293 protein-coding genes, 3 tRNA genes and 5 pseudogenes (1 of these 301 running past the window's edge) are annotated in these 339,927 nt (G+C 71.8%); 137 read left to right on the top strand and 164 right to left on the bottom strand.

The features are described 5' to 3' along the window. Positions 1 to 76: 76 nt before the first annotated feature. The 6 genes from ACFZDE_RS17380 to ACFZDE_RS17355 form a co-directional block, all read right to left on the bottom strand. On the bottom strand, positions 77 to 1,219 hold the full coding sequence (locus ACFZDE_RS17380) for an ATP-binding cassette domain-containing protein (RefSeq protein ID WP_391200490.1): 1,143 nt from the start codon (positions 1,217 to 1,219) through the stop codon (positions 77 to 79). Beyond that, positions 1,212 to 2,315, bottom strand: coding sequence for an extracellular solute-binding protein (locus ACFZDE_RS17375; RefSeq protein ID WP_391200489.1), 1,104 nt, complete (start codon positions 2,313 to 2,315; stop codon positions 1,212 to 1,214). The genes ACFZDE_RS17380 and ACFZDE_RS17375 overlap by 8 nt, the downstream gene beginning before the upstream one ends. 196 nt (positions 2,316 to 2,511) lie before the next feature. After that, positions 2,512 to 3,246: an SDR family oxidoreductase gene (locus ACFZDE_RS17370; protein WP_390999722.1), complete on the bottom strand. Its 735-nt coding sequence runs from the start codon at positions 3,244 to 3,246 to the stop codon at positions 2,512 to 2,514. Positions 3,247 to 3,315: 69 nt separating this feature from the next. Beyond that, positions 3,316 to 4,422, bottom strand: a complete 1,107-nt coding sequence (locus tag ACFZDE_RS17365; protein ID WP_391200488.1) for an alanine racemase — start codon at positions 4,420 to 4,422, stop codon at positions 3,316 to 3,318. A gap of 177 nt (positions 4,423 to 4,599) precedes the next feature. Next, entirely contained in the window at positions 4,600 to 5,088 is a 489-nt protein-coding gene (locus tag ACFZDE_RS17360) for an Atu1372/SO_1960 family protein (RefSeq protein WP_391200487.1), read from the bottom strand. Positions 5,089 to 5,610: 522 nt separating this feature from the next. Beyond that, complete coding sequence (locus tag ACFZDE_RS17355; protein WP_390999730.1) at positions 5,611 to 6,288, bottom strand: FCD domain-containing protein; 678 nt, start codon at positions 6,286 to 6,288, stop codon at positions 5,611 to 5,613. Between the two features lie 268 nt (positions 6,289 to 6,556). On the opposite strand from ACFZDE_RS17355, the gene ACFZDE_RS17350 reads away from it, so the two are divergent. The 4 genes from ACFZDE_RS17350 to solA all read left to right on the top strand — a co-directional run bounded on the left by ACFZDE_RS17350 (position 6,557) and on the right by solA (position 10,312). Beyond that, the gene (locus ACFZDE_RS17350; RefSeq protein WP_391200486.1) at positions 6,557 to 7,237 is read left to right on the top strand and encodes a haloacid dehalogenase type II; all 681 of its coding nucleotides are present in this window, start codon (positions 6,557 to 6,559) and stop codon (positions 7,235 to 7,237) included. Between the two features lie 56 nt (positions 7,238 to 7,293). Beyond that, on the top strand, positions 7,294 to 7,530 hold the full coding sequence (locus ACFZDE_RS17345; protein WP_390999736.1) for a RidA family protein: 237 nt from the start codon (positions 7,294 to 7,296) through the stop codon (positions 7,528 to 7,530). Between the two features lie 212 nt (positions 7,531 to 7,742). Beyond that, entirely contained in the window at positions 7,743 to 9,146 is a 1,404-nt protein-coding gene (locus ACFZDE_RS17340) for an FAD-dependent oxidoreductase (RefSeq protein WP_391200485.1), read from the top strand. A 20-nt stretch (positions 9,147 to 9,166) separates the two neighbouring features. Next, positions 9,167 to 10,312 carry an N-methyl-L-tryptophan oxidase gene (gene solA / locus ACFZDE_RS17335; RefSeq protein WP_391200483.1) on the top strand — a complete coding sequence of 382 codons (1,146 nt, stop codon included), beginning with the start codon at positions 9,167 to 9,169 and terminating at the stop codon, positions 10,310 to 10,312. 38 nt (positions 10,313 to 10,350) lie between these two features. Here solA and ACFZDE_RS17330 read toward each other — a convergent pair. Next, positions 10,351 to 10,449: pseudogene (locus tag ACFZDE_RS17330) on the bottom strand (GntR family transcriptional regulator); the annotation flags it as partial. Positions 10,450 to 10,674: 225 nt separating this feature from the next. On the opposite strand from ACFZDE_RS17330, the gene ACFZDE_RS17325 reads away from it, so the two are divergent. Further along, on the top strand, positions 10,675 to 11,571 hold the full coding sequence (locus ACFZDE_RS17325) for a universal stress protein (protein WP_391200482.1): 897 nt from the start codon (positions 10,675 to 10,677) through the stop codon (positions 11,569 to 11,571). A gap of 78 nt (positions 11,572 to 11,649) precedes the next feature. Here ACFZDE_RS17325 and ACFZDE_RS17320 read toward each other — a convergent pair whose 3' ends face one another. The 4 genes from ACFZDE_RS17320 to ACFZDE_RS17305 all read right to left on the bottom strand — a co-directional run bounded on the left by ACFZDE_RS17320 (position 11,650) and on the right by ACFZDE_RS17305 (position 17,245). After that, entirely contained in the window at positions 11,650 to 13,179 is a 1,530-nt protein-coding gene (locus ACFZDE_RS17320; RefSeq protein WP_391200481.1) for an alpha/beta hydrolase domain-containing protein, read from the bottom strand. A gap of 75 nt (positions 13,180 to 13,254) precedes the next feature. Next, entirely contained in the window at positions 13,255 to 14,781 is a 1,527-nt protein-coding gene (locus tag ACFZDE_RS17315; RefSeq protein WP_391200480.1) for a streptophobe family protein, read from the bottom strand. 161 nt (positions 14,782 to 14,942) lie between these two features. Next, complete coding sequence (locus tag ACFZDE_RS17310; protein WP_391200479.1) at positions 14,943 to 15,683, bottom strand: SDR family oxidoreductase; 741 nt, start codon at positions 15,681 to 15,683, stop codon at positions 14,943 to 14,945. 122 nt (positions 15,684 to 15,805) lie between these two features. Further along, a complete protein-coding gene (locus tag ACFZDE_RS17305; protein WP_391200478.1) occupies positions 15,806 to 17,245 on the bottom strand; it encodes an aldehyde dehydrogenase family protein in 1,440 nt (479 codons plus the stop codon). Between the two features lie 379 nt (positions 17,246 to 17,624). Between ACFZDE_RS17305 and ACFZDE_RS17300 the strand changes: the two genes are divergently transcribed. Together ACFZDE_RS17300 and ACFZDE_RS17295 are read left to right on the top strand one after the other, a co-directional pair. Further along, positions 17,625 to 18,824: an FAD-dependent oxidoreductase gene (locus ACFZDE_RS17300; RefSeq protein ID WP_391200477.1), complete on the top strand. Its 1,200-nt coding sequence runs from the start codon at positions 17,625 to 17,627 to the stop codon at positions 18,822 to 18,824. Positions 18,825 to 18,872: 48 nt separating this feature from the next. Continuing rightward, the gene (locus tag ACFZDE_RS17295; protein ID WP_391200476.1) at positions 18,873 to 20,093 is read left to right on the top strand and encodes a cytochrome P450; all 1,221 of its coding nucleotides are present in this window, start codon (positions 18,873 to 18,875) and stop codon (positions 20,091 to 20,093) included. Between the two features lie 174 nt (positions 20,094 to 20,267). On the opposite strand, the gene ACFZDE_RS17290 is transcribed toward ACFZDE_RS17295, so the two are convergent. After that, positions 20,268 to 20,897, bottom strand: a complete 630-nt coding sequence (locus ACFZDE_RS17290) for a TetR family transcriptional regulator (RefSeq protein ID WP_391200475.1) — start codon at positions 20,895 to 20,897, stop codon at positions 20,268 to 20,270. Positions 20,898 to 21,016: 119 nt separating this feature from the next. Here ACFZDE_RS17290 and ACFZDE_RS17285 point away from each other — a divergent pair, with 119 nt between their 5' ends. The 5 genes from ACFZDE_RS17285 to ACFZDE_RS17265 all read left to right on the top strand — a co-directional run bounded on the left by ACFZDE_RS17285 (position 21,017) and on the right by ACFZDE_RS17265 (position 25,795). Continuing rightward, the gene (locus tag ACFZDE_RS17285) at positions 21,017 to 22,216 is read left to right on the top strand and encodes a cytochrome P450 (RefSeq protein ID WP_391200474.1); all 1,200 of its coding nucleotides are present in this window, start codon (positions 21,017 to 21,019) and stop codon (positions 22,214 to 22,216) included. A gap of 66 nt (positions 22,217 to 22,282) precedes the next feature. Then, entirely contained in the window at positions 22,283 to 22,477 is a 195-nt protein-coding gene (locus ACFZDE_RS17280; RefSeq protein ID WP_390999769.1) for a 4Fe-4S domain-containing protein, read from the top strand. Positions 22,478 to 22,678: 201 nt separating this feature from the next. Continuing rightward, entirely contained in the window at positions 22,679 to 24,154 is a 1,476-nt protein-coding gene (locus ACFZDE_RS17275; RefSeq protein ID WP_391200473.1) for an MFS transporter, read from the top strand. A 186-nt stretch (positions 24,155 to 24,340) separates the two neighbouring features. Then, on the top strand, positions 24,341 to 25,057 hold the full coding sequence (locus tag ACFZDE_RS17270) for a carbonic anhydrase (RefSeq protein ID WP_391200472.1): 717 nt from the start codon (positions 24,341 to 24,343) through the stop codon (positions 25,055 to 25,057). Positions 25,058 to 25,099: 42 nt separating this feature from the next. Continuing rightward, a complete protein-coding gene (locus tag ACFZDE_RS17265) occupies positions 25,100 to 25,795 on the top strand; it encodes a DJ-1/PfpI family protein (RefSeq protein ID WP_391200470.1) in 696 nt (231 codons plus the stop codon). A gap of 60 nt (positions 25,796 to 25,855) precedes the next feature. Here ACFZDE_RS17265 and ACFZDE_RS17260 read toward each other — a convergent pair whose 3' ends face one another. The 3 genes from ACFZDE_RS17260 to ACFZDE_RS17250 form a co-directional block, all read right to left on the bottom strand. Continuing rightward, positions 25,856 to 26,830: an alpha/beta hydrolase fold domain-containing protein gene (locus ACFZDE_RS17260; RefSeq protein WP_391200469.1), complete on the bottom strand. Its 975-nt coding sequence runs from the start codon at positions 26,828 to 26,830 to the stop codon at positions 25,856 to 25,858. 74 nt (positions 26,831 to 26,904) lie between these two features. Then, positions 26,905 to 27,897: a zinc-binding dehydrogenase gene (locus ACFZDE_RS17255; RefSeq protein ID WP_391200468.1), complete on the bottom strand. Its 993-nt coding sequence runs from the start codon at positions 27,895 to 27,897 to the stop codon at positions 26,905 to 26,907. A gap of 90 nt (positions 27,898 to 27,987) precedes the next feature. After that, positions 27,988 to 28,599, bottom strand: coding sequence for a TetR family transcriptional regulator (locus ACFZDE_RS17250; RefSeq protein WP_391200467.1), 612 nt, complete (start codon positions 28,597 to 28,599; stop codon positions 27,988 to 27,990). Positions 28,600 to 29,701: 1,102 nt separating this feature from the next. On the opposite strand from ACFZDE_RS17250, the gene ACFZDE_RS17245 reads away from it, so the two are divergent. Both ACFZDE_RS17245 and ACFZDE_RS17240 read left to right on the top strand, forming a co-directional pair. Further along, the gene (locus ACFZDE_RS17245; protein WP_391200466.1) at positions 29,702 to 29,998 is read left to right on the top strand and encodes a DUF3040 domain-containing protein; all 297 of its coding nucleotides are present in this window, start codon (positions 29,702 to 29,704) and stop codon (positions 29,996 to 29,998) included. A gap of 36 nt (positions 29,999 to 30,034) precedes the next feature. Further along, a complete protein-coding gene (locus ACFZDE_RS17240; protein WP_391200465.1) occupies positions 30,035 to 31,561 on the top strand; it encodes a potassium/proton antiporter in 1,527 nt (508 codons plus the stop codon). Between the two features lie 296 nt (positions 31,562 to 31,857). Here the strand turns inward: ACFZDE_RS17240 and ACFZDE_RS17235 are convergent. Beyond that, positions 31,858 to 32,076 (bottom strand): annotated as a pseudogene (locus ACFZDE_RS17235) (integrase core domain-containing protein); the annotation flags it as partial. A gap of 472 nt (positions 32,077 to 32,548) precedes the next feature. Between ACFZDE_RS17235 and ACFZDE_RS17230 the strand changes: the two are divergent. Further along, positions 32,549 to 32,956 (top strand): transposase, encoded by a 408-nt coding sequence (locus tag ACFZDE_RS17230; RefSeq protein ID WP_391200463.1) that lies wholly within the window; start codon positions 32,549 to 32,551, stop codon positions 32,954 to 32,956. A gap of 156 nt (positions 32,957 to 33,112) precedes the next feature. On the opposite strand, the gene ACFZDE_RS17225 is transcribed toward ACFZDE_RS17230, so the two are convergent. From ACFZDE_RS17225 to ACFZDE_RS17210, 4 genes are read right to left on the bottom strand one after another with little or no spacing between them, the layout of a single operon-like run. Further along, positions 33,113 to 35,149 carry a beta-galactosidase gene (locus ACFZDE_RS17225; RefSeq protein ID WP_391200461.1) on the bottom strand — a complete coding sequence of 679 codons (2,037 nt, stop codon included), beginning with the start codon at positions 35,147 to 35,149 and terminating at the stop codon, positions 33,113 to 33,115. A gap of 49 nt (positions 35,150 to 35,198) precedes the next feature. Then, entirely contained in the window at positions 35,199 to 36,086 is an 888-nt protein-coding gene (locus ACFZDE_RS17220; protein WP_391200460.1) for an ABC transporter permease subunit, read from the bottom strand. Beyond that, complete coding sequence (locus tag ACFZDE_RS17215; RefSeq protein ID WP_391200459.1) at positions 36,083 to 37,105, bottom strand: ABC transporter permease subunit; 1,023 nt, start codon at positions 37,103 to 37,105, stop codon at positions 36,083 to 36,085. The genes ACFZDE_RS17220 and ACFZDE_RS17215 overlap by 4 nt, the downstream gene beginning before the upstream one ends. Further along, a complete protein-coding gene (locus tag ACFZDE_RS17210; protein ID WP_391200458.1) occupies positions 37,102 to 38,412 on the bottom strand; it encodes an extracellular solute-binding protein in 1,311 nt (436 codons plus the stop codon). The genes ACFZDE_RS17215 and ACFZDE_RS17210 overlap by 4 nt, the downstream gene beginning before the upstream one ends. 493 nt (positions 38,413 to 38,905) lie before the next feature. Between ACFZDE_RS17210 and ACFZDE_RS17205 the strand changes: the two genes are divergently transcribed. Both ACFZDE_RS17205 and ACFZDE_RS17200 read left to right on the top strand, forming a co-directional pair. Continuing rightward, the gene (locus ACFZDE_RS17205; RefSeq protein WP_391200457.1) at positions 38,906 to 39,970 is read left to right on the top strand and encodes a substrate-binding domain-containing protein; all 1,065 of its coding nucleotides are present in this window, start codon (positions 38,906 to 38,908) and stop codon (positions 39,968 to 39,970) included. A 264-nt stretch (positions 39,971 to 40,234) separates the two neighbouring features. Further along, a complete protein-coding gene (locus ACFZDE_RS17200) occupies positions 40,235 to 42,292 on the top strand; it encodes an RICIN domain-containing protein (protein ID WP_391200456.1) in 2,058 nt (685 codons plus the stop codon). A gap of 483 nt (positions 42,293 to 42,775) precedes the next feature. Here the strand turns inward: ACFZDE_RS17200 and ACFZDE_RS17195 are convergent, their stop codons facing one another. Continuing rightward, a complete protein-coding gene (locus ACFZDE_RS17195; protein ID WP_391200455.1) occupies positions 42,776 to 43,015 on the bottom strand; it encodes a hypothetical protein in 240 nt (79 codons plus the stop codon). Positions 43,016 to 43,323: 308 nt separating this feature from the next. Here ACFZDE_RS17195 and ACFZDE_RS17190 point away from each other — a divergent pair, with 308 nt between their 5' ends. After that, entirely contained in the window at positions 43,324 to 44,394 is a 1,071-nt protein-coding gene (locus ACFZDE_RS17190) for a 2,4-dienoyl-CoA reductase (protein ID WP_391200527.1), read from the top strand. Positions 44,395 to 44,732: 338 nt separating this feature from the next. Here the strand turns inward: ACFZDE_RS17190 and ACFZDE_RS17185 are convergent, their stop codons facing one another. The 5 genes from ACFZDE_RS17185 to ACFZDE_RS17165 form a co-directional block, all read right to left on the bottom strand. After that, complete coding sequence (locus ACFZDE_RS17185) at positions 44,733 to 45,305, bottom strand: TetR family transcriptional regulator (RefSeq protein WP_391200454.1); 573 nt, start codon at positions 45,303 to 45,305, stop codon at positions 44,733 to 44,735. A gap of 73 nt (positions 45,306 to 45,378) precedes the next feature. Beyond that, positions 45,379 to 46,167 (bottom strand): alpha/beta fold hydrolase, encoded by a 789-nt coding sequence (locus ACFZDE_RS17180; RefSeq protein ID WP_391200453.1) that lies wholly within the window; start codon positions 46,165 to 46,167, stop codon positions 45,379 to 45,381. Next, on the bottom strand, positions 46,164 to 47,756 hold the full coding sequence (locus tag ACFZDE_RS17175; protein ID WP_391200452.1) for a family 43 glycosylhydrolase: 1,593 nt from the start codon (positions 47,754 to 47,756) through the stop codon (positions 46,164 to 46,166). The genes ACFZDE_RS17180 and ACFZDE_RS17175 overlap by 4 nt, the downstream gene beginning before the upstream one ends. A gap of 11 nt (positions 47,757 to 47,767) precedes the next feature. Then, a complete protein-coding gene (locus ACFZDE_RS17170; RefSeq protein ID WP_391200451.1) occupies positions 47,768 to 48,916 on the bottom strand; it encodes an alginate lyase family protein in 1,149 nt (382 codons plus the stop codon). 86 nt (positions 48,917 to 49,002) lie between these two features. Beyond that, a complete protein-coding gene (locus ACFZDE_RS17165; protein WP_391200450.1) occupies positions 49,003 to 51,801 on the bottom strand; it encodes a Tat pathway signal sequence domain protein in 2,799 nt (932 codons plus the stop codon). Here ACFZDE_RS17165 and ACFZDE_RS17160 point away from each other — a divergent pair. From ACFZDE_RS17160 to ACFZDE_RS17130, 7 genes are all read left to right on the top strand, one after another. Then, the gene (locus tag ACFZDE_RS17160; RefSeq protein WP_391200449.1) at positions 51,761 to 52,783 is read left to right on the top strand and encodes an extracellular solute-binding protein; all 1,023 of its coding nucleotides are present in this window, start codon (positions 51,761 to 51,763) and stop codon (positions 52,781 to 52,783) included. The genes ACFZDE_RS17165 and ACFZDE_RS17160 overlap by 41 nt on opposite strands. A gap of 47 nt (positions 52,784 to 52,830) precedes the next feature. Beyond that, complete coding sequence (locus ACFZDE_RS17155; RefSeq protein ID WP_391200447.1) at positions 52,831 to 53,784, top strand: ABC transporter permease subunit; 954 nt, start codon at positions 52,831 to 52,833, stop codon at positions 53,782 to 53,784. Further along, positions 53,781 to 54,647: an ABC transporter permease subunit gene (locus ACFZDE_RS17150; protein WP_391200446.1), complete on the top strand. Its 867-nt coding sequence runs from the start codon at positions 53,781 to 53,783 to the stop codon at positions 54,645 to 54,647. Before ACFZDE_RS17155 ends, ACFZDE_RS17150 begins: the two co-directional genes overlap by 4 nt. Positions 54,648 to 54,657: 10 nt before the next feature. Beyond that, a complete protein-coding gene (locus ACFZDE_RS17145; protein WP_391200445.1) occupies positions 54,658 to 55,401 on the top strand; it encodes a hypothetical protein in 744 nt (247 codons plus the stop codon). Positions 55,402 to 55,994: 593 nt separating this feature from the next. Beyond that, a complete protein-coding gene (locus ACFZDE_RS17140) occupies positions 55,995 to 57,008 on the top strand; it encodes an NAD(P)-dependent oxidoreductase (RefSeq protein WP_391200444.1) in 1,014 nt (337 codons plus the stop codon). Between the two features lie 110 nt (positions 57,009 to 57,118). Then, positions 57,119 to 59,083 carry a beta-L-arabinofuranosidase domain-containing protein gene (locus ACFZDE_RS17135; RefSeq protein ID WP_391200443.1) on the top strand — a complete coding sequence of 655 codons (1,965 nt, stop codon included), beginning with the start codon at positions 57,119 to 57,121 and terminating at the stop codon, positions 59,081 to 59,083. A 104-nt stretch (positions 59,084 to 59,187) separates the two neighbouring features. Continuing rightward, positions 59,188 to 60,306, top strand: a complete 1,119-nt coding sequence (locus ACFZDE_RS17130) for a substrate-binding domain-containing protein (RefSeq protein WP_391200441.1) — start codon at positions 59,188 to 59,190, stop codon at positions 60,304 to 60,306. 87 nt (positions 60,307 to 60,393) lie between these two features. Here ACFZDE_RS17130 and def read toward each other — a convergent pair whose 3' ends face one another. Then, positions 60,394 to 61,068: a peptide deformylase gene (gene def, locus ACFZDE_RS17125; protein ID WP_391200526.1), complete on the bottom strand. Its 675-nt coding sequence runs from the start codon at positions 61,066 to 61,068 to the stop codon at positions 60,394 to 60,396. A gap of 434 nt (positions 61,069 to 61,502) precedes the next feature. On the opposite strand from def, the pseudogene ACFZDE_RS17120 reads away from it, so the two are divergent. Further along, a pseudogene (locus ACFZDE_RS17120) lies at positions 61,503 to 61,871 on the top strand (YchJ family protein); the annotation flags it as partial. A 207-nt stretch (positions 61,872 to 62,078) separates the two neighbouring features. On the opposite strand, the gene ACFZDE_RS17115 reads toward ACFZDE_RS17120, so the two are convergent. Together ACFZDE_RS17115 and ACFZDE_RS17110 are read right to left on the bottom strand one after the other, a co-directional pair. Continuing rightward, positions 62,079 to 63,035, bottom strand: a complete 957-nt coding sequence (locus ACFZDE_RS17115; protein WP_391200440.1) for an alpha/beta hydrolase fold domain-containing protein — start codon at positions 63,033 to 63,035, stop codon at positions 62,079 to 62,081. Positions 63,036 to 63,411: 376 nt separating this feature from the next. After that, positions 63,412 to 64,428: a substrate-binding domain-containing protein gene (locus ACFZDE_RS17110; RefSeq protein ID WP_391200439.1), complete on the bottom strand. Its 1,017-nt coding sequence runs from the start codon at positions 64,426 to 64,428 to the stop codon at positions 63,412 to 63,414. A gap of 343 nt (positions 64,429 to 64,771) precedes the next feature. Here ACFZDE_RS17110 and ACFZDE_RS17105 point away from each other — a divergent pair, with 343 nt between their 5' ends. Continuing rightward, entirely contained in the window at positions 64,772 to 66,061 is a 1,290-nt protein-coding gene (locus ACFZDE_RS17105) for a family 1 glycosylhydrolase (protein ID WP_391200438.1), read from the top strand. A gap of 248 nt (positions 66,062 to 66,309) precedes the next feature. Here ACFZDE_RS17105 and ACFZDE_RS17100 read toward each other — a convergent pair whose 3' ends face one another. Together ACFZDE_RS17100 and ACFZDE_RS17095 are read right to left on the bottom strand one after the other, a co-directional pair. Further along, positions 66,310 to 68,823 (bottom strand): FtsX-like permease family protein, encoded by a 2,514-nt coding sequence (locus tag ACFZDE_RS17100; protein ID WP_391200437.1) that lies wholly within the window; start codon positions 68,821 to 68,823, stop codon positions 66,310 to 66,312. A gap of 104 nt (positions 68,824 to 68,927) precedes the next feature. Then, positions 68,928 to 69,482, bottom strand: coding sequence for an ATP-binding cassette domain-containing protein (locus tag ACFZDE_RS17095; RefSeq protein ID WP_391200436.1), 555 nt, complete (start codon positions 69,480 to 69,482; stop codon positions 68,928 to 68,930). Positions 69,483 to 69,800: 318 nt separating this feature from the next. Between ACFZDE_RS17095 and ACFZDE_RS17090 the strand changes: the two genes are divergently transcribed. Both ACFZDE_RS17090 and ACFZDE_RS17085 read left to right on the top strand, forming a co-directional pair. Next, positions 69,801 to 70,580: a SpoIIE family protein phosphatase gene (locus ACFZDE_RS17090; RefSeq protein ID WP_391200524.1), complete on the top strand. Its 780-nt coding sequence runs from the start codon at positions 69,801 to 69,803 to the stop codon at positions 70,578 to 70,580. A gap of 291 nt (positions 70,581 to 70,871) precedes the next feature. Then, entirely contained in the window at positions 70,872 to 71,054 is a 183-nt protein-coding gene (locus tag ACFZDE_RS17085) for a transposase (protein ID WP_391200523.1), read from the top strand. Between the two features lie 201 nt (positions 71,055 to 71,255). Here ACFZDE_RS17085 and ACFZDE_RS17080 read toward each other — a convergent pair whose 3' ends face one another. After that, a complete protein-coding gene (locus ACFZDE_RS17080) occupies positions 71,256 to 72,221 on the bottom strand; it encodes a pirin family protein (protein WP_391200435.1) in 966 nt (321 codons plus the stop codon). A 149-nt stretch (positions 72,222 to 72,370) separates the two neighbouring features. Here ACFZDE_RS17080 and ACFZDE_RS17075 point away from each other — a divergent pair, with 149 nt between their 5' ends. Then, positions 72,371 to 72,730 (top strand): tetratricopeptide repeat protein, encoded by a 360-nt coding sequence (locus ACFZDE_RS17075; protein WP_391200434.1) that lies wholly within the window; start codon positions 72,371 to 72,373, stop codon positions 72,728 to 72,730. A 64-nt stretch (positions 72,731 to 72,794) separates the two neighbouring features. Here ACFZDE_RS17075 and ACFZDE_RS17070 read toward each other — a convergent pair whose 3' ends face one another. Continuing rightward, positions 72,795 to 74,198, bottom strand: coding sequence for a PepSY domain-containing protein (locus tag ACFZDE_RS17070; protein WP_391200433.1), 1,404 nt, complete (start codon positions 74,196 to 74,198; stop codon positions 72,795 to 72,797). A gap of 131 nt (positions 74,199 to 74,329) precedes the next feature. On the opposite strand from ACFZDE_RS17070, the gene ACFZDE_RS17065 reads away from it, so the two are divergent. Beyond that, entirely contained in the window at positions 74,330 to 74,995 is a 666-nt protein-coding gene (locus ACFZDE_RS17065) for a peptide deformylase (RefSeq protein WP_391200432.1), read from the top strand. Positions 74,996 to 75,669: 674 nt separating this feature from the next. On the opposite strand, the gene ACFZDE_RS17060 is transcribed toward ACFZDE_RS17065, so the two are convergent. Next, positions 75,670 to 77,100, bottom strand: a complete 1,431-nt coding sequence (locus tag ACFZDE_RS17060; RefSeq protein ID WP_391200431.1) for an FAD-dependent oxidoreductase — start codon at positions 77,098 to 77,100, stop codon at positions 75,670 to 75,672. A 119-nt stretch (positions 77,101 to 77,219) separates the two neighbouring features. Between ACFZDE_RS17060 and trxA the strand changes: the two genes are divergently transcribed. After that, positions 77,220 to 77,606: a thioredoxin gene (trxA, locus tag ACFZDE_RS17055; RefSeq protein WP_390999848.1), complete on the top strand. Its 387-nt coding sequence runs from the start codon at positions 77,220 to 77,222 to the stop codon at positions 77,604 to 77,606. On the opposite strand, the gene ACFZDE_RS17050 is transcribed toward trxA, so the two are convergent. The 3 genes from ACFZDE_RS17050 to ACFZDE_RS17040 all read right to left on the bottom strand — a co-directional run bounded on the left by ACFZDE_RS17050 (position 77,603) and on the right by ACFZDE_RS17040 (position 81,053). Further along, entirely contained in the window at positions 77,603 to 79,039 is a 1,437-nt protein-coding gene (locus ACFZDE_RS17050) for an aldehyde dehydrogenase family protein (RefSeq protein ID WP_390999851.1), read from the bottom strand. The two genes, trxA and ACFZDE_RS17050, sit on opposite strands and share 4 nt — an antisense overlap. A gap of 188 nt (positions 79,040 to 79,227) precedes the next feature. After that, complete coding sequence (locus ACFZDE_RS17045) at positions 79,228 to 80,277, bottom strand: substrate-binding domain-containing protein (protein ID WP_390999854.1); 1,050 nt, start codon at positions 80,275 to 80,277, stop codon at positions 79,228 to 79,230. Between the two features lie 107 nt (positions 80,278 to 80,384). Beyond that, positions 80,385 to 81,053, bottom strand: a complete 669-nt coding sequence (locus ACFZDE_RS17040) for a TetR family transcriptional regulator (RefSeq protein ID WP_391200430.1) — start codon at positions 81,051 to 81,053, stop codon at positions 80,385 to 80,387. A gap of 127 nt (positions 81,054 to 81,180) precedes the next feature. Between ACFZDE_RS17040 and ACFZDE_RS17035 the strand changes: the two genes are divergently transcribed. Continuing rightward, positions 81,181 to 81,744, top strand: coding sequence for an NAD(P)H-dependent oxidoreductase (locus ACFZDE_RS17035; protein WP_391200429.1), 564 nt, complete (start codon positions 81,181 to 81,183; stop codon positions 81,742 to 81,744). A 90-nt stretch (positions 81,745 to 81,834) separates the two neighbouring features. On the opposite strand, the gene ACFZDE_RS17030 is transcribed toward ACFZDE_RS17035, so the two are convergent. From ACFZDE_RS17030 to ACFZDE_RS17015, 4 genes are read right to left on the bottom strand one after another with little or no spacing between them, the layout of a single operon-like run. Further along, positions 81,835 to 82,959 (bottom strand): XdhC family protein, encoded by a 1,125-nt coding sequence (locus ACFZDE_RS17030; RefSeq protein WP_391200428.1) that lies wholly within the window; start codon positions 82,957 to 82,959, stop codon positions 81,835 to 81,837. Beyond that, positions 82,952 to 85,066 carry a molybdopterin cofactor-binding domain-containing protein gene (locus ACFZDE_RS17025; protein WP_391200427.1) on the bottom strand — a complete coding sequence of 705 codons (2,115 nt, stop codon included), beginning with the start codon at positions 85,064 to 85,066 and terminating at the stop codon, positions 82,952 to 82,954. Before ACFZDE_RS17025 ends, ACFZDE_RS17030 begins: the two co-directional genes overlap by 8 nt. Next, positions 85,063 to 86,055 (bottom strand): FAD binding domain-containing protein, encoded by a 993-nt coding sequence (locus ACFZDE_RS17020; RefSeq protein WP_391200426.1) that lies wholly within the window; start codon positions 86,053 to 86,055, stop codon positions 85,063 to 85,065. Before ACFZDE_RS17020 ends, ACFZDE_RS17025 begins: the two co-directional genes overlap by 4 nt. After that, on the bottom strand, positions 86,052 to 86,597 hold the full coding sequence (locus tag ACFZDE_RS17015; RefSeq protein ID WP_381428190.1) for a (2Fe-2S)-binding protein: 546 nt from the start codon (positions 86,595 to 86,597) through the stop codon (positions 86,052 to 86,054). Before ACFZDE_RS17015 ends, ACFZDE_RS17020 begins: the two co-directional genes overlap by 4 nt. A 299-nt stretch (positions 86,598 to 86,896) precedes the next feature. Between ACFZDE_RS17015 and ACFZDE_RS17010 the strand changes: the two genes are divergently transcribed. After that, positions 86,897 to 87,475, top strand: a complete 579-nt coding sequence (locus ACFZDE_RS17010) for a TetR family transcriptional regulator (protein WP_390999872.1) — start codon at positions 86,897 to 86,899, stop codon at positions 87,473 to 87,475. 168 nt (positions 87,476 to 87,643) lie between these two features. Here the strand turns inward: ACFZDE_RS17010 and ACFZDE_RS17005 are convergent, their stop codons facing one another. Then, positions 87,644 to 88,549, bottom strand: a complete 906-nt coding sequence (locus tag ACFZDE_RS17005) for a LysR substrate-binding domain-containing protein (protein WP_391200425.1) — start codon at positions 88,547 to 88,549, stop codon at positions 87,644 to 87,646. A gap of 114 nt (positions 88,550 to 88,663) precedes the next feature. On the opposite strand from ACFZDE_RS17005, the gene ACFZDE_RS17000 reads away from it, so the two are divergent. The 4 genes from ACFZDE_RS17000 (at position 88,664) to ACFZDE_RS16985 (ending at position 92,964) form a co-directional block, all read left to right on the top strand. Then, a complete protein-coding gene (locus ACFZDE_RS17000) occupies positions 88,664 to 88,909 on the top strand; it encodes a hypothetical protein (RefSeq protein WP_391200424.1) in 246 nt (81 codons plus the stop codon). Between the two features lie 334 nt (positions 88,910 to 89,243). After that, positions 89,244 to 90,218: an alpha/beta hydrolase fold domain-containing protein gene (locus ACFZDE_RS16995; RefSeq protein WP_391200422.1), complete on the top strand. Its 975-nt coding sequence runs from the start codon at positions 89,244 to 89,246 to the stop codon at positions 90,216 to 90,218. 95 nt (positions 90,219 to 90,313) lie between these two features. Beyond that, entirely contained in the window at positions 90,314 to 91,654 is a 1,341-nt protein-coding gene (locus ACFZDE_RS16990; protein WP_391200421.1) for a helix-turn-helix domain-containing protein, read from the top strand. 119 nt (positions 91,655 to 91,773) lie between these two features. Next, positions 91,774 to 92,964 carry a CoA transferase gene (locus ACFZDE_RS16985; RefSeq protein ID WP_391200420.1) on the top strand — a complete coding sequence of 397 codons (1,191 nt, stop codon included), beginning with the start codon at positions 91,774 to 91,776 and terminating at the stop codon, positions 92,962 to 92,964. A 23-nt stretch (positions 92,965 to 92,987) separates the two neighbouring features. On the opposite strand, the gene ACFZDE_RS16980 is transcribed toward ACFZDE_RS16985, so the two are convergent. The 3 genes from ACFZDE_RS16980 to ACFZDE_RS16970 form a co-directional block, all read right to left on the bottom strand. Next, positions 92,988 to 93,983, bottom strand: a complete 996-nt coding sequence (locus tag ACFZDE_RS16980; RefSeq protein ID WP_391200419.1) for a TerC/Alx family metal homeostasis membrane protein — start codon at positions 93,981 to 93,983, stop codon at positions 92,988 to 92,990. An 84-nt stretch (positions 93,984 to 94,067) separates the two neighbouring features. Beyond that, entirely contained in the window at positions 94,068 to 94,712 is a 645-nt protein-coding gene (locus ACFZDE_RS16975) for a phosphoribosyltransferase family protein (protein WP_390999901.1), read from the bottom strand. A 102-nt stretch (positions 94,713 to 94,814) separates the two neighbouring features. Continuing rightward, a complete protein-coding gene (locus tag ACFZDE_RS16970; protein WP_391200418.1) occupies positions 94,815 to 95,474 on the bottom strand; it encodes an alpha/beta fold hydrolase in 660 nt (219 codons plus the stop codon). A gap of 118 nt (positions 95,475 to 95,592) precedes the next feature. On the opposite strand from ACFZDE_RS16970, the gene ACFZDE_RS16965 reads away from it, so the two are divergent. From ACFZDE_RS16965 to ACFZDE_RS16945, 5 genes and pseudogenes are all read left to right on the top strand, one after another. Further along, entirely contained in the window at positions 95,593 to 96,582 is a 990-nt protein-coding gene (locus ACFZDE_RS16965) for a DJ-1/PfpI family protein (protein ID WP_391200417.1), read from the top strand. After that, positions 96,579 to 97,181 carry a DJ-1/PfpI family protein gene (locus ACFZDE_RS16960; RefSeq protein ID WP_391200416.1) on the top strand — a complete coding sequence of 201 codons (603 nt, stop codon included), beginning with the start codon at positions 96,579 to 96,581 and terminating at the stop codon, positions 97,179 to 97,181. The genes ACFZDE_RS16965 and ACFZDE_RS16960 overlap by 4 nt, the downstream gene beginning before the upstream one ends. Positions 97,182 to 97,363: 182 nt before the next feature. Next, positions 97,364 to 97,819 (top strand): archease, encoded by a 456-nt coding sequence (locus ACFZDE_RS16955; protein WP_390999911.1) that lies wholly within the window; start codon positions 97,364 to 97,366, stop codon positions 97,817 to 97,819. Positions 97,820 to 97,989: 170 nt separating this feature from the next. Continuing rightward, positions 97,990 to 98,442, top strand: coding sequence for a YbhB/YbcL family Raf kinase inhibitor-like protein (locus tag ACFZDE_RS16950; RefSeq protein ID WP_390999914.1), 453 nt, complete (start codon positions 97,990 to 97,992; stop codon positions 98,440 to 98,442). A gap of 142 nt (positions 98,443 to 98,584) precedes the next feature. Then, positions 98,585 to 99,840, top strand: a pseudogene (locus ACFZDE_RS16945) (MFS transporter). Positions 99,841 to 99,858: 18 nt separating this feature from the next. Here ACFZDE_RS16945 and ACFZDE_RS16940 read toward each other — a convergent pair. Further along, positions 99,859 to 100,287: a VOC family protein gene (locus ACFZDE_RS16940; RefSeq protein WP_391200415.1), complete on the bottom strand. Its 429-nt coding sequence runs from the start codon at positions 100,285 to 100,287 to the stop codon at positions 99,859 to 99,861. 312 nt (positions 100,288 to 100,599) lie between these two features. On the opposite strand from ACFZDE_RS16940, the gene ACFZDE_RS16935 reads away from it, so the two are divergent. Beyond that, positions 100,600 to 100,968 (top strand): peptidase M23, encoded by a 369-nt coding sequence (locus ACFZDE_RS16935; RefSeq protein ID WP_391200414.1) that lies wholly within the window; start codon positions 100,600 to 100,602, stop codon positions 100,966 to 100,968. Between the two features lie 67 nt (positions 100,969 to 101,035). Here ACFZDE_RS16935 and ACFZDE_RS16930 read toward each other — a convergent pair whose 3' ends face one another. Next, positions 101,036 to 101,485, bottom strand: coding sequence for a hypothetical protein (locus tag ACFZDE_RS16930; protein WP_391200412.1), 450 nt, complete (start codon positions 101,483 to 101,485; stop codon positions 101,036 to 101,038). A 265-nt stretch (positions 101,486 to 101,750) separates the two neighbouring features. Between ACFZDE_RS16930 and ACFZDE_RS16925 the strand changes: the two genes are divergently transcribed. Beyond that, a complete protein-coding gene (locus ACFZDE_RS16925) occupies positions 101,751 to 102,926 on the top strand; it encodes a hypothetical protein (protein ID WP_391200411.1) in 1,176 nt (391 codons plus the stop codon). Positions 102,927 to 102,998: 72 nt separating this feature from the next. On the opposite strand, the gene ACFZDE_RS16920 is transcribed toward ACFZDE_RS16925, so the two are convergent. The 3 genes from ACFZDE_RS16920 to ACFZDE_RS16910 all read right to left on the bottom strand — a co-directional run bounded on the left by ACFZDE_RS16920 (position 102,999) and on the right by ACFZDE_RS16910 (position 106,521). Continuing rightward, positions 102,999 to 104,555, bottom strand: a complete 1,557-nt coding sequence (locus ACFZDE_RS16920) for a protein kinase (protein ID WP_391200409.1) — start codon at positions 104,553 to 104,555, stop codon at positions 102,999 to 103,001. Then, a complete protein-coding gene (locus tag ACFZDE_RS16915) occupies positions 104,552 to 105,349 on the bottom strand; it encodes a serine/threonine protein kinase (protein ID WP_390999933.1) in 798 nt (265 codons plus the stop codon). Before ACFZDE_RS16915 ends, ACFZDE_RS16920 begins: the two co-directional genes overlap by 4 nt. 263 nt (positions 105,350 to 105,612) lie before the next feature. Then, entirely contained in the window at positions 105,613 to 106,521 is a 909-nt protein-coding gene (locus ACFZDE_RS16910) for a hypothetical protein (protein WP_391200408.1), read from the bottom strand. Positions 106,522 to 106,870: 349 nt separating this feature from the next. Between ACFZDE_RS16910 and ACFZDE_RS16905 the strand changes: the two genes are divergently transcribed. Continuing rightward, positions 106,871 to 107,320 carry a spore-associated protein gene (locus tag ACFZDE_RS16905; protein ID WP_390999939.1) on the top strand — a complete coding sequence of 150 codons (450 nt, stop codon included), beginning with the start codon at positions 106,871 to 106,873 and terminating at the stop codon, positions 107,318 to 107,320. Positions 107,321 to 107,466: 146 nt separating this feature from the next. On the opposite strand, the gene ACFZDE_RS16900 is transcribed toward ACFZDE_RS16905, so the two are convergent. Next, on the bottom strand, positions 107,467 to 108,807 hold the full coding sequence (locus ACFZDE_RS16900) for an AbfB domain-containing protein (protein WP_391200522.1): 1,341 nt from the start codon (positions 108,805 to 108,807) through the stop codon (positions 107,467 to 107,469). A gap of 287 nt (positions 108,808 to 109,094) precedes the next feature. On the opposite strand from ACFZDE_RS16900, the gene ACFZDE_RS16895 reads away from it, so the two are divergent. Together ACFZDE_RS16895 and ACFZDE_RS16890 are read left to right on the top strand one after the other, a co-directional pair. Next, a complete protein-coding gene (locus ACFZDE_RS16895) occupies positions 109,095 to 110,549 on the top strand; it encodes an amidase (RefSeq protein ID WP_391200407.1) in 1,455 nt (484 codons plus the stop codon). 57 nt (positions 110,550 to 110,606) lie between these two features. After that, on the top strand, positions 110,607 to 111,053 hold the full coding sequence (locus tag ACFZDE_RS16890; protein ID WP_391200406.1) for a type II toxin-antitoxin system PemK/MazF family toxin: 447 nt from the start codon (positions 110,607 to 110,609) through the stop codon (positions 111,051 to 111,053). Here ACFZDE_RS16890 and ACFZDE_RS16885 read toward each other — a convergent pair. Beyond that, entirely contained in the window at positions 111,016 to 111,861 is an 846-nt protein-coding gene (locus ACFZDE_RS16885; RefSeq protein WP_391200405.1) for a TIGR02452 family protein, read from the bottom strand. The genes ACFZDE_RS16890 and ACFZDE_RS16885 overlap by 38 nt on opposite strands. A gap of 291 nt (positions 111,862 to 112,152) precedes the next feature. Between ACFZDE_RS16885 and egtA the strand changes: the two genes are divergently transcribed. The 5 genes from egtA (at position 112,153) to ACFZDE_RS16860 (ending at position 116,882) form a co-directional block, all read left to right on the top strand. Then, positions 112,153 to 113,454, top strand: coding sequence for an ergothioneine biosynthesis glutamate--cysteine ligase EgtA (gene egtA / locus ACFZDE_RS16880; protein WP_391200403.1), 1,302 nt, complete (start codon positions 112,153 to 112,155; stop codon positions 113,452 to 113,454). Then, the gene (gene egtB / locus ACFZDE_RS16875) at positions 113,451 to 114,788 is read left to right on the top strand and encodes an ergothioneine biosynthesis protein EgtB (protein ID WP_391200402.1); all 1,338 of its coding nucleotides are present in this window, start codon (positions 113,451 to 113,453) and stop codon (positions 114,786 to 114,788) included. The genes egtA and egtB overlap by 4 nt, the downstream gene beginning before the upstream one ends. After that, complete coding sequence (gene egtC, locus ACFZDE_RS16870; protein WP_391200401.1) at positions 114,788 to 115,579, top strand: ergothioneine biosynthesis protein EgtC; 792 nt, start codon at positions 114,788 to 114,790, stop codon at positions 115,577 to 115,579. The genes egtB and egtC overlap by 1 nt, the downstream gene beginning before the upstream one ends. After that, a complete protein-coding gene (gene egtD / locus ACFZDE_RS16865; RefSeq protein ID WP_391200400.1) occupies positions 115,576 to 116,538 on the top strand; it encodes an L-histidine N(alpha)-methyltransferase in 963 nt (320 codons plus the stop codon). The genes egtC and egtD overlap by 4 nt, the downstream gene beginning before the upstream one ends. 128 nt (positions 116,539 to 116,666) lie before the next feature. Beyond that, positions 116,667 to 116,882: a dodecin gene (locus ACFZDE_RS16860; protein WP_390999963.1), complete on the top strand. Its 216-nt coding sequence runs from the start codon at positions 116,667 to 116,669 to the stop codon at positions 116,880 to 116,882. 3 nt (positions 116,883 to 116,885) lie between these two features. Here ACFZDE_RS16860 and ACFZDE_RS16855 read toward each other — a convergent pair whose 3' ends face one another. After that, entirely contained in the window at positions 116,886 to 117,380 is a 495-nt protein-coding gene (locus tag ACFZDE_RS16855) for an HAD family acid phosphatase (protein ID WP_391200399.1), read from the bottom strand. 335 nt (positions 117,381 to 117,715) lie between these two features. On the opposite strand from ACFZDE_RS16855, the gene ACFZDE_RS16850 reads away from it, so the two are divergent. The 3 genes from ACFZDE_RS16850 to rpmF all read left to right on the top strand — a co-directional run bounded on the left by ACFZDE_RS16850 (position 117,716) and on the right by rpmF (position 120,026). Then, positions 117,716 to 118,162, top strand: coding sequence for a DUF485 domain-containing protein (locus ACFZDE_RS16850; RefSeq protein ID WP_391200398.1), 447 nt, complete (start codon positions 117,716 to 117,718; stop codon positions 118,160 to 118,162). Then, positions 118,156 to 119,751 carry a cation acetate symporter gene (locus ACFZDE_RS16845; protein WP_391200397.1) on the top strand — a complete coding sequence of 532 codons (1,596 nt, stop codon included), beginning with the start codon at positions 118,156 to 118,158 and terminating at the stop codon, positions 119,749 to 119,751. The genes ACFZDE_RS16850 and ACFZDE_RS16845 overlap by 7 nt, the downstream gene beginning before the upstream one ends. Positions 119,752 to 119,855: 104 nt before the next feature. Further along, on the top strand, positions 119,856 to 120,026 hold the full coding sequence (gene rpmF / locus ACFZDE_RS16840; protein ID WP_053673734.1) for a 50S ribosomal protein L32: 171 nt from the start codon (positions 119,856 to 119,858) through the stop codon (positions 120,024 to 120,026). Here rpmF and ACFZDE_RS16835 read toward each other — a convergent pair. Then, positions 120,009 to 120,719 carry a DNA polymerase beta superfamily protein gene (locus ACFZDE_RS16835; RefSeq protein WP_391200395.1) on the bottom strand — a complete coding sequence of 237 codons (711 nt, stop codon included), beginning with the start codon at positions 120,717 to 120,719 and terminating at the stop codon, positions 120,009 to 120,011. The two genes, rpmF and ACFZDE_RS16835, sit on opposite strands and share 18 nt — an antisense overlap. Before the next feature lie 119 nt (positions 120,720 to 120,838). Here ACFZDE_RS16835 and ACFZDE_RS16830 point away from each other — a divergent pair, with 119 nt between their 5' ends. The 10 genes from ACFZDE_RS16830 (at position 120,839) to ACFZDE_RS16785 (ending at position 127,854) form a co-directional block, all read left to right on the top strand. Further along, positions 120,839 to 121,825, top strand: coding sequence for an MsnO8 family LLM class oxidoreductase (locus ACFZDE_RS16830; protein ID WP_391200394.1), 987 nt, complete (start codon positions 120,839 to 120,841; stop codon positions 121,823 to 121,825). An 11-nt stretch (positions 121,826 to 121,836) separates the two neighbouring features. Next, entirely contained in the window at positions 121,837 to 124,182 is a 2,346-nt protein-coding gene (locus ACFZDE_RS16825; RefSeq protein WP_391200393.1) for an ATP-binding cassette domain-containing protein, read from the top strand. 124 nt (positions 124,183 to 124,306) lie between these two features. Next, positions 124,307 to 124,621, top strand: coding sequence for a gas vesicle protein GvpO (gene gvpO, locus ACFZDE_RS16820; protein ID WP_391200392.1), 315 nt, complete (start codon positions 124,307 to 124,309; stop codon positions 124,619 to 124,621). 37 nt (positions 124,622 to 124,658) lie between these two features. Then, positions 124,659 to 125,123 carry a gas vesicle protein GvpJ gene (locus ACFZDE_RS16815; protein WP_391200391.1) on the top strand — a complete coding sequence of 155 codons (465 nt, stop codon included), beginning with the start codon at positions 124,659 to 124,661 and terminating at the stop codon, positions 125,121 to 125,123. Further along, the gene (locus ACFZDE_RS16810) at positions 125,120 to 125,887 is read left to right on the top strand and encodes a GvpL/GvpF family gas vesicle protein (protein WP_391200520.1); all 768 of its coding nucleotides are present in this window, start codon (positions 125,120 to 125,122) and stop codon (positions 125,885 to 125,887) included. The genes ACFZDE_RS16815 and ACFZDE_RS16810 overlap by 4 nt, the downstream gene beginning before the upstream one ends. Positions 125,888 to 125,890: 3 nt before the next feature. Beyond that, positions 125,891 to 126,148 carry a gas vesicle protein GvpG gene (locus ACFZDE_RS16805; RefSeq protein ID WP_391200390.1) on the top strand — a complete coding sequence of 86 codons (258 nt, stop codon included), beginning with the start codon at positions 125,891 to 125,893 and terminating at the stop codon, positions 126,146 to 126,148. Then, positions 126,145 to 126,483 (top strand): gas vesicle protein GvpJ, encoded by a 339-nt coding sequence (locus ACFZDE_RS16800; protein ID WP_391200389.1) that lies wholly within the window; start codon positions 126,145 to 126,147, stop codon positions 126,481 to 126,483. The genes ACFZDE_RS16805 and ACFZDE_RS16800 overlap by 4 nt, the downstream gene beginning before the upstream one ends. Further along, positions 126,480 to 127,328: a GvpL/GvpF family gas vesicle protein gene (locus tag ACFZDE_RS16795; protein ID WP_391200388.1), complete on the top strand. Its 849-nt coding sequence runs from the start codon at positions 126,480 to 126,482 to the stop codon at positions 127,326 to 127,328. Before ACFZDE_RS16800 ends, ACFZDE_RS16795 begins: the two co-directional genes overlap by 4 nt. Next, the gene (locus ACFZDE_RS16790) at positions 127,325 to 127,570 is read left to right on the top strand and encodes a gas vesicle protein GvpJ (protein ID WP_391000000.1); all 246 of its coding nucleotides are present in this window, start codon (positions 127,325 to 127,327) and stop codon (positions 127,568 to 127,570) included. Before ACFZDE_RS16795 ends, ACFZDE_RS16790 begins: the two co-directional genes overlap by 4 nt. Then, positions 127,567 to 127,854, top strand: a complete 288-nt coding sequence (locus ACFZDE_RS16785) for a gas vesicle protein GvpK (protein WP_391000003.1) — start codon at positions 127,567 to 127,569, stop codon at positions 127,852 to 127,854. Before ACFZDE_RS16790 ends, ACFZDE_RS16785 begins: the two co-directional genes overlap by 4 nt. A gap of 62 nt (positions 127,855 to 127,916) precedes the next feature. Here ACFZDE_RS16785 and ACFZDE_RS16780 read toward each other — a convergent pair whose 3' ends face one another. Genes ACFZDE_RS16780 through ACFZDE_RS16770 form a run of 3 tightly spaced genes read right to left on the bottom strand, consistent with a single transcriptional unit; the run spans position 127,917 to position 131,319 of the window. Continuing rightward, positions 127,917 to 128,663 (bottom strand): succinate dehydrogenase/fumarate reductase iron-sulfur subunit, encoded by a 747-nt coding sequence (locus ACFZDE_RS16780; RefSeq protein ID WP_391200387.1) that lies wholly within the window; start codon positions 128,661 to 128,663, stop codon positions 127,917 to 127,919. Continuing rightward, complete coding sequence (locus ACFZDE_RS16775; protein WP_391200386.1) at positions 128,660 to 130,609, bottom strand: fumarate reductase/succinate dehydrogenase flavoprotein subunit; 1,950 nt, start codon at positions 130,607 to 130,609, stop codon at positions 128,660 to 128,662. Before ACFZDE_RS16775 ends, ACFZDE_RS16780 begins: the two co-directional genes overlap by 4 nt. A 2-nt stretch (positions 130,610 to 130,611) precedes the next feature. After that, a complete protein-coding gene (locus ACFZDE_RS16770; RefSeq protein WP_391000010.1) occupies positions 130,612 to 131,319 on the bottom strand; it encodes a succinate dehydrogenase in 708 nt (235 codons plus the stop codon). An 83-nt stretch (positions 131,320 to 131,402) separates the two neighbouring features. Here ACFZDE_RS16770 and ACFZDE_RS16765 point away from each other — a divergent pair, with 83 nt between their 5' ends. Continuing rightward, positions 131,403 to 132,287, top strand: a complete 885-nt coding sequence (locus tag ACFZDE_RS16765) for a LysR substrate-binding domain-containing protein (RefSeq protein ID WP_391000013.1) — start codon at positions 131,403 to 131,405, stop codon at positions 132,285 to 132,287. A 181-nt stretch (positions 132,288 to 132,468) separates the two neighbouring features. Here ACFZDE_RS16765 and ACFZDE_RS16760 read toward each other — a convergent pair whose 3' ends face one another. The 4 genes from ACFZDE_RS16760 to ACFZDE_RS16745 all read right to left on the bottom strand — a co-directional run bounded on the left by ACFZDE_RS16760 (position 132,469) and on the right by ACFZDE_RS16745 (position 137,154). Beyond that, on the bottom strand, positions 132,469 to 134,613 hold the full coding sequence (locus ACFZDE_RS16760; protein ID WP_391200385.1) for an EAL domain-containing protein: 2,145 nt from the start codon (positions 134,611 to 134,613) through the stop codon (positions 132,469 to 132,471). After that, positions 134,610 to 135,422 carry an SAM-dependent methyltransferase gene (locus ACFZDE_RS16755; protein ID WP_391000019.1) on the bottom strand — a complete coding sequence of 271 codons (813 nt, stop codon included), beginning with the start codon at positions 135,420 to 135,422 and terminating at the stop codon, positions 134,610 to 134,612. The genes ACFZDE_RS16760 and ACFZDE_RS16755 overlap by 4 nt, the downstream gene beginning before the upstream one ends. A 291-nt stretch (positions 135,423 to 135,713) precedes the next feature. Next, the gene (locus ACFZDE_RS16750) at positions 135,714 to 136,685 is read right to left on the bottom strand and encodes an SCO0930 family lipoprotein (RefSeq protein WP_391000222.1); all 972 of its coding nucleotides are present in this window, start codon (positions 136,683 to 136,685) and stop codon (positions 135,714 to 135,716) included. Between the two features lie 292 nt (positions 136,686 to 136,977). After that, positions 136,978 to 137,154, bottom strand: coding sequence for a hypothetical protein (locus tag ACFZDE_RS16745; RefSeq protein WP_391000022.1), 177 nt, complete (start codon positions 137,152 to 137,154; stop codon positions 136,978 to 136,980). A gap of 280 nt (positions 137,155 to 137,434) precedes the next feature. Between ACFZDE_RS16745 and ACFZDE_RS16740 the strand changes: the two genes are divergently transcribed. From ACFZDE_RS16740 to ACFZDE_RS16730, 3 genes are all read left to right on the top strand, one after another. Beyond that, positions 137,435 to 137,566 (top strand): hypothetical protein, encoded by a 132-nt coding sequence (locus tag ACFZDE_RS16740; RefSeq protein ID WP_391000025.1) that lies wholly within the window; start codon positions 137,435 to 137,437, stop codon positions 137,564 to 137,566. A gap of 24 nt (positions 137,567 to 137,590) precedes the next feature. Further along, positions 137,591 to 138,355 (top strand): DUF4239 domain-containing protein, encoded by a 765-nt coding sequence (locus tag ACFZDE_RS16735; protein ID WP_391200384.1) that lies wholly within the window; start codon positions 137,591 to 137,593, stop codon positions 138,353 to 138,355. Between the two features lie 202 nt (positions 138,356 to 138,557). Beyond that, positions 138,558 to 139,097, top strand: coding sequence for a hypothetical protein (locus tag ACFZDE_RS16730; RefSeq protein WP_391200383.1), 540 nt, complete (start codon positions 138,558 to 138,560; stop codon positions 139,095 to 139,097). A 151-nt stretch (positions 139,098 to 139,248) separates the two neighbouring features. Here the strand turns inward: ACFZDE_RS16730 and ACFZDE_RS16725 are convergent, their stop codons facing one another. Beyond that, on the bottom strand, positions 139,249 to 139,767 hold the full coding sequence (locus tag ACFZDE_RS16725) for a hypothetical protein (RefSeq protein WP_391200382.1): 519 nt from the start codon (positions 139,765 to 139,767) through the stop codon (positions 139,249 to 139,251). Positions 139,768 to 140,118: 351 nt separating this feature from the next. On the opposite strand from ACFZDE_RS16725, the gene ACFZDE_RS16720 reads away from it, so the two are divergent. Then, complete coding sequence (locus ACFZDE_RS16720; protein ID WP_391000036.1) at positions 140,119 to 140,787, top strand: class F sortase; 669 nt, start codon at positions 140,119 to 140,121, stop codon at positions 140,785 to 140,787. A gap of 37 nt (positions 140,788 to 140,824) precedes the next feature. Here the strand turns inward: ACFZDE_RS16720 and ACFZDE_RS16715 are convergent, their stop codons facing one another. Then, complete coding sequence (locus tag ACFZDE_RS16715; RefSeq protein ID WP_391200381.1) at positions 140,825 to 141,667, bottom strand: polysaccharide deacetylase family protein; 843 nt, start codon at positions 141,665 to 141,667, stop codon at positions 140,825 to 140,827. A gap of 89 nt (positions 141,668 to 141,756) precedes the next feature. Then, a complete protein-coding gene (lysX, locus tag ACFZDE_RS16710; RefSeq protein WP_391200379.1) occupies positions 141,757 to 145,047 on the bottom strand; it encodes a bifunctional lysylphosphatidylglycerol synthetase/lysine--tRNA ligase LysX in 3,291 nt (1,096 codons plus the stop codon). A 154-nt stretch (positions 145,048 to 145,201) separates the two neighbouring features. Between lysX and ACFZDE_RS16705 the strand changes: the two genes are divergently transcribed. Both ACFZDE_RS16705 and ACFZDE_RS16700 read left to right on the top strand, forming a co-directional pair. Continuing rightward, positions 145,202 to 145,663 carry a universal stress protein gene (locus ACFZDE_RS16705; RefSeq protein WP_391000045.1) on the top strand — a complete coding sequence of 154 codons (462 nt, stop codon included), beginning with the start codon at positions 145,202 to 145,204 and terminating at the stop codon, positions 145,661 to 145,663. A 106-nt stretch (positions 145,664 to 145,769) separates the two neighbouring features. Continuing rightward, complete coding sequence (locus tag ACFZDE_RS16700; protein ID WP_391000048.1) at positions 145,770 to 147,200, top strand: amino acid permease; 1,431 nt, start codon at positions 145,770 to 145,772, stop codon at positions 147,198 to 147,200. 11 nt (positions 147,201 to 147,211) lie between these two features. Here the strand turns inward: ACFZDE_RS16700 and ACFZDE_RS16695 are convergent, their stop codons facing one another. Further along, positions 147,212 to 148,363, bottom strand: coding sequence for a CapA family protein (locus ACFZDE_RS16695; RefSeq protein WP_391200378.1), 1,152 nt, complete (start codon positions 148,361 to 148,363; stop codon positions 147,212 to 147,214). A gap of 222 nt (positions 148,364 to 148,585) precedes the next feature. On the opposite strand from ACFZDE_RS16695, the gene ACFZDE_RS16690 reads away from it, so the two are divergent. The 4 genes from ACFZDE_RS16690 (at position 148,586) to ACFZDE_RS16675 (ending at position 151,891) form a co-directional block, all read left to right on the top strand. After that, positions 148,586 to 149,131 carry a sigma-70 family RNA polymerase sigma factor gene (locus tag ACFZDE_RS16690; RefSeq protein WP_391000053.1) on the top strand — a complete coding sequence of 182 codons (546 nt, stop codon included), beginning with the start codon at positions 148,586 to 148,588 and terminating at the stop codon, positions 149,129 to 149,131. 153 nt (positions 149,132 to 149,284) lie between these two features. Next, a complete protein-coding gene (locus ACFZDE_RS16685) occupies positions 149,285 to 149,797 on the top strand; it encodes a hypothetical protein (RefSeq protein WP_391000055.1) in 513 nt (170 codons plus the stop codon). 151 nt (positions 149,798 to 149,948) lie between these two features. Further along, complete coding sequence (locus ACFZDE_RS16680; RefSeq protein WP_391200377.1) at positions 149,949 to 150,599, top strand: zf-HC2 domain-containing protein; 651 nt, start codon at positions 149,949 to 149,951, stop codon at positions 150,597 to 150,599. A gap of 110 nt (positions 150,600 to 150,709) precedes the next feature. Continuing rightward, a complete protein-coding gene (locus tag ACFZDE_RS16675; protein ID WP_391200376.1) occupies positions 150,710 to 151,891 on the top strand; it encodes a SpoIIE family protein phosphatase in 1,182 nt (393 codons plus the stop codon). 12 nt (positions 151,892 to 151,903) lie between these two features. Here the strand turns inward: ACFZDE_RS16675 and ACFZDE_RS16670 are convergent, their stop codons facing one another. Genes ACFZDE_RS16670 through ACFZDE_RS16660 form a run of 3 tightly spaced genes read right to left on the bottom strand, consistent with a single transcriptional unit; the run spans position 151,904 to position 156,040 of the window. Continuing rightward, on the bottom strand, positions 151,904 to 152,767 hold the full coding sequence (locus ACFZDE_RS16670; protein WP_391200375.1) for a DNA-formamidopyrimidine glycosylase family protein: 864 nt from the start codon (positions 152,765 to 152,767) through the stop codon (positions 151,904 to 151,906). 22 nt (positions 152,768 to 152,789) lie between these two features. Next, positions 152,790 to 154,877 carry a SpoIIE family protein phosphatase gene (locus ACFZDE_RS16665; protein ID WP_391200374.1) on the bottom strand — a complete coding sequence of 696 codons (2,088 nt, stop codon included), beginning with the start codon at positions 154,875 to 154,877 and terminating at the stop codon, positions 152,790 to 152,792. A gap of 50 nt (positions 154,878 to 154,927) precedes the next feature. Then, a complete protein-coding gene (locus ACFZDE_RS16660; RefSeq protein WP_391200373.1) occupies positions 154,928 to 156,040 on the bottom strand; it encodes a DUF6777 domain-containing protein in 1,113 nt (370 codons plus the stop codon). Positions 156,041 to 156,192: 152 nt separating this feature from the next. Here ACFZDE_RS16660 and ACFZDE_RS16655 point away from each other — a divergent pair, with 152 nt between their 5' ends. Further along, positions 156,193 to 157,614 carry a lipase maturation factor family protein gene (locus ACFZDE_RS16655; RefSeq protein ID WP_391200372.1) on the top strand — a complete coding sequence of 474 codons (1,422 nt, stop codon included), beginning with the start codon at positions 156,193 to 156,195 and terminating at the stop codon, positions 157,612 to 157,614. Here the strand turns inward: ACFZDE_RS16655 and ACFZDE_RS16650 are convergent. The 4 genes from ACFZDE_RS16650 to ACFZDE_RS16635 form a co-directional block, all read right to left on the bottom strand. Beyond that, entirely contained in the window at positions 157,602 to 158,435 is an 834-nt protein-coding gene (locus tag ACFZDE_RS16650) for an amidohydrolase family protein (RefSeq protein WP_391200371.1), read from the bottom strand. The genes ACFZDE_RS16655 and ACFZDE_RS16650 overlap by 13 nt on opposite strands. 112 nt (positions 158,436 to 158,547) lie before the next feature. Continuing rightward, complete coding sequence (locus tag ACFZDE_RS16645) at positions 158,548 to 159,543, bottom strand: aldo/keto reductase (protein ID WP_391200370.1); 996 nt, start codon at positions 159,541 to 159,543, stop codon at positions 158,548 to 158,550. Continuing rightward, positions 159,540 to 160,295, bottom strand: a complete 756-nt coding sequence (locus ACFZDE_RS16640) for an SDR family oxidoreductase (RefSeq protein WP_391200369.1) — start codon at positions 160,293 to 160,295, stop codon at positions 159,540 to 159,542. Before ACFZDE_RS16640 ends, ACFZDE_RS16645 begins: the two co-directional genes overlap by 4 nt. Then, positions 160,292 to 161,626, bottom strand: a complete 1,335-nt coding sequence (locus ACFZDE_RS16635; RefSeq protein WP_391200368.1) for an enolase C-terminal domain-like protein — start codon at positions 161,624 to 161,626, stop codon at positions 160,292 to 160,294. The genes ACFZDE_RS16640 and ACFZDE_RS16635 overlap by 4 nt, the downstream gene beginning before the upstream one ends. Before the next feature lie 212 nt (positions 161,627 to 161,838). Here ACFZDE_RS16635 and ACFZDE_RS16630 point away from each other — a divergent pair, with 212 nt between their 5' ends. Then, a complete protein-coding gene (locus ACFZDE_RS16630; protein ID WP_391200367.1) occupies positions 161,839 to 162,546 on the top strand; it encodes an FCD domain-containing protein in 708 nt (235 codons plus the stop codon). Positions 162,547 to 162,615: 69 nt separating this feature from the next. Here the strand turns inward: ACFZDE_RS16630 and ACFZDE_RS16625 are convergent, their stop codons facing one another. From ACFZDE_RS16625 to ACFZDE_RS16595, 7 genes and pseudogenes are all read right to left on the bottom strand, one after another. Next, positions 162,616 to 163,089, bottom strand: coding sequence for a carboxymuconolactone decarboxylase family protein (locus ACFZDE_RS16625; RefSeq protein WP_391200366.1), 474 nt, complete (start codon positions 163,087 to 163,089; stop codon positions 162,616 to 162,618). A gap of 99 nt (positions 163,090 to 163,188) precedes the next feature. Further along, positions 163,189 to 166,203 carry a glycoside hydrolase family 38 C-terminal domain-containing protein gene (locus ACFZDE_RS16620; protein WP_391200365.1) on the bottom strand — a complete coding sequence of 1,005 codons (3,015 nt, stop codon included), beginning with the start codon at positions 166,201 to 166,203 and terminating at the stop codon, positions 163,189 to 163,191. Positions 166,204 to 166,229: 26 nt separating this feature from the next. Beyond that, positions 166,230 to 168,233 (bottom strand): annotated as a pseudogene (locus ACFZDE_RS16615) (endo-beta-N-acetylglucosaminidase). Next, a complete protein-coding gene (locus tag ACFZDE_RS16610; RefSeq protein WP_391200364.1) occupies positions 168,230 to 169,477 on the bottom strand; it encodes a glycosyl hydrolase in 1,248 nt (415 codons plus the stop codon). Before ACFZDE_RS16610 ends, ACFZDE_RS16615 begins: the two are co-directional and overlap by 4 nt. 41 nt (positions 169,478 to 169,518) lie before the next feature. Continuing rightward, positions 169,519 to 170,424, bottom strand: coding sequence for an ABC transporter permease subunit (locus ACFZDE_RS16605; RefSeq protein ID WP_391200362.1), 906 nt, complete (start codon positions 170,422 to 170,424; stop codon positions 169,519 to 169,521). Further along, the gene (locus ACFZDE_RS16600) at positions 170,421 to 171,314 is read right to left on the bottom strand and encodes an ABC transporter permease subunit (RefSeq protein WP_391200361.1); all 894 of its coding nucleotides are present in this window, start codon (positions 171,312 to 171,314) and stop codon (positions 170,421 to 170,423) included. Before ACFZDE_RS16600 ends, ACFZDE_RS16605 begins: the two co-directional genes overlap by 4 nt. A gap of 6 nt (positions 171,315 to 171,320) precedes the next feature. Next, positions 171,321 to 172,610 (bottom strand): extracellular solute-binding protein, encoded by a 1,290-nt coding sequence (locus ACFZDE_RS16595; protein ID WP_391200359.1) that lies wholly within the window; start codon positions 172,608 to 172,610, stop codon positions 171,321 to 171,323. A gap of 273 nt (positions 172,611 to 172,883) precedes the next feature. On the opposite strand from ACFZDE_RS16595, the gene ACFZDE_RS16590 reads away from it, so the two are divergent. The 4 genes from ACFZDE_RS16590 (at position 172,884) to ACFZDE_RS16575 (ending at position 177,088) form a co-directional block, all read left to right on the top strand. Continuing rightward, positions 172,884 to 173,897 (top strand): substrate-binding domain-containing protein, encoded by a 1,014-nt coding sequence (locus ACFZDE_RS16590; RefSeq protein ID WP_391200519.1) that lies wholly within the window; start codon positions 172,884 to 172,886, stop codon positions 173,895 to 173,897. Between the two features lie 46 nt (positions 173,898 to 173,943). Next, complete coding sequence (locus ACFZDE_RS16585) at positions 173,944 to 174,999, top strand: alpha/beta fold hydrolase (protein WP_391200358.1); 1,056 nt, start codon at positions 173,944 to 173,946, stop codon at positions 174,997 to 174,999. Positions 175,000 to 175,117: 118 nt separating this feature from the next. After that, on the top strand, positions 175,118 to 176,461 hold the full coding sequence (locus ACFZDE_RS16580; protein ID WP_391200357.1) for an amidase family protein: 1,344 nt from the start codon (positions 175,118 to 175,120) through the stop codon (positions 176,459 to 176,461). A 207-nt stretch (positions 176,462 to 176,668) separates the two neighbouring features. Beyond that, positions 176,669 to 177,088 (top strand): VOC family protein, encoded by a 420-nt coding sequence (locus ACFZDE_RS16575; protein ID WP_391200356.1) that lies wholly within the window; start codon positions 176,669 to 176,671, stop codon positions 177,086 to 177,088. 22 nt (positions 177,089 to 177,110) lie between these two features. Here ACFZDE_RS16575 and ACFZDE_RS16570 read toward each other — a convergent pair whose 3' ends face one another. The 7 genes from ACFZDE_RS16570 to ACFZDE_RS16540 all read right to left on the bottom strand — a co-directional run bounded on the left by ACFZDE_RS16570 (position 177,111) and on the right by ACFZDE_RS16540 (position 184,810). After that, the gene (locus tag ACFZDE_RS16570) at positions 177,111 to 177,593 is read right to left on the bottom strand and encodes a GNAT family N-acetyltransferase (RefSeq protein ID WP_391200355.1); all 483 of its coding nucleotides are present in this window, start codon (positions 177,591 to 177,593) and stop codon (positions 177,111 to 177,113) included. A gap of 57 nt (positions 177,594 to 177,650) precedes the next feature. Then, positions 177,651 to 177,824 (bottom strand): hypothetical protein, encoded by a 174-nt coding sequence (locus ACFZDE_RS16565; RefSeq protein ID WP_167526749.1) that lies wholly within the window; start codon positions 177,822 to 177,824, stop codon positions 177,651 to 177,653. 399 nt (positions 177,825 to 178,223) lie between these two features. Then, positions 178,224 to 179,726: an SDR family NAD(P)-dependent oxidoreductase gene (locus tag ACFZDE_RS16560; protein WP_391200354.1), complete on the bottom strand. Its 1,503-nt coding sequence runs from the start codon at positions 179,724 to 179,726 to the stop codon at positions 178,224 to 178,226. 104 nt (positions 179,727 to 179,830) lie between these two features. After that, entirely contained in the window at positions 179,831 to 181,174 is a 1,344-nt protein-coding gene (locus ACFZDE_RS16555; protein ID WP_391000119.1) for a wax ester/triacylglycerol synthase family O-acyltransferase, read from the bottom strand. A gap of 417 nt (positions 181,175 to 181,591) precedes the next feature. Further along, positions 181,592 to 182,812: a glucose-1-phosphate adenylyltransferase gene (glgC, locus tag ACFZDE_RS16550; protein WP_391000122.1), complete on the bottom strand. Its 1,221-nt coding sequence runs from the start codon at positions 182,810 to 182,812 to the stop codon at positions 181,592 to 181,594. 51 nt (positions 182,813 to 182,863) lie between these two features. Then, the gene (gene glgA, locus ACFZDE_RS16545; protein WP_391200352.1) at positions 182,864 to 184,015 is read right to left on the bottom strand and encodes a glycogen synthase; all 1,152 of its coding nucleotides are present in this window, start codon (positions 184,013 to 184,015) and stop codon (positions 182,864 to 182,866) included. A 39-nt stretch (positions 184,016 to 184,054) separates the two neighbouring features. Further along, on the bottom strand, positions 184,055 to 184,810 hold the full coding sequence (locus ACFZDE_RS16540; RefSeq protein ID WP_391200351.1) for a (2Fe-2S)-binding protein: 756 nt from the start codon (positions 184,808 to 184,810) through the stop codon (positions 184,055 to 184,057). A 210-nt stretch (positions 184,811 to 185,020) separates the two neighbouring features. Here ACFZDE_RS16540 and ACFZDE_RS16535 point away from each other — a divergent pair, with 210 nt between their 5' ends. Then, entirely contained in the window at positions 185,021 to 186,544 is a 1,524-nt protein-coding gene (locus ACFZDE_RS16535; protein ID WP_391200349.1) for a DMT family transporter, read from the top strand. Here the strand turns inward: ACFZDE_RS16535 and ACFZDE_RS16530 are convergent. Continuing rightward, positions 186,534 to 187,793 carry a transglycosylase family protein gene (locus ACFZDE_RS16530; RefSeq protein ID WP_391200348.1) on the bottom strand — a complete coding sequence of 420 codons (1,260 nt, stop codon included), beginning with the start codon at positions 187,791 to 187,793 and terminating at the stop codon, positions 186,534 to 186,536. The two genes, ACFZDE_RS16535 and ACFZDE_RS16530, sit on opposite strands and share 11 nt — an antisense overlap. A gap of 351 nt (positions 187,794 to 188,144) precedes the next feature. Between ACFZDE_RS16530 and gndA the strand changes: the two genes are divergently transcribed. Beyond that, positions 188,145 to 189,584, top strand: a complete 1,440-nt coding sequence (gndA, locus tag ACFZDE_RS16525; protein WP_142156858.1) for an NADP-dependent phosphogluconate dehydrogenase — start codon at positions 188,145 to 188,147, stop codon at positions 189,582 to 189,584. 547 nt (positions 189,585 to 190,131) lie between these two features. On the opposite strand, the gene ACFZDE_RS16520 is transcribed toward gndA, so the two are convergent. From ACFZDE_RS16520 to ACFZDE_RS16500, 5 genes are all read right to left on the bottom strand, one after another. Next, entirely contained in the window at positions 190,132 to 190,476 is a 345-nt protein-coding gene (locus ACFZDE_RS16520; RefSeq protein ID WP_391200347.1) for an N-acetyltransferase, read from the bottom strand. A gap of 36 nt (positions 190,477 to 190,512) precedes the next feature. Further along, positions 190,513 to 190,932 carry an aspartate 1-decarboxylase gene (gene panD / locus ACFZDE_RS16515; RefSeq protein ID WP_391200346.1) on the bottom strand — a complete coding sequence of 140 codons (420 nt, stop codon included), beginning with the start codon at positions 190,930 to 190,932 and terminating at the stop codon, positions 190,513 to 190,515. 299 nt (positions 190,933 to 191,231) lie between these two features. Next, complete coding sequence (locus ACFZDE_RS16510) at positions 191,232 to 191,762, bottom strand: TerD family protein (RefSeq protein ID WP_391200345.1); 531 nt, start codon at positions 191,760 to 191,762, stop codon at positions 191,232 to 191,234. Between the two features lie 294 nt (positions 191,763 to 192,056). Then, the gene (locus ACFZDE_RS16505) at positions 192,057 to 192,593 is read right to left on the bottom strand and encodes a MarR family transcriptional regulator (protein ID WP_390996337.1); all 537 of its coding nucleotides are present in this window, start codon (positions 192,591 to 192,593) and stop codon (positions 192,057 to 192,059) included. 34 nt (positions 192,594 to 192,627) lie between these two features. Then, positions 192,628 to 193,728 carry a SpoIIE family protein phosphatase gene (locus ACFZDE_RS16500; protein ID WP_391200344.1) on the bottom strand — a complete coding sequence of 367 codons (1,101 nt, stop codon included), beginning with the start codon at positions 193,726 to 193,728 and terminating at the stop codon, positions 192,628 to 192,630. Between the two features lie 168 nt (positions 193,729 to 193,896). Here ACFZDE_RS16500 and ACFZDE_RS16495 point away from each other — a divergent pair, with 168 nt between their 5' ends. Further along, positions 193,897 to 194,418, top strand: a complete 522-nt coding sequence (locus tag ACFZDE_RS16495) for a nitroreductase family deazaflavin-dependent oxidoreductase (RefSeq protein ID WP_391200343.1) — start codon at positions 193,897 to 193,899, stop codon at positions 194,416 to 194,418. Between the two features lie 270 nt (positions 194,419 to 194,688). Next, the gene (locus tag ACFZDE_RS16490; protein WP_391200342.1) at positions 194,689 to 195,621 is read left to right on the top strand and encodes an alpha/beta hydrolase fold domain-containing protein; all 933 of its coding nucleotides are present in this window, start codon (positions 194,689 to 194,691) and stop codon (positions 195,619 to 195,621) included. On the opposite strand, the gene ACFZDE_RS16485 is transcribed toward ACFZDE_RS16490, so the two are convergent. The 4 genes from ACFZDE_RS16485 to ACFZDE_RS16470 all read right to left on the bottom strand — a co-directional run bounded on the left by ACFZDE_RS16485 (position 195,597) and on the right by ACFZDE_RS16470 (position 201,293). Further along, positions 195,597 to 196,679, bottom strand: coding sequence for an AI-2E family transporter (locus ACFZDE_RS16485; protein ID WP_391200518.1), 1,083 nt, complete (start codon positions 196,677 to 196,679; stop codon positions 195,597 to 195,599). The genes ACFZDE_RS16490 and ACFZDE_RS16485 overlap by 25 nt on opposite strands. Positions 196,680 to 196,935: 256 nt before the next feature. Beyond that, positions 196,936 to 197,592, bottom strand: a complete 657-nt coding sequence (locus ACFZDE_RS16480) for a response regulator transcription factor (RefSeq protein WP_298553581.1) — start codon at positions 197,590 to 197,592, stop codon at positions 196,936 to 196,938. After that, a complete protein-coding gene (locus ACFZDE_RS16475) occupies positions 197,589 to 198,908 on the bottom strand; it encodes a histidine kinase (protein ID WP_391200341.1) in 1,320 nt (439 codons plus the stop codon). The genes ACFZDE_RS16480 and ACFZDE_RS16475 overlap by 4 nt, the downstream gene beginning before the upstream one ends. Before the next feature lie 126 nt (positions 198,909 to 199,034). After that, positions 199,035 to 201,293 carry an MMPL family transporter gene (locus tag ACFZDE_RS16470; protein ID WP_391200340.1) on the bottom strand — a complete coding sequence of 753 codons (2,259 nt, stop codon included), beginning with the start codon at positions 201,291 to 201,293 and terminating at the stop codon, positions 199,035 to 199,037. Positions 201,294 to 201,775: 482 nt separating this feature from the next. Between ACFZDE_RS16470 and ACFZDE_RS16465 the strand changes: the two genes are divergently transcribed. Then, entirely contained in the window at positions 201,776 to 202,603 is an 828-nt protein-coding gene (locus tag ACFZDE_RS16465) for an SDR family NAD(P)-dependent oxidoreductase (protein WP_391200339.1), read from the top strand. A 237-nt stretch (positions 202,604 to 202,840) separates the two neighbouring features. Next, positions 202,841 to 204,925, top strand: coding sequence for an ABC transporter permease (locus ACFZDE_RS16460; protein ID WP_391200338.1), 2,085 nt, complete (start codon positions 202,841 to 202,843; stop codon positions 204,923 to 204,925). A gap of 243 nt (positions 204,926 to 205,168) precedes the next feature. On the opposite strand, the gene ACFZDE_RS16455 is transcribed toward ACFZDE_RS16460, so the two are convergent. After that, a complete protein-coding gene (locus ACFZDE_RS16455) occupies positions 205,169 to 206,077 on the bottom strand; it encodes a helix-turn-helix domain-containing protein (protein ID WP_391200337.1) in 909 nt (302 codons plus the stop codon). 176 nt (positions 206,078 to 206,253) lie between these two features. Between ACFZDE_RS16455 and argB the strand changes: the two genes are divergently transcribed. After that, positions 206,254 to 207,135, top strand: a complete 882-nt coding sequence (gene argB / locus ACFZDE_RS16450) for an acetylglutamate kinase (protein WP_390996690.1) — start codon at positions 206,254 to 206,256, stop codon at positions 207,133 to 207,135. On the opposite strand, the gene ACFZDE_RS16445 is transcribed toward argB, so the two are convergent. Genes ACFZDE_RS16445 through ACFZDE_RS16435 form a run of 3 tightly spaced genes read right to left on the bottom strand, consistent with a single transcriptional unit; the run spans position 207,122 to position 209,469 of the window. After that, complete coding sequence (locus tag ACFZDE_RS16445; RefSeq protein ID WP_391200336.1) at positions 207,122 to 207,643, bottom strand: GNAT family N-acetyltransferase; 522 nt, start codon at positions 207,641 to 207,643, stop codon at positions 207,122 to 207,124. The genes argB and ACFZDE_RS16445 overlap by 14 nt on opposite strands. A gap of 30 nt (positions 207,644 to 207,673) precedes the next feature. After that, the gene (locus ACFZDE_RS16440; protein ID WP_391200335.1) at positions 207,674 to 209,248 is read right to left on the bottom strand and encodes an amidohydrolase family protein; all 1,575 of its coding nucleotides are present in this window, start codon (positions 209,246 to 209,248) and stop codon (positions 207,674 to 207,676) included. Between the two features lie 8 nt (positions 209,249 to 209,256). Then, a complete protein-coding gene (locus ACFZDE_RS16435; protein ID WP_352118251.1) occupies positions 209,257 to 209,469 on the bottom strand; it encodes an MbtH family protein in 213 nt (70 codons plus the stop codon). Positions 209,470 to 209,562: 93 nt separating this feature from the next. On the opposite strand from ACFZDE_RS16435, the gene ACFZDE_RS16430 reads away from it, so the two are divergent. Next, positions 209,563 to 210,669, top strand: coding sequence for an alpha/beta hydrolase-fold protein (locus ACFZDE_RS16430; protein WP_391200333.1), 1,107 nt, complete (start codon positions 209,563 to 209,565; stop codon positions 210,667 to 210,669). 433 nt (positions 210,670 to 211,102) lie between these two features. Here the strand turns inward: ACFZDE_RS16430 and ACFZDE_RS16425 are convergent, their stop codons facing one another. The 8 genes from ACFZDE_RS16425 to ACFZDE_RS16390 all read right to left on the bottom strand — a co-directional run bounded on the left by ACFZDE_RS16425 (position 211,103) and on the right by ACFZDE_RS16390 (position 231,147). Continuing rightward, positions 211,103 to 212,803: an ABC transporter transmembrane domain-containing protein gene (locus ACFZDE_RS16425; protein ID WP_391200332.1), complete on the bottom strand. Its 1,701-nt coding sequence runs from the start codon at positions 212,801 to 212,803 to the stop codon at positions 211,103 to 211,105. Continuing rightward, positions 212,793 to 223,694, bottom strand: a complete 10,902-nt coding sequence (locus ACFZDE_RS16420; protein WP_391200331.1) for an amino acid adenylation domain-containing protein — start codon at positions 223,692 to 223,694, stop codon at positions 212,793 to 212,795. Before ACFZDE_RS16420 ends, ACFZDE_RS16425 begins: the two co-directional genes overlap by 11 nt. A 57-nt stretch (positions 223,695 to 223,751) precedes the next feature. Beyond that, complete coding sequence (locus tag ACFZDE_RS16415) at positions 223,752 to 225,539, bottom strand: ABC transporter transmembrane domain-containing protein (protein ID WP_391200330.1); 1,788 nt, start codon at positions 225,537 to 225,539, stop codon at positions 223,752 to 223,754. A 4-nt stretch (positions 225,540 to 225,543) separates the two neighbouring features. Further along, on the bottom strand, positions 225,544 to 226,599 hold the full coding sequence (locus ACFZDE_RS16410) for an ABC transporter substrate-binding protein (RefSeq protein WP_390996294.1): 1,056 nt from the start codon (positions 226,597 to 226,599) through the stop codon (positions 225,544 to 225,546). Between the two features lie 88 nt (positions 226,600 to 226,687). Next, positions 226,688 to 227,548, bottom strand: coding sequence for an ATP-binding cassette domain-containing protein (locus ACFZDE_RS16405; protein ID WP_391200328.1), 861 nt, complete (start codon positions 227,546 to 227,548; stop codon positions 226,688 to 226,690). Positions 227,549 to 227,587: 39 nt separating this feature from the next. Continuing rightward, positions 227,588 to 228,649 carry an iron chelate uptake ABC transporter family permease subunit gene (locus ACFZDE_RS16400; RefSeq protein ID WP_391200327.1) on the bottom strand — a complete coding sequence of 354 codons (1,062 nt, stop codon included), beginning with the start codon at positions 228,647 to 228,649 and terminating at the stop codon, positions 227,588 to 227,590. After that, on the bottom strand, positions 228,646 to 229,707 hold the full coding sequence (locus ACFZDE_RS16395) for an iron chelate uptake ABC transporter family permease subunit (protein WP_391200326.1): 1,062 nt from the start codon (positions 229,705 to 229,707) through the stop codon (positions 228,646 to 228,648). The genes ACFZDE_RS16400 and ACFZDE_RS16395 overlap by 4 nt, the downstream gene beginning before the upstream one ends. 87 nt (positions 229,708 to 229,794) lie before the next feature. Next, positions 229,795 to 231,147, bottom strand: coding sequence for a SidA/IucD/PvdA family monooxygenase (locus tag ACFZDE_RS16390; protein WP_390996283.1), 1,353 nt, complete (start codon positions 231,145 to 231,147; stop codon positions 229,795 to 229,797). A 259-nt stretch (positions 231,148 to 231,406) separates the two neighbouring features. Between ACFZDE_RS16390 and ACFZDE_RS16385 the strand changes: the two genes are divergently transcribed. Both ACFZDE_RS16385 and ACFZDE_RS16380 read left to right on the top strand, forming a co-directional pair. Further along, positions 231,407 to 232,354 (top strand): formyltransferase family protein, encoded by a 948-nt coding sequence (locus ACFZDE_RS16385; protein ID WP_390996281.1) that lies wholly within the window; start codon positions 231,407 to 231,409, stop codon positions 232,352 to 232,354. A 160-nt stretch (positions 232,355 to 232,514) separates the two neighbouring features. After that, a complete protein-coding gene (locus ACFZDE_RS16380) occupies positions 232,515 to 232,994 on the top strand; it encodes a winged helix DNA-binding protein (RefSeq protein ID WP_390996278.1) in 480 nt (159 codons plus the stop codon). Here the strand turns inward: ACFZDE_RS16380 and ACFZDE_RS16375 are convergent. From ACFZDE_RS16375 to ACFZDE_RS16360, 4 genes are all read right to left on the bottom strand, one after another. After that, positions 232,976 to 233,677 carry a response regulator gene (locus ACFZDE_RS16375; RefSeq protein ID WP_390996275.1) on the bottom strand — a complete coding sequence of 234 codons (702 nt, stop codon included), beginning with the start codon at positions 233,675 to 233,677 and terminating at the stop codon, positions 232,976 to 232,978. The two genes, ACFZDE_RS16380 and ACFZDE_RS16375, sit on opposite strands and share 19 nt — an antisense overlap. Further along, positions 233,674 to 235,302: an ATP-binding protein gene (locus tag ACFZDE_RS16370; RefSeq protein WP_391200325.1), complete on the bottom strand. Its 1,629-nt coding sequence runs from the start codon at positions 235,300 to 235,302 to the stop codon at positions 233,674 to 233,676. The genes ACFZDE_RS16375 and ACFZDE_RS16370 overlap by 4 nt, the downstream gene beginning before the upstream one ends. A gap of 95 nt (positions 235,303 to 235,397) precedes the next feature. After that, a complete protein-coding gene (locus tag ACFZDE_RS16365; protein WP_391200324.1) occupies positions 235,398 to 235,937 on the bottom strand; it encodes a hypothetical protein in 540 nt (179 codons plus the stop codon). A 74-nt stretch (positions 235,938 to 236,011) separates the two neighbouring features. Further along, positions 236,012 to 237,907, bottom strand: a complete 1,896-nt coding sequence (locus ACFZDE_RS16360) for an ABC transporter transmembrane domain-containing protein (RefSeq protein WP_391200516.1) — start codon at positions 237,905 to 237,907, stop codon at positions 236,012 to 236,014. A gap of 299 nt (positions 237,908 to 238,206) precedes the next feature. Here ACFZDE_RS16360 and ACFZDE_RS16355 point away from each other — a divergent pair, with 299 nt between their 5' ends. The 3 genes from ACFZDE_RS16355 (at position 238,207) to ACFZDE_RS16345 (ending at position 241,252) form a co-directional block, all read left to right on the top strand. Beyond that, the gene (locus tag ACFZDE_RS16355; RefSeq protein ID WP_391200515.1) at positions 238,207 to 239,106 is read left to right on the top strand and encodes a lysylphosphatidylglycerol synthase domain-containing protein; all 900 of its coding nucleotides are present in this window, start codon (positions 238,207 to 238,209) and stop codon (positions 239,104 to 239,106) included. 44 nt (positions 239,107 to 239,150) lie between these two features. Continuing rightward, on the top strand, positions 239,151 to 239,915 hold the full coding sequence (locus ACFZDE_RS16350) for a crotonase/enoyl-CoA hydratase family protein (protein ID WP_391200514.1): 765 nt from the start codon (positions 239,151 to 239,153) through the stop codon (positions 239,913 to 239,915). Positions 239,916 to 240,148: 233 nt separating this feature from the next. Beyond that, positions 240,149 to 241,252 carry a mechanosensitive ion channel domain-containing protein gene (locus ACFZDE_RS16345; RefSeq protein ID WP_390996268.1) on the top strand — a complete coding sequence of 368 codons (1,104 nt, stop codon included), beginning with the start codon at positions 240,149 to 240,151 and terminating at the stop codon, positions 241,250 to 241,252. A 5-nt stretch (positions 241,253 to 241,257) separates the two neighbouring features. Here the strand turns inward: ACFZDE_RS16345 and ACFZDE_RS16340 are convergent, their stop codons facing one another. Then, the gene (locus tag ACFZDE_RS16340) at positions 241,258 to 242,802 is read right to left on the bottom strand and encodes a M1 family aminopeptidase (RefSeq protein ID WP_391200323.1); all 1,545 of its coding nucleotides are present in this window, start codon (positions 242,800 to 242,802) and stop codon (positions 241,258 to 241,260) included. A 187-nt stretch (positions 242,803 to 242,989) separates the two neighbouring features. On the opposite strand from ACFZDE_RS16340, the gene ACFZDE_RS16335 reads away from it, so the two are divergent. Both ACFZDE_RS16335 and ACFZDE_RS16330 read left to right on the top strand, forming a co-directional pair. Next, entirely contained in the window at positions 242,990 to 245,209 is a 2,220-nt protein-coding gene (locus ACFZDE_RS16335; protein ID WP_391200322.1) for an NADP-dependent isocitrate dehydrogenase, read from the top strand. A gap of 139 nt (positions 245,210 to 245,348) precedes the next feature. Then, the gene (locus ACFZDE_RS16330) at positions 245,349 to 246,134 is read left to right on the top strand and encodes an N-formylglutamate amidohydrolase (protein WP_390996259.1); all 786 of its coding nucleotides are present in this window, start codon (positions 245,349 to 245,351) and stop codon (positions 246,132 to 246,134) included. Between the two features lie 83 nt (positions 246,135 to 246,217). Here ACFZDE_RS16330 and ACFZDE_RS16325 read toward each other — a convergent pair whose 3' ends face one another. The 3 genes from ACFZDE_RS16325 to ACFZDE_RS16315 form a co-directional block, all read right to left on the bottom strand. After that, positions 246,218 to 246,748 carry a hypothetical protein gene (locus ACFZDE_RS16325; RefSeq protein ID WP_390996256.1) on the bottom strand — a complete coding sequence of 177 codons (531 nt, stop codon included), beginning with the start codon at positions 246,746 to 246,748 and terminating at the stop codon, positions 246,218 to 246,220. Then, positions 246,745 to 247,320 (bottom strand): sigma-70 family RNA polymerase sigma factor, encoded by a 576-nt coding sequence (locus ACFZDE_RS16320; protein WP_391200321.1) that lies wholly within the window; start codon positions 247,318 to 247,320, stop codon positions 246,745 to 246,747. The genes ACFZDE_RS16325 and ACFZDE_RS16320 overlap by 4 nt, the downstream gene beginning before the upstream one ends. A gap of 62 nt (positions 247,321 to 247,382) precedes the next feature. Next, positions 247,383 to 248,813 (bottom strand): S8 family serine peptidase, encoded by a 1,431-nt coding sequence (locus ACFZDE_RS16315; protein ID WP_391200320.1) that lies wholly within the window; start codon positions 248,811 to 248,813, stop codon positions 247,383 to 247,385. 169 nt (positions 248,814 to 248,982) lie between these two features. Between ACFZDE_RS16315 and ACFZDE_RS16310 the strand changes: the two genes are divergently transcribed. Beyond that, entirely contained in the window at positions 248,983 to 251,550 is a 2,568-nt protein-coding gene (locus ACFZDE_RS16310) for a CHAT domain-containing protein (RefSeq protein ID WP_391200513.1), read from the top strand. An 82-nt stretch (positions 251,551 to 251,632) separates the two neighbouring features. Here ACFZDE_RS16310 and ACFZDE_RS16305 read toward each other — a convergent pair whose 3' ends face one another. Beyond that, positions 251,633 to 253,360 carry a LuxR C-terminal-related transcriptional regulator gene (locus ACFZDE_RS16305; protein WP_391200319.1) on the bottom strand — a complete coding sequence of 576 codons (1,728 nt, stop codon included), beginning with the start codon at positions 253,358 to 253,360 and terminating at the stop codon, positions 251,633 to 251,635. Positions 253,361 to 253,459: 99 nt separating this feature from the next. On the opposite strand from ACFZDE_RS16305, the gene ACFZDE_RS16300 reads away from it, so the two are divergent. Together ACFZDE_RS16300 and ACFZDE_RS16295 are read left to right on the top strand one after the other, a co-directional pair. Next, on the top strand, positions 253,460 to 254,545 hold the full coding sequence (locus ACFZDE_RS16300) for a M12 family metallopeptidase (RefSeq protein WP_391200318.1): 1,086 nt from the start codon (positions 253,460 to 253,462) through the stop codon (positions 254,543 to 254,545). A 496-nt stretch (positions 254,546 to 255,041) separates the two neighbouring features. Continuing rightward, positions 255,042 to 256,319 carry a hypothetical protein gene (locus ACFZDE_RS16295; protein WP_390996242.1) on the top strand — a complete coding sequence of 426 codons (1,278 nt, stop codon included), beginning with the start codon at positions 255,042 to 255,044 and terminating at the stop codon, positions 256,317 to 256,319. 69 nt (positions 256,320 to 256,388) lie between these two features. Here the strand turns inward: ACFZDE_RS16295 and ACFZDE_RS16290 are convergent, their stop codons facing one another. From ACFZDE_RS16290 to ACFZDE_RS16280, 3 genes are all read right to left on the bottom strand, one after another. Beyond that, positions 256,389 to 256,466, bottom strand: coding sequence for a 50S ribosomal protein bL37 (locus tag ACFZDE_RS16290; protein WP_370443954.1), 78 nt, complete (start codon positions 256,464 to 256,466; stop codon positions 256,389 to 256,391). Between the two features lie 177 nt (positions 256,467 to 256,643). Continuing rightward, positions 256,644 to 256,717, bottom strand: a tRNA-Pro gene (locus ACFZDE_RS16285). A 43-nt stretch (positions 256,718 to 256,760) separates the two neighbouring features. After that, positions 256,761 to 256,982, bottom strand: coding sequence for a hypothetical protein (locus tag ACFZDE_RS16280; protein WP_390996240.1), 222 nt, complete (start codon positions 256,980 to 256,982; stop codon positions 256,761 to 256,763). A 244-nt stretch (positions 256,983 to 257,226) separates the two neighbouring features. On the opposite strand from ACFZDE_RS16280, the gene ACFZDE_RS16275 reads away from it, so the two are divergent. Next, positions 257,227 to 257,571 (top strand): cupin domain-containing protein, encoded by a 345-nt coding sequence (locus ACFZDE_RS16275; RefSeq protein ID WP_390996237.1) that lies wholly within the window; start codon positions 257,227 to 257,229, stop codon positions 257,569 to 257,571. A 59-nt stretch (positions 257,572 to 257,630) separates the two neighbouring features. On the opposite strand, the gene ACFZDE_RS16270 is transcribed toward ACFZDE_RS16275, so the two are convergent. Further along, positions 257,631 to 258,629 carry a substrate-binding domain-containing protein gene (locus ACFZDE_RS16270; RefSeq protein WP_391200317.1) on the bottom strand — a complete coding sequence of 333 codons (999 nt, stop codon included), beginning with the start codon at positions 258,627 to 258,629 and terminating at the stop codon, positions 257,631 to 257,633. A gap of 111 nt (positions 258,630 to 258,740) precedes the next feature. On the opposite strand from ACFZDE_RS16270, the gene ACFZDE_RS16265 reads away from it, so the two are divergent. Then, entirely contained in the window at positions 258,741 to 259,904 is a 1,164-nt protein-coding gene (locus ACFZDE_RS16265) for a Gfo/Idh/MocA family oxidoreductase (RefSeq protein WP_391200316.1), read from the top strand. A 26-nt stretch (positions 259,905 to 259,930) separates the two neighbouring features. Here the strand turns inward: ACFZDE_RS16265 and ACFZDE_RS16260 are convergent, their stop codons facing one another. Both ACFZDE_RS16260 and ACFZDE_RS16255 read right to left on the bottom strand, forming a co-directional pair. After that, on the bottom strand, positions 259,931 to 260,542 hold the full coding sequence (locus tag ACFZDE_RS16260) for a TMEM175 family protein (protein ID WP_390996229.1): 612 nt from the start codon (positions 260,540 to 260,542) through the stop codon (positions 259,931 to 259,933). Positions 260,543 to 260,605: 63 nt separating this feature from the next. Next, the gene (locus ACFZDE_RS16255) at positions 260,606 to 261,637 is read right to left on the bottom strand and encodes a substrate-binding domain-containing protein (protein WP_391200315.1); all 1,032 of its coding nucleotides are present in this window, start codon (positions 261,635 to 261,637) and stop codon (positions 260,606 to 260,608) included. 108 nt (positions 261,638 to 261,745) lie between these two features. Between ACFZDE_RS16255 and ACFZDE_RS16250 the strand changes: the two genes are divergently transcribed. From ACFZDE_RS16250 to ACFZDE_RS16230, 5 genes are all read left to right on the top strand, one after another. Further along, positions 261,746 to 262,903 carry a phytanoyl-CoA dioxygenase family protein gene (locus ACFZDE_RS16250; protein ID WP_391200314.1) on the top strand — a complete coding sequence of 386 codons (1,158 nt, stop codon included), beginning with the start codon at positions 261,746 to 261,748 and terminating at the stop codon, positions 262,901 to 262,903. Positions 262,904 to 262,911: 8 nt separating this feature from the next. After that, positions 262,912 to 263,688 carry an oxidoreductase gene (locus tag ACFZDE_RS16245; protein WP_391200313.1) on the top strand — a complete coding sequence of 259 codons (777 nt, stop codon included), beginning with the start codon at positions 262,912 to 262,914 and terminating at the stop codon, positions 263,686 to 263,688. A gap of 44 nt (positions 263,689 to 263,732) precedes the next feature. Next, a complete protein-coding gene (locus ACFZDE_RS16240; RefSeq protein WP_391200311.1) occupies positions 263,733 to 264,737 on the top strand; it encodes a Gfo/Idh/MocA family oxidoreductase in 1,005 nt (334 codons plus the stop codon). Further along, positions 264,734 to 265,762 carry a Gfo/Idh/MocA family oxidoreductase gene (locus tag ACFZDE_RS16235; RefSeq protein WP_391200310.1) on the top strand — a complete coding sequence of 343 codons (1,029 nt, stop codon included), beginning with the start codon at positions 264,734 to 264,736 and terminating at the stop codon, positions 265,760 to 265,762. Before ACFZDE_RS16240 ends, ACFZDE_RS16235 begins: the two co-directional genes overlap by 4 nt. Before the next feature lie 228 nt (positions 265,763 to 265,990). After that, positions 265,991 to 266,377, top strand: coding sequence for a hypothetical protein (locus tag ACFZDE_RS16230; RefSeq protein WP_390996213.1), 387 nt, complete (start codon positions 265,991 to 265,993; stop codon positions 266,375 to 266,377). Between the two features lie 91 nt (positions 266,378 to 266,468). Here ACFZDE_RS16230 and ACFZDE_RS16225 read toward each other — a convergent pair whose 3' ends face one another. From ACFZDE_RS16225 to ACFZDE_RS16205, 5 genes are read right to left on the bottom strand one after another with little or no spacing between them, the layout of a single operon-like run. Continuing rightward, positions 266,469 to 267,488, bottom strand: coding sequence for a Gfo/Idh/MocA family oxidoreductase (locus ACFZDE_RS16225; protein ID WP_390996210.1), 1,020 nt, complete (start codon positions 267,486 to 267,488; stop codon positions 266,469 to 266,471). Positions 267,489 to 267,506: 18 nt separating this feature from the next. After that, entirely contained in the window at positions 267,507 to 268,409 is a 903-nt protein-coding gene (locus tag ACFZDE_RS16220; protein ID WP_390996208.1) for a TIM barrel protein, read from the bottom strand. Position 268,410: 1 nt separating this feature from the next. Further along, on the bottom strand, positions 268,411 to 269,322 hold the full coding sequence (locus ACFZDE_RS16215; protein WP_391200309.1) for an ATP-binding cassette domain-containing protein: 912 nt from the start codon (positions 269,320 to 269,322) through the stop codon (positions 268,411 to 268,413). Between the two features lie 5 nt (positions 269,323 to 269,327). Beyond that, entirely contained in the window at positions 269,328 to 270,407 is a 1,080-nt protein-coding gene (locus ACFZDE_RS16210; protein WP_390996202.1) for an ABC transporter permease, read from the bottom strand. Then, complete coding sequence (locus ACFZDE_RS16205) at positions 270,407 to 271,426, bottom strand: substrate-binding domain-containing protein (protein ID WP_390996199.1); 1,020 nt, start codon at positions 271,424 to 271,426, stop codon at positions 270,407 to 270,409. Before ACFZDE_RS16205 ends, ACFZDE_RS16210 begins: the two co-directional genes overlap by 1 nt. Before the next feature lie 321 nt (positions 271,427 to 271,747). Here ACFZDE_RS16205 and iolC point away from each other — a divergent pair, with 321 nt between their 5' ends. The 8 genes from iolC to ACFZDE_RS16165 all read left to right on the top strand — a co-directional run bounded on the left by iolC (position 271,748) and on the right by ACFZDE_RS16165 (position 283,162). Then, positions 271,748 to 272,725, top strand: a complete 978-nt coding sequence (iolC, locus tag ACFZDE_RS16200; protein WP_391200307.1) for a 5-dehydro-2-deoxygluconokinase — start codon at positions 271,748 to 271,750, stop codon at positions 272,723 to 272,725. Positions 272,726 to 272,813: 88 nt separating this feature from the next. Beyond that, the gene (locus tag ACFZDE_RS16195; protein ID WP_391200306.1) at positions 272,814 to 273,692 is read left to right on the top strand and encodes a deoxyribose-phosphate aldolase; all 879 of its coding nucleotides are present in this window, start codon (positions 272,814 to 272,816) and stop codon (positions 273,690 to 273,692) included. Positions 273,693 to 273,705: 13 nt separating this feature from the next. After that, positions 273,706 to 274,599 (top strand): 5-deoxy-glucuronate isomerase, encoded by an 894-nt coding sequence (gene iolB, locus ACFZDE_RS16190; RefSeq protein WP_391200305.1) that lies wholly within the window; start codon positions 273,706 to 273,708, stop codon positions 274,597 to 274,599. Continuing rightward, a complete protein-coding gene (gene iolD, locus ACFZDE_RS16185) occupies positions 274,596 to 276,470 on the top strand; it encodes a 3D-(3,5/4)-trihydroxycyclohexane-1,2-dione acylhydrolase (decyclizing) (protein ID WP_391200304.1) in 1,875 nt (624 codons plus the stop codon). Before iolB ends, iolD begins: the two co-directional genes overlap by 4 nt. Positions 276,471 to 276,521: 51 nt before the next feature. Next, a complete protein-coding gene (locus tag ACFZDE_RS16180) occupies positions 276,522 to 278,015 on the top strand; it encodes a CoA-acylating methylmalonate-semialdehyde dehydrogenase (protein WP_391200303.1) in 1,494 nt (497 codons plus the stop codon). A gap of 21 nt (positions 278,016 to 278,036) precedes the next feature. Then, positions 278,037 to 278,822 (top strand): UTRA domain-containing protein, encoded by a 786-nt coding sequence (locus ACFZDE_RS16175; RefSeq protein WP_390996184.1) that lies wholly within the window; start codon positions 278,037 to 278,039, stop codon positions 278,820 to 278,822. Positions 278,823 to 278,905: 83 nt separating this feature from the next. Then, entirely contained in the window at positions 278,906 to 280,006 is a 1,101-nt protein-coding gene (gene galE, locus ACFZDE_RS16170) for a UDP-glucose 4-epimerase GalE (protein ID WP_390996181.1), read from the top strand. A gap of 6 nt (positions 280,007 to 280,012) precedes the next feature. Continuing rightward, on the top strand, positions 280,013 to 283,162 hold the full coding sequence (locus ACFZDE_RS16165) for an EAL domain-containing protein (RefSeq protein WP_391200302.1): 3,150 nt from the start codon (positions 280,013 to 280,015) through the stop codon (positions 283,160 to 283,162). Positions 283,163 to 283,212: 50 nt separating this feature from the next. On the opposite strand, the gene ACFZDE_RS16160 is transcribed toward ACFZDE_RS16165, so the two are convergent. Further along, positions 283,213 to 285,027 (bottom strand): glycoside hydrolase family 15 protein, encoded by a 1,815-nt coding sequence (locus tag ACFZDE_RS16160; RefSeq protein ID WP_390996175.1) that lies wholly within the window; start codon positions 285,025 to 285,027, stop codon positions 283,213 to 283,215. A 189-nt stretch (positions 285,028 to 285,216) separates the two neighbouring features. Here ACFZDE_RS16160 and ACFZDE_RS16155 point away from each other — a divergent pair, with 189 nt between their 5' ends. Then, a complete protein-coding gene (locus ACFZDE_RS16155) occupies positions 285,217 to 286,653 on the top strand; it encodes a nucleotide sugar dehydrogenase (protein WP_391200512.1) in 1,437 nt (478 codons plus the stop codon). A 373-nt stretch (positions 286,654 to 287,026) separates the two neighbouring features. On the opposite strand, the gene ACFZDE_RS16150 is transcribed toward ACFZDE_RS16155, so the two are convergent. After that, a complete protein-coding gene (locus ACFZDE_RS16150) occupies positions 287,027 to 288,346 on the bottom strand; it encodes an exopolysaccharide biosynthesis polyprenyl glycosylphosphotransferase (protein WP_391200300.1) in 1,320 nt (439 codons plus the stop codon). A gap of 272 nt (positions 288,347 to 288,618) precedes the next feature. On the opposite strand from ACFZDE_RS16150, the gene ACFZDE_RS16145 reads away from it, so the two are divergent. Continuing rightward, positions 288,619 to 289,812 (top strand): glycosyltransferase, encoded by a 1,194-nt coding sequence (locus ACFZDE_RS16145; RefSeq protein ID WP_391200299.1) that lies wholly within the window; start codon positions 288,619 to 288,621, stop codon positions 289,810 to 289,812. A gap of 6 nt (positions 289,813 to 289,818) precedes the next feature. Here ACFZDE_RS16145 and ACFZDE_RS16140 read toward each other — a convergent pair whose 3' ends face one another. Continuing rightward, positions 289,819 to 290,904, bottom strand: a complete 1,086-nt coding sequence (locus ACFZDE_RS16140) for a GNAT family N-acetyltransferase (protein WP_391200298.1) — start codon at positions 290,902 to 290,904, stop codon at positions 289,819 to 289,821. A 130-nt stretch (positions 290,905 to 291,034) separates the two neighbouring features. On the opposite strand from ACFZDE_RS16140, the gene ACFZDE_RS16135 reads away from it, so the two are divergent. Then, the gene (locus tag ACFZDE_RS16135; RefSeq protein WP_391200297.1) at positions 291,035 to 292,135 is read left to right on the top strand and encodes a GNAT family N-acetyltransferase; all 1,101 of its coding nucleotides are present in this window, start codon (positions 291,035 to 291,037) and stop codon (positions 292,133 to 292,135) included. A gap of 37 nt (positions 292,136 to 292,172) precedes the next feature. Here the strand turns inward: ACFZDE_RS16135 and ACFZDE_RS16130 are convergent, their stop codons facing one another. Genes ACFZDE_RS16130 through ACFZDE_RS16110 form a run of 5 tightly spaced genes read right to left on the bottom strand, consistent with a single transcriptional unit; the run spans position 292,173 to position 298,759 of the window. After that, the gene (locus ACFZDE_RS16130) at positions 292,173 to 292,940 is read right to left on the bottom strand and encodes a polysaccharide deacetylase family protein (RefSeq protein ID WP_391200296.1); all 768 of its coding nucleotides are present in this window, start codon (positions 292,938 to 292,940) and stop codon (positions 292,173 to 292,175) included. Beyond that, on the bottom strand, positions 292,937 to 293,671 hold the full coding sequence (locus tag ACFZDE_RS16125) for a hypothetical protein (protein ID WP_391200295.1): 735 nt from the start codon (positions 293,669 to 293,671) through the stop codon (positions 292,937 to 292,939). The genes ACFZDE_RS16130 and ACFZDE_RS16125 overlap by 4 nt, the downstream gene beginning before the upstream one ends. After that, positions 293,668 to 295,128, bottom strand: coding sequence for an O-antigen ligase family protein (locus ACFZDE_RS16120; protein WP_391200294.1), 1,461 nt, complete (start codon positions 295,126 to 295,128; stop codon positions 293,668 to 293,670). Before ACFZDE_RS16120 ends, ACFZDE_RS16125 begins: the two co-directional genes overlap by 4 nt. Continuing rightward, positions 295,125 to 297,281 (bottom strand): glycosyltransferase, encoded by a 2,157-nt coding sequence (locus tag ACFZDE_RS16115; protein ID WP_391200293.1) that lies wholly within the window; start codon positions 297,279 to 297,281, stop codon positions 295,125 to 295,127. The genes ACFZDE_RS16120 and ACFZDE_RS16115 overlap by 4 nt, the downstream gene beginning before the upstream one ends. Beyond that, positions 297,278 to 298,759 carry an oligosaccharide flippase family protein gene (locus tag ACFZDE_RS16110; protein ID WP_391200292.1) on the bottom strand — a complete coding sequence of 494 codons (1,482 nt, stop codon included), beginning with the start codon at positions 298,757 to 298,759 and terminating at the stop codon, positions 297,278 to 297,280. The genes ACFZDE_RS16115 and ACFZDE_RS16110 overlap by 4 nt, the downstream gene beginning before the upstream one ends. 627 nt (positions 298,760 to 299,386) lie before the next feature. On the opposite strand from ACFZDE_RS16110, the gene ACFZDE_RS16105 reads away from it, so the two are divergent. Then, positions 299,387 to 300,112, top strand: a complete 726-nt coding sequence (locus ACFZDE_RS16105) for a TetR/AcrR family transcriptional regulator C-terminal domain-containing protein (RefSeq protein WP_391200291.1) — start codon at positions 299,387 to 299,389, stop codon at positions 300,110 to 300,112. Here ACFZDE_RS16105 and ACFZDE_RS16100 read toward each other — a convergent pair. The 3 genes from ACFZDE_RS16100 to ACFZDE_RS16090 form a co-directional block, all read right to left on the bottom strand. After that, the gene (locus tag ACFZDE_RS16100) at positions 300,078 to 300,902 is read right to left on the bottom strand and encodes a DUF427 domain-containing protein (protein WP_391200290.1); all 825 of its coding nucleotides are present in this window, start codon (positions 300,900 to 300,902) and stop codon (positions 300,078 to 300,080) included. The two genes, ACFZDE_RS16105 and ACFZDE_RS16100, sit on opposite strands and share 35 nt — an antisense overlap. A 56-nt stretch (positions 300,903 to 300,958) precedes the next feature. After that, positions 300,959 to 301,942, bottom strand: coding sequence for an aldo/keto reductase (locus tag ACFZDE_RS16095; RefSeq protein ID WP_391200289.1), 984 nt, complete (start codon positions 301,940 to 301,942; stop codon positions 300,959 to 300,961). A 132-nt stretch (positions 301,943 to 302,074) separates the two neighbouring features. After that, positions 302,075 to 302,148: transfer RNA gene (locus ACFZDE_RS16090), tRNA-Pro, on the bottom strand. Between the two features lie 97 nt (positions 302,149 to 302,245). Between ACFZDE_RS16090 and ACFZDE_RS16085 the strand changes: the two genes are divergently transcribed. Together ACFZDE_RS16085 and cobF are read left to right on the top strand one after the other, a co-directional pair. Continuing rightward, on the top strand, positions 302,246 to 302,788 hold the full coding sequence (locus ACFZDE_RS16085; RefSeq protein WP_391200288.1) for a DUF309 domain-containing protein: 543 nt from the start codon (positions 302,246 to 302,248) through the stop codon (positions 302,786 to 302,788). A gap of 344 nt (positions 302,789 to 303,132) precedes the next feature. Continuing rightward, positions 303,133 to 303,903 carry a precorrin-6A synthase (deacetylating) gene (gene cobF, locus ACFZDE_RS16080; protein ID WP_390996134.1) on the top strand — a complete coding sequence of 257 codons (771 nt, stop codon included), beginning with the start codon at positions 303,133 to 303,135 and terminating at the stop codon, positions 303,901 to 303,903. 8 nt (positions 303,904 to 303,911) lie between these two features. Here cobF and ACFZDE_RS16075 read toward each other — a convergent pair whose 3' ends face one another. Continuing rightward, positions 303,912 to 304,652, bottom strand: coding sequence for a cobalt-precorrin-6A reductase (locus ACFZDE_RS16075; protein ID WP_391200287.1), 741 nt, complete (start codon positions 304,650 to 304,652; stop codon positions 303,912 to 303,914). A gap of 99 nt (positions 304,653 to 304,751) precedes the next feature. Between ACFZDE_RS16075 and ACFZDE_RS16070 the strand changes: the two genes are divergently transcribed. Beyond that, positions 304,752 to 305,552: an HAD-IIA family hydrolase gene (locus ACFZDE_RS16070; RefSeq protein WP_391200286.1), complete on the top strand. Its 801-nt coding sequence runs from the start codon at positions 304,752 to 304,754 to the stop codon at positions 305,550 to 305,552. Here ACFZDE_RS16070 and ACFZDE_RS16065 read toward each other — a convergent pair. Continuing rightward, a complete protein-coding gene (locus ACFZDE_RS16065) occupies positions 305,538 to 306,311 on the bottom strand; it encodes a TSUP family transporter (protein WP_390996125.1) in 774 nt (257 codons plus the stop codon). The genes ACFZDE_RS16070 and ACFZDE_RS16065 overlap by 15 nt on opposite strands. A gap of 77 nt (positions 306,312 to 306,388) precedes the next feature. Beyond that, on the bottom strand, positions 306,389 to 307,576 hold the full coding sequence (locus tag ACFZDE_RS16060) for an acetyl-CoA C-acyltransferase (protein ID WP_391200285.1): 1,188 nt from the start codon (positions 307,574 to 307,576) through the stop codon (positions 306,389 to 306,391). A gap of 183 nt (positions 307,577 to 307,759) precedes the next feature. Here ACFZDE_RS16060 and ACFZDE_RS16055 point away from each other — a divergent pair, with 183 nt between their 5' ends. The 4 genes from ACFZDE_RS16055 to ACFZDE_RS16040 are packed head-to-tail and all read left to right on the top strand — an operon-like array spanning position 307,760 to position 309,416. Further along, the gene (locus ACFZDE_RS16055) at positions 307,760 to 307,894 is read left to right on the top strand and encodes a hypothetical protein (RefSeq protein WP_391200284.1); all 135 of its coding nucleotides are present in this window, start codon (positions 307,760 to 307,762) and stop codon (positions 307,892 to 307,894) included. Further along, positions 307,891 to 308,367 (top strand): ferritin-like domain-containing protein, encoded by a 477-nt coding sequence (locus ACFZDE_RS16050; RefSeq protein WP_391200283.1) that lies wholly within the window; start codon positions 307,891 to 307,893, stop codon positions 308,365 to 308,367. The genes ACFZDE_RS16055 and ACFZDE_RS16050 overlap by 4 nt, the downstream gene beginning before the upstream one ends. Before the next feature lie 52 nt (positions 308,368 to 308,419). Then, on the top strand, positions 308,420 to 308,764 hold the full coding sequence (locus tag ACFZDE_RS16045) for a DUF3140 domain-containing protein (RefSeq protein ID WP_390996114.1): 345 nt from the start codon (positions 308,420 to 308,422) through the stop codon (positions 308,762 to 308,764). 4 nt (positions 308,765 to 308,768) lie between these two features. Then, positions 308,769 to 309,416, top strand: a complete 648-nt coding sequence (locus ACFZDE_RS16040) for an endonuclease (protein ID WP_391200281.1) — start codon at positions 308,769 to 308,771, stop codon at positions 309,414 to 309,416. Positions 309,417 to 309,443: 27 nt separating this feature from the next. Here the strand turns inward: ACFZDE_RS16040 and ACFZDE_RS16035 are convergent, their stop codons facing one another. The 7 genes from ACFZDE_RS16035 to ACFZDE_RS16005 are packed head-to-tail and all read right to left on the bottom strand — an operon-like array spanning position 309,444 to position 316,557. Continuing rightward, positions 309,444 to 310,133: an SDR family oxidoreductase gene (locus tag ACFZDE_RS16035; RefSeq protein WP_391200279.1), complete on the bottom strand. Its 690-nt coding sequence runs from the start codon at positions 310,131 to 310,133 to the stop codon at positions 309,444 to 309,446. Continuing rightward, positions 310,130 to 311,011 (bottom strand): cupin domain-containing protein, encoded by an 882-nt coding sequence (locus ACFZDE_RS16030; RefSeq protein WP_391200278.1) that lies wholly within the window; start codon positions 311,009 to 311,011, stop codon positions 310,130 to 310,132. Before ACFZDE_RS16030 ends, ACFZDE_RS16035 begins: the two co-directional genes overlap by 4 nt. Continuing rightward, positions 311,008 to 312,384 (bottom strand): amidohydrolase family protein, encoded by a 1,377-nt coding sequence (locus ACFZDE_RS16025; RefSeq protein ID WP_391200276.1) that lies wholly within the window; start codon positions 312,382 to 312,384, stop codon positions 311,008 to 311,010. The genes ACFZDE_RS16030 and ACFZDE_RS16025 overlap by 4 nt, the downstream gene beginning before the upstream one ends. A 40-nt stretch (positions 312,385 to 312,424) precedes the next feature. After that, a complete protein-coding gene (locus tag ACFZDE_RS16020) occupies positions 312,425 to 313,405 on the bottom strand; it encodes a pyruvate dehydrogenase complex E1 component subunit beta (protein WP_391200275.1) in 981 nt (326 codons plus the stop codon). Next, positions 313,393 to 314,373: a thiamine pyrophosphate-dependent enzyme gene (locus ACFZDE_RS16015; protein ID WP_391200274.1), complete on the bottom strand. Its 981-nt coding sequence runs from the start codon at positions 314,371 to 314,373 to the stop codon at positions 313,393 to 313,395. Before ACFZDE_RS16015 ends, ACFZDE_RS16020 begins: the two co-directional genes overlap by 13 nt. Beyond that, positions 314,373 to 315,827 (bottom strand): M24 family metallopeptidase, encoded by a 1,455-nt coding sequence (locus tag ACFZDE_RS16010; RefSeq protein ID WP_391200273.1) that lies wholly within the window; start codon positions 315,825 to 315,827, stop codon positions 314,373 to 314,375. The genes ACFZDE_RS16015 and ACFZDE_RS16010 overlap by 1 nt, the downstream gene beginning before the upstream one ends. Before the next feature lie 52 nt (positions 315,828 to 315,879). After that, on the bottom strand, positions 315,880 to 316,557 hold the full coding sequence (locus ACFZDE_RS16005; protein ID WP_390996092.1) for a cupin domain-containing protein: 678 nt from the start codon (positions 316,555 to 316,557) through the stop codon (positions 315,880 to 315,882). A 180-nt stretch (positions 316,558 to 316,737) separates the two neighbouring features. Between ACFZDE_RS16005 and ACFZDE_RS16000 the strand changes: the two genes are divergently transcribed. The 7 genes from ACFZDE_RS16000 to ACFZDE_RS15970 all read left to right on the top strand — a co-directional run bounded on the left by ACFZDE_RS16000 (position 316,738) and on the right by ACFZDE_RS15970 (position 324,208). Continuing rightward, on the top strand, positions 316,738 to 317,553 hold the full coding sequence (locus ACFZDE_RS16000; RefSeq protein ID WP_391200272.1) for a hypothetical protein: 816 nt from the start codon (positions 316,738 to 316,740) through the stop codon (positions 317,551 to 317,553). A 140-nt stretch (positions 317,554 to 317,693) separates the two neighbouring features. Continuing rightward, the gene (locus tag ACFZDE_RS15995) at positions 317,694 to 318,506 is read left to right on the top strand and encodes an SAM-dependent methyltransferase (RefSeq protein ID WP_390996086.1); all 813 of its coding nucleotides are present in this window, start codon (positions 317,694 to 317,696) and stop codon (positions 318,504 to 318,506) included. A gap of 40 nt (positions 318,507 to 318,546) precedes the next feature. Then, positions 318,547 to 319,950 (top strand): glutamine synthetase, encoded by a 1,404-nt coding sequence (locus tag ACFZDE_RS15990; RefSeq protein ID WP_391200271.1) that lies wholly within the window; start codon positions 318,547 to 318,549, stop codon positions 319,948 to 319,950. Between the two features lies 1 nt (position 319,951). Beyond that, positions 319,952 to 321,091, top strand: a complete 1,140-nt coding sequence (locus ACFZDE_RS15985; RefSeq protein ID WP_391200270.1) for an amidohydrolase family protein — start codon at positions 319,952 to 319,954, stop codon at positions 321,089 to 321,091. A gap of 76 nt (positions 321,092 to 321,167) precedes the next feature. Then, positions 321,168 to 321,704: a DUF4916 domain-containing protein gene (locus ACFZDE_RS15980; protein ID WP_390996077.1), complete on the top strand. Its 537-nt coding sequence runs from the start codon at positions 321,168 to 321,170 to the stop codon at positions 321,702 to 321,704. Positions 321,705 to 321,752: 48 nt separating this feature from the next. Continuing rightward, positions 321,753 to 323,084 carry a SpoIIE family protein phosphatase gene (locus ACFZDE_RS15975; RefSeq protein ID WP_391200269.1) on the top strand — a complete coding sequence of 444 codons (1,332 nt, stop codon included), beginning with the start codon at positions 321,753 to 321,755 and terminating at the stop codon, positions 323,082 to 323,084. Between the two features lie 104 nt (positions 323,085 to 323,188). Beyond that, positions 323,189 to 324,208 carry an MASE1 domain-containing protein gene (locus tag ACFZDE_RS15970; RefSeq protein WP_391200268.1) on the top strand — a complete coding sequence of 340 codons (1,020 nt, stop codon included), beginning with the start codon at positions 323,189 to 323,191 and terminating at the stop codon, positions 324,206 to 324,208. An 11-nt stretch (positions 324,209 to 324,219) separates the two neighbouring features. Here ACFZDE_RS15970 and ACFZDE_RS15965 read toward each other — a convergent pair. Beyond that, positions 324,220 to 324,293: transfer RNA gene (locus ACFZDE_RS15965), tRNA-Pro, on the bottom strand. Positions 324,294 to 324,429: 136 nt separating this feature from the next. On the opposite strand from ACFZDE_RS15965, the gene ACFZDE_RS15960 reads away from it, so the two are divergent. Together ACFZDE_RS15960 and ACFZDE_RS15955 are read left to right on the top strand one after the other, a co-directional pair. Continuing rightward, entirely contained in the window at positions 324,430 to 325,134 is a 705-nt protein-coding gene (locus ACFZDE_RS15960; protein WP_391200267.1) for a transketolase, read from the top strand. 29 nt (positions 325,135 to 325,163) lie between these two features. After that, positions 325,164 to 326,075 carry a transketolase C-terminal domain-containing protein gene (locus ACFZDE_RS15955; RefSeq protein ID WP_391200266.1) on the top strand — a complete coding sequence of 304 codons (912 nt, stop codon included), beginning with the start codon at positions 325,164 to 325,166 and terminating at the stop codon, positions 326,073 to 326,075. A 49-nt stretch (positions 326,076 to 326,124) separates the two neighbouring features. Here ACFZDE_RS15955 and ACFZDE_RS15950 read toward each other — a convergent pair whose 3' ends face one another. The 12 genes from ACFZDE_RS15950 to ACFZDE_RS15895 all read right to left on the bottom strand — a co-directional run bounded on the left by ACFZDE_RS15950 (position 326,125) and on the right by ACFZDE_RS15895 (position 337,228). Beyond that, a complete protein-coding gene (locus ACFZDE_RS15950; RefSeq protein ID WP_391200265.1) occupies positions 326,125 to 326,481 on the bottom strand; it encodes an MmcQ/YjbR family DNA-binding protein in 357 nt (118 codons plus the stop codon). A 30-nt stretch (positions 326,482 to 326,511) separates the two neighbouring features. Then, on the bottom strand, positions 326,512 to 327,039 hold the full coding sequence (locus tag ACFZDE_RS15945; protein WP_391200263.1) for a GNAT family N-acetyltransferase: 528 nt from the start codon (positions 327,037 to 327,039) through the stop codon (positions 326,512 to 326,514). Further along, entirely contained in the window at positions 327,036 to 327,608 is a 573-nt protein-coding gene (locus tag ACFZDE_RS15940; RefSeq protein WP_391200262.1) for a helix-turn-helix domain-containing protein, read from the bottom strand. The genes ACFZDE_RS15945 and ACFZDE_RS15940 overlap by 4 nt, the downstream gene beginning before the upstream one ends. A 46-nt stretch (positions 327,609 to 327,654) precedes the next feature. Next, on the bottom strand, positions 327,655 to 328,557 hold the full coding sequence (locus tag ACFZDE_RS15935) for a LysR substrate-binding domain-containing protein (protein ID WP_390996053.1): 903 nt from the start codon (positions 328,555 to 328,557) through the stop codon (positions 327,655 to 327,657). A 37-nt stretch (positions 328,558 to 328,594) separates the two neighbouring features. Further along, positions 328,595 to 329,788 carry a glycine C-acetyltransferase gene (locus ACFZDE_RS15930; RefSeq protein ID WP_390996051.1) on the bottom strand — a complete coding sequence of 398 codons (1,194 nt, stop codon included), beginning with the start codon at positions 329,786 to 329,788 and terminating at the stop codon, positions 328,595 to 328,597. Between the two features lie 35 nt (positions 329,789 to 329,823). Further along, complete coding sequence (tdh, locus tag ACFZDE_RS15925; RefSeq protein WP_391200261.1) at positions 329,824 to 330,852, bottom strand: L-threonine 3-dehydrogenase; 1,029 nt, start codon at positions 330,850 to 330,852, stop codon at positions 329,824 to 329,826. Between the two features lie 181 nt (positions 330,853 to 331,033). After that, complete coding sequence (locus tag ACFZDE_RS15920; RefSeq protein WP_390996046.1) at positions 331,034 to 331,606, bottom strand: GAF domain-containing protein; 573 nt, start codon at positions 331,604 to 331,606, stop codon at positions 331,034 to 331,036. Between the two features lie 61 nt (positions 331,607 to 331,667). After that, positions 331,668 to 332,297, bottom strand: coding sequence for an ATP/GTP-binding protein (locus ACFZDE_RS15915; protein WP_391200260.1), 630 nt, complete (start codon positions 332,295 to 332,297; stop codon positions 331,668 to 331,670). Further along, entirely contained in the window at positions 332,275 to 332,646 is a 372-nt protein-coding gene (locus ACFZDE_RS15910; protein WP_142166483.1) for a DUF742 domain-containing protein, read from the bottom strand. The genes ACFZDE_RS15915 and ACFZDE_RS15910 overlap by 23 nt, the downstream gene beginning before the upstream one ends. A gap of 2 nt (positions 332,647 to 332,648) precedes the next feature. After that, positions 332,649 to 333,080: a roadblock/LC7 domain-containing protein gene (locus ACFZDE_RS15905; protein WP_030840841.1), complete on the bottom strand. Its 432-nt coding sequence runs from the start codon at positions 333,078 to 333,080 to the stop codon at positions 332,649 to 332,651. Between the two features lie 68 nt (positions 333,081 to 333,148). Then, positions 333,149 to 335,269: an ATP-binding protein gene (locus ACFZDE_RS15900; RefSeq protein WP_391200259.1), complete on the bottom strand. Its 2,121-nt coding sequence runs from the start codon at positions 335,267 to 335,269 to the stop codon at positions 333,149 to 333,151. A gap of 690 nt (positions 335,270 to 335,959) precedes the next feature. Beyond that, on the bottom strand, positions 335,960 to 337,228 hold the full coding sequence (locus ACFZDE_RS15895; RefSeq protein WP_391200258.1) for an MBL fold metallo-hydrolase: 1,269 nt from the start codon (positions 337,226 to 337,228) through the stop codon (positions 335,960 to 335,962). Between the two features lie 148 nt (positions 337,229 to 337,376). Here ACFZDE_RS15895 and ACFZDE_RS15890 point away from each other — a divergent pair, with 148 nt between their 5' ends. Beyond that, positions 337,377 to 337,988: a TetR family transcriptional regulator C-terminal domain-containing protein gene (locus ACFZDE_RS15890; RefSeq protein ID WP_390996037.1), complete on the top strand. Its 612-nt coding sequence runs from the start codon at positions 337,377 to 337,379 to the stop codon at positions 337,986 to 337,988. Positions 337,989 to 338,279: 291 nt separating this feature from the next. Here ACFZDE_RS15890 and ACFZDE_RS15885 read toward each other — a convergent pair whose 3' ends face one another. Both ACFZDE_RS15885 and ACFZDE_RS15880 read right to left on the bottom strand, forming a co-directional pair. Beyond that, positions 338,280 to 339,065 carry a GDSL-type esterase/lipase family protein gene (locus ACFZDE_RS15885; RefSeq protein WP_390996677.1) on the bottom strand — a complete coding sequence of 262 codons (786 nt, stop codon included), beginning with the start codon at positions 339,063 to 339,065 and terminating at the stop codon, positions 338,280 to 338,282. A 246-nt stretch (positions 339,066 to 339,311) separates the two neighbouring features. Further along, a protein-coding gene (locus ACFZDE_RS15880; RefSeq protein ID WP_391200257.1) for a peptidoglycan DD-metalloendopeptidase family protein crosses the window boundary here: on the bottom strand, positions 339,312 to 339,927 show its 3' portion. The gene runs 311 nt beyond the window's last position; the window shows 616 of its 927 coding nt (coding positions 312–927); the start codon falls outside the window, past its right edge; the stop codon is at positions 339,312 to 339,314.

The raw sequence follows: 339,927 nt of genomic DNA, 5'->3' as shown, positions 1-339,927 counted from the left end.
CGACGCGGGTCCGGCGTGATGCGAGGAGTTTGCGCGGTCGTGCGGGAGCGCCCGCGGTGAGGGTGGCAGCCATGACTCACCCCGCCTGTTCGTCGGCGGGGAAGAGGTTGACGTCGTCCGCCTCGGCGGTGAGCCCGATCCGCTCACCCGCAACGGGACCGCGGCCGGCGGGGACCTCCAGACGCATCAACGGCGCATCCTTGCCGTCGATGCGTACGCCCGCCCGGACCAGAGTGCCCACGTACGTGGCGGTCTCCACCGTGCCGGTACAGAACCCGTCATCGGTGGCACAGGCCCGCAACCGGCCGGGCTGGACGGCGACCTTGACCGGGGCGCCCGAGGCGAGGTCGTGATGGCGGGCCTTGATCAAGCCACCACAGTTGTCGAGGCGGACGAGAGTGTGGTCGCCGTCGTGCTGCTCGATACGGCCGGGCAGGAAGTTGGCCGCTCCGAGGAAGTCCGCCACGAACGGCGTCCTCGGCCGCTCGAACAGCTCGCGAGGGGTGTCGAACTGCTCGATCAGACCGTTGCGCATCACCGCGATCCGGTCCGACATCACCAGCGCCTCTTCCTGATCGTGCGTCACATAGATGACGGTCAGGCCCAGTTCCTGCTGGATCGTCTTGATCTCCACCTGGAGCTGGTCACGCAGCTTCTTGTCCAGCGCGCCCAGGGGTTCGTCCATGAGGATGACCGGCGGGCGGTAGACCAGGGCCCGGCACAGGGCGACCCGCTGTTGCTGACCACCGGACAACTCACGCGGCTTCCGCCCGCCGAAGCGGGACAGGCCCGCGATCTCCAACGTCTCCCCGACACGCCGGCGGATCTCGTCCTTGCCCACCCCGCGCAGCGTCAGCGGGAAAGCGACGTTCTCGCTGACCGTCATGTGCGGGAAGAGCAGGTACTGCTGGAAGACGAAACCGAGGTTGCGCTTTTGCGGCGCCAGGCGGGTGACGTCACGGCCTCCGACGGTGATGGTGCCGGAGTCCGGTTCGCAGAACCCGGCGATCATCATCAGCGTCGTGGTCTTGCCCGACCCGGAGGAACCGAGGAAGGTGACGAACTCCCCCGCCGCGATCTCCATCGACGCCTCGTCGACAGCGATCACGTCCCCGTAGGTCTTGCGCAGTGCCACCACCGACAGCGCCTTGCCGGTCGCCGTGGCCGGCTTGTTGCCGGCCACCTTCACCGACGGCGCCGCGATACCGAATTCAGCCACGAGCCCACTCCAACCAGCGCTTGGTGACGGCCGACTCGTTCTTCAGCCACCAGTCGATGTCCGTGTCGAAACCCTTGTCGTAATACTTGGGCGCACCCGCGGACGCGTTGCGCCGCTCCTCCGTGAGCTTGGCGTAGGCCACGGGCGAGGACGGGTTCGACGGGAAGAACTTGACCAGGTTGGCCTGGCTCTCAGCACGCAGGGAGAAATCCATCAGCTTGTAGGCGTTGTCCACATTCGCCGCGCCCTTGGCGATGGCATAGCCCGAGAACTGGCGGCGCATCCCGTTGAGCTGCCGGGCGACCGGAACGCCCTGCTTCTCCAGATCGGCGATACGGCCGTCCCAGACGGTCGACATCGTCACCTCCTGGCGGCTCAGGAGGACACCCGGGAGCGGGCCGCTGTCCCAGAACTTCTTGATGTCGCCCCGCAACCGGGTCAGCACCTTGAAGGCACGGTCCACATCCAGCGGATACAGCTTGTCCATCGGCACGCCGTCGGCCAGCAGCGCGAACTCCAACTCCGGCAGATCACCATCCGGGTGAACCATCGCGCGGCTCCCCGTGAACGACTTGGTGTCCCAGAAGTCCGCCCACGACTCCGGCTTCTTACCCCCGAACGCGTCCGTGCGGTACCCGATGCACTGGCCGTAGAAGGCGTGGCTGATGGCGTGGTCGGTGATCTGGTTCTCGGGGATCTTCGCGCTCTTCACGCTCTTGATCCGGTCGAGGTCCAGCGCCTCCAGCGCGTCCTGCTTCACGTACTTGGTGTGCGACATCATCGAGTTGTTGATGAGGTCACACTGCGGCCGGCCCTGCTTGATCTGCGCCAGCAGCGGCGCGTCGTCCAGGTTCAGCACCTTCACCTGGATACCGGTCTCCTGCGTGAACGGCGTGTAGATCGCCTTCTGCAGAGCCGCACCATAGGAACCGCCACTGTCACGGACGACCACCGTCTTGCCGCCCTTGCCACCACTGCCACCGGCTGTCCGGCTGGAGCCGGTACCGCAGGCGGAGAGGGAGGGAAGAGCGGCGAGGGCGGCCAGGCCGCCTGCACCGCGCAGGAGCGCTCTACGGCCGATCTGGGCATCACTCATGGCAATACTCCTCATCTGGGGACGCGTGGGACCCAGCTGTGCGGGGGCTTTACCTCGCATGCGGGTGGGGATTGTTCAGGGCGGCAGGCGCGGCGAACGCGGCGAACGCGGACAGTGCATCGCCCGCTTGCCTTGCCGATGGCCGTGGGTGACCGGGTGGGTGGCGGTTTGCTGATGGTGATGCCCAGCAGGGTGCTCAGCCGGCGGTGTACCCGCCGTCGACGGTCAGGACCGATCCGGTCACGTACGACGACTCCCGCGAGGCGAAGAAGAGCACCGCGTCAGCGACCTCTTCAGGGGTGGCGAGGCGCTGGAGCGGGATCGTGCTCTCGCGCTGGCGGCGGTAGGCCTCGGGGTCGGGCTTGCGCTGGAACGCCGCTTCGATGATGGGTGTGGCGGTCAGTCCCGGGGCGACGACGTTGACCCGGATGTTGCGCGGGGCCCATTCGATCGCCGCGCCCTTGGCGAGCATGATGAGGCCCCCCTTGGCGGCGGAATACATGACCTGCCCGGCCATGCCGACCATGCCCAGCCGCGAACTGACGCAGACGAACGAGCCGCCGGTCTCGGGCATCAGCGGGGCGAAGTGCTTCATCACCAGGAAGGCGCTGAGCAGGTTGCTCTCCAGCACGTTCCTCGCGTCGTCGCAGGTCATCTCGGTGAGCGGACCGTCGGCCTGTAGGCCGTGGTTGAGGACGACGACGTCGACGGTGCCGAAGGTCTCTGCGGCCTGCTTGGCCAGGTGCTCGACGAACGTCTCGTCGTTGAGGTCTCCCGGCACGTACAGGTCGTCGGGCTCGGCGCTGTCGAGCCGCTCCCTGCGGCCGGTGAGCAGGAGCCGCCCGCCCTCACGGCGGAAGTGGGAACTCACCGCCTGCCCTATGCCACTGCTGGCACCTGTCACCAGGGCGGTGACATTGTCGAGTCTCATGTCAGGCACTCCTTGCGGGGAAGGTCGGTCGGGTCGCGGGCTCGGGTACGAACTCCCGTCCCGCGCCGGTCAGTTGAGGAAACCGCGGGCGTCGACCGGCCAGCGCTCCAGCGACGTGCCCGTGCTGTCGGTGACGATCAGTTCCTCGAAACCGAGGACGACGGGGCACACATGGTTGGGCACCACGGGGACGACGCTGCCGACGCGGGGGCGGAAGTCGCCGTCCGGTAGCGGGAGGAACCCGTGGTACTCGTTGACCTTGGACAGGACCGCCTGCGTGCCGGCGATGCCGCCGTAGCCGATCTCGGGGCTGCCTTCTTTGCTGAGGACCTTGTTGCCCACATCGACGATGACCTGGTCGGGGACCCAGTCGCTGACCACGGTGCCGGCGACGAACAGCGCGATCTGGTCCTCCGTGCAGGAGCCCAGCCGGGCGTTGTTCAGATCGCCGAAGACGTACTCGCCGGGACGGATCTCGGTGATCACGCTGCTGGTGGAGAACGCGAGGGTGGGAGTGGAGCCGGCGCTGACGACCTCCGCGGTGACCCCGACGCCTTCGAGGCTGCGTACCGCGGTGATGAGCGCGGCCTCCTGGTCCTGCGCGGCGCGTCGGCGGGCGTCCTGGTCGGCGCCGCCGTGGCCTGGATAGGTGAAGACGCCCACCGGCACCAGACCGCGCTTGCGGGCAGCGAGGGCGAGGTCGCCCGCGAACTCGGGCGGCGCCCCGGAACGGCGGGCGCCGCAGTCGACCTCGATCACGACCTGGAGGCGGCCAGGTTCGTCTCCCATCGCGTCCGCGAGGGCCTCGATCGCCGCGACGTTGTCGACGCCGACCCGCAGTCGGGATGACTCGGCGAGCCGGCGGATCCGGGGCTTCTTCGAGCCCGCGGCCCAGATCGGGTAGGCGAGGAAGATGTCGTCGAACCCGGCCGCGGCGAAGACCTCGGCCTCACCGACGTTTCCCGCGGTGATGCCGACCGCGCCGGCCTCTGTCTGACGGCGCCCGATCTCCACGCACTTGTGCGTCTTGACGTGCGGTCTGACCTTGAGGTTGTGCTGGTCGGCGAAGCCCTGGACGCGGTCGATGTTGCCCTGCATGACGTCGGCCAGGACGACAGGCGCGGGGGTGTCGATCCGCTCGACCAGAGCGTCGAGTGCTCGTTGCAGCTGGTTCACGCTGCTCTCCTTGTGGTTCTGCCAGGAATGATCGAGGAAAACGATCGAGGGAAAGTGATCGAGAGAAAGTGATCGAGGGATGTGGGTGCTGACCCCGCTCCCCCTGGATTCCGAGTGCGCGCGCGGCCCGCGATGTCGCGCGTACTCGGGTACTGGTGCACCGCCGTCGAGGACGCTCTACACAGCGGTGATGACCATCTGGATCTCGACCGGACTGTTGAGCGGCAGCCCGGCGACACCGATCGCGGTGCGGGCGTGCCGTCCGTTCTCGCCCAGTACCTCGATGAGCAGTTCACTGGCCGCGTTGGCGACCTGCGACTGCTCACCGAAGTGAGGCGTACTGGCCACGAAGACCAGCATCTGCACGATCCGGACCCGGTCCAGATCGCCCACCGCCTGCACGGCGGCGGCAAGACAGTTCAGCGCGGCATCCTGCGCGAGTGACCGCGCCGTCTCGAGGTCGACGTCGTTGCCGACAGTGCCCTGACCCAGCAGCCAACCGTCCCGGTAGGGCAGCTGGCCCGAGATGTGGATGCTGGAGCCCACCGTCCGGTGGTGCACGTAGTACGGGTTCTCCCGGAGCTCGGGAAGGGCAAGCCCCAGGGCCTGAAGCCGATCGGAAGCCGAGTCGGTGCTCGCTGCCGAAGTCTCATGAATCTTGATCATCTGTGCTCGGCTCTCTCTCGAGCAGTGGCGCCGACAAAACCCCTTATAGCGGCTTAAAACCGTCGGCCTATTGTCGTTTGTCGACCATATGGCGGCCTGTTGAGCACTGTCAATACGAACTTCAACCTCGAACGCGGCCACGGAATCAGCTCGGGAGCGCGGTGTGGCGGTCCGGTGCGAGCGCGCGCGGGCCAGGAGGAACGCCGGACCTTCACCGCGACCACGAAAGAGGCCCGGACGCCGCACCAGCGTGCGGAACGGCATCCGGGCCGGCCGAGAAGGGGCCCGCGCCGACGGGCAGCGCGCGTTCGGCGACCGATGGCGGTGCGACGAGCGCACCGTGCGGGTCAGTGTGCCGTCTCGGCCATGTCGCAGGTGTGGCACACCACTCTGCGTGCCGGGATGCGGCCGTACGCGACACCCAAGCCGATCTGGCGGGTGACCTGTACCTGTCGTACGCGGGCGTGACTCTCACAGGCGGCCAGGCCACAGCGCGAACCCGCCCAGGCTACGCACACCCACTCAGGGAGCGGGCTCCTCCGCGTCTTCCGTCCTGTCCCCCAGCCCCATGGGGAAATGGGCAGCCAGTTCCCGGCGGAACGCGTCGGTGTCACCGCCCAGGGCAACGGCGGCCAACCTCTCATGCTCGACGACCAGTTGCTGCGGGTCATCGCTGTAGGTGCGGTGGTCGACGCTGAGATGGAGACGCAGCTTGGTCTCCCAGCCGTTCCAGAGACTCTGCAGGACACCGTGGCCCGAGAGATCGTAGAAGAGCCTGTGGAACCGGAGGTGCGCGTCGATGCTGGCCGGGATGTCGTCCTTCTCCATGGCACGGCGAAGATCCTCGACGGTTTGCAGCAACTGGGGCCGCTCAGGACCGCGCAGCGCTTCGGCCGAGAGCTCGGCGGCGTACGGCTCGACACGCAGTCTGACCGAGTCGATCTCGGCGACCTCCCGAGCGCTCACCTCTACTACGAACGCCCCACGGTAGGGGATCTTTACGACGAGGCCTTCCTCCTCCAGCTTGGTCAGCGCCTCGCGCAGCGGAGACCGGCTGATGCCGAGATCCGCGGCGATGTGCGCCTCGCGCAGCTGGCCACCAGGAGGCACGGTCCCATCGAGGATGGCGGCACGCAGTGTGCGGTAGACGCCCTCGGGCGTCGTCGTCCGCTGCTCCTGCCACTCGAACTTGTGGTCCACCCCGTGACCCTCCCTCAGTGATCGCCGACCACTTGGTCGTTTGTCGACTATACCTCCGCCGGTTGCACCGACGGCATCGAGCGGCCGCGCCAGTGGATCACCTCATGCGCACAGAAGGGGAGCCAATCCCCCTCCCCCACCAGGCCCCCCACCAGGCCCCCCGGCCCTGTTGACAGCCCGGACACATTCGGTCGACAATCGACCAGCCGGATGGTCGACAATCGACCAACGCATCGGATTGCCCCACCCAAGCACACATGGAGGACCAGTGGCATTCGACATCAAGCCCAAGTACGCGACGTTCGACATGAACGGAACGCTGATCAAGTTCGCCATCAACGACACGATGCGTGAGGTCCTGGGCGACCGGCTGCCGGCCGAGGTCGCCGATGAGTACCTGCGGATCTGCAAGGCGTACCGAATCGACGAGTGCACGGGCGCGTACCAGCCGTTCCACCAGGTCGTCGCGCGCTCCATGGAGCGCGCCTCGCGCAGCGTCGGCATCGAGTACCGCGAGGACGAGGCGCGGGCGGTGTACGAGCGCATCCCCACCTGGGGCCCGTACCCCGGTGTCACCGACGCACTGAACCGTCTGGCCGAGGAAGTCCCGCTGGTCATCGTCACCAACAGCGACGCCGCCCACGCCGTGCGCCTCGCGGAGAACCTCAAGGCTCCCTTCGAGGTCATCATCAGCGCCGAGGAGATGGGCGTCTACAAGCCTCGACTCCGCGCCTTCGAGTACATGCTCGACAAGCTCGGCGTGGCACCCGACGAGATCGTCCACGTCTCCGCGAGCCCGATGTACGACCACCGCTCCGCGGCCATCATGGGCATCGAGAACAAGGTGTACGTCGACCGCGGTTGGGAGCACGACGAGCACTGGCTCGGCTACGAGCGGATCACCGACATCGCCGACCTGCCGGTCCTCTTCGGCCTGCCGCGCCCCTGACGCCTGAGCCCGAGCCGAGAACTGAGGAAAATGACGCACAGCAAGAGGGTGGTGGCATGACTCAGCCCCTGCCTCACACCGTCAGGGGTGACTCGGCTGCAGAAAGGCTCCAGGCCCTGGGTCTGGCCAGTACGCCTCACTTCGGTGAGCAGTCGCAGGTCGCCAACGCGGCCAGTGAACTGCTCATCGAGGTACTGGGCGAGAACGGACGGCACGCCCGCACCGCGATCGGTGTCGCCGGGCTGCCGCTCAACACCCCGGTCGAGATGCAGATGATCTGCACCGCGGTGTAGCGGCGCGTACGAAATGGAGGGCCTCGGGATCGCAGCCGGCAGCCGCTCAGGCACCTCGCCGCTCCCCGAGGATCGTCGCCGCCGTCCCCTTCCTCATGTCGTGCGAGTCCTCATACATCATCAGGGCCGACCCGACCCGCCCCGTCGACGACGGCCACACGGCCTGCCGGCACCGGCCCACACGGTTCCCAGACACACAAGAAGGACACGACATGAACGCGCCCGCGGCACCACCCCGCAACGGAGAGCTCGGCTTCTGGGTGGCCCAACTGGCCGACAAGAAACCCTCGTTCCCTCGTTTCACCGGTCAGGACTCCGTCGACGTGGCCATTGTCGGCGGCGGCTACACCGGCCTGTGGGCGGCATACTTCGCCAAGAAGCTCGAACCGTCCCTCTCCGTCGCCGTCTTCGAGGCCGAACAGGTGGGCTACGGCGCGTCGGGGCGTAACGGTGGCTGGCTCTCGGCGATGCCGCCGGGAAACCGTGCCACCTTCGCCCGCGTCGGCGGAGGGCTGGAGGCGAGCCGGGCGCTACAGCGGGAGTTCGTCGCCGGTGTCGACGCCGTCCTGGACATCCTCCGGACCGAGGGCATCGACGCCGATCAGCACAAGGGTGGCGCGCTCGTCGCCGCCCACACGCGGGCGGGGCTGGGCCGGCTTGTCACGCGGCGCGATGCCGAACTGAAGTACGGGCTGACCGACGACGAGGTCCACCTGCTCGACCGGGAGGAGTTCCGGTCCCGGATCAACATCTCCACCGTCCACGGCGGGCTCTTCTACCAGCACTGCGCGCGGATCCACCCCGCCAAGCTCGTCTACGGACTCGCCGACACCCTCGCCTCCATGGGGGTGCGGATCTACGAGGGCAGCCGCGTGGACAGCGTCGAGGGCAAGACCCTCACCCTGGCCAACGGGCGTGTCACCGCGGCGAAGACGTTCATCTGCACCGAGGGCTATTCGGGACAACTGCTGGGCCGCCGGAGTTTGATCCCGGTCAATTCCTCGATGATCGTGACCAAGCCCCTGCCCAAGGAGGCATGGCGGCAGATCGGCTGGGACGGGCCCCAGTGCCTCAACGACTCCGCTCACACGTTCATCTACTCCCAGCGGACGTCGGACGGCCGTATCGCCATGGGGGGCCGTGGTGTCCCCTACCGCTTCGGGTCCGGCACGGGGGGAGCCGGTGCGACCGCCCGGTCCACCATCGACCTGATCTCGCACAAGCTCAGCACCTTCTTCCCGGGGATCCCCTTCGAGGTGGATCACGCCTGGTCGGGAGTCCTGGGCGTGACGCGGGACTGGAACGGCGGTGTGCACTGGGACCCGGCATCCGGGATCGGATCGTCCACCGGCTACGCGGGACACGGTGTCACGGCGGCCTATGTCGGCGGCCGGACTCTCGTGGAGCTCGCCTTCGAGAAGGAAACCGAACGGACCACGCTCCCCTGGGTGGGCCATCGGGCGCCGAAGTGGGAACCGGAGCCCATCCGCTGGCTGGGTGTTCACGCCATGTACCGGCTCTTCGGTATCGCGGACCGGTGGGAAGAGCGCAGGGGCTCCAGCAAGACCTCCCTCCTTGCCCGATTCGGCAGCCGCCTCGCCGGACTTCACGAGTAGACGATAAGGAAACCGCTCTCATGGACGCACAACTCGCAGTCATCGGCCTGGGCAGCATCGGGAGCATGGCCCTGTGGCAGGCCTCCCGGCTGACCGACTCGGTGGTGGGTTTCGAGGCCGCCACCCCCGCCCATGGCCGCAGCGCCGTGGGCGGGGACACCCGGCTGTTCCGCATGATCTACCTCGGCAGGCCCGAGTACTACCCCATCATCGAGCGCTCCCGCGGCCTGTGGACCGAGCTCGAATCCGAGACCGGGCAGGACATCCTCACCACTACCGGCGGCCTGTCCATCGGCACCGCGAACGGCAGCTACATCAACAGCCTCATCGAGGCAACACGCATCACCGGAGCCGAGCACCACGTCCTCAGCCGGGAGGAGATGGCCGAACGCTACCCGCAGCACAATCTCCGCCCCGACGACTGCGCCGTCTACGACCCCCGCGCCGGCGTTCTGCGCACCGACCGCGCCGTGAGCGCAGCCGTCGAGGCGGCCCGGGCCAACGGCGCAACCGTCCTGCAGAACACACCGGTCGACAGCATCACCGAAACCGACCGCGGCGTGGTCGTCACCTCGGGCGATAGAACCTGGACGTTCGAGAAAGTCATCGTCGCCTCGGGCGGCTGGTCGCGAAAGCTCATGCCCGACCACCTCAAGGCCGTCACGGAAACCCACCGGATCGTCCTGACCTGGTTCATCGCCCGGGACGCCACCCAGTTCTCGCCGGAGAACTTCCCCGCCTTCAGCCGGTGGTACGAGGACCGCTCCATGTACGGCGCGCCCGCCGTGGACGGCGTGACGGTGAAGGCATCGGTGGACGGGCCGGTCGCCGGGCGCGCGAGGGCGACCCCCGACCCGGACGCCGTGCCCAGGGAACTCACCCGGGAAGAAGTCGAGAAGGTCACCGAGATCGTCACCGAGTTCTTCCCCGGCCTGATCCCCACCATCGCGCGCTCGGACGCCTTTCCCGACCTGTTCACCGAGGACAGGCATCCCCTCGTCGGCCGGCTGGACGAGAACAGCAGGATCTACTGTGCCACCGGGTTCTCCGGAAAGGGCTTCAAGACGGCGACCGGCTACGGCCACATCGCCGCACACGAGGCGCTCGGCAAGCAGACCGTGGAAGGCCTGGACTTCGTGCGGCCGGACCGCTTCAAGACCGGGTAGCCCCATTCACGGTTCCTCGACAGTTTCGAGACGCGAACGCGGACCGCCACGGCGCTTGCCGCCACCCGGATCTTGACCGCTTCCCGGGCGAGATTGCGCGACAGGCCCAGCTGGGCGGCCAGGTCCGGCTCCGGAGGCGTGTCCGTCAGAGACACCGCGCGTCCCTCCCCTCACCGTGCCCGGCCGACACGTCCGGCCTGATCAGCCGCGGAGCACGGCGCCGGACCGCCGGACACTGACCCCGAGGCGTCCGACGCCGCCGCCTTTCGGTTCCCCCGCAGAGGCGGCACCGGCGGACGTCTGGAGGAGCCTGCGCTCGGGTACCCGTGGTGCTCCCGGCACCAAGGGCAGGAGGAGCAGCCATGACCAGCGCCATGCCGACGCCGAAGCGCCCCGTCCTCGCTGGTATCGACCGCGGGCCTGGCCATGACGATCTCGTACGGTTCGCGGCCCGCGAGGCGGCACTGCACCGACGCCCCCTGCGTATCGTGCACGCCTTGGAGCTGCCACTGCCCGGAGGCTCCATTACCGACCAGGATGAGAGCCGCTCCGCTTCCAAGGCGGGTGCCCAGCTCATGGCACATTACAAGCAACTGGCACTCGAAGAGGCTCCAGAGCTCTCCGTGGGCGCCGAACTGATCATGGGACATGCGGCGGCAGGGCTGATCGAGCGCTCCGCGGACGCGGAGTTGATCGTGATCGGCCACCGCGGCAGTGGCGGGTTCCCCCGGCTGCCGCTCGGATCGGTGAGCTGGCAGGTGGCCACGCACGCCGACTGCCCCGTCGTCGTCGTACGTCCCGCAGAAACGGCGGAACGGCCGCAGAACCGTGTGGTCGTCGGCGTCGACACCGATGACGCCTCGCTGCAGGCCCTTGACCTGGCGTACCTGGAAGCCGATGTGCGCGGTGCTCACCTCGACGTGGTGCACTGCGCCTTCAACATCGCCACGTCTCCCACCGGAGCCATCGCAACGGTCCCCGTGGACCCCACCGCGGCGCAGAGCGGCGAGCAAGAGTTCCTGGACAACGAACTGAGGAGACGACGTGACCGCCACCCTGACGTAACGGTGACTTTGCGCATCGATCACAGCTCAGCCGGACCGCTGCTCGTCGAGGTCTCCGCCGGTGCCAGCCTGCTGGTCGTCGGTTCCAATCGGCGCACCGGCGTGCGCCGATTCCTGCTCGGATCCGTCAGCGCCGAAGTGCTGCACACCGCACACTGCCCAGTCGCCGTCGTCCCTCTTCAGCGCGGCGACTGAGTCCATACGGGGCCGGCGGTGACCGTCCCTCGGGGTCCGCCCCGCCCACCAGGTGGTGGGTGGGGCGGACCCCGTCGGTCACGACGTCGTCGGTGCCTTCGACCATTCCTCCGCCGCCCGGTCGAGCAGGGGGCGGCGGTCCCTTTCGAGGAGCAGTCCGTTCGCGACCAGGCCGGTGACCCGGGCGTCGTAGACGCCGAGGTAGTCGTCGAGCGAGCCGTAGCGCCGCTTCAGTTCCTCGGCTGGGTAAGGCTGCCACCCCCCGTAGTTGCCGCATACCGCGGTGATGCTCGCGGTGGACACCGGTGGCACCGCCGGCGGAATCGGTGAGCCGAGCGGCAGGTCGGCCGCGGGGAAGCGCACTCCGCCGATCGGGAAACCGTCGGCGTCGGTCTGCGGCACCGTCACCTCCCGGCCGGGCAGACCGTTGAGGAGTGCCGGGTCGGCGGGCCGTGCACCGGCCTTGAACACCTGCTCCGGCGGCATCTGTTCGCGCGGGCCGTTGATGCCGAGGCGGCGCTCCAACGCCACGAGCAGGGCCCGGCCGTAAGGCTGGCTGTGCACGGGACTGAGCGGGATCGGCCTTTTGTCGTTGCAGCCGAACTGCTCGAACGCGGTGTCCGCCGAAGCGGCGCTGAGAACCGGGTTGTGGGCGGCCGGCCAGTCGTACCGGTGGTAGCCGTGGGCCGGGTCGGCCTGCCGGGAGACGCTGCCCCGGAGTCGGTAGTAGTCCGTATAGGCCGCCACATCCACGAAGACAGGGTCCGTCGCCGGCCGACGCAGCACCTGCTGCGGAGCGAGTGGCACACCGTCCGGCCGCGTGTACGGGATCTGGGACTCGCCGTCCGCCGCGGCGACGCCGTTGATCGCGAGCTGGTTACCGGCGCCGTCCTGGGCATAGGCGCCCTGGAAGACCCGCCCGCCGGCGTCGTTGAAGCCCTCGGCGACGAAGCTGGTGACGAACCAGCTGGCCTGGCTCAGCCCCACGAGCAACCGGTGCTCGTACGCACCGAGCGGCGAGTCCTCCTCGTCGAGCCGTCCCGTGCGCAGCAGCCGCCCGAAGTCACGGACGATGACCTGGCCGACGCCCTGGGCCGATTCCGGCACTCCTGGTGAGATGCCGGTCTGCCACTGAACCCGCGCGTAGGAGCGCCCTTCGTCGAACAGGAAGCCGTCGCCCATGCCCGCCGGGTACGAGACGTCCTGCGGAGCTCCCACGGGCGGCTGGGTCCGGAACGAGTTGTAGCCGTGGAGCATCAGGGGTATCCCCCGGTTCTCCGCCTCCACCACGACCTCGGAGCGCCCGTCCTTCCCCACGGGACGGATCAGTTCGAAGCCAGAGGTGTAGGTGTGCTGCCCGTCGGCTCCGGCGACGGAGTCGAGTCCGGCCACGGGTTCCGCAGCCGACACGGTACCGGTGACAGTGCCTGCCAGCCGCTCGTACGGCACACCGCCGAAGCTGCCCAGCGACTCCTTGCGCGTCACCTCCACGTCGGTGATGCGCGAGGAGCGCTCCTCGTCGGTTCGGACGAGCACTGCGGCCGCCGCCGTCGCGGGAACGACCAGGCACGCGCCCAGGCCGAGAGCCAGTAAGCGTCGTCGTTTCATGGGATCTCCTTGAATCTGCGTGTGTGGGGAAGAGGGGCCTGGTGGGTCAGGGCCCGTCGCGAGCGGGAAGGTCGGTCAGCGGTGGCCGAGCGGGGTTTCCGGGGGAGCTGGACGCAACGCCCTGGGCCGTCGCTCCCAGGAGGCGGCGCGCAGCAGACTGCCGAGGAAGCCGGCCGCTCCTCCGGCCAGCAGCCCCAGCAGCGCGGCCAGCGGCGCGCTGCCGCTGAGTTCCGCCTGTGTGCCGCCCATCTCGCTGCCGAAGACGGTCGCTGAGATGTGGCCGGACGCCTGGACGAGCCAGGTCGTGAGGCCCAGGGTCGAGCTCAGGACCATGCCGAGGCGTAGCGCCGGTGCGAGGTGCTGTCCCCAGCGTGTCCGGTGGCCGCTAGGGAAAGGGGCCTGTGCCGTGCCCCGTGCTGCCGCGTAACCACAGGCCAGGAGGGCGAGAGCGGTCATCAGCAGGGCCAGGAGCCACAGCGGCAGGCCTGCTGCCGTCAGGTCTTCGAGGTGCGAGACCCGGTCGGGACGCGGCTGCGTCTGCTCGCCCCCCAGCATGCGGAGCAGCGAGACGAGCGGGTTGCCGTCCTCGCTCGGCGCCTGGTGCGTCGAGGCCGTCCAGGGAACGCCCAGACCCAGCGTCACGAACACGACCGCGGTGTCCGGAGCCAGCAGGAGGGCGGCGCCCGCCGCGGTCGCGCCCTTCCCCCCGACGCATACGCCGACGAACACGACGACGGCCAGCGGAACGACCGTCATCAGCACGAGCATCCGCGCGACCGCCGAGACGCTCGGCGCCCACACGGCTCGCAGTCGGCTGGTCTGCCACGGCATCGGCAAGTGCGCGCGTCGGGTGATCAGGCAGCCGAGGGCGATCACCACGGCCACCCACAGGAGTCCGCCCAGCACGGTCGAGCCGGCCTGGACCTGATAGTTCATCACCATGTCCTGGCTCGCCCGGGAGCCACCGCCCAGCCCCAGTCCACCCAGGCGCTCCCCGAGTTCGCCGCCGAACAGGCCACCCAACGGGCCGCGCCCGCTGCCGGGTCCGCCTGACGACGAGTCCTCGCCCCGCATTCCGCTCATCGCGGACGCCGGCATGCGGAACGAACCTTCCGCGAGGCCCGCCACGATCAGGAAGCCGAGCAACGCCGTCGCCACGGCTCCGGCGGTCCGCCCGGCCAGCTCACCCGCGGTGGATCGCCGCCCGCGCATCCGCCACGAGAACAGCCGCCACAGCACCATGGCGCCGAGCAGGGTCACCCCGAACGGCACCGCGTCGACCGCGCCGCTCATGGCCGGGCTCAGCCCACCGCCGCTCAGCAGGCCGGAAAGCCCTCCGGAGCTCTCCGCCCCGGAGGCGGCCGCCGCAGGGCTCACGGAGCCTGCCACGGCCATGGCGGTCAGCGTGGGCGCCAGGGACCACAGCGATCCGAAGGACGCTGCGCCCAGCAGCCACAGTGCCAGTGCCGAGACGGCCACCATGGCGACGATGGCGCAGAGTGCGGCCGCCGCCCCCTCCAGCGCGTTCTTCAGTGGGCTTTCGGGGCGGGCCGGCTCGGCCTGCGGCGACCTTCGCTCGGGTTCGACGGTGATGTCAGTCATCTCAGGGGTACTCCGCTGCGTTTCGGTGACGCACACGGCGTGGGGCCGCGTGGCGTTTGGACCGCGGCGGAGGCCGCGGGATCGGAGCGTCCGGCTGGGCGAGCCGGACGCTCCCTCTCCCAGGAGGCGCCGAGATGGCTCCCAGGAGCATGTGGCGCCGGTCAGCGGAGCAGCGAGCCCCAGCCGCCGTCGATCGGAACGGCCAGCCCCGTGAGGTAGGAGGAGCGTTCCGAGGCGAGGAAGAGAGCCAGTTCGGCGACCTCCTGGGGGGTGCCGCCGCGTTGCATCGCCGGCTTCTGGAGCTTCTCCGGTGCCGCCTGGACCGCGTTCTGGCCCATGTCGGTGAGGATGATGCCGGGGCAGAGAGAGTTGGCGCGGATTCCGTCGGTGGCGTACTCGGTCGCGGCTGCCCGGGTCAGTGCGATGACGCCCGCCTTGGCGGCCGAGTAGACGCCTGCATAGGCGCCGGAGGTGGCCAGGGCGGCCAGTGAGGCCCAGTTGACGATCGAGCCGCCGCCGGTGGCGCGCATGGTGCGGATGCCGTGTTTGGTGCCCAGGAACACGCCCTTGAGGTCCACGGCCATGATCCGGTCGTACATCTCCAGGGTGGAGTCGGCGAGCGGTGCTCCGTCGGCGATGCCGGCCACGTTCAGTACGGCGTCCACGCGGCCGAACTCGCGTACCGCTGTCTCGAACATCGCGACGACCTGGTCCTCCTGGGAGACGTCGCAGCGGACGGGTACGACCGCCTCGCCGAGCTCGGCCGCGGTGTCCTTCTCCTTGCCGCTGATGTCGGCGGCGACGACCTTGGCACCGTGCTGGACGAAGAGCTCCGCGCAGGCTTTGGCCATGCCGGCGCCGGCTCCGGTGATCACTGCGACCTTGCCGTCCATGTCACCCATGGGTTTTCTCCTTCGTGGTGGGTGGGGCGGCCCCTGGTGGGGGCCTTGTGGTGGGGCCTCGTGGTGGGGCAGACCTGCCGACGGGCTCGTGGGCAGGCGTGGTTCGGATGTGTGCCGGAGTGTCAGGCCTTGATGACGGCGGCCTTCTCCCGGGTGAACTCCAGGACGGCGTCGTGGCCGTAGCCGCTGTCCTTCACGCCGCTGAACGGCAGCTCGTAACGCGTCTGGCGGTAGGAGTTGACCCACACGTTGCCCGCGTCGAGGTCGCGCACGAAGCGGTGCGCGCGGGCCAGGTCACGGGTCCACACCCCGGAAGCCAGGCCGTAGCGGCTGTCGTTGGCCAGGGCCAGGGCTTCGTCGTCGGTGTCGAAGGGGATGACCACGGCCACGGGGCCGAAGATCTCCTCCTGACAGATGGACAGCGAGTTGTCCGATGTGGTGAAGAGGGTGGGTTCGACCCAGTGGCCGCCCGGAAGTTCGGGGACCAGTCCGGGGCCGTGCCGACCGCCGAAGACCAACTCGGCTTCCTCCGCACCGGACGTGAGGTAGCCGACGACGCGGTCGTACTGCTCCCGGGAGATGAGGGGCCCCATGGTGGTGGTGTCGTCGGCCGGGTCGCCGAGGACGACGTTCTCGGCGATCGTGCGGATACGCTTCAGCATCTCGTCGAGGACGGTCCGCTGGACGAGGATCCGGGAACCGGCCACGCACACCTGTCCGGCATTGCCGGTGAAGATGGACTCGACCGTCACACCCTGCGCGGCGGCGTCGAGGTCGGCGTCGGCGAAGACGATGTTGGGGGACTTCCCGCCGAGTTCGAAGATGCTCGGGGTGAGGGTGTCGGCCGCCGCCCGCTGGATGGCCCGGCCGGTCTGCGTCGACCCGGTCATGGTGACCTTGCGGACGTCCCGGTGCCGGACGAGCGGGTCGCCCACCTCCTCGCCGGTGCCGGAGACGATGTTCAGGACCCCGGGCGGCAGCACCTCGGCGACGAGCTCGGCGAAGCGCAGCGATGACACGCTCGCCTGCTCCGGGGGTTTGACGACCACGGTGTTGCCCGCCGCGAGCGCCATGGCCGCCTTGTTGCACAGCATGGCGAGCGGCGCGTTCCACGGGACGATCGCCGCGACGACGCCGTAGGGCTCGCGCCGGGTGAAGCCGAAGCTGGTCGGGTCGAGCACGACGCTGTCGCCGGTGACGGCCTCCAGCGTCCGGCCAGCGGCCTGGTTCCACACGAACGCCATGCCGATTCCGGCGCGTTGGAGGTTCTCGCCGAGGAGACGGCCGTTGTCGCGGGTCTCCAGACGGGCCAGTTCCTCACCGTGTTCGGCGAAGACCATCGCCACCTGCTGCAAGTAGAAGCCGCGGACCGCCGCCGGCAGCGCCGACCAGCCGGGGAAGGCCTCCTTCGCGGCGGCGACCGCGGCGTCCACGTCCGCCTGGTCGCCGGCGGGAATCCGCGCCCAGACCTCACCGGAAGCCGGGTTCTCCGCGTCGAGCCATCGCCCCGACTCCGATGGTCGCAGCGTGCCGCCGATCAGGTTCCGATACGCCTCAGTCATGCTTCGCCTCTTTCCGGGAGTGAACTGGCCTCCGCCCCACGAGAGGGGCGGGGCGGAACGCCATGGGCGCAGGGGGCACGTCATGACGTCCAGGGCCTGAAGCCACTAAAACGATTGGAAGCTATCGTTTTGTGGAAGCAGGCGTCAACGAACAGAAACCGCACTTCACGTGGCTTTTTCTAGTTCGTTCTTCCGGATACGACCCAGGGAGGACGGATCCAACGCCACTTACTTCTCAGGTATGTTGTACAGCGACCGCAGCCAGGTGAGAGTAGCTATCAGAACAGGGAGCCGAGCGGTTCCTCGCAACGGCTCAGCAAAGGAGACATCTGATGCAACTGAAAGCCGGCATCGGCGCACCGGGTCGCGGGGCGGCCTCGTGAACCGGATCGTGGTGGTCGGCGCCTCGGCGGGCGGACTGGCCACAGCGGAGGCACTGCGCCGGGCCCGCTACGAGGGTGCGATCACTCTCGTGGGCGACGAGCCCCACGCCCCCTACGACCGCCCACCCCTGTCGAAGCAACTGCTCAAGGGCGACTGGCAGCCGGACCGTCTGGCGCTGCGCCCGGCGGCGGACATCGACGCCCTCGGTCTCGACCTGCGTCTCGGGGCGACCGCGGTCGGGCTGGACCGCGGCTCCCGCCGGGTGCACCTGGCCGACGGCGGCGTGGTGCCGTACGACGCGCTGGTCGTCGCCACCGGTGTCCGCCCCCGCCGTCTGCCCGGCAGTGACGGCGTGTCCGGTGTGCATGTGCTGCGTACCGTGGAGGACGCGCTGGCCCTCAAGGAACGGCTGCGGCCGGACCGGCGCCTGGTGATCGTCGGAGGCGGGTTCATCGGGGCGGAGGTCGCTGCCACGGCCCGTGCGCTGGGCGTCGCGGTGACCCTCCTGGAGGCGGACACGGTCCCCATGGGCCAGGCCGTCGGCGACGAGACCGGACGGTTCCTGACCGGGATCCATCTGGCCCACGGTGTGGACGTGCGCACCGGCACCTCGGTCCGCGAGATCCGGAGTGCGGCCGGCCGGGTCACCGGTGTCGTGCTGTCCGACGGAAGCGAGTTGCCGGCCGACGACGTCCTGGTGGCCATCGGCTCACTGCCCAACACCGAGTGGCTGGAGGGCAGCGGACTGGCCCTCCAGGACGGGCTGCTGTGCGACGAGTACTGCGCTGCCGCACCCGACGTCCACGGCGTCGGTGACGTGGCCCGCTGGCACAACCCGCTCTTCGGCACGTCGATGCGCGTCGAGCACCGTACGAACGCCGCCGAGCAGGCCATGGCCGTCGCCCGCAACCTCCTCACGCCCGACCAGCGGCGGCCGTTCGCGCCGGTGCCGTACTTCTGGTCCGACCAGTACGACGTGAAGATCCACGCGTACGGCTCACTGCGCGGCCACGACGAGGCGCTCGTCCTGAAGACCGAGGGCGCTCGGCGTCTCCTCGTCGCCTATCGCCGGGGCGAGCGGCTCACCGGCGTGCTCGCCGCGGGGCTGCCGCCCAGGGAGACGCGCGCCTGGCGCTCGCTCGTCGCGGCCGGCACCGCCTGGCCGGAGGCCGTCATCGGCGCACCCGCCGCCTAGCCCGGCGGCCACAACTCTCTTCACCACCGACCCCCCACTGGAGGACCCATGAACACGGCCACCGACCCGACCGGCGACCTCGGTCTGCCCGCCTACCCCGCCGCCCGCTCCGCGCGCTGTCCGCTCGATCTGCCTGCCGAGTACGAGAAGTGGCGCCTGGGCGACGGACTGCAGAAGGTCCGGCTGTGGAACGGTGAGACCGCCTGGGTCGTCACCCGCCACGAGGACGTCAAGTTCGTCCTGTCCGACCAGCGGATCAGCGCCGACACCATCCGCTACCCCCGGATGCACCCGGGCGCTGAACAGCAGCAGGTGCCGTCGTTCCCGCGCATGGACGACCCCGAGCACGCCCGGATCCGCCTGATGCTGACCAAGGACTTCACGGTCAAGCGCATGGAGGCGATGCGTCCCCAGGTGCGGGCGATGGTCGACCGGTTCCTCGACGAGATGACCGCCCAGGGCGACTCGGCCGATCTCGTCGCGTCCTTCGCGCTTCCGATGCCGTCCCTGGTCATCTCACTGCTGCTCGGAGTGCCCTACGAGGACCACGAGTTCTTCCAGAAGCACAGCATCACGATCAACCAGCCGGACGTCACCGCGCAGGAGAAGAGCCAGGCCAGTGCCGAGCTGTTCGGTTTCCTGCTGGAACTCGTGCAGCGCAAGCAGCGCGAGCCCGGCGACGACCTGATCAGCCGGCTGATCGCCGAGCGCGTCGAGACGGGAGAACTCCAGCCGGAGGAAGTGGCCATGAACGGCCTCGTCCTGCTCATCGCCGGGCACGAGACCACCGCCAACATGATCGGCCTGGGCACGCTGACCCTGCTGGAGCATCCGGAGCAGGCGGCCGTGGTCCGGGACAGCGACGACCCCAAGGTGGTCGGCAACGCCATCGAGGAGCTGCTGCGTTACCTCTCGATCGCCCAGGACATGATCTGGCGCGCCGCCCACGAGGACCTCGTCATCGGCGGCCAGGAGGTCAAGGCCGGGGACATCATCGCCGTCAACCTGCCCGCCGCCAACCACGACCCGTCCTTCATGGACAACGCCGGGTCCCTCGACATCTCCCGTAGCACCCGCGGGCACATCGCCTTCGGCTACGGCATCCACCAGTGCCTCGGCCAGAACCTGGCCCGGGTGGAACTGACGGAGGCGCTGCCCCGGCTGCTGCGCAGGCTGCCCGGCCTCCGTCTGGCCGTGCCCCTGGAAGAGATCCCGTTCCGGGGCACCATGGCCGCCTTCGGCGTCCACGAACTGCCCGTCACCTGGTAGACGACGGGACTCACAGACGGGCGGCCTCCACCGCGGGGGCGCCCCTCCAGCGCCGCCACACCACCGGACAGGTCGGGCGGCGCACCGTGGGACCGGCGGTCCGAGCCACCCCCCGCCGCCGGTCCCACGGCCCCTCCGGAGGACAGGCCGGGCCGAATCGGCTGCCGTCCTCGGTCAGGCGGGCCGGGTTCCCCGCGTCGGCCACTGCCTGAGCGGCTCGGGTGACGGAAGCGCGCTGGGCTGCGCGGGCGCGAGACCATCGAGCAGCAAAGTGATGTAGCGCTTCCAGCCGGCGCTGCCGGGCTGGACCGTGTGCAGCACGCTGAGCAGCATCACCGTGATCCGGTGGAGGTCGTCGGGCACGAGGTCGGCGCGGACCCGCCCGGCGATCTGTGCCCGCCGGGTGACCACCATCAGGGCCTCGTAGAACGGTTCGGAGAGTTCGGAGGCCAAGGAGCCCGAGTCGCGCACGGCGCCGAGGAGGCCTCGTTCCTGCGCCGCGAAGGAGACCGAGGCCTCCCACAGGGTCGCGAGCGCGCGCAGGGGATCGCTGTCGTCGAGGGCTCGGGCGATCGCGGGCGACATCGCCTCGGTGATCTTCTGTTCCAGCGCCGCCCTGACCAGTTCCTCCTTGTTCGGGAACCGCCGGTACAGCGTCGCGATACCGACACCGGCGCGACGGGCGATCTCCTCCAGCGAGGCGTCAGGGCCGCTCTCGGCGTACATCGCGCGCGCGGCCCGGAGGATCTTCTCGGAGTTGCGGGCGGCGTCGGCGCGCAGTCGACGCGGAGTTTCAGCAGTCACCGCTCCACCCTATCAACCGATAGTTCACTACCCATGAGACGCCTTACCGAGTTTCTCAATCCACGATGCAACCGATAGCGTCATCTCAGTTAGAGCCTTGCCCCACCAAGGAGTCGCCCATGTCGCTCACCCCGCCCGCCTCCTATCCGTTCACAGCCGAGAAGCTCGACCTCAGCCCTCTCTACTCCGCCCTGAGGGAGCAGCCACTGAGCCGGGTACGACTCCCTTACGGCGAGCCCGCCTGGCTGGCCACCCGCCACGCGGACGCGCGGTTCGTCCTCGGTGACCCCCGCTTCAGCCGGAACGAAAGCCTCCGGCGCGACGAGCCGCGCATGCGGCCCTTCCCGACCCCGCCGGACGCCCTCATGATCATGGACCCGCCGGAGCACAGCCGCCTGCGCCGGCTCGCGGCCAAGGCGTTCACCGTCAAGCGGGTCGAGGACTGGCGGCCCCGGATCGAGCGGATCGCCACCGATCTGGCCGACCGGATGTTCGCCAAGGGCGCCCCCGCCGATCTGGTCACCGACTTCGCGCTGCCGCTACCGATCAGCGTGATCAGCGCCCTGCTCGGCGTGCCCTTCGAGGACCGGGAGAACTTCCAGATCTGGGCCGAGGCGTTCATCTCCACCACCAAGTACACGGCGGAGGAAGCGGCCGAGCACCGGGCAAGCCTGACCGCCCATATGACCGGCTTGATCGCCGAACACCGGGAGCATCCCCGCGACGACCTGATCGGCGACCTCGTCGCCGCGCGGGACGAGGACGACCGGCTCTCCGAGGAAGAGCTGCTGACCATGCTCTCCGGCCTTCTCGTCGGCGGCTTCGAGACGACCGCCACTCAGATCAGCAACTTCGTGTACCTGCTGCTCACCCACCCCGAGCAGCACGCGGCCCTGCGCGCCGACCTGGACCGGATCCCGCAGGCGGTGGAGGAACTCCTGCGCTTCGTCCCGCTGACGACCGGCACCGCCTTCGCCCGCTACGCCCTGGAGGACGTCGAGGTCGGCGGGGTGACCGTGCGGGCCGGCGAGCCCGTGGTGGTCGCACTGCACTCGGCGAACCGGGACGAGTCCGTCTTCACCTGCCCCCACCGACTCGACCTGGAGCGCCGTGAGGCGCCCCACCTCGCCTTCGGGCACGGCGCACACCACTGCCTGGGCTCCCCGCTCGCCCGGGTGGAACTGCAGGTGGCTCTGCGCACCCTGCTGACCCGCTTCCCGGGCCTGCGGTTCCACGAGTCCGAGGCGGACGTCGTCTGGAAGTCCGGGGTGCTCACCCGCGGTCCGGAACGCCTGCCGCTCGCCTGGAACCACGACTGACCTGCCGTCCCCAACCCAAGAACCCCACCCGTCACAGCACAGACCCCCACATCGGAGGAAAGAACCATGCACATCGAATTCGACGAACCCAAGTGCGTCGCCGCGGGACAGTGCGTCGTCGCCGCACCCGAGGTCTTCGACCAGCGTGACGAGGACGGGATCGCCATCCTGCTCACCGAGAACCCCGCCGCCGATCTGCACGAGGGCGTGCGGGAGGCCGCGGCGGTCTGTCCGGCGGCAGCCATCCGCCTGAAGGAGTAGCCGCGCGGTCGGCACCCCCACCCCGCACCCCGCAGCCGGGCCGCCGCCGGCCCGGACGGCGCTCCCCCACTTCCCCGGGGGAGCGCCGTCTCCCTCAGGCGCCAAGCCACTTCCTCCGGGGAGCACCGCCTCCGCCATGCGCCAAGCCACTCCCCCGAGTCATCACACCCCTGTCCCGTGCCCCACCCGAGAGGCCCTTCCATGTCCGCAGCATCATCCCCGTCGGCCGTCGAGGAGGCGTCCCCGGCTCCGCGAGCGAACGCCGTCGTGGCTGCCCTGGCCTTCGGCGGGATCGCGGTCTCGCTGATGCAGTCCCTCGTCATTCCCTTGATCCCCGAGCTTCCGGAACTCCTCGGCGCCTCCCCGAGCGACACGGCCTGGGCCATCACCGCCACACTGCTCGCCGGCGCGGTCGCCACCCCCGTCATGGGCCGGCTCGGTGACATGTACGGCAAGCGGCGGATGCTGCTGCTCAGCCTCGCCCTCCTCGTGGCCGGCTCGGTGGTCTGCGGCCTGAGCGACTCCCTCACCCCGATGGTCATCGGCCGGGTTCTGCAAGGGCTGTCCGCCGGCGCTGTCTCACTCGGCATCAGCATCATGCGCGACGAACTGCCCGCCGAGCGGCTGCCCGGCGCGACCGCCCTGATGAGCGCGTCCCTCGGCATCGGCGGTGCGCTCGGGCTGCCCGCGGCCGCCCTGATCGCCGATCACTTCGACTGGCACGTGCTGTTCTGGGCCTCCGCGGTCCTCGGTGTCCTGGCCGTGGTCCTCGTCGTCACGATCGTCCCCGAGTCCGAGGTGCGCACGGGCGGCCGCTTCGACCTGGTGGGCGCGGCCGGTCTCTCCGCCGGACTGGTCTGTCTGCTGCTGGCCGTGTCCAAGGGAGCCGACTGGGGCTGGAGCAGCGCGACCACCCTCGGCCTGTTCGGCGCCGCCGCGATCGTGCTGCTTCTGTGGGGACGCTTCGAACTGCGCACCGGCGCGCCGCTGGTCGACCTGCGCACCAGCGCCCGCCCCCAGGTGCTGTTCACCAACCTCGCGTCCGTCGCCATCGGCTTCTCGATGTTCGCGCTGTCCCTGGTCCTGCCGCAGCTGCTGCAACTGCCCGAGCAGACCGGCTACGGCATGGGCCGGGACCTGCTGACCGTCGGTCTGGCCATGGCCCCGATGGGCCTGGTGATGATGGCCACGACCCCGCTGTCCGCCCGCATCACCAAGGCCCGCGGCCCCAAGGTCACCCTGATCGTCGGCGCGCTGGTAGTCGCCGCCGGTTACGCGACCGGCACCGTGCTGATGGCCGAGATCTGGCAGCTCGTCGTGGTCGGCTGCATCGTCGGCGCGGGCATGGGACTGGCGTACGGCGCGATGCCCGCGCTCATCATGGGCGCCGTACCGGTGTCCGAGACCGCCGCGGCCAACAGCCTCAACACCCTGATGCGCTCCCTCGGCACATCCTTCTCCAGCGCCGTCATCGCCGTGGTCCTGGCTCAGATGACCACCGACTTCGCGGGCCACGCCCTGCCGTCGGAGGACGGCTTCCGGACCGTCCTGGCCATCGGCGCCGGCGCCGCCGCGCTGTGCTGCGCGCTCGCCGCCCTGTTGCCCGGCCGGAAGCCCGTCGCTGCCCCGGCGAACGCGTCGGCCAAGGCGTCGGACGCGGCGAAGACCTCCCTGTAGGCGGTTTGCAGGCAGTACTCAAGTAGCAATCGCCGCGCCCTGATTCGCTTCCCGGGTACCGGGGGCGCCGGGAAATCCACTCCTACATTTGGGCTCACCCCACAACCGACAGCGGAGGAAACACCAATGGGCAGGGTTGTACAGCCGAGGCGCAGATCCATACTCGCCGGAGGACTCGTGGCCACCGTGGCCGCGCTTTCCGGCTGCTCGTCGGATGCGGACAGCACGACAACGCAGAACGCGGCGAAGGCCTCCTCGCCGTCCCCGACCGTCCACGGCGGGTCCTCGGACGATCGGCCGGACGCGCCGTGGGCGGCTTTCGCCCGGCTGATGGAGGGCAACAAGCGCTGGGTGGACGGGAAGTTGACACACCCCGACCGGGACCCCAGCCGACGCCAGTTCGTCGCGGAGGAGCAGGATCCCTACGGCGTGATCCTGTCCTGCATCGACTCCCGGGTGCCTCCGGAGCTGCTGTTCGACACCGGGCTCGGCGACCTGTTCGTGATGCGCACGGGCGGGCAGGTGGTGGGACCGGTGGTCACCGGCTCCGTCGAGTACGGGCCCATGACGTCGGGGACGCCGCTGATCGTCGTACTCGGGCACCAGCGCTGCGGCGCGGTCAAGGCCGCGTACAAGGCGCTGAAGGACAACAAGCCACTTCCGGGCAACCTGCAGTCCATCGCCGAGGCACTGCGGCCCGCGTACGAGGAGACGGCGAAGGCCAAGCACGCCGACCCGGTCGACGCCATGATCCGCGTCCATACCAAGCAGACCTCCGCCGCCCTGCGGTCCAACGCGGATCTCGCCCCCCTCGTGAAGAAGGGCGACCTGGCCGTCGTCAGCGCCTACTACTCCCTCGACACCGGCCGTGTGGAAGTCCTGACCGGTGCGCCTTCCGCCTGACGGCACGGGCCAGCCGCGTAAGTCGTCCCCGAAAGGAATTCCATGCCCCGCACGAACCGCATCCTCGTCATCGTCACCAGCACCGGCGAGTACGAGAAGGTCGGATACCGCACCGGTCTCTGGCTCGGTGAACTCACGCACTTCTACGACGTCGCCGAACAGGCCGGATACGACGTCACCATCGCCAGTATCCAGGGCGGGCCCGTGCCCCTCGACCCAGAGAGCCTCGCCCACACCGTCCTCGGCGACCTCGGCACCGACCAGCGGTACACCGACCGCCGGTTCATGGACAGGCTCAAGGACACCATGGCCGTGGCCCAGGCCGGCGTCGACGACTACGACGCCATCTACCTCACCGGCGGACACGGCGTCATGTTCGACTTCCACCAGAGCCGGGCACTGGAGACCCTCATCGCACGGTTCCACGACACCGGCCGGATCGTCTCGGCCGTCTGCCACGGCCCATGCGGTCTGCTCGACGTCACACTCAGCAACGGCGAACCCCTGGTGAAGGGCAGGAACGTCACCGGCTTCTCCTGGCGGGAGGAGGAACTCGCCCAGCGGGCGGACGCCGTCCCCTACAGCCTGGAGGACCGGCTCAGGGAACTCGGCGCCGGCTACAGCACCGCGGACCAGCCCTTCGACGTCCACGTCGTCGAGGACGGCCGCCTCATCACCGGCCAGAACCCCGGCAGCGCCAAAGCCGTCGCCGAGGCAGTGGTCCGGCATTTGGCCTGAGCGGCCGTCCCCCTCCTGACGGCCTGCCGGTCGCGTGGCATGTGGGGGACGTCCCCTCGTTCACTCGGCAAGGAGCCGCCGCAGCCAGTTCAACCGCGCGGCCACAGCCGTACGGGCGAGGGCGGTCTGCGGGGCGAAGCCCTCGAAACCGTGGAAACCGCCCGGCCACACATGCAGTTCGGCCACTTCGCCGGCCTGCCACAGGCGGGAGGCGTACGTGACGACCTCGTCCCGGAAGGTCTCCGCCGAGCCGACGTCGAGATAGACCGGGGGCAGCCCGGACAGGTCCTCGGCACGGGCGGGCGCCGCGTAGGGGGACACGTCCGGGCCACCACGCCGGTCGCCCAGCAGCGCTGTCCAGCCGGACTCGTTGGCCGTACGGTCCCAGATGCCCAGGCCCTGCATCTGGCGGGCGGACGGTGTGTCGTTGCGGTCGTCGAGCATCGGCCCCATCAGCAACTGTCCGGCAGGCCGCGCGCCCTTGCGGTCCCTGAGCAGCAGGGCGAGCCCGGCGGCGAGGCCACCGCCCGCGCTGGCTCCCGCTATGACGATCCGCTCGGGATCACCGCCGATCTCCCGCGCGTGACCGGCCGTCCACACCAGGCCGGCGTACACGTCCTCGATGGGCGCGGGGTGCGGGTGTTGCGGGGCGAGCCGATACTCGACGGACACCACCACCGCGTCCAGCTCCCGCGCCCAGTCCACGACCATGTCCACACCGGACCGGTTGTTGCCGATCACCATGCCGCCGCCATGGACGTGATAGATCACCGGCCGCGGGCCGCCGGACGCCACGGGGCGGCAGATCAGGAGCGACACGCCGGGAGCGCCCTCAGGACCCGGTACGACCCGGTCCTCGACTTCGAAGTAGCCCTGGTGACTCAACTGTTCGTCGTCCGGGGCCGCGGCGTCCAGCATCTGGCGCGCGGCGGCGATCCCCTCCGCGCTGAGATCGGACAGGGTGCCGCCCTCTGCTTCCATCGCCCGCAGAACGGCGTCGAGTTCGGTGTCGAAGGGGGGCGGTGTCGGTGTCACGGGGCTCCTCAGATGGTTTTCGGACGGCCGGCCGCGGCAGAACGGTGTCGTCGGCGAGGTGGTGTACGTACGGCTCAACGGCGTGCGAAGAGCTGGACCAGCTTGCCCCGCACCCGCCGGCCCGACAGTTCGGTCAGCGCGGCGGGCACGTCCTCCAGGGCGACGGTCCGGTTCAGCATCGGGTCCAGCCGTCCGTCGGCGGCCATGGAGAGCAACTCGGTGAGCATCGTCGACAGCTGCCCGCGCGCTCGTTCGTCGCCGACCGTGTACGCGGCGCCGAGGGCGATCTCGTGGAGGGAGGGCGCCATGGAGAACGGCGGCACCACGCCGAGGTCGGGGCGTCCCGCGATCGCGGCGAGGCGGCCACCGTGCACCAGCAGACCCAGGTTGCTGGTGGCCGAGTCCGGGCCCACGGTGTCGACCACGGCGTCCACACCCCGGCCCTCGGTCACCTCCCGTACGCGGGAAGCAACATCCTCGGTGCGGTGGTCGACGACGACTTCCGCACCGAGACCCCGCACGTACGCGGCGTTGCCGGCGGACGCGGTGGACAGCACCCGTGCTCCGGCCATCGCGGCCAGCTGGACCGCGAAGCCGCCGACTCCCCCGGCACCGCCGGTGACGAGGACGGTGTCCTCCGCGGTGACGTGCAGTCGGCGTACCACCGCCTGGTAGGCCGTCATGCCGGCCGAGGGCAGGGCGGCGGCGACGGCCGGATCGAGGCCCGCCGGAACCGGCGCCAGGACCTGGGCGTCCGCCAGGGCGTACTCGGCGAAGCCGCCGCGTTCGCGGATGTCGGCGTGGAACGCCACGCGCTGCCGCGTACGGACGTTCGTCACGCCTGCGCCGAGCTCGTCCACGATGCCCACGACGTCCAGCCCCAGTACGGCGGGCCAGGTCCATTCCGGGATGCCGTGGGCGGCACGCTGGTAGTCCGACGGGTTCAGTCCGCAGGCCTCCACTCTGATCCGAACCTGCCCAGGCCCAGGCCCGGGGTCGGGGACCGGCAGGTCCGCCATCCGCAGGGTGTCGCAGGGACCGGGCTGGTCGAGAACCAGGGCGCGCATAGAGGGGTTTGCTCCTGAGTTGTCGTCATGGGGGGCCGGGGACAGGCACGTGGGTCAGAGGCCGGGTGGCGGTGGGCGGCGTCCCACGAGTCAGTCGGAGACCACGTCACGCAGCCGGGCGCAGGTGGTGCGGTAGACGTCGACCAGCTCGGCGTCGCCCTCCGGGGCCCGTGAGGCCCACTCGTCGAACGTGACGCGCAGGGTGACGCTCACGGTCTCGAGCAGCATCCGGACCCCGAGGTCCACGGTCTCGGTGCCGGTGGCGTCCGCCAGTAGGCCCTGGAACCGTCGACACTGTCCGGCCTCCCACCCCAATGCCGCGCTGCGCAGGGCCGTGTCCCGCATGAGCAGGCCGCGGACCCGCCGTATGCGGCCCAGCACGTTGGCCCCGTCGGTGCTCAGATCACCCAGGGCTGCGGCGATGACCTCCTCGATGTCGCGAAGGTTCAAGGGTCTGACCTCGGCACCGCCCAGGCGGGCGACGAGAGCGGACTCGAAGGCGCGGTGCGATCCCAGCACCGCGTCCTCCTTCGTCGCGAAGTACCGGAAGAAGGTGCTCTGCGAGACACCGGCCGCCCGCGCGATCTCGAGCACGGTCGTGTGCTCGCACCCCTGTCTCTCGAACAGGTCGAGGGCGGCGTCCTCGATCTCGGCCTGGGTTTCCAGGCGACGTCGTTCCCGTAGATCCGGCTTGGCAGTCACAACCATGACGGTAGCAGGTACTGAATCGAGAGGTACATCAGAGATGGGAGTGACTGTCATGTGGGCGGAGGGTGTCGGCAATACCGCGCGCGACGGGTCAGAAAGCGGCAAGTCGCGAGGCTTCCCGCGCAGAGTGATCCGGTGGAGCGGAGCTCGGTGCACTCCCCACCGCGTGGCCCGTGTCGCCGACCGTCTCCAGGAGCACGGCGGTTCGCCCACTCCCCGGTCAGCACGCGGGCGGCATCTGGTAGTTCGTCCTCAAGGGGAGTTCGCGTGGGCGGCGTTAGGGAAGGCCACCGGACTCGCGTGACGGTCCTGGCGGCCCCTACATCAACGGCCCCAGTGGCACCCAGGACGCGTCCGGGCTGAAGGTGACCCTGCCCTCCTCGGCACCGTTCTCCGCCCCCATGTACCACTGAAGTTGACGTTCGCCGGCCAGATCCCCGTCCTGCGGCCCGTCGACGGCGCCCTGGACTTCACCGACGTGAACTACGCCGGTACCTCCACCGCGGCGACGGACAGTACAACATCGTCAACCGCACTACGGGCAAGCTCCTGGACAGCGGCGGCAACGTTCCCGAGGGCTCCGACACCAAGCAGACGACTTGACCTCCAACTGAAAAGAGACGCAAATCAGGCCCTGACGCCGCAGCCGAGCATCGCACTCGGTTCGGTGTGCAGAACTCGAACTCCTCCTCCGTCTCAGCCGCCGCACCCGTCGCGATCCCGTCCCTCACCCCGGCAGCGTCCCGCCTGCCCTGGCCAGGCCGCCCAACCCCTGGGCTTACCCGCAGTACATCCTGCGGGACACGGGAAATGGGTGCGGCGCCCGATGGCGAACATCTGTGCACTCAGGACAGGCTAGAAGCACAGGAGGAAACACCGGTCACTATCGCGTACCGCCTACTCCAGGCATACAGGCGAAGGCGATGGGTCGGAATCACGCGCTACGGCCCGGCATGTCGGCGGCGACCGGATGGACCGCCCTTGTATCCATGAGCTCATCGGCTGGTTGCCGGATGAGGAGGAAGCAGGTGACACGCGCAGCGACTGTCTACCGATCGTTCGACACGCGCATCGGCCGCGACCCCCGGGAGGAGCCATGGCCGGGTTCAATGAGGAGTCGCTCCAGGGCATCGCTGAGCAACTGCAGCGCGAAGATCCCCGCCTCGCGCGTGCACTGTCCGACGACCGCTTTGCCAGTGCGGCGCGCCGCAGGCACCGCCACTGGTCGGCCTGGGCCACGCTGGCGCTCACTGCCGCAGCTCTGGCCCTTGGCATTGCGCTGCCGGACGGCCTGCTCATCGCCACCGGTCTGGTCCTGGCCGGGGTCACCGCCAACCTGTTCGACCCCTTGCCGTCCAGGCCCCAGTCCTCCCGCCTGCGGTCCTTGCGATAGGAAGTCCCACTCGTTGCCTGGCGCGGGGACGGCCAGGTGACGCTCTCCGAGCTGTACCTGGCACTGCTGGTAGCCGGCACGGTGCTGCTGGCCGGCATCGCCGCTGCCCGTGCCGCGGACCGCATCGGTCTTCCGAGTCTGCTGCTGTTCCTGGCGCTGGGCGTGATCATCGGTGAGGACGTCATCGGTGTGCACTTCGACGACGCCCAGCTGGCGCAGGTGCTGGGCAACGCGGCGCTCGCCGTCATCCTCGTAGAGGGCGGGCTGACCACCCAGTGGTCGGAGCTTCGACGGCTCGTGGCACCCGCGGGGGTCCTGGCCACCGTGGGCGTGGTGGTCTCGGTGCTGGTCACCGCGAGCGGGGTGCACTGGCTGCTCGGACTGGACTGGCACCTGGCGCTCCTGCTGGGGGCGATCGTCTCCTCCACCGACGCGGCCGCGACCTTCGCAGTGCTGCGCTCGCTTCCACTGCCGCGGAGGCTCACCAGCCTGGTGGAAGCCGAATCGGGATTCAATGACGCACCCGCGATCATCCTCGTGACGGTCTTCTCCACCACCGCCGCCGACCTGCCACCCAGCCCTGCTTACATCACTGCCAACGTCGTGTACCAGTTCGTCGTCGGGGGGCTGCTGGGTGCAGCCCTGGGATGGCTCGGGGTAGTTGCACTCAAGCGCATCGCCTTGCCCGCCACCGGCCTGTATCCACTGGCCACCGTCGCCTTCGGCATCATCGCCTTCGCCGCGGCCGGAGTCGTGAACGCCAGCGGCATCATCGCCGCCTACCTGTCCGGGCTGGTGCTGGGCAATGCGAAGCTCCCCCACCGCGCCGCCACCCGCTCCTTCGCCGAAGGCGCCGGCTGGCTTGCTCAGATCGGCCTGTTCGTCATGCTCGGCTTGCTCGTCAATCCCAGTGAACTGCCCGCCGCGGTGCTGCCCGCGGCAGTGGCGGGACTGGTACTGCTGCTCGCCGCCCGGCCCGTATCCGTCCTGCTGTGCCTGCTGTCCTTCCCCCTCTCCTGGCGCGAGCAAGGCTTCATCTCCTGGGCCGGACTGCGCGGAGCCGTCCCGATCGTCCTGGCCACCTACCCCGTCGTCGCCGGCGTCAGCGGTGCCGATGACCTGCTCGGCATCGTCTTCCTCCTGGTCGTCCTGTTCACCTTGATCCAAGGCCCCGCCCTGCCCCGCGTCGCCCGCCTGCTCGGCCTGACCCAAACTGACGCCCTGCGCGACGTCCAAGTCGAGACAGCCCCACTGGACGTCCTCGACGCCGACCTGCTCACCGTCGCCATCCCGCCAGGCTCACGCCTGCACGGCGTCGCCGTGTTCGAGCTACGGCTACCGCGCCCCACCGTGGTCAACCTCATCATCCGCGACGACACCACCCTCGTTCCGCAACCCGACACCGTGCTCCAAGCCGGCGACGAACTCCTCCTGATCACCACCGCCGAGAGCCGGGAAGCCACTGAGCGGCGGCTGCGCGCCATCGGACGACGCGGAAAACTCGCCCGCTGGCTGGGCGAACACGGCAATCCCGAGCCACCCGAGCAGATCGCCAACGAGTGAGTTCGGCGACGGCATCAGAAAAATCCATCGAGAACCGGCCCTGTTGCAGGATGCGAACGCCACATCCGACGGCTGGGACGGTGACGGACTCTGCGGACGCTGGGGTGGCGGGAATGGTAGTCGGTGGCGAACCCGCGGCCCCCGATCAGTCGGACTCCGGGATCTTCAGAACGTTGGCCTCGGTGATCACCACGCCGCCCTAGCAGGAAAGCGGGCGTCCGCGCTGGGCGGCAGTACCGAGAGCGCTCGCAGACACGCACGCCTTGCGGAACTGCTACAAGACGGCAGGCCGAGCGCTAAGTGTATTGACCTGAAGCGTTGTTCACACAGCTGATGGGTGGCTGGCCGCCGAGTGCGGTGTGGCAGCGGTGGTGGTTGCAGGTGTGCAGGAAGTCTGCCAGAGCTGTGGTGCGTTCGGTGTTGCTGGTGTAGGGGCGTAGGTAGGCCCATCCGTCGAGCAGGGTGCGGTTGAAGCGTTCGACCTTGCCGTTGGTCTGCGGCCGGTAGACGCGGGTACAGGCCGCGGTTCGTCTACCCGGACGAGGACCGGCTCGGTGTGGGCGGCCGCGGGAGCGACTTCGGTCAGGCGCCGGTTGCCGCCGGCAAGGATCTCGCCGCCCTGGGCCTGGACACGGGCCAAGGCGTCGTGTCGGCGATGTCGCGGTGCACTATGAGGCGTCACAGAGGCTTGGCCATATCGCTAACTCACTCGCCCTCCTCGTGCCACATCGTTGTGCCGTCGGCCCGAGGAACGCCCCGCTGTCCGCTCCGTTAGCGACCGCACAAGGCGCGCACATCTCAATCAGCAGCCAGGGCGCCCCGGAGAGCAGGACGGCCACTCCTCGCTAGCCACCACTGGCAGGCCCTACTCAGCCACATCCCGCCCTCCCGGGCTGCACAAGACCTTACGGACCTCAATGCTCAGGCCGCGCGACGACCGCACTCGGCAGGGGCCACACCGGAGTACCGCCAGAACGAGATCCCGGCGTGCCGAAGATCGTAGGGCCGCTTGACCAGCTTGGAGGCGCGTTCTGTACGGGTCAGGACGTACTTCTGTGCCCGCGCCCACGTTGCGCCATCGGGGGCTCGGGGCGGATCTCACTGGTCGGCACGGTGTGCGCCAGGGCGGGCGAGCGGACCCGGCTGGTCTACCGGATGCTGGTGCACCATCCCGGCCGCCTCAGTGAGAAGCGCGGTTTCAGGGAACGCGACTTCGCCCGGCCCCTGGACGCCGCTCATCAGCAGCTCGGCGGGAACCCCGTCCTGGTCGGGGACAACTCCAGCCATCACAAGGACGCGTTGATGCGCGAGTTATTGGCCGCCCGGGATCGGTGGCTGGCCGTCTTCCGGCTGCCGGCGAATGCCCCGGACCTGAACCCGGCCGAATGCGTGTGAGCGAACCTCAAATGATCTGGGCAACCTCGCGGCCCGTACCCTCGATGCGTTCATCACCGAGACCGGCCGCACCCTGGCCCCACCATGGACATCACTCCGAAGCGAAAACCAGTGGTGCCCGAGGGGAGACCGCCACACGGAGCAACCTCAGATGCCTCACCCGCCACTCGGTTCGCGCGTCGCCTCGCGGACGACTGCGACGCCGCCTTCGGGGACGGTGACGGAGTCCACGACCGGTTTGCCGGTGAGGAGTTCGACCCCTTCGGCGGGGATCTCGGCGCCCTTGCCGGCGTGGTCGATCAGGAAGAGGTAGTCGGCCTCCGCGCCCCGCCGCCGCACCACCTCGACGCCGACTGGTACGTCGTGCTCCGAGCGCACTCCGGCCTCCTCTCGGATGCGGTTCAGGACGGCGGCCAGGGTGGTGGGGTCCGGATGGGTGGCGATGTACCAGGCGGTGCCGCTTCCGTACGTGTGGCGGGTGATGGCCGGGACGCCGGCCAAAGGTCCGTCCGCGTACGTGGCGACGGCCTCCGCTCCGGTGAGCCGGAGGCGTTCGGTCCACAGGTCGGCGGTCGCGTCCTGCGGGACCTGGCCGCCCAGGCCGACCGACTGTCCGGGCAGCAGGGGGAACGGCTCGTCGCCGTGCACCCCGAGGACCTTCCGGAACGCGCCCGGGTAACCGCCCAGGCGTACATGGCAGTTCTCGTCCACCGCACCGCTGTGGAAGCCCACGGCGAGGGTGCCGCTGTGCTCGACGAACGCCGCAAGGTTGCTCGCTCCCGCGTCGTCGACCAGGTACAGGCTGGGGGCCAGGACGAGCCGGTAGCGGTCGAGGTCCGGGCTGTCGGGACGTACGAAGTCGACCGCCACGCCGGCCTTCCACAGCGGTGTGTACCAGTCCCTCACCAGGTCCTGGAAGCGGAGTTCGCTGCTGGGCTGGGAGGGCAGCTCCATGGCCCAGCGGGCGTTCCAGTCCCAGACGATGGCGACCTTGGCGGGGCTGGTGCTGCCGCCTACTTCGGCGAGGGCCCGCAGATCGGCGCCGAGCCGCACGACGTCCTGCCAGATCTGGCTGTCGGTGCCCGCGTGCGGAAGCATCGCCGAGTGCCACTGCTCGGCGCCCGCCTTCGCGGCGCGCCACTGGAAGTAGGCGATGCCGTCGGCGCCGTGCGCGACGTGGGCGAGTGCGTTGCGGCGCATCTCACCGGGCCGCTTGGCCCGGTTGACGGGCTGCCAGTTGATGGCTCCCGTGGAGTGTTCCATCAGCAGCCAGGGCCGCCCGCCGGCCAGGGAACGGACCAGGTCGCCGCAGAGCGCGATGTCGATCTCCGACTCCGGGTCGGTGGCGAGCAGGTAGTGGTCGTTGGAGACGATGTCCAGCTCGGGAGCCCAGCGCCAGTAGTCCATGGCGTCGAAGTTGTGCATCACCATGAAGTTGGTGGTGGCGGGGATGTGAGGGGCGGCTCGGCGGAGCTCGTCGCGTTCGGCGGTGAACAGCGACAGCAGTTCGTCCGAGCAGAAGCGGCGCCAGTCCAGCCGGTGGGTGGGGTTGGGATCGGCGCCGGTGGCGCGGGGCGGGATGATCTCCTCCCAGTCGTAGTACCACTGGCTCCAGAAGGTGGTGCCCCAGGCGTGGTTGAGCGCGTCCAGGTCGTTGCCGTACATCGCCTTCAGCCAGCGCCGGAAGGCAGCCGCGCTGGTGTCGCAGAAGCACTCCGCGTTGTGGCAGCCGTACTCGTTGTGGACGTGCCACATCGCGACGGCCGGGTGGTCGGCGTACCGCTCGGCCAGCGCACCCGCGATACGCAGCGCGGCCGTGCGGTAGGCCGGGCTGGACGGGCAGAAGGTCTGGCGGCTGCCGTACGACAGCGTGCGGCCGTCGCGGTCGACCGGCAGTGCCTCCGGGTGGGCCCGGAAGAACCAGGCGGGCGGGCAGGCCGTCGGGGTGGCGAGGTCGGCGGCGATGCCGTTCTCGTGGAGGAGGTCGAGGATCTTGTCCATGCGGGAGAAGTCGTAGACGCCCTCCGCGGGCTCCAACAGGGCCCACGAGAAGATGCCGACGCTGACCATGGTCACCCCGGCCTCGCGCATCAGGGCCATGTCCTCGGCCCACACCTCCTCGGGCCACTGCTCGGGGTTGTAGTCGCCGCCGTAGGCGATTCCGGGCAGGCGGAGACGGCGTTCGGTGGTCACTGGTGGTACTCCGGGAAGTGTGGGGACGGAAACGAGGAGGAGGCGTGCTTCAGCCCTTGTTGGCGCCCAGCGTGAGACCGCTGACGAACTGGCGCTGGAGCACGAAGTACACGATCAGAGTGGGGATCGCGGTGAGCAGGGCGCCGGCGGCGACCAGGTTGGGGTCGGTGAAGTACTGGCCGGAGAGGTTGTTCAGCGCCGAGGTGATCGGCATGTTCTCGCCGGTGGAGATCAGCACCAGCGCCCAGAAGAAGTCGTTGTAGATCCAGATGGACAGCAACGTCGCCAGGGCAGCCATCGCCGGCTTGCACAGCGGCAGCACGATCTGCCAGTACAGGCGCCACACCGAGGCGCCGTCGACCAGTGCGGCCTCGGTCAACTCGTGCGGCAGCGAGCGCATGTAGTTGGCCAGCACGAACGCGCAGAACCCGGACTGGAACGCCACATGGATCAGCACCAGGCCCAGCGCGGAGTCGTACAGCTTGCCGCTCATGGTGATGCCGGGCAGGTCGATCAGCAGGTACAGGCGGTACAGCGGGGTGATGATGACCTGCTGCGGCAGCAGGTTGCCGGCCGTGAACACCAGGAGCAGGAAGAGGTTGACCCGGAAGTCGAAGCGGCTGACGTAGAAGGCCACACACGACGACAGGAACAGCGTCAGCAGCACCGCCGGGATCGCCACCAGCAGCGTGTTCCCGAAGTAGTGCAGCATGTCCGACTGTTCGAACGCGTTGGTGAAGTTGTCGAGACTCAGCTTGTCGGGCCAGGACACATAGCCCTTGGTGCTGGTCTCGGCGTACGGCCGCATCGCCGCGTACATCGCCCACAGCAGGGGCGCCAGCCAAGCCAGCGCGGCACCGGCGAGGAAGAGGTGCAGCAGGATCCGGGCGGGGCGGACGGGGGTGCGCTGCTTTCCGAGCGCGCTCACGGTGCTCATGCGCGCCGCTCCTTCCGGAAGGTCGCGATCAGGTACGGGATGATCACGGCGAGCGAGATCAACAGCAGGACCACGGCGATCGCCGAGCCGTATCCGATCCGGCTGGACTCGCCGATGATGTTGTTGGTGACCAGGATCGACAGCAGTTCCGTGCCCTCGGCGCCCTTGTTGAAGACGAAGACCAGGTCGAAGGCGCGCAGCGCCTCGATGATCGTCACGACCAGGACGATGGTGTTGGTGGGGCGCAGGGTGGGGAAGATGACGTTCCTGAACGTCTGCCACTCGTTTGCGCCGTCCAGCGAGGACGCCTCCCGCAGGGCCGGGTCGACGCCCTTCAGACCCGCCAGGTACAGGATCATCATGTAGCCGGTGTGCCGCCAGGAGGCGGCGATGAGCACGGACCACAGATTGAGGTCCGGGTCACCGATCCAGTCGATGTAGTGGCCGGGCTCGTTCGCACCGATGATGCTGTTGATCAGGCCAGTGTCGGGGTTGTAGATCAGCTGCCAGACGAACCCGATGACCGCCATCGACAGCACGACGGGCAGGAAGAATGCGGTCTGGTACACCTTGCTGAACCGGATCTTCTTGTCCAGTTGCACGGCCAGGAACAGGCCCAGCGGAGTCGGGATCATGATGAGCACGACGAACCAGACGACGTTGTGCTCGACCGCCGGCCAGAACTGCGGGTTGTTGGTGAACAGCTCCTTGAAGTTGTCCAGGCCGACCCACTTGATGGAGTCGAAGCCGATGCCGTCCCAGGTGGTGAAGGCCAGCGCGATCGAGGCGAGAGCGGTGAGCCAGACGAGCATGACGTGCAGGATCGTCGGCACCCCGGCCATCAGGCCGAGCGTGGTGCGGTCCCGTCGGGTGAGCAGCCGTCGGTGGCCCAAGGGGGCCCGCGGCCGCTTGGTCTGATTCTTGGTCACATTCTTCGGGTTGCCCGGGGGCAGCACTTCGGCCGCCCCCGGGGTGTTGGTGGTGCCGGTCCCGGTACCGGTGTTCGTGGTGGCGGTCATGCGGACGCGAAGATCGTCTTCTTCTGGCGCTCGATCGACGTCAGCAGGCTGTCGACGCCCTTGGGGTCACGGACGAACTTCTGCAGGGCCGGCTGCATCACCGTGGAGGTGAAGTCCGGGCGGCTGTCGCGGTCCATGAACTGGGTGAGGTGCTTGGCGCCGGCGATCGTCGCGTACGCCTTCTTCTGCAGCGCGGTGTACGAGGAGGTGTCGGCCTTGTTGGACGCCGCGACCAGGCTCGAGTCGGACTTCAGGTAGATCTCCTCGGCCTCCGGGGTGCCCAGGAACTCCAGGAGCTTGAGCGCGCCGGCCTTGTTCTTCGGAGCCTTGGAGAGCATGAAGCCGTCGGTGGGGGCCTCGACGGTGTCCTGCCCGTGCGCGGAGTCGATCTCCGGGAAGGGGAAGAAGTCGAGGTCGTCCAGGTCGGCCTTGTTCGTGAACTGCTGCGCCACGAAGCTGCCGAACAGGTACATGCCCGCCTTCTTCGAGATCAGCGTCTGGGCGGCGTCCTGCCAGGTGCGTCCGACCGCGCCCTCCTGGTGGTAGGGGAGGATCTCGGCCCAGTGGTCGAAGGCGGTGCGGACCTTGGCATCCGTCCAGGACGCCTTGCCGGCCATCAGCTCGACGTGGAAATCGTAGCCGTTGGTACGGAAGTTGATCTGGTCGAAGGTGCCGAGCGCGGGCCAGGCGTCCTTGTCGCCGAAGGCGAACGGGATCAGGCCGTCCTTCTTCATCTGCTTGCACAGGGCGACGAGTTGGTCCCAGGTGGTGGGGACCTCGTAGCCGTACTTCTGGAAGACGCTCTTGCGGTAGAAGACGCCCCAGAGGGACGTGGAGATCGGCACGAAGTAGTACGTGCCGTCCGCGCCCTTGCTGAGCGCCTTCATCGCCTCGGGGAAATTGCCGCCGATCTTCTGCCACACGTCGTCGATCGGGGAGGCCAGGCCCTTGGCCGCGAAGAACTGCATGCGGTAGCCGGCGAACCAGTTGAACACGTCGTCCGGGGTGCCCTGGAGGTAGGAGTTGATCTGCTCCTGGAACGTGTTGTGGTCCTTGGTGTTCACGTCGACCGTGATCCCGGACTGCTTCGTGAACGCCGCGTAGATCTCGGCGAACGCCTTCTTCGGCACCGCGTCCGACGCGTTCGACCCGAGGCTGACGGTCTTCGGGTCGGATGCCGTGCCGTTGCCGCCGCAGGCGCTGAGCAGCGGTACGCCGGCGCCGAGGACGGCTGCGCCACCAATACCGCGCAGGACGGTGCGGCGGCTGGCGGCAGGCATGGGCCGGCCGAGGGAGGAAGAGTGCATTTCGGCTCCTGACAGGGCGGCCGTGCTCAGGCGGCACGTCGGCCCGCGGGGTGTGACGGGGAAGCGGTCGCCCACGCGACCAAGACTCAACACGATCGAACAAATCCGACCGGCGGTTGCGAGGAAGACTGAACGCTCCAGGGAGTCGCTGTCAAGCCCCTTCGACCCGAGCTCAGGGCTGACCGTACATGTCTGCAGGACGGCCGGCCTACCGCCGGAGGGGAACGACGACCGCGTTCCGCGAGCGGGACCGAGAGCGCGATTGTGCCGCTTGACCAGCAAATATACTCGCCGTACGTGCCCTTTCACGGCGGCTGCGACCCCCTTCGCCGACCGGCCGCCCTCCGACGAACCCGCATCCGCCCATCGGAATCGATACCGCCGGAACACTTGACGTACAGCTGTCGGCTACGTAGACATGACCACGCGGTCAGACCGCGTGGTCATACAGTTGACCTCCTTCTATGCAGACGTACGGCCGTCGGGAGACTTCATGGCAGCAGTGGTGGGACGGAGCGAGGGCTCCGCTGTGCCGCGCAGCGCGGACGTGGCCCGCCTGGCCGGGGTGTCGCGCAAGACGGTGTCCCGGGTCCTCAACAACGAGCCGTATGTCTCCGAGGAGGCCCGCACAAAGGTCCTCGCAGCCGCTGAGGAACTCGGCTACCGGCTGAACCAGGCGGCCAGGACACTGGTCTCCGGGCGTACCGGCTCGATCGGCGTGGTCGCCCTGGGCACCGCCGGGTACGGGACCGCTTCACTGCTCGTGCACGTCGAGCGGGCCGTGCGCGACGCGGGTTACGCGCTCCGTGTGGTCAACACGCCGGACGGCGACCCCGTGGGCATCGCGGGGGCGGTGGAGTCGCTGCTCGAGCAAGGGGTGGACGGCGTCATCGTCTCCGAACCCATCGTGGAAGGGGACGTCAGCGTCCGCGTCGACGTTCCCGTCCTCTTCCTGGGGGCACCGCCCGCTTTCACCGCCACCCGCACCGTGACCATGGGTGTGGGCGCACACGAACTGGCGCGGGCGGCCACCGAGCATCTGCTGGACCTGGGTCACGTGACCGTCCATCACCTCGCCGGCCCGCGGCGCTGGTACGCCACCAAGGACCGCATCGAGGGTTGGCGGGCGGCACTGGCGGCGCGTGGCGCGCACGAGCCGCCTCTGCTCAACGGTGACTGGTCGCCCGCCTCCGGGTATGCGGCGGGTCGCGAACTGGCCTCGGACAACTCGGTGACCGCGGTGTTCGCGGCGGGTGACGAGATGGCCATCGGCCTGATCCACGCCCTGCGTGAAGCAGGGCGTCGGGTGCCGGAGGAGATCAGTGTCGTCGGGTTCGACGGCAACCCGGTCTTCGCCTACGTCTCTCCGCCGCTGACCACCGTGCGTCAGCCCTTCGACGCCGCGGCGCGGCAGGGAGTCGGACTGCTCGTCCACGCCATCGAGAAGCCGGACACGGAACTGCCGCCGGCGATCGAGCCACCGGTCGAGCTCGTCGTCCGCGGCTCGACCGCACCGCCACCGTCCCACAAGGGCCAGAGCCCTTTGCACACCGCCTGAGCACCGCCCCGAGCAACCGGCCGACGCGGGGAACACGCCGCACGCACCGCGGCACCCCGCGCCCAACGGCCATCGATCCCGCAGCCGTCCCACCCCAGGGCTACCGCGCCGCCGTCCCATCACACGGCCGCTGACCATGCCCTCTTGTCGCGAGGTCACCCGGCCCTGCCGCCGACCGACCCGCCCCTGAACCCCGCCGCCCCCACCTGGTCATCCGGGGGCGGCGGGCCCGTAGAAAACCACGCCCCGCCATCGGAGCCGCACATGTCCCCCGCACGAACAGGCGCCAGACCCGGCGCCGCTCCGCGTTCCGTCCCCGCCACTCTCCTGTTCCTGCTGCTGGCCCTGGCCGTCGCGGCAGCGACGCTGGTCCTGCCCGGCGCGGGCAGGGCGGACGCCCTCTCCCGCCCCGCCCAGACGCTCTACACCCCGCCCTCCGACGCCCTCTCCCCCGGAAGCTACTACCCGCGGGCGATGCGCCTGCAGCACAACGGCACGGCCAACGGCACCCTGCTCGCCACGTTCGAGCAGTACCGCGTGGACATGCCCGTCTTCCCGATCTACCGCAGCACCGACAACGGCGTTTCCTGGACGAAGCTCTCCGAGGTCGCCGACACCCAGAACGGCTGGGGCATGCGCTGGCAGCCCGAGCTCTTCGAACTCCCCAAGGCGATGGGCGACTTCCCCGCCGGGACCATCCTGGCCGCAGGTGACTCGGTGCCCTACGACCGGTCCGGCAGCAAGATCGACCTGTACGCCAGCACCGACCGCGGCCAGAGCTGGACCTTCGTCACCAACATCGCCACCGGCGGTAAAGCCACTGACGTGAACGGCAACACCCCCGTGTGGGAACCGTTCTTCCTGGTCTCCGGCGACAAGCTCATCGTCTACTACTCCGACCAGCGCGACCCCGACCACGGGCAGAAGATCGTCCACCAGGTCTCCACGGACGTCCGCAACTGGGGCCCGGTCGTGGACGACGTGGCGATGCCCACCTACAGCCAGCGCCCCGGCATGCCGACCGTCGCCAGGATGCCCAACGGCAAATACATCATGACGTACGAGTTCGGCGGTTCCGCCGCGGGCAACTTCGCCGTCCACTACAAGATCTCCTCCGACCCGGAGGCGTTCGACTCCGTCACCGGCATCCCGCTGCGCACCACCGACGGCCTGGTTCCCCAGGGCACGCCCTACATCACCTGGCTGCCCACCGGCGGCCCCAACGGAACCCTCGTCACCACCGCCCACAGCAGTGACGACCTGTTCGTCAACACCCAGAACGGCGCCGCGGACACCTGGACGCGGATGCCCTCCAACGTCGGCGGCGGCTACAGCCGGGGTCTGCTTCCGCTGTCCGACGGCCACAGTCTGATGGTGTTCAGCGCGGGCTTCGGCGGCGACAACAAGCGCAACCCGGTCACCTACAGCACGGTCGACTTCGGCGGAAGCATCTCCGACGGCGCCACCTACACCATGACCAACGCGAACAGCGCCCTGAACCTCACCATCGCGGGCGGCTCCACCACCAACGGCACCACCGCCACCCAGCAGAGCCCCACCACTTCCACCAACCAGCAGTGGCGCTTCGAGCAGCAGTCCTCGGGCTACTTCAAGATCTTCAACGGCGCCAGCGGCAAGGTCCTCGGCGTCCAGAACCAGTCCAGTGCCAACGGCGCCGCCGTCCTGCAGTGGGATGACAACGGCACCCTCGACCACGAGTGGGCCGTCGCGCCCCACCCGGCCGGCGGGTACAGCATCACCAACCGCATCAGCGGCAAGTTCCTCGAAATCCCCAGCGCCTCCACCACCGTCGGCACCGCCGCCGTGCAGTGGAGCGGGACCACCTGCGGCTGCCAGCGCTGGAACCTCACCCAGACCGCCCTGCCGCCCCTGGGCACCGGCCAGTACGTCCTGGTGAACAAGAACAGCGGCAAGTACCTCGACATCCCGAACGGCTCCACCACCGCCGGCACCGCCGCGGGCCAGTGGCAGAACACGTTCTGCGCCTGCCAGCTCTTCACCTTCCAGTCCGCCGGCAGCGGCGCATGGAACATCAAGAACGCCAAGAGCAACCTCAACCTGGACATCCAAGGCTCCTCCAGTGCCGCGGGCGCGGCCATCGTCCAGAACACCGCCTCCAGCGCCGACTCCCAGAAGTGGACCCTCACCGACGCGGGCGGCGGCTACTTCAAACTCCGGAACGTGAACAGCACCCTCGTCGCCGGAGTCGCCCAGTCCTCCACCGCCAACGGGGCAGCAGTCATCCAGTGGGGCAGTGCCAGCCTCGACGACCAGCTCTGGAAGATCGTCCGCGTCAACTGACCGCTCCCACCATGCCATGACCAGGCGCGGGAACCGCCGGCGAAGCGGTTCCCGCGCCTGCCGTCCGTGCCGGCCGACCGGCCGCGGCGCGGCGCGGCCGACCGCTCCTCTCTACAGTGACCGATGTGAACTCCTGCCTGCGACGGACGACATCCCCACGACGCGAACCCGTCGGCAGGGCTGTCTGCGTGCGGTGGGTTTCACCACGCTGGTCCTGCTGGCCGCCGCGGACGTGCTCATCGCCGTCGCCAACGGCAAGACCCTCTGGCCGGTGCTCCTGCCCTGTCGCTCGGGCTCGTGGCCGTCCTGTGGCCCTCCGCCCGGCGGCCCGCGTGGCTCACCCCCCAGCTGCGGGCCGAGGTACCAGCAGGCGCTTCCCTGGCGTTGACCGCCGTGGCCGCGACGACCGAGCCCGTGCGGACACTCGGCCCCGGTGAAGTGGCGGTGCTGCTCTGCCTGTTGTTGATCGCCGTCCGTACCTGCTCACCACGGTCGGCGTTGCTGTGCGCCGTCCTCACGGGCGGGGCAACCGTTGTGCTGCCGCTGCGCTTCCACGATGTCATCGCCAAGGAAGACGCGCTGCTGTTCGCGCTGCCGTTGGCGCTGCTGACCGGTGTTTTCGCCGGCCTCGGCGGCTATCTGCGCTCCCTGGACCACGGACGCGGCGTCGCGGTCGCCGAGACCCGCCGCTCCGAGCGCCTCGCCATGGCGGCCGACCTGCACGACTTCGTCGCCCCTCCATGTCACCGGCATCCTGGTCCAGGCGCAGATGGCCCGCATGATGGTCGGCAGCGAACCAGATCGCCTGGACCCGGTCCTGGCGGGAATCGAGCACGCGGCGACCGAGGCGCTCGCCTCCGTGCGGCTGACCGTCGGTATCCTGCGCGGTGGCCCGCAGGGCACGGCCCGGCTGGAGCCGGGCGAGAGCCGCCCGGTGGGGGACCTGACAGCCCTCGCGGAGCTGGTCGACCGATTCGGCGGTCCGACCGGCTCGAAGGCCGAACTGCACCGCGACGCCTCAGTACCTTCGGATCTGCCCCACGACGTGCAGGCCGCCGAAGTCGGGCAACATCGTCATCGAAGACGAGCGCGATGTCGACGCCCTCTCACGCTGGGCCGGGACGGCCCGGGATGCCGGTGTTCCGATCTGGGCGCAGCTCAACCACCCCGGGCGCCAGACCAACCCCATGGCACTCGGACACACGCCGGTGGCACCCAGCCCGGTCGCACCGAAGCTGCCCGGAGCCAGGACGCCGCGCGAGCTGCGACCGGCGGAGATCGAGGAGATCATCGAGCGCTTCGCGACGGCCGCGGCCGTGTGCGAGCGAGCCGGCTTCAACGGCGTGGAGGTGCAAGGAGCCCACGGGTACCTCATCTCACAGTTCCTGTCACCGCTGTCCAACCGGCGCGACGACGACTGGGGCGGCGACCCCGAGCGGCGGATGCGTTTCGTCCTGGAGGTCGTCCGACGCATCCGTGCCCGCGTCGCACCCGGCTTCGCGGTGGCCGTCAAGCTCAACTCCGCGGACTTCCAGCGTGGCGGCTTCAGCGAGGACGAATCCCGCGCCGTACTGTCCGCGCTGGCCACCGAAGGCATCGACCTCATCGAGGTCAGCGGCGGTAGTTACGAGTCCAGGGCCATGAGCGGCGAGGCGGCACCCAGTACCAGGGCACGCGAGGCGTACTTCTTGGAGTACGCCCGTACCGTACGCGAACTCGTGGGCGACATCCCGCTCGCCGTCACGGGCGGATTCCGCACCCGCGAAAGCATGCGGCGAGCCGTACAGGCCGGTGAGTGCGACGTGGTCGGCATCGGCAGGCCGGCGATCACCACGCCGGACGCGGCCCGGCTCATCCTCGACGAGCGGGCCGAGATGCTCACCGCACACCAGATGCGCTACGGCATGAGAAGCATGCTCGGCAAAATCGCCGACATCAAGGCACTCGACGGGGCGCTGGACCTGAGTTGGCACACGGACCAGATGCATCGCCTGGGGAGCGGCCTGCTCCCCGACCTGAGTCGCGGTCAACTCGCCACCACCATTGCGATGGTGCGGAGAAACGGCCGTACCTCGTTCCGCTCCAAGCGAGGCGGGTCATGAGGACCTTCAGGCGTCGCCAAGTGGCCCGGTAGGACTTTGACTTCACGAACATTCCGAGAACCAGGAGAGGGAGATGATGCACGGTTCAAGCCGGAACGTGTCCCGGCTGCTGACCGACTCTGCGTCCCGGTACCCGGAGCGCACGGCGATCGTTCTCGGTGGGGAACCGGATCACCTACGCCGAATCGTCAAGCACCAGCTCTCCCCGACAACACGGCTCCCGATCGAGCAGCGGTTCGTCGCGGAGGCCGTAGTCGACCCGATGACGACTCTCAAAAGCGCGACGGGGCAGGCGGGGCCCCGGGAGGCCGACGCCCACGCGAGAGTCGTCGTCCTTCTCAGGCCATGAATGCCAGGGCGTTCTCGATTCCCCGTTCGAGGACGTCATCGGCGTCCTTCCGGTCGCTGAGGGCGCGGGACAGTTGCAGCGTCCCGACCATCATGGTGAAGAGCCCTATGGCCTGGCCGCGAGCCGATCGCGGATTCTCAGGGGCCAGGCGGGCGGAGATCTCTTCCACGATGGCCATCGCTCCATCGGCGTAGGCATGCTTGATCCCGTCCTCGCAGCGGCCGATCTCGCCGAGCAGTGCGGCGGAGGGGCATCCGGCATCCGAATGATCCCGGTGTTCGGGCGACAGATAGTCGCGGATGAAGTCCTCGAGTCCCTGACGTCCGGGCCGTAGCGTGCCGTACGTCGCGACCTGTGCGCGCAGTTGGTCTGCGACGACATTGGCGACGAGGTCTTCCTTGGACTTGAAGTGGGCGTAGAAGGCTCCGTTGGTGAGCCCGGCATCCGACATCAGCGTAGAGATGCCGGAGCCGTCGATGCCATCCTGCTTGAACCGATGGCCCGCCTTCTCGATGATCCGCTGCCGCGTCACCTGCTTGTGTTCCTTGGTGTAGCGCGCCACAGGCTTCCTCCATCGTCTCGCACGCGCACGACCCCAGGCCAAAGCCTGACGCACATAATATTATAACTGACAGCTAACGCGTCGCCCAGTCCTCCAACAGGCGCACTGTGCGTCCGACATGTTCCTCGTGCAGGTAGTGCCCGGTGTCAGGCCAGTGTTCGACGCGGGAGCCGGGGACATGCAGGGTGCCGCGTTCCCAGGTGGCCGCTTGCGCCGAGGTCCATACGGTGAGCGCGGGTTGGGTGCGCCGACGCAGATGCGCCTCGCTGTGCGGGCGGACGCCGACCGCGCCGGAGTCGGTGTACATGCCGGAGTACGCCTGGGCGATGACGTGGTCCGGGGTGCCGAGCATGGTGCGGACATGTGCCGTACGCAGTCCGGCCGGAGCGCCTGCCGGGAAGGCGCCGGCGATGAATTCGGCCGCGGCGCGCGCCCCGCGCTCCCGATACTCCGCCAGCCGGGCCGGGATCCCCTCGACTTCCGCGCCGTGCGCGCCGTGAGCCGGATCGAGGGCGACGACCGAGCGGACCAGCTCCGGATGCCGTACCGCGAGCAGGTTGACGACCTGGCCGCCCATGGAGTGGCCCACGGCGATCGCCGGCCCGGTGCCCAGGTGCCGGAGCAGCGCGGCGAGGTCGTCGGCCATCTCCGTCGGCGTGTTGCCCTCGTCGGGGACGTCCGACCGGCCGTGCCCGCGCAGGTCGGGGACGACCACGCGGAACCGGTCGGCCAGCGCCTCGGCGTGCGCGGACCACTCCCGGCCGTCTCCACCCCAGCCGTGCACCAGCAGCAGCGGGGCCGCCCGGTCGGGCCCGAATGCGGTGCAGAAGAGGTGGACGCGCTTCAGGTCGATGATCGTCATGCGCGAACGTCCTCAGAGGTCCGGTACGTGGCGTAGGCGAAGTCCGCGTGGACACCGGCGCCGTCCAGGTCCTGCACCCACAGTCCCAACATGGCGCCGGTGAAGCCGAGAACGCGCAACTGGCCGTCGTGGAACTCGTCGGCGTGCTCGTCGGACAGGACGGTGGCGTCGAGTTCGATCGGCAGCGCCTGAACTCCCCCACCGGTGTCGTACGAGAAGCGCAGGGCCGGCACGTCGAGTTCGGCGTGCAGGACGACCGGGCGTCCGGGCTTCAGCGGTACGGCCGGCTCGTGTGCGACGAGACGGCCGGCCTCGCAGCTCAGTGCCCGTAGGACCGGGGAGCCGTCGTCCTCGGCGGTGACGTACAGGTAGTGCCAGTTGCGGGTGTTGTAGTAGGCCGTCAGACCCGCCAGGTGGTCGGGGGTGCGAGGCGAGATGGTCAGGCTGGTCTCGAAGGAGCAGCGCGGGGCGGTCACCCGCCGGGCGAGCAGGCTGGGCGTGCGGCGGCCCACCGGCGACTGGCCGCCCCGGATGCGCAGCCGCCCCGGTGCCGGCTCGATCCAGTCGTCGCCGGCCGGGCGGCGCAGCGTGGACCAGTCGGGACCGAGGACGGGAGCGTCGAAGCAGTCGTTCGCCGGTGGTCCGGCGACGGGCGCCGGTGACAGCGCGGGTGCCGGTACCGCGACGGCGGGTACGGCTCCGGCGATGCGGGGCCAGCCGTCGTCGGTCCAGGTGACCGGCTGGAGCGCGGTCTCCCGGCCGAGCACGCACCGGCCCCGCTCCGTGTGGGGGCGGGCGGCGATGTGGGCGGCGTACCACTGCCCCGCCGCCGTCTCGACGAGGGAGCAGTGCCCGGCCTTCTGCAACTCAAGGGCCGGGTCGTGCCGGGACGTGAGCAGGGGGCCGGCCGGATCGGCTTCGTACGGTCCGAGCAGGTCGCGGGAGCGGGCCACGGCCGCGCCGTGTTCGTATCCGGTGCCGCCCTCCGCGTGCACCAGGTAGTACCAGCCGTCGCGCCGGTAGAGATGCGGGCCCTCGGCGACACCGACGGAGGTTCCGGTGGTGAGGGTGCGGGGTTCGCCGAGCAGAGCCCGGGTCTTGCGGTCGTACTCCTGGATCTCGATCCCGGCGAATCCCTTCCGGTCCGGACGCCAGTCGAACCGCATGTTCAGCAGCCAGCTGCGGCCGTCGTCGTCGTGGAACAGGGACACGTCGAAGCCCCGGCCGTGCAGCAGCACCGGGTCGGACCACGGTCCTTCGATCGAGGCGGCCGTGGTGACGTAGTTGGGGAGGTCCTTCCAGCCCTCGGCGTAGGTGTCGACGACGGTGAAGACGAGGTGGAACAGGCCGTCCGCGTACGACAGTCCGGGCGCCCAGATGCCCCCGGAGTCGGGGACGCCGGTGAGGTCGAGCAGGCGCCTGCTGTCCAGAACCCCGCCCAGCGACCGCCAGTCGACCAGGTCCCTGGAGTGGTGGATCCGGACGCCCGGGTACCACTCGAAGGTCGAGGTGGCGATGTAGAAGTCGGCGCCGACGCGGAGGATCACGGGGTCGGGTTCGAAGCCGCGCAGGACGGGGTTGTGGATCACGAAAGCTCCGCTCAGAGGGTGAACAGCAGGGTGCCGAAGCCCACGTGGTCACACTGGAACGCCGCGCCCTCCGGGCTGATGTTCCCGATGGCCGCGTACGTCCAGGGGGCGGGCAGGCTGCGGCGCTTGACGTAGTGGTTGAAGGCCATCTCGTAGATCGGGCGCAGGTTGCCGCGCTCGATGGTGGAGATGGAGTTGAACGTGAGTTGGCAGGAGCCCCAGACGGTGTACGGGACGTCGTTGCCGGTGTTGTACTTCGCCGTGTACTCGAAGCCGGCCAGCAGCCGGTTGGAGGAGGCGGAGTACAGGTCCTGGCCCTGGACCCAGGCGATCTCGCAGGCCTCGGCCATGCTGCCCAGGATGAGCTGGGTGTGGGCCTGGTCGCGGCCGCTGTCCACGCACTGGCCGGAGTCCCTGATCACCCGGCTGATCCTGCAGCAGTCGTGCAGGTGGAAGGCGTCGACGGCGGCGTTGTAGAGGGAGGTGTCGTTGCAGAACACTCCGAACGCCATCATCGCCTTGATGCAGTTGGTGCCCCAGCCCGCGTCGCCGAACGTCCTCACCAGGGGCACAAACACGTTCTTGAAGAGGTTCTCGGTGCGGGTGATCTCGGCCGCGGACCAGCTCCCCGCGGGGGCGGTGTACCGCATCAGCTCGGCCGCCGCCGCGAGTTTGAAACCGTAGATGGAGGCCGCGAGCTGGGCGTCCTTGCCGGTGATCGAGGTGAGGGTGGCGGACCATGCCTTGATGATCTGCAATGCCTTGGTGGCGTGGGCGGTGGTGCCCGTCAGGTTCCACATCAGGGCGTTCTGGTAGGCCGCGTTGCAGTCGTTCCAGAACTCCCAGTTGCCGATCTCGGTGGTGCCGCGGTCGATGGTCGCCAGCGGGCCCATCATGGCGTAGTTCGACTGCGAGTACCCGTTCGTCCTGAACACGTTCCAGCCGCTGAGCCAGGGCTCGGTGCCGGCCGCGATCCGGGTCTTCATCCGCTGGATGTCGGAGAGCTTGTGCAGCACCCCGGGGTGGATGAAGGAGGTCAGTGCGTCCGCGGTCGGGATCGCGGCGATCCCGGTGGCGGCCGCCGTGGTACCGACGGCGGTGATCTGCAGGAATCGGCGGCGGCTCGGGGACGCGGGCGTGGTGGGCTGTGACTCGGACATGCGTCTTCCTCTGTCACTCGACGTTGAGTGTTAGGGGGGTGGCAGATGAGGGGGAGCCGGGCGTCGGCCCGGCTCCCCCGGGGCGGTCAGCCGGCCGCGCGCCGGCCCCGGTACAGCACGAGCGTGCTGCGCGGGCCGACCTTGGGACGCTGTCCGGCGCCGATGTTCTCGCGGGTGGCGAGGTCGCGGGCGGGGCCGAAGTCCTGGCGGGCGGGCAGGGTGTACGTCCGGTCGGTGCTGGTGTTCATGGCGATCAGGTAGTCGCCGTACTCGCACAGATAGAACGGCGCGCGTCCGACGAGCATGGTCTCCACGCCCTCGAAGTGGACACCGAGCGCCGGGTCCGGGACGTCCGCGGGGACCGGGGCCAGGTGGTGGACGTCACCGGCCTGCGACTGGTGCAGGGTGTCGCCGGGCGGAGGGAAGCCGCCGGGCGGGATGTGCCCGGCCCCGGGGTCGTTGATCGCGTAGTCCCACAGGATCCAGTCGTTGACCGTGTACGTGTCGTCGGTGGCGCCGGCCGAGCGCTGGCGGATCGTCGCGGAGCGCTGGTCGGTGGAGGTGAGGTGGTGGATGCGGGCGTAGTCGTTGACGCCCTGCCGGGCGCGCCAGTACAGGGAGGCGAAGAGGAGTTCCTCGCCGTTCTTCACGGCCAGGACGCCGTTCTCCTCGTCGGTGAAGACGAAGTCGGGCCGGTCCCAGGCGGTGGGGATGCGCCCCGGGCGGGCCGGGAGGGCCTGGAAGGCGTCCCAGTCGCGGGAGACCAGGCGCAGCGCGGCGAGGCCGACGCGGGTCCAGGTGTGGTGGACGAGCAGGTCGAGCTGCCGGTAGAACTGCCCGTCGTCGACCATCTCCTGGGTCCAGCCGACGATGTCCGGGTCCTTGAACACCACCGCCGACATCAGCGGGTGCGAGTCCCAGGCCGTGCGGGAGGCGTAGGCGACCTCACCGGGGTAGACCTCGTTGCGCCAGCCGACGACCGTCTCGATGCGGGACACGCGGGCGCCCGTCTCGTCGACGTCGACCACCCGGAACCGCCCCCGAGCCTTGATGATCTTCACCATCTGCTCGCGCAGCTCCGGCGCCTCCTTGCCCCGGTATCCGCGCGTGACCGACTCGTACATCATGGCCAGCCAGTCGTGGACCTCGCCGTAGCTGCCCACATACCCCAGTTCGCGGGTCAGACCGGCCCGGCTGACCTGGTGGTAGCTCTCGCCGAGCGGCTTGGTGGGGTTGCCGTCCTCGTCCTCCTTGCCGAGGTAGGGCTTCATGCCGAGCGACTGGTACATGTAGTCGCGGGCCTTCTCCTCCGGCAGGGCGAGCTCCGGGGCGAGCAGGCCGAGGCCGCGGTTGGCCTGGTAGATGCCGATGGCGCAGATCTGCGACTGGTTGGTGTAGTGCGGGAAGTGCTGACGCCAGTAGTCCCGGCTCGACTTCAGCATGTCGATGTACGCGGCGCGCCGCACCGGCTGCTCGGGGGTGCCGGTGTCCGCGGGCGGGGTGACGGTCAGATCGTCGAACCAGGCGGTGCCCGGGCCGCTCAGCCGCAGATGGAACTCCACCTGGGTGGCACCGGCAGGCGTCTCCAGGTCGATGGAGACCTGCTCCCAGCCGTGGGTGCCGGTGGTGGCGTACTGCCGGTGGTCGCCGCCGACGAGCTTGCCGCTCGCGTCGAAGAACAGCGGGTCGATGTGGGCGCCCGTCCCGGTGACGCCGTCGGACCGGATCCAGGCGCCATAGGTGTACTTTCCCTTGCCGACCTGGAGCTTCGCCATGTTGTACGCCGTGACGAAACCGTTCGCCGCGGTGGCCGCCAGCTTCAGCGACGCGGATCCGGACCGGTTGACGGTGGTGTCCCGGGACCAGGAGGCGTCGGCGGTCTTCCCCCAGCCCGGCACCTCCCAGCCGGCGGGAGTGGCGGCGCCCTGCTCGAAGCCGGGGTTGCGCAGCTCGGTGGGCTTGATCAGGTCGACGGAGTCGAACCAGGCCGTGCCGGGGCCGGACAGGCGCAGGTGCATCTCCATCTGGGTGGCGCCGTCCGGGGTGTCCAGGTCTATGGAGACGTACTCCCAGCCGTGGGTGCCGGTGGTGGCGTACTGCCGGTGGTCGCCGCCGACGAGCTTGCCGCTCGCGTCGAAGAACAGCGGATCGATGTGGGCGCCGCTGCCGGTGACGCCGTCGGACCGGATCCAGGCGCCATAGGTGTACTTTCCCTTGCCCACGCGGGTCTTGGGCGAGTTGTACACGGTGATGAAGCCGTTCTCCGTGCTCGCCGCCACCTTGAGCGAGGCGGAGCCCGACCGGGAGACGGTGGTGTCCCGGGACCAGGAGGCGTCGGCGGTCTTCCCCCAACCCGGCACCTCCCAGCCCATGGGAGTGTCGCCGCCCTCCTCGAAACCGGGGTTGGAGATCTCGTACGGCGAGCCGGTCACCTTCTCGTCCAGGCGGTCGCCCAGGTGCTCCCAGAGCAGCGCCAGCACCAGCCCGACCCGGCCGAAGCCCTGCCACTGCTGGTCCGAGCCGGTCATCACGGTCGCGTCGTTCTTCCACGCCATGTACCGGCCGTCGAGCGCGCGCAGGACGCGGTCCAGCGCCGCCGGGCTGTGGTACGCGGGGCTGCCGGACCAGAGGTAGCCCTCGGCGAGCGACTGGAAGGCGAAGGCGTCCATGCCGGCGGGGTTAGCGCCGGTCAGATATTGCTTCTGGTCCTTGGCGACGCGTTGACGCACCGCCTCCAGGGTCTCGGGGCCCTCGACGGTACGGGCCTTCGGCACCGGCGCGGGGCCCTGCACCTCGCCCTTGGGCGGGACGAAGTACGGCTCGGTGTGGGTGTAAAGGCGGTAGATGCCCCGCGACGGTGCCGCCGACGGGCTACTGACCGACATCAGCGAGGTCGCGGCCAAGTACAGGGGCGCGTACACGGTCGCCGCGTGGAACGCGGTCAGCCCCGGCGGCACCACCTTCGGCATTCCGATGGGGTCGTCGCCGCTGTTCACCGCCTACCGCGCGGACCTGTTCCAGAAGTACGGGATCGAGGCCCCGAAGACCTGGGACGACCTGATCGCCGCCGGCAAGAAGGTCCAGGAGAAGGACGAGAACGTCAAGATCTACAACATGGCGGGCGAGGACCCGAGCACGCTGGTCGACCTGTCCTGGGAGGCCGGCGCCCAGTGGTACAAGGTGGACGGCGACCACTGGGTCGTTGACTTCACCTCTCCCGAGGCCCTCAGGGCCGGTGACATCGTCCAGCAGCTCGTCGACAGCGACCTCGCGTCCAACGCGTCGTACGCCGACCCGGGCGTCTTCAAGACCTGGGATCTCGGCAAGACCATCGCGATGACCACCTCGACCTGGCAGCTGCCGATCTACGACACCAACTTCCCCAAGTCCAAGGGCAAGTGGCAGCTCGCCGACTCGCCGGCCTTCGACATCGCCAAGCCGCGGACCTCCAGCAACTTCGACGCCACCGGCGTCCTCAAGGGCTGTAAGTACCCCGACCGCGCGGCCGAGTTCGCCGCCTGGCTGAGCAGCAGCAAGGAGTCACTGACGGCGCTCACCGACCCTGCCTCCAAGTCGGGCCTGTTCCCCGCGGTCAAGGACGTTTCGCCGTACGTCGACAAGATCATCCCGACCGGGATGTTCAACGGGAAGTCGGACAGCGCGCAGGTGATCACCACGGCGGCCTCGCGGGTCGGCGAGCAGTGGCAGTACGGCCCGAACTACGCGGCGATGTACTCAGAGATGCAGAAACAGTGGGGCAAGGTCATGAAGAAGCAGCTGACGGTCAAGGACATGCTGACCTCGCTGCAGAAGTGGACCGTGGACGACCTCAACCGCAAGGGCATCAAGGCCGTCGCCGGCAGCTGACCTCCCCTGTAGGCCCCGCCTCTGTAGGACCCACCTCTGGAGACACCGTGTCCACCCTGACGCGACCCCCCAAGGTCGCCACCGACTCCCCGGCCCGGCGGCCCTCCCCCCGCCGGGCCGGGAGCCGGGGAGCCCACAAGGGACTGCTGTTCGCACTGCCCTTCCTGCTCGGCTTCCTGGCCACGTACGTCGTGCCGATCGGCTACGCCTTCAGCCAGAGCCTGCGGGAGAAGAAGAGCAGCGGTCTCGGCTTCGGCCCGACCCGGGTCGTCTTCACCGGCTTCTCCAACTTTGCCTCCATCCTCGGTGACGGCGACTTCTGGTCGAGCATGCTGCGGACCCTGCTGTTCGGCGCGGCGCAGATCACGGTGATGCTGGGCCTCGCGCTGTTGCTCGCCCTGCTCCTGGACGGGGTGGCCGCCCGCGCGGTGCGGTTCTTCCGCGCGGCGCTGCTCATCCCGTACGTGGTGCCCGCCGTGGTGTCCACCGTGATCTGGCTGTTCCTCTACAGCCCGACGGGCTCTCCGCTGCTCGACCTCGCGCACGGCGCCGGCACGGACATCACCTTCTTCGGCGGCCTCAACACCTACCTCTCCCTGGGCAATCTGCTGACCTGGCAGGGGATCGGGTTCAACATGATCCTGATCTCCGCCTCGCTGCAGGCGCTGCCCCGCGAGCTGTACGAGGCGGCCAGGCTGGACGGGGCCCGGGAATGGCGGATCGCCTGGTCGGTCAAGATTCCCAACATCACCGGGATCCTGGTGCTGACCGGCATGTTCTCCCTCATCGGGCGGCTGCAGCTGTTCGCCGAACCGCTCCTGCTGCGGCAGATCGCGCCAGAGTCGATCAACACCGACTTCACTCCGATGATGGAGATCTACGACAAGGCGTTCAAGACCGGTGACTACCAGTACGCCGCCGCCGAGTCCCTGGTCCTGGCCGTGGTCACCGGCATTCTCGCCTTCGTCTTCTACCGGGTCACGAACAGGAAGATGTCATGAGCGCTGTCGCATCCGGGGGCGGCGTGCGCCCCACCCGCCGCGCGGTGGCGCTCACCACCGGCCTGCTGGTCCTCTTCCTGATCTACTCACTCGCCCCGACGTGGTTCCTGATCGTCTCCGCGACGAAGAACCAGACGGACCTGTACTCCACCTTCGGGCTGTGGTTCTCCTCCAACCACCTGGCGGACAACCTCCAGGAGATCTGGACCTACCACGACGGGGTGTTCACCCGCTGGATCGGCAACTCGATCCTCTACTCCACACTCGGCGCGGCCGGTTCCACCCTGGTCTCGCTCGCCGCCGGGTACGGGCTGTCGCGGTTCGACTTCCAGGGCCGGGGCGCGTTCTTCGCGGTCATCGTCGGTGCCTCGCTGCTGCCTAGCACCCTGCTGGCCTTCCCGCTCTATCTCGTCTTCGCCGAGGTCGGGCTGACCAACACCATCTGGTCCGTACTCATCCCTTACTTCATCAATCCGTTCGGGGTCTACCTGGGCAAGGTGTACGCGGACAGCTCCATCCCCACCGAACTGATGGAAGCGGCCCGTCTCGACGGCGCCGGGGAACTGCGGATCTTCTGGTCGGTCGCGCTGCGGCTGATGCGGACCGGCGGCATCACCATCTTCATGCTCGAGTTCATCAACATCTGGAACAACTTCTTCCTGCCCCTGTTCATGCTCACCGGTGAGCGCACGTTCCCTGTGAGCCTCGGGCTGTACTCCTGGCTCCAGCAGGCGCAGACCGCCCGCGACATGAACACCCTCGTCCTCACCGGGTCCCTGTTGTCCATCGTTCCGCTCGCGGTCTTCATGTTCGCGCTCCAGAAGTACTGGCGCAGCGGAATCCTCATGGGCAGCCTCAAGTAAAGGATCAGCCTTGCCCAACGCACCCAGAAGACGTGATGTCCTCAAGTACGCCGGCACGACCGGCGTCGCCGCGGCCGGCCTCGGCCTGCTGAACTCCCCGTCCGCCGCCGCGGCCCCGGCCCTGGACGCCGCCTTCGAGCCGGCCGTCTGCAAGCCGCTGGACATCGTCGTCTTCGGCAACGAGAGCTCCGAGTCGGCGCACGGTCTCACCGCCACGCTCTCCGACACGGTCACCGGAGGCCTCGGCCAGAAGGCCCGTGTCCTCAACCCCACCGAGCCGGCCACGTACTGGGGCGGCACGCTCGAGTTCGACGTAGTCGTCAGCCCGACCGACACCACCTACGTCACCGTTCGCCTGTGGGGCGACGACTACGACCCCACCTCGCAGCAGGCGGGTTCCGGCACGAACATGTGGCGGCTGCAGCTGTTCTGCGACGGCAAGCAGGTCGGCTACCAGGACGAGGGAGCCGTCGACAGCCTCGACATCCTGGACACCGCGCCGCGTACCCCGGGCCGGTTCTTCTTCCACACCCTGCCGCTTCCGGAGCGGCTCACCCGGGGCAGGAAGAAGGTGAAGCTGGAGATCCGCTCGATGGGCCGCATCTGGTCCTACGGCCAGAACGTCGACCAGCTGTACTACAAGATGACCAGAAGCTCGCCAAATTCATCCCGTCCATCTTGGACAGACAGGGCGCGGTGCCCGCGTTCACCGCGGCCCGCAGCTTCTGGTAGGCGGTGTCACCGGCGGCGTTGACGAACTTGATCTGCGTCTCGGGGTGCTCCTTGTTCCACACCTCGGTCTGCGCCTCGATGCCCTCCGTCCAGCTCCAGAACTCCAGCGTGACGTTGCCCTTCGTGGCCGCCGAGGCTTCGGAGCCGGAGTCGTCCGAGCAAGCGCTCAGCAGCAGGGAGAGAGAAGCGGCGGCGGCCACCGGGACAAGGGCCCTGGGGCGGATACCGGACTTGGACATCGGTCCTCCACGAAAGGAACGGGACGGCGCCTGCACGTGGGGGAACGGCGCGGTCAGGGCGACGCGAGGGGAGAGAAACGGTACTGCGCGGCGAGGCAGTAATCGTTTGTTGTCGTGGACGGTACGACCGAGGGAGCCAGATCCACAAGAGGTGGCGCCGGATTGTTTCGCTCGACTTTCCAGAGCGTTACCCGTCGATGCGCCTGACCATGGACGTTCGCGTCACCTTGGGACAGATGGGTGGACTCTCTGTGACGTACCCGTGCCGCAGAGCTGGTCATTGACCGGACTCACTGGGACTTCTAGCGTGGAATACGTTTACTGTGACGCTCAGGCTTGTCGCCAGCCGATCCCGGCACCCCTCCCCAGGAGCACCATGCACACGTCAGCGCCACCGTTTGCCCTCTTCGCCATGAATCCGGTACATCTGCCCGAACTCTTCCCACCTCCGCTGCTGACCCGCCTCCAGCAACTGGCGCGGGTCGACCCCACGCTCGTCGCACAGGACTTCTCCGATCCCGCCGCGGCCGAGGCCCTGGGCCGCGCCGAGGTACTGGTCACCGGCTGGGGCTGCCCGCACCTCGGCGCGGAGGTACTGGCGGCGGCGCCGCGACTGCGCGCCGTCCTGCACGCCGGCGGCAGCGTCCGCCACCTCGTGGGCGAGCCGTTCTGGGAGCGCGGTCTCACCCTCTCCAGCGCGGTGCGGGCCAACGCCCTGCCCGTGGCCGAGTACACGCTCGCCGCGATCCTGCTGGCCGGCAAGGACGCCTTCGGGCTGCGCGAACGCTTCCGGGCCGAGCACGTCTACCCCGCTGCGACGGAGTACGCGACGGTCGGCAACCTCGGCCGCCGGGTCGGTCTGATCGGCGCCTCCCGGGTGGGCCGCCGGGTACTGGAACTGCTGCGGCCCTTCGAGCTGTCGGTGAGCCTCCACGACCCCTACGTCAACGCCGCCGCGGCCGCGGAGCTGGGCGCGGTCCCGCTGGGCCTCGACGAGTTGCTGCGCACCAGTGACATCGTCAGCGTGCACGCCCCCGACACCCCGCAGACCCATCACATGCTCAACCGCGAGCGGCTGGCGCTCATCCCCGACGGCGGCGTCCTCATCAACACCTCACGGGGCGCCCTCGTCGACCACACCGCGCTCACCGAGGAACTGGTGAACGGCCGGCTGAGCGCGATCCTGGACGTCACCGACCCCGAGCCGCTGCCCGCGGACTCCCCGCTCTACCGCCTTCCGAACGTGTTCCTCACGCCGCACATCGCCGGCTCCCTCGGCAACGAACTGGCCCGCCTCGGCGGCACGGTGGTGACGGAACTGGAACGCCTGACGACGGGGCTGCCGCCTGCCCACCCGGTCGACCGGGCCGAACTGGCGATCAGCGCCTGAGGACTTCGACGCCCACCCGACGGCCGAGGACGGCCCGCCGGGCACCCGCAACGCCGATCCCGTCGCACCCCACCCCACCCCAGCCCGTCCCTCTTCCCTCGGAGACACCCTTGAACACCACCCAGGCCGGACCGGTCCACCCCTCCCCCCGTGCCGTCTCACCCCTGCGTCCCGCCTCCGCGGCCCGCATCGAGGGCGGCTTCTGGGCCGAACGTCGCCGGGTCAACGCCCGGATCTCCCTCACCGAGGGCGCGGGGCGGCTGGAGCAGGCCGGCAACCTGGCCAACTTCCGTGCCGCCGCGGCCCCGCGCACCGACGGCGCGGACACCCCGTCCGGCACCGGCTTCTCCGGCGACTTCCAGTTCCAGGACTCCGACGTCTACAAGTGGCTGGAAGCCGCCTGCTGGCAGCTCGCGGACACTCCCGACGAGACGCTCGCCACCGAGGTCGAAGCCATCGTCGAGCTGATCGCCGCCGCCCAGCGCGAGGACGGCTACCTCCAGACGTACTACCAGCTCGGCGGCGGCATTCCCTGGACCGAGCCGGGCTGGGGACACGAGCTGTACTGCGCGGGACATCTGATCCAGGCCGCCGTGGCGCACCACCGGGCCACCGGTTCCGACCGGCTGCTCGCCGTGGCCCGCCGGCTCGCGGACCACATCGACTCCGTCTTCGGCCCCGGCAAGCAGGTGGAGACTGTCTGCGGCCATCCCGAGGTGGAGACCGCCCTCGTCGAACTCCACCGGACGACCGACGAGAAGCGGTACCTGGACCTGGCCCGCTACTTCCTGGAACGCCGCGGCCACGGCACCCTCTCCTCCGGCGCCGACCGGGGCCACGACCGCGACCCGGGGCCCGAGTACTGGCAGGACCACACGCCGGTCCGCGCGGCGGACGAGGTCACCGGCCACGCCGTACGCCAGCTCTACCTCCTCGCCGGAGCCGCCGACCTGGCCGCGGAGACCGGCGACACGGAACTCCGCACGGCGCTGGAGCGGCTGTGGCGGGACATGGTCACGACCAAGACGTACCTCACCGGCGGCGTCGGCTCCCGGCACGACTGGGAGGCCTTCGGCGACGCCCACGAACTGCCGGCCGACCGCGCCTACGCCGAGACCTGCGCCGCCATCGCCTCCGTCCACTTCTCCTGGCGCATGGCCCTGCTCACCGGCGAGGCCCGCTACTCCGACCTCGTCGAGCGCACCCTGTTCAACGGCTTCCTGGCCGGCGCCGGTCTCGACGGCCGCACCTGGCTGTACGTCAACCCGCTTCATCGGAGGGCCCGTTCACACGAACGCCCCGGCGACCAGACCGCCCACCGCACCCCCTGGTTCCGCTGCGCGTGCTGCCCGCCCAACGTCATGCGCCTGCTCGCCGGGCTCCCGCACTACGTGGCCACGGCCGACGACAGCGGTCTGCAGCTGCACCAGTACGCCACCGGCTTCTACGGCGGCGACGGCCTCACCGTACGGGTGACGACGGAGTATCCGTGGGAGGGCACGGTGACCGTCACCGTGGACGAGGCTCCCACCGCCCTGCCGCGCACCCTCTCCCTACGCCTGCCGACGTGGTGCGCCGACCACACCCTGACCGTGAACGGCACCACCGTCGAAGAGGGGGCCGACACCGGCTGGCTGCGCATCACCCGCGCGTTCACCCCCGGCGACACCGTCCGCCTCGACCTCGCGATGCCGGCCCGGCTCACCGTCCCTTCCTCACGCGTCGACGCCGTCCGGGGCTGCGCCGCCGTCGAACGCGGTCCGCTGGTCTACTGCCTGGAACAGACCGACCAGCCGGGGCGCCTGGACCCGGACGGGATCGCTGTGCCGCCGGACACGCCACTGACCGTGCGCAACCGCCCCGAACTGCTCGGCGGGGTGCGAACGGTGAGCGTCACGGGGAACCGCCTCCGCGCCGACGATGCGTCCGGCGACTGGCCCTACCTGCCGTACGCGTCGGCGACTTCCGGCGAACCCCGGGAGAGCGTCGAGCTGACGGCGGTGCCGTACTACGCCTGGGCCAACCGCAAGCCGGGTGCCATGCGCGTCTGGCTGCCGCTGGCCGCCCGCGGGTAGACGTCGGCGCGGTCATCATGGCGACAGTAATCGTTTACTGAAATTCGTGAACCGATCGCCCCATCCGGTGTCCGACAGGAGGCGCAGTGCAGTAACGTCAAGGTGTGACAGCGAATGGAAACGGTTCTCCCACAACGCCCGCCTCCCCGGCTTCCAGGCGTCGGCGCAAGAATCAGGCAGGTGAAGAGCGCCCCAGCACGATTCGCGATGTCGCCGAACGGGCGGGGGTGTCGGTAGCAACCGTTTCCAGGGCCCTGGCCGGCAACTATCCCGTGTCGGCCGCCACCCGGGAGCGCATCATGGCTGCCGTGGAGTCGCTGCACTATGTGGTGAACGTCCACGCCAAAGCCCTCTCCGGGCGGGTGGCCGGTCCCGTCGCGCTGGTCCTGCGGGACATCACCGGGCCGTCGCTGGCCCATGTCGCCGCCGGGGTCGAGCAGGAGGCGGCCCTGCGAGGCCGGCTGAGCCTGGTCTGCGCCACTCACGGAGACACTGCCCGCGAGGACGACCTGGTGCAGCTGATGCGCGAGCAGCACGCTGCCGCGGTGGTCCTCGTCGGCGGGACGGTGCAGGACGAGGCCTACTTCCAGCGCATGACCGAGTACGCGCGCGCCCTGGACGCCGCCGGGTCACGTCTGGTCCTGGTCGGCCGCCCGCCCCTGCCCGGGGATCACCCGGTCACCGTCGTGGACTACGACAACCGCGGAGGCGCCTTCCAGGCCGCAGACCATCTGTTCGTCCAGGGCCACCGGCGCGTCCTCTTCCTGGGCGGCGACCCACAGCTCAGTACGGGGGCGCAGCGGCGGGAGGGCTACCTCCACGCCCTGCGCGCGCACGGCGTGGAGTACGCGGAAGAGCTGGACGTCCCCGGTCCGTACACCCGCGTCTCCGGCTACCAGCGCACGAGGGACGCACTGAAGGCGGGGGTCGACTTCACGGGCGTCCTCGCGGGGACGGACATGGTGGCCCTCGGCGCGTTGGCCGCGCTCCGCGACGCCGGCCTGAACGTCCCCCGGGACATCTCCCTGGTGGGCTTCGACGACGTCCCCTTCGCCGCGGACCTGACCCCGTCGCTCACATCGGTCCGGGTGCCGTACGAGGATCTCGGAAGAACAGCGGTCCGGCTCGCCCTGGAACGCAGCGAACGCATCAGCGGCGACGACCATGTCGTCCTCAGCACGCAACTGGTGATCCGTCAGTCCGTACGCCGCCCGCGCCCGTAAGGCCGGTGACTCCTCGTCCGTTCGGTCGGGAACCCTGGACGGCGGGAGCAACTCCGCAGATTCTGCCCTGGGTTGCTCTTCAGCCGGTCACGAAGACGGAGACGGCGCTGATTCAGTTGTCAGGACCACGGCGTAATGCGGTTCACTCTCGGCCATCTGCCGTAGTGCGTTCTTGCGGTCACGCCTGGAGAGCCGATCGATGTAGAGGTATCCGTTCAGATGGTCGGTCTCGTGTTGCAAACACCGAGCAAAGTAGCCGGTCCCCCGCACCTTGATCGGATTGCCCTTCTCGTCCTGTCCGGTGACCTCGGCATAATCGAGGCGGGCGAGCTTCGCGTACGCGTTCGGCACCGAGAGGCAGCCCTCGTTGTCGTTGTTCAGACGGCGTCTTTCCACGGGAAGTTCGACGATTCTGGGGTTGCAGACCACGCCGACATGTCGGACGCCCTTGTCGTCGGGGCAGTCGTAGACAAACACTTTCAGGTCGACGCCGATCTGGTTGGCGGCCAGGCCGACGCCCTGTGCGGTGCGCTGACTGGCGACCATGTCCGCGACCAACTGTTGGAGTTCATCGTCGAACTCGGTGACCTCCCGGCACTCCGTGCGGAGCACTGGGCTTCCGACGACGGTGATCGCACGTGAGGTACCTCGCTCGCGATACGCCTGTTCGCGCTCGTCGCAGTTGTCCGTGTCGATGGCGAATCCCTCGTCGTCAACGCGATGGATTCCGTCGGCGATTCCGCTCGTGGTTCCGGTGGTCAGTGGGGGTGTGTCATTGGAGCTGGGCACCGCAATTCCTGCCTGTCATGGGAAAGCCACCTCGTTCATCGTGCGCATACCGAGGATGAAGGACCCTCGTGGTCTCACCGAGCGCCGGCCCTGCTATTGCTCGCGCATCGCGTCCGTGGCGCGTCCAGCGGGGATCCGAGGTGGAACTGAGTGTCATTATGAAATCACTCAAGATCAGGTACGTCCGTGGATTTCCCGTGAGAAACGAGTTGTGAATCAGTGAACGAGACTGACAGGGCATTGGGGCCCCTGCTGTTCGGCGAGGTGGTCCCTGTTGCACCGCCTTACCCACCGGGCAGTTCGACCACGGCATGGTCGGGCTGTGAAGGTCAGGGAGTCCGGGGAGTCCCAGGAGTCCGGGCCAGGCATCGCAAAGCGGTCGAGAACGTGCCGGTAGGGACTGGATGATGGCTGGTATCACCGTGCGTTCTTGTCCTTGTGGGCTTCTGGAGAGGTATGGACAGTGCTGTGGGCGTTATCACTCCGGTGCCGCCGCCGCGCCGACGGCAGAAGCGCTCATGCGGTCGCGCTACAGCGCCTTCGTGCATAAGAACGAGGCGTATCTGCTGCGGACATGGCATCCGAGGACGCGTCCGGATCAGATCGGCTTCGTACCGGGGATGCGGTGGACCGGGTTGGAGATCCTCGACTCGAGCGAGGGTTCGGCCTTTCACAGCACCGGGACAGTGACCTTCCGGGCCTCTTTTCGAGGCGGCGCTCTGCATGAGCGGAGCCGGTTCGAGCGGGTGGACGGGGCGTGGGTGTACGTGGATGGGACCCTGAACCGGTGCCGGGCAGTTGAAGGCTTGTTCTCACCTCTTGTCGCTGGTCGGCCCGGACGGCCATCTCGGCGGCGGAGCGGCCACCTGACCGCGGTTCGTGGTCAGGTGACCGATGTCCCACGCTTCGGCACCTGCGGGACTGGCAATCCTCGGCGCGCATGTTGCGGGGACGGCTACAGTCGCAGCCGCGACTGACTGGCTCTAGGAACGTTCCACGCCGACCGCCGGGGTTGCCGCGGGAAGGGCCTCATGCACGAAGGCCCGTATCCGCCTACGGCACTCCCGGCCCTCCGCTGAGGGCACTCGGACGAAACCGTGGATCGTTCCCGGCCACTCCTCGAGGACGACCTGGACGTCCTCGGCGCGCATCCGCGCCACCAGCCGTCGTGCGTCGTCGAGCAAGAGGTCGTGCCGGCCCACCGGAACGTAGGTGCGCGGGAAGCCGCGGAAGGAACCGAACAACGGTGACAGTCCGGGCTCGCGCAGATCACGCCCGCCGGCGTACCAACCCGCTGCCTCCAGCAGATGGGAGCGGGTGAGCATGTCGCGTCCGATGTTCGCCGTAGTGCTCGCGCCGCTGAGAGTCAGGTCGGCCCAGGGGAAGACCGGCACCACGGCGGCCGGCATCGGCAAACCCTCCTCTCGCGCCCTTTGCAGGAGGACCAGCGCCAGGCCGCCGCCGGCCGACTCGCCGACGACCACCAGTCGATCGGGGCCGGGAGCGCGTACCAGTTCCCGGTAGACGGCCAACACGTCTTCCACCGCTGCGGGGTGCGGGTGCTCAGGCGCCCGCCGGTACTCCACGCTGACCAGGTCGGGACCGTTGTCGGCGGACATGTGGGCCGCGGTGACGCCGTCCCGGGCGCTGCCTGCCATATAGGCCCCGCCGTGCAGGTAGAGGATGGTGCCGCGGGCCCGCGCTCCGGATGACGCGCGAAGCACCGCTACGCCCGCGATCACCTCCTCGGTCAGCTTCACGCCGCGGGGTGCGCGAGCCAGGGACGTGAGTCGCCGCAGCAGTCGGCGATCCGCGGCCAGGTCGGCCGGCGTACCTTCCTTGCGGCGCCCTCGTCGGCCCAGTGCCGCGCTGACCAGCCGCATGGCGAAAGTGGGGCGCTGGGCGACGAGGGTAGCGGCGATGGCATCGGAGTGGGTCACGCAAGCTCCTTCGGGGGAGACGATTTCCGCGAGGACGCAGACGGCGATTACAGGCGGCGATCTGCGAGGTGACCGGCTGAAATCGCCGTTGGCTATTCCCTGCTCGGTGCCGGTCGGTTCCCGGCTCGGTGCCGGTCGGTTCCCGAGCCACCACGGTGGTCCGCCCCACGGGCGTCGAGGGACGCTGGCGTCACGCCTGCACCGCAGCCGGTTTCTGGCGTCAACGGGCCCTTCCTCGCGTGGTCCCGTCACGCGAGCGCTACTAAAGCGCGTTAGTGACGGGCGCGCAAGTGGTTGTCCGTATTTCCCGCTTCTGCGAGAGACAACGGAACACGGGCTGCTGCGGTGCTGCGGTGCTGTGGGACGTGCGCCGAGATCAGACCGAGCTACGCTCGATCACCCTCGTGACCTCAGGGCCGATCGGCACGGGCCGGTCTTCGAGCAGGCTGGTGACGGCCTCGACGAGGTGGCGCGCCGTGTCCCGCATGTCCACCGCCACCATCGTCAACGGCGGGGCCGCAAGGCGCGCGGCCGGGGAATCGACGACGCCGATCACCGCCAGATCCGACGGTGCGGTCAGTCCAAGCTCGCGCAGACCCGCGAGGACGGCCAGGGCTGCCACGGCGTCGTGGGCGCACACGCCGGTGACGGCGGGGGCCAACCCGCGCCAAGCCGTGACGGCGTCGACGGCGGCCCCGGCTCCTTCCTCATCGCTGGGAATGGCCAAAGGCACAGGGGCCGGTACACCGCGCTCGGCGCAGGCGCGCTGCAGCGCCTTCAGGCGCAACTCGCTTGCCTCGGCCAGGCGTTCGTCGTGCGGGCGGGCGTAGCCGAGCCGGCGGTGCCCTGCCCTGAGCAGCCGCTCGACCTGCAGCCGGGCGATGCTGTTCTCGCGAGGCCCCCAGATCCACTGCGCGACGGGGTCGGACTCGGCGGTGAGGGACACCACGGCGCGCACTCCATTGCGTCGCATCGCTGCCACGTCGCTGTCGGGCAGATCCCATGCGAGAACGGCCGCGGGCGTGATGGCGGTCCACGCGTCACCAGCGGGCTTGCGCGACCACGGGTGGATCACCGCCGTGAGCCCGACCGCCGCGAACTCCGCCGACAGAAACTCGACCAGCGCGCCGAGATCGGTCAGCGGCAGCTGCGGGGGCTGATAGAGGAGCACGACGTCACTACGGCCGCGGCTGAGCGTGCGGGCCTCCGCCGAGGGGGCGTAGCGCAGCCGTGCGGCCGCTTCGAGGACGCGTTGCCGCGTCGACTCGGAGATCGTCTGCCCCTTGGTGCCGTTGAGCACGAAGCTGACGGTGGCCCTGGAGACTCCGGCCTCCCGGGCGACGTCGGCACTGGTGACCCGGCCCCCCGGCCGAGCAGCGGCCTGGCCCGCCATCCGTCCTCCTTCCGCTCTTGTGGGTGTACCACGCCTGATGTACTGTACCGGCCACATCACTAACGCGCGTTAGTAGTGGTCGGCAAACGGTCGCCGTGGCCACGGTGACTCGTCATGCCGTTCCGTCCACAGCCGAGCCGAGGCAGCGAGCCCAGGGAGCTGGTGCGGCGGTTCCAGGTCGTCCGAAGGTCCGTTTTGCTCGACGACCGCGCGCCTGATCTCTTCGTTCGACCCCTTCGTCCGATCTCTTCGTCCGATCTCTTGGTCCGGCGACTCGGCCGCCGGCCCAGTCGCCACGCCGTCCGGACTGATCCCTACGAGCACAGACCCTCAGGAGCTGACCGTGTCCGATCCGTTGATCTTCCCCGACCGGTTCCGCTGGGGCGCCGCAACCGCCGCGCACCAGGTCGAAGGCAACAACACGACCAGCGACTGGTGGGAATGGGAGACCGACCCGACTCCCAAGGCGCCCATGGCAGACCCCTCCGGCATCGCCTGCGACCACTTCAACCGCTACAAGGACGACATCGCACTGCTCGCCGGGCTCGGGCTGAACACCTACCGCTTCTCAGTGGAGTGGGCACGTATCGAGCCCCGCGAGGGAGAATTCGACCGCGAGGCGCTCCGGCACTACGTCGACATGGCGGATACCTGCCTGGAGCACGGCATCACTCCGATCATCACGCTGCAGCACTTCACGTTGCCGGCCTGGGTCACCCACGCCGGCGCCTGGACGAACCCCAGCCTCCCGTCCTGGTTCGGGCGCTACACCAGGCACGTGATGGAACACCTGCAAGGCCGTGCTCCCTACATCTGCACGATCAACGAACCCGGCAACATGATCACGCGGGGGTATCTGGGCACCTTTCCGACTCCGCCCTTCGTCCGGAACCTCGACGCGTTCGACGCAGCAGCCGCAGGCGTGAACGCCGCACATCGCAACGCCCGGGAGGTCATCCGTGAACTCGAGCCCGGCGTCAAGGTCGGCATGGCGCACGCGCTGCAGGACTGGCACGCCGACTCGGGCGGAACCCCGACCCTGGAATGGGCTCGGGAACTCCACGAGGACCGGTTCTTCGCCGAGACCGCCGAGGACGACTTCGTCGGCGTCCAGACCTACACCCGTCTCGACGTCAACGCCCCCCGCATCGTGGGGTACTTCAGCGCGGCCCTTCTGCGCAGCCGCCGCCTGACGCAGTCACTCGTACTGCCACACCTGCGCCGCCAGGCCGCAGCCGCCGTACCCGTGGAAGGAGCAGCCGACGGGATCCGCCGCACCCAGATGGGATATCAGTGGGCACCGGAGGCAGTCGCATGGACGATCCGACGAGTGGCGCACCTTTTCCCCGGTAAGGAGATCGTCATCACCGAGCACGGTGTCGCAACCGAGGATGACGCCGACCGCATCGACTACATCCGAGCAGGGCTGCGCGTCGTGCACCAGCTGATCGACGACGGACTACCCATCACCGGATACGTCCACTGGTCGCTGCTGGACAACTTCGAGTGGTGGGACGGCTATCGCCCCAAGTACGGGCTCGTAGCGGTCGACCGCACCACTCAGAAGCGGGTCGTCAAGCCATCGGCCCACTGGTACGGCGACGTGGCGCGAACCAACCAGATGCCGGCATGACCCGCCGCCCGGTGACGCGGAACGGCTGGGTCATGCGGCCGCTGCAGGCCTGCCCGCTTCGCGGGTGTTGTGCGGCCCTGAACTGAGTTCGTAGGTGGCTTGAGGTACTCGTCGGCGCAAGTCTGGGCAGGCGAGCACCAGGACGGCCAGCAAGCATCGCCGTCGCGGGATCCAGCACCGGCTGCAGTCCGGTACCGCGGACCACCAGCGCACGGCGTGCCTTCGGCCCCGAGGCGCGCTCGGCCTGTCTACTCGGTCTTGATGGCCGCGAGCATGTTCAGCCGGGCCGCGCTGCGGGCCGGCCACATGGCGGCCAGCAGGCCGACCAGCGCCGCCAGCAGCAGGAAGAGCCCGAACCGGTCCCACGGCAGCGCAAACGCGTATCCCGGGATCTCCGCCTTGGTGACCTCGCAGACCCCCCAGCCCAGGAAGGCTCCGACCGCGATGCCGATCGCGGCGCCGAACAGGGAGATGACCACGGACTCCAGCTGGATCATCCGTGTCACGCCCCGTCGGTCGAGTCCGACGGCGCACAGCATGCCGACCTCCCGCCGCCGTTCGAAGACCGACATCGCGAGGGTGTTCACCACCCCGAGCACCGCGATGACCAGGGAGATCGCCAGCAGTGCGTACAGCACGTTCAGCACGGGGGCGAAGACTCCGCTGAGCTCGTCGCGGATGGTCTGCCGGTCATCGATCTTGATCCCCGGGTACCCGGCGAGGGCGTCGGCGAGTGCCTTCTCGTCCGTGCTGCCGTCCGTCTTGAGGTAGACCTTCGAGAGAGACGTGCCGGTGGCGTTCGGATCGACCACGTCCGCGGAGACGACGACCGGCAGGACGACTTCGTTGGTCTGGAAGACGGCCCCGACGGTCAGCTTGCGGCTCTTGTCGGAGTCCCCGTACACCGCCGGCAGGGTGTCTCCCACTTTCCAGCCGTGGGCCCGCGCTTCGTCAGCGGCGACGGCGACCTGCCCCTTCGCTAGCGTGCCCTGCGAGCCTGAGACGACCGGGAGTCGGATGGCCTTGTCGAAGTCCGCCGGGGTGACGGCGGAGACATCCTCCTGGACGCCGTCGAGTTGCATCCAGGACTGCTGCTCCTGCGCCACCGTCGTGACGCCAGGGACCTTGCGCAGTACGGCGGACGCCGAGGTGTCCAGGCCGGCGCCGCTGTCCGTGACCATGTAGTCCGCCTTGACGATGTCCTTCGTCACCTTGTCCGTGGACTCACCGAGGGTGGTGGCGAGCACGGTCATGGCACTGACCACCGTGAGGCCGATGGCCAGCGCGGAGGCGGTGGCGCCGGTACGGCGGGGGTTGCGTACGGCGTTCTGCCCGGCGAGCTTGCCGGAGATCCCGAAGCCGGTCCGCAGCAGCGGCTGTACGACCGCGATCACGGGCCGGGACAGCAACGGGATCAGCACCATGACTCCGGTCACCGCGAGGGTGGCGCCGAACCCGACGAGCGCCTTGCCCTCGGAGCCGCTGGCCCCGGCGCCCGCGACGACGGCCGCCGCGCCGAGCAGCGTGATGACGCCGCCGAGCAGGTTCCGTATCAGCAGGGACCTGGTGGTGGCGGGCAGGTTTGCGCTGCCGATGGCCGCGACGGGCGGGATCTTCGCGGCGCAGCGGGCCGGCAGCCAGGCGGCCAGCATGGTGACCAGGACCCCGACGACGATCGCGACCAGGACGGTCGTCGCCGTGACGACCAGCGGCCCGTCCGGGTTCTTCGTGCCGAAGACGCCGACCGTGGCACGCGCCACGGCGGCGATGGCGGCGCCGAGCCCGAGCCCGCCGGCGGCACCGACGGCGCCGACCACCATCGCTTCGATCAGTACCGACCGGGTGACCTGCCTGCGGGAGGCGCCGACCGCGCGCAGCAGAGCGAGTTCGCGGGTGCGCTGGGCGGCGAGCATGGTGAAGGTGTTGGCGATGAGGAAGACGCTGACGAAGAGCGCGACGGCGGCGAAGGCGAGCAGGATCGTACTGAGCGTCTGCGCGTCGCCCGCGCCTCCCTTGGCCCTCTCCTCGGCGAGTTGCCGGCCCGTCTTGACGTCCGTGTCGTCCGGAAGCAGCTTCCTCAGGGTGGCGGCGAGTTCGGTGTTCGACGTGCCCGGGGCGGCGGTGACGGTGACGTACTCGTAGGAGCCGGGCTGGAGGAAGAGCCGCTGAGCGACCGGTGTGTCGAAGAGCGCCAGGCTGTCGCCCAGGGCCACCGAGGTGTCGTCGGTGGTGAAGATGCCGGAGAGCTCGTACGTCTTCGCCGGACCCGTGAAGGCGACGCGCACGGTGTCGCCGACGCGGTAGCCGCCCTTCTCGGCGGTGTCCCTGTCGAGCGCGACCTGACCGGGTTCGGTGGGCCCACTGCCGTCGGTGAACACGTAGAGCGGGTCCTTTCCGTCCTTCCCGGGCGCGAAGTTGGCGCCCATGCCGGACGGGCCACTGCCGATGAGCCGGCCGTCCTTGTCCGCGACGCCGGCGCCCCCGCCGACCCGCCCGACGGCTTCGGCGACCCCGTCGAGCCGGGCTATCTGCTCCAGCGTCTTCCCGCTGAGGCCGGGAACCTTTTCGGATTCGCTGTAGGAGCGGACTTCGACGTCCACGTGGGCGTAGCTCTTGGCGTTCTGGTCGCGGTAGCCGCCGCTGAGGGTGTCGTTGAAGATCAGGGTGCCGGAGACGAACGCGACGCCGAGCATGACGGCGAGCACGGTCATCAGCAGTCTGGCCTTGTGCGCGAGGACATTGCGCAGGGCTGTGCGGAACATGGTGATGTCTGTCCTGGTGAGGTGAGGGGGGATGGGGGTCGATCAGGGGGTGCGTGTCGGTTCGTAGGGCTCGGTGCGCTCCAACGCGGCTGGGCTCGAACAGCTCAGCTCGTACGGAACCTGGGGTCGTCGACGGCGGTCTGCCCCAACGTCCGTACGGAGTCGCGCAGGAACCCCAGGACCTCGACCGCAGCACGCGAGTCCAGGTTTCCGGTCGGCTCGTCACCGAAGACGATGTCCGGCTTGGACACGAGCGCCCGGGCGACGGCGACGCGCTGTTGCTGGCCGCCGGAGAGCTGGGCGGGGCGGTGGCTGAGTCGGCCCGAGAAGCCGACCATCTGAATGACACCGTCCAGCCACTCCTGTCCGGCGCCCGGCCGGCGATGTCCATCGGGAGCGTGATGTTCTCGAGCGCGGTGAGGGTCGGCAGCAGATTGAACCTGGAAGATGAAGCCGACCTTGTCCCGGCGGAGCTTGGTGAGCTGCCGGTCCGTCAGGGCTCCCAGCTCGATGTCCCCGACCTGGACGGAGCCGGAGGAGAAGCTGTCCAGCCCGGCCACGCGTTGCGTCAGCGTGGACTTGCCGGACCCGGAAGGCCCCATGATCGCCGTGAACTGGGACTGCCCGAAGCCGACACTGACCCGGTCGAGGGCAACCACCTGGGTATCACCCTGCCCGTAGACCTTGGACAGGTCGGTGGTGGGAGTGCGGGGGGGGGCGGCGAGGTGGTCACGAGGTCGTGCTCCGATCGAGGGGCGCGGACAGCCCGGTGCGCGTGTATTGGCCGCACCGGCCGAGGACTCCTTCATCGTCCGCGGTCCGCACCGCTCCCTCCTGACCACCTGAAGCTGATCCTGGACCGCGCCTGGTCATCCCCAGGTATGGCATTGCGTCAGCTCCGAGGATGACGTGCAGGAGAAGCCGCCCGAGAAGGGCGGACCAAGATGGAAAGGGCTCAGTGAGTCGAGGACCCGGCGCTGGGCACTACCTGCCTGTACGGCGTCTACGATCCCGTCACCGGCATGCTCTCGGTCGCCAGCGCCGGCCATCCCACACCCGTGGTCGCCGGCACCGGAGAGCCGGCGACCCGCCTCGACCTCCCCGTCGGCCCACCGCTCGGGGTCGGTGGGCTGCCCTTCGAATCCACCGACATCCACCTGCCGGAGGGCAGCAGCATCGCCCTCTACACAAACGGCCTCGTACAGGACAGGGCTCACGACGCCGATGTGGGGCTGGAGGCTCTGACCCGTGTGATGGACCAGTCGGGCAAGAGTCTCGCCGAGGCCTGCGACTCGATCATCGCCGCGCGGCCTGACGGGTCGGTGGAGGACGACGCCGCACTCCTCCTCGTACGTGTCTACGCCCTGGACGGCGAGAGCATGGTCAGCCAGCGGGTGCCGCGTGACCCCTCGGCCGTGGCAGCCGCCCGCACTCGTGCCAGCCGCCAACTCGAGGAGTGGGGTATGCAGGACATGGCCTTCACTACCGAGTTGGTCGTCAGCGAGCTGGTGACGAACGCGATTCGCTACGGGGAGGAGCCCATCAGCCTTCGCCTGCTCCGGGACCGGGACCACACCCTGATCTGCGAGGTCTCCGACGGTGGCCACACCTCGCCCTACTTGCGTCGCGCCACGACCGAGGACGAGGGAGGTCGAGGGCTGTTCCTGGTGGCCCAATTCACCGACCGCTGGGGAACGCGCTTTTCCCGGGAGGGCAAGACCATCTGGACCGAGCTCAGGCTCGGGGACAAGGTCTGACCGCACCATGGCCCGCGGGCAGGACAGCTCGACGACGCCCCCTGAAGGCCTTCGGGCATGAAATCGGTGTCACCGCCGACACCGTCAACTGCTGCCGGGCGCAGAGCCCGTGGACGCACGTGATCGACACCGGAGACATCGGCGCCTTCCTCAGCTTGGACGTCGGCAAGGGCGAGCACCACGGCACCCGCCGTCACCCCGGCCGGAGGGAAAGCCCCGCCTCCATCGGCGCCCTCCCTCTAACCGTCGTCTTGAACACGGGTTGCCAGGTGACCCGTCTTCCAGACCCGGCTGCGGCGGATCACCGGTCTGTACCCCTGCAAGGTCAAGACCGATCCCCGCGATGCGTTCCTCATCGCGAATGCCGCCCGCGCCATGCCACAGGCCCTCCGCGCCCTCAAGCTGGAAGACGACGAAGCCACGGACAGGCAAGATCCGGACCATATGCGGTCCAACCGAGCCGCTGACATCTGATGACGCGTCAGTGGAGTTAGCAAAGGGTTAGCAAGAGTCCTGCCGCAGCGACCCACAGACGGAGACACCGTGGAATGGCGCAGCACCGCGCATCGGGCGTGCAACGCGCCCAGCCGCCCTCCCGCACACGATGGCACTGCGGAAGACAACGCACGGCGGCGAGTCATCACCCGTCACCGACCAATGAGCCATTTCCGCAGGTCAGCGCACCCTTCCCCGCGGCTTCAGAGGCGTCGCCGGCAGGTCTGGAGCCGGCAACGGGTCCCCGTCGTACCCCTTCACCTCCCCGAATCTCGACCCTTCCATCCAGTCCTGACGGGCCTGTGCGATCTCGTCCTGCGACCGTCCGATCCAGTTCCAGAACATGATCAGCTCCTCCTCGAACGGTTCGCCGCCCAGGAGCATCAGGCTCGCGTCCGACTCTGCGCGCAGGGGCAGTTCGGTGCGGCCGCAGCCGAGGTAGAGCATGGAGCCGGGGAGGACGGGGACACCGTCGACGTGGGCCTCGCCGGACATGGACAGCACGGCGTACTCGAAGTCTGGCTCCAGGGGGAGGCGGACGTCCGCGCCGCGGGTCAGGGCGAGGTCGGCGCCGACGATCGGGGTGTAGGCCGTGCCGGGTGACGTCGCGCCGTCGAGGTCGCCGAGGATCAGCGTCGCCGTGACGCCGGGTGCCGTGACGACCGGCAGGTCGGCGTGGTGTTCGAAGCGCGGGTCGGTGTGACGGTGACCGTCGGGGAGCGCGACCCACAGCTGTGCCCCGTGCAGGAAGCGGGCGTGCGAACGCGGGCTCTCCTCCGAGTGGCTGATGGCCCGGCCGGAGGTCATCAGACCGAGTTCGCGCGGGCGGATCGTCTGGAGGCTGCCGGTGGAGTCGCGGTGCAGCACCTCCCCCTCGTGCAGCCAGCTCACGGTCTGCAGACCCATGTGGGGGTGCGGGGGCACCTGCATGCCGGGCTCGTCGGCGATGTCGTCGGGGCCGTAGTGGTCGACGAAGCACCAGGCTCCGACCATACGGCGGCCGAGATTGGGCAGCAGCCGGCGCACCTCGCTGGACTCGCCCAGCTTCACTCGGCGAGGGCTGAGGAGTTCACGCACCGGCTCCGCCACCACGAAGCCGCGGCCACCGCACAGGGAGGGTGCCGCTTCGCGCTCAAGATTGCTCATGGCGCACAACCTAGTCCGGCACGGGCGCCCCCGTCAGCGTCCCGTTCGGGCCGCGCCGCGAGCGTTCCGCCGGCAGGGGAATCAGGCCGGACCGTGTAGTGGAATATCGAAACAATTGGCTCGGTTGTGGCCCTCGAAGGAGGCCACACGTGAACACCACCCAGGACACGACGTACTACGCCCACGGGACTCCGGCCGAGCGCTGGGAGCGCGCGCAGCTGTTCTTCGAGGCCAAGGACTACGCCGCTGCCGCGCGTGTCCTGGTCGGGCTGGTCGAGGAGGTGCCCGAGCAGACCGGGCCCCGGCTGCTCCTGGCGCGTTCCTATTACCACTCGGCCCAACTGCGGCGCGCCGAGGCCGAGTTGCGGACGATCGTCGAGCGGGACCCCGTGGAGCACTACGCCCGGCTGATGCTAGGCCGCACCCTTCAGCGGCAGAGCCGGCACGAGGAGGCGGAGTCGCACCTGCGGATCGCCTCGGCCCTGGCGGGTGACTTCGAGCAGTCCTGACCCGCGTCGGACCTGCGGATGCCCGGCTGGGTGACAGCCGGGCATCCGTGTACCTGCGGGGCCGCTACCCGGCCGGCATCCCGTACGACCGCCGCCCGCGCCGGTGGGCGATCTCCCCCAGCAGGATGTCGACGGCGAGGAAGGCCGCCAGCGGGATGCCGAACAGGGGCATGAAGTAGCCGAGGACGGCGATGCCCGCCAGCAGCGGTACGAGGAGCTGCGGCGGGACCTGCTGCCAGGCGCCGCGCGGGACCGGACGGCCGAAGGCGGTGCCGCGGCCGCGCTGCCACCACATGCGGTAGCCCCAGACGATCAGCAGGATCAGGGAGGCCGCGAGCAGCATCAGGGCGATCTGGTTGGTGAGGCCGAACAGGATGCCGGTGTGCAGGTCGATGCCCCACCGGGTGAGCTTCGCGAGGACCGGGTGGTCCTCGAACCGCAGCACATCGGTGACCTCGCCACCGGCCGGGTCGATCGCGACGGCGTCCTGTTTGGTGGGCCAGCTGCGCTGCACCTGCTTGACGACGTACGCCGAGTTCGCGTCGGCGGGCGGCACGATCTCCACCGGGTCGCCGAGCCCCTCGGCCCGCGCCGCGGCCAGGACCTTGTCCAGGCCGACACCGTGTGCGGCGTCGCCCGCCTGCCCGGTGGCGGAGCCGTGGCCGGAGTGCTCGCCGCCCGCGACGGCCGACACCGAGGGGGTGGCCTGGCCCAGCGAGGTGCGCAGCTCGTCGATGGTGGCCCCTGCATAGGCCGACCAGGTCAGACCGGTCGCCGAGAGGAAGAAGAACCCGGCCGCCGCCCATACCCCGACGGTGCCGTGCAGTCCGAGGGTGCGGCGCCGGCCCTTCGTGCCCCGCACCTTGCGCAGGGCGCGGCGGCGGGAGAACCACAGCGCCAGGCCGCCCGCCGAGACGACCCAGAGCCAGCTGGCCGCCAGCTCGCTGTACAGCCGCCCCGTCTCCCCCAGGTGCAGGTCCCGGTGGAACTCGTCGATCCAGGTGCGCAGCGGCAGCGCGCCGGTGGAGCCGTACTGTTCGAGCGAGCCGCGCACCTTCGCGGTGTACGGGTCGACGAACACGGCGAGCGTACGGTCCTCACCGACGCCCGGTACGCCGGACAGCATCACCCTGGTCGTCGCGTCGTCCTGCGGTGAGGGGCGTACGGCCGAGATGCTGCCCTCGGGGTGTGCCTTGCGGGCGGCGGTCACCTGCTCGCTGATCGGCAGCTTCCGCTCGCCCACGGGGACGGTCATCTCATGGTCGTAGACGAGTTTCTCGGCCTGGAAGGAGCCTGCGTACAGCAGGCCGGTGACGGCTGCGACGAGGAGGAACGGCGCCACCAGCACTCCGGCGTAGAAGTGCAGGCGGAGGATCAGTGGGCGCAGCGGGGCCCAGGTGCTCTTCGACGGTGCCGGGGCGGCTGGTTGCGGGGCCTCGTCCGTGGTGGTCGAGGGAGCGGTGGTCATCGGCGGGCTTCTCCGGGGCGTCGTCAGGGCCGGTGCGGTGTGGGCGGTGGCCGTTGCGGTGCAGTAGTCGGGGCGGGGCGGGGGTGGGTTCCCGGAGAAGTGGGGTGACGTGCGTCACGCGGGGGTGGGGGGTGCCGTGCCATCCTGACGCGACGGGAACCTCGAACGATCACGCGCCCCTGACCGAGCGGGTCGAGCAACTCCTCGACGGAGGTCTCCCGTTGACCATCGTCGCGGCCGGCGATCCGGTGCTGCGGCGGGGCACCGAGCCGTACGACGGACAGTTGGGGCCCGCGTTGCTGGCGCGGTTCGTCGAGGCCCTGCGGGTGACCATGCGCGCGGCGCCCGGGGTCGGGCTGGCGGCGCCGCAGGTCGGTGTGGGGCTCAGGATCGCGGTGATCGAGGATCCGGCGCCGGTGCCGGAGGAGGTGCGGCTCGCGCGTGGGCGTGTTCCGCAGCCGTTCCGGGTGCTGGTCAACCCTGTCTACGAGCCTGTCGGCGACGTCCGTGCCGCGTTCTTCGAGGGCTGCCTCAGCGTGCCGGGCTACCAGGCGGTGGTGGCACGGCACGCCGGGGTGCGACTGACCGGGCAGGACGAGCACGGGCGGGCCCTTGACGAGGTGTTCGAGGGCTGGCCGGCGCGGATCGTGCAGCACGAGACGGACCATCTCGACGGTGTGCTGTACCTGGACCGCGCCGAGCCGCGTTCGCTGTCGTCCAACGCGGCGATGGCGGAACGCTGGGCCCAGCCGACACCCCAGGAGGCGGCGCGGTCGCTGGGCTTCGAGCTGCCGTAGCGCGCTTCGAGCTGCCGTGGCACCTACCCGGGCGCGATCGTCATGGTCACGCACGACGAGGGCGCGGTCGACGCGCTGCGACCGGACCGGGTGCTGTTGCTGCCGGGCGGAGAAGGACCTGTGGGACGACGACTACCGGCAACGGGTGGTGCCCGCACATCGGTGACCGGGGCCGGGGCCCTCCGGCCCGGGGCGCCGGAGGGCCGTAGGTGGGACGTCCCGGGGTAGTGGAGGGCCGTAGGCCGAGCGTCCGGGCGTGCCGGACGGGTCGCGGGCCAGACGTCACGGGCACCCATCAGACGTCACGGGCGCCGGACGAGCCGCAGGTCGGGCGTCGCGGCGCGCCGGACGGGCCGCGGGTCGGGTCTCCCGGGGTGGCGGACGGGCCGCGGGCCGGGCGTCACGGGGCGCCGGTCAGGCGTCGCGGGCGCCGGATGGGCCGCAGGGCAGACGTCACGGGGTGCCGGTCAGGCGCGTCCCGTGGCGCAGGACGGGCCTCCCTGAACGCCGGCGGGCCGTAGGTCGGGCCTCTCGGCGCGCCGGACGAGCCGTAGGTCAGGCGTCGCGGCGCGCCGGACGAGCCGCAGGTCGGGCGTCACGGCGCGCCGGACTGGCCGCGGGCCGGGCGTCACGGGGTGGCGGACGGGGCGCGGGTTGTGCGGCGCGGGCGTCGGTCACGCGTCGCGGTATGCCTCCAGAAGGCGTAGCCACACCTCGCTGATCGTCGGGTACGACGGGACGGCGTGCCACAGGCGGCTGAGCGGGACCTGGCCGGCGACCGCGATGGTCGCGGAGTGGATGAGCTCGCCGACCCCGGGGCCGACGAGGGTGACCCCGCGCAGGATTTCGGCCTCGAGGTCGACGACCATACGGGCGCGGCCCTGGTAGCCGTCGGCGTACAGGCCGGCCCCGGAGACGGTGGACAGGTCCACGTCGACGGCCTTCACCCGGTGCCCCGCCTGTTCCGCCTCGGCCAGCGACAGGCCCACGACCGCGGCCTCCGGGTCGGTGAAGACGACCTGCGGGACGGCGGCGTGGTCGGCGGTCGCGGCGTGGGCGCCCCAGGGCTCGGCCAGGAGGGTCTCCCCGGTGGCGCGGGCGGCGATGGCGGCGCCCGCGATACGGGCCTGGTACTTGCCCTGGTGGGTGAGGAGGGCGCGGTGGTTGACGTCGCCGACCGCGTACAGCCAGTCGTGGCCGTCCACGCGGAGGCTGTCGTCGACCGGCAGCCAGGAACCGGGGTCAAGGCCGATCGTCTCCAAGCCGATGTCGTCGGTGCGTGGGGCGCGGCCGGTGGCGAAGAGGATCTCGTCGGCCTCGATGCGGTCGCCCGTGTCGGTGACGGCCACGACCGTCCCGTTCTCCCGGGTCACCGACTCCACCGAGGTGCCCGTACGGACGTCCGCGCCGGCCTCCTTGAGCGCCTCGGCGACGAGTTCCCCGGCGAACGGCTCCATGCGGGGCAGCAGGCCCTTGCCGCGGACCAGCAGGGTCACCCGGGAGCCGAGGGCCTGCCAGACCGTGGCCATCTCGGTGGCGACCACGCCGCCGCCGATCACGATCAGCCGGCCGGGCACGGTCTGGGAGCTGGTGGCCTCGCGGCTGGTCCACGGCTTGACCGCGTCGAGCCCGGGCAGGCCGGGCAGGGCGGCTCGGCTGCCGGTGCAGACGGCGACGGCCTGCCGGGCGGTCAGGACGTGCTCGCCGCCGTCCGGGCCCGTGACCGTCACGGTGCGGGGGCCGGTGAGGCGCCCGTGACCGCGGTACAGGTCGGCGCCGATGGAGTCGAGCCAGCCGACCTGGCCGTCGTCCTTCCAGTTCGAGGTGAAGTAGTCGCGGTGGGCGAGGACCGCGGAGGCGTCGAGGGGGCCCTGGACGGACTGGCGCAGGCCCGGGACGCGGCGGGCGTCCGCGCGGGCGATGACCGGCCTCAGCAGGGCCTTGCTGGGCATGCACGCCCAGTAGGAGCATTCGCCGCCGACCAGCTCGCTCTCCACGACCGCGGTGGTCAGTCCGGCGGCGCGGGTGCGGTCGGCGACGTTCTCCCCCACGGGCCCGGCACCGAGCACCACGACGTCGTACGTGTTGGTTTCCGTTTCCGTCATGGGGTCAGTCTGGTGGGTGGTGTGCGCCCTGGCCACATGGGTAGGGGCGCGGAATACGTGTCCGGTCGGCCGTGTTGTGCCGACGGCTTGACCCCACACCAGGAAGAGGGATGTACGCCATGAGCAGCACCGTGGAGCTCACCAAGGAGAACTTCGACCAGACGGTCACGGAGAACGAGTTCGTCCTGATCGACTTCTGGGCCGACTGGTGCGGGCCGTGCAAGCAGTTCGCCCCGGTGTACGAGAAGGCGGCCGGGGAGAACCCGGACCTGGTGTTCGGGAAGGTGGACACCGAGGCGCAGCCCGAGCTGGCCGCGGCCTTCGGTATCCAGTCCATTCCCACGCTGATGATCGTCCGTGACCAGGTCGCGGTGTTCGCCCAGCCGGGTGCCCTGCCCGAGGCCGCCCTGACGGACGTCATCGGGCAGGCCCGCAACCTCGACATGGACGAGGTGCGCAAGGCGGTCGCCGAGCAGCAGGCCCAGGAAAAGGGCGCCGGGTCCTAGAAGGGGTACGGAGCGACGTCTCCGCGTACCGTCGTCCAGCGCAGTTCGGTGAAGGCCTCCAGGTTGGCCTCACCGCCGAAGCGGGCGCCGGTTCCGGAGGCGGCGATTCCGCCGAAGGGCGCGACGGCCTCGTCGTTCACCGTCTGGTCGTTGATGTGGACGATGCCGGTCGGGATGCGATCGGCGAGGTCCAGACCGCGGGCCGGGTCCCTGGTGACGATGCCCAGGGAGAGGCCGTACGGGCTCTGCGCGGCAAGCGCCGCCGCCTCGTCGGCGGTGGTGAAGGAGCGGATAGGCGCGACCGGGCCGAAGACCTCCTCCGTGTACGCGGGGGTGCGGTCGTCCACGTCGGCGAGGACCGTCGGCCGGTAGAAGAGCCTCTCGTGGGTGCCGCCGGCGGCGAGCTTGGCACCGGCGGCGGTGCTGGCCTCGACCAGGCCGCTGATCTTTCCGAGCTGGCCCGAGTCGATGATGGGGCCCAGGTGGACCTGTTCCCGGTGCGGGTCGCCGACGGCGAGTGAGTCCGCCTTGGCGGCCAGCCGCTCCACGTACTCGTCGTAGAGGGACGCGTGCACCAGGTGGCGTCCGGTGGTCATGCAGATCTGGCCCTGGTGGAAGAACGAGCCCCAGGCGGCGGTGGAGATGACCGCGTCGAGGTCGGCGTCCTCCAGCACGATCAGGGCCGAGTTGCCGCCCAGTTCCAGGTGGGCCCGCTTGAGGTGACGGCCGGCCGCCTCGCCCACGGCCCGTCCGGCGGCGGTGGAGCCGGTGAAGGAGATGACCGGCACGAGCGGGTCGGCGACCAGGGCCTGTCCGGCGTCCGGGCCGCCCGGCAGCACGTGCAGCAGGTCCTCGGGCAGGCCCGCGGCGGCGAAGACGGCAGCGAGGGAGAGCCCTCCGCAGACGGCCGTGCGCGGGTCCGGCTTGAGCAGGACCGCGTTGCCCAGCGCCAGGGCCGGAGCGACGGAGCGGATGGACAGGATCAGCGGGGCGTTGAACGGCGAGATCACGCCGACCACACCGGCCGGGACACGGCGTGTGTACGACAGGCGCGGCGCCTCGCTGGGCAGGACCTGGCCGGCCGGGCGGGAGGCGAGGGCTGCGGCCTCGTAGCACTCCTGGGCGGCGACGTGCAGTTCGAAGTCGGCCTTGCCGGGGACGGAGCCCGATTCGCGGACGAGCCACTCGCGCAGTTCGGCGGCGTGCTCGGTGAACAGGTCCCCGGCCTTGCGGAGCACGGCGGCGCGGGCGAAGTGCGGGGTGCGTGCCCAGGCCCGCTGGGCGGTGGCGGCCCGCTCGGAGGCTGCTTCGACGTCCGTGGGGGCGGCGAGGGCGAGGCTGCCGAGTTCCCGGCCGGTGGCGGGCTCGGTGACGGCGTACCGGGCTCCCGCGAGCCGGTGTGGCTGCCAGGTCCTGGTGTCGAGCAACGGCATGACGGCTCTCCGATCGATCGGTCACCGGCTGCCGGGTGGTCAACTCCCGTACGTGCGCGGCCGGTTCGGCGGTCACATGGCAGGACGCGCGGGAGCGGGCACGGCGGTGCGCCGTGGCCCGCGTGGAACGCGCCCCGTTTTGTTGAGCACGCAACATCCTAGTCGCGCCCCGGCACGATCATGTTGCCTCAACTCGATTCGCGGTGCAGCACCGTAGCTCCCAGTACCTTGTGCGTCTCGGGCTCGGTAGCCGGTGTGCGTACCGCGCGGTCGACCAGTTCGGCTAGTTCGCGGCCGCAGGGCAGTTCCAGGTGGACCGTGCTCAGCCGGGGGCGCAGCAGCCGTCCGAGCATGAGGTCGTCGGCGCCGATGACGGCGGTCTCCTCGGGGATGCGGACGCCTTCGTCCTGGAGGGCGCGCATCAGCAGCATCGCGTACTCGTCGTTGTAGGTGAACACGGCGTCCAGGCCGAGGGTGCGCCAGCGGGCGGCGAGGCGCGCGGCGGCCTGCTCGTCGAAGGCGAGGGGCAGTTCGGTCACCGTGGCGTCGGTGCCGCGCACCGACTGGCGCACACCGTCGAGGCGGGGCGCGGAGAAGGCCTCGAGGCCGGGTTCCTGCGGGACGACGACGCCGATCCGGCGCCGGCCGCGGTCGTAGAGGTGGGCGCCCGCACTGTGGCCGACGACGTCGTGGTCCATGAGCAGCGCGTGCGCGCCCTCGATGGTCTCGGGGCCGAGGGTGACCACGGCCCGGGCGCCGGAGCGCTTGAGCACGGCCACGCCGCGCGGGCCGAGGCCGGAGCCGGGCACCAGCACGGCCACGGGCCTCAACTCGGCCCAGGCGCGGGCGGCTTCGTCGCCGTGCGGGCCGCCGGTGCCGTACTGCACGACCGTGTAGTCCAGGCTGCCGAGGGCTCCCTGGAGGTCGTTGAGGAAGCGGTTGTAGAGCGGGCCGACGGGGAAGGTCGGCGCGGGGATGAGGACCATCCGGCTGTGCCCGGCGCGCAGACTGCGGGCCGCGGCGTGCGGTACGTATCCGAGTTCCCTCGCGGCGTCGTGTACACGGCGGCGGGTGGGTTCGCTGATGCGTACGGCGCTGGTGTTGTTGAGGACGTAGGAGACGGTCGCGCGCGAGACGCCGGCCAGGCGGGCCACATCGGCGCTCGTGGGCACGGAGCGCGACGGTGCGGGGGACGGGGGCGCGGGCGTTTTCGGTATCTGCACCATGACGTACGGCATCTTGGCAGAAGCCCCAACGCGCCTTCCCGGCGGGGGAGTTGTGACGAACTCGTGAGCGCTCACGGGGTGGAGCGCCGGGCCTTCAGCGCGCGTGGTGCGCCGGGCTCTCAGCGCGCGCCGCCCGGGGCCGTCACCCGGTCGACGAGGTCGGTCCACGCGGCTTCGAGGCGGCCCAGCGGCATGCCGCACTGCCTCGTCAGATGGTGCACGAGGGCCGGGTCGAGCTGCCCCATCAGCGTGTGGGAGATGAGCTCGCAGTCCGCTCCGGGGACCGCCTGCCGCAGCAGCAGCTCGATGTGGTGGCGCAGCACACGCCGGGCGGGGGTGACGTAGCGACGGCTCGCGCCGGGGTCGGCGGCCAGTTGCAGTTCGAGCTCGTCGGTCGAGCGGCGCAGCATCGCGCAGCCGAACGCCCGCAGCCGCTCCTCGGGTGGCGCTCCGGGTCCGAGGGGCGGCGGGCCGCCGAGGAACGCGGCCTGGAACTTCTTCTCGGAGTGGTCGAGCAGCGCCGTCAGCAGGCCGGTGCGGTCGCCGAACCTGCGGAAGACCGTGCCCTTGCCGACACAGGCCTCGGCGGCCACCGCCTCCATCGTGACGCCGTCCGCGCCGCGCTCCGCCACCAGCCGCCCTGCGGCTTCCAGCAGCCGGGCGCGATTGCGCGCGGCGTCGGCCCGCAGGCAGGGCTCATCCACTTCCAGCGCGGTGCCGAGCTGGAGCAGCTCGGGCTGGCCGACGGGCTCCTGGGGCGTCGGGCCGGGGGTCAGGGCGGCGGACATGAAGCCAGCGTAAAGCATCGGGAACAGAACTGGACCGCGGTCCGGTTAAGGTGCTAGAAAGCTAAACGGACCCCGGTCCGGATCGTCAGCAGTACGTCAGAGCAGTGCCTCATTCGTGGGAGTCAGCATGTCCGTTCGTATCCTCGCCCTCGTCGGCAGCCTTCGCGCCGGTTCGCACAACCGCCAGCTCGCCGAGGCGGCTGCCAAGCTCGCTCCCGAAGGGACCGAGGTGGACCTGTACGAGGGTCTGGCCGAGATTCCCTTCTACAACGAGGACATCGACGTGGAGGGCAGCCTGCCGGCCGCTGCCGCCCGGCTGCGCGAGGCGGCGAACGCCGCCGACGGCCTGATTCTCTTCACCCCCGAGTACAACGGCACCATCCCGGCCGTCCTGAAGAACGCCATCGACTGGCTGTCCCGCCCGTTCGGTGCCGGTGCCCTCAGCGGCAAGCCGGTCGCCGTGGTCGGCACCGCCTTCGGCCAGTACGGCGGCGTCTGGGCGCACGACGAGACCCGCAAGTCCGTGGGCGTGGCCGGCGGCAAGGTCCTGGAGGACGTCAAGCTGTCCATCCCCGGCTCGGTGACCCGCTTCGCCGAGACGCACCCGGCCGACGACGCCGAGGTCGCCGAGCAGCTGACCGAGGTCATCGCCCGCCTGCAGGGTCACGCCTCGGAGCCCGCCGCGGCCTGACCGCGTCGCTGCGCACCCGAGGAGGGGCCGGGGCGGGTGACGCCCTCGGCCCCTTCGGCGTGCTGCGGCGGGGTTCGTTCGCGGGCCCGGTCAGACCGGCTGGGGCTCGCGCACGGGTCGGTGGATCGGCCGGTCCGACCCCGTGAGCGGCGCCCCGGTGCCGCCGTGCCGGGCTGCGATGATCTCCGCCGCGATGGACACGGCCGTCTCCTCGGGCGTACGGGCCCCCAGGTCCAGACCGATCGGTGATCTCAGCCTGGCCAGGTCGCGCTCGCTCACGCCCGCTTCCTGCAGCCGCCGGTTGCGGTCCTCGTGGGTGCGGCGGGAGCCCATCGCGCCGATGTAGGCGACGGGCAGCCGCAGCGCCTCCGTCAGCAGGGGGATGTCGAACTTCGCGTCGTGGGTGAGCACGCACAGCACCGTGCGCCCGTCGGTCTCCGTGCTCCGCAGATAGCGGTCGGGCCAGTCGACGACGATCTCGTCGGCCTGCGGGAAGCGGGCCCGGGTCGCGAAGACGGGGCGCGCGTCGCACACGGTGACGTGGTAGCCGAGGAAGGCACCCGCCCGCACCAGGGCCGCCGCGAAGTCGATCGCACCGAAGACGATCATGCGGGGCGGCGGGACGGCCGACTCGACGAGCAGGGTGAGTCCGCCCGGACAGGACGACCCGTCCTCGGAGAGCTCCACCGTGCCGGTGCGGCCGGACTCCAGCAGGGCCCCGGCCCGGTCGAGCGCCGCGCGGTCCAACTCCGGACCGCCGCCCAGGCCACCGGCGGACGAACCGCCGGGGCGGACCAGCAGCGCGCGGCCCAGGAGGCCGGACGGGCCCTCCACCACCCGGGCCAGTGCCACCGGCTCGGCCCGGGCGGCAGCCGCCAGCGCCGCCCGCTCGGCCGGGCGGGCGCCCACGACCGGGGTGATCATGACGTCGATCGTCCCGCCGCAGGTCAGCCCCACCGCGAAGGCGTCCTCGTCGCTGTAGCCGAACCGCTCGACGACCGTACGGCCGTCCTGGATGGCCTGCCGGCACAGGTCGTAGACCGCTCCCTCCACACAGCCCCCGGAGACCGAGCCGACGGCCGTGCCGTCAGCGGCGACGGCGAGCGCGGCGCCGACCGGGCGCGGGGCGCTGCCGCCCACGGCGACGACCGTGGCGACCGCGAAGTCCCGGCCCTCCTCGATCCACGCGTTCAGGGGCTGCGCGAGATCAAGCATCGCCGCCCGCCAGCAGCACGCGGTCGGGGCGGATCGGCAGGTCCCGGTGGCGTACGCCGGTCGCGTGCCACACCGCGTTGGCGACCGCCGCGGCCGCGCCCACGATGCCGACCTCGCCGATGCCCTTGATGCCGACCGGGTCGTCCGGGTCGGGGTCGTCGACCCAGTCGGCCTCGATGTGCGGGATGTCGGCGTGCGCGGCGATGTGGTAGCCGGCGAGGTCGGCGCCGTAGAGGCCGCCGCTCGCCCGGTCCCGGACGGCTTCCTCGTGCAGTGCCATGGAGAGGCCCCAGATCATGCCGCCGACGAACTGGTTGCGGGCGGTGAGCGGGTTCACGATCCGGCCGGCCGCGAAGATGCCCAGCATGCGGCGCACCCGGACCTCTCCGGTGGCGGGGTCGACGGCGACCTCGGCGAACTGCGCCCCGTAGGCATGCCGCTCCTGCTGGGCGAGGGCGCCGAGGGCTTCGGCCGTGTTCGACCGTACGGTGACGCCCTCCGACGGGATGTCGGCGCCCGGCGCGAGGCTCCGGCGCAACTCCTGGGCAGCGGCCGTGACGGCCCAGCCCCAGGAGCGGGTGCCGGCCGAACCGCCGGCGATCGACGCGGCGCCGAGATCGCTGTCGCCGATCTCCACCCGGACGCGGTCCGCGGGCACCTCCAGAGCGTCGGCGGCGACCAGGGTGAGCGCCGTTCGGGCGCCGGTGCCGATGTCCGCGGCGTTGATCCGCACCGTGAAGGTGCCGTCCGCCTGTGCGGTCAGGGCCGCCGTGGACGGCATGGCCAGCGTGGGGAAGGAGGCGGCGGCCGTGCCCGTGCCGAGCAGCCAGCGGCCGTCCCGGCGCACGCCGGGCCGCGGGTCCCGCCCCTCCCAGCCGAACCTGCGGGCGCCCTCCCGGAAACAGGGGATGAGGTTGCGGCTGCCGAACGGCAGACCGGACACCGGGCCCACCTCTGGTTCGTTGCGGACGCGCAGCTCGATCGGGTCGATGCCGCACCGCTCGGCGAGCTCGTCGAGTGCCGCCTCCAGCGCGAACGAGCCGGACGCCTCGCCAGGGGCGCGCATCCAGGTCGGGGTGGGGACGTCGAGCTTCACGAGCCGGCTCGCCGTGTGGTGGGCGTCGGCGGCGTACATGGACCGGCTCGACGCCGCACTCGGCTCGAGGAAGTCGTGGACGGTCGAGGTCCGGCTCAGCGACCGGTGCTCCAGGGCGAGCAGCCGTCCGTCCGCGTCGGCGCCGAGCCTGACCCGCTGGGCGGTGGGGCTGCGGTGACCGGCGAGGGAGAACATCTGCCGGCGGGTCATGACGACCCGGACCGGGCGTTGCAGCACGGTCGCGGCCATCACCGCGGCCACCTGGTGCACGCGCACGCCCTTGCTGCCGAAGCCGCCGCCGACGTGCTCGGACCGGACCCGCACGGAAGCCGGGTCGAGGGAGAACAGGCTGGCGAGCTCGCCCGCGACCCAGCCGGTGCCCTGGTTGGAGTCGACGACCTCCAGGCGGCCGCCGTCCCACCGGGCCGTCGCCGCGTGCGGCTCCATCGGGTTGTGGTGCTCCTCGGGGGTGGTGTACTCGGCGTCCACCACCACGGCGGACGCCGCGAGTCCGGCCTCCAGGTCCCCCTTCTCCACCACGGCCGGCATGTGCCCGTCGAGCGTGTACGCCTCGGCCTCGCGCGCCGCGGAGAACGCGACGTCGTGCGGCTCCCGGTCGTAGTGCACCACGAGGGCCTCGGCGGCCTCCCTGGCCTGCTCGGAGGTCTCGGCGACGACCAGGGCCACCGGCCAGCCCAGGTGGGGCACCCGGTCGTGCTGGAAGAGACCCACGGTCGGGTCGGGCGGGGTGCCCATCAGGCCGGTGTAACCGGTGTCGACACGCGGGGCGTTGGGGTGGTGGAGCACGGTGAGCACTCCGGGCATGGCGAGCACGGTGTCGGTGTCCAGGTCGCGGACGCGGCCTCGGGCGACGGTGGAGAGCACGAGCCAGCCATGGGCGAGGTCCGCGAAGGGGATCTCGCCGGCGTAGCGGGCCGCGCCGGTGACCTTGTCGCGGCCCTCCACGCGCGGGTGCGCGGTGCCGACGGCTCCCCTGGTGGCGGTGGTCATCGGGCGGCCTCCTCGGCGAGTTCGCTCAGTACGGCCACCACGAGGTTGCGCATGAGGGTCACCTTGTATCCGTTGTGGGGCAGGGGCCTGGCGGCCGCCAGTTCGGCGTCCGCCGCGGCGGCGAAGTGCGCGGCGTCGGCCGGGCTGCCGGTCAGCGCGCGCTCGGCCGCGCGGGCGCGCCAGGGGCGGGAGGCCACCGCGCCGAAGGCCAGGCGCACGTCGTGGACGAGGCCGTCCCGGACGTCGAGCGCCGCGGCGACGGAGCCGATGGCGAAGGCGTACGAGGCCCGCTCGCGCACCTTGCGGTAGCGGGAGTTGGCCGCTGTCGCGGTGGGCGGCAGGGTGACGCCGGTGATGAGCGCGCCCGGCGGCAGAGCCGTCTCCAGATGCGGGGTCTCCCCCACCGGAAGGTAGAAGTCGGCGAGCTTCAACTCCCCCGTCCCGTCGGCTGTTTCGTACGACACGCTCGCGTCGAAGGCGGCCAGTGCCACGCCCATGTCGGAGGGGTGGGTGGCCACGCAGTGGTCGGAGGCGCCCAGGACGGCGTGGTTGTGGTGCTCTCCGGTGAGGGCGGGGCAGCCGCTGCCGGGGTCGCGCTTGTTGCACGGGGAGGTGACGTCGGCGAAGTAGCCGCAGCGGGTGCGCTGGAGGAGGTTGCCGCCGACGGTGGCCATGTTGCGCAACTGCCCGGAGGCACCGGCCAGCACGGCCTGCGCGAGTGCCGGGTAGCGGCGGCGGACCTCGGGGTGGGCGGCCAGGTCGCTGTTGGTGACGGTGGCGCCGATGCGCAGCGCGCCGTCCTCGGCCGGCTCGATGCGGTTCAGGGGCAGCTCGCGTACGTCGACGAGCCGGGTGGGCCGTTCGACGCCGGTCTTCATCAGGTCGACGAGGTTGGTGCCGCCGCCCAGGAAGCGGGCTTGCGCGTCACCGTCGAGCAGGGCGACTGCGCCGGAGACGTCGTACGCCCGCTGGTAGCCGAACTCCCTCATGCCGCAGCTCCCTTGGTCTCCTCGGCGGCCCGGGCCACGGCCTGGACGATCGACACGTACGCGCCGCAGCGGCACAGGTTGCCGCTCATGCGCTCGCGGATCTCCTCCGGGGTCAGCGGTGGTGGTCCCGCCTCGGGCCGGACGTCACCGGTGACCGCGCTCGGCCAGCCGGCCGCGTGCTCCTCGATCACGGCGATGGCCGAGCAGATCTGGCCCGGCGTGCAGTAGCCGCACTGGAAGCCGTCCAGGTCGAGGAACGCCTGCTGCACGGGGTGCAGTCGCTCGCCCTCGGCCACGCCTTCGATGGTGGTGATCTCGCGCCCTTCCGCGGCCACGGCGAGCTGGAGACAGGCCACGCTGCGGCGCCCGTCGAGCAGGACCGTGCAGGCACCGCACTGGCCCTGGTCGCAGCCCTTCTTGGTGCCCGTCATGTCGAGTCGTTCACGCAGGGCGTCGAGCAGGGTGGTGCGGTGGTCGACGGTCAGCGTGTACTTCTCGCCGTTGACGGACAGGGTGAGGTCGCTGGACGTCGATGCTGGCATGGATGCCTTCTCTCTCACATCGCGAGGTCGGGGGTGGGTGGGGTCGCCGCGGAGGGTGATGCCGGTGCGCGACGGTGGACGATGCGGGGCGGACGGACGGGCAGCGGGCGATCTGGCCCGGGCAAGACTGGCTGGCCTGGCCTGGGCTGGGCAGGGCAGGGCAGCCCGCGGGCTGTCGGCGCATGCGGTACGCCGATACGATGGGGCAATCGGACAGTTGTCCGTTACTGGGAAAACTTAACGGACAACTGTCCGCTTAACAAGGGGCTGGTTTCGGCCACGGCCCGAGAGGAGGGCGAGTGCGGCAGAAGAAGGACGCTCCCCTGCGCTCGGACGCGCAGCGCAACCGCGAGCGCATCCTGGAAGTCGCGCTGGAGGAACTGACGCGCTCGGCGGGCGTCCCGCTGAGCGCCATCGCCAAGAAGGCGGGCGTCGGGCAGGGCACCTTCTACCGCCACTTCCCCACCCGTGAGGCACTCGTGCTGGAGATCTACCGGCACGAGATGCAGCAGGTCGCCGACACCGCCCCGGCGCTGCTGGAGAGCCGGGAGCCGGACCGGGCGCTGCGCGAGTGGATGGACCGGCTGGCACGGTTCGCCATGACCAAGGCGGGCCTGGCCGACGCCATCCGCCAGGCCACCAGCGCGCCCGGCCAGCCGCAGAAGCCGGGCCACACCCCGGTGACCGACGCGGCCGAACTCCTGCTCCGTGCCGCGGAAGAGGCCGGCACCATCCGCCCCGGCGTCACCGCGAGCGACCTCTTCCTCGTCATCGGCGGCCTCTGGACGATGGACCCCCACACCGACTGGCAGCCCCGTGCGACGCGGCTGCTGGATTTCGTGATGGACGGGTTGCGGGTGGGGGCGGCTGGGGGGTGATGCCCCACCGCCGCGTAGCGCCTGGAGGACCCAGGCGGCCCGATCGCTGCTCAGCCGAGAGACCCGACCGCCCGAGGGCCCAGCGGCCCGATCGCCGCGCGGGCGGGGGTCCGGGTGGGGAGGAGCGGATGGCGCCCTGGCCGACAGGGCTGTGGCCCGTCGGCTTCTTCAGGCGACCGCCGTGTCGGCCAACTCCCGTAGTTCCGCCAGCGCCGCCGCCACTGCCGGGCGGGCGTGGCCGCCCGTTCGGGTGCTGGTCAGGAGCTTGCGGTGGGGGTTGCCGGTGCAGCGGACCCGGGTGATCGGCAGGTGCGGGGGCAGATGGGCCAGGCGCGGGATGAGAGCGACGCCGAGCCGGTGAGCGACGAGGTGGGCGCAGACGTTCCAGTCGAGGGCGTGGTGGAAGATCTCGGGGGTGAACCCGGCCGCGCCGCAGGCGGAGAGGACGTGCGGTCGGCAAGGGCTCTCCTCCACCGGCGCGATCCACGCCTCTCGCGCCGCCTCGGCCAGATCGACCCGGGCCTGCCCCGCCAGCCGGTGCCCTTCGGGCACGACCAGGTCGAACGGGTCGTCGAGCAGCGGCTGCTGATCGAACCGCGCGTCGCTCAAAGGCGGATTGTGCGGAGTCGCTTCGACGATCGCCAGGTCGGTCGCACCCTCGAAGAGCAGGTCGAAACTCTGCGGCACACCCACCTCGGTGATCCGGACGGACAGCCGCGGGTGCCGCTCCCCCAGCCGGGCCGCCATCGGCGCCAGCAGCACCGAGACGGCCACCGGAAAGCCGGTGACCCGCAGCACTCCTGATGGCGCTCCATGGTCGGCCCGTAGATCCAGTTCGGCCTGGTCCCAGCGGGCCTGGATGGCGTCGGCGTGCGCGAGCAGACTCTCGGCGGCCGATGTGAGGCGCACCCCGCGCCCCTGGGGCTCCAGCAGGTCGACGCCCAGGTCGCGGGCCAACTGCCGTACCTGCTGGGAGGCGGCGGACGGCGTGAAGTGCAGGGCTCGGGCGGCCGCGGTGACCGTGCCGTAGTGGGCGACCGCCCTCAGGACGTGCAACCGGCGCAGGTCAATCATGAAGGCCAGGCTTCACAGTGACGTCCACAAAGTCAACCTGGACGTGTACGGATCTTCGGCCGCACCCTGGCTGTGTCGCGACGGTCAACCACCACGACGCACCAGGAGTCAGAGATGAGCAGCATCACCAACGCCATCGCCGCCTGCCCGCACTGCGGTCGGCCGGACGGAGGCGAGCCGTTCCGGGTGCTGTCCCGGCACGCCACCGCGACGGGGCACACGGAGTGGACGCGCTGCGGATGCGGCTCGCTGCAGGTCCGGGTCGCCGACGCGGGCGGAACACGCGTCGTCTCGCGCAGCGGGCCGACGCCCGGCGCGGCTCCGGCCCGCCCGGACGCAGCGAGCCGCTGGCGAGGCTGACTGCCCGCGCCCCGGGGTCCGCGGATGCCGGGGCGACGCGGATGCCCGAGGCGACGCAGATGCCCGAGGCGACGCAGATGCCCAGGGTGACGCGGATGCCCGGGGGCGGGCCGTAGTGCGGGAGGCTTCACCCCGGCCGGGAGGGACGGGCAGAGTGCGGGGCCGGTGACAGGGCCCGTCCACCTCGGATCGAGATGTGCTCGCCCGCCGCACACTCCGTGCAAGCCACCCGCCATACGGCGGGAAGCTTCCGCCGCCCGGCGGCGCCCGCCGACGGGGTCCCGCGGCCGATCATGGTTGCACCAGCCGCCGCCACCTCACGCGAGGAGACCCCATGACCCACGTTCCGCCCCCGTTCGACCCCGAACTCGCCGCCGCCCTGGAGCTGATCAAGGACATGGTCACTCCAGGGCTCGCGCTCGACGAGATAGCCGAGGTACGCCAGGGTCCGGCCATGCAGATGCTGGCCGAGCTCGATCTGACGATGGGCGGGACGTTCGAGGTGACGGACCGGCGGGTGCCGGGGCCGCAGGGCGAGCCGGACATCTCCCTGCTGATCTGCCGTCCGACAGCGCCGGAGACGGCCGGGCCAAGGCCGCTCATCTACCACGTGCACGGCGGCGGCATGGTGATAGGGAACAACCGCGTCGGCGTGGACGTCCCGCTGGCATGGGCGCAGGCCCTGGACGCGGTCGTGGTGTCCGTGGAGTACCGGCTGGCGCCGGAGCACCCGCACCCCGCGCCGGTCGAGGACGTCTACGCCGGGCTGTTGTGGACCGCGGACCACGCCGCCGAACTCGGCGCCGACCCCGAGCGGATCGTCATCGCGGGCGCGAGCGCGGGTGGTGGACTGTCCGCGGCCCTGGCCCTTCTCGCCCGGGACCGCAAGGGGCCGCGGCCGATCGGGCAGGTGCTGATGTGCCCGATGCTCGACGACCGCAACGACTCGCCCTCGACGTACCAGATGGCGGGGCTCGGGGTGTGGGACCGGACCGCCAACGAGACGGGCTGGACCGCGCTGCTGGGTGCGCGGCGCGGCGGCCCCGACGTACCGGCGTACGCGGCACCGGCCCGGGCCGAGGACCTCACGGGATTGCCTCCGGCCTTCCTCGACGTCGGCTCGGCGGAGACCTTTCGCGACGAGGTCGTGGCCTACGCCTCGCGCATCTGGCAGGCCGGTGGGGTGGCCGAACTGCATGTGTGGCCGGGCGGTTTCCACGGTTTCGACGGGTTCGCGCCGCAGGCGGCCGTGTCGCAGGCGGCGCGGGCAGCGCAGCTGAACTGGCTGCGCAGGCTGTTGGGGGCCTGAGGGCCCGGCCTCCCGGAGTCGTCCGTGGCCGCGTCGCCGCGAGGCGATCGCACCGCCCGCCTCCGAAAGTGGCCGCATACCGCACCATGGGGCCTATGAAAGAGCTGGCCGGACGACTGACCGCCCTCGATCCTGACGCCGGTGCCGCGGTGCGGGTCATCGCCTACTTCGACCGCCTGGCCGAGTCCAGGGCCGGACTGGAGGCGCTCGTGCGCGGGGCGGCCGTACTGGCCGGTTGCCCGGCCCGGCTGGTGGATCCGGATCGGCGCGTCCACGTCAGGGTGGAGACCGACGGCACCCGGCGCGACACCGACACCCCGCCCGACCCGACCTGGCCCGCGGTCCGACTGGGCCCGGACGGTACGGCGACGCTGTACCTGGAGCGCGGCGGCGACGCTACGGGCCGGACCGAGGACGGCTCGGGGTCGGCTGCCCGAGACCCTGGGAACAGCACCGAGCCCAGCGGCCCCGCGGCAACGGTGCTCGATCCGCCGCTCCCCCAGACCCAGACCCAGACCGCCGCGCCCGGACAGCTGCCGACGCCGCGCACCCCCAGTGTGGTCGACGCCGTGATTCTCGAACGGGCCGCCGGGGCCGTGCGGCTGGTCCTCGACCGCACCCGCGGCCGTGCCCCGGCCGACGACCCGGCGCTGGTCGAGACGCTCCTCGACGCCACAGCACCCGAAGCGGCCCGCCTGCATGCCGCCCGCCGCCTCGGACTCGACCCCACCGCAAGGGCCCGGGCCCTCGCCCCACTGAACGGCCGGCCGCGGGTGGTACCAGCCGGTCCGGACTCCGTCCCCCTAGGCGCCGGACACGCCGCAGCGGACGCCGCCACCTCGCCTCGGCCCTTGAAGGTCTCACCCCGAGCCCCCCAAGCACCCTCGCAGGGACAGCCCGCAAACGTCACAACCGCCCCCGCCGCTCTCAGTCTCGACCCAGTTCCCCCCTCCCCCGCCCGGCACACCCCTCCACCCACCCCCCATCTCCCCACCGGGCGCCTCGGCGTCGGACCCGCCGTCCCCGTCCTCGAACTGCCCCGGTCCTGGGCCGAGGCCCGTACCGCCCTGCGGTTCACCGCCGAGGGCACGCCGCAGGATCCCGGGCCCCGGATCGTGTACGCCGAGGAGTTGGGCGGCATCGCCCTCCTCGCCGACGTCGTCACGCCGGGCACGCAGCCGCCGGCCGACGTCCGTGCGCTGGAGGCCGCGGCGGCGACCACGCCCTGGTTGCCGGCCACTCTGCACGCGGTCGTGTCCACGGCGAGCCTGCGGGCCGCGGCGGCCGAGATCAACGTGCACCACTCCACGCTCCAGGACCGTCTGGCGCACGCCGAACACCTCCTCGGCTGGCCGATCCGAACGCCACAGGGCCGACTACGGCTGCAACTGGCCCTGACCATGCGCCGCCTGGCCCACCCCCAGTCCGGCAGTTGACGTCCTGCCACGCCTTCCGGCGCCGAGGCGGTCGTGACGGCGGCTGCCCCGGCCGCACCCCACTCCCCCGTGCGGCAGACTGTCCGAGCACCCCCGTACCCGATTCAGGAGCTTGAGGCATGAGCGTGCTGCGGTATCCCCTGGCCGGGGTCACGGTGGTCAGTCTGGAGCAGGCCGTGGCCGCGCCCTACGCCACGCGGCAGCTCGCCGACCTCGGTGCCCGGGTGATCAAGGTGGAGCGGCCGGGTGGCGGTGACTTCGCCCGCCGGTACGACACCACCGTGCACGGCCACTCCAGCTATTTCGTATGGCTCAACCGCTCCAAGGAGTCCCTCACCCTCGACCTGAAGGACCCCCGCGGCCGCGAGGTCCTGCACGACCTCCTCGACGGCGCCGATGTGTTCGTGCAGAACCTCGCCCCGGGCGCCGCAGCCCGGCTCGGTCTCGACACGGCCACCGTCACCGGCCGCCGCCCGAACCTGATCCCGTGCACGATCTCCGGCTACGGCACGACCGGCCCCTGGGCCGACCGCAAGGCCTACGACCTGCTCGTGCAGTGCCAGACCGGGCTGGTGTCGCTGACCGGAACGCCCGAGGGCACCGCCCGGACCGGGATCTCCGTCGCCGACATCGCCGCCGGGATGTACGCCTACAGCGGCGTCCTCACCGCCCTGTACACCCGTGCCACCACCGGCCGGGCCCACCCGGTGGAGGTGTCCCTCTTCGAGGCGCTCGCGGAGTGGATGGGCCAGCCCGCCTACTACACCCGGCACGGCGGCGCCCAGCCCCCGCGTCTGGGCACGCAGCACGCCACGATCGCGCCGTACGGGACGTACACCGCCTCCGACGGCAAGGAGGTGCTGTTCTCCATCCAGAACGAGCGGGAGTGGGTGGCTCTGTGCGCCGAGTTCCTCGGCCGCCCGGAGTTGGCCGACGATCCGCGTTTCGCCACCGGCCCGGACCGCGTCGCGCACCGCGAGGAGCTCAACGCCGTAGTCGCCGAGCGTTTCGCCCGCTCCGGCTCCGACGAGATCCTCAAGGACCTGGAGCGCATCGGCATCGCCTGCTCCGGTGTCAACGACGTCGCCGCGTTCCTCGACCACCCCGTACTGGCCGCCCGTGGCCGCTGGAGCGAGGTCGGGGTGCCGGGCGCCACCGTGGAGGCGCTGCTCCCGCCCGCCGACCTCGCGGGGCTGCCCGCCCGCATGGACCCCGTGCCGGCCGTGGGTGAGCACACCGATGCCATCCTCACCGAACTGGGCCGCACCGCCGAGGAGGTGGCGGCCCTCCGCGCGGACGGCGTGGTCTGACGGCTTCGGACACCCCCGGAGGGCTACCCGGCCTTGGACTCAGTCTCAGAGTCCGTCTTCGTCTCTCCCGCCTCCGCCTCCTGCCGCTTGGAGGCACGCAGGCTCGTCACCGTCGTCACCGCCAGAACCAGCACGATGAAGCCCAGTGAGAACGGGATGCCGATCTCGGGGACGGACACCCCGGACTCGTGCAGGGCGTGCAGCACCAGCTTCACGCCGATGAAGCCCAGGATGATCGACAGGCCGTAGGAGAGGTGGACCAGCTTCCTCAGCAGGCCGCTGATGAGGAAGTACAGCTGGCGCAGGCCCATCAGGGCGAACGCGTTCGCGGTGAAGACGATGTACGGGTCCTGCGTCAGGCCGTAGATGGCCGGGATGGAGTCGAGGGCGAACAGCACGTCGGTGGAGCCGATGGCGAGCATCACGACCAGCATCGGGGTCATGATCCGCTTGCCGTTCTCGGTGATGAACAGCTTCGTGCCGTGATAGCGGTCGGCCACGCCGAAGCGCTGCTCTGCCATCTTCAGCAGCTTGTTCTCCTGGTACTCCTCCTCGTGGTCCTGCGTACGGGCGTCCTGGACCAGCTTCCAGGCGGTCCAGATCAGGAACGCCCCGAAGAGGTAGAACACCCACGAGAACGTGGAGATGATCGCCGCACCGGCCGCGATGAACACGGCCCGCAGCACCAGCGCCACCAGGACGCCGATCATCAGCACCCGCTGCTGGTACTGCGACGGCACCGCGAACCTCGCCATGATCAGGACGAAGACGAAGAGGTTGTCCACGCTGAGCGACTTCTCGGTGATGTACCCGGCGAAGAACTCGCCCGTGGGCCCGCTCCCACCGAAGTACCAGAGCCCCGCGCCGAACAGGACGGCCAGGACGACCCACACCACCGTCCACGTCCCGGCTTCCTTGATGGACACGTCGTGCGGCTTGCGGCCCACGAAGAAGTCGACGGCGACCAGCACGCACAGGGCGGCCACGGTCAGCAGCCACACGGACAGCGAGACGTTCACTTGTTGCTCCTGATGCAGGTGGGGGAAGAGTCATCGTGGTCTCACTCGACTGTTTTCCGCCACTGCTGTCAGGTGAACAGTTGGTCAAAGCTGCACGTGCAGCGCCTCCAGCACGTCCTGGTCCGTCAGCTGGTCGAAGTGCTCGTACCACAGGCCCACCGCCATGAACGCGGCCGGCCGGTGCAGGCAGACGACGTCGTCGGCCTCGGCGCGCATCAGCTCGGCGCCCTCGGGCGAGCACACGGGCGCGGCCAGCAGCACCCTGCCGGGTGACTGACGGCGTACGAAGCGCAGCGCGGCGCGGGCCGTGGAGCCGGTCGCCAGGCCGTCGTCGACGACGATCACGGTACGTCCGCGCAGGTCGGGGGCGGGTCGGCCCTGCCGGTACAGCCGCTCCCGGCGCCGTAGTTCGACTCGTTCCCGCTCGATGACGGGGGCGAGCGCGTCCTCGTCGATGCCGAGGTGGCGCAGGGTGTCCTCGTCGAGGAGCGGCACCTCGTCCCCGGCCATCGCGCCGACGCCGAGTTCCTCCTGGTGGGGTGCTCCGATCTTGCGTACGACGAGGACGTCGAGCGGGGCGTCCAGCGCGGCGGCGACCTCGCGGGCCACGGCGACTCCGCCGCGGGGCAGGGCGAGGACGAGGGGATCGGCCAGTTGCCCCTTGCGCTGCCGGGTGCGCAGTGTTTCGGCCAGTTCCTCACCGGCCTGCCGGCGATCACGGAACCGCATGACGGTCACCTCCGCTTCCCCCACGAGTAAGGGCTTCGGCCGGTCCGGCTCCCGCGTACCCCCGGGCCCGCCGGACGAAGCGCGCCGGCCGCCACCGGCCGCTCACCGGCTGGCGGCCGCCCGCAGCCGCTCGTCGCACCACCGCCGGGCGGTTTCGGTGACCTGGCCGAGCGCGCCCGGTTCCTCGAACAGGTGGGTGGCGCCGGGGACCACATGCAGGGTGTGGGGGCCGGGCAGCCGCCGGGCCGCCTCCTCGTTGAGCCGCAGCACGTGCGTGTCCCGGCCGCCCACGATCAGCAGCACCGGAGCCCGTACGGCGTCCAGGGCGTCACCCGCCAGGTCGGGCCGGCCGCCGCGCGAGACGACCGCCCGTACCCGGTCGGGGCGTTGCGCGGCGGCGACCAGGGCAGCGCCCGCGCCGGTGCTGGCGCCGAACAGGACGACGGGCAGGTCGGCGGTGGTGGGCTCCTCGGCCAGCCAGTCGAGGGCGCCGACCAGTCGGCGGCCCAGCAGGGGGATGTCGAAGCGGAGTTCGGCGGTGACGGCGTCGCGGTGTTCCTCCTGCTGGGTGAGCAGGTCGATGAGCAGGGTGCCGAGGCCCGCGGTGCGCAGGCCCGCCGCGACCTCGCGGTTGCGGGGGCTGTGCCGGGAGCTGCCGCTGCCGTGCGCGAACAGTACGACCGCGCGGGCGTCCGGGGGCAGGGCCAGGTCGCCGGTGAGGTCGGCGCCGGCGGCGGGCAGGGTGACGGTCCGGGAGTTCATCGTCGGCCTCCTCTCCCCCGGTTCCCGTGGTACCCACGCCGCGCTGGACGTCCCATGGCGCGATCCGTGGGGTGCGTGTCGTTGACGCCATGGCACCCGCCGTCGGAGCGTGAGGGGCATGACCGATCGCCGTATCGTCTTCGTCGTCTTCGACGGCTTCCAGCCGCTCGATCTCACCGGACCGCACGAGGTGTTCCACAGCGCGGGCGGGTACGTCTGCGAGGTCGCGGCGACCCGGGCCGGTCCGGTCCGCTCGGTGAGCGGGCTGGTCATGCACGCCGCCCACGGCGTGGTGGACCTGGACCCGGCCGGTACGGACACCGTCGTGGTCGTGGGCGGCCAGGGCGTCGACCGGGCCCGGGAGGACGAGGCTCTCGTCGCCTGGGTCGCCGCCGCGGCGGCGGGCGCCCGGCGGGTGGCCTCGGTGTGCAGCGGGGTGTTCCTGCTGGCGGCCGCCGGTCTGCTGGACGGGCGGCGGGTCACCACGCACTGGGCGCGCGGGGAGCAGCTGACCCGGGAGCATCCCGAGGCGCGGGTGGACTGCGACCCGATCTTCGTCCGTGACGGGCGGGTGTGGACGTCGGCCGGGGTGAGCGCCGGAATGGATCTGGCGCTCGCCCTGGTGGAGGACGATCTCGGCCGGGACGTCGCGCACGAGGTGGCCCGTCGGCTGGTGCTGTTCCTGCGGCGCCCGGGCGGGCAGTCGCAGTTCAGCGTGGCGCTTTGGTCGCGGCAGCCGGCGACGGACCCGTTGCGGGCCGCCGTCGGCGCGATCCACGCCGATCCAGGTGCCCGGCACGACATCGCGGGGCTCGCCGCGCATGCCGGGCTGAGCCCGCGTCATCTCCAGCGCCGCTTCACCGCGGAACTCGGCGTGCCGCCGGCGGCGTACGTCGAGCGGGTGCGCGTCGAGGCGGCCCGGCGGGCGCTGACGGACGGGGACGAGCCGGTCGAGGCGATCGCCCGGCGCTGCGGGTTCGTCACCGCCGAGACCCTGCGCCGCACGTTCCACCGCCGGCTCGGTGTCGCGCCGTCGGACTACCGCGCCAGGTTCCGCTCCACGACCGGATCCCCGGCAGATCTCGCAGAGGAAGGGACACGCGCGTGACGACCTACGGCCTGCTGGTCTTCGAGGACGCCGAGGAGCTGGACTTCGTGGGGCCCTGGGAGGTCTTCACCGTCTCGGCGCGGCTGCGGGACAGCGGCGACACGGCCGTGCTCGTGTCCGAGCGTCCCGGGCCCGTGCGCTGCAACAAGGGCCTGCGTGTGCTGCCCGACCACACCTTCGACGACCATCCGCCGCTGGACGTGCTGCATGTGCCGGGCGGGCTGGGCGCGCGGGAGGCCGAGCTGCGCAACCCGGTGGTCACCGGCTGGATCGCCAGGACGGCGGAGCGGACCGCCTGGGTGCACGGCGTGTGCACCGGCGCGTTTCTGCTGCATGCCGCCGGACCCGCCCGGGGGCGTCGGGTGGCCACGCACTGGAGTCACGAGGACGCTCTGGAGGCGCGCGGGGACGTGACGGTGGTCCGGGACACCCGCTATGTGGTCGACGGCGGGCTGGTCACCAGCCAGGGCGTCTCGGCCGGGATCGACAGCGCGTTGTGGCTGGTCGGGCGGCTGCACGGCCGGGATCACGCGCGGGCCGTGCGGCGCCACATCCAGTACGACCCGGCCCCGCCGTACCTCGCGGACGAGCCTGTCTGAGCAACCGGGCGGCGCCGCGTTCCCCGCGGACGAGCCTGTCCGAGACCACCGGGCGGCGCCGTACCCCGCGGCCGAGCCCCTTCGCGCCACCGGTCGCCGCCATACCCCCGGACGAGCCCATCCGAAGACCACCCGTAGGCGCCGGGTCGCATGAGTGGGCGTGCCTCGGGCAGGCGATGTTCATGGGCGGTGACACGGGCGACGGCGGGCAAGGGCGGCAGCCGGGCGAGTGCGGGCACCGGGCGGTGCCGCATCCGGGTGACATCCGGATCGAGGCGTGGGCGGCGTGCAGAGAGCACTGCCTGGCGGAGGCGGTCCTGGCGATGGTCGAGTGTTTCGCGGACGTCTCCGGGGTGCGGCCCACCTCCGTGGACCGGGTGCGGCTGCCCGAGGCGAGCAGCGACGATCTGCTCGCCTCGCTGCTGGACGAGATCATCTTCCGGCTGGAGGCGTACGGGCAGGTGCCCGTGGACGTGGAGGCCGACGAGGCCGACGGCGGCCTGGACGTACGGCTGGCCGTCACCGAGGTCGCCGACGTGGAGATCACCGGGGCGGTGCCGACAGCGGTGGCGTGGGACGAACTGCGGATCGGGCCGGACCCCTACGGGTGGTCGTGCGCGGTGACGGTCGACGCCTGAGGGCGGCCCGCGTGCGCCTGCCGTGGAGGGGTGGGCGGCGTCGTGACGCTGTTCCTGTGCGGTGACGTCGGGTTCCTCCCTCTGCCGCCTCGTTCCGGCCCGTCGGCGGGTAACCCGGCCGATGGGTCCCGACCGTGTGCCCCGGTGCCCTCCGGGGTACCCCGGGCCTCATGACCGGCATCGAACTCAGCAGCAACGCGTTCAACGACCACTCGTTCATCGCGCGCCGGTACGCGTACGAGGGACCGAACGTCTCTCCCCCGCTGACCTGGAGCGGTGTACCCAACGACGCGGCCGAACTGGTCCTGCTGTGCGAGGATCCCGACGCGCCGTCGGGCACGTTCGCGCACTGGGTCGTGGTCGGCATCGACCCGCACAGCCACGGTGTGGAGGCCGGGCAGAGCCCGCCGGGCGGCACGGAGCTCGTCAACGGCTACGGGCAGCACGGCTGGGGCGGCCCCCACCCTCCGCCGGGTGATGACGCCCACCATTACGTCTTCCGGCTCTACGCCCTGTCCGAACCGTGTGTCCTGCCCGACGCGCCGCGTGCGGACCAGGTGCACGCCGAGGTCGACAAGCGCCGCCTCGCGGACGGGACGCTGGTGGGGCTGTACCAGCGCTGACCCTCCATCCCGCACCTCCTTGTGTCACAACGGTCGGTTGTGGCGCGGGGGCGGGTGGTTGTTTGCCCGGCCGCTCCGCTTCTCGCTTGGATGACTCCCGGACAACGCGGGGTTGTCCGGGAGAGCGGGGAGTGCGCCGGACATGGCGGGCAGGCGGTCACTGGGGCGGCGGTTCGGGTGGCTGTGGGGCGCGTACGCGGTCAGCACGGCCGGCACCTGGCTGGCGTTCGACGCGTTCGCGCTGATCGCGGTCCTGGCCCTGGACGCCGGGCCGACGCAGGTGTCGCTGCTCGCGGCGGTGGGACCGGCGGTCGGCGCGGCCGTGTCGGTGCCCCTGGGACCGTGGGTGGAGATCCGCCGCAAACGGCCGGTGATGATGGCGGCGGACCTCGTCCGGTGCGTGGTGCTGCTGAGCGTCCCCGTGGCGTTCGCGCTCGGCCGGCTCGGCTTCGGCCAGTTGCTGCTGGTGTCGGTGGCCGTCGCAGCGGCCGACATCACCTTCAACGCGGCGGCCGGGGCGTTCCTGAAGGACCTGCTGCCGCGGCAGGACCTGCTCGTGGCGAACGGCCGGTTCGAGGCGACGACCTGGACCGCCAGCATGGTCGGTCCGCCGCTGGGCGGGGCCGCGATCGGCCTGTTCGGTCCGGTGACTACGGTCGTCGCCGACGCGGGAGCTACCTGATCTCGGCGTTCGGCATCCGGGCGATCGGGGACACCGAGAAGCCCGCTCCACGAACGGCCCCCGCTCCGGCCCGCGGTGATCTGCTGGAGGGCTGGCACCACATCCTGGCCGACCCCGTGCTGCGCCCGCTGTTCCTCAACTCGCTCGTGGTGAACTCCCTGATCATGGCGGCCTTTCCCCCGCTGCTGATCCTGCTGGTGGCCGACCTGCGCTTCGCGCCCTGGCAGTACGCCCTGGCGTTCGCGGTGCCCTGCACCGGCGGTCTGCTCGGCTCCCGGCTGGCCCCACGCCTGGTCGCGCGCCACGGCCGGCACCGGGTCCTGCTCGCGACCGGGGCGCTGCGGGCCTGCTGGCCGGTCGGCCTGGCCTTCACCGGCCCCGGGGCGCCCGGCCTCGCCTGGGTGATGATGGTCGAGTTCGGTCTGATCACCTGCTGCGCCGTGTTCAACCCGGTCCTCGCCACCCACCGTCTCGACCGTACCCCGACGGGCCGGGTCACCCGCACCCTGGCCGCGTGGTCGGCCACCGGCAAGGCCACCACGGCGGGGGTCACGGCCCTCTGGGGCGTACTGGCCGCCTGGACCACTCCCCGCACGGCCCTCGCGGTGGCCGGCGCCCTGCTCCTGGTCACGCCGTTGCTGCTGCCCCGCCGGGACCACGCCACGGAGGCCGGCGCCGAACCGGCCCCCGTGGCGGTCGAGTCGGACGAGGGCTGACCCGTCCGGGGCCCGGGCTCAGACCGCTCCGGGCACCTCCTCGGTGACGCCGTTCAACTCGGAGGCCGGGTCCGTTCCGTACGGGCGGGTGATGATCTCCATGCCGTGTCCGGCCGGGTCGAGGAAGTACACGCCCCGGCCGCCGTCGTGGCGGTTGATACGGCGGGGGTGGTTGCCGTGCGGGTCGGCCTGGATGGGGATCCGGGCCGCGACGAGCCGGGCCAGGGCCCCGTCGAACTCCTCCTCGGAGACGAGGAACGCGTAGTGCTGCATGGGGATGTCGGCGTCGATGGTGAGGAAGTCCAGTGTGACGCCATTGGCGGTCGTCACGGGCAGGAACACCCCGGTGGGTGCGCCGACTTCGAGTCCGAGGATCTCTGCGAGGAAACGAGCCGACTGCTGCTTGTCCTTGGACAGGACGATGGTGTGGTTGAACTCGACTGACACGGTTGAATGCCTCCACGGGCATCTCCGCGGCGCCTCCATGCCTCACCCGGCCGGTGACCGGCACGCGATGCCGCGCGGTGGATCGTAGACAGCCGCCGTGGAGGTCGTCGAGCGGTTTTCGGCCGTGTTCGAGAGCGGGCCGGCCCGCGCGGTCGGCCCGGCTGATCCTGACAATTGTCAGGACCGTGTGCTTCCGGGTCTCCCTACAGTTCTGAGCGTCGGCAAGCCGTTCCGTTCCGGGGCGTTGCGGACCGGGGAGTGGACCGCTTCCCACCACGCCATCATCATCTTCGTCCTTCGGGGGACAGACACATGAAGCGACTGATCAGCCGTACCGCCATGGGCCTCGCCGTGACCGCGCTCGCCGTGGGCGGCCTCGCCACCACGGCCCAGGCGGCCCCGCCCGCCGACGGCGACCCGACCCTCACCGACGTCTACATCTGGGCCACCGACGTCAACCTGCGCCAGCAGCCCACCACCGACTCCCCGCGGCTCGCGGTCCGTTCGCAGTGGTGGGGCGACGCCGTGTGCCAGACGCAGGGCCAGACCGTGCACGACCCGGCCGTCGGCACCAACAACTGGTGGACCGCCGTCATGGAGTTCTCGGGCAGCGACATCGCCTGGGTGAACAACCTGTACATCCGGGGCGGCGAGAAGATCGCCGGCGTCCCGGACTGCTGACGGGCGACACCGCGGCAGCGGGGCGGCCGGTCCTCCGGCCGCCCCGCTGTGTGCTGCATCGGGCGGCTCAGTACCAGCCGGTGTTCAGCAGGTCGTGGCCGTCGCACGAGAGCACGGCGCGCGAGACACGGCCGTTGAGGTTGTTGCCCATCTGTGTGTAGGCGTAGTTGATGCCGGAGTCGACGGTCTCGGAGACCCAGCCGTCGTTGCGGCCCGTGCCGTTGTTGGAACGCTGGAGTACGGCAGCGCAGCCGGGCCGGGAGTTCTCGATCCGGGCGAACGAGCCGCACTTGTCGGAGTAGAAGTACTTCAGGGCCATGCCCTCGAAGTACTGGGTGGCTCCGATCTGCCGGAACGTACCGGAGCAGAACGAGGTGGTGGGGTACTGACCCTCCTGCCCGTAGAGCCCGTAGTTGCCGCCCGAGAACGGCTGGGCCTGGGCGGTGGCCGGAAGGAGCGCCATCACCGCGGCGGCGCCCCCCGCGGCCAGCAGTGTCGTGAGTGATCGGCGGCTCATGTGCCCTCTTTCGTCGTGTCGGCGGGTGGTGCGGTCGTGCGCGGCGACCGGCCCCCGGCCGGTTTCCGCTCACTGGTCGTGACCGTACGGGGCGTCACCGCACCGCCGACACCTGACACTTATCAGGGTCGAAGCCGCAGGTCGTCCCGTTCGGGCGGGCCCCTGACATTCGTCAGGAGCGTCCGCCGCGCCCGTGCTCCTATCGTGGCGGCGCGGGCCCACGACGGACCCGCGGGACCACCCGGGCGATCCAGGAAGGGCACCCATGCGCATGCTCCTGCGCGGCGCGGCCGCACTCGCGGCCGTCGTCACGGTCGCGTCACTCACGAGCGGTGCGGCGGCACACCCCCGGACGGCCGGGGCCGCCGAGGCCGTCCGGGCCGGCGCGGCGGCCCAGATCCCACCCGGTGTCACCGCGGGCGTGGCCGTCTACGACCGCGAAAGCGGCACGTTCACGGAACAGGTCGACGCGAGCGCGCGGTTCCGGTCGGCGTCGGTGGTCAAGCTGCTGCTGGCCCTGGACTTCCTGTGGGACCGCGGGCCCGACTACACGATCCCCGCGGCCGACCGTGCCCGGCTGGAGCCGATGCTGCGCGGCAGCGACGACGACGCCGCCGACTACTACTGGTCGACGTACGGCGGCTCGGCGATCATCGAGCGGATGACCGGCCGCACCGAGGTCGGTCTGCGCGACACCGCGCCGCCGCCCGCCGGTTACCCCGGCTTCTGGGGCTACACCGCCGTGTCCGCGCGGGACACCGTGGCGGTCTACCGGTACATCCTGGAGAAGGCGCCCGCGCCCGTGCGTGACTTCATCATGGACAACCTGCGCCGCTCCACCCGCTGTTCAGCCAGCGACCACTTCGACCAGCACTTCGGGACAGCCGGGGCGTTCGACAAGCCCTGGGCGGTGAAGCAGGGCTGGTCCGGGTCGTACGCGAAGGGCACGTGCGGGCCTCGAACCGCGTCCTCACAGGCGAAGTCGGCCGCGCCCGCTCCCCGGGCCGCGGCGGCCGTGGACCTCACCCGTCCCGCCCTGCACAGCACCGGCACGGTGGGCGCGAACGACCGCTCGATCGTGGCCGTGCTGACGCTGCACCCGGTCGGCACGTCGTACGGCAAGGCGTACACCGACATCGGCCGGCTGACCCGCTCGCTGAACGTGCCGGGGGCGAAGCGGCCCGCGGGGACGTGGTTCGGCACCTGGGGCGAGCTCGTGAACGTCCGCAGGGGGCCGGGCACGGACGGTGACCGGATGACGCAACTGCCCGCCGGGGTCGAGGTGCTGGTGGGGTGCCAGGTCCGGGGCGAGGTGGTCAGTGTGCCGCCCTACACCAACGAGTGGTGGGCCTATCTGCCGCAGTACGGCGGCTACATCTCCAACATCTACGTCAGCTCGCCGGACAACCGGCTGCCGGACGTCCCGGAGTGTGCCGCCTAGCGGCCGCACCGGGAACGGGGGACGAGCGGTGGGCAGGGCTGCGGCCCCGCCCACCGCTCGCGGTCGTAGGGGTCAGCGCCGGTACTCGGCGTAGTAGCGCATCACCTTGTCCACGTGCGGTTTCACGCGTTCCGGTACGCCGCGTTCCTCGATGACGGTGCGGTCGCTGGTGCGGTAGCCGGCCGCGACGAGCGCGGGCAGGTCCTTCTTCGGCAGCCCGGCCTGTTTGAAGCGCTGGTCGAGCCAGCACATGTACAGGCTCATGGTGGAGATCGCGTCCGGCGGTGACATGTGGTCCTTGTCGCCGTCACCGTCCCCGTCCACCGCCCAGGCCCGGAACACCGACGGCGTCCACATGGCGATGCCGTACTCCTCGCTCTGCGGGCGGGAGGCCTTCGGGTCGAAGTTGCTCTCCGCCTTGATCATCGCGGCGAGCAGGGCGGGCGTGATCTCCTCGTCGGTGCAGCGGTGGGCCGCGCGGGCGATGACGGGGCGCAGGGATGCGGGTACGTCGGAGTCTTCGGGGATCTCGCCGGGCGGCGGGGCGGGTGTGCCGGTGGTGGTGGCGGTGGGAGTGGCGCGCTCGCGGTCGTCGTCCTGGGTGCCACCGCCTCCGAGGAGGGCCGCCCCGGCGACCGCGCCCGCGGTCAGGGCGACGATTCCGGCCGCGACGGCGGGCACCAGGCGTCTTCGGCGGCGTCGCGGGCCGGCGGTGACGGCGTCGACCCGGGCGGCGACGGAGTCGGCCGTGTGCGGGAGCCGGGCGGCGTGGTCCGGGGCCAGGCAGTCGGCGATCAGCCGCCGCATGTCCTCGTCGAGTCCGGCGTCGAGCCGCAGGGGCGCGGTGCCGCGGGCGTAGGTCTGGGCGGCCAGCGAGCGGGCCCGGGCCGTCGCGCCCGGGAAGGGGTGGAGTCCGCCGGTGAGGACCTGGTGGGCGAGGACGCCGAAGGCCCAGATGTCGGCGGTGGGCCGGACGACGGCGCCCTGGGTGCCGGTGCGCTGGGACCACCACTCGGGCGGCAGGTGGTCGAGGGTGCCGAGCGGGGGCAGGTGGGCGTGGGTGCCGTCGAGTTCGGTGGCCAGGCCGAAGTCCGCGAGCCATACCCGGCCACCCGGGCCCAGCAGGACGTTGGCGGGTTTGAGGTCGCCGTGCACCCAGCCGGCGGCGTGCATGTGGGCGAGTCCGGCGGCGACCCCGCGCAGGACGCGGTCGGCGTGGGCGATCGGGCCGCCCGCCTCGGCGGCGTCCAGTACGTCCTTCAGGCTGGCCTCGGCCAGGTCCATGACCAGCGCGATCGCGCCGTCCAGGGCGGGCAGTCCGGGTGCCTCGACGGTGCACACGGCATGGGTGCGGACGAGGTGGGGGTGGTCGGCCTCCGCGCTGAAGCGGACTTCGCGCGCCACGAGTTCGCCGAGGGCGGCGCGCTGCCCGGGCCCGAGGGTGCCGGTCGGGAGCACCTTCACCGCGACGGGCGTGCCGTCGGCGACCGTCCGGGCCTCGTACACGGTTCCCCAGCCGCCGGAGCCGATGACCGTGCCGATCTCCCAGCCCTCGATGCGGAAGCCCTCCGGGAGGCCGGGCGGGCGGGGCACTTCCAGCTCGTCGTCCCGCTCCTCGGACGTCGTCATGCCCCGGCCTCCTGCGGGTCGGCGAGGCGTGCGGCGCCACGGGGCGGCAGCAGGCCGAGGTGTTCCTCGCGGACCAGGCCGAAGCGCAGGGCGACGGAGGCGAGCCGGGTGCGCTTGGCGCCGGTGCGGCCGCCGTCGGTGGCGGTCGTGGCGTCGTCGCCGAGGTCCAGGCGCAGTTTGGCGAAGGCGAGGTAGTCGATGTGGTAGTTGACGGCGGAGCGTGTCAGGTCCCGGCAGGACTCCAGTGGCCGCAGCCGCTCCACGATCTGTCCGACGCCGGGCAGCGCCGAGTCGGAGGGGTCGCGCAGCCGGGGTTCGCACAGGGCGACCAGGACGAGGAAGTACTTCGACGTCGGGTCGAGGGCGAAGGGGTGGACGGTCTGTTCGCCGCCGCCCGGCACGGACTGCTCGCCGAGGTAGGCGTGCTGGGGTGCGAACACCTTGAACGTGGCGGTGCCGGACAGGGCGGGCAGCACCACGCGCGAGAACTCGAAGGGAACGGGCGCCCCGAGCCGCCCGGGTGCGACGGTGAGGTACTCGCCGGCTCCCTCCAGGTTCTCCACCACGTACGACACGCTGCGGCTGAAGTTGGACAGCCGCCAGTAGTCCCCCGCGGCCTCCAACTGCCCCGCCCGGCGGGAGATCCCCGGGTCGGCCAGGACGATGCGGACCCCCGGCCCGCCGCGTCCGAAGTCCGCGATGTCCCCCGGTCCCAGGTGGATCAGTTCGGGACTGCCCGTCTCGTTCACGCCCCACTGGGCGGGACCGGGCAACTGCACGATGATCGTTTCCACGCGGACTCCCCCGCTGATGTCGCCCCCGATTTGGTCGCGAGGATTGTACGGTCGGCCCCGGATGCCGCGGAGCAGGCGGCTCGGCGACCGGCCCGGCCGAGGCTCACGTCCGTTCTCTCTCACGCCGTACGTCGCCCCGTGGTTCCACTCCTGCCCCGGCCCCGCGACGTGGATACCGGAAGACGCCGCGACGCACGCACGGCCGGGGGCGCGCGGTCGCCGGATCCCGGCGGTCGCGCGCCCCCGGCCGGGACGGACGCCTGTCAGCCCAGGCAGATGACCAGCAGGCAGAGTTCCTTCGGCTTCGTGTCGGTGGGAGACGTCTCTGGCGGGGTGGTCGCCGCGGGCGGCGGCGTCGAGGGGGCGTCCGGCTGCTGTGCGCCGGAGCCGGACTCGGCGGCCGGCGGTGTGGTCGGCTCGGTGGCCTTCGACGCGGTCGAACCGGCGGTGCCGGTGGCGGTGTCGACGGTGTCGGTGACGGTCTCGCGCCGGGGCGCGGTCGTGAGCGGCAGTTCGCGCGGCGCGGCGGCGGCGTCCGTGCGGGTGTCCGTCGGCGTGTCGCGGGGGTCGGCGGCCCGGGACCGCTCGTGGCGCGAGGCGCGGTCGGCAGGTGACGCAGGCGTGGGGGTGGCCGCCGAACGCGGGGTGTCCTGCCGGCTCGCCGTGGGTTCGGCGTAGGCCGGTGCCTCGCCCGCGGCGCCGCCCATGGTCGTGTCCTCCGGCGTGGCCGCCGCCTGCACGCCGGGCTTGGCGTTGCCGTTCATCGCGGCGACGGTCAGACCGCCTCCCACCAACGCGACCGCCGTCGCCACCACGGCCCGGCGCTGGTTCTTCTTCCAGCGGGCCATCTGGCGCCGCCGGGCCGCCCGGCCCTGCGGCCGGGCTTCGTAGCCCTCGGGGGTGTCGGTGTCCGGCGCGGCATACGCGTCGGAGGGGCCGGGGCTCTCGGGTGCGCGCGCCGGGGTCTCGTCCCACACGGTCCCGTCGTGCCATGTGCCCGTGGGGGCCGGGCCCTCCCAGGCGGCCGGTCCGCCGGGTGCCGGGGCGGGCGCGGGGGCCGGACCGTCACGCCGGGCGATGGCGGAGGGGTCGATGTCCGGGGCGTAGGCGCCGCACCCCGGGCAGACCAAGGCGCCGTTGAGGTGCCGACGGCACGAGGAGCAGTAGTCCATGTGTGGTTTTCCCGATCTGGCTGTTCCGGCGGCTCGCCGGCCGCGCCTGGTTCACGTTCGCACGTGGGATCGAGCCGTAACGCTAACGAGACTTTGGAAGGACGGTGTGCAGCCTGTGTGACACCCCTGCACAGATCCTCTGGACCTCGCGTGTGCCATGGGTGACCCATGAGTAAAGGACCGGGAACCGGGGAACGATGCGGCCCCCGAGGGCCGCCACATCCCGGCCGGGGCGGGCAGTCGCCCTCAACTCCCCTGATTTTCCTGCGAACTGAGGCACAACCCTTTGGATGCGCCGCGGGTCACACCATGCAGGAGCAACCACCTCGAAGAGTTGCAAGGGGGAAATATGCGATTCACGCGTTCCGTCCTGGCCGCGTCCGCCGTGGCGGCACTGTCCGTGGGGACCATGACCGCCCTGGCGTCGCCCGCGTCGGCCGCGCCCAACACCACTCCGCAGAAGGTCTGCGGCAGTGGGTACAAGACGGTCAACTCGGCGACCGTCGGCTCGCTGGGGACCGTCTACCTGACCTACAACGCCTCCAACGGCCAGAACTGCGTCGCGACCATCCGCAACAACCCGGGCAAGGCCGTGAACATGTCCGCCTGGATCTATGTCCCGGACACCGAGGAGAACCACTACGACGAGGGCCTGTTCACGTCGTACGCCGGACCGACGTACGTCTACGGCAAGGGCCACTGCGTGGACTGGGGCGGCAGCATCGCCAACACCTATGTGCAGGTGTACGGCTCCAACTGCGGCTCCCTGAAGGAGCACCGGGTCACCTTCACCCGCTGACCCCCTCCGGCCGGGCCCCACGGGCGTACCGTGGGGTCCGGCTTTTCGCTCAGCCGAGACCGGGCCATCCGATCGGCCATTCCCGCGGCTCACATGAGTACAGCCCCGTGACAAGACACCGCCGTCGTGGCCTCATAGGGTGCCGGTCACGCCCAGGCCGTCACCGGCACGAACGAGCTGTCCTGCCGGAACAGGTCCGTCCCGTCGGAGCGCTCCACGCGCAGTTGGTAGGCGTAGTGGCGCAGGTAGTGGCCCGGGTAGTTGTACGACTCGAAGCGCACGGAGCCCGAGGACGTGCCGGTGCGGAGGAGGAACGTGGCGTCCTTGGCGAAGGTGCTCGTGCCGTCGGAGGCGTCGAAGCGGGCGCGGAAGTCCCAGTGGCGCAGGTACTTGCCGGCCGCGTCCCGGAAGGAGTAGCCGCTGCCGTCGGCGAGGCCGGCGACGGCCGTGAAGGTGGCGGCCTGCTTCTCGGCGGTGGTGCTGGAGGTGGTGACGACGGGCAGGTTGAGCAGGGACGACTGCTGCTGCCAGTGGCGGGTGGTGTAGTTGGCCGAGCGGAAGGAGCGCGTGGCGTTCCGGGCCAGGCTCGGGCCGCCGGTGACCGTCTCCTTGACGACCGTGAAGTGCCGGGCGGTGCCGGAGATCGCGGGCAGGGCGGCCGGCTTCGTCCAGGTGGCGAAGGTGTCGTGACTGTCGCTGTAGTAGTAGTTCCCGTCGCCGTAGCCGTCGAAGAACATCCGCCAGCCGCCGTTGTCCAGTTGCACGAGCGCCGGGCCCTCGCGGTAGCTGCCCCAGCTCGCCCAATCGCCCGTCCGGCGGATCGTGTAGGGACCCGCGAGGTTCGAGGCGGTGGCGTACTCGATGTACTTCGTTGTCTCGTTCTTCGGGAAGGCGTGGTACGTCGAGCCGATCCGCACGATGAACGTGTCGATGTGGTTGGCGCCGATGCCCGCCAGGGCGACCGGTGAACTCCACGCCGTGAGAGCCGAGTTGGTGGCTCTCAGCAGGTACGGCGTGAAGATCCACTCGTCGTTGGTGGTGGAGCAGGACACGATGATGTGCACGCTGCCGTCGGCGTCGACGAACCACTCGGGCGCCCAGGCACGGGACAGACCCGTGATCGGCACGGTGTAGTCGTACAGGAACGTCCAGTTGACGCGGTCGGAGCTGCGGGCGAAGCCGATGGTCGTGCTGGGGTCCTGCCAGGTGTGCGTGGTGTAGGTGACGTAGTAGTAGCCGTCGGTGTGCTTGATGACACTGGCGTCGCGGATCCGGTTCGCGGGCGGGGTGTACGCGGAGGAGCGCAGCAGCCTGAAGTCGGTGGCGTCGTCCGACTGGTAGACGTTGACGGTGCCATCGTCGCTGTTGAGGAAGGGCACGATGGTGTAGCGGGTGGCCGAGCCGTTCGGGGGCGCGGCGGCCAGGGCGTTGCCGAGCAGGCCGGGGGCTTCGCCGAGCAGGACCGCCGAGGCGGGCACGGCGGCCATTGCGCGCAGCAGGGTGCGGCGGGACGGGGCGGCGGGGTGTGAGGTCACGGCGGCTCTCCCTGGGAGACCGGATTCGATATGCCGAACAGGGTTCGGCTGCTCGATCAGGAGGGTGGGGCTCGAAAGGTAAGGCTGGGGCGGAGGTGCGTCAATGGTTTGAGCAGGTGCCGATGTGTCCGGTGAGGAGGACGCGGCCGATGGTGAACGTCCACTCCTGTCGTCGCCGTTCCGCCACCGGCCGACGGACGTTACCGTTCGGTAGAGAAGTCGCTTCCGGAGGTGTTCGTATGACGCTCGACCGCTGCGAAGGCCTGGCGGAGACCGCCCGTGCGCTGGCCGCCGGGGAGGTGACGTCGCGGGCTCTGGTGGAGCGGACGCTGGCGCGGATCGAGGCGACGCAGGGCGGTTTGAACGCCTTCCGGATCGTCCGGGCCGAGGCCGCGCTCGCCGAGGCCGATGCCGCGGACCGGGAGCTGGCAGCGGCCTCCGGCCGGCAGACCCCGGCCTCCGGGCGTGCGCACCAGCCGCTGCTGGGCGTGCCCGTCGCGGTGAAGGACGACATGGACGTCGCCGGTGAACCGACCGCGTTCGGCTGCTGCGGGGAGTTCCCGCCGGTCGCCGAGGACGGCGAGGCGGTGCGGCGGCTGCGCGCGGCCGGAGCGGTGATCGTCGGCAAGACGAACACCTGCGAGTTCGGGCAGTGGCCGTTCACCGAGGGGCCCGCCTTCGGCGCCACCCGCAATCCGTGGAGCACCGAGCACACACCCGGCGGCTCCTCCGGTGGCTCGGCCGCCGCGGTCGCCGCGGGGCTGGTGCCCGCCGCGCTGGGCTCGGACGGGGCAGGGTCGGTGCGCATCCCGGCCGCCTGGACGCATCTGGTCGGCATCAAGCCGCAGCGCGGCCGGGTCTCGACCTGGCCGCGCGGCGAGTCCTTCCAGGGCATCACCGTCAACGGCACCCTGGCCCGCACGGTCGCCGACGCGGCACTGCTGCTGGACGCGGCGAGCGGCAACCACGTGCGGGACCCGCACCAGCCGCCGCGCCTCGACGTGTCCGGGGCCGTCGGCCGCGACCCCGGACGGCTGCGCATCGCGCTCTCGTTGAAGCCGCCGTTCACGGCGGTGCCCGCCCGGCTGCTGCCCGAGGTGCGGACCCGGGTCGTCGAACTGGCCGAGCGGCTGGCCGCGTTGGGGCACTTCGTCGAGGAGGCGGACCCGCCGTACGGGCAGATCGGGCTGACGTTCGTGCCGCGCGCCACGGCCGGGATCGCCGAGCGCGTGGGCGAGGCGCCCTTCCCGGCACTGCTCGACCGGCGCACCCGGGACGCGGCCCGGCTGGGCCGGCTCCTGGGCGGCGCCCCGCTGCGGGCCGCCCGGCGCGCGGAAACGGTGCTGCACCGCCGTATCGGCGAGTTCTTCACGTCCTACGACGTCGTCCTCGCGCCCACGACCGCCGCCCCGCCGCCCCGCATCGGCGCCCTGCTCGAACTCAGCGGCTTCGCCACCGACCGGGCGATGATCGCGGCCTGCCCGTACGCCTGGCCGTGGAACGTGCTGGGCTGGCCCGGGGTCAACGTGCCCGCCGGGTTCACGCCGGACGGGCTGCCGGTCGGCGCGCAGTTGCTGGGCCCGGCCAACAGTGAGCCGCTTCTCGTGCAGGTGGCCGCGCAGTTGGAGGCGGAACTGCGCTGGTCGGAGAAGTGGCCGACACCGCCGGTCACCGCACGCTCCGCGGCCGCCTGAGCGAGACGGACCCGACCCCGGCGGCATGTTCACGGCGGCAGCCTCTATCGTGCCTCCGTGAGCACGTTTGCCGATGAGAACGTCCCGGGCCGTCACGGCCCCTCCGCCACCGTCCAGGCCGACCCGCGCGAAGTGGGCCGGGTGCGGACGGAGTACTCCCCCGCGTACGACGGCGACCCGGATCCCGGGGAGATCGTCTGGACGTGGGTGCCCTACGAAGAGAACGACGGCCGCGGCAAGGACCGCCCGGTGCTGGTGGTCGCCCGCGAGCCGGGCGGGACGTTCCTCGCCGTGCAGTTGTCCAGCAAGGCGCACGACGGAGACCGGGAGTGGGTGCCGATCGGCAGCGGGCCGTGGGACCGGACGGGCCGCAACTCGTGGGTCGACGTGGACCGGGTGCTGAGGCTGTCGGAGGGCGGCATGCGCCGGGAGGCCTGCGCCCTGGACCGCATGCGGTTCAACCTGGTCAGGCGGCGCCTTCAGGAGCGCTACGGCTGGAGCTGAAGGTCCGCTCGAAGGCGCCGAGCACCGCTCGGTGCCGGGTCCGGTCGAGGATGCCGAACGTCACGTGCTCGAAGGCCCCGGCGAACCGGCGGCCGGGCCCCAGCAACGCCCGGAAGGCCTGCGCCACGTGGGCGGGGTCGTTGCGGAACACCCCGCAGCCCCAGGCGCCCAGGACGAGCCGGCGGTAGCCGTGGGCCGCGGCGGTCTCCAGGACGCGTTCGGCCCGGGCCGCGAGGGCCCGCGGCAGCTCGTGGGCCCGTTCCGGCGCGGTGCGGAGCACGACACCCGCGTTGGGCGCGGGCGAGGTCAAGAAGCCCGCGGTGTACGGCTCGGCCAGCAGGCCGCCGCGGTCGTCACGGAAGACAGGCACCGCCGGTGAGTGGATGACACGGTCCGTGTAGAACGGGTCGCGGTGGGCCCGGTGATGGTCGTAGAAGGCCCGGGCCTCCAGGAGGCAGGTGTACAGCGCGGAGGCCCGGCACAGGGCCTCTTCCTGGGCCTGGGCGCCGTTCAGATAGCCGCCACCGGGGTTACGGGCGGAGGCGAAGTTCAGCACGGCCACGTGCCCGCCGAGCCGCCGAGCGGCCTCCAGGCTGCTCTCGGCCGTGACCTCGATCCGCGTCGTCCGTGTCCCCCTCACCCGTTCGGCGGGTACCGGCACCGGTTCCGGTCCGTGCACGCGCGTGCCCTCCCGCGCCGCCCGCAGCTCCCCGGCGATCGGTATCTCCCGGCCGTCCGGCGCGCGGTAGGCCCCGGCCGCGACGATCTGCTCGGTCTCCCGGGCGACACCGCGCAGACGCGCGCTCACGGCGCGACCCCCGTACGCGCCGTGAACGCGCCCCCCGCTGCTCGCGTTGTCGTGCTCACGCAGGCATCGTGCGTGATGTCCGATCCCCGCCGCAACAGAGTTTTCGCCCAGGGAGAACGCCGCGCGAAGCCCCTGGAAACGCCGGGCGGAGCCGTATGACCGTCCGGGAACGTCACGCTTGGCCCCCTTGTGCCACGCGGGATGAACGTCTTGGGTGGGACAGATGATCCCGGCCCGGGCCGCCGAAGAGTCCGGACCGGTGGCATGGTGGAATCTCAGGAGGATCCCGACATGTCCGATGCGGTAAGTGGCTGTACCCGGCCACGCACCTCACTGTCCGAAGCCGAGGTCGAGGCTCTCGTCCGCGGCATCTGCTTCAAGACCGGCCCGCCACGGCGCCTCGGTGTCGAGGTGGAATGGCTCGTCCACGAGCTGCGCGCACCGCAGCTCCCCGTCACACCCGAACGACTCGAAGCGGCCTACGCCGCTTTGCGGACCGTGCCCCTGAGGTCGGCGCTCACCGTGGAGCCCGGCGGTCAGCTGGAGCTGAGTTCGCCCCCGGCCGCCTCCCTGACGGAGGTCATCGGCATCGTCCGCGCCGATCTGGACGCCGTCCGCGCGGTTCTGCGCGAAGGCGGCCTCGCCCTCGTCGGCCTCGGCCACGACCCCTGGCACGAACCCCGCCGCTTCCTGCGCCAACCGCGCTACGACGCCATGGAGGCGTGCCTGGACCGCACGGGCCCCGCCGGCCGCGCCATGATGTGCACCTCCGCCTCCGTGCAGGTGTGCTTGGACGCCGGCCACGAGGAGCCCGGGCCCCTCGGCATGGTGCGGCGCTGGTGGCTGGCCCACCATCTGGGCGCGGTCCTGGTCGCCGCCTTCGCCAACTCCCCGCTCGCCGCGCACCGGCCGACCGGCTGGCTGTCCACCCGGCAGCTGGTGTGGACCCGGATCGGCGCGGGCCGGGCGGGCGGGCCGCGGCTGGACGCCGACCCGCGCGGCGCCTGGGCCCGGCACGTGCTGGACTCCCCCGTGATGTGCGTACGCCGGGACGGCGGCCCCTGGGACGTCCCCGAGGGCCTCACCTTCCGGGACTGGATCCGCACGGGCACGCCCCGGCCGCCCACCCGGGAGGATCTCGACTACCACGTCACGACGCTGTTTCCGCCGGTCAGGCCGCGTGGCCACCTCGAACTGCGCATGATCGACGCGCAGCCCGGCGACGAGGGCTGGATCGTGCCGCTCGCCGTGACGGCGGCGCTGTTCGACGACCCGGAGGCCGCCGAGACCGCCTACCGGGCCGTGAAGCCGCTGGCCGAGCGGACGCTGGGCCTGCCCGCGCCGCACAACCCGCTGTGGCTCGACGCGGCCCGCGGCGGCCTGGCCGACGCGGAACTGCGCGAGGTGGCCGTCACGTGCTTCACGACGGCGCTGGACGCCCTGCCGCGGCTCGGCGCCGGCCCCGAGGTGATCGAGGCCGTCACGGCCTATCTGGACCGCTACGTCGTCCTGGGCCGCTGCCCCGCCGACGACCTGCTCGACCGACAGCGCGGCACGGACGGCCGCGCCCACGGGAAGGACTTCCGCTCATGACCGACACCGATCCCGCCGTCGACGCCCCGGCCGTCGACCCCGAGGTCCTCCGGGAGCGGGCGGTCGCCTCACTCGTCGTGGCCCGCGACCGCACCACCCTGCTGACGAGTTGCGTGGAGGATCCCGACCTGACCGCGCAGCACTCGCCGCTGATGTCGCCGCTGGTGTGGGACCTCGCGCACATCGGCAACCAGGAGGAGCAGTGGCTGCTGCGGGCCGTCGCCGGGCACGAGGCGATACGGCCCGAGATAGACGGCCTCTACGACGCCTTCGAGCACCCGCGCGCCGAGCGGCCGAAGCTGCCGCTGCTGTCGCCCGCCGAGGCCCGCACCTACGCGGCCGACGTACGCGGCAGGGCACTGGACGTGCTGGAGCGGCACGCGTTCCACGGGACGCGGCTGACGGAGGCCGGTTTCGCCTTCGGGATGATCGCGCAGCACGAACAACAGCACGACGAGACCATGCTGATCACCCATCAGCTGCGCACGGGCCCCCCGGCGCTGACGGCACCCGACCCGGAGCCGGCGCCGCTGTCCACGAGTCCGTCCGAAGTCCTCGTCCCGGGGGGCCCGTTCATGATGGGCACCTCCGGCGAGCCCTGGGCCCTGGACAACGAACGCCCCGCGCACCGGCGGGAGGTCGCGGCCTTCCACATCGACACCACCCCGGTGACCAACGGCGCCTATCAGGCGTTCATCGAGGACGGCGGCTACGGCAACCCGCGGTGGTGGACGGCCGACGGCTGGGCGCACATCCAGAAGCACGGCATCGACGCCCCGCTGTTCTGGCGGCGCGACGGGAAGCAGTTCCTCAGGCGGCGCTTCGGCGTCACCGAGGTCGTCCCGCCGGACGAGCCCGTGCTGCACGTGAGCTGGTACGAGGCCGACGCCTACGCCCGCTGGGCGGGACGCCGGCTGCCCACGGAGGCCGAGTGGGAGAAGGCGGCCCGCTACGACCCGGCCGGCGACCGCTCGATGCGCTACCCGTGGGGTGACGCCGACCCGGGGCCCGAGCACGCCAACCTCGGCCAGCGGCACCTGCGCCCGGCACCCGCCGGGAGCTACCCGGCCGGCGAGTCACCCCTCGGCGTACGGCAGTTGATCGGCGACGTGTGGGAGTGGACGGCGAGCGACTTCCTGCCGTATCCGGGGTTCACGGCGTTCCCGTACAAGGAGTACTCGGAGGTGTTCTTCGGGCCCGAGTACAAGGTGCTGCGCGGCGGTTCGTTCGCGGTGGACGCGGTGGCCTGCCGGGGCACCTTCCGCAACTGGGACTACCCGATCCGCCGGCAGATCTTCTCGGGGTTCCGCACGGCCCGGTCGGAGGACGTCTGATGTGCCGTCATGTGGCGTACGTGGGGCCCGGGGAGCAACTGGGCCGGATCCTCGTGGAGCCCCCGCACGCGCTGTACCGGCAGTCGTGGGCGCCCCGGCACCAGCGGTACGGGACGGTCAACGCCGACGGTTTCGGCGTGGGATGGTACGCCGACGGCGATCCGGTGCCCGCCCGCTACCGGCGGGCCGGGCCGATCTGGGCGGACCTGTCGTTCGCCGATCTGGCCCGGGTCGTCCGCTCCCCCGCGCTGCTCGCGGCGGTGCGGGACGCGACCTTGTCCGGCGCGGACGCGGAGGCCGCGGCGGCGCCGTTCGCCGCGGGAACCTGGCTGTTCAGCCACAACGGGGCGGTGAAGGGCTGGCCCGGTTCGCTGGCCTCGCTGTCCCGGACGCTGCCGCACGAGGACCTGCTGTCGCTGGAGGCACGCAACGACTCCGCGCTCGTGTGGGCGCTGGTGCTGGCGCGGCTGCGGGCCGGCGACGAGGAGGGCCGGGCGCTGGCCGACACGGTCCTGGAGGTCGCCGCGGCGGCCCCCGGGTCCCGGCTCAACCTGCTGCTCACCAACGGCGACACCATCACCGCGACCGCCTGGGGCGACGCCCTGTGGTACCTCACCCGGCCCGGCGGCGGCACCGTCGTGGCCTCCGAGCCCTTCGACGACGATCCGCACTGGCGGGAGGTCCCCGACCGGACCCTGCTCGCGGCGAGCCGCACCGACGTGCTGCTGACGCCGCTGAAGGAACCGACCGACGCCTTCGTGCCCGCACCGTTCAAGGAGTCCCGTACGTGAGCCCGTTCCACGTCACCCGCACCCTGCCCGAGGACACCACGGGGGCCGCGCTGCGCTCCGACGTCCACCGAGGTCTGACCGGCCGTCCCAAGACCCTGCCGCCGAAGTGGTTCTACGACGCACACGGCAGCGACCTGTTCGAGAAGATCACGGAACTCCCCGAGTACTACCCCACGCGGGCGGAGCGGGAGATCCTGCTGGCGCGCTCCGGCGAGATCGCCGCCGCCACCCGGGCGCGCACCCTGGTCGAGCTCGGCTCCGGGTCCTCGGAGAAGACCCGTCATCTGCTCGACGCCCTCACCGATCTGCACACCTACGTCCCGGTCGACGTGAGCGGGAGCGCGCTCACCCAGGCCGGGGAGGCGCTCGCCGCCGAACGGCCCGGCCTTGACGTGCATGCGCTGATCGCCGACTTCACGGCGGAACTGACCCTGCCGGACACGCCAGGGCCGCGGCTGGTCGCGTTCCTGGGCGGCACGATCGGCAATCTGCTGCCCGCCGAGCGCGCCGCGTTCCTCACCTCGGTCCGTGCCCTGCTCGCCCCGGGCGACGCCCTGCTGCTGGGCACGGACCTGGTCAAGGACGAGGAGGTGCTGGTCCGGGCGTACGACGACGGGGCCGGGGTGACGGCGGCGTTCAACAAGAACGTCCTGGCCGTGATCAACCGCGAGCTGGGCGCCGACTTCGACCCCGGCGCGTTCGACCATGTGGCGCTGTGGAACGCGGAGCGGGAGTGGATCGAGATGCGGCTGCGCTCCCGTACGGCGCAGACGGTGAAGGTGCCGGCGCTCGATCTCGCCGTCGACTTCACCGCGGGTGAGGAGATGCGGACCGAGGTGTCGGCGAAGTTCCGGCAGGAGGGCGTGCGCGCCGAGGTGTCCGCGGCGGGGCTGGAGATGGCCCACTGGTGGACGGACGGCGCGGGCCGGTTCGCGCTGTCGCTGAGCGTGGCGCGCTGACACCGGGGAACCCGGGGGCGGCGGCGTGCGCGGGGGACGACGTCTCGCGCTTCGCCGCCGCGTGGGGCACGGTGGAATCACGCGTGACACTCCCGTCACAGGAACGTCATGGGAAGAGGAGCAGCGGCATGTCGAACCACACCTACCGGGTCACGGAGATCGTCGGCACCTCACCGGACGGCGTCGACCAGGCCATCCGCAACGGCATCGACCGGGCCTCCCAAACGCTGCACAATCTCGACTGGTTCGAGGTGACGCAGGTGCGCGGCCAGCTAGAGGAGGGGCAGATCGCGCACTGGCAGGTGGGGCTCAAGGTGGGCTTCCGCCTCGACGAGACGGAGTAGTGCTCAGGTTCGTCCCTCGCGCTCCTGGGCCGCCTTCATCTCGGCCGACCGGGTCACCCAGTCCGCCCGTACGACGGTGAAGCCCGCCCTCCGGGCGTCGGCGCAGACCAGTTCGTCGTCGTCCACGAGGACGCGGATCTCGCGGGTGCGGGCGAGCCGCCGCAGGATCTCCAGCTTCGTGAAGCGGGCGGGGCGCCGGTCGGCGTCCCGCCGCATGTACACGCGCCCCTCGGGCAGCCCCTGGGCGGCGAGCCACTCCAGCGTGTCGCGTCGGCAGCGCTCGGGCCGTCCGGTGAGGTAGACGATCTCGCACTCGCGCGCGTGCTCGCGGACCAGTGCGATGCCCTCCGGGACGGGCGGGTCCTGCGGCGCCGCCGAGAAGAAGCCGTTCCAGTCCTTCGGTGCGCGCTGGAGGAAGTGCTGGCGGTGCGTGGTGTCGGCGAGGGTGTTGTCCAGGTCGAACACGGCCAGCGGGGCCTTGCTGCGGTCGTCGCTCACGCGGCACAGCCTAAGGGGTCCGTGCAAGCGCGCGTGAACAAGCCATGTGCGCGGGTCAATTCACCTTCACAGTTGATGGCTCAAGCGCGGCACTGACATACTCCGCTCTCAGCCTCGCCACCACCCGTGGCCGGGGCTCGTCGGGGATCCCCACAAAGAACCCCGAAGCCGTCCGCGTGAATCCGGGCAGCTGGTTATCCGGATTCACGAGCCCCCCACAGAGCCCGCACCCCCACCGCGCGTCCGGCACCCCTTCCCCCTGCCCTGAAACCGGACGCGCCCACTGACCCGACGGGGTCGAGTGCGGGGCACGATGCAGCGAAGAAGGTGCGCCTGTGCCCGAATTCTCACCGCGGCGGGAAGACACTCCCACATTCCCGCTGCCGCACATCGAACAAACTCCGCCGTCTCGTATATCCGACCATCCGGAATTTCACTCTCTGCGGCGCGCACAGCGCCGGTTCGGCATCCGCGCGACAATCCTGTCCGTCGGTGGATTCCTGCTGTATGTACTGCTGTCGAGTTTTGTGCCGGCGGTGATGAACCAGCCGCTGTTCGGCCGCCTCACGCTCGGACTGACCCTGGGTCTGGGGCAGTTCGTCGTCATGGGCGTGACCGCGTGGTGCTACGTCCGGCACATGCGCACCCGGGTCGATCCGCTCGCCCGCGGACTGAGGTCCCGGCTGCACGAGACGGAGAGCCGCCGCGGCCGGTCGGTGCCGGCTCCGCAGGGTGCCACGCGCCCGCTCCAGCACGGGACGAGGGGGTTCCGCGCGTGGTGAGCGCCGCCGCCATCGACGACAGCAGCCTGCAGCTGACGTTCGTGCTGTTCCTGACCGTGGTCGTGATCACCCTGTTCATGGCACTGCTGACGGCTCCTCAGCGTGACGAGATCAGCGAGTTCTACCTCGGCAACCGCGCCATGTCGCCGCTGCGCAACGGGTTGGCCCTGTGCGGCGACTACCTGTCGGCCGCGACCCTGCTGGGCAGCACCGGGCTGGTCGCGCTGACCGGCTACGACGGGCTGATGTACCTCGGCGGCACCACCGTCGCCTGGATGATGGTGCTGCTGCTGATCGCCGAACCCCTGCACCGCACCGGCACGTTCACACTGGGCGACACGGTGGCGCTGCGGCTGCCCCGGCAGCAGCGGCCGGTACGGGTCGCGCTGGCGGTGTGCATCCTGGTCATCGCCACGCTGTACCTGGTGGCCCAACTCGTGGGCAGCGTGGCCCTGCTGACCCAGTTCACCGGTGTGCCGAGCGGCACCACCCGCACCCTGTGCGTGGTGGTGATCGGCGTGTTCGTGATCCTGTACGCCTCCCTCGGCGGTATGCCCGGTGCGACGGTCATCCAGATCATCAAGGCCGTGATGCTGGTGGCGGGCGTGCTGTTCACCGCGGGCTGGGTGCTGCACCACTTCGACTGGAACCCCGACCTGCTGCTGGAGCGGGCCTCCGAACGCAGCGGTTCCGGGCTGAGCTTCCTCCAGCCAGGACTGCGCTACGGCGGCACCGTCAGCAACAAGCTGGACTTCCTCAGCCTCGAACTGGCCATCGTCCTCGGCCTCGCCGCCCTCCCGCATGTGCTGATGCGGCTGCTCACCCCGCGCAACAGCGGTGTCCTGCGCTCGTCGGTGCTGTGGGCCGTCGGCCTGGTCGGCGCGGTCTGTCTCGGGGCCGGCGTCATGGGGCTCGGCGCCACGGCGCTGCTCGGCCGGGACACCATCGAGAGCACCGACCGCACCGGCAACGCCTCCGTGCTGCTGCTCGCCCACGAGCTGGGCGGCAGCGTCCTCACCGCGCTGCTGACCTGTCTGGCGTATCTGACGCTGCTCGCCGTGGCGGTGGGTCTCACCCTGGCGGCGGCCTCCTCCCTGGCGCACGACCTGTACAGCGAGGTGATCCGCAAGGGCCGGGCGAGCGAGACGGAGGAGCTGACCGTAGCCCGGCTGTCCGGGGCGGTCATCGGCGTCCTCGGCATCCTGCTGGCCCTCGTCGCCTGGGGCGCGAACACCGCGACGCTGGCTTTCCTGGCCTTCGCCATCGCGGCGTCGGCGATCCTGCCGACCATCGTCTACACCCTGTTCTGGCGGCGCTTCAGCGCGAAGGGCGCCCTGCTCAGCCTCTACGGGGGGCTGCTCTGCTCCGTCCTGCTGGCGGTCTTCTCCCCGGTCGTGTCCTCCGCCCCGGGCTCGTTCTACCCCGAGGCCGACTTCGCCTGGTTCCCGCTCCAGAACCCCGGCATCGTCTCGATCCCCGCGGGCTTCCTGCTGGGCTGGCTCGGCACGGTGCTGGACAAGGGACCGGCCGAAGAGCCCGCCGCTCGCGAGGAGTTCGAGGTGCGGATGCTGGTGGGCGCCGAGGACTGAGACACCTTCGAGGTGCCGTGGTGGCCGGGCACCGGGACGCTCACTGTTAATGGGATCCATTTTCATGTAGCGTCCTCGGTGCCCGATCACCGAGGAGGAGTCCCATGGCTGTCCCGAAGCGGAAGATGTCCCGCAGCAACACCCGCCACCGCCGCGCCCAGTGGAAGGCGGCCACCCCGACGCTGGTCCCCGTCACCGTCGACGGGGTCCGTCACCTCGTCCCGCAGAACCTGGTCAAGGCTTACGAGCGCGGCCTGCTACGCCCCGACGGCTGAGTGAACCGGTCCGGCGAGGAAGTGGGCGCGGACCCGGCGCAGCCAGGCCTCGACCGGCGCCTCGTCGGGTTCGTCCGGCAGCACCGTGGGGCCTTCGTCGAAAGCCGCCTCGTAGTGCCTGAGCAGGGACAGGGCGACCGACGGATCGGCGGCGACGCGCTCACCGAAGGCGTGGTACGCGTCCGGGTCCTCGACACGGATCGACAACCGCCCGGTGGTGTACAGCTCCAGGCCCTGCCCGCACAGCCGTTTGAGGTGCCGGGCGTGCTTGGCGGTGCGCCCCCGGGTGGCGGCGGAGAACGAACCGTCGCCACGCGACTCCAGGCGCCGGAACTGCTGGGTGGCGTATCCGAGGTAGGCGTCCCTGACCCGCTTGGCGCACAGGAACGCCGTACGGATGCCGATGAGCTCGTCGCCGAGCGGGGTGCGCACCTCGTACAGGTCGTCCGGGAGCCACACCAGCTCCATCGCCGTCGGGTTGCCGCCGAGGGCCAGCCGGCACCACTTGGCCGCCTCGTGCAGGGTGCGGTCCGGCGCCGTGCTGACGTGGGACTCCTTCGGGCGGCGCAGGCCGTGCAGCTCCTCGGTGGGCGCGGCGAACAGGCCGAGGCGGTCGATGTCCGAGCCGGGGCGGGCGAGACCGTAGGCGGTGGATCCGACGATGCCGCAGAGCAGGACGTTGGGGACGGTCACGGTCGGCCGCCTTTCGCTTCTGGGTACCGGGACATTCTCCTGACGTGCGCAGACACGGTCACCCGGTTTTCGTCGACCGCCATGGAATACCGGCGGCCCCGCCCGGCGTAGAACCAGGTATGGATCCCGTGCGCCTGTCCGTTCTCGACCGCTCCCGCACCCGCGAGGGGCACACCCACCCCGAGGCGCTGCGTGACACCGTGCGGCTGGCGCGGGAGCTGGAGGGGCTCGGCTACCACCGGGTCTGGGTCTCCGAGCACCACGGCGTGCCCGGCGTCGCCGGTTCCGCGCCGACCGTGCTGGCCGCCGCCGTCGCGGGCGCGACCCGGACCATCCGGGTCGGCACCGGCGGGGTGATGCTGCCCAATCACCGGCCGCTGGTGGTGGCCGAGCAGTTCGGGGTGCTGGAGTCGCTGTTCCCCGGGCGGATCGACATGGGTCTGGGCCGGTCCGTCGGCTTCACGGACGGGGTGCGCCGGGCCCTGGGCCGCGACAAGGAGGACGCCGAGGACTTCGAGGGCCAGCTCGACGAGCTGCTCGGCTGGTTCCGGGGCACCTCCCCCACCGGTGTGCACGCGCGCCCCGCCGAGGGCCTGACGGTGCCGCCGTTCGTCCTGGCCATGGGCGAGGGCGCCGGCATCGCCGCCCGCGCGGGCCTGCCCATGGTGATCGGCGACCTCAGGAACCGCGAGAAGATGCGGCGCGGCATCGACCTGTACCGCGAGCGGTTCCGCCCCTCCGTCTGGGCCCCGGAGCCCTACGTCGTCATCTCGGGCACCATCGCCGTGGCCGCCACCCCCGAGGAGGCCCGGCGGCTGCTGATCCCCGAGGCGTGGTCCATGGCGCACTCCCGCACCCGCGGCACCTTCCCGCCGCTGCCGCCCGCCGAGCGCGTGGAGGCCCGCACCCTGACCGGCAAGGAGCGCGAGTTCTACGAGTCCGGCCTGACCGGCCACACCGCCGGCACCGAGGAGCAGGTCGCGCACGAGCTGGAGACGGTGCTCAAGGAGACGGGCGCCCAGGAGATCCTCGTCACGACCAGCACCTACGACCGCGACGCCCTGCTGGACTCCTACCGGCGGCTGGCCGCGATCACCTCCGGTTAGAGTCGTCTGCCATGCACGACCGCGACCCCCATGATCCGTTCGTCCGCGTCCGCGGCGCCCGCGAGCACAACCTCCGGGGCGTCGACGTCGACATCCCCCGGGACGTGCTGGCCGTGTTCACCGGCGTGTCCGGCTCGGGGAAGTCGTCGCTGGCGTTCGGCACGATCTACGCGGAGGCGCAGCGGCGCTACTTCGAGTCGGTCGCGCCGTACGCGCGCCGGCTGATCCACCAGGTCGGCGCGCCGAAGGTCGGGGAGATCACCGGCCTGCCCCCGGCCGTCTCGCTCCAGCAGCGCCGGGCGGCGCCCACCTCACGCTCCTCCGTCGGCACCGTCACCAACCTCTCCAACTCCCTGCGCATGCTGTTCTCCCGGGCCGGCACCTACCCGCCCGGCGCCGAGCGGCTCGACTCCGACGCCTTCTCGCCGAACACGGCGGCCGGGGCGTGCCCGCAGTGCCACGGGCTGGGGCGGGTGCACCGTACGAGCGAGGAGCTCATGGTGCCCGACCCGTCGCTGTCGATCCGCGACGGCGCGATCGCGGCGTGGCCGGGAGCCTGGCAGGGCAAGAACCTGCGCGACATCCTCGACGCGCTGGGCCATGACGTGGACCGGCCGTGGCGGGGCCTGCCGGCCGGTGAGCGGGAGTGGATCCTGTTCACCGACGAGCAGCCGGTGGTGACGGTGCACCCGGTGCGGGACGCCGACCGCATCCAACGGCCGTACCAGGGCACGTACATGAGCGCCCACCGGTATGTGATGAAGACGTTCTCGGACTCCAAGAGCCCTGCCCTGCGGGCGAAGGCCGAGCGGTTCCTGACCAGTGCGCCCTGCCCGGCCTGCGGCGGCAGCCGGCTGCGCCCGGAGGCCATGGCGGTGACGTTCGGCGGCCGGACCATCGCCGAGCTCGCGGCGCTGCCGCTGGTGGAGCTGGCCGCCGGTCTCGACGGGACCTCGCAGGCCGCCCGGGTCCTCACCGACGACCTGCGCTCCCGTATCGCACCGGTGCTGGAGCTCGGGCTCGGCTACCTCAGCCTCGACCGGGCCACCCCCACCCTCTCCGCGGGCGAACTGCAACGCCTGCGCCTGGCCACCCAGCTGCGTTCCGGCCTGTTCGGGGTCGTCTACGTCCTGGACGAGCCGTCGGCCGGACTGCACCCCGCCGACACCGAGGCGCTGCTCACGGTGCTGGAGCGGCTGAAGGCGTCCGGGAACTCGGTGTTCGTGGTGGAGCACCACCTGGACGTCATGCGGGGCGCCGACTGGCTGGTCGACGTGGGTCCGGACGCCGGCGAGCACGGCGGGCGGGTGCTGCACAGCGGACCGGTGGCCGAACTGGCGGAGGTCGAGGAGTCGGCGACGGCCCGCTACCTCTTCGACCGCTCCCCCGCCCCGGCCCGGCAGGTGCGCGAGGCGACCGGGTGGCTCAGGACCGGCCCCGTCACGCGGCACAACCTGCGCGGGGTGACAGCGGAGTTCCCGCTCGGCGTGTTCACCGCGGTGACCGGGGTGTCGGGCTCCGGCAAGTCCACGCTCATCGGCGAGATCACGGAGGACGCGGCGGGGGTGGGCCGGCTGGTCTCCGTCGACCAGCGGCCGATCGGCCGCACACCGCGCTCCAACCTCGCCACCTACACGGGCCTCTTCGACGTCGTGCGCAAGGTGTTCGCGGCCACCGACGGGGCCCGCGAACGCGGCTTCGGCGTCGGGCGGTTCTCCTTCAACGTGGCGGGCGGGCGCTGCGAGACCTGCCAGGGCGAGGGGTTCGTCAGCGTGGAGCTGCTGTTCCTGCCGAGCACCTACGCGCCCTGCCCGGACTGCGGCGGGGCACGCTACAACCCGCGCACGCTGGAGGTGACGTACCGGGGGCGGAACATCGCGCAGGTGCTGGATCTGACGGTGGAGAGCGCGGCGGAGTTCTTCGCGGACACCCCGGCCGTGGCCCGCAGCCTCGCCACACTGCTCGACGTCGGTCTGGGCTATCTGCGCCTCGGCCAGCCCGCGACGGAGCTGTCGGGTGGTGAGGCGCAGCGCATCAAGCTGGCGAGCGAACTGCAGCGCGGGCGACGCGGTCACACGCTGTACCTCCTCGACGAGCCCACGGCGGGTCTCCACCCGGCCGACGTGGACGTCCTGTTGCGCCAGTTGCACGGCCTCGTCGACGCCGGGCACACCGTGATCGTCGTCGAGCACGACATGTCCGTCGTCGCCCGTGCGGACTGGGTGATCGACCTGGGCCCGGGCGGCGGCGACGCGGGCGGACGCATCGTGGCGGCGGGGCCTCCGGCGGACCTCGCGCGCTCGGCGGAGAGCCGGACGGTGCCCTATCTGGCGCGCACCCTCACCGGTTCACGCTGAGGGCACCGCGCGGCGAGCGCCGTGTGCGCTGTTGTCCTGGCGGTGTCCCGCGCGGTCGTGCGACCGCGCCCGGATGGCCCAGTCCGGCACGCGCGCTCCGGCGCCTGCGACGAGAGTGAGCTGCATGACAGAACCCGGAGCCCGCGGGGGCTCGGCCCCGTCCACCAAGCGCCGGCGCACCGTGCGCGGCGCCGGTGAGGCCGGCCGGCGCGCCGCCGAGGCGCTGTCGGAGCTGATCAGCCATCGCCTCGAAGGGGTGTCCGCGGTCTGCCGGGGCGAGGACGACGGCTGGGTCGTCGACGTCGACGTCCTCGAACTGGCCCGCATCCCCGACACGACCAGCCTGCTCGCGACGTACCGGGTGGAACTGGACGCGGAGGGCGAGCTGACGCAGTACCGCCGGATCGCGCGCTTCCGGCGCGGCGCCCAGGACCAGTGACCGGACCGTCGCAACCGCCCACCGGAAGGACCGCCGCATGACCGTCTACAGCGACGAGATCGTCTGTGCTCCCCGCGCCGGGACCCTCTACGACGTGCTGGAGCTGATTCTCGACCGCGGCATGGTGATCGACGTCTTCGTGCGCGTCTCGCTGGTCGGGATCGAGATCCTCAAGGTCGACGCGCGCATCGTGGTCGCCAGCGTCGACACGTATCTGCGTTTCGCGGAGGCCTGCAACCGCCTGGACCTGGAGCACGACTCGCGCTCCAAGACCGTGCCCGAGCTGTTCGGCGGGCCGGTCGCCAAGACCATCGGCAAGGCGGGCGCAAAACGCACCGCCCGTTCCCTGACCGACAAGGTCCGCGACGCCCTCACACCGGATGACGACGAGGGTGACGACGAGACCGACTCCCCTGCCGAGCGTGCTCCGCGTCCGGCACGCAAGCGCCGCAGTGAAGACGACCGCCCGCGGCCCCGGCGCCGCAAGGCCGAGGAGGACTGACCGTGACGGCCACCGCCGCCCTCACCACCGCCGGCACGCTCGGCACCCTGTACGTGTACGGCATCGCCCCCGAGGGCGTGCGCACCCCGCGAGCGCCGGGGGTGGACGGCGCGGCGGTGCGCCTGCTGACCGGGGACGGGCTGTGCGCGGCCGTCTCGGACGCCCCGGAGTCCGTCCGGGCAAGGCGACGCGACCTGATGGCCCATCAGGCGGTGCTCGGCGAACTCGCCGCACAAGGCCCCGTCCTGCCGATGCGGTTCGCCGTCCTGACCCCCGACGCGGAGTCGCTGCGCGCCCAGCTGCACACGGACAAGGCCCACTTGACGGCCCAGTTGGAGGCAGTCCGGGGCTGCGTCGAGATGAACGTGAAGGGCACGGTGGTGCCCGGCTGCTTCGCCGACCTCGTACGCAGGGACGACACCCTGCGCACACTCGCCCGCCGGACCCGGGAACGCCCCGGCTACGAGGCGAACGTACGGCTGGGCGAGGCACTCGCCAAGGGCGTCGCACGCGAGGCCCGGGCCGCGGCACGGGAGGTGCTCGCCCGCCTGGCCCCGCTCGCGGTGCGCACGGCGCAGGGGCCGGTCGACGACGAGCAGGTGCTCAGCACGTCGTTCCTGGTGCGGTCCGCCGACGAACAGCGCTTCCGGCGCGCCGTGACCGCGCAGGCACGCGAGGTCGGGGACCGGCTGGCGCTCGGCCTGACCGGCCCGCTGCCGTGCTACAGCTTCGTCGACGCGCCCTCCGCCACGGCCGGACGGTGACCCGTGGGACTCGTGACCGGGCTCCTGCTGCTGCCGCTCGCCCCGGTGCGCGGCACGCTCTGGGTCGCCGACCATCTGCTCCAGGAGGCCGAACGCCAGGCCAATGACCCCCGCGCGGTCCAGGCCCGCCTGGCGGCGCTCAACCGGGCCCTGGAGGAGGGCACCATCGACGAGGCGGCCTTCGAGGAAGAGGAGGAGCGGCTGCTCGCCCGCCTCGACAGCCCGGTCCGTTACACAGGACACCGCGGGGGCGCCTCATGACCGACCTCGGCACCTGGCCCGCAGGCCCCGGAGCACAGCCGGCCGGGCCGCCCTCCGGAAGCCTCGCGGATCTGCTCGAACGCGTCCTGGACAAGGGCATCGTCATCGCGGGCGACATCAAGATCGACCTCCTCGACATCGAACTGCTCACCATCCGTCTGCGCCTGTTCATCGCCTCGGTCGAAACCGCCAAGAAGGCGGGCATCGACTGGTGGGAGACGGACCCGGCGCTGTCCTCGCGCGCCGCGCGCGACGCGCTCGCCGAGGAGAACGCCCAGTTGCGCGCACGCCTGGAGGCCCTGGAGGACGCCGGCACCTCGGAGGTGGCCCCATGAGCACGCTGCCGGCCGAGCGGCCCCCGGCGACCGGGCCGGACGGGTCGCACCCCACCGTCACCTGCGCGTTCGCCGTGACGGACAGCCCTCCGCCGGACGCGGCGGTGTCGGTGACAGTGGGCCACGACGGCGGCGGCCCGCTGCGGGTCCTGGCCGCGGGGCCGCTGTATCTGGTCGTGCAGGACGTTCCGGCGGCGGCCTTCGGCGAGCAGGCGCTCGCGGAACGGCTCAACCGGCCGGAGGAGCTGGAACGCTGCGCCCGCGCCCACCACCGGGGCGTGGAGGCGGCCGCGAGTGCGGGCCCCGTCGTCCCGCTGCCACTCGCGACGCTGTACCTGGACGACCACAACGCGGTGCGGGCCGTCACCGGCCGGGCCACGCCCCTGCGCGGCCTGCTGGACCGGCTGCGCCATCGCACCGAGTGGTCGGTGAAGGTGCACGGCCCCGGCCTCGCACGCGCCGGCGCCGCCGGGGAGGGGCCCGCCGACGGGCGGTCGTACCTGCGCCGGGCGAGCGAGCGGCGGCGCACCGAGCGCGAGGAACGCGAACGGGCCCTGGCTCGGGCCCAAGCCGTCGACCGGGAGCTGCGGCGCTACGCCGTCGCGGCGACACGGCACCGGCCGCAGAGCGAGCAACTAACCGGCAGCAGCGTCCCGCAGCTGCTCAACGCGGCCTATCTGGTCGACGACGAGCGGCGCGCCGCGTTCGTCCGGGCCGTCGGCGAACTGGCCCGCGACGCCCAGCGGTCGGCTGTGGAGGTCACCGTGTCGGGGCCCTGGATCCCCTACTCCTTCGCCCGCCCGGACGAGGCGGAGCAGGACACGCACCAGGAGGCCGGCGCATGACCGTCCCGGTTCCCGGCACCGAGCGCACGGCGGTGCCCTGGGACACCCCGGAGCCCTACGCACCCGTCGGGGTGCCGCTGGTCGACCTGCTCGACCGGGTGCTGGCGACCGGCGTGGTGGTCAGCGGTGACCTGGTGCTGGCCATCGCCGACGTGCCGTTGGTGCGGATCTCCCTGCACGCCCTGCTGGCGTCGGTCAGCGACCGGGTCCCCGCGCCCTGGCCGGACAGTGGGCCGCTGTGACCGCGCCGCGCACCCACGCGCTGGACCTCGACCCCGAGCGCGTCACGAACGACCTGGCGGCCCTGGTGCTGACCGTGGTGGAACTCCTGCGGCAGCTGATGGAGCGCCAGGCGGTCCGCCGTTTCGACGAGGGCACGCTCAGCGCCGAGCAGGAGGACCGGCTCGGAACCGCGCTGATGCTGCTGGACGAGCGCATGGACGAGCTGTGCGCACAACACGGACTGCGGCGCAGCGACCTGAATCTGGACCTCGGCCCGCTGGGGCCGCTGCTGGCCGACCCCTGAGGGGCGCGGGGAACTGCGCGACCAGCCAAGCCCCGCCCGCGGCCGCCGAAGCCCCTACGGCGCTACCGCTTCACCTTCCGCGCAGCCCGCAGCCACTCCTTGTTCATGCTGGTGATGGACATCAACGGGATCCCCTTGGGGCAAGCCGTCGCACACTCACCCGCGAGCGTGCACCCGCCGAACCCCTCCTCGTCCATCTGCTCCACCATGTCCAGCACCCGCGTCTCCCGCTCGGGCGCCCCCTGCGGCAGCACATTGAGATGGTTGATCTTGGCGGACGTGAACAGCATCGCCGCCCCGTTCGGACACGCCGCCACACACGCCCCGCAGCCGATGCACTCCGCGTGCTCGAAGGCGAGGTCGGCGTCCGGCTTCGGCACCGGCGTGGCATGCGCCTCGGGAGCCGCCCCGGTCGGCGCGGTGATGTACCCGCCGGCCTGGATGATCCGGTCGAACGCCGACCGGTCGACGACCAGGTCCTTGATCACCGGGAACGCGGACGCCCGCCACGGCTCGACATCGATCGTGTCGCCGTCCTGGAACGAGCGCATGTGCAACTGACAGGTGGTGGTGCGCTCGGGCCCGTGCGCGTCGCCGTTGATGACGAGCGAACACGCCCCGCAGATGCCCTCACGGCAGTCGTGGTCGAAGGCGACGGGATCCTCGCCCTTGACGATGAGCTCCTCGTTGAGCGTGTCGAGCATCTCCAGGAAGGACATGTCGGGTGAGATCCCGTCCACCTCGTACGTGGACATCGTGCCGTCGGCGTCGGCGTCGCGCTGCCGCCAGACGCGCAGGGTGAGCTTCATGCGTAGCTCCGCTGGGTGGGGTGGACGTACTCGAAGACCAGGTCTTCCTTGTGCAGGACGGGAGCCTCGCCGGTGCCGGTGAACTCCCAGGCGGCCGCGTACCCGAACTCCTCGTCCCTGCGGGCGGCCTCGCCGTCGGGCGTCTGGGACTCCTCGCGGAAGTGGCCGCCGCAGGACTCCTCGCGGTGCAGCGCGTCGAGGCACATCAGCTCGGCGAGCTCCAGGTAGTCGACGATGCGGTTGGCCTTCTCCAGCGACTGGTTGAACTCCTCGCCGGTGCCGGGCACCTTGATGCGCCGCCAGAACTCCTCGCGGATCTGCGGGAGGCGCTCCAGCGCCTTGCGCAGCCCGGCGTCCGTGCGGGCCATGCCGCAGAACTCCCACATGAGTTCGCCGACCTCGCGGTGGAAGGAGTCGGGGGTGCGGTCGCCGTCGACGGACAGCAGCAGGTTGAGCCGGTCCTGGGTGTCGGCCAGCGCCTCCTGGACGGCGGGGTGCGTGTCGGTCACCGTGTCGTGGTGCGGGTTGCGGGCCAGGTAGTCGTTGATGGTCGAGGGGAGGACGAAGTAGCCGTCCGCGAGCCCCTGCATCAGCGCGGAGGCGCCGAGCCGGTTGGCGCCGTGGTCGGAGAAGTTCGCCTCGCCGATCGCGAACAGCCCGGGGACGGCGGTCTGGAGGTCGTAGTCGACCCACAGGCCGCCCATCGTGTAGTGCACGGCGGGGTAGATCCGCATCGGCACCCGGTACGGATCCTCGTCGGTGATCCGCTGGTACATGTCGAAGAGGTTGCCGTACTTGGCCTCGACGGCTTTGCGGCCCATCCGCTCGATGGCGTCGGCGAAGTCGAGATAGACGCCCTGCCCGCCGGGTCCCACTCCCCTGCCCTCGTCGCAGACGTTCTTCGCGGCGCGGGAGGCGATGTCGCGCGGGACGAGGTTGCCGAACGACGGGTAGATGCGCTCCAGGTAGTAGTCGCGCTCGTCCTCGGGGATCTCGTTCGGGGGCCGCTGGTCGCCCTTCGCCTTCGGCACCCAGATGCGCCCGTCGTTGCGCAGCGACTCGCTCATCAGCGTCAGCTTGGACTGGTGGTCGCCGGTGCGCGGGATGCAGGTGGGGTGGATCTGGGTGAAGCAGGGGTTGGCGAAGAGGGCTCCGCGCCGGTGGGCCCGCCAGATGGCGGTGGCGTTGGAGTTCATGGCGTTCGTCGACAGGTAGAAGACGTTGCCGTAGCCGCCGGAGGCGAGGACGACGGCGTCCGCGAAGTACGTGCTGATCTCGCCCGTGACCAGGTCCCGGGCGACGATCCCGCGCGCCCGCCCGTCGACGACGATCAGGTCGAGCATCTCGGTGCGCGGATGCATCTCGACGTTCCCGGCGGCGATCTGCCGGCTGAGGGCCTGGTAGGCGCCGAGGAGGAGCTGCTGGCCCGTCTGGCCCCGGGCGTAGAAGGTGCGCGAGACCTGGACGCCGCCGAACGACCGGGTGTCGAGCAGTCCGCCGTACTCCCGGGCGAAGGGCACGCCCTGGGCCACGCACTGGTCGATGATCTCGACGGAGATCTGCGCGAGCCGGTGGACGTTGGACTCGCGGGCGCGGAAGTCGCCGCCCTTGACGGTGTCGTAGAACAGGCGGTGCACGGAGTCGCCGTCGTTGCGGTAGTTCTTCGCGGCGTTGATGCCGCCCTGCGCGGCGATGGAGTGGGCCCGGCGCGGCGAGTCCTGGTAGCAGAACTGGACGACGTGGTAGCCCTGTTCGGCGAGGGTGGCGCCTGCCGAACCGCCTGCGAGGCCCGTCCCGACGACGATCACGGTGTGCTTGCGCCGGTTGGCGGGGTTGACCAGCTTGGCCTCGAAGCGGCGCGTGTCCCACCGCTCGTTGACCGGCCCGGTGGGGGCCTTGGTGTCGGCGACCGGCTCGCCGGTCGTGTAGTCGGCGTACGAGGTCATCTTCAGCTCACCACTCCGGTCATGACGCCCACGGGTACGGCGATGAAGCCGGCCGTGAGCAGCAGCGCGAGGACGTTCGCGATGGTTTTGAGGGCCCGGTCGCGGGTGCGGCTGCCCGCGCCGAGGGTCTGGGCCGCGCTCCAGAAGCCGTGCCGGACGTGCAGGCCGAGCGCGAGCATCGCGACGATGTAGACGACGTTGCCGTACCAGGTGGAGAAGGTGTCCACGACGTTCTGGTACGGGTGGCCTTCCTGGAATCCGCCGGGGTGCACGGTGCCGGTCGTCAGGTCGAGGATGTGCCACACGATGAACAGGGCGAGGATGACTCCGCCCCAGCGCATGGTGCGCGTGGCGTAGCTCGCCCGGGCCTTCTTGTGCGCGTACCTGCTGGGCCGTGCCCTGATGTCGCGGCGGCTGAGCTGGTACGCCGAGGTGGCGTGCGCGACGACCGCGACGACCAGCACGATCCGGACGAGCCAGAGCGTCCACTCGTAGTGCATGAACGGCTCGCCGACGACGCGCAGCCAGTGCGCGTAGTGGTTGAACTCTCCCGCCCCGAAGAAGATCTTCAGGTTTCCGATCATGTGGACGACCAGGTAGAGCAGCATGATCAGACCACTGATCGCCATCACGGTCTTCTTGCCGATGGTGGAGCCCCACACGGTGCGTGCGAGAGACGGCCGTCGGTCCGTCCGCGTTGCCAGAGCCATGGAACAGCACGCTACGGATCCATGGGCGATCGGTCCAAGACATGGTCCGGCTTGAATCCATAGGCCAGGGCTATCGTGGGGGTATGCAGTTCCAGCAGCTTCAGTACTTCGTGGCCGTCGCCGAGACCCGGCACTTCACGCGGGCCGCCGATCTGGTCCATGTCGCCCAGCCGTCGCTTTCGCAGCAGATCAAGGCGCTGGAGCGGGAGCTGGGCGCGGATCTGTTCCTGCGCGCCCGGGGCAACATCACGCTCACGGACGCCGGGGAGGCGCTGCTGCCGTTGGCCCGGCGCATCCTGGCCGACGCCGACACGGCCCGGCACGAGGTGCAGGAGCTCGTGCAGTTGCGCAGCGGGCGGGTGCGGCTGGGGGCGACGCCGAGTGTGTGCACGGGGCTGCTGCCGGATGTGCTGCGGGCGTTCCACGACCGTTACCCCGGCGTCCGGTTGCTGATCGAGGAGGGCGGTTCGCACGACCTGGTGCGGGAGCTGGCCCGGGGTGCGCTGGATCTTGCCCTGGTGGTGCTGCCGCTGCCGCCGCCGGCACCGGCGCTGACCACGGTCGAGCTGTTGCGGGAGGACCTGGTCGTGGTCTCGTCCCCGGACGCGCCGAGCCCCGGCCGGGGGCGGCGCACGGTGCGGATCTCCGACCTGGAGGGCGAGCGGATGGTGATGTTCCGGCACGGGTACGACCTGCGGGAGCTGACCGTGGCCGCGTGCCGTGCGGAGGGGTTCGAACCCGACTTCGCCGTGGAGGGTGGGGAGATGGACGCGGTGCTGGGGTTTGTCCGCGCGGGGTTGGGGGTGGCCGTGGTGCCGCGGATGGTGGCGGCGAAGTCCGGGCGCGGGTTGCGGGTGACCGCGTTGGCCCGGCCCGGACTTCATCGCACGATCGCGCTCGCGCATCGCAGTGATGTGGCTCCGCCTCGGGCCGCTCGGGAGTTGCAGCGGATGTTGCTGGAGCGGTGAGGCGGGGGGTGTCGTCAGCGGGGTGGGTGCGGGGCTGAGGCGGGGTGGGGGGTGCGGGGGCGTTGTGGTTGCTCGCGCCGTTCCCCGCGCCCCTGGCGGGGCACGCCCCATACCTCGTCAGGGTGCCGGAGCGTCGTGGTTGCTCGCGCCGTTCCCCGCGCCCCTATTGGGGCGCGGCCCTCTACCCCGTTGCGTCCACCAAGGCCAGTTCGTGGAGGCGGTCTGGGGGGCCCGGGCGGGCGTAGTACCAGCCCTGGGCCGTGTCGCAGCCGAGTATGCGCAGTTGCTCGGCCTGCGCTCCCGTTTCCACGCCCTCCACCGTCACCGCCAGGTCCAGGCTGTGGGCCAGCGAGACGATGCCCTCGACGATCTTCAGATCGACGGGGTCGGCCGGGAACTGCTGCATGCTCTGCGTGAAGGACCGGTCCAGCTTCAGGATGCTGACCGGCAGTCGGCGCAGGTTGGCGAGGTTGGAGTAGCCCGTGCCGAAGTCGTCCAGGGCGATGTCGACACCCATCTCCGCCAGCCGCCGCAGGGGTTTCAGCAGATCGTCGTCGGCGCCGATCAGCGCCGACTCCGTGACCTCCAGGCACAGCGCGTCCGGCTCGACGCCCGTGCGCTCCAGGATGTCGACCGTGTCCTGGACCAGACCGGGGTGGGTCAGCTGGCACGGCGAGAGGTTCACGTTGATCCGCAGCGGCCCCGCCGCCCCGGCGCCGCCCCGCAGTTCCCGCCACTCGCGGGCCTGGCGCACCGACTGCTCCAGTACCCAACGCCCCAGCGGCACGATCAGGCCGGTGTGCTCCGCGAGAGGGATGAAGCGGTCCGGCCCGAGCACGCCGTGCTGCGGGTGCAGCCAGCGCACCAGGGCCTCGGCGCCCCGGACGCTGCCGTCGCCGAGGTGCACCAGCGGCTGGTACTCGATGAAGAACTCGCCCCGCTCCAGCGCCGTCGGCAGCGCCGTGGTCAGCCCGTGCCGCGTGATGGCCCGGGCGTCCGCCTCCGCGTCGGCGAGTTCGAAACGGTTGCCGCCCGCCGACTTGGCCCGGTACATGGTGATGTCGGCGCTGCGCAGCACCTCCGCCGGGCTGCGTTCCCCGGCCGGGCCCTCCACGATGCCGATGCTGCCGCGCACGGTCAGCTCCCGGCCGTCGACGCTGATCGGCGCGAGCAGCGCGTTCATGATGCGTCCGGCGAGTTCGTCGACCCCGTGCTGGGTGTCGGGTCCGGTGGTCAGCGCCACGAACTCGTCGCCGCCGAGCCGCGCGACCATCTCGCCGGGCGCGGTGGCGCAGGACTGGAGCCGGTCGGCGACCTCCACCAGCAGCCGGTCGCCGGCCGCGTGGCCGAGGCTGTCGTTGATGGTCTTGAAGCCGTCGAGGTCCAGGTAGCACAGCCCGAACCGCTGGCCCTCCCCGGCGCCCAGCGCCTTCTCCAGGCGCTCGAAGAAGAAGGTGCGGTTGGGCAGCCCGGTCAGCGCGTCGTGCGTGGCCTCGTAGCGCAGCCGCAGGTTGAGCAGCCGCCGCTCGGTGGTGTCCTCCATGAGGGCGAGCTGGTACTGGGGGTCGCCGTCGGCGTCCCGCAGCAGCGAGACCGTCAGATTGGTCCACAGGACGGTTCCGTCGGGCCGGTAGAACGCCTTCTCCAGGTGGTAGTGCTCCCGCTCGCCGCTGACGAGTTCGTCGTAGAGCCGCCAGGTCTGCGGGGCGTCGTCGGGGTGGGTCCACTCCCGGACCTTGCGGCTGCGCAGTGACTGTTCGGAGACTCCGAACATGCGCAGCAGCGCGCCGTTGACCTGCAGTATGTTGCCGTCGAGGTCGGCCATGCCGATGCCTATGGCCGCGCCCTCGAAGACGGCGCGGAAGCGCGCCTCGCTCGCGTGCAGGGCCTGCGCCACCACGCCCTGCGCCTGGAGGGCGGCCTGGGCGATGGCCTCCTGCTCGGCAAGGGTCCGCTCGCGCAGCGTCCGGGCGAAACCGGCGGCCATCGCGTGCTGCAACCGCGCACACCGGGCCCGCAGGTCCTCCTGGTCGCCGTCGCCGCCGCAGTACAGGACCAGATAGGCGTCGACGCAGTCCAGGGTGCGGCTGAGCGCCTCCGGGTCGGTGCAGTGCGCGTCCACGAGGGCGGCGCCGACCGCCCGGCCCGCGTCGGAGTCGAAGGTCCGGGCCACCAGTGCCTCGCTCAGCCGCCGCGCCAGGGGCAGCAGGAGCGCCTCGAACTCGGGGCGGCTCGACGACGTCGAGGTCACCGGGAAGACGGCCCGGCTCCAGATCGTCGCGAACCGGCGCAGTCTGTCCTCCGGCCCGTCCGGTTCCGCGCTCACGCCGTACGCCCCACGCCCGCGAACCCGGAGAACGCGTACGGATCCTCGTCCTCCGGTGCGGTGTCGGGGCGCCAGTGCGGCATCGCCACCAGTCCGGGTTCCACCATGTCGTACCCCTCGAAGAACCGCGCGATCTCGTCGCGCGAGCGCATGATCAGCGGGTTGCGGATGCCCTCGTACACGTCCACCGCACCCCCGGCCCGCTCCGGCGGCAGCGGAATCCCCTCGTAGGAGGCGTGGGTGAGCACGAGCAGGCTGCCGGGCGCGAGCGCCTCGCGCAGTTCGGCCACGGCCCCGTACGGGTCGTCCTCGTCTTCCACGAAGTGCAGTATGGCAACGAGGAGCAGCGCCACTGGCTGATTCAGGTCGATCAGCCGCTCCACCTCGGGGCTGCTCAGGATCTCCTGGGGCTTGCGCAGGTCCGCCGCGACGACGCCCGCGTCCTCGTTGCCCGCCAGCACCGCCTGGCTGTGCGCCACGGCGACCGGGTCGTGGTCGACGTACACCACGCGCGCGCCGGGGCGGGCGTCCTGGGCCACCTCGTGCACATTGCCGAAGGTGGGGATGCCGGAGCCGATGTCCAGGAACTGGGAGATGCCCTGGCCGGCCGCCCAGCGCACGGCGCGGCGCATGAAAGCGCGGTTCGCCTGCATGACTTTGGGCAGTCCCGGCATGAACTCCATGGCCCTGCGGGCCGCTTCTCGGTCGACCTCGAAGTTGTGCGATCCGCCCAGGTAGTAGTCGTACATCCGGGAAACGCTGGGCACCGATATGTCGATGCTCCGTGGGGCCCAGGCGGGACGCTCCATCTATCTCTCCAAGGCGTGAGGCGATCCGGTGTTCGAGCAGAGGCTACTGATCGCCCGCCAATGGAGCGACCCGAAACGGAAATTGACCATCCGTTCCCGGTCACTGCCTGCGGCACGTGCCGAATTGATACCCCTCCGCATGACCTTCGAACATATGACGAACAGTGCCCGGGGCGCTCCGGAGAGTTCCGGTGCGGAACGGCAAAACGGTCCACCCCTCCGTGGAGCACGAAGGGGTGGACCGGGCCTGCGCTTCGGGTGGACGAAACGATCAACCCTGGGGAGGTTTCTCTACTTCTCCGACGCGCCGACCAGCTTTCCGTCGGGCCGCACGGCGTACCAGGTGCCGCCCACGCCCTGGCCGTTGGTGTCGCCGGGCGCCTTGTCACCGGCGAAGGTGTAGATGGGCGAGCAGTTGATCGTCTGCTGCTTGCCCTTGCCGTCCGTCCGGTCGAAGATCATGTAGCCCTTCTTCTGGATGCCCTTGGTGTCGGCGAAGTCGACGGGCTCCACCAGCGGCCACTTCTCCAGGCACGCCCCCGAGCAGTTGGAGACCGGCTTGGGCCAGGCCTCGTCCTTCTTGAACCGGTAGACGGTCATGCCGTTCTTGTCCACGACGATCTCGCCGAGCTTGGGGTCGTTGCGGGTGGACAGCCCGGCCTCGACCGCCTCGCTGCCGCCGCTCGCACCCCCCTGCGCCTTCTTGCCGTCGGGGGCGAGCGCGTACCACTTGCCGCCCACGCCCTGGCCCTTGACGTCACCGGCGTTGACGTCCTTGGCGTAGCGGTAGGCGGGCCAGCCGCCGACCGTGAGCTGCTTGGTGCCGTCGGCCCGGGTGACCGAGCCGAGCAGCGCCTTGTCGATGCCCTCGCCGGCCTCGGCGTCGTCGGCCGGGACCGGCGGCCAGGTCTTGGCGCAGTCGCCGTCGCAGTTGGACTTGGGCGGCTGCTCGGTGTCCTGGTCGAACCGGTACAGGGTGAGGCCGAGACTGTCGGTGACCACCTTGCCGACCTTCTCGGCGGTGGACACGGACAGTTTGCCGGCGGGGTTGGAGGGGCTGGAGGCGCTCGGGGCGGACGGCGTCGCGGCGCCACCCGCCGCGCCCGCGGTGCCCGAGCCGATGTTTCCGTAGTCCCCGGGCGCGGCCGTGGCGCCCACGTTCTGGCTGGCCGCCGGTGGGCTGTCCTGACCGCACGCCGTCGTCAGCGCCAGGACCGCCGCGGCGCTCGCCACGAGTGAGGCGCTCCGCCAGGAGGTCTTCATCGTCAACTCCCCATTATCGCAAGGGTGTTGCAGCGCCCTGCTGCGCCGCCGCACGGCCATGAGTACGCACGGGAGCGGCCTGTGTGTTCAACCGTGGGCCAAATTTCTTTCAAGGAGTCCGTGACGAGCCCCCGCGCCGTCGTACACGCGTACGCGGGAGGCACCCTGCGGGTGACCGTTGATCAAACCGGTGAGCCCCGGACATCCCCCGTTCGGGGCAATCCCCTTGCGCCCGGGCCCGTGCGGGCGGCACAAGCCTCATGATCTTCGTCGTGCATGGACCCCTCTCGACTCAATCCGCCCTTGCGGCACGGGCCTTGGCGGCGGCGACGCTGACCTGGGCACTCGTCGGCGCACCGGCCGGGGTCGCGGTGGCCGACGCCTGCGCGTACGCATCGACGGGACCGGACGGCACCGAGGCGGTGGCGTACGCCGGGAGCAAGAAGACCTGGCCGTGCCCCACACCCACGCCGAGCCCCTCCCCCACGCCGAGCCCGGCCCCGACCCCTCCCCCGAAACCGCCGCCCCCGCCGAAACCGACGCCGGAGCGGCCACCCGCACCCAAACCGACGCCCCCCGAACCACCCCCCACGGTGAAACCCGAGCCGCCGGCCCCACGGCCGCCCGCGCCACGCCCCGTACCACCCCCGCCCCGGCCGGTCCCGAAGCCCGAGCCGCCGGCGCCCGCTCCCCCGGCCCCGGCCCCGCCCCGGCCCGCGAGCCCCGCGCCGCGTCCGTCCGCGACGCCCGTGCACTACCCGCGCTACCGCGCCGTGGCCCCGCGCCCACGGCGGACGGGCGGCGCGCTGTCGCCGCTCACCTTCGTCCTGCTCGTCACGGTGCCCGCGGTGGTGGCCGTCGCCGCGCTGCGCGCGCGCTGATCCCTGAAGCCCTGGAGGTACCTCTTGCCGGAATGGCTTGTTCTCACCCTCGCGATGCTGGCCGCCTGTGCCGTGGTGGTCATCATCACCTTCGTACGCCACCGCGCGGCGCCCGAGGACGAGGATCCCAGTGAGACCCCGGACGTCATCGAGTACATGACGATGTGGATCGGCGTGGTGTACGCCATCGTCCTGGGCCTGGCGATCGCCGGTGTCTGGGAGGGGCGCAGCGCCGCACAGGACCATGTGCAGGCCGAGGCGACCGCGCTGCACGAGATCTCGGAACGGGTTCGGGTCTATCCGGCCGAGGAACGCGACCGCATCCGGGACGACATCCGGACATATGTGAGCCATGTCGTGACCACCGAGTGGGACACGATGGCCGACAAGGGCGAGATGAGCCCGCGCGGCACCGAGCTGTTCGAGCGGATCCGCCGGGACGTCACCGACTACGAGCCGGTGACGGACTTCGAGGCCCAGGCCTACCAGCCGCTGCTGGACCAGGTGACCGCGGCCAACCAGGCCCGGATCGCCCGGGCGGAGTCGACCGGGGAGACCATGCCGGGGGTGGTGTGGTTCGGGCTGATCGCCGGGGCCGTCGTCACCATCGGGATGATCTTCGCCCTGCAGATCCGCAGAACGACCCGGGAACTGGTGCTCGCCGGGCTGTTCTCGGCGCTGATCGCCTTCCTGCTGTTCCTGATCTGGGACTTCGACTCGCCCTACAGCAGGGGCGTGACCGCCTCGACGGACCCGTTCCTGAGCCTCTTCCCCGGCGTCGCAGACTGACGGCGCCGTACAGCACGGATCCGGGCCGGGGGGCGTGCGACACACCGTCGCCGTCCCCCGGGCGGCCCACGCTCGTGACCCATTCGCGCTACTGCGATCGCGCCCCCACGCTCACCTTCTTAGCGTTTCGGGCATCGAGGTGCATTTGTGACGTGAGCGGAACAGGTCCGCGATTGCTCCTCGGGGACCCGGAGGATTCACCATGCGCGCGATAGGCCTCGCTTCGGCCGTACTGCTGGGCGCCGGCGCCCTCACCTCCTGCGTGCCCGCCGCCGACGCGGCGATCCGGACCGACTTCGGCTTCAGCGTCATGCCCTCCACCGTGGCGGCGGGCGGCGAGGTCACCCTGCGGGTGGAACGCAACAAGGCGTGCCAGGGCGAGGCCGCGGTCAACTCGGCGGTCTTCGACATGGTCACCATCCCGCCGGAGGAGTCCTGGGCGACGGCCGTCGTCGACTGGGACGCCAAGCCCGGCGCCGTCTACGACGTGGAGTTCGAGTGTGACGAGTCGAGCGGCACCGCGCGTCTGACGATCGCGGGCAGCCGTCCGACCCACCACCCCACGCACCACCCCACCCATCACCCCACGCGCCACCCCCACAAGGGTGTGCACGCCGGTGAGGGCGGCACGCTCGCCGGGTTCGACCTCAAGGAGATCGGCCTGGGCGCCGCGCTGATCGCCGGATCCCTCGGTGTCGCCTACCACTTCGCGCGCCGCCGCACCGACGAGGACGCCGGCTGACACCGCCGAGCCGACACCGACGACACGGGCTGATGAGCGCCATGACCGCAGGCCTTCGCCCCGGTTCCCCCGAAGAGGTCGAAGGGGGAGCCGGGGCGAAGGCCGTTCACGTGCGAGACGGTGACTCGTCGAAGGAGCGCGGAGCGAGGCGTCAGATGCGCCGCTCGGCCCGGCGGCGCATCCAGAACACGCCACCGCCGACGAGGGCCGCGGCCACCAGCCCGCCGCCGATGGCGACGTCGGTCGGGGTCGCACCGGTGGTGGTGCTGCCGCCGATACCGCCGCGGACACCGCCGATGACGGTGAAGGCCTGCGGCTTGGTCATCCGCCTGCCGTTGCAGTCGACGGTGATGTCGTACGGCCCGGGACGGGCGTCACTGTTGATGGTGGCGGCGCCCCGGGCGGTCCCGCTGCCCGCGCCGCCCCGGTCGCCCTCGTTGCCCTTGCCGCCACCGGCCGGCGAGAGTCGCGTGGGCGAGAAGGCGTTGGACGTCGCCGTGCCGCCGCTCCGGCAGCCGTCGACCGTGATGGTCAGCTGGCCGCCGCGGGCGATCACACTGGGCAGGGCGGTGATGTTGCTGGGCGTCTCCCACGCGACGGCCGCGGGGGCCGAGAGGCCGAGGGCGGCGACCGCCGCGCCGGCGACCGCCAGGGCACGAGTGTTACGCATGTGAACCTCCGCGGAAGACGCCCCGGGACCCGTCCCCGGTCGATCGGCGAGAAAGCGCCTCCCAGACAGACAGTCAGTTGCCGTGCCGCGGGCCGCATGTCGGGAATGGTCCGTCCTGGTGAGAGCAGGCGGTGCCGATCCCTCACACAATCGGACATCGCCGCAGGTCACGGGCCGTCAGAAATTTCCTCGCGGCGGCAACTCGGATGGCGCACCTCCGCTCCTCGCGGCACCCCGCCCGCCCCGGGGCCACCCGTTCGCCGCCGCCCCGTCGCCGGTTCGGCGCGTGCCACTTAGCGTTCGGATATGCGCGATTGACACGGCGACGGCCATGTCGAGAGGGGATGGCGAATGTCTGCGTCCGAGCTGGCCCAGGCGGAAGAGGAGGCGCGGCCGAGGAAGCGCGCCCCGTGGGGCGTGATAGCGCTGGTCCTGCTGACCGGCCTCGCCCTCATCCGGAACGGTTCGGGTGAGTTCGACGAGGGCCCGCCGCAGCCGGCGACGGCGGCCGCCGCGGACAACCGGGTCCCCGGGGGCACCTTCGCCGGGGCCGTACGGCCCTTGCCCTACTCCCTGCCGGACCGGGTCCGGATCCCGGCGATCCAGGTCGACGCGCCGATCATCCCCGTGGGCCTGGACGCGGACGGCTGGGTCGGCGCACCGCCGCCGGAGGACCCCAACCTGGCCGGCTGGTTCACCGGTGCCGTCACCCCCGGCGAGAAGGGCACCGCGGTCGTGGTCGGCCATGTCGACAACCAGCAGGGCCCGGCCGTCTTCTACGGGCTGGGGGCCCTGAAGAAGGGCAATCGCGTCGAGATCGCCCGGCAGGACGGGAAGACCGCGATGTTCGAGATCTACGGCGTCGAGGTGTTCGAGAAGAACAACTTCCCCGGGGACCGCGTCTACGCGTCCAAGGGCGCGGCCGAACTGCGGGTCATCACCTGCGGCGGCGGGTTCACCGCGCAGGAGGGCTACGCGGGGAACGTCGTGGCCTTCGCCCGCCTGGTCGAGGTGCGCTGAGCACTCCCGGCCGGGCGGGCGACGGGCCCGGGGGGCCTCACGCGTAGTGCCGGCGGGGCACGGTGACGTGGTAGCCGGAGTCCAGCAGTTCGGGCAGGTAGCGCCGGAGGGCCTTCACGCTCTGCGAGCGGTCGCCCCCGGCGTCGTGCGAGAGCACCACGACGCCGGGGGCGGCGCCGCGTTCGACCTTCTTGACGATGGAACGGACGCCCGGGGTGGTCCAGTCGAGGGTGTCGACCGTCCAGGCGAGCGGCTCCATGCCGAGTTCGGCGCCGAGCTGGAAGGCGGCGCGGTTCCAGGCGCCGTAGGGGGCGCGGAACCACTCGGGCCGCTCCCCGTAGGCGTCCTCGATGGCGTCGCTGGTGCGTTCCATCTGGGAGCGGATCTGGCGGCGGGTGAGGCGGGTGAGGAGCGGGTGGGACCAGGTGTGGTTTCCGACGACATGGCCCTCGTCGGCCATCCGGGCCAGCAGTTTCCGGCCACCGGCGACCATTTCGCCGCACACGAAGAACATCGCGCGCACGTCGTACTCGGCCAGGGTGTCGAGGATGTCCGGGGTGAAGCGGGGATCGGGGCCGTCGTCGAAGGTCAGCACCATGGTGCGGCCGCGGCCTGACACCTTCAGCGGCGCTTCGCGGCGTACCAGGGTGCGGCGGGGCGCGGCGCGCGGCGGTCCGAAGCCGGTGACCGGCTGAAGCCGGTACGCGTGGGACCCGGCGGGCCGGGCCTGGGGTCCGGCGGCGGGGGCGGGGGCGGTCGGTCCGTCCCCGGTGACCGTCGTGATCACTCCGGCCGTGGCGGCCGCTCCCACGGCGCCGGCGCCCGCGATCAACGCCTGGCGCCGGGTGAGCAGCCGGGTGAGCAACTGATCCTTCTTCATGACTCATCAGTCGCCCGGCCGAAGGCCGACGCTCGCGAGCAACACCGCGGTGGCGGCACGCTTTCACCCGTTCGGCCCACGCGTTCGGGTCAGCGGCGGCGCACCAGGGGGAAGGGCAGCGTCTCCCGGATGGTCAGTCCGGTGAGGAACATGACCAGCCGGTCCACGCCGATGCCGAGGCCGCCGGTGGGCGGCATGGCGTATTCGAGGGCGTCGAGGAAGTCCTCGTCGAGTTCCATCGCCTCGGGATCGCCCCCGGCGGCGAGCAGGGACTGGGCGGTGAGGCGGCGGCGCTGCTCGACGGGGTCGGTGAGTTCCGAGTAGGCGGTGCCGAGTTCGGTGCCGAACGCGACGAGGTCCCAGCGTTCGGCCAGGCGCGGGTCGGTGCGGTGCTGCCGGGTGAGCGGGGAGACGTCGGTGGGGAAGTCCTTGTAGAAGGTGGGCAGCCTGGTCTTCTCCTCGACGAGCCGCTCGTACATCTCCAGGACGACGTCGCCGTGCCCGTCGTCGGCGGTGTACGGCACTCCGACGCGGTCGCAGAGCCGCAGCAGCTCGGGCAGTTCGGTGCCGGGGTGGATCTCCTCGCCGACGGCCTCGCTGATGGCGCCGTAGACGGTCTTGACGGGCCAGGGGCCGGAGATGTCGTGCTCCTCGCCGTCCTTGTGGGCGACGGGGGTGCCGAAGGCGGCGGTGGCGGCGCCCTGGATCAGTTCCCGGACGAGGTCGAGCATCACGTCGTAGTCGGCGAAGGCCTGGTAGGCCTCCAGCATCGTGAACTCGGGGTTGTGCTTGTAGGAGACGCCCTCGTTGCGGAAGGTGCGGCCCAGTTCGAAGACCTTCTCCATGCCGCCGACGCACAGCCGTTTCAGATACAGCTCGGGGGCGATGCGCAGATAGAGGTCGAGGTCGTAGGCGTTGATGTGGGTGGTGAAGGGGCGGGCGTTGGCCCCGCCGTGGATCTGCTGGAGCATCGGGGTCTCGACCTCGAGGTAGCCGCGTTCCAGCAGGCCCTGGCGCAGGGCCTGGACGGCGGTGGAGCGGGCGCGGATCACCTCGCGGGCGTCGGGGCTTGCGACCAGGTCGAGGTAGCGGCGGCGGACCTTGGCCTCCGGGTCGGCCAGACCCCGGCGCTTGTCCGGCAGCGGGCGCAGACACTTGCCGGTGAGCTGCCAGGAGGTGACGAACACGGTCGGCTCGCCCTTGTCGCTGACGCCCGCCTCGCCGGTGGCGATGATGTGGTCGCCGATGTCGGTGTCGGTCGTGAAGCGGTCCAGGGCGGGGCCGGAGCGGTCGCGGGTGAGGGCGAGTTGGTGGTCGCCGGACCAGTCGCGCAGGACGGCGAAGACGATGCCGCCGAAGTCGCGCACCACCATGATCCGGCCGGCGACGGTGACCTGCCCGCCCGGCCGGACCTCGGCGAGGGTGTGGGTGCGGGCGGGGAGGCCGACCGGGTAGGGGTCGGTGCCGTCGGCGCGCAGCCGGTCGAGCTTGTGGTGCCGGACGCGGACCTGGTCGGAAAGGCCGGAGAGGGGGTCGGCGGGCTCGGTCCCGTCCCCTCCGGCGAGGCCGAGCGCCGCCAACGACGGCAGCCCCGCCGTGGTGGCGGGGCGCTGCCCGCCCTTCGGGTGCCCCTTTCCCCTGCCCCACAACGTGCGCAGCGACGGTACGGAGACAAAGCCCTCGGCGATTGCGGAGGCGAGGCCGACCCGGGCGAGGGAGGCGGCCTCCGCGTAGCAGAGGAAGCGGGGGTACCACTCGGGGTGGTACTTGGCGTTGGAGCGGTACAGGGCCTCCAGTTGCCACCACTTGGAGAAGAACAGCAGCAGGCGGCGCCAGAGGCGGAGCACCGGTCCGGCGCCGATGCGGGCGCCCTCCTCGAACACGGAGCGAAACACGGCGAAGTTCAGGGAGATCTTGTGCACGCCCAGTTTCGGGGCCGCGGCGCACAGTTCGGCGACCATGAACTCCATGACGCCGTTGGGGGCGGTGCGGTCACGGCGCATCAGGTCCAGGGAGACGCCGTCCTTGCCCCAGGGCACGAAGGACTGGATGGCGAGGAGCCGGCCGTCCTGGTCGAGGGCCTCGGCGAGGAGGCAGTCCCCGTCGTCCGGGTCGCCGAGCCGGTCCAGGGCCATGGAGAAGCCGCGTTCGGTCTCGGTGTCGCGCCAGGCGTCGGCGCGTTCGACGAGCCGGCGCATCTCGTCCTCGTCGAGGGTGGAGTGGCGGCGGACGCGGCAGGTGACGCCGCTGCGGCGGACCCGGTTGACGGCCTGCCGGGTGACGCGCATGTCGCGGCCGTCCAGGTCGAAGTCGCGGACGTGCAGGATCGCCTCGTCGCCGAGCTGGAGGGCGCCGAGCCCGGCGCGGACGAAGGCCCGGGCGCCCTCCTCGGAGGCGCCCATCACGGCCGGGACCCAGGCGTGGCGGCGGGCCACGTCCTGCCAGGCGGCGATCGCGTGCGGCCAGGCCTCCCGGTCGCCCACCGGATCGCCGCTGGCCAGGCACACCCCGGCCTCGACGCGGTAGGTGACGGCGGCCTTGCCGCTGGGTGAGAAGACGGCGGCCTTGTCGCGGCGGGTGGCGAAGTAGCCGAGGGAGTCCTGGTCGCCGTAGCGGCCGAGGAGGGCGCGGATCCGGGCCTCCTCGTCGTCGTGCAGGGCGGCTTCCAGGCGCTGGGAGCGGAAGAGGGTGGCGGCGGCGTTCAGCAGGGCGAGCGCGCCGAACAGGCCGAGCAGGAAGTACAGGGCGTGCGGTGGGCGACCGTCGAAGGAGTCCGCGGGCACCAGGCCGCCGCAGACCCGGTTCGCGGCCCAGGCCAGGCGCTCGCCGCTCGGCAGGCTGCCCGGGAACGCCTCGACCAGGGCCCAGCCGATCAGGATCGCCGCGACCAGGCCCGCCACCAGGACGGCCAGGGCCCGGCGTACGGCGGCGCGGCGGGAGGCGGCGTAGAACTCCTTGCGGGCGTAGATCAGCAGGATCAGGGCGAGGCCGCACACCACGAGGGAGGGGACGGACTCGGCGAACTCGCCGACGGCCATGCCGAGGATGTCGGTGAGGACCAGGAGTCCCAGGTAGACGACGACCAGCCACCAGGCGATCTTCTTGCGGGCACCGGTCGCCGCGGCGAGCAGGAACAGGAAGACCGCGTAGGCGAGGTTGGCGCTGACCGGCACGAGCAGCAGGTCCAGGAAATGGACGAGGGGGCGCAGCCCGGTGCGCAGCGGGGGGATCAGCGCCAGCAGGGCGCAGAGCAGTCCGAGGGCCCCGAAGAAGACGGCGAAGCCCTGCGGTACCCGGCTCAGGAAGCCGTGCGCCCGGTGGGGCGGCCGTATCGCTCCTGAGGTGTCCTCGGTCGTCCCGGTGTCCGCGATGACGCTCATGCTTTCGACTCTAGGAACACCGGCGCCTCCTCGCCCGTCGAGCGCTCCCGCCCCGCACGGCCCAGGAGACCCGGGCCTCCCGTGCGCAACCGGGCGCACCGGCTGCGGCGTCCCGCCCGGCGGGCGGACCGGGGGGTTCCGATAGCCTCGCGGCGTGACGGAACAGCACTCCCACCGGTTCGAGCGGGGCACGGACGGTCCGAAGGTGATCGTGGTCGGGGTGGACGGCTCCGAGTCCTCCCTGCGGGCGGCGGCCTACGCCGGTGGCCTGGCGCGGCGGCAGCGCGCGCTGCTCGCCGTGGTGTACGTGCAGCCGGTGCAGGCGGCGAGCGCCGCGCTGGGTGTGCCGGTGGCCGGGACGACGGACGAGATCGCCGAGGACCTGGTGGCGCAGATCCGGGAGTCGGCCGAGCGGCTCAAGGGGATATTCGAGGTCCGCTGGGAGTTCCACACCTTCCGGGGTGACCCGTTCAACGGCCTGGTGAGGGCGGCCGACGAGCTGAAGGCAGACGCGGTGGTCGTGGGTGCCTCGGAGCAGGCGGGCCACCGGATCGTCGGTTCGGTGGCGGTCCGCCTGGTGAAGGCGGGGCGCTGGCCGGTGACGGTGGTGCCGTAGGGCGGCGGATCCCGCCCGATCACTGCGCGGCCCCTTCCGCCCGGGGTGCGGAAGGTCCATCATGATCCGCCGTCAGCCGTTTGCCGATCGCGAAGAGGTGAGGCGCATGGCCGGGCTCCGGATGGGCGAGGGGATTCTCCGCCGCAAACCCATCGACCGGATCGAGGAGACGGAAACCGGCGAGGGCGGTGGGCTGGAGCGGTCGCTGGGACTGTGGCAGCTGACCGCCATCGGGGTGGGCGGCATCATCGGCGCGGGCATCTTCACGCTCGCGGGCACGGTCGCCAACGGTACGGCGGGACCCGCCGTGCTCCTCTCCTTCCTCATCGCGGGCGTCGCGAGTGCCGCCGCCGCCCTGTCCTACGCCGAGTTCGCCGGGCTCATCCCGAAGGCGGGCTCGGCCTACACCTACGGTTACGCGGTGCTCGGCGAGCTGGCGGGCTGGTTCATCGGCTGGGACCTGCTGCTGGAGTACACGGCGATCGTGGCGGTGGTCGCGATCGGCATCTCCGGCTACTTCAGCTTCCTGGTCGGTGAGATGGGCGCGGATCTGCCCGCCTGGATGCTGGGCGCCCCCGGTACCGGTGACGGTCACCGGGTCGATCTGTTCGCCGCGCTGCTGTGTCTGCTCACCGCCTATCTGCTGAACCTCGGCATCAAGAACGCGGCGCGTTTCGAGACGGTCGTGGTGATCCTGAAGGTCCTGGTGGTGCTGCTGGTGATCGCGGTCGGGGTGTTCCACATCGACACGGCGAACTACAACCCCTTCTTCCCGTACGGGGTGGGCGGCGCGTTCACGGGCGCGGCGACGGTGTTCTTCGCGGTGTTCGGCTACGACGCCATGTCGACGGCGGCCGAGGAGTCCAAGGACGCGCAGCGGCACATGCCGAAGGCCATCATCTACTCGCTGGTCATCTCGATGGTGCTGTACGTGGCGGCCTGTCTGGTGCTGACGGGCATGCAGAACCACAAGGACATCGACCCGGAGAGCGGCTTCTCGACGGCGTTCAAGTCGGTGGGTCTCGGCGGCCTCGCCGACGTGATCGCGGTGGGCGCGATCATCGGCATCCTGACCGTGATGTTCACGTTCATGCTGGGCGTGACGCGGGTGTGGTTCTCGATGTCCCGGGACGGGCTGCTGCCCAAGTGGTTCGCGAAGACCCACCCGACGCGGCACGTGCCGACGCGGGTCACCTGGATCGTCGGGGTGGCGTCGGCCGCCATCGCCGGGTTCCTGCCGATCGGCGAGGCGGCCGAGCTGACCAACATCGGCATCCTGCTGGCGTTCGTGGTGGTGTGCGCGGCGGTCATCGTGCTGCGCTACCGCCGGCCGGAGCTGCCGCGCACGTTCCGCACGCCGTGGATGCCGGTGGTGCCCGCGGTGGGCATCGTCTTCTCGATCTGGCTGATCACGTTCCTGCAGTGGCAGACCTGGGTGCGGTTCGCCGTCTGGTTCGTGCTGGGGCTGGTGTTCTACTTCGCCTACTCCTACCGCCGCTCCGAGCTGGCGAGGCGGGACCCGGAGCGGTCGCGGTAGGACGGCGGGCGCTACTCCCCCATGACCAGTCCGTCCCCGGCCGCGCCGCGGCTGAGCACGATGTCGCGGATGCGGTCGCGGACGGCCCGGACGTCGGCGCCCTGGGCGAGCGCCCGGTTGAGGTTCACGACCCGGCCGGCGTCGACGTCGAACAGCTGCGGGACGAACTCCGCCTTGGTCACCTTCCAGCGCTCGCCCGGCCGTGTGGGCGGGGCGAAGGTGAAGCGGCCGAGGGTGGACTGGTTGCCGCGTGGGTCCTTGGCTCCCTGGTGGTTGGTCATCTCACCGGCGATCTGGTCGCCCATGCCGTAGACGACCCAGGTGCCGTTGACCTTCTCGTAGGCCTGCGGGACGTGCGCGTGGGTGCCGAGGATCAGGTCGATGTCGGGGCGGTCGCCGGTACGGGCCGCGGTGAGGCTGCGGGCCAGGGTCAGCTGCCGGTCGTCGGGGGCGTCCTGCCACTCGGTGCCCCAGTGCAGGGAGACCACCACCACGTCGGCGCCCGCCCGGCGCGCGGCCCGGGCGTCCTCGACGATCCTGGCCTCGTCGATGAGGTTGACGGCCCAGGGCTGCCCCGGTGGGAAGGGGAGGCCGTTGGTGTCGTAGGTGTAGGCGAGGTGGGCGACCTGGGCCTGTCCCGTGGTGAGGACGGTGGCCGTGCGGGCCTCCTGCTCGGTGCGTGCCGAGCCGGCGTGCCGCACGCCCGCGCGGTCCAGGGCGTCGAGGGTGCGGCGGATGCCGTCGGCGCCGTCGTCCAGGGTGTGGTTGGAGGCGGTGGAGCAGCCGTCGTAGCCGGTGGCGGCGAGGGCCCGGGCCACCTCCGGCGGGGACTTGAAGGTGGGGTAGCCGGTGTAGACGCCGTCCGCGCCGTAGACGGTCTCCATGTGGCACAGCGCGATGTCGGAGCGGGAGACGACGGAGCGGATCCCGGCGAGCATCGGCCGGAAGTCGTAGCCGGTGCCGCCGGCGTCGAAGCGGGCCCGGTCGATGATCGAGCTGTGCGGGAGGACGTCTCCGGAGGCGACCAGTGTGAAGCCGCGGGGCCCGGCGTTCGGTGCCGGGTGTCCGGGCCCCGGTTTGTCGTGTCCGCGGGCCTGGCAGGCGGCGCCTGCGGCGAGGACGACGGTCAGGGCCAGGGCGATCTGTCGACTGCGTGCGAGCATGCATTCACCCCACTGTGGGCGTTGTGGTCGTATTTACACACAATCAGGAAAGAAGGCCTGTGCCGCCCCACGCGGCTCCGACACGCTCATCAGCCCGTCCGGCACCCACATGGCCGGGCGCCCTGACCGTTCGTCGAACCGTTCGTCGACGCGATCGACCGTCCGCCGCACAGCCGGGTCCGTGCCCTGTGCCCGGCCCGCGCCCTGCGGTGCCATACGGCCATGACGGCCGGATCCACTCTCACGAACGGAACGACCGCCGAGCACGAGCTCGCCGCACTGCAGCGGGAGCACGGCCGGCCCCTCTTCGCGCTGCTGCTGCGGCTCTGCGACGGCGACCGGCAGCGCGCCGAGGACCTCGCCCAGGAGACGCTGGTGCGCGCCTGGCAGCACCCCGAGGCCCTGCGCGCCGACGACTTCGACTCCGTGCGGCCCTGGCTGATGACCGTGGCGCGGCGCCTCGCGATCGACGCCCGGCGGGCCCGCCAGGCGCGCCCCTGCGAGGTCGGCGACGCGGTGCTGGAGAACGCGCGGGTGGTCTCCGACCACGCGGAGCGGGCCGCGGCGATGCTCGACGTCCGCGAGGCTGTGAAGACACTCACTCCGCAGCACCGTGAAGTCCTGGTGCTCGTGTACTTCCAGGGGGCGAGTGTGGCGGAAGCCGCGGCGACCCTCGGCATCCCGCCCGGTACCGTGAAGTCCCGCGCGTACTACGCGCTGCGCGCCCTGCGCAGGGTGCTACCGGGATACGCCGCCGACCTGCGATGAAACCAACGGGTGGGTCAAGCCTCCGTAAAGCGCCTTGCCGATGACCCCGGTTGAGTAATCGGGTGTTCTCATCCGTGTTCCGGAGGGGGGCTCCGCGTCCCCCCGGGGCCCGGTGTCGGGCGACGCGCACGTACCGGAGGAAGGCAGGAAGGGATGCTGGACGAAGAGCAGGGGAGCACGGACGGCGGCGACGGCGAACTGACCGTCCCCATGGCGTGGTTGTACGCCGAGTACATCGCCGACGAGCTGCTGCGGACCGGCGATCTGATGCCGCCGACGTCCTTCGAGTTCCGCGCCGGGCGCGATGCCCTGGCGCTCACCATCTTCCTGTCCGACACCGACGGGGAGCTGTCCGGCATCCGGGTCGTCACCCAGCTGGAGACGTGGCTCTCGCTGACCGCGTACGACCAGCCGTGGCAGGAGTGGGTGCGCGGGCGGCTGGCCGACCTCGCCGTGGACGCCGCGCGCTCGGGGCGGCCCGCGCCGGACCTGGGACTCGCCGAGGAGGCCTGGCGCTGGCTGCAGGAGACGGAGCTGCTCGCGCCCGATCTGAACGCGGTACCGGGGGGCGCTCCGGTGGTCGGGGAGGACGACGGACCGAAGGTCTGGACGCCCGCCTGGCAGCTCGGACTGCCGCTGGGACACCTCGCGATCCATCTTTTTTAGATTCCCGCGCCCCCGGACCAATCCGGGGGCCGGAGGGCTCCGAATCCTTTGGTTGCGATTGTGTCACCGGCTTGAGTGATTCCGCTGCCTGGTCCGTACCGGTGGGAGCAAGGAGTAACCCCACCCGCACCCAACGGCACGAGGATTCGGCATGAGGTCCCTGGAAAGGCATCACGACGTCGCGGCCTACGCGCTCGGCGTGCTGGACGAGGCGGAGGCATTCCGCTTCGAGGACCACCTCATGGAGTGCCCTCGGTGCGCTGCAGAGGTGACGGAACTCGGCGCCACCACACGGCAGTTGATGCTGTACCGGCGGGCGACGCCCCGGTTCGTGCACCCGATGGCGCAGCCCGGTCCGCGGATGCTGGACGGGCTGCTGGCCGAGGTGGCGACCCGGCGCCGGGCCGGACGCAGGCGGATGCTGTTCGCCCTGGCCGCCTCGGTGGTCTTCGCGGCGTCGGTCCCCGGCATCGCGATGATGGCCGAGGGCAGCGCCGAGGAGGCCCGGACCCTGGCGGCGACCGACACCCGCACGGGCGTGTGGGCACAGGTCACCACCGCGGACGAGGCCTCGGGCAGCCAAGTCGAGCTGAAGGTGAAGGACGCCTCCGGCTCGCGCCCCTGTCACCTGGTGATCGTCGGCCACGACGGCACCGAGGAGACCGCGACCAGCTGGCACGGCGGCCCCGGCGACCGCCCCAGCACGATGATGGCCAGCTCCTCCATGCATCCGGAGGACATCGCCCGCTACGAGATCCGCTCGGCGGGGGGCGAGGTGCTGTGGAGACTCCAGCCGAGCTGACCATCCGTCCGCCCCTGTCACCGGGCGCCGTCCGCGCCCCGGTGTGAGACTGCTGGACGACGCACCCGTGGGATCGCCGGATGCCCGCGGTCCGGCCGAGGGGAGACGAGGTGGCGACGGCAGAGTCCGGTCAGACCCGCCTGGAGGAGTTCCTCGCCGATCCGGAGAACGCCGCACTGGACCTGCCCACGGCGACCGCCCGCTGCACCAGGGCCCTCAGCCTGCCGGGCTCCATGGTGTACCTCGCCGACATCCAGCAGCGCCGGCTGGTGCCGCTCACCGACGCGGCCTCCTCCCTGCTCATCGACAGCTCACTGGCGGGCTGGACCTACCGCACCCAGTCCCTGCGCGTCGAGGAGTCCGAGGACGGCGGTATGACGGCCTGGATCCCGCTCGTGGACGGCGCCGAACGCCTCGGTGTCCTCGCGGTGAGCTGCCCCTCACTGACCCCGGACGTACTGCTCCGCGGCCGGGCCCTGGCCACACTGCTCGCCATGATGATCACCTCCGCGCGGGCGTACCAGGACTCCTTCGTACGGCGGCTGCGCGCCCGGCCGATGCGACTGCCCGCCGAGATGCTGCGGGCCTTCCTGCCGCCCCGCACCATCGGCACCTCGCACGTGGTGTCGACGGCCGTGCTGGAGCCCGCCTACGACCTCGGCGGCGACGGCTTCGACCACGCCTTGACGGAGACGACCCTGCATGTCGCGGTCCTCGACGCGATGGGGCACGACCTCGCGTCCGGGCTGACCACGGCGGTGTCGCTGGCCGCCTGCCGCAACGCCCGGCGGACCGGGGCGGACCTGCCCGAGCTGGTGGAGGGCGTCGACGACGCGCTGTCACGGTGGCTCCCGGACCGGTTCTGCACGGGTGTCCTGGCCCAGCTGGACCTGGCGTCGGGGAGGCTGCGGTGGGTCAACTGCGGGCACCCCACCCCGCTGCTCATCCGTGACCGGCGCCCGCTCGTCGACGCCATGCGGCGCGAGGCGGAGCCGCCGATGGGCATGCCGTCCCTGCTGACCGGGGAGAGGCGGCAGACGCACGAGATCGCGCTGAAGCCCGGCGACCGGGTGCTGATGTACACCGACGGGGTCACCGAGGCCAGGGCCGTCGACGGCGTGGAGTTCGGGCTCGAACAGTTCGCCGACTACATCATCGGGGCGACGGCGGCGGGCGAGCTGGCGCCCGAGACGCTGCGGCGGCTCATCCACTCCATCCTCGACTCGCCCACCAGCCGGCTGCGGGACGACGCGACCATCCTGATGTTCGAGTGGACACCACCGGCCCGGTGACCCGGACCCCGGTCACTTCAGCAGGCGGGACATCCTGCGGTCCGCGAGCGGCTTGCCGCCCGTCTGGCAGGTCGGGCAGTACTGGAGCGAGGAGTCGGCGAAGGACACCTCGCGGATGGTGTCGCCGCACACCGGGCAGGGCTCCCCGGTGCGGCCGTGGACACGCAGCCCGCTCTTCTTCTCGGCCTTCAGCCGCCCGGCCGCCACGCCCCGGGAGCGCTCGACCGCTTCGGTGAGCGTGTCGCGCAGCGCCGCGTACAGCCGCCCGGTCTCCTCCTCGCTCAGTGACGCGGCCAGCTTGAAGGGCGACATCTTCGCGGCGTGCAGGATCTCGTCGCTGTAGGCGTTGCCCACCCCCGCGATCAGGCTCTGGTCCCGCAACGCGCCCTTGAGCTGCCGCCGTTCGCCGGCCAGGAGCTCCGCGAGGCGCCGCTCGTCGAAGTCGCCGGCCAGCGGGTCCGGACCGAGCCGGGCCACGCCCGGCACCTCCCGCGGGTCGGCCACCACGTACACCGCCAGGCGCTTCTGGGTGCCGGCCTCGGTGAGGTCGAACCCGGCACCGGTCCCCAGGGCCACGCGCAGCGCGAGGGGGCCCTTGCCGGGGCGGGGCGGCCCGTCGGGCAGGCGGTCCTTCCAGTGCAGCCAGCCCGCGCGCGCCAGATGCGTCACGAGGTGCGGGCCGTCCGCGGTCCGCAGGCCGAGGAACTTGCCGTACCGCTGTACGGCGGTGACCTCCCTGCCCTCCAGCGCGGACAGGGGTGGTTCGTACGTCTTCAGGACGCTGATCGCGACGGGCAGCACCCGTACGATCTCGTGGCCGACGAGGTGCTCGGTCAGGAAGTCCTTGAGCGCCTCGACCTCGGGCAGTTCCGGCATGGTTCCAGAGTGCCACGCCCCCTCAGCCGGAGTCGGGCACCACGAACTCGCACCACACGGCCTTGCCGCCGCCCCGGGCTTCCACGCCCCACACGTCGGTGAGCAGCTCGACCAGGAGCAGGCCCCGCCCGGAGACGCCCGAGTCGCCCGCCTCGCGGCGGCGCGGCAGCGCGCTGGAGGAATCCTCCACCTCGACGCGCAGCCGGCGCTCGGCGCCGGTGAAGGCCCGCAGGGTGACGACGGCGGAGCCCTCGGTGTGCATCAGGGCGTTGGTGATCAGCTCGTCGGCGACCAGTTCGATCTCGTCGGCGCGCTCACCCGCTCCCCAGGTCGCGACCGCGGTGCGGATCATGTGCCGGGCCTCGGTGAGGGCCCCGGGGTCACCCGGGGCCACGTGCCGCTGGAGCCGGCGGCCGGACTGGGGGTGCTCGGGGCCGCGCCGGCGCAGCAGGAGCAGCGCCACGTCGTCGTCCCCGCCGCGCTCGTCGGCCACGTCGATCAGCCGCTCGGCGAGGTCCCGTACGTCGTCGGGGCCGGTGGCGACGAGCGCGCCCAGGGTGCGCATGCCGTCGTCGAGGTCGGCGCCGGGCTGCTCCACCAGTCCGTCGGTGCACAGCAGCAGGGTCTCCCCGGGGTCGAGCTCTATGGTGCCCACGGGGTAGTCCAGGCGGCCGAACTCTGCGGACAGGCCGAGCGGCAGACCGCCGGGGACGGTGACCCGGCGGCAGGAGCCGTCGGTGTGGCGCACCAGCGGGTCGATGTGGCCGGCCCGGACCATCTGGAGCACGCCGGTGGACAGGTCGGCCTCCGCGTAGAGGCAGGTCGCGGAGCGGTCGGTGTCGAGTTCGTGCAGGAAGACGGAGGCGCGGGCCATGACGGTGGCCGGGGGGTGCCCCTCGGCGGCGTAGGCGCGCAGCACGATGCGCAACTGGCCCATGACGGAGGCCGCGTGGGTGTCGTGGCCCTGGACGTCGCCGATGACGGCGCCGACCCGGCCGCCGGGCAGCGGGATCAGGTCGTACCAGTCGCCGCCGATGTCCCGGCCGACGGAGCCGCCGAGGGTGGCGGCGCGGTAGCGGACGGCGACGTCGGCGCCGGGCACGCTCGGGATGGTCCGGGGCAGCATGGCCTGCTGGAGGCCCTGCGCGAGGTCCATCTCCTGCTCGTAGAACATGGCGCGCTGCAGGCTCTGCGCGATGCTGCTGCCGAGGGCGACGAGGATGTTGCGCTCCTCGGAGGTGAAGCCGTACCGGTCGCTGTAGAGCAGGCCCATCACGCCGATCGGCCGGGCCTGGACGATGAGCGGCAGGTAGGCGGCCGAGGTGATGTCGAGGTCGGTGATGTGCGGCCACAGGATCGGGTAGCGCTCGGCGAACTCCTGCGGTGACTCGATGAAGCACGGGCCGAGGGTCCGTACGGCCTCGCTCATCGGGTAGGGCTCGTCGATCCGGGTGACACGGGTGCCGGGCACGAAGCTGTCCTCGGGGCCCTCGGCGACCAGGCGGATGCGGCCGGCCTCGACCAGGCCCATGACGAGGCTGGTGGCGCCCAGGTGGACGAGGCCGTGGGTGTCCTTGAGGACGTCGATGACGTCCTGGACGGTGCGGGCGTGGGCGAGGGCGGCCGTGGTGAGTTCGACGACGCTGGTCTGCCAGCGGCGGGCCTCGTCCTGGGCGGCCTGGTCGCGCCGGGCGGCGCTCTCGCCGAGTTCCTGGGTGGCGTCGCGGATGATGCCGATGATGCGGCGGGGGCGCCCGGTGCCGTCGCGCCGGATGTAGCCCTGGGTGTGGGTCCAGCGCAGGGTTCCGTCGCGGCGGCGGATGCGGAAGTAGGCGCCGTAGTTCTCGCTGCCGTCCTTGAGGGCCTGGGAGACCGCGGTGTCCAGGCGCCGGGACTCGTCGGGCGGAACGCGCTTGGCGAGGGTCTCGGGGTGGTCGTCGTATTCGTCGGCGCGCATGTCGAAGACTTCGTGGGCCTGGGCGTCCATCTGCATCAGGCCGGTGTCCAGATCCCAGTCGAAGCTGCCCATCCGGTTCAGCACGAGAATCGGGTCCGGGTGGGCGGGCCAGTCGTCCGGAAGGGACAGGGCGCTCGCTCCCCGATCAACCATGGGCCCACCTTGCCAGGATTCGTCCGATTCTTCGAGCGGATGTGCTGAGTCTACGAGCCGCGACGCCGGATCGGCTCCCGGTTGCTGAAGACGCCTGTGGGGCTGCCGAGGATGCGTGCGGCGGCCCGGTCGTCGGGGATGAGCCCGGCTCCGTCGGGCGGATCGGGCGTGTCGGGAACGGCGTAGGGGCCGACCTCGTCGGGGTCTTCGGTGTCTGAGGGGTCTTCGGTGTCTGCGGAGTCTTCGGTGTCCTCGATCTCCCCGGGTTCCTCGGGTTCCTCCGGCTCGGGCGGCGGGAGGGGCGTTTCCGCGCCCGGGGGACTCGCCTCGGCCGGGGTCTCCCGGGTGGGTGCGCCGCCCTGGTCGGGATCCGGCTCCGGGGGCGGCAGGGGACGGTCATGGCGTACGTCGTGGCCGGTACGGCGTTCGATCCAGGTCCGGGCGGTGACGTCGACGATCGTGAAGCCGGAGACGGCCCGCGGGGCCGGGGTCACGGCGATCACCCGGCCGGGCCGGTAGCCGGGCCAGGGGGTGCCTCGGGTGACCGGGGTGCCGCGGGACTCGGCCGGCGGCCCGAGCGGGTTGCCGCAGGCGCACCGGACGCGCGGCACGCCCCGGTCGTCGACGAGGACCGCGGTGCCGGCCTGGAGGACGGACTGATGGCGGGTGATCCGCCCGGCCCGGTAGCCGTGGCCGGTGACACGGGTGTCGGCGCGCAGCACCACCGGGGTCAGCGCGCGCACATGGTCGGGGAGCGCCGCCGGGGGGACGCCCGCGACCGAGGCGAAGGCGCGGCCCCTGGCAGGGTCGCGGACGAGGTGGCCGACCTGCCGGCCGATGTCACAGCTGCCGGTCCGCTCGGCGCCGCCGTAGAGGCCGGGCGTCCCGCCGGAGAGGGTGCGCGGTCCACGAGCGGCTCCGGCGGTGCGAGGGGGCGTTCGCGGACCGGGGGGCGGGGTGGCCGCCGTGAGGGCCGTGGAGTCCGTGAAGGGGTCGGGCCCCGGATCCGCGGCGGGCAGGAGGAGCAGCTCTTCCCGGGTGTCCGCGTCGTCGCCGGGGCGGGCGGGGGCGGAGTGCCGGGCGGGGTGGCCGGTGCAGCCCGGGAGGAGGAGCGCGGCCGCGAGCGCGCAGACCAGGACGACGCCCCGGCTGGTTGTCCGCACCTCGTCCTCCCGCTCACCTCGGCCCGTTCGGAATCGGTCGGGGCCGTTCGTCACTATTGTTTGCTTCGGTCACTTGTGTCACGCAACCGGAGCCGGGGCACACGGAGCGTGACGCCCGGGCAGGGCGCCGCACTGGGAGGAGGCCGCACCCCGTGGACTGGTTCGGCGCGTCCGACTACTGGCTGACCCGGCTGGTCTTCCAGCGGGCGCTGGCCGCCGTCTACCTGGTGGCGTTCCTGACGGCGGTGCTCCAGTTCCGCCCGCTGATCGGGCGGCGCGGCATGCTGCCGGTGCCGCGGTTCGTGGAGCGGGTGCCGTTCGGGCGGGCGCCGAGCCTGTTCCAGTGGCACTACTCGGACCGCTTCTTCGCGCTGTGCGGCTGGGCGGGCTGCGCGGTGTCGGCGGCGCTGCTGGCGGGGCTCGACTCGCTGCTGCCCTTGTGGGGCGGCATGCTGCTGTGGCTGGTGCCGTGGGCGCTGTATCTGTCGATCGTCAACGTCGGGCAGACCTGGTACTCGTTCGGCTGGGAGTCGCTGCTGCTGGAGCTCGGGTTCCTCGCCGTGTTCCTCGGCAACGACGAGGTGGCGCCGCCGGTCGTCGTACTGTTCCTGCTGCGGTGGGTGCTGTTCCGCGTGGAGTTCGGCGCGGGGCTGATCAAGATGCGCGGGGACGAGTGCTGGCGGCGGCTGACGTGCCTGGACCACCATCACGAGACCCAGCCGATGCCGGGCCCGTTGAGCTGGTTCTTCCACCATCTGCCGAAGCCGCTGCACCGGGTCGAGGTGGCCGCGAACCACGTCACCCAGCTCGTGGTGCCGTTCGCGCTGTTCACCCCGCAGCCCGTCGCGACGGCCGCCGCGTCGCTGATGATCGTCACCCAGCTGTGGCTGGTGCTGTCGGGCAACTTCGCCTGGCTGAACTGGATCACGATCGTGCTGGCGCTGTCGGCCGTGCGGTTCCCGGCCGATCCGCCCGAGGTGCCCGACGCGCCGCTCTGGTACGTCGTGGTGGTGCTCGCGGTGTCCGTCGGGCTCCTGGGCCTCGGCTACCGGCCGGTCCGCAACATGCTCTCCCGCCGTCAGGTCATGAACCGCTCCTTCGACCCGCTCCATCTGGTCAACACCTACGGGGCGTTCGGCAGCGTGAGCCGGGTGCGCTACGAGGTGGTGGTGGAGGGCACCGCGGACGAGGTGCCGCACGCGGACTCGGGCTGGCTGGAGTACGAGTTCAAGGGCAAGCCGGGCGATCCGCGGCGCTGGCCGCGCCAGTTCGCGCCCTACCATCTGCGGCTGGACTGGCTGATGTGGTTCGCGGCCCTCTCCCCCGCCTACGCCGACCCCTGGTTCGGGCGGCTGGTGGAGCGGCTGCTGGAGAACGACCGGGCCACCCTGAAGCTGCTGCGCCGCTCCCCGTTCCCGCCGGACGCGCCCCCGCGGTTCGTGCGCGCCCGCCTGTTCCGGTACCGCTGCACGACGTGGCGCGAGCTGCGGGAGACGGGTGCGTGCTGGGAGCGGACGTACGTGCGGGACTTCCTGCCGCCGACGCGGCTGACGGGGCCGGTTCAGAGGCCGTAGACGCGGGTGGCGGTGGTTTCGAGGATCTGCGCGTGGTCGTGCGGGTCGGTGAGCCGACGGGTGAGGTCCAGGGTGTCGCCGTAGGCCGCGCCCAGCGTGGACACCGGCCAGTCCGAGCCGTACATCAGCCGGTCCGGGCCGAAGGCCTCCAGGGCCAGATCGGCATAGGGGCGCAGGTCCTCGACGGTCCAGGAGGCGGGGTCGGCCTCGGTGATCAGGCCGGAGAGTTTGGCGACGGTGTTCGGCAGGGCGGCCAGGGCGCGCAGGCCGGTCGCCCAGGGTTCGAGCGCGCCGGAGGCGATGGGCGGCTTGCCCAGGTGGTCGAGGACGAAGGTGAGGCCGGGCAGGGCGGCGGCGGCCCGGACGCAGGCGGGCAGTTGGTGCGGAAGCACGACCAGGTCGTAGACCAGCCCGGCGTCGGCGACGGCGGCCAGTCCGCGGCGCACGTCCGGGCGCAGCAGCCACTCCGGGTCGGGTTCGCCCTGGACCTGGTGGCGGATGCCCTTGAGGCGGCGCCCGCCGGGGAGGGCGCGCAGCCGGGCGAGTTCGTCGGCGACGTCCGGGCGGGTGAGGTCGGTCCAGCCGACGACGCCCGCGATCAGGTCGTTCACGTCGGCCAGGGCGAGGAACTCCGGGGTCTCCTCGGGCACGGTGACCGTCTGGACGAGGACCGTGCGGGCCACTCCGGCGGCCCTCGCCTCGGGTGCGAGGTGCCGCATCGTGAAGTCGCGCCGGAGCGGGGCGAGTTCGGGCCCGCTGATCCAGTCCTGGTCCCGGACCGACAGGTCCCACACGTGGTGGTGGGCGTCGACGGCACTCATGCCGGCAGCTTCTCCAGTTCGGCGAGGAGCCGCGCGTAGTCCTCGCACTCCGGGTGGGCGGCCTCGTACGCGGCGATGCGGTCGGCGCGGACCTCGGTGTGCGGGGCGACTCTCATGTCGTCTCCTTGGGTGGCTCGGCGGGGACGGGGGCGTCGGCGGGCAGCAGGCCCGTGGCGCGCAGGTCCTGCCAGAACCCGGCGGGTACCCGGGCGGCGAACTGGTGGGCGCAGTCGCGTACTTCGTGGGCCGAGCGGGCGCCGACGAGGACGCTGGCGACGGCCGGGTGGGCGGCGCAGAAGGCCAGGGCGGCGGCGCGCAGCGTGGTGCCGTGGCGGTGGGCGACGGACTTCAGGCGCAGGGCCCGCTCCACCAGCTCGGAGGGCGCGGCGGCGTAGTTGTACGTGGCGCCGGGCCTGGGGTTCGCCAGGAGACCGGAGTTGAAGGCTCCGCCGATGACGACGGAGGTGCCGCGTTCCTGGGCGGCGGGCAGCAGGCCGGTGAGGGCGCTCTGGTCGAGCAGGGTGTAGCGGCCGGCGCACAGGACGACGTCGACGTCGGTGTCGCGGACGAAGCGGGTGAGCATCTCCGCCTGGTTCATGCCGGCGCCGATCGCGCCGACCACTCCCTCGGAGCGGAGCTTCTCCAGCGCCGGATAACCCTCCCGGAAGGCCTGTTCGGCGTGCTCGTCGGGGTCGTGGAGGTAGACGACGTCGATCCGGTCGAGGCCGAGGCGTTTTAGGCTCGACTCCAGGGTGCGCCGGATGCCGTCGGCACTGAAGTCCCACACGCGGCGGTGGGTGGCGGGCACGGCGAACCCGTGGGTCAGGTCGTCGCCGGTGCCGCCGCAGGGCTCCAGCCGTCGGCCCACCTTGGTGGAGAGCGTGTACCGGCTTCGGGGGCGGTCGCGCAGGGCGGCGCCGAGGCGGCGTTCGGAGAGGCCGAGGCCGTAGTGGGGGGCGGTGTCGAAGTAGCGGATGCCCCGCTGCCAGGCGGCCTCCACGGCGTCGTGCGCCTGGGCCTCGCCGACCTCGGTGTACAGGTTGCCGATGGCGGCGGCGCCGAAGGACAGGGCGCTGACCTCGACACTGCTGCGGCCGAGCCGGTTCACCGGGCCTCCGGGCGGAGCCGCAGGCCCTGCATGCCGCCGTCGACGGCGAGGGCGGTGCCGGTGGTGGCGCCGGACAGGGGGCTCGCCAGGTGGGCGATGGCGCCCGCGACCTCGGCCGCCGAGACCAGGCGGCCGGTGGGCTGGCGGGCCTCCAGGGCGGCCCGTTCGGCGGCCGGGTCGGGCGCGGCGTCGAGGAGGTGGCCGACCCACGGGGTGTCGACCGTGCCCGGGTTGACGCAGTTGACGCGGATGCCCTCGCGGACGTGGTCGGCCGCCATGGCGAGGGTCAGGGAGTACACGGCGCCCTTGGTGGCGCTGTACAGGGCGCGCTGCGGCAGGCCGGCGGTGGCGGCGATGGAGCAGGTGTTGACGATCGCGGCGTGCGCCGAGGCCCTGAGGTGGGGCAGGCAGGCGCGGGTGGTGCGGACGATGCCGAGCACGTTGACGTCGTAGACGCGGTGCCACTCGTCGTCGGGGTTGTCCTCGACGGTGCCCCGGGCGCCGATGCCCGCGTTGTTGACCAGCACGTCGAGTCCGCCGAGGCCGGCGACGGCGGCGGCGACGGCCCGGCGCACGGACGGGTCGTCGGTGACGTCCGCGTGGTGGGCGAGCAGCGGCTTGCCGACCGGCGACGGGTCCAGGTCGAGAACGGCGACCTGTGCACCGCGCTCGGCGAGGAGGTCGGCGGTGGCCCGGCCGATGCCGGAGGCGCCGCCCGTCACCAGGGCCCGCAAGCCCTCGAAGTCGCTCATTCAGCCTGTTCCTTTCGGAGGTCGGCGGCCCAGAACGCACCGCCCGGAAAGGTGTACCGCGCCAGCGACTCGGGCCGCACGGCCGCCGAGAAGCCGGGCGCGGTGGGTGCCGTGTACCGACCCTCGCGGATCACCACCGGGTCGAGGAAGTGGTCGTGCAGATGGTCGACGTACTCGATGACGCGGTTTTCGGTGGTTCCGGAGAGGGCCACGTAGTCGAACATCGACAGGTGCTGGACGAGTTCGCACAGGCCGACGCCGCCCGCGTGCGGGCAGACCGGCACGCCGAACTTGGCCGCGAGCAGCAGGACCGCCAGGTTCTCGGGGACGCCGCCGACCCGGGCCGCGTCGATCTGGACCACGTCGAGCGCTCCGGCCTGGAGGAGCTGCTTGAAGACGATCCGGTTCTGCACGTGTTCGCCGGTGGCGACCTTCACGGGGGCGACGGACCGGCGGATCGTGGCGTGGCCGAGGATGTCGTCGGGGCTGGTGGGTTCCTCGATCCAGTACGGGTCGAACTCGGCGAGTGCCTTGGTCCAGCGGATCGCCTCGTCGACGTCCCAGCGCTGGTTGGCGTCGACGGCCATGCGCACGTCGGGGCCGATGACCGAACGGGCCACGCGGCAGCGGCGGATGTCGTCGTCGAGGTCGGCGCCGACCTTGAGCTTGATCTGCCGGAAGCCGTCGGCGACGGCCTCGGCGGCGAGCCGGGTGAGCTTGTCGTCGTCGTAGCCCAGCCAGCCGGGCGAGGTGGTGTAGGCGGGGTAGCCGGACTCCAGCAGGCGGGCCGTGCGGTCCGCGGCGCCGGGACGGCCCCGGCGCAGGAGGGTCAGGGCCTCCTCGGGGGTGAGGGCATCGGTGAGGTAGCGGAAGTCGACCTGGCGCACGATCCATTCGGGTTCGGCCTCGGCCAGCAGCCGCCACAGCGGCAGTCCCGCGCGCTTGGCCACCAGGTCCCACACGGCGTTGACGACGGCGCCGATCGCCATGTGCATCACGCCCTTCTCGGGTCCGAGCCAGCGCAGCTGGCTGTCGCCGATCAGGTCGCGGTTCAGGGTGGAGGGGTCGGCGCACAGCGTGTCCAGGTCCCGGCCGACCAGGTGCCCGCGCAGTGCCTCGATCGCGGCGACCTGCACCTCGTTGCCCCGCCCGATGGTGAAGGCGAATCCGTGTCCCTCGTGTCCGTCGGCCGCGTCCGTGCGCAGGACGACGTAGGCCGCCGAGTAGTCGGGGTCCGGGTTCATCGCGTCGGAGCCGTCGAGCTCGCGCGAGGTGGGGAAGCGGATGTCGTGGGTGTCGACCGCGGTGATGCGGGCGGGCGTCGGGGACACGGAGGGCCTTTCGGGTCGGGAGCGGGAAGGCGGCGCGGGCCGGGGTGGGCGTCGACCGGCAGCGGCTCGGCGCCAGCAGATGTCCGCATACTTATCAGACCACTTACCCGCCGGAACACCCTTCGATGCGGGATCTCCCGGCTTCCGACTCATAGTGGTCCGACCACCTGGCTGGTTAGACTGCGCCGGAGTGCGGTGATCGGAGGAGTGGCGTGGACGACGAGACAGCCCCGCAGAAGGGCACCGTGACGCAGCGCGCCATCGAGCGGATCAAGGCGATGATCGGCGAGGGCCGGCTGGAGCCCGGCCAGCGGCTGCCCACGGAACGCGATCTGGCCGCCCAGCTCGGCATCTCCCGCAGCTCGATGCGGGAGGCGATCCGCGCGCTCACCGTGCTGGGCGTCCTGGAGGCCCGGCACGGCTCGGGCATCTACGTCACCCAGCTGGAGGCCGGCGACCTGCTGGAGACCTTCGGGGTCGTCGCGGACCTGTCGCGCGGCCCGCGGCTGGTGGAACTGCTGGAGATCCGGCGCATCCTGGAGTCGACAGCGACGGCGCTGGCCGCCGCCCGGATCACGCCCGATCAGCTGGCCGAGGTGGAGAAGCACCTGGCGGCGATGAACGCCACGGACGACCCGGAGGAGATCCTCGCCCACGACCTGGCCTTCCACCGGCAGATCGCGGCGGCCGCGGGCAACGAGACCATGGCCGCGATCCTGGAGGGCCTGTCGTCCCGTACGTTCCGCGCCCGCGTCTGGCGCGGCTACCAGGAGGAGGGCGCCTTCGCCCGCACCCGCCGCGAGCACGCGGCGATCCACCGCGCCCTGGCGGCCCACGACCCGGAGGCGGCCCGCACGGCGGCCGCCGCCCACGTGGGCGAGGTGGAGCAGTGGCTGCGCGCGCAACTCGGGCCCACCTAGGGCGTGTCCGCGCCGTGCGGGAGTCCGCGGACACGCCCCGGGAGCGTCTCGGGGGCCGGTGCTCCGCGGCTACTTGAACTGGCCGGGCTGGTAGTCGCCCGCAGGCTGTTCGAGCATGACGTTCAGCCGGTTCGCGGTGTTCATGAAGGCGATCAGGGTCACCAGCGCCATCAGCTCCTCCTCGTCGTAGTGCTTGGCCGCCCGCTCCCACACCTCGTCCGGCACCCCGCCCGCGCCGTCCGCGATCCGGGTCCCCTGCTCGGCCAGCTCCAGCGCGGCACGCTCGGCGTCGGTGAAGACCGTCGCCTCCCGCCAGGCCGCGACCAGGTGGAGCCGTACGGCGCTCTCGCCCGCCGCGGTGGCCTCCTTGGTGTGCATGTCGATGCAGACCGCGCACCCGTTGATCTGGCTCACCCGCAGTGAGACCAGTTCCCGGGTGGCGGCCGGCAGCGGTGACTCCACCACCAGCCGCCCCACGGAGGTGAACTGCTTGACGAGCTTGCTCCCGCTCGGGCTGCCGAAGATGTCCAGTCGTGCGCTCATGGTGAGCTCCTTGGCCGTTGTCGGTGCGTACACCCCTATGAGGCAGCGGCCGCTCGGCATGTGACATGGACGGATGTGACCTGCGTCTCCCGCCGCCCACTAGGCGCGCCGCAGCCGGAGCGTCACCAGCTCGAACGGACGCAGCCGCAGCGCGATCCGCCCGTCCCGGATCTCCGGTGCCGCCGCGTCGGCGAGGGGGCGTTCCAGCAGGTCCGTCGCCGCGACACCGGTGACCTCGAACCCGGCGGTGAGCGTGGCGCGTGCCCGGCCGCCGAACGCCTCGTGGAACCGGACGACCACGTCACCGCTGCCGTCGTCGGCCAGCTTGACCGCCGTGACGACCACCGCGTCCTGGTCCGACGTCACCAGCGGCGCCACCTCGGCGGCCCCGGTGAGACGGCGTTCCGGCAGATTGATCCGCCAGCCCTCGCGCACCGCGTCCCCGATCCCCGCGCCGGGCACCAGCGCGTGCCGGAACCGGTGGACGCCCTGGTCGGTCTCCGGGTCGGGGAAGCGCGGGGCGCGCAGCAGGGAGGCACGGACGGTGGTGGTCGTGCCTCCGTCGCCGTCGGTGCGAACGGTGCGCGTCACGTCGTGGCCGTACGTCGAGTCGTTGACGATCGCGACGCCGAAGCCGGGTTCCTCCAGGTGGACGAAGCGGTGGTTGCACGCTTCGAACTTGGCGGCCTCCCAGGAGGTGTTGGTGTGGGTCGGCCGGTGGAAGTGCCCGAACTGCGTCTCGGAGGCGTACCGTTCGGCGTGCACGTCGAGCGGGAAGGCGAGCTTGAGGAACTTCTCCGTCTCGTGCCAGTCGACCTCCGTGTCCACGACCAGCCGCCGCTCCCCCGGCGTGAGGGACAGCAGCTGGGTGACGCGGGAGGCGCCGAAGGCCCGGACGACCCGTACGCCGTCTCCTTCCGGGGTGACCGCGTCCGCGTCGGTCAGGTCGGTGACCGTGTTGCGGTAGAACTCGTCGACGTCCCAGGCGTCCCACATGTTCGGGAAGTCGGGGTGCAGCTGGAGGAGGTTCGCGGCCCGGCCCGGGGCGACGGTCTCGCGGTCGGCCCCGATGTCGTACGCCGACACCACGAGTCCCCGGGCGTCGATCTCGACGCGCAGCAGGCCGTTGTCCAGGACGTACCCGCCGCCGGGGCGGTCGGACAGGGCGGTGCGCTCCTGCTCGGCCGGGGTGCGCGCACCGCCCGCCGGGACGCCGGCCCGGGTGTGCGGGGCGGCGTTGAAGACGAGCGGGGTCTCGCCCTCGCCGGCCAGGGAGCGCTGGGCGGACTCGATGATCCGGTTCAGCTCCTCGGCGACCCGCTCGTAGGTGCGCCGGGCTTCCCGGTGCACCCAGGCGATGGACGAGCCGGGCAGGATGTCGTGGAACTGGTGCAGCAGGACGGTCTTCCAGATGCGGTCCAGGTCCTCGTACGGGTAGGGGAACCCGGTGCGTACGGCCGCCGTGGCCGCCCAGAGCTCGGCTTCCCGGAGCAGGTGCTCGCTGCGGCGGTTGCCCTGCTTGGTCTGCGCCTGGCTGGTGAGGGTGGCGCGGTGGAGTTCGAGGTACAACTCGCCCACCCACACCGGCGGTTCGGGGTGCTCGGCCGAGGCCTTCTCGAAGAAGGCCCGCGGGGTCTCCCAGGTCACCGTCGCCGAGCCGTCGAGGTCGCGCAGGCGGGCCGCCTTGGCGACCATCTCGCGGGTGGTGCCGCCGCCTCCGTCGCCCCAGCCGGTGGGCGCGAGGGAGTGGCGGGCGACGCCCTTGTCCTTGAAGTTGCGGGCCGCGTGGGCGATCTCGCCGCCCTTCATGGAGCAGTTGTAGGTGTCGACGGGCGGGAAGTGCGTGAAGATCCGGGTGCCGTCGATGCCCTCCCACCGGAAGGTGTGGTGCGGGAACTTGTTCGTCTGCGACCAGCTGATCTTCTGGGTGAGCAGGAACTTGGAGCCCGCGGCCTTGATGATCTGCGGCAGTCCGGCGGCGAAGCCGAAGGTGTCGGGGAGCCACGCCTCGTCGTTCTCGATGCCGAACTCTTCGAGGAAGAACCGCTTGCCGTGCACGAACTGCCGGGCCATCGCCTCCGAGCCGGGCATGTTGGTGTCGGACTCCACCCACATGCCGCCGGCCGGCACGAACCGCCCGTCGGCCACGGCCTTCTTCACCCGGGCCCACACCTCGGGCCGGTGGTCACGCACCCACGCCCACTGCTGCGCCTGCGACATGGCGAAGACGAAGTCGGGCTCGTCGTCCAGGAGGGCGGTCATGTTGGACGTGGTGCGGGCCACCTTGCGCACGGTCTCGCGCAGCGGCCAGAGCCACGCCGAGTCGATGTGCGCGTGCCCGACGGCGCTGATCCGATGGGCGGAGGGCGCGGCGGGAGTGGTGAGGACCTCGGTGAGGCACGAACGGGCCCGGTCCGCCGTGCCGTTGACGTCCTGGAGGTCCAGCGCGTCGAGCGCCCTGCCGACCGCCCTGAGGATGTCCCAGCGGCGCGCGGACTCCACGGGCAGCTCGGCCATCAGCTCACCGAGCACCTCCAGGTCGATCACGAGCTGCCACACGGTCTCGTCGAAGACCGCGAGATCCATGCGGGCGAGGGTGTACTGCGGTTCGCCGCCCGCGGTCTCCTTGTCGCCGAGCTGCGTGGGCAGGAAGGGGTGGTAGTCGAGGATGACGGGGTTGGAGGCGGCCTCGATGTGCAGCCGCACCCGCTCCCCGCCCTCTGCGGGGGCGCCGACACGGACCCACTGGTTGCGCGGGTTGAGGCCCTTCACCGGGGTGCCGTCGGGCCGGTAGACCAGGCCCTCGCACTGGAAGCCGGGCATGTTCTCGTCGAAGCCGAGGTCGAGGATCGCCTCGACGGTCCGGCCGGCCCAGGTCTCGGGGACGGTGCCGGTCACGCGGAACCAGCTGGTGCCCCAGGGAGCACCCCACCGGGCGCCCACCTCGATCGGCTCGGGCTCGGCGGCGAGTCCCTCGGCGACCGGCACCGGCTCGCCGGGCGCGTGCCACACCGCGACGTCCAGCGGCACGGACTCGGGGTACACGGCGGGGCGGACGCGCTCGTCGAGGACGCGCTTGAGGCGGGCTTCGACCAGGCTGCGGTCGTCATGCATGCGGAGTGCTCCCTAGAGAGGGGTGGTTACCAGGGGTGGGTCAGGGTCACGGGGGCCGACGAGGTGTAGAGCTCCCCCACGGCGCGCAGTTCGAACCGTGCGGCCCGCTCGCCCTGTTCGGGCTTCAGCCCGGCGACGAAGTACGCGCGCTGGCAGGTGCCGCCGAGGAAGTGGCGGGTGCCGTCGGGCAGGAGGCGGTGGAGGGTGTGGTGCCGCACGGTGTCGCGGGCCGGGTTCCAGACGAGGCGCAGGTCGCCGCCGGACGCGGCGCTCACGCGCAGTCCCGTGGGAGCGGCCGGGGTGGCCCGGGAGGCGGTCCGCACGGCGATCCCTCCGAGCCGTCACCGCACCGGGCCGCCGGCGCCCGTCGGGGTGAGGCGCACGCCGATCGCGTGGACGGTGCCCGTCAGGTCGCCGAGCCGCACGGTCGAGGTCTGCCAGGTGCCGCCCGACGTCACGGGGATGTACGTGTACGGCGGGGTCGCCCCGGGCGAGTCGGGGTCGGCGGTGGCGACGGCCAGCTCGACGCGGACCGAGCCGGTGTCGGTCCGGTGGGTGAGTTCGACGACCGTGTCGGTGGTGAGGGGCAGCCGGGTCGCGTACACGTCCAGGACGGCCGGCTCGTCGAGTTCGCCGTCGACGAGCACACTGCTCCCGCCGTGCCAGGCGTCCTCGAAGTCGAAGCCCACGGCCGGGCGGTCGCCCTCGGTGTGCACGGCCCAGCGTCTGGACGGCAGGCGGTCCTGCAACCCCAGGTGGTTCCACGGCGCGTCCGAGGTGACCTGGCCGTCCTCGTACCAGCGCAGCCCGTGGCCGGTGTTGAACGCACTGGCGAAGGGCACGGAGGTGATCGTGGAGCGGTCGGCGACGGAGACGGCGGGCGCTCGCCAGCCGTCGGTTCCGTCCGGCCGGGACGGGTCGAGGGAGCGGCCGGTCCAGAACCGGTCGTCCGCGGCATGGAAGGCGGCCGGGCCCCGCTGGTCGGCGGGCAGGTGGTTGCGGGTCCACTCGGGCCGGTAGAGGCCGATCGAGGCGATGTGCGCCTGGTCCTTCGGCACGATCGCGTCCCACCGCACGGACGCGTTCCAGCCGTTCGCCTCGACGTCGACGTCCGCCCACAACGCGTAGCGGCTGCGCCCGAGTTGCTCGGCGCGCTGCCCGGAGGAGACCAGGCTGCCCGCCGACCAGCGGAAGTCGACGAACATGTCGTCGGAGGTCCGGAAGAACGCCTCGTTCTGCGCGTTCAGCGCGCCCTGCCAGCTGACCGCGCCGTTCACGGTCATCGCGTCGTACCAGGTGACCCGCTGCCCCTTGGCCGCGGCGAGGGACTTCAGCTCCCTCACGAAGCTCAGCATGTCCCGGCCGAGCGCGGCGTCCCCGCCTCCGGTCTCGGCGTTGACGAACCAGCCGTCGAACCCGTGGGCCTGCGCGACCGCGACCAGCCGGGCGGCCAGCGGATGACGCCCGGCGGCGTCCTTCTGCACGAGGTCGCGGGTCCACCGGAGCTGCCCGCCGTAGGCGACGGGCGGCAGGAAGACGTTGCCGAGGACGGGTACGCCGTGCCGGTGGGCGGCGTCCACGATCGGCGCGTTCGGGGCGAGGATCAGCCCCTCGCCCGACGAGCCGCCCCAGAACACCAGCTCGTCGATGTAGGCCCAGTGGGTGAGGGCGTAGTAGTCGGCGGTGGCCGAGCCCTGGGAGGGGTTGCTCGCGGTGGGACCGAAGGAGACCAGGGACTGGATGCGGGCCTGGTCGACGCGGGCGGTCGGGTTGGCGGGGGCCGGGGTGAAGCGGCGGGCCAGGGGCACGGACGCGGCGTTGAAGGCGAGGTCCGGGTCGGTGTCGGCGCGCCAGGACTTCAGGCTGCGCCAGGTGATGCCGGGTCCGGGGCTGCCCTCGGGCAGGGAGTCCGGGTACCAGTAGGACGCGTACGGCTGGGCGGCGGCTCGCGGCGCCGCCGTCGCAGGCGGGGCGGGGAACAGGGCGGCCGCGGCGCCGGCGAGCAGGACCGTGCGTCTGGTGGGGGTCACGGGCGGATGCCTCCTTCGAGGACCTGGGCGGCTGTGACGGTCTCGGTGATGCCTCGTGCGGACAGGTGCTCCCGGTCGGCGGCCCGGGTGTCGAGGACGGTGGTGGGGCGGGCCCCGTCGGCGACCAGCCGGAACCAGGCGTCGAAGACGGGCCCGCCCGGGGCGCACCGGGAGCGGACGGCCGGGTCGGCGGGCACGACGAGCGCGGTCGTCCGGCGCGCGGGCGTGTACGACGGCTCCCGCCCCGCCCGTTCCAGCACCCGGGCGGTGTCCTTGGGCCCCCGGTCGTTGGTCAGCAGGCCGAGTCCGTACTCCAGTTCCGGGAAGTCGGCGAGGCTGCGGGAGACGTCGTGGGAGCACCACCAGGTGATGCCCCACAGGCCGGGGCAGTCCAGGGCGTTCGCCACGGTGGCCTCGGTGAAGGCGGCGGCGTGCTCGGGCGGGACCAGCGGCGCGGGCGCGCCGACCTCCTGGAGCCAGACCGGCCGGTGCGGGTCGTCGGCCCAGGCCTTGCTGAGCTCGACGAGGTAGGCCGCGTGGTGCTCGCTCGGCACCGAGGTACGGCCGTAGCGCTGGGCGGTGCCGTTGAAGACCCAGGAGTGCACGGCCGTGACGGCACCGTGCCGGGCGGCCTGGCCCGGGGTGAAGGGCTGGTCGTCCTGGTACCAGGTCGCGTCGTACTCGGCGTGCAGGTGGAGCCGGCCCGGGGCGCCCTCCTCGCAGGCCGCGAGCATGCGGGTGAGCCAGGTGTCGATCTCGCCCTGCGTGGCCCGGTCGGGGTCGGGGTGGGGGCCGGACGAGAACTGGTTGACCTCGTTGCCGAGGGTCATGCCGATGAAGTTGGGCCGGTCGGCGAGGGCGGCGGCGAGCGTGCGCAGGAGGTTCTCCTGGCCGTCGAGGACGTCCGGGTCGGTGAAGAGGTTGCGCCGGTGCCAGGTGCGCGTCCAGGCGGGCAGGAAGTCGAAGCTGCTCAAGTGGCCCTGCAACCCGTCCACGTTGACGTCGAGGCCGCGCTCGGCGGCGGCGTCGGCCAGCGCGACGAGCTGCTCCACGGCCCGGGGCCGGATCAGCGTGCGGTTGGGCTGGAAGTACGGCCACAGCGGGAAGACCCTGATGTGGTCCAGGCCCAGCGCGGCGATCGAGTCCAGGTCGGCGCGCACGGAGTCGAGGTCGAAGTCGAGCCAGTGGTGGAACCACCCTTCGCTGGGGGTGTAGTTGACGCCGAAGCGCACGGCAGGAGGCATGCGGTGTCCTTGCGGTCCGTGGGGGAGGTTCAGCCCGAGGTTCAGCCCTTCACCGCGCCCTCGCCCACACCACGGAAGAAGTACCGCTGGAGGCAGGCGAAGAGGGCGATCAGCGGTGCGACGGCGATGATCGTGCCGGCGGCGACGAGACGCTCGTCGTTGGCGAAGGTGCCGTGCAGGTAGTTGAGGCCGATGGTCAGCGTGAACTTGGACGGGTCGCTCAGCACGATCAGCGGCCACAGGAAGTCGTCCCAGGCGCCCATGAAGGCGAAGATCGCCACGACCGCGAGGGTGCCCTTCACCGACGGCAGGGCGATGCGCAGGAACCGCTGCCAGACGTTGGCGCCGTCGACGAAGGCCGCTTCCTCGATCTCGTAGGGCAGGTTGAGGAAGGCGTTGCGCATCAGCAGGACGTTCATCGCGCCGACGCAGCCCGGCAGGACCACGCCGATCAGGGTGTTGTTCAGGCCGAGCTCCCGCATGGTCGTGAACTGGGCGATGATGATGCCCTCGACGGGGACGAGCATGGCCAGGATGAAGGCCAGGGTCGCGACGCGGCGGCCGCGGTAGCGCAGCCGGGCCAGGGCGTAGCCGGCGAGGGCCGAGCCGACGCAGTTGGTGACGACGTTGGCGGTGGCGACCTTCAGGGAGTTGAGGGCGTAGTCCCAGACGGGGATGGTGTCGGCGACCCGTTCGTAGTTGTGCAGGGTCGGATCTCCCGGCAGGAACGTCGGCGGGGAGCTGTAGATGTCCTCGGTCGGTCCCTTGAGGGAGGTGGACAGCTGCCACAGGAACGGGCCGATGGTCAGGGCCAGCACGGCGAGCAACAGGGCGTAGCGAAGGACCAGTTCCCACACCCGGATGCGGCGGCCGTGCTCGTCGGTGACCCGGGGCTCGCGGGCGGCGGCGGGCTCTTCGGGGGCCCGGGTCTTCTCTAGGACGCTCATGAGTCCTCCTTCCGGTCGGCGCGCAGCACCAGCAGCATCAGGGCGACGGTGACGGCGAAGACGACGACGGAGAGCGCGGAGGCGTAGCCGACCCGGCCGGTCAGTCCGGTGCCGGTGCGCTGGACGAGCATGACGAGGGTGGTGTCATCGCCCGCCGGTCCGCCGCTCGGGCCCGCCAGCAGGTAGACCTCGGAGAACACCTTGAACGCGGCGACCGAGGACAGCGCCCCGACCAGCACCATGGTGGAGCGGACGGCGGGCACGGTGACGGACAGGAAGCGGCGCACCGCCCCGGCGCCGTCCACGGCGGCGGCCTCGTGCAGTTCGCGGGGCACGTTCCCCAGCGCCGCCAGGTAGATGATCATGTAGTAGCCGAGGCCCTTCCACACCGTGACGGCCATGGCGCTCATCAGGAGCAGCCACTGGTCGCTGAGGAAGCCGACCCGGCCCACCCCGACCGTCTCCAGCAGCGCGTTGACCAGTCCGCGGTCGTCGAGCAGCCACACCCAGATCAGCCCGACCACGACGATCGAGGCGACGACGGGGGTGTAGAAGGCGGACCGGAAGAAGGTGATGCCCGGGATGTTCTTCTGCACGAGCAGCGCGAGCAGCAGCGGCAGGACGACGAGGAGCGGGACGACCCCGAGGACGTAGAGCGTGCTGTTGCGCAGTCCGGTCCAGAACATGTCGTCGTGCAGCAGCTCACGGAAGTTGGCGAGCCCCACGAACCGCCCGGGGATCAGGGTGCGGCGGTCGGTGAAGGAGTTCACCAGGGTGGAGACGAAGGGGTAGAGCACGAACGCGCCGATGACGAGCAGGCCGGGCGCGGCGAACAGCCAAGGACTGGTGGGCAGTTGGCGCCGCACCCGGGAGATGCCGGAGACAGCCATGGTGCGTCAGCCCTGCTGCGTCAGGAGCCGGTCGCACTCCTTGACAGCGTTGTCGAGAGCTTCTTCCGGGCTCTGCTTGCCCTGGAGCGCCTTGGCGACCTCGTTGCGCAGCGCGATCTTCATCTGCTCGCTGAACAGCACCGGGGTGTAGTTGACCGCGGTCTTCAGGGACTTGGCGGCGGCCACCCGGACGCGGGTCTCGTCGGTGCCGTCCTCCTTGGTGAAGTACGGGTCGTCCAGCGAACCGGCGGTACTGGGGAAGATGGCGACCTTCTTGGCGAACGACATCTGGTGCGCGGCGTCGGTCACGAAGTGCGCGAAGGCGACCGCCGCGGGCTTGCGCTTCGACTGGGAGTTGACCATCACGCCCATCACGTACATGTTGACGTGCCCGGTGCTGGTGATCTGGTCGGTGATGCCGATGTTCTTGTACAGGCTCGGCGCCTGCTTCTTGAAGTTGCCGAGGTCGAGGGCGCTGCCGGGGTTCATGGCGACGGCACCGGTGAGGAACTTCTTGCCGGACGACTCCGGGGTGGCGGTCAGGGCCTGCGGGTCGAGGGCCTTGGCGTCGTACAGCTCTTTGTACTTGGTGAGGAGTTCGATGCCCTTGGCGTCGTTGAAGGTGAAGGCGGTGCCTTCCTTGTTCATCAGGGGGACGCCGTAGCGGCCGAAGTCCTCGATGGTGGGCACGTTGGCGAGGGTGGCGACTTTGCCGTCGCTCTTCTTCGCCAGCCGCAGCGCGTCGGCGAAGAGGTCGTCGTACGTCGTCGGCGGCTTCTCCGCGTCGAGCCCGGCCTCGTTGAACAGGGATTTGTTGTAGAAGAGCGGGCCGGTGTTGAGGTACCAGGGGAATGCGTAGGTGCCGGGCAGGCCCGGTATCCGGTGACCGGCCCAGGCGCCGGGCAGGTACTCCTTCTCGTACTGCGGGGCGGCCTTGTCCAGGTCGAGGGCGAGACCGGCCTTGGCGAGCGGGGCGACGAGGTCCGGGGAGACGTTGACGACGTCGGGCAGGGTGCCGCCGGCCGCGTCGGCGCTGATCTTGTCGGCGTAGCCCTCGGCGGGCTGGTCGACCCACTTCACCCGGGTGCCGGGGTGCTTCTTCTCGAACTCCGCGATCAGGCCCTCGAAGTAGGGCTTGAAGTTGGCGCGCAGGTTCCAGGTCTGGAAGGTGATGTCGCCCTCGACCTTGCCGGAGGCGTCGCTCGAACCGCCTCCTTCACCCCCGCCACCACAGGCGCTCAGCGGCAGGACGACAGCGACGGCAGCGGCGGCGAAGGCTCTGCGGGAGATGCGCACGGTGACCGGCTCCTCGGGAACGGGATGGCGGAAGGGTGGCGGAAATGACGCCGGGCCAGACCTTGCATCGTCCCGTTCGAAGAAGTCAATGGATTCTGCCGAGCTAAAGACTTTAGCTCGACATAACCGCAGGTCAGAGCAGAGTCAAAACCCTTCTTGCGGACGATCACTAATGCGCTTTAGGGTGTGACAGCTCAAGCGCATTAGTGCGAAGCGTCAGTCGAATGGAGAGCACGCGTGACGGGAAAGCGCTCACCAGCGCGGCGGCCGACGATGAAGGACATCGCCCGGCGGGCCGGGGTGTCCGAGAGCGCGGTGTCCTTCGCGCTCAACGGAAGACCCGGGGTCTCGGAGGTGACCCGGGACCGGGTGCGCCGGGTCGCCGAGCAACTGGGCTGGCGGCCCAGCACGGCTGCCCGCGCCCTGTCCGGGGAGGGCGCGGCGACGATCGGCTTCGTGCTGGCGCGTCCGGCGGGCACGCTGGGCCTGGACTCGTTCTTCCTGCAACTGGTCTCGGGCATCCAGGAGGTGCTGGCCGAGCGTCATCTCGGGCTGCTGTTCCAGATCGCCGAGGACATCGACGACGAGTGCGCGGTGTACCGGAGATGGTGGGCCGAGCACCGGGTGGACGGGGTGCTGGTGGTCGACCCCCGCACGGACGACCCCCGGCCCGGCCTGCTGGACGAACTGGCCCTGCCCGCCGTGGTGATCGGGGGCGAGCCGGACGAGCGGCACCCGGGTCTGTCGACGGTGTGGGCGGACGACGCGGCTGCGATGGCGGCGGTGGTGGACGGGCTGTACGCGCTGGGCCACCGCCGGATCGCGCACATCGCGGGGCTGCCCGGACTGGCCCACACCGAGCGCCGGATCCGCACGCTGCGGGCCGAGGCACAGCGACGCGGTCTGACGGAGGTGCAGTCGGTGCCGACCGACTACTCGGACGAGGCGGGCGCGGCCGTCACCCGCCGGGTGCTGGACGGCCCCGGTGCGCCGACGGCCCTGATCTACGACAACGACGTGATGGCCGTCGCCGGGGTCGCCGCCGCGACCGAGCGGGGCTTCGCGGTGCCGGCCGATGTGTCGGTGGTGGCCTGGGAGGACTCCGCCCTGTGCCGCCTGGTCAAGCCATGGCTGTCCGCCCTCTCCCGGGACAGCGTGGAGTTCGGCCGCACGGCGGCACGGGAACTGACCGCCCTGCTGGACGGCGGCCCGGCCCGCACGGTGCGGGTGCCGGTGCCGGGACTGATCGAGCGGGACAGCACGGGGCCGGCGCGAGGCAGCGTCTAGGGGGCTGCTCCTTCCGTCCCGTACCCGACGGGGCCACACTGGCCGTATGCGGCTTCGGGGCACCGCCTGCGCGGCCGCCGGACTGCTGCTGGCCGTCGCGACGGGCTGCACCGGCGGTGCGGAGGACGCCGCGCCCACGACGTCCCCGGCGGCGGCCCGATCCACCGGCGAGGAGGCCGCCGGTGAGAGAACCACCGGTGAGAGCCCCCGCACCGCGCCCTCCCCCGCCCCGGCCGACCCCGTCTCCCTCCAGGCCCTGATGCAGCGCGAGCACACCGGCTCCGACCTGCGTCTCGGCGAGGTCCTCGACCGCACCCCCGCCTACACCCGCTACGCCGTCACCTACGAGGCGAACGGCCTGACGATCTCGGGGATCATGAACATCCCGGAGGGCGCGGGGCCCTTCCCGGCGCTGGTGCTGGCGCACGGCTACATCGACCCGGACGTCTACGTCAGCGGCCAGGGCATGCCCCGCGAGCAGGACCGTCTGGCCCGCGACGGCTATGTCGTCCTGCACACCGACTACCGCAACCACGCCCGCTCCGACAAGGACCCGGACAACGACGTCAACCTGCGCCTCGGCTACACCGAGGACGTCGTCGGCGCCGCCCTGGCCCTGCGCGACTCCGGGCGGCCCGAGATCGACGGCGACCGCATCGGGCTGTTCGGCCGGTCGATGGGCGGCGGGGTCGTCTACAACACGCTGGTCGTGGCGCCCGACCTGTTCGACGCGGCGGTCGCGTACGCGCCGGTCAGCGCACGCCCGCAGGAGAACATCGACCACTTCCAGCGGCCCGACGGCGACCCTCTCGTCGCCGAGATCGAGGACGAGCACGGAACGCCCGAGGAGAACCCGGCGTTCTGGCGCGGCGTCTCCCCCCTCACCCACGCCGGCCGCGTGTCCGACCCGCTGCTGATCCAGCACGGCACCGCGGACGACACCTGCCCCCTCGCCTGGTCACGCGAGGCCGCCGAGGTGTTCCGGAAGGCCGGCAAGGACGTCGAACTGCGCACTGTCGCCGGCGAGGGGCACACGTTCGGGCCGCAGTGGGCGGCCTCGATGGACGTCACCGAGGCCTTCCTCGCACGCCACCTGCGCTGACCCCACCGCGGGCCCGCACGAAAGCGGTCGGCGATCTCGACGCGCGGCCCTGGACCGGTGCACAGTTCTCCCTACGTACTCGTCAGTAAGTCCGCCCTCTCCCCTCCGAGGAGCCGCTGTGACCACCTGGGCCGGCCGCACCGCCGCCGAGATATCCGCCGCCGTACGCGAGAAGCGGGTCACGCCCCGCGAGGTGGTCGCCGAGCACCTGGCCCGGATCGAGCGGCTCGACGGCCGGGTCGGCGCCTTCCGCACGGTGCGCGCGGAGGCTGCCCTGGCCGAGGCCGACGAGGTGGCGGCGCGCGGCGACTTCGCCGAACTGCCCCTGGCCGGCGTGCCCGTGGCCGTCAAGGACAACCTCGCCGTGCGCGGCGAGTCCCGGCGGATCGGCTCGGCGGCCACGCCGGACACCCCTGCCCCGCGGGACCATGTGACGGTGGCCCGGCTGCGGGCCGCGGGCGCGGTGGTCGTGGGGCTGACGAACGTGCCCGAGCTGTGCGTCTTCGGCACGACGGACGGTGTGCTGGGCATCGCCCGCAACCCCTGGGACCCGACGCGCTCGGCCGGCGGTTCGTCGGGCGGCAGCGCGGCCGCCGTCGCCGCCGGGATGGTGCCGATCGCACTGGGCAACGACGGCATGGGGTCCCTGCGCATACCGGCCGCCAACTGCGGCCTGGTCACCATCAAGCCGGGGCAGGGGGTGCTCCCGGCCGGCGAGGGGGACAGCACCTGGTTCGGCATGTCGGAGAACGGGCCGCTCGCCACGACCGTCGAGGACGCCCGCCTGATGTTCTCGGTCCTCGCCGGCACCGAACCCGGCCCCGTGTCCGCGCCCGGCGTCCTCAGGGTCGCCGTGTCGCTGCGCAGCCCCCTGGCGGGCGTCACCATCAGCCGTCCGTACGCGGCGGCCGCCCGGGACGCGGCCGGGCTGCTGATGCGGGCGGGACATCAGGTCCGGCGCGCCGACCCGCCCTACCCGCTGTCCCTCGCGACGACCTCCCTGGCCCACTGGACGGCGGGCACCGCCGCCGACGCCCGGCCCCTGGACCCCCGGCTGCTGACCCGGCGCACCCGCGTCCACGCCCGGCTCGGCCGGCCCTTCCTGCGCACCGTGAGCTCCGGAGCGAGCCGGGAGCAGCTGCGAAGGCGGCTGGAGCCGTTCTTCGCCGAGCACGACGTGCTGCTCACGCCCGCGCTCGCCCGCCGCTCCCCGAAGGCAGGCCCCTGGCACGAGCGCGGCTGGCTGAGCAATGTGCTGGCCAACACGAACTACTCGCCCCTGACGCCCGCGTGGAACCTCACCGGCTGGCCCGCCATGTCCGTCCCGTGCGGAACCCTCCCCTCCGGCGCGCCCTGCGCCGTGCAGCTGGTGGGCCGGCCCGGCACGGAGTCCCGACTCCTCGATCTGGCCGGGCAGTTGGAGGAGCGAAACCCGTGGCAGCGGACGGCGCCGATGGACTAGGGTCGGGCGGGTGACTGCCGGGTCGGCCGTAGGCCATGCACGAGTGAGGCGCCCGGCCTCGGAGTGAGCGCGGCGGGGGTGACCCCGCCCGGGCCCGCCCGAGAGCCGGAGAGGGCACGCGCCCCGCCTCCGTTCTCCGTGTCCTCATCCCCGCGCCCCTCAGCGGCGCTTCACCACGGATCCCGAGACCCGGAGACGAACCCACGCATGTCCGACACCCGGCACGCCACCGACCTTCCCACGACCATCGCGCATCTCAACCACACCGCCGTCTACGCCTCACACCGCCAGTTGTCGGCGGAGTTCCTGGCGGCCGTCCTGGGCCTGGAGGTCGGCGCCCCCTTCGGCCCGTTCCTCCCCGTCGACCTGGGCAACGGCGTGACCCTCGACTACTACGAGATGACCGACGAGCCGATCCAGGCGCAGCACTACGCGTTCCTCGTGCCCGACGAGCGGTTCGACGGCATGATCGACCGCCTGGAGGCGCTCGGCGTCACCTACTACGCCGATCCGAACCACACCCGGCCCGGCCGGGTCAACGACCTCTTCGGAGGTCGCGGCGCCTACTTCGACGACCCGGACGGCCACAACATGGAGATCATGACCCGGCCGTACGCGCGGCCCTGAGAGGAGCGGCGGCCCTGTCGCCCTACAGCGCCCGGTACATGATGTGCAGGCCCACCCTGCCGTGCCGGGGGTGGTCGAACGCGTCGGGGACGGTGCCGAGGACCGCGAAACCGAGGGAGGTCCACAGCCGCACCGCCGGGTTGGTCTCGACGACGGCGTTGAAGACCATGCCCCGGTAGCCGGCGGCCCGGGCCTCGGTCAGGAGGTGCTCGGCCAGGGCCCGGCCGTAGCCGCGGCCGCCCCGGCCGGGGTCGACCATGAATCCGGCGTTGGCGATACCGGCGGCGGGGCCACCGTAGTTGGGGGTGAGGTAGGCGGAGGCGACGATGTCTCCGGCGTCGTCCTCGACGACGTAGACGCGTTTCGCCGGGTTCATCCACAGGACCCGGGCCTCCTCCTCGGAGGTGCCCGGGTCCCATGCGTAGGTCTCGCCCGCGGCGACGATGCGGTGCCAGAACGGCCAGATGCGAGGCCAGTCGTCAGCCGTTGCTTCCCTGATCAGCATGGCGGCGAGTCTGGCACGGCCATGCGCTCGGAGGGCGCGGAGGGGTCCGCCCCGGGTTCAGTCGACGCTGGGCAGGATGTGGGGCTCTGCGAGGTCGTCCTCGTAGCCCGCGAGGCGGATCGGGGCCGAACGGGCCCACACGTCGAGGCTGCCGAGCTCGTCGGCCCGTCGGCCGGCGCGCTCGCCGCGTTCCTTGGGGCGTTGATCGCGATTCGTCTTCTCCGGTGTCACCGCGCACTCCTTATGTGTCGGTCACCCTCGGGACGTACGCGCCGGTCCTGCTGCGCCTGACGCCCGCTCGGGCCTCTGGGTCAAATGCAGTTCGGACGCGGTGGCGCCGGTTGACTCACGGGAGAGCAGGCCGTGGTGAACCGGCTGGTCCCATGACGGACCGTGGGTGTGGGTAGGACCCCGTACTGCTGTCCGTCCGCATCAGACTAACCAGATGAGCGGGGCCCCGCTCGATGGGGCTGGAAACAGCCGGTAACAATCACGCGTCATCCGCTGTTCAACTCGGGTGTACGTACGGGTTTGTAGGCAGAGGCCCGTTTCGCGAATCACCCGAACGGCGTACATCGGTGCAACTCCCGCCCCGGAGTGGTGGGTCCGGGGCGAAAGGGACGGCTCCGCCTACCACTTGCCCGGCGCGTAGTCCTTCATGAAGACGCCGTACAGGTCCTCGCCCGCCTCGCCCCGCACGATCGGGTCGTAGACCCGGGCCGCGCCGTCGACCAGGTCGAGCGGTGCGTGGAAGCCCTCCTCGGCGAGCCGCAGCTTGTCGTAGTGCGGCCGCTCGTCCGTGATCCAGCCGGTGTCCACCGAGGTCATCAGGATGCCGTCGGTCTGGAACATCTCCTGCGCGCTGGTGCGCGTGACCATGTTCATCGCGGCCTTGGCGGCGTTGGTGTTCGGGTGTCCCGCGCCCTTGTAGCCGCGGCCGAAGACCCCTTCCATCGCGGACACGTTCACCACGTACGCGCGGCCGCTCTCCGCCTTCTTCGCGGCCTCGGCCATGGCCGGCCGCAGCTTGCTGATCAGGATGAACGGCGCCGTGTAGTTGCACAGCTGGGTCTCCAGCAGCTCCACCGGCGAGATCTGCTCGATGGTCTGCACCCAGGTGTTGGAGTCGACGACGTCGGGCACGAGCCCGCCCGCGTCGATCGCAGTGCCGTCCAGGTGCCGTGCGACGCTGGCGTTGCCCGCGACGAGGGCGAGGTCGGCGACCCGCTGGGCGTCGAGGCCGCTGGTGCCGAGCGGCAGTGCCGCGATGCCGTCGACCGCGCCGGAGTTGAAGGCGCCGATGACGTGGTGGGCGGGCAGCTCACCGGCGGGCAGCGGGGCGCTCTCGCCCTCGACCAGCGCGGCGTAGGCGGAGGGCAGGCGCCGCACCGTCTGGGTCGCGTTGTTGACGAGGATGTCGAGCGGTCCCGCCTCGGCGACCTGGTCGGCGAGGGCCACGGCCTGGGCGGGGTCGCGCAGGTCGATGCCGACGACCTCCAGGCGGTGCATCCATTCCGCGGAGTCATCCATGGCCTTGAAGCGGCGGATGGCGTCCTTGGGGAAGCGGGTGGTGATCGTGGTGTGCGCGCCGTCGCGCAGCAGCCGCAGCGCGATGTACATGCCGATCTTGGCCCGGCCACCGGTGAGCAGGGCGCGCTTGCCGCTGAGGTCGGCGCGGACGTCGCGCTTCTCGCGGTTCACGCGGGCGCAGTCCGGACAGAGCTGGTGGTAGAAGTAGTCGACCTCCACGTACCGGGTCTTGCAGGTGTAGCAGGAGCGCGGGCGCTGGAGTATCCCCGCGATCCTGCCCTCCTCGGTGTTCGACGACGGCAGCAGGCCCTCGGTCTCGTCGTCGATGCGCTGGGCGGAGCCGGTCGCCGTGGCCTCGGTGACCGCCTTGTCGTGGGCGGTCTTGGCGGCCCGGCGCTCCTGGCGGCGGCGCTGCTTGACCGTGCGGTAGATGCCCGCGGTGGCCCGGCGTACGGCGATGGCGTCGGGGTGGTCGACGTCCAGCTTGTCGAGTTCCTCGAGCACGCCGAGGCAGACGGCCAGACGCTCCGGGTCGATGCCGGGTCCGTACGAGAGCCCGCCGGCCCCGTCCATGGCCTGGGGGCCGTCCTCTGTCACCGTCATCGCCGCTGTCGTTCCCTGCTCTGCCGTGGCGGCGCTCCGGTCGCGCCCGCATTCGAAGGGCGAATTCTACGGAGCCTCGGGCCGCACCGCCAAAGGCGCCTTGATCACGACCAGCAGGCCCTGGTCAGCGCCGCCACCTCCGCGGAGACGGCCGTGGCGAACAGGTCGAGGTCGGGGACCGCCGCGCCGTCGGCGACGAGGCCGTAGTGGACGCTCCCCCGGTACGTCGAGACCGCGACGGCCAGGGAGTGGCCGGGGGCCAGCGGGGCGAAGGGGAAGACGGCGGTGAGCGGGTGCCCGCCGAGCTTCAGGCCCAGGCTGGGCAGGGGCACGCTGGTCACCAGGAGGTCGAACCAGAGCCGGGCCGCCTGGCCGACCAGCGGGCCGCCGAGCCGGTGGGCGAAGGCGGGGACGTGGTCGGCGAGCAGGGCGACGGCGCCCGCACCCCGGTTGGGGCCGGCGTCCTTGTTGCGGTCCATGGCGTCCCGGACCGAGGCCAGCCGGGCCAGCGGGTCCGGGTCGTCGACCGGCAGTCTCATCAGGTACCCGGAGAGGCGGTTGCCCTGCGGGTAGGCGGTGCGCGGGCGGCGCTTGGAGACGGGGATCAGGGCGCGGGGCGCGACGCCCTCGCTGCCGTCACCGCGCTCGTCGAGCCAGCGGCGCAGGGCGCCCGCGACGACCGCGATGAGGACGTCGTTGACGGTGCCACCGACGGTCTTGCGGACGCGGTGCACGTCGTCGAGGTCGAGCACCACTCCGGCGGTGCGGCGGGTGCCGCTCGGCTCGCAGGTGAGCGCGGGGGTGGAGCGCACGTCGAGGGAGGAGCGGGCCACGGAGGCGCCGATGTCCAGGGCGCGGCTGACGTCGGACAGGGCGCCGCGCACCATCCCGGGCAGATCGCGCACGTCCGGCACGAGGCCGCGGGGGGTCGCGGCGGGGCGGGGCCGGGGGGCGGGCAGGTCCATCGGGTCCATGACGCCCGCGGCGAGGGTCAGTGCCCGCAGCCCGTCGGCCAGGGCGTGGTGGAACTTGAACAGCACGGCGAAGCAGACGCCGTCCTCACCGGGCAGGACGTGGGCCTCCCAGGGGGGCCGGTCGCGCTCCAGGGGGCGTTGCATGAGGCGGCCCGCGACCGTGTGGAAGTCGGCGGCCGGGGCGTGCAGCCGTACGTGGTTGAGGGGGTCGAAGTCCGGGTCCCGCTCGCGGGCCGCGCCGCCGAAGGCGAGCGGGCTGCGCAGGGCGGAGGGCAGCGGTTGCCACACGTCGCGGATGCGCATGCGCAGTCCGGGGACGCCGGCGGCCCGGGCCGCGAGGAGGTCCGCCGCGTGGGCGCCCGCGGCGGGCGAGTGGGCCGAGAAGATCCCGAGTGCGCCGAGGTGCATCGGATGTTCGGCGGACTCGATGTTCCAGAACGCCAGGTCGAGAGGAGCGAGCAGATCAGCAGTCAAGGCCTTGCCTCGCGTCGACGACGGGTGGGTCAGCAGTCAACCGCCCCCAGCCGATTACGGTCAAGTACGATCACGCTACGTACAGTTAACAGCAGATTGAGGGGTCCTTTCACTATGAGCGTCCGATCAGGTCGCGTGGTCTGGTGCCGTGCATCGCAAGGCGCCGGAAGGTCCTCGTAGCGGAGCTACTAGGGCCTTTCGGCAACGCGGCGAGGTGCGGTGCCAGGCCGCGCGACCTGGACGGGCATAGTGAAAGGACCCCTAAGTCCCGCCCCGGCGAAAGGGGCGGGACTTATGGTGCATGTGCCGTCAGTTCAGCACAGGTTGCGCCGCAGGGCACCCGGTGGGTGTCACCCGGGAGGCGTCACGGACCGGTCTTCGTCCAGAGACAGGACAAAGTCCCGTGGTGGCCCCGCCTCAGGTGACCAACTGCCCCTTCCCGAGGGCGATCACCCCGGCCTTGGACACCGTGTACAGCTCCGCGTCCCGCTCCGGATTGACGCCGATGGTCGCGCCCGGCGGTACCTCGACGTTCTTGTCGAGCACGGCACCGCGCACCACCGCGCCCCGCCCGATGTGCACGTTGTCGTGCAGCACCGAACCCTGCACCACGGCCCCCGGGTCGACCACCACACCCGGCGACAGCACCGACCGGGTGACCTGCCCGCGCACCAGGCAGCCCGCGCTGATGATCGACTCACTGGCGATGCCGCCGGCGTTGAAGCGCGCCGGCGAGAGCTGGTACGAGTGCGTGTAGATCGGCCAGCTGCGGTTGTACAGGTTGAAGGCGGGGCGCTCGGCGATCAGGTCCATGTGCGCCTCGTAGTAGGCGTCCAGCGTGCCGACGTCCCGCCAGTAGCCCTGGTCGCGGGTGGTCTCACCGGGCACGTGGTTGTCGCTGAAGTCGTACAGCGCGGCCTCGCCCCGCTCCGTCAGCTGGGGCAGGATCGAGCCGCCCATGTCGTGCACGGAGGACTCGTCCTCGGCGTCCCGCCGGAGCGCCTCGATGAGGGCCTTGGTGGTGAAGATGTAGTTGCCCATGGAGGCGAACACGCGGTTGGGGTCGTCCGCCAGCCCGGGCGGGGCCGACGGCTTCTCCAGGAAGCGCTCCACCGTCCGGCCGTCCGAGCCCGGCGTGATCACGCCGAAGGACGAGGACTCGGTGCGCGGCACCCGGATCCCGGCGACCGTCACGCCCGCGCCGCTCTCGATGTGCTGGTCGAGCATCTGGCGCGGGTCCATGCGGTACACGTGGTCGGCGCCGAAGACGGCGACGTACTCGGGGCGCTCGTCGTAGATCAGGTTCAGCGATTGCAGGATCGCGTCCGCGCTGCCCAGATACCAGCGCGGGCCGAGGCGCTGCTGGGCGGGCACGGGTGTCACGTAGTTGCCCAGCAGATTGGACATCCGCCAGGTCGTCGTGATGTGCCGGTCCAGTGAGTGCGACTTGTACTGCGTCAGGACGCAGATGCGCAGCACGCCCGCGTTGACCAGGTTGGACAGGACGAAGTCGACCAGACGGTAGGTGCCGCCGAAGGTCACCGCCGGTTTGGCCCGGTCGGCGGTCAGGGGCATCAGCCGCTTGCCCTCACCGCCCGCCAGCACGATCCCCAGGACCGAAGGACCACCACCACGCATGGCCGCTCCCCTCACGCCGATTTCCCGATGCCTGCCCCTGAGCAGTACCCACTAAGCCTGTTTGACGATCTCCTCGTAGAGCCGCACCGTGCGACGGGCCACCGCGTCCCAGCCGAATTCGCCGACCGCGCGCTCCCGCCCGGCCTCGCCCATCCGCCGGGCGGCCGCCGGATCGCCCAGCACCGTGTCCATGGCCCGGGCGAGACCCGCCTCGAAACCGTCGCCGGGCGGGACCAGCAGCCCGGTGGTGCCGTCGTCGACGACCTCGGGGATGCCGCCGACCGCCGAGGCCACCACGGGGGTGCCGCAGGCCATCGCCTCCAGGTTCACGATGCCGAGCGGCTCGTACACCGAGGGGCAGACGAACAGGGCGGCGTGCGTCAGGAGCTGGATCACCTCCGGGCGCGGCAGCATCTTCGGGATCCAGAACACCCCGTCGCGGACCGCGCTCAGCTCCCCGAACAGCTCGCGGAACTCCTGGTCGATCTCCGGGGTGTCCGGGGCGCCCGCGCAGAGCACGACCTGCGCGGCCGGGTCGATGTCCCGCACCGCCCGCAGCAGGTGGGGCACGCCCTTCTGCCGGGTGATGCGCCCGACGAACAGCACGTACGGCCGGGAGCGGTCGAGTCCGATCCGGTCCAGGGCGTCGGTGCCGTGGTCGGGCCGGTAGAGGGCGGTGTCGATGCCGTTGTGCACGACGTGGACGCGCCCGGGATCGAGCGCCGGATAGCAGCCGAGGATGTCGTCGCGCATCGCCGTGGAGACGGCGACCACCGCGTCGGCGGCCTCGATCGCGGTGCGTTCGGCCCAGCCGGACAGTTCGTAGCCGCCGCCGAGCTGCTCGGCCTTCCAGGGGCGCAGGGGCTCCAGCGAGTGCGCGGTCATGACGTGCGGGATGCCGTACAGCATCTTGGCCAGGTGGCCGCCGAGATTGGCGTACCAGGTGTGGGAGTGGACCAGCTCGCGGCCCTCCAGGGCGGCGGCCATGGCGAGGTCGACGGAGAAGGTGCGCAGCGCGTCGTTGGCGCCGTCGAGCGCGGACCAGGAGCGGTGGCGCCGTACGCCCTCGGCGCGGCCCTCGCCCCAGCAGTGCACGTCCAGGTCGACGAGCCCTCTGAGCTCGCGGGCGAGGAACTCCACATGGACACCCGCACCGCCGTAGACATCCGGCGGGTACTCCCGGGTCAGCAGTCCCACTCGCACCCGCAACTCCCTGCTCTCAGCGGCCGTTCCCCTTCATGGTCACCCAGAAGACGCGCGTGGGGAAGAGCGGGGCGGCCGTGTGAAGCAGCAGTCGCCGCAGACGCCCCCGCCGGGCACCCGGTAGTACAGACAGCAGCTGCGGCGCCGGAAGGCGGTGCCGTCGAGGGTCCCGGCGCCGGTGAGCAGGGGGTGGGCGAGGAGTTCAGCGGCCAGGTTGCGGGCCCGGGCGGCGACGTCCGGGCGGTCGTGCCGCCGGGCCCAGCGGTCCAGCTCCCGGGCGGCCCCGGCCAGCGCGGAGGCGGCGTTGCCGCGCAGCAGGCCCGGGGCGAGGGGGTGGTGGGCGCGCAGGGCCGCGGCCAGGGGCACGAGGTGGCCGTGCAGCACGAGCTCCGCGAGGGTCGCGGCATCCCCCGGGAGGGGCCGTACGCCGGTGAGCCACAGGTCGTCGGGGGCGCTGCCGTCGGCGTCCCAGCGCAGCAGCCCAGCGTCGAGGTCGGGGACAGCGCCGTAGAGCGCGGCGCAGCCGAGGGCGATCGACCAGAGCCGGGCCGCGAGAGCCTGGTGAGTGACGGACGCGGCGACGCGCGACTCCGGGGCCCGCAGGGCGGTCGCGACCTTCCGCACACGAAAATTCAGGGGATTTACGGATACATCCGGTGCCGGTGCGGCGTAGGCCTGTGCGAGAGTGGGAAGAGACCCGGCCGATGCTCCTTCCGTGCGCAGCACGAAGAATCCGGCGAGCGGGCGGAGCGCGGCGAGGTCGGGGTCGAGGTCCACGAAGAGCAGTAGTACCAAGGCCCCTAAGGGATGCGACCCGGTGGCCCCCGACCGGGCTCGCCCACCCTGGGGATGATGGGGGTCCCCGCGTACTCCATCGGCAGTAGGACCCAATGAGTGCTCAGGGACGACGACGGGAAGACCTGGACACGGCAGGGTGTTGGTCATGAAAGCCCACCTTTCGCCGCGCCGGGCCGAGCGCCCCCGCCTGACGCAGAGGATCAGCCGATGAGCGCCCTCGCGTTGTCCGTTCTGCTCTCCCTCGTCTCGGCGTTCGCCTACGCGGGCGGGGCGATCGTGCAGGAGCGGGTGGCGGAGTCCTCGCCGGGCGAGCAGTACGCGCCGCTGCGGCGGCCGGGCTGGTGGGCCGCTGTCGCGCTGAACGGCCTCGGTGGGCTGCTGCACGTGGTGGCACTGGCGTACGGGCCGCTGAGCCTGGTGCAGCCGCTCGGCGCGCTGACCATCGTGGTCGCGCTGCCCATGGCCGCCCTGTTCGTCGGGCGCAAGGCCGGTGCCACGGCCTGGCGGGGCGCGATCATGGCGACCGTCGGGCTCGCCGGTCTGCTGTCCCTGGTCGCGGCCTCCGACGCGCGGTCGCTGAACACGGCGGAGCGGGTGGCCGTCGCGGTCGTCACGGCCGGTGTGGTCGTGGCGCTTATGATCGCCGCCCGGGCCGCGCACCGGCACCCGGCGGTCCGCAGCATGCTGCTGGCGACCGCCTCCGGTATCGCGTTCGGCATGTCCTCGGTGTTCACCAAGACCGTCGCGGTCGACTGGACCGGCGGGGTGTCGGCGGCGGACGTGCCGTCCCTCGCCGTGATCGGCGTCCTCGCCACGGCCGGCATGCTGCTGTCGCAGGCCGCCTACCGGGGCGCCGGACTCGCGGCCCCGCTGGCGACGCTGACGGTCGTGAACCCGGTGGTGGCGGCGGCGGTCGGCATCACGATGTTCGGAGAAACCTTCCGCTACGGCACGACGGGCACGGCGCTCGCGCTGAGCTGCGGTGTGGTGGCGGCGGGTGGCTTGATCCTGCTGACGACGGAGCGGCTTGCGCAGGGGCAGGCGGAGGGTGCGGATGCCCTGCCGGCGGCGGGTCCTGTTCTGGAAGCCGGGAGCGCCGGTGCTGGTTCGGATTCGGGTGCTGGTTCGGGTTCCGGTTTCGGGTCCGGTTCCGGGTCCGGTTCCGGTTTCGGTTTCGCTGAGGTGCCGGAGGGCGTGGACGGCCGGTCCGAGCCGGTGGCCGACGGAGCCGGGGTCGTGCCCGCCGGTGGGCGGCTGCTCGTCGAGGACGTGCTTGCGGCGGGGCCGAGGGCGGGGACGGTTTCGGCCGTGCTCGTACCGGGTTCCGGGGCGGGGGCGTCTGCGGCTGTGCTGGTGCCGAGGGCGGGCGCGCCTGCGACCGAGGTCGCGCCGGGGTCTGGGGCTGGGGCCGGGGCGTCTGCCGCGGTGCCCGTCTTGAGGGCGGCCTCGGGGGCGGTCTCGGGGGCGGAGGTCACCAGGGAGCGGGGCGAGCGGGAGGCGTCGGCGCAGGTGCCCGACGACGCGGGCGCGGTGCTCGTGCCCGGGCCGGACGCCGTCGCCGCGGCGGCGGCGGTCGTGGCATCCGTGGCGGACGCCTCGTACGAGAGCGGGGAGTCGCCGGTGACGGCGGCCACCGGCGACCAGCGCCCGCTCTCCTACGTGCCCTACTACGGCATCCCGTACGTCCCGCTGCCCACGGTCGGACGGCACCGCACGCGGGTCAGATCCTGACGCCGCCGGCCCGGAGGTACGCCACCGGGTCGACGTCCGAACCGAAACCGGGCCCCGTCCGCACCTCGAAGTGCAGATGCGGGCCCGAGCTGTTGCCGGTGGAGCCCGAGCGGCCGATGCGCTGGCCCGCGCTCACCGACTGCCCGTCCCGTACGGAGATCGCGGACAGGTGGGCGTACTGGCTGTAGCGGCCGTCGGCGTGCCGGACCACGACCTGATAGCCGAACGAGCCGCCCCAGCCCGCGCTGACGACGCTGCCCGCCGCTACCGACTTGACCGACGTGCCGGTGGGCACGGGGAAGTCGATGCCGGTGTGGTAGCCCTTCGACCAGGAGGAGCCCGCCTTGCGGTAGGGCGTCCCGAGGGAGGCGCCGACGGGGGCGACGAGGCCCTGCCGGGTGGCCGTGGACCGGCCGGCGCGCTCCTTGCTCTCATCCTTGGAGCGCTCCTTGGAACGCTCCTTGGAACGCTCCTTCGGCCGCTCCTTGACGCGGTCCTGGACCGGCTTCTTCGTCGAGGGCTTCGCCGACGGCGCCGGCCGGTGCGCGGGCCGCGTCTTCGTGCCGCCCTCGCCGCGCAGCGCGAGACGCTGGCCGGGCACGATCAGATCGGGGTCGGACCCTATGGCCGAGCGGTTGGCCGCGTACAGGCCCCGCCAGCCGCCCCGGACGTCCTGGTCGTCCGCGATGCCGGAGAGGGTGTCGCCGTGCACGACGGTGTACATCTCGGCCTTGCCCGCCCGGGACTGCGGTGTGGACTGCGGCCGCACGTCCTCGATCGAGGTCTGCCTCTTCGTGTCCCTCTTCTTCGTGTCCTTCTTCGCGTCCTTCTTCTCACGCTCGGCGGCCGGCCGGATGTCGGGCTCGGCACCACCCCGGGTCAGTCCGGCCCGTACCGAGCAGACCGGCCAGGCGCCGGGGCCCTGCCCGTCGAGGACCTTCTCCGCGACGGCGATCTGCTGGTCCTTGCTCGCCAGGTCCGCGCGGGGCGCGTAGGCCCGGCCGCCGTAGGCCTCCCAGGTGGACTGGGTGAACTGCAGTCCGCCGTAGAAGCCGTTGCCGGAGTTGATGCTCCAGTTGCTGGTGGACTCGCAGGCGGCGACCTTGTTCCAGGTGTCCACGTCCGCCGCCTGGGCTGCGCCGGCGCCCATGAACGGCAGTGCCATGCCCGCGCCGCCCGCCGTGACGGTGAGTGAGGCGCGGTTGATCCTGTTCGGCTGATACCGGCGGTGCCGGCCGCGTACGGCCATCGGATGCCCCCCTAGACATGCGTCAGGAGGGGCAAAAGTAAGCGCTGCGAACCGGCCAGAACAAGGCGCGTATCGGCCGCCCAGGAGTCCAAATGGCCGGTATGTGGCCCCTGTTGCGCGACGTGCGCCTCGGTGGTGCACCGTGGACGGCACACGGTGCGCGGGTGCGCCGTGCGCGGGGACGCGTGCCTCGGCTGAGTGGGACGGGGCTCTGTTCCGTATCAGCCTGCGCGACGTCGTGCGACCCGGGCGTGCGGGCGAAGTAGCGGCACGTCAGGATGGTCGACGGGTGGTGCCCTCGGGCCCGCCCACCCGGCAGCACCGATACCGAGGTCTTTAGGAGCGAACCGAATGAGCAGTACAGCGCAGATCGGCGTCACGGGTCTCGCGGTCATGGGCCGCAACCTCGCCCGGAACTTCGCCCGCAACGGCTACACGGTCGCGGTGCACAACCGGACGCCCGCGCGCATGCACGCCCTGGTGGAGGAGTTCGGCGGCGAGGGGGAGTTCGTCGCGTGCGAGAGCGCCAAGGACTTCGTGGCGGCGCTGGAGCGGCCGCGGCGTCTGGTCGTGATGGTGAAGGCCGGTGAGCCGACGGACGCGGTGATCCAGGAGTTCGCGCCGCTGCTGGAGCCCGGCGACATGATCATCGACGGTGGCAACGCGCACTTCGCCGACACCCGGCGGCGCGAGCGCGACCTGCGCGAGCAGGGCATCCACTTCGTCGGCATGGGTGTCTCCGGTGGCGAGGAGGGCGCGCTGAACGGCCCGAGCATCATGCCGGGCGGCCCCAAGGAGTCCTACGACTCGCTCGGCCCGATGCTGGAGAAGATCTCGGCGAAGGCGGCGGACGGCTCGCCGTGCGTCTCCCACGTCGGTCCGGACGGCGCCGGGCACTTCGTGAAGATGGTGCACAACGGCATCGAGTACGCGGACATGCAGCTGATCGGTGAGGCGTACCAGCTGCTGCGGGACGTCGCCGGGTACTCCCCCGCCGAGATCGCGGAGATCTTCCGGACCTGGAACCGGGGCCGTCTCGACTCGTACCTGATCGAGATCACGGCCGAGGTGCTGTCGCACGTGGACGCGGAGACGGGCAAGCCGTTCGTCGACGTGGTCGTCGACCAGGCCGAGCAGAAGGGCACCGGCCGCTGGACCGTGCAGATCGCGCTGGACCTGGGCGTGCCGGTGTCCGGCATCGCCGAGGCGGTGTTCGCGCGCTCCCTGTCGGGGCACGCGGCCCTGCGGGACGCCTCGCGCGAGCTGGCCGGCCCGAAGGCGCAGCCGCTGAGCGAGGCGGAGGCCCGGGCGTTCGCGGACCGGGTCGAGCAGGCCCTGTACGCGTCGAAGATCGTGTCGTACACGCAGGGCTTCCACGAGATCGACGCCGCCCGGGGCGAGTACGGCTGGGACATCGACCTGGGCGCGGTGTCCGCGCTGTGGCGGGGCGGCTGCATCATCCGCGCGGCGTTCCTGGACCGGATCCGCGCCGCGTACGACGCCCGGCCCGACCTGCCGAGCCTGCTGTCGGACGCGACGTTCGCGCAGGAGATCGCGGACGCCCAGGACGACTGGCGCGAGGTGCTGGTCGCCGCGACCCGCCAGGGTGTGCCGACGCCCGGTTTCGCCGCGGCGCTCGCCTACTACGACGCCCTGCGCGCGGAGCGACTGCCGGCGGCGCTGACGCAGGGGCAGCGGGACTACTTCGGCGCGCACACCTACCGCAGGGTGGACCGTGACGGGTCGTTCCACACGCTGTGGGGCGGGGACCGGTCGGAGACCTCCGCGTAGGCGCTGCCGCTGACGGACGTGCGAGGGGCGGTGGACGGCAGGAGGTGCCGTCCACCGCCCCGTTCGCGTGCGGGCTCTTTGAAACGGGGGTCAGGACAGGGGTGGCCCGGGCTCGGGGTTCGGCACGGGTTCCGGCCCCGGCGGAATCGGGGACGGGTCGGGGCCCGGCACGGGGTCGGGGCCCGGCACGGGGTCGGGGCCCGGCACGGGGTCGGGGCCCGGCACGGGGTCGGGGCCCGGAGGCGGCGTGGGCGCCGGTGGGGGCGTGGGTGCCGGTGGGGGCGGGGTCGGCTCCGGGCCGGGCGGGGGCTGTGGGTTCGGCACCGGGTCGGGGTGCGGCTCCGGGCGCTGGGGATCCGGGCCCGGGGTCGGCGCCGGCGGCACGGGGTCGGGAATCGGGTTCGTCATCAGGTCCTCCAGCCAGTGGGACGACTCCGGCTCTGGACTACTCCCCCGCCTACCCGGCCCCCGCATCCGCAGTCACTCCCCGGCGGGACGCGACGGGACCAGGTGGGGGTAGCGGGGGCGGGTGCGACGGAGACGGCCCTCAGAACCGTCCCGGGTGGGCCCGCAGCCAGTCCTTCGCAGCCGCCAGCAGGTCCTGGCCGGCCGGCGAGGCCTCGTCGGGGTGGCGTTCGATCCACCGGGTGACGTAGGGGCAGAGCGAGGCGACGGCGCTGTGCTCGCGGCCGGCGAGGGCGAAGAGTTCACGCGCGAGTGACCCGGCGATGCCCTTGCCCTCGTGGGCCGGCTCGACGATCGTGTGGACGGGCACGAGCGCCCGCTCGGGGCTTTCGAGCACGAAGTACTCGACGCGGCCGACGACTTCACCACCGGACACGGCCTCCAGCCTGCCCGCCGCACGGTCGTCACGGATCTCCGGGTCGCTCATCGCCACGCTCCTCCTCGGTTCGCCTCCGCTTGCCCGTCAGGCCCCGACGGCCTGCGGGCTGCGCTGCTGGTCCGAGCCGGGCACCGGCTCGGACGGGTCCGCGCCCTGGGCCACGATCCGGTTGTCGCGGTCCACGTGCACGACCCGGGGAGTGAGTGCCCGCGCCTCGGCGTCCGTCACCTGGGCGTAGCTGATGATGATCACCAGGTCGCCGGGGTGGACGAGATGGGCGGCGGCCCCGTTGATCCCGATCACCCCGGATCCGCGCTCGCCCTCGATGACGTACGTCTCCAGCCGGGCGCCGTTGGTGATGTCCACGATGTGCACGAGCTCGCCGGGCAGCAGATCGGCGGCGTCGAGCAGGTCGGCGTCGATGGTCACGGATCCCACGTAGTGCAGGTCGGCCTGGGTGACGGTGGCGCGATGGATCTTGGACTTGAACATGGTGCGCAGCATCCTGTGCTCCTAGCAGTCGGCTCCCTGCCTGCTCTGTGCAGGTCAAGGGCGCTCGTCACCCTACACGGGTACGCCTCGGAGTCGATGGCTGTGAGCGACATCGCTCCAGGTGCCCTCGGTGCGACGGCCACGGCGCCCTGCGCCGGGTGGTCAGGAAGAGTCCTGCCGCGAGGGCTGCCGAGGCCAGCAGGCCGAGCAGGCCGACGGCTGCGGCCGGGGAGCCGACGCCGGTCGCGGTCGCCGTCGACGCGGTCGCGTGCCCGGCCGGCAAGTGGGCGCGGCGAGCGCGAGCGCCGCCGTCACGGTCGTGTGCGGCCCATCTCCTCCATGAAGGGCACCGGGTCGCTGTCGAAGCCCCGGATCATCCGGTGCATCTCCCAGGCTCCGGACGTGTTCCTGGTGAACTCGGCGAACGTGGCGGCGGTGGCGTCGGCTACGCCTGAGAAGTCGTCCGCAAGCAGCTCCCGGTATCCCTCCACGAAGAGCACGCCGGCGTTGGACATGTCACCGAACGAACGGGGGCCGCCGTCCTGGTGGATGACCACCCCGACCACCACCCGTGCGTAGGCCGATGCCAGCCGCTCGAACTCCAGCACCATCACTTCGACGAACCCGAGCCCCATGCCGGTCCGGCTGTGCCGGATCATGTTGATGGTGCCGTCCGGTGACCTGCTGTCGTAGTGCACCACATACGCCGGTGTCCCGTAGGGATCGTCTGCCGTGTACGTCGCCGCGACGATGTCCAAGTGCCGGTCCGGCTCCCCGTACGGACTCGGATCCCACCGAAGCCGCACCTCGACCTTGCCCAACCCTTGATTCCCACCACTCATGTTGCGACTCCCCCGCCAAGCCGGCGCCCGCGAGACTCTCCCGCTTGATCAAGTATGGTCAGGAAGCGGGCACTTCATGCGTCCGCGGCCGGCCCGCTCATCGCGACCGCGGTGCCGTCGGCCTACGATCGCGCCGGCCGCCAAGCACCCCGCGAGGACGCCCCGCACGGTCAGCCGGATCGGCGGCGGCCCGACGAACTCGGCGGGGCCCCACACCATGCCGCGCAGCGAACGGGTCCGGACCCGGCACCGGACCCGGCAATGGAACCCTGCGTGAAGTCCGGGCCGAGCGCGTCAAGCGTCGCCGGCCACGGGGACATCCATGACCCAGCCCAGTGGATGCGTTTCCGTGTCGTCCTGAGCCGGAGCGAGAGGCTCCCCTCCTGCCACGTTGAAGGCCGACAGTGCCTCGATGAGGGCCAGTCGCTGCGTCGGGGTGAGCCGCTCCACGATCTCGGCGATCGCGGCGCGGCGACGGCCGGTGACGTCCGCGACCGTGCGGCGGCCCTCCTCCGTGAGCTGGAGCAGCGTCTCCCGGCGGTTGGCGGGGTTGTGCTTTCGGTCGGCGAGACCGGCGGCGATCAGCCGGTCGACCATCCGCATGGCGGTGGACGGGGCGACCTGGAGCAGGTCGGCGAGGGTGACGAGCTTGGTGGCGCCGCGTGTGGACAGCATCACGAGCATTCTGAACTGCGGCAGCGTCACCCGTTCCTCGACAGCGGCGAGAGAGCGGGCGGAGATCCCCACGAGCAGGCGGGACGCGGTCAGCACCGACCGGGTCACCAGGTCCACGTCGTCCATCGCCCCGGCGGGGGGCTCACGCTCCGGCATGCGTCCTTTCTACCGTGCGGACGTACCTGTTCACTCACGTGGTGGAAACAGGCTCTCCTTCCCCCGGACCGTCCTCGTGACCGTGGTAGCGCAGCAGGAGCATCGCGGCGTCGTCGTGGCGCGGTCCGACGGAGTGCTGGGTGAGGTCCGCCCGCAGGGTCTCCAGGGCCCGGTGTGCGTCCAGGTCCTTCAGCAGGTGCGCCCGCTCGCCGAGGGGATAGAAGCGGCCGTCCTCGTCGCGTGCCTCGGTGACGCCGTCGGTGTACAGCAGAAGCTGCTCACCCGGAGCGAAACCCACCCGGTAGGGTTTCGGGCCCTCGCTGCCGTGCGCCCCGAGGCCCAACGGCAGTGCGAAGGAGTGCGGTTGCGGGAAGTCGACCGTGCCGTCCTCGCGCACGATCATGGGGGCCGGATGCCCGTAGTTGAGGAAGACCGCCTCGTGGGCCGTGCCGATCTCGGCGAGGATCGCGGTGACGAACTTCTCCCCCTCCAGCTCCCGGGCGACGCTGCGCTCCAGGCGCTCGCCCAACCCGGACAGGTCGGTCTCGTCGTACGCCGCCTCCCGGAAGGCGCCAAGCACCACCGCCGCGGTCTCCACCGCGGCCAGCCCCTTGCCCTGGACGTCTCCGACGATGACCCGCACACCGTGCGGGGAGGACACCACCTCGTACAGGTCCCCGCCGATCCGGGCCTCGGCGACCGCCGATGTGTACGACACCGCCGCCTGCAGCGGGCCCGCCGTCAACGGCACTGGCCGCAGCAGTACCCGCTGGGCGACCTCCGCGATCGACCGAACGCTGGCCAGCTCCGCCTCCCGGCGCGAGCGCATCACCGCGGCCGCGACTCCCGCACCGGTCACACCGGCCACCGAGGCCAGCGCGGTATAGCCACGGCGCCCGTCGAACAGCCCGTCGTACAGCCCGAGCGCGACGCACAGCACGAGGGCCGCGAGCCCGAACCAGGCCGTACGGCGCCATCCGCCGACCAACCCGGCGAAGGCGGGGCCCAGTGAGACCAGGGGCAAGAACCCGACACCCGGCCCGGCCACGATGTCCGTCACCGCGACCAGCGCCATCACCAGCACGGGCATACAGGACAGCAGCGTCCAGCTGGACGGCGGCTTCCGGTCGGTCATGCGGCACTCCTGCGATGTCCCGGCTGTCGAGAGCCGCCGGTCCACGCAGGCGCCCCTCCCCCACCTTTAGACTATGCAAAGGTGGTCTCCACGACACGACTCCGGCTCCATGCCCTTTACCGGATCGAGTCCGGGAGTCGACATTCCCGACATGTGGAGGGCCCGATCATGACCGACGGAGACACCCCGCCCCGCCGCCCCCACCTCCCCAGCGGCTGGCGGCGCCTGGCCCTGCGCCTGCCGATCCTGCTCTACCGCGCGGGGCTCGGTCCCCTGTTCGGGAAGCGGCTGCTTCTGTTGCACCACACCGGCCGGGTCTCCGGCCTCGACCGCATGACCGTCCTCGAGGTCGTGTCCTTCGACCCGGCGAAGCCGAGTTGGACGGTCGCCTCCGGCTTCGGTCCACGGGCCGACTGGTACCGGAATCTGTGCGCTCAGCCCAAGACCCTGATCCGGTTCGGCAACCGCCCGCACGCGGTCACCGCACACTTCCTGCCCTCCGAAGCCGGCGCCGAAATCATGATCGGTTACGCGCGCCGACACCCGCGCACCGCCCGGCGGCTGTGCGCGTTCATGGGTTTTCCCGTGGACGGTGGCGCGACGGCGTTCCGCGAGGCGGGGCAGGCCATTCCCTTCGTGCGACTCGACGTCGCCGACGGGTACGGCCGTGATGCGCGCGGGCACTCGTGATGCCCGAACGTCACCCATGAGCACGGGCGACCATGTCTTGCACCGTGCAAGCAAGCTGACCGCGTACCCGTGGTGGCGCCGGTCGGGCAGACCAACCGCAGTGCATGGGCGGCTCCTACCAACCGGGTCGGTGGCTCCTCCTCAAGTACCACTCGGTCCGGCCGTTTTCACTTCTCAGGTGCCGTGTCCGCCTCGTACGGACTCACTAGCCTGGTCACCCGCCACAGGGGGCACCGCGGGCGGCGTACCACCCCACCGAACGGAGCTGTCATGTCCCTTTTGGCCCGGCCGTCGCTGGCCTCCCCCGCCGCCAAGGTGATGCAGCGGCTGAACGCCCTGCTGTCGGACCGGCACGTCGCGTCCTCCCTGCACAAGCGGTATCCGGAGTACCCGCGCACCACCCACGAGTTGACCATCCCCACCTCCGTCGCCCCGGCCCGCGCCGTGGTGTATGTGCCCGACCGTCCCGACGACGCGCCGCTGCCCCCGGTGCACGTGAACTTCCACGGTGGGGGTTTCGTGCTGCCGCCCGTCGAGCTGGACGACCCGCTGTGCCGTTTCCTCGCGGCCGAGACGGGCGCGGTGGTGGTGAACGTGGACTACGTCGTCGCGCCGCAGCACCCGTTTCCCGCGCCGCCCCGCCAGGCCTACGAGATCGTCCGCTGGGTGGCCGAACACAGCGCGGAGCACGGCTGGGACGGCGGTCTGCTCACGGTCGGCGGGCAGAGTGCTGGTGGGGCCCTCGCGGCGGCGGTGGCCCGTCAGGCCCTGGAAAAGGGAGGTCCCGCCATCGCCCTGCAGATCCTGCACTATCCCCCGCTGGACCTCGTCACCGATGCCAGGGACAAGCGCTCGGTCATCGCCAAGCCGTTGCTGCGCCCGTGGATGGCGGACATCTTCGACACCTGCTACGTGCCCGACCGGGCGATGCGCGGCGATCCTCTGGCCTCCCCCGGCCACCCGGGCGACACAGCCGATCTGACCGGCATCGCCCCCGCCCTCGTCATCACACCGGAGCACGACCTCCTGCGTGCCGAGGGCACTCGCTACGCCGAACGCCTGCGCGGCGTCGGAGCGCTCCGCGAGCAGGTCGACGTGCCGGGTGCCGACCACGGCTACGACCAGAAGGACGCGGACACGGCCAGGGAAATCTACGGGCTGATGGCCCGGCACATGCGTCAGGCCGTGACCCCGGACCGATGACCTGTCGCCCGGCCGCCGCCGACGAGTGAGGTACCGGTGGCGGCCGGTGTCCGTTCGTACCGGCCGCGCAGCTCCGACAGCACGCCGAACGCCGCCGCGGTCATGGGCACGGACAGGAGCATGCCGAGGACCCCGGCCGCCGAGGCGCCGGCGGTGAGCGCCACCAGGATCACGGCGGGGTGCATCTGCAGGGTGCGGCTCTGGATCATCGGCTGCAGCACGTTGCCTTCGAGGAGCTGCACGACGAAGACGACGCCCAGGACCCACAGCGCGATGCCCAGGCCGCCGTCGGCGAAGGCGACCAGGACGGCGACCGCGCCGGACAGCAGCGCGCCGAGGTAGGGGATGTACGCGCCGATGAAGACCAGCGCCCCGAGCCCGACCGCCCCGGGCACGTCCAGGACGAGCAGGGGGACGGTGATGCAGACGGCGTCGATGAAGGCGACGATCGTGGTGCCGCGCATGAAGCCCTCGATGGCCTGGAAGGCGCGCCGGGCCATCACTTCGAGGGTCTCACCGGAGTCCCGGGGCGCGAGCGAGTGCAGGGCGGCGACCGCCCGGTCGGAGTCGCGCAGGAAGAAGAACATGAGCAGGATCGCGAGGGTGCCCGTCGCGGCCATCTCGACGACCACGCTCACGCCGTTCATGAGGCCGTTGACCGCGGTGCCGCCGAACTGCGACACCAGTCCCTTCGCGTTCGCGGCGAGGTCGTCCAGGGAGGTCCCCGCCAGGCCGAACCGTTCCTCGATCGAGTCCGCGGCGTCGCGCAGCGAGGAGATGATCTGATCACCGGTGTCGATGAGGGCGGTCATCACGATGTAGGCGGCCCCGCCCATGACCACGACGACGGCGGCGCAGGTCAGCCCGGCGGCGAGCGAGGTGTTGAGCCGCATCGCGATCAGCCTGCGGTAGAGCGGGCCGAGCAGGGCCGTGCCGAGCAGCGCGAGCAGCACCGGTGTCACGACGGTCTGGAAGGCGACGCAGAACCACACTGTCACGGAGATGACGCCGCTGACGAGGAGGATCAGCGCGCTGCCCACGGCGACCCGGCGGGCGATGCCGTGGAGCGGGTCGCGCCGGTCACGCGTCCTGCGCGGGCCGGGCCACGCCGCTGCGTTCACGGGCCCGCCCGTGCTCCTGATCACCGGACGGGCCCGGTGCACCGGGCGGCGGCGCCGGGTCCGCGCCGCCGCGGGAGAGAGTCTTCGGGGCTCACCTATGTGCGTACTCACTGTGTTCTTCTCCGCTCGTGCGGGGCCGGGTCGGGTGACCGCGGCCCCTTTCTGGCTTCGTGAACGACAAGGAGCCGGTTGCTCAGGCCGGCCGTACGAGCCCCACGTCGTAGGCGAAGATGACCGCCTGGACCCGGTCGCGGGCGCCGATCTTGGCGAGGATGCGGCTGACGTGGGACTTGACGGTGGTCTCGGCCAGGTGCAGGTGTTCGGCGACCTCGGCGTTGCTGCAGCCGGTGGCTACGGCGGTGAGGACCTCGATCTCGCGTTCGGTGAGGGCTTCCAGCTGCCGCTTCTGCTCGGGGGTGTGGCCGGGCAGGCGGGTGGTGAAGGCGTCGATGAGCTTGCGGGTCAGCCCGGGTGAGATGACGGCGTCCCCGGCGGCGACCGCGCGGACACCGGCGAGCAGTTCCTCGGGCAGGGCGTCCTTGAGGAGGAAGCCGCTGGCTCCGGCGCGAAGCGCGTCGTAGGCGTACTCGTCGAGGTCGAAGGTGGTCATGACGAGCACGCGGGAGCGACCGCCGGAGGAGACGATGCGCCGGGTCGCCTCGATGCCGTCCATGCCGGGCATGCGTACGTCCATCAGGACGACGTCGGGATGGAGTTCGGCGGTCATGCGCACCGCTTCGGCGCCGTGTGTGGCCTCGCCGACGACGGTCAGGTCGGGGTGCTGTTCCATGAGCATGCTGAAGCCGAGGCGTTGCAGGGCCTGGTCGTCGACGATGAGGACGGTGGTCATTCCGGGTGCTTCTCCGTTGGCGTGGGCGGGTCGGTGGGTGGGAGGAGGTGCAGTTCCGCTCGGACACTCCAGCCGCCCCGGGAGTTCGGGCCGGCGGTCACGGTCCCCTGGTAGAGCAGGGCGCGCTCGCGCATGCCCAGGAGCCCCTGCCCCCGGTCGCCGCGCGGGCCTTCCCTCGGAGCGCGCCGGGGGCCGCTGTCCTCGACGGCGACGCGTACCGTGCGGGAGGTCGCCTCGACGCTCACGTCGATCGCCGTGGCGAGGGCCGCGTGTTTGAGGGTGTTGGTCAGGGCCTCTTGGACGATGCGGTAGACGGTGAGCTGGAGGCCTGCGGGCAGACCGGCGAGTTCGCCCTCGGTGTGCAGGGTCACGGTGGGGCCCGCGGCCCGGACCCTGTCCAGGAGGGCGTCGAGGTCGGTCAGACCGGGCTGGGGTGCCAGCGGGGAGTCACCGGTGGCGGTGTCGTTGTCGCGGAGGGTGCCGAGGAGCCGGCGCAGGTCGGCCAGGGCGCCGCGACCGCTGTCGGCGATGATCTGCAGGGTCTCCGCGCCCCGCTTGGGTTTGGCCTCGGCCAGTCCGGCCGCGCCGTCGGCGAGACCGACCATGACGGCGAGGGTGTGGCCGAGGATGTCGTGCATCTCGCGGGAGATGCGGGCCCGTTCCGCCGCCTCCGCGAGCCGGGCCCGCTGGTCCCGCTCCACCTCCAGCCGTACCGCCCGGTCCTGGAGGGCGGTGATGTACAGGCGTGCCACCCGGCCGCCCAGCCCCAGCCCCGCCACCGCGAGCATGCACAGCGTCAGCATGACGGCGAGGGACAGGGCGCTGGTGATGCGCGTGAGCTGTACGTCGGAGGAGAAGGCGAGGACCGTGCCCAGCGTCTGGGGCACGACGACCGCCACGGCCCCGCCGAGAGCGAGGGGGGTGGCGAAGCGGGCCAGGTTGTACAGCATGATCAGCTGGGCGAGGAAGTGCGCGTTGGTCAGCACACCGCAGGCGGCCTCCACCACGGAGAAGCCGGTGACGACCGTGAACACCAGGACCGGACGGCTCTGGCGCCACAGCAGTGGCACGGTGATGCCGGCCAGCAGGCCCAGTGAGACCGGGAGTGCGGGTCCCGGGCCGGAGTACTCCATCAGAGGCTGGAGCCCGAGCGCCGCGCACAGCATCGGCATCCCCCACCTCCTGACGTGGGGGTGGGCCTGGTCCGCCCGGCCCAGGCAGGCCAGCAGCGTCAGGACCCGGACCACTGTGCGGTCCTCGGTGGTGCCCAGCAGGGTGCCGGGTCCGGCCGGGGAGGTGTTCGATGTAGAGGTCACGGCGTGTGTCTCCGAGGTACCTGCGGACCGTCCGCCGGCCCTTGGGGGTGTGAACCGGCGGACGGCGACTGAAGGGGCTCCCACTGCCGTGGGCTCGCATGCGCGCCACTGTAAGCGGCGCGGTGGTCAGTCCCGGGCCCCGTGGGCGGGCGTGAGGTGCCTGTCGTGCGTGGTTCCGGGGCCGGTTTCGGTGTGCGGCCCGGTCGTGTCGGCCGGCCCGTCCAGCAGGTGCCGCAGTTTCTCGCCCTCGACGTCGACGTTGGGCAGGACGCGGTCCAGCCGCTCCGGCAGTGCCCAGGCGCGGCGGCCCAGCAGGGCCATCACCGCGGGCACGATGGTCATCCGGACCACGAAGGCGTCGAAGAGGACGGCCGAGGCGAGCCCCAGACCGATCGACTTGATCAGCGCGGCGTCGGCGAGCAGGAATCCGGCGAAGACGGAGATCATGATGATCGCCGCGGCCGTCACCACCCGGGCGCCGTGCCGGAAGCCCGCGACCACCGCCTCGGTGGGCTCGGCGCCGTGGACGTACTCCTCCCGCATCCGGGTGACCAGGAAGACCTGGTAGTCCATGGCGAGTCCGAAGACCACGCCGATCATGAAGATCGGCATCACGCTCACGATGGGCGCGGTGGTGTCGACGCCGAAGACGTCCTTGAGCCAGCCCCACTGGAAGACCGCGACCAGGACGCCCAGGGTCGCCACCACACTGAGCAGGAAGCCCAGCGTCGCCTTGACGGGCACCAGGATCGAGCGGAACACGAGCAGCAGCAGGATCAGCGCCAGGCCGACGACCACCAGGAGGTAGGGCACGAGGGCGTCGCCGAGCTTGTCGGAGACGTCGATGTTCAGGGCCGTCGTGCCGGTGATCACGACCTCGGCGTCGGTCGCCCGCTGCACGGACGGGGCGGTGGTGTCACGGATCTCCCCGACCAGGTCGACCGTGTCCTGGCTGCTCGGGGAGTCCTTGGGGACGGCCCGGATCAGGGCCACGTCACCGGAGGTGTTGAACACGGCCGGGCTCACGGAAGCCACGTCGGGGAGCTTGCCCAGCGCGGTGGCCGTCTGCTCGGCGGCGGCCTTCGGCTCCTTGCTGTCCCGGGCGTCGACGACGACCGTGAGCGGGCCGTTGTAGCCGGGTCCGAAGCCCTTGCTGAGGGTGTCGTAGGCGATCCGCTGGGTGCTGCCGGCGGGGGCCGTGCTGTCGTCGGGCATGCCCAGGCGCATCGACAGGGCGGGGATGGCCAGCACGCCGAGGACGGCGACCGAGACCAGCAGCGCCCGCCACGGGTGGCGGATGACGTGCTGCACCCAGCGCACGCCCATCGGCTCGCCCTCGCCGCGCTCCAGCGCCCGCATGCGCTTGGTCCGGAGGTTGCCGTTCATGATGCGCGTCCCGGCGAAGCCCAGCACCGCGGGCAGCAGGGTCAGGGCGACGGCCACGGCCACGACGACCGCGAACGACGCCGCCAGGCCCAGGTCCGTCAGCAGCCGGATGCCGACGACGCTGAGACCGGCCAGCGCGATGACCACGGTCAGGCCGGCGAACACGACCGCCGATCCGGCGGTCCCCAGGGCCCGCCCGCAGGCGTCCTCGGGTTCATGGCCCGCCCTGATCTCGCTGCGGTAGCGGGAGACGATGAACAGCGCGTAGTCGATGGCGACCGCAAGGCCCAGCATCAGCGCGAGTGTCGACGCCGAGCCGCTCATGTCCCAGATCGCGGTCGCGATGGTGATCGACAGGATCGCGATGACGACGCCCAGGAGCGCGGTCAGCAGTGGCAGGCCGGCGGCGAGCAGAGAACCGAAGGTGATGACCAATGCCACGGCGGCCACCGCGAGACCGATCAGTTCGGCGGCGTTCGCGCCTTCCCTCTCGTTGACGGCGTTGCCGCCCAGGCTGACCGCCAGGCCCGCCTTCTCGCCCCGGTCGGCCACGGCGTGCAGGGCGTCCCGGGCCTCGGCGGTGACGTCGGCCTGGGCCACCCGGTACGTCACCTGGGCGTAGGTGATGGTGCCGTCCCGGCTGAACAGACGGCTGGTGTAGGGGTCACTGACGCTCGCCACCTGAGGGGCCTTCTTGAGGTCGGCGATCAGTGACTGGATCTCGGTCCTGTTGGCCCCGGACGTCAGCTTCTGCCCGTCGGGGGCCTCGAAGACGACGCGGGCGGTGGCGCCCGAGGCGGAGGCCTGCGGGAACTCCTTGTCGAGCAGGTCCAGAGCCTTCTGGGACTCGGTGCCGGGGATGCTGAACTGGTCCGACGGTGTGCCCGACACGCTCGCCGAGCCGATGCCGACGACGGCCAGGGCGGCGAGCCACAGCATCACGACGAGGCGGCGCCGTCTGAAGGCGAGCTTGCCGAGTCTGTAGAGGAAGGTGGCCACAAGAGTACTCCCACCTGGGAAAACAACGGGACGGATGACATGGACGGGGTGGGCCTGCGTGACCCGTTCCTCAAGCTAGGCGGGCAGATCCGGCCACCCACGGCACCGGGGAAGCGAATACGCGGCTGCCGCCTCCTCCTCCGGTAGGGGGTGTCCTCCTCCTGAAGCAGGCGGAACGGAAACGACTGGGAACTCCTTGTGACGCCGGCGTCCGGGCTGCCGCATCTTCCGGACGAGGACGGGTGGTACTCCGGTAGCGATCGCCCGCTTCCCCTTCACTTCCGGGGTACCGGGGGACGCCGGGAAATCGCTCCTAGTCTGGGACGCAATCCGAAAGAGTCTCACTCTTTCTCGCCGGAATGAATTTCAGCGCTTTCTGATCGGCGAATTCAGTCCCGTGCATTCAGTCCCGTGCAATCAGTCCCGTGCAATCAGTCCCGTGCAATCAGACGCGTGTCAGACCCGTGAACACAGGAGTACGTATGCGTATGACCAACGGCCAGGTCGCCGTCATCACCGGAGGCGCCAGCGGCATAGGCTACGGCCTCGCCGAAACCCTCGCCGATCGCGGAGTGCGGCTTGTTCTCTCCGACATCCGCGAGGAGGGCCTCGACAAGGCGACGGCGTCGCTGGCGGCAGCCGGGGCCGAGGTCACCGCCGTGGTGGCGGACGTCAGCGACGAGGCCTCCGTGCGCGCGCTCGCAGACCGGACCATCGCCGCCTACGGGCGAGTGGACCTGGTCTGCAACAACGCCGGGGTCGTCTCCCCGCCCGCTCCTCTCTGGGAACAGCGGGCGCGCATCTGGGAGTTGATGATCGGCGTCAAGGTGCTCGGAGTCGTCCACGGCGTCAAGGCCTTCGCTCCCCTGCTCATCGAGCAGGGCACGGGCCACTTCCTCAACACCGCCTCCTCCGGCGGCCTCGCCCCGCTGCCGGACCTCACGCCGTACACCACCACCATGCACGCGGTCGTGGGGCTGACCGAGACGCTCGATCAGGAGTTGAAGCGCGTGGCGCCCGGGCTGGGCGCGACCGTCCTGTGCCCCGGGCTCGTCGACACCCCCCTCGGGCAGAACTCCGTGGCGCTCGGCGCCATGGACCTCCAGGCCGGTGCGCCGGCCGCGCTGCGGAACGCCGCGATGCGGGACGCCGCCGCGCACTTCGGCGCGAAGCTCACCCCGCGTGCGGTCGCGGAGTCGGCGATCGCGGCTGTCGAGGCAGGCCGGGTCCATGTCGCTCCCGGGAGTGACGTCGCCGAGCGAGCGCGGGCGCGCGTCACGTCGCTGCTGGCCGACATCGCCGCGGGCTGACGCCGGGAGCGCTGCGGGTGGCCTGCTCGCTGTGGAGCGGGCAGCCGGATCACTGCGGTGTCACGGCCGGTGCGGAACCAGGGTCGACCGTGCGCTCGACCAGGCCGTTCTTGAGGAGGGCGGTCGTCTGTGTGCCTGCCGCGCGTCCACCGACACCTCCTCCTCCGCACACCGCGTCCGGACGGGCAACACCCTGCTCCTTCGGACGCGCCCGACCAAAGGCATCAGGAGCCCGTCATGGAGACAACGCCCCCCGTCGCCGAGGTGAGACCGCACGAGCCGGTCGCGCCCGAGGCGGACCGGAAGAGAGAGATCGTCAAGCGGGTCTTTCTCTTTCTCATCCCCTTCCTCATGATCACGATGATGTACGCGACCTACATGGGCACGATGCACTCACCGAGGACCCAGGACATGCCGGTCGCCGTGGTCGGTTCGGGGGCCGTGGCCGAGTCCGTCGTCGACGAGCTGAGGTCCGTACAGGACGGCGCCGCCGATCCCCGGCTGGTCACCGACCGCGGTGAGGCGCTCGACCTGCTCGAGGACCGTGACGTCGCCGGTGTCCTGCTGATCCCCGCGGCCGGCTCCACGGAGGCGACCGTCTACACGGCCCAGGCGGCGGGTGCCTCGCAGGCGGGCACGGTCAAGCAGATCCTCGCCCCGGTCGCGGCCGGCCACGACTGGACGACGAAGAACCAGGACGTCGCTCCGCTGCCCTCCGGCGACAGCGCGGGCATCGCCGTGCTGCTCGCCGCGATCGGCATGATCATGGTCGGGTACGTACCGCTGAGCGGGATGATGACGGCCGTGCCCCATCTGCTCGCCCTGCGCAGATTCCTGCCGCTGCTGGCCGGCTGGGCGGTAGGGACCAGCACCGTGACCTGGCTGATCCTGGGGCCGGTCGTGGGGGCGGTCGACGGCCACTACCCGGCGTTCGTCGGGATCGGCCTGCTGGCGACCGGAGCCGTGGCCGTCGGGCAGCTGCTGTTCGCCAGGTTCCTGGGCGGGCTGGCGCTGCTGCCCGGCATGCTGCTGTGGGTCGTCTTCGGCGTGCCGTCCTCCGACCTCGCCACGCCGATCCACTCGATGCCCGGCTTCTTCGGCTTCCTGCACGACGTGCTGCCGCTGCCGGCCGCGGGTGAGGCACTCCGGTCGGTCATGTACTTCGACGGCCGCGGACTGGGCGACCAGCTGCGGACACTCGCCATCTGGCTGGTCGCCGCCCTCGTCCTCGCCCTCGTCCTGGAGCGTCGCAAGGGGGCCGCGCTCGCGGACACCCCGGAGGCCGCCGACCCCGACGCCCCGCGGCCCGCGATGTCCGGTGGTCCGGTGCGCTCCAAGCGGCTGCGGTACTTCGCGGTGGCCGCCTTCCCGCTGGCCATCCTCACCGTCGTCGTCGGCATGATGAGCGCCTCCCTGCACCAGCCGCAGATCCGCGACATGCCCGTCGTGGTCGTCGGCGCCGCCCAGGAACAGACCGAGCAGGCGACCAGGGAGTTGCAGAAGGGCCTGGGCGACCTGGTCTCCCTGACCGCCGGCACCTCCGTCGACAAGGCGACCGACAAGATCCGCGATCGGGACGTCGTCGGCGCGTACGTTCTGCCCACCGCCGAGGGCGGCGCGGCGACCCTCTACACCTCCTCGGCGGCGGGGGCCGGTCAGCACAACGCGCTGCGGGGGATGTTCCAGCAGATCGCCGAGAGCCGGAAGATGCCGCTGGTAACGACCGACATCAAGCCGTTGAACGCCTCCGACTCCAACGGCAGCAACAGCATGTACGTGGCCATGTCGTGGATCATGTCCGGCTTCGTGCTGATGGCGGCGCTGCGCGGCGGCGCACCGGAGATCAGGCGGCTGCGCCGGCTCCTGCCGATGATGGCGGGCTGGGCGGTGGGCATGGCCGTATGGCTGTGGGTGCTGTTCGACAAGCTGATCGGCGCGATCAACGGCCATGGCTGGGCGATGGTCGGCTTCGGGGCACTGACGATCTTCAGCGTCTCGCTGTTCACCGCGGTGTTCACCCGCACCCTCGGCATCGCCGGTGTCGTACCCGTACTGATCATCGCGCTGATGATCGGGGTCCCGGCCTCCGGTGGAGCCATCTCGCTGTACATGGTTCCCGAGTTCTTCCGCGACCTGAACGACGTCCTGCCGCTGCCGGCCGCGGTCGACCTGGTCCGCGCCGCGGTCTACTTCGACGGGGCCGGCGCCGGCGGCCACCTGGCGACGATCGCCGGGTGGGGCGCCGTGTGCCTGCTGCTCAACGTGGTGATCGACCGGTGGCAGGCCCGCCGTGAACTCACGACCGCGCGCGCCCGTTCCTGACAGCACCCGCGTTCCACCGGAATGATCACGAAACCACGCCCGGCAGCAAGGATTCCCGTGACCCGCCCCAACCGCGTCCTCGCCATCGTCACCAGCACCGGAGCGGGACTCGGCGTCACGATCGGGACGACCGCCTCATCACCGGGCAGGACCCCGGCAGCGCCCGGGCCGTCGCCGAGGCGGTGATCCGGCGCCTCGCCTGAGCACACGCGCTCACTCGGCGCCTCACCGGAGCACGCGGGATCACTCGGCCAGCAACTGCCGCGGCCAGGTCAGGCCTCGCACCTCGTTGCGGAAGTCGATCGGGGCACGGCCCGTGCGTTGCGTGAAGTACTTGCTGAACTGGGAGGGCGTGGCGAAGCCGAGGCGGTCCGAGATCTGGGCGGCCGTCTCGTCGCCGTGCGCCAGCAGACGCTTGGCCTCCAGGACGACCCGGCGGTCGATGAACTCCTTCGCGCTGAGCCCGGCTCCCGCCAGGGTCGCCCGGGTGAGGGTGCGTCCCGAACAGCTGAGCAGCTGCGCGTAGTCCTCCACCCGCCGGGTGGTGGTGAAGTGCCGTTCGAGCGCGTCGCGGAAGCGCAGGTAGGTCTCGTCCGGCTCCGGAGCGGGGCCGCCGGCCGGGACGGTGAGATGGGCCAGGCGCAGCAGGAGGACGGCGAGGAGGTGGCGCAGAGCGGCCAGATGCACGTCGAGAGGCAGTTGTCCGAGCGACTGGAACTCACGGCTCAGATGCTCGGCGGCCATCGTCACCGCCTTGACGTCGGCGTCGGCCGGGGTGATGACGACCGGTGCGTGCGGATCGTCGACCCGGGCGGACGCCGCCGTGGCCGGGTCGAGCACGTCCTGCTGGAAGAGGATCAGCGTGCCTTCGGCCTCGTTCAGATCGCCCCACTGGTGCACCTGCCCCGGGCGCACCCACAGCCAGGAGCCGGGCCGCAGCGCGTAGCCGTTGAAGTCGACGACGTGCCGGAGGTCGCCCGCGGTGAGCGCGAGGAGGTGGTGGAAGTCGGGGCGCTGGGGCCGGTTGAGGGACTGCTCGCGGACGCGGCGCCGTAGCTCCGTCAGCGACATGACCTCCACACCCGCGGGAGTGCCCGCGGGCGCGGCGAACGCGACGGCGGGGATCTCACGCGCGGAGCAGTTCGAACGCATCCCCTCATTGGACCACTGGTCGGCGTCCGCGTGCGCGTCCGCGCAGGAACGCGAAGGCGCCGGCGCAGACGAGGCCGGAGCCCGCCGCAGACACACGACCACGTCAATTGAGGTTAGGTTAGGCTAAGTTAATACACTCCAGGCCGTCCGGACCGAAACGGAGTGACCGCGTGAGTGTGACAGCAGCCCGTGAAGGTGATCCGTCCACCTGGGCATTGCCCTGGCCCGAGGAGCTGCGGGGCAGGGCGGTCGTCGTCAAGTTCGGCGGCAACGCCATGGTGGACGCGAACCTCCAACGGACCTTCGCCCAGGACGTGGTGGAGCTGCGGCACGCGGGACTGCGCCCCGTGGTCGTGCACGGCGGCGGGCCCCAGATCAGCGCGATGCTCGACCGGCTCGGGATGCGGACCCGGTTCGAGGCGGGGCTGCGGGTGACGACGCCCGAGACCATGGACGTGGTGCGGATGGTGCTGACCGGTCGCGTGCAGCGGGAGCTGGTCGGGCACATCAACGCCCACGGGCCCTACGCGGTGGGCCTGACCGGCGAGGACGCGCACACGATGACGGCCGTGCGGCGGCCCGCCCGGGTGGACGGCAGGGCGGTGGACATCGGCCTCGTCGGTGACGTCGTGGACGTCAATCCGGCCATGGTGCGGGCCCTGTTGGACCAGGACCACATTCCCGTCGTCTCCCCTGTCGCACGCGGCGCGGACGGGCAGGTCTACAACGTGAACGCCGATCTCGCGGCGGCCGCCCTCGCCGTCGCACTCGACGCCGAGCGGCTGGTGATGCTCACCGACGTCGAGGGGCTGTACGCGGACTGGCCGCGCAGCACCGAGGTGATCGGGCATCTGACGGCCCGGGAGCTGGACGGGCTGCTGCCCGGGCTGGCGAGCGGCATGCTGCCGAAGATGGAGGGCTGTCTGCGTGCCGTCCGCGGCGGGGTGCGCAAGGCCCATGTGGTGGACGGACGGGTGCCGCACGCGGTGCTGCGCAGTGTGCTCGCCGGGACCAGCCCGGGCACCACCGTGGTGCCCGACACCGTCACACCGTCCTGACCAGGACGCGTGCCCCGCGCCGCGGGTCCAGGGACTGCGCCCAGGGCCGTGGCGCGCGGTGCGCGGTCGTGGGAGTGAAGCCGTGGCGGAGGAACAGTCCGGCGCCTCCGGTGGTCGCCGTGAACAGGGTGTCGAGCGACCGGGCGCGGGCGGCGGTGAGCACCGTCCGTAACAGCCCGGCGCCGGCGCCGCTCCCCTGCCGGTGCGCGGCCACGCAGAAGTTGTAGACGACGCCCGCGGCTCGGCGGCCCTCCCCCGGGTTCGCGGGGTACGCGCGCAGGGCCACGCAGCCGTCGAGCGTGCCGTCGGGAGCCTGGAGCACCAGGAAGTCGGCCGCGTGGGCGGCGTAGAGGGAGACGGGGCGGGCACGCAGGGCGCCCGAGCGTACGAAGGGCCGGGACAGGGCCGCGAGGGCGGCGGCCTCGTCGGGGCGGGCGGTACGCACGGTGGATGCCGGGGCGGCAAGGGCGTGCGGGAGCACGGCAGGGTGCGGCGTGGCCGTGGTCAAGGGGTTCCTTCCTCGGTTCCGGACCGGGGATCAAGCGCGCGGACGGCTCGGACGGCCGTCCACATACGTCTCCACGACCTCGATGGCGCCGATGCGCGAGGTGTCGACGCTCCGGGGGTCGTCGGCGAGGACGACCAGGTCGGCGAGTTTGCCCGGGGTGAGAGAGCCCAGGCGGTCCTCCCAGTGGCAGGCGTGGGCGCCCGCGACGGTGTAGGCGTGCAGGGCCTGGTCGACGGTGACGGTCTCGTCCGGGCCGATCAACTGCCCTGAGGCGGAGGCGCGTTCGGCCATGAACTGGACGGCGCGCAGGGGCGACCCGTCGGCGACGGGCCGGTCGGAGCTGCCCACCAGGGGAATGCCGTGGTCCAGGAAGGACCGGCCCCGGTACATCCAGGGCGCCCGCTTCTCGCCCATGATCGAGGCGTAGTCGTCGCCGAAGCAGCGCAGGAAGTTCGGCTGGACGACCGCGCTGACGCCGAGCCGGGCCATGCGCGGGAGCTGGTCGGGCCGGATCAGCCCGGCGTGTTCGATGCGGTGGCGCGCCTCGGGGCGGGGCCGGATGCGCTGGGCGCGTTCGATCGCGTCCAGGGCGAGGTCGGCCGCGCGGTCGCCGATGGCGTGCACGGCGAGCTGCCAGCCGGCGAGGTGGCCGTCCACGACGAGGTCGGTGAGCACCTCCGGGTCGTCCTGCAACTGCCCGGCGTGGTCGAGGCCTTCGTAGCGGCTGGTCAGTGCGGCCGTACGGGCCATCATGCCGCCGTCGGTGTAGATCTTCAGCGCACCGACGGAGAGCCGGTCGTCGCCGAGGCCGGTGCGCAGGCCGAGGTCGAGGGCGCGCGGGATGCCGTCGGACTGGTGCGCGGCGACCGGGCGCAGCCGGTCCGCGGACACCATGAGCTGCACCCGTAGCGGCAACAGGCCCTTGTCGCGGGCGAGTTGGTAGGCGCCGAGTTCGACGGGGCTGTGACCGAAGAGGGTGCCGCCGATGCCCGCTTCGGCGCAGGCGGTGACGCCCTCGGCCAGACAGGTGCGGGCCGCGCGGCCGATCGCCTGGGCCAGGTCCTCCTGGGCGTGCGGGAGGCGCAGGGCGCGGGCCGCGCCCATGGCCTGCTCGGCGAGGAAGCCGTTCTCGTGGGGAATGCCGGAGGGGAGCAGGTCCAGGACGGCGGTGTTGACGACGCAGCCGTGCCCGGAGTCGTGCAGCAGGTAGAGCTTGCGTCCGTCGCTGACCCGGTCGAGTTCGGCGGCGGTCAGATGACGGCCCAGGGCCCGCTGGTCGTAGCCGGCGATGCTCACCCAGTCGCCGGGGGCCCGGCTGCGGGCGACCGCCTGCGCCACGACCGCGAGCACGTCCTCGACGCGGGTGTGGCCCGCGATGCTCGGGGTGTTCTGCTTGAACCCGGTCCAGGCGAGGTGGACATGGGCGTCGATGAACCCCGGTAGCACCGTGGCGCCCTGGAGGTCGACGACCTCCCGGGCGGGCAGGGTGGTCACGGCCTCGTCGAGTCCCGCGATCCGGCCCTGCCAGATGCCGAGGTCATGAGCGACCGGGTGGTCCGGATCCATGGTGAGGAAACGGGCGTTGGTCAGCCTGGTGCACAGCATCGGCGGTGTCAGGCGTCCTGGGCGGCGGCGAGGGACCGGGGGCGCAGGTCCGTCCAGTGGGTCTCCACGTACTCCAGGCATGCCTCGCGGGTGTTCTCCGCGAAGGCGATCGTCCATCCTCCGGGGACCTCGGCGAAGGACGGCCAGAGGGAGTGCTGGCCCTCGTCGTTCACCAGGACGAGGAACCGGCCTTCGTTGTCGTCGAAGGGGTTGGTGCTCATGCGTCGTGCCTCCTCGAGGGGCCAAGATTAGGTTAGGCTCGCCTAATTGACGGAGCTTAGCCTTTGCCCCTTCCCTCTCACAAGGAGACGCTCATGCGCGTGCCCGCCGCGGGCAGTCAGGACGTGTTCGCCGGGTTCGGGCTGCCGGGAGCGCCCGGCAGTTCCGCGTTCTGGGCCGCTGTGGGGGCGCCCTCGTCGGTGCCCGCCGAGGGCGGTGGCTGGGTGACGCTGTTCCTGTGGCGCGGGTCGTCGCCGGTGACCGTCGAGTTCGAGAGCTGGTCGGATCCGGTCGCCCTGCGCCGCTGGCAGGACAGCGACTGCTGGTACGCGGAGGTGCGGATGCCCGAACGGCTGCGGGTGACGTACCGGTTCGTGGCGGGGGACGTCTTCCATGCCGACCCGTTCAACCCGGCCGGGGCGGGTGGCGAACGGTCCATCGCGGCGACGCCGGACGCCCCCCAGCAGCCGCACTGGCCGCTCCTCGGGGCGGACGCGGTGCTGCCCCTGCCGCGGACGCGGGTCCGCTGGGCGAGCGAGCGGCTGGGCGGGCGGCGGACCGTGCGGGTGCATCCGGCGGGGGGTGGTGGGCCGGTGGTGTTGTTGCTCGACGGCGACGACTGGCTCCATCTGCATCCGGCCGTGACCGCGTTCGACTCGGCGGTGGCGGCGGGGGACGTGCCGCCGGTGACCCTGGTCTTCCTGCCGGCCAAGGACCGGGTCGCGGAGTTCACCTGCCGGCCCGAGCTGTGGGAGGCGGTGCGGGACGAACTGCTGCCGCTGGTGGCGGAGTCGGGCGTGCCCGCCGATGCGGAGCGGCTGGTGGTCACCGGGCAGAGTCTCGGGGGGCTGAGTGCGGTGTACGCGGCGCTGGAGTATCCCGAGTTGGTGTCGCGGGTGGCGTGTCAGTCGGGGTCGTTCTGGTGGACGCCGGGTGCCCTGCGGGCGGCTGATCCGTTGGGGGGTTCGGTGGGGGGTGTTCTCGCGGAGCGGTTGCGGGCGGGGGTTGATCTGTCGGGGCTGCGGGTGGCGTTCGATGTCGGGGAACACGAGGACCGGATGCTGCCGCATGGTGAGGTGATCGAGGGGTTGGTGGAGCGGGCCGGGGCGGCGGTGCGGGTGGCTCGGTCGGCGTCGGGGCATGACCGGGCGGGGTGGCGTTCTGCGTTGCTGAGGGATGTGGGGTGGGCTCTCGGGTCGTAGGCGGGTGCGGGTGCGTGGGGGTTGATCGCGCAGTTCCCCGCGCCCCTGAGGCGTGCCCCCCCCGAGCCCCTGCGCGGGAGCTGATCGCGCCCACGCGGCGCAGCCGCGCATCGGCACAGCCCCGCGCCCCTGACGGCGTCTCCCCCGGTCCCTGGAGGAACACACGTGACCTCGACGCTTCCCGCGTAGCGCCGTGGTCGAGTGCGGGGCGGTGGGGGTTGGTCGCGCAGTTCCCCGCGCCCCTGGGGCGTGTCCCCCGAGCCCCCGCGCGGGAGCTGGTCGCGCGGCGCAGACGCGCATCGGCACAGCCCCCGCAACCCTAGGGCGTAGCCCCCGGCCCCCCGCACGGGAGATGGTCGCGCCCGTGCGGGCGAGCTGCGCATCGGCACAGCGCCGCGCACCTGGCGGCGTGTGACCCTGGCTTCCTGAAGCGTTACCGTGCGACCGCCAGGCAATAGGCCTCGTTGTTGGTGAGCAGGTTGCGGTGGGTGTCCTCTGCTGTGATCGTGCCGTCGTCCAGGATCAGGACGCGGTCCGCCGCGTCCAGGAATGCCGGGCTGCTGGTGATCACGATCGTCGTGCGGCCGCGGCGGAGTGTGGACACGTTGCGGGCGATGAGCTGTTCGGTGACCGCGTCGACCGCCGTCGTCGGGTCGTGCAGGACGAGGACGTCGGTGTCGGCGGCCAGGGCGCGGGCCAGGGAGAGGCGTTGGCGCTGGCCGCCGGAGAGGTTGGCGCCGCGGTCGCGGACGCCGTAGTCGAGGCCCTCACGGTGCAGGGCCACGACGTCGGTCAGCATGGACGCCTCGACCGCCTCGGGGACCGTACGGCTCGTGCCCGACGGGTCGATGTTCGTACGGAGGGTGCCCGCGAAGATCTCCCCGTCGTACGGGTTGACCAGCAGGTGCTCGCGGACCGCCTCGACGGACAGGTCCGCCAGGTCCTGGTCGCCGATCCGTACCGAACCCTCGTACGCGGTCGGCGGAACGCGTACGGCCAGGACGGCGGCGAGGTCGGCGGCCGCGCGGGGCTGGTAGGGGGCGATGGCGACGAACTCCCCCGCCTTCACCCGGAACGTCAGGTCGGTCAGGGTGCCGTGGCGGACACCGTCGATCTCCAGGTCGCCGCCCTCCGAGGGGCGTCCCGTGCCTGGGGTCATCACCGGCGGAGCCGACAGCACCAGGGCCATCCGCTCCGCCGAGGCCCGCGCGATCATCACGTACTTGGGCATCTCGGAGAACAGCCTGAGCGGTTCCATGATGAACTGCGCCAGCCCCACCGCCATGACGAGTTCGCCGATGGTGATCCGGCTCTCGAACGCCAGCCAGCCCGCCGTCAGGGTCACGGCGCCGGCGAGGACGGCGTTGAGGGCCAGGGCGGTGCCCGCGTAGACGCCGTTCACCTTGGCGACGGTGATCGACTGGCGCTTCGCCTCGGTACTGACCTCGCGGTAGGACCGGAACGCGGCGTGGTTGCCGCCGAAGCCGTGCAGTGGGCGCAGGCCGGTGATCAGGTCGGCGACCTTCGCCCCCGCTCGGGCCACCCGCGCCTGCTGCTCCTGCGTGCTGCTGCCGATCCGCTTGGACATCACGCTGAGGATCGACAGGATCGCGACCGTGCCCACGATCACCAGCAGTCCGAGCCTGATGTCCGCCAGGCCCAGGGCGACCGCCGCGACCAGCACCGCGACGAGCGAGCTGATCAGCAGCGGCACCACCTCGATGATGTCGGCGGTCTGGTCGGCGTCCTCGGTGGCGATGGTCAGCACCTCGCCGGACTTGAGGTCGACGTCCCTGGCCACGGGCTGGAGGCCGCAGGCAGCGACCTTCACCCGCCAGCGGTGCGCCTCGGTCGTGTTGGCCTTCTGCAGGATCCGCATGCCGAACCGCCACGACAGCGACACCGTCGTGATGATCACGGCCAGGGCGCCGATCGACACGGCCAGCGCCTGGAGGCTGCGCTCGCCCCGCATCGTGTGCTCGACGATCAGGCCGAGCGCGATGGGGAAGGCCGTCTCACCGGCCTGGTAGAGGCCCATGAGGAGGGTGCCCCCGGCCATGGCGCCGAGGTTGCGGCGCAGGGCCGTGCGGAGGATGGCGGCCCCGGGGCGGGGCCGCTGGGTGTCAGTTGTCATCGAGGTGGCGGGCAATCGCTTCCGGGGTTCGCAGGGTGAACAGATCGCGGATGGTGATCACGGGACCGTACTCGCGGCGGAGCAGCCCGACGAGCCGCACCGCCAGCATGGAGTGTCCTCCCAGGGACACGAAGTCGCTCACCGCGCTCACCTCGTCGTCGTCAAGATCCAGTGCCTCGGCGAAGTACTCGCAGACCACGGTCTCGGTCTCGGTCCCGGGCCGCCGCTCCCCCGCCGTGGTCAGCGCGCCCAGCGGCTTTGCCTCGGGCAGCGCCTTGGTGTCAGCCTTCCCGTTCACCGTCAGCGGGATGCCGTCGACCTGGGCGTAGTGCGTGGGCCGCAGGAAGTCCGGCAGCCCGGCGCCCACGTCGGCGGCGACGGAGGCCAGGTCCGCCCCGTCCAGGACCAGGTAGGCGGCCAGCCGGTGGGCGCCGTCGACCTGCGGGTCGGGCTGGGCCACCGCGGCGACGAACCGCACCGCCGGATGTGCCGCGAACACCGCCTCGACCTCGCCGAGTTCCACCCGGTGGCCGCGGATCTTGACCTGCTGGTCGGTGCGGCCCAGGTACATCAGGTTGCCGTCCGGACGGCGCACCACGAGGTCGCCGGTGCGGTACATGCGCTCGCCGGGCTCACCGAACGGGCAGGCGACGAAACGGTGGGCCGTCTGGGCGGGCTGCCCGAGGTAGCCGCGCGCGATGCCGATGCCCGACACGTACAGCTCACCGGGGACGCCGTCCGGCAGGGGCCGCAGCCATGGATCCAGCACGTACACGTCGGTGTTGTCGATGGCCACGCCCACCACCGGGTCCTCGCACTCGAAGGTGCCGACGCCCAGGGTGTTGATGGTGTACTCGGTCGGTCCGTACAGGTTGTAGCCGACCGTGCCCTCGGTGCTGGCGAGCCGCTGCCACAGTGTCGGCGTGACGGCCTCGCCGCCGAGCAGGACCAGGGCCGGCCGCCGCTCGGGGTCGTCGAGCAGCCCCTCGGCGACCAGCTGCTGCGCGTAGGTCGGCGTCACGTTGATCACGTCGATCCCGTGCTCCAGGCAGTACGCCACCAGCCGGGGCGCGTCGCGGCGCAACTCCTCGTCGCAGATGTGCACTTCATGGCCGTCGGCGAGCCACAACAGCTCCTCCCACGACATGTCGAAGGCGAACGACACGGTGTGCGCGATCCGGAAGGTCCGGTGGCCGTGCTCGGCCAGCACCGGCTCGAAGATCCGGCGCTGATGGTTGATCAGCATGTTGGTGAGACCGGCGTACTCGGTCACCACGCCCTTGGGCTTCCCGGTGGAGCCGGAGGTGTAGATCGTGTACGCGGGGTGTCGCAGCCGGCCGGGGTCGTCCGGCGCGAACGTCACGTACGGCTCGGCGTCGGGGAGCGGCCGGTCCAGTTCGATCAGGTCGCCGGTCAGCCGGGGCGAGACCGCGCTCACGGTGAGGATCACCTGCGGCCGGGCGTCGTCGACGATGGCCGCGATCCGCTCGTCCGGGTGGTCCAGCTCCAGCGGCACGTACGCGGCGCCGACCCGCAGGACGGCGAAGAGCGCCGCGACCCAGTCCAGGGAGCGCGGGATCGCCAGCCCCACGGTCGTCTCCGGTCCGATGCCGCGGGCGGCGAGCACACCCGCCACGGCCCGGCTCCGGTCGCGCAGTTCGGCAAACGTCATCGTGGAGCCGTGGGCGACGAGTGCCACCCGCTGCGGATCGCGGTCGGCCGCCCGGTCGAACCGGTCGACGACGGTGTCCGTGCCGACGTCGGTGCGTGCGCCCGGCTCGGGCATCCGGCCCGGACCGGGCAGAGACCCGACCGTCCCGGTGGCACGGGCCAGGCCTTCGAGCACGCCGAGGTAGTCGTCGAGGAGACGGCGGGCGTTGCCGGTGTCGCCGTCGCGGTACTCCAGCTTGACCGTGAGCCGGTCCCCGGGCGTGACGACCCAGGTGAACGGATAGTGGGTGGAGTCGTCGGCCTTCACCGAGGTGATGCCGTGCCGCGTGTTCATCTCGGCGAACGCGTCCATGTCCAGGAAGTTCTGGAGCACGAAGAGGTTGTCGAACAGGGTGTCGTGGCCGCTGGCCCGCTGGATCTCGCCGAGCCCGAGGTGCTCGTGCTCCATCGCCTCGACCCGGGCGGCCTGGACGGCGGACAGATAGGCGCCGACCGTGTCGCCGGGGCGGGCCCGGGTCCACATCGGCACGGTGTTGAGCAGCACGCCGACGATGCCGGAGCGTCCCTCGCCGTCCCGGCCGGAGACGGTCACGCCGAACACGGCGTCGGCGCGGCCGGTGTGCGCGCCGAGGAGCAGGCCGAACGCGCCGGTCAGCACCGAGTTCAGGGTGACGCCGTGCACCCGGGCCGTCTCGCGCACCAGCGCGGACCGCTCGGCGGACAGGGTGTGCACGAGCGCGCTCGGCAGGTCGTCCGAGAAGGACGGCTCCGGTCCGGCCAGCAGCGTCGGGCCGGGCAGCGCGGCCAGGTGGTCCGCCCAGAAGCGCTCCGACACCGCCGGGTCCTTGGCGTCGAGGGCCCGGGCGTACTCCTCGAAGCTGGGTGTGGCGGGCGTCGGATCGAGCGGCTCGCCCGCGAGGACGGCGCGGTAGGCGTCGAAGAGGTCCCGCAGGACGATCTCCCGGGACCAGCCGTCCCACAGCAGCAGGTGGTAGCTGAGCAGCAGGCCGTCCCGGTCGCCGGGCAGGTGCACGACGGTCAGCCGGATCAGCGGCGGCTCACCCGGGTCGAAGCCGGTGTCCCGGTCCCGGGCGCGCAGGGCGTCGACCTCCGCGTCCGTCGACAGGGCGACCGTACGGACGTCGACCCGCCGCCCGGCCTTGAGGACCTGCACCGGGTTTCCGTCCTGGTCGGTACCGAAGCCGGCGCCGACGACCGGGTGCCGTGCGATCACATGGGCCATCGCCTCGGCCAGCGCGCCGGTGTCCAGGCGCCGGTCGAAGGTGAACCAGTTCTGCGCGACGTAGTGTCCGGCCGTGCCCGCCAACTGGGCCTGGAAGAACAGGCCGCGCTGGAGCGGGGTGACCGGGGCGGTGCGCTCGGCCGTCGTCGCGGCGTCGGCGAGGCACCGCAGGGCGTCGCGCCAGTGCTCGGTGATCGTGTCGGGGACGCCCTCGGCGAGGACGAACTCGGCGAGCAGACTGCCGGTGGCCTCGTCGGTCCACGCGTTGACCTCGACGGCGTAGGGGCTGCCCTGGTCGCCGCCGGTGAGGTGCGGCGCCTGGGACTCACTCCCCCGGCCGAGGTAGTTGAACAGCACCTGCGGGCGGGCGGTGAGCAGCGGCGCCGTCTGCGGGTTGAGGTACCTGAGGCGGCCGTAGGCGACGTGTCCGTCCTCGTCGGGCTGGCGCTCGGCGACCTCGCGGGCCGCCGCGACGGGGTCGGTGTGCGCGGTGAGCCGTACGGGTGCGATGGCGGTGAACCAGCCGACGGTACGGGTGTAGTCGTGCTGTTCGAGGACCGGCACCCGGCCGTGCCGTTCCAGGTCGATCGCGAGGTCGCCGGGGGACGGCTGGATGCGGGTCAGCGCGGTGCGCAGGGCGCCGCACAGCAGCTCGGTGAGTCCGACGCCCAGGGCGGCGGGGGCGGTGCGGGTGACGCTGTCGCTCACGTCCGGGGCGAGTGCCACGGTCGTGCTGCGCAACGCCCCTGTGTGCGGCAGCAGTTCGGGAGCCTGGAGGGTGGTGACCCAGTGGCCGAGGTCGTCGAGGTCCTGGGTCGCCCTCAGCGTCAGGGCTTCGGCGTACTCGGCGTACGAGGTGGTCGGCGGGGCGAGCGGCTCGCCGCGCAGGGCCGCGATGAGGTCGTCGAGCAGGATCAGCCAGGAGACCGCGTCTACGGCGAGGTGGTGCACGGTGACGACCAGGGTCCTGGTCGACTCCAGCCACGCGAACGCGATCACCTCGCCTGACTCGGGGTCGAGCTGCCCGGCGGCCTCGTTCGCGACGGCTGTCGCGTCGGTGGTGTCCGGGCGTACGACGGTGATGTCGCGGGCGGACTCGGTGCGCAGGGTCCATACGCCGTGTTCTGTGCGGAGCCTCAGCCGCAGGGCCGGATGGGCGGCGACCACGGCGTGCGCGGCGCGCACGGCGTCCGTGAAGCCGGCGCTCTCGGGGGCCTGGAGCGTCCTGGCCTGGGCGAAGCGGGTGAGGGAGCCGCCGAGTTCGCGCTGGCGGAGGATGATCGGGGTCGGGGGGAGGGGGCCGTCCTCGCGTGGGGCGCCCGCCGGGGTGGCCCGGTGTGTGCTCGTGCCCAGGTGTTCCGCCAGGGCGCGGGGGGTCTTGAGCAGGAAGACGTCCTTCGGCGCGAGGGACAGGCCGAGGGTGCGGGCCCTGTTCACGACCGTGATGGCGATGATGCTGTCGCCTCCGGCGCGGAAGAAGTCGGTGTCGGCGTCCACGGCTGTGCCGGGCAGTGTGTGAGTGAAGATTTCGATCAGCGTGGCAAGTGTCGTGCTGTCACCTGCGAGGGTGTTGTGGCTTGTCGCGCCGTTCCCCGCGCCCCTGAGGGCGCGCTCCACCAAGGCCGTTCGGTCCAACTTGCCGTTCACCGTCAGCGGCAGGGCGTCGATCGTCAGGACCCTGCCGGGGATCATGTGAACGGGCAGCCTCTGCGCCAACCGTCCCTCGAAATCACCCGGCACGTCGCCCACCACATGCGCGACCAGATGATCGCCGGTGTCCGCCACCGTCACCGCCACGTCCGTCACACCGTCGAAGGCCCTGATCGCGGACTCGACTTCACCCAACTCGATACGGAAGCCCTTGAGTTGGACCTGGTCGTCGGCGCGGCCGGTGAAGACCAGTTCGCCGTCGAGGGTGCGGATCGCGAGGTCGCCCGTGTGGTACATGCGGGAGCCGTCGGCCGTGAACGGGTTGGCGACGAAGCGGCCCGCGGTGAGCCCGGGACGGCCCAGGTAGCCGAGGGACACCTGGTCGCCGGCGACGTAGATGGCGCCCTCGCGGCCCGGCGGCACCGGGCGGAGCCTGTCGTCGAGCAGGTAGGTGACCAGGCCGGGGATCGGGCCGCCGATGGGGCTGGTGTCGTCGCCGGGGCCGAAGTCGGCGTCGGTCAGCACCCGGTGGGTGACATGGACCGTGGTCTCGGTGATGCCGTACATGTTGACCAGCTCGGGGGCGGCCGTGCCGTGCCGTTCGACCCAGCCGCGCAGCCGGCCGAGGTCGAGTGCCTCGCCGCCGAAGATGATCCGGCGCAGTGCGGGCAGTGGCTCGCCGGCGAGCCGGTCGGCCTCGATGAACTGGTAGAAGGCGGACGGGGTCTGGTTGAGGACGGTGACGCCGCGCTCGCGGACCAGCCGGTGGAAGTCGACCGGGGAGCGCGTCAGCCCGTACTCGGGCACCAGCAGCTCGCCGCCGTGCGCCAGCGCGCCCCACAGCTCCCAGACCGCGAAGTCGAAGGAGAAGGAGTGGAACTGGACCCAGACGTCCCGGGGGCCGAAGTCCATGTCCGGCCGGGTGTTCGCGAGCAGCGACACCACGCTGGAGTGCGGGACGACGACGCCCTTGGGGCGGCCCGTGGATCCGGAGGTGTAGATCACGTAGGCGGGGGTGTGCCAGTCGGGCTCGGGCGCGGGCTCCGGGCGGGTGTCCGAGGTCTCTTCGCCCTGGACCAGCACCCTGGCCCGCACCCCTGCGCGGGCCAGGAGGTCCGTGAAGCGGTCACGCTGGTCCCGGTCCACGAGGACGACCTGCGGGGCCGCGTCGCCGAGGATGTACTCCAGCCGCTCGTCCGGGTACGCCAGGTCGAGGGGGACGTACGCGCCGCCCGCGCCGGCGATCGCGACGAGGGCGACGACCTGCTCCAGGGAGCGGGGGACGGCGACGGCGACCCGCTTGCCCGGGCCGACGCCCGCCGCACGCAGGGCACCGGCCAGGCCGTCCTTGGCGTCGGACAGTTCGCCGTAGGTCAGGGAGCGGGTGGCGCCGTCGAGGCCGCACTGGGTGACGGCGGTGGCCGCCGGGTCGCGGCGGGCGGCGGCGTCGAACAGTGCGCCCAGGGTGGTCGGGGTGAGCGGGGCGGGGCGCCGTTCGGCTCCCGCCGCCAGGGCGTCGACCGGGGCGTCCGGGTGGGCGAGCAGGGCGGTCAGGGTCCGGCTGAACGTGTGCAGGATCGTCCGGGCGGTCGTCTCGCGCAGCAGTTCGGCGTCGTAGACGAGGTTGAAGCGGGGGCGGCCGTCGGGTGTGCGCTCGACCACGAGGGTGAGCGGGTAGTGCGGGGCGCCCTCGTTGACGAGGTCCGTGATGGTCAGGGTGTCCCCGGGGCTGCGCAGCGCGGTCAGGTCCGTGGCCACGTCGAACACCACGAGCGTGTCGAAGAGTGGACCGGTGCCCACCTGGCGGCCGATGCGTGCCAGGGAGACGTGCTGGTGCGGCAGGACGGTGCTCTGGTGGTCGCGCACCGAGGTCAGCAGGTCGGCGGCGGTGGCCCCGGAGCTCCAACGGGCCCGTACGGGGATGGTGTTGATGAAGAGGCCCACCATGTCGCCGATGCCGGGCACGTCGGCGTCGCGGCCGGAGACCGTGGAGCCGAAGACCACGTCCCGGCCCTGGAGGAGCCCGCCGAGGGTGATGGCCCAGGCGCTGTGCACGGCGACGCTCAGTGGCACTCCGGCCTCGCGGACGGCGCTGTCGATGTCGTTCTCGGGTGCCATGGAGGTGTCGGCGAACCGGTCGGAGGGGGTGTGGCCCTCGGCGACCAGCGACGGGCCGGGCAGTCCGGCGAGTTCCGCGCGCCAGACGCGGTCGCTGTCGTCGGCGTCGCGTCCGGCGAGCCAGCGCACGTAGTCGGCGAAGCCGCCGACCGGGTAGACGGTGCCGGGGGCGTGGTACTCAGTGAGCAGCGCGCGGAGCATCGGCGGCACGGACCAGCCGTCGGCGATGATGTGGTGCACGGTCTGCACCAGGACGTCGTGGCCGGAACCGGTGCGGATGAGGGTGTACCGCATGAGGGGGCCGGTGGCGAGGTCGAAGCCGGTGCGGCGGTCGCGTTCGGCGAGGTCGCGTATCTCCTCGTCGGTGATGCCGGGGCGGTCCAGCGTGGTGAAGGGGGCTTCGGCGCCGCTGTCCAGGACGGAGACCACGCGGCCGTCGGCCAGGGCCGTGAAGCGCGCGGCCAGGTTCGGGAACAGGGTGAGCAGCCGGGTGGCGGCCCTCGCGAGGCGGTCGGCGTCCACCTCGCCGTCCAGGGTGAGCAGTTGCTGCTCGACGTAGGCGCCCGCGGAGTCGTCGTCGAAGACCGAGTGGAAGTAGAGGCCTTCCTGGAGCGGGGTGAGCGGCAGGACGTCGCGCAGCGCCGGGCCGTCCAGGGCGTCGACGTCGGCCTGGGTGAGCGGCACGAGGGGGAAGTCGCTGGGCGAGTGGCCGCCCTGGTCGAGGGCGGCGAGTCCGGTCAGGGCGGTGCGGAAGTAGTCGCCGAGTGCCGTGATGTCGGCGTCGGTGAACAGTCCGTCGGGCCAGGAGAGCGTGGTGACGAGCTCGTAGGCGCCGGAGGCGGCGGGTTCGGCGATGGCGTTGAACTCCAGGGCGCGCGGCAGCCGCATCCGGGGGTCGCGCTTCTCGCCCAGCTGGCCGGTGGTGCCCGCGAGTTGCCAGTCGCCGGGGGCTCCGGCGGCGAAGCGGCCGAGGTAGTTGAAGAGCACCTGGGGTGCGGGGGCGTCGAACGCGCAGTGGGTGAGGTAGCGCAGGGCGCCGTAGGAGACGCCGTTGTCGGGGACCTTGGCGAGGTCCTCCTTGACCGCCTTGAGGGCGGCGGTCAGGTACTCGGGGGAGGTGAAGTCCGGTGCCGTGCCGGGGTCGACGGTCACCGGGAAGAGGGTGGTGAACCAGCCCACGGTCCGCGACAGTTCCGGCTCGAAGCCGGCGGAGTCCGCGACGAACTGCCCTTCTCGGCCGTGGCCTTCGAGCTCGATGTGGGCGAAGGTCTGGTCCTGGCCGAGGTCGCGGCGGTGCCGGGCGAGGGCGACGGCGAGCGCGGTGAGCAGGACGTCGTTGACGCCCGCGTGGAACTTGGCGGGGATCTCGTTCAGCAGGGTGGCCGTCACCTCGGGGCCGACCGTGACGGTCCGCAGGCGTTCGCCGGCGACGGTGTCGGCGTCGGACAGGGCGCGGCGGGCCAGCGGGTGGTCCTCGCCGGGCAGGGGGCGACGGTAGTAGGAGCTGTCGGCGTCGAACGCGGCGCGTTCCAGCAGCTGTGTCCAGCGCCGGAACGACGTGCCCACCGGGGGGAGTTCGACGGCCCGGCCCGCGCTGAACTGCCGCCAGGCGGTGGCCAGGTCCTCCATCAGGACGCGCCAGGAGACGCCGTCGACGCTCACATGGTGGGCGACGAGGACGAGTTGGCGTGCTTCCTCGCGCCAGACGGCGCTGAGCATCACGCCGTTCGTGGGGTCCAGTGCCTCGGTGGCGAGGGCGACGCACTCGTCGAGCGGCCGGTCGCTGCGCCGCAGGCAGGGCGCGGTCCGGTCCGGGCCGGGGATGTCGAAGCTCCAGTGGGTGCCGCGCACCAGTTTGGCGCGGAGCATGTCGTGCCGGGTGAGGAGGGCGGTGAGGATCGTGTCGAGGGCGTCGGCGGTCAGGTCCGCCGGTGTGTTCAGGACGACCGACTGGACGAAACCGTCGACGGCGTCCGTGGTCTCGCCGAGCCACTGCACGATGGGCGAGCCCACGACGGTGCCGGTGGGGACGTCGGCGTGGTCGACGGCGGAGGCGTCCTCGCGGCTCGCGACCGCGGCCAGGGCGCCCACGGTGCCGTGGGTGAAGATCTGCCGTGCCGTGACGTGCAGGCCCTGTTCGCGCAGGGCGCTCAGCAGGGAGATCGCGAGGATGCTGTCGCCGCCGAGCTGGAAGAAGTCCTGGTCGACACCGACCTCTTCGAGGCGCAGCACCTCGGCGACGGCGGCGCACACCGCGCGCTCGTCGTCGGTGGTGGGGCGCACCAGTGGGCCGGCCTGGGTGGTGGGCTCGGGCAGCGCGTTGCGGTCGAGCTTGCCGTTGGCGGTAAGCGGGAACTCCTCCATGACGACGATGTGGGCGGGCACCATGTACTCGACCATGTGCGCGGCGGCCCATGCCTTGACCTCGTCGGCCCGCAGTCCGTCGCCGCCGGCGGGTATGACGTAGCCGACCAGGTAGGTGCCGCCCGCGGTGTTCTTCTTCGCGACGACGCAGGTGTGCCGGACGCCGGGGTGTTCGGCGAGGCCGGCTTCGACGTCCTCGATCTCCAGCCGCATGCCGCGGATCTTGATCTGGTTGTCGGCGCGGCCGAGGAAGTCCAGCGATCCGTCGGGGGCGAAGCGGGCGAGGTCGCCGGTGCGGTAGAGGCGGGAGCCGTCGTTCGCGAAGGGGTTGGCGACGAAGCGGGAGGCGGTCAGGCCCGGGGCGTTGACATAGCCGCGGCCCAGGAGGAAGCCGCCGACGTAGAGTTCACCGCCGACGCCGACCGGGACCGGGCGCAGTTCGTCGTCCAGGACGTAGAGCTGGGTGTTGGGGTTGGCCTTGCCGATGGACGTCGACAGGCGTTCCGCGGCGCCCCGGTAGATGACGTGGGAGACGCCGATGGTCGTCTCGGCGGGGCCGTAGCCGTGGTACATGGGGATGTTGTCGAGCTTGGTGCGGAACCGCTCGTACAGCTCGGGGGTGAGTACCTCGCCGCCGCACCAGACATGCCGCAGGCTGTCCAGGCGGCCGGAGTCGCCGGCCATCTCCAGCAGGACGTCCAGCATGGATGACACCAGATAGGTGAAGGTGACGCGCTGTTCGGCGATGACGCTGAGCAGGTGGTGGGGGTCGCGTTCGCCGCCGGGCCGCAGGACGACGAGGCGGCCGCCGCAGACCAGCGGCAGGAAGATCTCGTTGATGGAGATGTCGAAGGACAGCGGCGCCTTGAACAGCGAGGCGTCGTCGTGGCCGAAGCCCAGGATCTCGTTCACCTGCCACAACAGGCGTTCGCTGATGGCCTCGTGACGGATCATCGCGCCCTTGGGCCGCCCGGTCGAACCGGAGGTGAAGATCACGTAGGCCAGTGCGTCACCGAGGACGGTGACGCCGGTTGCGTCCTTCGGGTACGCCGCGTAGCGCCAGTCGCCGAGGTCGACGGGCAGGGCGTCCGGTTCGGCCGGGTCGTGCTCGCCCGAGGCGTTCAGCTGGACGACGACCCGGGCGTCCTCGATGACGACGGCGCGGCGGGCCGCGGGCCACTGTGGATCGAGCGGTACGAAGGCGCACCCGGCCTGGAGCACGGCGAGCAGGGCGACGACCATGTCGGCGGAGCGGCTAAGGGAGATGCCGACGACCTGTTCGGAGCCGAGTCCGCGGCCGAGCAGGTGGTGCGCCAACTGGCTGGACAGTTCGGCGACTTGGCGGTAGGTGAGGGTGCGGTGCTCGTCGACGACGGCCACGGCGTCCGGGCGGGCGGCGGCCTGTGCGCGGAACATCTCCACGAGGGTGGGGCGGTCGCGGTCGGCCCGGTTGTCGTTCCACTCGGCCAGGGTCCGCAGCCGGTCCGCGACGCTGGAGGGGCCGACGGTGCCGAGCGGCCGGTCCGGGAAGTCGGCCAGGTCGTCCAGCGCGCGCTGCGCGTCTTCGACGGTGACGCCGTCGGGGAGCGTGATGCCGCGACCGTCCGGGGAGATCTCCCAACCGGTGGGCGCCGTACCGCCGTTGCCGACCCAGCCGAGGACGTCGGCGAAGAGGGTGCCGGGGGTGAGGTCGATGCCCTCGGGGCTTCGGCCGGTCGCCCAGTACGACAGGCCGATGGCGCAGGCCTCGGTGATGGTCCTGTGCGGGTGGTCGCCGATCCGGCGGCGCACCTCGGCCAGGCGCGTGGGGGAAAGCAGTGCGAGACGAGCGCGCGGTTGCATCATCGAAGACTCAGCGTCCCTTCCAGAATATGGAGTTAGGCTAACCTAAATAAGGGTTGCCTAACTACCCTCTCGCCAGGCCCGCCACAGTCGTGCGTACCGGCCGCCCAGAGCCACCAGTTCCTCGTGTGTGCCCTGCTCCACGACGCGTCCCGCGTCGAGCACGGCGATCCGGTCCGCCGCCATCGCCTGGGTCAGCCGGTGCGCCACGAACAGCGTGGTCCGGCCCGCGCACGCGGCCAGCACGGCCCGCTCCAGCTCGGCGGCGCCCTCACTGCCGGCCTCGGCGGTCGACTCGTCGAGCACCACCACCGGAGCCCTGCCCAGCACCAGCCGCGCCAGGGCGATCTGCGCGACCTTGGTGACGTCCAGGCGCTCGCCGCCCTCCCCGACCGGGGTGTGCAGCCCCTCGGGCAGCGCGGCGACCCAGCCCTCGGCGCCGACGGTGCGCAGCGCGTCCAGCAGTTCGGCGTCGGTGGCGCCCGGGGCGGACAGCCGCAGGTCGTCGGCGAGCGGGCCGGAGAAGACGTGCGTCTCCTGCGTCAGGATGCTCACCAGGGCCCGCGCCCCGGCCTCGTCCAGGCCGGCGAGATCGGTCGTCCCGATGCGCACCGATCCGGACTGCGGGATGCCGATGCCCGCGATCAGCGCGGCCAACGTCGTCTTGCCCGCACCCGTGGCCCCCACCAGGGCGAGCGACCCCCCGGCCGGGATCGTCAGGTCGACGTCCCGCAACACCGGCTCCTCGGAGCCCGGGTAACGGAACGTCAGCCCCTCGACCGTCACCGGGTACGCCCCGGCCCCGGCGGCCGTGACGGATTCGTCGCCGACCAGCCGCTCTTCGGCGGACTCCCCCAGCACCCCGACCAGGCGGGTCAGGCTCGCGCCCGACTTCTGCGCCTCGTCGAAGGTGAACATGATGGCGCCGAGCGGGGTGAAGAGCCGGTGGAAGAGCAGCGGGGCGGCCGACACCTCGCCCAGAGTGGCCGCGTCGGCCTCCAGCAGGGCGTACCCGACGACGAGGATCAGGACCAGACCGATGAACTCGGCGCGGTTCTCCCGGCCGACGAACCGTCCGAAGAACCGGAACACCTCGATCCCGAGTTCGCGCACCCGCCACGACTCGGTGGTGACCTTCTCGCGGAAGGCACCCTCCAGGCGGTACGCGCGCACCGTGTCGATGCCGTTCAGGCCGCTGATGAAGGCCTGGGCGCGGTCGGCCTGGGCCACGCGCTGTTTGCGGTAGAGCGGGGCGGAGCGGGGCAGGTACCAGCGCAGCGCCAGCGCGTACGCCGGCAGCGCGCCGGCGCCGGCCAGGCCGAGCCGCCAGTCGAGCCCGAACATGCCGAGGGTCGCGATGACGACCAGGACGCCCGCCGAGAACACCGTGGGGACGGCCGTACGGATGCCCTTGGAGATGACGGCGACGTCGTCGCCGACCCGGGAGAGCACGTCTCCCCGGCCGACCTGCTCGATCCGGGTGCTCGGCATGCCGAGCACCGCCCGGACGGCGCCCTCGCGCAGCCGCGCGAGCAGGTCCGCGCCCAGCCGTCCGATCAGGTAGGTGGAGACCGCGGTGGCCGCCGCGCCGAGCAGCGCGGCGGCGCCGATCAGCACCCCGATCGTGACCAGGACCGAACGGTCCTCGCCCTCGACGACCCCGTCGACCACCCGGCCGAGCAGAAGCACCGGGAGCACCTGGAGCGCCGCCCCCGCGACCGTGGTGAGCACGGTCGCGGTGGTCAGGCCGGGCATCGCGCGGCAGTGCCCGGCGACCCATCGGGCGGCCTCGCGCCCGGTCGTCGTGCGCAGGGTCGCCGGGGCGACGCGCGTGTCGGTGGTGCTCACTTCCCTACTCGACCGACTTGACGAGCTCGTCGATCGCGTACGGCATGGACAGCAGGGTGCCCTGGGAGATGGCCGCGCCGACCGCGGGTCCCTCGCTGTCGAGCAGGTAGGACACGTTGCCCTTCTTGACCGCGTCGAGGTTGGTGAACAGCTTGAACTTCTTGAGCGCCTCGGTGTCGGCCTTGTCGTTGATGACGAAGATGTGGTCGACGTCGACGAGGTCGATGCGCTCGGGCGAGAGCGTGGTGTAGAAGTTGCCGCCCGCGACCTTGTCGATCTCGGTCTGGTACGTGTAGCCGATGCCCGTGACGAGCCGGCCGCGCACGTCGGTGGAGGTGAAGGGCGCGACCGAGTCCTTGTACCAGGACAGTGCGACCGCGGTCTTCTTGCCGAGCTCCGGGTGCTCCTTCTTGGCCGTGTCGAGCTGCCCCTGGATGTCGTCGACCATCTTCTGGCCCTCGTCGGCCTTGCCGAGGGCCTTGGCGATGTGCAGGGCGTTGTCCTGCCAGGGCGCGCTGAAGGGCTCCTTCTCGCCCTTGGTGCGGGCCACCGTGGGGGCGATCTTGGAGAGCTTGTCGTAGGCGGCCTGGTCGATCTCGGAGTACACCGCGACGATCAGGTCGGGGCGCAGGGCCGCAATCTTCTCGTAGTTGGGGCCGGAGTCGCCGTTCTCCATGACGACCTCGGGCTTGGTGTCGCCCCACTTGTCCTTCACCCAGGGCCACTGGGTGTTGATGTCGGGGCTCTTACCGGGCGGGTTCGGGTACTGGTCGACCATGCCGACGGGCTTGATGCCGAAGGCCAGGACGGTCTGGTCGTCGGTGTAGCCGACCGAGACGACCCGCTGGGGCGCCTTGTCGACCGTGGTGGAACCGAAGGCGTGCTCCACGGTGACCGGGAAGGCACCGGCGGCCGCGGCCTGAGTGGGCTCGCCCTTGTCGCCGGCGGTGTCCGAGCCGGAACCGCAGCCCGCGAGGAGACCGACCCCGAGGGTGGCCGCGGACAGAAGAGCCGCCAGCCGCCGCCACGGCTTCCCGGGCGTCGTTCGATGGAGGAGCATCCACATCCCCTTGCTTTCGCGCCAGTTCACTGCACCCTCACCTAAGGGCAGGCAAACCTTATCGTGCCTGAATAAGGTTAGCCTAGCCTTACTGGCGCTTCGCTGCCGGGCCGTGACCGGGCAGCACATGGGTCCGCCCGATCGGCACGATGAGCGGCCGGTCGCCGACCGGGTCGTCGATCACCCGGGCCGTCAACCCGAAGGCCTCCTGGAGCAGTTCGGCGGTGATGACGTCCCGGGGGTGCCCCTGCGCCAGGACCGACCCCTCGCGCATCACCACGAGGTTGTCGCTGTAACGCGTGGCGAGATTGAGGTCGTGCAGCACCATGACGACGGTGCAGCCCGACTCGTGCAGGTCGTCCACGAGGTCCAGGACGTCCACGGCGTGCGCCAGGTCCAGATAGGTCGTCGGCTCGTCCAGCAGCAGCAGATCGGTGCCCTGGGCCAGGGTCATGGAGATCCACACGCGCTGGCGCTGCCCGCCGGACAGGGCGTCGACCGGGCGGTCGGCCAGGTCGGACACGCCCGTCATGGCCAGGGCGCGCTCCACCACGTCGGCGTCGTCGGACGACCACTGGCGCAGCCAGCTCTGGTGCGGATGGCGGCCCCTGGCGACCAGGTCGGCCACGGTCAGCCCCTCGGGCGCGACCGGCGCCTGCGGCAGCAGTCCGAGCTTCTTCGCCACGTCCCGCGTCCGGAGACGGCCGATGTCCTCGCCGTCCAGGACGACCGCCCCCTTGGCCGGCTTGAGCAGCCGCGAGAGCGTCTTCAACAGGGTCGACTTCCCACAGCCGTTGGGGCCGATGATCGTGGTGATCACGCCCGGCGGTATCGCCACGTCGAGTTCGTCGATGACGACCCGGCCACCGTAGCCGACCGTGACTCCTCGGGCTGCCAGCCGCGAGGTGCCGCCGCCGACCGCGGCCTCGGTGACGGACTGTGCGACCACGGGTCCCCCCTTGCTTAGGTTCACCTGACTCTTGTACATCTACCGCAGGTTCGCCCGCACCAGCAGATAGACGAGGAAGGGCCCCCCGATCGCGGCGGTGACCACCCCGACCGGGAGCGAGACCGGCAGCGCCGTGCGCGCGAGAAGGTCGGAGCCGATCAGCAGCAGCGCGCCCGTCAGGCCGGAGGCCACCATCGGCGGTGTGGGGCAGCGCGCCAGACGCATCGCCACCTGCGGTGCCACCAGCGCGACGAAGGGCACCGGGCCGGCCGCGCTCACCGCCACACCGGCCAGCAGCACCGCACACAGCAGCAGCACCGCCCGCACCCTCGTGTACCGGACACCGAGGCCCGCGGCCACCTCGTCGCCGAAGTGCATCGGCCGGAACTGGAAGGCGACGCAGGAGACGACGAGGAGGAGGGCGAGCCCGCACCACAGGGCCGTCCACACCTCGCCCCACGAGCGGTCCTCCAGCGAGCCGACCAGCCACGCCTGTGCCCGGGCGACGTCCCGGATGTCGGCCGTGACCAGCAGCCAGGTCGTGATGGCCTCCATCACGGCGCTCACCGAGATGCCGATGAGGATGAGCCGGAAGCCGTCCACCCCGCGCCGCCACGCCAGGAAGTACACCAGCAGGCCCGTGCCGAGTCCGCCCGCGAGCGCCGCGGCCGGCAGACCCACGGAGTTGACGATCGCCGTGGCGGTCCCGCCCGAGACGGTCACCAGGAACACCGCGACCGCACTGGCACCCGAGGTGATGCCCAGGACGTCCGGGCTGGCCAGCGGGTTGCGTGCGATCGACTGCGTGATCGCGCCGGACACCCCGAGCGCGACGCCGACGACCAGCCCGGCCAGAGCCCGCGGCATCCGCAGGTCCATGATGATGAACCGGTCGACCTGCTCGCCGCGTCCGAAGAGCGTGGCGAGCACCTGCGGAAGGCCGAGGGGGAAGTCCCCCACGGCGATGGAGACGCAGAACACCAGGAAGACCGCCGCCGCGAGCAGCAGCGTGACACTCAGCAGCCAGGGCCGCCAGACGAACGACACCCGGCCGAGCCGCACGCCCGGCGGCAGGGACGGCTTCACCTCGGTCACGTTCATGCGCTCCTGAACTTTCCGCGCCACACGAGGACCGCGAAGAAGGGGGCGCCGAGCAGCGCCACGAGAACACCGGCGTCCAACTCGCCCGGCCGCACCACCAGACGGCCGACGATGTCGCAGAACAGCAGGACGACGGCCCCGAGCAGCCCGGCGTACGGCACGAGCCAGCGGTAGTCCGGGCCGGTCAGATACCGGGCCACGTGGGCCACCATGAGGCCGAGGAAGGCGATGGGCCCGCACGCGGCGGTCGCGGCACCCGCCAGCAGGGTGATGGCGGTGATGCCGACGGTCCGGCTCAGCGCGATGTTGACGCCCAGGCCCCTGGCCACGTCGTCGCCGAGGTTGAGCAGGTTGAGGGAGGGCAGCGTGGTCAGGGCCAGCACCAGCCCGGCGCCGATGAACGCGGTCACCGGCCAGATGACGTCGAATCCGACCCCGGCGAGGGAGCCGGCGTTCCAGAACCGCAGGGCGTTCAGCGACGCCTGGTTCGACAGCGCCACCGCCGTGGTCATCGCCATGAGGAACACCGTGATCCCCTGCCCGGCCAGTGCGAGCGTCAGCGGGTTCCCGGCCCCCCGGCCGATGCTCGCCAGCCCGAAGACCACGACACCGGCGACGGCCGCGCCCGCGAAGGCGAACCAGACGTACTGGAAGGGGTCGGAGAACCCGAACACCGCGATCACCGACACCACCGCGAACGAGGCACCGGTGTTCACCCCCAGCAGGCCCGTGTCGGCGATGGGGTTACGGGTGTATCCCTGGATGAGCGCGCCGCCGACCCCGAGGGCGATACCCGCCACGATCCCGAGGACCGTCCTGGGGACCCGTACGGTCTCCACGATGAGCCGGATCTCGGTGAGCCGCCGGTCGGACTCCGGCGCGGCGAACAGCCCGTGCCACACCTCGGTGGGGGTCAGCGCGCGCGCCCCCACGGCCAGCGACAGCACCGTGGCGATCACCAGGAGCGCCATGAGGATGCCCAGACCGGCCGCCCGGCGCCGACGGGCCGGTGACGGGCCTCTGGTCGCGGGGCGCTCCACTGCAGCAGTCGTGCCCATGTCGACGTACGTTATCCCTTGCGCGGTGGGCGACTTGACCGGACGGTGCGGTGCGAGGCGGTTCGGGCCCGCGGGCTCCCGGCTGCTTCAGCGGGCGGCGCTGCCGGTGCCGTCGGCGAGTGTGCGGGTCCGGTCGGCGGGCTCGGCCACGCGGCCGAGGAGCGAGTCCAGGATCTCCCCCACCCTGATGGCGGTGTTGGAGAGCAGCGACGAGGTGATGCCGTGCGTGTGCTCCGTGCCGCCCTGAAGGTAGATGCCGCAGCGCAGGGTGGGGTCGGTGGAGATGCTCCAGTCGCGCTCCACGCGGACCCGGCCCTCCTCGTCGCGCAGGCAGCGGTCGGCGACCTCGCCGAGCAGGCTCGTGGGGTCGACGGGGCTGTAGCCGGTGGCGAAGACCACGACGTCCGCCTCGAGGTCGGTGTCCTCGCCGGTGACCAGGGAGGTGATGGTGGCGCGGACGCTCGACGGCGACTCCTTGACGCCGGTGAGGCGGGAGACGTTGAGGAACTTCAGGCGCTCGGTGCCGAGGACCTTCTCCTGGTAGGACTGCCGGTAGAGGTCGTCGATCAGGTCGATGTCCACCACGGAGTAGTTGGTGTTGCCGTGGTAGTCCATCAGCCGGCGCTTGACGTCCTCGGGGGCGGCGAAGTACTCGTCGACGGCCTGGGGGTCGAAGATCCGGTTGGCGAAGCTGCTGTCGTCGGCGGGGCTGTAGCCGTACCGGGAGAAGACGGCGCAGACCTCGGCCTCGGGGAAGCGGCGGTGCAGATAGGCCACGTTCTCCGCGGCGCTCTGGCCGGCGCCCACGACGACGAACCGGGAGGGCGAGGTGCCCTCCAACTCATCGACCTTGGCCAGCAGTTCGGAGTTGTGCCAGACGCGTTCGCCGCGCTCCACACCCTCCGGCATCAGGGGGCGCAGGCCGGTGCCGATGACGAGGTTGCGAGCCCGGTGGATCTCCAGGCCGCCGCCCGAGCGGACGGTCACCTCCAGGTGGTCCACGACGCCGTCCCGGGTGACGGGCGCGACGCCGACGACCTCGTGGCCGTAGGAGACCATGTCGTCGACCTGGGCCGCGGCCCACTCGAAGTAGTCGTGGAACTCCACGCGCAGCGGGAACAGGTTCTTGTGGTTGATGAAGTCGATCAGCCGGCCCTTGCTCTGCAGGTAGCACAGGAAGCTGTACTGGCTGGCCGGGTTCCGCAGCGTCACCAGGTCCTTGAGGAAGGAGACCTGCATGGTGGCGTCGTCGATGAGCATGCCGCGGTGCCAGCCGAAGCGGGGCTGCTGCTCGAAGAAGTGGGCGGTGACCGCCTCCTGCCTGCCGACGCCGCCGTTGTGCTCGCGGAGCGCGATCGCCATGGCCACATTGGACGGCCCGAAGCCGATACCGATCAGGTCGTGGACCGGTGATGCGTCATCAGGAAGAACCTGCGACATGTCACTCCCATCGTGCGGGGCAGCCGCGTGTCAGGTGTGGAGGGAAGGAAGGACGGGCATGCCGACGCCACGGCCCGCCGAGGAACTTAGGTGAGCCTAAGCTAAACGAGTTGAGGTGTCGACAGGGCAAAACGGACACCGGCCGACCGGACCCCGTGATCGGGCTCCGTCAACTGGACGATTCCGCAGGACCGTTGCGGACTAAGGTAAGCCTTGCTTTACTTGCGTCGGCCACTGTCTTGCTCTGAGGAGGAACCCCATGCGGGTCGTCATGTTCGGTTACCAGACCTGGGGGCATCGCACCCTGCAAGCCCTCCTGGAGTCCGAGCACGACGTCGTGCTGGTGGTGACCCACCCCAAGAGCGAGCACGCCTACGAGAAGATCTGGAGCGACTCCGTCGCCGACCTCGCCGAGGAGCACGGCGTCCCCGTGCTGATCCGCAACCGCCCTGACGACGACGAGCTGTTCGAGCGCCTCAAGGAGGCCGACCCGGACATCATCGTGGCCAACAACTGGCGCACCTGGATCCCCCCGCGCATCTTCGGCCTGCCGCGCCACGGCACGCTGAACGTGCACGACTCCCTGCTGCCGAAGTACGCCGGGTTCTCCCCGCTGATCTGGGCGCTGATCAACGGCGAGCCCGAAGTGGGCGTCACGGCGCACATGATGAACGACGAGCTCGACGCCGGCGACATCGTCCGGCAGGAGGCGGTGCCGGTCGGCCCGACGGACACCGCGACCGACCTCTTCCACAAGACCGTCGACCTCATCGCCCCGGTCACCATCGGCGCGCTCGGCCTGATCGCCTCCGGGCAGACCGAGTTCACCCGGCAGGACCGCTCCCAGGCGTCCTTCTTCCACAAGCGCGCCGACATCGACAGCCGCATCGACTGGAGCTGGCCGGCCGAGGACCTGGAGCGCCTGGTGCGCGCCCAGTCCGAGCCGTACCCGAGCGCCTACACCTTCCACCGGGGCAAGCGGCTGGAGGTCCTGGCCTCGTTCGTGTCCGAGGGCCGCTACGGCGGTACGCCCGGCCGCGTCTTCTACCGCGAGGGCGACGGCGTGGTGATCGTCGCCGGCGCCGACGCCCGCACCGGACGCAACCGCGGTCTCGCCATCACGCGCGTACGCACCGAGGACGGCCGGGAGTTGCCCGCCGCCGAGTACTTCACCTCCATGGGCGGCTACCTCACCGACCGCCCCTGACGTGCCGGCCCCGGTACGGTCCCGGGGCCGGCCGGCATCGCCGCCGCGCGGACCGGCTCCGCGCGGCGGCGGTCGCGCGCGATGTCTCCCACCCACCCCCCAAGTAGCCGATTTCCGCCTGGCGTTCACAGTCGGGGCACAGCCGGGCTACCGTTCACACATGACCCCGCCCAGCGTGCTGAACCTGAGCGCGTACCTGATGTACGCCACGGGAAAGGCCGCCCGCCGCACCCTGTCGGAGAAGCTCACCGCGAGAGGGCTGCGGTTGTGGCATCTGACCGTCCTGACCCTGGTCGCCGACCTCGGCTCGCAGCCCAAGGGCGTGCTGGCCGCCCGGCTCGACATGAACGCCAGTGACGTCGCGAGAATCGTGAAGGACCTCGCGGACGCCGGGCAGGTCGAGTGCGTGCGCAGCCTCACCGACCGCCGCCGCGTCGACGTCCGCATCACCCCTCAGGGCAGGAGCGCCCTCGACCATCTCAACGCCGACATCGCCTCCGCGGACGACGACATCCTGACGCCGCTGAGCGAGGCCGAACGCGAGCAACTCGCCTCCCTGCTGCGGCGCGTGCACGCCCACCACGAGGCGACGGGCCCCGCCGCGGGTTCGCGCCCCGCGGCTCAGGCGCGCCAGGCGTAACGGCGTTCGGGCCGGCCGGTGGCGCCGTAGCGCAGGGACACCTCGGCGCTGCCCGCGCCGTGGAAGTACTCCAGGTAGCGGCGGGCGCTGACGCGCGAGACACCGGTCAGGGCCGCGCATTCGGTGGCCGACAGGGTGCCGTCCGCCTCCCGCAGCGCCCGTTCGACGAGTTCGGCGGTCTCCACGCTCATGCCCTTGGGCAGGGTGTGCGCCGGGGCGGGGGCGAACGCTCCGGCCAGGACGCGGTCCACGTCCGCCTGCCCCCGGACCACCGTCGTGAGCAGCCGGCCCCGCTGGGCGGCGTATCTCTCCAGGCGCAGCCGCAGGTCCTCGAACTCGAAGGGTTTGAGGAGGTAGTCGACCACTCCGCGGCGGACCGCGCCGCGTACGGTGTCGGCCTCCGTCGCCGCGCTGATGACCATGACGTCGCAGTCATGACCCGCGGTGCGCAGCCGGGGTATGACGTCGAGCCCGAAGAGGTCGGGCAGGTACAGGTCGAGCAGGATGAGGTCGGGGCGCAGCCCGTCGACCGCCTCGATCGCCTGGGCGCCCGTGTGGGCCGTGCCGACGACCCGGAACGGCTCGACGCGTTCGACGAAGGCGCGGTGGATCCGGGCCACCATGAAGTCGTCGTCGACCACCAGGACGTCGATCGCGTCCGTCTTGTCGCTCGCCTCGGTCATGGGGCCGCTCCTTCCGCCACCGTGCCGGTGAGGTGGCTGACGGTCATGTGCGCGGTGAACACGGCCCCTTCGGGGGTGTTGGCCACCGAGATCTCTCCCCCGTGCCGCTCGCAGACCAGCTTGGTCAGGGCCAGTCCGATGCCGCGCTCGCCCTCGCGGGCCGCCTTGGTGGTGAAGCCGTGGGAGAACACCTCGCGGGCCAGCTCGGGAGCGACGCCGGGCCCGGAGTCGCGGACCGCGATCTGCACGCTGGAGGCGTCCTGCCGCAGCGCGACCTCCACCCAGGCGTCGTCCCGGGCCGCGGCGGCGTCGACGGCGTTGTCCACGAGGTTGCCCACCACGGTCGCCACGTCGGCGGCGTCCTTTGGGGCCAGGCGTTCCAGCGCGGTGTCGTCGGAGATCCGCAGGCTGACCTTGCGCTCGGCCGCGAGGGATGCCTTGGCCATCAGCAGCGCGGCCACGGCGGTGTCCCGGACGCGGCGGCTGAGGGTGACGTCCAGGGACTGCCGGTGCCGGCTCAACGCCCGGATGTAGCTGACGACTTCGTCCTGCTCGCCGATCTGGATCAGCCCGGAGATGGTGTGCAGCTGGTTGGCGAACTCGTGCGCCTGTGCGCGCAGCAGCTCGGAGGAGCTTCGGAAGGAACCGATCTCGCGCTCCAGCCGGGCCAGTTCGGTGCGGTCGCGCAGCGTGGTGACCGAGCCGAGGGGCCGGCCGTCCTTGGTGACGGTCATCCGGTTCATCACCAGGACCCGGCCGTGGCGCACGACGACCTCGTCGCGCTCGCCGGTGGCGGTGCCGGACAGCACATCGCGCAGCCGCCCGTCGATGCCGAGGCCCGTGAGGCTCTGGCCGACGCAGTCCTCCGGCAGGTCGAGCAGCCGGCGCCCCATGTCGTTGACGAGGGTGAGCCGGTGCTGCGGGTCCAGGGCGATCACCCCCTCGGCGATGCCGTACAGCATCGCCTCCCGGTGCTCGGCGAGCCCGGCGATCTCGCCCGGCTCAAGACCGAGGGTCTGCCGTTTCACCCGTCGCGCCAGCAGCCAGGAGCCGGCGACGCCGAGTCCGCTGGCGATGCCCAGGTAGGCGAGCAGATAGGAGGAGGCGCCGCTCAGCCGCTGCCACACGGTCGGATCGGCCTCGCCGATCATCACCGTGCCGAGGATCCTGCCCAGGTTCTCCTCCGTCGCCCCGAGGACGGGCACCTGGGCGGCCAGCTCGCGGTCACCGTCCAGGGTCAGCTGCCCGGACCAGCCGCGCCCGCGGGCGGTGCCCGGCCCGAGCGGCATCCGCTCGCCGACGACCGTGGGGTCGGTGGAGCTGACGATCCGCCCGGCCCCGTCGGCCACCGTCACCGACGTCACCCCCGACTGGGCCTGGGTGGCGAGGACCAGCGGGGCGAGCGCCTCGCCCGGCGCGGGGCGTACCAGCTGGCTGCGGACCAGGGGGTTTGCGGCCAGCTGTTCGGCGAGCGCGCTCACCCGGCGTCCCTCGACGCGGTTGAAGGTGGCCTGCGACTGGGCGAGGGAGACCGCGGCGACAGCCAGCAGCACCACCACGACGATGGCGAGCTGGAGCACCAGCATCTCGCCCGCGAGCGAGTGGCGACGAAAGGTGGCGACCACGACGAACTCAATCTGCGATGCCGCCGCGGAGGGGGCGGCTCATGTGCCGAGCCGCACCATCATGACGCCCACCAGCCGAAATCGAAAGGGAGCTGTCACGGCCCGCCCGGCTTGGGGCCGATGCCTCCCGCATCCCCGCCGGGCTTGGGGCCGATGCCGCGCAGCTCCCTGACCGTGCCGCCGAGCTTGGCGCGGAAGGACTCCAGCAGTGCCGGTTTCACACTGATCACCCAGCGGGGGCCGACGAGGTACTTGCCGCCGTAGACGCGTGCCTCTTCCAGCCAGGTCTCCTTGAACCGTTCCTCGGGGAAGGTGGTGATGACGTAGTCCGCCTTCTTGGTGTGGCACAGGCCCTGGCGCAGTTCGTCGGCGTCGATGCGGATCTTCGCCTTGCACCCGGTCAGCTCGGCGATCACCTCGACCTTGGCGGGTGCGACGACTCCGGCGGCGGGGGCGGCGGTCACGCTGGGTGCCGCCTTGCCGCCGTCGGCGCCCTTGCCGTCGGCACCGCCGCCGCAGGCCGTGACCAGCGGGAGGACGACGGCCAGGGCGCCGGCCGCCGCGAGGGCGCGCGGCCGGTGGGCGCGGGAGGGGGTGCGGCGGGGGGATCGTGCGGTCGGTTGCTGCTGGGACACGTCGCCTCTCCGGGTGCGGTCTTTCACCAGGTGGTCGAAGGGAGTACGCACAGGTCCGGGCGGGCGTTCACGCCTCAGGCGGCCTCTTCCACCGCCTCGCCCCGCGCCCCGTCGGCCGGGCTCGCGAACTGGGTGCGGTACAGCTCCGCGTACCGCCGCCCCGCGGCCAGGAGTTCCTCGTGCGTGCCGCGTTCCACGATCCGGCCGGCCTCGACGACGAGGATCTGGTCGGCGGCGCGGACGGTGGACAGACGGTGGGCGATCACGACGGCGGTCCGGCCCTCGAGTGCTTCGGTGAGGGCTTCCTGGACGGCGGCCTCGGAGGTGTTGTCGAGATGGGCGGTGGCCTCGTCGAGGATGACGACGCGCTGGCGGGCGAGGAGCAGCCGGGCGATGGTCATGCGCTGGCGTTCCCCGCCGGACAGGCGGTAGCCGCGTTCGCCGACCACGGTGTCGAGGCCGTCGGGCAGGGACCGCACGAGGTCGTCGAGGCGGGCCCGGCGCAGGGCGTCCCACAGCTCGTCCTCGGTGGCCTCGGGGCGGGCGAGCAGGAGGTTGGCTCGGACGGTGTCGTGGAAGAGGTGGCCGTCCTGGGTGACCATGCCGAGGGTCTGGCGCAGCGACGCGGCCGTGAGGTCGCGGACGTCGACGCCGCCGATGCGCACCGCGCCCTCGTCGGTGTCGTACAGGCGCGGCATGAGCTGGGCGATGGTCGACTTGCCCGCTCCGGAGGAACCGACGAGTGCCACGGTCTGCCCGGGTTCGGCGCGGAAGGACAGGCCGTGCAGGACCTCGTCGCCGCCGCGTTCGTCCAGGGACGCGACCTCTTCCAGGGAGGCCAGGGAGACCTTGCCGGCGGCGGGGTAGCCGAAGCGGACCCGGTCGAACTCGACCGCAACGGGTCCGTCGGGGACCGGGCGCGCGTCCGGCTTCTCCTCGATGAGGGGCCGGAGGTCGAGCACCTCGAAGACCCGCTCGAAGCTCACCATGGCGCTCATCATCTCGACGCGCGCCCCGGCGAGCGCCGTCAGCGGCGCGTAGAGCCGGGTCAGGAGCAGGGCGAGCGACACGATCGCGCCGGGGTCCAGGGCGCCGCGCAGGGCGAACCAGCCGCCGAGGCCGTAGACGAGGGCCAGGGCGAGGGCGGAGACCAGGGTGAGGGCGGTGATGAAGGCCGCCTGGGCGGTCGCCGTCCGCACTCCGATGTCCGCGACCCGGCGGGCGCGTTCGGCGAACTCCCGTGACTCCTCCTCGGGCCGGCCGAAGAGTTTGACCAGGGTGGCGCCGGGCGCGGAGAACCGCTCGGTCATGCGGGTGCCCATCGCGGCGTTCAGCGTGGCCGCCTCGCGCTGCATCAGGGCCATCCGGCGGCCCATCCGCCGGGCCGGGATCACGAACACCGGCAGCAGCACCAGTGTCAGCAGGGTGATCTGCCAGGACAGCGTGAGCATCACGGCGAGCGTGAGCAGCAGCGTGACGAGGTTGCTGACCACTCCGGAGAGGGTGGTGCTGAAGGCGCGCTGGGCGCCGATGACGTCGTTGTTGAGCCGGGAGACGAGGGCGCCCGTACGAGTGCGTGTGAAGAACGCGACCGGCATGCGCTGCACATGGTCGAAGACGGCGGTCCGCAGATCGAGGATCAGATGCTCCCCGAGCTTCGCCGACAGTCTCCGGCCGACGATGCCCAGCGCCGCCTCCGCCACCGCGATCAGCGCGATGAGCAGGGCCAGGCGTACGACCCTGCCCTCGTCGCCGTCCGAGACGATCGTGTCGACGACCCATCCGGCCAGGACGGGTGTCGCCACGGCCAGCAGGGCGGTGCCCACGCCGATCAGGACGAAGAGGGCGATGCGGCGCCGGTGCGGGCGGGCGAACGCGCCGATGCGGCGCAGGGTCGCCAAGGCGAACGGGCGGCGGTCCTGTTCGGCGTTGACGACGCTGTGCAGCTGTGTCCACGCCGTGATCTCCATACTCATGGGAGCGACCGTAGAACCTCAAGCAATCTTGAGGTCAAGAAGCTCGCGCATTTCCCCGACATCCCGCACAATCAGCCCGATCCCCCTCTTCCCCGTCCCTCCGCTCAAAGGCCCCGATGACGCTCCCCACCCAGCCGCTCCCCGCGCGCAATCCCCAGTCCCCGCTCCCGCAACCCGCAGTTGGCACGACCTGGACAGCCTCGTCCGATGTGACAGCGGTTCAACTCCCCGAACTGGGCACCGGACGACTCCCCCGTCGCGTCCCCGCCCGCCGTCTGCGGCAGGTGCTGTGCCTGCTCCCGCTCCTGCTCGTGACCGTGGTCGCGGTGCGCCACCGGTCGGTGCTGGCCGCCGGGTTCGCGCATCTGGGCACCGCCGAGTGGCCCTGGCTGCTGGCCGCGGCCGGTACGACCTGTCTGACCTGGGTCGCCGCCTCCTTCACCCGGCAGGGCGCGGTCGTGGAGCGGCTGCCCCGACGACGGCTGCTGGCCACGCAGTTCGCGGCCGGGGCGGCCAACCACCTGCTGCCGACCGGGCTGGGGGCGAGCGCGGTCAACCTGCGCTTCATGACCGTGTGCGGGCTGCCGCTCGCCCGCTCCTCGGCGGCCCTCGGCCTGTATCTGCTCGCCGAGAGCATCGGCCGGGTGGCGCTCCTGGGCGCCCTGCTCATCGCGTTCCCCGACGCGCTGCGGCTCGGCACGCTGGTGCCTGAGACGGCGTTCGGTCCGCTGCTGGCGGGCGTCGCGGTGGTGCTCGTGATCGCGGTGTCCGTGCTCGCCCTCGTGCGGCGGCTGCGCTCGGCTCTGGTGTCGTTCCTGCGCACGGCGCTGGGTGAGGCCCGTACGGTGCACACCCGTCCGGCGCGGGCGCTGGCCCTGTGGGGCGGGTCCCTGGCCTTCCCGGCCCTGCAGGCGTCCGTCCTGGTGCTGGTGGGGCGTGCGCTGGGGCTGGACGTCCCGGCCGCGCACATGGCGGTGGCCTACCTGGCGGCGACGGTCGCCGTCGCGCTGGTGCCCACGCCGGGCGGCATCGGCTCGGTGGAGGCGGCGCTCGTGGTGGCGCTGGTGGCGGCGGGCGGCCCGGCCGCGGTGGCCACCGCGGTGGTCCTGGCCTTCCGGGTGATCACGGTCTGGCTGCCGCTGGTGCCGGGCGCGCTGACGCTGGCGGCGCTGGTCCGGCTGAAGGTGATCTGACCCGGGGTAGCGTGCGCATGCCGTCACGCAGAAGGGACTTCACCATGCCGGTACGGGTCGAACGCCAGGGCTTCGTGACCACCGTCGTCCTCTCCCGCCCCGAGGCACGCAACGCGGTCGACGGTCCGACCGCGGCGGAACTGGCCGCCGCCTTCCGGGAGTTCGACGCGGACGACGAGGCCCGGGTGGCGGTGCTGTGGGGGGAGGGCGGCACGTTCTGCGCGGGCGCCGACCTCAAGGCCCTCGGCACCGAGCGCGGCAACCGGGCCGAACCGCGGGGCGACGGCCCGATGGGCCCGACCCGGCTGCGGCTGTCCAAGCCCGTGATCGCCGCCGTCGCCGGGCACGCCGTGGCCGGGGGTCTGGAGCTGGCCCTCTGGTGCGATCTGCGCGTCGCCGAGGAGGACGCCGTGTTCGGCGTGTTCTGCCGCCGCTGGGGCGTGCCCCTCATCGACGGCGGCACCGTACGGCTGCCCCGGCTGATCGGCACGAGCCGCGCCCTGGACCTGATCCTCACCGGCCGCCCAGTCCCGGCCGCCGAGGCCCTCGGCATGGGGCTGGTCAACCGTCTGGTGCCGCCCGGCCGGGCCCGCGCCGCGGCCGAGGAACTGGCCGCCGAGATCGCCCGCTTCCCGCAGTCCTGCCTGCGCTCCGACCGGGCCTGTGTCCTGGACCAGGAGGGCCTGGACGAACCGGCCGCGCTGCGCGCCGAGTTCCGGCACGGCGCGGGCGTCCTGGCCGAGAGCCTCGAAGGGGCCGCCCGGTTCGCCTCCGGCGAGGGCCGCCACGGGTCGTTCACGGACCGGTAGCACACCGGGTGTGACAGTGCGTCATGTGCGGTGACTCACCCCGCGCTCACCCCCGTTCGCGGTACGGAACCCCGTACGGGATACGGCAGGATGAACGATCGTGCCGACCACAGGTCAGGGTGGTCGGGCACCTTCGGACATCCCGGAAGACGAGCAGGTGACGACGTGACGAGACTTCACATCCGGCCGCCGGTGACGGCGTTCGCGGCAGCTTCCCGCCCGGGAGGTGAGCGGTGAACCGGGCACTGACCGTGGACGATCTGCTGTTCGCCGGCATCGCCCTCGCCTCGGGTCTGCTGGCGGCGTTCGCGCTGCGCGTGCTGCTGCGCTGGCTGGGCGGGCACGCCGACCGCACGCGCTGGAGCGGTGACGACGTCATCGTGCACGCGCTGCGGGCCGTGGTGCCCTGGGCCGCGGTGGTGGGCGGCGTGGCAGGCGCGGCGGCGGTGCTGCCGCTGACCCGCGCGGTGCAGCACACCACCAACCAGGTGCTCACCGTGCTGCTGATCTTCGTCGCGACGGTGTCGGCGGCCCGGGTGGTGACCGGGCTGGTCCGCACGGTCACGCAGTCCCGCTCCGGGGTCGCCGGATCGGCCACGATCTTCGTCAACATCACCCGGATCCTGGTCCTGGCGATCGGTTTCCTGGTGGTGCTCCAGACCCTGGGCATCTCCATAGCACCGCTGCTCACCGCCCTCGGTGTCGGCGGTCTGGCGGTGGCGCTGGCGCTTCAGGACACCCTCGCCAACCTCTTCGCGGGCATCCACATCCTCGCCTCCAAGACCGTGCAGCCCGGTGACTACATCCGGCTCAGCAGCAACGAGGAGGGATACGTCGAGGACATCAACTGGCGGCAGACGACGGTCCGCAACCTGTCGAACAACCTCGTCGTGATCCCCAACGGCCAGCTCGCCAAGACGAACATGACCAACTTCATGCGCCCCGAGGAGCAGCTGACCGTCCTGGTCCAGGTCGGGGTGGCCTACGACAGCGATCTCGACCACGTGGAGCGGGTGACCAACGAGGTCATCGCCGAGACGATGGCCGAGGTCGAGGGCGCCGTGGCCGACCACGAGCCGATCATCCGGTTCCACACCTTCGGCGACTCGCGCATCGGCTTCACCGTCATCCTGGGCGTCGGCGAGTTCAGCGACCAGTACCGGATCAAGCACGAGTTCATCAAGCGCCTGCACCGGCGCTACCGCGCGGAGGGCATCCGCATCCCCGCCCCGGCCCGCACGGTGGCGCTCCAGCAGGGCGGGGCCGTCATCCCCCAGCAGCGCACCGGCGAGATCGAGCCGGGCGGACTGAGCGCCGCCCGGCTCGACAGGCCCTAGGAGTATTACAGCGTCGCGGAGTTCTCGTGGTGGTGGCTGTCCCTCCGGTCGCGCGGTGCCGAGAGGGACGCCTTCGCCGGTGTCACCGTCCAGTCCGGGTGGCCCGGCATCCGGGGTGTTTTCGTGCCGTACAGCCAGTCCCGCAGGAAGCCGGTCAGGTCCTGGCCGGAGACCTGCGAGGCGACGGTGATGAAGTCCTCCGTGGAGGCGCTGGAGTCGCGGTACCGCGCGAGGAACGCGCGCTCCAGGGCCGTGAAGGCCGCCTCGCCGACCTGCTGCCGCAGCGCGTACAGCACGAGCACGCCGCCCAGGTAGCGCTGGCTGTCGAAGAGGTTTGCCGCGTTGGGTGCCGCCACCGGCCCGGAGTCGCGGCGCCACTGGTCGCCCTGGGCGTAGGTGTGCTTCATGCGGGCTTCCAGGGTGGTCATGCCCAGGGAGTCCGCCCAGCCGCGCTCGTAGCGGTACAGCAGCCCGTAGAAGTCGGCGTGGCCCTCGTTCAGCCACAGGTCGGCCCAGGTGGCGGGGCTGACGCTGTTGCCGAAGTAGGAATGGACCAGCTCGTGCATCATGTGCGAGCCGATCTTGCTCTCCTCCTGGAGGAGGTAGTTCGGCTTGTAGATCGTGAGGGTCTGGGTCTCCAGGCCGGTGAAGTCGAAGGCGTCCGGGGCGTCGTTGTTGCAGGGCAGCAGGCCGTACGTCTCGAAGGGGTACGCGCCGAGCCGCTGCTCGACCCAGGACACCAGCGCCGGGGTGAGGGCCAGGGCCGGTTCCAGCGCGGCGGCCCGGGCGACGGGGACGACGTCGCGCAGCGGCAGGCCGTGCGGGCCCTGCCGGTCCTTGATCACGTAGTCGCCGACGGTGATCTGCACCACCTCGGTGGCGATCGGCGAACGGGAGCGGTACGTGTACGCCCTCCGGTCGCCGGACAGCCGCTCGACGCGGGTCAACCGGCCGCTCGCCACGCCCCGCGATCCCGCGGGCACGGTGAGGCGGAAGGTGAAGTCGGCCTTGTCGGAGGGGTGGTCGTTGCAGGGGAAGACGGTGTGCGCCAGGTCCGGCTGGCAGCACACCGCGAACCCGTCCGGGGTGGCCACCCACCCACCGGCCGGCGGCGGGGTCCGGCGCGGGTCGGCGCCGTAGGCCACGGACACCGTCGCCCGGCACTTCGCCGCGAGCGGCCGGGCGGGGGTGATGCGCAGCTTCTCGGCCACCTGCTCGAAGGCGGCGGTGCGGCCGTCGACCCGCACGGAGCGTATGTCCAGGCCGCGCGCGTCCAGGGAGAGCCGGCTCAGGGCCCGGGTGGTGCGGACGGTCAGCGTCGCGGTGGCCTCGACGAGCTTGGTCGTGGCGTCGTACGCGAGGTCGAGGTGGTAGGCCGAGACGCGGTATCCGTCGTTGCCGAGGGCGGGGTAGACGGGGTCGCCGAGGGTCTCACCGCCCGGTGTGCCGCCGGTCCGGCCGGCCGCCTGCGCCGGGACCCCCGTGGTCAGTGCCGCCGCCGTGCCGAGAAGGGCAACCGCGGGGGCCTTCACTCTGGTGCGATATCTCATGGTCCGCCTTGGCTCGGACGGCCGGCTGGTCAGGTCCGGCCGTGGCTGGGAGTGAGTGATCTCTTTCCCAGACACGGGAGCGCGGCGATCGGTTGCACGAAACTGGTCGCGGACCCCTGTCGAGACGAGGTCGATCACGAGATATCTTGATGTCGAGCAATGTTGCAGACGTGGAGCGGAGCACCCGGTGACTGACTCGACCATCATCTATACGCACACTGACGAGGCCCCCGCCCTGGCGACGTATTCCTTCCTGCCGGTGGTCCGGGCCTACGCGTCGCAGGCGGGTGTCGCCGTGGAGACCCGCGACATCTCGCTGGCCGGACGCATCATCGCCGTGTTCCCGGAGTACCTGACCGAGGACCAGCGCATCCCGGACGCCCTCGCGGAGCTCGGCGAGCTGGCCAAGACGCCCGCCGCCAACATCATCAAGCTGCCGAACATCTCGGCGTCCATCCCGCAGCTCAAGGCCGCCGTCGCCGAGCTGCAGGGCCAGGGCTACGCGCTGCCGGACTACCCGGACGACCCGAAGACCGACGAGGAGCGCGAGATCCGCGCCCGCTACGACAAGATCAAGGGTTCCGCGGTGAACCCGGTCCTGCGTGAGGGCAACTCCGACCGGCGTGCCCCCGCCTCGGTCAAGAACTACGCCAAGTCCCACCCGCACCGCATGGGCGCCTGGACCCCCGAGTCCAAGACCAACGTGGCGACCATGGGGCAGAACGACTTCCGCTCCACCGAGAAGTCCGTCGTGATCGCCGAGGACGGCGCGCTGCGCATCGAGCTGGTCGGCGACGACGGCACCACCACGGTGCTGCGCGAGTCGGTACCCGTGCTCGCCGGTGAGGTCGTCGACGCCTCGGTGATGCGCGTCGCCGCGCTGCGCGAGTTCCTGACCGCGCAGGTCGCCGAGGCCAAGGCCCAGGGCGTGCTGTTCTCCGTGCACCTGAAGGCCACGATGATGAAGGTCTCCGACCCGATCGTCTTCGGCCACGTGGTGCGCGCCTTCTTCCCGAAGACGTTCGCGCGGTACGGCGACAAGCTCGCCGCGGCCGGCCTCACCCCGAACGACGGTCTGGGCGGCATCTGGAAGGGCCTGGACGCCCTGCCGGAGGGCGCCGAGATCAAGGCCTCCTTCGACGCCGAGCTCGCCGAGGGCCCGGAGCTGGCGATGGTCGACTCCGACAAGGGCATCACGAACCTGCACGTCCCCTCGGACGTCATCGTGGACGCCTCCATGCCGGCCATGATCCGCACCTCCGGCCACATGTGGGGCCCCGACGGCCAGGAGCACGACACCCTCGCGGTCCTGCCGGACTCCTCCTACGCGGGCGTCTACCAGGCCGTGATCGACGACTGCCGGGCCCACGGCGCCTTCGACCCCTCGACCATGGGCACCGTGCCGAACGTCGGCCTCATGGCGCAGAAGGCCGAGGAGTACGGCAGCCACGACAAGACCTTCGAGATCGCGACCACGGGCACCGTCCGCCTGGTCGACGGCAACGGCACCGCGCTGATCGAGCAGGCCGTCTCGGCCGGTGACATCTTCCGCGCCTGCCAGACCAAGGACGCGCCGATCAAGGACTGGGTGAAGCTGGCCGTCACCCGCGCCCGCGCCACCGGCGACCCGGCGGTGTTCTGGCTGGACGAGACCCGCGCGCACGACGCCAACCTGATCGCCAAGGTCAACACCTACCTCGCCGAGCACGACACCGAGGGCCTGGACATCCGAATCCTCAACCCGGTCGAGGCGACGAAGCTGTCGGTGGAGCGCATCCGCCGCGGCGAGAACACGATCTCGGTCACCGGCAACGTGCTGCGCGACTACCTGACCGACCTGTTCCCGATCCTGGAGCTGGGCACCAGCGCCAAGATGCTGTCGGTCGTCCCGCTGATGGCAGGCGGCGGCCTGTTCGAGACGGGTGCGGGCGGCTCGGCGCCGAAGCACGTGCAGCAGCTGGTCAAGGAGAACTACCTGCGCTGGGACTCCCTGGGTGAGTTCTTCGCCCTGGTGCCGTCCTTCGAGCAGCTGGCGAAGGTGGCGGGCAACTCCCGCGCCCAGATCCTGGCCGACACCCTCGACCGCGCCACGGCGACCTTCCTCGAGCAGGACAAGTCCCCGACCCGGCGCGTCGGCGGCATCGACAACCGCGGCAGCCACTTCTACCTGTCCCTGTACTGGGCGCAGGAGCTGGCCGGGCAGAGCGACGACGCGGACCTGGCGAAGGCCTTCGCCCCGCTCGCCGAGACGCTCGCCGCGAACGAGCAGAAGATCGTCGACGAGCTGAGCGCCGTGCAGGGCAAGCCGGTCGACATCGGCGGCTACTACCAGCCCGACCCGGAGAAGGCCGCGCAGGTCATGCGCCCGTCCACCACGTGGAACGAGGCCCTGGCGTCCCTGAGCTGACGCCCCGGGCCCCTTCGGCCCACCGATTCCGCCCCGGCCGGCACGACGCCCGGCCGGGGCGGAGCCGTATGCGCCCGTTGCCCCGTGAGGGCACCACGCCCTTCTCCGACGCCACCGGATCACAACCCTGGAGCCCCTCGTGACCGACGCCCCGCCCTCCTACGAGCTGCTCGCCGGAGACGAGAGGTCGCCGGTGATCCTCCATGTGCCGCACTCCGCGCGGGAGATCCCGGACGCGGTACGGGAGCGGATCGTGCTGGGCGACGAGGAGCTGGAGCGGGAACTCGACCACATCACCGACGCGCACACGGACCGGATCGCCGAGGTCGCGGCCGGGTCGGCCGGCGTCACACCGTGGCGGTTCGTCAACCGGCTGTCGCGGCTGGTCGTCGACCCGGAGCGGTTCCCGGACGAGCGTGAGGAGATGCTCGCCGCCGGGATGGGGGCGGTGTACACGCGGACCACGCACGGCGGGGTGCTGCGGCCCGGCGGCTTTGACGGCGGGCCGCTTCTCCAGCGGTACTTCGAGCCGTACGCGCGGGCGATGGCACGGGCCGTGGCGGACCGGCTGGAAGCCACCGGACGGGCCGTGATCGTCGATGTGCACTCCTACCCGAGCCGGCCGCTGCCCTACGAGCTGCACGGCGATGGCCCCCGCCCGGCGGTCTGCCTCGGCACCGACCCCTTCCACACTCCTGCCGCATTGCGGGCCGCCGCCCGGGAGGCGTTCGGGGAGACGGAGCTCGACACCCCGTTCAGCGGGACCTACGTGCCCCTGGAGTTCTACGGGAAGCGCCCCGAGGTCAGCGCGCTGATGGTGGAGATCCGCCGGGACACCTACATGACCGAGCCGGGCGGCCCCGCCGGGCCGGGGCTGGAGCGGCTCGGCGAGGCACTGGCCGCACTGGTCGACGCAGTGCCGTGACCAAGGCCTGTCGTTTGGATCAGCCCGCTCACCGGCGGGACCAGCACCGCCGATTCCCCGCGACCTGATCCAAACGAAAGTCCCTAGGCCCGCAGCCACTCGGTGACCAGGACGTCCTCGCCCGTCCGCAGGCGCAGGGCGAAGGGGCCGGACAGGGGCACGTCGGCGGTGAAGCGGCCCAGGGCGTCGGCCGTGAGGGGGGAGCCGGGGCGGGGGCCGCCGAGGACCTCGATCCGGGCCGGCTGCGGCGGCAGCACCTGCCCCATCAGTCCCCCCGCGCTCACCTCGACGTCGACGGTCACCTCGCCCGCCCGGAAGGTCAGCATCCGGGGCACGTCGGTGGCACCCCGGACCGGCAGGGCGTCGACCAGCGAGTCGAAGGTCAGCTCGGCCACCCGCGCGTCCAGGTCGTGCAGCGCGTAGGCGTCGACCGCGAGCTGCTGGAGCTGCGGCGGCACCGGGTCGAGGACGGCGGCCGCCTGCCGCAGCTCCTCCTCCAGCAACCCGGCGTCGAACTCCGCACCGCCCCAGTCCTCTTCACCGGACAGGTCGTCCTCGTACAGGTCGTGGTCGTACAGGCCGTCGTCGAACCTGCCGTCGTTCCGGTCGCTCATATCGCCCCCCGTGCTTCGAGCCGGGCCCGCAGGCGCCGCAGACAGCGCTGGCGCAGCGGCCCGATGCTGCCCACCGCGATCCCCAGCGCGGCGGACACGTCCTGGTAGCTGGGCGGCGGCGTGGCCATCAGCACGCGCAGCAACTGCCTGCACCGCTCGCCCAGTTCCTCGAACTCCTGCCACAGCCGCCGTACGCGTTCGCTCTGCGCCGCGGCCTCCTCCGAGTCGAGCAGCGACTGCTCGGGCGTGTCGTCCTCGCTGACCCGGTCCAGCAGCCGCGGATCGTCGGTCAGGGTCAGCCGCTGGGAGTTCCTGATCACCTTGAGGCACTCGTGGCGGGCGGTGCTCGCCAGCCACGCCCCGGCCTTGCCGGGCTCCCGGATCCGCCCCAGGTGCTGGGCGAAGCGGAACCAGGCCGTCTGGTACACCTCATGGGCGTCGGCGTCGGAGAGCCGGTGGGCCCGCACGACGGACCACACCAGGGGGCTCAGCCCCTCCACGAGCGCCTTCCAGGCCCCCGCGTCACCGTCGGCGGCCGCCTGGACGAGCGCGCCGGCATCCACACGGTCCACGGCAGCCCCACCCCTCGAATACGGCACGCCATCGTACGCCGTGGCGGGGGCGGCTCCGGTCCTCACAGCCCGGGGCCGAGGGGCACGACCGGGACCGGGCGCCAGGTGGGCGGACGCAGCGCCGGGACGTGCGCGCCGCGCACCTCCGCCAACTCGGCGTTGGCGGCGAGCAGTTGCCGCCGGGCGGCGCGCGGGTCGGTCTCCTTGTGCGCCGTCATGTGGGCGGCGACCAGACCGGCGGTCACGGGGGTGGCGAAGGAGGTACCGCTCCACTGCGCGTACCCCTCGAACATCACCTGGTCCGGCTTGGCGGCGTTGCCCTCCTCGCTCAGCACGCCGCTGTGGCGCGGGTGCCGGCAGGTGCAGCCGTAGGAGAAGCCGTAGCGGCAGGCGTCGTACGTGGAGTGCTGGTACACGTACGGGACGGGGGACTCGAAGCCGGTGAGGGCGCTGGTGAGGCGCTCGCCGGGGGCGTAGACCTTCACCCAGGGGCCGTGGTTGGTGAAGCAGGCGCCGTACTCGCCGTCGCTGCGCAGGGCGCCGACCGACAGCACGGAGTCCTCCCAGCCGGGCAGATCGGCGTAGGCGGCGGGCCAGAACGGCGCGGCACTGGCGTTGTTGCCGGCGGCGGCGACCAGCAGGGTGCGCTGCTCGCGCAGTTCCCGCATGAAGTTCTCGACGCCGAGCAGACCGTCGGTGCGGCCGTTGGAGGTGCCGGCGGAGAGGCTGAGGACGTCGGGCCAGCCGCCCGCGTCGACGGCGTCGAAGAGCCGCTCGCCGAACTCCGACTCCAGGATCGCGCCCGCGTCGTTGAGGCTGCCGCGGACGGTGATGTCGGTGTTGGGCGCGACGGCGGCGACGAGCCCGGCGATGAAGGTGCCGTGTCCGACGTACTGCCGCAGGACGCCCTGGTCGTCGCACTCCCGCACCTGGGCGTCGCCACTGGTGTGGGACAGCAGGCCGCAGGCGCGGTAGTCGTGCATGAGGCCGGTGTCGACGACGAGGACGCCGACGGCGGTGTCGGGGTCGTGGGGCGTGTCGGCGGCGGCCGGGTTGGGCGGCTCGCTGAGCGGGGCGGGGACGGGTTCGTCACCGGGGCAGGCGTTGACCGCGATGTGCACCACGTGGTTCCGGGCGACCATCCGGCGCCCGGCCCTGGACTCCTGTTCCCGTACCGAGCGCAGGGCGTGGGCGACGGCCCGGTCGGTGTTCCGGGCACCCTCGCCGGGGTCGCCGACACGGATGCGGGTGACGCCGCTGCGGTTGGTCTGCGGGCCCGCCCGGCGGATCTGCTCCTGATCGAGGTCGGGGGCGGCGGTGAAGTGCGCCCGTACCGTGTCCTCCACGATCCGGGCCTCCTCGCCGTCGCGGACGAGGACCACGCCCTTCTCGTACATGAACTCCGCCGAGTCGTCCGGGCCCATCGCCAGGGGGACGTCCGGCATGGAGCGCTGGATCTGGTCGAACTGCTCGTGGAATCGCTGAGGTGCCATGCGGGTCCTCCCGTTGAAGCGACGGCGTCGGCCGGTTTCGCTGAGCGGTCGTCAGCATGAGCCGCGCAGCCGTCCCTTGATACAGGCCGACACCTGTGGGGCGCGCCCCGGGACCACTACCATCCGAGGAGTGACAGCGGGAAGCGACTCGGTGACGGAACTGCTGCCGATGGTGTTCGCCGACCCGGGCGAGGCCCTCGCGAGGGCCCGGGCGCTGCTCGACGCCGGTCCTTCCCCGCTGGACGCCTCGGTGGCCCACCAGGTGATCGGCATCTGGCAGCGGGACTTCGGCGATCTGCGGCTCGCGCTGCACCATCTGCGGCGGGCCCGGGAATGCGCGGCGCGCGCCGAATCGGCGGACCGTGAGGCGGATGTGCTGGCCACGCTGGGTGTGGCACTGGTGCACGCGGGCCGCACCCGGGAGGGCCTGGCGGCGTTCGAGCGCGGGGTCGCGCGGGGCGCGGGGCACACCAGGGCCCGGGTGCTGTACCGGCGGGCGTACGTGTGGTGGGTGCTCGGCCGTCATCGGGAGGCGCTGGAGGACGTGCGCCGGGCGGTGCCGGTACTGCGGCAGGCGGACGACGTGATCTGGACGGCGCGGGCGCTGACCCTGCGGGCCACCGTGCATCTGGCGCTGGGGGCGGTGGAGCGGGCGGAGGCGGACTTCACGGCGGCGGAGGCGCTGTGGGACACCACCGGCCAGGAACACGACAAGGCCGACGCGGTGGAGAGCCGGGGTCTTGCCGCGTTCCGGTCGGGTGACGTGCCGGCGGCGCTGCGGCTGCTGGACGAGGCGGAGGAGCGGTACGCCCGGCTCGGCACGCCGACCTTCATGCTGAACATCCGGCGCTGCGAGGTGCTGATGGCGGCCGGTCTCGCCCGGGAGGCGCTGGCCGAGGCGGACGCGGCGATCGGCAAGCTGGACGGGATCGGCGGGCAGTCCACCCGCAAGGCGGAGCTGCTGCTGGCCGCCGCGCGGGCCGCCCGGCGGGCGGGTGATCCGCACACGGCGATCGCCCGCGCCGCCCTCGCGGTACGGCTGTTCGCCGGGCAGCGGCGCACCTGGTGGGAGACGCACGCCCGGCTGGTGCTGATCGAGGCCCGGCACGCGGCCGGCCGCGGTTCGGGACGGCTGGTGGCCGACGCCGCCGCGGTGGCCGGGAAGCTGGCGTCCTTCGGCGCGCCGGCCGCGCCGGAGGCGTCGCTGCTCGCGGGACGGATCGCGCTGGACCTGGGCTGGACGGCGGACGCGGAACGGCACCTGGCCGTGGCCGCGCGCAGCCGTCGCGGTGGTCCGCCGCTGGCCCGGATGACGGGCTGGGCGGCGCAGGCGCTGCGGGCGCGGGCCGCGGGGTCGGCCCGGGGGGTGCTGGAGGCCTGCCGGCGGGGCCTGGACGTCCTCGACGACCACCGGATGACACTGGGCGCCTCGGAGCTGCGGGCCCGCGCCACCGAGCAGGGCGCGGAGCTGGCCGCTCTGGCGCAGCGGGCCAGTCTGGTCTCCGGCGGGCCGCGGCGGTTGCTGGTGTGGAGCGAGCGCTGGCGTGCGACCGTGCTGTCCACCCCGCCGACCCGGCCGCCCGCCGACCCTGAGCTGCTCAGCGGTATGACCGCCTTCCGTGAGATCGCCTCGCGCGCGGAGGCCGCGCGGATGGAGGGCCGGCCGGTTCCGGCGCTGGAGCGTGAACAGCGGCGCCTGGAGCGGGAGATCCGCTCCCGCACGCTGCACATGCGGGGCGAGGCGCCCGGGGACGGTGACCGGTTCGACGTCGGGCGGCTGCTGGAGCGGCTGGGCGACGAGGTCCTGCTGGTGGAACTGGCCGTCCTCGACGGACGGGTGCAGGTGCTGCTGTGCGGGCGGGGGCGGGTGCGCCGCTTCGAGGCCGGGCTGCTCGCCGAGGCCGAGACCGAGGCCGAGCACGTGCAGGCGGGGTTGCGGCGGCTGGCCCACCCCGGGGCGGAGGCCCGGCTTGCGGTGGTGGAGGCGGCGGGGCGGCGGCTGGAGGAGCTGCTCCTCGGACCGGCCGCGGCGCGGCTGGGCGGGGGTCCGGTGGTGATCGTGCCGCCGGGGCGGCTGCACCGCGTGCCGTGGGCGCTGCTGCCGTCGCTGCGGGAACGGGTGCTCAGCGTGTCACCGTCGGCGGGCAGCTGGCTGCGGGCCCGGGAGACCGCGCCGCCGCCGGAGGGCCGGCATGTGCTGGTGCGCGGCCCGGGGCTGGCGACCGGCGGTGCCGAGGTGCCCGAGCTGGCCGGCCGGTACGGCTGTGCGACGGTTCTGGAGGAGGGTGAGGCGCGGGTGCCGCGGGTGCTGGAGGAACTGGACGGGGCGGCGCTGGCGCACATCGCCGCGCACGGCACGTTCCGCGCGGACAGTCCGCTGTTCTCGTCCCTGCGGATGGCCGACGGGCCCATCGTCGTGCACGACTTCGAGCGGCTGGACCGCAGCCCGTACCGGATCATCCTGTCCTGCTGCGACACCGCCCGCCTCGCCTCCGTCGGCGCCGACGAACTCCTGGGCCTGGTCACGGCGTTGCTGCCGCTCGGCACGGCCGGGGTGCTGGCGTGCAGCGCGCCCGTGAACGACGCCGCGGTGGTACCGCTGATGCTCGCCCTGCACAAGGGCCTCGACGCCGGCCTCTCCCTGGCGGAAGCCCTGCGTGACGCCCGCACCGCCCTCCCGGGCGACACCCTGCACCAGGCAACGGGCTGGGCCTTCTCGGCCTTCGGGGCGGCATAGTCCGGGGGGGGCGAGGCGGCCCTTGTGGGGGTGGCGGCCTGACCCGTCCCCTGTTCGGGTCAGGCCGCCGGTCGAGGGGTCGTCAGGCGGGCTGGGCTTCCGGGGTGTGGTCCAGGCGGGGCAGGGCGGCGCGGTCGTTCGCGCCGAGGCGGGCGTAGGCGCTGTACAGGTGGTTTCCGACGGTGCGCACGGACAGCGTGAGGCGTTCGGCGATCTGCCGGTTGGTGAGTCCGCTCGCCGCCAGGGTGACGATCTGCCGCTGGCGGGCTGTGAGTTCGCCGAGGACCAGACCGGACAGTGCGGGCGTGCGGGCGCCCTGGCAGCGCCGGGCCAGGGCGACGGCCCGGGTGCGGGAGTGCCGTGCGGCGCGCGGGTCCCGGTGCGCGCCCACGGCCTGGGCGTACGCCTCGGCGGCGAACAGCCGGAAGCCTCTCCGCTCCAGTTCCCGGGCCACCTCGTCCAGGTCCGGCCCGTCGGCACGGGTGAGCGCGTCGGCGTGCCGGGCGAAGACGCCGCCGAGCCGGTCGGCGCCCTTCCCGGGGGCGCCGAGGCGCACGGCGTCGTAGGGGTCGGTGAGCGCCTCCGGGGCCGGGCCGGGATCGCCCGGGCTGTCCACCACCGCCGAGGCGCGGTCGAGTTCGGCCCGGCAGGCCGCGTGCCCGGGATCGCCCCGCAGCCCCTCCCGCGCCCAGGCCGCCGCCTCCCGCACCTCCCCCCGCAAGAAGGCGAACCGGGCACGCACCGCCGCGTACCCGCCCGGCAGCACACCTCCCCCGGCGACCAGCCACTCCCCCACCGGCGTGGCCATCGCCCGTACGTCGGCCCGCTCGATCCGCAACGCCAGCGCGGCCGACTCGGCGTCGAGGGCGGCGGCGTACTCGTCGGCCGTCCGGGCCAGCCGGCGGGCCCGCAGCCGGCCCGCGGCGGCCCGGAGCGCCGGCCCGTACAGCGGGTGGGCGAGACGGACGGCGCCGTGGTCGTCGACCTCGATCAGCCCGTCGGACTCCAGCGATTCGAGGGCGCCGAGGTCCAGGTCGTCCAGGTGCGCGGGCAGGGGCTCGGCGAAGGCGAGGCGGTCCAGGGTCTCGCGTTCGAGCGGGCGGGTCCGGCCGAGGACCGGGGCGGTGCGCTCACGGACGGCCGCGGTGAGCGGGACGGGGCCCCGCCAGGCCCGCTCCCCGGTGCCCGGGACGGGGGCCAGCAGCCCGCGCACCGCGCCCAGCAGGTCCCGCAGCAGCCGCAGGTCGCCCCGGCTCAGACGGCGCAGCCGGTTCGCGGTGAGCGCGTCGAGCGGACCGGCCGCGGCGGTGAGCAGCCGGCCGGTCTCCTCCCCGGGCAGCGGCTCCAGGGCGAGGCGCGGCAAGAGGTCGCCGGTCCACAGCCGGGAGATCGCGCCGGGCACCGGCACGCCGTCCGTGGCGACGATCAGCAGCCGGGTCCGCCCGTGCACGGCGAGGTGGTGGACGAGGGCGGCGGAGGCGTCGTCGAGCAGGTGCGCGTCGTCGACCAGCAGCGTGCGGACACCGGACAGCAGGCGGACCGCGCGGTGCAATGTGACGGACTCCGGCAGCAGATGGGCGAACGCCGCGAAGGGGACGGCCCGGCTCTCGGCCGTACCGGCCGCCCGCGCGCAGTCGGTGCCGCGGATCGCCTCGGCGGCGAGGCGGGTCTTGCCGCAGCCGGCCGGGCCCGTCACCACGATGCCCCGCCGTACGCCGGCCAACGACCTCCGGACCGACTCCAGTTCGTCCTCCCGCCCGGCGAACGGCCAGGGCAGCTCCAGCGTCGTCGCGTCCCTCTCGTAAGTCATCACACAGACATGAGCGCGGTTACTCACCTTTGATACAGGGCGACTTGAGTAGCCCCCGACTCAGGCGCCCGGGCCGGGCCGCGGGGCAGGCTGTGGCCCATGACCGCACGCTACTGCTCGCTGGCTCGTACGCCGGCGCCCGCCCTCGCACCGGGGCAGGCCGCCGAGCGGCTCGGCGCGCTCGCGGGCGGGCGGCGCAAGTGGGTCAACGGCACCGTGCTGCACTACTGGTTCTTCGACGGTGACACCGACGCGTCCGTCATCCCCGTGCCGGGGAGGGGGATGACGCGGCGGGTGTCATGGGCCGGTGCCGAGGACCAGCGCGACGTGGTGCGGTCGTGTTTCGGGGAGTGGCAGGACCTCGGCATCGGGATCACCTTCGCCGAGGTCGACGACCGTTCGGAGGCCGAGCTGCGCATCGGCTTCCAGGCCGGCGACGGCTCCTGGTCGTCGGTGGGCCGGGACGCGCTGCTCGCCGGCCGGCAGGAGCGCACCATGAACTTCGGCTGGGACCTGACCGCGCCCGGGGAGCGCGCGACGGCCCTGCACCAGATCGGACACGCGCTCGGCCTGCTGCACGAGCACCAGAGTCCATTCGCGGGCATCCACTGGGACGACGAGGCCGTCTACGCCGAACTGGCGGGCCCGCCACACCACTGGAGCCGGGAGCGGACGCACTACAACATCCTGCGCAAGCTCGGCCCGGACGAGGCCGACCATCCGTGCTGGGACCCGCAGTCGATCATGGGGTTCCCGTTCGCGCCGGGGCTGATCCTGGAGCCGGAGCAGTATCGCGGGGGTCTCAACCCGCCCGGCACCCTGTCGGCTGCCGACAAGGAGTCGGTGCTGCGCTGGTATCCGCCGGCGCCTTCGCAGGGGGCGCCCGCGCTGGTGCCGTTCCGCTCGGCGCCGCTGGGTCTCGGCCCGGGCGAGCAGGCGGACTTCGTGATCGACCCGCCGGAGACCCGCACGTACACGCTGGGCACCTTCGGCGACTGCGACGCCGTCGTGGTGCTCTTCGAGGAGCGGGACGGGCGGCCTCGTTACGTCGCCGGCCGGGACGACGGGGGGACCGAGCAGAACGCCACGATCGTCGCGCGGCTCGTCAAGGGCCGCCGCTATGTGGTCCGCGTACGCCTCTACTCCGCCTGGGGCAGCGGCGAGACGGCGGTGATGTGCTGGTGACGGCACCCCACCGCCGCGCGGACACCTGAGCCACAGTCCGGCACCGGGGGAGCGGTCGAGGACGTCGCCCATGGGGGTGGGTGACGTCCTCGACCATGCCATGTGCCCCGGGGGGGACGGGTGGCCACCGGCTCCCGCCGGCCGCGTGCGGCCCACCGGCGCGTGCGCCGCCGTCCGCGCGTTCACGCCGACGCCCGGCCGGGTGCGGGGGCGCACGCGCGTCGGACGCGATGCCGTCCGGGTCCCCGCCGGGGGCGCCGGGGCGGACGCGGGGCGCACCGGCCGGGGCTCCGTGGTTCCACCGCACGGGTGAAGGGCGTTCACCGGCGTCCGGCTCCGGGCAGCGTCAGTAACGGCCGGCAATGGTGTTACGCCGTCCGGGAACCGGCATCTACGCTTGATTGCTCTCGCGGTTGCACATCCGTATCGACCGGCGCACGAGGTGCCTTGGGCCCGACTGTGCTCGCGGCGCACCACGGGGGATGGGGGGAAGCGAGTGGAGAAGTCCCGACGCGACCGTGTCCGGCGCAAGCTGCCGCCGGTTCCGGCCGTTCTGCTCGGCGCGCTCGGCGCGCTGGTCCTGGGGACTCTGACCGGCTTGGCGGCGGACCCGTCACCGCTGGTCGGCACCACCGGGTACGTCGTCGCCACGGGGCTGCTGCTGGCCGTGGGGCTGTACGGCAGCACGTACGGCATCGATCTCGCGGATCTGCGCCGTGACCTGCGGGGCGTGGTGGCCGCGGTCACGCTGGGGGTGGTCCTCAAGGCGGGGATGATCTCGGGCGTCATGGTCTGGGCCTTCGACCGCCCGGAGTACCTGGTCCTCGGCATCGTCGTCGCGCAGATCGATCCGCTGTCGGTGGCCGCCCTCAGCGAGGACGGGCACATGTCGCAGCGCGCCCGCTCCCTGCTCACGGCGTGGGCCTCCTTCGACGACCCGATGACGGTCCTGCTGACGCTGTACGTCGCCGGTTACGCCTACGCGGCCGCCGGGCACACCGGCACGCCCTCGGTGATGGGCGGCGGCGCCCGGGGCTACGCCCTCGGACTGGTGCTCAACGCGCTGCTGCTGGCCGGTGCCCTGCTGGCGTGGTGGGCGGGCGGCAGACTGTGGCCGGCGCGGCGGGCCGCCGGTCAGCGGCCCGTACTCCCCCGGCGTCCGGCGACACCGCTCGCCGTCGTCCTGCTCGGGGCCGTGCTGCTGTTCGCCGCGGCGAACATGCTCATGCTGGCCATGGCGGTGGCGGGACTGTTCCTGCGCACGGGGGCGTTCACCAAGCCGCTCGCGCGGGCCGTCACCGGTGCCTTCCTGCTCGCCACCGTCCTGCTGGGCCTGTTCGTCGCCCAGGGGATCTCGCTCGGGCCGGGAGTGCTGCTCGGCGCCACGGCGTTCGTGGCGCAGGCGGTGGTGGCCGTGCTGCTGATGCCGCTCTTCGTCCGCGGTCTGTCGCGCAGGGACCGGGTCCTGCTGGGCATCGGCCAGCAGAACGGGCTCACGGCCGTGCTGCTCGCCCTCACCCTCGAAGCGGACTTCCCCAAGACGGTCGGCATCGTCGCCCCGGCCGTGGTGACGGTCAATCTCCTGCACTACGGGGCGCAGATCGCGTTCGGCTGCTGCTCCCGCCGCCGGGACGGGCAGGGGCCGCACCCCACGGTGCTGCCGAAACCGCTCCCCCGGCATCCGGCGCCCGGCGAGGGCACGCCGGGCACGGCTGCGGCCTCGACCGACGGGGTGCGCTCCTCCACGTCCCCGCACGGCTGCGCCGGCACCTGACGCGAACGCGAACGGGTGGGTGGCCGAGGAGGCCACCCACCCGTTCGCGTCGGCGTGCTCGCAGAGCCCTCAGGACTGCGGACGGCTGCCGTGGTTGGCGCCGTTCTTGCGGCGGGCCTTCTTCTTGCGACGTCGCTTCGAGGACATCGAACCTCCTCTTTCCGGCTTTCGGTCACCCGTCACCGGACTGCCGATCCGGTGACTACAGGGTCACTTTCCAGCCGACGCGAACGCAAACACCCTCGGTGCGGATGCACACGGGTGGCCTATGTCACGGATGTTCCGGATACCCCCGGAACCACTCCGGCCTGCGACTCGTACGAGTCGGGACGACAGGATTTGAACCTGCGACCCCTTGACCCCCAGTCAAGTGCGCTACCAAGCTGCGCCACGTCCCGTTGCGTATCGTGCGGGTGAACCGCGTGATCACGCAGGTCAACCCTACCGCATGGGGAGTCGTCCCCCGGCCCGCGCCGACGGCCGTTCCGGGCGCCGGGTCCAGCCGGCGAGGCCCACCGCCGAGACGGCGACGGCGAGGACGGCCCACCAGGGCAGGTCCGCCTTGGTCGCATGGCCGGCGCAGGCCGCCACGGCCAGCAGTGCCGTGACGGCACCTGAGGGCAGTCCGGTCCGCCGCGCGGTGCGTCGCCCCGTCTCGTCCACGTCCTGGTTCCCCCTTCGCCCAACGCGCTCGTATGCCCCGGATCTCTCAACTCCTGGGCATATGCCGCAAACAATACGCGAGTCGGCGGGAACTCCCGACCAGGGCAAAGGGGTTGAGACGGACAGCGCTCGCTCCACCACCGCCGGCGAGCGGACGACGAGCGACGCAGTGCCGACCCGCTCCCGCCGACACCGCACACTGTGTCCAGGCCGCTGCCCGGCCGGTCGGGGCTAGGGTCGCCGCATGACGGACAGCTTCGTACTCCACATCCCCGACGCCGAGCTCACGCCCGAGCCGCTCGCGCCCGAGCAGATCGTCTCCGGGACGCCCGAGGTGACCGGAAAGGTGGTCTGGGAGTCGGAGGACGGCCGTCAGGTCCGGGGCGTCTGGCAGATCACGCCCGGCGTGGTCACCGACACCGAGGCCGACGAACTGTTCGTGGTGATCAGCGGCGCGGCCACGATCGAGGTCGAGGGCGGGCCGACGCTCACGGTCGGGCCCGGCGACATGGCCGTCCTGCGCGAGGGCGACCGTACGACGTGGACGGTGCACGAGACCCTCCGAAAGGCGTACGCGATCAACCTCTGAGCGCGTGCCGCGTCCCGCGACGCCCGCATGATCCGCACCGACGGGCCACCGGCGCGCGGTCATGGCGCCGGGGCCGTCGACCCCCGGATCTCCAGGGTAGGCGTGGCCAGATGCACCCGGCCCGCTCCTTTGGTGCCCTCGGAGCGCTCCAGGAGGCAGCGGGCCGCGCGGCGGCCGACCTCGTGACCGGCGGGGTCGACCGTCGTGAGCCACACGTGCCGCAGCCGGGCGATGCTGGTGTTGTCGTAGCCGACGACGGACAGGTCGCGCGGGACGCGCAGCCCCAGCTCCTCGGCCGCCGAGAGCACACCGATGGCGGCGATGTCGTTGACGGCGAAGACGGCCGTGGGCCGGTCGGGGCGGCTGAGCAGCCGGACGGTCGTGCGGTAGCCGCCTTCCTCGGTCATGTCGCTCGGCTCGACCAGCGCCTCGTCCGCGAGACCGTGCCGGCGCATCGTCGCCTCGAAGCCGCGGCGGCGCAGCTCGCCCACCGCTCCGTAGCCCGCGATGTGCGCGATACGGCGGTGCCCGAGGCCGGTCAGGTGCTCGGCGGCCAGCCGGGCGCCCCGCTCGTCGTCGCCCGCCACGACGTCGACGCCCGGCGGGGCGGGTTCGCGGGAGGCGGCCAGCACGACCGGGATCCGCTCGGCGACCGGGCCGAGGGCCGCCGGGTCGGGCAGCGTGCCGACCACGACCAGCCCGTCGACCCGCAGATCCAGCAGCGGATCGGCCGGGTCCTGGCCGGTGCGGCGATTGAGGCGGGCGTCGGCCAGCAGCATGTGCAGGCCGCCTGCGTGCAGCAGGGAGTTCAGGCCGTCCAGGAGGTCGACGAACCAGGGGTTGCGCAGGTCGTTCAGGAGGACGCCGATGGTGCGGGTGCGCTGTTCGCTGAGGCTGCGGGCGGCGGCGTTGGGCCGGTAGCCGAGCTCCTCGGCGGCCCGGAGCACGGCGTCCCGCTTCTCGGGTCGCACCTGGTCGGAGCCGCGCAGCGCCAGGGAGACCAGCGACTTGGAGACGCCGGCGCGTTCGGCCACGTCCCGGATCGTCGGCGCTCTCATGGGATGGACCGTTCCATGGGGTGGCGCGGCTTGTCAAAGGGTTGACAGCGTCGGTGAACCCCGCCCAGGGTGGCCTGGACAGGTTCTGGAACGGTCCAAAGAGGGGCTCTCATGGTGGACACGCTCGGCGTCGCCGTCATCGGATTCGGCTGGATGGGGCGGGTGCACACCCAGGCGTACGCGCGTGTGCGGCACCACTATCCGCGGCTGCCCCTCGTCCCGGAGCTGGTGACGGTCGCGGAGGAGGTGCCGGGCCGGGCTGAGGAGGCCGCCGCACAGTTCGGGTTCGCCTCGACGAGCCGGGACTGGCGCGAGGTGGCCGCCGACCCTCGGGTGCGGGCGGTCAGCATCACGGCGCCGAACTTCCTGCACCGTGAGATCGGTGTCGCCATGGCCGAGGCGGGCAAGCACATCTGGATCGAGAAGCCGGTGGGCCTGACCGCCGAGGACGCCGGGGCGGTGGCGGACGCGGTCGCCAGGGCCGGCGTGCAGGGAGCCGTGGGCTTCAACTACCGCAACGCGCCCGCCGTGGAGGCGGCCCGCGAGCTGATCTCCTCCGGGGAGATCGGCACCGTCACGCATGTCCGGATCCGGCTCTTCAGCGACTACGCGGCCCACCCCGAGTCCGCGCTGACCTGGCGCTACGAGCGGGAGCGGGGTGGCAGCGGGGTGCTGGGCGACCTGGCGTCGCACGGTGTGGACCTGGCCCGCCATCTGCTCGGTGACGTCACGTCCCTGACGGCCGACACGGCCGTCTTCCTTCCACAGCGGGCCCGGCCCGCGGGCGCCACGGCGGGCCACAGTCGCGCCACCGGAGGCGAACTCGGCCCTGTCGAGAACGAGGACTACGTCAGCTGCCTGCTGCGCTTCGCCTCGGGGGCGCGCGGCGTGCTGGAGGCCTGCCGGGTCTCGGTCGGGGAGCAGAACAACTACGGCTTCGAGGTGCACGGCACCAAGGGCGCCGTGTTCTGGGACTTCCGCCGTATGAACGAGTTCGGCGTCAGCCGCGGCACCACGTACCAGGACCAGTCCGTCACCACGGTCCATGTCGGCCCGGGCCACGGGGAGTTCGCGGCGTTCCAGCCGGGCGCCGCGAACGCCATGGGGTACGACGACCTGAAGGTCATCGAGGCGTACCGCTTCCTCAGGTCGGTCGCCGAGGGCACACCGTACGGCGCGACCCTCACGGACGCCGTGCACGGCGCCGCCGCGCTGGACGCGATGGCGCGCTCGGCGCAGAGCGGGAGCTGGGTCGAGGTGACGGGGCGGGGGTGAACCCGCCCCGGCCGGGGCTCGCGCCCTCAGCCGGAGCGCTGAAGCCTTCGGCCCAGGTAGATCTTCACCGGGACCAGGGCGAGCCACATCCACATGATCCTCGGGCCCGTCACCAGGACCAACGGGACGGTGGCGAGGAAGACCAGCACCGAGGTGGCGCTGTCGACGAGGTAGAGCGTGGTCGCCGCCTCCGAGGGCCTGTCGTGGCGCAGCCAGGGGCGTCTCGCCAGGACGGCGGCCACTGCGAGGTGGCAGGCGCCCAGCGCGGCGACGGCACCCGCGTAGACGGCGACCGACACGGACTGCGCGCCGTACTCGGCGAGCAGCCGGGTCGGGAACGGCACCAGGGCCGCGACGCCCAGGCCGACCACCGAGAGGCCGATCACCTGGCCGTCGACCTCCCGGACGTCCTGGAAGATCCGCCGGTGGTCACGCCAGAAGCTCCCCAGCACCGCGACGCTCAACGCGTAGGCCCCGAGGTCCGGGAGCAGCTCTCCGAGGGCCCGGCGGTAGGCGGCGGGGTCGAGCTCCCGGGGTACGGAGAGATCCAGGACGAGCAGGGTGATGGCGATGGCGAACACACCGTCGACCAGGGTCACCAACCGCTCGGGGCCGCCGTCCGGGCGCGAGGTCCACATGCGCCCGACGGTAGGGGGCGGCACGCGGCTCCTCCCGGACCCACGCCCGGCAGCGCCCGCGGATCACACGGCCGCCTGCGGGGGCATGTTGTACGGCGTCACCACCTGGATCGCCGACGGCAGGGTCGGGCCCGCCGGGGGGAGCGCGTCGTGGGCGCGCATCACGGTGTGGCAGGCCTCGCGCACGTCCTGGCGCAGGTCGTGGTGGAGCACGGCGGACAGCCGGTGCTCGCGCAGCAGACGGGTGTTGTCGTGGTCCAGGTCGTGCGCGACGAACACCGCGCACTCGCGCCCGAGGTCGTCGAAGGCGCGCAGCGTGGCGATGTTGCCCCCGCCGATCGAGTACACCGCGCGGATGCCGGGGTCGCGTTCCAGAGCGGCCCGGACGAGGTCGTACTGGGTGGCGTCCAGCCCCTGGCCCTCGGCTATCTCGACCAGCGTGCGCTCGGGGTGCCGGGCGCGCATGACGCTGCGGAAGCCCATCTCGCGCTCCTCCTCGTTGCGGAAGAAGCCGCTGCTGAGGCTGGTGAGGATGTTGCCCGGCCGCTCCCCCAGCCACTGGCCCATCAGATAGGCCGCCGTCGCGCCCGCGGCCCGGTCGTCTATGCCGACGTAGGCGAGGCGGGCGCTGGCCGGCAGGTCGGTCACCAGGGTCACGACCGGCACCCCGGCGGCTTCGAGCCGGCCGACGGCGGCGGTGACCTCGGGGACGTCCGGGGCCTTGAGGATCACGCCCTGCGAGCCGCGGCGGGCGATCCGGTCCAGGGTCCGTACGAGTTCCACGGCCGGGCCGGTCTCGCGGAAGTGGAAGCGGGAGCGCAGCACCGCCGGACGCAGCGACGGCAGCTCGGCCTCCAGGGCGGCGCGGATCGCCGTGGTGAACCGCTCGGGTGCCTGCATCACGATGTCGACCATGAAGGTGCGGCCGACGAGCCGCACCTGGGTGCGCTGCCGGTCGAGATCGGCGATGGCCTGGCGGACCTCGCGTGCGGTGCTCTCGCGCACGCCTCCCCTGCCGTTCAGCACCCGGTCGACGGTCGCCTCGCTCAGGCCCGCCTGTCGTGCGATCTCCCGGATCGGGAACGGGTGGCCCATGCGCCGGCTCCTTGAGGGGTTTTTGATGGCTCACTGCTGGTTGTTCGAGGGGTTTGTACTGACAAGAATGACAGGGCTGCGTCGCTCCGTGACCCCGAAGGGACGACGATGTCCTTCACCTCCGTCCACCACCGTGCCTGGCTGTCCGAGCAGGACTGCGATCTCGACGCGTTCCGCGCGCTGGTCGAGCAGGCCACCGACCCCGCCGACCATCCGCACGCCTGCGCCGTGGAGCGCAATGTGCCCGTCTACGACTGCGGCCTGCTGGAAGGCGACCGGGTGGTCCAGGCCGAGCTGGTGCGGGCGCTCACCGACGGGCCCGGCATCGTGGTCTTCCGCGGTGCCTTCCCCGACCACCGGGTCGTGGACCGGGCCACCGAGGTGTTCGAGGCGCTGATCGCCGAGCAGCGCGCCTCGGGGGCCCCGGCCGGTGATCACTTCGCGAAGCCCGGAGCCAACGACCGGGTCTGGAACGCGCTGGAGAAGGCGGCCCTCTACGACCCCGAGGTGTTCGCCGACTACTACGCGAACGACATCCTGGCCCTGGTGGCCGGCGCCTGGCTGGGCCCCGGCTACCAGGTCACCTCCCAGCTCAACGTGGTCAACCCGGGCGGGGCCGCCCAGACCGCGCACCGCGACTACCACCTGGGTTTTCTGTCCGACGAGGTGGCCGCCGCCTATCCGGCGCACGTGCACCGCCTCTCCCCCGTGCTGACACTCCAGGGCGCGGTCGCGCACTGCGACATGCCCGTGGAGTCCGGGCCGACCATGTACCTGCCGCACTCGCAGAAGTACGAGCCGGGCTATCTCGCCTGGCGGCGCCCGGAGTTCCGGGCCTACTTCGACGCGCACCAGGTGCAGCTGCCGCTCGCCAAGGGCGACGCCGTGTTCTTCAACCCGGCCCTCTTCCACGCGGCCGGCCCCAACCGCTCCGCGGACGTCCGGCGCATGGCCAACCTGCTGCAGGTGTCGTCCGCGTTCGGGCGTGCGATGGAGACGGTGGACCGGGAGGCAGTGGCGAACGCGGTGTATCCGGTGCTGCTCAAGCGCAAGGCGGAGGGTGCCGATCAGGCGTGGCTGGAGCACGTGATCGCGGCGAGCGCCGAGGGCTACCCCTTCCCCACCAACCTCGACAGCGACCCGCCAGTCGACGGACTGGCCCCGCCCTCGCAGGCGGATCTGATGCGGCGGGCGCTGCGCGAGGAGTGGACGCCGCGGGCGCTCCGGGTGGCGCTGCGGTCCGGTGCCGAACGGCGAGAGAGCTGAGGAACACGATGGGACTTCTCGACGACAAGGTCGTCCTGGTCAATGGCGGCAGTCAGGGCGTCGGCGCGGCCATCGCGCGGGCCGCGGTCCGCGAGGGGGCGGTCGTGGCCGTCACCGGGCGGCGCCCGGAGCCCGGCGAGGCTCTGGTGGAGGAGCTGACCGCCGCGGGCGGCAAGGCCCTGTACGTCCGGGCCGACCTGTCGGACGCCGAGCAGGCGAAGGACGCCGTGGCCCGGGTCGTCCGGACGTACGGCCGGGTCGACTGCCTCGTGAACTCCGCCGGTCTGACCTCCCGCGGCACGCTGCTGGACACCACGCCCGAGCTGTTCGACCAGCACATCGGGATCAACCTCAAGGGCCCGTTCTTCGCGATGCAGGCGGCGGTGGCGGACATGGTGGGGCGTGCGGCGCCCGGCACGATCGTCAACATCATCACCTCGTCGGCGCACGGGGGGCAGCCGTTCCTGGCGCCGTACGTCGCCGCGAAGGCCGGGCTGATCGGCCTGACCCGCAACGCCGCGCACGCGCACCGGTGGGACCGGGTCCGGATCAACGGCCTGAACATCGGCTGGACCGCGACCGAGGGCGAGGACGCCACGCAGAAGGCCTTCCACGGGGCGGGGGACGACTGGCGTGACGAAGCCGCCGCGAAGCTGCCCATGGGCAAGCTCGGCCAGCCGGACGAGATCGCAGACTTCGTGGTCTTCCTGCTCTCGGACCGGTCCGGTGTGGTCACCGGGTCGGTCATCGACTGGGACCAGAACGTCCTCGGTGGCCTGGACTGACAACTCCGCAAGACACCCGCACCCTCTCTAGGAGCAACACCCCCATGCGTATCGGAATCCTCGGCCTCGGCCGCATCGGCGCCTTCCACGCCGAGACCCTCTCCGGACTCGACGCCGTCGACTCCCTCGTGCTGACCGACCCGTTCGCGGATGCCGCCAAGAGTGCCGCCGAGCGGTTCGGGGCCGATGTCGTGGACTCGCCGGAGGCCCTGCTGGCCGCCGGTGTGGACGGCATCGTCGTCGCGGCCGCCACGGACGCCCACCCGGCGCTGATCCTGGCCGGTGTCGAGGCCGGTGTCCCCGTCTTCTGCGAGAAGCCCGTCGCCAGGACCATGGCCGAGGGTGTCGAGGTGCTCAAGGCCGTCGCCGGACGGGACGTGCCGATCCAGATCGGCTACAACCGGCGTTTCGACACCGGGTTCGTCAACGCCCGGGCCGCCGTGCAGAGCGGTGAGCTCGGCACGCTGCACACCGTCCGCTCGACCACGCTGGACCCGGCGCCCCCGCCGGCCGCGTACATCGCCGCCTCCGGTGGCATCTTCCGCGACTGCTCGGTGCACGACTTCGACATCATCCGCTGGGTGACCGGGCGCGAGGTGACCGAGGTGTACGCCGTGGGCGGGAACCGGGGCGCCGCGTACATCAAGGAGGCCGACGACGCCGACACCACCGGTGCGATCCTCACCCTCGACGACGGCACCCTCGCCGTGGTGTCCAACTCCCGGCACAACGCCCGCGGTTACGACGTCCGTATGGAGATCCACGGCTTCCAGGACTCCATCGCCGTCGGCCTGGAGGACAAGCTGCCGCTGCGCTCGGTCGAGCCCGGGGTCAGCTTCCCAGCGGGCACGCCGCACGACTTCTTCATGGACCGCTTCACGGACGCCTACCGCGCCGAACTGACCGCGTTCACCGAGGTCGTCGCCGGCACCCGGCCCTCCCCCTGCACCATCGAGGACGCCCTGGAGGCGGGCTGGATCGCCGACGCCTGCACCCTGTCCCTGCGCGAGCACCGCCCGGTGACGATCGAGGAGGTACGGCAGGCATGAGCGACTCGGGCCGGGAACCCCTGCGCATCGGTGTGCTGGGAGCCGCGCGGATCACCGAGCGCTCCCTGATCGACCCGGCCCGGGCGACCGGCCACCGCCTCGTCGCGGTGGCCGCCCGCGACCGTGCCCGGGCCGAGGCGTTCGCCGCCGGGCACGGGGTGGAGCGCGTGGCGTCCTCGTACGCCGAACTGATCGCCGACCCCGAGGTCGACGTCGTCTACAACCCGCTCGCCAACGGTCTGCACGGCCCGTGGAACCTGCCCGCCCTCGCGGCCGGCAAGCACGTGCTGTCGGAGAAGCCGTCGGCGAGCAACGCCGCGGAGGCGGCCGAGGTGCGGCGGGCCGCCGAGAAGGCCGGGACGGTCTTCATGGAGGCCTTCCACTACCTCTTCCACCCGGTCACCCGGCGCCTGCACGAGCTGCTGGCCTCGGGCGAACTCGGCGAGCTGCGGCACGTCGAGGCCATGGTCGCCATCGCCGCTCCGCCGGACACCGACCCGCGCTGGTCGCTGCCGCTGGCCGGCGGCGCCCTGATGGACCTGGGCTGCTACAGCCTGCACGCGCTGCGGATGCTCGCCCCCTGGGCGGGTGGCGCACCGCGCCTGGCCGGGGCCCGGGCCGGGGAGCGCGCGGGCGCGCCCGGGGTCGACGAGTGGCTGGACGCCGACCTGGAGTTCCCGGGCGGCGCCACGGGCTCGGCCCGCTGCCATATGGCGTACGACGGACTGGACATGAGCATCCGGATCGTCGGTTCGCGAGGCGAGGCGATGGCTCCGAACTTCGTCCTGCCCCAGCTGGACGACCGCGTTCTGGTCCGCACCGCGCAGGGCGAGCGCACGGAACACCTCGGCACCCGTTCGTCGTACACCTACCAACTGGAGGCGTTCGCGGCCCGGGTGCGGGGCGGTGCTCCGCTGCCGCTGGACGTGGACGACGCGGTGACGACGATGGAGCTGATCGACGCGGCCTATCGGGCGGCGGGGTTCGAGCCGCGTCCGCGTACGGCACGCGCCGGTGTCAGTTGAAAGGGCAAACCCGAATACGCACTGCGAATCCTGGGCGTGACGGATATCCCGGACACTCCAGGAATTTGATAAAATCCTCCGGGGCGAATGATCCGAATTGACGGACCTCCTTCAAAAGGGCACGCGTCATCTTTTGAGAGCCGACCGTCCGGTAGATCATTTCATGTAGCCTCCAACTGACCAGTGCGCCACAGGAAGTGGCGTCAGGGGGAACAAGGAGGCAGCAACGTGAAAGTCAGGAGACTGATCGGGGCCGGGGTCGCAGCAGTGGCGATGACGGCCATGGCGTCCGCACCGGCATCTGCCGATGAGACGGTCACCGGCGGCAATGTGGAAATGGTGATTTTCGGCAGCGGTACGCACGTCAGCTCGGTCACCATCCACGGGCTCCCGGAACCGCAGGGCCCTGCCCAGTATCAGTTCACCTATTTCGCCACCACCTCACCGACCAAGACGCACACAATGATATGCGGTGGCAGCAGCACAGGTGGCAGCTGCACGCACAAATTCAAGATCAATGCCACCTATGCAAAGGGAGTCGGAATCCGGAGTTGCGGGTCGATCAAGCGTGTCGACAACCAGCAGCTTCTCGGGACTGCCTGCAAGAAGTGGTGACGGGGTGAAGGCTCGGCTGTCGCCGAGCACTCCACGATGACTGCGGACGTGCCGTCCCGACAAGGAGTCGGGGCGGCACGTCGTATGTATCTCACCGGTACAGGGCGGGCTTCTCCTCCAACGCCACCTCTACGCGGCCCCCGTCCTGAAGCGCCCGCACACCCGCTTCGCACACCGCGGCCGCGGCGTAGCCGTCCCAGCTGCTCGGGCCGGTGACCTCGCCGCGGCGGGTGGCGTCGATCCAGCTCTGGATCTCGCGGTCGTAGGCCGTCTCGAAGCGTTCGGTCCAGTCCTGGGCGATGGTGCCGCCCCAGCGGCCGGCCATGTTGGTGATCAGGGCGTGGCCGTCGCCGATGCGGGCGGTGCCGCGTTCGCAGACCACCTCGGCCTGGACCTGGTAGCCGAAGCCGCAGTTGACGAAGATCTCGACGTCGCTGAGGGCACCGCCGTCGGTCTCGAAGACGACGAACTGGGGGTCCCGCAAGCCGTCCGGGGCGCTGGCCGAAGGGGTGGGGCGCAGCACCGTGACGGCGGTGATCTCATGGCCCAGCAGCCAGCGGCTGGCGTCGGCCTCGTGGGCGACGGAGTCGCTGATCAGCATGGAGCTGGTGAAGAAGGGCGGGCTGGCGACGTTGCGGTGCCGGTTGTGCAGCATGAGCGGACGGCCCAGCTGACCGGTCGTCAGCAGAGCCTTCAGCTTGGCGTACTCGGGGTCGAAGCGGCGCATGAAGCCGACCTGGACACGGCGGTGGCCGAGTCGCTGTTCGGCTTCGAGGACGCGCAGGGCGGAGGCCGCGTCGGGGGTGAGCGGCTTCTCGCACAAGACGGGCAGATCGTGCTCGAAGGCGGTGAGGAGGGCGGCCTCGTGGGCCGGGCCCGGGGAGGCGATCAGGACGGCGTCCACGCCGGCCGCCGTCATCGCGGCAGCCGGGTCGGTGTAGGCGGTGCAGCCGTCGACACGGGCGGCGACGGCCTTCGCGCGCTCCGCGTCGACGTCCACGACGGCCGCCACCCGTGCTCCGCTGGTGACTTCGTGGATGCGGCGCACATGATCGGCGCCCATCCTTCCGGTACCGATGACCGCGACTCCCAGAGGGGCACGCTCCGTCATGGCCGTCCTTTCGGGTCGTCAGGCCCCGCAGGACCTCAGGAACTTGCGGGTGCGCACCGCGATCGGCAGCGGCTTGTCCGGCTCGCAGGGGTACATGTCCTGCTCGACGATGGCGAAGAGGTCCACGCCCAGCTTCTGGGCGGCCGTGAGGACCGGGCCCAACTCGGGGACGCCCGCGGGCGGTTCGCACATGACGCCGCGCGCCACGGCGGGGCCGAACGGCATTTCGTTCTTCACCACGTCGGCGAGGATCTCCGGGTCGACCTGCTTGAGGTGGAGGTAACCGATGCGCTCACCGTAGGTCTCGATCAGCTTGACGCTGTCGCCGCCGCAGTAGGCGTAGTGCCCGGTGTCCAGGCAGAGGTTGACCGCGCCGGAGTCGGTGGAGTCGAGGAAGCGCTCGACGTGCTCCTCGGTGTCGATGTGGGTGTCGGCGTGCGGGTGGACGACGATGTCCAGGCCGTACTTGTCCTTCACCTCGCGGCCCAGGCGCTCCATGCCGGTGGTGAGGTTGCGCCACTGCTCGGTGGTGAGCTCCGGCTCCTCCAGGATCTCGGCGGTCTTGTCGTCGCGCCAGAAGGACGGGATGACGACGAGGTGCTCGGCGCCCATGGCCTGGGTGAGCGCGGCGACGTTGCTGACCTGCTCCCAGGTGGAGTCCCACTCGGAGGGGCCGCGGTGCAGTCCGCAGAAGATGGTGCCGGCGGAGACCTTCAGGTTCCGCTTGGTCACCTCGTCGGTGAGCCGGGCCGGGTCGGTCGGCAGGTAGCCGTACGGGCCGAGTTCGATCCAGGAGTAGCCGGCCTCGGCGACCTCGTCGAGGAAGCGTTCCCAGGGCACCTGCTGGGGGTCGTCGGGGAACCAGACGCCCCAGGAGTCGGGGGCGGAGCCGACCCGGATGCGGTCGAGCGCGTGGGCCATGTCAGGACTTTCCTTCCGAGGACGTGGCTGCGGGGGCGGTGAGGTCCCCCTCTTCGGGGAGCTCTTCGACGTCGACGCCGCGGACTTGCGCCAACTCGTGCTTGAGGGACGCCAGTTCGGTGCCGCCGGCCATGTGGTTGGTCAGCTCCTCAAGGCTGACCTCGCTGCGGGAGGCGGACAGTTCCATGGTGCCGAGGCGCAGCACGCTGAAGTGGTCGCCGACCATGTAGGCGTGGTGCGGGTTGTGGGTGATGAAGATGACGCCGAGGCCCTTCTCGCGGGCGGCGGCGATGTACTTCAGCACCACACCGGACTGCTTGACGCCGAGGGCGGCGGTCGGCTCGTCCAGGATGAGCACGCGGGCGCCGAAGTAGACGGCGCGGGCGATGGCCACGCACTGGCGCTGGCCGCCGGAGAGCGTGCCGATCGGCTGCTCCATGTCGTCCAGGACGATGCCCATGTTGCGCAGCTCTTCGTCCGCGGTCTTCTTCATCTGCTCGATGTCGAGACGGCGCAGCGGCCAGGGGCCCTTGGTCATCTCGGAGCCGAGGAAGAAGTTGCGCCACACCGGCATCAGCGGGACGACGGCGAGGTCCTGGTAGACGGTGGCGATGCCCTTGTCGAGGGCCTCGCGCGGGGTGGAGAAGCGCACCGGTTCGCCGTCGACGAGGAACTCGCCCTCGGTGTGCTGGTGCAGACCCGAGATGATCTTGATGAGGGTGGACTTGCCGGCGCCGTTGTCACCGAGGACGCAGGTCACCTTGCCGGGGTGGACCTCAAGGCTCACGCCGTGCAGGGCGCGGATGTTGCCGTAGGACTTGCCCGCCGCCTTCAGCTCGATCACGGGACGCCCGTCCGCGGGCGGGGTGTCCTGCACAACGGCCCCGTGGGTGCCGGTGGAGTTGCTTGTCATTCCGATCACCTCCGGGTCGCTTGCTTGCGGACCCACAGATTGACGAGGGTGGCGCCTACGAGCATCACGCCGAGGAAGGTCTTGAACCAGTCGGGGTTCCAGGTGGCGTAGACGATGCCCAACTGGACCAGGCCGAACATGAACGCGCCGAAGACCGGGCCGATGATCGTGCCGTAACCGCCGGTCAGCAGACAGCCGCCGACCACCGCCGCGGCGATGTAGATCAGCTCGTTGCCCACGCCCTCACCGGACTGCACGGTGTTGTACTGGAACAGGTTGTGCATGCCGACGAACCAGGCGCCGAAACCGACCAGCACGAACAGTGAGATCTTGGTGAAGTTCACCGGGACGCCGACGGCGCGGGCGCTGTCCTTGTTGCCGCCGACCGCGAAGATCCAGTTGCCGTACCTGGTGCGCAGCAGGACCCAGGTGGCCAGCGCCGCGAAGGCCAGCCACCACACGACAGTGATCTTGACGTTGACTCCGCCGACGTCGAAGGACGAGGCGAACACGGCCTTGGCCTGGTCGAAACCGTCCATGTCGCTGATGTCGTCCGTGGCGACGTTGCCGGTGACCAGCTTGGTCACCGCCAGGTTCACACCCTGAAGGCCCATGAACGTGCCCAGGGTGACCAGGAAGCTCGGCAGCCCGGTCTTCACCAGGAGCCAGCCGTTGAAGAAGCCGATCCCGAGCGACACCACCAGGGCCGCGATCACGCCGACCCAGACGTTCAGGGTCAGCTCGAAGGCGGTCATGCTCGCCGTCAGCGCCGAGGCGACCGGTGCGACGCCGGAGGACAGGTCGAACTCGCCGCCGATCATCAGCAGCGCTACGGGCAGGACCATGATCCCGATGGTCGACGACTGGTAGAGGACGGTCGACATCGAACTGCCCTGGCGCAGTGTCGGCGCCATGATCAGGAAGAAGACCAGGATGGCCAGGGCCCCGAGGAAGACGCCCACCTCGGGCCGAGCGAGCAGTCTCAGCACCAGGGAGCGCTGCCGGGTCCGCCCGTCCTTCTCCTTGCCCGGGCCGGAGACCGGCGGTGTGGTCACCGCCGGCTCAGCCTGCTGGGTCATGCTCATCACCGAGTGCCCTTCGCGGCGAACTCGGCGATCTTGTCGACGTTGGACTTGTCGACGAAGGCCGGGCCGGTGAGCACGGGCTGCTCGCCGCCGCCGCTGTAGTTGCCGTTGTTCTTGTAGAGCCACAGACCGTCGACGGCGAGGTAACCCTGCAGGTAGGGCTGCTGGTCCACCGCGAACTGGATGTCGCCGCCCTTGACGGCGCTGATGAGTTCCTTGTTGAGGTCGAAGGTCGCGACCTTCGCCTTGCTGCCGGCATCAGCCACCGACTGCACCGCGGTCAGCGCGAACGGGGCGCCGAGCGTGACGACGTAGTCGATGGAGGAGTCCTGCTTCAGCTTGGCGGTGAGCGTCGACTTCACCGACGGCTTGTCCGCGCCGTTGACGTTCTGGACGTCGAGCTTGCCGTCGAAGGTCTTCTCCACGCCGTCGCAGCGCTGGGTGAGACCCACGTTGCCCTGCTCCTGGATGACACAGAGGGCGTGCTTGGCGCCGACCTCGTTGAGCTTCTTGCCGAAGGCCTCGCCCGCGACGGACTCGTCCTGGCCGAAGAACTCCAGCATGTTGAACTGCTTCCAGTCGCTCAGGCCGGAGTTGAGGCCGACGACGGGTATGCCGGCCTTGTCCGCCTTGCCTATCACGCCCTTCATGGCGTCCGGCTTGGCGAGGGTGACCGCGATGCCGTCGACCTTCTGGTCTATCGCGGTCTGGACCAGGTTGGCCTGGTTGCCCGCGTTCGGGTCGGCGGAGTAGATGAGCTTGATGTTGTCCTTGGCGGCCGCGGCCTCGGCGCCCTTGCGGACGGTGTCCCAGAAGGTGTCGCCGGGCGCCTGGTGCGTGACCAGGGCGACGGTCATGCGGGGCGTGGTGGCCTTGCCCGCCGACGCGTCCGCCGCGCCTTCCTCGGACTTCTTGCCTCCGGAACTGCTGGAGCAGCCTGCGAGGGTCAGGGCCGCTGCCGCGGCCACGGCGACGACGGGCGCGAACCTGCGAGAGCGGGGGTGAGAAGAGCGGTCCATCTTTCCTGGCACCTCACTGTGCTACTTCGGTGGAAAGGAAGGGATCACGAAGGGATCCGTGGTCCCGGAGCCTTACGGAGTCCGGATCATGATGCCGCAAACCGACTGTTGCGATGGCACGGGATACAAGTCCCTGCCGCGCCCGCTGTCAATACTTTGTTAAGACATCATTTCACGAGCTAGTCCGAATGTAAGTACAAACTATTGACAGCGCCGCCCTCCGAGACCTACACCTGGGGGGCGGCAGGTCCCGTGGATCCACGCCCCCACCGTGTCAGGGGGCCACCGGACCCGCATCCCCAGCTTCCGAGGAGGTCGCGCATGGCCGAGCCAGCCCAGTATTTCGATGTGATCACGATGGGCCGCATCGGGGTCGACCTCTACCCCCTGCAGACCGGCGTCCCCCTGGCACAGGTGGAGACGTTCGGTAAATTCCTGGGAGGTTCGGCGGCCAATGTGGCGGTCGCCGCGGCCCGCCTGGGACGCCGCACGGCGGTGATCACACGCACCGGCGACGACCCCTTCGGCACCTATCTGCACCAGGAGCTGAAGGCGTTCGGCGTCGACGACCGCTGGGTCACCCCGGTCGGCGCGTACCCGACACCGGTGACGTTCTGCGAGATCTTCCCGCCGGACGACTTCCCGCTGTACTTCTACCGCCGCCCCAAGGCGCCGGACCTGGAGATCCACACCGACGAGCTGGACTTCTTCGCCATCCGAGGGGCCCGGATCTTCTGGATCACCGGCACCGGCCTGAGCGAGGAGCCGAGCCGCTCCGCCACGCTCGCCGCCCTCAAGGCCCGCGACAAGTCCGGCACCACCGTCTTCGACCTCGACTGGCGGCCGATGTTCTGGCGCGACCCCGAGGAGGCCCGCCCCTACTACCGCGAGGCCCTGCGGCACGCCACGGTCGCGGTCGGCAACCTCGACGAGTGCGAGATCGCCACCGGCGTGCGCGAGCCGCAGGCCTGCGCGGACGCGCTGCTGGAGGCCGGCGTGGAACTGGCCGTCGTCAAGCAGGGCCCCAAGGGCGTGCTGGCCGTGCACCGCGACGGCACCCGGGCCGAGGTTGCGCCGGTGCCGGTCGAGGTGGTCAACGGCCTCGGTGCGGGTGACGCCTTCGGCGGCTCGCTCTGCCACGGTCTGCTCGCCGGCTGGGACCTGGAGCGCACCATGCGCCACGCCAACGCCGCCGGCGCCCTGGTCGCCTCCCGCCTCGCCTGCTCCTCCGCGATGCCCACCGAGTCCGAGGTCGCCGGCCTCCTCGCCGGGGTGCCGTCGGCGAGCACGAGCCACTGACGCCGTCGCCGAGCACGAGCCCTGATGCCGTCGCCGAGCACGAGCCCTTGCTGCCGTCGCGGCACGAGCCACTGAAACGGAGCCTTCCTTGAACATCGGCATCCCCGACCTCACCGCGGTCAGAGCCCGCAGCCCCGAGGCCGTCGCGGAAGCGGCCGCCCGCCGGGTGCGCCGCCCGCTGCTCGGCGACAGCGGCCGGCTGATGATCGTGGCCGCCGACCACCCGGCGCGCGGCGCCCTCGGGGTCGGCGACCGGCGCCTGGCCATGGCCAACCGCGCGGACCTGCTCGAACGGCTGTGCACCGCGCTGTCCCGGCCCGGCGTCGACGGGGTGCTCGCCACCGCCGACATCCTGGAGGACCTGCTGCTGCTCGGCGTCCTCGACGACAAGGTTGTCATGGGCTCCATGAACCGCGGCGGCCTGGCCGGGGCGTCCTTCGAGATGGACGACCGCTTCACCGGCCACCGCGCCGAGGACATCGCCCGGCTCCGCTTCGACGCGGGCAAGCTCCTGGTCCGCATCGACTACGACGACCCGGGCTCGCTGACCACCCTGGAGTCCACCGCGCGGGCGATCGACGCCATGGCCGAGCGGCGACTGCCCCTGTTCGTCGAGCCGTTCATCTCCCGGCGGGTCGACGGCAGGGTCCGCAACGACCTGTCCGCCGAGGCCGTCACCCGGTCCGTCGCCATAGCCTCCGGGCTCGGCGGGACCTCCGCCTACACCTGGCTGAAGCTGCCCGTCACCGACGACCCGGACGACATGGCCGAGGTCCTGGAGACCTCCACCCTGCCGGTCGTGCTGCTCGGCGGCGAGGTGGGCGAGGACCAGGAGGGCGCCTACGAGCGCTGGCGCAAGGCCCTGCGGCTTCCCACCGTCCAGGGCATGGTCGTGGGACGGTCGCTGCTCTACCCGGCCGGGGGCAGCGTGGAAGAGGCCGTGGACACGGCCGTCGGTCTGCTGTGATCCGGAGGATGCCATGACGTACCACCTTCCCGCCGGCAAGGCCCTCGGCGGCCCCTACGCCGTCGACGTCACGCCCGAGAAGGCGGGCTGGGGGCACTCCAGCCTGCGGGTGCTGGAGCTGCCGCCCGGCGGCTCGCACACCTTCGACACCGGTGACAGCGAGTGGATCGTCGTCCCGCTGAGCGGCGGCTGCACGGTGGCCGCGGCGGACGACTTCGGCCAGGAGACCTTCGAACTCCAGGGCCGCGCCGACGTGTTCAGCGGCGTGAGCGACTTCGCCTACGTGCCGCGCGACGCCCGCGCGACCGTCACGTCGGCCGCCGGCGGCCGGTTCGCGCTGACCGGCGCGCGCTGCACCCGCCGGCTGCCCGCCCGCTACGGACCCGCGTCCGAGGTGCCGGTGGAGCTGCGGGGCACCGGGAACTGCTCCCGGCAGGTCAACAACTTCGGCGCGGCCGGGGTCTTCGAGTGCGACAAGCTCATCGCGGTCGAGGTGATCACCCCGGGCGGCAACTGGTCGTCGTTCCCGCCGCACAAGCACGACGAGCACCGGCCGGGCGAGGAGTCCGTGCTGGAGGAGATCTACTACTTCGAGTTCGCCGGGCACGACGGCACCCCCGGCCTCGGCTACCAGCGCGTCTCCCCGTCCGGCCCGGGCCGGGACACCGATGTGCTGGCGGAGGTGCGCGACGGCGACGTCGTCCTCATCCCGGACGGCTGGCACGGTCCGTCGATGGCCACGCCCGGCCACCACATGTACTACCTCAACGTCATGGCGGGCCCGGAGGCCGAGCGCGCCTGGCTGATCTGCGACCACCCCGACCACGCCTGGGTCCGCGACACCTGGCCGGACCAGCCGGTCGACCCCCGGCTCCCCCTCTACACCGCCCCGGAGACCTCCGTATGAGCGCCGCCACCCGCCGACTGACGACCGCCCAGGCACTGGTGCGGTTCCTGTCCGCCCAGTACACCGAGCGCGACGGCGTGCGCCGCCGGCTGATCGCCGGGACCTGGGGCATCTTCGGCCATGGCAACGTCGCCGGGGTCGGCCAGGCGCTGCTGGAGGCGGGCGAGGAGGTCATGCCGTTCCACCAGGGCCGCAACGAGCAGTCCATGGTGCACGCGGCGGTCGGCTACGCCCGGCAGCTCAACCGCCTGTCCGCGCAGGCGGTGACGACGTCGATCGGCCCGGGCGCCACCAACCTGGTCACCGGAGCGGCCCTGGCGACGATCAACCGGCTGCCGGTGCTGCTGCTGCCCGGTGACTACTTCGCCTCGCACGCGCCCGACCCGCTGCTCCAGCAGCTGGAGCACCCGGTCGAGGCCGACGTGTCCGTGAACGACACCCTGCGTCCGGTGTCGCGCTACTTCGACCGGGTCACCCGCCCCGAGGCGCTGATCCCCTCGGCGCTCCAGGCGATGCGGGTGCTCGCCGACCCGGCCGAGACCGGCGCCGTCACCCTCGCCCTGCCGCAGGACGTGCAGGCGGAGGCGTACGACTGGCCGGAGGAGTTCTTCGCCGAGCGGGTCTGGTACGTACGGCGTCCCGCGCCGGACCCGGTGGAACTGGCGGCCGCGGTCGAGGCGATCCGGTCGGCCGAGCGGCCGCTGATCGTGGCCGGCGGCGGCGTGCACCACAGCGAGGCCGAGGGGGCGCTGAAGGCGTTCGTGGAGGCCACCGGCATCCCGGTCGCCTCCACCCAGGCCGGAAAGGGCTCGCTGCGCCACGACCACCACGCGGACCTCGGCGGCATCGGCCACACCGGCACCGCGGTCAGCGACGAACTCGCCCGCACCGCCGACCTGGTGATCGGCGTCGGCACCCGCTACACCGACTTCACCACCGCCTCCGGCACGCTCTTCCAGAACCCGGACGTGCGGTTCCTCAACCTCAACATCACCGCCTTCGACGCCCACAAGCTGGCGGCGCGGACGCTGGTGTGCGACGCCCGGTCCGGCCTGGAGAAGCTGGCCGAGGAGCTGGCCGGGCACCGGGTGCCGGAGGCCTACGAGGCCGGGTACCGCGCCGGAAAGGAGCGCTGGGACGAGATCGTCGAGGCCGCCTACCGGGCGGGCGACGAGAACGCGGTCCCGACCCAGACGCAGGTGCTCGGCGCGCTGGACGCGGTCGTCGGCGACGACGACGTGGTGATCAACGCGGCCGGTTCGCTCCCCGGCGACCTGCACAAGCTGTGGCGCGCCCGCGGCCCGCGCCAGTACCACCTGGAGTACGGCTACTCCTGCATGGGCTACGAGATCCCGGCCGGCATCGGCGTCCAGCAGGCCGCGCCGGGCACCCCGGTGTGGGCGCTGGTCGGCGACGGCACCTATCTGATGATGCCGACGGAGATCGTCACCGCCGTCCAGGAGGGACTGCCGGTCAACGTCGTCCTGCTCCAGAACCACGGCTACGCCTCGATCGGGGGCCTGTCGGAGGAGACCGGCGGTGAGCGGTTCGGCACCGCCTACCGCTTCCGGGCCGCCGACGGCACCTTCACCGGCGCCCCGCTGCCCGTCGACCTCGCCGCCAACGCCGCGAGCCTCGGCATGGACGTGCTGCGCGCCAAGACGGTGCGCGAGCTGCGCGAGGCACTGGCCGCGGCCCGTGACTCCGACCGCCCGACGTGTGTGTACGTCGAGACCGACCCGTCCCCGACCGCTCCCCCGGCCGAGGCCTGGTGGGACGTGCCGGTCGCCGAGACCGCCTCCCGCGAGGCCGCCGTCGCGGCCCGTGAGCGCTACGACCGCCAGGTGGCCGGACGCCGCCGCCACCTCTGAACCACCCCACGAACCCGCTGAACCAGGCTCCACGAAAGGCCCCCGCGCACCATGAAGACCCTCACCCACTGGATCGACGGCAAGCCCGTCGAGAGCACCTCCGGCCGGTTCGGCCCCGTCTACAACCCGGCGACCGGCGCCCAGGAGAAGCAGGTCGGCTTCGCGTCCGTCGACGAGGTCGACGCCGCGGTCGCCTCCGCCATGGCCGCCTTCGCGAGCTGGGGTGAGTCCTCCCTGGCCAAGCGCACGGCGATCCTGTTCAAGTACCGCGAGCTGCTGGACGCCCACCGCGACGAGATCGCCGAGCTGATCACCGCCGAGCACGGCAAGGTGCACTCGGACGCGCTCGGCGAGGTCGCCCGCGGCATGGAGATCGTGGAGCTGGCCTGCGGGATCTCCGTGCAGCTCAAGGGCGAGCTGTCCACCCAGGTCTCCACCCGGGTGGACGTGGCCTCGATCCGCCAGCCGCTGGGCGTGGTCGCGGGCATCACGCCGTTCAACTTCCCGGCGATGGTGCCGATGTGGATGTTCCCGCTGGCGATCGCCTGCGGCAACACCTTCGTGCTGAAGCCGTCGGAGAAGGACCCGTCGGCGTCCCTCAAGCTCGCCGAACTGGCCACCGAGGCGGGCCTGCCGGAGGGCGTGCTGAACATCGTGCAGGGTGACAAGACGGCCGTGGACCGCCTTCTGGAGCACCCGGACGTCGAGGCGGTGTCCTTCGTCGGTTCGACGCCCATCGCCAAGTACATCCAGTTGAAGGCCGTCGAGCACGGCAAGCGGGTGCAGGCCCTCGGCGGCGCCAAGAACCACATGCTGGTGCTGCCGGACGCCGATCTGGAACTCGCCGCCGACCAGGCGATCAACGCCGCGTACGGCTCGGCGGGCGAGCGCTGCATGGCCGTGTCGGTGGTCGTGGCCGTCGGTGACATCGGTGACGCGCTGGTCGGCAAGATCGCCGAGCGGGCGAAGAACCTGAGGATCGGCCCCGGGAACGACCCGGCCTCGGAGATGGGCCCGCTGATCACCCGCGAGCATCGCGACAAGGTGGCGTCGTACGTGGCGGGCGCCGCCGAGCAGGGCGCGGAGGTCGTGGTCGACGGCACGGGCTTCTCGGTGGAGGGCCACGAGGACGGCTTCTTCCTCGGGGTCTCCCTGCTGGACCGGGTGCCGCTGACGGCGGACGCCTACCGGGACGAGATCTTCGGCCCGGTGCTGGCGGTCGTCCGCACGGAGACGTACGAGGAGGCCATCCAGCTGATCAACTCCTCACGCTGGGGCAACGGCACCGCGATCTTCACGCGGGACGGCGGCGCGGCCCGCCGCTTCCAGCTGGAGGTCAAGGCCGGCATGGTCGGCGTCAACGTCCCGATCCCGGTCCCGGTGGGCTATCACTCCTTCGGCGGCTGGAAGGACTCGCTCTTCGGCGACCTGCACATCTACGGCAACGACGGCATCGCCTTCTACACCCAGGGCAAGGTCGTCACCACCCGCTGGCCGGACCCGTCCGACGGCGGCATCAACCTCGGTTTCCCGAGCAACTCCTGACAACCGAAGGGGGGTTCGTCCATGGCGAAGACAGGTGACCGGGCCCGTACCACGGCCGTCGCCGCGCTCGGCTCGCTCGACTTCGACCTGGACCGGGGCAGTCCCGTGCCGCTCTACCACCAGCTCGCGCGGCAGCTGGAGGCGGCGATCGGGCGCGGGGTCCTCGCCCCGGGGAACCTCCTGGGCAACGAGGTCGACCTGTCCGTGCGGCTGGGCCTGTCCCGCCCCACCGTCCGCCAGGCCATCCAGTCCCTGGTCGACAAGGGGCTGCTGGTCCGGCGGCGCGGGGTGGGCACGCAGGTGGTGCACAGCCAGGTCAGACGCCCGCTGGAGCTGAGCAGCCTCTACGACGACCTGGAGACGGCGGGGCAGGCGCCGACCACCGAGGTGGTGCGCAACGAGGTCGTCCCGGCCTCCTGCGAGGTGGCCGCCGCCCTCGGTGTGCCGGAGGGCGAGGAGGTGACCGTCCTGGACCGGCTGCGCCGCACCCACGGCCGGCCGGTGGCCCTGCTCCGCAACCATCTGCCGGTGTCCCTGCTGGACCTGGACGGCGCCCGCCTGGAGTCGACCGGTCTGTACCGCATGATGCGCTCGGCGGGCATCACCCTGCACAGCGCCCGCCAGACGATCGGCGCCCGCGCGGCCACCGCGCGGGAGGCGGCCCGTCTGGACGAGCGGGAGGGGGCGGCGCTGCTGACGATGCAGCGCACGGCGTACGACGACACGGGGCGCCCGGTCGAGTACGGAACGCACATCTACCGGGCCTCGCTCTACACCTTCGACTTCCAGTTGCTCGTCCGGCCTTGACCGGGCTCCGGTTCGGGTGCAGAGTCGTACATATACACCGTAAACATACGGTTCTGTACCGCACCCGACGCGGGAGTCCAGGCATGGCCCGCAGGAACCAGTCGCCGACCGCTCGAGGAGCCCGGCCGTCATGGGCTCCCTCGACCGTCCTTGTCACCGGCGGGGCCGGTTTCATCGGCAGCCACACCTGCGTGGAACTGCTGGACCACGGCTACGAGGTGATCGTGGTCGACGACTACTCCAACAGCACACCCCAGGTGTTCGCCCGGGTGGAACGGATCGCCGGCCGCTTCGTCGGCGCCGTGTACGAGCTGGACATCCGTGATCGGCACGCCCTCTCGGCCGTCTTCGACCGACACTCCGTGGACGCCGTCGTGCACTTCGCCGCGCACAAGGCCGGGAGCCTGTCGACACGGATGCCCGTCGCGTACTACGACACCAACGTCGGCGGCACCACCGCCCTGCTGCGGACCATGCAGGAACACGAGGTGCACCGGCTGGTCTACCCCTCCTCCTGCTGGATCTACGGCGACGCCGGCGGCGGCCCGCTCGACGAGACGACGCCGGTGCGGCCGGGGACGCCGTACGCGTCCTCGAAGTGGATCTGCGAGCAGATCCTCGCGGACGTGTGCCGCCGCCACTCCGAGTTCACCGTGCTGTGCCTGCGCTACCCCGTTCCGGCCGGGGCGCATCCGAGCGGGCTCCTCGGCGAGGACCCGCGCCACACACCCGAGAACCTGATGCCGTACCTGGCGCAGGTGGCGGTCGGCCGGCGCGAGAAGCTCCCCGTCCACGGTGACGACTACCCGACCCGCGACGGCACCGGGATCCGGGACTACCTGCACGTCATGGACGCCGTCGAGGCACACCGCGTCGCACTGGACCACCTGGCCGACACACCGGGCATGCAGGTGTTCAACCTGGGCGCGGGCGCGGGCAGTTCGGTCTTCGACGTCATCGACACGTTCTCCCGGGCCTGCGGCAGGCCCATACCGTACGACGTGGGGCCCCGCCGCCGCGGGGACGTCGCCGAGCTGGTCGCCGACGCGAGGGCCGTGGAGCGCGCCTGGGGCTGGCGGCCCACCAGGGACCTCGCCGACGTGTGCCGGGACGCCTGGCGTTTTCAGCGGCTCAATCCGCAAGGCTATGTGGAGACCGCGCGGCGGCCCGAGGCGAAGGAGTAGACCGCTGTGCGGCCCGCGCCGACCGGCACAGGCGTCCCGGGCCGGCGACTCCCGGTCCTGCACATCGGGCTGGTCGCGCTCCTGAGCGCGGTCTACGCGGCCGTTCCGGTGCTGCGTACGCCGTCATGGGCCCTCATCGGGCTGGCGGGGACCGCGGCCGTCCTGGCCGGAACCCGGATCCACCGCCCCCCTCGTTCCCGGCCGTGGCTGCTGCTCGCCGCCGGGCTGCTGCTCTGCACCGCGGGGGGCGCCGTCGCCCGGGCCCAGGAGGCACACCTCTCGGGGCCGCCCCCGTTCCCGTCCCCGGCGGACGTCTTCCCGCTCGCCGTGTACCCCCTGCTCGCCGCGGGACTGTTCGGTCTGCTGCGCCACCGCTGGACGGGCCGTGACCTGCCCGGCCTGCTCGACGCCCTGGTCATCACCGGCGGGTTCGCGCTGCCGGTGTGGGTCTACCTGGTACAGCCGCTGGCCCGGCAGGAGGGGCTGACCTGGCAGCAGCGGGCGATCGGCGTCGTCTGCCCGCTCGGCGACGTCCTGGTGCTGGCCCTGCTGGTCCGGCTGCTCGCGCGCGGCCCGGCTCCCGGCCGGAACCCGGCCGCCCGGCTGCTCCTCCTGGGCACGCTCACCCTGCTCGGCTGCGACATCGCCCAGGGCGTCCTCCGGCTCCACGGCACCTGGCAGACGGGCGCGCTCCTGGCCTTCGGCGGCATCGTGTTCTGCACCGCCTGGGGCCTGGCCGCGCTGCATCCCTCGATGGCCCTGCTGGCCGCCCCCGACGCGCCGTCCCGGTCCCTGGTGCCGCCCCGGCGCCGGCTGCTGCTGCTCGCCACCGCGACCCTGATCCCACCCGCGGTCCTCGTCCACGAGGAGAGCCTGGGCCTGGCGTTCGACGCGACCGTACTGGCCGCGTTCTCGGGGGTGCTGTTCCTGCTGGTGATCCTCCGGCTCGCCCTGATGGTCGTCGCGCACCGCCGGGCCATGACCAGGGAACTGGCGCTGCGCACCGCGGCCGCGTCCCTGGTCGGGGCGTTCTGGCCGGCGGAGATCGAGCGGGCCTGTGCCGAGGCGGTGACCGAACTGTGCGGGCCTCAGGGCCGTCACGCGACTCTGCTGCTGCCGGCCGCCGAGGCACAGGACCTCTACGCGCGCCTGGCGCGCCGCCGGGACCGAGCCGGCGGCGGCCCGCGAGACGGACCCATCGAGGTGGCCGGCCACCGCACCGTCCTGATTCCGGTCGCCGCGCTCGGACCCGAACTCGCCGCCCGGCTCGGCGACCTGCCGACCGCGCTGCTCTGCTCCATGGGCCGGCCGGCCCAAGGCGAGCTGCCGGGCGCGCTGCTGGCGGCCGGTTTCGAGCGTCAGCTCACCGAGATGCGCGGCTCCCTGGAGCTGCTCGCCTCGCACGCCGGGCTCGCCACGGAACGCATCGCGCTGCGGCGGGAGGTCATCCGGCAGGAGAGCGAGGCGTACTTCCGGACTCTGGTGCACAACGCCTCGGACGTCATCCTCATCGTCGACGACGACACCGGCGTCCGCTACGCCAGCCCGTCCGCCCGGACGGTGTTCGGCGGCGCCGACCTCACCGGCACCCCACTGCCCCGGCTGGTCGATCCCCGCGACCGGGACCGGGTCGTCAGCACCTTGGACGCCCTGCGCGCGGACGGGCGGCAGGAAGCGCACGACTACTGGCGGGTCAGCCGCGAGTCGGCCCGCATCGAGGTGGAGGTGCGCTGCCGCGACCTGCGACAGGACCCGACGGTCGGCGGTCTGGTCGTCACCCTGCGGGACGTCACCGAGCAGCGGCAGCTGGAGCACGAGCTGACCCGGCGGGCCTTCCACGACGCCCTGACCGGACTGCCCAACCGCGCACTGCTGCTGGAGCGGACCGAGCGTGCGCTGCGCAGGGGCCACCGGGAGTCCACCACCACCTGTCTGCTCTTCATCGACCTGGACGACTTCAAGATCGTCAACGACACGCTCGGCCACGCCGTCGGCGACCGGCTGCTGTGCGCGGTCGCCGAGCGCCTGTCCGGGACCCTGCGGCGCACCGACACCGCCGCCCGGCTCGGCGGAGACGAGTTCGCCGTACTGGTGGAGGACGCGGAGCAGCCGATCGACGCCGAGGTGCTCGCCGCGCACGTGGTCCGGACCCTCAGCCGGCCCTTCCACCTCGCCGCGGAGTCGGTGAGCGTCTCGGCCAGCGTGGGGGTGGCCACGGCCCGGGACAGCACCGACGCCGGGGAACTGCTGGCCCTCGCCGACCTGGCCCTCTACGCGGCCAAGGCGTCCGGCAAGCGCACCTGGCGCCGCTTCAGGCCCCAGCAGCGGGTCCGGGTGGTGGAGCGCCATGACCTGCGGGTACGGCTGGACCACGTCGTCAGCAAGGAGGAGCTCGGGCTGCTGTACCAGCCGGTGGTGGGCATCGACAGCGGCGACATCGTGGGCTTCGAGGCGCTGGCCCGCTGGCCGGACCTCGGGACCGATCCGGTTCCGCCGGGCCAGTTCATCCCGCTCGCCGAGGAGACCGGGCACATCTCGACACTGGGAGCGTGGGTACTGCGCACGGCGACGTCCGACATGGCCCGGCTCCAGCGCCGCACGCCCGGGCGCGCTCCGCCCTATCTCAGCGTCAACGTCTCGGCCCGGCAGTGGCGCGACACGGGCTTCCTGGACGAGGTGTGCACCGCTCTGGACATGACGGGCCTCGCCACGGGCACGCTGCAGCTCGAACTCACCGAGTCGGTCCTGATGCAGCGGACCCAGCAGATCGACGCGCAGATCCAGGCCCTGAAGGACCGGGGGGTGCGCATCGCGGTCGACGACTTCGGCACCGGCTACTCCTCGCTGCGCTACCTGCGGGACTTCCCCATCGACGTGCTGAAGATCGACAAGTCGTTCGTCGACGGCCTCCCGGAGGACCCCCAGCAGGTCGCGCTGGTCGAGGGCATCGTGCACCTGGCCGACACGCTCGGCCTCCAGGTGATCGCCGAGGGCATCGAGGAGCAGCCGCAGCGGGAGCTGCTGTCGCTCGCCGGATGCCGGTACGGGCAGGGTTTCCTGTTCGCGCGTCCGCTCACGGTGGAGCAGGGCGAGGCCATGCTGCGGGAGCACGACGGCGTCGGTCCGGCGGCTGGTCCGGAGGACCACCGGGGTTGAGGGCGTCGGTGGGGCGGGGGTGGGGTCGAGAGCGACCGTGGGGCGGGGGTTCAGCCCCGGCCCGCTCCCGGGCCCCGGCGGTGCCACGCCGATGACGGCGACAGGCCGAACGCCGTCTCCACCAGCGCGATGTGGCTGAACGCCTTGGGCGCGTTGCCCAGTTGGCGGCCGGTGTCCGGGTCCCACTGCTCGGCCAGCAGCCCGACGTCGTTGCGGACGGCGAGGACCCGCTCGAAGGCCTCCCGGGCCTGCTGCCGGTGCCCGGTGGCGGCGAGGGCGTCGGCGTACCACAGGGAGCAGGAGACGAACGTGCCCTCGGTGCCGTCCGCGGCCTCGGAGCGGGTGCCGTCCGGCGCGTAGCGGCGCAGGAACCCGCCGTGCCCGAGACGGCCCAGGGCCCGCACGGTGCCGCGTACCCGCTCGTCGTGGGCGGGCAGGAACCCGACCTTGGGGATGAGCAGCGAGGAGGCGTCCAGGCCGGGGGCGCCGTAGGACTGCACGAAGGTGCCGCGGGCGGTGTCCCAGCCCTCCCGGCAGACCTGCCGGTGCACCTCCTCGCGCATGGCCTGCCATTCGCCGGAGGAGCCGTTGCGCCCGAGCAGCTCGCCCATGCGCAGGGCGCGGTCGGCCGCCACCCAGGTCATGACCTTGGAGTGCACGAACTGCCGGCGTGCCCCGGCCTCCTGCCACAGCCCCTGGTCCGGTTCGCGCCAGTGCCGCAGCAGGAAGCCCATGAGCGACTCGACCAGGTCCCACACATGGGCGGGCATCGGGATCCCGGCGCGCAGGGACAGCCAGAGGGTGTCCATGACCTCGCCGTAGACGTCCAGCTGGAAGGTGCTCACCGCCGAGGTGCCGAATCGCACGGGCCGGGAGCCTTCGTAGCCGGGCAGCCAGGGGGCCTCGGTCTCCGGCAGCAGCCGCTGTCCCTTGACGCCGTAGACGGTCTGGAGGTCGGCGGGGTCGCCGGCGACGGCCCGCACCAGCCAGTCCAGCCAGGCGGTGGCCTCGTCGCGGTAGCCGCTGCGCAGCAGGCAGGACAGGGTCCGGGTGGAGTCGCGCAGCCAGCAGAACCGGGCGTCCCAGTTGTCGCCGCCGCCGATGCTGCCGGGCAGGGAGGTGGTGGGGGCGGCGACGATGGCGCCCGTGGGGGCGTAGGTGAGGGCCTTGAGGGTGATCAGGGAACGCACCACGGCGTCGCGCCACGGCCCCTGGTAGCGGCACCGGGCGGCCCAGCGCCGCCAGAAGTCGGCGGTCTCCTTCAGGGCGGTCTCGGCGGGGACCGACATCGGGGACGGGGGCGCGGCCCGGTACGAGGGTGTCCACCCCAGGGTGAGGCCCAGCCGGCGCCCGGCCGTCACGGTGAAGTCCCAGACGGTGGCGTCCTCGTCGCCCCGGTCGCGGACGTGGCCGTCGCTGCCGAGCCAGACGGCGTCCGGGCCGGCCACGGCGACGGTGCAGTGGCCGACGTCCCTGACCCAGGGCACGACGCGGCCCTGGTGGAAGCGCAGGCGCAGTTCGCTGCGCAGGTCCACGGTGCCGGACAGGCCCTCGACCAGGCGGACGATGCACGGCACGTCGGCGCGCGGCGGCATGAGGTCCGTGACGCGCACGGTTCCGGTGGGCGTCTCCCAGACGGAGTCGAGGACCAGGGTGTCGGCCCGGTAGGAGCGGCGGGTGCACCGGCCTGCGCCGAGCGGGGCGAGTCGCCAGCGTCCGTTGTCCTCGGTGCCCAGCAGGGCCGCGAGGCAGGCCGGGGAGTCGAAACGCGGCAGGCACAGCCAGTCGACCGACCCGTCGCGGCCGACCATGGCGGCCGTCTCCAGATCGCTGATGAGGGCGTAATCCTCGATGGGTGCATTCATGATCGGGACTACGCCGTTGTGCACTTCGCCGTGCTTTCACGATACCGCCGTGGGGGTGCTCCGGGCGACCTGGATCAGCCCTCTTGACCGCCTCCACATATGGGGGTAATGCTGTACGTATACATCGTAAACCCATGGTGTTCTCACCGGCCTGGGGGCAACAGCCAGACCGGTCGGCAAGGAGATCACATGCGCCTGACAGTTTTCGGCACCGGCTATCTCGGAGCGGTGCATGCCGCATGCATGGCGGACATCGGACACGAAGTCCTCGGGGTCGACGTCGACGAAGAGAAGATCGCCTGTCTGGCCGACCGCAGGCCGCCGTTCTACGAGCCGGGATTCCAGGAGACCCTCGCACGCGCGCTGGACTCGGGGCGTCTTCGCTTCACCACATCGCCCGCCGCTGCCGGACACTTCGGTGACGTGCACTTCATCTGCGTGGGCACCCCGCAGCGCCCCGGCGCCTTCGGTGCCGATCTGCGCCATGTCGACGCCGTGGTGGACGCGCTGACTCCGCACCTGCGCCCTGGAACGCTGGTCGTGGGCAAGTCCACCGTCCCGGTGGGTACCGCCTCCCGGCTCACTCGGCGGATTCACGCTCTCGCGCCCACCGCAGACGCCGACGTCGCATGGAATCCGGAATTCCTGCGCGAGGGGTTCGCGGTGCAGGACACGCTCCGCCCGCACCGGCTCGTGGTGGGCGTCCAGAGCGGTCGCGCCGACCTGACCATGCGCAGGCTGTACGCCCCTATTGTGCGGACAGGCGTCCCGTTCATCAGCACGGACCCGGCCACCGCGGAATTGGTGAAAATGGCGGCGAATTCCTTCCTGGCGGCAAAGATCTCATTCATCAACGCGATGGCCGAGGTATGTGACGCCACCGGCGCCGATGTCATGACGCTCGCGGACGCCCTGGGTTGCGACCCCCGGATCGGACGCCGTTTCCTCCATCCGGGACTCGGTTTCGGTGGCGGTTGCCTGCCGAAGGACATCCGGGCCCTCACCGCCCGCGCCGAGGAACTCGGAGTGGATCAGGCGGTTTCCTTCCTGCACCAGGTGGACGCCATCAACACACGGCAGCGGCAGCGCACCGTGGATCTCGCGCGGCAGCTCGCCGGGGGCTCTTTCGCCGGCCGCCGTATCGCGGTGCTGGGGGCGGCCTTCAAACCGAACAGCGACGACGTCAGGGATTCACCGGCGCTCGATGTGGCGGCCCGGATACAGCGCGGCGGGGCCCTGGTGTGCGTGCACGACCCCGTCGCCATCGACAACGCCAGGAGCGCCCACCCCTCACTGGAGTTCGCGGCGGACGTCACACAAGCGTGCCGGAGCGTGGACCTCGTCCTGCACCTGACGGAATGGCAGCACTACGCGCAGATCGATCCGGCTCGACTCGCCTCGATCGTGCGCTCCCCCACGGTCCTCGACGCGCGCAACACCCTCGATCTGGAACGGTGGCGAGCGGCGGGATGGGCCACGCGGGCGCTCGGCCGCCCGGAAGCCGCGGCGGCGGAGCCCCGGCCCCTCCCGTCGCGAGCTCCTGCGGCCGACGAACCCTCCCCTGCCGGGCAAGCTTCGGAGGCGTCCGAGCTCGTGGAGTCCGCCCGGTCCGCGGTCGGCCTGTGAACCCGCCGCGCCCGGCGGCTCACCCGCACCCCCACGCGCTTGTGAGGCGGACCCGGTAGGCCTGTCGGCGCCGCACGGCCGAGGCCGTGCGGCGCGGACAGGCCCACCGGGCTTCGCGGGTGAACCGGGCACTGCCGGCAGAGTGGTTGAGCGCCTCGATACGCCGGGCCCTGGCCGGTCGACCGACCAGCCAGGGCCCGGCCAGGTGCCGGGGGCGGAGCCACTCCCGGCACCTCACTGCGACGTGCGTCACCGGCTGCCTGCTCCGTGGTCCGTCATCCAGCGCCGCGGCGTCGGCCTCACGGCCGGCTCGTCGCCGGGCGGGCGCGCACAGGGCTTCGCGACCGAGGTCGGCCGGATGAGCCGGAGGGCGTCAATAGGCGCCGGTGCCGCGCACCACGACGGAGACGGTCCGGCGCAGGATCGACAGGTCGAGAGACGGCGACCAGTTCTCCACGTAGCTCAGGTCGTAGTGGAGACTCTCCTGCCACGACAGATCGGAGCGCCCGCTGACCTGCCACAGCCCCGTCAGGCCCGGCTTGACCAGCAAGCGGCGCTTCATCTCCTCGGTGTAGGCGCTGGCCTGCGCCGACAGAGGCCGCGGTCCGACCAACGACATCTTCCCGGACGCCACATGGAGAAGCTGCGGGAGCTCGTCCAGCGAGTACCGGCGCAGGAACGAGCCGGATCGGGTCACCCGAGGGTCGTCGGCGATCTTGAAGAGAAGTCCCTCATGGTTCTGGTTGAGATGGGCCAGCTCCGCCTTGCGCTTCTCGGAACCCTGATACATCGAGCGGAACTTGAGCACCGTGAACGGCTGTCCGCCGTAGCCGAGCCGCCGCTGACGGAAGAGGACGGGCCCGGGGCTGTCCAGTCGTACCACCACCGCGATGCCCAGCATGAGCGGAGAGAGGACCAGGAGCGCCAGTACGGCCAGCAGCCGGTCGGCGATCGTCTTGGGGACGCGCGCCAGCCTGGACAGGTCGGGCGCGCGCAGCCGCAGCAACGGCATCCCCGCGACCATCCGCACACCGATGCGCCCCGCCGCGACATCGCCGAGGACCGGTGCGAGCATCAGCTCGATGTCGTCTCCCTGGAGTCGCCAGGACAGTTCCCTCAGCTTCTCGGCGTCCAGCTCCGGGCAGGGCATGGCCACGACGGCGTCCGGGCCGCTCTGCTGCACCGCGTGGGCGGCGTCCCCGGCCCCGCCCAGCACCGGCACACCGCGCGCCGTGACCTCACCGGCGTAGGCCGGATCCGTCAGGCAGGCACCCACGACCACGAAGCCGCAGCCGTCCGACCGCCGGATCTTCGCGATCAGCTCCGCGGACGAATGCGCCGGCCCCACGACCAGGATCCGCCGCGCGGACGGGTGCCCGCGGCGTCGGACATGGCGCAGGGCGATCGTGAGCGCGGTGGCGACGGCAACCGTGCCGAGACCGTCACGCGCCGCCTGGTCGAACGAGGTGAACCACCAGATCACCCCGACCCCGGCGACCACCGTGCCGGCGGCCCGCAGGACCCTCCTGCGCTCCTCGGCACCCGTGTGACAGTCGCGCCCGTAGGCCCGTTGCGCTCCCAGGCACAGCATCCACGCCACCGAGACCACGACCGGCACGATCCACCGTCCGTGGGTCAGGCCGGTGACGAGACAGGCGGCCGCGGCGGCCGCCGCGTCGAGCGCGAACAGCACGGGGAGTTCCTCCGCGGGCCCTCGCCGCGAGCGCCGCGCTTCGCCGTCGGCGGGCCTGACCGAGGGAAGGTGGCGCCTTCGCGTGGGCCGGCGCCGTTCGTGGATTGTCGTGGGCATCGGGGTCAGACCTCCCCTGTGAACGGCTCACGCCGATGTTTACGACATATACTTACACTTTATCCGGAGACGTCCAAGGTGTACATATATGTCGTAAACTTACGCTTTGACCCGGGCGAACCCGGTACGGACTCGGGACAGAGAGGCTCGCCATCATGCCGACACCCACGCGTCAGTACAGCGACCGCCGCGACCGCCAGGACGCCCACCTGTTCACCGTCCTGCACATCGCCCAGTCCAGTGGGGGTGGCGTGGCGCGCGTGGTGGCGGATCTGGCCGCCCGGCAGCAGGCCCGGGGCGACAGGGTCGTGGTGGCCTGCCTGCCGGACACCCGGCTGTCCACGGCGGCCGCCCAGGGCGGGGCCGAGGTCCGCGTATGGAACGCCCGTCGGTCCCCCGGCCCCGCCCTGGTGAAGGAAGCGGCCGAGCTACGTCGCCTCGTCGAGCGCGTCCGCCCGGATGTCGTGCATCTGCACAGTTCCAAGGCGGGTCTCGCCGGCCGGCTCGCGCTGCGGGGGGCGCTTCCCACCGTCTTCCAGCCGCACGCCTGGTCGTTCGAAGCCGTGACGGGTCCCCTGGCCGTGGCCACCGTCCGCTGGGAGAGGGCAGGTGCCCGGTGGGCGCACCGGCTGGTGTGCGTCAGTGAGGGCGAGCGCGGCCAGGGCGAGGCGGCCGGGGTGCACGCGGCGTACACGATCGTGCGCAACGGCGTCGACATCGGCCACTTCGACTCCGCGACGGCGCCGTCCCGTGAGACGGTCCGGGCTCGGCTCGGCATACCCGCCTCGACACCGCTGGTGGTGTGCGTCGCGCGCCTGTGCCACCAGAAGGGCCAGGACGTCCTCCTGGCGGCCTGGCCGAGCGTCGTCGACCGGGTACCGGGAGCCCGGCTCGTGCTGGTCGGAGACGGGTCGGACCGTGCGGCGCTGTCCGCCCGGGCGCCGTCGGCGGTCAGTTTCGCGGGTGATGTGGCCGATCCCCGTGACTGGTACATAGCCGCCGATCTGGTGACCCTGTCCTCGCGCTGGGAGGCGGGCATGGCGCTGGCGCCGCTGGAGGCGATGGCGTGCTCGCGGCCCGTCGTCGTCACCGACGTGCCCGGCGCGCGCGAGTTCCTGCCCCCGCGCCAGGCGACGGACTGCCTGGTGCCGCGGGACGATCCCGCGGCACTGGGCGGCAAGTTGACCCATCTGCTGGCCGACCGGGCGTCCGGCCGCGCACTGGGGAAGCAGGCCCACGACTACACCCGTCGCCATCACAGCGTGGACCAGGTCGTCGAGCGCATGTACGCGGTGTACGGCGAAGCCGTCAGGGCCTGGGCCGACGGCGTCCGGCCGGGAGGACGGTGAGCGCGGTCAGGTGCCCCGGAAGCGAACCGCGCGCAGGACGGCCCACCGGAGCCCCTGCTTGGGCGCACGGAAGGGAAGTCGCTCACGGTAGTAGCGAGGCGACGAGAAACTGTCCGTCCCGAAACTCTCCTTGAACCTGCGCAGCGTGGTCCCTTCGACGGAGATCCCCATGTCGTACTGCTCGCAGCCCGCGGCGCACGCGTCCTCGATCGCCAATCGGTGCAGCAGATGACTGGCCCGGGTCGGGTGCGCCAGTTCCCGGTTCATGGCGCCGCGCCAGTACAGGGCGTGGTTGCCGTGCCGCAGGACGACGATCGCCGCGGCGGGCTCCCCGCCGTGCCGGGCCAGCCATATCGTGCAGGACTCACCGAGCCGGGCGGCGATCAGGGGCAGCCGGCTCGGCGGGAAGATGCGCATCCTGCGCCACCGGGCCAGCGCCGGCGGCTCGTGGTCCTGCTTCGCCCAGCGGGGGATCGACTGCTCGAACAGCCGGTAGAAGTCCGGAGCGAGCCGGCCGGTGCGGTCCACCTCGACCTCCAGGTCCGAGCGCTCGGCCCGGCGGACCCCGCGACGCACGCCCTGATGGAAGCGCCGCTCCCACACGGTGCTGAATCCACCCTCCAGGTTCAGCACGTGCGCCGTGTTCGGCTGCGTCCGGAAGCCCGCGGGCACGGACCGCGCCCACAGTGCGTCGTCCCCCGGCCGGAACCACACACCGACCCTGTTGGCCGGTCGCCGCGCGAGGTCGTCGAACATCGCCCGGGCCTCCCTCCCACCGACGCCCTCCGAGAGGACCGGCCCCCCGATCCCCCACTCACCCCCCGGCCAGGACTCCTCCTCGTCCAGCCACCGAGGGCGCTGCCGTCTGCCCACCAGGGGGAGCACCAGCTTCCTGCCGTCCTGGAACTCGTACAACCGGCTGGCGTCGCGGTACTTCCCCGTCGCGCAGAGACAGTCGAGCCACGGCGGAGTCTGCGTGATCTGGGTCGCCGCGTCCTGCCCCGCCAGCTCCCACCAGGTGTCACGGGGCGCCGGGGTGGTGACCTGCACAGGACCGGCGGACGTGTCGATCAGGACTACACCGGTGTCCACCCTTCAAGCGTAGGACGGGCCGACACGACGGGCACCTCGGCGCATCGCGGTCCGAACTCTGCCGCGCCAGACCGGAAAAGCACCAAATGTTAGACTTCTACCTGGCCCTGTGCCGCGGTGGTTTCCCGGTATGACTGAGGTGATCGCGATGGACATCACGGTCCTCCGGCCGGATGAACTGACCACTGCCGACCTCAGGGCGTGGCACATCATGCAGCAGGGCGACCTGAAACTGTCCAGTCCCTTCCTCTCACCCGAGTTCGCGCGGGCCGTGGGGCATCAGCGCCCGAGCGCAAGGGTGGCCCGGCTGACCGTCCCCACTCCGGCGGGCCCGCACGCCGTGGGGTTCTTCCCCTTCGAACGGCACGCCCTCGGCACCGGCAAGCCCATCGGCTCCGGCTTCTGCGACTGCCAGGGCCTCGTCCACGAACCGGGCCTCGACTGGGACCCCATGGAACTGCTCCGGGCGTGCGACCTCGCGATCTGGGAGTACGACCATCTGGCGGCCGGGCAGACCGCATTCGAGAACGCCGGTACACATCGCGCCCGAGCCGCCTCACCCGTCATCGAGGTGAACGGCGACCTCGACGCGTACCTCGGACAACGGCGGCGCGCCTTCCTCAAGGAGGTGCGTCAGAAGGAACGCCGGCTGACCCGCGAACTGGGCCCGGTCCGGCTGGAGTTCCATACCCCCGACCCCACGCTCCTTCAGACCCTGATCCGCTGGAAGGCCGCCCAGCTGGAAGCGAAGGGGCTGCGGCGAAACCTTCTGTCCCAGGACTGGTTCCGGGCGATCCTCCGGGAACTGCTCGACCTGTCCTCCGAGTCCTGCTCGGGCGTTCTCGCCGTGCTCCACGCGGGCGAGGAAGTCGTCGCCCTGCGTTACGCGTTGCGATCACGCCAGGTGCTCGCCGACTGGTTCCCCGCCTACGACACGCGGTACGCGCGGTGCTCGCCGGGACTCGTCCTGTATCTCAAGGTCACCGAGGTCGCCGAGAAGCACGGCATCGCCCGCATCGACCTGGGAAAGGGCACCGAACCCTTCAAACAGGACCTCAAGACGGCGGAACTGCCCCTCACCGAGGGGTACGTGGCCCGCCACACCCCCAGGGCGGCGCTGTGGAGAGCACGGACGGCGTCGGGTCGTGGCGCCCGCGCGGCGCTCCACGCCCACCCGAAAGTCCGCCGCGCCGCCGTCAAAGCGGCCGGTGCGGTCGATCGGCTGCACTGACGGCCGACCGCGGGAGCGAACCCCTGCCCACCGCGGGTCAGTTCCTCGGGGCGCGGCCGATCAGGGAGTGCACAGCGGGACGCAGCTTGGGAACACGCCCGGCGATCCGGCGCAGGGCCGGATAGGCCGGCAGCACCTTGAGGCGGAACGTCGCGCTGGTGTCGGTGGGGCTGACGGCGACACGCGGCGTCGCGAAGCGCCCCTCGGCGTGGTACGTGCTGAAGGCGATCTCGAACCCGGCTTCCGCCACCGCGCGGCGTGCCGGGGCGTCGTGGTCCCCGTAGGGGTAGGCGAACGCGCGGGGCGGCCGGCCGGTGAGCTCGGTCAGCACCCGGGCGGCCTGGGTGGTGTTGCGCGCGAGCGCTTCGGGGGACGCGTTCAGCAGCGTGCTGTGATCCCACCCGTGGCACGCGACATCCAGCCCGGCGGCGGCCAGTTCGCGGATCCCCTCGGCGTCGAGGAGGGGCTCGTCGGGCATCTCCGGCATCCACCGGGAGGTGCCGCCGAGGAGTCCGCCGAGCACGAAGACGGTGGCGGGCACCTTCAGTTCCCTCAGGACGGGGAGCCCCTCCTCCAGCACCGACCGGTAGCCGTCGTCGAAGGTGACCAGCAGGCTTCGCGGGGGGTGGGCACCGCGGAGATAGGCGTCGAGCGTCAGTGGTGTCCAGCCACGCGCGAGGAGGGTGGCGAGCTGCTCGTGGAGCCGGTCCGGTGGGACGAACAGACAGAACGGGTCCTCCAGCGCGCGACGCTCGCCCACCGCGTGGTACATCAGCACCAGCGGTCTGCCGCGGAGCCCGTTCACCGGGTTCTCCCCGCTCGGCGGCTGATCTGGCGGGCGGCGAAGAGGACCCAGCCGGCCACCAGCAGGGCCGCCGCCACCGTGACGACACGCAGGAGCGAGCGGGAAGGCTGGAGCTGGGCCGCCACCGGATCGGCCCGGGCCGTGATCTCCCCGGCGATCAGCTGATCGTCGGCCGCGGCCCGGCTGACCACCGTCGCGACGGTGTTGGCGGCCGTGGCTGCCTCGTTGGCGTCCGGCAGGGTCACGGAGATGTCCAGGTTGGCGGTGTTCGCCGCCACCGAGACGGACAGCGCGTCGCGAAGGTCCTTGCGTGTCACGGAAGCCGCCCTGGCGGCGGAGGCCACGCTGGTCGTCGAGGTCGCCACCACCGCGTACTTGTTCGCGACGAGCTCGATGACGTCCGCGCTGACATTGGGCTGCGACCGGGGCGCGAAGGAGATCGTGCTCTTCGTCGAATAGCGGGTGGGCAGTTGCTCGATGATCACCAGTCCGCCGATCAGAACCAGCACCCCTGCCAGCAGCGCAGCCAGCACACCGCGTCGGCGCAGCGCGGAGGAGCGGGCGGCTCTCGCATCGTCCGCGGGTGGTGGCCCACCGGGCTCCCGGGGCCCGGACGATGACGTCGGAGGCGATGCCGCGGCCGGGCCGCCGTCCTCGCGCGGGCCCTGTGCGGCATCCGGTGGTGTCCTCGCGCCGTCACCGGCGGACTGCTGTGGCTGCCACTGGCTCATGGTTCGTCGCCTCGTGTTCCTTGTGGATGGATGAGCGTTCGCGTACACGCGCATGCCGCCAGAAGCCCGATGAACAGCCAGACCAGTGTGGCGATCACGGGATTGCGCAGCGGGTAGTCGACCGCCCCGTGGCCGATCACGGCGGCCAGGGCCGCGCCCGCTCCGGCCGACACACCGCGGACCGTCAAGCCGGTCGTGGCCTTGTCCCGCGAGTCGCCGCTGCTCGCACGGAGCCAGGGCGCACGGCTGGTGCGCAGCGCCTCTCGCGCCCCGACACCGGTCGCCACCAGGAGTGCGGTCACTCCGAGGACGCCTTGCTCCGCGCCCACGGCGAGCGCCAGATTGTGCGCGTGCTCCTCCCTCTTCGCGGCGTCGACATGCGTGAGGCCCTGCATCGCCGCCGCCTGGTAGGTGCCGGGACCGGACCCCAGTACGGGCTGCTCGGACATCTGGACGATGGCTTCCGCCCGCGCGGCGGGGCGCTCGTCATACGGATTGCCCTGGCCTCCGAAGATCGACAACAGCCGCTGTGCGGCGACGGGGGTGTTCTGCGCCGGGACGGCGACCACGAGCAGCGCCAGTCCGACGGTGGCGACCGTCGCCAGGCTGATCAGCAGCGTCCGGGACTCGCGCAGCAGTACCGCGAGTACGACCAGTCCGAGGGCGCTGCCGATCCAGGCGCCGCGGGAGAGGCTCGCCACCAGAGCCGCGGCGGCCACGAGCGCCGCGACCGCGAACAGCGTGGTCATCCAGGCCCGGCGCCGGCGATGGGCCAGCACGGTCATGGCCAGGCTGAAGCAGAACGTCATCGCGGCTGCCAGGCCGAGCTCGTTCGGCTGGCCGAAGACTCCCGCGGGGCGGTTGACGATCAGTGAGGCGTCACTGCTCTCGACCTGGAGATCGGGGATCGAGGTGACGGCGGTGACGCACAGGATCGTGCCCCCGAGGCAGACCGCGGAGGCGAGCAGCAGCATGTCCGAGCGATGAACCGTGACCACGATGACCGCCGCTGCCAGCAGCAGCCCGATCAGATAGCCCACGTCATGCCGTACCGAGCGGGCCGGATCGACACCGGTGAGGGTGGACAGCAGGGCGGCCACGACCAGCAGCGCCATGGCCGCGATCACCGGCGACCAGCCGATCCGCCGCCCGTACCCCTTCTTCGCGGAGATCAGGACGACGGCTCCGACGGCCACGATCTGGCCCCGGACGAGAGGCAGTCCCAGAGGCAGCCCGACGTTCCCCACCACCAGCAGCAGGGGGACGGTGGCCACGGCCAGCACCGGGCGGCGGACCGCGACGAAGGCCACCGCCACGAGTACCGGCACCATGAGGACGAGCCCGAGTTTCGGTGACACGTTCCATCCGGCGATCCACACACCCACGGTGGCGGCGAGGAGCGCGGCGGCGGCCGGCAGTCCGGGCCCGCGCTCCTCGACGGTGCCTCCCCCGATCACGAGGGCCCACCCGTCCCCGGGGCGGCACCGTCTGCGCGGGCCGATCGCAACCGGCCGGCCAGGCCGTGCGCCGCACCGGCGGCCTTGGACAGATCGCGCACGACCGCGACCAGCGGGACGGCGGGCAGGGCCGTCCAGCGCCGGTCGCGCACGGCCCTGGTCAGCGGCAGGGAGAGGTAGGCGAGGAAGGTGAGGGCGGTGACCCGGCGCGCGGCCGGGCTTCGCAGGCACGCGGCCACGGCGGCGGTGTACGCGACGGCCCTGGCGGTGTCGCGGCCCAGCAGGAGGGGGTTCGCCGACCAGCCGCTGCCCTCGCCGTAGTGGAAGAACATCGCCGCGGTCTGACGGAGTGTCGGCCGCTGCTCCCAGCCCACCTCGGCGGAGGTGACCAGTGCCGCGCGATGTCCGGCCGCCACCACGGCCCGGCCGAAGAGCACGTCCTCGGCGGTCCGGAGGTGTTCCGGGAATCCACCGGCGTCCTCCCATGCCGCCCGGGTGAAGGCCACGGAGCGGCCCGTGGGCAGGCTGGCGTCGAATTGCCGGCCGAGGAAGCGGCAGTACACCCGGGTCCAGGGCCCGGGGTGCCGGGCTTCCTCGGGGCGTGGATAGCCGACCAGGGCGAGTGCGTGGGCCACCGTTCCCCGGCCGCTCACGCGGTAGACACCGGTCAGCAGGCTCGCGCCCTCCGTCTCCCCGGCCGCCGCGCGCAGCCGGGCCAGCCAGTCCGGGGCGGGGTAGCAGCCCGCGTCGGTGCAGGCGATCAGCGCGTTGCGGGCCGCCCGGATTCCCGTGTTGCGGCCTGCCGAGATGCCGGTGCCCGGGGCGTGCAGCAGGCGCACGCGCGGGTCGCGTGAGCTCCAGCTCTCGACGCGTCGCGTGGTGCCGTCGGTCGAGCCGCCGTCCACGACGACGATCTCGTCGCCGTCCACGGTCAGTTGGGGTACCAGCCGTTCCAGGAGCTGGTCGATCACCCCGGCCTCGTTCTTCACGGTCGTCACCACGCTGATCGCGGCGGTGCCCTCCAGGCCGGTGCCGGTCAGCCTGGCGGTCTCGGCCAAGGTCCGCACCAGCAGCGCGGCGCTCTGCTCCGCTCCCGGATGGGCGGCAGCGCGGCGGCGCCCTGCGGCCCCCATCGCGGAGCGGCTGTCCGGGTCCTGCAGCCGCCGCAGCGCCCCCGCGACCTGGTCGGCCCGCGCGGGTTCGACGGTGATCCCGGCCGGGTCGGCTCCCGGTGGCGCCACCCGCTGCGAGACGGGGCCGGGCGCGGTGGCGATCACCGGGACACCGGCGAGCATCGCCTCCAGCGCCACGGCACCGAAGCTCTCCTGCGTCGGCCCGCTCCCGGCCGGCTTGGTCAGGACGGCGACGGCGTCGGCAGCCGGGATGAACTGCCATGCGTCCTGGAGCCAGCCGGTGAAGTCCACCCGGTCGGCGACGCCGAGGGAGGCCGCGAGACCGGTGAGCCGCTCTCGCTCGTCCGGCTCCGCCGGGTCGTCGGGGCCCACGACAGCCAGGCGCCAGCGCGAGGTGCCGGGCTGCGCGAGTGCCCTGACGGCGTCGTCCACACCCTTGTAACCGACCAGTCGGGCCACGGTGAGCAGCAGCAGTTCGTCCTCGCCGAGCCGCACCCCTCTGCGCAGCAGTTCCCGGCGGGCGGTCTCGCGGGGCAGTGCGGCGCGGTCGGGTGCGGGGAAGGGCACCAGCACGGCGTCACGGTGCCGGGAGGCGGGGATCAGTTCGGCTCCGGTCGCCACGCAGCCGTCGGTGAAGAGGGCCAGCAGGGTCATCAGGGGGCCGTCGTGGGAGTGATCGTGCTTGGCCCAGACGCTTCGCACCCCCGCGAGCCACGCCGCGGGAGCGGCGACCGACGCGGCCTTGACCCCGTTCGCCAGGACCACGTCGGGCCGGTCGGCGCGCAGTCGGCGTGTCAGCCAGGCGGCCGACGCGGCGATCGAGGCTCCCGATCCGCCGGTGCGGCGCACGACGCAGGGCACGCCCCGCCGGGCCAGCTCCTCGCGCAGCGGTCCGTCCGCCAGCAGCACGGCGTCCACCGTGAGCCGGTCCGTGGCGTCCAGCAGGGACAGCAACCAGAGTTCGGCACCGCCCAGCACTCCGCTCGGCGCCACCACGCTGACACGCAAGGGGCGAGTCATGTCCGCTTCCTCCGCTTGACCATGTCACGAAGAACCCTGAGCTGCTCCGGATCGATGCGACGCGCGATGACCATCCAGCAGGGCACGTAGACCACCGCGGCGACGAGCAGAGCCGGTGCGAGCGGCCAGGGAGCGAGCAGTGGGCCGGCGGCGACGCCGGACGCCACGACGGCGGGCAGCAGGGTGCGCGACAGCCGGGGGCGCCCCACCCTGGACTGCCCGAGGAGGACCAGTACGACGGCTTCGACCGCGTACGACAGCGACGTCACGAACGCCGCCGCGGTCGCTCCGAATCGCGGGATGAGCAGCAGATTGAGCGCCACGTTGACGGCCAGGGCGATCACCGCCCCGGTGAGCACGCGCAGTGTCGGACCGGCCGCGGTCAGGGAGTCGGTGACCAGGTAGACGAGGCCGAACAGCAGGGGCGCCGGCGCCAGCCAGCGCAGCACGTCCGTACCGGCATCGGCGAACTGCTCGCCGTAGAGCAGCAGCAGTACATCGTGTCCCCGGCACAACAGCACCGTCATGTACGGGATGAACACGGCCGCCAGCACGCCGATGCCGCGCTCGGTGTTCCGGCGGACGCGGTGCGGCCTGGGGTCCGCGGCCATCAGCGGGAAGACGGCCCGGGCGACCACCCAGCAGACGAACACGGCCGTCTCCAGCAGACGGTAGGCCGCGGCGTACACACCGACCGCCCGGTTGTTCACCAGCCAGCTCACGAACAGCGTGTCCAGCCGGAACAGCGCCATCGCCACGACGGTTTCCAGGCCGATCATCCAGGTTCCGCGATTGAGCCGGACGAGCGAACCGGTCGATACGGTCCCCCAGTCGGCGCGTACGCCCTGGCGCCGGAGCAACAGCATGGCCGCCACCGGGCCGACGGCCGTTCCGGTGGCATAGGCGACGGCCAGCCCGAGGAGTCCGGTGTCCAGGAGCAGCGCGGTCAGGACCCAGGCAGCGGTCAGCAGGCGCTGGAGCAGGTGAACCACCGCGATGGTGTTCTGACGTTGCATCGCCGCGGCCGCGGACCGGTACCCCTCGGTGTACGTGTCGAGCACGACGGCGGCGACCACGAGCAGCCCGGCCACGGTCGTGCGGGTGTCGGACGACCGGGAGAACCCGAACGCCACCGCGCAGACGATCGCGAGGACCAGCGCGACCAGGACGGTGCGCATGACGATGAGCTGGGCGAGCAGTGCCCGCAACTGGCCGGGGTCGGCGCTGGCCCGCTGCACCACGATCGTGTCGTAGCCCCACAGGGGGATGAGGGTGGCCAGCGCGCCCACGGCCAGCGCGTAGGCGAAGGCGCCGAAGTCGGCCACTCCGAGGATGCGTGCCGCTCCGATGAAGAGGAGGACCATGGACAGCTTGCCGATGACCTCGGTGACGCCGAGCACCACGATGGTGCGGGCCGTGCGCACCGTCCTGTCGCTCGTGGGCGCGTCCTGAGCGGCACTCTCGCCCGGCTCGTCCATGTCACCCGAGGCGTCGTGAGGTTGTGGCGGCCCGTCGTCCCCCCGGCCGCGCGATGGGCCGGGGCCGGGGGCTTCGGCGGGTTGCGGGCCCTCTCCGGGCGTCTCGGCGGGTGTGTGCGTCGGGTGGGATTCCGTGGGCTCGGCGGGGGACGGCGAGGATTCCCGCCGCCCACGATCCGCACTGGAGCACACCGGGCGTGGCAGGGTGGCGAGGGAGCGTTTCGTGCCGCCGCCCGGGGACGCGCCGCGGGAGGGGCCGGTCACGGGCAGGAGAACTCGCGGCGTGGGGCCGTGACTCACACGGCGTGTGCGCGGCGGGTTCCCGGTCAGGTGCGGACGTGGCGACCGACGTTGAGGTGGCACGGGTCTGCACCTGGGAAGGGAGCCGCGGCGAAAGCTCATGCCCAGGCAGCTCAATGGGGAACACCTTTGCATACTCCGACGCGGATGATCCTCACCCATCGTGACCCACACCCCTCGGGGGTGCATCTTCTGCGCTGCCCCGCCGGGCCCTTGTGCCCGTACGGCCCTGATGACGCGTGCACCGGGGCCCGGATCGCTTACGTTTACGTCGTATAGGGATGCGCGCTCCCCACAAGCGGCGTCTGCGACGAGGAGGCACCCCGAATGGCGAACGGCTCAGGGACAGGCCCGGCGCGGCGGGCGAGCGACCGCGGGCGCTACGGCAGGCTGAACCGGCAGCGCGTGCTGACCACCGCGCTGGCACTGGTGGACCGTGAGGGCCTCTCCGCCCTGAGCATGCGCCGTCTGGGCACCGAACTCGGTGTGGAGGCCATGGCGCTCTACCGGTACGCGGCGAGCAAGGACTCCCTGCTGGACGGGCTGGTGGAGGCGCTGTACCTGGAGCTGGAGGAGCGGCTGGCCGACGGCGACGGGGACTCGGACTGGCGGGCCGGGCTGCACCGGATCGCCCGGGAGACCTACGCCGTGTGCCTCACCCATCCGCAGGCGGTGCCGCTGATCGCCACGCGACTGCTGGCGGTCCCACTGGCCCGCAGGCCCGCCGCGGTCCTGCGGGACCACGAGAGGGTGCTGACCCTGCTGCGGGGCGCCGGTTTCGACGAGGCGACCGTGGCCGGCGTGTTCCGCGCCTTCACGGCGTGGCTGCTGGGCTATGTGTCCGTGGAGCTGCGCCCGATGGTGGACAACCCGGACGAGACGGACCCGGCCTTCCGTCTCGGACTGCACCGGCTGTCCGCGAAGGAGCTGCCGGCGCTGCGGGAGAGCGCCGCCTCGCTCGCCGAGCAGGGCGGGCCGGAGGGTCTCGCGGCCGGTCTCGACGCCCTGCTCGACAGCTTCACGCGTGGCTCCGCCTCCGCAGCATCCGGCTGAACGGCGTGTCCGGCCGCTCCTGGCGCTCCCCGTCCACCGTGATGTCGACGACCTCGTTGAAGAAGGCGACGCGCCCCTGGATCACCGCCACGGCGGGCAGCGGCTCGGGGTAGGTCCACATGAGGTCGGGCGGTACGTCGGCCTCGCCGCGCCACGACCAGTAGGCGGCGGTGCCCTTGTAGGGGCAGCCGGTGTGGTGGTCGGTGGCGTCGAAGAGGTCGAGGCGGACGTCCTCACGGGGGAGGTAGTACCGGGTGGGCAGGGAGGTCTCGAAGAGCAGGACGGGGGTGTGGCTGTCCGCGACGACCTGCCCGTCGATCTCGACCCGCACATGGCGGCTGCTGGGCAGTGCGTCGACGCGTTTGTGCGGGTCACGGGGGTGGATGAAGATCTCCTCGTCCTCCTCGTACCAGTGGTCGAGGCCCGTGTCGGTGCGCAGGAACCATTCGAAGGAGATGTGTCCGGCCAGGTCGTCGGCGGGGAACGTCCAGGCCGCGTTCGCGCGCACCTCGCCCTCGGCGTCGAGGTCGTAGAAGTCCCGGGAGCCGGTGTGGGTGCCCGTGGGCGGGCTCTTGGCCGGTCGGAGGAGGTCGGTGCGGACGTCCGCGCGGGGGAAGGCGTACTGCGGCACGGGCAGGTGGGGCTCCCAGACGAGCACCGGGTGCCGGCTGTCGACGACGGTGACGTCGCCCTTGCGGCCGCGCACCCAGCGCTCGCTGGGCTCCCACATGAGGCCTTCCGGGGTGGTGCGGATCGAGCGGGCGGCGGGGTGGGCCGGGTGGGTGGTCATGGCCGGTGCTCCTTCGGGAGGTCCGGTTGCCGTCTCCCTCCACGGTCCCACGGGGCTCAGTGCGCCGCGTCCAGCCGGGCGCGCTGCTCCGGGCTCAGTTCCAGGTCCACGGCGGCGAGGTTCTCGTCCAGCTGGGCCCGTGAGGAGACCCCGGCCAGCGGCACGACGGGCAGGTCTCCGCCGATCTGCCAGGCCAGTACGACCTGGTTGACACTCGCGCCGGTCTCCCGGGCCACGTCGTGCAGTACCGCGAGCCGGGCCGGGGTGCCGGGGTGGTCGAAGTCGGCGGGGAGCCGCTCGGGCCGGGTGTAGGCGCCCTTCAGCAGCGGCGAGTAGGCGACCAGGGTCAGGCCGGGCTCGGCCCTGAGGTAGCCGAGCAGGTCGGGGCCGGCGTGACCGAGGCTGCCGTCGGGGAAGAGGGGGTCGGGGACGTCGGTGCGGGGGCGCAGGTGGGTGTGCGCGTACTGGAGGACCTCGTAGCCGGGCAGTCCGGCCGCCGCGGCGAGGGCCCGGGCCCGTTCCACCCGCCACACGGCGTGGTTGCTCACGCCGAGCAGTCCGGCGGTGCCGTCGGCGACCAGGGCGGCGAAGGCCTCGACGGTCTCCTGGAGCGGGACGGTGTGGTCCTCGATGTGTGCGTAGAGCAGGTCCAGTTTCGTCACGCCGAGGCGTTCGCGACTGCGGTCGGCGGATGCGCGGATCACCTTCGCGGACAGGCCTTCGGCGTTGTCGACGTAGCCGGTGCCGGGGGCCAGGGGGCGGGCGCCGAGCTTGGTGGCGATGACGATCTCGTCCCCGATGCCGCGGCTGCGCCGCCAGCGGCCGAGGAGTTCCTCGCTCTGGCCGCCCTGGCCGCCGTCGGCCCAGAAGGCGTAGTTGTCGGACGTGTCGATGAAGTTCCCGCCGGCTTCGACGTAGCGGTCGAGCAGAGCGAAGGACGTCGCCTCGTCCGTCACCGAGCCGAAGAGCATCGCGCCGAGCGCGAGGACACTCACCTCGCGACGGGTCGTGGGATCCGTGCCGATCGTGCGGTACTTCATGAGTCGCTCCCTCCGTCGGCCCCCGTTTCGGGGCACGGAGGGAGTCAACGGCTTGGAGCGCTCTCGAGGTCAAGGGCGGACGCCCAACGCAAAGGGTCCCGCAGGCATCGGCCTGCGGGACCCTTCGCACCGTCGGGACGACAGGATTTGAACCTGCGACCCCTTGACCCCCAGTCAAGTGCGCTACCAAGCTGCGCCACGTCCCGGTGCGCGTCCTCGCGGTGAACCGCGTGATCGCGCGAACAGCACCTTACCCCACACCCCTGGCCGCGCCGAAAGCGGGCCGGGCGGGACAATCGGCGTATGGGCAGCACAGAAGAGAACGGCCCGGGCCGGCCGGGCGACGCACGGGACCGTGACAGTGAGGGGCGGGCGCGCAACGCCCGTCCCCGGGACGGTCTCGGCCGCCCCCTGCCGTACGACGCGGACGGCGTTCCCCGGCAGCCCGAGGGTGTCGTGCGCACCCCGGAGGAGACCGTGGCGGAGGCGCAGCGGTTGCTGGACGACGGCAAGCCGTTCCACGCGCACGAGGTGTTCGAGGACGCGTGGAAGTCGGGCCCCGGCGAGGAACGCGAGCTGTGGCGCGGCCTGGCCCAACTCGCCGTGGGCCTCACACACGCCGCCCGCGGCAATCTGACGGGCGGGGCCCGGCTGTTGCGCCGCGGGGCGGGTGCGGCGGAGGCCTGGGTGTCGGAGTCGGGGCAGCCCCGGCCGCACGGCATCGACGTGACGGCCGTGGCCGGGTGGGCCCGGGAGCTGGCCGGGGAGGTGGAGCGGGAGGGCCGGTCCGTGGACGCGGGTGAGCGAGCGCCCCGGCTGCGCGGGGTGGGTCCAGCGGGGCGCTGAGCGGGGGCGTGGACACGCCCCGGGGCGCGTCCTGAAGTCGGGGGCCGAGGTCGAGACCGGGCGCTGCGCCGGGGAGCAAGGGCCGAGGGGCCGACGCCCTCGAACCAGGGCCCGTGACAGGGTGGCGCCGTGGGCGCGGCGCCGTAGGCCTGGGGCCGTGGGCCCGGCGCCGTAGGCCTGGGGCCGTGGGCCCGGGTCCGTGGGCCCGGGGCCGTGGGCCCGGGGCCACCGCGGGGCCGGGGCCACCGCGGGGCCGGTGCCCTGAGTGAGGGGCTGCCCCGGGGCCGGGGCGGGGATCCGACCGCGGTGGAACCCGTCTCACCCCCGTGCGGCAGACTCGGGGGGTGCGAAAGATTCATGTCATCGGTATCGGCGCGGGCGACCCCGACCAGCTCACCCTCCAGGCCGTCAGGGCGCTGCGGAGCACGGACGTGTTCTTCATCCTGGAGAAGGGCCAGGTGAAGGCGGACCTCACCGGGCTGCGCCGGGACATGCTCGACGCGCACGTGCCCGAGGGGACGTACCGCGTCGTCGAGGCGCGTGACCCGGAGCGGGACCGCGGGGCCGGGGGTTCGGCCTACTCCCCCGCCGTCGGGGACTGGCGCAGCGCCCGCGCCGACATCTACGAGCGGCTGATCGCCGAGGAACTGGGCGAGGAGCAGACCGGCGCCTTCCTGGTGTGGGGCGACCCCGCGCTGTACGACAGCACGCTCGGGATTCTGGAGGAGGTGCTGGAGCGCGGCGCCGTGGCGTTCGAGTACGACGTCGTGCCCGGCATCAGCAGTGTCTCGGCGCTCGTCGCCCGGCATCGCACGGGCCTCAACCGCGTGGCGCGGCCCGTGCAGATCACCACCGGCCGACGGCTGGCGGAGGGCTTCCCGGAGGGCGTGGACGACGTCGTGGTGATGCTCGACGCCCACCAGACCTTCCGTCAGTACGCGCACGAGGACGTCGACATCTACTGGGGCGCCTACATCGGCACCCCGGACGAGATCCTCGTCTCCGGGCCCCTCGCCGAGGCCGCGCCCCGCATCGAGCGGTTGCGCGCCGAGGCCCGCGAGCGCAAGGGCTGGATCATGGACACGTACCTGCTGCGCCGCAACCCCCGCGACTGACGAACGCCCTACCCGAACCCCAGGCGTGCCAGCACGCCGTCCACGTCCGGTACCGCCGTCACGCCGTCCGGCAGCGGCGGCCGCCGTACGACGACGACCGGCAGTCCGAGGTCCCGGGCCGCGGTCAGCTTGGCGGCCGTCGCCGCTCCCCCGCTGTCCTTGGTCACCAGGACGTCGATGCGGTGCTCGCGCAGCAGGGCCGTCTCGCCGGGGACGGTGAACGGGCCGCGGGCGAGCAGCACCTGCAGGTCGGGTGGCATCGGCGGCTCGGGGGGATCCACCGACCGCACGACGAAGCGCAAGCGCGAGAGGTGGGCGAAGGAGGCCAGGCCGAGGCGCCCGGTGGTGAGCAGCACCCGGCGGCCGAGGCTTGGGAGCAGATCCGCCGCCGCGTCCAGTGTGGGGACGGAGTGCCACTGATCTCCGGGGCCGGGCCGCCACCCGGGGCGGCGGAGCACCACCGCGGGCACGCCGGTCCCGGCCGCGGCGCGGGCCGCGTTGGCGGTGATCGACTCGGCGAAGGGGTGCGTGGCGTCGACGAGTACGTCCACGCCCTCCGCCCGCAGCCAGCCGGCCAGCCCCGACGCCCCGCCGAAGCCTCCGACGCGCACCTCCCCGGCGAGCGCCCCCGGCTTGGCCACGCGCCCCGCGAGGGAGGTCGTGACACGCACGCCGGGACGTGCGCACAGCGCGGCGGCCAGGGCTCGGGCCTCGGCCGTGCCGCCGAGGATCAGGACATGAGGGGACACGGCGTCGAGCGTAGAAGGTCGGGTGCGGCGAGCACCGGGGCGGGGTGAGGACGACCGTACCGACCGGCGCGGGCCGCCCCCCGTGGTTATCGTCCTGGCATGGAGTCCGTACGTGCCGTGCTCATCGACATCGACGGGGTGCTCACCGTCTCGTGGCGGCCGTTGCCCGGGGCCGTCGGGGCGCTGCGGGAGATCCGGGAGGCCGGGTTCGGCGTGTTGCTGGTCACCAACACCACCTCCCGCACCCGGGCCTCGATCGCCGGGGCCCTGGCGGAGGCGGGGTTCCCGGTGTCCGCCGAGGACATCCTGACCGCGCCCGCCGCCACCGCCGCCCACCTCGCCGAGCACTGCCCCGGGGCCCGCTGCGCGCTGCTGAACAGCGGCGACATCGCGGAGGACCTCGACGGGGTCACCCTCGTCGAGGCGGGTGACACCGAGGCCGTACCGGATGTCGTCCTGGTCGGCGGCGCCGGCCCCGAGTTCGGCTACGAGGCGCTCGACCGGGCCTTCGGCCATCTGCAGCGCGGGGCCCGGCTGGTGGCGATGCACCGCAACCTGTACTGGCGTACGGCCGAGGGGCTGCGGCTGGACTCGGGGGCGTTCCTGGCGGGGCTGGAGCGGGCCGCGCGGGTGGAGGCCGAGGTCACCGGCAAACCGGCCCGGGCGTTCTTCGCGTCGGCGCTCGCCCGGCTGGGGGTCGAGGCCCGGGAGGCGGTGATGGTCGGGGACGACGTCGAGTCCGACGTGCTGGCGGCACAGCGCGCCGGGGTCACCGGCGTACTCGTGCGGACCGGGAAGTTCCAGCCGGAGACGCTGCGGGCCGCCGACGGCACGCCCGACCATGTGATCGGCTCCTTCGCGGACCTCCCCGCGCTGCTGCGTGAGTCAGCGCAGCAGTAGTTGCAGTCCGCCCACGACCGTCGCCGCGATGACGAGCTGCTCGAACAGCCGCTGGTTGATCCGGTGCACGGCCCACTTGCCGAACAGCGCGCCGGGTACGACGAACGCCACGAGCGCCAGGTCGAGGAGGAGCGAGCGGCCGTCGATCAGGCCGAGGCCCGCGCTGAAGGGCAGCTTGGAGACGTTGACGATCAGGAAGAAGAAGGCCGAGGTGCCGAGGAAGCCGAGCTTGCGGAAGCCCGCGGAGAGCAGGTACATCGACATCACGGGGCCGCCCGCGTTGGCGACCATGGTGGTGAAGCCGCCGAGGACGCCGTAGGAGCGGGCTTTGAGGCGGCCCGGCCGGGTGGTGACCGACTCCGGTTCCTCCTCCCTCTCGGCGGTACGGCGACGCCACACCGTCACGGCCGCCATCAGCAGCAGGATCGCGCCGATGGAGGTCCGTACGACCGCGTCGTCCGCCCAGAGCAGGAACACCGTGCCGACGACGACGCCCGCGGCGACCGCCGGGAAGAGCCGCCACAGCGTGGGCCAGTGGGCGTGCCGCCGGTAGGTGGCGACGGCCAGGAGGTCCCCGGCGATCAGGATGGGCAGCAGCACGCCGGTGGAGGCACGGGCGGGCAGCACGGCGGCGAAGATGGCGAGGCTGACCGTATTGGCCCCGCTCACGGCGGTCTTGGAGAAGCCGACGAGCAGGGCCGCGAGGGCGAGGGCGGCGAACTCCCAGCCGGTGATGTGCCAGAGCGTCATGGTGTTCATGCGAACACTGATGCTATGTGCACCGAACAGGTGCCCGTAAGCGCTGTCTCGCCTGATGGGCCGGGGGCCGGGCCCCCCTAGGACCGCTCGACGAGGACGGCGCTGCCCTGCCCGACCCCGACGCACATGGTGGCGAGGCCCCGCCCCGCGCCGGTACGCCGCATCCGGTGGAGCAGCGTCGTCAGGATGCGGGCGCCGGAGCAGCCCAGGGGGTGGCCCAGCGCGATGGCGCCGCCGCTGGGGTTGACCAGGTCGGGGTCGATGCCGAGCTGGTCCACGCAGGCCAGGGCCTGGGCGGCGAAGGCCTCGTTGAACTCGGCCTCCTCCAGGTCGCCGACGCTCCAGCCGACCCGGGTCAGCACTTTGCGGGTGGCGGGGACCGGGCCGATGCCCATCACGTCGGGGTGGACACCGGCAGAGGCACCGGCGACGTAGCGACCCAGGGACTGAAGGCCCAGGTCGTCGAGGGCGTCCTTGCTGACGAGGAGGAGGCCGGCGGCGCCGTCGTTCATCGGTGAGGCGTTGCCCGCGGTGACCGTGCCGCCGTCGCGGAAGACCGGCTTCAGCCGGGACAGCTTCTCGTACGAGGTGTCCTCGCGGACGCATTCGTCGGTGTCGACGACCGCGCCGTCGGGGCGCTCCACGGGGAGGATCTCGTCGTCGAAGTGGCCGTTCTTGCGGGCCAGGGCGGCGCGCTGGTGGCTGCGCAGGGCGAAGTCGTCCTGGCGTTCGCGCGAGACGCCGTACCGCGCGGCGACCTCCTCGGCCGTCTCACCCATGGCCAGCAGTCCGTGCAGCTCGCGCATGGCCGGGTTGACCAGGCGCCAGCCGAGGCGGGTGTCGGCGGTCTCCATGCGGTGCGGCAGGGCCTCGTCGGGGCGGGGCAGGACGAAGGGGGCGCGGCTCATCGACTCGGAGCCGCCGGCGATCACGATGTCGGCCTCGCCGGAGGCGATGGTGCGGGCGGCGGTGGTCACGGCCTCCAGGCCCGAGGCGCAGAGGCGGTTGACGGTGGCGCCGGGCACGGATTCGGGGAGGCCGGCGAGCAGCGCGGCCATGCGGGCGACGTTGCGGTTGTCCTCGCCGGCCTGGTTGGCGGCTCCCCAGTAGACGTCGTCGATCCGGGCGGGGTCCAGCGCCGGGACCCCTGCCACCAGGGCGCGGACCACGGTCGCCGCGAGGTCGTCGGGCCGTACCGAGGAGAGGGCTCCCCGCAGCTTGCCGATGGGGGTGCGGCGGGCGGCCGCGAAGTGGACGGGACGCACGAAAGGCTCCTCACGCCGCGCATCAACGCGCATTAATTAGCACTGCTAGTTTCGGACTATAGACCTTGGACCCGCCCTCTGTGAAGATTCTGCGCCTGCCGGCGTTCGCCAGGAGGCATATCGCAGGCCGGACGCCCCCATGCGTCGCGTTTGCACCAGCATGCCCGGGGCACCCGCGCGTTCATGGAGTGGTTGCGGAGCGCCGCCCGCGTGGACGAGGACCCCGAATTGTCCTTTCCCGTCGGCACCGGCGAGGAGGAGCGCGACCGGCTGCTCCGGACGACCAGGAACGACGCGACAAGGAGAAGCGCCCTATGACGACTGTGAGGAGCACACTGCCCGACGACGCCCGAAAGGTCGCCTGCGAGGCACTCCAGGACACCCTGGTGGATCTGCTCGGGCTCTCGCTGGTCGGGAAGCAGGCGCACTGGAACGTCGTCGGACCGCGGTTCCGGTCCATCCATCTCCAGCTCGACGAGGTGGTCACGGCGACCCGCGACTTCGCCGACACCGTCGCGGAGCGGTCCGCGGCGCTCGGCGTCCCGCCGGACGGCCGGCCGGAGACCGTCGCCAAGGCCTTCACGCTGCCCGCCCCGCAGGAGGGCTGGGTGCGCGACACGGAGGCCGTGCAGGTGATGGTGGACGCGCTGCGGGAGGCGGTGGGCCGGCTGCGCGAGCGCATCGACGCGACCGAGACGGCCGACCCGGTCACCCAGGACCTGCTGATCGGCATCACCGCGGAGCTGGAGAAGCAGCGGTGGATGTTCGACGCCGAGAACTTCCCCCGCTGACCCGCGGGGCGACGGCACCGGGCATCCGACGGACGTACGGAAGGGGCAGGCGATGACCGACGCCCTCGAACTCGACGCGCTGTGGGAGGACTTCCACCGCGTGGTGAACATGACCTCGCAGGAACTCGCGGCCTGGCTGCGGGTCCGCGACGCCGACGAGAACGCCGAGCCGCTGCCGGACCGGGCGGGCTCCGCCACCGGACAGCACGTCCTGGCGATCCTCCAGAAGCGGCGCACCGACCTGACCGAGGACGACCTGCGCGTGATGCGCAAGGTCGTGGAGACGGTCACCGACCAGGTGGACCTGGAGAACGAACCCGAGCCCGAGGTGACGGCGGAGGACACCCGCCGCCGGCACCGGCTGATGACCGTCGGGCACGACCCGTTGCGGGGATAGGCCCGTGGGCCGCGAGGAGCGCGTCGTACGGGAACTCGTCGGCGCGCACGGCCTGACGTACGCCGCGGAGGCGGGCATCGCGCTGAAGGACACGCCGCAGCCGCTGTACCGGCTGCTGGTGCTGTCCCATCTGCTCAGTGCCCGCATCCGCGGTTCGATCGCGCTGGCCACCGCCCGTGCCCTGCACGAGGCGGGGCTGCGCGATCCACGGCGTACGGCGCGGGCCTCGTGGCAGGAACGGGTCGACGCGCTGGGCCGCGGCGGCTACCGGCGCTACGACGAGCGGACCGCCACCCAGCTCGGCGAGGCCGCCGAGCTGCTGAACGACCGGTGGGGCGGCGACCTGCGGCGGCTGCGCCGGGAGGCGGACGGCGAGGTGCCCGAACTGCGCCGCCTGCTCCAGGAGTTCCCCGGCATGGGACCGGCAGGCGCCGGCATCTTCCTGCGCGAGGCACAGGGCGTCTGGCCGGAGGCGGCACCCTGCCTGGACGCCAAGGCACTCCAGGGCGCCGAGCGGCTTCACCTGCCGCGGGACCCCGAGCGCCTCATCGAACTGGCCGGGGACACCGACCCGGCCGTGCTCGCCGCCGCGCTGGTCCGGGCGGCGCTGGACAAGGAGGTCGTGCGGGACACACTCAGCCGGGCCGGCTGAGCCGCCCTGACACCGAGCGGCCCGCCTTCACCCGAGCAACCAGCCACCGTCCACGCTCAGTTCCACCGCGTTCACCGACCGGTTGCGCAGCAGGAAGTCCACCGCGTCCACCACGTCGGCCATCGCGGCGAGCCGCCCCGTGGGGGTCTCCGTGCGCAGCGTGGCGAGGACCTTCTCCGGCTTGGCCTGCCAGTACGGACTGTCTCCCACGACGCCGGGATGCACGGCGTTGACCCGTACGGGAGCGAGCTCCACGGCGAGGGAGTTCATCAGCCCGCGTACCCCCGCGTTGACCGTCGCCACCGTCGTCGCGCCCGGATAGGGGCGTTCCTTGGCCTGGCCGCCGAAGAGCACGATGGCACTGTCGTCGTGCAGCCGGGCCCGCAGGGTGTGCACGACCTCGGTGTAGCCGACGAGTTTGAGGGTGACCAGGCGCAGGGCGGCGTCGATGTCGTACTCGGTGACCTTGTTGTCGTCGCGTGTGACGCCGGCGATGACCAGGTGGTCGACCCGTCCCAGGCCGGCCAGGGCCGCCGCGATCTCCAGGGGCCGTTCCAGGTCGAGGGCGAGTCCGCGCGCGCCCATCTCCTTGGCGACCACGTCGGCGCGCTGGGCGTCGCGGCTGGTGAGCACCACGTCGTCCCCGCGCTCGGCACATGTGCGGGCGAACTCCAGCCCGATCCCGGACGTTCCGCCGACGACGAGCACACTGCTCATGACTTCTCCTCCAGTGCCGCGCGCAGGTAGTCCCAGTCCCGCGTGAACCGGTACGAGTGCCGCGACGGCGGTTGCGGCGCCTGCGTCTCCAGCCAGCGCAGGGGTCCCTGCCCCGCGTTGACGAAGCCGTGCACGCATCCGGCGCCCGCCCAGGCCAGATCCCCGGGCTCCAGCCGGTACCGCTCGCCGTCGAGGGTGGCCTCCGCGACGCCCTCCAGGATCAGATACGTCTCCTCGAAGGGGTGGTCGTGGGTGCCGATGATCCCGTCGGACGCGTACTGCACCATGAACATCGTCGAGGCGACCGCGCCCAGATCGCCGTCGATCATCATCTTCACCGTGATCCCGCTGTAGACCAGCAGCGCGGTCCGCATGCTCGCCGTGGCGGCCAGCAGGTCCTGGGACTGCCGGGCCGGGTCCATCTGGGCGGGCTCGAAGTGGCCGAAGGCGCGGGTGCGCGGGTCGCGGACGTCGACCCGGACCGGCTCGCGCGCGGGCAGCTCCGGCACGGCCTGGGTGTCGTGTCCGTAGCGAGCGCGCGGCACGGGGGCCAGCATGTCCGCCCAGCGTCCGCCGGTGCTCCCGGCCCCGCGCCAGGCGTGCGGAACGCCGGTCGGCAGCAGGCCGTAGTCGCCCTGTTCCAGCAGGTACGAGCCCTCGGGCACATCGAGGAGCACGGTCCCGTCGAGGACGAGGAAGGTCTCCTCGTAGGAGTGCACATGGGCCGGCACCCGGCCGTCGGGCCGCAGTTCGCACAGGCCGAAGCCGGTGTGGACGCTGCCGTCCTCCTCACCGACCAGCGTCCTGCGCCGGTGTCCGTGGCCGTCGTACGGCGGCTCGGGCAGGTCGGCGGCGTGGCGCACCAGGTGGTTCGTCATGCCGGTGCCTTCGCGCCATTGCCCTCCGTGGCCTTGGCCTCCTTGGCCGCGAGCAGCCGGTCGCGTGCCTCGCCGACGAGCCGCAGGGCGCGTGCGGTGTCGCCGAGGAGCCGGCCGTCACGCTTGTGGATCACACCGTCGACGAGGACGGTGTCCACGTTGGAGACGTCGGCGCACAGGGTCACCGCGGCCGCCGCGTCGTGCACCGGGGCGACGTTGGGGGCGGTGGCGTCGATCGCGACGATGTCGGCGCGCTTGCCGGGGGTCAGCGAGCCGGTGCGGTCCTCCAGCCCGGCGACGTGGGCGCCGTTGACCGTGGCGATCTCCAGCATCTGACGTGCTGTCAGCATGGTGCTGGGGACCGGCATGTTGGCCTGCCAGCAGTCGGCGTTGACCCGGGCGCGTTCGGCGCCGAAGGCCGCCCGGATCTGGGTGAACATGTCGCCGGGCACGGTGGTGACGACGTCGATGCTGAGCGCGGGCCGCAGTCCGTGCTCGATGGCCTGCATCACGGGCGGCCAGCCGTGCCCCATCTGGAGCTCCACCTGCGGCGCGACGGACACCGTGCCGCCGCTGTCGGCGACCATCCGCCACTCCTCCCCGCTGAGGTAGCAGCTGTGGACGTAGGTGGTGTCCGGGCCGAGCAGCCCCAGGTCGTGGAGCTGCTTCACCATGCCGAAGCGGCCGGCGAGGCGTCCCATGGCCACGTGCACGGTGATCGGGAGGCCCAGCTCGCGCGCCATGGCCCACTCGGCGGTGACGACCTCGTCGACGCAGAAACCGGGGCCGCGGGTGGCCAGCCCCATGGTCAGCAGGCCGTCGTCGGACGCGAAGTGCGTCGAGCGGATCCGCCGTACGTCGTCCACCGGGATCGTGATCCTGCTCTCGAACCAGTACTCCGCGAGGGAGGTGTTGGCGCTGCCGTACGCGTACTGCGCGCGGATCCCGGACTCCTTCAGGCCCTGGATCGCCGCGTCCGGGTGCTCGGGGGTGTTGTTGATGTGCGACCAGTCGACGAGCGTGGTGATGCCCGCGTTGAGGCACTCCAGCGCGCCCGCGAGGTTGCCCGCGTACACGTCCTCGGGGGTGTACAGGGGGGCGAAGGTGTCGAGGATGTCGACGAAGTAGTCGTCGAGGGTGGCGTCGGGGGCGACGCCCCGGATGGGGGCCTCCCAGGTGTGACGGTGGGTGTCGACGAAGCCGGGGATCACGATGTGCCCGCTCATGTCGAGGACCTCGGCGTCGGCGCTGATCTCGGGCTCCACGGCCGTGATCCTGCCGTCCTCGACCAGGACGTCCCCCTGGGGCAGGTCCCCGATGTCCGGGTCCATCGAGATCACGTGACCGGAGCGCAGCAGTGTCCTTGTGGTCATCGCGCTTCCTCCCATGGGGTGTTCGATGCGGATGTGCGGCTCAGTACGCGGCGAGCCTGCGGACCTCCGTGACGACTTTGTCGACGGTGGGGATGACCTGCTGCTCCAGCGCGTCGGCGAACGGCAGCGGGACGCACTCCCCCGCCACCCGCCGCACGGGCGCGTCCAGCAGGCCGAACCCCTCGTCGGCGACGACCGAGACGACGGTGGCGCCCCAGCCGCCCTGGTACGGGTTCTCCTCGACGGTGACGAGCCGCGAGGTCTTGCGCAGCGAGGCGAGGACGGTCGCGGCGTCCAGCGGGACCAGGCAGCGCAGGTCGACGACTTCGGCCTCGATGCCCTCACCGGCCAGTACACCGGCGGCCTTCAGGGCCAGGGGGACGGTCGAGGCGAGCGCGACGAGCGTGAGGTCGCCGCCCTCGCGGACGACGGCGGCCCGGCCCAGCTCGACGACGTGACCGGGCGGGGGCGGTGGGCCCTTGGTCGCGAACAGCCCCTTGTGTTCGAAGAAGACGACCGGGTCGTCGCTGCGGATCGCCGCGGCCAGCAGGCCGATGACGTCGGCGGGTGTGGCCGGTGCCGCGATCTTCAGCCCGGGGACGGTCAGGGCCCAGTTCTCGGTGGACTGGGAGTGCTGGGCGCCGAAGCCGAGTCCGCCGCCGTTGGCGGTGCGCACGACGAGGGGCACGGTCACCTGGCCGCCGGTCATGTAGCGGACCTTGGGGATCTCGTTGGCGAGGTAGTCCCAGCAGCAGGCCAGGAAGTCGGAGAACATGATCTCCGCGACGGGCCGCATCCCGGTCATGGCGGCGCCCATCGCCGCGCCCACGATGGCCTGTTCGGAGATGGGCGTGTCCCACACCCGCTCGGGCCCGAACTCCGCTCGCAGCCCTGTGGTGGTCTTGAACACCCCGCCGGCCGCGGCGATGTCCTCCCCGAGGCACACCACCGACGCGTCCCGCCGCATCTCGCGGGCGATGCCCTCGGCGACCGCGTCCCGGTAGGTGATCACGTCCGCCATGCGGCACCTCCGTCGGCCCACACATCGGTCAGTGCCGTGCGCGGGTCGGGCGGCGGTGCCGCCTTCGCCGCGTCCACGGCCCGTTCCACCACGGAGCGGGCTCGCTCGTCGGCGCCGGCGATCGTCTCCGCACCGACCCCGAGATCGGCGAGGTGGCGGCGCGCGAGGTCCAGCGGGTCGTGCTTCAGCCAGCGCTCGACCTCCTCGGCCGGGCGGTAGGCCGCCGGGTCGGCGCGGCTGTGCCCGAAGTGACGGTAGGTCTCGGCCTCCAGCACGGCGGGCCCGTCTCCGGCCCGGGCCCGGCGTGCCAGCCGCGCCACGGCCTCCTCGACCGCCACGACGTCGTTGCCGTCGACGACCTCGCCCGGGATGCCGTGGGCGGGGGCCCGGTCGGCGGCGGGGCGGGGCACGGCCGTGACGTCGGCGATCGGCGTGTACTCCATGTACAGGTTGTTCTCGCACACGAACAGCACCGGCAGCCTCCACACGGCGGCCAGGTTGAGGGCCTCGTGGAAGGCGCCGATGTTGGTCGCGCCGTCACCGAAGAAGGCGACCGCGAGCTGCTCGGTGCCACGCAGCCGGGCCGACCAGGCCGCACCCACCGCCATCGGCAGGTGTGAGCCGACGACGGCGTACGAACCGAGCATGCCGGTGGCGGCCTTGGTCAGGTGCATGGAGCCGCCCTTGGCCCCGCACAGCCCGGTCGCCCGGCTCATCAGCTCGGCGAGGCACTCCTCGGGGGTGGCGCCCCGGGCGAGGGCATGGTGGTGGCCCCTGTAGGTGGCGAACACATAGTCGTCCGGGCGCAGCGCGGCGCTCGCCCCCACGGCGATCGCCTCCTGCCCGGCGGCCAGGTGCGTGGTGCCTTTCACGAGGCCCTGGAGGAACAGGTCGTGGGCGGCCTGCTCCGTCCGGCGGATGACGGCCATCCGCTCGTAGCGGTCGAGGAGTTCGTCGGCGTCCGCCATCAAGCACCCCCGTCGCCAGGGGTGTCGGGAGAGGACCGCGCCACGGGGCGGGTGTCGGGAGAGGACCGCGCCACGGGGCGGGTGTCGGGAGAGGACCGCGCCAGGGGGCGGGTGTCGGGAGAGGACCGCGCCACGGGGCGGGTGTTGAGGTGGGACTGCGCCTCGCGGCGGGTGTTCAGCTCACCGCCCACCGTCCAGTACTTGCGCCCGGCCACCAGCAGTTCCTCGGCGGGGAACTTGGTGATGACCTCGCAGCCGTCGGCGGTGACGACGAGTTCCTCCTCGATCCGGGCGGCGGACCAGCCGTCGGCGGCCGGCCAGTACGTCTCCAGGGCGAACACCATGCCCTCTTCGAGGACTTCGGGGTGGTCGAGGGAGACCAGCCTGCTGAAGATCGGCTTCTCCCAGATGGACAGGCCGACGCCGTGGCCGTACTGGAGGGCGAAGGCGGCGGTCTCGTCGGCGAAGCCGAACTCCTCGGCGCGCGGCCAGACCCGCACGACGTCGGCGGTGGTGGCGCCCGGCCGGACCAGCGCGATCGCCTCGTCCATGTACTCCCGGCAGCGCACGTACGCGTCCCGCTGGGCCCGCGAGGCACTGCCCACGGCGAACGTGCGGTAGTAGCAGGTGCGGTAGCCGAGGTGGCTGTGCAGGATGTCGAAGAAGGCCGGGTCGCCGGGGCGGATCAACCGGTCGCTGTAGACGTGCGGATGCGGCGAACAGCGCTCGCCGGAGATGGCGTTGACGCCCTCGACGTACTCGCTGCCGAGGTCGTACAGCACCTTGCTGACGACGCCGACGCACTCGTTCTCGCGCACTCCCGGGCGCAGGTACCCGTACAGCTCCTCGTAGGCCGCGTCGACCATGGCGCAGGCCTGGGTGAGCAGGGCGATCTCGTCGCCGGTCTTGATGCGGCGGGCCTCCAGGAAGACCTGCTGCCCGTCGACGACGTCGATGCCCTCGGCGCGCAGCGCGGTCAGGACGGGCATCTCGGCGACGTCGACGCCGAGGGGTTCGCCCGCGAGCCCGTGGTCGCGCAGCTCGGTGGCGATCTTGACGGCCACGTCCTCGGCGATCCCGGCGTCCGGGTGGAAGGCGCCGCGCAGGGTGGAGATGCCGGCCCGGGCGCCGGTGGGCGGACCGCCCTTGCCGTCGCTGTAGTCCAGCCAGGGGTTGTAGAGCTGGTGGTGGCGGGCGGCGGAGCCGAAGTCCCAGACGACCGGTTCGCCGTCGCGCACCAGCAGGGCGAAGCGGATGAGCTTGTCCATCGCCCAGGTGCCGATGTGGGTGGACGTCATGTAGCGGATGTTGGCGAAGTCGAAGCTGAGCACCGCGCCGAGTCCGGAGCGGTTCAGTGACTCGCGCAGCCGGGCCAGCCGCTGCCCGCGCAGCCGGTCCAGGTCGATGCGCTCTTCCCAGTCGACGGCGTTGGGTCCATATGTGCGGATCGCCATGGCGACCACCCCCACTTCGGAGTGAACGCCCGTGTGCCATGGGTGTCAAGTGTCACTGAACATCGCCGGACACGAACCAGACACCCACAGCCGGTACCTCTCCATCGTTGCGGTAACGGTGGGGGGTCGTCGACTCGAAGCAGACGGAGTCGCCCGTCCGCAGCGTGTACTCCTCGAAACCGAGAGTGAGCACGAGCTCGCCGGAGGTCAGATAGCCGTACTCGGTTCCGGCGTGCCGCATCAGCGCGCCGGAGCCGGAGGACGAGCCGCCGGGCCGGTACGTCACCAGCAGAAAGTCGGCCTCCGCGCCCGGCACCCGCCCGAGACGCTCCCACACCACCCCCGAGTCCAGCTCCAGCGTCTCGCGTCCGGCCGAGCCGACCAGGGGGCCGATCCGCCGCCCGGGATCGGCGGCGAAGGCGGCGAGCGCGTGCCGGGCGCTGTCCCGGGCCGCCCCGGGGACACCCTCCCGGGCGGTCGCGCCGACAGTCCCACGGGCGGCCTCGGGAACCCTGTCCCGGGCGTCGAAGAGCGACTCCACGGAGATCCCCAGCGCCGTGGTGATCGCGTACAGCGTGCTGACGGACGGCTGGCTCTTGCCGGTCTCGATCTGCGACACCAGACTCGCCGACACCCCGATCTCCCGGGCCAGCGCGCGCAGGCTCGTGCCGCGCTCCTGGCGCGCCTGCCGGATGCGGGCGCCGACGGGCGGCACGACGGCGGATGACACGGGCGCTCTCCTCACGCGGACGGCGGCACGGATTGTGCAGTCTCATTGAACAGCGCGTCGGAGGTCCGGCGCCAGAAGCCGGTCTCCGCGCGCTCACCCGAACGGTCCGGCGCCGGTGGTGGGCCGCCCGCGGCGGTGGTGCGCTGAGGGCACGCGCCACGCTCTCAGGAGGCTCTCCCGATGACCCGTCGTCCGACCCGGCCCGTCCGCGTCCTCTCCTCGACCCTGGCGGCGGGCACGCTGCTCGCCACCGCCGCCTGCTCGGACGGCGGCGGCACGGACGGCTCGCGCGTCTCCGGCGTCACCGCGTCCCAGGTCGCCGAGGTGCGGCAGACCCCTTCCCCCACCGCGACCCTCTCCACGGACGGCGCCCGCACCGCGCTGATCACCGAGGCGGACATCGAGGACGACTGGACACAGGTCAAGGACACGGAGGCCGAGAACTGGCACGACAGCCTCCTCGTGGGCACGGTCGACGTGTCCGACTTCGTGTCCGGCAAGGCACAGGCGTCCGACTGCCAGCGGCTCATGGACTCCCTGTACGACGACGATCTGCTGGGCCGGCCGTCGGGCGCGTCCGCGCTGCGCGGCTTCGAGGAAGGCGACTCCCGGCTGCTGTACCAGGTCGCCTCCTACGACCGGACCGACCCGCAGGACTCGCTCAACTGGATGGCGACCCTGCCGGAGAAGTGCGACCAGTTCACCGTGACCGACGGCGACGACAAGCGCACCGTCCAGGTGATCGAGACCTCGGTGCCCAAGGTGGGCGACGCCCGGCAGGGTCTGCGCGTGACGGTGCGGGGCCCGGTCGACGGCAACGACGCCACGCTGACCCTGAACATCGCCGCCGTACGGGTCGGTGACGACGCGATCACCGTCACGGCGGGCGGGCTCGACGGGGGCGAGGACGACTCCATGAAGCAGGCGGCGCAGCAGGGCACCCAGCGCCTCGAGGACGTCCTGGCCGGCACGTCACCCGCCGCGAGCCCCAACTAGCCCTCCGGCACGGCGGGCAGCTCCTTTCCGACACCAACCGCCGTGTCCGCTCCGCCGATTCCCGGGACAGCGTGATCATCGGCGCGGCACAATGGCGGCGGCGACCGGCCTGGGTCGTGCGTACGAGGAGAGGACGAGTCGTGAGTGATGGCCACACCCCTTCGGGAGGGTCGGCGCGGCTGAACACCGGTGTGGCGCACAACGCGCGCGTGTGGAACTACTGGATCGGCGGCAAGGACAACTACGAGGTCGACCAGCAGGTCGGCGAGCACGTCGCCGGGATGTTCCCGATCATCCGGGACATCGCCCGCGCGGACCGGGACTTCCTCGGCCGGGCCGTGTCGTTCCTCGCCGGTGAGCGCGGGGTGCGGCAGTTCCTCGACATCGGCACGGGGCTGCCGACGGCGGACAACACCCACGAGATCGCCCAGCGCATCGCTCCCGACTCGCGCATCGTCTACGTCGACAACGACCCGATCGTCCTGGTGCACGCCCGCACCCTGCTCACCGGCAGCCACGACGGTGTCACCGCCTACATCGACGCCGATGTGCACGACCCGGACGCCATCCTCGAACGGGCGGGGCACACCCTGGACTTCACTCGCCCCATAGCCGTGATGATGCTGGGCATCCTCAACTTCGTCCTGGACGTCGACAAGGCCCGGGACATCGTGCGCCGGGTGATGGCCGCGGCGCCGTCCGGCAGTTTCCTGGTCCTCACCCACCCGACCTTCGACGACGAGCTCGGCGGCGCGGGCCAGATCCCGGCCATGAAGTTCTGGAACGAGAACGCCACTCCCCCGATCACGGCCCGCGGCGGCGCCGACATCGCCGCGTTCTTCGAGGGTCTCCAGGTGCTGGAGCCGGGCATGGTGTCGTGCGGGCAGTGGCGCGCCGAGCCCGGCGCGGGGGTGCTGGTACCGCAGTACGGCGCGGTGGCCGTGAAGCCCTGACGACCACCGCCTTCGACGCACGCACCACCGCGGAGGACGCATGACCACCCTGGCCGATCCCGTGCCCGGCGGCCGTCCCGGCGATGTCGAGCGGGCCACCGAGCTGAGCGGCGAGCTCACCGGCCGGGGCGTGCACGGTGTGGTGCTGGCCTACGTCGACACCGCGGGCATCGGCCGGGTGAAGACCGTCCCGACGGCCCGGCTCGCCGCCGCGGCGGCCTGGGGCGTCGGCATGTCGCCGGTGTTCGACACGTTCCTGGCGAACGACTCCATCGTCACCACCGACGTCCTCGGCTCCCCCGACGGCGATCTGCGTCTCTACCCGGACCTCGACCGGCTCGTCGTCCTGGCCGGACAGCCCGGCTGGGCCTGGGCGCCGGTGGACCGGGTCACGCAGGACGGGGAGCGCCATCCCGGCTGCACCCGCACGTTCCTGCGCCGGATCGTCACCGAGGCGGCCGAGCGGCACGGCCTCACGTTCAAGGCGGCCATCGAGATCGAGTGGAGCGTGGCCCGGGGCGACGCGCCCGGGGACGCGTTCGTGCCCGCGACGACCGGACCGGCGTACGGGGCGACCCGGCAGATCGAGCTCGGGGACTACACCGCCGACCTGCTCGCGGCGTGCGCGGCCCAGGGCGTCGACGTCGAGCAGGTCCATCCCGAGTACGCGGCCGGGCAGTTCGAGATCTCGGTGGGTGCCGTCGATCCGGTGGCGGCGGCCGACCGCAGTGTGCTGGTCCGGCAGACGGTCCGGGCCGTGGCGCAGCGGCACGGACTGCGGGTCTCGTTCGCCCCGGCCGTCACGGGCCGGGGCGTCGGCAACGGCGGGCACGTCCATCTGTCGGCCTGGCGCGCCGGGGTGAACCTGCACGCCGGGGGCGAGGGCCGGTACGGCATGACGGCGCGGGCCGAGTCGTTCACGGCCGGCGTCCTCGCCCACCTGCCCGCCCTCACGGCCGTCACCGCCCCGAGCCCGGCCAGCCGGCTGCGGCTCAAGCCCTCCCAGTGGGCCGGGGTGTTCACCGCCTGGGGCCGCGAGACCCGGGAGACCGCGCTGCGGGTCGTCACCGGCACTGCGGGGCTGCGCGACCGGGCGGCCAACCTGGAGATCAAGCCCGTCGACCTGGCCGCCAACCCCTACCTCGCGATCGGCTCCCTGATCGCCGCCGGGCTGGACGGCCTCACCTCGTCCGCGGTCCTGCCCGACGAGACCACCGGCGACCCGGCCCACCTGGGCGAGGCGGCGGCGGCGGCCCGGGGCGTGCGCAGGCTGCCGGACACCCTGGAGCGTTCCGTCGAGGCCTTCCGCGACGACGAGGTCCTGCGGACGGCCCTCGGCCCGGTCCTGGCCGACGCGGTGATCGCCGTACGGCGGGGCGAGCAGGAGTCCGTCGCCGGGCTCGACGACGACCAGGTGGCGGCGGCGTACCGGTGGGTGTACTGACGTGAGCGCGGTCCGGGAGGCGCTCGACGCCGTGCGGCTGGTCGACCACCACTGCCATGGCACCGTCACGGCCGACCTCGGCCGGGACGCGTTCGAGTCCCTCCTCACCGAGGGCGAGGCGTGGCCCGGGATCTCGCCCTTCGACAGCCCGGTGGGGGTGGCGGTGCGCCGGCACTGCGCTCCCTTGCTCGACCTGCCCCGGCACGCGCCCGCCGGCGCGTACGTCGCCCGCCGCTCGGAACTCGGCGAGCGCGAGGTGCGGCGCCGCTTCCTGCGCGCCGCGGGCACGGACGTCTTCTGCGTCGACACCGGCCACGCCCCCGACCGGCTCACCACGCCGCGGGAGATCGCCGAGGCCGCGGGCGGGACCTCGTACGAGGTGGTACGGCTGGAGGGCGTCGCGGAGTCGGTGCGGGCCGCGGGGGCCGAACCGGACGCGTACGCGGACGCCTTTCGCGCGGCGGCGCTGGAGGCCGTGCGGCGGCCGGGCGTGGTGGCCGTGAAGTCGGTGGTGGCCTACCGCACCGGCTTCGCCCTGGACCCGGCCCGCCCCGCGAAGGCGGAGGTCACCGAGGCGGCCCGGCGCTGGCTGGCCCGGGGCGGACGCCTCGACGACCCGGTCCTCGTACGGCACCTGCTGTGGACGGCCGTCGATCTCGGTCTGCCGCTCCAGCTGCACACCGGGTTCGGCGACAACGACCTCCGGCTGCACCGCGCCGACCCCGCGCTGCTCACGGACTGGCTGCACCTCACCGCCGGGACCGTCCCCGTGCTGCTCCTGCACTGCTGGCCGTACCAGCGGCAGGCGGCGTACCTCGCCGCGGTCTTCGAGCAGGTGTACCTCGACGTCGGACTCACCCTCCACCACGTCGGCCCCGCCCGGGCCGGCGCGGTCCTCGCGGAGGCCCTGGAGATCACGCCGTTCCGCAAACTGCTGTACAGCTCCGACGCCTACGGGGTGGCCGAGTTCTACCACCTCGGGGCGCTCGCCTTCCGGCAGGGGCTCGCGGAGCTGCTCCAGGAGCGCGTGGACGCCGACGAGCTGTCCCTGCCGGACGCGCTGCGGATCGCGCGGTGGACCGGGCGGGACAACGCCCTGCGGGTCTACCGGCTGCGATCCGACGGGCCGGGGGACGATTGAACGGGCGTGTGGCCGGTCACAGTTCTCCTGGAGCGGCTACCCAGGAAGTCCGAACGGCTGAAAGTATGATCAAACAATGTCTGACATGACCGAAACCACGCCCGGCTGGCTGTCCTCGGACGAGCTGGAGTCGACACGCGCCCGCATGCCGATCCTCTACGTCGAGGCCGTGCCGGTCCGCGTCGACGACAGCGGCGAAGTCACCAGCGTCGGCCTGCTGCTGCGCATCGGCCCCGACGGTACGGTCAGCCGGACGCTGGTCTCCGGCCGTGTGCTGCACCACGAGCGCGTCCGTGACGCCCTTCTGCGCCACCTGGAGAAGGACCTCGGCCCGGTCGCGCTGCCCCGCGTCCCGGCCTCGCTCCAGCCGTTCACGGTCGCGGAGTACTTCCCGACACAGGGCATCACGCCGTACCACGACCCGCGTCAGCACGCGGTGTCGCTGGCCTACATCGTGCCGGTGGCGGGCGACTGCCGGCCCCGGCAGGACGCGCTCGACCTGGTGTGGTTCAGTCCCCAGGACGCCGTCTCGGAGGCGATGCAGAGCGAGATGCCGGGCGGGCACGGGGTGCTGCTGAAGCAGGCACTGGCGCATGCGGGCTGCGCGATCTGAGCCGTAAGCTCATTCACGTGACCGACCTCCGGACAGGAGGTGCTCGTGATGGCCGCGGAGCAGGATCCGTTCCCGGGTCAGCCGCATCTGCCCGAGCTGCATGTGCGCCTGCGCACGGAGCTGAACCGCATCGACGAGCAGCTGCGGGCCCTGCTGGACGCGATGGACCGGATGCAGGGCCTGCTGGACGCCGTGGTCGCCATCAGCCGCGAGGTGGAGCTGCCCGCGGTGCTGCACCGCATCGTGACCACGGCGATGGACCTGGTCGGCGCCCGTTACGGCGCCCTCGGCGTGCTCGACGACACCGGTGACCACCTGGAGGAGTTCATCACCGCCGGCCTGTCCAGGCGAGAACGCGCCGACCTGGCCGAGACCGGTCTGCCGACCGGCCGGGGTGTCCTCGGCCATCTGATCAGCCACCCCGAGCCCCTGCGGGTCGGCGACATCCCGGCCCATGTCTCCTCCGTCGGCTTCCCGCCCGGCCATCCGCACATGCGGACCCTGCTCGGCGTCGCCATCAGTGTCCGCGGCGAGATCTACGGCGACCTGTACCTCTCCGAGCGGCGCGACGGGCAGCCCTTCGACGTCCACGACGAGAACGTCGTGATGGCCCTGGCCAGCGCGGCCGGCATCGCGATCGAGAACGTCCGGCTGTTCGAGCGGGTGCGCGTGGGGGCCGAGCAGTTCCAGCGGCTGCTGCTGCCGACACTGCCCGACCTGCGGCCCTTCACCGCCGCGGCGGTCTACCGGCCGGCCGCCGAGCCCAGCAAGCTGGGCGGAGACTGGTACGACGCGATCCCGCTGCCCGGCGACGTCGTGGCGGTCGTCATCGGTGACGTGGTCGGGCACGATCTGCACGCCGCGGCGGCCATGGCCTCCACCCGCAACATGCTGCGCGCCCTGCTCTTCGACCGGGACAGCTCCCCGGGCGCGGTGCTCACCCGGCTCGACCGCACGCTCCAGGCGGTCACGCCCCACCCCGTCACGACCACCGCTCTGGCCCGGATCGAGCCGGAGGGGCCCGGCTGGCGCCTGCGCTGGAGCAGCGCGGGGCATGTCCCGCCCCTGCTGATCACCCCGGAGCGCCGGGTCGAGATCCTGACCGCCGAGCCGGGGCTGCCGCTCGGGGTCGACCCCGATGAACCGCGCCCCGACCACTCCCGCCTCCTGCTCCCCGGCACCACTCTGGTCTTCTTCACCGACGGCCTGATCGAGCATCCCCGCCACCCCATCGACCGGAGTCTGGGCGAGCTGGCCGATCTCGCCGCGGTGCACGCCGCCCTGCCCTTGCGGGACTTCGTGTGCGCGCTCGCCGATGAGCACCCCAGCGACGGGCACGACGACCTGGCCCTGCTCGCCCTGCGCACCCCGCCGGACTGACGCCCGGGCCTCGGTGGGGGCCGAACATCCAGCTCAGCGGCCTTGTGGAGGATCCGTGGGATCCGGCGGATGATGGTCGGGGGGATGGCGATGCGGAGGCCCCGATGACGGTCGCGCGGCAGGCCCGGCCCCGGCGCGGCCTCCGGGTCGCCCTGGAGATCTGCGCCGTCGCGGGGCTGTACTACGGGGCGGCCGAGCTCGGGCTGCTCCAGCAGCTGGTGCGGGGCCAGGTCACCCCGCTGTGGCCGCCGAGCGGTATCGCGGTCGCGAGCCTGCTCCTGCTCGGACCGCGGGTCCTGCCCGGGATCGCCCTCGGCGCGTTCCTCGTCAACGTCACGCTGGGGCCGTCGCTGCCGGCCGTGCTCGCGATCGCGGCGGGCAACACGCTCGCACCGGTCTGTTCGTACGCCCTGCTGCGCCGTGCCGGGTTCCGCGACGAACTGAACCGGCTGCGGGACGCGTTGGCCCTGATCTTCCTCGGCGCCTTCACCGGGATGCTGGTCAGCGCCACGATCGGCAGCGGGACGCTGGCCCTGACCGGTGTGCTGGACGCCGGGGACTTCGCGTCGACCTGGTCGGTGTGGTGGACCGGGGACGCGATGGGCGTCCTCACGGTGACGCCGGTGCTGCTCCTGCTCCGCTCGGTCCGGTGGCCGCGGGGCGTCCCACCGGCCCGGTGGGCGGAAGGGATCGCGCTGGTGGCGGCCACGGCCTGTGTCGGCCTGGTCGAGACCAGCGACACCCCGCTGCTGTTCCTCGGCTTCCCGCTGCTGATCTGGGCCGGGTTCCGCTTCCGGCTGGCCGGGGCCGCGCCCTGCGCCCTCGCGGTGTCGGTCTTCGCGATCGTCTCGGCCGGGCAGAAGGCCGGCCCGTTCTCCGGTCACGACCTGTTCACCAACATGATCACCTTGCAGGCGTTCAACGCCTCCGCCTCGCTCACCGCGCTCCTGGTCGGGGCGGCCGTGGGGGAACGCGCCCAGACCGAGCGGGAGATCACGCTGGCGTGCCGGCAGCTCGCCGAGATGGCGACCAGGATCGCCACCACCGACCGCCGGCCGGCCCTCCCCGTGCGCGGGAACGAGCAAGAGGCCGTATCGATGGAATCCGATACGGCCTCTGAGTGACTGCCTCGCAGTCGGGACGACAGGATTTGAACCTGCGACCCCTTGACCCCCAGTCAAGTGCGCTACCAAGCTGCGCCACGTCCCGTTGCCCGTCTGACCTGGGAGTTCCCCGGGCCGAACGCGCAGGGAAACAATACCGCACTCGCACCGGTGATCGCGCATCCCTTTTCGGGCCGCCGCCGCTTGACCTCAACCTTGATCGAGGTTGCACGCTCGTTGTCATGACCGACGCGACGCAGACGTATACCCGCACATATGCCGACCTGGCGGGCCTGATGGGCCTGATGACCGGCGACGAGAAGCACGGCCCGGCCGCCACGTCCACGCTGGACGTGCTGTGGGTGCTGTACGACCGGGTGCTGCGGGTGAGCCCGCAGGGCAGGGACGACCCGGGGCGGGACCGGTTCCTGCTGTCGAAGGGGCACGGGCCGATGGCGTACTACGCCGTGCTGGCCGCCAAGGGATTCCTGCCGGTGGAGTGGCTGCCGGGCTTCGGCTCGTACGACTCCCCGCTCGGCCACCATCCCGACCGGACGCTCGTGCCGGGGGCCGAGATCGGCAGCGGATCGCTGGGGCACGGGCTGCCGATCGCCGTCGGTACGGCGCTGGGGCTGCGCGCCCAGGGGCTCGACGAGCCGAGGGTGTGGACGCTGATCGGGGACGCGGAACTGGACGAGGGCAGCAACCACGAGGCGATCGCCTTCGCCGGGCCCGCCGGGCTCGACCGGCTGCACACCGTCGTCGTCGACAACTCCTCCGCCACCTACGCCCGCCCCGGTGGTATCGCCGCCCGCTTCGAGGCGGCGGGCTGGTCCGCGCTGACCGTCGACGGCCGTGACCACGAGGCCCTGTACGCCGCCTTCACCGCGCCGCACCCGGGCCGCCCGCACGTGGTCGTGGCCCGGGTCGAGCCGAAGTCCGCCTGATCCTTCCGCTAACGAGGAGTCTTCCTTCCATGGACACCATGCGTGACCGTTTCGCCCCTGTCGTCTCCCGGCTGCTCGACGAGGATCCCCGGGTGGCGGTGGTCCTCGCCGCGATCGGCACGGACGGCTTCGCCGGAGCCGCCCGCCGTCATCCGGAGCGGGTCGTCGACGTCGGCATCCGGGAGCAGCTCCTGATCGGGGCGGCTTCGGGGCTGGCGCTGACCGGGCTGCGGCCCGTCGTGCACACCTTCGCCAGCTTCCTCGTGGAGCGGCCCTTCGAGCAGGTGAAGCTGGATCTCGGGCACCAGGAGGCGGGCGCGGTGCTGGTGAGCGCCGCCGCCTCCTTCGACTGGCCGGCCGGTGGCTACACCCATATGGCGCCGGGCGACGTGGCGCTGCTCGACACCCTGGACGGCTGGACCGTCCATGTGCCGGGGCACCCGGACGAGGCCGAGACGCTGCTGCGGCACGCGGTCGCCGCGGGCGACGACAAGGTGTACGTACGGCTGTCCGTCCAGGCCAACGGGCAGGCGCTGCCGGTCGACGGGGAGCGCTTCCGTACGGTCCGCGAGGGGCGCTCGGGGGTGGTGGTCGCCGTCGGGCCGATGCTCGACGCGGCGCTGGAGGCCACCGAGGGGCTGGACGTCACGGTCCTGTACGCGACCACCGTCCGGCCCTTCGACGGCGCCGCCCTGCGACGGGCCACCGAGACGGCCGGGACGGACGTCGTCCTGGTCGAGCCGTACCTGGCGGGCACGTCGACGGCCGCCGCGAACGACGCGCTGTCCGAAATGCCGCACCGGGTCCTCGGGCTGGGCGTGGGCCGTCGCGAACTGCGGCGGTACGGGCGGCTGGAGGAGCATGTCGCCGCCCACGGTCTCGACGCCCGGTCGCTGCGGGAGCGGATCTCGGGGTTCCTCGGGGCGGCGGCCCGCGTCTGAGATCAGAAGGGGGATCGGGAGGGGGAGCAGGAGGGGGATCGGGAGGGCGTCACCGCCCGGGCAGGCCGAGCCGGGGGTGAGTCTCCAGGAGCCGGGTCGGGGCCGCCTGGCGCCAGGAGTCGGCGAGGATGTCCCGCAGCTCGCCCTCGTCCTCGATGGCGTCGAGCCGGGCCCGCACCCAGGCGAACTGGGACTCGTGGTCGGCGATCCAGAACTTGCCCGGCTCGGCGAGCACCAGTTCGTCGCGCTCCTCCTTGGGGCAGCGCACGGCGATGGAGGTCTCGTCCTCCGGCAGCGTGGCGAACATCTTTCCCGCGACCCGGAACGTGGGCATGCTCCAGGCGATCTTCTCCGTCGTGTCCGGCAGGGACAAGGCGATCCGTCGTACGTCTTCGGCATCCGGCATGGCAGGCACCGTATCGGCTCCCACTGACAATCACCTGGTGGGAGCGGTTTCCGGTACGTGCTTGTAGTAGATCGTGGTGGGCCGCAGGACGCCGCCGGGGTCGGCCGCGTAGTCCGGTATGGCGCCGACGGGGGTCCAGCCGTCGGACCGGTAGAGGTGTTCGGCGGGGCTGCCGGTCTCGGTGTCCAGGTGCAGCAGGGTGATGCCGGCCTCCGCGGCCGCGGTCTGCGCCGTGTCCAGGAGACCGCGGCCGAGACCGCGCCCGCGGGCGTCCGGGTGCACCATCAGCTTCACGATCTCGGCGCGGTGACGGCTGTTGGCCTTGTCGGCGAAGGCCAGGCCCACGGTGCCGAGCACCCGCTCCCCGTCGCACGCGACCCATACGGCGAGGCGGCCCGCGGCGACGTCGGCGGCCCGGTCCCGCCACCAGGCCAGGGCCTGCGCCCGGCCGAGCGGGGCGAGGAAGCCGACGGAGGCACCCGCGTTCACGGTGCGGGTCAGCAGATCCGCCAACTCCCTCGCCTTCAGCAACAGTTGCGACGCGTCCAGCCGTTTCACGGTCGCACCACCGCCAGCAGGTAGCGGACGCCCCCGGGATCGGCGCACCGGAACCGGGTCGGGCCCCACACCCGCATCCGCAGACAGTCCCCCGTGCCGAGACGGTGCTCGGTGTCCTGCGCGGTCACCTCCAGGGCGCCTTCCAGGATCCAGATGTGCTGCTCCAGTCCGGCCACGGGTGGCCGGTCGTAGGCCAGGTCGGCGCCGGGGGCCAGTCGGGCCTCGACGAGTTCGCCGCGCAGGGCGGCGTGCGGGGGTGACACGGACCGGCGTACGAAGCCGGAGGCGCGGTCCTGCCACACGGGCTGGCCGGCGGCGCGGACGACGGTCTCCGGTTCGGCCTCGACCTCGCTGAGGAGCTGGGACATGGTGCGCCCGTAGACGGCACACAGGCGGTTCAGGACGGAGGCCGTGGGGCTGATCTCCGCCCGCTCGGCCCGGGACAGGGTGGACCGGCTCACGCCGCTGCGCTCGGCCAACTCACCCAGGGACCAGTGGTGTTCGGCCCGCAGCTCGGCCAGGCGCGCGGCCAGCCGGGCGTCGACGGGGTCCCTCTCGTCGCCTCTCATATCCGGGACGCTATCCCGGATAGGAGACAGTGGTGTTACGTGGTGCTCACAGCCGGGCCGCCGCGCCGAGCGCGTCCAGCACGGGGCGGATTAGGGGATGCTCCTCGGCTCCCCTGCGGACGGCGGCGAAGACCCGGCGGGTGGGGGGCGTTTTGTCGACGGGGCGTACGACGACCCCGGTGAGGTCCATGCCGCGCAGCGCCGAGCGCGGCACCACTGCGACGCCCGCATCGGCCGAGGCGAGGGCGACGACCGCGCGGAAGTCGTCCGAGGAGTGCTCCATACGGGGCTGGAAACCGGCGTTCTCGCAGGCCAGGATCACCACGTCGTGGCAGGGGTTGCCGGGGTAGGGGCCGATCCACGCGTCCTTGGCCAGCTCGGCGAGTGGTACCTCGGCCGCGCCGGCCAGACGGTGGGTGACCGGGACGACCGCGTCGAAGGGCTCGGCGTACAGCGGGACGTGGGTCAGGCGCGGGTCGTCCGCAGGCGGGGCCCCGCGGTACTCGACGGCGACGGCGACATCGATCTGCCGGTCCAGCACCATCGGCAGACTGGCGTCGCCCTCGGCGTCCTGGACGCGGAGGCGGATGCCGGGCGCCGAGCGGGCGAGAGCGGCCACGGCGGGCGCGACGACCAGGGCGATGCCGGTGGCGAAGGAGGCGACCGTGACGGTGCCGGCCGCTCCCGAGCTGTACGCGGCGAGCTCGGCCTCGGCCCGCTCCAGCTGGGCGAGGACCGCGTTGGTGTGGTTGAGCAGGATCTCCCCGGCGGGGGTGAGCCGTACGCCCTTGGCGCCCCGCTCGACGAGCCGGTGGCCGGTCTCCTGCTCCAGGGCGGCGAGCTGCTGGGAGACGGCCGACGGGGTGAGATACAGCGCGGCGGCAGCCGCCGTCACCGTACGGTGGTCGGCCACCGCCCGGAGGATGTGGAGCCGCCGCGCTTCGATCATGCGATCGATTGTCTCAAATGCGGCCTTGTGCCGGTCGTCAGCCCTCCAGCTCGGCACGCGCCGCGACGAAGGCGTCCACCGCGCGGTTGACGTCGTCCGTGGAATGCGCGGCCGACAGCTGGACGCGGATGCGGGCCTGGCCCTGCGGCACCACCGGGTAGGAGAAGCCGATGACGTAGACGCCACGCTCCAGCAGCAGCTCCGCCATGCGGCCGGCGACCGCCGCGTCCCCGATCATCACCGGGGCGATGGCGTGGTCGCCGGGGAGGACGTCGAAGCCCTCCTCGGTCATGCGGCGGCGGAAGAGGGCCGTGTTCTCGGCCAGCCGGACACGCAGGTCGTCCGCGGCCTCCAGCAGGTCGAGGACCTTCAGGGAGGCCGCCGCGATGACCGGGGCGAGGGTGTTGGAGAACAGGTACGGCCGGGAGCGCTGGCGCAGCAGGGCGACGATCTCGGCGCGGGCGGCGACATAGCCGCCGGAGGCGCCGCCGAGGGCCTTGCCGAGGGTGCCGGTGATGATGTCGACGCGGTCCATGACGCCGTGCAGCTCGGGCGTGCCGCGGCCGCCGGGGCCGACGAAGCCGACGGCGTGGGAGTCGTCGACCATGACCATCGCGTCGTAGCGGTCGGCGAGGTCGCAGATCTCGCGCAGCGGGGCGACGTAGCCGTCCATGGAGAAGACGCCGTCGGTGACGATCAGGCGGCGGCGCGCGTCGGAGGCCTCCTTGAGCCGGGCCTCCAGCTCGGCCAGGTCACGGTTGGCGTAGCGCAGCCGACGGGCCTTGGACAGGCGGATGCCGTCGATGATGGAGGCGTGGTTGAGGGCGTCGGAGATGACCGCGTCCTCCGGGCCGAGCAGCGTCTCGAACACGCCGCCGTTGGCGTCGAAGCAGGAGGAGTAGAGGATCGTGTCCTCCTGACCCAGGAAGGCGGACAGGCGCGCCTCCAGCTCCTTGTGCACCTCCTGGGTGCCGCAGATGAAGCGGACGGAGGCCATGCCGTAGCCCCAGCGGTCCAGGGCCTCGTGGGCGGCGGCGACGACCTCGGGGTGGTCGGCGAGCCCGAGGTAGTTGTTGGCGCAGAAGTTGAGGACCTCGCCGGGACGGCCGCCCGCGGTCACGCCGACCGTCGCGGACTGCGGGGTGCCGATCACGCGCTCGGGCTTGTGCAGACCGGCGGCGCGGATCTCGTCGAGGGTGGCGCGCAGGTCGTCGCGCACGGAGTCGAACATCAGGAAGCTCCTAAGGTGCTCGCGGTGAGGGGGAGTTACGCGGTCCAGTCGAGGATGACCTTGCCGCCGCGGCCGCTCGCGGCGTCCTCGAAGGCCGCCTCGAAGTCGCGGTGGCCGTAGCGGCCGGTGATGACGGGCGCGAGGTCCAGGCCGGCCTCCAGCAGGACCGACATGGCGTACCAGGTCTCGAACATCTCGCGGCCGTAGATGCCCTTGATGGTGATCATCGAGGTGACGACGCGGGCCCAGTCGACGGGGAACTCCTGCGCGGGCAGGCCGAGCATCGCGATCCGGCCACCGTGCGTCATGTTGGCGATCATGTCGCGCATGGCCCCGGGGCGGCCGGACATCTCCAGGCCGATGTCGAAGCCCTCGCGCAGTCCGAGGGTGCGCTGCCCGTCGGCGATGGTGGAGCCGGAGACGTCGAGCGCGAGGCTGACACCGATCTTGCGGGCCAGCTCCAGCCGCTCCGGGCTGACGTCGGTGATCACGACGTTGCGGGCACCGGCGTGCCTGGCCACGGCGGCGGCCATCAGGCCGATGGGTCCGGCGCCGGTGATCAGAACGTCCTCGCCGACGAGCGGGAAGGACAGCGCGGTGTGCACGGCGTTGCCGAACGGGTCGAAGATCGCGGCCACGTCGAGGTCGACGGGCACCCGGTGCACCCAGACGTTGGCGGCGGGCAGGGCGACGTACTCGGCGAACGCCCCGTCCCGGCCCACCCCGAGCCCCACGGTCGCCCGGCACAGGTGCCGGCGCCCGGCCAGGCAGTTGCGGCACTTGCCGCACACCAGGTGGCCCTCGCCGCTGACCCGGTCGCCGACGGAGATGTCGGTGACGTCCCGGCCTGTCTCGACTACCTCGCCGACGAACTCGTGCCCGAGCACCAGCGGGGTGCTGATCGCCTGCTGGGCCCAGCCGTCCCAGGCCCGGATGTGCAGATCGGTGCCGCAGATGCCGGTGCGCAGCACCTTGATGAGGACGTCGCCGGGCCCGACGGTGGGCTCGGGGACGTCCGCCAGCCACAGCCCGGGTTCCGCCTTCTGCTTGACCAGCGCCTTCACCGCTACGGCTCCTGGGGGTGAGTCCCGGCTCCGGGTATGCCGAAGGAACCCCTGGACCGGGAGAGGAGTGGGATCGCACTGAAATCTGCCGTACGGCGGGCACGCCGGTCCATCGAGGATTTCTTAAGCGCCGCCGCAGCTTTCCTTCACACCCCGCGAGGCCCGCGGGTTACCCCGGCTCTCAGTAGGGCGGCAGGCCGTCCCGGCTCTCGAGCTCCACGACGAGCTGCGCGGCGTGTTCCTTGATCGCCGTCAGACCCGGCTTCCCCCACGGCCGCGGCTCGACGTCCGCGACGCTGACGGTGCCCAGCACCAGACCCGTGCCGTCGATGAGCGGCGCCCCCAGATAGGAGCGGATGCCGAACTCGTCGACCACCGGATTGCCCGCGAACCGCGGATAGTCGCCCACGTCCTCCAGGGCGAGGGCTTTGCGGCGCGCCACCACATGGGGGCAGAAGCCATGGTCGCGGGGCAGGGCGCGGCTGAGGCGCGGACTGGTGCCGTCGCTGCGCACCACCGGCGCCACGGGCGGCACATGCAGTCCCGCGAAGAACTGCCCATGCTCGTCGGGGAGGTTGACCATGGCGTACGGCGCACCGGTGAGCTCGGCCAGGCGGTGCGCGAAGGAGTCCAGTGCGGGTTCGGGGCGCTCCCCCAGGCCCAGTCTGCGCAGACGGCGGGTGCGGGCGGGGGCCTCCTTGTCCTCGGGTGTGAGCAGCAGACGACCGGCCGGGCGTGGCGGGTCGTAGGTCATGGGCGTGCTCCTGGGTTGTGGACTCGCGTCATACAGGGCCTCCGTGGCGGGTGTGCGGGGGTCACGTGTGGGCGCCATACCCCGTCGCGGGGGCCGGGGTGTGGGCGATGAGGTGGCGCACCAAGGTCAGCAGGGTCTGGACCCCGGAGCTGGAGATCCGCGCGTCGCAGCACACGACGGGCACGTCGTCGGACAGGTCGAGGGCACCGCGCACCTCCTCGGGGTCGTAGCGGTAGGCGCCGTCGAACTCGTTGACGGCGATGACGAATTCGAGGCCACGCTGTTCGAAGAAGTCGACGGCGGCGAAGCACTCCTCCAGTCGGCGGGTGTCGGCGAGGATGACCGCGCCGAGCGCGCCCTCGCACAACTCGTCCCACATGAACCAGAACCGCTCCTGTCCGGGCGTGCCGAACAGGTACAGCACATGCCGGGGGTCGAGGGTGATGCGGCCGAAGTCCATGGCCACGGTCGTCTCGACCTTGTTCTCGATGCCGTCGAGGTTGTCGGTCGCGGCACTGACGGTGGTGAGCAGTTCCTCCGTGCTGAGCGGCGCGATCTCGCTGACCGCGCCGACGAAGGTCGTCTTGCCCACGCCGAACCCGCCCGCCACCAGGATCTTCAGCGCGGTGGGGAACGGGTCGGCGCCGTGGCCCGGTCCGTCGGTGTAGTCAGAGCTGTCGTCGTAGTCCATCGAGCACTGCCTCCAGAAGGGCCCGGTCCGTCGGGTTGTGGTGGAACGCGGGGGGCTTGGTGGTCAACGCCCCGCAGTCGACGAGGTCCGCCAGCAGCACCTTGGTGACGGCCACCGGCAGTGTGAGGTGGGCGGCGACCTCGGCGACGGCGACGGGCACCCGGCACCGTTCGAGCGCCTGCGCGTGCTCGGGGCCGAGATAGCCGAGGGGGGTCGCCCCGGTGGCCATCACCTGCGAGACGAGGTCGAGCGCGACGGTCGGACGGGTGCGGCCGTTGCTGACCGTGAACGGCCGCACCAGCCGCCCGGCCGCGTCGTCGAGCCAGGGCCCGTCACCGGCCGCCGTCACGCTCAAGGCCTCATCGCCGGGGATTCGACGGACTGCCGGGGAGCGGTCACGAGGTAGGGGCGCACGCTCTTGACCAGCATCGCCATCTCGTAGCCCAGCACGGCCGCGTCTGCCTCTCGGCCGGCCAGCACGGCCAGGCAGGTGCCGGATCCTGCGGTCGTGACGAACAGCAGGGTCGAGGCGAGTTCGACGACGACCTGCCGCACGTCGCCGCCGTCGCCGAAGCGGACCCCGGCGCTGCGGCCGAGGGAGTACAGGCCGGAGGCCAGGGCGGCCATGTGGTCGGCGCTGTCCGGGTCGAGGCCGTGCACGGACTTCACGAGTCCGTCGCAGGACAGCAGCACGGCGGCGGTCGTGTGCGGTACGCGCTGCACGAGGCCGCTCATCAGCCAGTCGAGATCGGATACATGGGCGGTCGGCGCATCGCTCGCCATGGTGGATCGACTCCTTGGGGTACGAAGGTCTGTGGGAGCGCTGGGGGTGGGGGTGGAAAGGGGGGTGGTCATCCGGCGGGTGCGCTCCCGTCCTGCCGGGTGGTGGTGGTGCGGTCCATGTGGGCGGACTCCGTGTGCGTCGGCGCCATGTGGGCGGAGCCCGCGTAGGAGGAGTCCATGTGGGCCACCTCCATGTGGCCGGACTCCGTGTGCGTGGACGCCATGGGGGCGGAGTCCGTAAGGCCGGAGTCCATGTGGGCGGCCCCTGTGTGCGCGGACCCCATGTGGGCGGCCCCAGTGTGGGCGGACGACGTGTCGCCCCACTCCGTGTGGCCGGCCTCCATGCTCTGCTGGGCCTCCGCGAGGCTGATGCCGCGCTGGAAGGCCGCCATCAGACCGGGGTCGTGGCCCACGAGGTGCTCGGGGTCCTGCCGTGGCGTCGGCCCGTCGCGCAGTTGGGGGACGATGTGCTCCTGGGCGCGGCGGCGGGGCAGTTGGGGCTTGCCCATGGTGCCGCGGACGGTGCCGTTGCGGGGGGTGGGCAGCTCGGTGACGTTCTCGGCGAGGACGCGCCGGTCGTCCGGGCCGATTCCGGGCCGTGCCTCGGCCGGGGTGGGTCGCTCCCGGCGGGCCCCCCGCATGGGCAGGGGCGCGGGCCGGCCGTCCAGTGTGCTCCCGCCCGGGGCCGTTTCACCCTCCTGCCGGTGGCTCCCGCCCGGGGCCGTTTCACCCTCTTGCCGGTGGCTCCCGCCCGGGCCCGGTTCGGCCTCCTGCCGGTGCCCCCGGGGCGGGGTGGGGGTGCCGAGCGGGACCGAGGGCCCTGCCCCGGACGCGGGCGGCGGCACGGACCGGGCCCCGGCCTCGATGCCGTCGGCGACCGGAGACAGTCCCTTGTGCCCCGGCACCGCCGGACGATCGACACCGGGCGCGCCTGCGGCCTGCTGTGCCGCTCCCCCGGGCGCTCCCGCCCCCGCCTCCGCTCCGAGCAGCGCCTGCGGTACGACGAGCACCGCCTGCACTCCGCCGTAGATGTTGGTCTGGAGGCGGACGGTGATGCCGTGCCGCCGGGCGAGCTGGGAGACGACGAACAGGCCGATGCGGCCGTCCGCGAGGAGCCGGGCGACGTTCACCTGGTCGGGATCGGCCAGCAGCGCGTTCATCCGCGTCTGCTCCTCCAGGGGCATGCCGAGCCCGCGGTCCTCGACCTCGACGGCGAGCCCGGAGGTGACGAGGTTCGCGCGCAGCAGGACCTGGGTGTGCGGGGCGGAGAACACCGTGGCGTTCTCGACGAGTTCGGCCAGCAGGTGGATGACGTCGGCGACGGCGTGGCCGCGCAGCTGCCCGTCGATCGGCGGCACGAGTTTGACCCGCGAGTACTGCTCGACCTCGGCGATGGCCGAGCGCAGCACCTCGGTCATGGAGACCGGGTTGCTCCACTGGCGGCGGGAGACGGCACCGCCGAGCACGGCGAGGTTCTCGGCGTGACGGCGGATGCGGGTGGCGAGGTGGTCGACGTGGAAGAGCCCCTTGAGCAGGTCGGGGTCCTCCATCTCGTTCTCCAGCTCGTCGAGGATGGAGATCTCACGGTGCACCAGGGACTGCAGCCGCCGGGCGAGGTTGACGAAGACCTCGAGCTTCTGTTCGCTGCCGGCCTGGCTGGAGAGCTGGGAGGCCTGCACGACGGCGGTGACGGCGCCGTCGTGCGCGCGGGACAGGTCGGCGGCGAGGAGGTCGAAGTCGTCGCCGTCCTCGGCGGGACCCGCGTGGCGGCTGTGCGGGGCGAGCTGCGGTGGCCCGTCGCCGCGGCGCAGCGCCTCGACGAGGGTGCGCAGGTCGGCCTCGCGCCGTGCGGTGCCGCGGCGCAGGACGCCGATGCGGTCGTGCACGGACCGGGCGGCCCGGTTGGCCGCGATCGCGGCGACGGCGATGCCGACGAGGGTCACGAAGACCGCGCCGCCGAGCACGGCCCACAGGGTGAGGCCCGGCCTCGTTCCGGTGGACCGGACGGTGAAGAGGACGGCGGCGCAGCCGCTGAGGGCGACGGCGACGGGGGGCAGCACCGCGAGACGCAGCAGCTGGGGCCGTATGTGGGTCTCGGGCAGCGCGGGTGCGGTGCGGACGGCGGGCCGCCCGTGCCGCCCGCCCTCACGGCGGTCTGCGCGTGTGGCCGGGGCGCGGAGGTGAGACATCGGTGTCCTCGTGCTGGTCCGTCGGGCCGGGGTGCCGGGGGAGTTCGCGGGGGTGCGGCCGGGTTCGCGCGGCCGCTTGCGCGCCGCTCGCGCCGCGCGCCCGGCCTCACCTCGCTGCCGGGCGCGGGCGCCGGGGACACCGCCGGCGCCCGCGTCACCGACGCCGCCGTCGATCCCCACGGGGCCGGCGTGCCGTCCCGGTCCCATGGCCCCGGCGGCTCCCGCGCCGCCCCGGGACGCATCCGCCCCGCCCGCGGAGGGAGCCGCACCACCCGGGGCAGTGCCCGCCCGGTCGGAACCCGCACCCGTGTCCCCGACGGCGCCGCGGCCGGTCTCCGTGGCGCGCAGGCAGCGGGGATCCCCGTCGCGTCGACTCCCTCGTCCGCCCTGCGCCTGCACGTGCCGGCCCCCGCTCCCTGATCCGTCCTGCTTCGATCCGTCCTGCTTCCCGACGGCCACTGACAGTAGTCGCCAGCGCATCATGTGCGGTGGGCAGTTGACAAACTCATACGGTGAGCGTCCCGCTCTGGTATGAGGCCTCGTACGACAGACCGATAACACCTCGGCATATCCGGCCAGGAACGAAAGGAGCCCGATCCGACCTGGTCAGAAGCGGTCACACGCAGACGGCGAGGGCCGGGGAGCCTCTCGCTCCCCGGCCCTCGCCGTCGGTCTGCCGTGCGCCCCGGGTCAGCTCGCCGGGAGCGACTCGGGATCCTCGGTGCCCTTGCCGACCTTCCCGCCACCGTCACTCACCGTATCGGCCTGGGCCACGGCTGCTGCCGCGTCGGACGCGGTCTTGACGCCGGCTCCCACGAGGGCCTCCCCCGCCGCGCGACCACCGGCCGGGGCGAGCGCCACCCCACGCCACCACGGCTGGGACGGCACGGTCTCGGCCGTGGGCTCGAAGGGCTCGCCGGGCCGGGGCAGGGCTACGGCGGCGCCCACCGCGCGGGCGGCCGCGAGCGTCCCCTCGCCGGGGTCGGCCCACGGATGGGTCGCCAGATTGAAGGTGGCCCAGTGGATCGGCAGCATCGGACCGTGCTCCGGCCCGCCCTGGAGGTCGAGGTGGGCGCGCATGCCCTCCTCGGGGGTCATGTGGATGTCGGGCCAGAAGTCGGAGTAGGCGCCGATCTGGATCATCGTCGCGTCGAACGGCCCGTGCTCGGCGCCGATCTCCTTGAAGCCGTCGAAGTAGCCGGTGTCACCGCTGTGGTAGATCCGGTGCTCGTCCCCGGCGACGACCCAGGAGGCCCACAGGGTGTGCTGGGTGTTGCGCAGCCCCCGGCCGCAGAAGTGCCGGGCCGGGGTGGCGGTCAGGGTGAGGCCGCCGATCTTGGTGGCCTCGTGCCAGTCCAGCTCGCGCAGCCGGTCGGCGGAGACGCCCCAGTGCTCCAGGTGCGCGCCGACGCCCAGGGGCACCGCGAACAGGGTGTCCGTACCGGCGAGCGCCTTGATGGAGGGCAGGTCCAGATGGTCGTAGTGGTCGTGCGAGATCACCACGACGTCGACCGGGCCCAGCGCGGCGAGCGGCAGGGGTACGGGGTGCAGCCGCTTGGGCCCGGCGAAGGGAAAGGGGGAACAGCGCTCACCCCACACCGGGTCGAACAGCACACGCCGGCCGTCGATCTCGGCGAGGACGCTGGAGTGCCCCATCCAGGTCAGCCGCAGTCCGGTCGCCGGGGGCCGGGCGATGTCGGCGAGGGTGGTGGAGTGCACCGGGACGGTGCCCTTGGGGGCGCGGCGGGGCCGGGTGTCCTTGTCGAAGAAGACCTTCGCGAAGTCCAGGGTCGAGCCCGAGGGCCGGGTCCGTGCGGGACCGCCGGGGTTCTGGAAGACCCCGTCCTTGAAGTGGGGCGATCTGCGGATGCGCGCCATGCGCTCACCGCTCGGATCCGCGCCGAACGCTTCGGGCCGAAGCGCGCGGAGCCCGGAGCTCAGGGTACGGAAACCGGCCACGGTACCTCCAGGTGGAGTCGGTCAGGCTTTCCATTATGGTCGGCCGCTTCGGCCCTGCGGTCCTGCGGCCCCCGGTGATCGCGGAGCGGTTGTCCAACAGGCCGAAACGCCCCGTCAAGGGCCGCGTGCGCGTGGATAGGGTGACGGCGTGACGAGAGTCCGGTTGAGCGTGGCGCAGCGGCGCGGGGATCTGCTGCGGGCCGCCATCGAGCAGATCGAGGCGAGGGGTGTGGCGGCGGTCCGGATCGCCGACGTGGCCTCGGCGCTCGGCGTGAGCAACGCGCTGGTCCTCTACCACTTCTCCTCGAAGGAGCAGTTGGTCGCCGCCGCGTTCCGGCACGCGGCGGAGAGCGACCTGGCGCAGTTGCGCACCATGCTCGGCCGCCGTTCACCGGCGCTGCGCCGGCTGCGGTCGGCCGTGCGGTGGTACGCGCCCACCGGGCCGGCCAAGGGCTGGCGGCTGTGGATCGAGGGCTGGGCGTCGGCCCTGCGCGACCCCGTGCTGCGGGAGGTCGCCCAGGATCTCGACCGGCAGTGGAAGGCGGCGCTCGCCGAGGTCATCGCGGAGGGCGTGGCGGCGGGCGAGTTCCGCTGCCCCGATCCGCCGAGCGCGGCCTTCCGGCTCACCGCCCTGCTCGACGGTCTCGCGGTGCAGCTGACGTCCTACTCCGGCGCGGTGCCGCGAGCCCGGGCCCAGGAGTGGGTGGAGGAGGCGCTGGCCCACGAGCTGGGCCTGGACCGGGGGCTGCCGACGGCCTGACGGCCCCGGACCCGTCGGCCTGACAGCCCGCCCGGCACATCAGCCCGACGGCACCCCGCACAACAGCCTGACGGCACCCCCGACACCCCCGACACATCGGCGCACCGACGCATCGCCGCATCGCCGCATCGCCGCATCGGCACGACGACACCCCGCGCCTCGGCCGGACGCCATCCCCGGCCCACCCGCAGCCCGTGATACACCTGCCACGCCCCGGAGTCCGGACCACCGCGCGTGGGGGCCGCGCCGGGATCACGCCCGGCACGTCCCGCACGCGCGGGGCAGCCGCCCTCAGGCCACCGACGCGATCCGCATCCTGATGTCGTCCGGCGACAGCGCCCCCTTGGCCGTCACATGGTCGCCCGAGGACTCCCCGCGCAGCCGCCGCCCGATCCACGGCACCAGGAACTCCCGTGCCCAGGCGACGTTGTCGCGCCGCATGTCGAGGGCGCCGCGCGGGGGCAGCGGGGGCCACGCCTGCTCGGGGTCGGCCGGCACGTCGAGGCCGAGCACCTGGCCCGCGCGGAGCGCCACGCGCGTGTGCCCCTCCGGCGACAGGTGCAGCCGGTCGGCGTCCCAGGCCCTGCGGTCCTGCACGCTGCGCAGGGACCACAGGTCCAGGACCGGGCAGCCGTACCGGTCGGCGATGGCCCTGACGTGTCCGTTGTACGTGGCGATCTTGCCGCGCAGGTGCTTGAGCACGGGCACGCCACGGGTGTCGAAACCGGTCGTCACCATGACCGTGCCGGACACGGCGGTGAGCAGGGCCAGCGCCCGTTCGAACCGCTCGGCCACCTCGTCCGGGTCGGTGCCGGGCCGGATGATGTCGTTGCCCCCGGCGCAGAACGAGACGAGGTCCGGGGCCATCTGGACGGCCCGCGGAACCTGGTCCGCCACGATCTGGTCGAGGAGCTTTCCGCGTACGGCGAGATTGCTGTACCGGAAGTCGCCCTCGGGTCTGCGGTCGGCGAGCAGGACGGCGAACCGGTCGGCCCAGCCGACGAACGCCCCGTCGGGACCTGGGTCGCCGACGCCCTCGGTGAAGCTGTCCCCCAGCGCCACGTACGACCCGATCACTGCTCTGCTGTCACTCTTCGAATCGTCTGCCACAACAGCTCATGATTCACCTTCGAATGTGACTTACGCGACCGTAGGAAAGGGTTGACGGGCGGTGAGATAAGCCACTCCTAAAGGGTTCGCCAACTCCGGAATACGCCGCTTGTCAGGGATGTTTCGGGGTGAACCGTGGACACACCGAAGGCCGGACCCGGGGATCGGGGTCCGGCCTTCGGAGGCGTGTCAGGCAGGTGGTCGTGCGCTGGGTCAGCCGACGGAGACGCCGTGCGAGCGCAGGAAGGCGACCGGGTCGACGTCGGAGCCGTAGTCCGGCGAGGTGCGGATCTCGAAGTGCAGGTGCGGTCCGGTCACGTTGCCGGTCGCGCCCGACAGGCCGACCTGCTGCCCGGCCGTCACGGTCTGGCCGGCCGAGACGGAGAGCTGGGACAGGTGGGCGTACTGGGCGTAGTGACCGTCGTTCAGCTTGATGACGACCTGGTTGCCGTACGCGCCGCCCCAGCCGGCGGAGACGACCTCGCCGGCGCCGACGGCCTTGAGGGAGGTGCCGGTGGGGACGACGAAGTCGACACCGGTGTGGTAGCCGCTGGACCACATGCTGCCGGACATGTGGTACGGGGTGCCGACGCCGGCGCCGTCCACCGGGAGGACGTAGCCACCGGCGTTGCTCTCGGCGGCGGGCTTGGCTGCGGGCTTGGCGGCGGCCGGCTCGGCGGCGGTCTCGGCCTTCGGCGCCGACTCGGCGGCCGAGGACTTCTGGGCCGAGGCCTTCGGAGCGGCCGGGGCCGAGGCCTTCGGCGCGCTCGCGGCCTTCTTGCCGATCGACAGCTTCAGGCCCGGGTGGATCAGCGACGGGTCGGAGCCG

The sequence above is a fragment of the Streptomyces sp. NPDC007929 genome, assembly GCF_042959065.1.
Lineage (GTDB): Bacteria > Actinomycetota > Actinomycetes > Streptomycetales > Streptomycetaceae > Streptomyces.
The sequence above is the reverse complement of the archived record's forward strand: the minus strand, read 5'-3'. Positions and strand labels throughout refer to the sequence as shown.

What these genes read in the sequence shown, in the direction of transcription:
- ACFZDE_RS16225 (WP_390996210.1), bottom strand. Translation starts at nt 267,488, where the DNA reads ATGACGGAGCGTGCCCCTCTGGGAGTCGCGGTCATCGGTACCGGAAGG.
- ACFZDE_RS16620 (WP_391200365.1), bottom strand. Translation starts at nt 166,203, where the DNA reads ATGCATGACGACCGCAGCCTGGTCGAAGCCCGCCTCAAGCGCGTCCTC.
- ACFZDE_RS16600 (WP_391200361.1), bottom strand. Translation starts at nt 171,314, where the DNA reads ATGGCTGTCTCCGGCATCTCCCGGGTGCGGCGCCAACTGCCCACCAGT.
- iolB (WP_391200305.1), top strand. Translation starts at nt 273,706, where the DNA reads ATGACGTACCACCTTCCCGCCGGCAAGGCCCTCGGCGGCCCCTACGCC.
- ACFZDE_RS16105 (WP_391200291.1), top strand. Translation starts at nt 299,387, where the DNA reads ATGGCGAACGGCTCAGGGACAGGCCCGGCGCGGCGGGCGAGCGACCGC.
- ACFZDE_RS16255 (WP_391200315.1), bottom strand. Translation starts at nt 261,637, where the DNA reads ATGGGCCACCCGTTCCCGATCCGGGAGATCGCACGACAGGCGGGCCTG.
- ACFZDE_RS16520 (WP_391200347.1), bottom strand. Translation starts at nt 190,476, where the DNA reads ATGAGCGACCCGGAGATCCGTGACGACCGTGCGGCGGGCAGGCTGGAG.
- ACFZDE_RS16265 (WP_391200316.1), top strand. Translation starts at nt 258,741, where the DNA reads ATGGTGGACACGCTCGGCGTCGCCGTCATCGGATTCGGCTGGATGGGG.
- ACFZDE_RS17280 (WP_390999769.1), top strand. Translation starts at nt 22,283, where the DNA reads ATGCACATCGAATTCGACGAACCCAAGTGCGTCGCCGCGGGACAGTGC.
- ACFZDE_RS17080 (WP_391200435.1), bottom strand. Translation starts at nt 72,221, where the DNA reads ATGAGCAATCTTGAGCGCGAAGCGGCACCCTCCCTGTGCGGTGGCCGC.
- ACFZDE_RS16440 (WP_391200335.1), bottom strand. Translation starts at nt 209,248, where the DNA reads ATGCTGTGCACCAGGCTGACCAACGCCCGTTTCCTCACCATGGATCCG.
- ACFZDE_RS16020 (WP_391200275.1), bottom strand. Translation starts at nt 313,405, where the DNA reads ATGGCGGACGTGATCACCTACCGGGACGCGGTCGCCGAGGGCATCGCC.
- ACFZDE_RS16725 (WP_391200382.1), bottom strand. Translation starts at nt 139,767, where the DNA reads ATGCGTAACACTCGTGCCCTGGCGGTCGCCGGCGCGGCGGTCGCCGCC.
- ACFZDE_RS16420 (WP_391200331.1), bottom strand. Translation starts at nt 223,694, where the DNA reads ATGATGCAACCGCGCGCTCGTCTCGCACTGCTTTCCCCCACGCGCCTG.
- ACFZDE_RS16385 (WP_390996281.1), top strand. Translation starts at nt 231,407, where the DNA reads ATGCGGGTCGTCATGTTCGGTTACCAGACCTGGGGGCATCGCACCCTG.
- ACFZDE_RS17340 (WP_391200485.1), top strand. Translation starts at nt 7,743, where the DNA reads ATGAACGCGCCCGCGGCACCACCCCGCAACGGAGAGCTCGGCTTCTGG.
- ACFZDE_RS16380 (WP_390996278.1), top strand. Translation starts at nt 232,515, where the DNA reads ATGACCCCGCCCAGCGTGCTGAACCTGAGCGCGTACCTGATGTACGCC.
- ACFZDE_RS16375 (WP_390996275.1), bottom strand. Translation starts at nt 233,677, where the DNA reads ATGACCGAGGCGAGCGACAAGACGGACGCGATCGACGTCCTGGTGGTC.
- ACFZDE_RS16640 (WP_391200369.1), bottom strand. Translation starts at nt 160,295, where the DNA reads ATGAGCGACTTCGAGGGCTTGCGGGCCCTGGTGACGGGCGGCGCCTCC.
- ACFZDE_RS16530 (WP_391200348.1), bottom strand. Translation starts at nt 187,793, where the DNA reads ATGGCCGTACGCGGCCGGCACCGCCGGTATCAGCCGAACAGGATCAAC.
- ACFZDE_RS17070 (WP_391200433.1), bottom strand. Translation starts at nt 74,198, where the DNA reads ATGACCACCGCTCCCTCGACCACCACGGACGAGGCCCCGCAACCAGCC.
- ACFZDE_RS16795 (WP_391200388.1), top strand. Translation starts at nt 126,480, where the DNA reads ATGAGCACGCTGCCGGCCGAGCGGCCCCCGGCGACCGGGCCGGACGGG.
- ACFZDE_RS16860 (WP_390999963.1), top strand. Translation starts at nt 116,667, where the DNA reads ATGTCGAACCACACCTACCGGGTCACGGAGATCGTCGGCACCTCACCG.
- gvpO (WP_391200392.1), top strand. Translation starts at nt 124,307, where the DNA reads ATGACAGAACCCGGAGCCCGCGGGGGCTCGGCCCCGTCCACCAAGCGC.
- galE (WP_390996181.1), top strand. Translation starts at nt 278,906, where the DNA reads ATGGCCCGCAGGAACCAGTCGCCGACCGCTCGAGGAGCCCGGCCGTCA.
- ACFZDE_RS16065 (WP_390996125.1), bottom strand. Translation starts at nt 306,311, where the DNA reads ATGAACACCATGACGCTCTGGCACATCACCGGCTGGGAGTTCGCCGCC.
- ACFZDE_RS15935 (WP_390996053.1), bottom strand. Translation starts at nt 328,557, where the DNA reads ATGATCGAAGCGCGGCGGCTCCACATCCTCCGGGCGGTGGCCGACCAC.
- ACFZDE_RS16300 (WP_391200318.1), top strand. Translation starts at nt 253,460, where the DNA reads ATGACCGCACGCTACTGCTCGCTGGCTCGTACGCCGGCGCCCGCCCTC.
- ACFZDE_RS16900 (WP_391200522.1), bottom strand. Translation starts at nt 108,807, where the DNA reads ATGGCCGCCGTGCCCGCCTCGGCGGTCCTGCTCGGCGAAGCCCCCGGC.
- ACFZDE_RS17255 (WP_391200468.1), bottom strand. Translation starts at nt 27,897, where the DNA reads ATGCGCGCCCTGGTTCTCGACCAGCCCGGTCCCTGCGACACCCTGCGG.
- ACFZDE_RS16315 (WP_391200320.1), bottom strand. Translation starts at nt 248,813, where the DNA reads ATGGCACCTCAGCGATTCCACGAGCAGTTCGACCAGATCCAGCGCTCC.
- ACFZDE_RS17295 (WP_391200476.1), top strand. Translation starts at nt 18,873, where the DNA reads ATGAACACGGCCACCGACCCGACCGGCGACCTCGGTCTGCCCGCCTAC.
- ACFZDE_RS16425 (WP_391200332.1), bottom strand. Translation starts at nt 212,803, where the DNA reads ATGACAACTGACACCCAGCGGCCCCGCCCCGGGGCCGCCATCCTCCGC.
- ACFZDE_RS17140 (WP_391200444.1), top strand. Translation starts at nt 55,995, where the DNA reads ATGCACACGTCAGCGCCACCGTTTGCCCTCTTCGCCATGAATCCGGTA.
- ACFZDE_RS16145 (WP_391200299.1), top strand. Translation starts at nt 288,619, where the DNA reads ATGCCGACACCCACGCGTCAGTACAGCGACCGCCGCGACCGCCAGGAC.
- ACFZDE_RS16240 (WP_391200311.1), top strand. Translation starts at nt 263,733, where the DNA reads ATGCGTATCGGAATCCTCGGCCTCGGCCGCATCGGCGCCTTCCACGCC.
- ACFZDE_RS16435 (WP_352118251.1), bottom strand. Translation starts at nt 209,469, where the DNA reads ATGAGCACCAACCCCTTCGACGACAACGAAGGCCGGTTCCTCGTCCTG.
- ACFZDE_RS16270 (WP_391200317.1), bottom strand. Translation starts at nt 258,629, where the DNA reads ATGAGAGCGCCGACGATCCGGGACGTGGCCGAACGCGCCGGCGTCTCC.
- egtB (WP_391200402.1), top strand. Translation starts at nt 113,451, where the DNA reads ATGACCGACACCGATCCCGCCGTCGACGCCCCGGCCGTCGACCCCGAG.
- ACFZDE_RS16250 (WP_391200314.1), top strand. Translation starts at nt 261,746, where the DNA reads ATGTCCTTCACCTCCGTCCACCACCGTGCCTGGCTGTCCGAGCAGGAC.
- ACFZDE_RS17170 (WP_391200451.1), bottom strand. Translation starts at nt 48,916, where the DNA reads ATGTCCGAGTCACAGCCCACCACGCCCGCGTCCCCGAGCCGCCGCCGA.
- ACFZDE_RS16905 (WP_390999939.1), top strand. Translation starts at nt 106,871, where the DNA reads ATGCGATTCACGCGTTCCGTCCTGGCCGCGTCCGCCGTGGCGGCACTG.
- ACFZDE_RS17165 (WP_391200450.1), bottom strand. Translation starts at nt 51,801, where the DNA reads ATGTCGGTCAGTAGCCCGTCGGCGGCACCGTCGCGGGGCATCTACCGC.
- ACFZDE_RS16535 (WP_391200349.1), top strand. Translation starts at nt 185,021, where the DNA reads ATGAGCGCCCTCGCGTTGTCCGTTCTGCTCTCCCTCGTCTCGGCGTTC.
- ACFZDE_RS15930 (WP_390996051.1), bottom strand. Translation starts at nt 329,788, where the DNA reads ATGTTCGACTCCGTGCGCGACGACCTGCGCGCCACCCTCGACGAGATC.
- ACFZDE_RS16585 (WP_391200358.1), top strand. Translation starts at nt 173,944, where the DNA reads ATGCGGCTTCGGGGCACCGCCTGCGCGGCCGCCGGACTGCTGCTGGCC.
- ACFZDE_RS17205 (WP_391200457.1), top strand. Translation starts at nt 38,906, where the DNA reads ATGGCAGCAGTGGTGGGACGGAGCGAGGGCTCCGCTGTGCCGCGCAGC.
- ACFZDE_RS16275 (WP_390996237.1), top strand. Translation starts at nt 257,227, where the DNA reads ATGACGGACAGCTTCGTACTCCACATCCCCGACGCCGAGCTCACGCCC.
- ACFZDE_RS17215 (WP_391200459.1), bottom strand. Translation starts at nt 37,105, where the DNA reads ATGACCGCCACCACGAACACCGGTACCGGGACCGGCACCACCAACACC.
- ACFZDE_RS17050 (WP_390999851.1), bottom strand. Translation starts at nt 79,039, where the DNA reads ATGCCGTTGCTCGACACCAGGACCTGGCAGCCACACCGGCTCGCGGGA.
- ACFZDE_RS16570 (WP_391200355.1), bottom strand. Translation starts at nt 177,593, where the DNA reads ATGCTGATCAGGGAAGCAACGGCTGACGACTGGCCTCGCATCTGGCCG.
- ACFZDE_RS16790 (WP_391000000.1), top strand. Translation starts at nt 127,325, where the DNA reads ATGACCGTCCCGGTTCCCGGCACCGAGCGCACGGCGGTGCCCTGGGAC.
- ACFZDE_RS17035 (WP_391200429.1), top strand. Translation starts at nt 81,181, where the DNA reads ATGTCCGTTCGTATCCTCGCCCTCGTCGGCAGCCTTCGCGCCGGTTCG.
- ACFZDE_RS16390 (WP_390996283.1), bottom strand. Translation starts at nt 231,147, where the DNA reads ATGTCGCAGGTTCTTCCTGATGACGCATCACCGGTCCACGACCTGATC.
- ACFZDE_RS16115 (WP_391200293.1), bottom strand. Translation starts at nt 297,281, where the DNA reads ATGACTCGCCCCTTGCGTGTCAGCGTGGTGGCGCCGAGCGGAGTGCTG.
- ACFZDE_RS15990 (WP_391200271.1), top strand. Translation starts at nt 318,547, where the DNA reads ATGACCACCCTGGCCGATCCCGTGCCCGGCGGCCGTCCCGGCGATGTC.
- ACFZDE_RS16045 (WP_390996114.1), top strand. Translation starts at nt 308,420, where the DNA reads ATGACCGACGCCCTCGAACTCGACGCGCTGTGGGAGGACTTCCACCGC.
- ACFZDE_RS16625 (WP_391200366.1), bottom strand. Translation starts at nt 163,089, where the DNA reads ATGAGCGCACGACTGGACATCTTCGGCAGCCCGAGCGGGAGCAAGCTC.
- ACFZDE_RS15980 (WP_390996077.1), top strand. Translation starts at nt 321,168, where the DNA reads ATGTCTGACATGACCGAAACCACGCCCGGCTGGCTGTCCTCGGACGAG.
- ACFZDE_RS16560 (WP_391200354.1), bottom strand. Translation starts at nt 179,726, where the DNA reads ATGACGGTGACAGAGGACGGCCCCCAGGCCATGGACGGGGCCGGCGGG.
- ACFZDE_RS16035 (WP_391200279.1), bottom strand. Translation starts at nt 310,133, where the DNA reads ATGAGCAGTGTGCTCGTCGTCGGCGGAACGTCCGGGATCGGGCTGGAG.
- ACFZDE_RS17005 (WP_391200425.1), bottom strand. Translation starts at nt 88,549, where the DNA reads ATGATTGACCTGCGCCGGTTGCACGTCCTGAGGGCGGTCGCCCACTAC.
- ACFZDE_RS17030 (WP_391200428.1), bottom strand. Translation starts at nt 82,959, where the DNA reads ATGCTTGATCTCGCGCAGCCCCTGAACGCGTGGATCGAGGAGGGCCGG.
- ACFZDE_RS16755 (WP_391000019.1), bottom strand. Translation starts at nt 135,422, where the DNA reads ATGGAGCGTCCCGCCTGGGCCCCACGGAGCATCGACATATCGGTGCCC.
- ACFZDE_RS17020 (WP_391200426.1), bottom strand. Translation starts at nt 86,055, where the DNA reads ATGAGGGAGTTCGGCTACCAGCGGGCGTACGACGTCTCCGGCGCAGTC.
- ACFZDE_RS15970 (WP_391200268.1), top strand. Translation starts at nt 323,189, where the DNA reads ATGACGGTCGCGCGGCAGGCCCGGCCCCGGCGCGGCCTCCGGGTCGCC.
- ACFZDE_RS16000 (WP_391200272.1), top strand. Translation starts at nt 316,738, where the DNA reads ATGACCCGTCGTCCGACCCGGCCCGTCCGCGTCCTCTCCTCGACCCTG.
- ACFZDE_RS16460 (WP_391200338.1), top strand. Translation starts at nt 202,841, where the DNA reads ATGGAGACAACGCCCCCCGTCGCCGAGGTGAGACCGCACGAGCCGGTC.
- ACFZDE_RS15915 (WP_391200260.1), bottom strand. Translation starts at nt 332,297, where the DNA reads ATGGACTACGACGACAGCTCTGACTACACCGACGGACCGGGCCACGGC.
- ACFZDE_RS16575 (WP_391200356.1), top strand. Translation starts at nt 176,669, where the DNA reads ATGTCCGACACCCGGCACGCCACCGACCTTCCCACGACCATCGCGCAT.
- ACFZDE_RS16800 (WP_391200389.1), top strand. Translation starts at nt 126,145, where the DNA reads ATGACCGACCTCGGCACCTGGCCCGCAGGCCCCGGAGCACAGCCGGCC.
- ACFZDE_RS16395 (WP_391200326.1), bottom strand. Translation starts at nt 229,707, where the DNA reads ATGGGCACGACTGCTGCAGTGGAGCGCCCCGCGACCAGAGGCCCGTCA.
- ACFZDE_RS17150 (WP_391200446.1), top strand. Translation starts at nt 53,781, where the DNA reads ATGAGCGCTGTCGCATCCGGGGGCGGCGTGCGCCCCACCCGCCGCGCG.
- ACFZDE_RS15900 (WP_391200259.1), bottom strand. Translation starts at nt 335,269, where the DNA reads ATGTCTCACCTCCGCGCCCCGGCCACACGCGCAGACCGCCGTGAGGGC.
- ACFZDE_RS17110 (WP_391200439.1), bottom strand. Translation starts at nt 64,428, where the DNA reads ATGGCGGGCCAGGCCGCTGCTCGGCCGGGGGGCCGGGTCACCAGTGCC.
- ACFZDE_RS16825 (WP_391200393.1), top strand. Translation starts at nt 121,837, where the DNA reads ATGCACGACCGCGACCCCCATGATCCGTTCGTCCGCGTCCGCGGCGCC.
- ACFZDE_RS16950 (WP_390999914.1), top strand. Translation starts at nt 97,990, where the DNA reads ATGACCGGCATCGAACTCAGCAGCAACGCGTTCAACGACCACTCGTTC.
- ACFZDE_RS16290 (WP_370443954.1), bottom strand. Translation starts at nt 256,466, where the DNA reads ATGTCCTCGAAGCGACGTCGCAAGAAGAAGGCCCGCCGCAAGAACGGC.
- lysX (WP_391200379.1), bottom strand. Translation starts at nt 145,047, where the DNA reads ATGAGCGTCATCGCGGACACCGGGACGACCGAGGACACCTCAGGAGCG.
- ACFZDE_RS16750 (WP_391000222.1), bottom strand. Translation starts at nt 136,685, where the DNA reads ATGAAGACCTCCTGGCGGAGCGCCTCACTCGTGGCGAGCGCCGCGGCG.
- gndA (WP_142156858.1), top strand. Translation starts at nt 188,145, where the DNA reads ATGAGCAGTACAGCGCAGATCGGCGTCACGGGTCTCGCGGTCATGGGC.
- ACFZDE_RS16650 (WP_391200371.1), bottom strand. Translation starts at nt 158,435, where the DNA reads ATGAGTGCCGTCGACGCCCACCACCACGTGTGGGACCTGTCGGTCCGG.
- ACFZDE_RS15905 (WP_030840841.1), bottom strand. Translation starts at nt 333,080, where the DNA reads ATGGCGAGCGATGCGCCGACCGCCCATGTATCCGATCTCGACTGGCTG.
- ACFZDE_RS16490 (WP_391200342.1), top strand. Translation starts at nt 194,689, where the DNA reads ATGTCCCTTTTGGCCCGGCCGTCGCTGGCCTCCCCCGCCGCCAAGGTG.
- ACFZDE_RS17305 (WP_391200478.1), bottom strand. Translation starts at nt 17,245, where the DNA reads ATGACTGAGGCGTATCGGAACCTGATCGGCGGCACGCTGCGACCATCG.
- ACFZDE_RS16010 (WP_391200273.1), bottom strand. Translation starts at nt 315,827, where the DNA reads ATGGCGATCCGCACATATGGACCCAACGCCGTCGACTGGGAAGAGCGC.
- ACFZDE_RS16305 (WP_391200319.1), bottom strand. Translation starts at nt 253,360, where the DNA reads ATGACTTACGAGAGGGACGCGACGACGCTGGAGCTGCCCTGGCCGTTC.
- ACFZDE_RS15960 (WP_391200267.1), top strand. Translation starts at nt 324,430, where the DNA reads ATGACCGACGCGACGCAGACGTATACCCGCACATATGCCGACCTGGCG.
- ACFZDE_RS17180 (WP_391200453.1), bottom strand. Translation starts at nt 46,167, where the DNA reads ATGACGATCATCGACCTGAAGCGCGTCCACCTCTTCTGCACCGCATTC.
- ACFZDE_RS16095 (WP_391200289.1), bottom strand. Translation starts at nt 301,942, where the DNA reads ATGAAGTACCGCACGATCGGCACGGATCCCACGACCCGTCGCGAGGTG.
- ACFZDE_RS16720 (WP_391000036.1), top strand. Translation starts at nt 140,119, where the DNA reads ATGTCTGCGTCCGAGCTGGCCCAGGCGGAAGAGGAGGCGCGGCCGAGG.
- ACFZDE_RS17345 (WP_390999736.1), top strand. Translation starts at nt 7,294, where the DNA reads ATGACTCAGCCCCTGCCTCACACCGTCAGGGGTGACTCGGCTGCAGAA.
- ACFZDE_RS15940 (WP_391200262.1), bottom strand. Translation starts at nt 327,608, where the DNA reads ATGAGAGGCGACGAGAGGGACCCCGTCGACGCCCGGCTGGCCGCGCGC.
- ACFZDE_RS16765 (WP_391000013.1), top strand. Translation starts at nt 131,403, where the DNA reads ATGCAGTTCCAGCAGCTTCAGTACTTCGTGGCCGTCGCCGAGACCCGG.
- ACFZDE_RS15950 (WP_391200265.1), bottom strand. Translation starts at nt 326,481, where the DNA reads ATGCCGGATGCCGAAGACGTACGACGGATCGCCTTGTCCCTGCCGGAC.
- ACFZDE_RS16590 (WP_391200519.1), top strand. Translation starts at nt 172,884, where the DNA reads ATGAAGGACATCGCCCGGCGGGCCGGGGTGTCCGAGAGCGCGGTGTCC.
- ACFZDE_RS16730 (WP_391200383.1), top strand. Translation starts at nt 138,558, where the DNA reads ATGCGCGCGATAGGCCTCGCTTCGGCCGTACTGCTGGGCGCCGGCGCC.
- ACFZDE_RS16245 (WP_391200313.1), top strand. Translation starts at nt 262,912, where the DNA reads ATGGGACTTCTCGACGACAAGGTCGTCCTGGTCAATGGCGGCAGTCAG.
- ACFZDE_RS17370 (WP_390999722.1), bottom strand. Translation starts at nt 3,246, where the DNA reads ATGAGACTCGACAATGTCACCGCCCTGGTGACAGGTGCCAGCAGTGGC.
- ACFZDE_RS16985 (WP_391200420.1), top strand. Translation starts at nt 91,774, where the DNA reads ATGAGCGTGCTGCGGTATCCCCTGGCCGGGGTCACGGTGGTCAGTCTG.
- ACFZDE_RS16780 (WP_391200387.1), bottom strand. Translation starts at nt 128,663, where the DNA reads ATGAAGCTCACCCTGCGCGTCTGGCGGCAGCGCGACGCCGACGCCGAC.
- ACFZDE_RS16715 (WP_391200381.1), bottom strand. Translation starts at nt 141,667, where the DNA reads ATGAAGAAGGATCAGTTGCTCACCCGGCTGCTCACCCGGCGCCAGGCG.
- ACFZDE_RS16500 (WP_391200344.1), bottom strand. Translation starts at nt 193,728, where the DNA reads ATGACCGACCGGAAGCCGCCGTCCAGCTGGACGCTGCTGTCCTGTATG.
- ACFZDE_RS16680 (WP_391200377.1), top strand. Translation starts at nt 149,949, where the DNA reads ATGAGGTCCCTGGAAAGGCATCACGACGTCGCGGCCTACGCGCTCGGC.
- ACFZDE_RS16430 (WP_391200333.1), top strand. Translation starts at nt 209,563, where the DNA reads ATGCGCGTGCCCGCCGCGGGCAGTCAGGACGTGTTCGCCGGGTTCGGG.
- ACFZDE_RS16235 (WP_391200310.1), top strand. Translation starts at nt 264,734, where the DNA reads ATGAGCGACTCGGGCCGGGAACCCCTGCGCATCGGTGTGCTGGGAGCC.
- ACFZDE_RS17310 (WP_391200479.1), bottom strand. Translation starts at nt 15,683, where the DNA reads ATGGGTGACATGGACGGCAAGGTCGCAGTGATCACCGGAGCCGGCGCC.
- rpmF (WP_053673734.1), top strand. Translation starts at nt 119,856, where the DNA reads ATGGCTGTCCCGAAGCGGAAGATGTCCCGCAGCAACACCCGCCACCGC.
- ACFZDE_RS16100 (WP_391200290.1), bottom strand. Translation starts at nt 300,902, where the DNA reads ATGACCACCCACCCGGCCCACCCCGCCGCCCGCTCGATCCGCACCACC.
- ACFZDE_RS16015 (WP_391200274.1), bottom strand. Translation starts at nt 314,373, where the DNA reads ATGGCGGACGCCGACGAACTCCTCGACCGCTACGAGCGGATGGCCGTC.
- ACFZDE_RS16350 (WP_391200514.1), top strand. Translation starts at nt 239,151, where the DNA reads ATGCCGGTACGGGTCGAACGCCAGGGCTTCGTGACCACCGTCGTCCTC.
- ACFZDE_RS17320 (WP_391200481.1), bottom strand. Translation starts at nt 13,179, where the DNA reads ATGAAACGACGACGCTTACTGGCTCTCGGCCTGGGCGCGTGCCTGGTC.
- ACFZDE_RS15975 (WP_391200269.1), top strand. Translation starts at nt 321,753, where the DNA reads ATGGCCGCGGAGCAGGATCCGTTCCCGGGTCAGCCGCATCTGCCCGAG.
- ACFZDE_RS16160 (WP_390996175.1), bottom strand. Translation starts at nt 285,027, where the DNA reads ATGAATGCACCCATCGAGGATTACGCCCTCATCAGCGATCTGGAGACG.
- ACFZDE_RS16030 (WP_391200278.1), bottom strand. Translation starts at nt 311,011, where the DNA reads ATGACGAACCACCTGGTGCGCCACGCCGCCGACCTGCCCGAGCCGCCG.
- ACFZDE_RS16990 (WP_391200421.1), top strand. Translation starts at nt 90,314, where the DNA reads ATGAAAGAGCTGGCCGGACGACTGACCGCCCTCGATCCTGACGCCGGT.
- ACFZDE_RS17160 (WP_391200449.1), top strand. Translation starts at nt 51,761, where the DNA reads ATGCCCCGCGACGGTGCCGCCGACGGGCTACTGACCGACATCAGCGAG.
- ACFZDE_RS17285 (WP_391200474.1), top strand. Translation starts at nt 21,017, where the DNA reads ATGTCGCTCACCCCGCCCGCCTCCTATCCGTTCACAGCCGAGAAGCTC.
- ACFZDE_RS16510 (WP_391200345.1), bottom strand. Translation starts at nt 191,762, where the DNA reads ATGAGTGGTGGGAATCAAGGGTTGGGCAAGGTCGAGGTGCGGCTTCGG.
- ACFZDE_RS16215 (WP_391200309.1), bottom strand. Translation starts at nt 269,322, where the DNA reads ATGACAAGCAACTCCACCGGCACCCACGGGGCCGTTGTGCAGGACACC.
- ACFZDE_RS17015 (WP_381428190.1), bottom strand. Translation starts at nt 86,597, where the DNA reads ATGCCAGCATCGACGTCCAGCGACCTCACCCTGTCCGTCAACGGCGAG.
- ACFZDE_RS17265 (WP_391200470.1), top strand. Translation starts at nt 25,100, where the DNA reads ATGCCCCGCACGAACCGCATCCTCGTCATCGTCACCAGCACCGGCGAG.
- iolD (WP_391200304.1), top strand. Translation starts at nt 274,596, where the DNA reads ATGAGCGCCGCCACCCGCCGACTGACGACCGCCCAGGCACTGGTGCGG.
- ACFZDE_RS15920 (WP_390996046.1), bottom strand. Translation starts at nt 331,606, where the DNA reads ATGACCTACGACCCGCCACGCCCGGCCGGTCGTCTGCTGCTCACACCC.
- ACFZDE_RS16505 (WP_390996337.1), bottom strand. Translation starts at nt 192,593, where the DNA reads ATGCCGGAGCGTGAGCCCCCCGCCGGGGCGATGGACGACGTGGACCTG.
- ACFZDE_RS17375 (WP_391200489.1), bottom strand. Translation starts at nt 2,315, where the DNA reads ATGAGTGATGCCCAGATCGGCCGTAGAGCGCTCCTGCGCGGTGCAGGC.
- ACFZDE_RS16260 (WP_390996229.1), bottom strand. Translation starts at nt 260,542, where the DNA reads ATGTGGACCTCGCGCCCGGACGGCGGCCCCGAGCGGTTGGTGACCCTG.
- ACFZDE_RS17275 (WP_391200473.1), top strand. Translation starts at nt 22,679, where the DNA reads ATGTCCGCAGCATCATCCCCGTCGGCCGTCGAGGAGGCGTCCCCGGCT.
- ACFZDE_RS17000 (WP_391200424.1), top strand. Translation starts at nt 88,664, where the DNA reads ATGAGCAGCATCACCAACGCCATCGCCGCCTGCCCGCACTGCGGTCGG.
- ACFZDE_RS16895 (WP_391200407.1), top strand. Translation starts at nt 109,095, where the DNA reads ATGACGCTCGACCGCTGCGAAGGCCTGGCGGAGACCGCCCGTGCGCTG.
- ACFZDE_RS16110 (WP_391200292.1), bottom strand. Translation starts at nt 298,759, where the DNA reads ATGGACGAGCCGGGCGAGAGTGCCGCTCAGGACGCGCCCACGAGCGAC.
- ACFZDE_RS16155 (WP_391200512.1), top strand. Translation starts at nt 285,217, where the DNA reads ATGCGCCTGACAGTTTTCGGCACCGGCTATCTCGGAGCGGTGCATGCC.
- ACFZDE_RS17220 (WP_391200460.1), bottom strand. Translation starts at nt 36,086, where the DNA reads ATGAGCACCGTGAGCGCGCTCGGAAAGCAGCGCACCCCCGTCCGCCCC.
- ACFZDE_RS16455 (WP_391200337.1), bottom strand. Translation starts at nt 206,077, where the DNA reads ATGCGTTCGAACTGCTCCGCGCGTGAGATCCCCGCCGTCGCGTTCGCC.
- ACFZDE_RS16360 (WP_391200516.1), bottom strand. Translation starts at nt 237,907, where the DNA reads ATGGAGATCACGGCGTGGACACAGCTGCACAGCGTCGTCAACGCCGAA.
- egtC (WP_391200401.1), top strand. Translation starts at nt 114,788, where the DNA reads ATGTGCCGTCATGTGGCGTACGTGGGGCCCGGGGAGCAACTGGGCCGG.
- ACFZDE_RS16175 (WP_390996184.1), top strand. Translation starts at nt 278,037, where the DNA reads ATGGCGAAGACAGGTGACCGGGCCCGTACCACGGCCGTCGCCGCGCTC.
- ACFZDE_RS17025 (WP_391200427.1), bottom strand. Translation starts at nt 85,066, where the DNA reads ATGACCACCGCCACCAGGGGAGCCGTCGGCACCGCGCACCCGCGCGTG.
- panD (WP_391200346.1), bottom strand. Translation starts at nt 190,932, where the DNA reads ATGCTGCGCACCATGTTCAAGTCCAAGATCCATCGCGCCACCGTCACC.
- ACFZDE_RS16930 (WP_391200412.1), bottom strand. Translation starts at nt 101,485, where the DNA reads ATGAGCCGCCGATCACTCACGACACTGCTGGCCGCGGGGGGCGCCGCC.
- ACFZDE_RS16695 (WP_391200378.1), bottom strand. Translation starts at nt 148,363, where the DNA reads ATGCTCGCACGCAGTCGACAGATCGCCCTGGCCCTGACCGTCGTCCTC.
- ACFZDE_RS16205 (WP_390996199.1), bottom strand. Translation starts at nt 271,426, where the DNA reads ATGGACCGCTCTTCTCACCCCCGCTCTCGCAGGTTCGCGCCCGTCGTC.
- ACFZDE_RS16070 (WP_391200286.1), top strand. Translation starts at nt 304,752, where the DNA reads ATGGAGTCCGTACGTGCCGTGCTCATCGACATCGACGGGGTGCTCACC.
- ACFZDE_RS16495 (WP_391200343.1), top strand. Translation starts at nt 193,897, where the DNA reads ATGACCGACGGAGACACCCCGCCCCGCCGCCCCCACCTCCCCAGCGGC.
- ACFZDE_RS16910 (WP_391200408.1), bottom strand. Translation starts at nt 106,521, where the DNA reads ATGGACTACTGCTCCTCGTGCCGTCGGCACCTCAACGGCGCCTTGGTC.
- ACFZDE_RS16770 (WP_391000010.1), bottom strand. Translation starts at nt 131,319, where the DNA reads ATGGCTCTGGCAACGCGGACGGACCGACGGCCGTCTCTCGCACGCACC.
- ACFZDE_RS16955 (WP_390999911.1), top strand. Translation starts at nt 97,364, where the DNA reads ATGGGCGGTGACACGGGCGACGGCGGGCAAGGGCGGCAGCCGGGCGAG.
- ACFZDE_RS16220 (WP_390996208.1), bottom strand. Translation starts at nt 268,409, where the DNA reads ATGGCCCACGCGCTCGACCGCATCCGGGTCGGCTCCGCCCCCGACTCC.
- ACFZDE_RS16920 (WP_391200409.1), bottom strand. Translation starts at nt 104,555, where the DNA reads ATGACGACGTCCGAGGAGCGGGACGACGAGCTGGAAGTGCCCCGCCCG.
- ACFZDE_RS16815 (WP_391200391.1), top strand. Translation starts at nt 124,659, where the DNA reads ATGACCGTCTACAGCGACGAGATCGTCTGTGCTCCCCGCGCCGGGACC.
- ACFZDE_RS16400 (WP_391200327.1), bottom strand. Translation starts at nt 228,649, where the DNA reads ATGAACGTGACCGAGGTGAAGCCGTCCCTGCCGCCGGGCGTGCGGCTC.
- ACFZDE_RS16925 (WP_391200411.1), top strand. Translation starts at nt 101,751, where the DNA reads ATGCGCATGCTCCTGCGCGGCGCGGCCGCACTCGCGGCCGTCGTCACG.
- ACFZDE_RS17200 (WP_391200456.1), top strand. Translation starts at nt 40,235, where the DNA reads ATGTCCCCCGCACGAACAGGCGCCAGACCCGGCGCCGCTCCGCGTTCC.
- ACFZDE_RS16690 (WP_391000053.1), top strand. Translation starts at nt 148,586, where the DNA reads ATGACGGCCGGATCCACTCTCACGAACGGAACGACCGCCGAGCACGAG.
- ACFZDE_RS16935 (WP_391200414.1), top strand. Translation starts at nt 100,600, where the DNA reads ATGAAGCGACTGATCAGCCGTACCGCCATGGGCCTCGCCGTGACCGCG.
- ACFZDE_RS16310 (WP_391200513.1), top strand. Translation starts at nt 248,983, where the DNA reads ATGGTGTTCGCCGACCCGGGCGAGGCCCTCGCGAGGGCCCGGGCGCTG.
- ACFZDE_RS16970 (WP_391200418.1), bottom strand. Translation starts at nt 95,474, where the DNA reads ATGAACTCCCGGACCGTCACCCTGCCCGCCGCCGGCGCCGACCTCACC.
- ACFZDE_RS16180 (WP_391200303.1), top strand. Translation starts at nt 276,522, where the DNA reads ATGAAGACCCTCACCCACTGGATCGACGGCAAGCCCGTCGAGAGCACC.
- ACFZDE_RS17315 (WP_391200480.1), bottom strand. Translation starts at nt 14,781, where the DNA reads ATGACTGACATCACCGTCGAACCCGAGCGAAGGTCGCCGCAGGCCGAG.
- ACFZDE_RS16340 (WP_391200323.1), bottom strand. Translation starts at nt 242,802, where the DNA reads ATGAGATATCGCACCAGAGTGAAGGCCCCCGCGGTTGCCCTTCTCGGC.
- ACFZDE_RS17040 (WP_391200430.1), bottom strand. Translation starts at nt 81,053, where the DNA reads ATGTCCGCCGCCCTGACCCCCGGCCCGACGCCCCAGGAGCCCGTCGGC.
- ACFZDE_RS16480 (WP_298553581.1), bottom strand. Translation starts at nt 197,592, where the DNA reads ATGACCACCGTCCTCATCGTCGACGACCAGGCCCTGCAACGCCTCGGC.
- ACFZDE_RS17245 (WP_391200466.1), top strand. Translation starts at nt 29,702, where the DNA reads ATGGCCGGGTTCAATGAGGAGTCGCTCCAGGGCATCGCTGAGCAACTG.
- ACFZDE_RS16025 (WP_391200276.1), bottom strand. Translation starts at nt 312,384, where the DNA reads ATGACCACAAGGACACTGCTGCGCTCCGGTCACGTGATCTCGATGGAC.
- ACFZDE_RS17360 (WP_391200487.1), bottom strand. Translation starts at nt 5,088, where the DNA reads ATGATCAAGATTCATGAGACTTCGGCAGCGAGCACCGACTCGGCTTCC.
- ACFZDE_RS16700 (WP_391000048.1), top strand. Translation starts at nt 145,770, where the DNA reads ATGGCCGGGCTCCGGATGGGCGAGGGGATTCTCCGCCGCAAACCCATC.
- iolC (WP_391200307.1), top strand. Translation starts at nt 271,748, where the DNA reads ATGGCCGAGCCAGCCCAGTATTTCGATGTGATCACGATGGGCCGCATC.
- ACFZDE_RS16325 (WP_390996256.1), bottom strand. Translation starts at nt 246,748, where the DNA reads ATGAGCGACCGGAACGACGGCAGGTTCGACGACGGCCTGTACGACCAC.
- ACFZDE_RS16975 (WP_390999901.1), bottom strand. Translation starts at nt 94,712, where the DNA reads ATGCGGTTCCGTGATCGCCGGCAGGCCGGTGAGGAACTGGCCGAAACA.
- ACFZDE_RS17100 (WP_391200437.1), bottom strand. Translation starts at nt 68,823, where the DNA reads ATGTTCCGCACAGCCCTGCGCAATGTCCTCGCGCACAAGGCCAGACTG.
- ACFZDE_RS16685 (WP_391000055.1), top strand. Translation starts at nt 149,285, where the DNA reads ATGCTGGACGAAGAGCAGGGGAGCACGGACGGCGGCGACGGCGAACTG.
- ACFZDE_RS16135 (WP_391200297.1), top strand. Translation starts at nt 291,035, where the DNA reads ATGACTGAGGTGATCGCGATGGACATCACGGTCCTCCGGCCGGATGAA.
- ACFZDE_RS16055 (WP_391200284.1), top strand. Translation starts at nt 307,760, where the DNA reads ATGGAGTGGTTGCGGAGCGCCGCCCGCGTGGACGAGGACCCCGAATTG.
- ACFZDE_RS15955 (WP_391200266.1), top strand. Translation starts at nt 325,164, where the DNA reads ATGGACACCATGCGTGACCGTTTCGCCCCTGTCGTCTCCCGGCTGCTC.
- ACFZDE_RS17210 (WP_391200458.1), bottom strand. Translation starts at nt 38,412, where the DNA reads ATGCACTCTTCCTCCCTCGGCCGGCCCATGCCTGCCGCCAGCCGCCGC.
- egtA (WP_391200403.1), top strand. Translation starts at nt 112,153, where the DNA reads ATGTCCGATGCGGTAAGTGGCTGTACCCGGCCACGCACCTCACTGTCC.
- ACFZDE_RS17045 (WP_390999854.1), bottom strand. Translation starts at nt 80,277, where the DNA reads ATGCCGTACGTCATGGTGCAGATACCGAAAACGCCCGCGCCCCCGTCC.
- ACFZDE_RS16775 (WP_391200386.1), bottom strand. Translation starts at nt 130,609, where the DNA reads ATGACCTCGTACGCCGACTACACGACCGGCGAGCCGGTCGCCGACACC.
- glgC (WP_391000122.1), bottom strand. Translation starts at nt 182,812, where the DNA reads ATGCGTGGTGGTGGTCCTTCGGTCCTGGGGATCGTGCTGGCGGGCGGT.
- ACFZDE_RS16605 (WP_391200362.1), bottom strand. Translation starts at nt 170,424, where the DNA reads ATGAGCGTCCTAGAGAAGACCCGGGCCCCCGAAGAGCCCGCCGCCGCC.
- ACFZDE_RS16410 (WP_390996294.1), bottom strand. Translation starts at nt 226,599, where the DNA reads ATGCTCCTCCATCGAACGACGCCCGGGAAGCCGTGGCGGCGGCTGGCG.
- ACFZDE_RS16125 (WP_391200295.1), bottom strand. Translation starts at nt 293,671, where the DNA reads ATGAGCCAGTGGCAGCCACAGCAGTCCGCCGGTGACGGCGCGAGGACA.
- ACFZDE_RS17060 (WP_391200431.1), bottom strand. Translation starts at nt 77,100, where the DNA reads ATGACGGAAACGGAAACCAACACGTACGACGTCGTGGTGCTCGGTGCC.
- ACFZDE_RS16610 (WP_391200364.1), bottom strand. Translation starts at nt 169,477, where the DNA reads ATGCCTCCTGCCGTGCGCTTCGGCGTCAACTACACCCCCAGCGAAGGG.
- ACFZDE_RS16210 (WP_390996202.1), bottom strand. Translation starts at nt 270,407, where the DNA reads ATGAGCATGACCCAGCAGGCTGAGCCGGCGGTGACCACACCGCCGGTC.
- solA (WP_391200483.1), top strand. Translation starts at nt 9,167, where the DNA reads ATGGACGCACAACTCGCAGTCATCGGCCTGGGCAGCATCGGGAGCATG.
- ACFZDE_RS16665 (WP_391200374.1), bottom strand. Translation starts at nt 154,877, where the DNA reads ATGGTTGATCGGGGAGCGAGCGCCCTGTCCCTTCCGGACGACTGGCCC.
- ACFZDE_RS16050 (WP_391200283.1), top strand. Translation starts at nt 307,891, where the DNA reads ATGACGACTGTGAGGAGCACACTGCCCGACGACGCCCGAAAGGTCGCC.
- ACFZDE_RS16085 (WP_391200288.1), top strand. Translation starts at nt 302,246, where the DNA reads ATGGGCAGCACAGAAGAGAACGGCCCGGGCCGGCCGGGCGACGCACGG.
- ACFZDE_RS17325 (WP_391200482.1), top strand. Translation starts at nt 10,675, where the DNA reads ATGACCAGCGCCATGCCGACGCCGAAGCGCCCCGTCCTCGCTGGTATC.
- ACFZDE_RS16465 (WP_391200339.1), top strand. Translation starts at nt 201,776, where the DNA reads ATGCGTATGACCAACGGCCAGGTCGCCGTCATCACCGGAGGCGCCAGC.
- ACFZDE_RS16995 (WP_391200422.1), top strand. Translation starts at nt 89,244, where the DNA reads ATGACCCACGTTCCGCCCCCGTTCGACCCCGAACTCGCCGCCGCCCTG.
- trxA (WP_390999848.1), top strand. Translation starts at nt 77,220, where the DNA reads ATGAGCAGCACCGTGGAGCTCACCAAGGAGAACTTCGACCAGACGGTC.
- ACFZDE_RS16830 (WP_391200394.1), top strand. Translation starts at nt 120,839, where the DNA reads ATGGATCCCGTGCGCCTGTCCGTTCTCGACCGCTCCCGCACCCGCGAG.
- ACFZDE_RS16670 (WP_391200375.1), bottom strand. Translation starts at nt 152,767, where the DNA reads ATGCCGGAACTGCCCGAGGTCGAGGCGCTCAAGGACTTCCTGACCGAG.
- ACFZDE_RS16965 (WP_391200417.1), top strand. Translation starts at nt 95,593, where the DNA reads ATGACCGATCGCCGTATCGTCTTCGTCGTCTTCGACGGCTTCCAGCCG.